389 protein-coding genes, 9 tRNA genes, 1 other RNA gene, 1 pseudogene and 2 riboswitches (2 of these 402 only partly in view) are annotated in these 461373 nt (G+C 71.7%); of the genes and pseudogenes, 175 read left to right on the top strand and 225 right to left on the bottom strand.

The annotated features are described in order from the left end of the window. From ACH4UK_RS04685 to ACH4UK_RS04730, 10 genes are all read right to left on the bottom strand, one after another. A protein-coding gene (locus tag ACH4UK_RS04685) for a CHAD domain-containing protein (protein WP_398354508.1) crosses the window boundary here: on the bottom strand, window positions 1-392 show its start. Its footprint begins 1138 nt before the window's first position; the window shows 392 of its 1530 coding nt (coding positions 1-392); it begins with the start codon at window positions 390-392; its stop codon lies beyond the left edge, outside the window. 30 nt (window positions 393-422) lie between these two features. Beyond that, entirely contained in the window at window positions 423-1616 is a 1194-nt protein-coding gene (rodA, locus tag ACH4UK_RS04690; protein WP_398354509.1) for a rod shape-determining protein RodA, read from the bottom strand. Then, window positions 1616-3835, bottom strand: coding sequence for a penicillin-binding protein 2 (mrdA, locus tag ACH4UK_RS04695; protein WP_398354510.1), 2220 nt, complete (start codon window positions 3833-3835; stop codon window positions 1616-1618). Before mrdA ends, rodA begins: the two co-directional genes overlap by 1 nt. Then, the gene (gene mreD, locus ACH4UK_RS04700; RefSeq protein ID WP_398354511.1) at window positions 3832-4497 is read right to left on the bottom strand and encodes a rod shape-determining protein MreD; all 666 of its coding nucleotides are present in this window, start codon (window positions 4495-4497) and stop codon (window positions 3832-3834) included. Before mreD ends, mrdA begins: the two co-directional genes overlap by 4 nt. Before the next feature lie 11 nt (window positions 4498-4508). Beyond that, the gene (gene mreC / locus ACH4UK_RS04705) at window positions 4509-5558 is read right to left on the bottom strand and encodes a rod shape-determining protein MreC (RefSeq protein WP_398354513.1); all 1050 of its coding nucleotides are present in this window, start codon (window positions 5556-5558) and stop codon (window positions 4509-4511) included. A gap of 183 nt (window positions 5559-5741) precedes the next feature. Further along, window positions 5742-6761, bottom strand: coding sequence for a rod shape-determining protein (locus ACH4UK_RS04710; RefSeq protein ID WP_007448937.1), 1020 nt, complete (start codon window positions 6759-6761; stop codon window positions 5742-5744). A gap of 289 nt (window positions 6762-7050) precedes the next feature. Continuing rightward, window positions 7051-7464, bottom strand: coding sequence for a nucleoside-diphosphate kinase (gene ndk / locus ACH4UK_RS04715; RefSeq protein ID WP_096631747.1), 414 nt, complete (start codon window positions 7462-7464; stop codon window positions 7051-7053). 138 nt (window positions 7465-7602) lie between these two features. After that, window positions 7603-7956 carry a DUF4233 domain-containing protein gene (locus tag ACH4UK_RS04720; protein ID WP_398354514.1) on the bottom strand — a complete coding sequence of 118 codons (354 nt, stop codon included), beginning with the start codon at window positions 7954-7956 and terminating at the stop codon, window positions 7603-7605. An 8-nt stretch (window positions 7957-7964) separates the two neighbouring features. Continuing rightward, window positions 7965-9488 carry a bifunctional folylpolyglutamate synthase/dihydrofolate synthase gene (locus ACH4UK_RS04725; protein ID WP_398354515.1) on the bottom strand — a complete coding sequence of 508 codons (1524 nt, stop codon included), beginning with the start codon at window positions 9486-9488 and terminating at the stop codon, window positions 7965-7967. Window positions 9489-9611: 123 nt separating this feature from the next. Further along, the gene (locus ACH4UK_RS04730) at window positions 9612-12233 is read right to left on the bottom strand and encodes a valine--tRNA ligase (RefSeq protein WP_398354516.1); all 2622 of its coding nucleotides are present in this window, start codon (window positions 12231-12233) and stop codon (window positions 9612-9614) included. Between the two features lie 138 nt (window positions 12234-12371). Between ACH4UK_RS04730 and ACH4UK_RS04735 the strand changes: the two genes are divergently transcribed. Then, the gene (locus ACH4UK_RS04735; protein ID WP_398354517.1) at window positions 12372-13391 is read left to right on the top strand and encodes a hypothetical protein; all 1020 of its coding nucleotides are present in this window, start codon (window positions 12372-12374) and stop codon (window positions 13389-13391) included. A 73-nt stretch (window positions 13392-13464) separates the two neighbouring features. Here the strand turns inward: ACH4UK_RS04735 and clpX are convergent, their stop codons facing one another. From clpX to ACH4UK_RS04760, 5 genes are all read right to left on the bottom strand, one after another. Continuing rightward, entirely contained in the window at window positions 13465-14763 is a 1299-nt protein-coding gene (gene clpX / locus ACH4UK_RS04740) for an ATP-dependent Clp protease ATP-binding subunit ClpX (RefSeq protein ID WP_398354518.1), read from the bottom strand. Between the two features lie 157 nt (window positions 14764-14920). Next, window positions 14921-15604 (bottom strand): ATP-dependent Clp protease proteolytic subunit, encoded by a 684-nt coding sequence (locus ACH4UK_RS04745; RefSeq protein ID WP_398354519.1) that lies wholly within the window; start codon window positions 15602-15604, stop codon window positions 14921-14923. An 82-nt stretch (window positions 15605-15686) separates the two neighbouring features. Next, the gene (locus ACH4UK_RS04750; RefSeq protein ID WP_169808568.1) at window positions 15687-16292 is read right to left on the bottom strand and encodes an ATP-dependent Clp protease proteolytic subunit; all 606 of its coding nucleotides are present in this window, start codon (window positions 16290-16292) and stop codon (window positions 15687-15689) included. Window positions 16293-16613: 321 nt separating this feature from the next. Next, complete coding sequence (gene tig, locus ACH4UK_RS04755; protein ID WP_398354520.1) at window positions 16614-18023, bottom strand: trigger factor; 1410 nt, start codon at window positions 18021-18023, stop codon at window positions 16614-16616. 150 nt (window positions 18024-18173) lie between these two features. After that, window positions 18174-18250 (bottom strand) — tRNA-Pro (locus ACH4UK_RS04760). A 189-nt stretch (window positions 18251-18439) separates the two neighbouring features. Between ACH4UK_RS04760 and ACH4UK_RS04765 the strand changes: the two genes are divergently transcribed. After that, window positions 18440-18513: transfer RNA gene (locus ACH4UK_RS04765), tRNA-Gly, on the top strand. A gap of 81 nt (window positions 18514-18594) precedes the next feature. Here the strand turns inward: ACH4UK_RS04765 and ACH4UK_RS04770 are convergent. Then, a complete protein-coding gene (locus tag ACH4UK_RS04770; RefSeq protein ID WP_398354521.1) occupies window positions 18595-18789 on the bottom strand; it encodes a hypothetical protein in 195 nt (64 codons plus the stop codon). Window positions 18790-19300: 511 nt separating this feature from the next. On the opposite strand from ACH4UK_RS04770, the gene ACH4UK_RS04775 reads away from it, so the two are divergent. After that, entirely contained in the window at window positions 19301-20470 is a 1170-nt protein-coding gene (locus ACH4UK_RS04775; RefSeq protein WP_398354522.1) for an acyltransferase family protein, read from the top strand. An 88-nt stretch (window positions 20471-20558) separates the two neighbouring features. On the opposite strand, the gene ACH4UK_RS04780 is transcribed toward ACH4UK_RS04775, so the two are convergent. Beyond that, window positions 20559-21059, bottom strand: coding sequence for an HD domain-containing protein (locus ACH4UK_RS04780; RefSeq protein ID WP_398354523.1), 501 nt, complete (start codon window positions 21057-21059; stop codon window positions 20559-20561). A 259-nt stretch (window positions 21060-21318) separates the two neighbouring features. On the opposite strand from ACH4UK_RS04780, the gene ACH4UK_RS04785 reads away from it, so the two are divergent. Beyond that, window positions 21319-22503 (top strand): cation:proton antiporter, encoded by a 1185-nt coding sequence (locus ACH4UK_RS04785; protein WP_398354524.1) that lies wholly within the window; start codon window positions 21319-21321, stop codon window positions 22501-22503. 178 nt (window positions 22504-22681) lie between these two features. Here ACH4UK_RS04785 and ACH4UK_RS04790 read toward each other — a convergent pair whose 3' ends face one another. The 3 genes from ACH4UK_RS04790 to ACH4UK_RS04800 form a co-directional block, all read right to left on the bottom strand. Continuing rightward, window positions 22682-23827: a PP2C family protein-serine/threonine phosphatase gene (locus ACH4UK_RS04790; RefSeq protein ID WP_398354525.1), complete on the bottom strand. Its 1146-nt coding sequence runs from the start codon at window positions 23825-23827 to the stop codon at window positions 22682-22684. Window positions 23828-23982: 155 nt separating this feature from the next. Then, a complete protein-coding gene (locus tag ACH4UK_RS04795) occupies window positions 23983-24807 on the bottom strand; it encodes an Fpg/Nei family DNA glycosylase (RefSeq protein ID WP_398354526.1) in 825 nt (274 codons plus the stop codon). Between the two features lie 130 nt (window positions 24808-24937). Next, window positions 24938-25426 carry a ribose-5-phosphate isomerase gene (locus ACH4UK_RS04800; RefSeq protein WP_398354527.1) on the bottom strand — a complete coding sequence of 163 codons (489 nt, stop codon included), beginning with the start codon at window positions 25424-25426 and terminating at the stop codon, window positions 24938-24940. Window positions 25427-25676: 250 nt separating this feature from the next. Here ACH4UK_RS04800 and ACH4UK_RS04805 point away from each other — a divergent pair, with 250 nt between their 5' ends. Continuing rightward, complete coding sequence (locus ACH4UK_RS04805; protein WP_398354528.1) at window positions 25677-27110, top strand: amino acid permease; 1434 nt, start codon at window positions 25677-25679, stop codon at window positions 27108-27110. A 120-nt stretch (window positions 27111-27230) separates the two neighbouring features. Next, window positions 27231-28523 (top strand): FAD-binding oxidoreductase, encoded by a 1293-nt coding sequence (locus ACH4UK_RS04810; protein WP_398354529.1) that lies wholly within the window; start codon window positions 27231-27233, stop codon window positions 28521-28523. A gap of 14 nt (window positions 28524-28537) precedes the next feature. On the opposite strand, the gene ACH4UK_RS04815 is transcribed toward ACH4UK_RS04810, so the two are convergent. Continuing rightward, a complete protein-coding gene (locus tag ACH4UK_RS04815; protein ID WP_398354530.1) occupies window positions 28538-29131 on the bottom strand; it encodes a biotin transporter BioY in 594 nt (197 codons plus the stop codon). A 325-nt stretch (window positions 29132-29456) separates the two neighbouring features. Between ACH4UK_RS04815 and ACH4UK_RS04820 the strand changes: the two genes are divergently transcribed. From ACH4UK_RS04820 to ACH4UK_RS04835, 4 genes are all read left to right on the top strand, one after another. After that, window positions 29457-30920, top strand: coding sequence for an amino acid permease (locus tag ACH4UK_RS04820; protein ID WP_398354531.1), 1464 nt, complete (start codon window positions 29457-29459; stop codon window positions 30918-30920). A 122-nt stretch (window positions 30921-31042) separates the two neighbouring features. After that, on the top strand, window positions 31043-32485 hold the full coding sequence (locus tag ACH4UK_RS04825) for an amino acid permease (RefSeq protein WP_398354532.1): 1443 nt from the start codon (window positions 31043-31045) through the stop codon (window positions 32483-32485). A gap of 185 nt (window positions 32486-32670) precedes the next feature. Next, entirely contained in the window at window positions 32671-33741 is a 1071-nt protein-coding gene (locus ACH4UK_RS04830) for a glycerophosphodiester phosphodiesterase family protein (protein ID WP_398354533.1), read from the top strand. 114 nt (window positions 33742-33855) lie between these two features. Continuing rightward, window positions 33856-35091, top strand: a complete 1236-nt coding sequence (locus tag ACH4UK_RS04835) for an epoxide hydrolase family protein (protein WP_398354534.1) — start codon at window positions 33856-33858, stop codon at window positions 35089-35091. 22 nt (window positions 35092-35113) lie between these two features. Here ACH4UK_RS04835 and tkt read toward each other — a convergent pair whose 3' ends face one another. Further along, window positions 35114-37333 carry a transketolase gene (tkt, locus tag ACH4UK_RS04840; protein ID WP_398354535.1) on the bottom strand — a complete coding sequence of 740 codons (2220 nt, stop codon included), beginning with the start codon at window positions 37331-37333 and terminating at the stop codon, window positions 35114-35116. Between the two features lie 313 nt (window positions 37334-37646). Between tkt and ACH4UK_RS04845 the strand changes: the two genes are divergently transcribed. The 4 genes from ACH4UK_RS04845 to ACH4UK_RS04860 all read left to right on the top strand — a co-directional run bounded on the left by ACH4UK_RS04845 (window position 37647) and on the right by ACH4UK_RS04860 (window position 40318). Next, the gene (locus tag ACH4UK_RS04845) at window positions 37647-38288 is read left to right on the top strand and encodes a superoxide dismutase (protein WP_398354536.1); all 642 of its coding nucleotides are present in this window, start codon (window positions 37647-37649) and stop codon (window positions 38286-38288) included. 157 nt (window positions 38289-38445) lie between these two features. Continuing rightward, window positions 38446-38781: a metalloregulator ArsR/SmtB family transcription factor gene (locus ACH4UK_RS04850; RefSeq protein ID WP_030585236.1), complete on the top strand. Its 336-nt coding sequence runs from the start codon at window positions 38446-38448 to the stop codon at window positions 38779-38781. Beyond that, window positions 38778-39569, top strand: a complete 792-nt coding sequence (locus ACH4UK_RS04855; RefSeq protein ID WP_398354537.1) for a DUF2071 domain-containing protein — start codon at window positions 38778-38780, stop codon at window positions 39567-39569. The genes ACH4UK_RS04850 and ACH4UK_RS04855 overlap by 4 nt, the downstream gene beginning before the upstream one ends. Before the next feature lie 89 nt (window positions 39570-39658). After that, complete coding sequence (locus tag ACH4UK_RS04860) at window positions 39659-40318, top strand: CatB-related O-acetyltransferase (RefSeq protein WP_398354538.1); 660 nt, start codon at window positions 39659-39661, stop codon at window positions 40316-40318. A 36-nt stretch (window positions 40319-40354) separates the two neighbouring features. On the opposite strand, the gene ACH4UK_RS04865 is transcribed toward ACH4UK_RS04860, so the two are convergent. The 3 genes from ACH4UK_RS04865 to ACH4UK_RS04875 form a co-directional block, all read right to left on the bottom strand. Beyond that, on the bottom strand, window positions 40355-40738 hold the full coding sequence (locus ACH4UK_RS04865; protein ID WP_398354539.1) for a VOC family protein: 384 nt from the start codon (window positions 40736-40738) through the stop codon (window positions 40355-40357). A 120-nt stretch (window positions 40739-40858) separates the two neighbouring features. Further along, window positions 40859-41065 carry a DUF397 domain-containing protein gene (locus ACH4UK_RS04870; RefSeq protein WP_398354540.1) on the bottom strand — a complete coding sequence of 69 codons (207 nt, stop codon included), beginning with the start codon at window positions 41063-41065 and terminating at the stop codon, window positions 40859-40861. Beyond that, window positions 41062-41940, bottom strand: a complete 879-nt coding sequence (locus tag ACH4UK_RS04875; protein WP_398354541.1) for a helix-turn-helix domain-containing protein — start codon at window positions 41938-41940, stop codon at window positions 41062-41064. The genes ACH4UK_RS04870 and ACH4UK_RS04875 overlap by 4 nt, the downstream gene beginning before the upstream one ends. A gap of 208 nt (window positions 41941-42148) precedes the next feature. Here ACH4UK_RS04875 and ACH4UK_RS04880 point away from each other — a divergent pair, with 208 nt between their 5' ends. The 7 genes from ACH4UK_RS04880 (at window position 42149) to ACH4UK_RS04910 (ending at window position 46642) form a co-directional block, all read left to right on the top strand. Further along, the gene (locus ACH4UK_RS04880; protein ID WP_398354542.1) at window positions 42149-42565 is read left to right on the top strand and encodes an ATP-binding protein; all 417 of its coding nucleotides are present in this window, start codon (window positions 42149-42151) and stop codon (window positions 42563-42565) included. 5 nt (window positions 42566-42570) lie between these two features. Further along, a complete protein-coding gene (locus ACH4UK_RS04885) occupies window positions 42571-42759 on the top strand; it encodes a hypothetical protein (protein WP_398354543.1) in 189 nt (62 codons plus the stop codon). Between the two features lie 64 nt (window positions 42760-42823). Beyond that, complete coding sequence (gene tgmA / locus ACH4UK_RS04890; RefSeq protein WP_398354544.1) at window positions 42824-43102, top strand: putative ATP-grasp-modified RiPP; 279 nt, start codon at window positions 42824-42826, stop codon at window positions 43100-43102. Then, complete coding sequence (tgmB, locus tag ACH4UK_RS04895) at window positions 43102-44067, top strand: ATP-grasp ribosomal peptide maturase (RefSeq protein WP_398354545.1); 966 nt, start codon at window positions 43102-43104, stop codon at window positions 44065-44067. Before tgmA ends, tgmB begins: the two co-directional genes overlap by 1 nt. Next, entirely contained in the window at window positions 44064-45212 is a 1149-nt protein-coding gene (gene tgmC / locus ACH4UK_RS04900) for an ATP-grasp peptide maturase system methyltransferase (RefSeq protein ID WP_398354546.1), read from the top strand. Before tgmB ends, tgmC begins: the two co-directional genes overlap by 4 nt. A gap of 94 nt (window positions 45213-45306) precedes the next feature. Continuing rightward, a complete protein-coding gene (locus ACH4UK_RS04905) occupies window positions 45307-45762 on the top strand; it encodes a hypothetical protein (RefSeq protein ID WP_398354547.1) in 456 nt (151 codons plus the stop codon). Window positions 45763-45862: 100 nt separating this feature from the next. Further along, entirely contained in the window at window positions 45863-46642 is a 780-nt protein-coding gene (locus ACH4UK_RS04910) for an SDR family NAD(P)-dependent oxidoreductase (protein WP_398354548.1), read from the top strand. Between the two features lie 24 nt (window positions 46643-46666). On the opposite strand, the gene ACH4UK_RS04915 is transcribed toward ACH4UK_RS04910, so the two are convergent. Next, entirely contained in the window at window positions 46667-47743 is a 1077-nt protein-coding gene (locus tag ACH4UK_RS04915) for a helix-turn-helix domain-containing protein (RefSeq protein WP_398354549.1), read from the bottom strand. A 304-nt stretch (window positions 47744-48047) separates the two neighbouring features. Here ACH4UK_RS04915 and ACH4UK_RS04920 point away from each other — a divergent pair, with 304 nt between their 5' ends. Beyond that, window positions 48048-48533: a phospholipase A2 gene (locus tag ACH4UK_RS04920; protein WP_398354550.1), complete on the top strand. Its 486-nt coding sequence runs from the start codon at window positions 48048-48050 to the stop codon at window positions 48531-48533. 110 nt (window positions 48534-48643) lie between these two features. On the opposite strand, the gene ACH4UK_RS04925 is transcribed toward ACH4UK_RS04920, so the two are convergent. The 3 genes from ACH4UK_RS04925 to ACH4UK_RS04935 are packed head-to-tail and all read right to left on the bottom strand — an operon-like array spanning window position 48644 to window position 50179. Further along, window positions 48644-48991, bottom strand: coding sequence for a VOC family protein (locus ACH4UK_RS04925; RefSeq protein ID WP_398354551.1), 348 nt, complete (start codon window positions 48989-48991; stop codon window positions 48644-48646). A 56-nt stretch (window positions 48992-49047) separates the two neighbouring features. Further along, window positions 49048-49506, bottom strand: coding sequence for a GNAT family N-acetyltransferase (locus tag ACH4UK_RS04930; protein ID WP_398354552.1), 459 nt, complete (start codon window positions 49504-49506; stop codon window positions 49048-49050). A gap of 52 nt (window positions 49507-49558) precedes the next feature. Then, entirely contained in the window at window positions 49559-50179 is a 621-nt protein-coding gene (locus ACH4UK_RS04935) for an XRE family transcriptional regulator (protein WP_398354934.1), read from the bottom strand. A 334-nt stretch (window positions 50180-50513) separates the two neighbouring features. Between ACH4UK_RS04935 and ACH4UK_RS04940 the strand changes: the two genes are divergently transcribed. Continuing rightward, a complete protein-coding gene (locus ACH4UK_RS04940) occupies window positions 50514-51962 on the top strand; it encodes an NCS2 family permease (RefSeq protein WP_398354553.1) in 1449 nt (482 codons plus the stop codon). Between the two features lie 174 nt (window positions 51963-52136). On the opposite strand, the gene ACH4UK_RS04945 is transcribed toward ACH4UK_RS04940, so the two are convergent. Continuing rightward, on the bottom strand, window positions 52137-52787 hold the full coding sequence (locus ACH4UK_RS04945; RefSeq protein WP_398354554.1) for a DsbA family protein: 651 nt from the start codon (window positions 52785-52787) through the stop codon (window positions 52137-52139). Window positions 52788-52939: 152 nt separating this feature from the next. On the opposite strand from ACH4UK_RS04945, the gene pepN (ACH4UK_RS04950) reads away from it, so the two are divergent. From pepN (ACH4UK_RS04950) to ACH4UK_RS04965, 4 genes are all read left to right on the top strand, one after another. Beyond that, a complete protein-coding gene (gene pepN / locus ACH4UK_RS04950) occupies window positions 52940-55531 on the top strand; it encodes an aminopeptidase N (RefSeq protein ID WP_398354555.1) in 2592 nt (863 codons plus the stop codon). A 231-nt stretch (window positions 55532-55762) separates the two neighbouring features. Continuing rightward, window positions 55763-56818: a hypothetical protein gene (locus ACH4UK_RS04955; RefSeq protein WP_398354556.1), complete on the top strand. Its 1056-nt coding sequence runs from the start codon at window positions 55763-55765 to the stop codon at window positions 56816-56818. Between the two features lie 253 nt (window positions 56819-57071). Next, the gene (locus tag ACH4UK_RS04960; RefSeq protein ID WP_398354557.1) at window positions 57072-60383 is read left to right on the top strand and encodes a S8 family serine peptidase; all 3312 of its coding nucleotides are present in this window, start codon (window positions 57072-57074) and stop codon (window positions 60381-60383) included. Window positions 60384-60639: 256 nt separating this feature from the next. Beyond that, window positions 60640-61668, top strand: coding sequence for an aspartate-semialdehyde dehydrogenase (locus ACH4UK_RS04965; RefSeq protein ID WP_398354558.1), 1029 nt, complete (start codon window positions 60640-60642; stop codon window positions 61666-61668). 74 nt (window positions 61669-61742) lie between these two features. Here ACH4UK_RS04965 and ACH4UK_RS04970 read toward each other — a convergent pair whose 3' ends face one another. Next, a complete protein-coding gene (locus ACH4UK_RS04970) occupies window positions 61743-62249 on the bottom strand; it encodes a DUF1203 domain-containing protein (RefSeq protein ID WP_398354559.1) in 507 nt (168 codons plus the stop codon). Between the two features lie 125 nt (window positions 62250-62374). Here ACH4UK_RS04970 and pepN (ACH4UK_RS04975) point away from each other — a divergent pair, with 125 nt between their 5' ends. Beyond that, window positions 62375-64951: an aminopeptidase N gene (gene pepN / locus ACH4UK_RS04975; RefSeq protein ID WP_398354560.1), complete on the top strand. Its 2577-nt coding sequence runs from the start codon at window positions 62375-62377 to the stop codon at window positions 64949-64951. Between the two features lie 184 nt (window positions 64952-65135). Next, window positions 65136-65669 (top strand): hypothetical protein, encoded by a 534-nt coding sequence (locus tag ACH4UK_RS04980; protein WP_398354561.1) that lies wholly within the window; start codon window positions 65136-65138, stop codon window positions 65667-65669. Window positions 65670-65759: 90 nt separating this feature from the next. Here ACH4UK_RS04980 and alc read toward each other — a convergent pair whose 3' ends face one another. The 5 genes from alc to ACH4UK_RS05005 all read right to left on the bottom strand — a co-directional run bounded on the left by alc (window position 65760) and on the right by ACH4UK_RS05005 (window position 70933). Next, window positions 65760-66914 carry an allantoicase gene (gene alc, locus ACH4UK_RS04985; RefSeq protein ID WP_398354562.1) on the bottom strand — a complete coding sequence of 385 codons (1155 nt, stop codon included), beginning with the start codon at window positions 66912-66914 and terminating at the stop codon, window positions 65760-65762. Window positions 66915-66979: 65 nt separating this feature from the next. Further along, window positions 66980-67888 carry a LysR family transcriptional regulator gene (locus tag ACH4UK_RS04990; RefSeq protein ID WP_398354563.1) on the bottom strand — a complete coding sequence of 303 codons (909 nt, stop codon included), beginning with the start codon at window positions 67886-67888 and terminating at the stop codon, window positions 66980-66982. Between the two features lie 112 nt (window positions 67889-68000). After that, window positions 68001-68213: a hypothetical protein gene (locus ACH4UK_RS04995; protein ID WP_075266432.1), complete on the bottom strand. Its 213-nt coding sequence runs from the start codon at window positions 68211-68213 to the stop codon at window positions 68001-68003. Between the two features lie 38 nt (window positions 68214-68251). Beyond that, the gene (gene malQ / locus ACH4UK_RS05000) at window positions 68252-70624 is read right to left on the bottom strand and encodes a 4-alpha-glucanotransferase (protein WP_398354564.1); all 2373 of its coding nucleotides are present in this window, start codon (window positions 70622-70624) and stop codon (window positions 68252-68254) included. After that, the gene (locus tag ACH4UK_RS05005; RefSeq protein ID WP_398354565.1) at window positions 70625-70933 is read right to left on the bottom strand and encodes a hypothetical protein; all 309 of its coding nucleotides are present in this window, start codon (window positions 70931-70933) and stop codon (window positions 70625-70627) included. Window positions 70934-71288: 355 nt separating this feature from the next. Here ACH4UK_RS05005 and ACH4UK_RS05010 point away from each other — a divergent pair, with 355 nt between their 5' ends. Then, entirely contained in the window at window positions 71289-74270 is a 2982-nt protein-coding gene (locus ACH4UK_RS05010) for a beta-N-acetylglucosaminidase domain-containing protein (RefSeq protein WP_398354566.1), read from the top strand. 40 nt (window positions 74271-74310) lie between these two features. Here ACH4UK_RS05010 and ACH4UK_RS05015 read toward each other — a convergent pair whose 3' ends face one another. Next, window positions 74311-74847: an HNH endonuclease gene (locus ACH4UK_RS05015; protein WP_003969129.1), complete on the bottom strand. Its 537-nt coding sequence runs from the start codon at window positions 74845-74847 to the stop codon at window positions 74311-74313. 314 nt (window positions 74848-75161) lie between these two features. On the opposite strand from ACH4UK_RS05015, the gene ACH4UK_RS05020 reads away from it, so the two are divergent. From ACH4UK_RS05020 to ACH4UK_RS05085, 14 genes are all read left to right on the top strand, one after another. Further along, the gene (locus ACH4UK_RS05020) at window positions 75162-76229 is read left to right on the top strand and encodes a mechanosensitive ion channel family protein (RefSeq protein WP_398354567.1); all 1068 of its coding nucleotides are present in this window, start codon (window positions 75162-75164) and stop codon (window positions 76227-76229) included. Between the two features lie 213 nt (window positions 76230-76442). Then, entirely contained in the window at window positions 76443-77675 is a 1233-nt protein-coding gene (locus tag ACH4UK_RS05025; RefSeq protein WP_398354568.1) for an ROK family protein, read from the top strand. Window positions 77676-77734: 59 nt separating this feature from the next. Further along, a complete protein-coding gene (locus tag ACH4UK_RS05030; protein ID WP_398354569.1) occupies window positions 77735-79066 on the top strand; it encodes an ABC transporter substrate-binding protein in 1332 nt (443 codons plus the stop codon). A 7-nt stretch (window positions 79067-79073) separates the two neighbouring features. Further along, window positions 79074-80015 (top strand): carbohydrate ABC transporter permease, encoded by a 942-nt coding sequence (locus tag ACH4UK_RS05035; protein ID WP_398354570.1) that lies wholly within the window; start codon window positions 79074-79076, stop codon window positions 80013-80015. 3 nt (window positions 80016-80018) lie between these two features. After that, window positions 80019-80921 carry a carbohydrate ABC transporter permease gene (locus tag ACH4UK_RS05040; protein ID WP_398354571.1) on the top strand — a complete coding sequence of 301 codons (903 nt, stop codon included), beginning with the start codon at window positions 80019-80021 and terminating at the stop codon, window positions 80919-80921. A 1-nt stretch (window position 80922) separates the two neighbouring features. Beyond that, a complete protein-coding gene (locus ACH4UK_RS05045; RefSeq protein WP_398354572.1) occupies window positions 80923-82188 on the top strand; it encodes a 6-phospho-beta-glucosidase in 1266 nt (421 codons plus the stop codon). Then, a complete protein-coding gene (locus tag ACH4UK_RS05050) occupies window positions 82179-83153 on the top strand; it encodes an N-acetylglucosamine kinase (protein ID WP_398354573.1) in 975 nt (324 codons plus the stop codon). The genes ACH4UK_RS05045 and ACH4UK_RS05050 overlap by 10 nt, the downstream gene beginning before the upstream one ends. Before the next feature lie 299 nt (window positions 83154-83452). Beyond that, window positions 83453-84841, top strand: coding sequence for a hypothetical protein (locus ACH4UK_RS05055; RefSeq protein ID WP_398354574.1), 1389 nt, complete (start codon window positions 83453-83455; stop codon window positions 84839-84841). An 11-nt stretch (window positions 84842-84852) separates the two neighbouring features. Beyond that, a complete protein-coding gene (locus ACH4UK_RS05060) occupies window positions 84853-85881 on the top strand; it encodes a glutamate ABC transporter substrate-binding protein (RefSeq protein ID WP_398354575.1) in 1029 nt (342 codons plus the stop codon). A gap of 108 nt (window positions 85882-85989) precedes the next feature. Then, the gene (locus ACH4UK_RS05065) at window positions 85990-87342 is read left to right on the top strand and encodes a hypothetical protein (RefSeq protein ID WP_398354576.1); all 1353 of its coding nucleotides are present in this window, start codon (window positions 85990-85992) and stop codon (window positions 87340-87342) included. Then, complete coding sequence (locus ACH4UK_RS05070) at window positions 87339-90158, top strand: tetratricopeptide repeat protein (protein ID WP_398354577.1); 2820 nt, start codon at window positions 87339-87341, stop codon at window positions 90156-90158. The genes ACH4UK_RS05065 and ACH4UK_RS05070 overlap by 4 nt, the downstream gene beginning before the upstream one ends. A 2-nt stretch (window positions 90159-90160) precedes the next feature. Continuing rightward, a complete protein-coding gene (locus ACH4UK_RS05075; protein WP_398354578.1) occupies window positions 90161-91654 on the top strand; it encodes a protein phosphatase 2C domain-containing protein in 1494 nt (497 codons plus the stop codon). Between the two features lie 107 nt (window positions 91655-91761). Then, entirely contained in the window at window positions 91762-93123 is a 1362-nt protein-coding gene (locus ACH4UK_RS05080; protein ID WP_398354579.1) for a VWA domain-containing protein, read from the top strand. A 140-nt stretch (window positions 93124-93263) separates the two neighbouring features. Next, window positions 93264-94775 (top strand): FHA domain-containing protein, encoded by a 1512-nt coding sequence (locus ACH4UK_RS05085; RefSeq protein ID WP_398354580.1) that lies wholly within the window; start codon window positions 93264-93266, stop codon window positions 94773-94775. A 12-nt stretch (window positions 94776-94787) separates the two neighbouring features. Here ACH4UK_RS05085 and ACH4UK_RS05090 read toward each other — a convergent pair whose 3' ends face one another. Then, the gene (locus ACH4UK_RS05090) at window positions 94788-95789 is read right to left on the bottom strand and encodes a methyltransferase domain-containing protein (protein ID WP_398354581.1); all 1002 of its coding nucleotides are present in this window, start codon (window positions 95787-95789) and stop codon (window positions 94788-94790) included. A gap of 119 nt (window positions 95790-95908) precedes the next feature. Between ACH4UK_RS05090 and ACH4UK_RS05095 the strand changes: the two genes are divergently transcribed. The 4 genes from ACH4UK_RS05095 to ACH4UK_RS05110 all read left to right on the top strand — a co-directional run bounded on the left by ACH4UK_RS05095 (window position 95909) and on the right by ACH4UK_RS05110 (window position 103652). Then, on the top strand, window positions 95909-96313 hold the full coding sequence (locus tag ACH4UK_RS05095; protein WP_003969111.1) for a globin: 405 nt from the start codon (window positions 95909-95911) through the stop codon (window positions 96311-96313). A 178-nt stretch (window positions 96314-96491) separates the two neighbouring features. After that, window positions 96492-99770: an FtsX-like permease family protein gene (locus tag ACH4UK_RS05100; RefSeq protein WP_398354582.1), complete on the top strand. Its 3279-nt coding sequence runs from the start codon at window positions 96492-96494 to the stop codon at window positions 99768-99770. 1 nt (window position 99771) lies between these two features. Beyond that, complete coding sequence (locus ACH4UK_RS05105) at window positions 99772-102639, top strand: FtsX-like permease family protein (RefSeq protein ID WP_398354583.1); 2868 nt, start codon at window positions 99772-99774, stop codon at window positions 102637-102639. After that, entirely contained in the window at window positions 102636-103652 is a 1017-nt protein-coding gene (locus tag ACH4UK_RS05110; protein WP_398354584.1) for an ABC transporter ATP-binding protein, read from the top strand. The genes ACH4UK_RS05105 and ACH4UK_RS05110 overlap by 4 nt, the downstream gene beginning before the upstream one ends. A gap of 61 nt (window positions 103653-103713) precedes the next feature. Here ACH4UK_RS05110 and ACH4UK_RS05115 read toward each other — a convergent pair whose 3' ends face one another. From ACH4UK_RS05115 to ACH4UK_RS05145, 7 genes are all read right to left on the bottom strand, one after another. Beyond that, a complete protein-coding gene (locus tag ACH4UK_RS05115) occupies window positions 103714-104409 on the bottom strand; it encodes a hypothetical protein (protein WP_398354585.1) in 696 nt (231 codons plus the stop codon). Then, window positions 104406-104828 (bottom strand): acyl-CoA thioesterase, encoded by a 423-nt coding sequence (locus ACH4UK_RS05120; protein WP_398354586.1) that lies wholly within the window; start codon window positions 104826-104828, stop codon window positions 104406-104408. The genes ACH4UK_RS05115 and ACH4UK_RS05120 overlap by 4 nt, the downstream gene beginning before the upstream one ends. A 5-nt stretch (window positions 104829-104833) precedes the next feature. Further along, window positions 104834-106498 (bottom strand): energy-dependent translational throttle protein EttA, encoded by a 1665-nt coding sequence (gene ettA, locus ACH4UK_RS05125; protein WP_398354587.1) that lies wholly within the window; start codon window positions 106496-106498, stop codon window positions 104834-104836. 125 nt (window positions 106499-106623) lie between these two features. Further along, entirely contained in the window at window positions 106624-108108 is a 1485-nt protein-coding gene (locus tag ACH4UK_RS05130; RefSeq protein ID WP_398354588.1) for a Cys-Gln thioester bond-forming surface protein, read from the bottom strand. A 197-nt stretch (window positions 108109-108305) separates the two neighbouring features. Next, window positions 108306-108767, bottom strand: a complete 462-nt coding sequence (locus tag ACH4UK_RS05135; RefSeq protein ID WP_398354589.1) for a single-stranded DNA-binding protein — start codon at window positions 108765-108767, stop codon at window positions 108306-108308. Between the two features lie 116 nt (window positions 108768-108883). After that, the gene (locus tag ACH4UK_RS05140) at window positions 108884-110764 is read right to left on the bottom strand and encodes a GTPase (RefSeq protein ID WP_398354590.1); all 1881 of its coding nucleotides are present in this window, start codon (window positions 110762-110764) and stop codon (window positions 108884-108886) included. Then, on the bottom strand, window positions 110761-112404 hold the full coding sequence (locus tag ACH4UK_RS05145; RefSeq protein WP_398354591.1) for an ATP-binding protein: 1644 nt from the start codon (window positions 112402-112404) through the stop codon (window positions 110761-110763). Before ACH4UK_RS05145 ends, ACH4UK_RS05140 begins: the two co-directional genes overlap by 4 nt. 307 nt (window positions 112405-112711) lie before the next feature. Here ACH4UK_RS05145 and ACH4UK_RS05150 point away from each other — a divergent pair. After that, a tRNA-Arg gene (locus ACH4UK_RS05150) sits at window positions 112712-112784 on the top strand. Window positions 112785-112873: 89 nt separating this feature from the next. On the opposite strand, the gene ACH4UK_RS05155 is transcribed toward ACH4UK_RS05150, so the two are convergent. The 5 genes from ACH4UK_RS05155 to ACH4UK_RS05175 form a co-directional block, all read right to left on the bottom strand. Beyond that, window positions 112874-113917, bottom strand: coding sequence for a beta family protein (locus ACH4UK_RS05155; protein WP_398354592.1), 1044 nt, complete (start codon window positions 113915-113917; stop codon window positions 112874-112876). Window positions 113918-114049: 132 nt separating this feature from the next. Beyond that, window positions 114050-114856 carry an ABC transporter permease gene (locus ACH4UK_RS05160; protein WP_398354593.1) on the bottom strand — a complete coding sequence of 269 codons (807 nt, stop codon included), beginning with the start codon at window positions 114854-114856 and terminating at the stop codon, window positions 114050-114052. Further along, window positions 114853-115809, bottom strand: coding sequence for an ATP-binding cassette domain-containing protein (locus ACH4UK_RS05165; protein ID WP_398354594.1), 957 nt, complete (start codon window positions 115807-115809; stop codon window positions 114853-114855). Before ACH4UK_RS05165 ends, ACH4UK_RS05160 begins: the two co-directional genes overlap by 4 nt. Before the next feature lie 76 nt (window positions 115810-115885). After that, window positions 115886-116590 carry a response regulator gene (locus ACH4UK_RS05170; RefSeq protein ID WP_398354595.1) on the bottom strand — a complete coding sequence of 235 codons (705 nt, stop codon included), beginning with the start codon at window positions 116588-116590 and terminating at the stop codon, window positions 115886-115888. 72 nt (window positions 116591-116662) lie between these two features. Beyond that, window positions 116663-117838, bottom strand: a complete 1176-nt coding sequence (locus ACH4UK_RS05175) for a sensor histidine kinase (protein ID WP_398354596.1) — start codon at window positions 117836-117838, stop codon at window positions 116663-116665. A 414-nt stretch (window positions 117839-118252) separates the two neighbouring features. On the opposite strand from ACH4UK_RS05175, the gene ACH4UK_RS05180 reads away from it, so the two are divergent. Further along, window positions 118253-119128, top strand: a complete 876-nt coding sequence (locus tag ACH4UK_RS05180) for a peptidoglycan-binding protein (RefSeq protein ID WP_398354597.1) — start codon at window positions 118253-118255, stop codon at window positions 119126-119128. Between the two features lie 95 nt (window positions 119129-119223). Here ACH4UK_RS05180 and ACH4UK_RS05185 read toward each other — a convergent pair whose 3' ends face one another. Further along, window positions 119224-120687: an FG-GAP and VCBS repeat-containing protein gene (locus ACH4UK_RS05185; protein WP_398354598.1), complete on the bottom strand. Its 1464-nt coding sequence runs from the start codon at window positions 120685-120687 to the stop codon at window positions 119224-119226. A 272-nt stretch (window positions 120688-120959) separates the two neighbouring features. Between ACH4UK_RS05185 and ACH4UK_RS05190 the strand changes: the two genes are divergently transcribed. Then, window positions 120960-121574 carry a GNAT family N-acetyltransferase gene (locus ACH4UK_RS05190; protein ID WP_398354599.1) on the top strand — a complete coding sequence of 205 codons (615 nt, stop codon included), beginning with the start codon at window positions 120960-120962 and terminating at the stop codon, window positions 121572-121574. Here ACH4UK_RS05190 and ACH4UK_RS05195 read toward each other — a convergent pair. The 4 genes from ACH4UK_RS05195 to ACH4UK_RS05210 all read right to left on the bottom strand — a co-directional run bounded on the left by ACH4UK_RS05195 (window position 121534) and on the right by ACH4UK_RS05210 (window position 127451). Then, window positions 121534-122001, bottom strand: a complete 468-nt coding sequence (locus tag ACH4UK_RS05195; RefSeq protein WP_398354600.1) for a DUF1772 domain-containing protein — start codon at window positions 121999-122001, stop codon at window positions 121534-121536. The genes ACH4UK_RS05190 and ACH4UK_RS05195 overlap by 41 nt on opposite strands. Window positions 122002-122100: 99 nt before the next feature. Next, on the bottom strand, window positions 122101-123747 hold the full coding sequence (locus ACH4UK_RS05200) for a von Willebrand factor type A domain-containing protein (RefSeq protein ID WP_398354601.1): 1647 nt from the start codon (window positions 123745-123747) through the stop codon (window positions 122101-122103). Between the two features lie 138 nt (window positions 123748-123885). Beyond that, complete coding sequence (locus tag ACH4UK_RS05205; protein ID WP_398354602.1) at window positions 123886-124797, bottom strand: ABC transporter permease; 912 nt, start codon at window positions 124795-124797, stop codon at window positions 123886-123888. Next, window positions 124794-127451, bottom strand: coding sequence for an alpha/beta fold hydrolase (locus tag ACH4UK_RS05210; protein ID WP_398354603.1), 2658 nt, complete (start codon window positions 127449-127451; stop codon window positions 124794-124796). Before ACH4UK_RS05210 ends, ACH4UK_RS05205 begins: the two co-directional genes overlap by 4 nt. A gap of 143 nt (window positions 127452-127594) precedes the next feature. Between ACH4UK_RS05210 and ACH4UK_RS05215 the strand changes: the two genes are divergently transcribed. After that, entirely contained in the window at window positions 127595-128017 is a 423-nt protein-coding gene (locus ACH4UK_RS05215) for a GNAT family N-acetyltransferase (protein ID WP_398354604.1), read from the top strand. Window positions 128018-128037: 20 nt separating this feature from the next. Here ACH4UK_RS05215 and ACH4UK_RS05220 read toward each other — a convergent pair whose 3' ends face one another. From ACH4UK_RS05220 to iolC, 8 genes are all read right to left on the bottom strand, one after another. Beyond that, window positions 128038-128388 carry a DoxX family protein gene (locus tag ACH4UK_RS05220; protein ID WP_398354605.1) on the bottom strand — a complete coding sequence of 117 codons (351 nt, stop codon included), beginning with the start codon at window positions 128386-128388 and terminating at the stop codon, window positions 128038-128040. Window positions 128389-128504: 116 nt separating this feature from the next. Next, window positions 128505-129110 (bottom strand): DUF4291 domain-containing protein, encoded by a 606-nt coding sequence (locus tag ACH4UK_RS05225; RefSeq protein ID WP_398354606.1) that lies wholly within the window; start codon window positions 129108-129110, stop codon window positions 128505-128507. A 96-nt stretch (window positions 129111-129206) separates the two neighbouring features. Beyond that, window positions 129207-130949: a DUF4157 domain-containing protein gene (locus ACH4UK_RS05230; protein ID WP_398354607.1), complete on the bottom strand. Its 1743-nt coding sequence runs from the start codon at window positions 130947-130949 to the stop codon at window positions 129207-129209. 232 nt (window positions 130950-131181) lie between these two features. Then, the gene (gene mmsA / locus ACH4UK_RS05235) at window positions 131182-132684 is read right to left on the bottom strand and encodes a CoA-acylating methylmalonate-semialdehyde dehydrogenase (RefSeq protein WP_398354608.1); all 1503 of its coding nucleotides are present in this window, start codon (window positions 132682-132684) and stop codon (window positions 131182-131184) included. A gap of 58 nt (window positions 132685-132742) precedes the next feature. Beyond that, window positions 132743-134707, bottom strand: a complete 1965-nt coding sequence (gene iolD / locus ACH4UK_RS05240) for a 3D-(3,5/4)-trihydroxycyclohexane-1,2-dione acylhydrolase (decyclizing) (RefSeq protein WP_398354609.1) — start codon at window positions 134705-134707, stop codon at window positions 132743-132745. After that, the gene (gene iolB, locus ACH4UK_RS05245) at window positions 134704-135615 is read right to left on the bottom strand and encodes a 5-deoxy-glucuronate isomerase (protein WP_398354610.1); all 912 of its coding nucleotides are present in this window, start codon (window positions 135613-135615) and stop codon (window positions 134704-134706) included. The genes iolD and iolB overlap by 4 nt, the downstream gene beginning before the upstream one ends. Further along, on the bottom strand, window positions 135612-136523 hold the full coding sequence (locus ACH4UK_RS05250) for a deoxyribose-phosphate aldolase (RefSeq protein ID WP_398354611.1): 912 nt from the start codon (window positions 136521-136523) through the stop codon (window positions 135612-135614). Before ACH4UK_RS05250 ends, iolB begins: the two co-directional genes overlap by 4 nt. Further along, window positions 136520-137695 (bottom strand): 5-dehydro-2-deoxygluconokinase, encoded by a 1176-nt coding sequence (gene iolC, locus ACH4UK_RS05255; RefSeq protein WP_398354612.1) that lies wholly within the window; start codon window positions 137693-137695, stop codon window positions 136520-136522. The genes ACH4UK_RS05250 and iolC overlap by 4 nt, the downstream gene beginning before the upstream one ends. A gap of 132 nt (window positions 137696-137827) precedes the next feature. Between iolC and ACH4UK_RS05260 the strand changes: the two genes are divergently transcribed. Then, on the top strand, window positions 137828-138754 hold the full coding sequence (locus ACH4UK_RS05260) for a sugar phosphate isomerase/epimerase family protein (protein WP_398354613.1): 927 nt from the start codon (window positions 137828-137830) through the stop codon (window positions 138752-138754). Window positions 138755-138849: 95 nt separating this feature from the next. Here the strand turns inward: ACH4UK_RS05260 and ACH4UK_RS05265 are convergent, their stop codons facing one another. Continuing rightward, window positions 138850-139368, bottom strand: a complete 519-nt coding sequence (locus tag ACH4UK_RS05265; RefSeq protein WP_398354614.1) for a DinB family protein — start codon at window positions 139366-139368, stop codon at window positions 138850-138852. Between the two features lie 205 nt (window positions 139369-139573). Between ACH4UK_RS05265 and ACH4UK_RS05270 the strand changes: the two genes are divergently transcribed. Continuing rightward, window positions 139574-139765, top strand: a complete 192-nt coding sequence (locus ACH4UK_RS05270) for an AlpA family transcriptional regulator (RefSeq protein ID WP_010064909.1) — start codon at window positions 139574-139576, stop codon at window positions 139763-139765. Between the two features lie 26 nt (window positions 139766-139791). On the opposite strand, the gene ACH4UK_RS05275 is transcribed toward ACH4UK_RS05270, so the two are convergent. Further along, entirely contained in the window at window positions 139792-140544 is a 753-nt protein-coding gene (locus tag ACH4UK_RS05275; protein WP_398354615.1) for a class I SAM-dependent methyltransferase, read from the bottom strand. Between the two features lie 271 nt (window positions 140545-140815). Next, complete coding sequence (locus ACH4UK_RS05280; RefSeq protein ID WP_398354616.1) at window positions 140816-143170, bottom strand: MMPL family transporter; 2355 nt, start codon at window positions 143168-143170, stop codon at window positions 140816-140818. A 158-nt stretch (window positions 143171-143328) separates the two neighbouring features. Between ACH4UK_RS05280 and ACH4UK_RS05285 the strand changes: the two genes are divergently transcribed. The 3 genes from ACH4UK_RS05285 (at window position 143329) to ACH4UK_RS05295 (ending at window position 147069) form a co-directional block, all read left to right on the top strand. Next, window positions 143329-144051, top strand: a complete 723-nt coding sequence (locus ACH4UK_RS05285; protein ID WP_398354617.1) for a TetR family transcriptional regulator — start codon at window positions 143329-143331, stop codon at window positions 144049-144051. Window positions 144052-144207: 156 nt separating this feature from the next. Then, window positions 144208-144525, top strand: a complete 318-nt coding sequence (locus tag ACH4UK_RS05290; RefSeq protein WP_398354618.1) for a heavy-metal-associated domain-containing protein — start codon at window positions 144208-144210, stop codon at window positions 144523-144525. Between the two features lie 102 nt (window positions 144526-144627). Then, window positions 144628-147069: a heavy metal translocating P-type ATPase gene (locus ACH4UK_RS05295; RefSeq protein WP_398354619.1), complete on the top strand. Its 2442-nt coding sequence runs from the start codon at window positions 144628-144630 to the stop codon at window positions 147067-147069. Window positions 147070-147630: 561 nt separating this feature from the next. On the opposite strand, the gene ACH4UK_RS05300 is transcribed toward ACH4UK_RS05295, so the two are convergent. Together ACH4UK_RS05300 and ACH4UK_RS05305 are read right to left on the bottom strand one after the other, a co-directional pair. After that, window positions 147631-148929 carry a citrate synthase gene (locus ACH4UK_RS05300; protein WP_398354620.1) on the bottom strand — a complete coding sequence of 433 codons (1299 nt, stop codon included), beginning with the start codon at window positions 148927-148929 and terminating at the stop codon, window positions 147631-147633. Between the two features lie 215 nt (window positions 148930-149144). Then, window positions 149145-151370 carry an ATP-dependent RecD-like DNA helicase gene (locus ACH4UK_RS05305; protein WP_398354621.1) on the bottom strand — a complete coding sequence of 742 codons (2226 nt, stop codon included), beginning with the start codon at window positions 151368-151370 and terminating at the stop codon, window positions 149145-149147. Between the two features lie 216 nt (window positions 151371-151586). Here ACH4UK_RS05305 and ACH4UK_RS05310 point away from each other — a divergent pair, with 216 nt between their 5' ends. Further along, window positions 151587-152018 carry a hypothetical protein gene (locus ACH4UK_RS05310; protein WP_398354622.1) on the top strand — a complete coding sequence of 144 codons (432 nt, stop codon included), beginning with the start codon at window positions 151587-151589 and terminating at the stop codon, window positions 152016-152018. Window positions 152019-152129: 111 nt separating this feature from the next. Here the strand turns inward: ACH4UK_RS05310 and ACH4UK_RS05315 are convergent, their stop codons facing one another. Then, entirely contained in the window at window positions 152130-153008 is an 879-nt protein-coding gene (locus tag ACH4UK_RS05315) for a glycoside hydrolase family protein (RefSeq protein ID WP_398354623.1), read from the bottom strand. 29 nt (window positions 153009-153037) lie between these two features. Beyond that, entirely contained in the window at window positions 153038-154555 is a 1518-nt protein-coding gene (locus tag ACH4UK_RS05320; RefSeq protein WP_398354624.1) for a glycoside hydrolase family 76 protein, read from the bottom strand. Between the two features lie 241 nt (window positions 154556-154796). Here ACH4UK_RS05320 and ACH4UK_RS05325 point away from each other — a divergent pair, with 241 nt between their 5' ends. The 3 genes from ACH4UK_RS05325 (at window position 154797) to ACH4UK_RS05335 (ending at window position 159103) form a co-directional block, all read left to right on the top strand. Beyond that, a complete protein-coding gene (locus ACH4UK_RS05325) occupies window positions 154797-155504 on the top strand; it encodes a bleomycin resistance protein (RefSeq protein WP_398354625.1) in 708 nt (235 codons plus the stop codon). Window positions 155505-155738: 234 nt separating this feature from the next. Then, window positions 155739-156563 (top strand): ABC transporter ATP-binding protein, encoded by an 825-nt coding sequence (locus ACH4UK_RS05330; protein ID WP_398354626.1) that lies wholly within the window; start codon window positions 155739-155741, stop codon window positions 156561-156563. Then, the gene (locus tag ACH4UK_RS05335; RefSeq protein WP_398354627.1) at window positions 156560-159103 is read left to right on the top strand and encodes an FtsX-like permease family protein; all 2544 of its coding nucleotides are present in this window, start codon (window positions 156560-156562) and stop codon (window positions 159101-159103) included. The genes ACH4UK_RS05330 and ACH4UK_RS05335 overlap by 4 nt, the downstream gene beginning before the upstream one ends. A gap of 193 nt (window positions 159104-159296) precedes the next feature. Here ACH4UK_RS05335 and ACH4UK_RS05340 read toward each other — a convergent pair whose 3' ends face one another. The 5 genes from ACH4UK_RS05340 to ACH4UK_RS05360 form a co-directional block, all read right to left on the bottom strand. Further along, the gene (locus tag ACH4UK_RS05340; RefSeq protein WP_398354628.1) at window positions 159297-159944 is read right to left on the bottom strand and encodes a peptidoglycan recognition family protein; all 648 of its coding nucleotides are present in this window, start codon (window positions 159942-159944) and stop codon (window positions 159297-159299) included. Window positions 159945-160073: 129 nt separating this feature from the next. Next, a complete protein-coding gene (locus ACH4UK_RS05345) occupies window positions 160074-160955 on the bottom strand; it encodes a lysozyme (RefSeq protein ID WP_398354629.1) in 882 nt (293 codons plus the stop codon). A 436-nt stretch (window positions 160956-161391) separates the two neighbouring features. Next, on the bottom strand, window positions 161392-162225 hold the full coding sequence (locus ACH4UK_RS05350) for a sugar phosphate isomerase/epimerase family protein (protein ID WP_398354630.1): 834 nt from the start codon (window positions 162223-162225) through the stop codon (window positions 161392-161394). Further along, window positions 162222-163376, bottom strand: coding sequence for a dihydrodipicolinate synthase family protein (locus tag ACH4UK_RS05355; protein WP_398354631.1), 1155 nt, complete (start codon window positions 163374-163376; stop codon window positions 162222-162224). The genes ACH4UK_RS05350 and ACH4UK_RS05355 overlap by 4 nt, the downstream gene beginning before the upstream one ends. After that, window positions 163373-164524 (bottom strand): Gfo/Idh/MocA family protein, encoded by a 1152-nt coding sequence (locus ACH4UK_RS05360; protein WP_398354632.1) that lies wholly within the window; start codon window positions 164522-164524, stop codon window positions 163373-163375. The genes ACH4UK_RS05355 and ACH4UK_RS05360 overlap by 4 nt, the downstream gene beginning before the upstream one ends. Window positions 164525-164633: 109 nt before the next feature. On the opposite strand from ACH4UK_RS05360, the gene ACH4UK_RS05365 reads away from it, so the two are divergent. Then, window positions 164634-165755 (top strand): LacI family DNA-binding transcriptional regulator, encoded by a 1122-nt coding sequence (locus ACH4UK_RS05365; protein WP_398354633.1) that lies wholly within the window; start codon window positions 164634-164636, stop codon window positions 165753-165755. Window positions 165756-165776: 21 nt separating this feature from the next. Here the strand turns inward: ACH4UK_RS05365 and ACH4UK_RS05370 are convergent, their stop codons facing one another. Both ACH4UK_RS05370 and ACH4UK_RS05375 read right to left on the bottom strand, forming a co-directional pair. Next, on the bottom strand, window positions 165777-166121 hold the full coding sequence (locus tag ACH4UK_RS05370; protein ID WP_398354634.1) for a hypothetical protein: 345 nt from the start codon (window positions 166119-166121) through the stop codon (window positions 165777-165779). Beyond that, window positions 166118-166738 (bottom strand): DUF6232 family protein, encoded by a 621-nt coding sequence (locus tag ACH4UK_RS05375; RefSeq protein WP_398354635.1) that lies wholly within the window; start codon window positions 166736-166738, stop codon window positions 166118-166120. Before ACH4UK_RS05375 ends, ACH4UK_RS05370 begins: the two co-directional genes overlap by 4 nt. A 243-nt stretch (window positions 166739-166981) precedes the next feature. Between ACH4UK_RS05375 and ACH4UK_RS05380 the strand changes: the two genes are divergently transcribed. From ACH4UK_RS05380 to ACH4UK_RS05395, 4 genes are all read left to right on the top strand, one after another. Next, a complete protein-coding gene (locus ACH4UK_RS05380) occupies window positions 166982-170128 on the top strand; it encodes a type 2 lanthipeptide synthetase LanM family protein (protein ID WP_398354636.1) in 3147 nt (1048 codons plus the stop codon). A gap of 96 nt (window positions 170129-170224) precedes the next feature. Further along, the gene (locus tag ACH4UK_RS05385) at window positions 170225-170422 is read left to right on the top strand and encodes a hypothetical protein (protein WP_398354637.1); all 198 of its coding nucleotides are present in this window, start codon (window positions 170225-170227) and stop codon (window positions 170420-170422) included. Window positions 170423-170501: 79 nt separating this feature from the next. Next, window positions 170502-173423, top strand: a complete 2922-nt coding sequence (locus ACH4UK_RS05390; RefSeq protein WP_398354638.1) for an AAA family ATPase — start codon at window positions 170502-170504, stop codon at window positions 173421-173423. A gap of 200 nt (window positions 173424-173623) precedes the next feature. Then, window positions 173624-175525 carry a BTAD domain-containing putative transcriptional regulator gene (locus ACH4UK_RS05395; protein WP_398354639.1) on the top strand — a complete coding sequence of 634 codons (1902 nt, stop codon included), beginning with the start codon at window positions 173624-173626 and terminating at the stop codon, window positions 175523-175525. Window positions 175526-175546: 21 nt separating this feature from the next. Here ACH4UK_RS05395 and lanKC read toward each other — a convergent pair whose 3' ends face one another. From lanKC to ACH4UK_RS05415, 4 genes are all read right to left on the bottom strand, one after another. Beyond that, window positions 175547-178147 carry a class III lanthionine synthetase LanKC gene (lanKC, locus tag ACH4UK_RS05400; RefSeq protein WP_398354640.1) on the bottom strand — a complete coding sequence of 867 codons (2601 nt, stop codon included), beginning with the start codon at window positions 178145-178147 and terminating at the stop codon, window positions 175547-175549. 10 nt (window positions 178148-178157) lie between these two features. Further along, on the bottom strand, window positions 178158-179429 hold the full coding sequence (locus ACH4UK_RS05405) for an MFS transporter (RefSeq protein ID WP_398354641.1): 1272 nt from the start codon (window positions 179427-179429) through the stop codon (window positions 178158-178160). 205 nt (window positions 179430-179634) lie between these two features. Continuing rightward, a complete protein-coding gene (locus ACH4UK_RS05410) occupies window positions 179635-179787 on the bottom strand; it encodes a hypothetical protein (protein ID WP_398354642.1) in 153 nt (50 codons plus the stop codon). A gap of 95 nt (window positions 179788-179882) precedes the next feature. After that, window positions 179883-180035: a hypothetical protein gene (locus ACH4UK_RS05415; protein WP_398354643.1), complete on the bottom strand. Its 153-nt coding sequence runs from the start codon at window positions 180033-180035 to the stop codon at window positions 179883-179885. A 320-nt stretch (window positions 180036-180355) separates the two neighbouring features. Here ACH4UK_RS05415 and ACH4UK_RS05420 point away from each other — a divergent pair, with 320 nt between their 5' ends. The 9 genes from ACH4UK_RS05420 to ACH4UK_RS05460 all read left to right on the top strand — a co-directional run bounded on the left by ACH4UK_RS05420 (window position 180356) and on the right by ACH4UK_RS05460 (window position 191039). After that, the gene (locus tag ACH4UK_RS05420; protein WP_398354644.1) at window positions 180356-181510 is read left to right on the top strand and encodes a radical SAM protein; all 1155 of its coding nucleotides are present in this window, start codon (window positions 180356-180358) and stop codon (window positions 181508-181510) included. After that, window positions 181507-182277, top strand: coding sequence for an iron-containing redox enzyme family protein (locus tag ACH4UK_RS05425; RefSeq protein ID WP_398354645.1), 771 nt, complete (start codon window positions 181507-181509; stop codon window positions 182275-182277). Before ACH4UK_RS05420 ends, ACH4UK_RS05425 begins: the two co-directional genes overlap by 4 nt. Beyond that, window positions 182274-182492, top strand: a complete 219-nt coding sequence (locus ACH4UK_RS05430) for an aroma-sacti cluster domain-containing protein (protein WP_398354646.1) — start codon at window positions 182274-182276, stop codon at window positions 182490-182492. The genes ACH4UK_RS05425 and ACH4UK_RS05430 overlap by 4 nt, the downstream gene beginning before the upstream one ends. 94 nt (window positions 182493-182586) lie before the next feature. Next, window positions 182587-185838 carry an adenylate/guanylate cyclase domain-containing protein gene (locus tag ACH4UK_RS05435; RefSeq protein WP_398354647.1) on the top strand — a complete coding sequence of 1084 codons (3252 nt, stop codon included), beginning with the start codon at window positions 182587-182589 and terminating at the stop codon, window positions 185836-185838. Between the two features lie 3 nt (window positions 185839-185841). Further along, window positions 185842-186735 carry a S8 family peptidase gene (locus tag ACH4UK_RS05440; RefSeq protein ID WP_398354648.1) on the top strand — a complete coding sequence of 298 codons (894 nt, stop codon included), beginning with the start codon at window positions 185842-185844 and terminating at the stop codon, window positions 186733-186735. Next, window positions 186719-187372 (top strand): GAF domain-containing protein, encoded by a 654-nt coding sequence (locus tag ACH4UK_RS05445; RefSeq protein WP_398354649.1) that lies wholly within the window; start codon window positions 186719-186721, stop codon window positions 187370-187372. The genes ACH4UK_RS05440 and ACH4UK_RS05445 overlap by 17 nt, the downstream gene beginning before the upstream one ends. 79 nt (window positions 187373-187451) lie before the next feature. Next, window positions 187452-188240: a sugar phosphate isomerase/epimerase family protein gene (locus ACH4UK_RS05450; RefSeq protein ID WP_398354650.1), complete on the top strand. Its 789-nt coding sequence runs from the start codon at window positions 187452-187454 to the stop codon at window positions 188238-188240. 169 nt (window positions 188241-188409) lie between these two features. Next, window positions 188410-190242 (top strand): glycoside hydrolase family 3 protein, encoded by a 1833-nt coding sequence (locus tag ACH4UK_RS05455; RefSeq protein WP_398354651.1) that lies wholly within the window; start codon window positions 188410-188412, stop codon window positions 190240-190242. Between the two features lie 125 nt (window positions 190243-190367). After that, window positions 190368-191039: a hypothetical protein gene (locus ACH4UK_RS05460; RefSeq protein WP_398354652.1), complete on the top strand. Its 672-nt coding sequence runs from the start codon at window positions 190368-190370 to the stop codon at window positions 191037-191039. Window positions 191040-191088: 49 nt separating this feature from the next. Here ACH4UK_RS05460 and ACH4UK_RS05465 read toward each other — a convergent pair whose 3' ends face one another. From ACH4UK_RS05465 to ACH4UK_RS05490, 6 genes are all read right to left on the bottom strand, one after another. Beyond that, entirely contained in the window at window positions 191089-192573 is a 1485-nt protein-coding gene (locus ACH4UK_RS05465) for a S28 family serine protease (protein ID WP_398354653.1), read from the bottom strand. A 91-nt stretch (window positions 192574-192664) separates the two neighbouring features. Continuing rightward, complete coding sequence (locus tag ACH4UK_RS05470) at window positions 192665-193141, bottom strand: hypothetical protein (protein ID WP_398354654.1); 477 nt, start codon at window positions 193139-193141, stop codon at window positions 192665-192667. An 84-nt stretch (window positions 193142-193225) separates the two neighbouring features. Beyond that, window positions 193226-196957 (bottom strand): ABC transporter ATP-binding protein, encoded by a 3732-nt coding sequence (locus tag ACH4UK_RS05475; RefSeq protein WP_398354655.1) that lies wholly within the window; start codon window positions 196955-196957, stop codon window positions 193226-193228. A 200-nt stretch (window positions 196958-197157) separates the two neighbouring features. After that, complete coding sequence (locus ACH4UK_RS05480) at window positions 197158-198840, bottom strand: thiamine pyrophosphate-binding protein (RefSeq protein WP_398354656.1); 1683 nt, start codon at window positions 198838-198840, stop codon at window positions 197158-197160. Next, entirely contained in the window at window positions 198837-199826 is a 990-nt protein-coding gene (gene speB, locus ACH4UK_RS05485; RefSeq protein ID WP_398354657.1) for an agmatinase, read from the bottom strand. Before speB ends, ACH4UK_RS05480 begins: the two co-directional genes overlap by 4 nt. Window positions 199827-200205: 379 nt before the next feature. After that, window positions 200206-201699, bottom strand: a complete 1494-nt coding sequence (locus ACH4UK_RS05490; protein ID WP_398354658.1) for a sodium:solute symporter — start codon at window positions 201697-201699, stop codon at window positions 200206-200208. Window positions 201700-201818: 119 nt separating this feature from the next. On the opposite strand from ACH4UK_RS05490, the gene ACH4UK_RS05495 reads away from it, so the two are divergent. From ACH4UK_RS05495 to ACH4UK_RS05550, 12 genes are all read left to right on the top strand, one after another. After that, the gene (locus ACH4UK_RS05495) at window positions 201819-203363 is read left to right on the top strand and encodes a PucR family transcriptional regulator (protein WP_398354659.1); all 1545 of its coding nucleotides are present in this window, start codon (window positions 201819-201821) and stop codon (window positions 203361-203363) included. A 58-nt stretch (window positions 203364-203421) separates the two neighbouring features. Continuing rightward, complete coding sequence (locus ACH4UK_RS05500) at window positions 203422-204240, top strand: GNAT family N-acetyltransferase (RefSeq protein WP_398354660.1); 819 nt, start codon at window positions 203422-203424, stop codon at window positions 204238-204240. Between the two features lie 82 nt (window positions 204241-204322). Continuing rightward, the gene (locus ACH4UK_RS05505) at window positions 204323-204613 is read left to right on the top strand and encodes a hypothetical protein (RefSeq protein ID WP_398354661.1); all 291 of its coding nucleotides are present in this window, start codon (window positions 204323-204325) and stop codon (window positions 204611-204613) included. Between the two features lie 167 nt (window positions 204614-204780). Continuing rightward, window positions 204781-206124 carry a type VII secretion integral membrane protein EccD gene (gene eccD, locus ACH4UK_RS05510; protein WP_398354935.1) on the top strand — a complete coding sequence of 448 codons (1344 nt, stop codon included), beginning with the start codon at window positions 204781-204783 and terminating at the stop codon, window positions 206122-206124. 55 nt (window positions 206125-206179) lie between these two features. After that, a complete protein-coding gene (locus ACH4UK_RS05515) occupies window positions 206180-207364 on the top strand; it encodes a MinD/ParA family protein (protein ID WP_398354662.1) in 1185 nt (394 codons plus the stop codon). Between the two features lie 103 nt (window positions 207365-207467). Beyond that, window positions 207468-211460 (top strand): type VII secretion protein EccCa, encoded by a 3993-nt coding sequence (eccCa, locus tag ACH4UK_RS05520; protein WP_398354663.1) that lies wholly within the window; start codon window positions 207468-207470, stop codon window positions 211458-211460. A gap of 73 nt (window positions 211461-211533) precedes the next feature. Further along, window positions 211534-212952 (top strand): DUF6177 family protein, encoded by a 1419-nt coding sequence (locus ACH4UK_RS05525; protein ID WP_398354664.1) that lies wholly within the window; start codon window positions 211534-211536, stop codon window positions 212950-212952. Between the two features lie 121 nt (window positions 212953-213073). After that, window positions 213074-213406, top strand: a complete 333-nt coding sequence (locus ACH4UK_RS05530) for a hypothetical protein (RefSeq protein WP_398354665.1) — start codon at window positions 213074-213076, stop codon at window positions 213404-213406. Window positions 213407-213465: 59 nt separating this feature from the next. Beyond that, a complete protein-coding gene (locus tag ACH4UK_RS05535; protein WP_398354666.1) occupies window positions 213466-213777 on the top strand; it encodes a pore-forming ESAT-6 family protein in 312 nt (103 codons plus the stop codon). A gap of 77 nt (window positions 213778-213854) precedes the next feature. Continuing rightward, the gene (locus ACH4UK_RS05540; RefSeq protein ID WP_398354667.1) at window positions 213855-214301 is read left to right on the top strand and encodes a DUF6507 family protein; all 447 of its coding nucleotides are present in this window, start codon (window positions 213855-213857) and stop codon (window positions 214299-214301) included. Continuing rightward, window positions 214298-216826 (top strand): hypothetical protein, encoded by a 2529-nt coding sequence (locus tag ACH4UK_RS05545; RefSeq protein WP_398354668.1) that lies wholly within the window; start codon window positions 214298-214300, stop codon window positions 216824-216826. The genes ACH4UK_RS05540 and ACH4UK_RS05545 overlap by 4 nt, the downstream gene beginning before the upstream one ends. Further along, a complete protein-coding gene (locus tag ACH4UK_RS05550; protein ID WP_398354669.1) occupies window positions 216823-217572 on the top strand; it encodes a hypothetical protein in 750 nt (249 codons plus the stop codon). Before ACH4UK_RS05545 ends, ACH4UK_RS05550 begins: the two co-directional genes overlap by 4 nt. Window positions 217573-217829: 257 nt before the next feature. On the opposite strand, the gene ACH4UK_RS05555 is transcribed toward ACH4UK_RS05550, so the two are convergent. Then, window positions 217830-218861 (bottom strand): hypothetical protein, encoded by a 1032-nt coding sequence (locus ACH4UK_RS05555; protein WP_398354670.1) that lies wholly within the window; start codon window positions 218859-218861, stop codon window positions 217830-217832. Window positions 218862-219158: 297 nt separating this feature from the next. On the opposite strand from ACH4UK_RS05555, the gene ACH4UK_RS05560 reads away from it, so the two are divergent. Then, window positions 219159-220103 (top strand): class I SAM-dependent methyltransferase, encoded by a 945-nt coding sequence (locus ACH4UK_RS05560; RefSeq protein WP_398354671.1) that lies wholly within the window; start codon window positions 219159-219161, stop codon window positions 220101-220103. Between the two features lie 31 nt (window positions 220104-220134). On the opposite strand, the gene ACH4UK_RS05565 is transcribed toward ACH4UK_RS05560, so the two are convergent. After that, window positions 220135-220809 carry a GPP34 family phosphoprotein gene (locus ACH4UK_RS05565; protein WP_398354672.1) on the bottom strand — a complete coding sequence of 225 codons (675 nt, stop codon included), beginning with the start codon at window positions 220807-220809 and terminating at the stop codon, window positions 220135-220137. Window positions 220810-221001: 192 nt separating this feature from the next. On the opposite strand from ACH4UK_RS05565, the gene ACH4UK_RS05570 reads away from it, so the two are divergent. Then, window positions 221002-222000: an alpha/beta hydrolase gene (locus tag ACH4UK_RS05570; protein WP_398354673.1), complete on the top strand. Its 999-nt coding sequence runs from the start codon at window positions 221002-221004 to the stop codon at window positions 221998-222000. Here ACH4UK_RS05570 and ACH4UK_RS05575 read toward each other — a convergent pair. The 3 genes from ACH4UK_RS05575 to ACH4UK_RS05585 all read right to left on the bottom strand — a co-directional run bounded on the left by ACH4UK_RS05575 (window position 221987) and on the right by ACH4UK_RS05585 (window position 223596). Continuing rightward, window positions 221987-222571: a GNAT family N-acetyltransferase gene (locus ACH4UK_RS05575; RefSeq protein ID WP_398354674.1), complete on the bottom strand. Its 585-nt coding sequence runs from the start codon at window positions 222569-222571 to the stop codon at window positions 221987-221989. The genes ACH4UK_RS05570 and ACH4UK_RS05575 overlap by 14 nt on opposite strands. Before the next feature lie 73 nt (window positions 222572-222644). After that, entirely contained in the window at window positions 222645-223217 is a 573-nt protein-coding gene (locus ACH4UK_RS05580) for a YciI family protein (RefSeq protein ID WP_398354675.1), read from the bottom strand. 31 nt (window positions 223218-223248) lie between these two features. Beyond that, window positions 223249-223596 (bottom strand): hypothetical protein, encoded by a 348-nt coding sequence (locus ACH4UK_RS05585; RefSeq protein ID WP_398354676.1) that lies wholly within the window; start codon window positions 223594-223596, stop codon window positions 223249-223251. A 133-nt stretch (window positions 223597-223729) separates the two neighbouring features. Here ACH4UK_RS05585 and ACH4UK_RS05590 point away from each other — a divergent pair, with 133 nt between their 5' ends. Continuing rightward, entirely contained in the window at window positions 223730-224527 is a 798-nt protein-coding gene (locus tag ACH4UK_RS05590) for a Scr1 family TA system antitoxin-like transcriptional regulator (protein WP_375895144.1), read from the top strand. Further along, the gene (locus ACH4UK_RS05595; protein ID WP_398354677.1) at window positions 224484-224729 is read left to right on the top strand and encodes a DUF397 domain-containing protein; all 246 of its coding nucleotides are present in this window, start codon (window positions 224484-224486) and stop codon (window positions 224727-224729) included. Before ACH4UK_RS05590 ends, ACH4UK_RS05595 begins: the two co-directional genes overlap by 44 nt. Before the next feature lie 45 nt (window positions 224730-224774). Here the strand turns inward: ACH4UK_RS05595 and ACH4UK_RS05600 are convergent, their stop codons facing one another. The 4 genes from ACH4UK_RS05600 to ACH4UK_RS05615 all read right to left on the bottom strand — a co-directional run bounded on the left by ACH4UK_RS05600 (window position 224775) and on the right by ACH4UK_RS05615 (window position 228571). Then, entirely contained in the window at window positions 224775-227162 is a 2388-nt protein-coding gene (locus ACH4UK_RS05600) for an ATP-binding cassette domain-containing protein (RefSeq protein ID WP_398354678.1), read from the bottom strand. 184 nt (window positions 227163-227346) lie between these two features. Beyond that, entirely contained in the window at window positions 227347-227763 is a 417-nt protein-coding gene (locus ACH4UK_RS05605) for a VOC family protein (RefSeq protein WP_398354679.1), read from the bottom strand. 10 nt (window positions 227764-227773) lie between these two features. Then, complete coding sequence (locus tag ACH4UK_RS05610; protein ID WP_398354680.1) at window positions 227774-228193, bottom strand: helix-turn-helix transcriptional regulator; 420 nt, start codon at window positions 228191-228193, stop codon at window positions 227774-227776. Window positions 228194-228229: 36 nt separating this feature from the next. Continuing rightward, on the bottom strand, window positions 228230-228571 hold the full coding sequence (locus ACH4UK_RS05615; protein WP_398354681.1) for a DUF5713 family protein: 342 nt from the start codon (window positions 228569-228571) through the stop codon (window positions 228230-228232). Window positions 228572-228801: 230 nt separating this feature from the next. Here ACH4UK_RS05615 and ACH4UK_RS05620 point away from each other — a divergent pair, with 230 nt between their 5' ends. The 3 genes from ACH4UK_RS05620 (at window position 228802) to ACH4UK_RS05630 (ending at window position 231966) form a co-directional block, all read left to right on the top strand. Next, a complete protein-coding gene (locus ACH4UK_RS05620; protein ID WP_398354682.1) occupies window positions 228802-229959 on the top strand; it encodes an acyl-CoA dehydrogenase family protein in 1158 nt (385 codons plus the stop codon). Window positions 229960-229976: 17 nt separating this feature from the next. Continuing rightward, window positions 229977-230861 carry an acyl-CoA thioesterase gene (locus ACH4UK_RS05625; RefSeq protein ID WP_398354683.1) on the top strand — a complete coding sequence of 295 codons (885 nt, stop codon included), beginning with the start codon at window positions 229977-229979 and terminating at the stop codon, window positions 230859-230861. 136 nt (window positions 230862-230997) lie between these two features. Beyond that, window positions 230998-231966: a cation diffusion facilitator family transporter gene (locus ACH4UK_RS05630; protein ID WP_398354684.1), complete on the top strand. Its 969-nt coding sequence runs from the start codon at window positions 230998-231000 to the stop codon at window positions 231964-231966. Window positions 231967-232148: 182 nt separating this feature from the next. Here the strand turns inward: ACH4UK_RS05630 and ACH4UK_RS05635 are convergent, their stop codons facing one another. From ACH4UK_RS05635 to ACH4UK_RS05645, 3 genes are all read right to left on the bottom strand, one after another. Beyond that, window positions 232149-232583, bottom strand: a complete 435-nt coding sequence (locus tag ACH4UK_RS05635; RefSeq protein ID WP_398354685.1) for a YdeI/OmpD-associated family protein — start codon at window positions 232581-232583, stop codon at window positions 232149-232151. A 67-nt stretch (window positions 232584-232650) separates the two neighbouring features. Next, on the bottom strand, window positions 232651-233481 hold the full coding sequence (locus tag ACH4UK_RS05640) for a phosphatase (protein WP_398354686.1): 831 nt from the start codon (window positions 233479-233481) through the stop codon (window positions 232651-232653). Window positions 233482-233692: 211 nt separating this feature from the next. After that, window positions 233693-234262 carry a TetR/AcrR family transcriptional regulator gene (locus tag ACH4UK_RS05645; protein ID WP_398354687.1) on the bottom strand — a complete coding sequence of 190 codons (570 nt, stop codon included), beginning with the start codon at window positions 234260-234262 and terminating at the stop codon, window positions 233693-233695. A gap of 100 nt (window positions 234263-234362) precedes the next feature. On the opposite strand from ACH4UK_RS05645, the gene ACH4UK_RS05650 reads away from it, so the two are divergent. Further along, window positions 234363-235271 (top strand): NmrA family NAD(P)-binding protein, encoded by a 909-nt coding sequence (locus ACH4UK_RS05650; RefSeq protein WP_398354688.1) that lies wholly within the window; start codon window positions 234363-234365, stop codon window positions 235269-235271. Between the two features lie 58 nt (window positions 235272-235329). On the opposite strand, the gene ACH4UK_RS05655 is transcribed toward ACH4UK_RS05650, so the two are convergent. Together ACH4UK_RS05655 and ACH4UK_RS05660 are read right to left on the bottom strand one after the other, a co-directional pair. Then, window positions 235330-235995 (bottom strand): GPP34 family phosphoprotein, encoded by a 666-nt coding sequence (locus ACH4UK_RS05655; protein WP_398354689.1) that lies wholly within the window; start codon window positions 235993-235995, stop codon window positions 235330-235332. 243 nt (window positions 235996-236238) lie between these two features. Then, window positions 236239-236859 carry a TetR/AcrR family transcriptional regulator gene (locus tag ACH4UK_RS05660; RefSeq protein WP_398354690.1) on the bottom strand — a complete coding sequence of 207 codons (621 nt, stop codon included), beginning with the start codon at window positions 236857-236859 and terminating at the stop codon, window positions 236239-236241. A 120-nt stretch (window positions 236860-236979) separates the two neighbouring features. On the opposite strand from ACH4UK_RS05660, the gene ACH4UK_RS05665 reads away from it, so the two are divergent. Genes ACH4UK_RS05665 through ACH4UK_RS05680 form a run of 4 tightly spaced genes read left to right on the top strand, consistent with a single transcriptional unit; the run spans window position 236980 to window position 242728 of the window. After that, window positions 236980-238602: a carboxyl transferase domain-containing protein gene (locus ACH4UK_RS05665; protein ID WP_398354691.1), complete on the top strand. Its 1623-nt coding sequence runs from the start codon at window positions 236980-236982 to the stop codon at window positions 238600-238602. A gap of 7 nt (window positions 238603-238609) precedes the next feature. Next, a complete protein-coding gene (locus ACH4UK_RS05670) occupies window positions 238610-240553 on the top strand; it encodes an acetyl/propionyl/methylcrotonyl-CoA carboxylase subunit alpha (RefSeq protein WP_398354692.1) in 1944 nt (647 codons plus the stop codon). After that, window positions 240550-241503 carry a hydroxymethylglutaryl-CoA lyase gene (locus ACH4UK_RS05675; RefSeq protein ID WP_398354693.1) on the top strand — a complete coding sequence of 318 codons (954 nt, stop codon included), beginning with the start codon at window positions 240550-240552 and terminating at the stop codon, window positions 241501-241503. The genes ACH4UK_RS05670 and ACH4UK_RS05675 overlap by 4 nt, the downstream gene beginning before the upstream one ends. 58 nt (window positions 241504-241561) lie before the next feature. Next, complete coding sequence (locus ACH4UK_RS05680) at window positions 241562-242728, top strand: acyl-CoA dehydrogenase family protein (protein WP_398354694.1); 1167 nt, start codon at window positions 241562-241564, stop codon at window positions 242726-242728. Window positions 242729-242808: 80 nt separating this feature from the next. Here ACH4UK_RS05680 and ACH4UK_RS05685 read toward each other — a convergent pair whose 3' ends face one another. The 3 genes from ACH4UK_RS05685 to ACH4UK_RS05695 all read right to left on the bottom strand — a co-directional run bounded on the left by ACH4UK_RS05685 (window position 242809) and on the right by ACH4UK_RS05695 (window position 248580). Further along, window positions 242809-247164 (bottom strand): GH92 family glycosyl hydrolase, encoded by a 4356-nt coding sequence (locus tag ACH4UK_RS05685; protein ID WP_398354695.1) that lies wholly within the window; start codon window positions 247162-247164, stop codon window positions 242809-242811. A 347-nt stretch (window positions 247165-247511) separates the two neighbouring features. After that, complete coding sequence (locus ACH4UK_RS05690; protein ID WP_398354936.1) at window positions 247512-248021, bottom strand: DUF1707 domain-containing protein; 510 nt, start codon at window positions 248019-248021, stop codon at window positions 247512-247514. A gap of 115 nt (window positions 248022-248136) precedes the next feature. Beyond that, window positions 248137-248580: a winged helix-turn-helix transcriptional regulator gene (locus ACH4UK_RS05695; protein ID WP_398354696.1), complete on the bottom strand. Its 444-nt coding sequence runs from the start codon at window positions 248578-248580 to the stop codon at window positions 248137-248139. Between the two features lie 208 nt (window positions 248581-248788). On the opposite strand from ACH4UK_RS05695, the gene ACH4UK_RS05700 reads away from it, so the two are divergent. The 10 genes from ACH4UK_RS05700 to glmS all read left to right on the top strand — a co-directional run bounded on the left by ACH4UK_RS05700 (window position 248789) and on the right by glmS (window position 260526). Continuing rightward, entirely contained in the window at window positions 248789-250261 is a 1473-nt protein-coding gene (locus ACH4UK_RS05700) for an MFS transporter (RefSeq protein WP_398354697.1), read from the top strand. Between the two features lie 116 nt (window positions 250262-250377). Next, window positions 250378-251019, top strand: a complete 642-nt coding sequence (locus ACH4UK_RS05705; RefSeq protein ID WP_398354937.1) for a GNAT family N-acetyltransferase — start codon at window positions 250378-250380, stop codon at window positions 251017-251019. Window positions 251020-251118: 99 nt separating this feature from the next. Continuing rightward, window positions 251119-252030 carry a siderophore-interacting protein gene (locus ACH4UK_RS05710; RefSeq protein ID WP_398354698.1) on the top strand — a complete coding sequence of 304 codons (912 nt, stop codon included), beginning with the start codon at window positions 251119-251121 and terminating at the stop codon, window positions 252028-252030. 167 nt (window positions 252031-252197) lie between these two features. After that, on the top strand, window positions 252198-253646 hold the full coding sequence (locus ACH4UK_RS05715) for a pyridoxal phosphate-dependent decarboxylase family protein (RefSeq protein WP_398354699.1): 1449 nt from the start codon (window positions 252198-252200) through the stop codon (window positions 253644-253646). Next, complete coding sequence (locus ACH4UK_RS05720; RefSeq protein WP_398354700.1) at window positions 253630-254907, top strand: lysine N(6)-hydroxylase/L-ornithine N(5)-oxygenase family protein; 1278 nt, start codon at window positions 253630-253632, stop codon at window positions 254905-254907. Before ACH4UK_RS05715 ends, ACH4UK_RS05720 begins: the two co-directional genes overlap by 17 nt. Next, entirely contained in the window at window positions 254904-255488 is a 585-nt protein-coding gene (locus tag ACH4UK_RS05725; protein ID WP_398354701.1) for a GNAT family N-acetyltransferase, read from the top strand. Before ACH4UK_RS05720 ends, ACH4UK_RS05725 begins: the two co-directional genes overlap by 4 nt. Then, window positions 255485-257263, top strand: a complete 1779-nt coding sequence (locus ACH4UK_RS05730; protein WP_398354702.1) for an IucA/IucC family protein — start codon at window positions 255485-255487, stop codon at window positions 257261-257263. The genes ACH4UK_RS05725 and ACH4UK_RS05730 overlap by 4 nt, the downstream gene beginning before the upstream one ends. 110 nt (window positions 257264-257373) lie before the next feature. Beyond that, entirely contained in the window at window positions 257374-258258 is an 885-nt protein-coding gene (locus ACH4UK_RS05735; RefSeq protein WP_398354703.1) for a DUF4429 domain-containing protein, read from the top strand. An 86-nt stretch (window positions 258259-258344) separates the two neighbouring features. Then, on the top strand, window positions 258345-258620 hold the full coding sequence (locus ACH4UK_RS05740) for a hypothetical protein (protein WP_003968990.1): 276 nt from the start codon (window positions 258345-258347) through the stop codon (window positions 258618-258620). A 76-nt stretch (window positions 258621-258696) separates the two neighbouring features. Next, entirely contained in the window at window positions 258697-260526 is a 1830-nt protein-coding gene (gene glmS / locus ACH4UK_RS05745) for a glutamine--fructose-6-phosphate transaminase (isomerizing) (RefSeq protein WP_398354704.1), read from the top strand. Window positions 260527-260614: 88 nt separating this feature from the next. Here glmS and ACH4UK_RS05750 read toward each other — a convergent pair whose 3' ends face one another. Next, entirely contained in the window at window positions 260615-261136 is a 522-nt protein-coding gene (locus ACH4UK_RS05750; protein WP_398354705.1) for a universal stress protein, read from the bottom strand. A gap of 1017 nt (window positions 261137-262153) precedes the next feature. On the opposite strand from ACH4UK_RS05750, the gene ACH4UK_RS05755 reads away from it, so the two are divergent. The 3 genes from ACH4UK_RS05755 (at window position 262154) to ACH4UK_RS05765 (ending at window position 264180) form a co-directional block, all read left to right on the top strand. Then, complete coding sequence (locus tag ACH4UK_RS05755) at window positions 262154-263371, top strand: helix-turn-helix domain-containing protein (RefSeq protein WP_398354706.1); 1218 nt, start codon at window positions 262154-262156, stop codon at window positions 263369-263371. Window positions 263372-263381: 10 nt separating this feature from the next. Continuing rightward, on the top strand, window positions 263382-263987 hold the full coding sequence (gene orn, locus ACH4UK_RS05760; protein ID WP_398354707.1) for an oligoribonuclease: 606 nt from the start codon (window positions 263382-263384) through the stop codon (window positions 263985-263987). Between the two features lie 120 nt (window positions 263988-264107). After that, window positions 264108-264180, top strand: a tRNA-His gene (locus ACH4UK_RS05765). A 58-nt stretch (window positions 264181-264238) separates the two neighbouring features. Here ACH4UK_RS05765 and ACH4UK_RS05770 read toward each other — a convergent pair. The 9 genes from ACH4UK_RS05770 to ACH4UK_RS05810 all read right to left on the bottom strand — a co-directional run bounded on the left by ACH4UK_RS05770 (window position 264239) and on the right by ACH4UK_RS05810 (window position 277001). Then, window positions 264239-266329: a TerD family protein gene (locus tag ACH4UK_RS05770; protein WP_398354938.1), complete on the bottom strand. Its 2091-nt coding sequence runs from the start codon at window positions 266327-266329 to the stop codon at window positions 264239-264241. Between the two features lie 162 nt (window positions 266330-266491). Continuing rightward, window positions 266492-267529: a LacI family DNA-binding transcriptional regulator gene (locus tag ACH4UK_RS05775; protein ID WP_398354708.1), complete on the bottom strand. Its 1038-nt coding sequence runs from the start codon at window positions 267527-267529 to the stop codon at window positions 266492-266494. 163 nt (window positions 267530-267692) lie between these two features. Next, window positions 267693-269162, bottom strand: coding sequence for a GH1 family beta-glucosidase (locus ACH4UK_RS05780; protein ID WP_398354709.1), 1470 nt, complete (start codon window positions 269160-269162; stop codon window positions 267693-267695). Between the two features lie 87 nt (window positions 269163-269249). Further along, window positions 269250-270176 carry a carbohydrate ABC transporter permease gene (locus ACH4UK_RS05785; protein WP_398354710.1) on the bottom strand — a complete coding sequence of 309 codons (927 nt, stop codon included), beginning with the start codon at window positions 270174-270176 and terminating at the stop codon, window positions 269250-269252. A gap of 14 nt (window positions 270177-270190) precedes the next feature. Beyond that, window positions 270191-271189, bottom strand: a complete 999-nt coding sequence (locus ACH4UK_RS05790; RefSeq protein ID WP_398354711.1) for a carbohydrate ABC transporter permease — start codon at window positions 271187-271189, stop codon at window positions 270191-270193. Between the two features lie 128 nt (window positions 271190-271317). Further along, window positions 271318-272640: an extracellular solute-binding protein gene (locus tag ACH4UK_RS05795; RefSeq protein ID WP_398354712.1), complete on the bottom strand. Its 1323-nt coding sequence runs from the start codon at window positions 272638-272640 to the stop codon at window positions 271318-271320. A 531-nt stretch (window positions 272641-273171) separates the two neighbouring features. Next, window positions 273172-274650, bottom strand: a complete 1479-nt coding sequence (locus tag ACH4UK_RS05800; RefSeq protein WP_398354713.1) for a cellulose binding domain-containing protein — start codon at window positions 274648-274650, stop codon at window positions 273172-273174. Between the two features lie 156 nt (window positions 274651-274806). After that, window positions 274807-276276, bottom strand: coding sequence for an ATP-binding protein (locus ACH4UK_RS05805; protein WP_398354714.1), 1470 nt, complete (start codon window positions 276274-276276; stop codon window positions 274807-274809). Next, window positions 276273-277001 carry a response regulator transcription factor gene (locus tag ACH4UK_RS05810; protein WP_398354715.1) on the bottom strand — a complete coding sequence of 243 codons (729 nt, stop codon included), beginning with the start codon at window positions 276999-277001 and terminating at the stop codon, window positions 276273-276275. The genes ACH4UK_RS05805 and ACH4UK_RS05810 overlap by 4 nt, the downstream gene beginning before the upstream one ends. Window positions 277002-277135: 134 nt before the next feature. On the opposite strand from ACH4UK_RS05810, the gene ACH4UK_RS05815 reads away from it, so the two are divergent. Next, window positions 277136-277690, top strand: a complete 555-nt coding sequence (locus ACH4UK_RS05815) for a hypothetical protein (protein WP_398354716.1) — start codon at window positions 277136-277138, stop codon at window positions 277688-277690. 160 nt (window positions 277691-277850) lie between these two features. On the opposite strand, the gene ACH4UK_RS05820 is transcribed toward ACH4UK_RS05815, so the two are convergent. Continuing rightward, on the bottom strand, window positions 277851-278813 hold the full coding sequence (locus tag ACH4UK_RS05820) for a spermidine synthase (protein ID WP_398354717.1): 963 nt from the start codon (window positions 278811-278813) through the stop codon (window positions 277851-277853). A gap of 77 nt (window positions 278814-278890) precedes the next feature. After that, complete coding sequence (locus tag ACH4UK_RS05825) at window positions 278891-279358, bottom strand: hypothetical protein (RefSeq protein ID WP_398354718.1); 468 nt, start codon at window positions 279356-279358, stop codon at window positions 278891-278893. Between the two features lie 242 nt (window positions 279359-279600). On the opposite strand from ACH4UK_RS05825, the gene ACH4UK_RS05830 reads away from it, so the two are divergent. Further along, the gene (locus tag ACH4UK_RS05830; protein ID WP_398354719.1) at window positions 279601-280980 is read left to right on the top strand and encodes a tetratricopeptide repeat protein; all 1380 of its coding nucleotides are present in this window, start codon (window positions 279601-279603) and stop codon (window positions 280978-280980) included. A gap of 618 nt (window positions 280981-281598) precedes the next feature. Here ACH4UK_RS05830 and ACH4UK_RS05835 read toward each other — a convergent pair. Then, entirely contained in the window at window positions 281599-282195 is a 597-nt protein-coding gene (locus ACH4UK_RS05835) for a histidine phosphatase family protein (protein ID WP_398354720.1), read from the bottom strand. Between the two features lie 242 nt (window positions 282196-282437). Here ACH4UK_RS05835 and ACH4UK_RS05840 point away from each other — a divergent pair, with 242 nt between their 5' ends. The 7 genes from ACH4UK_RS05840 to ACH4UK_RS05870 all read left to right on the top strand — a co-directional run bounded on the left by ACH4UK_RS05840 (window position 282438) and on the right by ACH4UK_RS05870 (window position 289056). Next, a complete protein-coding gene (locus ACH4UK_RS05840; RefSeq protein ID WP_398354721.1) occupies window positions 282438-283451 on the top strand; it encodes a phosphatase PAP2 family protein in 1014 nt (337 codons plus the stop codon). Continuing rightward, on the top strand, window positions 283387-284559 hold the full coding sequence (locus ACH4UK_RS05845; RefSeq protein WP_398354722.1) for a hypothetical protein: 1173 nt from the start codon (window positions 283387-283389) through the stop codon (window positions 284557-284559). Before ACH4UK_RS05840 ends, ACH4UK_RS05845 begins: the two co-directional genes overlap by 65 nt. Continuing rightward, entirely contained in the window at window positions 284550-286169 is a 1620-nt protein-coding gene (locus ACH4UK_RS05850; RefSeq protein ID WP_398354723.1) for a hypothetical protein, read from the top strand. The genes ACH4UK_RS05845 and ACH4UK_RS05850 overlap by 10 nt, the downstream gene beginning before the upstream one ends. A gap of 66 nt (window positions 286170-286235) precedes the next feature. Further along, window positions 286236-287570 (top strand): AAA domain-containing protein, encoded by a 1335-nt coding sequence (locus ACH4UK_RS05855; protein WP_398354724.1) that lies wholly within the window; start codon window positions 286236-286238, stop codon window positions 287568-287570. Between the two features lie 132 nt (window positions 287571-287702). Next, the gene (locus ACH4UK_RS05860) at window positions 287703-288044 is read left to right on the top strand and encodes a hypothetical protein (protein ID WP_398354725.1); all 342 of its coding nucleotides are present in this window, start codon (window positions 287703-287705) and stop codon (window positions 288042-288044) included. Between the two features lie 252 nt (window positions 288045-288296). Next, a complete protein-coding gene (locus tag ACH4UK_RS05865) occupies window positions 288297-288992 on the top strand; it encodes a bifunctional DNA primase/polymerase (protein ID WP_398354726.1) in 696 nt (231 codons plus the stop codon). Then, window positions 288983-289056 (top strand) — tRNA-Lys (locus tag ACH4UK_RS05870). The genes ACH4UK_RS05865 and ACH4UK_RS05870 overlap by 10 nt, the downstream gene beginning before the upstream one ends. Window positions 289057-289121: 65 nt before the next feature. On the opposite strand, the gene ACH4UK_RS05875 is transcribed toward ACH4UK_RS05870, so the two are convergent. Further along, the gene (locus tag ACH4UK_RS05875) at window positions 289122-290363 is read right to left on the bottom strand and encodes a M6 family metalloprotease domain-containing protein (RefSeq protein ID WP_398354939.1); all 1242 of its coding nucleotides are present in this window, start codon (window positions 290361-290363) and stop codon (window positions 289122-289124) included. 386 nt (window positions 290364-290749) lie between these two features. On the opposite strand from ACH4UK_RS05875, the gene ACH4UK_RS05880 reads away from it, so the two are divergent. After that, entirely contained in the window at window positions 290750-292681 is a 1932-nt protein-coding gene (locus ACH4UK_RS05880; protein WP_398354727.1) for an EAL domain-containing protein, read from the top strand. Window positions 292682-292791: 110 nt separating this feature from the next. On the opposite strand, the gene ACH4UK_RS05885 is transcribed toward ACH4UK_RS05880, so the two are convergent. Further along, the gene (locus ACH4UK_RS05885) at window positions 292792-293934 is read right to left on the bottom strand and encodes an LLM class flavin-dependent oxidoreductase (RefSeq protein WP_398354728.1); all 1143 of its coding nucleotides are present in this window, start codon (window positions 293932-293934) and stop codon (window positions 292792-292794) included. Between the two features lie 123 nt (window positions 293935-294057). Then, the gene (locus ACH4UK_RS05890; RefSeq protein ID WP_398354729.1) at window positions 294058-294822 is read right to left on the bottom strand and encodes a decarboxylase; all 765 of its coding nucleotides are present in this window, start codon (window positions 294820-294822) and stop codon (window positions 294058-294060) included. Window positions 294823-295065: 243 nt separating this feature from the next. Here ACH4UK_RS05890 and ACH4UK_RS05895 point away from each other — a divergent pair, with 243 nt between their 5' ends. The 6 genes from ACH4UK_RS05895 (at window position 295066) to ACH4UK_RS05920 (ending at window position 300311) form a co-directional block, all read left to right on the top strand. Further along, the gene (locus ACH4UK_RS05895; RefSeq protein ID WP_398354730.1) at window positions 295066-296040 is read left to right on the top strand and encodes a D-2-hydroxyacid dehydrogenase; all 975 of its coding nucleotides are present in this window, start codon (window positions 295066-295068) and stop codon (window positions 296038-296040) included. 204 nt (window positions 296041-296244) lie between these two features. Beyond that, window positions 296245-297147: an ectoine/hydroxyectoine ABC transporter substrate-binding protein EhuB gene (gene ehuB, locus ACH4UK_RS05900; protein ID WP_398354731.1), complete on the top strand. Its 903-nt coding sequence runs from the start codon at window positions 296245-296247 to the stop codon at window positions 297145-297147. Between the two features lie 18 nt (window positions 297148-297165). Continuing rightward, the gene (ehuC, locus tag ACH4UK_RS05905) at window positions 297166-297897 is read left to right on the top strand and encodes an ectoine/hydroxyectoine ABC transporter permease subunit EhuC (protein ID WP_398354732.1); all 732 of its coding nucleotides are present in this window, start codon (window positions 297166-297168) and stop codon (window positions 297895-297897) included. Continuing rightward, window positions 297894-298538 (top strand): ectoine/hydroxyectoine ABC transporter permease subunit EhuD, encoded by a 645-nt coding sequence (gene ehuD / locus ACH4UK_RS05910; protein ID WP_398354733.1) that lies wholly within the window; start codon window positions 297894-297896, stop codon window positions 298536-298538. Before ehuC ends, ehuD begins: the two co-directional genes overlap by 4 nt. Beyond that, complete coding sequence (ehuA, locus tag ACH4UK_RS05915) at window positions 298528-299385, top strand: ectoine/hydroxyectoine ABC transporter ATP-binding protein EhuA (RefSeq protein ID WP_398354734.1); 858 nt, start codon at window positions 298528-298530, stop codon at window positions 299383-299385. The genes ehuD and ehuA overlap by 11 nt, the downstream gene beginning before the upstream one ends. A 167-nt stretch (window positions 299386-299552) precedes the next feature. After that, complete coding sequence (locus tag ACH4UK_RS05920; RefSeq protein ID WP_398354735.1) at window positions 299553-300311, top strand: IclR family transcriptional regulator; 759 nt, start codon at window positions 299553-299555, stop codon at window positions 300309-300311. A 92-nt stretch (window positions 300312-300403) separates the two neighbouring features. Here ACH4UK_RS05920 and ACH4UK_RS05925 read toward each other — a convergent pair whose 3' ends face one another. Continuing rightward, window positions 300404-300862 carry a hypothetical protein gene (locus tag ACH4UK_RS05925; RefSeq protein ID WP_398354736.1) on the bottom strand — a complete coding sequence of 153 codons (459 nt, stop codon included), beginning with the start codon at window positions 300860-300862 and terminating at the stop codon, window positions 300404-300406. A 289-nt stretch (window positions 300863-301151) separates the two neighbouring features. Between ACH4UK_RS05925 and ACH4UK_RS05930 the strand changes: the two genes are divergently transcribed. Beyond that, window positions 301152-301703: a hypothetical protein gene (locus ACH4UK_RS05930; RefSeq protein WP_398354737.1), complete on the top strand. Its 552-nt coding sequence runs from the start codon at window positions 301152-301154 to the stop codon at window positions 301701-301703. 109 nt (window positions 301704-301812) lie between these two features. Further along, window positions 301813-301886, top strand: a tRNA-Lys gene (locus tag ACH4UK_RS05935). A gap of 56 nt (window positions 301887-301942) precedes the next feature. Here the strand turns inward: ACH4UK_RS05935 and ACH4UK_RS05940 are convergent. The 4 genes from ACH4UK_RS05940 to ACH4UK_RS05955 form a co-directional block, all read right to left on the bottom strand. Beyond that, window positions 301943-303595: an AMP-binding protein gene (locus tag ACH4UK_RS05940; RefSeq protein ID WP_398354738.1), complete on the bottom strand. Its 1653-nt coding sequence runs from the start codon at window positions 303593-303595 to the stop codon at window positions 301943-301945. Between the two features lie 26 nt (window positions 303596-303621). Beyond that, window positions 303622-304212 (bottom strand): lytic polysaccharide monooxygenase, encoded by a 591-nt coding sequence (locus tag ACH4UK_RS05945; RefSeq protein ID WP_398354739.1) that lies wholly within the window; start codon window positions 304210-304212, stop codon window positions 303622-303624. Between the two features lie 237 nt (window positions 304213-304449). Beyond that, the gene (locus ACH4UK_RS05950; protein WP_398354940.1) at window positions 304450-306630 is read right to left on the bottom strand and encodes an SPFH domain-containing protein; all 2181 of its coding nucleotides are present in this window, start codon (window positions 306628-306630) and stop codon (window positions 304450-304452) included. Window positions 306631-307043: 413 nt separating this feature from the next. Next, window positions 307044-308336, bottom strand: coding sequence for a peptidoglycan-binding protein (locus ACH4UK_RS05955; RefSeq protein WP_398354740.1), 1293 nt, complete (start codon window positions 308334-308336; stop codon window positions 307044-307046). 213 nt (window positions 308337-308549) lie between these two features. Here ACH4UK_RS05955 and ACH4UK_RS05960 point away from each other — a divergent pair. From ACH4UK_RS05960 to ACH4UK_RS05970, 3 genes are all read left to right on the top strand, one after another. Continuing rightward, window positions 308550-308623: transfer RNA gene (locus tag ACH4UK_RS05960), tRNA-Lys, on the top strand. Between the two features lie 519 nt (window positions 308624-309142). Beyond that, complete coding sequence (locus tag ACH4UK_RS05965; protein WP_398354741.1) at window positions 309143-311062, top strand: glycosyltransferase family 2 protein; 1920 nt, start codon at window positions 309143-309145, stop codon at window positions 311060-311062. Further along, the gene (locus tag ACH4UK_RS05970; RefSeq protein WP_398354742.1) at window positions 311059-312996 is read left to right on the top strand and encodes a galactose oxidase-like domain-containing protein; all 1938 of its coding nucleotides are present in this window, start codon (window positions 311059-311061) and stop codon (window positions 312994-312996) included. Before ACH4UK_RS05965 ends, ACH4UK_RS05970 begins: the two co-directional genes overlap by 4 nt. Window positions 312997-313101: 105 nt before the next feature. On the opposite strand, the gene ACH4UK_RS05975 is transcribed toward ACH4UK_RS05970, so the two are convergent. The 14 genes from ACH4UK_RS05975 to ACH4UK_RS06040 form a co-directional block, all read right to left on the bottom strand. Then, entirely contained in the window at window positions 313102-314148 is a 1047-nt protein-coding gene (locus tag ACH4UK_RS05975; protein ID WP_398354743.1) for a glycoside hydrolase family 6 protein, read from the bottom strand. 351 nt (window positions 314149-314499) lie between these two features. Next, window positions 314500-315216: a class F sortase gene (locus tag ACH4UK_RS05980; protein WP_398354744.1), complete on the bottom strand. Its 717-nt coding sequence runs from the start codon at window positions 315214-315216 to the stop codon at window positions 314500-314502. 1 nt (window position 315217) lies between these two features. Next, entirely contained in the window at window positions 315218-315778 is a 561-nt protein-coding gene (locus ACH4UK_RS05985; RefSeq protein ID WP_398354745.1) for a hypothetical protein, read from the bottom strand. Between the two features lie 151 nt (window positions 315779-315929). Further along, window positions 315930-316721: an HAD-IIA family hydrolase gene (locus ACH4UK_RS05990; protein ID WP_398354746.1), complete on the bottom strand. Its 792-nt coding sequence runs from the start codon at window positions 316719-316721 to the stop codon at window positions 315930-315932. 74 nt (window positions 316722-316795) lie between these two features. Further along, window positions 316796-318349 (bottom strand): alkaline phosphatase family protein, encoded by a 1554-nt coding sequence (locus tag ACH4UK_RS05995; RefSeq protein WP_398354747.1) that lies wholly within the window; start codon window positions 318347-318349, stop codon window positions 316796-316798. 132 nt (window positions 318350-318481) lie between these two features. Then, window positions 318482-319537 carry a 2-aminoethylphosphonate ABC transporter substrate-binding protein gene (locus tag ACH4UK_RS06000; protein WP_398354748.1) on the bottom strand — a complete coding sequence of 352 codons (1056 nt, stop codon included), beginning with the start codon at window positions 319535-319537 and terminating at the stop codon, window positions 318482-318484. A gap of 41 nt (window positions 319538-319578) precedes the next feature. Then, entirely contained in the window at window positions 319579-320376 is a 798-nt protein-coding gene (locus ACH4UK_RS06005; RefSeq protein ID WP_398354749.1) for an ABC transporter permease, read from the bottom strand. Next, entirely contained in the window at window positions 320363-321250 is an 888-nt protein-coding gene (locus ACH4UK_RS06010) for a 2-aminoethylphosphonate ABC transporter permease subunit (RefSeq protein ID WP_398354750.1), read from the bottom strand. The genes ACH4UK_RS06005 and ACH4UK_RS06010 overlap by 14 nt, the downstream gene beginning before the upstream one ends. After that, a complete protein-coding gene (locus tag ACH4UK_RS06015) occupies window positions 321247-322398 on the bottom strand; it encodes an ABC transporter ATP-binding protein (protein ID WP_398354751.1) in 1152 nt (383 codons plus the stop codon). Before ACH4UK_RS06015 ends, ACH4UK_RS06010 begins: the two co-directional genes overlap by 4 nt. Then, window positions 322395-323108 carry a phosphonatase-like hydrolase gene (locus tag ACH4UK_RS06020; protein WP_398354752.1) on the bottom strand — a complete coding sequence of 238 codons (714 nt, stop codon included), beginning with the start codon at window positions 323106-323108 and terminating at the stop codon, window positions 322395-322397. The genes ACH4UK_RS06015 and ACH4UK_RS06020 overlap by 4 nt, the downstream gene beginning before the upstream one ends. Before the next feature lie 5 nt (window positions 323109-323113). After that, on the bottom strand, window positions 323114-324238 hold the full coding sequence (locus ACH4UK_RS06025) for a TIGR03364 family FAD-dependent oxidoreductase (RefSeq protein WP_398354753.1): 1125 nt from the start codon (window positions 324236-324238) through the stop codon (window positions 323114-323116). 141 nt (window positions 324239-324379) lie between these two features. Next, window positions 324380-325150, bottom strand: a complete 771-nt coding sequence (locus tag ACH4UK_RS06030) for a GntR family transcriptional regulator (protein WP_398354754.1) — start codon at window positions 325148-325150, stop codon at window positions 324380-324382. A 152-nt stretch (window positions 325151-325302) separates the two neighbouring features. Beyond that, complete coding sequence (locus ACH4UK_RS06035) at window positions 325303-326505, bottom strand: peptidase (protein ID WP_398354755.1); 1203 nt, start codon at window positions 326503-326505, stop codon at window positions 325303-325305. 213 nt (window positions 326506-326718) lie between these two features. Next, entirely contained in the window at window positions 326719-327834 is a 1116-nt protein-coding gene (locus tag ACH4UK_RS06040) for an ROK family protein (RefSeq protein ID WP_398354756.1), read from the bottom strand. A 73-nt stretch (window positions 327835-327907) separates the two neighbouring features. Between ACH4UK_RS06040 and ACH4UK_RS06045 the strand changes: the two genes are divergently transcribed. Both ACH4UK_RS06045 and ACH4UK_RS06050 read left to right on the top strand, forming a co-directional pair. After that, entirely contained in the window at window positions 327908-329017 is a 1110-nt protein-coding gene (locus ACH4UK_RS06045) for a Gfo/Idh/MocA family oxidoreductase (protein ID WP_398354757.1), read from the top strand. After that, window positions 329014-329493 carry a heme-degrading domain-containing protein gene (locus tag ACH4UK_RS06050; RefSeq protein ID WP_398354758.1) on the top strand — a complete coding sequence of 160 codons (480 nt, stop codon included), beginning with the start codon at window positions 329014-329016 and terminating at the stop codon, window positions 329491-329493. Before ACH4UK_RS06045 ends, ACH4UK_RS06050 begins: the two co-directional genes overlap by 4 nt. An 88-nt stretch (window positions 329494-329581) precedes the next feature. Here the strand turns inward: ACH4UK_RS06050 and ACH4UK_RS06055 are convergent, their stop codons facing one another. From ACH4UK_RS06055 to ACH4UK_RS06080, 6 genes are all read right to left on the bottom strand, one after another. After that, window positions 329582-330442 (bottom strand): fumarylacetoacetate hydrolase family protein, encoded by an 861-nt coding sequence (locus tag ACH4UK_RS06055; protein ID WP_398354759.1) that lies wholly within the window; start codon window positions 330440-330442, stop codon window positions 329582-329584. A gap of 138 nt (window positions 330443-330580) precedes the next feature. Next, window positions 330581-331351 carry a YidC/Oxa1 family membrane protein insertase gene (locus ACH4UK_RS06060; RefSeq protein ID WP_398354760.1) on the bottom strand — a complete coding sequence of 257 codons (771 nt, stop codon included), beginning with the start codon at window positions 331349-331351 and terminating at the stop codon, window positions 330581-330583. 165 nt (window positions 331352-331516) lie between these two features. Further along, on the bottom strand, window positions 331517-331849 hold the full coding sequence (locus tag ACH4UK_RS06065) for a DUF6412 domain-containing protein (protein WP_398354761.1): 333 nt from the start codon (window positions 331847-331849) through the stop codon (window positions 331517-331519). 101 nt (window positions 331850-331950) lie between these two features. Continuing rightward, on the bottom strand, window positions 331951-333456 hold the full coding sequence (locus tag ACH4UK_RS06070; protein WP_398354762.1) for a sodium:solute symporter: 1506 nt from the start codon (window positions 333454-333456) through the stop codon (window positions 331951-331953). Next, window positions 333453-333674 carry a DUF3311 domain-containing protein gene (locus ACH4UK_RS06075; RefSeq protein WP_398354763.1) on the bottom strand — a complete coding sequence of 74 codons (222 nt, stop codon included), beginning with the start codon at window positions 333672-333674 and terminating at the stop codon, window positions 333453-333455. The genes ACH4UK_RS06070 and ACH4UK_RS06075 overlap by 4 nt, the downstream gene beginning before the upstream one ends. Window positions 333675-333701: 27 nt before the next feature. Then, entirely contained in the window at window positions 333702-334442 is a 741-nt protein-coding gene (locus ACH4UK_RS06080) for a class E sortase (protein WP_398354764.1), read from the bottom strand. Window positions 334443-334749: 307 nt separating this feature from the next. Here ACH4UK_RS06080 and ACH4UK_RS06085 point away from each other — a divergent pair, with 307 nt between their 5' ends. Next, window positions 334750-335757 carry an SEC-C domain-containing protein gene (locus tag ACH4UK_RS06085; RefSeq protein ID WP_398354765.1) on the top strand — a complete coding sequence of 336 codons (1008 nt, stop codon included), beginning with the start codon at window positions 334750-334752 and terminating at the stop codon, window positions 335755-335757. A gap of 146 nt (window positions 335758-335903) precedes the next feature. Then, window positions 335904-339041, top strand: coding sequence for a DUF3427 domain-containing protein (locus ACH4UK_RS06090; RefSeq protein ID WP_398354766.1), 3138 nt, complete (start codon window positions 335904-335906; stop codon window positions 339039-339041). A gap of 28 nt (window positions 339042-339069) precedes the next feature. Here ACH4UK_RS06090 and ACH4UK_RS06095 read toward each other — a convergent pair whose 3' ends face one another. Together ACH4UK_RS06095 and ACH4UK_RS06100 are read right to left on the bottom strand one after the other, a co-directional pair. Next, window positions 339070-340110 carry a YDG/SRA domain-containing protein gene (locus tag ACH4UK_RS06095; protein WP_398354767.1) on the bottom strand — a complete coding sequence of 347 codons (1041 nt, stop codon included), beginning with the start codon at window positions 340108-340110 and terminating at the stop codon, window positions 339070-339072. Window positions 340111-340260: 150 nt separating this feature from the next. Next, window positions 340261-341628, bottom strand: coding sequence for a hypothetical protein (locus ACH4UK_RS06100; protein WP_398354941.1), 1368 nt, complete (start codon window positions 341626-341628; stop codon window positions 340261-340263). A gap of 797 nt (window positions 341629-342425) precedes the next feature. Here ACH4UK_RS06100 and ACH4UK_RS06105 point away from each other — a divergent pair. From ACH4UK_RS06105 to ACH4UK_RS06115, 3 genes are all read left to right on the top strand, one after another. Next, complete coding sequence (locus ACH4UK_RS06105) at window positions 342426-342668, top strand: DUF397 domain-containing protein (protein ID WP_398354768.1); 243 nt, start codon at window positions 342426-342428, stop codon at window positions 342666-342668. A gap of 90 nt (window positions 342669-342758) precedes the next feature. Next, window positions 342759-343208, top strand: a complete 450-nt coding sequence (locus ACH4UK_RS06110; protein ID WP_398354769.1) for a hypothetical protein — start codon at window positions 342759-342761, stop codon at window positions 343206-343208. Window positions 343209-343249: 41 nt separating this feature from the next. Then, window positions 343250-344149: a JmjC domain-containing protein gene (locus tag ACH4UK_RS06115; RefSeq protein WP_398354770.1), complete on the top strand. Its 900-nt coding sequence runs from the start codon at window positions 343250-343252 to the stop codon at window positions 344147-344149. Window positions 344150-344236: 87 nt separating this feature from the next. Here the strand turns inward: ACH4UK_RS06115 and ACH4UK_RS06120 are convergent, their stop codons facing one another. The 7 genes from ACH4UK_RS06120 to ACH4UK_RS06150 all read right to left on the bottom strand — a co-directional run bounded on the left by ACH4UK_RS06120 (window position 344237) and on the right by ACH4UK_RS06150 (window position 351758). Next, a complete protein-coding gene (locus ACH4UK_RS06120) occupies window positions 344237-344464 on the bottom strand; it encodes a hypothetical protein (protein ID WP_398354771.1) in 228 nt (75 codons plus the stop codon). A 91-nt stretch (window positions 344465-344555) separates the two neighbouring features. After that, window positions 344556-345461, bottom strand: a complete 906-nt coding sequence (locus tag ACH4UK_RS06125) for a class I SAM-dependent methyltransferase (protein WP_398354772.1) — start codon at window positions 345459-345461, stop codon at window positions 344556-344558. Further along, window positions 345458-346759, bottom strand: coding sequence for an MFS transporter (locus tag ACH4UK_RS06130; protein ID WP_398354773.1), 1302 nt, complete (start codon window positions 346757-346759; stop codon window positions 345458-345460). Before ACH4UK_RS06130 ends, ACH4UK_RS06125 begins: the two co-directional genes overlap by 4 nt. Beyond that, window positions 346756-348414 (bottom strand): ABC transporter substrate-binding protein, encoded by a 1659-nt coding sequence (locus ACH4UK_RS06135; RefSeq protein ID WP_398354774.1) that lies wholly within the window; start codon window positions 348412-348414, stop codon window positions 346756-346758. Before ACH4UK_RS06135 ends, ACH4UK_RS06130 begins: the two co-directional genes overlap by 4 nt. Window positions 348415-348423: 9 nt before the next feature. Next, a complete protein-coding gene (locus tag ACH4UK_RS06140) occupies window positions 348424-349638 on the bottom strand; it encodes a formylglycine-generating enzyme family protein (RefSeq protein WP_398354775.1) in 1215 nt (404 codons plus the stop codon). Window positions 349639-349757: 119 nt separating this feature from the next. After that, window positions 349758-350540 (bottom strand): phytanoyl-CoA dioxygenase family protein, encoded by a 783-nt coding sequence (locus tag ACH4UK_RS06145; protein WP_398354776.1) that lies wholly within the window; start codon window positions 350538-350540, stop codon window positions 349758-349760. Window positions 350541-350573: 33 nt separating this feature from the next. Beyond that, window positions 350574-351758 (bottom strand): SUMF1/EgtB/PvdO family nonheme iron enzyme, encoded by a 1185-nt coding sequence (locus tag ACH4UK_RS06150; RefSeq protein WP_398354777.1) that lies wholly within the window; start codon window positions 351756-351758, stop codon window positions 350574-350576. Between the two features lie 695 nt (window positions 351759-352453). On the opposite strand from ACH4UK_RS06150, the gene ACH4UK_RS06155 reads away from it, so the two are divergent. The 4 genes from ACH4UK_RS06155 to ACH4UK_RS06170 all read left to right on the top strand — a co-directional run bounded on the left by ACH4UK_RS06155 (window position 352454) and on the right by ACH4UK_RS06170 (window position 355780). After that, on the top strand, window positions 352454-353485 hold the full coding sequence (locus ACH4UK_RS06155) for an endonuclease/exonuclease/phosphatase family protein (RefSeq protein WP_398354778.1): 1032 nt from the start codon (window positions 352454-352456) through the stop codon (window positions 353483-353485). A gap of 112 nt (window positions 353486-353597) precedes the next feature. Continuing rightward, window positions 353598-354149: a hypothetical protein gene (locus ACH4UK_RS06160; RefSeq protein ID WP_398354779.1), complete on the top strand. Its 552-nt coding sequence runs from the start codon at window positions 353598-353600 to the stop codon at window positions 354147-354149. Window positions 354150-354378: 229 nt separating this feature from the next. Further along, on the top strand, window positions 354379-355203 hold the full coding sequence (locus tag ACH4UK_RS06165) for an excalibur calcium-binding domain-containing protein (RefSeq protein ID WP_398354780.1): 825 nt from the start codon (window positions 354379-354381) through the stop codon (window positions 355201-355203). A gap of 157 nt (window positions 355204-355360) precedes the next feature. Continuing rightward, window positions 355361-355780, top strand: a complete 420-nt coding sequence (locus tag ACH4UK_RS06170) for an Imm10 family immunity protein (RefSeq protein WP_398354781.1) — start codon at window positions 355361-355363, stop codon at window positions 355778-355780. Between the two features lie 145 nt (window positions 355781-355925). Here ACH4UK_RS06170 and ACH4UK_RS06175 read toward each other — a convergent pair whose 3' ends face one another. Continuing rightward, window positions 355926-356738 (bottom strand): alpha/beta fold hydrolase, encoded by an 813-nt coding sequence (locus tag ACH4UK_RS06175; RefSeq protein ID WP_398354782.1) that lies wholly within the window; start codon window positions 356736-356738, stop codon window positions 355926-355928. Window positions 356739-356882: 144 nt separating this feature from the next. Here ACH4UK_RS06175 and ACH4UK_RS06180 point away from each other — a divergent pair, with 144 nt between their 5' ends. Beyond that, window positions 356883-357182 carry a hypothetical protein gene (locus ACH4UK_RS06180; RefSeq protein ID WP_398354942.1) on the top strand — a complete coding sequence of 100 codons (300 nt, stop codon included), beginning with the start codon at window positions 356883-356885 and terminating at the stop codon, window positions 357180-357182. A gap of 188 nt (window positions 357183-357370) precedes the next feature. Here ACH4UK_RS06180 and ACH4UK_RS06185 read toward each other — a convergent pair whose 3' ends face one another. Next, the gene (locus tag ACH4UK_RS06185) at window positions 357371-358867 is read right to left on the bottom strand and encodes a DUF445 domain-containing protein (protein ID WP_398354783.1); all 1497 of its coding nucleotides are present in this window, start codon (window positions 358865-358867) and stop codon (window positions 357371-357373) included. A 142-nt stretch (window positions 358868-359009) separates the two neighbouring features. On the opposite strand from ACH4UK_RS06185, the gene ACH4UK_RS06190 reads away from it, so the two are divergent. Beyond that, window positions 359010-360257: an SGNH/GDSL hydrolase family protein gene (locus ACH4UK_RS06190; protein WP_398354784.1), complete on the top strand. Its 1248-nt coding sequence runs from the start codon at window positions 359010-359012 to the stop codon at window positions 360255-360257. Between the two features lie 92 nt (window positions 360258-360349). On the opposite strand, the gene ACH4UK_RS06195 is transcribed toward ACH4UK_RS06190, so the two are convergent. The 4 genes from ACH4UK_RS06195 to ACH4UK_RS06210 form a co-directional block, all read right to left on the bottom strand. Continuing rightward, a complete protein-coding gene (locus ACH4UK_RS06195) occupies window positions 360350-361051 on the bottom strand; it encodes a DUF1707 domain-containing protein (RefSeq protein WP_398354943.1) in 702 nt (233 codons plus the stop codon). 105 nt (window positions 361052-361156) lie between these two features. Beyond that, window positions 361157-362212: an ATP-binding cassette domain-containing protein gene (locus tag ACH4UK_RS06200; protein ID WP_398354785.1), complete on the bottom strand. Its 1056-nt coding sequence runs from the start codon at window positions 362210-362212 to the stop codon at window positions 361157-361159. 30 nt (window positions 362213-362242) lie between these two features. Continuing rightward, entirely contained in the window at window positions 362243-363118 is an 876-nt protein-coding gene (locus tag ACH4UK_RS06205) for an ABC transporter permease (RefSeq protein WP_398354786.1), read from the bottom strand. Then, window positions 363111-363911, bottom strand: coding sequence for an ABC transporter permease (locus tag ACH4UK_RS06210; RefSeq protein ID WP_398354787.1), 801 nt, complete (start codon window positions 363909-363911; stop codon window positions 363111-363113). Before ACH4UK_RS06210 ends, ACH4UK_RS06205 begins: the two co-directional genes overlap by 8 nt. Before the next feature lie 187 nt (window positions 363912-364098). On the opposite strand from ACH4UK_RS06210, the gene ACH4UK_RS06215 reads away from it, so the two are divergent. Next, complete coding sequence (locus ACH4UK_RS06215; RefSeq protein ID WP_398354788.1) at window positions 364099-366525, top strand: transglycosylase domain-containing protein; 2427 nt, start codon at window positions 364099-364101, stop codon at window positions 366523-366525. Window positions 366526-366569: 44 nt separating this feature from the next. On the opposite strand, the gene ACH4UK_RS06220 is transcribed toward ACH4UK_RS06215, so the two are convergent. From ACH4UK_RS06220 to ACH4UK_RS06230, 3 genes are all read right to left on the bottom strand, one after another. Next, window positions 366570-366890 carry a multidrug efflux SMR transporter gene (locus tag ACH4UK_RS06220; protein ID WP_018512395.1) on the bottom strand — a complete coding sequence of 107 codons (321 nt, stop codon included), beginning with the start codon at window positions 366888-366890 and terminating at the stop codon, window positions 366570-366572. 37 nt (window positions 366891-366927) lie between these two features. Next, a riboswitch (guanidine-III (ykkC-III) riboswitch) is annotated at window positions 366928-366998 on the bottom strand. Between the two features lie 86 nt (window positions 366999-367084). Then, on the bottom strand, window positions 367085-367387 hold the full coding sequence (locus tag ACH4UK_RS06225) for a co-chaperone GroES (protein ID WP_042498713.1): 303 nt from the start codon (window positions 367385-367387) through the stop codon (window positions 367085-367087). Window positions 367388-367475: 88 nt separating this feature from the next. After that, on the bottom strand, window positions 367476-367796 hold the full coding sequence (locus ACH4UK_RS06230) for a DUF3618 domain-containing protein (protein ID WP_398354789.1): 321 nt from the start codon (window positions 367794-367796) through the stop codon (window positions 367476-367478). Between the two features lie 130 nt (window positions 367797-367926). Between ACH4UK_RS06230 and bcp the strand changes: the two genes are divergently transcribed. From bcp to ACH4UK_RS06245, 3 genes are all read left to right on the top strand, one after another. Continuing rightward, window positions 367927-368394: a thioredoxin-dependent thiol peroxidase gene (gene bcp, locus ACH4UK_RS06235; protein ID WP_398354790.1), complete on the top strand. Its 468-nt coding sequence runs from the start codon at window positions 367927-367929 to the stop codon at window positions 368392-368394. A gap of 168 nt (window positions 368395-368562) precedes the next feature. Beyond that, a complete protein-coding gene (gene proP, locus ACH4UK_RS06240) occupies window positions 368563-370059 on the top strand; it encodes a glycine betaine/L-proline transporter ProP (protein WP_398354791.1) in 1497 nt (498 codons plus the stop codon). A 56-nt stretch (window positions 370060-370115) separates the two neighbouring features. Further along, window positions 370116-370203 (top strand) — tRNA-Leu (locus ACH4UK_RS06245). Between the two features lie 53 nt (window positions 370204-370256). Here the strand turns inward: ACH4UK_RS06245 and rdgB are convergent. The 4 genes from rdgB to ACH4UK_RS06265 form a co-directional block, all read right to left on the bottom strand. Then, window positions 370257-370859 (bottom strand): RdgB/HAM1 family non-canonical purine NTP pyrophosphatase, encoded by a 603-nt coding sequence (gene rdgB / locus ACH4UK_RS06250; RefSeq protein WP_398354792.1) that lies wholly within the window; start codon window positions 370857-370859, stop codon window positions 370257-370259. Window positions 370860-370927: 68 nt separating this feature from the next. Further along, window positions 370928-371317, bottom strand: a complete 390-nt coding sequence (locus ACH4UK_RS06255; protein WP_398354793.1) for a hypothetical protein — start codon at window positions 371315-371317, stop codon at window positions 370928-370930. A gap of 123 nt (window positions 371318-371440) precedes the next feature. Further along, complete coding sequence (gene rph / locus ACH4UK_RS06260) at window positions 371441-372178, bottom strand: ribonuclease PH (RefSeq protein ID WP_274345018.1); 738 nt, start codon at window positions 372176-372178, stop codon at window positions 371441-371443. Window positions 372179-372328: 150 nt separating this feature from the next. Continuing rightward, window positions 372329-372562, bottom strand: coding sequence for a glucose PTS transporter subunit EIIB (locus tag ACH4UK_RS06265; protein ID WP_007450642.1), 234 nt, complete (start codon window positions 372560-372562; stop codon window positions 372329-372331). A 220-nt stretch (window positions 372563-372782) separates the two neighbouring features. Between ACH4UK_RS06265 and ACH4UK_RS06270 the strand changes: the two genes are divergently transcribed. Together ACH4UK_RS06270 and ACH4UK_RS06275 are read left to right on the top strand one after the other, a co-directional pair. Then, on the top strand, window positions 372783-374042 hold the full coding sequence (locus ACH4UK_RS06270) for a PTS transporter subunit EIIC (RefSeq protein WP_398354794.1): 1260 nt from the start codon (window positions 372783-372785) through the stop codon (window positions 374040-374042). 281 nt (window positions 374043-374323) lie between these two features. Next, on the top strand, window positions 374324-375589 hold the full coding sequence (locus ACH4UK_RS06275; protein WP_398354795.1) for a PTS transporter subunit EIIC: 1266 nt from the start codon (window positions 374324-374326) through the stop codon (window positions 375587-375589). 165 nt (window positions 375590-375754) lie between these two features. Here the strand turns inward: ACH4UK_RS06275 and ACH4UK_RS06280 are convergent, their stop codons facing one another. Then, window positions 375755-376507 (bottom strand): MBL fold metallo-hydrolase, encoded by a 753-nt coding sequence (locus ACH4UK_RS06280; RefSeq protein ID WP_398354796.1) that lies wholly within the window; start codon window positions 376505-376507, stop codon window positions 375755-375757. A 207-nt stretch (window positions 376508-376714) separates the two neighbouring features. On the opposite strand from ACH4UK_RS06280, the gene ACH4UK_RS06285 reads away from it, so the two are divergent. Continuing rightward, complete coding sequence (locus ACH4UK_RS06285) at window positions 376715-377224, top strand: type II toxin-antitoxin system PemK/MazF family toxin (protein ID WP_398354797.1); 510 nt, start codon at window positions 376715-376717, stop codon at window positions 377222-377224. A gap of 118 nt (window positions 377225-377342) precedes the next feature. Here the strand turns inward: ACH4UK_RS06285 and ACH4UK_RS06290 are convergent, their stop codons facing one another. The 10 genes from ACH4UK_RS06290 to clpS all read right to left on the bottom strand — a co-directional run bounded on the left by ACH4UK_RS06290 (window position 377343) and on the right by clpS (window position 385337). After that, window positions 377343-378293: a PLP-dependent cysteine synthase family protein gene (locus tag ACH4UK_RS06290; protein ID WP_398354798.1), complete on the bottom strand. Its 951-nt coding sequence runs from the start codon at window positions 378291-378293 to the stop codon at window positions 377343-377345. After that, the gene (locus tag ACH4UK_RS06295) at window positions 378293-378580 is read right to left on the bottom strand and encodes a MoaD/ThiS family protein (protein ID WP_363199738.1); all 288 of its coding nucleotides are present in this window, start codon (window positions 378578-378580) and stop codon (window positions 378293-378295) included. Before ACH4UK_RS06295 ends, ACH4UK_RS06290 begins: the two co-directional genes overlap by 1 nt. A gap of 116 nt (window positions 378581-378696) precedes the next feature. After that, window positions 378697-378810 carry a putative leader peptide gene (locus tag ACH4UK_RS06300; protein ID WP_398354799.1) on the bottom strand — a complete coding sequence of 38 codons (114 nt, stop codon included), beginning with the start codon at window positions 378808-378810 and terminating at the stop codon, window positions 378697-378699. 69 nt (window positions 378811-378879) lie between these two features. Next, window positions 378880-379677 (bottom strand): ABC transporter ATP-binding protein, encoded by a 798-nt coding sequence (locus ACH4UK_RS06305; protein WP_398354800.1) that lies wholly within the window; start codon window positions 379675-379677, stop codon window positions 378880-378882. A gap of 31 nt (window positions 379678-379708) precedes the next feature. Beyond that, window positions 379709-380749 carry a FecCD family ABC transporter permease gene (locus ACH4UK_RS06310; RefSeq protein ID WP_398354801.1) on the bottom strand — a complete coding sequence of 347 codons (1041 nt, stop codon included), beginning with the start codon at window positions 380747-380749 and terminating at the stop codon, window positions 379709-379711. Then, the gene (locus tag ACH4UK_RS06315; protein WP_398354802.1) at window positions 380746-381741 is read right to left on the bottom strand and encodes an ABC transporter substrate-binding protein; all 996 of its coding nucleotides are present in this window, start codon (window positions 381739-381741) and stop codon (window positions 380746-380748) included. Before ACH4UK_RS06315 ends, ACH4UK_RS06310 begins: the two co-directional genes overlap by 4 nt. A 58-nt stretch (window positions 381742-381799) precedes the next feature. After that, a riboswitch (cobalamin riboswitch) is annotated at window positions 381800-381918 on the bottom strand. A gap of 74 nt (window positions 381919-381992) precedes the next feature. Continuing rightward, window positions 381993-382415: a Mov34/MPN/PAD-1 family protein gene (locus tag ACH4UK_RS06320; RefSeq protein ID WP_398354803.1), complete on the bottom strand. Its 423-nt coding sequence runs from the start codon at window positions 382413-382415 to the stop codon at window positions 381993-381995. A gap of 134 nt (window positions 382416-382549) precedes the next feature. Next, window positions 382550-383995, bottom strand: a complete 1446-nt coding sequence (locus ACH4UK_RS06325) for an amino acid permease (RefSeq protein ID WP_398354804.1) — start codon at window positions 383993-383995, stop codon at window positions 382550-382552. Between the two features lie 331 nt (window positions 383996-384326). Beyond that, window positions 384327-384935 carry a DUF2017 domain-containing protein gene (locus ACH4UK_RS06330; RefSeq protein WP_398354805.1) on the bottom strand — a complete coding sequence of 203 codons (609 nt, stop codon included), beginning with the start codon at window positions 384933-384935 and terminating at the stop codon, window positions 384327-384329. Between the two features lie 84 nt (window positions 384936-385019). Next, the gene (clpS, locus tag ACH4UK_RS06335) at window positions 385020-385337 is read right to left on the bottom strand and encodes an ATP-dependent Clp protease adapter ClpS (RefSeq protein WP_398354806.1); all 318 of its coding nucleotides are present in this window, start codon (window positions 385335-385337) and stop codon (window positions 385020-385022) included. Between the two features lie 79 nt (window positions 385338-385416). Between clpS and ACH4UK_RS06340 the strand changes: the two genes are divergently transcribed. Continuing rightward, window positions 385417-386745 (top strand): nicotinate phosphoribosyltransferase, encoded by a 1329-nt coding sequence (locus ACH4UK_RS06340; protein WP_398354807.1) that lies wholly within the window; start codon window positions 385417-385419, stop codon window positions 386743-386745. 208 nt (window positions 386746-386953) lie between these two features. Continuing rightward, window positions 386954-387544 carry an isochorismatase family protein gene (locus tag ACH4UK_RS06345; protein ID WP_398354808.1) on the top strand — a complete coding sequence of 197 codons (591 nt, stop codon included), beginning with the start codon at window positions 386954-386956 and terminating at the stop codon, window positions 387542-387544. Window positions 387545-387570: 26 nt separating this feature from the next. On the opposite strand, the gene ACH4UK_RS06350 is transcribed toward ACH4UK_RS06345, so the two are convergent. Together ACH4UK_RS06350 and ACH4UK_RS06355 are read right to left on the bottom strand one after the other, a co-directional pair. Further along, window positions 387571-387978: a hypothetical protein gene (locus ACH4UK_RS06350; protein ID WP_398354809.1), complete on the bottom strand. Its 408-nt coding sequence runs from the start codon at window positions 387976-387978 to the stop codon at window positions 387571-387573. Between the two features lie 124 nt (window positions 387979-388102). Beyond that, window positions 388103-390505 (bottom strand): immune inhibitor A domain-containing protein, encoded by a 2403-nt coding sequence (locus tag ACH4UK_RS06355; protein ID WP_398354810.1) that lies wholly within the window; start codon window positions 390503-390505, stop codon window positions 388103-388105. A gap of 414 nt (window positions 390506-390919) precedes the next feature. On the opposite strand from ACH4UK_RS06355, the gene ACH4UK_RS06360 reads away from it, so the two are divergent. Then, entirely contained in the window at window positions 390920-391228 is a 309-nt protein-coding gene (locus ACH4UK_RS06360) for a hypothetical protein (protein WP_398354811.1), read from the top strand. A gap of 19 nt (window positions 391229-391247) precedes the next feature. On the opposite strand, the gene ACH4UK_RS06365 is transcribed toward ACH4UK_RS06360, so the two are convergent. Then, complete coding sequence (locus ACH4UK_RS06365) at window positions 391248-391916, bottom strand: RDD family protein (RefSeq protein WP_398354812.1); 669 nt, start codon at window positions 391914-391916, stop codon at window positions 391248-391250. 133 nt (window positions 391917-392049) lie between these two features. Further along, window positions 392050-393567 (bottom strand): RDD family protein, encoded by a 1518-nt coding sequence (locus tag ACH4UK_RS06370; protein ID WP_398354813.1) that lies wholly within the window; start codon window positions 393565-393567, stop codon window positions 392050-392052. 247 nt (window positions 393568-393814) lie between these two features. Here ACH4UK_RS06370 and ACH4UK_RS06375 point away from each other — a divergent pair, with 247 nt between their 5' ends. Continuing rightward, a complete protein-coding gene (locus tag ACH4UK_RS06375; protein WP_398354814.1) occupies window positions 393815-394297 on the top strand; it encodes an SsgA family sporulation/cell division regulator in 483 nt (160 codons plus the stop codon). A gap of 31 nt (window positions 394298-394328) precedes the next feature. On the opposite strand, the gene ACH4UK_RS06380 is transcribed toward ACH4UK_RS06375, so the two are convergent. After that, entirely contained in the window at window positions 394329-395696 is a 1368-nt protein-coding gene (locus ACH4UK_RS06380; RefSeq protein ID WP_398354815.1) for an FAD-binding oxidoreductase, read from the bottom strand. Window positions 395697-395793: 97 nt separating this feature from the next. Here ACH4UK_RS06380 and ACH4UK_RS06385 point away from each other — a divergent pair, with 97 nt between their 5' ends. Next, window positions 395794-397458 carry a tetratricopeptide repeat protein gene (locus ACH4UK_RS06385; protein WP_398354816.1) on the top strand — a complete coding sequence of 555 codons (1665 nt, stop codon included), beginning with the start codon at window positions 395794-395796 and terminating at the stop codon, window positions 397456-397458. A 96-nt stretch (window positions 397459-397554) separates the two neighbouring features. Here the strand turns inward: ACH4UK_RS06385 and hppD are convergent, their stop codons facing one another. Continuing rightward, a complete protein-coding gene (hppD, locus tag ACH4UK_RS06390; RefSeq protein WP_398354817.1) occupies window positions 397555-398700 on the bottom strand; it encodes a 4-hydroxyphenylpyruvate dioxygenase in 1146 nt (381 codons plus the stop codon). Between the two features lie 122 nt (window positions 398701-398822). Here hppD and ACH4UK_RS06395 point away from each other — a divergent pair, with 122 nt between their 5' ends. The 8 genes from ACH4UK_RS06395 to ACH4UK_RS06430 all read left to right on the top strand — a co-directional run bounded on the left by ACH4UK_RS06395 (window position 398823) and on the right by ACH4UK_RS06430 (window position 405364). Continuing rightward, the gene (locus ACH4UK_RS06395; RefSeq protein ID WP_398354818.1) at window positions 398823-399320 is read left to right on the top strand and encodes an Lrp/AsnC family transcriptional regulator; all 498 of its coding nucleotides are present in this window, start codon (window positions 398823-398825) and stop codon (window positions 399318-399320) included. A gap of 16 nt (window positions 399321-399336) precedes the next feature. After that, window positions 399337-399984, top strand: a complete 648-nt coding sequence (locus ACH4UK_RS06400; RefSeq protein WP_073800989.1) for an ABC transporter permease — start codon at window positions 399337-399339, stop codon at window positions 399982-399984. Further along, window positions 399977-401254: a betaine/proline/choline family ABC transporter ATP-binding protein gene (locus ACH4UK_RS06405; RefSeq protein WP_398354819.1), complete on the top strand. Its 1278-nt coding sequence runs from the start codon at window positions 399977-399979 to the stop codon at window positions 401252-401254. Before ACH4UK_RS06400 ends, ACH4UK_RS06405 begins: the two co-directional genes overlap by 8 nt. Continuing rightward, complete coding sequence (locus ACH4UK_RS06410; RefSeq protein ID WP_398354820.1) at window positions 401251-402117, top strand: ABC transporter permease; 867 nt, start codon at window positions 401251-401253, stop codon at window positions 402115-402117. Before ACH4UK_RS06405 ends, ACH4UK_RS06410 begins: the two co-directional genes overlap by 4 nt. After that, window positions 402117-403091 carry a glycine betaine ABC transporter substrate-binding protein gene (locus tag ACH4UK_RS06415; protein WP_398354821.1) on the top strand — a complete coding sequence of 325 codons (975 nt, stop codon included), beginning with the start codon at window positions 402117-402119 and terminating at the stop codon, window positions 403089-403091. The genes ACH4UK_RS06410 and ACH4UK_RS06415 overlap by 1 nt, the downstream gene beginning before the upstream one ends. 76 nt (window positions 403092-403167) lie before the next feature. After that, entirely contained in the window at window positions 403168-403782 is a 615-nt protein-coding gene (locus ACH4UK_RS06420; protein WP_398354822.1) for a helix-turn-helix domain-containing protein, read from the top strand. Window positions 403783-403823: 41 nt separating this feature from the next. Next, entirely contained in the window at window positions 403824-404024 is a 201-nt protein-coding gene (locus ACH4UK_RS06425) for a hypothetical protein (RefSeq protein WP_398354823.1), read from the top strand. 29 nt (window positions 404025-404053) lie between these two features. Further along, entirely contained in the window at window positions 404054-405364 is a 1311-nt protein-coding gene (locus tag ACH4UK_RS06430) for an MFS transporter (protein WP_398354824.1), read from the top strand. On the opposite strand, the gene ACH4UK_RS06435 is transcribed toward ACH4UK_RS06430, so the two are convergent. Both ACH4UK_RS06435 and ACH4UK_RS06440 read right to left on the bottom strand, forming a co-directional pair. Then, window positions 405324-406112, bottom strand: coding sequence for a S16 family serine protease (locus ACH4UK_RS06435; protein ID WP_398354825.1), 789 nt, complete (start codon window positions 406110-406112; stop codon window positions 405324-405326). The two genes, ACH4UK_RS06430 and ACH4UK_RS06435, sit on opposite strands and share 41 nt — an antisense overlap. A gap of 105 nt (window positions 406113-406217) precedes the next feature. After that, entirely contained in the window at window positions 406218-406862 is a 645-nt protein-coding gene (locus ACH4UK_RS06440) for an IclR family transcriptional regulator (RefSeq protein ID WP_018958460.1), read from the bottom strand. Window positions 406863-407438: 576 nt separating this feature from the next. Between ACH4UK_RS06440 and ACH4UK_RS06445 the strand changes: the two genes are divergently transcribed. Further along, window positions 407439-408098, top strand: coding sequence for a hypothetical protein (locus ACH4UK_RS06445; protein ID WP_398354826.1), 660 nt, complete (start codon window positions 407439-407441; stop codon window positions 408096-408098). 69 nt (window positions 408099-408167) lie between these two features. Here ACH4UK_RS06445 and ACH4UK_RS06450 read toward each other — a convergent pair whose 3' ends face one another. Together ACH4UK_RS06450 and ACH4UK_RS06455 are read right to left on the bottom strand one after the other, a co-directional pair. Continuing rightward, a complete protein-coding gene (locus ACH4UK_RS06450; RefSeq protein ID WP_398354827.1) occupies window positions 408168-409952 on the bottom strand; it encodes a DEAD/DEAH box helicase in 1785 nt (594 codons plus the stop codon). Window positions 409953-410122: 170 nt separating this feature from the next. Further along, a complete protein-coding gene (locus ACH4UK_RS06455) occupies window positions 410123-411640 on the bottom strand; it encodes an MFS transporter (protein ID WP_398354828.1) in 1518 nt (505 codons plus the stop codon). 203 nt (window positions 411641-411843) lie between these two features. On the opposite strand from ACH4UK_RS06455, the gene ACH4UK_RS06460 reads away from it, so the two are divergent. After that, window positions 411844-411918: transfer RNA gene (locus tag ACH4UK_RS06460), tRNA-Cys, on the top strand. 77 nt (window positions 411919-411995) lie between these two features. On the opposite strand, the gene ACH4UK_RS06465 is transcribed toward ACH4UK_RS06460, so the two are convergent. The 5 genes from ACH4UK_RS06465 to ACH4UK_RS06485 form a co-directional block, all read right to left on the bottom strand. Further along, entirely contained in the window at window positions 411996-412754 is a 759-nt protein-coding gene (locus tag ACH4UK_RS06465; protein WP_398354829.1) for a hypothetical protein, read from the bottom strand. 251 nt (window positions 412755-413005) lie between these two features. Beyond that, a complete protein-coding gene (locus ACH4UK_RS06470; RefSeq protein WP_398354830.1) occupies window positions 413006-414259 on the bottom strand; it encodes a hypothetical protein in 1254 nt (417 codons plus the stop codon). A 183-nt stretch (window positions 414260-414442) separates the two neighbouring features. Continuing rightward, window positions 414443-415123, bottom strand: coding sequence for a hypothetical protein (locus tag ACH4UK_RS06475; RefSeq protein ID WP_398354831.1), 681 nt, complete (start codon window positions 415121-415123; stop codon window positions 414443-414445). A 119-nt stretch (window positions 415124-415242) separates the two neighbouring features. Next, a complete protein-coding gene (locus ACH4UK_RS06480; protein ID WP_398354947.1) occupies window positions 415243-415515 on the bottom strand; it encodes a hypothetical protein in 273 nt (90 codons plus the stop codon). Window positions 415516-415534: 19 nt separating this feature from the next. Then, a complete protein-coding gene (locus ACH4UK_RS06485) occupies window positions 415535-415966 on the bottom strand; it encodes a hypothetical protein (RefSeq protein ID WP_398354832.1) in 432 nt (143 codons plus the stop codon). 256 nt (window positions 415967-416222) lie between these two features. Between ACH4UK_RS06485 and ACH4UK_RS06490 the strand changes: the two genes are divergently transcribed. Continuing rightward, entirely contained in the window at window positions 416223-416645 is a 423-nt protein-coding gene (locus ACH4UK_RS06490) for a hypothetical protein (protein WP_398354833.1), read from the top strand. A 31-nt stretch (window positions 416646-416676) separates the two neighbouring features. Here the strand turns inward: ACH4UK_RS06490 and ACH4UK_RS06495 are convergent, their stop codons facing one another. The 9 genes from ACH4UK_RS06495 to ACH4UK_RS06535 form a co-directional block, all read right to left on the bottom strand. Next, complete coding sequence (locus tag ACH4UK_RS06495) at window positions 416677-419028, bottom strand: xanthine dehydrogenase family protein molybdopterin-binding subunit (protein ID WP_398354834.1); 2352 nt, start codon at window positions 419026-419028, stop codon at window positions 416677-416679. 97 nt (window positions 419029-419125) lie between these two features. Further along, window positions 419126-420730: a 2Fe-2S iron-sulfur cluster-binding protein gene (locus ACH4UK_RS06500; RefSeq protein WP_398354835.1), complete on the bottom strand. Its 1605-nt coding sequence runs from the start codon at window positions 420728-420730 to the stop codon at window positions 419126-419128. Next, complete coding sequence (locus tag ACH4UK_RS06505) at window positions 420727-421623, bottom strand: FAD binding domain-containing protein (RefSeq protein WP_398354836.1); 897 nt, start codon at window positions 421621-421623, stop codon at window positions 420727-420729. The genes ACH4UK_RS06500 and ACH4UK_RS06505 overlap by 4 nt, the downstream gene beginning before the upstream one ends. Window positions 421624-421951: 328 nt before the next feature. Then, on the bottom strand, window positions 421952-423637 hold the full coding sequence (locus ACH4UK_RS06510) for a beta-N-acetylhexosaminidase (protein ID WP_398354837.1): 1686 nt from the start codon (window positions 423635-423637) through the stop codon (window positions 421952-421954). Between the two features lie 4 nt (window positions 423638-423641). Then, window positions 423642-424538 (bottom strand): carbohydrate ABC transporter permease, encoded by an 897-nt coding sequence (locus tag ACH4UK_RS06515; protein ID WP_398354838.1) that lies wholly within the window; start codon window positions 424536-424538, stop codon window positions 423642-423644. Further along, window positions 424535-425515 (bottom strand): carbohydrate ABC transporter permease, encoded by a 981-nt coding sequence (locus ACH4UK_RS06520; RefSeq protein ID WP_398354839.1) that lies wholly within the window; start codon window positions 425513-425515, stop codon window positions 424535-424537. The genes ACH4UK_RS06515 and ACH4UK_RS06520 overlap by 4 nt, the downstream gene beginning before the upstream one ends. A 2-nt stretch (window positions 425516-425517) precedes the next feature. Continuing rightward, a complete protein-coding gene (locus ACH4UK_RS06525) occupies window positions 425518-426822 on the bottom strand; it encodes an extracellular solute-binding protein (protein ID WP_398354840.1) in 1305 nt (434 codons plus the stop codon). 240 nt (window positions 426823-427062) lie between these two features. Continuing rightward, window positions 427063-427359, bottom strand: a complete 297-nt coding sequence (locus ACH4UK_RS06530; RefSeq protein WP_006124925.1) for a DUF3039 domain-containing protein — start codon at window positions 427357-427359, stop codon at window positions 427063-427065. A 62-nt stretch (window positions 427360-427421) separates the two neighbouring features. Then, window positions 427422-427982, bottom strand: coding sequence for a YqgE/AlgH family protein (locus ACH4UK_RS06535; RefSeq protein ID WP_398354841.1), 561 nt, complete (start codon window positions 427980-427982; stop codon window positions 427422-427424). 287 nt (window positions 427983-428269) lie between these two features. Here ACH4UK_RS06535 and murA point away from each other — a divergent pair, with 287 nt between their 5' ends. Then, the gene (murA, locus tag ACH4UK_RS06540) at window positions 428270-429610 is read left to right on the top strand and encodes a UDP-N-acetylglucosamine 1-carboxyvinyltransferase (protein ID WP_007450559.1); all 1341 of its coding nucleotides are present in this window, start codon (window positions 428270-428272) and stop codon (window positions 429608-429610) included. Between the two features lie 127 nt (window positions 429611-429737). Here the strand turns inward: murA and ACH4UK_RS06545 are convergent, their stop codons facing one another. After that, window positions 429738-430568, bottom strand: a complete 831-nt coding sequence (locus tag ACH4UK_RS06545) for an AraC family transcriptional regulator (RefSeq protein WP_398354842.1) — start codon at window positions 430566-430568, stop codon at window positions 429738-429740. A 49-nt stretch (window positions 430569-430617) separates the two neighbouring features. On the opposite strand from ACH4UK_RS06545, the gene ACH4UK_RS06550 reads away from it, so the two are divergent. Continuing rightward, window positions 430618-431082 (top strand): DUF2000 family protein, encoded by a 465-nt coding sequence (locus ACH4UK_RS06550; protein WP_398354843.1) that lies wholly within the window; start codon window positions 430618-430620, stop codon window positions 431080-431082. A 117-nt stretch (window positions 431083-431199) separates the two neighbouring features. On the opposite strand, the gene ACH4UK_RS06555 is transcribed toward ACH4UK_RS06550, so the two are convergent. The 13 genes from ACH4UK_RS06555 to ACH4UK_RS06615 form a co-directional block, all read right to left on the bottom strand. After that, entirely contained in the window at window positions 431200-431481 is a 282-nt protein-coding gene (locus ACH4UK_RS06555) for an HU family DNA-binding protein (RefSeq protein ID WP_003968811.1), read from the bottom strand. Between the two features lie 376 nt (window positions 431482-431857). Continuing rightward, window positions 431858-433294 (bottom strand): NAD-dependent malic enzyme, encoded by a 1437-nt coding sequence (locus tag ACH4UK_RS06560; RefSeq protein ID WP_398354844.1) that lies wholly within the window; start codon window positions 433292-433294, stop codon window positions 431858-431860. A 434-nt stretch (window positions 433295-433728) separates the two neighbouring features. Further along, a complete protein-coding gene (locus ACH4UK_RS06565; RefSeq protein WP_398354845.1) occupies window positions 433729-436113 on the bottom strand; it encodes a HelD family protein in 2385 nt (794 codons plus the stop codon). Window positions 436114-436234: 121 nt separating this feature from the next. Further along, window positions 436235-437200 carry an anti-sigma factor family protein gene (locus tag ACH4UK_RS06570; RefSeq protein WP_398354846.1) on the bottom strand — a complete coding sequence of 322 codons (966 nt, stop codon included), beginning with the start codon at window positions 437198-437200 and terminating at the stop codon, window positions 436235-436237. Next, window positions 437197-437784 carry a sigma-70 family RNA polymerase sigma factor gene (locus tag ACH4UK_RS06575; protein WP_398354847.1) on the bottom strand — a complete coding sequence of 196 codons (588 nt, stop codon included), beginning with the start codon at window positions 437782-437784 and terminating at the stop codon, window positions 437197-437199. Before ACH4UK_RS06575 ends, ACH4UK_RS06570 begins: the two co-directional genes overlap by 4 nt. A 66-nt stretch (window positions 437785-437850) precedes the next feature. Beyond that, complete coding sequence (locus tag ACH4UK_RS06580; RefSeq protein WP_398354848.1) at window positions 437851-438489, bottom strand: CGNR zinc finger domain-containing protein; 639 nt, start codon at window positions 438487-438489, stop codon at window positions 437851-437853. Window positions 438490-438610: 121 nt separating this feature from the next. Further along, window positions 438611-439174: a GNAT family N-acetyltransferase gene (locus tag ACH4UK_RS06585; RefSeq protein ID WP_398354849.1), complete on the bottom strand. Its 564-nt coding sequence runs from the start codon at window positions 439172-439174 to the stop codon at window positions 438611-438613. 43 nt (window positions 439175-439217) lie between these two features. Next, window positions 439218-440360 carry a uroporphyrinogen-III synthase gene (locus ACH4UK_RS06590; RefSeq protein ID WP_398354850.1) on the bottom strand — a complete coding sequence of 381 codons (1143 nt, stop codon included), beginning with the start codon at window positions 440358-440360 and terminating at the stop codon, window positions 439218-439220. 159 nt (window positions 440361-440519) lie between these two features. After that, a complete protein-coding gene (locus tag ACH4UK_RS06595) occupies window positions 440520-441851 on the bottom strand; it encodes a nitrate/nitrite transporter (protein ID WP_398354851.1) in 1332 nt (443 codons plus the stop codon). 138 nt (window positions 441852-441989) lie between these two features. Beyond that, window positions 441990-443162, bottom strand: a complete 1173-nt coding sequence (locus ACH4UK_RS06600) for an acyltransferase family protein (protein ID WP_398354852.1) — start codon at window positions 443160-443162, stop codon at window positions 441990-441992. Next, window positions 443159-445393 carry a glycosyltransferase gene (locus tag ACH4UK_RS06605; protein ID WP_398354853.1) on the bottom strand — a complete coding sequence of 745 codons (2235 nt, stop codon included), beginning with the start codon at window positions 445391-445393 and terminating at the stop codon, window positions 443159-443161. Before ACH4UK_RS06605 ends, ACH4UK_RS06600 begins: the two co-directional genes overlap by 4 nt. Next, complete coding sequence (locus ACH4UK_RS06610; RefSeq protein ID WP_398354854.1) at window positions 445394-446074, bottom strand: hypothetical protein; 681 nt, start codon at window positions 446072-446074, stop codon at window positions 445394-445396. Window positions 446075-446236: 162 nt separating this feature from the next. Then, entirely contained in the window at window positions 446237-447208 is a 972-nt protein-coding gene (locus ACH4UK_RS06615; protein ID WP_398354855.1) for a LysR family transcriptional regulator, read from the bottom strand. Window positions 447209-447646: 438 nt separating this feature from the next. Here ACH4UK_RS06615 and ACH4UK_RS06620 point away from each other — a divergent pair, with 438 nt between their 5' ends. Further along, complete coding sequence (locus ACH4UK_RS06620) at window positions 447647-448903, top strand: MFS transporter (RefSeq protein WP_398354944.1); 1257 nt, start codon at window positions 447647-447649, stop codon at window positions 448901-448903. Between the two features lie 66 nt (window positions 448904-448969). Continuing rightward, complete coding sequence (locus ACH4UK_RS06625) at window positions 448970-450712, top strand: phosphotransferase (protein ID WP_398354856.1); 1743 nt, start codon at window positions 448970-448972, stop codon at window positions 450710-450712. A gap of 97 nt (window positions 450713-450809) precedes the next feature. Here ACH4UK_RS06625 and ssrA read toward each other — a convergent pair. From ssrA to ACH4UK_RS06640, 3 genes are all read right to left on the bottom strand, one after another. Beyond that, window positions 450810-451197, bottom strand: a transfer-messenger RNA (tmRNA) gene (ssrA, locus tag ACH4UK_RS06630). Between the two features lie 99 nt (window positions 451198-451296). After that, complete coding sequence (gene smpB / locus ACH4UK_RS06635; protein ID WP_398354857.1) at window positions 451297-451785, bottom strand: SsrA-binding protein SmpB; 489 nt, start codon at window positions 451783-451785, stop codon at window positions 451297-451299. 18 nt (window positions 451786-451803) lie between these two features. Beyond that, a complete protein-coding gene (locus tag ACH4UK_RS06640; protein ID WP_398354858.1) occupies window positions 451804-452988 on the bottom strand; it encodes a S41 family peptidase in 1185 nt (394 codons plus the stop codon). A 349-nt stretch (window positions 452989-453337) separates the two neighbouring features. Here ACH4UK_RS06640 and ACH4UK_RS06645 point away from each other — a divergent pair. Then, window positions 453338-454281: pseudogene (locus ACH4UK_RS06645) on the top strand (RNA-guided endonuclease InsQ/TnpB family protein); the annotation flags it as partial. A 61-nt stretch (window positions 454282-454342) separates the two neighbouring features. Here ACH4UK_RS06645 and ftsX read toward each other — a convergent pair. Together ftsX and ftsE are read right to left on the bottom strand one after the other, a co-directional pair. Next, window positions 454343-455260: a permease-like cell division protein FtsX gene (ftsX, locus tag ACH4UK_RS06650; protein ID WP_398354859.1), complete on the bottom strand. Its 918-nt coding sequence runs from the start codon at window positions 455258-455260 to the stop codon at window positions 454343-454345. A 54-nt stretch (window positions 455261-455314) separates the two neighbouring features. Then, the gene (gene ftsE, locus ACH4UK_RS06655) at window positions 455315-456004 is read right to left on the bottom strand and encodes a cell division ATP-binding protein FtsE (protein ID WP_003968787.1); all 690 of its coding nucleotides are present in this window, start codon (window positions 456002-456004) and stop codon (window positions 455315-455317) included. A 260-nt stretch (window positions 456005-456264) separates the two neighbouring features. On the opposite strand from ftsE, the gene ACH4UK_RS06660 reads away from it, so the two are divergent. Further along, entirely contained in the window at window positions 456265-456465 is a 201-nt protein-coding gene (locus ACH4UK_RS06660) for a hypothetical protein (protein ID WP_003968786.1), read from the top strand. Window positions 456466-456678: 213 nt separating this feature from the next. Here the strand turns inward: ACH4UK_RS06660 and ACH4UK_RS06665 are convergent, their stop codons facing one another. From ACH4UK_RS06665 to ACH4UK_RS06680, 4 genes are all read right to left on the bottom strand, one after another. Beyond that, window positions 456679-457563: an LPXTG cell wall anchor domain-containing protein gene (locus ACH4UK_RS06665; RefSeq protein ID WP_398354860.1), complete on the bottom strand. Its 885-nt coding sequence runs from the start codon at window positions 457561-457563 to the stop codon at window positions 456679-456681. A gap of 351 nt (window positions 457564-457914) precedes the next feature. After that, window positions 457915-459021, bottom strand: coding sequence for a peptide chain release factor 2 (prfB, locus tag ACH4UK_RS06670; protein ID WP_398354861.1), 1107 nt, complete (start codon window positions 459019-459021; stop codon window positions 457915-457917). A gap of 70 nt (window positions 459022-459091) precedes the next feature. After that, the gene (locus ACH4UK_RS06675; RefSeq protein WP_398354862.1) at window positions 459092-460339 is read right to left on the bottom strand and encodes a serine/threonine-protein kinase; all 1248 of its coding nucleotides are present in this window, start codon (window positions 460337-460339) and stop codon (window positions 459092-459094) included. Between the two features lie 170 nt (window positions 460340-460509). After that, window positions 460510-461373: the 3' portion of a serine/threonine-protein kinase gene (locus ACH4UK_RS06680; RefSeq protein WP_398354863.1), read on the bottom strand. The gene runs 816 nt beyond the window's last position; 864 of the gene's 1680 nt are visible here — the last part of the coding sequence; the start codon falls outside the window, past its right edge; the stop codon is at window positions 460510-460512.

Consider the following 461373-nt stretch of genomic DNA (forward strand, 5'->3'; position numbering starts at 1 on the left):
CGGGCGCCGTCGGCGGCGGTGAGGTGGTGGACGTCGCGGGCGGAGCGCAGCCGGACGACGGGGGCGATCGGGGCGTGGCGGACCCGGGAGCGGAGCAGGGCGGCGAGCGGGTGCGGCAGGGTGTCGGCGAGCGGCTCCTGGATCTCGTCCCGGATGCCGGTGGCGACGGGGAACTTCAGGTGCCAGCCCTCGTCGGCCCCGCCGGTCCTGCGGCGCAGGGTGAGGGTGTCGGCGGCGAGGCGGAGGTCGGCGGTGTCGTAGTAGACGGCGTCCAGCTCGGTCAGGCCCTGGTGGACCATCCGGGCGACCCCGGCCGCCCTGGTGAGGTCGGGCAGCCGGGTGTCGTCGGTGGCTTCGTACTTCCGCTCGATCTCGCGCTTGGTGTCCGCCATATACGGACACCTACCCGCGGCCGCCCGGGTTCAGGCGGACATCGGCCGTTGTACCCGGATCGACTGGAGCAGTCCGATCGCCACCCAGACGGCGAACATCGAGGATCCTCCGTAGGAGACGAAGGGCAGCGGCAGTCCGGCGACCGGCATGATGCCGAGCGTCATGCCGATGTTCTCGAAGGCCTGGAAGGCGAACCAGGCGATGATCCCGGCGGCGACGACGGTGCCGTACAGCTCGGTGGTCTCGCGGGCGATCCGGCAGGCGCGCCACAGGACGACGCCCAGGAGCAGGATGATCAGACCCGCGCCGAGGAAGCCCAGCTCCTCGCCGGCGACGGTGAAGACGAAGTCGGTCTGCTGCTCGGGCACGAACTGCCCGGTGGTCTGGGTGCCTTCGAAGAGCCCGGTGCCGGTGAGTCCGCCGGAGCCGATCGCGATGCGGGCCTGATTGGTGTTGTAGCCGACGCCCGCCGGGTCGAGCGCGGGGTTGGCGAAGGCGGCGAAGCGGGCGATCTGGTAGTCGTCCAGGAGGCCGAGCTGCCAGATGGAGACGGCTCCGCCCGCGCCCGCGCCGATGAGGCCGAAGACCCAGCGGTTGGAGGCGCCGGAGGCCAGCAGGATGCCGAGGACGATGACGGCCATGACCATCACCGAGCCGAGGTCCGGCATCAGCATGACGATGGCCATGGGGATGGCCGCGAGGCCCAGCGCCTTGGCGACGGTGCGGTGGTCGGGGTGCGCCTGGTCGCCCGCGTCGACGCGGGCGGCCAGCAGCATCGCCATCACCAGAATGATGGTGATCTTGGTGAACTCGGAGGGCTGGATCGAGAAGCCGGCGGGGAGCTTGATCCACGCGTGGGCGCCGTTGACGGTGGTGCCGAGCGGGGTGAGGACCGCCAGGACCAGCAGCACCGAGATGCCGTAGAGGACCGGGACGGCCCCGCGCAGTGTGCGGTGGCCGAGCCAGATCGTGCCGATCATCAGGGCGAGGCCGATGCCGGTGTTGAGGGCGTGCCTCAGCAGGAAGAAGTACGGGTCGCCCTGGGTGAGGTGGTCGCGGTTGCGGGTCGCGGACCACACGAGCAGCGAGCCGAGGAAGGACAGCGCGAGAGCGGCCCCGAGCAGCGGCCAGTCCAGCCGCCGTACGAGCGAGTCACGGGCGGTCAGCTTGGCCCAGGAGCCCCGATCGGGGGCGTACCGGGAGACGGAGAATCCACCTGCCATCAGGGCTGCCTCCCCGCCGCCGCCGGTGATCCGGTGAGTCCCGGCTGGCCCGCGGGCTGCGTGGGCAGTTGCTCTTCCGGCTCCACCGGCGGTCCTTCCGGCTCGACCGGGGTGGGGTCGTAGGGCTTGACCTTCGGGGCGTAGATCGAGCCGTCGGGCTGGATCTTCGGCAGCGCCTTCTGGGGCTTGGGCAGCAGGGCCCTCTTCAGGTCCTGGTTGCCCTCGGCGTCCAGGCCGTAGAGCGCGTCGTAGATCTTGCGGACGGCGGGCCCGGCGGCGCCGGAGCCGGTGCCGCCCTGGGAGATCGTCATGACGATCGTGTAGTCGTCGGTGTAGGTCGCGAACCACGCGGTGGTCTGCTTGCCGTACACCTGGGCGGTGCCGGTCTTGGCGCGCATCGGGATCTTGTCCTGCGGCCAGCCGCCGAACCGCCAGGCCGCGGTGCCGCCCTCGACCACCGAGCGCAGGCCCTTGTCGAGGTCCTTGATGGTCTGGGCGTTGACCGGCAGCTTGCCGCTGACCTCGGGCTTGATCTCCTGGACGCTCTTGCCGTCGGGGCTGATCACGGCCTTGCCGACGCTGGGCGCGTGGATGGTGCCGCCGTTGCTGATGGCGGCGTAGGCGGTGGCCATCTGGATGGGGGTGACCAGGACGTCGCCCTGGCCGATCGCGTAGTTGATGCTGTCGTAGGCCTTGAGCTGGTTGCCTTCGAGGCAGCTCTCGTAAGCGATCTGCTGGACGTAGGTGCCGCCCTTCTTCCCCTCCTTGCACCAGGAGTCCTTGTTCGCCTTCCAGAAGTCCTGCTTCCACTGGCGGTCGGGGATGCGGCCCTTGACCTCGTTGGGCAGGTCGATGCCGGTCTCGGCGCCGAGCCCGAAGTCGCGGGCGGTGCGGTAGAACCAGTTCTTGGCGTCCTTCTTCGGCTTTATGCCGCCGTCACGCACCCACTCCTCGTGGCCGAGGCGGTAGAAGACGGTGTTGCAGGAGTACTTGAGCGCGTCGCCGAGGGTGATGGGGCCGTGGCCCTGGGACTCGAAGTTCGCGAAGGTCTGGTTGCCGAGGCTGTAGGAGCTGCTGCACTCGTAGAGGTCGTTGAAGGCGTGGCCGCCGCGCACGGCGGCGCTCGCCGACACCACCTTGAAGATCGAGCCGGCGGGCGCCTGGCCCTGGATGCCCCGGTTGAGCAGCGGGTAGTTGGACTTCTTGCTCGTCAGCTTGGCGTACTGCTTGCCGGAGATGCCGCCGACCCAGTCGTTGGGGTCGTAGTCGGGCTGGGAGGCCATCGAGACGACGCGGCCCGTCTTGGACTCCATGACGACGACCGCGCCCGAGTCGGCCTCGTACTTCCGGCCGGTGATCTTGTCGGTCTCGCCCCGGACCAGCTTCATCGCGGCGGCGAGCTCGTGCTCGGCGACCGCCTGGACCCGGGCGTCGAGGCTGGTGACGAGGCTGGAGCCGGACACCGCCGGGTCGTTCTCCGCCTCGCCCATGACGCGGCCGAGGTTGTCGACCTCGTAGCGGGTGACGCCGGCCTTGCCGCGCAGCTCCTTGTCGTAGGTGCGCTCCAGTCCGGAGCGGCCGACCTGGTCGGAGCGGAGGTAGGGCGACGGGCCGTCCTGGGCCTTCTGGATCTCGTCGTCGGTGACCGGCGAGAGGTAGCCGAGGACCTGCGCGGTCTTCGCCTTGCCGGGTGCGGCGTAGCGGCGTACGGCGGTGGGTTCGGCGGTGATGCCGGGGAAGTCCTCGGCGCGCTCGCGGATCTGGAGGGCCTGCTGGGTGGTGGCCTCGTCGGTGACCGGGATCGGCTGGTAGGGCGAGCCGTTCCAGCAGGGCTGGGGGGTCTTGGAGTCGCAGAGGCGGACCTTGTCCCGGACGTCCTGGGCCTTCATGTCCAGGACGTCGGCGAGCCGGGTGAGGACGCCGACGCCGTCGTCCTTCATCTTCAGCAGCTCGGTGCGGCTGGCGGAGACGACGAGCCGGGTCTCGTTGTCGGCGAGCGGTACGCCCCGGGCGTCGAGGATCGAGCCGCGCACGGCGGGCTGGACGACCTGCTGCACTCCGTTGCCCGCCGCTTCGGCGGTGTACTCGTCGCCGTTGCGGATCTGGAGGTACCACAGGCGCCCGCCGAGGGTGAGCAGCAGCGAGAAGACCAGTACCTGGATGACGATGAGCCGGATCTGGACCCGCTGGGTCCGCCCGGTCTCGGGAATGTTGCTCACAGTCGCTTGACCCCCTTGATCCTGCCCGCGCGGGCGGCGCGGTTGCGGGCGGCCTTGACCCGCAGGCCGCCGCGCTGGTTGCCGATCCGCAGACCGGTGCCCGAGGCGAGCCAGCCGGCGGCGACGTCGCTGCCGCCGGACGAGGCCTCGGCGAGCGGGTCGTTCTCGGTGCGTCTGGCCAGCGCCATGATGAGCGGCACCGTGAAGGGCGCCAGCAGCAGGTCGTAGATCGCCGCCGTGAACAGCAGGCTGCCCAGGCCCACATGGCGGGCGGCCGTGTCGCCGACGAGCGCGCCGACGCCCGCGTACAGCAGGGTCGAACCGATCGCGGCGGCGACGACCACGGCCATCGGGGCGAAGGCCGACTTCAGCTGCCCGTTCTCCGGCCGGGCCAGGCCCGCGAGGTAGCCGATGACGCAGAGCACCAGGGCGTAGCGCCCGGCGGCGTGGTCGGCGGGCGGTGCGAGGTCCGCGAGGAGCCCCGCGCCGAAACCGATCAGCGAGCCGCTGACGGGCCCGTACACGAAGGCGAGTCCGAGGACGGTGAGCAGCAGCAGGTCGGGGACGGCGCCGGGGAGCTGGAGGCGTGCGAGGACGGAGACCTGGACGACCAGGGCGACGACGACCAGGGTGATGGAGAGCAGAGTCCGGTTGATGCGCATGGGGATCAGCTCTACTCCTGGTCGTTGGCCGCGTTGTCGGGTTGCTGGGCGTCGCCCTGCTGGTCGCCCGCCGTGCCACCGGCGTCGTCGCCCGGCTTCTCGTTGATGTTGCCGACGACCTTGCCGGAGCCGTCGACCAGGTCCCCGTTGGGCTGGACGGTGACGGTGACCGTGGGGGTCGGCTTCGGCTTCGCCTTCACGGGCTGCTTGGGCAGCACCGTGTCGCGCGGGTCCTGGCGGGGGGCCTGGACGACGACGCCGACGATGTCGAGCTTGGTGAACCCGACGTACGGCTTCACATAGACGGTCCGGGTCAGCTCGCCGCCCGAGGGGTCGACGCGGACGACCTCGCCGACCGGGACGCCGGGCACGAAGGGCTTGTCCTTGCTGGAGCCGAAGGTGACGAGCCGGTCGCCGGCCTTCACCTTGGCCTTGCCGTTGAGGAACTGGACCGACAGCGGGCGCGAGCCCTGGCCGGTGGCGAAGCCGAGCTCGTCGGTCTTCTCCATCCGGGTGCCGACGGTGAAATCGGGGTCGTTGGCGAGCAGGACCGTCGCGGTGCCGGGGCCGACGGTGGTGACCCGGCCGACCAGCCCCTCCCCGTTGAGGACGGTCATGTCGCGGCGGATGCCGTCGTCCGACCCGGCGTCGATGGTGATCGTCCAGGAGAAGCCCTGGGCCGCTCCTATGGCGATGACCTCGGCGCCCTTGATGCCGTACTGACCGGCGCCCGCGTTCTTCAGCATGGCGTCGAGCTGACGGACCCGGCTGTTGGTGCGGTCGTCGCTGCCCAGCTTGGCCTTCAGCGCGGCGTTCTCCTGCTCCAGGGCGGAGATCCGGTCGTGCCGGTTGCCGGAGTCCCGTACCGCGCCTATGGCGTTGCCCACCGGGTCGACCGCTGCCGCGACGCCGTTCTCGACCGGCCCGAAGACGGTGGCCGCGGCCTGCCGCGCGCCGTCGACCGGTGACTCCTCGCCGCCTCGGATATCCACCGTGATCAGGGCGAATGCGATGGCGATCAGCAGCACCAGGAGCAGCCGGCTCTCTCGTGTGTCCCTCACGTGCGGCGGCCGTGCCTTCCTCGTCGGAATGTTCGTGCCTGTGTGTACGTCTCCGTACGGGTATCGGCGTCAGTGTGTCTCTGCGTCCGTACGCGTACAGCAACGATCTATATCAACGATCCGGCGGGCGGAGCGGGTGCGTCCGCTCGCCGGATCGGGTGTGTCCCGCAGGACACCGCCTGGCTAACGACGGGGCTGGGCGTCCAGCACCTGCTGGAGCGCCTCGAACTCCTCGACGCACTTGCCGGAGCCGAGCGCCACCGAGTCCAGGGGGTCCTCGGCGATGTGGATCGGCATGCCCGTCTCGTGGCGCAGCCGCTCGTCCAGACCGCGCAGCAGCGCGCCGCCGCCGGTGAGGACGATGCCGCGGTCCATGACGTCGCCGGACAGCTCGGGCGGGCACTTGTCGAGCGTCGTCTTCACGGCGTCGACGATCGCGTTGACCGGCTCCTCGATGGCCTTGCGGACCTCGGCGGCCGAGATGACGACCGTCTTGGGCAGCCCGGAGACCAGGTCGCGGCCGCGGATCTCGGTGTGCTCGTCCTTCTCCAGGTCGAACGCCGAACCAATGGTGATCTTGATCTGTTCGGCGGTCCGCTCACCGAGGAGGAGCGAGTACTCCTTCTTGATGTGCTGGATGATCGCGTTGTCCAGCTCGTCACCGGCGGTCCGGATCGACTGGGCGGTGACGATCCCGCCGAGCGAGATCACCGCGACCTCGGTGGTCCCGCCGCCGATGTCGACGACCATGTTCCCGGTGGCCTCGTGGACCGGCAGGCCGGAGCCGATGGCCGCGGCCATGGGCTCCTCGATGATGTGCACCTGGCGCGCGCCGGCCTGCGTGGACGCCTCGATGACGGCGCGGCGCTCGACTCCGGTGATACCGGAGGGCACGCAGACGACGACACGGGGGCGGGCCAGGTAGCGGCGCTTGTGGATCTTGAGGATGAAGTAGCGGAGCATCCGCTCGGTGATCTCGAAGTCGGCGATCACGCCGTCCTTCAGCGGACGCACGGCAACGATGTTGCCCGGCGTGCGCCCGATCATCTTCTTGGCCTCGGAGCCGACCGCCAGAATTCCGCCGGTGTTGGTGTTGATGGCCACGACGGACGGCTCGTTCAGGACGATGCCGCGCCCCCTGACGTACACCAGCGTGTTGGCAGTCCCGAGGTCGATAGCCATGTCACGGCCGATGAACGACATTGAGTTCCCCTTGTTCCCCATGAGGATGCGTCGGGCCTTCCCAAAGAAGCGAAGTTGGCTTGTTCTGGTAGGCGAGGTTGGCGCTGCGGGCGTGGAAGCTTCCATCGTAGTGCCGCATGCACGGACACAGCGCGAGGGTCCTTCGCCATAGTGGGCGGAACGGCTGCCCGTTCTACCCATGGTGACGTTACGTCGGAAGGATGCGTTCCCGCGATCCCAAACCCTATGCCGAGGGGCGACCGAATTACTTCGGTCGCCCCAGGCGAACAGCGCTGTTTGGCCGATCGGGTCAGGAAAGTCCCGGAAAGAAAAGCTTCAGTTCTCGCTCCGCGGACTCCTCGGAGTCCGAGGCGTGGATGAGGTTCTCCCTGGTGATCGTGCCGAAGTCACCGCGGATGGACCCGGGCGCGGCGGCGATCGGGTCGGTGGGGCCGGCCAGGGCACGGACGCCCTCGATGACCCGCTCGCCTTCGGCCACCAGGGCGACGACGGGGCCGGATGCCATGAACTCCACGAGCGGCTCGTAGAACGGGCGGCCCTTGTGCTCGCCGTAGTGCTGCTCCAGCGTCTCCTGGTCCAGGGTGCGCAGCTCCAGCGCGGTGATCCGCCAGTCGGCCTTGCGCTCGATGCGGCCGACGATCTCGCCGATCAGGCCACGGCGGACCGCGTCGGGCTTGAGCAGGACGAGAGTGCGCTGAGTCATGTACGGCTCCTTGCAAGGCCAGGCATACGGGTGCGGTGAGGCGAGATTACAGGGGTACGGGAACGGATCGACGCCCGGGTTCACCCAGGGTCACCTTCAGGCCCCGGGTTGCCCGGGGCCCGGTGAGCGCGCCGTGCTTCAGGCCGTGGCCTCGGTGGCCTCTTCCTGCGCGGCCCAGCGGGCCTTGGCCTCGTCGATCTTGCGGCCGTAGTGGATCGAGGCCCACCACAGGCCGCCGAAGGCCAGGCCCAGGATGAACATCATCGGGACCACGAAACCGCTGAGGACCAGCGCGACCTGCAGCGCCCAGCCCAGCTGGACGCCGCCGGGCCGGGTGATCATTCCGCACAGCAGCACGGACAGGGCCATGCCGATGCCGCACACCGTCCAGACGGCGGCCATGGAGGCGTCGTCCAGCTTCATCGCGACGAGCCCGGCGAAGCCGATCACGAAGAACTCGCCGATCAGCGTCGAGGCGCAGAGCGTCCGCATGCCGTGTCTCAGCCCCTTCCCAGCAGCAGCCGGGCTTCGCCGACCGTGATCACGGATCCGGTCACCAGCACCCCGGCGCCCGCGTACTCGTCGTCCTCCTCGGCCAGCGTGATCGCCGCCTCCAGCGCGTCGTCGAGACGCGGCTCGACCTGGACCCGGTCGTCGCCGAAGACCTCGACGGCGATACCGGCCAGCTCGTCCGCGTCCATCGCGCGGGCGGTGGAGTTCTGAGTGACCACGATCTCGGCGAAGATCGGCTCGAAGGCCTCCAGGAGCCCGCGGGCGTCCTTGTCGCCGCTCGTGCCGACCACGCCGATCAGCCGGGAGAAGCTGAACGCCTCGGAGACGCCGTCCGCCGCCGCCTTGGCTCCGGCCGGGTTGTGCGCGGCGTCCAGCACGACGGTCGGGCTGGAGCGCACGACCTCCAGCCTGCCGGGCGAGAGCACCGAGGCGAACGCCTTGCGGATCGCGTCGATGTCGAGGGAGCGGGCCTGCTCGGCGCCGATGCCGAAGAACGCCTCGACGGCGGAGAGCGCGACGGCCGCGTTGTGCGCCTGGTGGGCCCCGTACAGCGGGAGGAAGATCTCTGTGTACTCGCCGCCCAGGCCGCGCAGCGTCAGGAGCTGTCCGCCGACCGCGACCTCGCGGGAGGTGACGCCGAACTCCATGCCCTCGCGGGCCACGGTGGCGTCCACCTCGACGGCCTTCTTCAGCATCACCTGCGCGGCGTCCACCGGCTGCTGCGCCAGGATCACCGTGGCGCCCTGCTTGATGACCCCGGCCTTCTCCCCGGCGATCTCGGCGGGCGTGGTGCCGAGCCGGTCGGTGTGGTCGAGCGAGATCGGGGTGATGACGGCGACGGTGGAGTCGATGACGTTGGTGGCGTCCCAGGTGCCGCCCATGCCGACCTCGACGACCGCCACGTCGACGGGCGCGTCGGCGAAGGCCGCGTACGCCATGCCGGTGAGGACCTCGAAGAAGGAGAGCCGGTAGGGCTGCTGGGCGTCGACCATCTCGACGTACGGCTTGATGTCCTCGTACGTCTCGATGAACCGCTCGGGCTCGATCGGCGAGCCGTCCAGGCTGATCCGCTCGGTGATCGACTGGACGTGCGGGGAGGTGTAGCGGCCCGTGCGCAGCTCGAAGGCGTTGAGCAGGGCCTCGATCATGCGGGCCGTGCTGGTCTTGCCGTTCGTGCCGGTGATGTGGATGGAGGGGTAGGCGCGCTGCGGCTCGCCGAGGACGTCCATCAGTGCGGCGATGCGCGTGACGGAGGGCTCCAGCTTCGTCTCGCCCCAGCGTCCGGCGAGCTCCTGCTCCACCGCGCGCAGCGCCTTGTCGGTCTCGGGGTCGGCCGGGCGGGCGGGGACCGCTTCGCCCTGGGGGTGGCCCGAGTGGGTGCGCAGCGTGCGGCTCCCGGCCTCGATCACCGCCAGGTCGGGGTCGCGCTGGGTCGCCTCGTCGACGATCTCCTCGAAGGTGTCGTCGGGATCGGGCGCGTCGTGCCGGTCTGAAGGGCGGGGCTTACTCACGGGCCCAGTCTACGGATGGGCGCGGACATCGCACGCAGCGCCCGGCGCACCGGCGGCCATGGGCACGGGGAAGCCCCCGCGCTCCCGGTCGGTCGGGGGCACGGGGGCTTCGCGGTCAGCACATCAGCTCTGCGGGAGGGCCGCCAGCTGGGCGCCGATGCGCTCGATGTCGGCCTCGGCCTTGGAGAGCCGGCCGCGGATCTTGTCGACCACGTTGTCCGGGGCCTTGGCCAGGAAGGCCTCGTTGCCGAGCTTCCCGGTGGCCTGCGCCTTCTCCTTCCGCGCGGCCTCCAGGTCCTTCGTGAGGCGCTTGCGCTCGGCCGCCACGTCGATCGTGCCGGACAGGTCCAGGGCGACGGTGACCCCGGCGACCGGGAGGGACGCGGTGGCGTGGAAGCCGTCGCCGGCGGGCTGGAGCCGGGTGAGCTGGCGCATGGCCGCCTCGTGCGGAGCCAGCGCCGTGCCGGTCAGGGTCAGCTCGGCCGGGACCTTCTGGCCGGGCTGGAGTCCCTGGTCGTTGCGGAAGCGGCGGACCTCGGTGACGACCTGCTGGACGAGCTCGATCTCCTGCTCGGCCGCGTCGTCGCGGAAGCCGGAGTCGCCCGGCCACTCGGCGATGACGATGGACTCGCGCCCGGTGAGCGCGGTCCACAGCGCCTCCGTGACGAACGGGACGATCGGGTGCAGCAGCCGCAGCATCACGTCCAGGACCTCGCCGAGGACCCGGCCCGAGACCTCGGCCGGGCGGCCGCCCGCGAAGAACGTGGTCTTGGACAGCTCGACGTACCAGTCGAAGACCTCGTCCCACGCGAAGTGCCGCAGCGCCTCGCTGATCTTGGCGAACTGGAAGTCGTCGTAGAAGGCGTCGACGTCCGCGACCGTCTTGTTGAGACGGGACAGGATCCAGCGGTCGGTGACCGACATCTCCTCGACCGGGGGCAGGTCGCCCTCGATCGTGGCGCCGTTCATCAGGGCGAAGCGGGTGGCGTTCCAGATCTTGTTGGAGAACTTCGCCGACCCCTGGACCCAGTCCTCGCCGATCGGCACGTCGGTGCCCGGGTTGGCGCCGCGCGCGAGGGTGAAGCGCAGGGCGTCGGAGCCGTACTTGTCCATCCAGTCCAGCGGGTTGACCACGTTGCCGAAGGACTTCGACATCTTCTTGCCGTGCTCGTCGCGGACCATGCCGTGCAGGACGATGGTCCCGAACGGCGGGACGCCGTCGTTGACGTACAGGCCGAACATCATCATCCGGGCGACCCAGAAGAAGAGGATGTCGTAGCCGGTGACCAGGACGGAGTTCGGATAGAACTTCGCGAGGCTGTCGGTCCGTTCGGGCCAGCCGAGGGTGGAGAAGGGCCACAGGCCCGAGGAGAACCAGGTGTCCAGGACATCGCTGTCCTGGGTCCAGCCCTCACCGGTGGGCGCCTCGTCGTCCGGTCCGAGGCAGACGACCTCGCCGTTCGGGCCGTACCAGACGGGGATGCGGTGGCCCCACCAGAGCTGACGCGAGATGCACCAGTCGTGGAGGTTGTCGACCCAGTCGAAGTACCGCTTCTCCATCTCCTGCGGGTGGATCTTGACCTTGCCGTCGCGGACGGCGTCACCGGCGGCCTCGGCGAGCGGGGCGACCTTGACCCACCACTGGAGGGAGAGGCGCGGCTCGATGGTGGTCTTGCAGCGCGAGCAGTGGCCGACGGAGTGGGTGTACGGCCGCTTCTCGGCGACGATCCGGCCCTCGGCGCGCAGGGCGGCGACGATGGCGGAACGGGCCTCCAGGCGGTCCAGCCCCTCGAAGGGGCCCGGGACGGTGATGACCGCGCGCTCGTCGAGGACCGTGATGAACGGCAGGTCGTGGCGCGTGCCGATCTCGAAGTCGTTCGGGTCGTGCGCGGGCGTCACCTTGACGGCGCCGGTGCCGAACTCCGGGTCGACGTGGTGGTCGGCGACGACGGGGATCGTGCGGTCGGTCAGCGGCAGCTTGATCTGCTTGCCGACCAGGTGCCGGTAGCGCTCGTCGTCGGGGTGGACGGCGACGGCGGTGTCACCGAGCATCGTCTCGGCGCGGGTGGTGGCGACGACGATGGTCTCGTCCCCCTCCCCGTACGTCATGGAGACGAGCTCGCCGTCGTCCTCCTGGTACTCGACCTCGATGTCGGAGATCGCGGTGAGACAGCGGGGGCACCAGTTGATGATGCGCTCGGCGCGGTAGATCAGCCCGTCGTCGAACATCTGCTTGAAGACGGTCTGGACGGCCTTGGAGAGGCCCTCGTCCATGGTGAAGCGCTCACGGGACCAGGCGACGCCCTCGCCGAGGCGGCGCATCTGGCCGGAGATCTGACCGCCGGACTCGTTCTTCCACTGCCAGACGCGCTCGACGAAGGCCTCGCGGCCCAGGTCGTGGCGGGACTTGCCCTCCTTGCCGAGCTCGCGCTCGACGACGTTCTGGGTGGCGATGCCGGCGTGGTCCATGCCCGGCTGGTACAGCGCTTCGAAGCCCTGCATCCGCTTCCGGCGGACCAGCGCGTCGATCAGGGTGTGCTCGAAGGCGTGGCCCAGGTGGAGGGATCCGGTGACGTTCGGCGGCGGGATGACGATGCTGTAGGGCGGCTTGTCGCTGTGCTCGTCGGCTTCGAAGTACCCGCGCTCTACCCAGCGCTCGTACAGCTTCCCCTCTACATCGGCCGGCGCGTACGAGGTCGGCAGTTCGGGGTTGCTGGCTGGCTGCTGCTGAGTGTTCTCGGTCACGGGAGACAGTTTAGGGCCGTCACAGTCCTGCATTGAAACGGGTTAGTTCAGTAACGGTGTCCGGCCCGATCCCCCATGTCAGGACGGCTTCCGTCAGGATGTTCGCAACGCATAAGGAATTTTGGAGGGGACACCGCAATGAGCTACAACCAGCCGGGCCCGTACGGCGGGCAGCCGCCGCAGGGCCAGCCCGGACCGTACGGACAGCAGCCGGGCCCGTACGGCGCCCCGCCGCCGCAGGGCCCTCCGCAGGGTCAGCCCGGCTACGGTTACCCGCAGCAGGCCCCGCAGGGCGTCCCGCCGCAGCAGCCGGGCCCGTACGGGCAGCAGCCCCAGCAGCCCCAGCAGCCCCAGCAGGGCTACGGCTACCCCCAGGCCCAGCAGCCGGGCCCCTACGGCCAGCAGCCGCCCGCGCCTCCGTACGGCGGTCAGCCGGGGTACGACGGGCAGCCGCAGCAGCCGAAGAAGAAGACCGGGCTGATCGTCGGCGTGGCCGTGGTGGCGCTGGCGGTCATCGCGGGCGGGGTGTACTTCTTCACATCGGGCGGCGCGAGCAACAGTGACGTGGCCGACTCCACCAAGGGCTACAAGCTGACGCCCGCCGCCGCGGTGGACGACTACAAGACCGACCCGTCCCAGCCGGCGCGATCCGGCCCGCTGACGGGCAAGTCGAAGACCGACGCCGAGGCCGCGGGGGTCAAGAACCCGCAGCAGGCGGGCGCCCAGTACAAGGGCGGTTCCGAGGACAACCCGCTCACGCAGAAGATGATCCTGCTCCAGGGCTACTGGGGCGAGGTCGAGGACCCGGCGAAGGTCATCAACGGCTTCTTCGCCGAGGCCGAGAAGAAGATGGGCTCGGGCAGCAACGAGAACGAGGTCTCGCTCGTCGGCAGCCCCGAGGACGTCAAGCCTTCCGGTTTCGACGGCGCCCTGATGAGGTGCCAGGACATCAAGACGATCAACTCGAAGTCCGACGGCACCGCCGCGAAGGGGCCGAAGGAGATCATCACGCCGGTCTGCATCTGGGCCGACTACAGCACCGTCGGCATGGTCATCGCCGCCGACGCCAGTACCGCCCTGACCGGCAAGGGCATGGCTCAGGACGATGTGGCCGCCCTCACGGCCAAGCTCTACAACACCTCCCGCACCAAGATCTGATCGCTCAACGCCGAAGGGGCGCCCACCGGTTCATCCGGTGGGCGCCCCTTCGGCGTACGCGGGTCGTCCGCGGCTACGCGGACTTCTCGTGCCGGCCGCCGTCGTTCTTGCCGATCGTGCGCGGCTCGCGCGGGACCAGCGTCGGGTTGACGTTGTTGCGGACGACGTCCGGGGTGATGACGACGCGGGCGACGTCCTTGCGGGACGGGACCTCGTACATCACGGACTGGAGGACTTCCTCCATGATCGCGCGCAGACCGCGGGCGCCGGTCTGGCGCAGGATCGCCTGGTCGGCGATGGCCTCCAGCGCCTCGCGCTCGAACTCCAGCTCCACACCGTCGAGTTCGAAGAGTCGCTCGTACTGCTTGACCAGGGCGTTGCGCGGCTCGATGAGGATCTGGAGGAGCGCTTCGCGGTCCAGGTTGTGGACCGAGGTCAGCACGGGGAGACGGCCGATGAACTCCGGGATCATCCCGAACTTCACCAGGTCCTCCGGCATGACCTCCTGGAACTGGTCGCTCGCCTGGATCTCGCGCTTGGAGCGGATCGTGGCGCCGAAGCCGATGCCCTTGGCGCCGGCCCGGGACTCGATGATCTTCTCCAGGCCGGAGAACGCGCCGCCCACGATGAACAGCACGTTCGTCGTGTCGATCTGGATGAATTCCTGGTGGGGGTGCTTGCGGCCGCCCTGCGGCGGGACGGAGGCGGTGGTGCCCTCCAGGATCTTCAGCAGGGCCTGCTGGACGCCCTCGCCGGAGACATCGCGGGTGATCGACGGGTTCTCGCTCTTGCGGGCGACCTTGTCGATCTCGTCGATGTAGATGATCCCGGTCTCGGCCTTCTTGACGTCGTAGTCGGCCGCCTGGATCAGCTTGAGCAGGATGTTCTCGACGTCCTCGCCGACATAGCCGGCCTCCGTCAGCGCCGTCGCGTCCGCGATGGCGAACGGGACGTTGAGCATCCGGGCCAGCGTCTGCGCGAGCAGCGTCTTGCCGGAACCCGTCGGGCCCAGCAGCAGGATGTTCGACTTGGCGAGCTCGATCGCGTCCTCGCGATGGGCGCCGCCGCCGTTCTCCCCGGCCTGGACCCGTTTGTAGTGGTTGTACACCGCGACCGAGAGGGCCTTCTTCGCGGGCTCCTGCCCGACGACGTACCCCTCCAGGAACTCGTAGATCTCGCGAGGCTTGGGAAGCTCTTCCCAGCGCACCTCGCTCGTCTCCGCGAGCTCCTCCTCGATGATCTCGTTGCAGAGATCGATGCACTCGTCGCAGATGTACACACCGGGTCCCGCGATGAGCTTCTTCACCTGCTTCTGGCTCTTTCCGCAGAACGAGCACTTGAGCAGGTCGCCGCCATCACCGATGCGTGCCACGAGGTGCTTCCCCTTCGCCTGGGAGGCCGCCTGGTTCAGCGGCTCCTGGTGCCTCTATCCGACGGTACCTTGCCTGGGCCCCCGTTCGGGCCCCCCTTGGCACGGTTCACACGGCCGTGGTCGTGCAAACGGAATGTGCCAAGGGGAAAGACCGACGTCAGAGCGATGCGCCCGTGGTGGTCTTGCGGGTGGAAACGATCTGGTCGACCAGACCGTACGCGAGGGCGTCCTCGGCCGTGAGGATCTTGTCGCGCTCGATGTCCTCGCTGATCTTCTCCAGCGGGGTCGTCGAGTGCCGGGCCAGCATCTCCTCCAGCTGCGTGCGCATGCGAAGGATCTCGTTGGCCGCGATCTCCAGGTCGGAGAGCTGCTCACGGCCCGTCTGCGAGGACGGCTGGTGGATGAGCACCCGGGCGTGCGGGAGCGCCATGCGCTTGCCCGGGGTGCCCGCGGCGAGCAGGACGGCGGCGGCGGAGGCCGCCTGGCCCATGCAGACCGTCTGGATGTCCGGCTTCACGAACTGCATCGTGTCGTAGATCGCGGTGAGCGCGGTGAACGAGCCGCCGGGGCTGTTGATGTAGATCGAGATGTCGCGGTCGGGGTCCATCGACTCCAGGCACAGCAGCTGCGCCATGACGTCGTTGGCCGAGGCGTCGTCGATCTGGACGCCCAGGAAGATCACGCGCTCCTCGAAGAGCTTCGCGTACGGGTCGTACTCACGCACACCCTGCGAGGTGCGCTCCACGAAGCGCGGGACGACGTAGCGGTTGTCCACCTGCGGGCCGGTGTAGAGGCCGCTCGCGGAGGCGCCGGTGTAGTTGTTCATGTGGGTGTTCACCATCCTGGTGGCGTTCTGTGGGCTGGAGGTCTCGGCGTACGGGAAGCGTGCGGGGTGTGGTGCGGCCGGTCCGGTGGGAACCGGATCAGGCACCGGTGCCGCCGCCGCCCGGGATGCCCGACGCGACCGTGATGATCTCGTCGATGAGGCCGTAGTCCTTGGCCTCCTCCGCCGTGTACCAGCGGTCGCGGTCGCCGTCGCGGATGATCGTCTCGACGGTCTGGCCGGAGTGGCGGGCGGTGATCTCGGCCATGCGCGTCTTGGTGCGGAGCAGGTACTGGGCCTGGATCTTGATGTCCGAGGCCGTTCCGCCGATGCCGGCCGAACCCTGGTGCATGAGGATGTCGGTGTTCGGGAGCGCGAAGCGCTTGCCCGCGGCGCCGCCGGTGAGCAGGAACTGGCCCATGGAGGCGGCCATGCCCATGCCGATGGTGACGACGTCGTTGGGGATGTACTGCATGGTGTCGTAGACCGCCATGCCGGCCGTCACCGAACCACCGGGGCTGTTGATGTAGAGGTAGATGTCCTTGTCCGGCTCGGCGGCAAGGAGGAGAAGCTGTGCGGTGATCTTGTTGGCGATGTCATCGTCGACCTGCTGACCGAGGAAGATGATGCGCTCGCCGAGCAGTCGGCTGTAGACCTGGTCACCGAGGCCTCCACCGAGGGACGGCTCTCCGGCGGCGTAGGGCATCAGATTCGTCACGTATCCACCTGCTCGTCTCTGACGGCTCCGGCCGTCTCAGCGTCTTCGTACCGGGCGGGTGAAGTCACTGCCCCACCCTTCCTCTTCATGGACCCTAACGCGCAGGTGGGACAACGCCATCCCGCTTCCGCAACTGTTCGCTGGGAGCGCAAGGTCCGCAGTGCGCACAAGGGTTCCGGGGCCGCACAGCGATACGGCGGGGATGGCGGCACACGGCGGGGATATGGCGACGGGCCCCGGACGCGCGAAGCGTCCGGGGCCCGTCGTGCCGGTCGGCGCGGAGGCCGTCCCGCGGGATCAGGGCGAGGCTCAGGCCTCGTTCTTCTCCTCGGCCTTGTCCTCCGCCTTGTCCTCGGTGGCGGCCTCGGCCGTCTCCGTGGTCCCGGCGGCGGCCTCGGCGGCCTCCTCCTCGTCCTCGAGGTCGACGACCTCACCGTTGGTGTCGACGACCTTGGCGGCCTCGACGACGACGGCGAGCGCCTTGCCGCGGGCGACCTCGCCGACGAGCATCGGCACCTGGCCACCCTCGACGACGGCCTGGGCGAACTGGTCGGGGCTCATGCCGGAGGAGGCAGCACGCCGCATGAGGTGCTCGGTGAGCTCCTCCTGGTTGACGTTCAGCTTCTCCTTGTTGACGAGCTCGTCCAGGATGAACTGGGTCTTGATGCCCTTGATGGCCTGCTCGGAGGTCTCGTTCTCGAACTCCTCCAGGGTCTTGCCCTGGATCTCGAGGTACTTCTCGAGGTCGAGACCCATCTGACCGAGCTGGTGGTGCTCCAGGTTGTGCTTGCGGGTCTGGACCTCGTCCGCGAGCAGCTTCTCCGGGATCGGGACCTCGGCGAGCTTCAGCAGCTCCTCCAGGACCCGCTCCTGGGCCTGGGTGGCCTGGTCGTACTGCTTGGTGGTCTCCAGGCGCTTGCGGCTGTCGGCCTTCAGCTCCTCCAGCGTGTCGAACTCGCTGGCCATCTGGGCGAAGTCGTCGTCCAGCTCGGGAAGCTCACGGGCGGCGACGGCGGTGACCTTGACGGTGACCTCCGCGGCCTTGCCCTCGGCGGAGCCGCCCTTCAGCTCGGAGGCGAAGGTGGCCTCGCCACCGGCCTCCAGGCCGGTCACGGCCTCGTCGATGCCGTCGAGGAGCTCGCCGGAACCGATGGTGTACGAGACACCGTCGGCCACGCCGTCCTCCAGGACCTCGCCGTCGACCTTGGCCTCCAGGTCGATCGTGACGACGTCGCCGTCGGCGGCGGCGCGCTCGACCGGGTTGGTGGCGGCGAAGCGCTCGCGGAGCTGCTCCACGGCCTTCTCGACCTCTTCGTCGGTGACCTCAAGGGCGTCGACGGTGACCTCGATGCCGGAGTAGTCCGGGATCTCGATCTCGGGGCGTACGTCAACCTCGGCGGTGAAGGCCAGCAGCTCGCCGTCCTTCAGCTCGGTGATGTCGACCTCGGGCTGGCCGAGGACGTTCAGCTCACCCTCGTTGACCGCCTCGGTGTAGAACTTCGGGAGGGCGTCGTTGACGGCCTCCTCCAGCACCGCACCGCGGCCGAACCGCTGGTCGATGACCCGGGCGGGGATCTTGCCCTTGCGGAAGCCCTTCACCGTGACCTGCTGGTTGATCTTCTTGTACGCCGCGTCGAGGCTGTCCTTGAGCTCCTCGAAGGGCACCTCAATGCTGAGCCGAACCCGAGTCGGGTTCAGGGTCTCCACGGCGCTCTTCACGGTTCGGTCTCCTTGGTGGCTGACTTCTTGGGGTTCTGCTGGGCCGCCGAGTGGCGGCTTCGCGGACCGAGCCCGGTACATCAGACACACGGGCACGCATTTTGCATAGTAACGGCAAGGGGGATGACTCCCACAATGCGATCTTGCTGGTGGTCGGGGTGGCCGGATTCGAACCGACGACCTTCCGCTCCCAAAGCGGACGCGCTACCAAGCTGCGCCACACCCCGTCGGTGCGACACGTAGGGTACATGCACGGGAGCCTTGGATCCGCCGCTTTACGGAGCGGTGCCACGGGGTTCGGTCCGGGTCCTGTCCGGGTCCGGTCGGGCGGCCGGCACAACGGGTGTGCGGGCACCGCCGCCGACCCGCTACGATGCTCTTCGTGCCGCGGTCCACGGACCTGCGGTGCGACGCTCGCGGGCGTAGCTCAATGGTAGAGCCCTAGTCTTCCAAACTAGCTACGCGGGTTCGATTCCCGTCGCCCGCTCCACGCAGTCGAGGGCCGGGCCGGAGGATGATCCTCCGGCCCGGCCCTCGCGCTTTGGCGGGTCCCGGAAGCCGAGTCGCGGCCTCAGAAGCTGATCTGGTTGATGGTGTCGGCTATCGAGTCCATGAACCTGTTGATCGACGGCGCCATGCCGGTCGATGCCAGGAAGAAGCCGAAGAGCACGGCGACGATCGCCGGACCGGCCTTGATCGAGCCGCCACGGATCATTACCACCAGGATGACCGCGAACAGCAGCACCATAGACAGTGAAATAGCCACGTCTGATCACACCCTCGGTCGGTCCGCCTTGCCGGCCCGGAAGCGTGCACCACCGCGCGCCCCGTCGCACCCATCGTGCCACCAACTCCCCCGTGGTTGCTGCCGGGTGACGGAACGGGGTGACGGGATCCCGCCATCCTTCACGGGTCGGGGCCGTCGTGGTGGCGGCGCGGACCGCGTGCTCCTTGCCGCCGCGCGCCGGGAGTGCGCGGAGGGCGCACGGGATGCGCGCCGCCCGCTCCCCTTCCTGTGCGTCGGCTGTGAAATCCCCGTGGCCGAATATCCGCGACAGTGATCGTTTCCGCATCCCCACACTTCATTCACAGCCAATTGGCGGCGGGGATGCGACGTAATTCACTTCGGTCAACCGCCTGGCGATATGCCCCATTTAAGCGGGATCAAGCATGTCATAGCGGGCGGTGTTCGACGGTTTCACATTCGAATAGAGGGGAACGCGCGATATCGTCCCGCAGTTTTACGCAAGGCAATCGACCGGTCTAAGGTGCCTTAGATGTTCCAAGCTCCGAGCGTATTTCAGAGGGCCCCGCTCCCCCCGGCGACCCGGGAGTCGGAGCCCAGACACGAGCAGCCGCTCACCACCGCCACCGCACCCCGGCCCACCCCCGAGCCCGGTGCGCCCGGCGCCGCCGCTCCGGCGCCCGCGGCGGCGAAGAAGCGCGATCCCTACTTCGACAATGTGAAGTACCTGGCCATCGTCCTCGTCGCGGTGGCACACGCCTGGGAACCCGTGATGGACGGCAGCCGCGCCGCTCGGGCGCTGTACATGATCGTGTACATGTTCCACATGCCGGCCTTCATCCTGATCTCCGGCTATTTCTCCCGGTCGTTCGACATGACACCGCCCAAGGTGAAGCGGCTGATCACCTCGGTCGCGGTGCCGTACGTGCTGTTCGAAACGGCCTATTCGCTGTTCAAGCGGTACGCGGACGACTCGCCCGACATGTCGATCAGCCTGATCGACCCGTTCTTCCTGACCTGGTTCCTGATCGCCCTGTTCATCTGGCGGGTGACCACGCCGATCTGGCGCACGCTCCGCCACCCGCTGCCGGTGGCCCTCGCCATCGCCATGCTCGCCTCCGTCTCCCCCGACATCGGCGACGACCTCGACCTCCAGCGGGTGCTGCAGTTCCTGCCGTTCTTCGTGCTGGGCCTGCTGATGAAGCCGGAGCACTTCCAGCTGGTCAGGCGGCGTGAGGTGCGGCTGCTGTCCCTGCCGCTGTTCGCGGGCGCCCTGCTCTTCGCGTACTGGATCGCCCCGCACATGCAGCTCGGCTGGCTCTACCGTGCCAACAGCGCCCAGGAGATGGACGCCCCGTGGTGGTCGGGTGCGGTGATGACGCTCGCGATGTTCGGCTGCGCCCTGGCGCTGACGATCGGCTTCCTGGCCTGGGTGCCCGGCAGGGCCCGGTGGTTCACGGCACTCGGCGCCGGAACGATCTGCGGCTATCTGCTGCACGGCTTCCTGATCAAGGGAGCCGAGTACGCGGGCCTGTTCGACCGCTACCCCTGGCTCTCCGACCCGGCCGGGCTGGTCGTCGTCTCGGTCGTGGCGGCGGTGGCCGTGACGCTCATGTGCACCCCCCTGGTCGGCCGCGCCCTGAAGTGGGCCACCGAGCCGGACATGAAGTGGGCGTTCCGGAAGGACCCCGCCGGACGCTGAGCCCCGGCGGGCCGGCCGTTCGCGGGTCGCCCGCCGCTCTCTCCCCGCCGTTCTCCCTGATCCACCCGCCGGCCCGGCCGCGGGTGGATCAGTGCGTCTCCGGGTTGGCCTGATCCTTTCGGTCCGAGGGTGATTCGCCACCGACCAGCCCCAACAGGCCTCGTACCTGCGCATACTTCGCCGTCAGCCGGGTACGCGTCGCCGCGTCCAGGACGGCGAGGCGGGCGGGGTCCGCATTGTGGGCGAGGTCCGCCTCCTTGACGAGCAGCGCGCCCGGGGTGGCCAGGATCCGCGCGGCGTACGAGGAGAGCTCCTCGCCCGGCCGTTTGGTCACCGCCAGGACCATGTCCTTCACCTCCTGCGGCAGGGCCGCCGCCGCCAGCCACTCCGCCGGGAGCGCGGCGTCCTCGACCGCGTCGTGCAGCCAGGCCGCCGCGATCTGTCCGTCGTCGCCGCCGCGCACCCGTACGCCTTCGGCCACCGCCGCCAGGTGTTCCACGTACGGACGGCCCGCTTTGTCGGTCTGCCGCGCATGGGCCTCGCGGGCGATGGCCTCCACCTCGGAGACGCTCAGATCGTGTCCAGTCATGGGCCGACCCTAGGCCCGCGGCCGGGGCCGCATCGGGGGCCGCAGCCGAACTCGCTCCGCCCGTGGGGCTGTTGACGCGGCACTTCCCGGACGCTCATTGCGGAATTAATCGACAAAAGCTGACAATCTGACGGAGTCATAGTTGCAGCGTCAATCGTTCGGTAAACTAATTACTGATGGTTTCTTGATACCCCCTTGACCCACTCTTGACCGACCCCGAAGGATCAGGCTCATCGGACACGCAGACACCCTCCTCGCCATGGGCGGCGCCTTCCTGGCCGCTGCCGTCCTCGCCCGCCTCGGCGGCCGTATCGGGCTGCCGACGATCCCCCTGTTCATCCTGGCCGGAATCCTGCTCGGCCCGCACACCCCCGGATACACCCTCCTTTCGAACCCGCACGACCTGGAGATGCTCTCCGCGCTGGGACTCGTCCTCCTGCTCTTCTACTTGGGGCTCGAGTTCCACATGGACGACCTCAAGACGGGTGGCCGGAAGATGGCCATCGCGGGAGGGACCTATCTCCTCCTGAACGTCGGCGCCGGGCTCGGCTTCGGCTTCGCGCTGGGCTGGGGCACCTCGGAGGCGCTGGTCCTCGCCGGTGTCCTCGGCATCTCCTCGTCCGCGATCGTCACCAAGATCCTGGTGGACCTCGGGCGCATCGGGAATCCGGAGACCCGGCCGATCCTCGGCATCATCGTCGTCGAGGACGTCTTCCTCGCCCTCTACCTCGCCGCGCTCCAGCCGATCCTGTCCGGTGCGGACAGCCTCTCGGCGGCGCTGATCGACGGCGGCAAGGCCTTCGGTTTCCTGCTGCTGCTCGCCCTGGCGGCACGGTTCGGCACGAAGATCATCGGCAAGCTCATGAACACCAAGGACGACGAGCTGCTGGTCATCTCCTTCCTCGGCATGGCCGTCTTCGTCGCCGGCGTCTCCGAGATGTTCGGCGTCGCCGACGCGATCGGCGCCTTCATGGTCGGCCTGATGCTCGGCTCCACCTCGTCCGGCGACCGCATCCTCAAGCTGGTCCACCCGCTGCGGGACGCGTTCGGCGCCATCTTCTTCTTCGCCTTCGGCCTCTCCATCGACCCGGGCGACCTGCCGAGCGTGCTGTGGCCGGTGCTGGCCGCCGTGGCGCTGACGCTCGCCATGAACATCGCGGCCGGTCTCGCCGCGGCGAAGGTGTACTCCTTCGGCGCGCAGGCCACCGCCAACATCGCCACGACGCTCGTCGCCCGCGGTGAGTTCGCGCTCATCCTGGCCACCATGGCCGCCGGCGCCGGACTGGACGAGCGGCTCTCCCCGTTCATCGCCGGCTATGTCCTCCTCCTCGCCGTCCTCGCGCCGCTGGCCGCCGGACGCTCGCACTGGCTGGCCCGCATCCTGCCGGGCGGCCGCAAGAAGGACGGCAACCAGGACCAGGAGCAGATCCCGGTCTCGGTCTGAGCGACAGCGAAAGCGGCGGCAAAAGCGACTGCTGGAGCGACGGCGGAAGCGATGGCGGAAGCGAAGAGGCGCCCGATACCCGGTCTCCGGGCGGCGGGCGCCTCTCCGCTGGATGGTCCTGCCGTGTCGCCGGTATCCGCGGTGTCCCCGGTATCCGGCTGTCCGTGCCGGAGGCCGCTCAGGCCCGGCGGGAGAGCAGCAGCAGGGCCCGGTCGTCGTTGACGTCCTTGGCGCAGGCCTCGATCAGATGCCAGGCCGCGCCCTCGAAGCCGGTGGAGACATAGCGGTCGGCCTCGCCCGTCAGCCGGTCGATGCCCTCGGCGATGTCCCGGTCGGAGGCCTCCACCAGCCCGTCGGTGAACAGCATCAGTACGTCGCCGGGTGCGAGCGATCCCTTCACCGCGTCGAACTCGGCCCCGTCGTAGACGCCGAGCAGCGGCCCCTCCCCCGCCTTCTCCTCCCACTGCCCGCTGCCCGCGTGCAGTTGGAGGGCGGGCGGATGACCTGCGGAGTAGATCTCGTAGTCGCCCGACTCCAGGTCCAGCACCAGATGGATGGAGGTGGCGAAGCCCTCGTCCCAGTCCTGGCGCAGCAGATAGCCGTTGGCGGCGGGCAGGAAGGCGTGCGGGGGCAGCGAGCCGAGCAGCCCGCCGAAGGCGCCGGACAGCAGCAGCGCCCGGGAGCCCGCGTCCATGCCCTTGCCGGAGACGTCGGTGAGGACGGCTTCCAGGGTGCGGCCCCCATGGGTGCGGGCCGCGACGACGAAGTCACCGGAGAACGACTGGCCGCCGGCCGGGCGCAGGGCCATCTCGCGGTGCCAGCCCTGGGGCAGCCGGGGCAGCGAACTCTGGACCCGGATGCGTTCGCGCAGGTCGAAGAGCATCGTGCCGCCGCGCCGCCAGGGCACGCCGACCCGGGCCCGGAACTGGGCGAGGACCAGCCCGAAGAACCCGCAGGCGGCGACCACGAGCACGGTGCCGGGGGTGACCCGGGCGGGGCCGTCCGCGTACGGGCCGAGGGTGAGCGCCTCCACGATCAGGGCGGCGGCGGCCGTCGCGTACAGGCCCAGCAGGCTGGCGGGGCGCAGCAGCAGTCCGCCCGCGACGATGGGCAGGGCGAGGGCGGCCGGATCGATCCAGACCGGGCTGACGACGGTGGCGAAGGCGATGGCCGGGATCGTCACCAGCAGACCGGCCAGGGCGATCCAGTCGGAGCCGTCGCCGCGGAAGTAGTCGACCCCGGATTTGCGCAGGCCGATGCGGGCCCGGTGCACGGTTCTGCGCCACCGGGCCCAGAAGTCGTCTACTCCTCCGCTACGGGCCACTGCCGGGACCTTATCCACCCGGACGCCTCCGGTGCAGGGGGACCCCGGTGACAATGCGCTCGAAATGGGGGCGTCCGCACGGCGGGAACCGATTTCGCGTGGCATATGACACGCCTTCACGGGGCGGGGACGGTACGCGGGCCCTCCGAGGGTCCTCAGCCGCCGGACGGGCCCGGGGGCTGGCACCGGGGGCACCAGAAGAGGTTGCGGGAGACCAGGTCCGCGGTGCGGATCTCCGTACGGCAGATGTGGCAGGGCAGGTTCGCGCGGCGGTAGACGTAGACCTCGCCGCCGTGGTCGTCCTTGCGGGGCGGGCGGCCCATGGCCTCGGGGAGGTGTTCGGGGCGGACGGTGTCGATCCGGTTGTTCACCACCCCCTCGCGCATCAGCTCCGCCAGGTCCGCCCAGATCGCGTCCCACGCGGCGCGGGTGAGGTCCCTGCCCGTGCGGTACGGGTCGATGCCGTGGCGGAAGAGGACCTCGGCGCGGTAGACGTTCCCGACGCCCGCGATGACCTTCTGGTCCATGAGGAGGGCGGCGATGGTGGTCCGGCTGCGGGAGATCCGCTGCCAGGCGCGCTCCCCGTCGTCGTCGCCGCGCAGCGGGTCCGGGCCCAGGCGCTCGTGTATCGCGCGCTTCTCGGGCTCGGTGATCAGGGCGCAGGTGGTGGGCCCGCGCAGGTCGGCGTGGTGGCCGGCGTTGACCAGCCGGAGGCGGACCGTGTCGGTGGGCGGCGGGGGCGGGGCGGCGCCGAAGCCGAGCTTGCCGAAGAGGCCGAGGTGGATGTGGACCCAGCCGGTGTCGCCGAAGCCGAGGAAGAGGTGTTTGCCGTGGGCGTCGGTGGCGGTCAGGGTCCGCCCGTCGAGCAGGGCCGCGCTGTCGGAGAACTTGCCCTGCGGGCTGCTCACCCGCACCGGTGCGCCCGCGAACCGTTCGGCGTGGTCGTCGGCGAGGCGGCGGACGGTGTGTCCCTCGGGCACGGTGTGACTCCTGTGGCAGGGCGGGCGGTGACATGGCCGTGCCGCCGGGTCCGGGACCCGGCGGCACGGTGAGGTGTGGGGCGCCGCGGACCCGGTCGGGATCCGGCGGACGCGCCCGGCGGGTCGGCCCTCAGCCCTGCTGCGGGTGGTGGGCGGGGACGGGGGGAAGCTCGCCGGTGTTCTCGTACGCCGAGAGCATCTCGATGCGGCGCGTGTGGCGCTCCTCGTTCGAGTACGGCGTGGAGAGGAAGATCTCGACGAACTTCGTCGACTCCTCGGTCGTGTGCATCCGGCCGCCGATCGCGACGACGTTGGCGTCGTTGTGCTCACGGCCGAGGGCGGCGGTCTGCTCGCTCCAGGCCAGTGCGGCGCGGACGCCCTTGACCTTGTTGGCGGCGATCTGCTCGCCGTTGCCGGAGCCGCCGATCACGATGCCGAGGCTGTCCGGGTCGGCGGCCGTCTTCTCGGCGGCGCGCAGGCAGAACGGCGGGTAGTCGTCCTGGGCGTCGTAGATGTGGGGGCCGCAGTCGACGGCCTCGTGGCCGTGGGCCCCGAGCCACTCGACGAGGTGGTTCTTGAGTTCGTAGCCGGCATGGTCGGATCCGAGGTACACGCGCATGGTGCGAAGTGTGGCACGAACATCGCCGGGCGGCGTCCAGCGGGGTCGCACGCCCCCGTTCCGATGATTCACAGGCCCACACCCGCTTCTGTGTGGCGAACGCCACTCGGGCAACGATCGGGCAAACGATTCGAAAGAGGGGGTTCCCCTTCTGCCTTGTATCGGGCTTGAATGCGTGGCCTTGTCTTCGCACCACCCCCACGGCGGAGCAGGGCACACCCTCAGGCAAGAAAACGTAAGGATTCCCCCCATGACGTCGCAGACGACGCTGGCGAAGCCGGGCCAGGAGCCCGGTGAGCCGGACCGGCCCGACTCGTCGGGCGGGCTTCAGGCAGGTCTGAAGAACCGCCACCTCTCCATGATCGCGATCGGTGGTGTGATCGGCGCCGGGCTCTTCGTCGGCTCCAGTGCGGGCATCGCGGCCGCGGGCCCGGCGATCCTGCTGTCGTACGCGATGGTCGGCCTGATGGTCGTCCTCGTGATGCGGATGCTCGGCGAGATGGCCGCCGCCCGGCCGAGCTCCGGCTCCTTCTCCGCCTATGCCGACCAGGCGCTGGGCCGTTGGGCCGGTTTCTCCATCGGCTGGCTCTACTGGTTCTTCTGGGTCGTGGTGCTCGCGGTCGAGGCCACGGCCGGTGCCAAGATCCTGGAGAGCTGGATCCCGGGTGTGCCCCAGTGGGCCTGGGCGCTGATCGTGATGGTCGTGCTGACCGCCACCAACCTGGTGTCGGTGGGCAGTTACGGCGAGTTCGAGTTCTGGTTCGCCGGGATCAAGGTCGTGGCGATCGGCGCGTTCGTGGTCGTCGGCTTCCTCGCGGTCTTCGGGTTCCTGCCCGGTTCGGACAACCCGGGGTCGGGTCTGGCGCATCTGACGGACAGCGGCGGGTTCTTCCCCGAGGGGCCCGGCGCGATCCTGACCGGTGTGCTGATGGTCGTCTTCTCGTTCATGGGCAGTGAGATCGTGACGCTGGCCGCCGGCGAGTCGTCGGACCCGCAGCGGGCCGTCTCCAAGGCCACCAACAGCGTGATCTGGCGGATCGCCGTCTTCTACCTCGGCTCGATCTTCGTCGTGCTGACGCTGCTGCCGTGGAACGACCCGTCGATCGTCGAGAAGGGCAGCTATGTGGCCGCTCTCGAGTCGATCGGGATCCCGCACTCCGGCCAGGTCATGGACTTCATCGTGCTGACGGCGGTGCTGTCCTGTCTCAACTCCGGTCTGTACACCGCCTCCCGGATGGCGTTCTCGCTCGGCGAGCGGGGGGACGCGCCGAAGGCCTTCGCCAAGGTCAACCGGCGCGGGGTGCCGCAGGCGGCGATTCTGTCCTCGGTGGTCTTCGGCTTCGTGGCGGTGTTCTTCAACTACCAGTGGCCCGACACGGTGTTCCAGTTCCTGCTGAACTCCTCCGGTGCGGTCGCGCTCTTCGTGTGGCTGGTCATCTGCTTCACCCAGCTGCGGATGCGCGGGATCATCCTGCGTGAGACCCCCGGCAAGCTGGTCGTACGGATGTGGCTCTTCCCGTACCTCACCTGGGCGACGATCGCGATGATCTCCTTCGTCCTGGTCTACATGCTGACCGACGACACCGCCCGCGAGCAGGTCGTGCTGTCGTTGCTGGTCGCGGCCCTGGTGGTGGGCATCGCGCTGTTCCGGGAGATGCGCGGCCGCAGGGCCGCCGCCCGGTGACACCGATGATTCGCGGGCGCACCGCACCCGCGTGATCCATACCTGACGGAGGCTGTCAGGTATCCCGGGGAGGCTCTCCCTCGCACCGCCGACCAGCGCGAGCGAAGGAGAGCCTCCCCCATGTCGTCCCCGCCCCGTGGATCCGCACCCGCCACCTTCCAGACCGGCTTCACGGTCCGGCCCGACCGGCTGGTCGAGGCCGCCACCCCCGACGACGTACGGGAGGCCGTGGCGTACGCCGCCGCGCGCGGGCTCCCCGTCGCCGCGCACGCCACCGGGCACGGGCTGCCCGGAGCGGTCGAGGGCGGCGTCCTCGTCGTCACCCGCGCCCTGGACTCCGTCGCCGTCGACCCGGTCGCCCGCACCGCCCGGATCGGCGCGGGCGCGACCTGGGGGGCGGTGACCGCCGCCGCGATCCCGCACGGGCTGGCCCCGCTCAACGGCTCGTCGCCCTCGGTGGGCGCGGTCTCGTACACGCTGGGCGGCGGGCTGGGCATCCTGGCCCGGGAGTTCGGGTACGCCGCCGACCGGGTCCGGGCGCTGGAGGTGGTGACCGCCGACGGCACGCTGCGCCGGGTCACGCCGGAGCGCGAGCCGGAGCTCTTCTGGGGGCTGCGCGGCGGCGGGCACCGGCTGGGGGTGGTGACCGCACTGGAGATCGGACTGGTGGCGGTGGACCGGCTGTACGGGGGGTCGATCGCCTTCGGCGGGGAACGGGCTGCCGAGGTGGCGGGCCGCTATCGGGAGTGGATCCGGACCGTGCCCGACTCCCTGACCTCCTCGCTGGCCGCGGTGCCCTACCCCGATCTGCCGCAGCTGCCCGCGGAGTTGCGCGGGCGGTACGTCGTCTCCGTGCGGGTCGCCTTCACGGGGGACGCGGCCGAGGGCGAGCGGCTGGTGGCCCCGTTGCGGGCCATCGGTCCCGCGCTCGCGGACTCGCTGCGGGAGATGCCGTACGCCGAGAGCCCCACCATCCACAGCGACCCTCCGGTGCCGCACGCGTACTACGGGGAGGGGCTGATGCTCGAGGGGCTGGACGCGGGGCGGGCCGCCCGGGTGCTGGAGCTGACCGGCCCCGGAGCGCCGCTGATGACCGTGGTGCAGCTCAACCATCTGGGCGGGGCGCTGGCCGTGCGGCCGGACGTGGCGAGCGCGACGCCCTACCGGGACGCGGGTTTCCTGCTGCGGCTGCTCTCCCCGCTGGGCGGTACGGACGTGGCCTCGGCGCGCTCGCTGTACGGGGAGGTGTCCGGGGCGCTGGGGCCGCTGGTTCAGGGGCGGGCGCTGAACTTCTCCTTCGGCGGCGGGGACCGTACCGCCGGTTTCCACGAGCCGGAGACGGCGAAGAGGCTCGCCGGTCTGGTCTCCCAGTACGATCCGGCGGGCCTCTTCGGCGGCCCCTACGAGGCCTGAGTTCCGACCGGGGGTCAGCCGCGGCGGCCGAGGACCTTCCAGGCGGCGGGCAGCGCGCCCATGGCCAGCGCCGCCTTGAGGGCGTCGCCGATCAGGAAGGGGGTGAGGCCGGCCGCGACGGCGGCGCTCAGCGACATGCCGGTGGACAGCGCGAGGTAGGGCACGCCGATGGCGTAGATGATCGCGGAGCCCAGAACCATCGTGCCCGCGGTGCGCAGCACCGAGCGGTCGCCGCCGCGCCGGGCGAGGGCGCCGACGACGGTGGCGGCGAGCAGCATGCCGAAGACATAGCCCAGGGACGGCATCGCCCAGCCCGAGGAGGCCTCGGCGAACCAGGGCATGCCGGCCATGCCGACGAGCGCGTACAGCGCGAGCGAGAGGAACCCGCGGCGGGCGCCGAGCGCGGTGCCGATGAGGAGCGCGGCGAAGGTCTGGCCGGTGACCGGGACCGGGGAGCCGGGGATCGGGACGGCGATCTGGGCCGCGATGCCGGTCAGGGCCGCGCCGCCGAGGACGAGGGCCGCGTCCACGGCGTAGCGGTGCCGGGCCACGGGCAGCAGGTCGGCGAGGACCGCTCCGGAGCGGACGGGGGCGGCAGCAGTGCTCATCGGGACTCCGCGGGTGAGGGCAGGTGGGCCGGGACGGCCCCCGCCGGGCAGGGTGGGGTCGGACTCCCGCCGACGTTAGCCCACGGGTTAACGCTCGATCACCATCAGCCGCCCACAAAGCGGCGGTTGATGGCTTGGTGGGATTCGTACAAAGGCTGCGGCGCAATCGCGTTCCCGCGTGACGCTCGTCACGGAGGTGAGGGCGGTCCCGGTGCATTTTGGCGGGCCGGGCGACGATCGGCGAGACTGTAGCTTCCCCATAAACGATCAGCTCGCTCTGATCGACCGTAAGACATCCGTTGATCCGAGAGTGACCCCCTCCCCCATGCACGAGGCCCCTCCCCCCGCTCCTTCGTCTTCTCCTCCGCCTTCCCCTGGCTCTCCCTCCTCCCCTTCCCCTTCCATCGTTCCGGCCGAGCCGCTCTCGCACGGGCTCAAGCAGCGCCATCTGACGATGCTGGGGCTCGGCGGGGTGATCGGGGCCGGGCTGTTCGTCGGGTCGGGTGCGGGGATCGCGGTGGCGGGGCCCGCGATCGTCGTCTCGTATCTGATCGCGGGGGCCCTCGCGATGCTGGTGATGCGGATGCTCGGGGAGATGTCCTCCGCGATGCCCGCCTCCGGTTCGTTCTCCGTGCACGCCGAGCGGGCGCTCGGGCGGTGGGCCGGGTTCAGCGTCGGCTGGCTCTACTGGTTCCTGCTGGTGGTGGTCCTCGCCGTGGAGGCGACGGCGGCCGCGCAGATCGCCCACGGCTGGGTGCCGGGCATCGAACCCTGGGCATGGGTGCTGCTGTTCATGGTGGTCTTCACGACGGCGAACCTGACGGCGGTGAAGAACTTCGGCGAGTTCGAGTTCTGGTTCGCCTCCTTGAAGGTCGGCGCGATCGTGGTCTTCCTGGTGCTCGGGCTGCTGGCGGTCTTCGGGTGGCTCCCGGACACCGACCCGGTCGGGATGGCCAATCTGACGGGCCGGGGCGGCTTCCTGCCGAACGGCTGGAGCGGGGTCGTCTCCGGCGTGCTGACCGTGGTCTTCGCCTTCGGCGGTCTCGAGGTCGTCACCATCGCCGCCGCCGAGACGGACGATCCGGTGCGGGCGGTGGGGCGGGCGGTGCGCAGCGCGGTGGTGCGCATCCTCTTCTTCTACGTCGGCTCGATGCTGGTGATCGTGACCGTGCTGCCGTGGACCGCGCAGCAGGCCGGGCTGAGCCCGTATGTGAAGGTGCTGGACGCGATCGGGGTGCCGTCGGCCGGGCAGATCATGAACATCGTGGTGTTCGTGGCACTGCTCTCCGCGCTCAACGCCAATCTGTACGGCTCCTCCCGCATGATCTTCTCGCTGGCGGAGCGCGGGGAGGCCCCGCGCGGGTTGTTGAAGGTCTCCGGCAGGGGCGGGGCGGAAGGCGGTGTGCCGCGGCGTGCGGTGCTGGCCTCGGTGGCCTTCGGCTTCGTCTCCGTGGGGCTCAACCTGCTGTGGCCGGACACGGTGTTCCTCTACATGCTCAACTCGGTCGGCGCGGTGCTGCTGTTCGTCTGGGCGCTGATCGCGGCTTCCCAACTGCGGCTGCGCGCCCGGCTGGAGCAGGAGGCCCCCGAGGCGCTCACGCTGCGGATGTGGTGGTTCCCGTATCTGACCTGGGTGACGCTGGCCGGGCTGTTGGGGGTGCTGCTGCTGATGTTGACCGACGACACGGCACGGCCGCAGGTGCTGTGGTCGGCCGGCGCCACGGCGCTGGTGCTGCTGGTGGCGGTGGCGCGTCAGCGGCGCGAGCGCGCGGACGCCACCGGCCGGTAGGCGGGTGTGCACTTTGCGTGAGCCCGGCGACCGGATAGCGGACACCCGTTCCGTCTGAGCGGTACGGATGCCCAGACTGTGGGTTCGCCCCCCCCGTCTCGGCTACCGAACAGAGCTCGTCCATGCCTCGGACCTCCGCGTCTCCCCCCACCGCTGACTCCGCAGCCCCCGCCGGAGCCTCGGCGGATTCCGCGCTCACCCACGGTCTCAAACAGCGGCACCTCTCGATGATCGCCCTCGGCGGGGTGATCGGCGCCGGGCTGTTCGTCGGCTCGGGCGCCGGGATCGCCGCGGCGGGACCCTCGATCATCGTCGCGTACGCCATATCCGGGCTGCTCGTCATGATGGTGATGCGCATGCTCGGCGAGATGTCGGCCGCCAACCCGGCGTCCGGCTCCTTCTCCGTGCACGCCGAGCGGGCGATCGGCCCGTGGGCCGGGTTCACCGCGGGCTGGTCCTTCTGGTTCCTTCTCTGCGTCGCCGTGGGCCTGGAGGGCATCGGGGCCGCGCAGATCGTCGGCGGCTGGCTGCCGGGGACACCGGAGTGGGCCTGGGTCGCCCTGTTCATGGTGGTCTTCCTGGGGACGAACCTGGCCGCCGTGAAGAACTTCGGCGAGTTCGAGTTCTGGTTCGCCGCGCTCAAGGTCATCGCGATCACGCTGTTCCTGGTGCTCGGCCTGCTGGCGATCCTCGGCGTGCTGCCCGACACGGACGCGCCCGGCCTGTCCAACCTCTCCGGGGACGGCGGCTTCCTCCCCAAGGGCATGGACGGCTTCATCATCGGCCTCCTCGCCTCCGTCTTCGCGTACGGCGGTCTGGAGACCGTCACCATCGCGGCGGCCGAGTCCGAGAACCCGGTGCAGGGCGTCGCGAAGGCGGTCCGTACGGCGATGTGGCGCATCGCGGTCTTCTACATCGGCTCGATGGCGGTCATCGTCACGCTGGTCCCCTGGGACAACCCGAAGGTCGCCGAGGTCGGCCCGTTCTACGCGATGCTCGACCACCTGGGCATCGGGAGCGCCGCGCAGATCATGAACGTGGTGATCCTCATCGCCCTGCTCTCCGCGATGAACGCCAACATCTACGGCGCTTCGCGCATGGCCCGGTCGCTCGTCGCCCGGGGGCAGGGCCCGGCCGCGCTCGGGAAGATCTCCTCCGGGGTGCCGCGCAACGCCGTGCTGTTCTCCTCGGTCTTCGGATTCCTGTGCGTGCTGCTCAGCTACTGGCGGCCGGACGACGTCTTCCCCTGGCTGCTGAACATGATCGGCGCGGTGATCCTGGTGGTGTGGATCTTCATCGCGGTCTCCCAGCTGATCCTGCGCGGCCGCACCGAGCGGGAGGCGCCGGAGACGCTGGTCGTGCGGATGTGGCTGTTCCCGGTCCTCACGATCGTCGCGCTGGCGGCCATGGCGGGCATCTTCCTGCTGATGCTGCGCCAGCCGGACACCCGTGACCAGCTGCTGGCCACGGGAGCGCTGACGGTGGTGCTGATCGGCGTCGGTGTCGTACGTCAGCGGCGGCGGGGCGGCGACGGCGCGGCCGGGATCCCGGCGCAGCGGCGGTAGTCCTCGCTCCCCGCCGCAGGACTCGTCTCCCCAGCCGCAGGACACGATTGCACCGCCGTGCAGGACTCGTTTCCCCGCCGCAGGACTCGTTTCTACAGCCGCAGGACACGGCAGGGTCGGGTGGCGTACCCCGGGCCGTCACCCGCCCTCGCTTCCGTGGTGGATCCACCCACCGAGGAGCCGTCATGTCCGTTGCGCCCAGGCGTCGTTCGATCCTCCTGGCCACCGCCACCGTCACCGCGGCGGCCACCGCCCCGGCCGTCGCCGCCCCCTCCGCCGGGCACCGGCCCCACCGCCCCTCGGGCCCCCTGGTCATCGGGCATCGCGGGGCGGCGGGCTGGCGGCCCGAGCACACCGCCGACGCATACGCCTACGCCGTACGGGCCGGGGCCGACTGGATAGAGCCGGACCTCGTGCCGACGAAGGACCACGTCCTGGTCGTGCGGCACGAGAACGAGATCGGCGGGACGACGGACGTCGCCGCCCACCCGGAGTTCGCCGCCCGCCGCACCACGAAGACGGTCGACGGCAAGGCGGTGACCGGCTGGTTCACCGAGGACTTCACCCTGCGGGAGCTGCGGACGCTGCGGACGGTGGAACGGCTTCCGCTGGTCCGCGACCGCAACACGGTCTTCGACGGGCGGGGCCGGGTGATGACGTTCCAGGAGGTCGTGGACCTGGCCCGGCGGCTGTCGCGGGAGTCGGGCCGGCGGATCGCGGTGTTCCCGGAGACCAAGCACCCCACGTACTTCCGGTCGATCGGGCTGCCGCTGGAGGAAGAGCTCATCCGGGTGATCCGCCGGAACCGGCTGACGGCCAGGGACTGCGTCGTCCAGTCCTTCGAACCGTCCAGCCTGCGCCGGGTGGCCGCCGCGCGCCTCGGGCTCCCGCTGTGGCAGGCGCTGGGAACGAGCGGTGGCCCCTACGGGCACGGGCTCGCCTACCGGGACATGATGAGCCCGGCCGGGCTGCGCGAGATCGCCTCGTACGCGCAGTGGATCGGCCCGGACAAGTCCTCGCTCGTCGCGCCGGGCACGCTGCTGGCGGACGCCCACGCGGCGGGCCTGAAGGTCGGCGCGTACACCTTCCGGGCGGAGAACCAGTACCTCCCGGCCGCGTACCGCCGGGGCGGTGCGCCCAACGACTTCGGCGACGCGTTCGCCGAGTACGCCTTCCACTACGGGCAGGGCGTGGACGCCGTGGTGACGGACTTCCCGGACATCGCCGTGCAGGCCAGGGACGAGCTGAGGCCCTAGCGCCGGGGGCGGGCCGCCGGACGGCCCCGGGTGGGCCGTCCGGCCACGCGGGGCGGGACGGATGTGGAAGCGTTCCGGCGACAGCGCTTCCTCCGCCCCGGAAGGGACCACGCCATGACCGCCCCGCACGCCTTCCCCCTGGAGCCCACCCCGATCCATGTGGCCGACCAGGCTCTCGACGACCTGCGCGCCCGTCTCGCACTGACCCGGCCGCCCCTGGACGAGGGGAACGAGGACGGGTCCTACGGCGTTCCGGACAGCTGTCTGCGGGAGCTGATCGCCTACTGGCGGGACGGCTACGACTGGCGCGCGGCCGAGGCCGCCATCAACGCCCACGAGCAGTACCGGGTGAGCGTCGACGGCGTCCCGGTGCACTTCATGCGCAAGCCGGGACGCGGCCCCCACCCGATCCCGCTGATCCTCACCCACGGCTGGCCGTGGACGTTCTGGCACTGGTCGAAGGTGATCGACCGACTCGCCGACCCGGCCGCGTCCGGCGGCGATCCCGCCGACGCGTTCGACGTCATCGTGCCGTCCCTGCCGGGCTTCGGGTTCCCCGGCCCGCTCACCGGGTTTCCGGACGTCAACTTCTGGAAGGTCGCCGATCTCTGGCACACCCTGATGACCGAGACCCTGGGATACGAGAAGTACGCCGCCGGGGGCTGCGACATCGGCGGGCTCGTCTCCAGCCAGCTCGGCCACAAGTACGCCGACGAGCTGTACGGCATCCACATCGGCTCCGGGCTGCCGCTCGACTTCTTCACCGGCCCCCGCGCCTGGGACTTCGCCCGGAACCGGCCCCTCACCGACGACCAGCCGGCCGACGTCCGCGCCCGCATCGTCGAGCAGGACCGGCGCTGGGCGCCGCACCTCGCCGCGCACATGCTCGACGGGGCGACCCTGGCCCACGGGCTGAGCGACTCCCCGGCCGGGCTGCTCGCCTGGCTGCTGGAACGCTGGAACGCCTGGAGCGACAACGGCGGCGACCTCGCCTCCGTCTTCAGCAGGGACGAGTTGCTCACCCACGCAACGATCTACTGGGTGAACAACTCCATCGCCACGTCGATGCGTTACTACGCCAACGCCAACCGCTACCCGTGGGCCCCCGCCCACGACCGCACCCCGGTCGTGGAGGCCCCGGTCGGCCTCACCTTCGTCACGTACGAGAACCCGCCCGGCATCCACACCGCCGACGAGCGCGTCCGGGCGTTCGAGAGCGGCCCGCAGGCGGGCTGGTTCCACCACGTCAACGTCAACGCCCATGACCGGGGCGGCCACTTCATCCCGTGGGAGAACCCGGACGCCTGGGTGGGCGACCTGCGCCGCACCTTCCGCGGCCGCAGGCCCTGAACCACGGTTGCCGGGACCGCCCTCAGCCGACGTCCCCGGCGCCGCCCTCCACCGGGGCCGCGCCGGGGCGCTCCCCGCCGGGCCGGACGGGCCCGGCCGCCGCGCGGATGCTCGCGCGCGCGGCGTCGGCGACCGCGCGGGGCGTGATGCCGAACTCCTCGTACAGGCGCTCGTAGGGGGCGGACGCGCCGAAGTGCTCCAGGCTCACCATGCGGCCCGCGTCCCCCACGACGTCCCGCCAGCCCTGGGCGACGGCCGCCTCGACACTGACCCTGGCCCGGACCTCGGGCGGCAGGACCGTGTCCTGGTAGGCGTACGGCTGCTCGGCGAACCACTCGCGGCAGGGCAGGGAGACCACGCGCGCGTCGTGCCCATCGGCGGCCAGCAACTCCCGTGCCTCCAGGGCGATGTGGATCTCCGACCCGGTGCCGATGAGGATGACGTCCGGGGTGCCGTCACGGCTGTCGGCGAGTACGTAACCGCCCCGGGCGGCCCCCTCGGCGGAGGCGTAGGCGCCCTCCCCCCGCTCCAGGACGGGCAGCGGCTGCCGGGTCAGGGCGAGACCGGCGGGCCGGTCGTGGTGCTCCAGGACGGTGCGCCAGCACACGGCCGTCTCGTTCGCGTCGGCGGGCCGTACGACGTCGAGGCCGGGGATCGCGCGGAGGGCGGCCAGTTGCTCGACGGGCTGGTGGGTGGGGCCGTCCTCGCCCAGGCCGATGGAGTCATGGGTCCAGACGTAGGTGACCGGCAGCTTCATCAGGGCGGCGAGGCGGACGGCCGGGCGCATGTAGTCGCTGAAGATCAGGAACGTACCGCCGTAGGGGCGAGTGAGGCTCTGCAGGGCGATGCCGTTGAGGATCGCGCCCATGGCGTGCTCGCGGATGCCGAAGTGGAGCGTGCGGCCGTAGGGGTCGCCGGGGAACTCGCCGGTCTGCTTGGCCGCCGGCACGAAGGACGGCTCGCCCTCCATGGTGGTGTTGTTGCTCCCCGCGAGGTCGGCCGAGCCGCCCCACAGCTCGGGCAGCACGGGCGCCAGCGCGGTCAGCACGTCGCCGGAGGCCTTGCGGGTGGCGATGCCCTTGGGGTCGGCGTCGAAGACGGGGAGGCTGTCGGTCCAGCCCTCGGGGAACTTCTGCTCCCGCAGCCGGTCGAGGAGTTCGGCGCGCGCGGGGTGGGCGGAGCGCCACTCCCGATAGCCGGGCTCCCAGGCGCGGTGGGCCTCGGCCCCGCGCTCGACGACCGCGCGGGCGTGCTCCAGTACGTCGTCCTCGACGGTGAAGTCGGCGTCCGGGTCGAAGCCGAGCAGCCTCTTGGTGGCGGCGACCTCGTCGTCGCCGAGCGCGGAGCCGTGGGCCTTGCCGGTGTTCTGTTTGGTGGGCGCGGGCCAGCCGATGATCGTGCGCAGCACGATCAGGGAGGGGCGGCCGCGCTCGCTCTTCGCGGCCTCGACCGCGGCGAGCAGCGCGTCGACGTCCTCGACGTAGTCGCCGGTGCGGGTGAAGTCGACCGTCTGCACGTGCCAGTCGTACGCGGCGTAGCGGGCGGCGACGTCCTCGCTGAAGGAGATGTCGGTGTCGTCCTCGATGGAGATGTGGTTGGAGTCGTAGAAGACGACCAGGTTGCCGAGCTCCTGGTGTCCGGCCAGCGAACTGGCCTCGGACGTCACGCCCTCCATCAGGTCGCCGTCGGAGGCGACGACGTACACGTGGTGGTCGAAGGGGCTGGTGCCGGCCGGCGCGTCGGGGTCGAGGAGGCCGCGCTCGCGCCGGGCCGCCATGGCCATGCCGACGGCGGAGGCGAGTCCCTGTCCGAGCGGCCCGGTGGTGACCTCGACGCCCCGGGTGTGGCGGTACTCGGGGTGGCCGGGGGTGGCGGAACCCCAGGTGCGCAGCGCCTCCAGATCCGCCAGCTCCAGGCCGTACCCGCTCAGGTACAGCTGGATGTAGAGGGTGAGGCTGGAGTGCCCGCAGGACAGCACGAAGCGGTCCCGGCCGAGCCACTGGTCGTCGGCCGGGTCGTGCCGCATCACCTGCTGGAACAGCAGATACGCCAGCGGGGCCAGGCTCATCGCGGTGCCCGGGTGGCCGTGGCCCGCCTTCTGCACGGCGTCGGCCGCCAGCAGCCGCACGGTGTCGACGGCGCGGACGTCCAGCGGCCCCCAGCCCGCCGCGTCCGCGAGGGGCGGGGCCAGTCGCGGGTCGCGACCGGCGTTCGGGCCGTTCGGCGTTTCGGGGGGTGCCATCAAGTCCTCCTGGTCAGCGGGGCGGGCGGGCAACAGGCGGCGTGGCCGTGGTCCCGGTCCGGGCCGCCCGGCTGGTTGGCCGGGTCCCCCGGAACGACGGGACCAAACACACAACGGCGTACGCAGCACGGAATAAGGAGCAAATCACCTTTGCCGGTCAAACGGGAGGAAGAGCGGTAAATGGGAAGGGCAGCGCCGTAAGTCCTAGGCCGAAGGGCTGATCACTTCGGAACACTCCTGCTGTTAGCCTTCACCTGCATATAGGTTGCAATAACAACTGGACGGCATTCCCAGCAGTCGGAGGGCTCGCATCATGGCCACGTACACGCTCCCGGAACTCCCGTACGACTACGCGGCGCTCGAACCGGTCATCAATCCGCAGATCGTCGAGCTGCACCACGACAAGCACCACGCCGCGTACGTCAAGGGTGCGAACGACACCCTGGAGCAGCTGGAAGAGGCCCGCGACAAGGAGGCCTGGGGGGCGATCAACGGCCTCCAGAAGAACCTCGCGTTCCACCTCTCCGGCCACATCCTGCACTCGATCTACTGGCACAACATGACCGGCGACGGCGGCGGCGAGCCCCTCGCGGCGGACGGCGTGGGCGACCTCGCCGACGCGATCACCGAGTCCTTCGGCTCCTACGCGGGCTTCAAGTCCCAGCTGACGAAAGCTTCCGCCACCACCCAGGGTTCCGGCTGGGGCGTGCTCGCGTACGAGCCCGTGAGCGGCAAGCTGATCGTCGAGCAGGTCTACGACCACCAGGGCAACGTCGGCCAGGGCTCGGTCCCGATCCTGGTCTTCGACGCCTGGGAGCACGCCTTCTACCTTCAGTACAAGAACCAGAAGGTGGACTTCATCGAGGCGATGTGGCGGGTCGTCAACTGGCAGGACGTGGCGAAGCGTTACGCCGCCGCCAAGGAGCGCGCGGACGTTCTGCTGCTCGCCCCCTGACCGGCGCCGGCACACCACTGACGTCCTGCCTCGTGATCGTCTTCTCAACCTTCACCACGGCAGGCGGATGAAAGAAGAGCCCCCGCGAGGACATGACTCGCGGGGGCTCTTCCATGGCGCCTATTTAGCTATTTAGCTCATGTGCTAAACATGCGCCATGGAATCACCCGCCGACGAAGAGGCGAGCGCGTTTCGCGCGCTCGCCGATCCCACCCGCCGTCAGATCCTGGAGGACCTGCGGGGCGGCGAGCTGGCCGCCGGGGAGATCGCGAGCCGGTTCTCGATCAGCGCCCCGTCCATCTCGCGCCATCTGGGCGTGCTCAAGGGGGCCGGCCTCGTCACCGAGCGCCGCGACGCCAACCGCATCCTCTACTCACTCGCCGAGGAGCGGCTCGCCATGTGCGTCGGGCGCTTCCTCAGCGCCGTGTGCCCCGAGCAGATCGTGCTCCGCAACACCAAGTGGCGCTCCGCGCCGGAAGGCGACGCCTCATGATCCGGCCCCGGCTCTCCAGCGTCATCGAACGCCGCCTCCTGGTGAACTACCGGGTCGACCCGTACGTCGCGGAGGCCCTGCTGCCCGCACCGCTGCGGCCCCAACTGGTGCGCGGTCAGGCGGTGGCCGGGATCTGCCTGCTCCGGATCGGCGGCGTCCGCCCCGGCTGGGCCCCGGCGGCGACCGGGCTGACCAGCGAGAACGCGGCGCACCGGATCTCCGTGGAGTGGGACGGCCCGGACGGCGTCGAGCGCGGCGTCTACATCCCACGCCGCGACACCGCCTCCCGCCTCAACGCCTTCGCGGGCGGCCGGATCTACCCCGGCGAGCACGGCCGCGCGGACTTCACGGTGCGGGAGGACGCCGACAGCACCCGGGTGGCCTTCACGACCCGGGACGGCGAGGTGGAGGTGGACGCCACGGTGGAGCCGGCCGAGGAACTGCACGGCAGCGAGCTGTTCACGGACCTGGCGGAGGCGTCAGAGTTCTTCCGCGTAGGCAGCCGGGGCCTCTCCCCCAACACCGGCGGCACCCACCTGGACGTCCTCGAACTGTCCACGGACGCCTGGAAGGTGACGGCGGGCCGACCCCGTACCGTACGCTCCTCGTTCTTCGAGGACCTGGACCGTTTCCCGCCGGGCAGCGCGGTGCTGGACAGCGCGCTGGTGATGCGGGGCGTGGCGGCGGACTGGTCGCAGGGGGAGCCGTTCCGGCTGGCCCGTGCGGAAAAATATCCGCGGTCCATCAACCCCGGATGCCACGATGACCTTCGCACGCCCACCCCGTGACTCCGCCCCGTGACCCCGCCCCATGACCCCACCCCGTAGCCCCGCCCCCCTCACTTCCTCCCCTTACCCACTCCCCGGAAGCGACCTCCATGAGTTCTGCCCCCGCCCCCGTCCCGGCGGACCCCACCGTCCTGCACCCGATGCCCGGCCAGCCGCGTGTGGTGCAGCTGAAGCCCCTGGTCACCTCGCCGCTGGTGGAGGTCGGCGACTACTCGTACTACGACGATCCCGAGCACGCCACGGAGTTCGAGACCCGCAACGTGCTCTACCACTACGGCCCGGAGCGCCTGGTGATCGGCAGGTTCTGCGCGCTGGGGACGGGGGTGCGGTTCATCATGAACGGCTCCAACCACCGCATGGACGGCCCGTCCACCTTCCCGTTCCCGACCCTGGGCGGCTCCTGGTCCGACCACTTCGACCTGCTGACGGGGCTGCCCAACCGGGGCGACACGGTGATCGGCAACGATGTCTGGATCGGCTACGAGGCGGTGATCATGCCGGGCGTCCGCATCGGCCACGGCGCGATCATCAGCTCGCGCTCGGTGGTCGTCTCGGACGTCCCGGACTACGGCATCGTCGGCGGCAACCCGGCCCGCCTGATCCGTACCCGGTACGAGGAGGCGGACATCGCGCGGCTGCTGGCGGTGGCCTGGTGGGACTGGCCGGCGGACCACCTGACACGGCACATTCGTACGGTGATGTCGGGCACGGTGGCGGAGCTGGAGGCGGCGGCGCCGGACACGCCCTGAGGTGCACAGGTCACCGGCCGGATCGGCGCGTGAGCGTCAGGAGCCCATGGCGGCCCGGTCGGACTCGCTGCGCAGAACGCAGAATTCGTTGCCTTCGGGATCAGCGAGGATGGCCCAGCCGGAGCCATCGGGATTCCGGTGATCGGCGACAAGGGTGGCACCGAGACCCAGCAGCCGGTCCACCTCCAGATCGCGCGAGGTGTCGGGGCGCAGACACAGATGGATCCGGTTCTTGATCGTCTTGGCCTCGGGCACCTGGTTGAAGTGCAGCACCGGCCCCTCCGCCAGCATCACCTGAGTCTCCTGAGCACCCGGCCCGTCCTCCGGATGCAGCGGACGACCTGTCACACCGCTCCAGAACCGGGCCAGCTCATAGGCATCGGCACAGTCGATCGCCACGTTCTGCACTACTGAGATCATGCGCGCGAGCCTTCCCGATCTGGCCGCCCACCGCCACCGGTTTGCCCTCCGTCTCCGCTCCGGGAGGTCGGCTGAGCATGATCCCCGGTGCCCGGCGGCACACGCACCGGGCTGTTCCCGTCAGCCGCCGAAGGTGCCCGCCTTCACGCCGTCGATGAACGCGGCCCAGTGGCCGGGGCCATAGAACTGGAGCCCGGCGGCCGGATCCTTGCTGTCGCGGACGGCCCGGCCGCCGTCGGCGGTGTGGGCGACCTCTACGCACTCCTGCTGCCCGCCCTGGGAAGCGCTGGACTTCTTGAACTCCGTGACGATTTTCTGGCTGTTCATGTCGGCTCTTTCTCAGACTCGGGAAGGCTGGCGAGGCACTCACGTAGAAACGTGAGGGTCTGTGCGGGCGTCAGGGCAGACGATCGGAGCGCTTCGAAGATCTGGGCGTGCGTGGCCATCTCTTCCAGATCCTCGATGATCACCGTGCTCGTCGTGCCGTCGAAAGCGACCGCGCCGGGCGCCGGTTCGGGCCCGAAGTGATACATCACGAAGTGGGAGGTCATGTGCGCCGCCTGCCACTCCGCAGCCGGCAGGACCTGCACGCTGACGTTCTGGCGCTGCGCCACATTCAGGATATGCACGAGTTGATCACGGTGCGCCTTCGCCGAGGGCATCGGCGCTGTGAGCGCCGGTTCCCATATGACGGCTGCGAACCGGGCCCCGTCCTCCTCGATCTTCTTTCGCCGCACCTGGCGAATCGCCACCATCTCGTCGATGGCCTCAGGTGCGTGGACAGTCAGGCTCGCCGCAAGCAGAGCCCTCAGATAGTCGTCGGTCTGCAACAGCCCCGGAAGGAACAGCGGCTGCCAGGTGCGGATGTACGTGGCGTCGGATTCGAGCGTGATGACATCCGCATACTCCGGTTTCGCAGCCCACTCGTAATCGAGCCACCAGCCACGCCTGTTGGAGTCCCGTGCAAGTTGCTCCAACCGCTCGTAGACAGACTTGTCCTCCACTCCGTAAAGCTCCAGCAACAGGCGCACGTCCCCCGGGCGTGCTGAAACCTGACCGGCCTCGATCCTGCTGATCTTCGCCTTGGAACCCACGATGTGCTCCGCGGCGTGCATCTGGTCAAGCTTGGCTGCCTCGCGGTAGCGCCTGAGTTCGGATCCCAACCGCCTACTGCGCACGGTAGGGCGTCCACCTGCGGGCATGTCCCCTCCTCTTACTGTCCGTGACCAGTCTGCACGCCAACAGGCCGCAAGCGCCAGGCGGTTGCGCTCTCAGCAACATGCAACTTCTCGATGTCTTTCGATTGCAGAACACTGACTTCTCGCTCTACCGTGGATTACGTCACACCGAGTGCTGGTTTCAGCACGCCAGGTGATCTTGGTTCCGCCTGCCCACGACCTTGGGGGACGTATGTCCGGGCGCACAGACAGCAAGAGGTTCCGGGTCCGCAAGGACTCCGTCTCCACCGCTCGACGGCACGTCAGAACCGTCCTGGCCGGGTGGAAACTCGGCGAGCTCATCGACGACGCGACGCTGATCACCAGCGAGCTGGCCACCAACGCCATCGCCCACGCCAAAGGCACCGGCGACTACTTCGAGTTGGGGTTACGGCGTCGGAACGGCGTCCTGATCCTGGAGGTCGCCGACTCCTACCAGTGGCGGATGCCGGAGCTCCGCAAGCCCACCGCCGACGAGGAGTCCGGCCGGGGCCTGCTCATCGTCGACGCGCTCGCCGAGCGGTGGGGCGTACGGCCGCGCCACCCCGGCAAGACCGTCTGGGCCCACCTGCCCATCAGGCCGGTCTCGGCCCCCGTCGAACGGGGTTGAAAGCCGTGCGGAGACGGGCAGCCGCCCACTCGTACCCGCCGCCCTCCCCCTTCGCCGAACGGGTCCTCATCGAGGCCGACCCCGCGTACCGGGCCCGGTACTTCCCCGGGCTGGACGCGGCCATCGCTCAGCGGGGCCGCTGGCGCTCGGCCGAGGTGGACGCCCTGGTCCGGCGGTTGAGGTCGCCTCCGTAGAAGCCCTGCGGCAGACCTCGACGGGAGAGCAACCGATCCACGACCAGCACGGAGGTACACGAAGATGAGCACGATGACGTACACGCCCGCACCGTGGGGCACAGGCCGGATGGGACCGTACGAGGACACCGTCACCGCCCCGCGCTTCACCCCCGTACTCGACCCCGGGACGCAGATCGCCCTGGTCGTCGACGAGAACGGCCGCACGGTCGAGATGGGCGGCCACGGCACCAGCACGAGCGGGCTGACGCCGACCCACACCACCCCGGGGGACGGCGCGGCACCGGGCGAAGCGACCGACTCCGACAGCACCGAGTCCTACGACCAGGACCAGTCCGCTTGATGGACGACCGAAGCGGGTCGGTGCTGGTGCTGACCAACCTCCACGACGTGACCACGGACATCGTCCTGCGCGTCCTCGCCGCGCGACACGTGCCCGTGGTTCGCCTCGACCCCGGCACCGACCTGCTCGCAGGGGCCTCGTTGTCCGCCACGTACGGCACAGGCGGCCAGCGGGGCATCCTGCGCACTCCGAGCCGGAACCTCGATCTCACCCGGGTACGGTCCGTCTGGGTCCGCAGGCCGTCGCCGTACGACGGGCCCTCGGGGCTGGACGAACACGACCGCCGGTTCGCCACGGAGCAGTCCTTCTGGGGAACCGGGGGCATCCTCGCGTCTCTCCCCGGCGCGCACTACGTCAATCACCCCTGGAACAACCGTGCGGCCGAGTACAAGCCCGCTCAGCTCGCGGCGGCGCAGCGGTTCGGATTCCTGGTACCCGACACGCTGATCACCCATGTCGCTCGGGAGGCACGGGAGTTCGCCGCTCATCACCGCGGCGGAGTCGTCTACAAGCCCGTGTGGAACACGCCCTATCGCGTGGCCGGGCGACCTCACAGCGTATGGGTGCGCGAGGTGCGTGAGCAGGAGATCACCGATGCCGTGGCGATCTGCCCGCACCTCTTCCAGGCCCGGGTGAACAAGGCGTTCGACGTGCGGGTGACCGTTGTCGGGCCGTGGCTGTCCGGGGTGCGGATCGACAGTCCGGATCTGGACTGGCGGCGCCGGCAGGGCCTCATGCGGTGCGGACCCGTGGATGTGCCCGAAGCGGTCGAGAGGTCCGTCCACGCCTACCTCGCCCACTTCCGTCTGGTGTACGGGGCGTTCGACTTCGCCGTAACCCATGACGGGGCCTGGTACTTCCTCGAATGCAACCCCAACGGGCAGTGGGCGTGGCAACCGCCCGACGTCACCGGCGGCGTCGCCGACGCCCTCGCCGATCAGCTGGAGAAAGGCTTCGAAGCATGAGGACTTCCGCTCACCTGCGCGCCGCCCTCGCGGACGCGCTCACCGAGGACGGTGGACTCACCGACCCGGTATGGCGCGACGCCGTCGAGGCGGTTCCCCGGGAGCTGTTCCTGGGCTCCTACTTCGCGCAGGTTCCCGACAGCGTCCCGACCAGGTACCTGCCCGTTCACCAGGGCGAGGACGGGTGGCTGGAGGGGATCTACACCGACCGGACGCTCATCACCCAGCTCGACGGCCGTGTCCGGCCCGGTGATGTGGCGGACGGCGGTGTCACCGGCGATCCGACCTCGTCATCGACCCTGCCGTCCCTGGTGCTCCGTATGTGGCAGCAGCTCGAAGTGGAAGCCGAGCACCGGGTGTTGGAGGTCGGCACCGGAACCGGATACTCGACCGCCCTCGGTGCGCATCGCCTCGGCGACGGCCGGCTGACCAGCGTCGAGTACGACCCGGTGGTCGGCCGGGCCGCCGCCTCCGCCCTCGATGCAGCCGGGTACGCGCCGCGCCTGGTCATCGGCGACGGTCTGCGGGGAGACCCGGACGCGAGCGCGGGGACGTACGACCGTCTGATCGCCACCTGCTCGGTCCGGTACCTCCCCATGGCCTGGCTGCACCAGGTGAAACCGGGCGGGAAGATCCTGGTCACCCTCTCCGGCTGGAGCTACGCGTCCGGGCTGGCGCTCCTCACCGTGACCGGCCCCGGGACCGCGACGGGGCGGCTCCTGCCCGGGTACACCAGCTTCATGATCGCGCGCCCGCACGACCGGCCGCCCCGGCCGAACCTGGCCCTGCTGCCCGGTGAGGAGCGGCCGAGCCGGATCGACCCGACGGTGGTCGGGACATGGACCGGCAGTTGGGTGGCCCAGCTCGCCGCGCCGGCGGCGGAACGCATGGGGGCGGGGGCGGAGCAGATCCTCTGGGACGTCTCCACCGGTTCGCAGGCGCGGACCGCGCCCGGACCCGATGGCGGGTGGACGGTCGTACAGCGTGGTCCCGTACGTCTGTGGGACCGGGTCGAGACCGCGATCGGGCTCTGGCAGGCGGCGGGCGAGCCGCATCAGGAGGGCTTCGGCATCACGGTGTCGGCTGCCCGGCAGCGGGTGTGGATCGGCGCCGAGGACGGTCCGGGGTGGGACCTGCCGGTGTGAGACCGCGCCCCGCCCCCGCACACCCCCGGATGCCATGGGCGGGGCTTCGTACCGCGCCTGGCATCCGGGGAAGCGAACGGAAGAGACCTGCCCCGTGCTGCAATGCACCGCCGTCACCGCCGTACCGTTCTTCGAGGCGCTCCTCGCGCTCGCCACCATGGAAGGCGGCCCCGAGCACCCAACCGACGTCCTCGCTCAGGACGACTTCCTCCTCTGCGAACTGGGTGAGCACGACGAGGCGGCCGAGCACGCCGCCCACCTCTGGACCGCCGATGTCCCCGACGACGACCGGGACCTGTGGCTTCTGTGGACCGGCGCCGACGCCCACCGTGTCTACCGGTTCGACACCCTGCCCCTGTGCCCCGCTCTCCTCCGCGATTTGGCCACCCGCACCGTCACCTCGTGCGCCTACTTCGACCACCACCCCGGCCCGCACTCCTGGACCGTGACCGACCCGCTCGGCGACCTCATCGCCCGGCACATCCACAGGGAGATCCAGCGGTTCGCGGCCGAGAACGACGGCAACACCGATGACACCAAAGGTCCCTGACGGTCCGGCTGATTCAGCATCGTGCTTCACCGCGGCCGCCTAGGCTGGATCGCTCCCGGGTTCGACCAGGGGCCGGGGCATCGCGAGGGGAGAGGCGATCATGGGGGAACTGGACGGCAGGACAGCGCTGGTGACGGGCGGCTCGCGGGGTATCGGGCGTGCGGTCGTGCGGCGGCTCGCCTCCGATGGGGCGCTGGTCGCGGTTCACTACGGCGACAACGACGCGGCCGCCGCCGAGACCGTGGCGCGGATCGCCGAAGCCGGCGGCCGGGCGTTCTCGGTGCGGGCCCGGTTCGGTGAGAGCGGGGCGGTGGACCGGCTGTTCGATGAGCTCACCGCCGGGCTGAAGGACCACGGCGCGGACGGCCTGGACATCCTCGTCAACAACGCGGGCATCCACTCGGTCAGTTCCATCGGGCAGCTCACCGAAGAAGAGTTCGCGCGGCTGCTGGCGATCAACGTGAGCACGCCGGTCTTCGTCGTCCAGCGGGCGCTTCCGCTGCTGCGGGACGGTGGACGGATCGTCAACATGGGCTCGGCGGCCACCCGGATCGCGAACCCCGTGCAGATCGGCTACACCGTAAGCAAGGCGGCGCTGGCGGCCCTCGGCCCGTCGCTCGCCAATGAACTGGGCCGGCGGGGCATCACGGTGAACACGGTCGAACCCGGGGTGGTGCTGACCGACATGATCGGCGCCTACGCCACGGTTCCCGAGGCGGTGGCCGCGCTCGAGTCGATCACCGCGCTCGGCCGGATGGGTCAGCCGGAGGACGTCGCCGACGTGGTGGGCTTCCTGGCGGGTCCGCAGGGGCGCTGGATAACCGGCCAGACCATCGACGTCTCCGGAGGCACCTACCTGGGACCGCTCGCGGCCGGGTGATCACGCCCCCCTTATCCCCCCTCCTCAGGCCCACTTCTGGGCTGCTGTGCGGCCGCAGGCAACAGTCCGCAGGCCGGTGGGGCCGTCGTCCAGGCAGTCTCCGGTCACCGCGTTCCGCACCTCCATCGCGTCGTCCGGCAGGGCCGTGACCTTCCACTTCTGGGCCCCCGATGTGCCGCAGGCCGCTGTGACCGGTCCGGACCCTCCTTGGGCCAGGCAGCCGCCCGTGGCGTGGTTGCGCAAGGACGACGTACCGTCCTCGCCCGTGCGCACGGTCCACCTCTGGTAGCTGAGGGCGTTGCAGACGTAGCCGCGGAGCCTTGCGTCGAGGCTGTCGTCCAGGCAGGCGCCGGTGGACCGGTTGACGAGCAGCCTCCCGGCGGCGGGGGCCGCAGCGGCGCGCTGTGCCCCGGCCCCGTTCCGCGCCTCGGGCCCGGGACCGCTGCCCGGGGCGGACGGAGCCAGTACGAGCGCGGTCAGGGCGCTGCCGAGTGCCGCCCCGGTGAGTACACCGGCCAGGCCGACCGCCCGGCGGCTACGGAGGAAGCGGCGGGTCCGTCGCGGCGCGTGTTCCGGGCCGGGTTGCGGGAGGGGTCCCGGGCCCCGTTCCGGGTCGCGGGCCAGGCCGGGGTCCGGGCGGGGGTCCGGTTCCGGTGCGTGTCCCGGGCGGGGTTCGGCTTCCGGCCTGCGCGCCGGGCGGGGTTCCCGTTCCGGCCTGCGTGCCGGGCCGGGTTCCGGTTCCGGCCTGCGCGCCGGGGCGCACTCCGGTCCGGCGTATCCAGGCGGTACAGGCTCGGCTGCCGGTGTCGGTGCCGGCGGGGCGAGGCGTTCACCTGTGCCGGCCGGGGACTGGCTCCGCCCGGCCGCCTCCCACAGCGTCCGGTAGTCCGCGGGGTCTCCTCCGAGCGCCCTGCACAGATCGCGGACCGTGGCCCAGGGCGGGACCGTCGTCCCGCGCAGATAGCGCGACAACGACGAGTCGCTGATGGCCACTTCCGCCTCCAGCGACCGCAGGGTCCGGCCGGAGCTCTGTTGCAGAGCCCGCAGCGCCCCGCCCAACCGCTGAGCGGGGCTCTCCCACCGCGCTTCGCCCCCGGCCATCGCTGCCCCTTCTTCGCTGCTCCGCAGACCCGCGGGACGTGCCCCGGCGGGACCGAAGCGTCCCGGGACACCTGCGTCCCTGCAGGTCAGAACCTTAGGGATCCCGACATTGGTGAAGCAAGCGGGACAAGCTTGCGAAAGGTGACGGGTCGCCACAGACTCTCATCAACCGCTCAGCGGCCGGGGTACGGACGGGCTTCCCACCCCCGCGCGGGGACTCGGGATTCCGTGACCGCATGCCCACCACCAGCCGGGACGGCCCTGCCGCCCGGCACACCCCTCTCCCACCGCAAAGGACTGCTCCATGCGCCTGCACAAAACCGCGACCGTCGCCGCCCTCGCTCTGCTGCTGTCCCTCGGCACGGCAACCACCGCCGGGGCTTCCGCTCCGGGGTCCGGCCCCGTCGGGGACAGCCGGGCCAAGGCCTCCGCCGCCAGCACGCTGGACACCGCCAACCACCTGATGGGGCTGCGGTACTGGGACTTCGTCAACCAGCCCCAGGTCGCCCCCTTCGACTGGGAGAGCGACGGCTGCACCGGAGTCGGTACCGGCGAGAAGGTCATTTTCTTCGAGGCCTGCGTCCAGCACGACTTCGGATACGGGAACTACGGTCCCTCCAGCGGCCTCAAGCTCGACCCGACCGACGCCCGCCGGGCCTGGATCGACGAGCGGTTCTACCACGAGATGCGCCAGATCTGCATCGACCGGCACGAGAGCGGCAGCACCTGTCTGGGCTCCGCCAAGGTCATCTACGACGGTGTGCGGGCCATCGGCTGGACGCACTGGTAAGAGAGACGCCGGCCGCACAGGCCCTGATCCGTGCCTGCCGGGTCGCTCTCCAGCGGCCGGGCAGGCCTTATCGCTCCGGCCGCCCCGGGGGCGGCCCCGCGTGCGCCCGCTCAGTGGCTCCCGGCGTCCGCGAGACAGAACTCGTTGTCCTCCGGGTCCCTGAGGACCGTCCAGGACATGCCCTGCGTGGACTGCCCACCGACGACGGTCGCACCCAGCCTCACCAGGCGCTCCACGTCCGCCAGGCGGTCGGGCGAGGTGAAGTCGACGTGCACCCGGTTCTTGGCGGCCTTGGGCTCGGGCACCCGCTGGAAGCCGAGGACCAGCGGGGTCGCCGCCAGGACGACGAACTCGCCGTAGTCCTTCGTTTCCTCGACGCCCAGCGCCTCGGCCCACCAGGCGGCCAGGGCCTGGGGATCCGCACAGTCGAACGTGATCATCTCCGGTGAGATTCGCATGCCCCTCACCGTACGGCGCACCACTGACAACGGGCCGGAAACCCGGCCCGTCCGGATCACCGTCGGCCCAGCGCCACTTCCAGCAGCGGCAGTTCGCGGCCCGGGATGGAGCCGGACGGGGTGGCGCCGATCCGGACCGCACCCATGGCCCGGTAGAACGGCTCCGCGTTCGGGTCGGCGTCGATGGTCAGGCGGGTGAAGCCCAGGCGGCGGGCCTCGTCCATGGTGCGGTCGAACAGGAGCCGTCCGACGCCCCGGCCGATGGTGTCGGGCTCGACGAACATCATGCCGAGCGCGCCCTGCGGCGGCTCCCCGTCCAGGGTGGTGAAGCCCAGGATCCGGCCGTCCTCCTCGGCCACCGCGGTCCGCCGGGCCGCCACCTCCGCGGGGCGGATCGTCAGCTCCTCGCGGCAGGCGGCCAGGAACTCCGCGTCGTACTCCCAGTGGCCCTTCGACCGGAGGGCCAGTTCGGTCAGTGCGGCGGCCTCGGCCGCCTCGCCCGCGCGTATCCGCATGGGGTCATTGTCCCCCGAGCCGGACGGCCCGGACGGTCCGTGCGGACCGTGCTCAGGAGGACCCCGGCAGCCGGATCCAGAAGTGGTCGACGATGTTCTCGATGTAGCGACGCCCGTCCTCGCCGGACGCGGTGGTGCCGCCGGCCCGGCTCAGGGTGGCCGCCATGAGGCCCTGGTACTCCTGTTGCATGTCGGACAGCGGGGCCTTCAGGTCGCGGCGCTCCATGGAGACGAGCTTGGCGATGTCGCGGATGTGCGCCTGCCAGCGGGTGGAGACCGCCTCGATCAGGAGACGGGCCAGCTCCTCCTCCAGCCTGGTGATGGCAATGAAGTCGCGCGGGGGAAGACTGAGGACCTCGCCGAGTTTCACGGCCTGCCGCCTGTCGCCGGTCCACAGACCGGCGGCCTCCATGGCCATGTACGCGTCGTGGGTGAGGCCGGTGGCCCGCGCCACGTCCTCGGCCGAGATGCCACGCGCGATGCGGTGTTCGAGCAAGGTGCTGGGACGGCCCATGAGTTCACTGGGCTGACACCACAACGCGCCCGCGAGAGCGGTGAGTTCACTCGCGTCGGGCACATGGGTCCCGCGTTCCCACGCCATCACGTGCTCGGGGGTGATGTGCGACGTGCCGAAGGACGCGCGCATGCCGTAGGCGACATGGCCGGGGGCCATCCCGAGCTTCTCGCGCAAGGCGCGCGCTACCCGCGCGTTGAAGGGGAGTGGTGGATGCACGCACGGAGCGTAGGGGAGTTGTCACCGACAATTCCATGCCCACTGTCGGCTGCCTGACGGTTTGACGGAAAAGGTCACCACCGATTCCGTAGGAAGCCACAGGGCGGAAAGGGCATCAAATAGACGCTCTACACGGGTAGTTGCTATCCCACGGCTGCCGCGTATGATCCGCTCGCAAGGTGCCGCATGTGCGTTCGCACAGTGCCTGCCACTCACTTCGGGCAGTGCGCGCCACCTCCTTCCCCCATCATTCGCAGGTCCAGGAGACTCAGTCATGCACCCCAGTACGACCAGTCCGCCGCCCGACGCGAAGCCCACCGGATCAACGGGTGCCGTCGACAGGTTCTTCCGCATCAGCGAACGCGGTTCGACCTACATCCAGGAGATACGCGGTGGATTCGCCACGTTCTTCACGATGGCATACATCCTCGTGCTCAACCCGATCATCCTCGGCGGGGCCGAGGACAAGTTCGGCGAGCAGCTGGACAGCGTGCAGCTGGTCACCGCCACGGCGCTGGTCGCCGCGGTGATGACGCTGATCATGGGTGTGGGCGGCAACCTTCCGCTGGCCCTGGCGGCGGGGCTGGGCATCAACGCCGTCGTCGCCTACCAGATCGCTCCCCTGATGGCCTGGGACGACGCGATGGGCCTCATCGTGCTCGAGGGCCTGCTGATCTGCGTCCTGGTGATGACCGGGCTGCGCGAGGCGATCATGCACGCCATCCCGCAGCCCCTCAAGCAGGCCATCAGCGTCGGCATCGGCCTGTTCATCGCCTTCATCGGCTTCGTGGACGCCGGGTTCGTCACCCGCATCCCCGATGCCTCGAACTCCACCGTGCCCGTCCAGCTCGGCACCGGCACCCTCACCGGCTGGCCGATGCTCGTCTTCTGCCTCGGTGTGCTCCTGACGATCGTCCTGGTCGCCCGGAAGGTCAGGGGCGCGATCCTCATCAGCATCGTCCTGATGACCGTCCTCGCCATCGTCATCAACGAGATCGCCACCATCAAGTCCTGGGGCCTGACCTCGCCCTCGATCCCCGACAACCCCGTCGCCGCACCCGACTTCGGGCTGCTGGGCCAGTTCGACGTGTTCGGCTCGTTCGGCCAGGTCAGCGTTCTGACGGTCGTCCTGCTCGTCTTCACCCTCATCCTGTCGGACTTCTTCGACACGATGGGCACGGTCGTGGGCGTCACGGCGGAGGCCGGGCTGCTCGACGAGCGGGGCCAGGTGCCCGGCCTCGGCCGCGTCCTGCTCATCGACGGTGCGGCCGCCGTCGCCGGTGGCGCCGCGTCCTCGTCGTCGGCCACCACCTACATCGAATCCGCGGCGGGTGTCGGTGAGGGAGCCCGTACCGGCTTCGCCAACCTCGTCACCGGCGGCCTGTTCGCGCTCGCCCTCTTCCTCACGCCCGTGCTGACGATCGTGCCGCTCCAGGCGGCGTCGCCCGCGCTCGTCGTGGTCGGGTTCCTGATGATGACCCAGGTCAAGCACATCGACTGGGACCGCTACGAGGTAGCCATCCCGGCCTTCCTCACCATCGTCGTCATGCCGTTCACCTACTCCATCACCAACGGCATCGGCGCCGGCTTCGTCGCCTACGTGGTCATCAAGGCGTGCCTGGGCAAGGCGCGCGAAGTCCACTGGCTGCTGTGGGGCACCGCGATTCTCTTCCTGGTCTACTTCGTCATCGACCCGCTGGAGCAGCTGCTCGGTCTCAAGTAGGGAGCCCGCGGCCAGTGGCTCCCGGCGCCGGGGTGACAGAACGCGTCGTCCTCCGGGTCCTTCGGGACCGACAGAGACGTTCCCGACCGGCCTGCTCGCCGACGACGGCCGCGCGTATCCGCAGAGAGGCCTCGCCCTCGGTGCGGATACGCGCGGTCACGGGGACGGCCGGCGTCAGTCGAAGATCGGGCCCTGCGTCCGGGTCCGCTTGATCTCGTAGAAGCCCGGGACGGAGGCGACCAGCAGCGTCCCGTCCCAGAGCTTCGCCGCATCCTCGCCCTTGGGGGCGGGAGTGACGACCGGGCCGAAGAAGGCGACCTGCTCGCCGTCCGCGCCGGGGACCGCGATGACCGGGGTGCCGACCTCCTGGCCGACCTTGTCGATGCCCTCCTTGTGGGAGGCGCGCAGCTCGGTGTCGTACCGGTCGGAATCGGCGTACTCAGCAAGATCGGCGGGGAGGCCGACGTCCTTCAGGGCGGCGGCCACCGCCTCGCGGGTGGGGCCCTCGCCGTTGTTGTGGAAGCGGGTGCCGAGCGCGGTGTAAAGGGGGCCGACGACCGCGTCGCCGTGCAGCTGCTGGGCGGCGACGACGACCCGGACCGGGCCCCACGCCTTGGTCTCCAGGAGGTCGCGGTACTCCTCGGGCAGATCGTCCAGCTTGTCCTCGTTCAGGACGGCCAGGCTCATCACGTGCCAGCGGACCTCGACGTCGCGGACCTTCTCCACTTCCAGCATCCAGCGCGAGGTCATCCACGCCCAGGGGCAGAGCGGATCGAACCAGAAGTCGACCGGGGTCTTGCCGTTCACCGGGGTGTTCTCGGACATGTCTCTCCTCAGAAGGGCGTGTTCCACCTGCGGGGGAGAACGCCTGCGAAGGGGCTCCCATTCCCCGTCCCTGCATGCCGTCGCGCGAAGGACGCGTGCAAGGATCAATGGGTTCGAACACGACACATGACGCGCGTCACGAAGGAGTGCCCGTGCCCGGTGAAAACCTGTCCCGCGACGAGGCCCGGAAGAGGGCCGAGCTGCTGACCGTCGACGGATACGAGGTCGCTCTCGACCTGCGGTCCGCCGTCGGCGAGCCCGACCGGGGCGACGGGGCCGGCGGTCCGCGGACGTTCCGGTCGCTCACCACGATCCGGTTCCGCTCCGCCCGTGCGGGCGCCTCGACCTTCGCCGACCTGGTGGCGCCGGGGGTGGACGCCGTGACCCTGAACGGAACGGCCCTCGACCCGGCGGTCGTGTTCGACGGGACGCGGGTGGCGCTCGATGGGCTCGCCGAGGGCGAGAACGTGCTCGTGGTGGACGCCCGGTGCGCGTACAGCCGGACCGGCGAGGGCATGCACCGCTTCGTCGACCCGGAGGACGGCGAGGTCTACCTCTACACGCAGTACGAGCCGGCCGACGCCCGCCGCGTCTTCGCCAACTTCGAACAGCCCGACCTCAAGGCCCCCTACCGCTTCCAGGTGACCGCCCCCGAGGGCTGGCGGGTCTGGTCCAACGGGGCCGAGGAGTCGCACGAGGGCGAGGTGTGGCGGTTCGCGGAGACCAAGCCGATCTCGACGTACATCACGGCCGTCGTCGCCGGTCCCTACCACTACGTGAGCGATCACTACAGCCGTACGTTCGACGACGGCTCCACGCTGGAGATCCCGCTCGGCGCGATGTGCCGCAAGGGTCTGGCCAAGCACTTCGACACGGACGACGTCTTCCTGGTCACCAAGCAGGGCCTGGACTTCTTCCACGACCACTTCGACTACCCGTACCCCTTCGGGAAGTACGACCAGGCCTTCGTGCCCGAGTACAACCTCGGCGCCATGGAGAACCCGGGGATGGTCACCTTCCGCGAGGAGTTCATCTACCGCGGCAAGGTCACCTCGGCGGCCTACGAGCGGCGTGCCACGATCATCCTGCACGAGATGGCGCACATGTGGTTCGGCGACCTGGTGACCATGGAGTGGTGGGACGACCTGTGGCTGAAGGAGTCGTTCGCGGACTTCATGGGCACCTTCTCGATGGTCGAGGCGACCCGCTTCACCAACGGCTGGATCACCTTCGCCAACAAGCGCAAGGCGTGGGCCTACCGCGCCGACCAGCTGCCCTCCACGCACCCCGTCACGGCCGACATCCGTGACCTGGAGGACGCCAAGCTGAACTTCGACGGGATCACGTACGCCAAGGGCGCCTCCGTGCTGAAGCAGCTCGTGGCGTACGTGGGACGGGACGCGTTCCTCGAAGGGGCCCGGCGCTACTTCAAGAGCCACGCGTACGGCAACACCCGCCTGGGCGACCTGCTGTCGGTGCTGGCCGAGACCTCGGGCCGCGACATGACGGCCTGGTCGCGCTCCTGGCTCCAGACCGCGGGCGTCAACGCGCTCACGCCCGTCGCCTCGTACGACGCGGCCGGGACCCTCACCGAGCTGGCCGTCGTCCAGGAGGCCGCCGCCTCGCATCCGGAGCTGCGTCCGCACCGCGTCGCGATCGGCCTGTACCGGCGTACGCCGGAGGGCGAGCTGACGCGTTACGCGCGCGCCGAGGTGGACGTGGCCGGCGAGCGGACGGTGGTGAACGCTCTGGCCGGGTCCGAGCGGCCCGATCTGATCCTGGTCAACGACGACGACCTCACCTACTGCAAGGTCCGCTTCGACGAGCGGTCGCTGGCGACGCTCCGCGACCACCTGGGCGAGATCACCGATCCGCTGGCCCGTGCCCTGTGCTGGTCGGCGCTGTGGAACACGACCCGGGACGCGCTGATGCCGGCCCGCGACTTCGTCGCGCTGGTGCTGGCGTTCGCCGGGCGGGAGAGCGATATCGGGGTGCTCCAGGTGCTGCACTCCTGGGCGCAGTCGGCGCTGGTCCACTACGCCGCCCCCGAGTGGCGCGAGGAGGGCGGCCGGGCGCTGGCCGAGGGCGCGCTGCGCGAGCTGCGGCTCGCCGAGCCGGGCAGCCAGCACCAGCTGACCTGGGCCCGCTTCTTCGCGGCGGTCGCCTCGTCCCCGGCGGACTTCCAGCTGCTGGGCGGGCTGCTGGAGGGCACGGCCCGGATCGACGGGCTCGACGTCGACCAGGAGCTGCGCTGGGCCTTCCTGGCCCCGCTGGCCTCGCACGGTGTGACGAACGAGGCGGCGATCGACGCCGAACTGGCCCGCGACGACACGGCGTCCGGCAAGCTCCACCACGTACGGTGCCTGGCCTCGCGTCCATCGGAGGCGGTCAAGGCGCAGGCGTGGGCGGCGGTCGTGGAGTCGGACAAGCTGTCCAACGCGCTGGTCGAGGCGACGATCAGCGGCTTCGAGCAGTCCGCGCAGCGGGAGTTGCTCGCCCCGTACGCGAACCGCTACTTCGAGGTGATCGAGCGGATCTGGGCGGAGCGGTCCATCCAGATCGGCATGCACGTCGTACGGGGGATGTTCCCCGGTCTCCAGGACAGCCCGGAGACCCTGGCGGCGACCGACGCCTGGCTGGGCGAGCACGAGGACGCGGCTCCCGCGCTGCGGCGGCTGGTGCTGGAGGCCCGGGACGATCTCGCGCGGGCGCTGCGCGGCCAGGAGTGCGACCGGGCCGTGTGACCGTGCCGGAGCGTGGATCCGGCGGATGAACGAGGGGGCGCTCGGGTGGGGCGCGCGCGCAACGCGAAAGCGGCGCTCGCACACCTGCCCGAGGCGCTCCTCCCCCGATTCCCGGCGCGAGGGCCCTTTTCGGTTGTCGAACGTCCGTACTTTAGGACGGCGTTGTCCGGGATTGTCGACGGCCGTGTAACAGGGGTTAGGGCCCCCTCCACGGGCGGGAAACCCCGGGACATGACCCAGAACACCCCGCTCTTCCCCCGCCTCCCGCTCCGCCCCGAGGACGTGACCCACCGTGTCCTGTCCGCCGCCCAGTTGAGGACCCGGGGCGTGTCCGCCGCGCAGACGTCCGCCCAGTGTCTGCCCGGCGGGCCCTGGCAGCACCTGCTGCCGGGGGTCTACCTGCTGCACCCGGGCCCGCCGACCGGCCAGGAGCGGCTGCACGGCGCGCTGTTGTACGCGGGACGCCCGCCGGCCTCGGCGCGGCGCGCCCCGGCGGGCCCTTCGGAGACGGGGTACGGCGAGGCGATGGTCACCGGGACGGCCGCGCTCGCGCTGTACGGCTTCGCCGCGGCCGGGGACCTAGGGGCGCTGCACCGGATCGACGTGCTGGTCCCCCGCACCCGGCGGCTGCGGTCCACCCGGTTCGTGGAGGTGCTGCGGACCGCCTCGATGCCGAGCGCGGCGCGGGTGGGCGAGGTGCCCGTCGCCCCGGTGGAGCGGGCCCTGGCGGATGCGGTGGCGGGCACGGCCGACGCCGCGGACGTACGGCGGCTGCTGACCGAGGCAGTGCGCGGCGGGTACTGCGAACCGGCTTCCGTGGTACGTGAGTTGAGTGAGGCGAAGCTGCTGGGGCGGCCCGCCGTGGTGGGCGCGGTGGACGCGCTGCTGGCCGAGGGCCGGGCGGTCGCGGAGGCGCGGCTGTACGCGATGGTGCGCGAGCACGGGCTGCCGGAGCCGCTGTGGAACGTGGAGCTGCGGCTGCCGGGCGGGCCCCGGCTCGGCGGGGTCGACGCCTACTGGCCCGACCAGGCCGTGGCGGTGGAGCTGGACACCCGGGCGCCCCGGCACGGCGCGCCCGGCCGGAGCGGCCGGGCCCAGGAGGATCCGCAGTGGTCCGCGTACGCCGCGAAGCGGGAGCATCTGGAGCGGCTCGGGGTCACGGTCGTCCACCTCGCGCCCAGGAGGCTGCGCGAGACGCCGGACCAGCAGGCGACGGTGGTGCGGACGGCGCTGATGGCGGCGGCCGACCGGGAGCCGGCCGCGTATGTGATGGTCCTGCCGCGCTGAGCAGGGCGACGGTCCGGCGTGAGGGGCCCGGAGTCGCCCGGCTGGTCCGGACCACAGACCCGGAACCAGGCGTCCCCGGGCGCCACCGGCGCACCGTTTGACCTCATTCGCCCCTCGTGGCACTTCGCACCCCGTGGCGGATCTCCGCCATGTCCCTGACTCGTCTCCGTCAACTCTCCACAAACCCCTGTCATTTACGCCAGGCTTCGGTCATCCGGCACCGAATTCCGGACTCTCTCTTTCAATTACAGGGATGCTGATGACCAAGGAATCCCCCAGTTCCATACCCGGAGCGAGACGCGCCGCGCGCATAGCGGCCGCTGCCGGCCTGGCGGCCGCACTCGCCGCCTCCGGCGCCGCACCGGCCTTCGCCGCCGCCGCCGACCCGGCTCCGGCGCCCGTCAAACCGGCCGCCACGAGCGACCGGGGCGACAAGCTCGGCAAGGCCGACGCCGATGTCCTGGCGAAGGCCGAGGCCAAGGGCGAGAAGAACATCACCATGATGGTCGCCACCGCCCCCGGTGCGACCGAGCAGGTCAGCAAGCAGCTGGACGCCGTCGAGGGCTCCGTGCTCGGCACGACCTACGACAAGCTCGGCTACGTCCGGGCGACGGTGCCGACGAAGAACGCCGAGTCCACCATCAAGGCGGCCTCCAAGCTCTCCTCCGTCCTCGGCATCGATCTCAAGCAGGAGATCAAGCTGGACGACCCGACGCCCAAGGGCGACCGGGCCTCCGGAGCGAAGCAGCTGAAGGCCACGGGCAGTTACGCGGCGCCGAACAAGAAGACCCCGGCGACCAACCCGTACAACCCGTCGTTCGAGACCGGCGCGGTCGACTTCGTCGAGAAGCACCCGAAGGCCGACGGCCGCGGGATCACCATCGGCATCCTGGACTCCGGCGTCGACCTCGGTCACCCGGCCCTGAAGAAGACCACCACCGGTGAGCGCAAGGTCGTCGACTGGGTGACCGCGACCGACCCGGTGAGCGACGGCGACGGCACCTGGCTGCGGATGACCGAGTCCGTCACCGGCCCGACGTTCACGTCCGGCGGGAAGACCTGGTCGGCGCCTGCGGGCACCTACCGGTTCGCCACGTTCGCCGAGTCGGCCACCACCGGCGGCGACATGGCGGGCGACCTCAACCGCGACGGTGACACCACCGACGTCTGGGGCGTGCTGTACGACCCGGTCACCGGCACCACGCGGGTCGACCTGAACGGGAACGCGGACTTCTCCGACGACAAGGTCCTCAAGCCGTACAAGGACAAGTTCCAGGTCTCCTACTTCGGTGAGGACGACCCGCGCACCCCGGTCGTCGAGCGCATCCCGTTCGTCGTCGAGACCCGCAAGGGCGTCGTCTACAACGCGGCGGGCGCGAAGGCCGACTACGTCAACATCGGCGTCATCGAGGGCTCGCACGGCACGCACGTCGCGGGCATCACCGCGGCCAACGGCCTGTTCGGCGGCGAGATGAACGGCGCCGCCCCCGGCGCCAAGATCGTCTCCTCGCGCGCCTGCACCTGGTCCGGCGGCTGCACCAACATCGCGCTGACCGAGGGCATGATCGACCTCGTCGTCAACCGCGGCGTCGACATCGTCAACATGTCGATCGGCGGCCTGCCGCCGCTGAACGACGGCAACAACGCGCGCGCCGAGCTCTACAAGCGCCTCATCGACATCTACGGCGTGCAGCTGGTCATCTCGGCCGGCAACAGCGGCCCGGGGCTCAACACCATCGGCGACCCGTCGCTCGCCGACCACGTGATCTCGGTCGGCGCGTCGATCTCCAAGGAGACGTGGGCGGCCAACTACGGCTCCAACGTCACCAAGAAGTACGACATGCTGCCCTTCTCCTCGCGCGGTCCGCGTGAGGACGGCGGCTTCACGCCGATCATCTCGGCGCCGGGTGCGTCCATCAACACCACCCAGACCTGGGCGCCGGGCGGTCCGGTCAAGGAGGCGGGTTACGACCTGCCGGCCGGCTACTCCATGCTCCAGGGCACCTCGATGGCCTCCCCGCAGGCGGCGGGCGCCGCCGCGCTGCTGCTGTCGGCCGCGAAGCAGAAGAACATCGAGCTTCCCCCGGCCGATCTGCGCGTAGCGCTGACCAGCACCGCGGGCCACATCGCGGGCGTGCCCGCGCACGTCCAGGGCTCCGGTCTGATCGACATCGTCAAGGCGTGGAAGCAGATCACCAAGCAGGGCAAGCCCGCGCACGAGTTCTCGGTGAAGGCCCCGGTCGACACCGCGATCGACTTCGCGCTCAAGGACCCGGGCTTCGGCACCGGCCTCTACGACCGCGAGGGCGGCCTGAAGGTCGGCGAGAGCAAGGTCTACGACGTCGTCGTCACCCGCACCACCGGCCCGGACCGCAACGTCCAGCACAAGCTGTCGTGGAAGAACAACGACGGCACCTTCGAGCTCAGCAGCCCCCGGTACGTCTCGCTGCCGCTCGACACGCCGGTCAAGCTCAAGGTCAAGGCCAAGGCGAAGACCGCCGGGGTGCACAGCGCCATCCTGGAGGTCGACGACAAGAAGACCTCCGGCGTCGACCACCAGATCATGACCACGGTCGTCATCGCCCAGGAGCTGCAGCAGCCCGGTTACGCCTACAAGGCGTCCGGCTCGGTCCAGCGCAACGGCACCACGTCGTACTTCGTCAACGTGCCGGAGGGCGCCAAGACCCTCGAGGTCGCCATCGGCGCGCTGCGCTCGGGCAGCCAGACCCGGTTCATCGCCCTGCACCCGTACGGGACGCCGGTCGACCCGACCTCCACGGTCAACTGCTACCCGAACTACGAGAACCCGGACAACACCTGCCGCCCGGACGCGCGTTCCTACAAGGACCCGCAGCCCGGCGTGTGGGAGATCGAGGTCGAGGCGCGTCGTACGTCGGCGCTGCTGGACAACCCGTTCAAGCTGGACGTCTCGCTGCTCGGCGTCTCCTTCGACCCGGCGGTGCAGACCATCGCCGAGGCGAAGATCGGCACCCCGGCCGCGGTGGACTGGACGGTCACCAACGGCGCCGCCGCCTTCCAGGGCAAGCTCCAGGGCGGTTCGCTGGGCTCGGCCAAGGTGGACAAGCCGTCGATCTCCACGGGTGAGACCCGGGAGACCACGGTCACCATCGGCGCGGGTGTCGAGAAGCTCGACATCGCCGTCGGGGGCACCTCGGACGCCAACGCGGACATCGACCTGGTCGTCTTCCGGGGCGCCACCCAGGTCGGCAGCTCGACCTCCGCCGGCTCCGAGGAGTCGGTCAGCCTGATCAAGCCCGCCGCGGGCACGTACACGGTCGTCGTCGACGGCTACTCGGTCCCGTCCGGGACCACCACGTACGACTACCGCGACGTCTTCTACTCGGCCTCGCTCGGCACGATCAAGGTGGACGCCACCAAGACCGTGGACCTGGCCAACGGCGCCTCGGCCCAGGTCGGCGCCGAGGTCGTGGTCGCCGGAGCGGCCCCCGAGGGCCGTCAGTTCTTCGGCGAGGTCCAGCTGGTCAACGCGCGCGGCACCGCCGCGGGCACCGGCAGCGTCGTGATCGAGAAGGTCACGCCGTAACGGATCGCCACTGATACGGCAGCGGGGCGGGTGCTCTCCCGAGCACCCGCCCCGCTGTGCGTGTTCCTCGTCACACGGCCGGGACCGCGCCGCAGATGTTTCCCTTCGGGCGCAAGGACGCTGCAGAACCTGCGGCCCTCGCCCGAAGAGTCCGCAGGTCGGACAATGGATTGGACAAGGCGGGCCAGGACATACGCATCATGGAGCGGCAAACGGACCGCACAGACGCACAGACGTACAGAACAGAGGAGTCCTCGTGAAGGTCGGAATCGTCGGCGCCACCGGTCAGGTCGGCACTGTCATGCTCAGGATCCTGGCCGAGCGCACCTTCCCGGTCGACGAGCTGCGGCTGTTCGCCTCCGCCCGGTCCGCGGGCTCCACGATCGACTTCCAGGGCTCCGGCGTCACCGTCGAGGACGCCTCCACGGCCGACTACACCGGCCTGGACATCGTGCTGTTCTCCGCCGGCGGCGCGACCTCGAAGGCGCTGGCCGAGAAGGTCGCCGCCCAGGGCGCCGTGGTGATCGACAACTCCTCCGCCTGGCGCAAGGACCCCGAGGTCCCGCTCGTCGTCTCCGAGGTCAACCCGCACGCGGCCCGGGTCCGCCCCAAGGGGATCATCGCCAACCCGAACTGCACGACGATGGCCGCGATGCCCGTGCTGCGTCCGCTGCACGACGAGGCGGGCCTCGAAGCGCTGACCGTCGCCACCTACCAGGCCGTGTCCGGCTCCGGGGTCGCCGGGGTCGCCGAGCTGCACGGCCAGGCCGCCAAGGTCGTCGCGGAGGCCGAGAAGCTGGCCCACGACGGCGAGGCGGTGGACTTCCCCGAGCCGACCGTCTACAAGCGTCCGATCGCCTTCAACGTGCTGCCGCTGGCGGGCTCGATCGTGGACGACGGTTCGTTCGAGACGGACGAGGAGCAGAAGCTCCGCAACGAGTCCCGCAAGATCCTGGAGATCCCGGAGCTCAAGGTCTCCGGCACCTGCGTCCGGGTCCCGGTCTTCTCCGGCCACTCGCTGCAGATCAACGCCCGCTTCGCCCGCCCGATCGGCGTCGAGCGCGCCTACGAGCTGCTGAAGGACGCCGAGGGCGTCGAGCTCTCGGAGATCCCCACCCCGCTCCAGGCGGCCGGCAAGGACGCCTCCTTCGTGGGCCGCATCCGGGTCGACGAGACGGTGGACAACGGCCTCGCCCTGTTCGTCTCCAACGACAACCTCCGCAAGGGCGCGGCGCTGAACGCCGTGCAGATCGCGGAGCTGGTGGCGGCCGAGCTCAAGGGCTGACGCACAGCCGTACGCGTACGGAAGGGGCGGCCACCGCGCGGTGGCCGCCCCTTCCGTCGTGTGCCGGCGGGCTCTCAGCCCCGCCGCACCTCGAAGTGGAAGCACCCGTACTCCACGGCCCGTACGTGCACCAGCACCACCTCCGGGTCCGCGAACGCCTCGTCGAGAGCCGCGTCGAAGCCCTTCTCCGGCTCGGCCGGGATCTCCAGCAGCCGACCGCCCGCGATGTGCCCCCGGGCGTCGTAGCGGCGCACCGCGCGCAGTGCGCCGGGGCGGGCGAAGGGATAGCCGGCCCGCTCCGGGTCCGGGTCCGGGCCCGCGCACGCCTCGGCGTGGATGAAGACGGGCCCCTGCTCGTCGTACGCCCCCGGACGGGCCCCGGTCGCGGCGGCCCAGCGGCGCAGCGGGGCGTAGGAGACGAGGGCGATGCGCTCTCCGGGCCCGCTGCCGCGCAGACAGCAGCGCAGGGGTTCGCCGCCCTCGGTCGCGGTGTACGGGCGGCAGGGCCGGCCCGCGTCGTCGGTGGCGCGGAGTGCGGCGAGAGCGGCGGGGTCGATAGGGCGTGGCTGGTGTCCGGTCATGGTTCGAGCGTGTCCCCCGGAGCCGCCCGCGTCCGGCGGGAAACGGACATCGCGCTGGGAGCACGGTACGTGGAAGGATGGCCGGAAACGCCGCTTATCAAGTCGCACACCTAGGAGATGACCGCGTGCCTGGCACGAATCTGACCCGCGAAGAGGCACAGGAGCGGGCGCGCCTGCTGACCGTGGACGCGTACGAGATCGATCTCGACCTCTCCGGAGCGCAGGAGGGCGGCACCTACCGGTCCGTGACCACCGTGCGCTTCGACTGCGCGGAGGCGGGTGCGGAGTCCTTCATCGACCTGGTCGCCCCGGCCGTCCACGACGTGGTGCTGAACGGCAAGGACCTGGACGTGGCCGCCGTGTTCCGCGACGCGCGGATCGCCCTGCCGCATCTGCGCGAGGGCGCCAACGAGCTGAAGGTCGTCGCCGACTGCTCGTACACCAACACCGGTGAGGGCCTGCACCGGTTCGTCGACCCGGTCGACGAACAGGCCTATCTGTACACGCAGTTCGAGGTCCCGGACGCCCGCCGGGTGTTCGCCTCGTTCGAGCAGCCGGACCTCAAGGCGACCTTCGCGTTCACCGTGAAGGCCCCCTCCGGGTGGACGGTCATCTCGAACTCGCCGACTCCGGAGCCGAAGGACGACGTCTGGTCCTTCGAGCCGACGCCGCGCATCTCCACGTACATCACGGCCCTCATCGTGGGCCCGTACCACTCGGTGCACAGCAGCTACGAGAAGGACGGCCAGTCCGTCCCGCTCGGCATCTACTGCCGCCCCTCGCTGGCGGAGTACCTGGACGCGGACGACATCTTCGCCGTCACCCGGCAGGGCTTCGCGTGGTTCCAGGAGAAGTTCGACTACGCGTACCCGTTCGCCAAGTACGACCAGCTCTTCGTCCCGGAGTTCAACGCGGGCGCGATGGAGAACGCGGGCGCGGTCACCATCCGCGACCAGTACGTCTTCCGCTCCAAGGTGACGGACGCGGCGTACGAGGTGCGGGCCGAGACCATCCTGCACGAGCTGGCCCACATGTGGTTCGGCGACCTCGTCACGATGGAGTGGTGGAACGACCTCTGGCTGAACGAGTCGTTCGCCACCTACACCTCGATCGCCTGCCAGGCGGACGCCGAGGGCTCGAAGTGGCCGCACTCCTGGACCACGTTCGCCAACTCCATGAAGACCTGGGCGTACCGGCAGGACCAGTTGCCCTCCACGCACCCGATCATGGCGGACATCAGCGACCTGGACGACGTCCTCGTCAACTTCGACGGGATCACGTACGCCAAGGGCGCCTCCGTGCTCAAGCAGCTCGTGGCGTACGTCGGCAAGGACGCGTTCTTCCAGGGCGTGCAGGCGTACTTCAAGGCGCACGCCTTCGGCAACACCCGCCTCTCCGACCTGCTGGGCGCGCTGGAGAAGACCTCCGGCCGCGACCTGAAGACCTGGTCGAAGGCGTGGCTGGAGACGGCCGGCATCAACATCCTGCGCCCGGAGATCGAGACCGACGAGAACGGTCACGTCACCTCCTTCACCGTGCTCCAGGAGGCCCCCGCGCTGCCCGTCGGCGCGAAGGGCGAGCCGACGCTGCGCCCGCACCGGATCGCCATCGGCGCCTACGACCTCGACGCGGACGGCAAGCTCGTGCGCACCGACCGGATCGAGCTGGACGTCGACGGCGAGCGCACCGACGTACCCGCCCTGGTGGGCAGGGCCCGCCCGGCGGTCGTCCTGCTCAACGACGACGACCTCTCCTACGCCAAGGTCCGCCTGGACGCCGAGTCGCTGCGGGTCGTCACCGAGCACCTCGGCGACTTCACCGAGTCGCTGCCGCGCGCCCTGAGCTGGGCCTCGGCCTGGGACATGACGCGCGACGGCGAGCTGGCGACCCGCGACTACCTCTCCCTGGTGCTCTCCGGCATCGGCAAGGAGTCCGACATCGGCGTCGTCCAGTCGCTGCACCGTCAGGTGAAGCTGGCGCTGGACCTGTACGCCGCGCCGGAGACCCGTGAGGGCGCGCTCAACCAGTGGACCGACGCGACGCTGGCGCACCTGCGCGCGTCGGAGCCGGGCAGCGACCACCAGCTGGCGTGGGCCCGCGCCTTCGCGGCCACGGCCCGCAACCCGCAGCAGCTGGACCTGCTCCAGTCGCTGCTGGACGGCACGGAGACGATCGAGGGCCTGGCCGTCGACACCGAGCTGCGGTGGGCGTTCGTGCAGCGGCTGGCAGCTTCCGGGCTGCTGGACGAGGAGGAGATCGCCGCCGAGTACGAGCGCGACAGGACGGCGGCGGGCGAGCGCCACGCGGCCTCCGCTCGGGCGGCCCAGCCGTCCGAGGAGGCCAAGGCGGCGGCGTGGGCCTCGGTCGTGGACTCCGGCGAGCTGCCGAACTCGCTCCAGGAGGCGGTCATCAGCGGCTTCGTCCAGACGGACCAGCGCGAGCTGCTGGCCCCCTACACGGAGAAGTACTTCGCCTCGGTGAAGGACGTCTCGGACGCGCGCAGCCACGAGATGGCCCAGCAGATCATCGTGGGCCTCTACCCGGCCCTCCAGGTCTCGCAGGAGACGCTGGACGCCACGGACGCCTGGCTGGACTCGGCCGAGCCGAGCGCGGCGCTGCGCCGGCTGATGTCGGAGTCGCGGTCCGGTGTGGAGCGCGCCCTGAAGGCGCAGGCGGCGGACTCGGCGGCGGCCACCGCGTAACCCTTCCCGCGTACGGCCCGAAGGGGCGTCCTCTCCGCTGCGGCGGCGGGGGCGCCCCTTCGCGGTCCCGCCCCGTATCGCCCGCGCGCGTTCGGCGGCCGTCCGCGCGCGGTGAGGTCTCCCGTGGCCTACGGTCCGAAGGGTCGTCGCAGGAAAGTCGGTCGCAGGCCACGGGAGGGTTCCTATGCCCGGCTCCGCCGCCGTGCCGGTCGCGCTGGCCCTGTGCGCGGGCCTGCTGACGGGCCCCGCCGCCCCGGTGGCGGACCGCCCGGACTGCCGGACGGGTCCGGCGGACTGCTACGGCCTCTACACGTACGGGTACAGCCTCGGGCTGCATCCGTTCACCGGGGCGGACGAGGTCCGGGCCCAGCTGACGGATCACTTCTGGCTGTTCCCGGTCAGCGGCGGCTGTGCGGGGCGGATCCGGGCGGGGGCGCGCTGCGAGCTACTGGGCGGCAATCCGGTCGAGGTGGAGTACATCGGGAGCGACTTCTTCCAGATCAACACGTTGCCGGGACACCAGCTGGGCCGGGGCATGCACATCCGCTTCGCGTTCTCGCGGACCCTCGGCTTCCACTCGCTCACGGTCCGGGCCTGGCAGGACCGGCCCACCGACTGCACGGGCGAGGCCCTCTGCAACACGGTCAACCGGGTGTTCGCCTGGGGGACCTGGCGGGTGCTGGCGACGACGCTGCGCTTCTCCGCGTACGCCGCCTGAGCGGCCGGGCCGGGTTGGGAACCGCCCGGCGGGCGGGCGCCGGAGCGCAGCCGTCCGCCGGGCGGTAGCAGGGGGTGGCCTCTTACGGGGTCACGCGCCGGACTCCTCGTAGCGGCGGCTCAGCTCGGCCGTGCCGGACTCCGTGAAGCTGCCGTGCAGCCGCATCCGGGCCACGCCGCCGTCGGGGAAGGCGTCGAGGCGGACGTGGGTGACGACGGCCTGGGCGCGCAGCACGAAGCGGTGCAGGGTGTCGGGCTGGAGGCGGGTGCGCGGGATGATCTCGAACCACTCGCCGGTGTCGCCGTTGCAGCCCTGGAGGGCGATCCAGCCGGCGGAGTTGCCCTTGAGGTAGGCCGTGTCGATCTCGATCGCGCGGACCGCGCCCTGGGCGGGCAGGCGGAAGCGGACCCAGTCGTTGGTGTCGCGGACCCGGCGGCGGCGGTTCTCCCAGCCGTCGTCCATCTTGCGGGAGGTGCCCGGCAGGATGATCTGGGTGGGCGAGGAGTAGAAGCGGTCGGATGCGTCCTCGTAGCGACCGCCGTTGAGGACCGAGATCAGGTCGACGGTGCCGAGCGCGGCGAGCCAGGCCGGGTCCGGGACGACCTCGCCGTGCACGCGGAGGCGGGCGATACCGCCGTCGGGGTGCTGGCAGAGCCGCAGGTGGGTGTAGCGGCGGCCGCCGGTGATCTCGAAGGCGTTGGCGGCGTGGCCGCGTACGGCGGTGGGCGGGAGGATCTCCTGCCACTTCACGTCGTCGGCGAGCAGCTGCTCGGGGCTCGGGGCGCCTTCGACGGAGGTGGCCTGCACCGACACGCGCTGCGGGTAGTTGCCGCGGAAGTGGGCGGTGTCCACGATCAGGCCGCGCACGATGCCGGGGGCGCCGAGGCGGACGATCGCCCAGTCGTGGTCCTCGGGGGCCGGGAAGGGGGTCGCGGCGTCCGCGCCGCGGCGGCGGCGGGTCTCCCAGCCGTCCATGATCTTGCCCTTGTGCCCGAAGTGCTCGGGGTCGAAGACGGCGCGCTCGCGGATCAGGAGGTTCTCGCGCTCGGCGAAGAACTCGTCGTTGGCGGCGATCACGCCCGCGCCGAGCCGGCGGTCGGCGAGGTCGACCAGCTCGGTGAAGGGGAGGTCGCCGGCTTCGCGGTAGTCGGCGTACGGGTCGCCGCCGCCGTAGGGCGCGGCGTCATTGGCGTGGGGGTCGGTGTCGGTGTCCTGGAATGTGGTCTCGCTCGCGTCGAAGGTCATGGCTCCTACCTTCGCGCCACCGAACCCATCAGGTCCATCGAAAGTTTTCGCAGATATCGTTCAGCTCAGCTGAACGATCGGGCGACGCTGGTGAGAGCCGCGAGGACCCGGGCCACCGCGGGGCCGCTCGCCGCCCCGTGCCGGACCGCCGCCACCACATGGCGGCGCGGCCGGTCCGCCTCCAGCACCCGCATCACCACGCCCTCACGGCGCTCCCGGGCGGCCATCCGGGGCACCAGCGCGACGCCCATGCCCGCCTCGACCAGGGCCAGGATCGCGGTCCAGCCGGCGGCGCTGTGGGCCTGCTCGGGGACGAAGCCCGCCGCCTCGCAGGCGGCGGTGGTGATCTCGGACCAGGGCCCCGAGCCGCCGAAGATCCAGCGGTCGGCGGCCAGGTCCGCGAGGCGCAGGGCGGGCGCGCCGGCCAGCGGATGGTCCGCCGGGAGCGCCACGTCCAGGGGGTCGGCGAACAGCGGGAAGAGGCTGAAGCGGGGGTCGCGGGCGGTGGGCGCGTGGGCGGCCAGCGACAGGGCCAGGTCCACCTCGCCCGCGGTGAGCAGCTCGTACGCCTGGGCGGCCTCGGCCTCCCGTACGCGGACGTCGGGTCCCGGACGGTCCTCGGCGCGCAGCAGCCGGACGGCGGGCACGACGAGGGCGGGCACGGCGGTGGAGAAGGCTCCGACCCTGACCTCGCCTGCCTCGCCGCGCAGATAGCCGGTCAGTTCGGCCTCCGCCCGCTCCAACTGGGCGAAGACCGCCTCGGCGTGGCGCAGGACGAGATGGGCGGCGTCGGTGAGGCGGACCCGGCGGCCCTGGGCCTCCAGGAGGTCCACCCCCAGCTGCCGGGCCAGGTTGGTGAGCTGCTGGGAGACCGCGGAGGGGGTCATCAGGAGCGCCTCGGCGGTCGCCGTCACGGTGCCCCGGTCGCGCAGGGTGCGCAGGATGCGGAGCTTCTTGACGTCCCACTCGGTCATGGGCGCAACCTACCGCCCCGGCCCTCGCGGCGGCGGGCCCGTCCGGGGCCGGACGCACGGATGCGCCGCGCGGTAGCTCCTACCGGCGGCGCACCCTTCGTACGTGTGCGGGTCAGACCTGCTTCTTGGACTTGTCCAGGACCATGACCAGGACCGTGATCACCACGAACAGGGCGATGGGCGCGACGACATAGAGACCGATGGTCTCGATCGCGCTCAGGCGCGGAGCCGGGTCGTCACCGTCGTCGGGCGTCAGCGCGAGCGCCGGGGCCGACATGAGCAGCATCATCAGCGTCGTCCCGGCCGCAACGACGCCGGCGCGCATAGCGTTCTTCTTGTCCACGGTGCCAACGTAGCGAACGCCTAGGGACGACGCTCGCCCGGGGGTGCCGTACGGGGCTTCCGGGACCGCAGGACGTCCATCAGCGCCTGGAGCCGGGGGGAGGCGGTGATCTCCTCCAGGGTGACCGGGTGACCCTCGGCGTCGGCGATCGGGAGGCGCCAGTTGGGGTACTGGTCCCAGGTGCCGGGGAGGTTCTGCGGGCGGCGGTCGCCGACGGTGTCGGGGAGCCAGACACCGGTCATCCGGGCGGGGGTGCGGAGCAGGAAGCGGTGGACGGCCCGGACGGCGGCCTCCTCGTCGCCGTCGCCCTCGGGGAGCATCCGCAGCCGGGCGAGCAGGGCGAGCCACTCGGCGGTGTCGGTGGCGTCCTCGGTCAGCTCCTCCTCCAGGGAGCGGGTGAGCAGGCCGAGCCGGTGGCGCAGCGTCACATGGTCGCCGGTCAGCCGGGCGGCGGTGGAGGGCAGATCGTGGGTGGTGGCGGTGGCCAGGCAGTCCCGCCGCCACTTCTCCGGGGCGAGCGGCCGGCCGTCGCCGTCCCAGTCGCGCTCGAACCAGAGCACCGAGGTGCCGAGCACACCGCGCCGGGCGAGCGCCTCGCGGACCCCGGGCTCGACGGTGCCGAGGTCCTCGCCGACGACGACGGTCCGGGCCCGGTGGGCCTCCAGGACGAGGACGGCGAGCATCGCCTCGGCGTCCTGGGCGACGTAGGCGCCGTCGGTGGGCGGGCGGCCCTCGGGCACCCACCAGAGCCGGAAGAGGCCCATGACGTGGTCGATGCGCAGGGCCCCGGCATGGGACAGCAGGCCGCGCAGGAGGCCTCGGTAGGCGGCGAAACCGGTGGCGGCTAGGACGTCGGGGCGCCAGGGCGGCAGGCCCCAGTCCTGACCGCGCGCGTTGAAGGCGTCGGGGGGCGCGCCGACCGACATGCCGTGGGCGAAGGCCTCCTGCTGGGCCCAGGTGTCGGCGCCGGCCGGGTGCACGCCGACGGCGAGGTCGTGGACGATCCCGACGGTCATCCCGGCGTCCTCGGCGGTCCGCTGGGCGGCGGCGAGCTGGGCGGCGGTCAGCCAGGCGAGGCGGCAGTGGAAGTCCACCCGGTCCAGCAGTTCGGAACGGGCGCGGGCGGTCCCCGGGGAGCGGGGGTCGCGCAGGGCCTCGGGCCAGGCGTGCCAGTCGGGGCCGTGGACCTCGGCGAGCGCGCACCACAGGGCGTGGTCCTCCAGCGCCTGGCCCTGCTCGGCCAGGAAGTCGCAGTAGGCGGCGCGGCGGCCGGGGCTGAGGGGCACCTCGACGACCAGCTCCAGGGCCTGGCGCTTCAGCTCCCACACGGCGTCCCGGTCGATGAGCGCGCCCTTGTTCAGCACGGCCTCGCTCAGCGCGGCGGCGCCCTGCCGGAGGTCCTCCAGGGTGGCCCGGTCGCGGACGTGGCCGTATTCGGGGATCGACTCGACGTGCAGGTGCACCGGGTCGGGGAAGCGGCGCGATGAGGGGCGGTACGGCGACGGGTCGGTGGGGCTTCCCGGCACGGCCGCGTGCAGCGGGTTGACCTGGATGAACCCGGAGCCGAGGGTGCGCCCGGCCCAGCCGGCGAGGTCGGCCAGGTCACCGAGGTCGCCCATGCCCCAGGAGCGGGCGGAGAGCAGGGAGTAGAGCTGCACCAGGAAGCCGTGGGACCGCTCGGGCGGCTGCGGGACCCGGGCCGGGGCGGCGACGAGGGTGGCGGTGGTGCGGCGGTGGTCCGGCGTCCGGACATGGATGCGGTGGACGCCGTAGGGGGGCGGGGTCCACCAGCCGGGGAGGGCCGCCGGGCCGTCCGGATCCGCACCAGCGGGCCGCGAGGACGGCACGGGACCCGGGGCGGCGTTGCCCGGGGGCGGGACGGAAGCCGGGGCCGCGTCACCCGGGGGCGGCACGGAAGCCGGGGCGGTGGCGTCCGAAGGCGGCACCGCAGGCGCGGCGGCGGCGTCACCCGGGGGCGGCGCGGAATCCGGGGCGGCGTCACCCGGGGACGGCACAAGGCCCGGGGGCGGCACCGGCCGGGCAGGGGCCGCCGCCCGTGCCCGCATGCTCAGCGGGGTGGGCGGGCGGCCCGAGGGGTGTCCCGGGGCCTGGGACGGCTCCGGCTCGACCGTGACGGTCGAGCCGGGGGGCAGCCCGGCCAGGGCGGGCGGCAGGGGCTCGCCGGCCCAGACCACCACGGTCGGCGGCAGCAGGCGCGAGCGGGACTCCGCGGCGGCGAGGCACTTCCGTACGTCCGCCGGAGTGCCGGCGTCGACGCCCAGCGCGGCGAGCACGGCGATGACCGTGTCGTCGGGGACGGACACCGTGACATCCGGCGACGGGGAGTAGGAGGTGGCGACACCGTGCAGTGCGGCGAGCCGGGACAAGCCCATTCAGACTCCTGGGAACTCCATGCCCCCTGCGGTGCCGGGTGCGGTCGGCTCGCTGGTCAGAGGGGCGACGGCGGCGAGCGGAGGCTCGCTCGTGAGAGGGGTGGCATCGGCGAGCGGCGGCTCGCTGGTCAGCGGCGCGGAATCGGCGAACGAGGATTCACCGAGCGGGAAGACATCGGCGAGCGGCGGCCCGCTGATCAGGTGGACGACATCGGCAAGGGGAAGCTCACTGGTCAGCGGCCCGGAATCGGCCTGGGCGGGTACCTGTTTGGAGAGGGCGGAGAGCAGAAGCTGCGCGGCGGCGGGCATGGTGGCCTCCTGGCCATGGAGAACAGGACACAGCAGACCTACCCAGGCCTCGCGAAGGCAGGCGTGGACGTGATGCAGGCGTTATGACAACGAGCCCAACGTGCCCTGGGTCACATTCCGTTCCCCCATACGGCAGGTAGGGGTCCCTTTCAGCCACTCCCGGCCGTCACGCCAGCCCCACGGGGCTCGAAGGTGCCGCCATTCCCGGCAATCAGGGCAGAACGGCCGTGCGCATTGACACCCTCGCGCGCGGGTGGTGGGCTCGGACCTCGCCGGGTATCGCCCGCCCGCGGGCCGACCGCGGCCGACGCGGCAGCCGGTACGGGCAGTGGGTACGTACGAAGGGGAGTGCGACGTGCGGATCGGGCGCAGAAAGCAGGCGACGGCCGTCGCCGTCGCCGTGATCGGCGGACTCCTCGGATCCGTCTCCGTCGCTCCGGCCGCGACGGCCGCGCCCGCCGATCCCGGCCGGCCCGCCGCCGATGCCGCCGACAGCACGCGGCCGCCGTCCGTGTGGCCCCGGCCGCAGAGCATGAAGGCCACCGGTCCGGCCGTGCCGCTGGGCTCCGAGGCCACGCTCGTCGCCGCACCGGACGCCGACCCCTACGCCGTCGAGCAGGCGCGCTCGCTGCTGCGCGGAGCGGGCGTCGGGACCCTGCACGAGAGCCTGCCGGGCCGCGGGCCCGTGGTCCGCCTCGGCGGCACGGGAGCCGGCGAGGCGCTGCGGGCGCTGCGCGCTCCCGACCGGGCCGATCTGCCCTCGGGCGGCTACCGGATCGCGGTCGGCCAGGTCGCCGGACGCGCCACCGTCGCACTGGACGGGCTCGGCGGGGACGGCCTCTTCCACGCCGTCCAGACCCTGCGCCAACTGGTCGCCGACGGCTCGGTGGCCGGGGTGACCGTACGGGACTGGCCGGGAACCGCCGTACGCGGCATGGCCGAGGGCTTCTACGGACAGCCGTGGACCCGCGAGGAGCGGCTCGACCAGATCGCCTTCATGGGCCGCACCAAGCAGAACCGCTATCTCTACGCGGCGGGCGACGACCCCTACCGGCTGGCGCGCTGGCGCGAGCCGTATCCGGCCGACAAGCGCGCCGACTTCCGGGCGCTGGCGGAGCGGGCGCGCGCCGAGCACGTCACGCTGGGCTGGGCCGTCTCGCCGGGTCAGGCGATGTGCATGGCCTCCGACCAGGACGTCCGGGCGCTGACGAAGAAGGCCGACGCCATGTGGGCGCTGGGCGTCCGGGTCTTCCAGCTCCAGTTCCAGGACGTCAGCTACAGCGAGTGGCACTGCGATCTGGACGCGGAGACCTTCGGCAACGGTCCGAAGGCGGCCGCCCGCGCCCAGGCCCGGGTCGCGGGCGCACTCGCCCGGCACCTGGAGGAGCGCCACCCGGACGCGGCCCCGCTGTCCGTGCTGCCGACGGAGTTCTACCAGGACGGGTCCACCGACTACCGCACCGCGCTGGCGGCCGAGCTGGACGGCCGGGTGCAGGTGGCCTGGACCGGTGTCGGGGTGGTGCCGAAGAAGATCACCGGCGGCGAACTGGCCGGGGCGCGCGCCGCGTTCCGCCACCCGCTGGTGACGATGGACAACTATCCGGTCAACGACTACGCCCAGGACCGGATCTTCCTCGGTCCGTACACCGGCCGGGACCCGGCGGTGGCGAGCGGTTCGGCGGCGCTGCTGGCCAATGCGATGGAGCAGTCGTCCGCCTCCCGGATCCCGCTGTTCACCGCCGCCGACTTCGCGTGGAACCCGAAGGGGTACCGCCCGGACGAGTCCTGGCGGGCGGCGATCGAGGATCTGGCGGGCGGGGACGCGGGCGCCCGGGACGCGCTGCTCGCGCTGGCCGGCAACAGCGCGGGCTCGGTGCTCGGCGCGGAGGAGTCCGCCTATCTCCAGCCCCTGTTCGAGGCGTTCTGGAACTCCCGCGCGGACGCCTCCCGGCGCGACCGGGCGGCGGGCGAGCTGCGCTCGGCGTTCTCGGTGATGCGGCAGGCCCCCGAGCGGCTGAAGACCCCCGCGGAGGGCCGGCTGACCGCCGAGGTGCGCCCCTGGACCGAGCAGTTGGCCCGCTACGGCCGAGCCGGTGAGCTCGCGGTGGACCTGCTCCAGGCCCAGGCCGCCGGGGACGGCTCCGCCGCCTGGCGCGCCCAGCTGGCCCTGGAGCCGCTGCGCGAGGAGATCAGGGCGAGCCGGGCCACGGTCGGCAAGGGGGTGCTGGACCCGTTCCTGGACCGGGCGGCGAAGGCGTCCGCCGGGTGGAACGGCACCGACCGCGCCTCGGGGCGGGTCACGCAGGACGCCCACAGCTATACGGTCCGGCTGGACGGGGCCCGCCCGGTGGAGGCCGTCACGGCGCTCGCCGAGCCGGGCTCCGAGCTCGCCGGCGCGGTCGTGGAGGCCCATGTGCCCGGTGAGGGCTGGCGGGCTCTGGGGCAGCTGTCGCCGAGCGGCTGGACCCAGACCGCCGCGAAGGGGCTGCGGGCGGACGCCGTACGGGTCACCGTGCCGGAGGCCGCCCGGACCGCCCCGCCCTCGTATCTGAGCCCCACCCTGCCGCCCTCCCCCGCCATCGTGGCGGGGGCTCCCCGGATGCGGGCCCTGGTGCCGTGGTTCGGGGACGAGCCCGCCGCCACGCTCGACCTGACGCGCGGCGAGACGGACGCGGAGATCGGCGGCGAGCCCCAGCGGGTCGCGGCGCGGCTGGCCGGGCGGCGTCCGGTCGAGGTGAAGGGCAGGCTCACCGCGAAGGCGCCCGAGGGCATCGAGGTGCGGGTCCCGAAGCAGACGACCGTGCCGCGCGGATCGCGGACAGAGGTGCCCGTGGACATCACCGTGCCGGCGGACACCCCGGCGGGCGAGTACGAGGTGCCGCTGACCTTCGGCGGCCAGGAGTCCACGCTGACCGTGCGGGCCTTCCCGCGTACGGGGGGCCCGGATCTGGCGCGTACGGCGAAGGCCTCGTCGTCGGGCGACGAGACCGCGGACTTCCCCGCCTCGGCGGCCTCGGACGGCGATCCGGAGACCCGGTGGTCCTCACCGGTGGAGGACGGGGCCTGGTGGCAGACCGAGCTGCCGCAGCCGGTGCGCCTGGGCCAGGTGGTGCTGAGCTGGCAGGACGCGTACGCCTCGCGCTACCGCATACAGGTCTCGGCCGACGGCCGTGTCTGGCGCACCGCCGCGACCGTGGCGGAGAGCCGGGGCGGGCGCGAGTCGGTCCGGATGGACGCGAAGGACACCCGGTTCATCCGGGTGCAGGGGGACGGCCGGGCGACGCAGTACGGCTACTCGCTGTGGTCGGTGGAGGCGTACGCGGTCGCGGACGACTGACCCGTACGAGCAGGGTCCCGGGGACGACGAAGGCCCGGTCTCAGGCGGACACGCCGTCGATCCGGGCCATCACGTCGTCCGCGCCGAACGGTTGCAAGTACGGCAGCCAGCGCGGGTCCCGGTGTCCGGTCCCGATGATCCGCCAGGCCAGGCCGGTCGGCGGGGCGGGCTGGTGGCGCAGTCGCCAGCCCAGCTCGGGCAGATGGCGGTCGGCCTTGACGTGGTTGCAGCGGCGGCAGGCCGCCACCACGTTGTCCCAAGCGTGCTGTCCGCCCCGGCTGCGCGGGATGACGTGGTCGACGCTGGTCGCGGCGGCCCCGCAGTACATGCAGCGCCCACCGTCCCGGGCGAACAGAGCCCGCCTCGTCAGGGGCACGGGCCCCCGGTAGGGGACCCGGACGAATCGCTTGAGCCGGACCACGCTGGGAGCGGGCACGGCTCGGGTGGCACTGTGCAGGAAGGAGCCGGACTCCTCCAGGCAGATGGCCTTGTTTTCCAGGACGAGGACGAGCGCGCGGCGGAGCGGCACGACGCCGAGCGGCTCGTACGACGCGTTGAGAACCAGGACGTGCGGCACGGTGGATGCCTCCTTGTACGCCGGCGGCGCGTGGCTCGCGCCGGGACGATCCGATCTCAGTCTCTCCTCATGCCTGGTCAAAGCGCCACCACGTACGGGTAACGGGCCGGGAGGATTTTTCTCACCCCGGGCTCCGCGCGCCGTTCCGCGGCGGCGAACAGGTGTTTCACCTGGGCGGCCGTCCGCGCTGTGCGATCGGCCACAGCCAAGGTGTTCCCGGTGAGACCTGTCTCTCCTCCCGCGACGGCAACGATCCACTCCCCCGGCTTCGTTAGTGTGGTTGACCAGCCGTCGTCCCCCTGGAGGTCCCTGTCGTGTCCCTGTCCGCCCTGTTGGCCGCAGCCCCGTCTCCCGAGCCGGGCGGCTCGCTGGACGAAGCCGCCGAGCAGGCCGGGAACGCCGCGGGCTGGGTCGAGGAGAACTGGTCCACCTGGCTCAGCACCGGACTGCGGATCCTGCTGATCGTGGCGGTCGCCGTCACGCTGCGCTATCTGATCCGGCGTGCCCTGACCAACCTGATCGAGCGGATGAACCGCAGCGCCCAGGCGGTGGAGGGCACCGCGCTGGGCGGGCTGCTGGTGAACGCCGAGCGCAGACGCCAGCGCTCCGAGGCGATCGGCTCGGTACTGCGTTCGGTGGCCTCGTTCGTGATCATGGGCACGGCCGCCCTGATGATCCTGGGCGCCTTCAAGATCAACTTGGCGCCACTCCTCGCCTCCGCCGGGGTCGCCGGTGTCGCGCTCGGTTTCGGCGCCCGCAACCTGGTCACGGACTTCCTCTCCGGCGTCTTCATGATCCTCGAGGACCAGTACGGGGTCGGGGACACCATCGACGCGGGGGTGGCGTCCGGCGAGGTCATCGAGGTGGGCCTGCGCGTCACCAAGCTGCGCGGCGACAACGGCGAGATCTGGTACGTCCGCAACGGCGAGGTGAAGCGGATCGGCAACCTCAGCCAGGGCTGGTCCACGGCCGGGGTCGACGTCACCGTGCGCCCGACGGAGAAGCTGGAGCACGTCCGTGAGGCGATCGCCACCGCCGCCGACACGATGACGAAGGAAGAGCCCTGGTCGGAGCGGCTGTGGGGCCCGGTGGAGGTGCTCGGCCTGGACGCGGTCCTGCTGGAGTCGATGACGGTCCGGGTGACCGCGAAGACCATGCCGGGCAAGTCGGTGGGCGTGGAGCGCGAGCTGCGCTGGCGCATCAAGCAGGCGCTGGACGACGCGGGCATCCGCATGATCGGCGCGATCCCGCTCCAGGCGGAGGGCGAGTCGGCGGCGGACCCGACGGCCGCGATGGCGGCCCCCTCGGCGTACGCCTCGGCGACCTCCCCGCAGTCGCTGGCGGCGACGCCGATACCGCCGCCGACGAACCTGAGCAAGTAGCCCCCGCCGCGACGCCCCCGGCCGCCCCCTGGACCCCAGGACGGCGACCGGGGGCGTCGCCGTGCCAGGTAACACTTTGATTGCCGGACGGGGGGCACCCATTGACGCCCCGGTGACCTGCGTCCTACGGTCCTCTCAACCGAATAGGAAACTTTCCTAACAGAGTGTCCCGGAGCTTCTTCGGAGTTCCTCACAGAGGGCGGTGCATCCACGATGGCGGGAACCACTCCGGGCTCACCCGGCGCACCCGGCACTCCGGGCACCCCCCGGGTGCTGCGGGCCATGAACGACCGGGCCGCCCTCGATCTGCTGCTGGAGCACGGGCCGCTCTCCCGGACCCGGATCGGGAAGCTGACCGGCCTCTCCAAGCCGACCGCGTCCCAGCTGCTGGCCCGGCTGGAGGCGGCCGGTCTCGTCGTCGCCACCGGGACCAGCGAGGGGCGTCCGGGGCCCAACGCGCAGCTCTACACGGTGAACGCGCGGGCCGCCCATGTCGCCGGGCTCGACGTGAACGGGCGGCGCATCGTCGCCGCCGTCGCGGACGTGACCGGGCAGACCGTCGGGCAGTTCGAGCTCGCGACCCCGGGCCGGCGCGCCGACAGTGTGGTGCGGCAGGTCGCCGACGCGCTGGACGGGGCGGCGAAGGACGCCGGGCTCACCCGCGCCGACATCCACCGGATCGTCATCGGCACCCCGGGCGCCTTCGACCCGGGCACCGGACGGCTGCGGTACGCCTCGCACCTGCCCGGCTGGCACTCCGCCACCCTGCTGGACGAGCTGGCCGCGTTCCTGCCGATGCCGGTCGAGTACGAGAACGACGTCAACCTGGTCGCCGTCGCCGAGCAGCGCCTGGGCGCGGCCCGCGGCCACGAGGACTTCGTGCTGCTGTGGAACGAGGAGGGCCTCGGCGCCGCCCTCGTCATCAACGGCCGGCTGCACCGCGGCTTCACCGGCGGCGCGGGCGAGGTCGGCTTCCTGCCGGTGCCGGGCACCCCCCTGGTGCGCCAGGTCGTCAAGGCCAACAGCGGCGGCTTCCAGGAGCTGGCGGGCGCCCAGGCGGTGCCCCGGCTCGCGAAGGCGCTCGGCATCGACACCCCGCAGCAGCCGTACGCGAAGGTCGCCGCCGAACTGCTGGCGCGGGCGGCCGACGCGTACGAGCGGGACGAGGCGCTCACCGAGCTGCTGCGCCAGTACGCCCAGCGGCTCGCCACCGGGCTCGCCTCCGTCACCGCCGTCCTGGACCCCGGGCTGATCGTGCTCTCCGGCGGCGGGGTCGCCGCCGGCGGCGAGATCCTGCGCTCCCTGATCCAGTCCGAGCTGGCCGAGCTCGCCGCCTCCCGGCCGCGGCTCGTCGTCGGCGAGATCGACCGCACCCCCGTTCTGCGCGGCGCCCTGGAGAGGGCGCTCGCCGACACCCGCGACGAAGTGTTCGACACCTCGCGCTGAACCACGCCTCTCCCCCGTTCCCCGCCGTCTGCCTCTTCCCCGTCCCTGGGAGTTTTGTCATGCGCACAAGCCGTCTCACCACCACCGCTGTCGCCGTCGCCGCGATATCGGTGCTCGCCACCGCGTGTACCGGCCAGTCCGAGGCCGGCGCCTCCGACGACCCCGACGCGAAGACCACGATCAACTTCTGGCACGGCTGGAGCGCGCCCGCCGAGGTGAAGGCGGTCCAGGACAACATCGACCGGTTCGAGAAGGCCCACCCGAACATCACGGTGAAGGTCTCCGGCAACATCAACGACGACAAGCTCAACCAGGCGCTGCGCGCGGGCGGTTCGAACGGGCCCGACGTGGTCTCCTCCTTCACCACCGCCAACGTCGGCAAGTTCTGCTCGTCCGGCGCGTTCGCGGATCTGAAGCCGTTCATCGAGAAGTCGAAGCTCGACCTGGAGAAGACCTTCCCGAAGGTCCTCCTCGACTACACCCAGTTCGAGGGCGAGCGCTGCGCCCTGCCGCTGCTCACGGACGCCTACGGCCTCTACTACAACAAGGACGCCTTCGAGAAGGCCGGGATCACCGCGCCGCCGAAGACCATGTCGGAGCTGGCGAGCGTCGCCAAGAAGCTGACGGTGGAGAAGGGCGACAGCTACGAGCAGCTCGGCTTCATGCCGACCTTCCACGGCTACGAGACCGTCGCCGACCACTACCTGTCCTCGTGGGACCACACGTACTTCGACGAGAACGGCAAGTCCAACATCGCCAAGGACCCGGCGTTCGCGGAGATGTTCACGTACCAGAAGAAGCTCGTCGAGGACCTCGGCGGCTACGACAAGCTGGAGAAGTACCGCGGCACCTTCGGTGACGAGTGGGGCGCCAAGCACCCGTTCCACACCGGTCAGGTCGCCATGCAGCTGGACGGCGAGTGGCGGCTCGGGATGGCCGAGGACACCGATCCCGGCTTCGAGATCGGCGTGGCGCCGATGCCCGTCGCCGACGACGAGGCCGACAGCTACGGCAAGGGCTTCCTCTCCGGCACCATCGTGGGCATCGCCCCGGCCAGCACGAAGCAGAACGCCGCCTGGAAGCTCGTCGAGTTCATGACCAGCGACACAGAGGCGGTCGTCGGCTTCGCCAACGGCATCCGCAATGTGCCCTCCACCTTCGAGGCGCTGAAGTCCCCCGACCTGAAGTTCGACCCGCGCTTCAAGACCTTCCTGGACATCGCCCAGCACCCCAAGTCCAACACCCCCGACGGGGCCGTCAACGGGTCGACGTACCAGCAGACGCTCCAGGACTTCGGCTACCAGTACGAGAAGGGCGCGGTGAAGGACCTGCAGGCCGGTCTGGAGAAGACCGCCCGGCAGATCGACACCGACATCGCCAAGGCGAAGTAGCCATCCGATGACGACGCACACGCTCCGCTCGAAGCGCCGCAGGTCGGCGCTGCGCACGGCGGCCTTCATGTCGCCGTGGCTGATCGGGTTCTCGGTCTTCTTCGTCTACCCGATGATCTCGACCGTCTACTTCTCCTTCACCCAGTACGACGGCTTCGGGGCGCCGGTCTTCAACGGGCTGACCAACTGGACCTATGTCTTCAGCGACTACCCGATGTTCTGGCCCTCGCTGCGCAACACCCTGTGGCTGGTGCTCGTCATGGTCACCTGCCGGGTCGTCTTCGGCCTCGGCGTCGGGATGCTCATCACGAAGATCAAGACGGGGACCGGGGTCTTCCGGACCCTGTTCTACCTGCCCTATCTGGCGCCGCCGGTCGCCGCGACGCTCGCCTTCGTCTTCCTGCTCAACCCCGGCACCGGGCCGGTGAACGCGATCCTCGGGGACCTGGGGCTGCCGACGCCCGGCTGGTTCAACGACGCCGACTGGTCCAAGCCGGCGCTCACCATGCTCGCGGTCTGGGGCATCGGGGACCTGATGGTCATCTTCATGGCCTCGCTGCTGGACGTGCCGACCGAGCAGTACGAGGCGGCCGAGCTCGACGGCGCGTCCGCCTGGCAGAAGTTCCGCTTCGTGACGCTGCCGAACATCTCGCCGATCGTGCTGTTCGCCGTGGTGACGGGCGTGATCCAGGCGATGCAGTACTACACGCAGCCACTCGTGGCCGGAAAGGTCGCCTCCGGGGTCATCGGCGGCTCCGGCCAGTCCTTCGAACCCGGCTATCCCGACAAGTCGACACTGACGCTCCCGCAGCTCGTCTACAACCTGGGCTTCCAGCGCTTCGACTACGGCGCCGCCTGTGTCGTCGCCCTCGTCCTGTTCGCCCTGGCCATGGCCTTCACCGCGCTGCTGATGCGGGGCCGCAACAACCTGATCCAGGCCGGTGACTGAGCCATGACCCCACTCCTCGACCAGACCGCCGCCGCGCCCGGGAAGAACTCCTCGCGGACCCCCGCCGCACGCACCGCCCGGCGCAAGGCGCTGCTGCACTGGATCGCCGTGCACTCGCTCGGGATCGCCGCCGCGCTCTTCTTCGTGCTGCCGTTCGTCTTCGTGGTGCTGACCTCGCTGATGAGCGACCAGCAGGCACTGACCCGCGACCTCACCCCGAACACCTGGGAGTGGGGCAACTACGAGCGGGTCTTCAACACCCCGGGCTTTCTGACCTGGTGGCGCAACACCCTGCTGTACGCGGGCGTCGGCACCGTCCTCACGGTCGTCTCGTCCGTCCCCGTGGCGTACGCGCTGGCGAAGTTCCGCTTCCGGGGCCGCAGGCTGTCGCTGATGCTCGTCATCTCGATGATGATGCTGCCGCCGCAGGTCGTCATCATCCCGATGTACCTGTTCTGGGCGAAGCAGATGGACCTGTCGGGCACCTTGTGGCCGCTGATCATCCCGATGGCCTTCGGCGACGCGTTCTCCATCTTCCTGCTGCGGCAGTTCCTGCTGACCATCCCCAACGAGTACCTGGACGCCGCGAAGGTCGACGGCTGCGGCGAGTTCCGCACGCTGATGAAGGTCGTCCTGCCGATGGCCAAGCCGGGCATCGCGGCCATCGCCCTCTTCCAGTTCTTCGCCGCCTGGAACGACTACTTCGGACCACAGATCTACGCCTCCGAGAACCCGGCCGCCTGGACGCTCAGTTACGGCCTGGAATCCTTCAAGGGCGCGCACCACACCGACTGGAACCTGACCATGGCCGCGACCGTTCTGGTCATGGCCCCCGTGATCGCCGTCTTCTTCTTTGCCCAGAAGGCATTCGTCGAGGGCGTCACACTGACCGGAGTAAAGGGCTGACATGAAGCTCGCAGTAGTGGGTGGCGGGTCCACCTACACCCCTGAACTGATCGACGGATTCGCCCGGCTGCGGGACACGCTGCCGATCGAGGAGCTGGTGCTCGTCGATCCGGCGGCCGACCGCCTGGACCTGGTCGGAGGGCTCGCCCGGCGGATCTTCGCCAAGCAGGACCACGCCGGGAGGATCACGACCACCTCCGACCTCGACGCGGGCGTCGCCGACGCCGACGCCGTCCTGCTCCAGCTGCGCGTCGGCGGACAGGCCGCGCGCGACCAGGACGAGACCTGGCCGCTGGAGTGCGGCTGCGTCGGCCAGGAGACCACCGGCGCCGGCGGCCTCGCCAAGGCGCTGCGCACCGTGCCGGTCGTCCTGGACATCGCCGAGCGGGTCCGCCGCGCCAACCCGGACGCCTGGATCATCGACTTCACCAACCCGGTCGGCATCGTCACCCGCGCCCTGCTCCAGGCCGGCCACAAGGCCGTCGGCCTGTGCAACGTGGCGATCGGCTTCCAGCGGAAGTTCGCCCGGCTGCTGGACGTGAACCCCTCCGAGGTGCACCTCGACCATGTCGGGCTCAACCACCTGAGCTGGGAGCTGGGCGTGCGCCTGGGCGGCCCGGACGGCGAGAACGTCCTGCCCAGGCTGCTCGCGGAGCACGGCGACGCCATCGCCGACGACCTCCGCATGCCCCGTCGACTCGTGGACCGGCTCGGGGTCGTCCCCTCCTACTACCTGCGCTACTTCTACGCCCACGACGAGGTGGTCAGGGAGCTCGGCACCAAGCCGTCCCGGGCCGCCGAGGTCGCGGCGATGGAGAAGGAGCTGCTCGCGATGTACGGGGACCCGGCGCTGGACGAGAAGCCCGCGCTGCTCGCCAAGCGCGGCGGCGCGTTCTACTCCGAGGCGGCCGTGGATCTGGCGGCCTCCCTGCTGGGCAACGGCGGCTCCCCGGTCCAGGTGGTCAACACGTACAACAACGGGACGCTCCCGTTCCTCCCGGACGACGCGGTGATCGAGGTCCAGGCCCGGGTCGGGCACGACGGCGCGACGCCGCTGGCCGTCCCGGCGCTGGACCCGCTGTACGCCGGTCTGATCGCGAACGTGACGGCGTACGAGGACCTCGCCCTGGAAGCCGCGCTGCGCGGCGGCCGGGACCGGGTCTTCAAGGCGCTCCTCGCCCACCCGCTGATCGGCCAGTTCGAGTACGCCGAGGGCCTCACCGACCGGCTGATCGCGCACAACCGGGAGCACCTGGCGTGGGCGTGAACGTGTCGGTCGTCGCCATCGACGCGGGCAACAGCAAGACCGACGTGGCGCTGATCGGCGAGGACGGCACCGTGCTGTCCACGGCGCGCGGCGGCGGCTTCCAGCCGCCCGTGGTCGGGATGGGGGCGGCGATCGACGTGCTGGCCGCCGCCCTGGAGCGGGCGGTCGCGGGACTGCCTGCGCCGCCCGCCGCGACCGGCCATGTCTCCGCGTGCCTGGCCAACGCCGATCTGCCGGTCGAGGAGGCCGAGTTGACCGCCGCCCTGGAGGCCCGCGGGTGGGGCTCCTCGGTGGAGGTGCGCAACGACACCTTCGCGATCCTGCGCGCCGGGGTGGACGAGCCCCGGGGCGTTGCGGTGGTGTGCGGGGCCGGGATCAACTGCGTGGGCATGACCCCGGACGGGCGGACCGCGCGCTTCCCCGCCATCGGGCGGATATCCGGTGACTGGGGCGGCGGTTCGGGGCTCGCGGAGGAGGCGCTGTGGTGCGCCGCGCGCGCCGAGGACGGGCGCGGCGAGCCGACCGAGCTGGTCCGCGCGCTGCCGGGCCACTTCGGGCTCACCTCGATGTACGGACTCATCGAGGCGCTGCACCGGGGCGGGATCCCGCTGGAGCGGCGGCACGAGCTGACGCCGGTGCTGTTCGCCACGGCCGCCGGCGGGGACCCGGTGGCGGCCGCGCTGGTGGAGCGGCTGGCCGAGGAGGTGGTGGCGATGGCCTCGGTCGCGCTGACCCGGCTCGGTCTGCTGGAGGAGGAGGTTCCGGTGCTGCTGGGCGGCAGTGTGCTGGCCGCGCGCCATCCGCGGCTGAACGGCAGGATCGCCGAACTCCTGGCGGCCCGCGCGCCGAAGGCCGAGGCGCGCGTCGTGTCCGAGCCGCCGGTGCTGGGCGCGGCGCTGCTGGGCCTGGACCGCACGGGCGCGGCGCCGGAGGTCCACCGGAGGCTGCGCGCGCAGTACGCCTGAGGGGCGGTACGTCCCAGGGGCGGAGCACTCCGTAGGTCGGGGGGCGTCCCCTCACGCGATGCGCGTGGGGGGACGTCTCTCGTACGGGTGAACGCCTGGCGTACGAGAGACGCGAGGGAACCGATCGGGCTCCTGGAACGTGTACCTGATGGGAAGTCCGTTCGCTTATGGGGATGTATCCGGGCACGTTGCACCGGTTGCCTTGATCGGCCGCGTCCGCACTGATCGAATGCGGGGACGGACGCGCGTCCTTGGGCCGGGGACGGGGACCCGCCGTCAGTGACCGAGGGGGAGGTCGAGTGACACACCCGCCGAGCGGCGGCTCGCAGACGCTGCACACGCCGGACCCGCCGTCCGCGCCCGCCGGCGTACCCGCGCAGCGCCGCGCCACGTGGGCCGTGGGGGCGCGGCGCCTGCGCGCCGTGGCGACGACCGAGCCCGGCCGGCTCCAGATCATCGGGGCCGTCCTGGCCCTGCTGGTCGTGGCGTTCGGCGCGGTGACCACGCTGGAGACCTCGCAACGGGCCTCCGCCGCCGACGACGTGGTCAGCCGCAGCCAGCCGCTCAGCGCCGACGCGGCGGACATCTACCGCTTCCTGGCGGACGCGGACACGACGGCGGCCAGTGGGTTCCTCGCCGGCGCCCAGGAACCGCAGGCCGTGCACCAGCAGTATCGGAAGGACATCGAGGAGGCGGCGCGGCTGCTGGTGAAGGCCTCGGGGAGCACCGAGTCCGACAGTGCCTCCAGCCGCGAGATCACCACCCTCAACAAGCTGCTCCCGGTCTACACGGGCCTGATCGAGCGCGCCCGCGCCAACAACCGCCAGGGTCTCCCGCTGGGCGGCGCCTATCTCCGGTACGCGAACCAGAAGATGACCGGCGAGATGCTGCCGGCCGCCGAGCGGCTGTACGCGGCGGAGACGGGCCGGCTGGCGACGGACTCCTCCGACGCCCGGCAGTGGCCCCTGCTGTCGCTCGGCGCCGGGATCCTGGTGCTCGGCGCCCTGGCCTGGATGCAGCGGCGCACCTACCGCCGGACGAACCGGGTGCTGAACCACGGGCTGCTGGCGGCGACGGCCGCCGCCTCGGTGGTGGTGCTCTGGCTGGCGGTGGGGCACGCGGTGGCCCGCGCGGAGCTGCGGTCGGCGATGGTGCACGGCCAGGCGTCCCTGGACGTGCTCAACGACGCGCGGATCAGCTCCCTGAAGGCACGCGCCAACGAGAACCTCACCCTGGTGGCGCGCGGCGCGGTGCTGACCCCCGACGGCTCCGCCGACCAGTACGAGGCGGACTACACCACGGGCATGAAGGCGTTGAACGCCCAGTTGGAGAAGGCCGAGCAGCTCTCCGACGACGAGAGCGGAAGCGCGCCGGTGGTCAGGGCGGCGGACGGCGTGGCCCAGTGGCAGGTCCGCCACCGCGAGGCCCGCGCCACGGACGACCGCGGCGACTACGACGGCGCCCTGAAGCAGATCATCGGCACCGAGGAGTCCACCGGGCAGTCCTTCCAGCAGGTGGACGCCGCTCTGAAGAAGGCGCTCGCCCATGAGCAGGGCGAGTTCACCGCGGCGGCGAAGGGCGGCCGCGGGGCCCTGCGGGGTCTGCCGATCGGGGCCGCGGCCCTGGCGGTCCTGGGGGCCGCCGCCGTGATCGTCGGGGTCAACCGCAGGCTCTCGGAGTACCGGTGAGAGGGGCAGCGATGAGCAGGGCGAAGGACCGGCCCGCACGCGGCGGCCTGCGCGGCTGGGGTGGCGTGACGGGGATGGCGGTGGCGTGCGCGGTCACCGCCGCGGTCACCCTGCTGCCGCTGGCCCACCACGGCGACGGGGCGGACGTCCGGGGCGGCGGGGCGGTCGCGGCCGACCGGACGCGGGCCGAGGCGTGCACCGAGCCGGAGGCCAGCCTGCCCGCCTCCGGCGAGGACGGACCCAACATCGACAAGATCAAGAAGCGCGGCAAGCTGGTCGCGGGCGTCGACCAGAACAGCTTCCGCTGGGGCTACCGCAATCCGGAGACCCGTGAGCTCGAAGGCTTCGACATCGACCTGGTGCGGGCCATCGCCCAGGACGTCCTGGGCGACCCGGACGCGGTGATCTTCCGGGCCATCCCCACCAACCAGCGCATCGCCGCCCTGGAGAGCGACCGGGTCGACGTCGTCGTACGGACGATGACGATCAACTGCAAGCGGTTGGAGCAGGTCTCCTTCTCCACCGCCTACTTCCAGGCCGGGCAGCAGGTGCTCGCCCCGAAGGAGTCGACGATCACCGGCTACGACGCGTCGCTGAAGGGCAAGCGGGTCTGCTCGGCCGAGGGCTCCACCGCGTACGAGGCGCTGGAGCAGGAGGCCTACGGGGCGTTCTACAAGGACGACTTCGAGGGCACCGAGCGCGACCGGGACCTGCTGACCGTCCCCAACCAGCTGGACTGCCTGGTGCGGCTCCAGCTCGGCGAGGTCGACGCGATCGTCACGGACAACGCCCTGGCGGCCGGTCAGGCGGCGCAGGACCCGGCGGTGGAGCTCAAGGGGAAGGCCCCGTTCACCACCGAGTACTACGGCGTCGCGACGAAGAAGGGCTCCGACGACCTGGTGGCCCGGGTGAACAAGATCCTCGTCGACTACCGGGCGGGGGGTGACCGCAGCGCCTGGATGACGTCGTACCGCGACTGGCTGGCGGCCGGACTGCCCGGCATCAAGGGGCCGCCCGCCCCCAAGTACCGCGGCGACTGACCCCGTAGCCCCGTGCGCGCAGGGACCGCGACGGGCGGACCGGAGCAGACCGAAGCAGACCGATCCCGTCGGGCCACCGGCCCGGCGGGGAGAGCGGAGAGGTGATCGATGGGCGTCGCGGGATCCTTCCCCAGCTTCGCGGGGAGGCCCCCCGGCCCGGCCATGGACCGGGAGGAGGCAGACCGTGCGCTGGCCCGGCTCGGTGCGGAGCACGAGGCCATCGAGACCTCGCTCCTCGCGCTCCAGGACCACGCCGGCCGCCGGCTCCTGGAGGGCGCCGAGCTGACCGGCGTCACCCGGGAGCGCTGGGCCACGACCGAGCAGTCGATCACCCTGCTGTGGGGATACTTCGACGCGTACGCGGGGGCCCTGTCCGAGGCCCGGAAGATCCGTGCGCGCCGCCGCCACCCGAACCGGGAGGACCTCACCGCGCTGACCGACCTGCTGCGCGGCGAGGCGGTCACCGTCGCCAACCCGGGCGCGGTGCCGCCGCCTTCGGTCGCCGGTCCGGCCAGACTCTCCGAGCGGTTCTCGCTCCAGGAGCTGGTCGCCCGGATGAACGAGCTGTACGCCAGGTCCCTGGACATGGTCGTCGCCTCCGACTCCGTCTGGTCGGCGCTGCCCGCCCGGATCGACCTGCTCGCCGCCGAGCTGCACCGGACGCGTTCGCTGGCGCACTCCGTGGGGGTGCGGCCCGGTGAGCATCCGGCCGGGGACGACCTGGCGGAGATCACCGAGGAGCTCACCACGCTGCGGATGCAGGTGATCTCCGACCCGCTGGCGTTCTGGCTGCCCGGACCCGGCAGCGCCGCGCCCGGCGGCGGCCGCCCCGACACCTCGCGCTACGACCGGGCCGCCCGCGCCCTGGAGGACGTACGGCGGGAGATCGAGGCGGTGCTCGCGGTCCGGCAGGACGCCGAGGCGCGCCTGGTGCGGCTGCGGGACGTGCTCTCGCGGGCCGACCGGACCCTGACGGAGGCACGGGCGGCGCGCGGCGAGGTGCTGGCCAAGATCGCCGCCTCGGAGGTGCCCGCGGTCAGCGGACCGCCGACCGCCCTCCAGGAGCGTCTGGCGGCCGCCTCGGACCACCGCAGGTACGCCCAGTGGCACCGGCTCTCGCCGCTCCTGGAGTCGCTTGAGCGCGAGGCCGAGGACGAACTGCTGCGCGCCCGCGAGTCGTTGACCTCGGTGACGGCCCCGCTGGCGATCCGGGCGGAGCTGCGCGGCCGGCTCGACGCGTACCGGGCGAAGGTGAGCCGGCACGGCCTGGCGGAGGACCCGATGCTGATCGAGCGGTACGACGCGGCGCGCCGGATGCTGTGGAGCGCGCCGTGCGATCTGCGGGTCGCCGAGCAGGCCGTCCTGCGCTACCAGCACGCGGTCGCGGACATGGTGACGCCGCGCCGCCCCGACGGACCGCAGGACCGGCGGGGCGCGGGCGAACAGGGGGAGACACGATGAGTACGCAGTGCCAGCGCCCCGCGTGCGAGGGGAACTACGAGGACATGGGCGGCGGTGAGCTGTACTGCGACACCTGCGGTCTGGCGCCGGTCGTCTCGCCGACGGGCATGGTCAGTTCGCCGCCGACCGGGATCGCCGGGGGCGGCCGGGCGAGCAGCCGGGACAGCTCCTCGCAGCGCTCGTCCTCCCGCGCCTCCGCACGGTCCTCGTCCCGTTCCTCGACCTCGCGCCGCTCGGTCTCCGGCCGGCTCTCCCGCTCGCTGTCCGGGGCGTCCACCTCCCGTTCGGTCTCGGTGCGCTCCTCCGGATCGACGTCGGCGACCTCGGCCCGGGGGCGGCTCGGCGTCGGCCTGGTGGAGGTTCCGGACGTGCCCCGGCCCGATCCGCGTACGGCGGTGATGGAGAACCCGGAGGTGCCCGAGCGCAAGCGGTTCTGCTCCCGTTCGGACTGCGGTGCGCCGGTGGGCCGTTCGCGCGGTGAGCGGCCGGGCCGCACCGAGGGGTTCTGCACCAAGTGCGGCCACCCGTACTCCTTCGTGCCGAAGCTGGGCGGCGGCGACATCGTGCACGGCCAGTACGAGGTCGTGGGCTGTCTGGCGCACGGCGGGCTCGGCTGGGTGTATCTCGCGGTGGACCGGGCCGTGTCGGACCGCTGGGTGGTCCTCAAGGGCCTGCTGGACACCGGCGACCAGGATGCGATGGCCGCCGCGATCTCCGAGCGCCGCTTCCTCGCCGAGATCGAGCACGCCAACATCGTGCGGATCTACAACTTCGTCGAGCACCTGGACCAGCGGACCGGCTCGCTCGACGGCTACATCGTGATGGAGTACGTCGGCGGCAAGGCGCTCAAGGAGATAGCCAACGAGCGCCGCACCCCGGCCGGGAAGCGCGATCCGCTGCCGGTCGAGCAGGCCTGCGCGTACGGGATCGAGGCGCTGGAGGCGCTCGGCCATCTGCACAGCCGCAACCTCCTCTACTGCGACTTCAAGGTCGACAACGCGATCCAGACCGAGGACCAGCTCAAGCTGATCGACATGGGCGCGGTGCGCCGGATGGACGACGACGAGTCGGCGATCTACGGCACGGTCGGCTACCAGGCCCCCGAGGTCGCGGAGCTCGGTCCCTCGGTCGCCTCCGACCTGTACACGGTGGCCCGGACGCTGGCGGTCCTCACCTTCGACTTCCAGGGGTACACGAACGTCTTCGTGGACTCGCTGCCGGACCCGGACACCGTCGAGGTGCTCCGCACCTACGAGTCGTTCTACCGGCTGCTGGTGCGGGCCACCGACCCGGACCCGGCCCGGCGGTTCGCCTCCGCCACGGAGATGGCCGAGCAGCTGACGGGGGTGCTGCGGGAGGTCGTGGCGCTCCAGACGGGCCGGCCGCGGCCTGCCCTGTCGACGCTGTTCGGCGCGGAACTGCGGGTGACCGACACGGAGTTGTTCGCCCGGCAGACGGACGACGTCTCACGGCTGGGCCGCCGGGACACCGGCTCCGCGCTCCGCGGGCTCCTGGGCCGCCGCAAGGGCCGGGGAGGCCCGCTGCCCGGCGCTCCGGTAGCGGGGGGCACGTGGCAGGCCCACGGCAGCACGGCGCCGGTCGCGCCGGGGGCCGCGACGGCCGCGGTGGCCGGAGCGCTGCCGGTGGGCGCGCAGCCGCCCGGTCCCGCGGGGGCCGCGCCGCTGGCCGCGCCGCCGACCCACGTGAGGGGCTCCGCGCAGGGCGCCGCCCCGCTCGCCTACGCTCCCCCGGCGCACGCCCCCGTCCCCGCGCCCCGGGCGGCGGAGACGGCCCCGGGCGCGTCGGGACCGTACGTCCCGACCGGCCCGTACGGTCCCTTCGGGGCGACCGCCGAGGGGGTCCGGCTCGCCCTGTTCGACACCCGGGCCACCTCGCTGGCGCTGCCGGTCCCCCGGGTCGACGCGACGGACCCGAACGCGGGCTTCCTGGCCGGGCTGATGGCCGCCGCCCCGGCCGAGCTGATCACGGCCCTGCACGCGGTGCCGGCCGCCTCGCTGGAGACCCGGCTGCGGGAGCTGCGGGCCCGGCTGGAGATGCGGGATCTGGACGCGGCCGCCCGTGCGCTCACCACCCTGGAGGGTGAACACCCGGACGACTGGCGGGTCGTCTGGTATCGGGGCGTCACCTCGCTGGTGACCGGCGACCACGAGACGGCCGCGCTCTCCTTCGACGCGGTCTACGACGCGTTCCCCGGGGAGATGGCGCCCAAGCTGGCGCTCGGGATCTGCGCGGAGGTGCTGGGCCAGCTGGACAACGCCGCGGAGTACTACCGCCTGGTGTGGGCGACCGATCCGGGTTTCGTCAGCGCCGCGTTCGGCCTGGCCCGGGTACAGATCGCCGCCGGCGAGCGGGCCGGGGCGGTGACCACCCTGGAGTCGGTGCCGGGGGCCTCGATCCACTACACCGCGGCCCGGGTCGCCGCCGTCCGGGCCCGGCTGCGCGAGCGCTCGCACCGCGAGCCGATCCTGGTCGACCTGACGGCCGCCGGGATCCAGGTGACGGCGCTCGCCGCCTTCGGCCTGGACCCGGTGCGTCACGAGCAGTTGTCGACGGAGGTACTGGGCAAGGCGCTGGACTGGGTACTCTCCGGTAGTCCCGGTGCTCCGTCGCGGGGCGGTTCGGTTGCCGCGTCCGAGGGTGCACCGAAACTGCTCGGCGTCGCACTGGACGAGCGGGGACTGCGGTTCGGGCTGGAGCGCTCGTACCGGATGCTCGCCCGGCTGGCGCAGCGGGGCGACGAGAGGATCGAACTGGTGGAGCGGGCCAACCGTTTCCGCCCCCGGACGTGGGTGTGAAGATGTCACAGAGCCACCAGCAGCCCGCCCTGTCGAAGTGCCCCGGCTGCGAGGAGCCGTTGGATTCGGGAGACCGTTTCTGCGGGGCGTGCGGGTACGACCTCTCGGCCGTGCCGGCGCGCCCCGACGACCGGCCCACGATGGCCATCACCGTGCCTCCGGCCGCCCCGGCGGCCGACCCCGTGCAGTGGCCCGCCGCCTCGGAGACCGACAGCTCGGACGTGCCCGCGCCGGTGCACCATCCGGCGGACCTGCCGGGGACGGACTCGGGCGGCAGGCCGCTGGCGGAGCCGGCACCGGGTCAGGAACCGCGGTCGGAGCCCGAGCACGGCCAGGGCCAGGAGCCCCGGTCGGTGCCGGAGCACGGTCAGGAGGCGGTGTCGGAGCAGGGCGCGGCGTCCCGGCCCGAGCCGGGGCCGGTGGGCGGGCCGGAGTCCGCGTCCGTTCCGGTGCGCCACGACGACCGGGCCGGCGCGGCGGACTCCGGTGACTTCGCGCTGGCCGCGCCCGATCCCCGTACGGCGGAGCATGCCGCCGCGCCCGCCGCCGCTTCCGCCCCCGGGGCGAAGGTCTGTGTGGCCTGCCGCTCCGGCCGGGTGGACCCCGACGGCTACTGCGAGAACTGCGGGCACGCCCAGCCCCGCGAGCGCGACCACATGGAGCAGGAGCTCGACTCGGTGGCCGCCGTCAGCGACCGGGGTCTGCGCCACCACCGCAACGAGGACTCCTTCGCGGTGTCCTCCACCGCGCTGCCGGACGGCTCGCCCGCCGTCGTCGCGATCGTCTGCGACGGCGTCTCCTCGGCGAGCCGGCCCGACGAGGCGTCGGCGGCCGCCGCGAGCGCCGCCAACGAGGCGCTGCTGGAGTCCCTGCCGCGCGGCACGCACCCGCAGCAGGCGATGCGCGAGGCGATCGTCGCCGCGTCCGAGGCGGTCAACGTCCTGGCGCAGGAACCGGCCGGGGCGATGGAGCACGACGCGCACTGCCACCAGAACGCCCCGGCCTGCACCCTGGTCGGCGCGATCATGGCGGGCGGCCTGCTGATCGTCGGCTGGGTCGGCGACAGCCGGGTCTACTGGGTGCCGGAGGACCGGACCCAGCCGACCGCCCGGCTCACCGAGGACGACTCCTGGGCCGCGCAGATGGTGGCGGCCGGCCTGATGAACGAGGCGGAGGCGTACGCGGACGAGCGGGCCCACGCCATCACCGGCTGGCTCGGCGCCGACGCGTACGAACTGGAGCCGCACACCGCCGCGTTCAAGCCGGACCGGCCGGGCCTGGTGGTCGTGTGCACGGACGGCCTGTGGAACTACGCGGAATCCGCCGAGGAGATGGCCGCCGCGGTGCCGGCCGACGCCCAGGAACGTCCGCTGCACGGCGCCCAGGTGCTCGTGGGCCACGCGCTCGACGGCGGGGGCCACGACAACGTAACAGTGGCGCTTCTGCCGTTCGCCGTGCCGTCACCGGGGGCAGGATCGGCCTGCGACACCGTTTGAGCCGATATTCCGCCCTTGCCCCTTCCCGTGTCCCTCGTCCCCTCCCCCACCCCCGCCCGCATCCCCTCTTCACCTGATCCCCTGTGGAGCCTCAAGGAGCCGACCCGATGGCCAACTTCTCCAAGTCGAACGTGCCGCAGTTCTCCGTCGAGGTGTACCAGAACGCGTTCCTGCCCGAGGGCGGCCGTGAGGTCAACGCGATCGTCACCGTCACCTCGACCGGCGGCGGCACCACCGGCGGCATACCGCTGGCGGGTTCGGCGCCCTCACCGTCGTACGGGCCGGGGCAGGGTCCCGACGCGGCCGTGGTGCTGATGGTCGACTGTTCGGGCTCGATGGACTACCCGCCGACGAAGATGCGCAACGCGCGCGACGCGACGGCGGCGGCCATCGACACCCTGCGCGAGGGCACCCGGTTCGCGGTGGTCGCCGGGACGCATGTGGCCAAGGACGTCTATCCGGGCAACGGAGGGCTCGCGGTCGCCGACGCGCAGACGAAGGCCCAGGCCAAGGACGCCCTGCGGAAGCTGAGCGCGGGCGGGGGCACCGCGATCGGCACCTGGCTGCGGCTGGCCGACCGCCTGCTGGGCGCGGCCGACGTGGACATCCGGCACGGCATCCTGCTGACCGACGGCCGCAACGAGCACGAGGCGCCCGAGGATCTGCGGGCGGCCCTGGACTCCTGCGCCGGCCGGTTCACCTGCGACGCCCGCGGGGTGGGCACCGACTGGGAGGTGAAGGAGGTCACCGGCATCGCCGCCGCCCTCCTCGGCACGGCCGACATCGTCGCCGATCCCACGGGCCTGGCCGCGGACTTCACGCGGATGATGGAGAACGCGATGGGCAAGGAGATCGCGGACGTGGCGCTGCGCCTCTGGACGCCGGTGGGGGTGGAGATCCGGTTCGTGAAGCAGGTCGCGCCGACCGTCGCGGATCTGACCGGGCGGCGCGGCGAGGCGGGCCCCCGGGCCGGGGACTACCCCACCGGTTCCTGGGGCGACGAGTCCCGCGACTACCACGTGTGCGTCCTGGTGCCGCAGGCCGGGATCGGCCAGGAGATGCTGGCCGCCCGGGTCTCGCTGATCCTGCCCGACCCCTCGGGCGCGGGCGCCCCGCAGACCCTGTCGCAGGGGCTCGTACGGGCCGTGTGGACGGACGACATGGTGGCGTCGACCTCGATCAATCCGCAGGTCGCGCACTACACGGGTCAGGCGGAACTGGCACAAGTCATCCAGCAGGGTCTGGACGCACGCAAGTCGGGCGACTTCGACGGCGCGACGGCGAAACTGGGCCGCGCGGTGCAGCTGGCTTCGGCGTCCGGGAACCAGGACACTGCGAAACTCCTTTCGAAGGTGGTCGACGTCGTCGATGCCGCGACAGGTACTGTGCGACTGAAGGCGAAGGTCGCGGAAGCGGACGAGATGACCCTCGAAACGCGCTCCACCAAGACCGTTCGCGTCAAGAAGTAGTCAGGAAGCAACACGGCACGGTCACCGAGTGACCAGCGGCCGTGGACACAGAGCAGTCCTACGTATTCGCTGAGCAACGACGCCGCGATCGACAGCATGACGGCCTCCGCGGCCGGAAGAGGAGAGGGGGAAGCGCCGACATGCCGACCTGCCCGAACGGACACCAGTCGGGTTCCGAGGACTGGTGCGAGGTCTGCGGACACCGCATGGCCGCCGGCGGTGCGCCGGGCGCCGTGCCCCCGCCGCCTCCTCCGCCGCCGCCCGCGCCCGGTTACGGCTACCCGCAGAGCACCGACGGCGGCCAGCCCACCATGCAGGCGGAGCTCTGCCCGCAGTGCCGCACGCCGCGTGAGGCGATGGCGCCGTACTGCGAGGAGTGCCGCTGGAACTTCCTCACCAACACGGCGACCTCCTACACGCCGCTGGCCCCGCAGCACGGCACGCCCAGCGGTCCTCCGCCCGGCCTCAGCCTGCCGCCCGGGTTCCAGGCTCAGCAGGGCCAGGGCGGACAGCCGGGTCCCGGTGGCCAGGGCGGTCCCGGTGCTCCGGGTGGCCAGGGCGGTCCGCCCGGCGCGCCCCAGCCGCGTGACCCGTTCGACTACCAGGGCTCGCGCCCCTCGCAGATGAACCGTCCCGCCGAGCCGCTCGCTCCCGAGCAGGGCGGCCCGCACGGGAACGGCGGCCAGGGCGGGCCTCCGCCGCAGGCGTTCCAGCAGGGCCCTCCGCCGCCGCCCGCCTTCCAGCAGCAGGGGCACCAGCAGCCGCCGCAGCAGCAACAGCAGGGACACCAGGGACACCAGCAGCAGTCCGGGCCGTCCCCGTTCGAGCCCCAGCAGCAGGCTCCCTCGCCGTTCGAACCGCAGCAGTCGGCTCCCTCGGCGCACTCGCCGTTCGAGCCCCAGCAGGCCTCGCCCTTCGCCCCGCCGCAGCAGCAGTCGGCGCCGCCCGCGCCGCCGCAGTCGTCCGGGCACACCGGCGGCGGGGACGACTGGATGCTGTCGCCGCCCTCCCAGGCCCAGCCGCAGCAGCCGCCCCCGCAGTTCCAGCAGTTCCAGCAGCCGGGCCCCCACCAGGGTCAGGGCCAGCAGGGCCAGCAGGGCCAGCAGGGCCAGCAGGGCCAGCAGGGCCAGCAGGGCCAGCAGGGCCAGGATCAGCAGGGCCAGGGCCGGCAGCACGGGCAGGACCAGGGGTACGACCAGGGTCAGCAGCACGGCGGGGTTCCCGGCCAGGGCCGGCCCCAGCAGTCCGCCTCCTGGACCGCGGTCATCGCTCCGGACCGGGCGTACTTCCTCGCGATGATGCAGCGCAGCGGCCCCGAGGCGACCGGGCTGAACCTGCCCGCGTACTCCCCGGAGCAGCGCCTTCCGCTCACCGGGAGCCAGATCACCATCGGGCGCCGCCGGCACAGCACCGGCGAGTCCCCCGACGTCGATCTGTCGGTGCCCCCGGAGGACCCGGGCGTCTCGCACCAGCACGCGGTGCTGGTGCAGCAGCCCGACGGCAGCTGGGCGGTCGTCGACCAGAACTCCACCAACGGCACCACGCTGAACGGCGCCGAGGACCCGATCCAGCCCTATGTCCCCGTACCCCTCCAGGACGGCGACCAGGTGCATGTCGGGGCGTGGACGACGATCACGGTCCGGCTGGACTGAGCACGCGCCGCCTCACCCGGCGGCGAGCGGCCAGGTGTACGGACCCTGCGGGTCGTCGAGCCAGGCCCACTGCCGGCCCTGGCCGACCGTGATGCCGTACCTCTCCCGCTCGGGGCGCTCCTCGCGCTCCCAGAGGGAGAGGGCCTCGTGCGGATCGAGGGTGCCCGCGGTCAGGGTCAGGAGGAACCGGAAGAGGTCGTCCGAGGCCACCCGGCGCGGCAGTCCGCCGAGGTGCGGAAGCCCGCCGGGCAGCGGGAGCGCCCCGCGCAGGGGCACGAAGTACGCCGGGGTGTGCAGGAAGTGCCCCTCGGCGCGCGGGCCGTGCGCCGTGGCGCGTACCTGGAGCGAGACCAGGCCGGTGGCCAGCGGCGCGATGATCCGGGCCCCCGGACGGCACTGTTCCGGCCAGCTCTGCGGTACGGACGGCAGGGTGCAGGTCGCGATGATCCGGTCGTACGGGGCGTGCCTCGGGCAGCCCCGGGCCCCGTCGCCGGTGACCACCGCCGGGCGGTATCCGGCCGCGGCGAGGTGACCGCGGGCCGACTCCGTGATGTCCGGGTCCAGATCGACGCTGGTCACGGCGGCGTCGCCGAGCCGGTGCGCGAGCAGCGCCGCGTTGTAGCCGGGTCCGGTGCCGATCTCCAGGACCAGATGTCCGTCGCGTACGTCGAGGGCGTCGAGCATGAGGGCCATCAGGGACGGCTGGCTGGAGGACGAGATGAGTTCGCCGTCCCTGAGCCGGGTGGCCAGCGGCCCGTCCGCGTACACCCCGCGCAGCCAGCGGGAGCGCCGGGCGGGGTCGGGGTCCTCGCCCCAGAGGCGTTCGTAACCCCGGATCCCGTACACGTAGTAGAACGGCACGAACAGATGGCGGGGCACCTCGGCGAAGGCCGTACGCCAGGCGGGATCGGTGAGTCCGCCCCGCGCGGCGATCTCCCGCACGAGGGCCTCCCGCGCCGCGTCGGCCTCGGCGTCGGGGACGGACGGGGAGGGGCCGTGCCGGTGTGCACCCATGTCTCCACTGTCCTGCGCCGGGGCCGCGCGGGCGAGTGGCCGGGGCGGAGAGGGCGGGGGCTTCGGCCCTTGGTCCTAGGACCCCCGTCCTCGGCCGGTGCGTCTGCGACCATGGACGGGTGACAGAGATTCCGCGCGACACGCTTCAGGAGCAGACCTTCTACGAGCAGGTCGGCGGCGAGGCGACCTTCCGGCGCCTGGTCCACCGCTTCTACGAGGGCGTGGCGGGCGACGAGCTGCTGCGGCCGATGTATCCGGAGGAGGATCTGGGCCCGGCCGAGGAGCGGTTCGCGCTGTTCCTGATGCAGTACTGGGGCGGCCCGCGCACCTACAGCGATCACCGGGGCCATCCGCGGCTGCGGATGCGGCACGCGCCGTTCCGGGTGGACCGGGCGGCTCATGACGCCTGGCTCGCCCATATGCGGGTCGCGCTGGACGAGCTGGGGCTCGCGCCGGAGCACGAGCGGCAGCTGTGGGACTACCTGACGTACGCCGCCGCTTCGATGGTCAACACCGCGGACTGACCCGTTCCGAACGCTCGGTGACCAGGGGATTCCGGAATTCGACGTTCCGCCTCCGGATAACGATCACGATCGCATCAAGTGCACCGGCAAGCGGTTACCAGAACCCTGTTGCCTCTGAAAGCATCACCGGTACGTCGGGGGGCGTGCGCACACGGTGTTTCCGGGGCTGGGGGATCAGGTGACGGGTTTCGTCCTTCTACGGGTGAGAGCTCACCGTCTGCTTCTCTCCGCCGCCGTGCTCGCCGTTCTGCTGACCACGTCCGTGCTGGCGGCGCTCACGGCGTTCTCCGGTTCCGTGGGCGACGCGGCCCTGCGCCACACGCTCACCCACGGGTCGGCCGCTTCCGCCGCCCTCGTCGTCTCCGCCTCGGTGGACCACGAACAGCGCGCGGAGGCCGATGACGCCGTCCGCAAGGCCTCCCTCGACGCCTTCGACGGGCTGCCGGTGACCGTGGGGAAGCTGGCGAGCTCGGGGTCCTACGCACTGCCGCGCGGCCTCCAGGACCCGGCAGCCCGGCGTGGTGAGCCCGACCTCACCCACTTCGCCGCCCTCGACCCCGCACGGGTGCGGATCACCGAGGGCGAGGCGCCCGCGGCCCCCGCCGGCGCCGGACCCGTCCAGGTCGCGCTGCCGGTCGTCGCCGCCGAGGCGCTGGAGCTGAAACCGGGCGCGCGGCTCACCGTCACCGACCGGCTGCGCGACAAGAAGCAGCGGGTCCTGGTCACCGGCGTCTACGAGGCCGCCGACCAGTCCGACCCGTACTGGCAACTGGACCCGCTCGGCGGGCGCGGGGTGCGCAAGCTCGCCTTCACGACCTACGGTCCGCTGCTCACCGATCCCTCGGTCCTGGCCTCCGGCACGCTCGGCGACGGGGAGACGTCCTGGCTGGCCGCCGCCGACTTCGCCACCCTGACCACCGGCTCGATGGAGGGGCTGCGCGGTGCGTCGGCGGGCGCCCCGAAGTCCCTGGCGGCCGCCCCGGTGTTCGCGTCCGGCGTCACCGTGCGGACGTCGCTGCCGACCGTGCTCGACCAGCTCGACCGGGCCCTGCTGGTCTCCCGCTCCACCCTGATGATCGTCGCGGTGCAGCTGGTGCTGCTCGCCGCGTACGCCCTGCTGCTGGTGGCCCGGCTGCTGAACAGCGAGCGCGACGGGGAGCGCGAGCTGCTGCGGGCCCGGGGCGGTTCCCGCGGCAGGATCACCTCGTTCGCCGCGATCGAGGCGCTGTTGCTCGCCGTGCCCGCCGCGGTGGTCGCCCCACTGCTCGCCGGGCCGCTGACCGGACTGCTGGCCGAGCGCAGCGCCCTGTCCCGGATCGGGCTGAAGGTCGGCGAGGCCTCGACCGGCACGGTGTGGCTGGTCTCCGCGGCCGTCGCGCTGGCCTGCGCCCTGGCGGTGGTGGCCCCGTCGCTGACGGCCGGCGCGAGCGGGCGCAGGACCCGGGCCGCCTCGCTGCCCGGTCCGGTGCGGGCGGGCGCGGACCTCGGGCTGCTCCTCGTCGCGGGGGTGGCGTACTGGCAGTTGGACCGGCAGTCCGGCAGCGGGGCGCTCAGCGGCGACCAGGCGGGCAACCTCGGGGTCGACCCGCTCCTGGTCACCGCTCCCGCCCTGGCCCTGCTCGCCGGCACGGTCCTCACCCTGCGGCTGCTGCCGCCCGCGGCGAAGCTCGCCGAACGGCGTGCGGCCAAGGGCCGGGGGCTGCCCGCGGCCCTGGCGGGCTGGCAGTTCAGCCGCCGCCCGTTGCGCGGCGCGGGGCCGGTGCTGCTGCTGGTCCTGTCGGTCGCGATGGGCATGCTGGCGATCGGGCAGAGCGCCTCCTGGAACCGTTCGCAGTCCGACCAGGCCGACTTCGGCTCCGGCGCCTCGGTCCGGCTCGTGGGCGGGCACGGCGGCGGTCCGGCGACGGCCGGCGCCTACGGCGACCTGGAGGGGGTGCGGCAGGCGGCCCCCGCCTACCGGGCGACCGTGGAGGCCTCCGGCGGGCGCACCGCCGAGATCCTGGTCCTGGACACGGCCCACGCGGACGAGCGGATGCTGATGCGCTCCGACCTCACCGACACCGGCCCGCGCGGGACGTTCGAGGCGATAGCCCCGGAGCCGGCCCCTCGCCCCGGGCTCGTCCTGCCCGAGAACAGCACCCGGCTGAAGCTGGACCTGCGGATCACGACGGTGTCGCCGAAGGGTTCCGGGGCCGACCGGGAAGCGCCGGTGGTCACCGTGCTCCTGGAGGACCGCTACGGCCTGCCCTACCGGGTCCTGGCCGGTCCCGTGCCGATGGACGGCGGTCCGGTCCCGGTCTCCTTCCCGGTGTCGGCGGCAGGGGGGCTGGCCGTGACCGGCATCGAGGTGGACGGCCGGCCGCCGGCCGACTACGCGCAGCAGCACAGGATCGCGGTGAGCGACGTACGCGTGGTCGACGCCGCCGGCTCCGAACGCCCGGTGCCGCTCCCCGGCTCGATGCGCTGGGACGCGTCCATGACGCTCACCGAGTCCGGTGAGGACCGGCCGGGCAGGCCGCCGGTGCGCAACGGGACGTCGGGCCTGCCGGACTTCACGTACGACAGCGGCGTGGGCAGCGAGGACTACTGGGGGGATGCCACCGGCACCCTGCGGATCACCGCCGCCCGGCCGAGGCCCCCGGTGGTGAACGCGGTCGCGACGGACGCCTATCTGAAGAGCACGAGCGCGAAGCTGGGCGACGAGATCGACCTCAACCTCGCCGGGAACACGGTCCGGGTGACCCTGGTGGAGGCGGTGCGCCGGCTGCCGACCACCGGGGCCGCCCAGGTGTCCGGCGCGGCGGACCCGGTGGCGGGCGGCGGTGCGCTGCTGCTGGACCTCAAGGCCGTGACCGAGGTCCTGGCCCACCGGCCGACCGCCACGATCGAGGCGACCGAATGGTGGCTGAGCACCGCCCCGGGCGACTCCGCGAAGGCGGCCGCCGCGCTGCGCGCCCTGCCGGACACCGACCCGGCCCAGGTACGGGTCCGCGCGGAGGCCGCCCAGCAGTTGGTGGACGACCCGCTGGGGGCGGGGCCGCAGTCGGCGCTGCCGGCCGTCGCGGTGGTCGCCGCCGCGCTGGCGGCGGTCGGCTTCGCGGTCAGCGCCTCCGGCTCCCGTCGCGAACGGCGCGCGGAGCTCGGCGTGTTGCGGGCGCTCGGCGCTCCGCGCCGTCAGCTGGCCCGGATGATCGCCGCCGAACAGGGGGTGCTGATCGCCCTCGCCCTGCTGATCGGGCTCGGCATCGGCACGGTGCTGACCCGGGCCGTCGTGCCGCTCATCGTGCTGACCGGACAGGCGGACCGGCCCGTTCCGCCGGTGCTGGTCGAACTGCCCGTGGGGCAGGTCGCGGCGCTGCTGGCCGGGGTCGCCGCCCTGCCGCTCGTGATCGTCGCGACGATGGCGCTGCGCCGCGGGGACCCGGCGGTAACGCTGCGCCACCAGGGGGACCACTGATATGAGTCGCGACAATCGGACGGCCGACGCCCCGTGGATCCGCACCCGGCTGCGTACCGCGCCCGGTGCGGCGGTGGCCCTCGCGGTGCTGGTGCTGGTGACGGCGTTCCTCGCCGCGGCGTTCCCCCGGGCGGTGGACGCGTACGAGACGAAGGGGCTGCGCCACGACATCGCGACGGCGGACGCGGGCCGCAGCGTCGTGGAGGTCGTCCGCCCGCAGCCCGGCCTCGAACTGCCGCGGGAACAGCGGGACGCCGAGGTGCGGAGCCCCGAGCTGACCCGGGTCGGCGACGAGCTCCTGGCGGCCCTGCCCGCACCGCTGCGCGCCGACGCGTCGTCCGTCGCGTACGGCGTGCACACCATGAAGCCGGTCCTCGCGGACGAGCCCTGGCTGCCGAGGCCCGACGCGGCGCCGCCGCAGCTCTCGTACGTGGCGCAGACGGGGCTGAAGGAGCACGCCACCCTGGTCTCGGGGGCCTGGCCGGAGACACCGGCGGAGGTGACTTCGGACTCCCGTGCGGTCCAGGGCACGGTCACCGAGGAGACGGCGGCCGAGCTGAAGGTGAAGGTCGGCGCGACCATCACGCTGCCCACCGCGGCCCAGGAACCCATCACCGTGACGATCACCGCCATCGTCGCTCCCAAGGACCCGCGCGGCAGCTACTGGTCAGCCGATCCGCTGCTGCGCACCCCGTCCCTCGTCCCGGACCCCGCGAGCCCCTTCCCGCAGTACTACTGGACCGGCACCGTCCTGCTGGCCGAGGACGCCGGGCCGGCCCTGCTGAGCACGGCCGCCGAGCCCGCCCTGTTCTGGCGGCTCCCGCCCGACGTCGCACGGCTGACCGGTCCCGACGGCTCCCGCCTGACGTCCGTCATCGCCTCCCTGGAGAGCGGCCCCGGGCTGCTGGAGGTACGGGAGATCGCCGGCGGCACCGCCACGGTCGCCACCGGACTCGGCCACCTCGTGGAGTCCAACGCGCGGATGCGCGACGCGATCAGTCCCGTGATCACGGTCGCCGCCCTCGGGATCGGCTCCGTGGCCGCCGTCGTGCTGCTGATGACGGGCGCCCTGCTCGCCGGACGCCGCCGCAGCGAGCTGGCGCTGATGCGCTCACGCGGCGGCTCGCTGCGCGGCATCGGCGGCCGGCTGCTCGCCGAGACCGCGGTGACCGTGCTGCCCGCGAGCGCGCTGGGGCTGCTGCTCGCGGTGCTGGCCGTGGACGAGGGCCGGTGGTGGCCGGGGGCCCTGGCGGCGGCCGGTGTCGGCCTCCTGGTGTGTGTCGCCCTGCCGCTGCGGACGACGCTCCAGCACATCAGGCCCGCGCTGGGCGCTGCCCGCGAGGACATGGTGAGCGCCCGGCCCTCGCGGCGGCGGACCGTCGCCGAACTGACCCTGCTCGTGCTGGCGGCCGGCGCGGTGACGGCGCTGCGCCGTCGCGGCACGGCGACCGGGAACGGCACCGACCTGCTGGTCAGCGCCGCGCCCGTCCTGGTCGCGCTGATCGCGGCGCTGGTGCTGGTGCGGCTCTACCCGCTGCCCCTGCGGCTCGCCACCCGCCCCGTGGCGCGGCTGCGCGGGGCGATCGGCTTCCTCTCGCTGGCCCGCGCCGGCCGTTCCTCGGCCGGCGGCGCGCTGCCGCTGCTCGCCCTGCTGCTGGCCCTGGCCACCGCCGCGTTCGGCGGCTCGGTGATCGCCGGCATCGGGGACGCGCGGGACGACGCGGCGCTGGCGTCGGTCGGGGCGGACGCCCGGATCAGCGGCCTGAGCGAACGGCAGACGCTGCCCGACCGGCTGGTCCGCACGGTGCGCGACCTGGACGGCGTACAGAGCGCGGCGCCGATCCGGATCGAGTACGGCGTGAGCCTGCCGGAGGTCGCGGCTGGTGACGGCGACGCTCGGGGCAACGGCTCGGAGGACGCCGGTACGGGCACGGGCCCCGGCGGCGCGGAAGGTGCGGACGATGCGAGGACCGCGGCCCTGGTGGGCGTCGACCCCGCCTCGTACGCCCGGCTGGCCCGCGCGACCGGGCTGCCGGACTTCCCGGCCGCCCGGCTGAAGGCCACCGGCCCCTCGGCCCCGCTGCCCGAGAGCACGAAGTCCGGACCCGGACGCGTTCTTCCGGCGATCGCCTCCCCGGCGGTGGCGGCCCGGATGGGCACCGGGCCGCGCGCGGTCGACACGCTGTCCGGGGAGTTCGAGGTCCAGATCGTGGGAACCACCGCGCACGTCGCCTCGGTCGCCTCCACGAGCTTTCTGATCGTGAACTCCGCTTCCTTGGAACAGCAGACGCCCACCACGCTGCTCCTCTCCGGCACACCGGACCCGGGGAAACTGCGCGCGACGGTCGGCGAGAGCGGCAAGGAGTACGCCGTACAGCTGCGTTCCGAGGAGCGAGCGCGGTATGTGAACACCCCGATGCAGGCGGGGGCCGAGCGGATCTACCTCGCGGCCGTCGCGGCGGGCGCCGGATACGCGCTGCTGGCCGTGCTGCTGTCGCTGCTCCAGACCGCGCCGGAGCGCAAGACGCTGCTGGCACGGCTGCGCACGATGGGCCTCACCACCGGGCAGGGCAGGCGGCTGCTGGCCTTCGAGGCGACACCGCAGGCGCTGCTGGCTGCGGTGGGCGGCCTGTTCACCGGCTGGGCGACCATCGCCCTGCTCTCCCCCGGCGTCGACCTGGTCCCGCTGGCGCTCGCGGGCGTCGCCGGGTCGGACCCGAGTCCCGTCCCGCTGCGCACGGACCTCTGGTCGCTGGGGCTGCCGGCCGCCGGGGTCGTGGTGCTCGCCGCGGCGGTCGCGGGCGTTCAGGCGTGGTGGGCGAGCCGCCGCGGATCGATCACCGAACTCAGGGCAGGAGACTCCCGATGACCTCGTCCACCGAGGCGGCCGGCAGGGCCGAGACGACGCTGGCGGAGCTGGAGCAGCGTGCCACGGCCCGCCGGGACCGCCCCTCCTACGGGCACGACGCGCTGATCGCCTGCGACCGGGTGGTGCGGATCTTCACCACGGACGGGGTGGAGGTGCAGGCTCTCCAGGGCCTCGATCTGCTCGTCACCGAGGGCGAGTTGATGGCCCTGGTCGGGGCGTCGGGCAGCGGCAAGTCGACGCTGATGAACATCCTGGCGGGTCTGGACGTGCCGACGGCCGGATCGGCCAAGGTCGCGGGCTGCGATCTGCTGTCGATGGGGGCGAAGGAACGGCTGCGCTACCGCCGGGACGTGGTCGGGTTCGTCTGGCAGCAGACCGCCCGCAATCTGCTCCCGTATCTCACCGCGATCCAGAACATCACGCTGCCCATGCAGTTGCGCGGTGGCGGCGGCAAGCGTGAACGCGCCGCCCGCGCCGAGTCGTTGCTCACCATGCTCGACATCGCCGACTGCCGCGACCGGCGGCCCCAGCAGCTGTCCGGCGGGCAGCAGCAGCGCGTGGCCATCGCGGTGGCGCTGGCCAACTCCCCGTCCGTGCTGCTCGCGGACGAGCCGACCGGGGAGCTGGACTCGGCGACCGGGGAGCAGGTCTTCGCCGCGTTCCGGCGCGCCAACGAGGAGTTGGGCACCTCGATCGTGATCGTCACCCATGACCAGGCGGTGGCCGGCGAGGTGCGGCGTACGGTCGCCATCCGCGACGGCCGGACGTCCTCCGAGGTGCTGCGCCGCACGGAGGTGGACGCGGCGACGGGCCAGGAGTCGCAGGTGGCCCGGGAGTACGCGATGCTCGACCGGGCGGGCCGGCTCCAGTTGCCCGCGGACTACACGCAGACGCTGGGCATGGAACACCGGGTGCTGCTGGAGCTGGAGCAGGACCACATCGGCGTCTGGCCGGACGCGCACGGGGCGCCGGAGAAGCCGGACGGGCCGGAGAAGGATCCGACGGGGAAGTAGACGGGCCGGCGCAGGATCCGACGGGAAAGCAGGGGCAGCGGCGGACCCGCGGTCGGGCGGCTCAGCCGGGCTCGACCGACAGGCCGAGCCCACCGAGCCCGCCGGCCGGGTCGCGGCGCAGCGCGATCGAGCCGAAGGGGGTCCGCAGGCGCAGCCAGCCGCCCGCGGCGAGCAGCGAGACGGGGAAGTCCGGGTCGGCGCGCAGGAAGCCGAGCGACTGGGCGGCGTGCACAGCGCGCAGGGGCAGGTCCGTCGCGCCGACCGGCCGGGACCAGATCTCGCGGCCGATACGGTCCCGCTCGGCGCGGGTGCGCCGTTCCCCGGGCAGGGCCTCGTCCCGGGTGCGGAACTCGGTGACGGCGGCCTCCAGGGCGGCGCGCAGGACGTCCGGTGCGGGCAGTCCGGCCTGCTCCCGCCAAGGCCCCCGGGGCGGCAGGACGCCCGCCCAGGGCGGCCCCGTGACGGGTGCGGGCAGCGAACCGCCCGCACCGGCCTCACCGGAGACGTCGAGGGACTCCAGCAGCTCCCCGGCCGACACCGTGACGTCGAGCGTCTCGGGGCCGGCCAGGCGGGCGGTGCGGATCGCGAGGACCTCGAAGGAGGGCGGGCGGCCGAACACGGCCAGTGCGTCGCCGCCGCCCGCCTGCAACCGGACCGCGGCGGCCCGGTCGTAGTGGAGCAGCCGGCCGAGGAAGGCGGCGAGATCCGCCGCCTCCCTCACGTCGGCGAAGTGCAGCGACTGCACGGACACGGTCATGCCGCGGCGGGCTCCTCTGCCAGATACCGCTCGAGGAAGAGCTTCTCCTCGGTGGAGATCCGCCGGGGCCGCGCCTCGGCCAGGTCGTAGGGGACGACGATGGTCGAGGCCCGTACGTAGACCTGCTCGGCGTCCTTGACCTCATAGGCGATCGTCAGCGACGCGGCGCCTATCTTCGTGACCCACGACTCGACGGTCACCGGCTCGTGCCGGTGGACCAGCGGCCGTACGTAGTCGATCTCGTGACGGGCCACGACGGACCCGCCCGAGAACGACGGCGAGCCGTCCCCGGGCGCCAGCCGGAACATGAAGTCGATGCGCGCCTCCTCCAGATAGCGGAGGAAGACCACGTTGTTGACATGCCCGAAGGCATCCATGTCGGACCAGCGCAGAGGGCAGCTGTAGATATGACGAGCCAAGACGATCAGCCTCGCGTCAGCTTCTTGTACGTGGCACGGTGCGGGCGGGCCGCGTCCGCACCCAGACGCTCGACCTTGTTCTTCTCGTACGACTCGAAGTTGCCCTCGAACCAGTACCACTTGGACTCGCCCTCGTAGGCGAGGATGTGCGTGGCGACGCGGTCCAGGAACCAGCGGTCGTGGGAGATGACCACAGCGGCGCCCGGGAACTCCAGGAGGGCGTTCTCCAGCGAGGAGAGCGTCTCGACGTCGAGGTCGTTGGTGGGCTCGTCGAGGAGCAGCAGGTTGCCGCCCTCCTTGAGCGTGAGCGCCAGGTTGAGGCGGTTGCGCTCACCACCGGACAGGACACCGGCCGGCTTCTGCTGGTCCGGGCCCTTGAAGCCGAACGCGGAGACGTAGGCGCGCGAGGGCATCTCGACCTGGCCGACGTTGATGTAGTCCAGCTCGTCCGAGACGACGGCCCAGAGGGTCTTCTTCGGGTCGATGTTGGCGCGGGACTGGTCGACGTAGGAGATCTTGACCGTGTCGCCGACCTTGATGGCGCCGCTGTCCGGCGTCTCCAGGCCCTGGATCATCTTGAACAGCGTGGTCTTGCCCGCGCCGTTCGGACCGATGATGCCGACGATGCCGTTACGGGGCAGCGTGAAGGACAGGTCGTCGATGAGGACCTTGTCGCCGAAGGCCTTCGAGAGGTTCTCGACCTCGACGACGATGGAGCCCAGGCGCGGGCCCGGCGGGATCTGGATCTCCTCGAAGTCCAGCTTCCGCATCTTGTCCGCCTCGGCCGCCATCTCCTCGTACCGGGCGAGACGGGCCTTGGACTTGGTCTGACGCCCCTTGGCGTTGGACCGCACCCACTCCAGCTCTTCCTTGAGCCGCTTCTGGCGCTTCTCGTCCTTGCGGCCCTCGACCTTGAGGCGGGTGGCCTTGCGCTCCAGGTACGTGGAGTAGTTGCCCTCGTAGGGGATCGCGCGGCCGCGGTCGAGCTCCAGGATCCACTCGGCGACGTTGTTCAGGAAGTACCGGTCGTGGGTGACGGCGACGACGGCACCCGGGTACTTCGAGAGGTGCTGCTCCAGCCAGTTCACCGACTCGGCGTCCAGGTGGTTGGTGGGCTCGTCGAGGAGGAGCAGGTCCGGGGCCTCGATCAGGAGCTTGCAGAGCGCCACACGGCGCTTCTCGCCACCGGAGAGGGTGGTGACCGGCCAGTCGCCGGGCGGGCAGCCCAGCGCGTCCATGGCCTGCTCCAGCTGCGCGTCCAGGTCCCACGCGTTGGCGTGGTCCAGGTCTTCCTGGAGCTTGCCCATCTCGTCCATGAGCGCGTCGGAGTAGTCGGTCGCCATCAGCTCGGCGACCTCGTTGAAGCGCTTGAGCTTGCCCATGATCTCGGCGGCGCCGTCCTGGACGTTCTCCAGGACGGTCTTGCTCTCGTCGAGCTTCGGCTCCTGCATGAGGATGCCGACGCTGAACCCGGGCGAGATGAAGGCGTCGCCGTTGGACGGCTGCTCCAGGCCCGCCATGATCTTCAGCACCGTGGACTTACCGGCACCGTTGGGCCCCACGACACCGATCTTCGCGCCGGGCAGGAAGTTCAGGTTGACGTCATCGAGAATCACCTTGTCGCCGTGCGCTTTGCGCGTCTTGCGCATGGTGTAGATGTACTCAGCCAAGAGAAACCGTCCGGCAGCAATAGAGGTGTGGGCAGATACACCCCATCTTGCCTGACGGCCCTCCCCGGACGGAAACCCGTCCGCCCACCGGCACGCGCACCGGGTCACCGTCTGCGTCCGGGGTCTCACTCAGCGTCGGTGTGCGGGTTCTTCCGGCGGAGGACGAAGACCGCGCCGCCGCCCACGGCGAGCAGTCCGATGGCGATGGCAGCGAGCATCGGGGTGGCACTGGACCCGCCGGTCGCGGCGAGGTCGCCCTCCAGTCCCGACGTGGCGGAGCCGGTCGTGGCCGGCACCGACCGCTGGGCGCTCTGGGTGCCGATGTCGCTGCCGCCGGTCTCGCTCTCCCGGTCCAGGACACTGCCGCTGGTGGCGCAGTCGAGCACCCCGGTGAAGGTCCTGCTGAACCCGGCGGGCCCGGTGACGGTGACGTCGTACGCCTGGTCCTCGGCGACGGGGACCGTCACCGTGCGGGTGGCCCCGGCGGCGACGGTGTGCTCGGCGCCGGCCAGCTCGAAGGTGAACGGCTGGTCGCCCCGGTTGACGGTGGTGACGTCCACACCGCCCGCGGCGCAGTTCTTCCGCGCGCTCACCGCGGGGGCTGCGCCCGTCCCGGCCCAGGTGGCGGTGGCCCGTGCGGAGACCGTGGACTCGCTTGAGCCGGCCAGGATCTGGGTCTGGGTGCGGCCGACCCCGGCGAAGGCCCGGCCGACCGGCACGGAGGTGGTGGCCTGGACGGCCAGGGACGCGGTGCCGTCGGCGGTGTCCTTCGGCACGGCGAAGTAGAGCCGGTCCCCGTCCGCGGCCGCGGTGACGGGGGCGCCCTTCCGGTCCGTGACCGCGATGCCGCTGGCCGCCGCGTCCACCGGGGGCGACACCGAGACCTGGCCCGCGTCGGTGCGGACGGTCACGGGACCGAGCCGCTCACCGGGCCGACCGGAGACGGCGGCCGGCTCCAGGGTCAGGGAGGGGCGCGGCTCCTTCGTGTTGCGCGCGTTGCGGTGCAGCCAGTCGGCGAGCTTCTCCGCCTGCTTGTCCGACGCGGTGACATCGGCGTTGTCCGAGTAGCGCCAGATGGCGACCTGGGTTCCGGCGGCGGCGGTCCGCTCCGTCAGCGGGCCGGTGCCCGCCGCGTCGGCGAGCTCGGCCAGGTCGTCGACCTGGGGGTAGGAGTGCTGGAGGATCCAGCGGATCTTCCCCGCGTTCCCGTTGCCGCTCAGCGGGGTCTCGGCCCAGGGGGTCTCCAGGTACTTCGCCTGGTCCTGGGTGGGGTTGTGGAGGTCGACGCAGTAGGTCTTGAGCTTGCCGCCGCCGTCCACGGTCATCTCGAACAGCCCGGCGGGCAGTTCCTGGGTCCGGTCGGGCGCACCGTTCTTCCCCGCGACGCGGAGCACGGCGCTGTCGAAGGTCTTCAGCCCGTCGAGCACCGCGGCCGCGCCGCCGTGCTGCCGTCCCGGGTCGTCGGCCGCCGCCGGTCCCGCGCCGGCGAGTGCGGCAGCCGCGACGAGACCGGAGAGCAGCAGCGCTGCGACCGGACGGCGGATCCCGCGGCCGGGGGGCGCCCCTGTGGTGCCGGACGGCGCAGCGGACGCTGAAGACGCAGAAAACACAGAATTCCCCTCCGGGCGAGGCCCTCGCGCTTGGTGCGCGTGTGGGGATTGCCTCGCCAGCAGACCCAAGTGACCTGTGAGCACTGGGAATCCTAAAGAACGGGCGAAGAGCAGTCCCCCGTACTGCCCTTGCACAACCATTCCGAATCAGAATCGTTATCGCGGGATCTCGTCGCGCTTGTCGTCGAACAGCCTTTTCAGGACACCGTCGCCATTGCGGCGACCTGTTCCCGCTGTTTCGGCGACTCCTCCGCGTCGCCGTCCGTGACGCTTTCCCGACGCTCCGTCAGAAGGGGTTCCATCCTGGCGGCTCTGCGGAAGGCGGCCGTTCCCCGGCTCAGGTCGTGGCCGACGGCGACGGCCTCGACGTCGACGAACGTCCGACGCTGACCGGCCTGTTCCTCCTCCCGCACCTTCAGCCGGCCGTGCACGACCAGAGGTTCTCCGACCGAAACGGAACCGGCCAGATTCGCGGCGAGCGTGCGCCAGGACCAGACGGTGTAGAAGCTGGTGCGGCCGTCTGCCCAGAGTTGTTTCTCGCGGTCCCAGCGCCGCGGAGTGACGGCGAAACGGAATCGCGCCATTCCGCCGGTGGCCGTCTCCCGGAACTCCACCGCCGTCGCGGCGTTACCCACCAGGGTCACCAAGGTCTCGTTCATTTTCCGCCCCCGCTTTCCTTGTCGTGCCGCATCGCACCGCGCGCACCTCGTCATGCGGCGGTGTCGTACGGACTCCATGGTGGACGCCGGGCGGGAATCGCGTCGGGGCCTGTGGACTACCGGCCGGTTGTGGAGAACTCCGTCACCGTCACGTACCGCTCGCGCACTTCCCGGTAGCGCACCAGCTCGGCCGCGACCGGGTCCAGGACCCTGGCCCGGCCGCATCCGGCCGCCGCCTCGCGCAGCCGCCGCTCGGCGTCCTGCCCGTACCGCCGGGCCGGTCCCCGGATGGCCGCCGCGCAGGCCCACTCCACCAGCGGGCCGCCGACGACTCCGGCCAGCATGATGAGCGCGGGCGTGACGAGCCCCGGCTCCAGGACGCCGACGATCTGGCCGACCAGCCACAGGCCGCCGAAGATCTGGAGGAGCGTCATCGACACCTGGGCCAGCACCGCGGCCGGCCACCACTTCGGCCGGGGCGGCTTGGCCGGGCGGCCGCCGGGCGGGGCGCCGACGGGGCCGCTCTTCCCCTTCCCCTTCCCCTTCCCCGTCTCCGTTCCGCCGCCGCGTGGGGAAGCGCCCGGGGCGCCTGCCCTGACCGCCAGTTCGTCCAGCGCCTCGGGCAGCCCCTTCGCCCCGGTGAACGCGGCCTCGCGCACCGCCTGCGCCCAGGGGCCGGGCAGCCCGTCGACGGCGTCGTCCGCGAGGATCCGGACCGCCTGCTCGACCCGCTGGCGGGCCGTCAACTCCTCCTCGGGCGGGGTGAGCGCCTGGCCCATCCGGTCCAGGCTGCCGGGCAGGCCCCGGGACTCGTACCAGCGCCAGAGCCGCAGCCACGGCGTCCCGCAGGCCCGCCCGGCGTTCCTGCGCCACTCCCGCTCGGCGGCCTGTCCGGCGGCCGCCGCCCCGACGGCCTCGGCAAGCCGGTCGGTGAACTCCTCGCGGGCCCGCTCGCCGAGGCCGGGCCGCCCCTCGGCCACGTACACCGGTCGCAGCCGCGCCGCCGCCGCGTCGATGTCGGCGGAGAGGCGGCGGGTGGCGGCCGTGCGGTCCTGGACGAACCGCCCGACCATCTCGCGCAGTTCGGGCACCCCGTCGCCGGTGAGCGCGGACAGGGACGTGACGGTGGCGCCGGGTTCGCCGTGCTCGCCGAGGGCGATGCCGTCCTCGTCGAGGAGGCGGCGCAGGTCGTCCAGCACGAGGTCGGCCGCCTCGCCGGGCAGCCGGTCGGTCTGGTTGAGGACGACGAAGGTGACCTCCGCGTGTCCGGCGAGCGGGCGCAGATAGCGCTCGTGGAGGGCGGCGTCGGCGTACTTCTCCGGGTCGACGACCCAGATCACCGCGTCGACGAGGGCCAGCACCCGGTCCACCTGGTCGCGGTGTTCGGTGGCGGCCGAGTCGTGGTCGGGCAGATCGACCAGGACGAGGCCCTGGAGCGCCTCGTCGGAAGCGGCGGGCCCGGGGTGCGGCCTGCGCCGCAGCCGGCCGGGGACGGCGAGACGGTCCAGCAGGCCGGCGGCCCCGTCGGTCCAGCTGCACGCGATGGGCTGGGATGTGGTGGGCCGGCGCAGCCCGGTGTCGGAGATCGGGGCCCCGGCGAGTGCGTTGAACAGGGTCGACTTCCCGCTGCCGGTGGCTCCCGCGATGGCGATGACGGTGTGCCGCGAGGAGAGCCGCTGCCGGGCGGCGGCCTCGTCCAGCACCCGTCCCGCCTCGGCGAGGGTGTCCCGGTCGAGCCGGGCGCGGGAGAGCCCGACGAGTTCGCGCAGGGCGTCCAGCCGGGGCGGCAGCGGTCCGCCGGAGGGGACGTACGCCTCGACCTCCGGCTCCGCCTCGTCCTCGGCGGGCGTGCCGGGTGCGGGCTCGCCCGCCTCACGCGCCTCGGCCGCCGCGGCGCGCCGGGCGATCAGCCCGTCGTCCCAGCGCCCGCCCTCGCGCCCGCCGCCGCCCGGCTCGACCGCGCCGTTGCCCTGGTCCTCGTCCGTGACGGCAGTCATCGCTGCCACCTCTCCTTCTGCAGTACGGAAAGCGCGGCGATCAGTTCGGCCTGGGGTTCGGGGGCGACGTCGAGCGCGTCGAGCGGGGCGAGGCGGCGGTCGCGTTCGCCGCCGAGTACCTGGTCGAGGTAGGTCGTCAGCAGCTCACCGCCCTTGTCCCGCAGGCGCAGCGCGCCCTGGGCGCCGATGCGTTCGGCGAGCTGCTCGCCCGCCGCACGGGCGCGCCGTCCGCCGAGCAGGGCGGCCGCGAGCAGCGCGGCGACGGTCTCGGGGGCGGGCGCCACATTGCGTTCGAGCTGGCGCACCTCCTCCTCGGCCAGCTCCTCCAGGACCCGCCGCCACCGGCGTACGGCGACGGCGATCCGCCCCTCGACGTCCTCGGCCGGTCCCCAGCCCCCGGCCTCCCGCCCGGCGTCCTCGAACCGGAACAGGCCCCCGGCGGGCTCGCGGCGCCACTGGGTGCGGATCTGTTCGTCGGCGGCGGAGACCGAGCACTGGAGCAGGGCCACCAGGCTGTCGACGAGGGCGTCGAGGAGTTCCTCGGGCGAGCTGTAGAGGGGATAGCCGCGCCACCGGGTCCGCGCGTCCCCGGAGAGCACCGCCCCGCTCTGGAGGCGGCGCCGGATCCGGGCGGCCTCCTTGCCGTACGCGTCCTCGACCACCCCGGTCAGCCGTACGGAGGCGGCGTACTGGGCGGCGACGGCGGAGGCCAGTCCCGGCATCCGTACGTTGAGCGACTCGATGACGCCGGAGGCGGTGCGCCCCACCGCCTGCTGCCGGGCGGCGGGGTCCTGGGCGCGATGGGCGAGCCAGGCACGGAGCGGGGCGACGGCGGTGGTGGGGAGCAGGCCGCTGCCGCCGCCCGCGGACTCGGGCAGTTCGGGGATGGTGAACCGGGGTACGTCGCCGAGTCCGGCCCGGGTCAGCAGGGCCGCGTACTGCCGGGACACCTCGGCGATCACCTGGTGGGGCACCCGGTCCAGAACGGTGACGAGGGCCGCGTCGTACTCCTTCGCGGTGCGCAGCAGATGCCAGGGCACCGCGTCGGCGTAGCGCGAGGCGGTGGTGACCATCACCCAGACGTCGGCGGCGCAGATGAGTTCGGCGGCGAGGACGCGGTTGCGGACGACGAGCGAGTCGATGTCGGGGGCGTCCAGGAGCGCGAGCCCGCGGGGCAGGCTGACGGCGGTCTCCACCCGCAGCGCGGTCTCCCCGTCCCCTCCCCGGGCGGCGAGGTCGTCCAGCCCGTCCGGGTCGGGCGTCTGACCCGGCGGCAGCCAGATCCGGGTGAGCTGCGGCAGCACCCGTACCCCGGCGAACCAGTGGTGGTCGTCCGGGTGGCAGACCAGCACCGGGGTCCGCGTGGTGGGCCGCAGCACCCCGGCCTGGCTGACGCGGCATCCCACCAGCGAGTTGACCAGGGTGGATTTCCCGGCTCCGGTGGATCCGCCGATCACGACGAGCAGCGGCGCCTCGGGGTCCTTGAGGCGTGGCAGGAGGTAGTCGTCGAGCTGGGCGAGGAGTTCGACCCTGGTCTGCCGGGCGCGTTCGGCCCCCGGCAGGGGGAGTGGAAGACGCACGGCGGCGACACGGTCGCGCAGGGCGGAAAGTGCGTCGATGAGCTGAGGCCGTACGTCCATGGTCACCACATGCGAAGAATGCCCAATTTTGGAGCCTTTTTGAAGCGTATAGCCCCCTCTGCGCGGCGGTTCCACCCTCTGGACAGAGTCAGGACAGAGGGGACGAGTAGGACGGGGGCATAACGAGTGCACAACACCCGGGGCGCGGGGGGCGAAAACCGGTGCAGGAATCGCACCTACCTGCGATTATCGGTTCGCTTCACCGAACCTCCACATCGTGCCACGCAGGTGAAGCAACCGGGTCCAGGGGATCAGAGCCCTATCCTTGTCCCGGCACGGCCACGGAACCACCCGATCAGGGCTCCCGGCCCCCGTAGCTCAGTGGATAGAGCAGGCGCCTTCTAAGCGCTTGGCCGCAGGTTCGAGTCCTGCCGGGGGCACACATTCCTTTCAACGCCAGGCCCTCCCTCGGGAGGGTCTTTTTGCAGGTCGCAGCAGTGAAGTGAGGGCTGCGTAGCGACCGCCAGGGCTAATGCGCCCCGTTCGCGAGCTCCGCGGTCACCATCGCCAGGTGGTGGGATGTCGCCCACGCTCGCCACTGCGTCCCGCCGCCCGCCTTCGGCCTCTGCCTGTTGGCGCACTCGTGCAGCCGCGCGTCCCCCCAGGAGGTTCGTGGACCGGTGGCGGGCCAGTGGGGCGAGGCGACGAGGTCGCGGCTCAGGGTGAAGAAGTCGTCGTTGCCCGGCCGCAGGCGCGGGTAGACGAAGACCTGCCAGTTGTCCGGCGTCGTGTAGCGCATGTTCGGGTCTGGAGTCCCGCGGCTCGGCGTAGGCATACGGGGATGCGTGACGCCGAAGTCTCCGAAGTCCAGTGGCTTGCCCTGCCGCTGACGAGCCACCCGTTTCCAGAGCTCTACATCGTGTCTGCCCACAGGTGTTGCCTGACCGCGAGGAAATCCGGTCAGGTTGGCGGGGAAAGCGCCGGCAGCCACACACTCCCGGCGCCAGCGCCACGGCGACATGAGATCGAGGAGCTTCGTGACGTGCTCCACCAGGCTGCCCATTCCGGTTCCGGAATGGACGGGGCCCGCGTCGACCAGGAGGTCGACCTCCTCAGGGGCGAGGCGGAGCGTCCGGAGCACTGCTCGGACCTGCTCCTTGTCCGGCAGAGCCTCACGCGGTCCGGCCGCGACGCGTAGGCAGGCGCCACGCCGATGACATGCGCCGGCGTCCGCCGCTTCGCGCCAGACGTCCTTCGTGTCGGTGACGCGGACCACCGGACACATGTCAACGCCCCTGAGGCCCAGCGATTCGTTGAGCCGTGCGATGGGCCCTCCGGCGGCGCCTTCGAGAACCTGGCTCGCGGGTAGGGCGCCGCAGTCGACGGTCAGCACCACGCCGGTCGGGACCGCGTCCATCGCCCGGTCGCTGAAGGTCTCGAGCTGATCTCTGACCAGTTCGGGGTCGGGCACGAGCTCAAGGACGGGGCGCATGCGGGAGCGGACCTCTGGTGTCGCGTGCTCAAGCGCCTGAAACTCGCCTGCCTTGGCCTTGAGTATCGGGACGTAAGCCACCGGCGACCCCCTAGTGCCCTGTGCACCCAGCCAACCGACCTGCCTGATTCCTCTCCGCCAGGATGACCAGACGTCCTCAACGCGGGTAGAGCGCTAAATGAGCCAACAGTCCGAAATCCGGCCCGGCTCGCTTCACGCGTCCCGGCGTCCGAGCAGCAGCAGGGCGGCCGCGGCCACGGCGCTCGTGCAGGCGGCCACCAGGAGCAGGGAGGGCCAGGGGCCCAGGCTGCCGACGGTGTCGGCGGCGGCGTCCGAGGTCTGGGTGAGCTTCTCCAGGGCGGCCGTCGGGGAGAGTCCGGCGATCCAGCGTTCGGCGTCGCCGAAGAGGGGACCGAACAGGGACGGCAGGAGCAGCAGGCCGATCACCGTGGTGACCGCCCCGGCCGAGTGACGTACGAGGGCGCCGACGGCGAGGCCGAGCACGGCCGCCACCGCGAAGGAGGCGGCGATGCCGAACAGGGCGGGCAGCGGCTCGCCCTGGGCGTACCGGCCCTGCGGCAGCAGGGCGTCCCCGACGAGGTAGGCGACCGTGCAGGAGGCCAGGGCGAGGAGGTACATCACGCCCGCCACCAGGGTCGCCTTGGCCGCGAGGACCGTGCCCCGGCGGGGGCGGGCGGCGAACGTCGTACGGATGGTGCCGCTGCTGTACTCCCCCGAGACGACGAGCGCCCCGACGACCGCCGCCAGCATCTGGGCGACGACGGAGAGCGTGAGGCTGCCGCCGAGGACCGTGTCGTCGGGTTGCAGGCTGCCGGTCGCGGCGACGAACACCGCGCCCACGACGGGCAGTACCGCGGCCGCCGCGGTCGTCCACACCGTGGAGCGCACGCTGCGGAACTTGATCCACTCGTAGGCGAGGGCCTCCCGGAAGCCGGCCCTGCCCCGCCGGTTCACGGCCGGTCGGGTGGTGGTGGTCGTAGTCGTGGTGGTCGTGGTCATCGGACGGTCTCCTTCGGGTCGGTCGCAGGCGTCCGTGCACCGGGGCGCTTCTCGGCCCGGTACTCCACGGACGCCTGCGAAAGCGTCGTGTAGACCTCCTCCAGCGAGGAGTGGGCGGGGGTGAGTTCGTGGACGGCGACCCCGTGGTCCCGGGCCAGGTCGCCGATGGCCGCGGCGCGGGGGCCGTCGACCCGCCAGCCGCCCCGGGCGTCCAGCCGGACGCGCGCTCCCACCGCCTCCAGCAGGGACCGGAGCCTCTCCGGTTCGGGGGACCGTACGAGCGTGTGGGCGCGGGAGTTGGTCTCGATGAAGTCGCGCATGGTGGTGTCCGCGATGAGCCGGCCCTGTCCGATCACGATGAGGTGGTCGGCCGTCAGCTCCATCTCGCTCATGAGGTGGCTGGAGAGGAACACCGTGCGGCCCTCCCCCGCCAGCGACCTCATCAGTCCGCGGATCCAGCGGATGCCCTCGGTGTCGAGGCCGTTGACCGGTTCGTCGAGGATCAGCACCTCGGGGTCCCCGATCAGCGCCGCCGCGATGCCGAGCCGCTGGCCCATGCCGAGCGAGAAGCCCTTGGTGCGCCTGCGGGCCGTCTCCACGGGCAGCCCGACCAGGTCCAGCACCTCCTCCACGCGGCGGCGCGGGATGCCGTTGCTCGCCGCGAGTCCGGCCAGGTGGTGGTAGGCGGAGCGGCCGCCGTGGACTCCCTTGGCGTCGAGCAGCGAGCCGACCGCCCGTAGCGGCACGGGCAGGTCCGCATAGGCCTTCCCGGCCACGGTGACGCGCCCCGCGCTCGCGGAGTCGAGGCCGAGGATCAGGCGCATGGTGGTCGATTTCCCGGCGCCGTTCGGGCCGAGGAAGCCGGTCACCCGGCCGGGCCGGACGGTGAACGACAGCCGGTCGACGGCGGTCCGCCCGCCGTAGCGTTTGGTGAGTTCCGTTGCTTCGATCATGCGGCCGACGCTACGAGCGGAGGGCCGCTCGCGAATCCTCCGGCGGGAGCCGCTGCCTCCTCCCGCCGGAGTACGGTCAGCGGTCCCCGGCCCTGACCAGACCCGTTTCGTAGGCGATGACCACCAACTGCGCCCGGTCGCGGGCGCCCAGCTTCGTCATGGTCCGGCTGACATGCGTCTTCGCGGTCAGCGGGCTCATGATCAGGTCCTTGCCGATCTCGTCGTTGGACCGTCCGGCGGCGACCAGGGCCATCACCTCGCGCTCCCGGTCGGTGAGAACGGCGAGCCGCTCGGCGCCCGCCGCCTCGGGGGCCTTCAGCCGGGCGAACTCCTCGATCACCTGGCGGGTGACGGCGGGGGCGAGCAGGCTGCGGCCCGCCGCGACGTCACGGATCGCGGTGCGCAGGTCGTCCGGTTCGATGTCCTTGAGCAGGAAGCCCGCAGCACCGTGGCGGAGGGCCTCGAAGACGTACGCGTCGACCTGGTAGGTGGTGAGCATGACCACGCGGACCCGGTCCAGGGAGCGGTCCGCGGCGATCCGGCGGGTGGCCTCCAGGCCGTCGACGCCGGGCATCCTGATGTCCATCAGCACGACGTCCGGGCGGGTGGTCCGCACCGCCTCGACGGCCCTGGCACCGTCGGCCGCCTCCGCGACGACGACCAGGTCGTCGGTGAGGTCGAGCAGGGCGCGGAATCCGGCCCGTACGACGGTCTGGTCGTCGGCGAGGACCACCCGGACCTTCGTCGGCGCGGCCGCCGTGCGGCCGGTCTGCTCGGTCATGAGGCCACTCCCTCTGCTCCGTACGAAGTCCCGGTCATGAGGCCGCTCCCTCTGCTCCGTACAACGTCCCGGTCATGAGGTCGCTCCCGCCGTCGGCAGTTCGGCGTGGACGCGGAACCCGCCGCCCGGCACCGGACCGTAGGTGACGCCGCCGCCCACCGCGACCGCGCGTTCCCGCATGCCGATCAGGCCGAAGCCCCGGTCGGCGGGCGGGGCGGCGCCCGTCGGCGCCGGTGGGCCCTCGTCCACGATCTCGAGGGTCAGACGGGCGGCGTCGCGGGTCAACGACACCGCGGCGTGCCGCGCCGCGGAGTGTTTCACCACGTTGGTCAGCGCCTCCTGCACGATCCGGTACGCGGTCGCCTCGACGACCGCGGAGATGGCCGCGTCCCCCGTGTCCCGCCGCAGGCTGACCCGGACGCCGCCCGCCTCGACCCGCGCGACCAGCTCGTCCAGCTGGTCGAGGCGGGGGGCCGGCGCCGTGGAATCGGGCTCGCGCAGGACGGACAGCGTGGCGCGCAGCTCCCGTACGGCTTCCTTGCCGGATGCCCGCACCTGCGTCATCGCCTGCCGCGAGACCTCCGGCGCGGCGTCCAGCGCGTCGAGCGCCACTCCGGCCTGCACGGTCATCGCGCTCACCGTGTGCGCCAGGATGTCGTGGATCTCCCGGGCGACCCGCACCCGCTCCTGCCGGACCCGGCGGGCGGCCTCCCGCTCGCGGTCCTCCTCGGCCCGCGCGGCGCGCGCGGCGTACTCCGCCAGGAGTTCCCGGCGGGTCCGCACCACCTCGCCCAGGAGCAGCGGGACGAGCGGCCAGACCATCTCCAGGACGGGCAGCCCCTGCGGGTTGACCACGTCCCGGCCGACCTTCAGCGCCACCGCGCCCGAGACCGTCGCGGCGATCACCCCGGTCCACAGGGTGCGCCGGCGGTCGCCCAGCACCGCGACCGTGTACAGCGCCACGATCACCGGGAGGTTCAGCAGCTCGCCGATGTGGCCGTGCAGCGCCCACCCGGCACACGCCGCCCCGGTCACGCAGACCACCGGAACGGGCCAACGGCGGCGGCAGGCGAGCGCCGCCAGCGAGACCACGAGCAGGGCCCAGGTGAGCGCGTCGGCCTGCCGGTAGCCGGGTTCGTTGACGGCCGCGTCGGCGGTGGTGAACACGCCCACCACCGCCACCACCAGCAGATCCGCGACGATCGGCGGCAGGGTCCGCGCGCGGGCGGCCAGGCGGTCGAAGGTCATCACCCCCTCACGGTAGGAGGCGGGGCGTCCGGCCGCATACGCCCGCGGGAGTACCCGGGCCCGCCGGCGGCCGTACGGAGGAGGGGGGCCGCCGCCGCGGCCCTCGGGGCAAGGAGCGGCCCGGACATCGGGGCAGGAGCCACGTGAACATCGTGCAGGAGTTCGGACATACCCGGACGGGAGTTCGGGCGCGGCGGAACCTTCCGTCCGGCGGGACGTTCGGCAGGGCGCGGGAGCGGGCAAATCGATCAGGTGGGCCCGAAGGCGGAACCCCCGCCGCAGGGCGCTCCCGACACCGCCCCGCCACCCGGCGGGCGTAAGCGGCCCCGCGCCGCCGTCCACCCGCCGGTCCCACCACCCGCCACCGAAGCGCCCGCGTGAACTACGCACCATCAGGGAAAGGAGCGCCGCGAAATGGCGACGCCGCTGTCCGCCGACAAGCTGCTCAAAGCCCTCCGCGACGAAGGCCTCCACGTCGTCGAGCACCGGAGCTGGCGTACCAACAACCGGAACCACAAAGGCCCCTGGGGGCCGACCCACGGGGTGATGATCCATCACACCGTCACCTCGGGCACCGCGTCCTCGGTCGAGCTCTGCTACAACGGCCACTCCGCCCTGCCCGGCCCGCTCTGCCACGGGGTCATCGCCAAGGACGGGTCCGTCCACCTCGTGGGGAACGGCCGGGCCAACCACGCCGGGCTCGGCGACGACGACGTCCTGCGCGCCGTCATCGCGGAGAAGGCGCTGCCCCCGGACAACGAGGCCAACACCGACGGCAACCGGCACTTCTACGGCTTCGAGTGCGTCAACCTCGGCGACGGCAAGGATCCCTGGCCGGCGGCGCAGCTGCTGGCGATCGAGCGGGCCGCCGCCGCGCTCTGCCGGGCGCACGGCTGGTCCCAGCGGTCGGTGATCGGGCACCTGGAGTGGCAGCCGGGCAAGATCGATCCGCGCGGGTTCACGATGAACGCGATGCGCACACGGATCGGCAAGCGGCTGGGCGGCTCCCCGGACGGCCCCTCCGAACCGCCGCCGAAGCCGACGTACGAGCCGTTCCCGGGGGCCGCGTTCTTCAAGGTCGGCCGCAACAGCGCGATCGTCACGGCGATGGGCAAGCGCCTGGTGGCCGAGGGCTGCGGCCGGTACACGGTCGGTCCCGGCCCGGCCTGGTCCGAGGCCGACCGGAAGTCGTACGCCGCCTGGCAGCGCAAGCTGGGCTACTCGGGCGGTGACGCGGACGGCGTTCCCGGGAAGAGCAGTTGGGACCGGCTCAAGGTGCCCAACGTGTGACACGGGCACCCGGCTCCGCTTCTCCCTCCTCTCTCCCTCTTCCTCGTCCGGCGAAGAGGGAGAAGGGGGAAGGGGGAGCCGGGTGGTCGCTCAGGTCAGCGGTTGAAGGAGCTGCCCAGCGCCGCCTTCGCGGCCACCGTGCCGAGCGTGCCGTGGCCGAAGCTGAACGAGCCCTTGGCCGCGAGGCCGGAGGCGGTGGCCGGGAACACCCACAGGGAGCCCTCGCCGTCGTTCTCCCCGGGGGCGCCCACGGCCAGTTCGGTGCGGCCGTCGCCGTTGAGGTCGCGCAGGATCGCGCCGCCGCCGAAACGGTCGTCCTTCTCCACGGCCCCGACGACATCCGGCGTGCCCTGGTTGAACCCGTAACTGCCCTTGCCGGTGGGGCCGGTGGCGGTTCCGGGGAGGATCACGAGGCCACCTGCCGACTGGACCGTGCCCTGGTCCTCGCCGGGGACGCCGACCGCGATCTCGCCGTAGCCGTCGCCGTTCGTGTCACCGATGGCGACGGACCGGCCGAAGCCGTCGGCGCTCTCGGCCGCGCCGGGGACACCGGGCGAGTCCTGGTTGAGGACGACGGCCTCGGTGCTCCTGGGCCCGCTCGCGCCGCCCGGTACGTAGGTGAGCATGCCGCCCTTGGCGAGCGGCAGGTCCAGGTCGCTGTCGTACCCGTCGACGCTGCGCCCGACGGCGAGGTCGGCGTACCGGTCGTTGTCGACGTGGCCGACGGCGATGTGCTCGCCGCCTTGCAGGTTGTATCCGTCCTTGCCCTTGAGGCTGGTGAGGTCCGGGCCGGGTCCCGTCGGGCCGCCGTAGCCGATCAGGATGTGCCGGGCGTCGTACTCGTCACCCATGTTGGCCACGAGGGCGAGATCGTCACGGCCGTCGCCGTTCACGTCGCCCGCCGCCACATCGAGGTAGCGCCGGTCGTCGGGGTTCGGGATCTCGCTCGCCGCGGCGGCGGCGCCGTCGCGGGTGAAGGGTCCGGTGAGGGTGTGCAGGGCGGCGTGGCCGGCCCCGACGAGGTCCGCCGCGCCGTCGCCGTCGAAGTCGCCGACGGCCAGCCCGCGGCCCAGGCCGGCGTGGTCCTTGCCGGTCAGCAGGGTCGCCCCGCCGGCCAGGCCGTTCGGCCCGCCCCACAGGACCGTGATGCCGCCCGCACCGCCGTCCGCGCCGATCGCCTCGCCCTGCGAGCCGACGACCAGGTCCGCGTAGCCGTCCCGGTCGAGGTCGGCGGAGACGACGGAGCTGCCGAAGGCGTCACCGGTCTCCGGGGTGCCGGGCACGCCCGCCGAGGCCTGGGTGAACACCTTCTTCGCGGAGTCCTTGATTCCGTTGCGGGAGCCGTAGGCGACGCCGACGTATCCGGCGCCCTTGAAGCCCTTGACGGTCGCACCGGGCGCGGCGAACGCCAGGTCCGGATAACCGTCGCCGTTGAAGTCGGCGCGGGGGCCGTGGGGGTCGGGGGCGGGTGCGGCGTGGGCGGTGGCGGGCAGGGCGACGACTGCGGTGGCCAGGGTGAGGGCCAGGACCACACCGGTGCCGAGTGCTCGGGATGTCACGGGGACTCCTTCTGCTGGGACGTGCGCTGCGGCGGTGGTCCGGGGACAGCGGGAAAGCGCTGTCCCGGACCGCCGTGGCAGGCATGTGGTTTGACACGGAATCGGGGGGAATCGAGTGGCCGCTCGCACCCCTTCAGACAGGCGCACCGGGCGAAGGGTTGTGCCGCGCGGGACAGTTCACCGCCTAAGGTTTCCCCGCTGTGCCGGTGGCGCCCCGGTGACCTGGGGGTGAAGCGCCGGTGGTCCGCCACTGAAGGACGGGGAACGGTGCGATGGCGAACGAGGTACGAACGGTGCCGGCCGGGGAGCTGGTCCGGTACGCCGACGGCATCCGCGACGTGTACGCGCGGGCGTTCGCGGCCCCGCCCTGGAACGAGGATCCGGCGCAGGCCGACGCCTACGCGCAACGGCTCGAACGGGACGCGCTGCGGCCCGGGTTCACGGCGGCGGTGGCGACGGCCGAGGGGACGGTAACCGGTTTCGCCACGGCCTGGATCACCCCGGAGGTCTTTCCGGCCGACCGCAGCTACGGGCAGGTCGCCGAGGCCCTGGGACCCGGGCGCACGCGGGCGTGGCTGTGCGGCGCGCTGGAGGTGAACGAGCTGGCGATCGCGCCGGAGGCCCAGGGGGCGGGGCTGGGCGCGGCGCTGCTGGACGCGGTGACGGGGTCCGCCCCGGACGGCCGTTGCTGGCTGCTGACCTCCGTGCGGGCCGAGCCGGCCCTGCGCCTGTACGCGCGGGCCGGCTGGCGGCGGGTCGCCGCGCCCGTGCCCGGCGCGGCCGCGCTCGTGGTGCTGCTCGGCCCCCGCCATCCGCAGGGGGCCGGGGCGGACCGGGAACCCCGCTCTACAGGGCGACGGCCAGCAGGACGCATGCCACCAGCGTGAACGCGGTGCGCACCTGGTGGAAGGTGTTCCAGCGGGACTCGAAGGCCGCGCGGGCCGCGCTGTCGTCGCCGCCCTCGGAGGCGGCGAGCGCGTTGTTGAGCGGGATGTTCCCGACGATGGTCACCAGGTGGCTCGCGACCCCGCAGATCAGCGCCCCCAGGATGGCGGGCCCCGCCACCTCGCCGAGCTCGCCGAGGCCGGTGAAGAACGCGGCGGCGGGCAGCGCGACGACGCCGAGGAACAGGACGAGGAAGACCGGCCCGGGGACCTTGTCGTTGAAGCGGCGCATGGCTGCGGTGAACTGCTCGTCCGTCAGGTCGCCGAGGGCGGGCATGATCGCGATCAGGAAGGTCAGCATGAAGCCCGCGTAGAGGCCGTTGACGATCGTGGCGAGCACCAGGAAGAGGGAGGTCATGGCGGACATCATGACCCGGGACGACGGTTCACCGGACCTGATTTCACCGGCCGTGCGCACCGTACCTCCCCGTCCCGGACGGGGACGGGCCCCGCCCCGGACGGTTCCGCCTCAGCCGATCTCGCCCTCGCTCGGCTCCGCCCTGTCCTCCGTTCCGGCTCCGCCCCTGAGCCGGTCCGCCTGTCCGATCGCCCTGGCCAGTTTCGTCACGGCACTGTCCTCGGTGGTCTCCGCCAGTCCGTTCGCCCGGGAGGCGAGTTCACCGAGGGCGGGTGCGCCGGGCAGGTCGCCGTCCCGCAGGTCATCGGCGAAGTAGGCGGCGACGGCCGCCACTTGGAGCCGCTCGTTCCCGCCGTCCCACAGGGACCCCTTGACCGCCTCGGTCCGTACGGTTCCGGTCTCCTCCTGTGCCTTGCGGGTCTTGGGGTCGAGCCAGCGCACGGTCGCCTTGGCCACGGTGCCGGACACGCCCTTGCGCAGCCGCACGGCGTACAGCGCGGTCACCGTGTGGCCGGGGCCGACCTCGCCGCCGTCGACGCTGTCGTCGCGGAAGTCCTCGTCGGCGACCTTGCGGTTCTCGTAGCCGATCAGCCGGAACTGCTGCACGGTCGCCCGGTCGAACGCCACCTGGGCCTTGGCGTCGCGGGCCTGGATCTCGAGGTGGGCGGGCAGCTGGTCGACGAAGACCTTGCGGGCCTGTTCCTCGTCGCCGACGTACGTCGTGTTCCCGTCGCCCTTGTTGGTGAGCTGTTCCATGAACGCGTCGCCGTAGTCACTGCCGACGCCGACGCCGAAGAGGGTGATGCCGTACTCGCGGCGGGCGGAGTCGATCTTCTTCAGAATCCCCTCGGCCTCGGTGTCACCGGTGTTGGCGAGGGCGTCGGAAAGGAGCACCACCCGGTTGGTGGCGCCCTCGCGGTGGCCGTCGACCGACTTCTCGTAGCCGAGCCTGATGCCGGCCTCGACGTTGGTGGACTGGGCCGGCTGCATCTCCTCCACCACGTCCTTGATCCGGTCCCGGTTGCCCTTGACGCGGGTCATCGACAGCCGGGTCTCGGCCTCGTCGCTGAAGGTGACCAGGGCGATGGAGTCGTCGTCGCGCAGTTCGTCGGTGAGGATGGTCAGGGACTTCCTGACCAGGTCCAGCCGGCCGGTCTCGGCCATGGACCCCGAGATGTCGACGACGAAGGTGAGGGCGGCGGGCGGCCGTTCAGCGGTCGACGGGGCGGCCTTCGTGGCCAGGCCGACGCGGAGCAGCGACCAGTCGGCGGCTCCGGTTCCGCCCTCCCCGGCCGTCCCGGAGTCGAGCCGGCCCCCGTCGACGTTCACCGAGAAGCCGTTGCCCTCGGGCCGTTCGTACCCCTGGCGGAAGCTGTTGACGAACTCCTCGGGGCGTACGTCCGCGGCGGAGGGCAGCCTGCCGTCGCCCAGGGTGCGGCGCGCGTAGCCGTAGCTGGCGGTGTCCACGTCCAGGGCGAAGGTGGAGAGGTAGTCGGGCGCGGCGCGGTCCGGCTCGGCCTCGTCCCCCGTGCCCTCCGCGGGCCGGGCCTTCTCGGGCGCCGCCGCGTCCGGCGCGGGCTGCCCGCCGCCGGTCGATCCCTGCCCCTTGCGGGCGCCCGAACTCAGATCGGGCGCGGTCTCCGCCCCGTTGTCGCTCCCGCTGCAGGCGGTGAGGAGCATGGCGCCCGCCAGGAGGAGCGCCACGGCTCCCGCCCGGCCTCCCGCCCGCTTCTCATGTCGTCGGCTGTCCTGGTTCATGCGTAACCCCCCACATCGTCACGATGTCCTCGACATCTGTGAATGTGACGTACGGGGCCGCCGACCGGAGTCGACGAAAGCGTTGCGGAACCATCTCGATGCGGCAACAGCGGACAGGAAACGGGCGGAACATCAGGTTCAGGACACGATGTCCTTACGACTGAACCCGCGGAAGGCCAGCGCGAACAGAATCAGGGCATAGGTCACTGATACGGCCGCGCCCTTGATCATGCCGCCCCACTCCAGTTGCGGCTGGAGCGCGTCGGCCCAGGCGAACTGCCAGTGCGCGGGCAGGAAGTCGCGCCAGGAGCCGAGCGCGGTGACCGCGTCGAGCACATTGCCGACGATGGTGAGGCCGACCGCGCCGCCGACCGCGCCGAGCGGGGCGTCCGTCTTCGTGGACAGCCAGAACGCCAGGCCCGCGGTGACCAGTTGGGAGACGAAGATGAAGGCCACGACGAGCGCGAGACGGGGCACCGTGTCCCCGGCGGCCAGCGCTCCCCCGGTGGGCAGTTTCAGCGGGCCCCAGCCGTAGGCCGCCGTGCCGGCCGCCAGCGCGACGAGCGGCAGCAGCACCATCGCGGCCAGGCTGAAGCCGAGCGCGACGACGAGCTTGGACCACAGCAGCCGTACCCGCGGCACGGGTGCGGCGAGCAGATAGCGCAGCGAGGACCAGCTCGCCTCGGAGGCGACGGTGTCCCCGCAGAACAGGGCCACCGGCACCACCAGCAGGAATCCGGCCGAGACGAACAGCGAGGTGGCGGCGAAGTTCGCGGCGGACTCGGTCGCCACGTCCATCAGGTTGATCCGGCCGCCGCCCCCGCCTCCTCCGCCGCCGTCCTCGCCGTCCGGCGTGCCGCCGATCGCGAAGGCGATGATCAGGATGAAGGGGAGGGCGGCGAGGATCCCGCCCATGAGCAGGGTGCGGCGGCGGCGCAGTTGCCGCATGGCCTCGACGCGCAGAGGAAGCGTGCGCCGGGCGCGGTAGCCGGCGGCCTCGGGGTGTGCGGTGTCGTCCCGGATCTCGGGGGGCTGGGTGGGGGCGCTCATGCTGCTCCTCCGGAGGAGATCAGGGTGAGGAAGGCGTCCTCCAGGCGGCGGTGCGGTCCGACGCCGGTGACCGGGACGTCGAGCCGGACCAGGTCGGCGACGAGCCGCGAGGTGGTGGCGCCGTCGAGGCGGACGAGCAGCCCGCGCCCGTCGTCGGTGCGGACGGCGGAGCCGATGCCGGGCAGTGCGGCGACCTTCTCGGCCAGCGGCTCGGACACCTCGTCCGCGGCGGTCACCAGGATCATGTCGCCGGATCCGGTGATCTCGGCGACGGGTCCGGCCTGGACGAGCCGGCCCCGGTCCATGACGACCAGGTGGGTGCAGGACTGCTCGACCTCGGAGAGGAGGTGGCTGGAGACGATGACGGTCCGGCCGCCGGCCGCGTACCGGATCATCACGTCCCGCATCTCGCGGATCTGCGGCGGGTCGAGCCCGTTGGTCGGCTCGTCGAGGATGAGCAGGTCCGGCATGCCGAGCATGGCCTGCGCGATGGCGAGCCGCTGCCGCATGCCCTGGGAGTACGTCCGTACGGCACGGGCGAGCGCGTCGCCGAGCCCGGCGATCTCCAGGGCCTCTTCGATGTGCGCGTCCTCGGCGGGCCGGCCGGTGGCCTGCCAGTACAGATCCAGGTTGGCGCGCCCGGAGAGGTGCGGCAGGAACCCGGCCCCCTCCACGAACGCTCCGACCCGCGACAGCACCGGCGCGCCCGGCCGGATGGCCTGCCCGAAGACGCGGATCTCGCCCTCGTCGGGGGTGATGAGCCCCATGAGCATGCGCAGGGTGGTCGTCTTGCCCGCGCCGTTGGGTCCGAGGAGCCCGAGGACCTGGCCCTTCTCGACCCGGAAGGACAGCTCGCGCACGGCGTAGCGGTCCACGGACTTCGCGTACTTCTTGGAGAGCCCGGTGATCTGGAGCGGTACGTCGGTGAGCGCGGGGTCCGGCGCCGGGGTCGCGGCGCGGCGGCGGGCGGTGAGCAGCAGACCGGCCGCGATGACGAGCGCGGCGGCCGGGAGGCCCCAGGTCCACCACGGGAGGGCGGCCGCCGCGGTGGTGACGGCGGGGGCGGTGGGAAGGGTCAGCGGTCCGTCGGCGGTGACGCTGTACGTGGCGGGCTCGGCCGGGGACGCGTAGCCGAGGTCGGTCGCGGAGAAGACCAGCCGCAGCCGGTGTCCGGCGTCGAACTCGTGGTCCACGGCGGGCAGCGCCAGCTCGATCGGCTTGCCCTGCTCGCCGGGGGCGATCCGGTAGGGGGCGACGAGCTGGTGGGGCAGCACCTGCTGCCTGCCGTCCGGCGACACGTCGTACACCTTGCCGAAGAGCACCGCGTCCCGGCCGCCGTCCGCCTGCACGGTCACCTTCACCGTGGGCGTTCCGGTGACTCGTACGGGGCCGGTCAGCGGGGCGGACTCGAACCGGCCGAACTGTCCCGGGAAGTCGAGCGAGAGCCCGACGCCGAGGGAGGAGAGCTGGGCGAGTCCGCCGCCGATGCCGGGCACGGCGGAGATGGCGGGCGGCGCGGCCCCGGCCGGGTTGCGGAAGGTCTTCGTCCCGCCGCCGAGCGCGATGTCCCGGCCGCCGCTGCGCAGCCCCGGGTAGGTGTCGCCGCTCGCGCCGCGCAGGAGGGCCGCGCCGTCGGTGGAGTCGACGCCGCCGGTCCGGGTGACGCGGAAGGCGGGCCCCGTGCCGGTGCCGGTGTCCTCCTTGAGATAGCGGTCGAACCAGTCCCCGACGCGCCCTTCGACGCGTCCGGTCTCGCTGTCGCCGCCGTCGTGGCCGCCGGAGATCCAGTCGACCGAGACGGGTGCGCCGTTGGCGCTGATCGCCTTCTGCATGGCGTCGGCCTGGCCGAGCGGGAAGAGGGAGTCGGACTGCCCCTGGAGGAGCAGCGAGGGGACCTTGATGCGGTCGGCGACGGCGGACGGCGAACGCTCGGTGAGCAGGTCGGTCGCGGCCCGGTCCGGCTTGCCGCTGACGGCGACCCGTTCGTACATCTCGCAGAGCTGCTTCTCGAACTTCTCGCAGCCGCCACCGGTGGTGATGAAGATCCCGGCCCAGAGCTTCTTGAAGACCCCGTCGGGGAAGAGGGCGTCCGCGAGGTTCCAGTAGGTGATCACGGGTGCGATGGCGTCGACCCGCTCGTCGTACCCGGCGGCGAGCAGGGACACGGCCCCGCCGTAGGAGGCCCCGGTGAGGCCGACCCGGGGGTCGCCCTTCTCGTCGAGCTCCACCTCGGGCCGCTCCGCGAGCCAGTCGATGAGCCGGGAGACGTCCTTGACCTCGTGGTCCGGGTCGTTGAGGGAGATCTCCCCGCCGGACTTCCCGAAGCCGCGCGCCGACCAGGTCAGCACCGCGTACCCGTCGGCGGCCAGCTTCTCGGCCTGCGCCCGTACGTCGTTCTTGCTGCCGCCGAAGCCGTGCCCGATGAGCACGGCGGGCCGCTTACCGGAACCTTCTCCGTGGAAGTACGAGGTGTCGATCGGCACCCCGTCCATGCGCAGGGTCCGGTCCTCGCGCTGCACGGCGGGCGAGCCGTCGTCGGCGACGGCGGTCCAGGTGCCGCCGCCCACGAGCACGGCGAGCACGGCCGCGGCCGCGGCCCACCGGCCACGGGTACGGGGCAGCAGGCGCCACCGTCGAGCAGTAGGGGTCTCCATCCCTCGACCCTAAACGGAGGATGCAAGCCGGTTGAGTGCCGCCAGGGGGAGGTGAGCGGCCTCCCTGAGAGGTACGGCGCACCCCCGCCGTACTCCGGACGCGGTACAGAATGCCCCCACACCCCTTGCCTCGGGAGGCCATTGTGGACATTCGCCCCGCCACGACCGTCAGGGAGCTGCTGGCCGCCGGCCCTCTCTACGACGCGCCTCCTCGCGAGGCCTGGGCCGCCCGCTTCCTCGCCGCGGACGGTCACGTGATGCTGATCGCGTACGTCGACGGCGTCCCGGCGGGCTTCGTCTCCGGCATCGAGATGCTGCACCCGGACAAGGGCACGGAGATGTGCCTGTACGAACTCGGCGTCGACGAACCGTTCCGCCGCCGGGGCATCGGCAGGGCCCTGACACGGGCGCTCGTGGACCTCGCCCGGGAGCGGGGGTGCTACGGCCTGTGGGTCGGCGTGGAGCGGGACGACGAGGCGGCGCTCGCGACGTACCGGTCGGCGGGGGCGAGGGACGACGGCGGGTTCGCGATGCTGACCTGGGAGTTGGGGGGCGTCGCCCGGTGAGGCGGTCCGCTCCGGTCGCCCTACCGCGCGAGGGCCAGGACGAGGGACGCCGCGGCCAGTCCCAGGTAGGCGCCGGGGAAGGCGATGTTGTGGAAGACCCGGGCGCGGATGTGGGCGGCGACAGCGCCGACGTAGAACGCGGTGAGTCCCGCGGCGGCGGCGATGCCGATGTCCCGGAAGCCCAGAAGTCCGAGCAGAAGTCCGAGGGCGCCCGCGGCCTTGAGCGCGGCGAGCCACGGCAGCCAGGTGCGCGGCAGATCCACCTCGGCCGAGTTGGCGAGGACGAAGGGGGTCTTGAGCAGGTCCGCGACGACGATGGCGGTATTGGCCAGGATGGTGACGCCGGTGATGATCACGTAGGCGGGGTGCATGGGATGCGCCTTTCGGCCGGGTCGCTCGGGTCCATGATCTAACGGCACGGGCGGGACGAGGACACGCGGGGGCCGCGCCGGTTCGTCGCCGTGGCGGAGGAGGGGACCCGGCAGGGCTACCGCCCGGTCGGCTCCGGCCGGGGAGCGACGAGGCCGAGCGGCGTCTCCACGGGCAGCAGCGCGGCGGCCTTCTCCCGCTCCCCCGCCCGGACCGCCGTGTGCACCTCGCGCGCGAGCGGGGTGACATCGCGTACCGACACGGTCCACTCGTCCGCGTACCGCCGGGCCGCCTCGCCGCCGAGTCCGAGCTGGAGGGAGCGGTACGGGAGCGGGTTCAGGTCGAGGTCGCGCTCGGGGTCCCACTGCACCCGGGCGGGGGCGGTGCGGAGGCTTCGCTTCCAGGCCGTCTGGTCGGGGTGCACGTCGCGTACGTAGTGGGAGAGTTCGGCGTGCGCGAGCGCCCACTCCAGACCGGCCCGTTCGATCTCCACGGCGAGGACGACCTCCTGCCCGTCCTTCGTGCCCCATCCGCAGCGGTACATCATCCACAGGAAGCTGGGCTTGATCCAGGTCATCCGGTCCCGCTTCCAGGCGGCGGGGAACCGCCCGTCGCGTGCGGCGGGGAGCCCGATGGCGGGCGGGTACGCCTGGTAGACGGTGACGGTCGAGGCGGTGTGCCGGGCGCGGATCTCGTAGCGGGGCGGGAGGGCCGGGGAGTTCATGGGTCCCAGGATGCGGGGCGCGGCGGTGGCCCGGCATCCGCTTTTCGCGGGGCGGCGGGCCCCGCCGGCGCACCGGTGGGGAGGCGGGGGCGCGGTTCACCGCTTGGACTTCGCCTTGTTGTACCGGCTCACGCCGTCCTCGTAACCGGCCGCGGGGAGGCCCGGGTCGGACGCCATCGCGACGTCGTCGGCGTTGCGGACCAGCTTGATCTTCTCGAACAGGCCGCCGGGGATGACCAGTTCGTCCGAGCCGTGGTAGACCATCGCCGGCGCGGAACCGGACGCGGAACCGGAGTCGCTGTCGCTCTCGAACTCGACGCCTCCCTCGGATCCGCCTCCGTCGCCCACCACCGGAACCTCGTCCTGCACATAGACGGCGACCAGGAACTTGCCCCAGATCCTGGCCTCCTTCTTCGCGGCGGCCGTGCCGGGGGCCTTCATGGAGCCGGGGGCCAGGACGGGGGCGACGTAGAACCCGGGCCCCTTGCCCTTGCCGTTCACCTTGCCGATCACCTCCGCGTCCGGGCCGTGCTGGACCAGGCCTCCGACGCTTTCGACGTTGGTGCCGTGGAACCCGACCAGCCGGTAGCCGCTGAGGCTGTCGTCGATGGCCTTCTGCCGCTCCGCGCGCTCGGCCTCGGGCATCTCGCGCCGGAACTCCTTCGGCTCCTGGACGATGCCGACCTCGTCCGCGTCCCAGTCGCCCTCCTCCCAGTCGGCTCCCGAACGGGATCCCGAGGAGGCGACGCTGGAACGCTCCGACTCCTCGTCGCTGCTGCTCTCCTCCTCGCTGCTGCTGTCGCCGCTCCGGCGGTTGCCCTGCCGGAAGAAGCCGCCCCCTCCGTCGCTGTCGCTGCTACTGCCACTGCTACTGCTGCTGTCGCCGGCCTCCTGCTGGGCGAGGACCTCGCCCAGGGCCCGCCAGACCGCGGCGTGGTCGATGGGGCCGCCGGACCGCTCCAGCCGCGCCAGGACCCGTTGCAGGGTGGCGGGTGCGGCGAAGTCCCTGGGGCCGGAGGGCACGGGGTGGCCGACCATCCACACGAGCAGGTCCGACGCGGACCGGACCGTCGTGGGGCCTTCCGCCCCGCCGTCGATGACGAGTTGCTTGTCGGTCGCCACCCGCTGTACGTCCACGGCGCGCTGGACGGCCCCGTCGCCACCGGACGCCGGGTGGTCCGCCGAACGGGCCGTGTCCGTCTGCGGGCGGGGCCCGCTCATGACCCGCTTCGCGTTGGCCTCGGCCTCGCGCTCGAACCGGTCGGCCGGGTCGGACATCCGCAGCCCCGACCCGTTGTCCGTGCCGGCGACGGGACCCCGGCGCTGCTGGATGACATGGGTCAGCTCGTGGGCGAGGGTGCGTCTGTCCCCTCCGCCCTCACCGATGACGATGTGGTTGCCGGAGGTGTAGGCACGGGCGCCCACCTCCGTGGCGGAGGCCTTCGCGGCGGCGTCCGTGTGGATGCGGACATCGGAGAAGTCCGCGCCGAGCCGGGCCTCCATATCGGCGCGTTCGGCGCCGCCGAGACCCCGGCCACCGGTGCGCAGGACGTCGTGGACGGCGGAGCGGCGCTGCACGGGTGCGTCCGAGCTGCGCTGCACGGGTGGGGCGGCGGTGGGCGCGAGGTCCTCCTGGTGGCCGCATCCGTCGCCGTGCTCGTGGTCCAGCGCCGGGGGGTGCCCGGCCTTGCGGAGCATCTGGACGACGGCCGCGTTCCCGGCCGTGCGCTGCAACGCCAGGCCGGCGACCGGCGGCGCTTCGCCCGGCCCGGCCGGTCGGTGGGCCTGCGCCCGCACGTTCTCGGTGTCGCCGCTTCGGGCGTTGTCCTGTGCGCGCACGGGGAGCTTCACTTCCTGCGGAGGAACGGCGTCCTCTCCTGCATACGCGGCGGGAGGCGCCGGCGCCAGGTTCTCCGGGGCAGGGCGGGCGGGCCCCAGGGGCAGGGCCGGGTGCCGCCGGAGCCGACGGGAGCGGACGGGGGCGTCGGCTTCGGCGGCACCCGGCCCGACGCACCGGTCCCCGCCGGCACCGGGGTGCGGGCGGGGACCGGCGGGGGCGGCGGGGCGGCCCTCAGTGGTTGCGCGGGAACCCGAGGTCGACGCCGGCCGGGGCGTCGGCCGGGTCGGGCCAGCGGGTGGTGACGACCTTGCCGCGCGTGTAGAAGTGCACGCCGTCGTTGCCGTAGATGTGGTGGTCGCCGAAGAGCGAGTCCTTCCAGCCTCCGAAGGAGTGGTAGCCCACCGGGACCGGGATCGGGACGTTGACGCCGACCATGCCGGCCTCGACCTCCAGCTGGAAGCGGCGGGCCGCGCCGCCGTCGCGGGTGAAGATCGCGGTGCCGTTGCCGAACGGCGAGGCGTTCATGAGGGCGACGCCGTCCTCGTAGGTGTCCACGCGGAGCACGCACAGCACCGGGCCGAAGATCTCGTCCCGGTAGGCGTCGGAGTCGGTGGAGACCTTGTCCAGGAGGGACAGCCCGATCCAGTGGCCGTCCTCGAAGCCCTCGACCGTGTGGCCCGTGCCGTCGAGGACGACCTCCGCGCCCTGGGCGGCGGCGCCCGTGACGTAGGAGGCGACCTTGTCGCGGTGGGCGGCGGTGATCAGGGGGCCCATCTCGGAGGCGGGGTCGTTGCCGGGGCCGATCGTGATCTTCTCGGCCCGCTCGCGGATCTTGGCGACCAGCTCGTCGCCGATCGCGCCGACCGCGACTACGGCGGAGATCGCCATGCAGCGCTCGCCCGCGGAGCCGTACGCCGCCGAGACCGCCGCGTCGGCGGCCGCGTCCAGGTCGGCGTCCGGGAGGACGAGCATGTGGTTCTTCGCGCCGCCCAGGGCCTGGACCCGCTTACCGTTGGCGGAGGCGGTGCCGTGGATGTAGCGGGCGATGGGGGTGGAGCCGACGAAGGAGACGGCGGCCACGTCCGGGTGGTTGAGCAGGCCGTCGACGGCGACCTTGTCACCGTGCAGGACGTTGAGGACGCCGTCCGGAAGGCCCGCCTCCGACGCCAGCTCGGCCAGCAGGTTGGCGGCCGAGGGGTCCTTCTCGCTCGGCTTCAGCACGAACGTGTTGCCGCAGGCGATGGCCAGCGGGAACATCCACATCGGCACCATGGCCGGGAAGTTGAACGGGGTGATGCCCGCGACGACGCCGAGGGACTGACGGATCGAGGAGACGTCGACCCGGCTGGACACCTGGGTGGACAGCTCGCCCTTGAGCTGGGTGGTGATCCCGCACGCCAGCTCGACGATCTCCAGCCCCCGGGCGACCTCGCCGAGCGCGTCCGAGTGCACCTTGCCGTGCTCGGCGGTGATCAGCGCGGCGATGTCGTCACGGTGGGCGTCCAGCAGCGCGCGGTAGCGGAAGAGAATCGTGGTGCGCTGGGCGAGCGAGGCGGTGCCCCACGTCGCGTACGCGGCCTTCGCCGCCGCCACGGCCTCGTCGACCTCCGCCACGGAGGCGAGCGCCACCCGGGTGGTGACCGCGCCGGTGGCCGGGTCCGTGACGGGACCGTACTGGCCCGACGTGCCCTCCACTGTCTTGCCGCCGATCCAGTGGTTGACGGTCTTCGTCATGACGTACTCCTTCAGGCTTCAAGCCGCTCAGGCAGGTTCAAGCGGATGCAGGCGGGCTTCACAGGTGGCGGCGTCGGGCGGCGACCTGCCGGTCGTACTCCTCCCGGGCCTTGACCGCCGCCGGTCGGCTCGCGGTTTCGGCCACCGGAACATCCCACCACGCCTGGGCCGGAGGGGGGCCCGACACTGTGTCGGGCGTTTCGGTCTCGACGTAGACACAAGTGGGACCGGCGGCGTCGCGGGCCTCGGAGAGGGCGGTGCGCAGCTCCTCGACGCTGGTGGCGCGCAGGACCCGCATGCCCAGCGACTCCGCGTTGGCGGCCAGGTCGACGGGGAGCGGCGGGCCGGTGAAGCCGCCGTCGGCCGCCCGGTGGCGGTAGTCCGTGCCGAAGCGCTCGCCGCCGACCGACTCGGAGAGGCCGCCGATGGAGGCGTACCCGTGGTTCTGCAGGATCAGCAGTTTCAGCGGCAGGTTCTCCTGGACCGCGGTGACGATCTCGGTGGGGTTCATCAGATACGTGCCGTCGCCGACGAGGGCCCAGACGGGGCGGCCCGGTTCGTCGGGGCGGTGCGGCTTGCGGGCTCCGGCGGCGAGCAGGACGCCGATCGCGGCCGGGATCTCGTAGCCCATGCAGGAGTAGCCGTACTCCACGTGGTACTGGTCGCGGGAGCGGGCGCGCCAGAGCTTGTGCAGGTCGCCGGGGAGGGAACCGGCGGCGTTGATGAGGATGTCGTCCTCGGTGACCAGGGTGTCCAGCAGGCCGAGGACCTGGGTCTGGGTGGGGCGCGCGGTGGGGTCGGGGGTGGCGAAGGAGGCTTCGACCCGTTCCTCCCATGCCTCCTTCGCGCCGGTGTACTCCGTCTCGTACGCCGGGTCGACCCGGTATCCGAGTCCGGCGAGGGCCGCCGTCAGGGCCTCGAGTCCGGCGCGGGCGTCGGCCACCAGCGGGAGGGCGGCCAGCTTGTGGGCGTCGAAGCCGGTGATGTTGAGGTGGAGGAAGCGGACCGCCGGATCGGCGAAGAGCGTGCCGGAGGCGGTGGTGAAGTCGGAGAAGCGGGTGCCGATGCCGATCACCAGGTCGGCGGTGCGGGCCAGCTCGTCGGCGGTGGCGGTGCCGGTGTGGCCGATGCCGCCGACGTCGGCCGGGTGGTCGTGGCGGAGCGCGCCCTTGCCCGCCTGGGTGGAGGCGACCGGGATGCGGGTGGCGGCGGTGAACGCGGCGAGCGTCTCCTCGGCGGCGCTGTGGCGGACCCCGCCGCCCGCCACGATCAGGGGGCGGCGGGCGGCGCGCACCGCCCGTACCGCCGCTTCCAGTTCGACCGTGTCGGGGGCGGGCCTGCGGACGTGCCAGTCGCGCTCGGCGAAGAACGCCTCCGGCCAGTCGTACGCCTCCGCCTGCACGTCCTGCGGCAGCGCGAGCGTGACGGCCCCGGTCTCCGCGGGGTCGGCGAGGACCCGCATCGCCTGCAACGCGGCCGGGATCAGCGCCTCGGGCCGGGTGATCCGGTCGAAGTAGCGCGAGACGGGGCGCAGACAGTCGTTGACGGACACGTCACCGGCGTAGGGGACTTCGAGCTGTTGGAGTACGGGGTCGGCGGGCCGGGTCGCGAAGGTGTCGCCGGGCAGGAGGAGGACGGGCAGCCGGTTGATCGTGGCGAGGGCGGCCCCGGTGACGAGGTTGGTGGCCCCCGGTCCGATGGACGTGGTCACGGCGTGCGCCGAGAGCCGCCCCGACTGACGGGCGTAGCCCACGGCCGCGTGCACCATGGCCTGTTCGCTGCGGCCCTGGAGGTAGGGCATGCGGTGGGCGGTTCCGCCGCAGCCGCCCGCTTCCACGAGCGCCTGACCGATGCCCGCGACGTTGCCGTGGCCGAAGATGCCCCAGGTGGCGCTGATGAGCCGCTGCCTGCGGCCGTCGCGCTCGGTGTACTGCCTGGCCAGGAAGGCGACCAGGGCCTGAGCGGTGGTCAGACGCCGGGTGGGGGTGGGACTCGTCGGGTTCGCGGGACGCGTCGGGCTCAAGGCGTTACCTCCGGGCCGGGCGACGGATGCGCCGTGTACAGCGGGAGTCTGGCGTCGATCGCTTCGTTCGGCCAGGTGTCGCGGATCCACCGGTGGTCGGGATGGTCGCGGATCAGCCAGGCGCGGTCCTCCCCCGGACCGGCCATCACGTTCAGGTAGTACAGCGCCCGGCCGGGCGGGGCGATGGACGGGCCGTGCCAGCCGTCGGGGATCAGGACCGCGTCCCCGCTGCGCACTTCGGCGAGGACGTCCGTACCGCCCTCCCGCGACGGGGAGACCCGGTGGTAGCCGAGCCCGCCGTCCGCCACCTCGAAGTAGTAGATCTCCTCCAGCTCGCACTCCTCGCCCGGGACGTTCTCGTCGTGCTTGTGGGGCGGGTACGAGGACCAGTTGCCGCCGGGGGTGAGGACCTCGACGGCGATCAGCCGGTCGCAGTCGAAGGTGTCGGCGGCGGCGAAGTTGTTCACCTGGCGCGAGCAGGTCCCGGAGCCGCGCAGCTCGATGGGTACCTCCGGCGCGGGGCCGTAGCGAGCGGGGAGTCGTCGCTCGCACTTCGCTCCTGCCAGGGCGAAGCGGCCACCTGCGCCGGAGGCGATCTGTGCGTGGGCGTCGCGCGGTACGTAGGCGAAGTCGGAGACCCCGCTGAACACGCCCTCCCGGCCCAGCAGTTCAAAGGTCTCACCTGCCGTATGCACCGTACAGCCACCGGCCAACGGCAGGACGATCCATTCACTGCCGCCGGTGACGAGTTCATGAACACCACCCGGCTCCAACTCCAGCACCCGCAGGGCCGAGCGCTCCCAGCCGGCCCGCCCGGGATCGATGTCGACGGCGTACGCCCCGCGTGCGGCGCTGCCGGACGGCAGGTGGTACCGGTGCTGCCCCCGCTGGGGGTGATCCGTCGTCATGGCCCTTCCCTACCCGGCTGGAGCAGCGATACGGCGGTGTCGACGGCGCGCGCCACGTCCCCGTCGACCGGGTAGAGCAACGAACGCCCCACGACCAGTCCCCGCACGGTGGGCAGCCGCAGCGCCTCGCGCCATTTCCCGTACGCGGCGTCCTGGTCCTCGCCGACCTCGCCGCCGAGCAGGACGGCGGGCAGGGTGGAGGCCTCCATCACCCGGCCCATGGCCTCGGGGTCGTCGGTGACGGGGACCTTCAGCCAGGTGTACGCGGACGTCCCGGCGAGGCCCGACGCGATGGCGATGGAGGTCGCCACGGCGGCGGCGCCGAGATCGTTGCGGAGGCGGCCGTCGACGCGGCGGCAGAGGAACGGCTCGACGAAGACGGGCAGCCGGTGGGCGGCCATCGCGTCGATGGTCCGGGCGGCGGTGTGCAGGGTGTCCAGCGATCCGGGGTCGTCGTGGTCGATGCGGAGCAGCAGCTTCCCCGCGTCGAACCCGTGGCGGACCAGGTCCTCGGGACGGTATCCGGTGAACCGGTCGTCGAGCTCGAACGCGGCGCCGGCCAGCCCGCCGCGGTTCATCGAGCCCATCACGACCTTGTCCTCCAGGGCTCCGAGCAGGAGCAGGTCGTCCAGGACGTCGGCGGAGGCGAGCACTCCGTCGACGCCGGGCCGGGAGAGGGCGAGGCAGAGCCGCTCCAGCAGCTCGAAGCGGTTGGCCATGGCGAGGGACCGGTCCCCGACGGCGAGCGCGCCGCGCGCGGGATGGTCGGCCGCGATGATCATCAACCGGTCGCCGGTGGTACGGATCAGCCGCCGCCGCTTCCGTCGCGCGGCGGCCTCGGCAACGGCTTCGGGGCGCTCGGCGCGCAGCCGCACGAGCTCGGAGAGGGAGGGCGCGAGCGGCGTCATGAGCCCGCTCCGGTCCGGGGGTCGGCGGGGGTGGCGGGGGTGGCGGGGGTGGCTGGGCCGGCTGGGGCACCCTGGCCCTCTGGGGCGCCGGGGGCGGCCCGAGCAGCCGGGTCCGCTGGGACGGCTCCGGCCGCGAGGGCTTCTTCGACCTCGTCCGGGAACGGCATCGCGGACGAGCAGGCCAGCCGGGAGGCGACGATGGCGCCGGCCGCGTTCGCGTACCGCACGAGGCGGTCGAGGGGCCACCCGGCGAGCAGCCCGTGGCAGAGCGCGCCCCCGAACGCGTCCCCGGCGCCGAGGCCGTTGACCACGTCCACCGGCAGCGGCGGGCAGTCGGCGGTGGTGCCGTCGCGGTGGACGGCGAGCACGCCCTTCGGGCCCTGCTTGACGATGGCGAGCTCCACTCCGGCCGCGAGCAGGGCCCGCGCGGCGGCGTACGGCTCGCGTTCGCCGGTCGCGATCGCGCACTCGTCGATGTTGCCGACGGCGACCGTGGCGTGGGACAGCGCTTCGCGGTACCGCGCGGGCGCGACGGTGCTGTGGTCGCCGCCGTCCCAGAACATGGGCCGCCAGTCGAGGTCGAAGACGGTCGCCGTACGCGGCACGGTCCCCGTACGCGGCACGTCCACCGGATCGGCGGTCTGCGCCGGGTCCGTCGTGCGCGCCGCCGGGCCCGGGGCGCGCGCCGCGCTCCCGCTTCGGGCGCGCAGGGCGGCCAGCGTGGCGGAGCGGCTCGGCTCGGCGCTGAGTCCGGTGCCGGTCATCCAGAAGATCCTGGCCGTGCGCACCGCGTCCAGGTCGAGCTCCGGCGCGTGGATCTCCAGATCGGGGGCCTTGGGCTGCCGGTAGAAGTAGAGCGGGAAGTCGTCCGGCGGGAAGATCTCGCAGAACGTGACCGGGGTCGGATACTCCGCCACTGCGGTCGCCCATCGGGCGTCCACGCCGAACCGCTCCAGCTCCTGACGGAGATACGCGCCGAAGGCGTCCTGTCCGGTCCGGGTGATCACGGCCGTCCGCCGCCCCAGCCGGGCCGCCGCCACCGCGACGTTCGTCGGGGAACCGCCGAGGAACTTGCCGAAGGTCTCGACCCGGGCGAGCGGTACCCCGATCTCCAGCGGGTAGAGATCCACCCCGATCCGCCCCATGGTGATCACGTCGTACGGCTCAGGCATACGCATCCCTTCGACCCCCGGTGGCCGGCTGGTCCCAGGTCTAGCCCTCCCCCGGGAACCCTGTCAATATTTTGTCCGGACATTCGGACGAACTCTTGACACTCTTCCGCACGGGCCACGAGGCTGGGCATTATGACCCCCTCCGTCCGCTCCTCGGCCCGCATCCGTATCGGCTCGGCCCCCGACTCCTGGGGAGTGTGGTTCCCCGACGACCCGAAGCAAGTGCCCTGGCAACGCTTCCTCGACGAGGTGGCCGAGGCCGGGTACGCGTGGATCGAGCTCGGACCGTACGGCTATCTGCCCACCGACCCGGCCCGGCTGGCCGACGAGACCCGGGGCCGGGGGCTCACGGTCTCCGCCGGCACCGTTTTCACCGGATTGCACCATGGCCCCGACGTCTGGGACCGGACCTGGGCGCATGTCGCGGACATCGCGGGACTGACCCGGGCCATGGGCGCCGAACACCTCGTCGTCATCCCCTCCTTCTGGCGCGACGACAAGACGGGCGAGGTGCTGGAGGACCGCACGCTCACCCCCGCGCAGTGGCGCGCCCTGACCACGCAGACGGAGCGGCTGGGCCGGGAGGTCCGGGAACGCTACGGACTGCGGATCGTCGTCCACCCGCACGCCGACACCCACATCGACACCGAGGAGAACGTCAACCGCTTCCTCGACGCCACCGATCCGGACCTCGTCTCGCTCTGCCTGGACACCGGGCACTACGCCTACTGCGGCGGCGACAGCGTCAAGCTCATCGAGACGTACGGGGAACGCATCGGCTACCTCCACCTCAAGCAGGTCGATCCGGAGATCCTGGCGGCGGTGGTCGCGGACGAGGTGCCGTTCGGCCCGGCGGTGGCCCGGGGTGTGATGTGCGAACCGCCCGGCGGGGTCCCCGCCCTGGAACCGGTCCTGGACGCGGCCCGCGCCCTGGGCGTCGACCTGTTCGCGATCGTGGAGCAGGACATGTACCCGTGTCCGCCGGACAAGCCGCTCCCCATCGCCCGCCGCACCCGGGAGTTCCTCCGCTCCTGCGGAAGGCCCGGCACAGCACCCTGAGGCCCGGCGGGCTCCGGACCCGGGGCTCCTGGCCCCGGGTCCCGAGCCCCGAGCCCCGAGCCCCGAGCCCCGAGCCCCGAGCCCCGAGCCCCGGGTCAGACTCCCGTACGTCCGTCGACGCGTTCGCGGATCAGGTCGGCGTGGCCGCAGTGCCGGGCGTACTCGCCGATCATGTGGGTGTAGATCCAGCGCAGCGTGACCTGCCCGCCCATGAACGGGCTGGTGTCGTCGAGCGCCCGGGTCGCGCAGTTCCGCCGGGCGCTCGCCACCTCGGCCTCCCACCGCGCGAGCGCCTGCTCATGGGTGGCGTCCTCGGCGAGGTCCCAGCCGCCGTCGTGGCCCGCGCCCCCGTCTCCGGCCGGAGGGGCGAAGAGCGGCGGGGCGTCCTCCTGCGCGAGCACCCGGCGGAACCAGTTCCGCTCGACCTCCGCCAGATGCTGGAGCAGCCCGAGCAGGGTGATCGGCGAGGGCGCGGCCGACGCCTCGCGAAGGTCCTCGTCGGGCAGGTCCGCGCACTTCTGGGCAAGGGTGGCGCGGTAGAAGTCGAGCCAGCTCTCCAGCGAGGTGCGTTCGTCGGCGTTCAGCGGGGGCATCGGGCGTTCGGCAGTGCTCATGGCCTTCATCGTGGCATCCGGCACCGACAGCGGCCGCGGTTCATCCCTTCTGCCACGGCAGTAACCGTTTCGGCACACATATCTCCGTTACACGCGTTTTCTGTCACAGCCGGTCGACAGCCCCACCCCGCCTGTCGTCCGGGGTCGTTCAACCGACCACAGGCTGAGCGATCGTCAGTTTGAGAAGTGCAGAGAGGCGTCACTGATGACGGACAGAACGCTCTGGTCCTACAAGGACATTGCCGCGCACATCCAGGTCCAGCCGGACACCGTCCGTTCCTATCGCAAACACGGGCTTCTGCCCCCGCCCGACCAGGTGAAGAACGGGAAACCGTATTGGTACGGAGACACCGTCCGCGCCTGGGTCGCCTCCCGCCCCCGCAACCGGGGCCGCTGACGCCGGGCCCGCAGGATCCGGGTTCGCTATCCCCGGTCGGCCGTGCGGAAGAGGGCCGTCCAGAGGAACGGCTCCCCGAAGAGCGGGGACGCGGGAGCCTCGTCGTTCATCCGGCGCAGTTCGACCTCCGTCAGGCCGGAGAAGATATGGCGCAGCGCCTCGGGCGAATAGGCGAGGCCGCCCTGCAGGCCGCCCGTCCGGTAGAGCTCGGCGTCCGGCAGCTCCGACCCCGACCCGCCCTCCCCGGCGGCGAAGCAGGTGAGCGCGAAGCGGCCGCCCGGCGCGAGGCAGCGATCCAGCAGGGCGAGATAGCTGACCCGCCGGTGGGGCGGCAGATGGTGGAAGCAACCGGAGTCGTAGATCAGGTCGTAGGGCCCGGCCAGGGCGGCCCCCGCCGCCGTCAGGGCGAACGCGTCACCGCAGTGGAAGCGGATGTCGGGGTCCCCCGCCCCGCCGGCCCGCTCCCGGGCCCAGGCGATCGCCGCCGGGGAGAGGTCGACCGCGTCGACGTCGAAGCCGAGCGAGGCCAGGTGGAGCGCGTTGCGGCCGGGCCCGCAGCCGAGGTCGAGCGCGCGGCCCGGGGTGATCAGCCCGCTCCGGAGATACGCGTCGAGGCTCTCGTCGGGCTTGTCCACGAAGAACGGCACCTCCTTGGAACGGTCCGCGTAGAAGTCGTCCCACCAGGACGCTCCGCCGGCCGTCCACCGGTCCGCCTCCGGGGCGAACAGCCCGTCCATCAGTGCTAGTACGTCGTCCGTCGTGTGGACGTTCCGGTCCATCCGGGCCCCCTTTTCCGATGGGGTAATTCTACGGAAGCGGAGCATGAAATCCCAGGTCAGCGGCGTTTCACCGAGGCCGTCGGCGGACTTCTGACGCACTGCCGCGCGGGCGGGTCCCCTGCCCCCCGGCCGCCCCCCGCACGACGCCGCGTGGGCCCGCCGCAGCCCGCCCCGGGGGCCATTCCGGCCCCCCTGAGGGCAGTTTCCGAACGACTTCCGCGCGGAGCCCCGGGTGGGCGCCCGGAAGGAGCGCCCACCCGGGGCCCGGGTGTCAGCGTCTCGCCGGTTCGGCGATCTCCGCGCCCGCCCCCGGCAGGTCCCCGGCCTCCGCCGTGGGCCCCTCGCCCCCGGGGCCGCCCCGGGGAGGGGACGCCTTCGGAGCGGCGGAGCCGGCCGGGGCCGCATCCCCTTCGCTGAGGCCGAACGTGCGGTGGAAGGCGCGCAGGGGTGCGGGAGCCCACCAGGTGGAGCGGCCCATCAGCTTCATCACCGCGGGGACCAGCAGGCTGCGCACCACCATGGCGTCCATCAGGACGGCGAGGGCGATGCCGAGTCCCAGCATCTTGGTGTTGGTGACCCGGGAGGTGCCGATGGCGACCATCACGACCGCGAGGATCACGGCGGCCGCGGTGATCAGGCCGCCGGTGTGCCGGAGCCCGAAGGTGACGGAGTGCTCGTGGTCGCCGGTGCGGTCGTACTCCTCCTTGATCCGGGATATCAGGAAGACCCCGTAGTCCATGGAGAGTCCGAAGGCCACGCAGAACATCAGGACGGGCAGCGTCGTCTCGATGTCTCCCGTGCTGGTGAAGGCGAGCAGCCCGGAGAGGTTCCCGTCCTGGAAGACCCAGACCACCGCTCCGAACATCGCGGTCAGGCTGAGGGCGTTGAGCACGACCGCCTGGAGCGGGATGAGCACACTGCCGGTGAGCAGGAACACCAGGAGCAGGGTCGCGACCACGATGATCCCCACCGCCCAGGGCAGCCGGTCGGCTATCGCGTCCTTGGAGTCGACGAGGACCGCCGCCGTCCCCGTCACCGAGGTGTCGAGGGAGGAGGCGGAGGGCAGGGCCCTCACGTCCCGTACGAGCTGTTGGGTCTTCTCGCCGACGGCTTCGCCCTCGGGCAGCACGCTGTAGTAGGCGACGGAGTCCGCGGTGACCGGGCCGTCGACCCGCAGGACGCCGGGGAGCTTCTCGATCCGGTCCTTCAGGTCCGCGTACTCGGCGGGGGTGCCCCGACCCTCGGCCAGCACCTCCAGGCCGCCTCCGGGGCTGCCGGGGAATCCGTCGCGGATGTGCTCCTGGACGACCCGGGACTCCGCTCCGGCCGGCAGCTGGCGGTCGTCCGCCGTGCCGAACTCGACGCCGAGGAAGGGCAGTCCGAGCAGCAGGAGCCCGACGGTGGTGACGACGGCGAAGACGGGGGCCCGGCGCATCACCAGCACGGCGAGCCGCGCCCATCCCCTGCCGGGCGACGCGTCGACGCCGTCGGCGGCGGCCACCCCGGGGGCCGCGGCCGCCACGCTCGCCGACGTCGCGGCCGTTGCGGGCTTCCGCCGGCGGCGGAGCAGCTGACGCAGATCCAGCGCGTTGATCCGGGGGCCGAGCAGCACGAGGGCCGCGGGCAGCAGGATCAGCGCGGCAGCGGCGGCCAGAAGGACCACCGCGATCCCGGCGTAGGCGAAGGAGCGCAGGAAGTACTGCGGGAAGACGAGCATGGCCGACAGGGACACGGCCACGGTCAGCGCGGAGAACAGCACCGTACGCCCGGCGGTCCGCAGCGTCGCGCCCACCGCCGTCCGCGGGTCCGCCCCGCCGGCCAGCTCCTCGCGGAAGCGGCGGACGATGAACAGGGCGTAGTCGATGGCGAGTCCGAGGCCCAGGGCCGTGGTGAGGTTCATGGCGAAGACCGAGACGTCGGTGAACTCCGTCAGGCCTCGCAGCACCGCGTTGGTGCCGAGGATGGCGACGATCCCGACACCGAGCGGCAGCATCGCGGCGACAGCGCTGCCGAAGACCATGACCAGCAGGACGAGCGTCACCGGCAGGGCGATCAGCTCGGCCCGCAGCAGGTCCTCCTGGATGATCGTCTGCATCTCGTGCTGCACGGCGACGGGCCCACCGAGGGAGACCGTTACCGGTCCCCGCTCCCCCGCAAAGGCGGGGGCTATCCGGTCGAGGGTCTCGCCCGCGGTCTTCTCGTCGCCCCCGATCCGGGCGGCGATGATCGCCTCGTGGCCGTCCTCGGAGCGCAGGGCGGGCGATGCGGTCTCCCAGTAGGACCCGATGCCCGAGATGCCCGGCTCGGCCGCCAGCCGCTCGACGAGGCGGGCGGCTTCGGCGGCCACCGCCGGGTCGTCGACGGTCGCGGAGCCGCTGTCGACCAGAAGCAGCAGGTTGGGCTGGGAGGCGGGGAACTCCCGTGCCAGCGCCTCGGTCGCGTAGGTCGACTCGGCGTCGGGGGCCTGCCAGCCGCCGCTGCCCATCCGGTCCGCGACCCCGCTCCCGGCGAACACGGCGAGCGCGGTGATCACCAGCGCGGCCAGCAGCGCGAGCCGCGGCCGGGCGGTGACGAACCGGGTCCAGCCGCCGACGGACGGCGGCGCGGGACGGTTGACTTCGGACATGGTGCGGTGTCCCCTTCACCGAGACCCGGGCGGCACAGGGCAGCATGGGTCGGTCGTTGCCACTTACCCTGGCAAACACGAGTAGTCGCTCGCGTTTCACTAGAATGCGAGCGAGGACTCGCGTTTGTCAACCGCATCACGAGAGCCGGGGATTGACCGTGTCGGAGGCCAAAGCCAACAAGGGCGCCGCAGCGGACGGAGCGGACGGCGGATCCACCGCCGGCGCAGCCGACGGAACGCCGGGCTCCGCCCGCCCGCGCCGCCGCCAGGCCCGCGGCGAGGCCCGTATCGCCCAGCTGCTCCGGGCCGCCGCCAGCGTCTTCTGCGCCAGCGGCTACACCGCGTCCAGCACCAACGCCATCGCCCGCGAGGCCGGGGTGTCGCCGGGCACGCTGTACCAGTTCTTCCCGAACAAGGAGGCCATCGCCGTCGAGCTCGGCGACCAGCTGCTCAACCGCTGGCGGGACACCTACGGCGCGGCCTTCTCCCCGAGCCATATCGAGCTGCCGCTCGACCGCATGCTGGACGCCATCCTCGACCCGCTGATCGCCTTCAACTGCGAGAACCCGGCGTTCTCCGTCCTGATGCACGGCTCGGAGATCCCCGGCCGGATCACCGAGGAGCACGACACACTGCACGCCACGATGCTGACGCGGGTCGAATCGGTGCTCGCCGGCTATCTGCCGGACATGCCCGCCGCCCAGGTCCACCGGATCGCGGACATGGCCTTCATGCTGTTCAAGGCCGGGCTGGACCTGATCATGGCCCACGAGGGCGAGGAGCGCGCGGCCTACGTCCAGGAGCTCAAGACGATCATGTTCCGCTATCTGAACCCCCTGGTCGGCGACGATGCGCCGCACGGGTCCTCGTGCACGACGTAGGACCGCCCGACCGTCACCGGGCGCCACCGGACACCATCGGAGCGCATTCATACCCCCTAGGGGTATAGTGTGGAGGAGACGGGACACCCCGGGCGCCTCTGCGGCCCCACCCGCCCCGCCGTGCCGCCGAAACGTGTCCGCGAAGAGGAGAACGTCATGACCGCCGAGACCGAGACCGCCCAGTCCACCGGCTCCTGCTGCTCGCCCACCGGTTCCTGCCACGACGGTGCGGCCGATGTGCAGATCGGGCAGACCGACGCGGTCACCGCGGTGTACGAGGTCAAGGGCATGACCTGCGGTCACTGCGAGGGCGCCGTGTCGGAGGAGATCTCCGGGATCGCGGGCGTGACCTCGGTCGCGGCCGTCGCCTCCACCGGCCTGGTCACCGTCACTTCGCAGGCCCCGCTGGCCGAGGACGCCGTCCGTGCCGCCGTCGACGAGGCCGGGTACGAGCTCGTCGGCCCGGCCGCCTGACGTACCGGCCCGGAGCAGCAGCACCCCGTTCACCGTCGGGCCGGACCCGCCAGTCGATACTGGTGGGGTACGGCCCGACCTGCGTTTCCCAGGAGTTCGGACATGGCCAGCACAGCAGCAGCCGACTTCCCGGCCGCCGACGCCTCCGAGGCCGAGCTCGTGATCGGCGGGATGACCTGCGCCTCGTGCGCCGCCCGGATCGAGAAGAAGCTCAACCGGATGGACGGCGTCACCGCCACGGTGAACTACGCGACCGAGAAGGCCCGCGTCACCTTCGGGCAGGGGCTGAAGGTGGGGGACCTCGTCGCCACGGTCGAGAAGACCGGCTACACGGCCCGCCCCGTGGCCCGACCGGAGCGGAACGTCTCAGCGGGAGCCGACGCCGCGGCGGGCCCCGACACAGCGACCGCCCCGGACCGCGCCCCGAACCCCGACTCCGCCCAGAGCCTCGCCTCCGCGTCCGCCCCGGACCCGGCCCCGGAGTCCGCCCCGGAGTCCGCCCCGGACCTCGCCTCGGACGCGACCCCGGACCCCGCCCCGGACGCCGCCGCGCGGGACGCCGAAGCGGAGCAGGACTCCCCTCTCGCCGCGCTCCGGCAGCGCCTAGTCGTCTCCGCCGTGCTCGCCGTACCCGTCGTCCTGCTCGCCATGATCCCGGCGCTCCAGTTCGACTTCTGGCAGTGGCTGAGCCTCACCCTCGCCGCACCCGTCGTCGTCTGGGGCGGCCTGCCCTTCCACCGCGCCGCCTGGACCAACGCCAAGCACGGCGCGGCCACGATGGACACGCTGGTCTCGCTCGGCACGCTCGCCGCGTTCGGCTGGTCCCTGTGGGCCCTGTTCCTCGGCGACGCGGGGATGCCCGGCATGCGCCACGGCTTCGACCTCACGGTCTCGCGTGCCGACGCCACCTCGACGATCTATCTGGAGGTGGCGGCCGGGGTCATCACGTTCATCCTGCTGGGCCGCTACCTGGAGGCCCGCGCGAAGCGGAAGTCCGGCGCGGCGCTGCGGGCGCTGATGCACCTGGGCGCCAAGGACGTCGCCCTGCTCAGGGCCGGCCGGGAGGTACGCGTTCCGGCCGACCGGCTCGTCGTCGGCGACCGCTTCGTCGTGCGTCCGGGGGAGAAGATCGCGACGGACGGGACCGTGGTCGAGGGCTCCTCCGCCGTGGACGCCTCCATGCTGACCGGCGAGTCCGTACCCGTCGAGGTCACCACCGGCGACACCGTCACCGGAGCCACCCTCAACGCCGGCGGCCGCCTCGTCGTCCAAGCCACCCGCATCGGCGCCGACACCCAACTCGCCCGCATGGCCCGCCTCGTCGAAGACGCCCAGAACGGCAAAGCCTCCGCCCAACGACTCGCCGACCGCATCTCCGCCGTCTTCGTCCCCATCGTCATCACCCTCGCCCTCGCCACCCTCGGCTTCTGGCTCGGCAACGGCGCAGGACCCACCGCCGCCTTCACCGCAGCCGTCGCCGTCCTGATCATCGCCTGCCCCTGCGCCCTCGGCCTCGCCACCCCCACCGCCCTCATGGTCGGCACCGGACGCGGCGCCCAACTCGGCATCCTCATCAAGGGCCCCGAAGTCCTGGAAACCACCCACCGCACCGACACCATCGTCCTCGACAAGACCGGCACCGTCACCACCGGCCGCATGACCCTCCAAACCACCCACACCACCGAAACCACCACCCAAGCCCAAGCCCTCCGCCTCGCCGGAGCCCTCGAACACGCCTCCGAACACCCCATCGCCCAAGCCATCGCCACCACCGCCACCGAAACCACCGGCCCCCTCCCCACCCCCGAGGACTTCCAGAACATCCCCGGACTCGGCGTCCAAGGCATCGTCGAAGGCCACGCCGTCCTCGTCGGACGTCCCCGACTCCTCGCCGACGCGGCGATCCCCCTCCCGCCCGAGCTGTCCCGGGCCATGGCGGAGGCCGAGGAGCACGGCCGTACCGCAGTGGTCGTCGCCTGGGACGGCGAGGCGCGGGGCGTGTTCGGGGTGGCGGACGCGGTCAAGGCCGGCAGTGCGGCCGCCGTGGCCGAGCTGCGCGCCCTGGGACTGAAGCCCGTCCTGCTGACGGGCGACAACCGGACGGTGGCCCAGGCCGTGGCGCGCGAGGTGGGCATCGACGAGGTCCACGCGGAGGTGCTCCCCGAGGACAAGGTGGACGTCGTGAAGCGGCTCCAGGCCGAGGGCCGGGTCGTCGCCATGGTCGGCGACGGGGTCAACGACGCGGCCGCCCTGGCCACGGCAGACCTGGGGCTGGCGATGGGCACCGGGACGGATGCGGCGATCGAGGCGAGCGACCTCACCCTGGTTCGTGGAGATCTCAAGGTGACCGCTGACGCAATCCGCCTCTCCAGGCGTACGCTGGCCATCATCAGGGGCAACCTCTTCTGGGCCTTCGGGTACAACGTCGCGGCCTTGCCCCTGGCTGCAAGTGGCCTGCTCAACCCAATGATCGCGGGAGCCGCCATGGCGTTTTCGTCCGTGTTCGTCGTCACGAACAGCCTACGGTTGCGTGCCTTCACGTAACTTCCACAAAGAGATTTAGATCACACCGGTTTCAGGGTAACCATCCGGTGGGTTCGCGAGTCTTAGAGTGCGATGCCAAGGATGTCTTGGGGGACGTCCGATGGAGTGTCTTGGGGGACGCTCCTGTGGCAAGCGTTGGCCGGGGCACGTGCACCGGGGAGCTTTGAGCGGCCCTCCCGTGCGTACGTACCCCGGCGGACCGCGGCACAAGGGAACACAACAGAACAACGGGGAGCCTCGGCTCCCCGCAGACGCCCGGCCGGATCCCGTGGGGGGAATCCGCTCCGGGATATGGGAAGCGCCCCGACCGTCGACCCGTGGGGGGATCGGCGGCGGGGTGCTTCTCGCTTTCAGGAGGGCGCGCTTCCGCCCGGGGCACAGACCCCTGGAAGCCCCGCCTCCGCCCCTGGGGAGCCCCATCTCGCCCCTGGAACGCCGAATCGCCCCGGACACCGCGCTCTGTGCGAAGCGCGGTACGCGGGGCGAAGGCAGTCGGCCGAAGAGGCCGGGCGCACTACGGGGGGTGCGGAACCCGATGGTGCGGGTGGTGCGAGGTCCGGGTCAGCGACCCTCGACCGGGACGAAGTCGCGCAGGACCTCGCCGGTGTAGATCTGACGCGGGCGGCCGATGCGGGAACCCGGCTCCTTGATCATCTCGTGCCACTGGGCGATCCAGCCGGGAAGGCGGCCGAGCGCGAAGAGCACGGTGAACATCTCGGTCGGGAAGCCCATGGCCCGGTAGATCAGACCGGTGTAGAAGTCCACGTTGGGGTAGAGGTTGCGCGAGACGAAGTAGTCGTCGGAGAGCGCGTGCTCCTCCAGCTTGAGCGCGATGTCGAGCAGCTCGTCGGACTTGCCGAGCGCGGACAGCACGTCGTGGGCGGCGGCCTTGATGATCTTGGCGCGCGGGTCGAAGGACTTGTACACCCGGTGGCCGAAGCCCATCAGACGGACGCCGTCCTCCTTGTTCTTCACCTTGCGGATGAAGGAGTCGACGTCGCCGCCGTTGGCCTGGATGCCTTCCAGCATCTCCAGCACCGACTGGTTGGCGCCACCGTGCAGCGGGCCCCACAGCGCCGAGATGCCGGCGGAGATCGAGGCGAACATGTTCGCCTGCGAGGAGCCGACCAGACGCACGGTGGAGGTCGAACAGTTCTGCTCGTGGTCCGCGTGCAGGATGAGCAGCTTGTCCAGCGCCGAGACGACGACCGGGTCCAGCTCGTACTCCTGGGCCGGGACCGAGAAGGTCATGCGCAGGAAGTTCTCGACGTACCCGAGGTCGTTGCGCGGGTAGACGAAGGGGTGCCCGATCGACTTCTTGTAGGCGTACGCCGCGATCGTCGGGAGCTTCGCCAGCAGGCGGATCGTCGAGAGGTGACGCTGCTCCTCGTCGAACGGGTTGTGGCTGTCCTGGTAGAACGTGGACAGCGCGCTGACGACCGAGGACAGCATGGCCATCGGGTGGGCGTCGCGCGGGAAGCCGTCGAAGAACCGCTTGACGTCCTCGTGCAGCAGCGTGTGCTGGGTGATCTCGTTCTTGAAGGTCGCCAGCTCGTCGACCTTCGGCAGGTCACCGTTGATCAGCGTGTACCCGACCTCGAGGAACGAGGAGCGCTCGGCGAGCTGCTCGATCGGGTATCCGCGGTAGCGCAGAATGCCCTGCTCGCCGTCGAGGTACGTGATGGCGGATTTATAGGCGGCGGTGTTGCCGTATCCGCTGTCCAACGTCACCAGGCCGGTATTGGCCCGGAGCTTCCCGATGTCGAAGCCCTTGTCGCCGACGGTGCTGTCGATCACCGGGTAGGTGTACTCGTCATCGCCGTACCGCAGTACTACAGCGTTGTTGGTGTGCTCGCTCACGTCATCCCTCACCGACGTAGTGCCTCTTCTTCGAGGTGCCCTGACTGTCTTCCACCCTCCCCCATTCGGCTCAGGAGAGTGCACTCGGGGTCGTCCATTGGACCTACTGGCGGCACTGAGTGCCGCCAACTTACTCATCCTGCCCCGTTGACTGCGGTTCCGGAAGACCTCCGTGATGTTTCCCACCGATTTGATCGATCATTTTTGTGCGGAGGTCACGAGAAGTCTTCTCCTGAGCCGCCCCGGAGCCGGAAATCCAGTGCCGTACAGCGTCTGCCTGCGGAAACCGTGCGGACCGCCTGGCCGATCGCCTTACGGGACCCCACCAGGACAACGAGCTTCTTGGCCCTCGTCACGGCCGTGTAGAGCAGATTGCGCTGGAGCATCATCCAGGCGCTGTTGGTGACGGGGATGACGACGGCCGGATACTCGCTGCCCTGGGAGCGGTGGATGGTCATGGCGTACGCGTGGGACAACTCGTCCAGCTCGTCGAAGTCGTACCCGATCTCCTCGTCCTCGTCGGTGCGGACGGTGAGCGTCTGCTCGTCCACGTCGAGGGCGGTGACGACGCCGACGGTGCCGTTGAAGACGCCGTTCTCGCCCTTGTCGTAGTTGTTGCGGATCTGGGTGACCTTGTCGCCGACGCGGAAGACCCGGCCGCCGAACCGCTTCTCGGGGAGGTCGGGGCGGGCCGGGGTGATGGCCTGCTGGAGCAGCCCGTTCAGCTGACCCGCACCGGCCGGACCCCGGTGCATCGGGGCGAGAACCTGCACGTCACGGCGTGGATCGAGGCCGAACTTGGCGGGTATGCGGCGGGCCGCCACATCCACCGCGAGCACGCCCGCGTCCTCCGTCTCGTCCTCCACGAAGAGGAAGAAGTCGCTCAGCCCCTCCGTCAGCGGCGGCTGCCCGGCGTTGATCCGGTGCGCGTTCGTCACCACGCCGGACTGCTGGGCCTGGCGGAAGATCCGGGTGAGCCGGACGGCCGGGACCGGGCTCCCCTTCGCGAGCAGATCGCTCAGCACCTCCCCCGCCCCCACCGAGGGCAGCTGGTCGACGTCGCCCACCAGGAGGAGGTGGGCACCGGGTGCCACCGCCTTCACGAGCTTGTTGGCGAGCAGCAGATCGAGCATCGACGCCTCGTCGACCACGACCAGATCGGCGTCCAGCGGGCGGTCCCGGTCGTACGCCGCGTCCCCGCCCGGCTTCAGCTCGAGGAGCCGGTGCACGGTGGACGCCTCGGCCCCGGTCAGCTCGGAGAGCCGCTTGGCGGCGCGGCCGGTGGGCGCGGCCAGCACGACCTTGGCCCGCTTCGCGCGGGCCAGTTCGACGATGGACCGGACGGTGAACGACTTCCCGCAGCCCGGCCCGCCGGTCAGGACAGCCACCTTCCGGCTCAGCGCGAGCCGTACGGCCTCCTCCTGCTCGGGTGCGAGAGCGGCCCCCGTACGCGTCGCGAGCCAGGCCAGGGCCTTCTCCCAGTCCACGTTCCCGAAGGCCGGCATCCGGTCCTCCCCGGTGTTCAGCAGGCGGCGCACCTGCCCGGCGAGGGACAGCTCGGCCCGGTGGAAGGGCACCAGATAGACGGCCGTGATCGGCTCGCCGCCCTCGGGGGACGGCACCTTCTCCCGTACGACGCCCTCGGGGTCCGCGGCCAGTTCGGCCAGGCACTCGATGACCAGCCCGGTGTCGACCTGGAGCAGTTTGACGCCGTCCGCGATGAGCCGCTCCTCGGGGAGGTAGCAGTGCCCCTGGTCGGAGGACTGGGACAGGGCGTACTGGAGGCCGGCCTTGACCCGCTCGGGGCTGTCGTGCGGAATGCCGACGGCCTGGGCGATCCGGTCGGCGGTGAGGAAGCCGATGCCCCAGACGTCGGCGGCCAGCCGGTAGGGCTGGTTCTTCACAACGGAGATCGAGGCGTCCTCGTACTTCTTGTAGATGCGGACGGCGATGGAGGTGGAGACGTCGACGCCCTGGAGGAAGACCATCACTTCCTTGATCGCCTTCTGTTCCTCCCACGCCGCGGCGATCATCTTCGTGCGCTTGGGGCCGAGGCCGGGGACCTCGACGAGCCGCTTCGGCTCCTGCTCGATGATGTCGAGGGTGTCGACGCCGAAATGAGTGGTGATGCGGTCGGCCATCACCGGCCCGATGCCTTTGATCAGGCCGGATCCCAGATAGCGGCGGATGCCCTGGATGGTGGCGGGCAGCACGGTGGTGTAGTTCTCCACGGTGAACTGCTTGCCGTACTGGGAGTGCGATCCCCAACGGCCCTCCATCCGCAGCGACTCGCCGACCTGCGCGCCCAGCAGCGCACCGACCACGGTGAGGAGGTCGCCGGCTCCGCGTCCGGTGTCGACACGGGCGACCGTGTACCCGTTCTCCTCGTTGGCGTAGGTGATCCTCTCCAGGACCCCTTCGAGGACCGCCATGTTGGACATGTGCCGACGCTACCGGGTGTCACCGACATCCCACGGCCCCGGTCGGAACCACCGGCGTACGCACCTGCGTCGGTAGGACCAGTCGAGTGCACCACGACTACGTGGACGCGGTAGGGAGCGGACAACGTGAGTACGGGGGACGAAAACGCTGACGGTGCCAGGCCGGCGGACACACTGCCGAGGGCGCCGCTGAAATGGCCGACCGGCAAGGAGTGGATGGCGATCGTCGGCTTTCCCTTCGTTGTCAACTACCTCATCTGGATGCTCGGCCGCGACGTCCTGTCCGCGGTGATCACCGGGAAGTCCGCGACGCTCACCTACGCGGGGCAGTGCCTCGAGGGCGGCGGCCACACGGGGCCGGCGCCCTCCTGCTACGGCCGGTGGCAGTTCGCCGACGGCAGCACCGGCTCCGGAACGATCCACGCCTCGTCGGTCGACCACGGCGACACCGTCTTCGCCTCCGCGGACCGGGCCTACTCCTCGCTCGGCTCCGCGTGGAGCATGGCGGGGCCCCTCTACGCAATCATGATCATTCTGGTGGTGATGAGCGCCGTCATGTGGGTGAACCACTACCGGCAGGACCGCCGGGAACGGACACGGCAGCTGCGGAACCCGCCCGCTGACGAGACCGGGACCGAGACCGGATAGCCCTCGTCCCCGTCTCCTCCTGCACAGGCTCATAGGCCGATCACCGGTACGAGGTGACCGCACGGATCACATGCGACGGTCGAGCAGCTCCACGCCGTACCGGCGAAGGCGCTAGGTCCCGGCCGCCTCGCGGTAGGCGAGGCCGCTCGCGTTCGGGGTCGCCCCGTCGTAGAGGCCGGTGCGGTGGATCTGGGTGGAGAGGGTGAACCAGGCATACCGCTCCAGGTACGGCAGCCCCTCCAGCATCGCGGTCGAGGCGCGGACGAAGTCGGCCTGCTCCTGCGCGCTCGGGTAGCGCGGCTCGGGTCCCGTGAAGTCGATGAGCGCGTACTCGGTGAGCCAGACGGGCTTGTCGTAGCGCTCGGCGACGGCGTCGAGGTACGAGCGGAGGTGGGCGGGCGCATCGGGCCCGAAGTCCGCGCCGTACCAGTGCAACGGGATGAAATCGACGCGCAGGCCGCGCTGTTCGGCCCCGGCCATGAAGCGGTCCAGCCAGCCGCCGGGGGTGTCGCCACCGTACGCGACAGCCGGCGCGCCGAGCCGCAGACCGGTCGCCTCCAGCCGGGGCCAGAGGTCGAGCACCCGCTCGACGCTGAGGTTCGCCTGCTCGGGCAGGTCAGGTTCGTTGAAACCGAGGAGGTGGCTTCCGGAAGCGGCGGCCCGTGCCAGCTCTTCGTCGGTCACCGAGGCGGCGCCCCAGATCATGGGGACGAACTCGACGCCGTCCGGGGCGGCCAACCCCTCTTTTCCGGAAGCCCAGTTGTAGAACCATGAGGCGTTCACGTCGCGGAGGGCGGCGTCGGCGCCGTCGGCCGGGCGGGCGCTGACGCCCTTGCTGCCGCTCGCGGCAGGGGCGGTCCGGGCGGCGGGGTCGGCCTGGGCCGCGGGGGTCAGGACGACGGCCGCCAGGAGCGCACAGAGGAGTACTGACAGGAAGCCTGTTCCGCGCGAGGCCGCGCGCCAACCACGTTGCTTGTGGGGGGAGTTCATGTGGTCTGCCTACCCGCTTCCAGCGGCGCCTACCGGTCGTCGCCACCCTCGGCCGCGTTCATCAGGTCCAGCGCGCTGTGCTGGCAGCCGTTCCCCAGGTCCGTGCGGGGGCCGGCCCAGTGGGGGCCGTACTGGTCGAGGCTGTCGCGGTTGTTCGCGTACGCCGTGTCGGCCTGGCGGTCGAGATAGGCGCTGTAAGGGCGGTCCGGGAGCGCCTTGTTGAGCAGGCCGAGGCCCCGCACGTACGCACCCTTGAAGGAGTCGCCGTCCGACGTGCAGCCGGTGCCGTCCGGCTCGTACGGTTCGTGGAGGGTGCCGCCGGGGTTGAGGTAGGCGGAGGAGGTCGAGGCGTCGGCCAGGGTGCGGGCGTCGGTCAGGAGCGACGCGTCGCCGGTGGCCCGGTGCAGCTCGGCGAGGGCACCGAGGATGACACCCTGGTTGTACGTCCAGGTCGTGTCGCCGTTGTTGGAGCAGTCGTCCTTCAGGCCGTCGTTGACGGTGTTCCCGGAGTTGATCATTCCGCCGGCCTTGAACCAGCTCCAGCCGTCCTTCGCCCGCTGGAGGTAGGCGGTGTCCCCGGCGACGCGGTTGTGGAGGGCGGCGCTGAGCTGGATGTACAGCTCGTTGGTGATGGCGTTCTTGTACGGCTTGTCGGTGGCCCACTGGACCCCTCCGCCGCATGTGCCGGTCCAGTAGGCGGCCATGTGGTCGGCGTCCTTGCGCGCGGTGTCCAGGTAGCGCTGCTCGCCGGTCAGGTCGTACGCCGCCACCCAGGCGAGGCCCCACCAACCGGTGTCGTCCAGGTAGGAGTTGGTGAAGTCGCCGCCCTCTGCGGTGCGCAGCTTGTCGTAGGTGTTGGCCAGGACGTACCGGTAGCTGGGCATACCGCTGACGCGGATGTTGTCGATCAGCGAGGTGAGCGCGGTGGCCGAGGTCCACCAGCCGGCGAACCTCCCCGAGTCCCGGTCGTAGCCCATCATCAAGGCCGTCGCCGCCGCCGTGCTCCGGCTGTCGGCGTTCCAGTCGACGCGGGCCCAGCCGGTGCAGGCGATCTCCGCCCGGTCACCGGCCTTTCCGCAGGCACGCAGGGCTCCGATGGAGCCGGCGTTCCAGTCGTCCACGTTGTACATCCCCGAGCGCCAGCCCGTGCCTCCGGCCGGCACGGCGGTGGCCCCGAGCCTGCTGCCGGCGGCCCAGGTGCGGCCGCCGTCGAAGGAACGGTCCAGCCAGACCTCGTCGCCCGCCGCTCCGGCCTCGATGGAGGCCCAGCCCATGACATCGTTGTCGGACAGATGGAGGGCGATGGATCGGCCGTGCAGGGCGGCGGTGACGGGGGTGCGGTCGCCGGTGGCCTCCGCGGGGTCGCGGGCGTCGCAGTGCTTGTTGCAGACCTCGGCCGCGGCGGCGGTGTCCGCTGCGCGCACGGGGGCCGTTCCGGCCGCGCGCGCCGATCCGGCCGGGAACACCCCGACGGCCAGGGCGGCGGCCAGGCAGGGGGATACCCAGGCGGCCGGTCTGCGGGGGTGACGCGAAGGTGTCACGAGCATCGGGAATCCTCCGGGGGGTCCGATGAAGGGTGGGGGGCCGCTCGGCGTCAGCGAACCGGCTGCGCCGCCCCCGCGTCAAGAGTGCGTACGGCCGCGCGACGCGAAGCGGCAGGTCAACAGCGCGCGCAGGGAGGCAGGTTGGACCTCCGGTCGACCCCCAGGCCCACCCTCCGGACCCGGTCGCAAGCGGCCACCGACGGCACCATTGACCCCGGTATTCAAATTTGACTACTCTGCCTCCATGACCGAGACCACCATCCCGCTGCTCCCCTGCCGGACCTCGCTGATCGAGGCCGCGGTCGGCTTCTACACCGCCCTGGGCTTCGAGACGACGTACCTGCAGAAGAGCCCGTACGCGTACGCAGTCGTCGAGCGGGGATCGGTCGAGCTCCAGCTGTACGGCATGAAGGACTACGACCCGGCGGCCTCCCACTCCGGCTGCTACGTCCTCACCGACGACGTGGACCGTCTGCACACGGCGTTCCGGGCGGGCCTCAAGGCGGCCTACGGACGCATCCCGACGCGGGGGCTGCCGCGCATCGGCCCGCTCAAGGACATGTCCTACGGGGTACGGCAGTTCCTCATGACCGACCCGACCGGCAACACGATCCGGATCGGGCAGCCGGTCAGCGAGGACCCGAGCCACCGCCCGGCCCCGAAGGAGACGTTCGCCCGCGCCCTGCACCTGGCGGACCTCTTCGCGGACTCCAAAGAGGACCTGCCGGGCGCGGCGAAGATCATCGACCGGGCGCTGGGGCGCACGGACGAACACCCGACGCCGGTGCAGAAGCTGCGGCTGCTCGTCCTGCGCGGGGACATCGCCCAGCGCACCGGGGACGCGGAGCGCGCGGCGGAGCTGCTGGAGGAGGCTGCGGCGGTCCGGCTCGGGCCCGGGGAGGGGGAAGCCGCCGCCGACGCGCTGGCCAGACTCGCGGACCTGCGGGGCTGACCACCCGCGTCCGGCCACCCGCGTCAGACCGGACGCGGCAATGGTGCTCGGCCCGCCGGGCGGGCGTGGCGGGCGGGACCGGCGTGGCGGGCGGGCTCCTCCCCCTTTCTCTCCCCCTCCCCCTACTCCGGTAGCACCTCCCTTTTGGCTCCCCGGTGTGACGCCCGGAGCCCGGCCGTCCCCGCACGCTGCACCTCGTCGGTGCGAGCGGATCGCGAGAGGGCGGAACGGAATATGAGGCCAGGCGGCAAGCGGCACACGGCGGACGACCGGCAAGGGAGCCCGGCCGGCGCACCCGGTCTCGCCGTCGAACTGCGCGGGGTCCGGCGGCAGTACGGGCGCGGTGCGGGTGCCGTGCACGCCCTCGCGGGTGTCGACCTCGCCCTGCCGCGCGGTACGTTCACCGCGGTCATGGGCCCGTCCGGGTCCGGCAAGTCGACCTTTCTCCAGTGCGCCGCCGGGCTCGACCGGCCGTCGGCGGGTTCCGTGCGGCTCGGCGGCACGGAGATCACCGGGATGAACGAGAACCAGCTCACCGAGCTGCGCCGCAGCCGCCTCGGGTTCGTCTTCCAGGCGTTCAACCTGCTGCCCTCGCTGACCGTGGAGCAGAACGTCCTGCTGCCCCTGCGCCTCGCCGGGAAGCGCCAGCACCGCCGCCGGGCGGCCGCGGTGCTCGCGCAGGTCGGGCTGGCCGACAAGGCGCGACGACGGCCCGGCGAGCTGTCCGGCGGTCAGCAGCAGCGGGTGGCCGTGGCGCGGGCCCTGGTGACCGGCCCCGACGTGGTGTTCGCGGACGAGCCCACCGGGGCCCTGGACACCGGCACCGCCGCCGAGGTTCTCGGACTGCTCCGGCACGCCGTCGACACCGCCGGGGCCACCGTCGTCATGGTGACCCACGACCCGGCAGCGGCCGCCTGGGCCGACCGGGTGCTGTTCCTCGCGGACGGCTTGTTCGCCGGTGGTCTGGAGCGCGGTTCGGCCGAGCGGATCGCGGAGCACATGCGGGTGCTCACCGCTCGTACCGCCGGTGCGGGCGCGATGACCGGTGCGGCGGCATGATGCGCCCCAACGGGCTCGCCCGCGCGGCCGTCCGCTTCAAGCCCGCCTCCTTCGCGGGGACCTTCGTGGCGCTGATGATGTCCGCGCTGATCGTCACGGCCTGCGGGATCCTGCTGGAGACCGGGCTGCGCGCGTCGGTGCCGCCGGAGCGGTATGCGGGCGCGCCGGTCATCGCGGCGGCCGACCAATCCGAGTACGTCGTCACGGGCAGCGGAGAGGACCGGGAGGAGGAGGCGGTCCCGCTGCCGGACACCGCACGGGTGGACGTCGGTCTCGCGGCGAGGGCCGCCGAGGCGCGGGGAGTGGCCGCCGCCGTCCCGGACTTCACCTTTCCGGTACGGGCGGCGGACGGAGAGGCCGGCTCGGGCGTCCGTGAGCTGCCCGTGGCCGGGGGCGCGCTCACCGGGCACGGCTGGGGCTCGCACGCGTTCACCGGTACGGCGCTGACCGTCGGCTCCGCGCCCCGGTCCGGCGAGGTCGTCCTCGACGCGGGCACGGTCCGCGCGGCGGACGTGGCCGTCGGCGACACCGTCGCGCTGGACACCGCCGCCGGGCAGCGGGACTTCCGCGTCGCGGGCGTCGCGGCGGCGGGAGCCGCGGAGAACGCCCGGAGCGCCGGTGCCGCAGCGCCGCTCGCCTGGTTCTCCGACGCCGAGGCCGCCGCGCTGGCCGGGCATCCGGGCGCAGCGGACGCCATCGCCGTCCTGGCGGAGCCCGGCACCGGTGCCGACGCCCTCGCCGCCTCCGTCGAGCAGGCCCTGGCCGGCTCCGGCGCGAAGGTGCGCACCGGCGACGACCGGGGCGCCGTCGAGGACCCGGGCCTCGGCTACGCCAAGGAGACGCTCTTCGGGCTCGGCGGCTCCTTCGGCGGCATCGCCACCATCGTCGCGGTCTTCACCGCGGCCGGGACGGTGGCCCTGTCCGTCTCCCAGCGGGGCCGCGAGTTCGCGCTGCTGCGCGCCGTGGGAGCCACCCCGCGCCAGATCCGGCGCGCGGTCGCCGCCGAGGCGCTGCTCGTCGCACCGCTCGCCGGGCTGCTCGGCACGCTGCCCGGCATCGGGCTCGCGCACTGGTGGTTCGGGCAGTTGCAGGACCGGGGCGCGATCCCGGAGGCGGTCCGGGTGCACGTCTCCGGCATACCCCTCCTCGCCGCCGTCGCCGTCGGGCTGCTCACCGCGCTCGGCGCGGGCTGGGCGGCCGGGCGCAGGCCCGCGAGGATCAGGCCGGGGCAGGCGCTCAGCGAGGCGTCGGTGGAGCGGCTGCGGCCGGGCGTGATCCGCACGGTGCTGGGCATCGGGGCGCTCGTCGGCGGCGCGTTCCTCACCGGTCTCTCCGCCCGTTCGACGGGGGACGACGCGGCCGGGGCCGCCCTCGGCGTCGTCATGTGCTTCATGCTCGCCGTCGCGCTGCTCGGCCCCCTGGTGGCACGGCTGTGCGCGGGCCTCTTCGGTCTGCCGCTGCGCGGCGCGGGCCCGGCCGCCGAGCTGGCCGTGGCCAACTCCCGTACCAACGCCCGTCGTCTCGCCTCCGCGATCACCCCGATCGTGCTCGCCATGGCCTTCGCCTCCACGCTCGTCTTCATGCACACGAGCCAGCGCCATATCGCGGACGAGCAGGTGCGGGCGGGCATCACCGCGGATCATGTGGTGACGGACCCGGCCGGACTCCCGGCGGACGCGGTGGCGCGCGCCGCCCGCGCGCCGGGGGTGGAGGCGGCCGTGGGTCTGCTGAACACCCAGGTGCTCGTGCCGACCGGCTCCGGTGAGTTCGCCTCCCTCCAGGGGGCGACGACGCAGGGCGTCACCGGCTCCGGTTCCGAGCTGGCGAAGGTGCAGGACCTGGACGTACGCGAAGGAGGCCTCGACCGGATCGGCACGGGCCGGATCGCCATCGACAGGACCCTGGCGACCTCGGCGGGCGTCGGCATCGGCGACCGGCTCCCGCTCCACCTCCCCGACGGCGCGGAAGCCGCACCCGAGGTCGTCGCGGTCTACGGCCGGGGCCTCGGACTGGCCTCGGTGACCATGGACCGGGCATCCCTGGCCGGGCACGTCAGCTCGGGCTTCGACAACACCCTGCTGGTGCGCGGCGGTTCGGCGACGTCGCTCACGGCTCTGGGCGAGGTCACCGACGCCTCCGGCTTCGCCACCGAGCAGGGTCTCGACGCGCGGCTGGGCGCCTGGTCCAACAACACCATGGCCGCGGTCCTCGGCGGGTTCGCCGCCATCGCCGCGGTCAACACCCTGGTGATGACGGTCCTGGACCGCCGCCGCGAGCTGGGCACGCTGCGGCTGGTCGGCTCCACCCGGCGCCAGGTGCTGCGGATGCTCCGCTGGGAGAGCCTGCTGGTGTCCTCGGTGGGCGTGGTCCTCGGCTCCGCGATCGCCGCGGCCACGTTGATCCCGATGGTGCGCGGCATGACCGGCGACTCGCCGTACGTGCCGCCGCTGCTCTACGGCTCGTTCGCGGCCGCCGCCGGCGGTCTGGCCCTGCTCGCGGTCACGCTGCCGGCCCGCGCGGCGCTGCGGCGGTGGTCGTAGCGCGGGCGTACGGGCGGGGAGCCGGGCTCCCCGCCCGTCGTGGTGCGCGCGGCCGTCCCGGGAGTCGGCGGCATCGGCGCGTTGGCGTCGGTGTCGGCGCGTTGGCGTCGGCGCGTCGGCGTCGGCGTCGACATCGGGGGGCGACGGGGGGCGGCGTCGGCGTCGAGGGTGCGGCGACGGCACCGCCCCGCGCTCAGCCCATGCTCGCCGCGACCTCGCTGCGAAGCTGCGGCAGCTTGTCGTGCAGAACGCCCGGACAGAGGGTGTCGCCGAAGTCCTTGTGTCCGTAGATGCGGCTCGGCGCGATGGCGTACTGTCGGCAGACGTGTGCGCAGAGCGCCACCAGGACCTCCCACTGGGCCCGCGGCGGCTGTGCGCCGTCGTGGTACGCGCCCTCGTTGGCGATGCCGATGCCCTCCCCGTTCTGGCCGGAGGTGTGCGCGCCCAGGACGAAGTCGCTGCCGCCGCGCAGCGTGCTGAGGCTGCGGTGGCGGCCCTCGGTGATCCAGCCGCCGCGGCTGACGAGGAAGTGGTAGCCGGTGTCGGTCCACCCGTTCTTGTCCATGTGCAGGTCCTGGACCCAGTGGGCGTGACGGTGGGCCTGGGCGCGGGAGACGTCGGAGGTGTTGTCGCTGACCGTGTGATGCACGATGATCTTGGTCGGCCGCTTCCCCACCAGGCTCACCGGGCTCTGCGGCGAACGGGCCTTCCACTGGGACGTGCTGTCGATGTCCGGTTCGACGGCGTCGAGGGCGTGGGCCGTGCTCGGTAACGCCACGGCGGCCAGACCGCCGGCGCCGGCGAGCAGAACGTGGCGACGGGACGGCTGTGGAAGGTTCACGGCGGACTCCTGGTGTGTGGTCGTTCCGGCTGCTGAACGGAGAACGAGAGAAGCAGCGGCCGGTGGTGGCGGCGGTACGGCCGGGTGAGCCGCGGACCGCATCACCCGGCCGCCGCGGAGGCGAGGAGGCTAGGCCGTGTTGTTGGCGAGAGCCTGGAGCCGGGCCATGGTGCCGTTGAACTTGTTGCGGTCCACGTCGCCGGCGACCCCGCCGACCCGGCCGGTGGCCGTGTACTGCCAGATCGTCCAGGTGGGGAAGCCACTGGGGATGCTCGGGTTGCTGGTGCCCCAATGGGCCACCCACAGAGGCGACTTGGCGGCCATGCCGGTCCAGCCTCCGGTGCAGGAGTTCCACCAGCTGGCCGTCGTGTAGATGACGACGTCACGAGTGGTGCGGGCCTTGTAGGCGTTGTAGAAGTCGTTGATCCAGGTGCGCATCTGCGTCGTGGAGAGGCCGTAGCACGCGGCGCCGTACGGGTTGTGCTCGATGTCCAGCACGCCGGGGAGGGTCTTGCCGTCCTTGGACCACCCTCCGCCGCTGCCGGCGAAGTAGTTCGCCTGGGTCGCCCCGTTGGACAGGTTGGGGCGGGCGAAGTGGTAGGCGCCCCGGATCAGACCGGCGTTGTAGGAGCCGGTGTAGTTCGCGCTGAAACTGCTGTCCTTGTAACTCGTGCCTTCGGTGGCCTTCATGTACGCGAAGTCGATGCCCGCGGCCTTGACCGAGCCCCAGTTGATCGAACCCTGCCAGTGGGAGACGTCGATGCCCTGGACACCGCTGGTGTCCATCGGGGTGATGCCCCCGTCCGCGGCGGACGCGGGGCCCTGCTCGATGCGGGTACCGGCTCCCATCCACGCCTGCCCGGACGGGACCGGCCGTTCAGGGGCGGGCGGCGCGGCGGCGGCCGGCCCGGCTCCGGTCACGAGCAGGGTGGCGACACCGCCGAGGACGCCTGCCAGCAGGGCGCCTCTGGATCTGGCGAGTCGACGGGGCGGGAAGCTGTACGCGGACATGGCTGCCTCCGGGCACGTTGGTGGGGAGCGGGAGACATGGCATCCGATAATCGGATGCCATGAACACGTCACGAGTAACGCACGGGCAGAAGGAGGCGTAAAGGGGCCATGCGGTCTAGACCTGTGTTGTCGCCCCTCAGCTGCGAGGACGCGCCGAATCGGCGAGAATTTTCATTTCTGAAGGCCGGTGCGGCCATCGGCCGACTGCCGCGCCGACGCTCCCGGGCACCCTCGCACGACGGTGCGGCGCCTCCGGCGGACAGCGGAATGGGGCCCGGCCTCGCGGCCGGGCCCCATCTCGCTTTCCCCTCCCGTCGGGCCTTCCCGTTCCCCCCGGACCCCTCCCCGGAAGTCCCGACGCCCTGTGTGACACGGGAGGGTACGCAAAGGTTGCAGGCCTTGACGATCTCTTTACTTTTGGCCTGGCGCAGGGCTCTCAGCAGGCATGTCGCACATAGCGGTCCGCCACTTCGGCCAGGGCTTCCGCCCCGTCGCGGGCCCACAGCGCCTCGTTGAAGATCTCCACCTCGATCGGGCCGTCGAACCCGGCGGATTCCACGTGCCGGCGGAACTCGCGGAAGTCCACGCTTCCGTCGCCCAGTTGGCCCCGGCCCAGCAGGACGCCCGCCGGGAGCGGGGTGATCCAGTCGGCCAGCTGGAAGGAGTGGATACGGCCCCCGGCGCCCGCACGGGCGATCTGGGCGGGCGCTTGGTCGTCCCACCACAGGTGGTAGGTGTCGACGACCACCCCGACCTGCTCGGCCGGGAAGCGCTCCGCGAGGTCCAGGGCCTGGGCGAGGGTGGAGACCACGCAGCGGTCGGACGCGAACATCGGGTGCAGCGGTTCGATCGCCAGGCGTACGTTGCGCTCCGCCGCGTACGGGGCCAGTTCCGCCAGCGCCTCGCCCACCCGCTCGCGGGCCCCGTACAGGTCCCGGCTGCCGGGCGGGAGGCCGCCGGAGACCAGGACCAGGGTGTCGGTGGACAGGGCCGCCGCCTCGTCGATCGCCGCCCGGTTGTCGTCCAGGGAGCGGGCGCGTTCGGCGGGGTCGAGGGCGGTGAAGAAGCCGCCCCGGCACAGGCTGGTGACGGTGAGCCCGGCGTCGGACAGCAGCCGTGCCGTGCGTTCGACGCCGTACGCCTGCACCGGGGCCCGCCACAGGCCGACCCTGCCGATGCCCGCCTTGACGCAGCCCTCGGTCAGCTCGGGCAACGACCACTGCTTGAGCGTCTCCTGATTGATGCTCAGGCGGGCCAGCGGATCGCTCATCGGGTGCCTCCATGGACCGCGAGCAGTGAGCGCATGCGGTGTTCGGCGAGGTTCGGGTCGGGGAACAGGCCCAGACCGTCGGCCAGTGCGTACGCCTTCGCCAGGTGCGGCAGCGAGCGGGCCGACTGGAGTCCGCCCACCATCGTGAAGTGGTCCTGGTGGCCGGCCAGCCAGGCCAGGAACACCACACCCGTCTTGTAGAAGCGGGTCGGGGGCCGGAAGAGGTGGCGGGAGAGTTCGACCGTGGGGTCGAGGAGGGCGCGGAAGGCCTGGGCGTCCCCCGTGTCCAGCACCCGTACCGCGTGCGCCGCCAGCGGGCCCAGCGGGTCGAAGATGCCCAACAGCGCGTGGCTGAAGCCCCGTTCGTCGCCCTCGATCAGCTCCGGGTAGTTGAAGTCGTCGCCGGTGTAGCAGCGCACCCCGCTCGGCAGGCGGCGGCGGACGTCGATCTCGCGGGCCGCGTCCAGGAGCGAGATCTTGATGCCGTCGACCTTGTCCGGGTGCTCGGCGATGACCTTGAGGAAGGTGTCCGTCGCGGCGTCGAGGTCGGTGCTACCCCAGTAGCCCTCCAGGGCCGGGTCGAACATCGGGCCCAGCCAGTGCAGGATCACCGGTTCGGACGCCTGGCGCAGGAGGTGGGCGTAGGTGGCGAGGTAGTCCTCCGGGCCCTGCGCCGCGCGGGCCAGCGCGCGGGAAGCCATGAGGATCGGCTGTACGCCGTTCTCCTCGGCCAGCGCCAGCTGTTCCTCGTACGCCGCCCCGACCTCGGCCAGGGTGGGCGTACCGCTGTCCGGCAGCTGGTCGGTGCCGACGCCGCACGCGATCCTGCCGCCCACCGCCTTCGCCTCCGCCGCCGAGCGGCGGATCAGCTCGGCCGCCCCGCCCCAGTCCAGGCCCATCCCGCGCTGTGCGGTGTCCATGGCCTCCGCGACGCCCAGGCCGTGCGCCCAGAGGTGGCGGCGGAAGGCGAGCGTGGAGTCCCAGTCCACGGCCGCCGGGTCGTCCGGGCCGATGTCCGCGTACGGGTCCGCGACCACATGGGCCGCCGAGAAGACCGTACGGGAGGTGGGGGGCGCCGCTCCCGGAGCGAGGTCCAGCGGGGTGGCGCGCGGGGTGTAGGGACCCTGGGGCAGGGGGACGGCGAGCGTCACAGCGTCAGCTCCGGCACCTCGAAGCGGCGGCCCTCGGCGGACGACTTCAGGCCCAGCTCGGCCAGTTGGACGCCCCGCGCACCGGCCAGCAGGTCCCAGGTGTACGGCTCGCCCAGGGCCACATGGCGCAGGAACAGCTCCCACTGGGCCTTGAAGCCGTTGTCGAACTCCTGGTTGTCCGGGATCTCCTGCCACTGGTCGCGGAACGACTCGGTGACCGGGAGGTCCGGGTTCCAGACCGGCTTGGGGGTCGACGAGCGGTGCTGGACCCGGCAGTTGCGCAGGCCCGCGACGGCGGAGCCGTGCGTGCCGTCGACCTGGAACTCGACCAGTTCGTCGCGGTTGACCCGCACCGTCCAGGAGGAGTTGATCTGCGCGACCGCCCCGCCCGCCAGCTGGAAGATCCCGTACGCGGCGTCGTCGGCGGTCGCCTCGTACGGCTTGCCCTGCTCGTCCCAGCGCTGCGGCACATGCGTCTGGACGTGCGCCGTCACGGAGGTGACCGGGCCGAACAGCTCGTGGAGCACGTACTCCCAGTGCGGGAACATGTCGACGACGATGCCGCCACCGTCCTCGGCGCGGTAGTTCCACGAGGGGCGCTGGGCCTCCTGCCAGTCGCCCTCGAAGACCCAGTAGCCGAACTCCCCGCGCACGGAAAGGATCTCGCCGAAGAAACCGCCGTCGATCAGGCGCTTCAGCTTGCGCAGCCCCGGCAGGAAGATCTTGTCCTGGACGACGCCGTGCTTGATGCCCGCGTCCCGGGCGAGCCGGGCCAGGTCGAGGGCCCCCTCGACGTCCGTGGCGGTCGGCTTCTCGGTGTAGACGTGCTTCCCCGCCGCGATGGCCTTCTTGATCGCCTCCACCCGGGCCGAGGTGACCTGGGCGTCGAAATAGATGTCGATCGTGTCGTCCGCGAGCACCGCGTCCAGATCGGTCGACCACTCGGTCAGACCGTGGCGCTCGGCGAGTTCCTCCAGGGCCGGGGCGCGGCGGCCGACGAGCACGGGCTCGGGCCACAACACCTCGCCGTCGCCGAGATCCAGGCCCCCCTGCTCGCGGATCGCGAGGATCGAGCGCACCAGGTGCTGCCGGTGTCCCATGCGTCCCGTGACGCCGTTCATGGCGATGCGCACTGTCCTGCGTGTCACGAAGGTCCCTCCATACAGCCGTAGCAAGCGCTTTCTACCGGAGATGACGCTAGCCTGCCGACAGCGGCCGGACAAGAGGGGGCCGCACGTGACCTCACGGAGGACAGCGATGACAGTCACCCTGGCGGATGTGGCGGCCCGCGCCCGGGTGTCCCCGGCCACCGTCTCCCGCGTGCTGAACGGCAACTACCCGGTGGCGGCATCGACCCGTGAACGGGTCCTGCGCGCGGTGGACGACCTGGACTATGTGCTCAACGGGCCCGCCAGCTCGCTCGCGGCGGCCACCTCGGACCTGGTCGGCATCCTGGTCAACGACATCGCCGACCCGTTCTTCGGGATCATGGCGGGGGCGGCGCAGACGCAGATCGGCGGCCCCGGGGACGGTTCCGGGCGGGCGGGCGGCGAGAAGCTGGCCGTCATCTGCAACACCGGCGGCTCCCCGGAGCGGGAGCTCACCTATCTCACGCTCCTCCAGCGCCAGCGCGCCGCCGCCGTCGTCCTCACCGGCGGCGCGGTCGAGGACCCGGCGCACCAGGCCGCGATGTCCGCGAAGCTGGCGAAGCTCGCGGACGCGGGCACCCGGATCGTCTTCTGCGGGCGGCCCCCACTGCCCGAGGGGGACGGGCTCGTCGCCGCGCTCGCGTTCGACAACCGGGGCGGCGGCCGCCGGCTCACCGAGCACCTGATCTCCCTGGGCCACCGCAGGATCGGTTACGTCGCCGGGCCCCCGGAGCGCACCACCACCCGGCACCGCCTCGAGGGACACCGGGAGGCGCTGCGCGCCGCCGGGCTGGACGCCGCTCCGGCGGCCACGGGCGGGGAGCAGGGGCCCGGTGCCGGGGAGCCGGGGTCCGGTGACCAGGACCGGCTCACCGTGCACGGGCCCTACGACCGGCGCTCCGGCTACGAGGCCACCCTCGAACTCCTGCGCAGGGCACCGGACGTGACGGCGATCGTGGCCGCCAACGACACCGTGGCGCTGGGCGCGTGCGCGGCCGTGCGGGACCAGGGGCTGCGCATCCCCCAGGACATCTCGGTCGCGGGCTTCGACGACCTGCCGTTCTCGGTGGACGCGGTGCCGGCCCTCACCACGGTACGGCTGCCGCTCTTCGAGGCGGGCGCCCGCGCGGGGCGGCTCGCGATGGGCAAGGAGAACCCGCCGCCCGGCGGCATCGCGACCATCGCCGCCGAGCTGATGATCCGGGGGTCAACGGGCGCGCCCCGGACGTGATCCGGCCCGGCCGTCCCGCCCTCAGCCCAGCAGTCCGAGCAGCCGCCCGAGCGCGTCCGCGACGGGCTGGGCCACCGGGCCGACGGTGGCCACGATCCGGTCGAGCCGCTCCAGGGTGACCCGGCGCTCGGTCATGGCCTCGCGGCCCAGGGCGAGCACCGGCAGGGTCTCTTCGACGGCGCGGTCCTGGTCCGGGGTGAGCCGGGCCCGCAGCTCCTGGAGCTGGGCGGCCAACTCAGCCACCGCTGCGCGGAGTTCGGGATCCTGAGGGACGCCGATGTAGCCGTGGTTGATGCCGACGTTGTGGCCGCCGTGCTGGTTGAAGACAGGGCCGTTGTAGGTCGTGTGATGGGTCGGTTCGGTCACAGCTTGATCCCCGTGTTCTGGCCGCCGTGCTGGTTGAAGACGGGGCCGTTGTAGTTGTTCAACTGATGCACGTGCGCCGTGAACTCGGCCTCCGGGTGGTCGATCGCGTGGACGATGCGCCCGGCGATCACCCGCAGCTCGTCCACGCTCGGCAGGGTCGTGACCGCCCAAGAGCCGCCGGCCGTCTCCACGGCCAGGACCGGCTTCGCCGGTTCGAACAGCTCCTTGAGGAGATAGGCGACCAGACCGATCACGGCGCCGAGCAGCAGCGGCCCGCCGCTCTCGCCGGCGCTCGCGTCGCCGCCGCCCATCAGGTTGACCGCCACGAAGACGACGACCGCGAGCGCCAGCCACTTCAGGAAGCGGGCGAAGGCCGCGGCCCGGTCGGGCTTGAGCGTGAAGGCCTCGACCCGGGTCAGGTTGTGCAGCGGGAAGGCCGCCGAGCCCACCCAGAGCATCCGGCGCCTGACCGAGATCTCCAGGATGCCTCCCTGGAGCGGCGGGAACGGCGGCGGCTGCGAGGGAGGCCCGGCGGGAGGATCCGGCGGTGGCGAGGACGGCGGTCCGGAGGGTGGTGTCGGTGTCGACGGCGGCCCGAAGCTTCCCGTGGTGTCCATGTGCTCCCCCGTGCACTCGTCACTCACCCCGCACGCGCGAGAGCTTTATTAAGCAACAGCCTTGCTTCGCACGGCAGATGAGAAACAGCCAATCCTCGAGTCCGCCGACGCCCGTGGTCGACGTCTGCGGGCCGGGGGGCGAAAGATGGGGGCGACTCCCCCATGCGCCCGCACCCGCTCCCCCACCACGATGGACGCGGGCGGCCCGACCGGGGCCGACCGGAACCGGGGAGGTGCGGAGCGGTGACGGAGAAGGATCTGATCGACAGAGACACGAGCCATGGCCCCGCCCCCGCTGTCTCCGTCGAGTCCGGCGCCACCCCGCCCGCGTACTCCTCCCCCGCCCCGCCCACGTACTCCGCCCCCGCCCCGTTCGCGGGTGCGGCCGGAGAGCCGTGGTGGCTTCCCGGTGTCGTCGGGGGCGGGTCCACCGGCGAACCCGGCTGGGCGTCCTTCGCCCGGGAGGCCGTCGCATCGGCGCCGTGCGACGTGGTGGTCGCCGACCGGGAGTACCCCGGGGTCAGCGGCTTCGGGCCGGTCGTCGCACCGTTCGTCGAGGCGGCGGCGAGGCGGCTCCACGACGCGCTCACGGCAGCCGGGCCGGTGGCCGGCAGCCCTGCGCCGGGCGGACCGGTCCCGGACGGCTTCTCCCCCGTCCTGGCGGACTTCCGGCGGCAGCTGACCCGTCGGCTGTGCCGGATCGCGGCGCGCACCCTCGTGACGGAACTGCACGAGGCGCGGCGCTGGGGCCGGTTGAACGGCGACGAGGCCAAGGAGCGCTTCCGGGACTTCGTGCGGCTGACCGCCCGCCGCGACGGCCTCGCCCGGCTCGTCACCTCCTACCCCGTGCTGGCCCGCCTCCTCGCGACGGCCTGCCTGAACGCGGGGGACGCGTTCGCCGAGATGGCCGCGCGGCTCGCCGCCGACCGGCATCTGCTGGCCCCGGCGGGGGTGCTCGGCGGGAGCGCGGAGCCCGGGGCGCTCACCGGCGTCGAGGCCGGCGCGGGCGACAGCCACCGCGGGGGCCGCTCGGTGATGCTGCTGCGGTTCGCCGACGGCGCCCGACTGGTCTACAAGCCGCGCCCGCTCGCGGCGCACCGGCACTTCAACGCCCTGGCCGACTGGTTCGGTTCGCTGCCCGGCGCCCCGGAGATGCGGGTGCTGCGCGTCCTGGACCGGGGGGAGTACGGCTGGGCCGAGTTCGTCGAGGAGCGGCCCTGCGCCTCGGTGGCGGAGACCCGGCAGTTCTACCGGCGTCAGGGTGCGCTGTTGGCCCTGCTGCACACGCTGGACGGTACGGATCTGCACCACGAGAACCTGATCGCCTGCGGCCCGCACCCGGTCCTGGTCGATGTGGAGACCCTGTTCCATCCGCCGCTGGGGCCCGCCCGTTCCGCCGACCCGGCGGCCCGAGCCCTGCACGACTCGGTCCACCGGGTGGGCCTGCTGCCCCAGTTGCTCGTCGGGGACACCACCGCGCTCGACATGTCCGCCATCGGCGGGGGCGGGGCCGCGTCGTCGCCGATCGAGACCGCCGACTGGGCGGAGGCCGGAACCGACGGCATGCGGCTGGTGCGGCGGGCGGGCCGGTTCACCGAGTCCGCCAACCGGCCCCGGCTGGGCGGCGTGGCGGCCGACCCCTCCGCGTACACCGAGGCCCTGTGCGGCGGCTTCCGCGCCGGGTACACCGCGATCCACGAGCACCGGGACGAACTCCTGGGCCCCGATGGGCTGTTGCGGCTCTTCGCACGGGACGAGGTGCGTGTCGTGCCCCGGCCGACCTGGACGTACACCACGCTGCTGGACGAGTCGACCCACCCCGACCTGATGCGGGACGCCGCCGAGCGGCACCAGGTGCTGTCGCTGCTGCGCACCCCGGTCCTGGGCGTGCCCGCGCTGCCCGGCCTGGAGGACGAGGAGATCGCGGAGCTGTGGTGCGGCGACGTGCCGGTGTTCTGCACCCGGCCGGGCGGCACGGAGTTGTGGAGCGGCACCGGCCGTACGGTTGCGGGGCCGGCCCACGACCGGTCCTCGCCCGAAGCCGCCGGCCCCACCGGACTGGCGCGCGTCGAGGCGAAGGTGCGCGCGATGGACACCGTGGACCGGCAGGACCAGGAACGGATCATCCGGGCCGCCATGGTGAGCACCTCCCCGCAGCCGCCGCACCGGGCGGCCCCGGGCGGCCGGGCCCGGAGCGCGGCGACCGCACCGGAGCCCGAGCAACTGCTCTCCGCCGCACGGTCGGTGGGCGACCAGCTCGTCTCCCTCGCCTACCGGCACGAGAGCCGCACCAACTGGATCGGCCTCGAGCTGCTCGGCGAGCGCTACTGGCGGCTCACGCCGATGGCGGCGGACCTCGCGGGCGGCTACACCGGCCCCGCGCTCTTCCTGGCCCAGCTGGCCGCGCTCACCGGCGCCTCCCGGTACGCGGAGGCGGCCCGCGAGGCGCTCGCCCCGGTCCCGGGGCTGCTGGACGCGCTGCACGGGCGGGGCGACGAGCTCGGCCCGCTGGGCTCCGGCGCCTTCGCGGGCCTCGGCGGCATCGCGTACGCGCTGACCGAGGTGGGCACGCTGCTGGGCGACCGGGAGGTGCTGGACCTGGCCGGTCCGGCCGTCCGGCTGAGCTGCGCGGCGAGCGCGGCCGAGGCCGGGTACGGGGTGCGCGGCGGGGCGGCGGGCGGGCTGGTCTCGCTGCTCGCGGTGCACGGTGCCACCGGCCGCCCGGAGGCCTGGCGGGGCGCCGAACGCTGCGCCGAGCGGATCGCCGCCGCCCCGCTCCCGGACGCCGGGGGTTTCGCCGACGGGGCGGCGGGGATCGGCTGGGCGCTGCTGCGCTTCGCCGGGGCCGGGGGCGACGCCCGCCACCGGATCTCGGGACTGGAGGCCCTGCGCCGGGCGACCGCCGGAGCGACCGCCGGGCCCGCCTGGTGCGAGGGGGTGGCCGGCATCGCGCTGGCGATCGCGGACAGCGACGACGCACTGGCGGACCCGGAGCTGGCCGGCTGGCTGGCGGCCCGCGCCCGCGAGCTGGCGGACCTCGGTCCGCTCGCCGACGACAGTCTGTGCCACGGGGAGTCGGGGCTGCTCGAACTTCTCGGCCACAGCGCCCTGCCCGCCGCACGGCCGGCGTGGGTGCGCCGGGCCGGGACGCTGCTGGCCGCCGCGGACCGGGCGGGACCGCAGTGCGGGACACCCGGCCGGGTACCGCATCCGGGGCTGCTCACCGGGCTCTCGGGGATCGGACACGGGCTGCTGCGGGCGGGGTTCCCCGACCGGATCGGCTCCGCCCTGCTCCTGCGCCCCTCCCGGGCGCGCCGCCCCTCCGTTCCCGACGGCCGCCCTTCCGTTCCCGACGGCCGACCATCGTTCCTGACCACCGAAGACCGATGACCGATGACCGACGACCGGTCCTGACGAGCAGCCACCGTTCCTGACGACCAACGACCGTTCCTGATGATCACCCCACCACCAGAGGATGAGGCAGAGATGAAGCAGTTCGGCGAATCGGCCCTTCAGGCGTCCGGCGACATCGCGCACGAGGGCGCGTCCGAGCACCCGGCCGGGCGGATCTCCTTGGGGTCCACAGGAGGCCTCGGTGCGCGCAGCAGACTTCTCAGCGCCTCGGAGGGCGAGAGCGGCTACAGCCACGACCTGCCCTGGACCACCATGACCGCCCCGTGGTGACCAGATCAAGCCAACTCAGAGCCGAATAACCGGAATTGGTCCGCTGCCGTGGAGGTTGCTGCTCCAGTAACCTGCGGCCATGCGAGCCACTTCGCCGGTCATCGTCGGGCGGGACGAGGAGATCGGACTGCTGAGCAGCGCCCTGGACGCCGTACGACGGCGTTCGGGGCGCGCGCTGTTCCTCCTCGGGGAGGCCGGGATCGGCAAGTCCCGGCTGGTGGGCGAATGCGCCTACCGGGCCTACGGGCTCGGCATGCCGGTGCTGCGCGGCCGGGCCACCTCGACCGGCCTCGTCGTCCCCTTCCGTCCGCTCGCGGAGGCACTGTCCTCCCGGTTCCGGGCGGCGGGCACCCCGACCGACCCGGAGCTCGCGCCCTACCATCCGGCGCTGGCCCGGCTGGTCCCGGAGTGGCGCAGGGACGGGTCGCCCGGCTACCCGGAGACGGTCGTGGAGCTGGCCGAGGCGCTGCTGCGGCTGCTGTCCGTGCTGGGCCGGGAGGCGGGCTGCACGATCCTGCTGGAGGATCTGCACGACTGCGACACGGAGACCGTCGCGGTCGTCGAGTACGTCATCGACAACCTGGCGGATCTGCCCATCCTGTTCCTGGGCACCCTGCGCCCGGAACCGGGCGCTGCCCTGGACCTCGTACGCTCCGCCGAGCGCCGCCACACCGCGACGGTGCGGGAGATGGGCCCGCTCCGCGACGCCCAGGTGCGGGCGCTGACGGGCGCGTGTCTGGAGGCGCGGCCCGAGGAGGTGCCCGAGGCGGTGCACCGGCGGCTGGCCGAACGCGCGGCGGGCAACCCGTACCTGCTGGAGGTGCTGCTGGCCGATCTGCTGGACACCGGCCGGCTCCGGCGGACGGACGACGGGTGGGAGGCGGCTGAGCAGCCGGACGCCGCGGTGCCCTCGGACATCGTCCGCAGCTGGGCCCGCAGGCTGGAGCGCCTGGACGAGCCGGTCCGGGACCTCTTACTGGCGTCGGCCACCCTGGGCAGCCAGTTCTCGGTGACCGTGCTCCAGACCGTCACCGGATTCGAGGACCGGGCCCTGTTCACGCACCTGCGGTCCGCGGTGGAGGCCGGCGTCATCGCCCCGGACGGCGCGGCCCCCGACCGCTACACCTTCCGGCACTCGCTCACCGCCGAGGCCCTGATCTCCTCGCTGGCGCCGGCCGAGCGCGCCTCGCTGGCCCGCCGCGCCACCGCGGCCATCGAGCACTCCGGACAGCCGCTGGACGAGGACGGGCGGCAGCTCGTGGCCTCGCTGCAACTGGCCGCGGGCAACCGGGCGGGGGCGGCCCTGCAGTTCGCGGAGGCGGGAAGACGGATGCTCGCTTCGGGAGCGCACGGCTCTGCCGTGGTGCTGCTGGAGCGGGCGCACCCGCTGGCCGCCGAGAGCGACCGGGCCGCCGTCGCCGAGTCGTTGGCGGTCGCCCGTGCCGAGGGCGGCGATCTGGACGGCGCGCTGGCGCTGGCGGACGCGCTGCCGCCGGTCCCGGCGCGTTCCGAGGCCGCCGCCCGGCGCGGCCAGATCCATGTCGAACTCGCCTGGGCGGCGGTCATGGCGGAGCGCACCGCCGACGCGGCGCTCCAGGTCGAGGCGGCCCGCGCCCTGCTCGGCGCGTCGCCGCCGCCGGGCCGCCGGGCCGCGCTGGTGGTGGTCGACGGGTATCTGGCGCTGCTTCCCGGGCACGGACAGCAGCCCCGGGACCCGGCGCAGGCCGAGCGGGCCGTGCGGGAGGCCGCGGAGACCGCCGAGGCCGAGGGGCTGCCCGTGGTGGCGTGCCAGGCCTGGCAGTTGCTGGCGCTGCTGCGGCGCGAGGAGGGCTTCGACGCCGCGGACGCCGCGCTGGAGCGGATGCTGTCGATCTCCACCGAACACGCCCTGCCGGTCTGGCGGGTGGAGGCGCTGGTGCGGCTGGGGGCGAACGCCTTCATGCGGACCGGGGACGCCTCCCGGCTGCTCTCCGCGCGGGCGGCGGCCACCGAACTGGGCGCGCTGCTGCTGACCCGTACGGTCGACGGGCTGCTCGCGATGAACGCGGTGATGTGCGCCCGGTGGGAGGAGGCGCAGGAGATCATCGACCGCTCGGCGGAGGCCAGCGCCCGGGTCGGCGACCGGTCCGCCCACCGCTATCTGCTGCTGACCGGGGCGACGATGGCCGCACACCGGGGGCGGCGGCGGGACATGGACCGGGCGCTGGCCGCGTTCCGGCGGGCCGGTGGCGAGCAGTCGCTGCTGGTGCCGCTCCGGTCGGGGCTGTGCCGGGCGTTCGGGGCTCTTCTCGAGGAGGACCGGGAGCGGGCTACGGCGGGGCTGGACGAGGCGCTGGCCTGGGAGTTGGACCACCCGAGCTACTACTACCTGAGCGGGCGGTACGGGCTGCGCCCGCTGCTGCGGGTCCTGGCGGGTGAGGCGGACCGGGCGGAGCTGGAGGAGGCGCGGGCGGCTCCCGGGGGCTGTCTCGCCTGGAACCGGCAGTTCCTGGAGCTGGCCGACGCGGTGCTGCTGGGCCGGGCCGGGGACCAGGCCGGGGCCGCCCGGCTGATGGCGTCCTTCGACGGGCGCTCCGCGCCCTTCCCGGTCGCCCGCCATCTGGGCCTGCGGCTGGTCGCGGACGCGGCCCGCGCGGACGGGTGGGGCGAGCCGGTGGCGTGGCTGCGGAGCGCCGAGGAGTTCTTCTACGGGGCGGGGGTGCAGCCGGTCGCCTCCGCGTGCCGGGCGGCGCTGCGGCAGGCCGGGGCGAGCGTGGGCCAGCACCGGGGCGGCTGGGACCGGATTCCCTCGCCGCTGCGGACCAGCGGGGTGACCCCGCGCGAGTACGAGGTGTTCGTCCTGCTGCCCGAGCGGCCCGGGAACCAGCAGATCGCCCGGCGGCTGTCCATCTCGCCGCGCACGGTGGAGAAGCACATGGCCAGTCTGCTGAGCAAGACCGGGCGCGCGGACCGGGCGGCGCTGTGCGAGTTCGCCACCGAGTGCGCTGTCGAACCGGCCTGAGGCCTCCGGCCCGCACCGGGCGGTGGCGGCCCCTCCATGGGGGCCGGTGCGGGCAACATGGGGGCGTGGGGCGGTTTCGGTCGGGTGCCGGGGCGGAAAATGCGGGCGGGGCCCCGATGTGCGGGGGTCGGCGCCCCAGCAGGATCGGGGCGTGCGTACGGCCCAATCCGCCGCCCGTCCCCGTTCCCGGAGGCCCGCTGATGACCCGACCTCCCGCCCGTGCCGGTTCCGCAGGTGCGGTGTACTTCTCCCTGCTCGGCCCGCTCACGGCCCGGCTGGACGGCCGTGCGCTGCCGCTCGGCCCGCGCAAGCAGCGCCTGGTCCTCGCCACCCTGCTCTCCCGTCCCAACACCCCGGTCCCGGTCGATGTGCTGACCGACGCGGTGTGGCCGGACGATCCGCCCCGGACCGCCCGGAAGAACCTCCAGGTCTACGTCAGTGCCACCCGCGCCCTCCTGGGACCGGCCGGGGACGGGGACCGGGTGGTGCACGGCTGCGGGGGCTATCTCCTGCGGATCGCCGAGGGCGAGCTGGACACCCTGCGCTTCGGGGCGCTGGCCCGTGCGGGGCGCGCGGAGGCCGGAAGGGGCGATCCGCGGTCCGCCGCCCGGCTGTTGCGGGAGGCCCTGGACCTGTGGGAGGGACCGCCGCTGAACGATCTGCGGGACTCCGCCGGGGTCGCCGAGGAGGCGGACCGGCTGGAGGCCCGCTGTCTGACGGTGTACGAGGACTGGGCGGAGACCGAGATCGAGCTGGGCCGGGGGGCCGTCGCGGTGGACGGGCTGCGGGATCTGGTGGAGCGCCATCCCCTGCGAGAGCGGCTCCGGGCCGCCTGGATGAACTCCCTGCACCAGTCGGGCCGGCAGGCCGAGGCGCTGGCGGTGTACGACGACTACCGGCAGCTGATGGCGCGGGAGCTGGGCCTGGAGCCGAGCCCGGCGATGGTGGCGCTGTACCGCTCGATGCTCGGCCGGGGGCGCGAGGCGCGGCGGCCCGCCGCCGCCCGGGAGGCGGTGAGCGCGGTGGCGCTGCCCGCCTGTACCGGGGCCTTCACCGGCCGCCGCGACGAACTGCGTGATCTGCTCGATGTGCTGGGCGGCGGCGACGAGCGCGTGGTGGTCGTCTCGGGTCCGGCCGGGGCGGGGAAGTCGGCGCTGGCGGTCCGGGCGGCGCATCTGCTCGCCGACCGGTTCCCGGACGGCCGCGTCCATGTCCGGGTGCGCCGGGAGGACGGTACGGCGCGCGGCCGGGCGGAGGTCCTGGCGGAGCTGGGGCGGTTGTGCGGGGTGGCGGCGGGGAACGCCGCCCGTCCGGAGGGCGGGCAGCCGGACGATCACGCGGCGACGGCCGCCCTCGCGGACGCCTGGCAGGAGTGGCAGGCCCGGCACCGGGCCCTGGTCGTCCTGGACGACGTACCGGACGAGGCGTCCGTCCGGGGCCTGCTGCCCCGGTCGGGGAAGTGCTCCGTACTGATCACCGCCCGGGGGCAGTTGGCCGGGCTCGCCCCGGTGCACCGGATCGCGCTGCCCGCGCTGGCGGACGGCGAGGCCCTGGAGCTGCTGGGGAAGCTGATCGGGGCCGGGCGGCTGCGGACCGACCCGGGGGCGGCGTTGCGGATCGTCCGGGCCTGCGGGACGCTGCCGCTCGCGGTGGAGGTGAGCGGGATGCGGCTGGCGGTCCTGCGGCATCTCCCGCTGGCGGAGTACGCGGCCCGGCTCGACGACCCGTCGGCCGCGCTGGACGAGCTGGTCGCCGGGGACATCTCCGTACGGCAGCGGATCGCGTCCGGCTGGCGGGATCTGACCGACGGCGACCAGGGGGTCCTGGGGCGGCTGGCCGGGCTCGCCGAGGACGGGGGCTTCACCCTGGACCGGGCCACGGCGGCGCTGGGCTGCGGGGAGCGGGCGGCGATCCGGGCCGTCGAGTCGCTGATCGACGCCGGTGCGGTGACCTCCCCGGCGGGTGAGGTCACCGCGCACGCCGCGCTGTACGAGGTGCCGCGGCTGCTCGGCCTGTACGCCCGCGAGCGGGAGACGCCCGCGCACAGCGGCGTACCGGTCGGCATCGGCGTACCGGTCGCGGCGGCACCCGCACGGCCGTGACGGCCGGTCCGCTCAGCCCGGTCAGCCCAGGGTGAGCAGCTTCAGCAGATCGGGCCGCCGGTCGTCGGCGGAGGCCCCGTAGGAGGGGCCGTCGGCCTCCGCCCCGGCCAGGAAGTGCAGGGCCAGCAGCAGCCCGGCCGCGCCGGTGGCCAGGTCGGCGGAGCAGCGCCGCAGCCCCGCGCCGGGCACCAGCAGCCGGTCCTCGTCGGCGATCAGGTGCCAGGACAGGTTGCGTACGGAGGCCAGGACGCCGGGTCCGGCGGGGCCCCGCTCCAACTGGCGGGCGGTGGCGACGAGTCCGGCCCGGCCGGTGAACAGCCCCGGCTCCCGGACGAACTCGTTGGTGCAGCCCTTGTGCACGCCGGGCAGCAGACCGGCCAGCGCGGGCGCCTCGTGCCGGGCCAGATAGGCGTGGGCGACCAGCGCGAAGCCCCCGCTGCCCTGGTCGAGGTAGAGCAGGTGCCGGCGGCCGTCCTTGACCTGGACGGTGCCGTCGGGCATCGCGACGCAGTGGCCGGAGTCCCGGTACAGGGCGGTGCGGGCGGCGCGCAGCAGCCACTCCTCGCCGGTGAGCGCGTGCAGTTCGAGGTGCAGCAGGGCGACGCCGCTCAGCCCGCGCAGGAGCCCCGCGGAGGGCGGGGCGGACAGACCGCCGCCCGCCACCGCCTCGCCCCGGACCAGGCAGTCCAGATCCCAGGCGGTGCGCAGGGCCGTGTCCAGCAGCTCCGGGTCCGGGGCGGACGTGCCGGCCGTGGCCAGCCGGAGGGCGGCCAGGGCCGTGCCCGCGCGGCCGGTCAGGAGGTCGGCGGAGGCGGCGGGGCGCCCGGCGGCGGTGGCCCGCGCGAACAGCTCCCGCGCGTCGTCCGGGCGGCCGAGCAGGGCCAGCACGGCCGCGGTGCCCGGCAGTCCGTCGAACAGGCCGCCGGGCGCCGCGGGGTCGCGGCGGCGGGCGGCGTCGACGAGCCAGTCGGTCCAGGCGTCCGGGACGGGGGCCCCGATGCGGTGGAGGGCGTACAGGACACCGGCGGCTCCGTGCGCCAGGTCGCTGCCGCCGGTGGCGAAGGACTTGGGGTCGCCGGGAAAGAGCCGGTCGCGGCGCTCGGGCGTCGCGCCCGCGTGGAGTCCGGCGAGCAGCCGGGTGCGCAGGCCCGCCCAGTCGGGGGTGGGGCCGTCGAGGAGGGCCGCGATCTCGCCCTCCCGGCCGTCCTCCACGGTCGCCAGGGCGGCCGGGCGGCGGGGACCCGCGTCCGCCGCCAGGCCGTACCTGCGGCGCGCCCAGCGTTCCAGGGTCAGGGCCTTGGCCCGGTCGTGCCCGGCCATCTCCATGAGGGGCATCAGCATGGAGAGCCAGGTCGCCCAGAGCGCGTAGGCGTCGGCCTCGGCGCCGCGGATGCCGGCGGGCGCCTGGAGGCCCGGCGCGCCCGCCAGCGGGGTGTCCTCGTCGTCGAGGCCGGTGGCGTACTCGAAGTCGATGAGGGCCACGCGGCCGTCGGGGCGGACGATGATGTTGTTGGGATGCAGGTCGCCGAAGCGCAGGCCGCGCCCGTGGACGGCCGCGAGCGCCCGGCCGAGCTGTTCGGTCACGGAGTCCACCCACGCGGTGTACGGGGCGAGTTCGGCGACCGTGCCCGCCCCGCGGACGAGGGCGAAGCGGGCGACGATCTCCTCCAGGAGGGTGGCCCCCTCGATGTGCTCCTCGATCAGGAAGTGGTGCTCCCACACGGTCGTGACCCCGTGCACCGTCGGTACACAGTCCAGTCCGGCCAGCGCGGTCAGCGCCCGGTGCTCGCGGTGCAGCCGGGTCACCGCGTCGTCGCCTGCCCCGTCGAGCCCGCAGTGCGGCCGGGCCTCGCGGAGCACCACCTGCCGGCCGGTCTCCCGGTGCCGGGCCAGGTAGATGCCGCCCGCGTTGGAGAACTGGAGGGCCTCGGTGACGGTGTAGGGGAAGGCGGCGTCCCCGGCGGCCGCACGGGCGGCCAGGTGCGGGCGCAGCGCCCCGGGGACGGTGACCCACGGCGGCACCCGGAACACCACCCCGCGCTCGTCGGGCACCAGTTCGCCCGAGGGGTGGCGCAGGGCGGGGACCCGTTCGCCGTTCGCGTCCCGGCACCAACGGGCGGTGAACGCCCCGTACCGGACGTGCACCGGGGTGTCGCCGATCCGGAGGTCGCTGAGGATGTACGGGCCGCGCCGCCCGGCGAGGACCCGGGTCAGCTCGTCCAGCACCCGCAGGAAGACGGTCTCGTCCGGCGGGTAGAGCGTGAGGAACTTCCCCGCGCCGGAGCGGGACATGTACTTGCCGGACATCAGCAGGAGCGCCTGCTCGCTGCGCAGGAACTTGAACGGCACACCGTGGGCGAGGCAGACGCGGGTGGTGTCGCGCAGCGTCGCCTCCGCCTCCTCGGGGACGGTGGAGACATGGATCTTCCAGCCCTGTGCGGCCGGTTCACCGTGTTCGGGCAGCATCGAGGTCCACAGGCCGCCCGGGGTCCGGCGCCAGCCCTCGGGGGGCGGGGCGGAGTCCAGCGGGTAGCGGGTCCCCTCGTCCCGGAGCCGGGCCGGGGTGTCGTAGTACGTACGGTCGGCGAGGCAGTAGAGCTGGGTCTGCTGCGGTCCGGGCACGGCGTTCTCCTCAGAGTGCGCCGGGACGACCGGCGGTGTCGTGGGCGGGTCGGGCTTCTTCCGCCGGGGCGTCGGGGGCGGGGGCCGCCCCGGTCCGGACGGAGGGGGCGAACGTCACCACGGCCGCCGAGACGGCCAGCACGCACCCCGTCACCCCGAAGGCGCCGCGGCTGCCCAGGGCGGTCAGCAGAGCGCCGCCCGCGAGCGGCCCGAACGGCTGGACGACCGAGGACAGGAAGCTCGCGGCGCTCTGCACCCGGCCGATCCGTTCCTCCGGGGTGACGATCAGCAGGGTCGAGAGGAAGCCGATGCTGGCGACCGTCGACAGGCCCATGCAGAGCGCGCACAGCAGACCGGCCAGCAGAGGGCTGCTGGCCCAGGCCAGCGCGGCGGCCGTGCCCACGCAGCTCCAGCAGGTGATGACGATGAGCGTCCGGACGTGGCGTTCGGGCGCCAGCCGGGGCGCGAGCAGCGCGCCGACGAGGGCGCCCGCCGAGACGCAGGTGATGACGAAGCCGCCGCCGAGGCCGGAGCGCCCGCTTTCGGAGAAGACGGCGAGCGCGGTGAAGGTGAGGGCGCCGAACGCGAAGTTCATGCCCAGGCCGAAGACGAGCAGCACCGTACGCAGATAGGGCAGTTGCCACAGGAAGGTGATCCCGGCGGTGAGTTCCCGGCGGCTGAACACCGAACCGGCCTTGGTCCTGGCCTCCGAGCGGGTCCGCACGAGGGCCACGCAGACCGTCGAGAGGAACAGCCCGACGAACTGGGCGGTGAAGGGCAGGGCTTCGTGCACGCCGAACAGCGCACCGCCGACGAGCGGGCCGACCAGCCGGACCGTGGAGGTGCGCGCCTGGAGCCGTGCGGTCGCCGTGCCCATCTGGTCCGGCGGCACGACCGCGCGCATCAGACCGAAGGCGGCGGGAGCGTAGACGCTGTTCAGCACGGCGCCGGTGACCCCGACCAGCAGGACGAGCACCATGGGGGCGTGCCCGTTCCACACGGCGATGGTCAGGGCGGTGACCGCGAGCAGGCTCCCCACGTCGCACAGCCGCATCAGGCGGCGGCGTTCGACCCGGTCGGCCATGACCCCGCCCGGCAGCATCGTGATCAGCACGGCGCAGACGGACACCGTCCCCACGAGGCCGGCCTGCACGGCGGAACCGGTCTCCTTCAGGATCAGCAGGGGCAGCGCGAGGGCGCTCATCTGGCTGCCCAGAACGGCGAAGAGGCCGCTCATCCAGAGCAGCCGGAAATCCCGGTTGGAGCGGAGCGACGTGGCCATCGGGGGGCTCCCGGAGTCGTCGGGCAGGGCGGTGTGTGAGAGACGTGGGTCCGCTGTGCGGACGCGGGTCACGCGGCGGGCGGGGCCGGAGCGCGGCGGGGCGGCTCCCGTGGTGCTGGAGCCGCCCCGTACCGCCGGTCCGCCGTCCGGGCGCCGCGGCGGCGAGGCGTCGGCCTCTGCCGCCGCGGCGCACGGCCCGGTGGGATCAGAGCGGCTGTGTCTCGACGACGCTCAGCACGCTGATGCAGTTGCCGTCGGTCTGGTCACCCGCCTGGACGGACGTCTCCTGGAGGTCCAGGACGGAGTGCGCCTCGACCTCGGGGGTCTCGTCGCCGGCGGGCTTGGTGTTCTCGGACATGGTGATCTCCATCCACTCGTCACTGCGGGATGACCGGAATCTGCGGGACGACCGGAACCCCCGGGGAGTGCCCCGGGGCGTCCGGTGCGGGGGGATCAGTTCTCGACGACGCTCAGCACGCTGATGCAGTTGCCGGGCGGCGCGATGATGTCGCGGTCGGCGTTGACGGCCGTCTCCTGGAGGTCCAGGACGGAGTGCGCCTCGACCTCGGGGGTCTCGTCGGCGGTGGGCTTGGTGTTCTCGGACATGGTGGTCTCCATCCACTCGTCACTGCGGGCCCGGGGCCCGGGGGCTGTGCCCTCGGTGTCCGGTGCGGCGGGCCGGTGCCTGCCGTTGCCGAGAAAGTTAGGAAGCCGGGCCTGGTGATCGCTTCGGCGGCGGTATGGCGTCGGTATCGGGCCAGTTCGGAGCGGGAGAAGACCGGCTCCCGGGCCCCGGCGGCACCACGAGGAGCCGCCCCGACCTGGGCCCATACCGGCTCCGAAGCGATGACGGACCGTCCGCGAACCGGTGCGGCGCAGCCTGGGTACGCGCCCGACGCGCCCCGGCCCCGAAGGAGGCGGCCCGCATGGAACTCGCCGAACTCGTCGCACGGCGGCCCTTTCCGGCCGCAGGTCTGCTCCTCGGCCTCACCCGGCGCTGCCCATTGCGCTGTGCGCACTGCTCGACCGGGTCGGACCTGTTCACCCGGGAGGAGCCGGACGGCGCTCAACTGGAGCGGTTCGTCGGCTCGTTCACCGAGGAGAACCGGCCCGACGTCGTCATGCTCACCGGCGGGGAGCCGTTGCTGCTGCCCGCGCTCGCCGAGCGGCTGAGCACCCGGGCACGCCGTGCCGGGTCCCGTACCGCGCTGCTCAGCGGCATGTTCTTCGCCCGGTCCGGGAACGCCCGTGCCGGGAGCGCCCGGCCGGGGAGCCGGCGGGCGCGGCGCGGCGCGGCGATTCCTCCCGCGATCCTGCGCGCGATCCGCTCCGTCGACCACTTCTCGGCCTCCCTGGACGTCCACCACGAACGCGAGGTGCCGCGCGCCGACGTGTTCCGCGCCCTGCACCGGATCCGGGACGAGGGGGTGGCCGTGAGCTTCCACCTCACCGGGACCAGCGCGTCCGACCCGTATCTCGCCGACCTCACCCGGGCGGTGGAGCAGGAGTTCGGCGGCCAGGTCCCGTGCCTGGTCAACGAGGTGCGGCCGTTCGGCCGGGCCGCCGCCTGGGCCAGGCCCGCCCGCACCGGCCCGGACCCGGCGGCGGCGTCGCCGTGCTCGATGGCCGCCTGGCCGGTGGTCGCCTTCGACGGCCGCGTGCTGGCCTGCTGCAACCAGGACACCGTCGACCGGCGGCCCGTACCGGCCCATCTGGACCTCGGGCACATCGGCGTCGACGACTGGGCGACCGTGCGCCGCCGGGCGCTGGAGTCCCCGGTGCTGCGCATGCTCCGCACCGTCGGGCCCACCCATCTGGCCGCCCGGTACGGCTCCGGCCCGCGGGCGGGCTCCTACTGCGAGGGCTGCCGGGCGCTGGGCGGCGACGAGGCGGCGGCGGCCGGGGCCCGTGCGGTGGCGAGCGGTGCGGCCGGCGCGCTGCTGGACCTGACCGCCGCGGTGCGCGGCTCCCGGGAGGGGGCGCAGGGCGTCGTGCGCCGCCACGGCTGTGCGGCGTACGCGCCGCTGGTCGTCGCGGGCGGACCGCCGCTGCCGGATACCGACGCGCTGGACGCCCGATGAGCGCCGTGGCCGAGGGCGCGCAGCTGGGGTTCGCGGGGGCCCGGCGCACGGGGGCCTCCGCGCGGCTGCGGGTCAAACTCCAGTTGCTGGAGCCGGAGTTCCGGGACGCGACGCACCACATGTGGCGTTCCGAGGGGCTGCTGCCGCGCTACCGGACGTATCTGTGCACCATGCACGCCGTCATCCGCGCCTCCGTCCCGCTGATGGAGCTGGCCCTGCACCGCGCCCGGGGCCTGGCCGCCGCCGGCGATCCGCTGGCGGCTCCGCTCGCGGCCTATCTGGAGGAGCACATCCAGGAGGAGCAGGGCCACGACGCCTGGCTGCTGGAGGACCTCCGGGCGGCGGGCGGCGCCCCCGAGGACGCACTCGGCCCGCCGCCCTCCCCGCTGGTCGCCTCGCTGGCCGGGGCCCAGTACTACTGGATCGAGCACCACCACCCGGTCGCCCTGCTCGGCTACATCGCCGTACTGGAGGGCTACGCACCCGCTCCCGGACTCACCGGCCGCATCGCCCGGCTGACCGGACTGCCCGCCGCCGCGCTGCGGACCGTACGGGAGCACTCGGTGCTCGACACGGAGCACCTGGACGAGCTGTACGCGCTGCTGGACCGGCTGCCGCTCGGCCGGGGGCCGGACGTGGCCGTGTCGCTCAGCGCGCTGCACTCCCTCGACGCGCTCACCCGGCTGTTCGTCCGGCTCGGGCGCTCCGCACCGACGCCGTCGCTGCGGGGGGCCGGACCTGTTCCACCGATGGGAGTCACACCATGACCGGACCACCCGAGAACATCGAACGGCCGGAGCTGCCCGCCGCGTTGTACGAGGCGGGCTTCCCCGTGGAGCTGCTCACCGAGGAGCAGCGCGAGGTGCTGAGCGGGCTGACCGCGCAGGAGCTGGCCCTGCTGCTGGACGTCAAGGGCCGACTGGACGCCGTGGGGCCGGAGGTCCAGGCGCACGGCGAGATCGCCGGCGGCGCGCTGTTCTGACCGGCGGCCGATCCAGCGGTACGGGCCCGGCGCCGGCCGGAGCGCCGGAACCGGGCCCGTACCCGCCCCGACATCCCGGAGAGAAGGACCCGCCATGAACTGCCTCTCGTGCCAGCAGGATCTGCCGCCGACGGCCCGGTTCTGTTCGTCCTGCGGGACGCCGTGCACGACCGGGGCGGCGGGGGCCGGTCCGGCCCCCGCCGCCCCGTCCGGTGACGAACGCAAGCCGGTGACCGTCCTGTTCTGCGATCTCGTCGGGTCCACCGCGCTGTCCGGGGTGCTCGACCCGGAGACGCTGCGCACGGTGACCCTGCGGTACTTCGAGGCGATGAGCGCGGAGATCGTGGCGCGGGGCGGCACCCCGGAGAAGTTCATCGGGGACGCGGTGATGGCGGTGTTCGGCGTACCGGTGGTCCGGGACGACGACGCCCGCCGGGCGCTGGCGGCGGCGCTCGGGATGCGCCGGGCGCTGGCCCGGCTGAACGAGGAGCTGGACGCCACCCTCGGCATCGAGCTGGCCACCCGGATCGGTGTCAACACCGGTCAGGTGGTGGCGGGTTCGGACACGACCGCCCGGCAGGCCCTGGTCTCCGGGGAGACCGTCAACATCGCCGCCCGGCTGGAGCAGAACGCGGGCCGGGGCGAGATCCTGATCGGCCCGGGGACCCTGCTCGCGGCCGGTCCGACGGTGAGCGCCGAGCCCACCGGGCCGCTGCGGCTGAAGGGCAAGCGGGACAGCGTGGAGGCCTACCGGCTGCTCGCGCTGGGCGCGGACGACCCGGAGCTGCTGCGGCGCTTCGACGTCCCCTTCGTCGGCCGCGGGACCGAGCGGCAGGCGCTGGACGCCGCCCTGGAGCGGGCCGTGCGCGGCGGGGCCGGGCTGCTGCGGGTCACCGGGGAGGCGGGCATCGGCAAGACCCGGCTGGTACGGGAGTGGCTGGCGCTGCGGTCGGCGTCCGGGGCGCTCCTGTACGGCGCGGGGCGGTGCCGCAGTTACGGGGACCACGGCACCCTCGCCCCGCTGGCCGACGCGGTGCGTTCCCTGACGGCGCCCGCGTCCGAGCCCGCCCCCGCGCCCGGTCCGGCGGACGGGCGGAGGGGCGCGGCCGACGGGCTGGCGGTCGACGACGCGATGGCCCTGCTGTCCGGGGGCCTGCTGCGCGACGGCACGCCGAACGCGCCCTTCGAGGACATGTGCGCGGCCCTGACGGCGGTCCTGGAACGGGCCGCCCGGGTCCGCCCGGTCGTGCTGGTGCTGGACGACTGGCACGCGGCGGCCCCGCTGCTGGTCCGCACGGTGCACCGGCTGACGGACGGCTCGGGGTGCGCGGGGGTGCTGGTGCTCTGTGCCGGGCGGCCGGACGGCCCCGACGAGGGGGACGCGGGGGACGAACCCCCCGCCGGTGCGGGGCGACTTCAGCTGACCGGGCTGCCGTACGAGGAGGCGGCGCGGCTCGCCGCCGGTCTCGCCGGTCCGGACGGCGGGCCGGCCCCGGTGGACGACCGGCTGCTGGCACGGGCCGGGGGCAATCCGCTCTACCTGGAACAGCTCCTGATCGGCGACCGGGCGGACCCGGCGGCCGCCTCCCGCCCGGGGAGCCCCACCTCCGGCGAGGATCTGCCGCCCACGCTCCAGGCCCTGCTGGGCGCCCGCATCGGGGCCCTGGCCAGGGCCGAGCGCGGGGTGGTGGATCTGGCCGCCGTGATCGGCCGGGAGTTCACCGCACCGGAACTGGTCCGGCTGGAGCTGTCCGTGCTCGCCGGGGAGGGCCACGGGGCCGGGCAGCTCGCCGGGACGACCGGCGGGGCCGCCCCGGAGCACCGGCGCCGCGTCGATGAGGCGTTGGCGGTGCTGGGCCGCCGCCGGCTGGTGGAGTCGGGGCCGCCGGGGGGCCGCGAGGAGGCGGCCTACCGGTTCAGCAGCGGGCTGGTGCACGAGGTCGCGTACGCCTCGCTGTCCAAGCGGGCCAAGGCCGAACGCCATGCCTGGGCGGCGGGGCTGCCCAGTGTGCTGCGCAGCGGCGACGGCGCGGTCGGCGGCCATCTGGAGCGCGCCTACCGCTACCGCGCCGAACTGGGCCTGCTGGACGCATCGGCCGGGCGGCTGCGCGACCGGGCCGCCGCCGCGCTGGGCCGGGCCGGGGCGCAGGCCGCCGCCCGGTCCGACCTGCACTGGGCGCACGGCCTGCTGGAACGGGCGGTGGACCTGTGCCCCGGGGACCCCGCGGCGACGCGGCGGCTCGGTGAGGTACGGGTGGCGCTGGGCCGCACCGGCGAGGGGGCCGAACTGCTGCGCCGGGTACGGGACACCGGGTCCGACACGGTGGAGGCCGCGCATGCCCGCCTCGCGCTCGCGGTGCTGGACCCGGGCGGTGCGGGGCCCGGCCCCGCCGCCGTGGCCCGTACCGTGCTCCCGGTGTTCGAGGCGGCCGGGGACTCGACCGGCCGGGCGCGGGCCCATCTGCGGCTCGCCCAGCAGTTCCAGCGGTCCGGGCGGCACGAGGAGGCGGAGCGGGACCAGGCGCGGGCCCTGGAGCACGCCGTGCTGGCCGGGGCGGAGCCGGAGCGGGCCGGGGCGCTCGGCGCGATCGGCATCTCACTGTGGCGCGGGCCGGTTCCGGTGCCCACCGCGGTGATCCGCTGCCGGACGCTGCTGGCGGCGCACGGTGCGGGCCGGCCCACGGTCCGGGTCACCCTCAACTGCCCGCTGGCGGTGCTGTACGCCCTCCAGGGCCGGCCCGAGGAGGCGCAGGGCTGCCTGGCCGAGGCGGAGCGCCTGGCCGGGAAGCTGGGGTTCGCCGAGGCGGAGGTCTTCCTCCCGGTGTTCCGGGCGACGGTGGAGGCGCTGCTCGGCCGGAGCGCCGCCGCACTGGAGCTGCTGGGCCGGGCGGACGCGGCGGCCCGGCGCACGGGGGCGGCCGGGATGCGGACGGCGGTGGCGCTGGACGCGGCCCGCCTGGAGCTGGACGAGGGCCGGGAGGACCGGGCGGCCGCCCGGCTGGCGGGCGTCGGCGACACGTCGGGGCTGAGCCATGCGGACGCGGTGGACCTGGCGGGGCTGCGGGCCCGGCTGACGGCACGGCTCCACCCCGACGAGGCGGCCGGGCACGCGGACCGGGCGGTCCGGGCCTCGCTGCTCACCGATTCCCCGCTGGTGCAGGCGACGGCCGAGCTGGACCGCGCGCACACGCTCGCCGCCCTGGGGCGGCGGCTGGAGGCCGGGGCCTCGGCCCGGTCGGCCGGAGCGCACTTCGCGGGCAAGGGGCATCTGCCGGGGGTGCGCCGGGTCTCCGGGTTCCTCGCGCATCCGCCCCGGCCCATGGCCACGACGAGGGAGAGGAGCTGACCGATGACGACCACGGATTCGGAACGGACACGTACGGCGCCGGGGCAGGGGCTGACGTGGAGTCTGCGCGGGCGCGGCCCGGGGGACGTACCGGTGCTGGCGGACACCGGACCGCCGGGCGGACTCCCCGCCGGGCCCGCCACCGGACGCGGCGTACGCGTGTGCGTGGTGGACTCGGGCGTGGAGCGGGACCATCCGCTGATCGGCCCGCTGGCCGGTTCCTGGGTGGTCGTCAAGGACGGGGCGAGCGGGGAGATCACGGTCGAGCCGACGACCACCGGCGACACCTGCGGGCACGGCACCGCGTGCGCGGGCATCGTCCGCCGGACCGCCCCGGACTGCGAGATCCACAGTGTGCGGGTGCTCGGGGAACGGTTCTCCGGCACCGGCGACGTCCTGATGGCCGGGCTGCGCTGGGCGGTGGAGCAGCGCTTCGACGTGGTGAACCTCAGCCTGTCGACGACCCGCACCCGGTTCGCGCAGGAGCTGCACCACCTGGCCGACAGCGCCTACTTCGCCCGTACGGTGATCGTCGCCTCGGCGCACAACACCCCGGTGGAGAGCTTCCCCTGGCGGTTCGCTTCGGTGATCTCGGTGGGCAGCCACCAGGAGGACGATCCCGAACTGCACCTGTACAACCCGGATCCCCCGGTGGAGTTCTTCGGGCCGGGCCAGAACGTGACCGTGCCGTGGCTGGGCGGCCGGACGATCCGCACCACGGGGAACAGCTTCGCCACCCCGTACGTCGCCGGGCTCTGCGCCCGCGTCCTGTCCGCGCATCCGCGGATGACGGCCTTCCAGCTCAAGAACGCCCTCTATCTGTCCGCGGCCAACGTGCGTCAGGCGCCGCATCCTTCCACTCCGGCAGGAGATACCCGTGATGACTCCGAGAACTGATTCCGCCGCCCCCTTCGCATCCACCCCTTTCTCCCCCACCCCCGCCTCCCCCGTCTCCCCCGGCACGGTCGCCGACGCGCCGCGCAGCGAGCTGCTCCAGTCGGTGGTCGACGTGGCCCGCGCCATCTTCGGGGCCGAGGCCAGTTCGGTCTTCCTGCTCGACGAGGAGGCGGACGAGCTGGTCTTCCAGGCCGTGTCCGGGCAGGGCGAGGAGTTCCTCGTGGGCCGCCGGTTCCCGGCCGGGCGCGGGATCGCCGGGTGGGTGGCGACCTCGGGCGAGCCGATGGTGGTGGACGACCTGAGCGCCGATCCGTCCTTCGACCGCTCGCTCGCGGAGTCGACCGCGTATGTCCCGAACGCCCTGATGGCGGCCCCGCTCATCAGCGATGCCCGGGTCCTCGGCGTCCTGGAGGTGCTGGATCCCTCCCCGCAGGCCCGGTCGGGCGTCCGGGAGCTGGACCTGCTCGCGATGTTCGCCCGGCAGGCAGCCGCCGCCCTGCGGGTGATCACCCCGGAGCGGGTGCGGGAGGCCGAGCATCGCGCGGTGTTCGCCGGCGGCGCGCTGGAGGGTGAGCGTCGCGAGGACGCGCTGAAGCTGCTGGGTAGCCTGGAGCGGCTGCTGCGGGGCGTCGGCTGAGGAGGCGCCGGAGCCCGGGAGTAGCCACCGGCCCGGCGGGCAGAAGCGGGGCATCGGCACCAAGGTAAGGACACACACGATGAAACTCGCTTTCTCCACCCTCGGAGTGCCGGGTACGCCGATCGCCGAGGTCGTCCGGCTCGCCGCCGACCACGGGTACCAGGGAGTGGAGCTGCGGGTCCACCCCGAGGAGCCGGTGCATCTGGGGCTCTCCTCGCTGGAACGGGCCGATGTGGTCGAGGCGTTCAAGGCGGGCGGGGTGGAGATCCTGGCCCTGGCCGGTTATGTGCGGGTGGCCGCCGAGGGGGACGACGAACCGGTCCTGGCGGAACTGGCCGAGTTGGTGAAGCTCGCCCGCGATCTCGGCGCGTCCGCTGTCCGGGTGTTCCCGGGCGGCGGCGACCAGGAGCCGGCGGCGGCCGACGCTACGGCCGCCCGGCGGCTGGGGGCCGCCGCCCCGGCCGCCGCCGACATGGGCGTGAACATCCTGCTGGAGACCCATGACTCGCACCGCGCGGGGCTCGACGCCGCCCGGGTCGTCGCGACGGTCGGGCATCTGCGGGTCGGCGCGATCTGGGACGTGCTGCACACCTGGCTCGCGGGTGAGGAGCCGGCCGCCAGCCATGCGGTGCTCGCACCGCATCTGGGATACGTCCAGGTGAAGGACGTCGCGTCGGCCGACGACCTCACGCCGCTGGCGCTGGGCGCCGGGGTGCTTCCGCTGGCGGACTGTCTGGACGGGCTGGATCCGGACGCGTGGGTGTGCTGGGAGTACGAGAAGCGCTGGCACCCGGGGGCGGCTGAACTGCCGGGCCTGCTGGACGCGGGGCGCGCGTACCTGCTACGGCTCGGGGCGCCGAAGCAGTAGCCGAAACGGTGGCGGCGGGGCCGGGTGCGGGGCGGCCACCGGGTCCGCGTCGGGGTCCATCCGTTCGCGTGCGGGGGGCGCCGTGGACGGCCCGGACCCTTGACTGGAAGTTATTTTCCCTATAGTCGTACTCACTTGGAAGTTTCTTTCACCCCGGGAAGGAGCTCACGTGCCCCACCGCCCCTCACGACGCACCGTCCTCACGGCTGCCGCAACCGCCGCGGCAGCGGCGGCCACCGGCGTCCTCGCCACCCCCTCCGCCGCCTCCCCGCACTCCACGGACGCCTTCACCGACCACCGGCTGCGGCGGATCATCGCCGGGATGAGCCTGGAGGAGAAGGTCGGCCAGCTCTTCGTCATGCGGGTCTACGGGCACTCCGCGACCGCCCCCGACCAGGCCGACATCGACGCGAACCTCGAGGAGATCGGGGTTCGCACCGCCGCCGAGCTGATCTCCACGTACCACGTCGGCGGCATCATCTACTTCACCTGGGCGCACAACACCCGCGACCCGCACCAGATCGCCGACCTCTCCAACGGCCTCCAACGCGCCGCGCTCGCCGGGCGCTCCCGGCTTCCGCTGCTGGTCTCCACCGACCAGGAGCACGGCATCGTCTGCCGGGTCGGCGAACCGGCCACCCTGCTGCCGGGCGCGATGGCCCTGGGCGCGGGCGGCTCACGCTCCGACACCCGCCGGGCGGCCTGGATCGCCGGCGCCGAACTGGCCGCGCTCGGCATCAACCAGAACTATGCGCCGGACGCCGACGTCAACGTCAACCCGGCCAACCCGGTCATCGGCGTACGGTCCTTCGGCTCCGACCCCGACGCGGTGGCCGGCCTGGTCGCGGAGCAGGTGAAGGGCTATCAGGGCGCGGGCATCGCCTCGACCGCCAAGCACTTCCCCGGGCACGGCGACACCAGCACCGACAGCCACACCGGACTGCCCGTCATCAACCACACCCGCGCGCAGTGGGAGGAGCTGGACGCCCCGCCGTTCCGCGCCGCGATCCGGGCCCGCATCGACTCGATCATGACCGCGCACATCGTGGTCCCCGCACTCGACCCGTCCGAGGACCCGGCCACGCTCTCCCGGCCGATCCTCACCGGCATCCTCCGCGAGGAGCTGGGCTACGACGGGGTGGTGGTCACCGACTCGCTCGGCATGGAGGGGGTGCGCACGAAGTACGGCGACGACCGCGTGCCGGTCCTCGCCCTGCTGGCGGGCGTGGACCAGCTGCTGAACCCGCCGAACCTCTCCGTCGCCTGGAACGCCGTGCTGGAGGCGGTGCGGGGCGGCGAGATCAGTGAGGCGAGGATCGACGAATCCCTCCTGCGGATCCTGCGGCTGAAGAGCGGCCTCGGCCTGTTCCGGGACCCGTTCGTCAGCCACCGGGGCGTGGAGCGCACGGTCGGCAGCCGCGCGCACCGGGCCGCCGCCGACCGGATCGCCGAGCGCACGACGACCCTGCTCGCCGACCCGGGCGCGCTGCTGCCGCTCTCCCGCCGCACCCACCGCAAGCTGCTGGTGGTGGGAGCCGACCCGGCGTCGCCCTCCGGGACGACGGGCCCGCCGACCAGCACCCTGGCCAACGCCTTCGGGGAACTGGGCTTCACCGCACGGGCGTTGTCCACGGGCACGGCCCCGGACCAGGCGAAGATCGCCGAAGCGGTGGCCGCCGCCGAGGGCCGGGACGCGGTGGTCGTGGCGACGTACAACGTCACGGCGAGCAGCTCGCAGCGCACGCTCGTCACCGCCCTGGCAGCGACCGGGATCCCGGTGGTCACCGTCGCCGTCCGCAACCCGTACGACGTCGCCCACCTCACCGGCACCGGAGTCGCGGCGAGCCTCGCCGCGTACTCCTGGACCGACGTCGAACTGCGCGCCGCGGCCCGGGTGATCGCGGGCCGCGCCGATCCGGAGGGCAGCCTCCCGGTTCCGGTGCAGCGCGCGGACGACCCGACGCAGGTGCTGTATCCGGTGGGCCACGGGCTGTCGTACTAGCCCTACGGCGACCGGACGGCCCCGGCATCCGGCCGCGGACGCAAAGCACCCCGCGCACCTGGCGTGGCCCCGCTCCGGCGGGCCGCGCCGGGTGTACGTCTTGACGGACGTATCGGGGGTTCTTCATGGATGAGCACGCTTCCCCGGGGGCCCGGCGTCGCCGGCCGGTTCCGCCGCCGGTCCGGGTCGTGGCCCGGGTCGCCCTCCTGGCCGTGACCGTGACCATGGCCGCGCTCCTGCTGACGGCCTGCCGGGTCCCGGACGGGGCCGCCACCGACGGCCGGGGGCCCGTCCCCGCCTCGCCCGGCCCGTCTCCGTACGGGGTGGTGTTCCTCGGCCCCGGCGACTGCAGTTCGCGGGGCCCGGAGATCCGGGAGGTGTTCTGCCGCAGCGAGAAGGCCGCGGCCTCCGTCCTCGCCCGGCACCTCGGCACCCCGTCGTCGGGCCCGCCCTGCCCGGAGGCGACGGACTTCGTCCTGCATGTCTCCGAGACGGGGACCGGGGCCCGTTCCCGGCTCACCACCGGCTACGCCTGCATGCGGAACCTGGAGCCCCCGCATCCGGGCGACCCGGGGCAGGGCGGCGGCCCGCTGACCGTGGTCGGGGACTGCGTCACGGCCTCCCGCGCGGGCCAGGTCACGGAGACCGCCTGTGCGGACACGGGCGGCCGCGCCCCGCGCTACCGGGTGGAGTCGGCAGTGCAGCGGCGGGGACAGTGCCCCGGCAGCACGGACCTGTTCGTCGCCCTGGGCGGGGACAGGCCGGTGGGCTGCGCCCGCCGGTCACCGGGAACGTGACCGAAAGGCGCAGCCCACGGGAGATGCCGCGGCCGGCACCAGGTGACCGCTACGGGCGCAGGGTGGCCTCGTCGCGCTCGATCTCGCCGTTGCGCTGGTCCAGCTTCGTGTCGAACTTCGCCAGCGGCTTCGCCTTCGACGGGTCCGACTCGACGGCCGCCGGGGCGACGCCCGCCCAGCGCAGGATCGCGGCGGTGGCCTTCGCCTTCTGCTCGTCGGGGAGACCGGAGACCTTCGCTCCGTGGTTGCCGCCGGGCACGGTGTAGACGGCGCTGTCCTTCGCGCCGCGCCCGAGGCGGAAGGGCTCCGCGCTCCACGGGTCGTTCTCGCCGTTGACGTACATCATCTGCCGGGCGTTGTGCTTGACCCAGCGGTCGACGTCCCGCATCGCGCCCCGGTCGAAGGTCATCGGGATGGAGCGGGGCACGAAGTTGCGCGGGGGCTGGTAGCCGTAGCGGCTCAGCTTGCCGATCCAGGGCTGCTTGATGTCCGGCGACCCGAGCTGGGTGCCCGCCTGGTAGTAGTACGGGGTGTACGCCTCCAGGCCCTGGTCGGCGTAGGCCGAGAAGCCGGAGATGGCGTCGACGGAGTTCCAGATGTCGTCGTCGGTGGCCTTCTTGGCGTCGGCCGGGAGGTCCGCGCAGTCGGCGAGCAGGCTGTACTGCCAGAACGCCCAGCCGTAGTCCAGGACCGTGGCCTCGTAGGCGCGGTCGAGGGAGCCGATGGTGGTGAAGGTCCAGCCGTTGGCGGTGGCCTGCTCCCGGTACTTCTTCTGGAGCGGGGCCCGGCGGATCAGCGCCTCGCGCTGCACGCCGGCCAGCTGGTCGCGGCACTCCTTGGTGCCGACCTTGCGGAAGAACCGGTCGTACGCCGAGTCCTCGTCGTTGACGACGTCGTTGGGCGCGACGTAGGCGACGACGCCGTCCATGTCCTTCGGGTGGAAGCGCTCGAAGTACGTGGCGGTCATGCCGCCCTTGGACCCGCCGGTGGCCAGCCACTTCTTGTCGTAGATCTTCTTCAGCGCCGTGAACACCCGGTGCTGGTCGTCGGCCGCCTGCCGGATGTCCAGCTTGGACCAGTCGGCCGGGGCCGGCCGGGACGGGGTGAAGTAGCGGTACTCCAGCGAGACCTGGTTGCCGTCGATGATCTGCGTCGGCTCGCTGCGGCTGGGGTTCGTGGAGACGCCGTAGCCGCTGGTGAAGAAGACCGTCGGGCGGCTCACGTCCTTGTGCAGCAGGGTCAGGCGCTGCTGGAACGTGCCCTTGGACGGGCGCCGGTGGTCGACCGGCTGGGTGTAGTTGAGGACGAAGTAGCGGTAACCCGCGTAGGGCTTCTCCTCGATCAGACTCATGCCCGGGATGGCCAGGATGCGGTCCTTGATGTCCTCGTTGCTCGCTTCGCTGCCGACGGCAACGCCGCTGCTCCGCTTCGCGGCCGGCTCCGCGGCGGTGGCCGCACCGGCCGAGGCCCCCGAGGCTCCGACCGTGCCTATGAGCACGGCGAGCGAGAGAACCCCTGTGAGTGACTTGCGCATGCACTCTCCCCTTGATTCACAACAGTCGCCGTGAACTTATCGGGGCAACACACGCCACGCCAGACCCGATTGTCCGTGTCAACCGGGAATGTCAGCAGAGAATCCATCCGGTGGAGACGGACTTCTTGCCGATCGCGCCGGTGGCCCGGACGCAGCGGTTCAGCGCGTTGACCGTGACCGGCCCGGCCATCTTGGTGTACGAACCCTTGTCGGAGACGGCGCGACCGCCGCGCGGCTGGAGCGTGACGCTCATCGTCCGCCGCTTGCCGGGCTTCTTGGCGACGGTGACGGCGCAGGCGTGGGCGCGGCTCTTGTAGACGCGCAGCTCTCCCGTGGAGAACCCGACCGTCTTCGCCGGGCGGCCGGAGCAGGCGGCGGCCGCCTGTGCGGTGCCGGGGGCGCCGAGCAGGGGGACGAGGCCGGCCAGCAGGGGCAGGAGGAGAAGGCGGACCAGCAGCGCCCGCTTCCTCGACACCGTGGCCCTCTCCGGTCCCTCCGACCGCTCCGGCCCCTCCGACCTCACCGATCGCGCCGGTTCCGCAGCTCTGTCGAACACCTTCGCCCCCACCTGACGTCTGTACGCACCCGTGCGTCCCTGGCTACGACGCAGCAGACCCGTGAGAGGTTGCGCCGCCCCGGACCCGGTGGCCCCTCAGACGCCCGCGGGCTCGTCCTCCCCTATGCCCTCGCCGATGAAGGTGCGCCACAGCCGGGCGTACCGCCCGTTGCGGGCGAGCAGCTCGTCGTGCGTGCCGTCCTCGACGACCCGCCCGTGGTCCATGACCACGACGCGGTCGGCGCGGGCGGCGGTGGTCAGCCGGTGGGCCACCACCAGCGTGGTGCGGCGGCCGGTGAGCCGGTCGGTGGCCTGGTTGACCAGGGCCTCGGTGGCGAGGTCCAGGGCGGCGGTGGCCTCGTCCAGGAGCAGCACGTCCGGGTCGACGAGCTCGGCGCGGGCCAGCGCGATGAGCTGGCGCTGTCCGGCCGAGAGGTTGCGGCCGCGCTCGGCGACCTCGTGGAGGTAGCCGTCCTCCAGCGTGGCGATCATCTCGTGCGCGCCGACCGCGCGGGCGGCGGCCTCCACCCGGGCGTCGGTGGCGTCGGGCAGCCCGTAGGCGATGGCGTCGCGGACCGTGCCGGCGAAGAGGTACGCCTCCTGCGGGACGACGCCGAGGCGGTGCCGGTAGGCGGTCATGTCCAGGGTGCGCAGGTCGGCGCCGTCGGCGGTGACCCGGCCGCCCGTCGGGTCGTAGTACCGGGCGACGAGCTTGACCAGGGTCGACTTCCCGGCCCCCGTCTCCCCGACGAACGCCACCGTCTGGCCGGCCGGGATGCGCAGGTCGACGCCGGTCAGGGCCTCCTCGTCGGAGCCGTACGCGAAGGAGACGTCCTCGAACGCGATCTCGCCGCGCAGCGAGAGCACGTCGAGCGGCTCGTCCGGGTCGGCGGTGGAGGTGGGCTCGCGCAGCAGCTCCTGGATGCGGCCGAGGGAGACGGTGGCCTGCTGGTAGCCGTCGAAGACCTGGGAGAGCTGCTGGACGGGGGCGAAGAACAGGTCGATGTAGAGGAGGTAGGCGACCAGGGCCCCTGTGGTCAGCGTGCCGTTGTCGATCCGGCCGGCGCCGACGATCATGACAGCGGCGGCGGCGACGGACGCCAGCAGCTGGACGAACGGGAAGTAGACGGAGATCAGCCACTGGCCGCGTACCCGGGCCTGGCGGTAGTGGTCGCTGCGCTCGGCGAAGCGGGCGGCCCCGTCGTGCTCCCGGCCGAAGGCCTGCACGATGCGGAGGCCGGAGACGGACTCCTGGAGGTCGGCGTTGACGACGCCGATGCGCGTCCGGGCCAGTTCGTACGCCTTGACGCTGCTGCGCCGGAAGAAGAAGGTCCCGATGATCAGCACGGGCAGGGTGGCGAAGACGACCAGGGCGAGCTGGATGTCCAGGACGAGCAGCGCGACCATGATGCCGAAGAAGGTGACCACGGAGACGAAGGCGGTGACGAGCCCGGTCTGGAGGAACGTGGACAGCGCGTCCACGTCCGTCGTCATCCGGGTCATGATCCGGCCGGTCAGCTCGCGCTCGTAGTAGTCGAGGCCGAGGCGCTGCAGCTGGGCGAAGATCTTCAGGCGGAGCGAGTAGAGCACCCGCTCGCCGGTCCGGCCGGTCATCCGGATCTCGCCGGTCTGGGCCACCCACTGGACGAGCACGACCACGAGCGCGATCGCCGAGGCGGCCCACACCGCGCCGATCGAGACCTGGGTGACGCCCTCGTCGATGCCGTGCCGGATCAGGACCGGCAGCAGCAGGCCCATGCCCGCGTCCACGGCGACGAGCCCGAGGCTGATCAGCAGGGCCGCGCCGAAGCCGCGCAGCAGCCGGCGCAGCCCGTAGGAGTCCTCCGCCCGCACGGCGGCGGCCTCGTCGACCTCGGGGATGTCCGTGGCGGGTGGCAGGGCCTCGACCTGGGCGAGCAGTTCGGGCGTCGCGGGCATCCCGGCGAGCGTGGTGTCCCGCTCCTCCTCCTCGCGGATCCACAGCTCGGGGGTGATGCCGCGCTCCGCGTCGAACTCGGCGTCCAGCTCCTCCTGGAGGGCGCGGTCGCCCTCGGGGTCGGCCTCGGTGCGCAGCGGCCGGTGGCCGGGCGAGGTGCCGCCGAGTTCGTCGGGGTCGGTGAGCAGGCGGCGGTAGAGCGCGGAGGTGCGCTCCAGCTCCTGGTGGGTGCCGACCGCGGCGAGCTTCCCGCCGTCCAGGACGGCGATGCGGTCGGCGAGCTGGAGGGTGGAGCGGCGGTGCGCGATGAGCAGGGTGGTGCGGCCCGCCATCACCTGTCGGAGGGCCTCGTGGATCTCGTGCTCGACGCGGGCGTCGACGGCGGACGTCGCGTCGTCGAGGAGGAGGAGCCGGGGGTCGGTAAGGATGGCGCGGGCGAGGGCGACCCGCTGGCGCTGGCCGCCGGAGAGGGTGAGCCCGTGCTCGCCGACGGTGGTGTCGTACCCCTGGGGGAGTTCGGTGATGAACCGGTCGGCCTGGGCGGCGCGGGCGGCCTGTTCGATCTGCTCCTGGGTGGCGCCGGGGAAGCCGTAGGCGATGTTGGCGCGGATGGTGTCGGAGAACAGGAAGCTGTCCTCGGGGACGAGCCCGATGGCCGAGCGCAGGGATGCCTGGGTGAGCTCGCGGACGTCGTGGCCACCGATCAGGACGGCCCCGTGGGACACGTCGTAGAAGCGGGGCAGCAGGAGGGAGACGGTGGACTTGCCACTGCCGGAGGCGCCGACGACGGCGACGGTCTCGCCGGGTTCGACGGTGAGCGAGAAGCCGTCCAGGACCGGCCGCTCCTCGTCGTACCCGAACCGCACGTCGTCGAACTCGATGCCGGCCGGGGCGTCGGCGGGCAGCTCCTTGGTGCCGTCGCGCAGGGAGGGCTCGGTGTCGATGAGCTCCAGGACCCGCTCCACACCGGCGCGGGCCTGCTGGCCGACGGTGAGGACCATGGCGAGCATCCGGACCGGGCCGACGAGCTGCGCGAGGTAGGTGGAGAAGGCGACGAACGTGCCGAGGGTGATCTCGCCCCGGGTCGCCAGCCAGCCGCCGAGGGCGAGCATGGCGACCTGGCCGAGCGCGGGCACGGCCTGGAGGGCGGGGGTGTAGCGGGAGTTCAGCCGGATGGTGCGCAGCCGCCCGGCGAACAGCCGGCGGCCGACCTCGCGGAGCTTTCCGGTCTCCTGGTCCTCCTGCCCGAAGCCCTTGACGACCCGGACCCCGGAGACGGCCCCGTCGACGACTCCGGCGACGGCGGCGGCCTGGCTCTGGGCGTACCAGGTGGCGGGGAAGAGCCGGGTGCGGGAGCGGCGGGCGATGAACCAGAGGGCGGGGGCGACGGCGAGGGCGACGAGGGTCAGGGGCAGCGAGAGCCACGCCATGATCACCAGGGAGATGAGGAAGAGCAGCACGTTCCCGATGGTCATCGGGAGCATGAACAGCAGCCCCTGGATCAGCTGGAGGTCGCTGGTGGCCCGGCCGACGACCTGCCCGGTGGACAGCTCGTCCTGACGCTTCCCGTCGAGCCGGGTGATCGTCGCGTACATGTCCGTACGCAGGTCGTGCTGGACGTCCAGGGCGAGCCGACCGCCGTAGTACCGGCGGATGTAGGTGGCTATGTAGACGAGGACGGCCGCGCCGATGAGCAGTCCGGTCCAGACGGCGAGGGAGCGGGTGTGGTCGGTGACCACGTCGTCGATGATCACCTTGGTGATGAGCGGGACGAGGGCCATCACGGCCATCCCGGCGAGCGACGAGCCGAGAGCGAGCACGACGTTGCGCCGGTACCGCCACGCGTACCCGGTCAGTCGCCGACCCCACCCCTGTTGCTCTGCGCCCGTCACGCGTTGCCTCCCTCTCACCCCGTGTGCTCGTGTCCGGTCACCCGGATCGCGAGCCTGCTCTACCGGAAGGCACCAACATCGCGGGGAGCGGATTTCATCCCTCCGCAACAAACGGGGCGGCAAACGGGGCCGATGGTCGGGGGTGGGCGGGGCCGGGGTCCTAGGTCCCCGGCCCCGCACCGCCTCCCGGGGCGGGCCCGCTACAGATGCGTCGGCTCGAACATCCGCAGCAGCGCCGGAAGCACGACGACGGACGGCCCGGGGGCCGCCAGGGCCTTGCCGAGGTCCGCGGCGAGAGACTCCGGTGTCGTCCGGACGGCCGGCACGCCGAAGGACTCGGCGAGCGCGACGAAGTCCGGGCGGGACAGCTCGGTGGCGGTGGCCTCGCCGAAGGCGCCCGTCATGTACTCGCGCAGGATGCCGTAGCCGCCGTCGTCGACGATCAGCCAGGTCAGCGGCAGGTCGTACTGGCGCGCGGTGGCCAGCTCCGCGATGGAGTACATCGCGCCGCCGTCTCCGGAGACCGCGAGCACGGGCTTCGTCGGGTCGGCGGCGGCCGCGCCGATGGCCGCCGGGAAGCCGTAGCCGAGACCGCCCGCGCCCTGGGCGGAGTGCATGGTGTTGGGGCGGCGCGCGTCGAAGGCGGACCAGGCCCAGTACGCCAGGATCGTCATGTCCCAGAAGCTGGGCGCGGCGTCGGGCAGCGCCTCGCGGACGGCGGCGAGGACCTGCTGCTCCAGGGTGAGCTCCTGGGCCTCGATCCGGACCCGTACCTTCTCCAGCACCGTCGCCACCCGCTCCGCGGCACCGGCGTCCGCCCGGGGCTCGACGGCCTCCAGGAGGTCGGACAGGGCTTCGCGGGCGTCGGAGTGGATGCCCAGGGCCGGGTGGTTCGACTCCAGCTTCCCGGCGTCCGCCTCGATCTGGATCACCCGGCCGCGCGGGCGGAAGGTGTGGTAGTTCGAGGAGAGTTCGCCGAGTCCCGAGCCGACGACGAGCAGGACGTCCGCGTCCTCCAGGAAGTCGGTGGTGTGCCGGTCCTCCAGCCAGGAGCGCAGCGACAGCGGGTGCTCCCAGGGGAACGCGCCCTTGCCGCCGAAGGTGGTGACGACCGGGGCGTCGAGCTTCTCGGCCAGCGCGCGCAGCTTGCCGGACGCGTCGGAGCGGACGACTCCGCCACCCGCGATGATCACCGGGCGTTCGGCGTTCGTCAGCAGGTGGGCGGCGGCGACCGTCAGCTCGGGGCGCGGGTAGAGCTCGCGCGGGGTGGCGTCCATGGCGCTGACGACCGGCAGGGTCGTCCCGGCGAGCAGCACGTCCTGCGGGATCTCCACCCAGACCGGCCCGTGCGGGGCGGTCAGCGCGGACTCCCAGGCGGCGGCGATCGCGGAGGGGATCTGCGAGGCGGAACGCACGGTGTGGACGGACTTCACGATGTCGCGGACGGAGGCCTGCTGGTCGCGCAGCTCGTGCAGATAGCCGTGCCGCCCGCCGCCGAGCCCCGCGGTGGGGATCTGGCTCGAGATGGCGAGGACGGGCGCGGAGGCGGCGGCCGCCTCCTGGAGCGCGGCGAGCGAGGTCAGCGCCCCGGGCCCGGTGGACAGGAGCAGCGGCGCGACCTCCCCCGTGATCCGGCCGTACGCGTCGGCGGCGAAGCCCGCGTTGTTCTCCACGCGGAGTCCGACGTACGAGAGGGAGGAGCGGCGCAGCGCGTCGAACACGCCGAGCGCGTGCTGGCCGGGCAGCCCGAAGACGGTGGTCGCGCCGAGACCCTGGAGGGACTCGACGACGAGGTCGCCGCCGTTGCGGCCGGCCGGCGGATTCAGGACGGCGGCGGCCTGGGCGGCGGTGAGCTGCGGCCGGTCGTCGTGGTCGTGGCTCACTTGGCGTCCTTGGCTTCCTTGATGTCCTTCTGCGCGGCGATCTGGCGGGACATGATCGTCGTCAGCTCGTACGCGGCGTGCGAGGCGGCCACGGAGGTGATCTCGGCGTGGTCGTACGCGGGGGCGACCTCGACCAGGTCGGCGGAGACCAGGTGGCAGGAGGCGAGCCCGCGCAGGATCTCCAGCAGCTCGCGGGAGGTGAGGCCGCCGGCCTCGGGGGTACCGGTGCCGGGGGCGTGCGCGGGATCGAGCACGTCGATGTCGATGGAGATGTAGAGCGGCCGGTCCCCGATGCGCTGGCGCAGCTGGTCGGCGATCTCGTCGACGCCGCGCCGCATGACGTCGGCGGAGGTGACGATGCCGAAGCCCATCTTCTCGTCGTCGGTCAGGTCCTGCTTGCCGTAGAGCGGGCCGCGGGTACCGACGTGGGAGAGGGCGGAGGTGTCGAGGATGCCCTCCTCGACGGCCCGGCGGAACGGGGTGCCGTGGGTGTACTCGGCGCCGAAGTAGGTGTCCCAGGTGTCCAGGTGCGCGTCGAAGTGGAGCAGGGCGACGGGCCCGTGCTGCTTGGCGACGGAGCGCAGGAGCGGCAGGGCGATGGTGTGGTCGCCGCCGAGCGTCATCAGGCGTGCGCCGGTGCCCAGCAGCTCGTCGGCCGCGCCCTCGATGGTCTCGACGGCCTCGTTGATGTTGAACGGGTTCGCCGCGATGTCCCCGGCGTCGGCGACCTGCGCGAGGGCGAACGGGGAGGCGTCCTGGGCCGGGTTGTACGGCCGCAGCAGCCGGGACGCCTCACGGATCGCGTTGCCGCCGAAGCGGGCGCCGGGCCGGTAGGAGACCCCGCTGTCGAAGGGCACGCCGACCACAGCGACGTCGGTGCGGCCGACCTCGTCGAGCCGGGGCAGCCGGGCGAAGGTCGCGGGCCCGGCGTACCGCGGGACGCGGGAGGAGTCGATGGGGCCGCGCGGCGATTCGGTGCTGCTCATGGGGGGTGTGCCTTTCCTTCGGGTTTCCTACGGTGTCAAGTGTGCGGGGTGCGGTGGGCGGTGTGCGGTGGGGGCCGTGGTCGTCCGGCAGCCGCCCCACCCAACCGCCGGGCAGGCTACGGCGGCCGGCCGAACCAGGCCTGTCCGGCGCTTGAGGACATCTTTGGGCCCGGCCAAATCAAGCCCGCCCGGCCAACCCCAGCCCGTCCGGCGCTTGAGGACATCCTTGAGGCCAGCCAAATCAAGCCCGCCCGGCGATTGAGGGCGTCTTTGAGGGTGCCCGGGGCCGGCCCGAGGGTTCCGTCCTCAAACGCCGGACGGGCTGGAGACGGCCGGACTGGCTGGAGATGGCCGGACGGGCTGGAGATGGCCGGACGGCCTAGAGGCGGCCGGACGGGCTGGAGGCAGCCGGAACCTCCGCGGCGGCGCCGTCCTCCGGAACCCCCCGCCCAGCCAACCGCTCCCGCCAGGCATCCAGCACCACCGCATCCGTAGCCGGCGTCGCCAACGAGACGACGACGTACACGGCCAGCGACGCCAGCAGCCCGTAGTAGATCGGCTGATTGGCGAGGATCCCGTAGTACGCCATCAGCCCGATCACCGCGACACCCCCGACGCACACCGCAGACAGCGCCCCCGCCGCCGTCCCGCGCCGCCACAGCAGTCCGCCGATGATCGGCACGAGCAGCCCGCCGACCAGCAGGTTGTACGCGACGGTCAGCGCCTCGACCACATCGTTGAGGGCGATGGCGATGAGGATGACGGCGACCCCCATGACCAGGATGAACATCCGGTTTCCCCGGACCTCGTCGTGCGGCTCGTCGCCGCCCCCGCCCCGGCCGACGGCCCCCCGCAGCCGGGACCAGATGTCGTTGTTGGCGACGGTGGCGCAGGCGATCAGCGCACCGGAGGAGGTCGACATGACGGCGGCCAGCGCGGCGGCGAGCACCAGCCCGCGCACACCGACCGGCAGCTCGTCCTTCACGATCGTCGCGAACGCGGCGTCGGCGCTGGCGAGGTTCGGGTACATCACCTTGGCGGCGGTGCCGATGACGGCCCCGGCGATGGCGTAGACGAGACAGTACGTACCGGCGACCGTGCCGCCCCAGCGCGCCGTGGTGTCACTGCGCGCGGTGAACACCCGCTGCCAGATGTCCTGCCCGATGAGCATGCCGAAGGTGTAGATCAGCACGTACGTGAAGATCGTCTCGCCGCCGATGCCGAGCGGATCGAAGTACTCCGTGGGCAGCTGCGCCTTCATCTCGCTGAAGCCGCCGGCCTTGACGACGGCGATCGGCAGCAGGAGCAGCAGCACCCCGATGGTCTTGACGACGAACTGGACCATGTCGGTGAGCGTGATCGACCACATGCCGCCGAGCGTCGAGTACGCGACGACGATGGCGCCGCCGAGGACGATCGCGACGGTGCGGTCCACGTCGAAGAGGACGTCGAAGATGGTGGCGTACGCGATGGTCGAGGTGACCGCGAGCATCAGGGTGTACGCCCACATGACGACGCCGGAGATGATCCCGGCCTTGCCGCCGTAGCGCAGGTCGAGCATCTCGGAGACGGTGTAGACCTTCAGCCGGGCGATCCGCGCGGAGAAGAAGACGGACAGCGCGAGCAGGCCGAGGCCGATGGTGAAGACCATCCACGCGCCGGAGAGTCCGTACTGGTAGCCGAGCCCGACGCCGCCGATGGTCGATGCACCGCCGAGGACGATCGCGGCCATGGTGCCGGAGTACATCCACGGTCCGAGGCGGCGGCCCGCGACCAGGAACTCGCTCTTGGACTTGGCGCGGCGCATGCCCCACCAGCCCATGGCGAGCATGCCGGCCAGGTAGACGACGATCACGGCGTAGTCGACAGCCATGGGCTTCCCTCCGTCTCGCGCAAACAGATGTACGTGCGAGGAAGACGGTAGGTGGCCGAAAGCCGACGCTGAAGTGTACGTTTCCTCCATACTCACCGCGCTGAATGGATGAACCGTCCATGCCGACCTCTCCTGCGGGCGCCACGCCGCCGACCGGCCCCCCGACCCCGCCCATCCCGCTGGGCGAGCTCCTGGCCCGGGAGGACCTGGGCCTGCGCCGGATCGCGGGCCCGGCCGACGCCGAACTGCTCTGGGTGCACACCTCGGAGATGGCCGACCCCTATCCGTACCTGCTCGGCGGCGAGCTGCTGCTGAGCGCGGGGGTGCTGCTGACGGACCCGGACCACTACGTCGGCCGGCTGGTGGAGGCGGGGGCGGCGGCGCTCGGCTTCGGGGTCCGGCCGGTGCACGAGACGGTGCCCCGGGGCCTGATCGAGGCGTGCGACCGCTACGGCCTGCCCCTGCTGGAGGTGCCGCCCGAGACCCCGTTCACGACGATCGCGCGGGCGGTGTGGCGGCTGATGGCCGAGGCGCGCCACCGCGAGCTGCGCCGGGTGACCCGCGCCCAGCAGGCCCTGGCGACGGCGGCGGCCCGCCCCGACCCCGTACCGGCGGTCCTCCACCAGCTCGCGACGCAGCTCGGCGGCCGGGCGGTCCTGCTGACGGCGAGGGGCGAGGAGGTCCACGCGGCGGGCCGCCGCCTGCCCCCGGATGCGGCGGGGGCCCTGACCCGCCTGGCCCGGGTGGTGACCCGCGAACGCCCCGGCTCCCCCGCCTCGGCCACCGACACCCACGGCGACACGCACCTGTCCGCGTACGCACTGGGCGGCGGCGAGGGCCTGGTCCTGGCACTGGCCGCCGGGCGGCGGGAGTCCGGTGACCATACGGTGGCGGGCATCGCGGTGGTCCTGCTGTCGCTCCTGGCCGCCCCCCACCAGGGCGCGGACGCGGCGGGCCGTTCGGCGGCCCTGGTCCGCATGCTCCTGGGCGCCTCCCCCGAAGAGGTGGCCCCGCTCCTCGGCTCCACCGGCCCCTGGACGGTGATCCACGCCCGCCGCACGGACGGCGCCCCGGCGGACGCCCTGACCGCCGGGGCCCTGGGCGCCTCACTGGGCACGGCCCTGGTCGACGCGCGACACGGGGGCGGCGAGACGGTACGGCTGCTGCTGCCGCCGCCGGGCGACGAGGAGGGCCCGGCCGCCGGCGGGAATCAGCTGAACGATGAACACGCGGAGGCGGGTTCACAGCACGGCCCCGCCCAACTCGCCCCGCAGCCCGGCTGGACGCTCGGTGCGTCCGCCCCCACCCCCGTCACCGCTCTCGACGCCGCCGACCACCTGGCCTCCCGCGCCCTGGCCCACGCGCAGGCGACCCGCGCCCCGCTGACGGTGGACGCCCCCGCGAGCGGCCTCGCCGCGCTGGTCCCGCCCGCGCAGGCGGCCGCTCACGCCCGCGCCCTCCTCGCGCCGCTCACCACGCTGCTGGCCGACACCCTGCGCTGCTGGCTCTCCCTCCACGGCAGTTGGGACCGTACGGCGGTGGCCCTCGCCGTGCACCGCAACACCGTGCGCCAACGCATCGGGCGGTGCGGGGAGTTGCTGGGCGTGGACCTGGACGACATGGACGTACGGGCCGAGTTGTGGTTCGCGCTGCGGCAGAGGTGAACGCGGGCGGCCCAAATTCCTTCGCGCCCCCTGCTCCGCGCTGGCTACTGTCCCACCCATGACCTCCTCGCTCGCGCGGCACCGCCTGTCCTCCGCAGACACCGGCCCGGCGCTGCGCGCTCTGGCCGCGTGGACACCGGCCGACGCCCCGGTCGGGGGCCTCCACCCAGGGGACGTGGGCTGGCTGCTGCGCCGCGACGACGCGTCGGTCCACCTCTGGACCGACACCCGGAACGGCGCCGCGTCGCCCGTCGCGGTGGGCTTCCTCGACGGCCCCGTCCTCCGCGTGACCGCCGCGCCCGACGCCGGCCTCGGGGCGCTCGCGGCGGACGCCGAGGACCTGCTCACACCCGGCAACGACTGGTGCGACGGCCTGCCCGTGCCCGGGTGGGAACCCGACACGGAGGAGCCCTGGGTCGTCCTGTCCTGGGCCCCGAGGCCGGTGTCGAGCCGCGCCGAAGCGGTCGGCGAGGCAGGCGCGGCCGATCAGGTGCTGACGCTGGGATCCGCCTTCGAGGGATCGACGTTCGACCTCGACCGCCTGCGCGCGATGCGACAGTCACCGGCGGGCCACCTGGCCGAGGAGAGGCTCGTCCGCACACCCGCCGGGGACCCGGCGGCCGCCGCGATCGGATGGTTCGCGGGGGCGGGCAGGTGCGGACTGCTCGAACCGGTCGGCACCCATCCGGACCATCGCGGCCACGGCTACGGGCGCGACGTCGTCCTGGGCACGTGCGCGGCACTCGCCGACCGGGGCGCGAGCGCGGTGGCCGTCCTGACACCGGCCAGGAACGAGGCGGCGGTGGCGCTCTACCGATCGGCCGGATTCACCGTCGTACGCGAGAACCACGACTGGACACGCCCCGGCCGGGCGTGAACACCGCCCCCTCCCGTCCCAGCCCCCTGGTATGTACTCCACGACCGACCCTCGGTATGTTGCAGTGGCAAAGGGGGATCGCATGGCACGGGATTACGACAGTCAACTGCTGGAATCGGTAGGGGTACGCCGCCGCAGGATGCGAGACGCCCTGCTCTTCGGCGTGGGGCGCGCACGACGCACCGCCGACGAACGGCTCGGGAAGGTATTCGCAGGCATCGCCATCACCGCCGTGCTCTGCGCCGGGTGCGTCGGCTGGTCCTTCCTCCAGCACACGCTGGACCAGCAGAAGGCCGAGCAGGAGAAGCAGCAGCGGCAGGCGCAGCGGTACGAACCTCCGACGCATTCTTACGGCCCGGAGAAGGCCCACTGATCAACCGGCCGAGAAACGACCAAGTGGCCGAAAATTCACCCGTCACACGTTGCAGACGAGATTTCGCCGAACTCGGAAATGCGCCAACCACGCTGCGTACTATGCCTAATTGGCCCGAAATTTCGGAACATCACGATGATAGGTTTCCGTAAGTGGTGAGCACAGCAATGACGTCCCGCTCGGAACTGAGCCGAGTGACCCTGGTCGGTGAGCGACGCCGGGCCGACATCGTGCTGCCCTCGGACACACCCATCGGTCAACTACTGCCGGACATATTGCAGTTACTGGACGACCGCGCAGCTTCGCGGCCGCTGACCCGGCAGTTGATCACCGCCGACGGTTCGGCACTGCCGCACGACAGCACGCTTGCCTCGGCCGGCGTCAGCGACGGCGCGGTGCTACGCCTGGTCAGGATCCACGCGGCTCCGCCCGCCCCGGTGGTCCACGACGTGACGGACCAGGTGGCCGACAGCCTCGACCTGCAGGCCTGGCGCTGGCGTCCGGCCGCGCGCAGGGTCACGGCCGGGGCGTCGACCGTGGCCTTCGCGGTGATCGCCGCCCTGTTGGCCCGGCGTGAATTCCCGCTCGGCACCCTGGCCGTCGCGCTGGCGGTCGCCACCGTCGTCCTTCTGGTGGGCGGCGCGCTGTGCGCCAGGATCGGAACGGGCAACCGCGGCCTGGCGACCGCGCTGCTGTTCGTCTCGGGCGGCCTCGGCGTTCTCACGGCCTGGACCGCCGCCGACGCGTACGACTGGTCGGGCCCGGCCCGGCTCGCCGCGGTGGCGACGGCGGTGGCCCTGGCCCTGCTGCTGCTCGGGTTCTTCTCGCCGCTCGGCCGCGGCGGCCTGATCGGCGCCGGTGCCACCGCCGCCGTCACCGCGGTGTGGGAGGCCGTTGCCGCCGTGGAGCCGGATCCGGCCCGGCTGGGCGCCGTGATGGCGGTGTTCTCCGTGGTGCTGCTCGGCCTGCTGCCCCGGCTCGCGCTGATGGCGTCCGGCCTCACCGCGCTCGACGACCGGCGGTCGGGCGGGGCGTCGGTCAGCCGCCACGAGGTGGCCGACGCACTGGCCGCCACGCACCGCGGTCTCGCCCTCGCCACCGTGGTCACCGCGGCGTCGGCGACGGCGTCGGGCTGGCTCCTCACCCTGACCGCGCGGCCGACCGTGTGGACGGTGCTCCTGCCCTCGCTGGTAGCGGTGGTGCTGCTGTCGAGGGCCCGCGCGTTCCCCCTGGTGGCCGAGATGGTGGCCCTGTTCGCCGCCGCGGCGCTCCTGCTCGTACGGCTCGTGATGCTGTGGATGGAGCAGGCGTCCGGGGGCGCGGGTCCCGTCGTCGTCCTCGGCACGGCAGCGCTGCTGCCCCTGCTCGTCCTGGCGGTGGAACCTCCCGAGCATGTGCGGGTGAGGCTCCGGCGCACCGCCGACCTGATCGAGTCCATCGGCATGGTGGGACTGTTCCCGCTCGCCATCGGTGTGTTCGGCATGTACGGCCAGTTGCTCGACAAGTTCTGACATTCATGCGCGGGCGGCTCCGGTCGGGGCCCCGGAGCGGAGGAGAAGGGCAGACATGCCGAACGCGGACGACTGGCAGGGTGATGTGCTGCGCGATCTGCGGGGAACCCCTTCCCCGCAACGCGCCCAGAGCCAGGGTGCGGCACAGGGCCGCCATCCGGCGCAGGAGCAGCAGTCTCCGCAGGAGCAGCAGGAGCCTCCCCGGGAGCAGCAGCCTCCGCAGGAGCGTACGGATGCGCGGGCGCCGGGCCCGAACTCCCCCGCGTCGCCCGCTCGTTCTCCCACGGCTCCGCCGGCAGCCGCGCGACGGCCCGTCCGCTCCCCCGACTCACGGCCCGTGGTCGACAGCGCGCTGTCCGGTACGGCACGCCGGCCCCGGCAGGGTGAGCCGGCCGCGGCGAGGGTCTCGCGAGCGGTACGCCGGATCGTCTCCTCGTCGGCGGCGCGCGAGGTCGCCGAGATCACCCGCACCGCCGAGCGGATCCAGCAGCCGGTGACGACCGGCAGGCAGATCGCCGTCACCTCTATCCGGGGCGGTGCGGGCAAGACGACGGTGGCCGCCCTGCTCGGCACGGCGTACGCGCACTACCGCCAGGACCCGGTCCTCCTCGTCGAGGCCGATCCGGCGCTCGGCTCCCTCCCCCTGCGTCTCGGCGCGGAGACGCTGCGCTGGACGACGGCCGACCTGGCGGACATCGTGGAACCGCAGATGTCGCTGCTCGACGTCACCGGCTATCTCGTCCAGCTCCCCGACAACGCCTGGCTGCTGCCCGGCAGTCAGGGCCGGATCGGGGCGATGCTGGACACGGCGGCGTACGAGCGGGTGATGGTGGCGCTCCGCCGCTACTTCGGGGTGACGGTGGTCGACTGCGAGACGCTGCCCGCCGAGGTCGCCCGGGTCGCGCTCTCCGCCGCCCAGGCCCGGGTGCTGGCCGCCCCCGCCACACTGGACGGCATCACCAGCACGTACGCGGTCCTCCAGTGGATGCAGGGGCTGCCCCCTCACATGATCGCCGGGACGGTGGTGGCGCTCACCAGCACGACGTCCCGCCCCGGGATCGATGTGGGGGTCGCCGCCGAGAAGCTCCGGTCCACCGGCGCGACCGTCCATGTGCTGCCCCACGACCGGCACCTGGCGGCAGGCGGGGCCCTCCGCACCGAACTGCTCGCCCGGCCGACGCGGCTGGCCGCCACCCGGCTGGCCGCCGAGGTCTTCCAACTCTCCCAGAAGCGCCGGTGACTCCGATGCGGCGCATTGATCCCGCCACCGCCACAGCTACCGCCACCGCTTCCACCACAACCCCCGCTCCCGCTCCCGCCACCGCGAACGCCGGACCACGCCGATGAGCACCCGACTGATCCACCGCCCCGCCCGGACCACCCGTCCGCCGGCCGCGCCCGCTCCCCGCACGATCGAGGCCCCGCCCAACCTCCCCGAGGGGAAGGCGGGCAACATCGCGATGTCGCTGCTGCCGGTCGCCGGAGTCATGTCGTCCGTCGTGATGATGACGGTCGTCCGCAACAGCCAGTTCGCCGCTCTCGGCGCGATCATCCTCGTGGTCACCGTCATCGGCTCCGTGGCGCTGCTCTTCTCGCAGCGGGGCAAGGCCCAGCGCACCCGCCGCACCCAGCGCGAGGCGTATCTCGCCTATGTGGAGGATCTGCGGGAGGAGTTGTCGGGCGAGGAGCGCGAGCGGCGTGAGCGCGCCGATGTCCTGAACCCCCCGCCGTACGCCCTGTACGACATCGTGCGGGACCCGGCGCGCCTCTGGGAGCGGCGCAGGGTCGACGACGACTTTCTGCGGGTACGGGTCGGCACCGGCGAGATGCCCGTACGGGATCTGGGGATCGCCGAGCCGGGTTCGACGGTGCTCACGCCGCCCGACCTGTTCATGCTCAACGAGGCGTCGGCGCTGGTGAACCGGTTCCGCAACGGCACCGAACTGCCGCTCACCGTCCCGCTGGACCGGATCGGCAACGTCAGCGTGATCGGAGCTCGCGAGGACTGTCTGCGGGTGGCCCGCGCCCTGCTGGTCCAGACGGCCGCCCTGCACGCACCCGACGATGTGGCCATCGCCGTCGCAGCGCCGGGCAGCCGTATCGCCGAGTGGGAATGGGCCAAGTGGCTGCCGCACCTGCTCGACACCGAGCAGTTGGACGGGCCGGTCGCCGCCCGCCGCATCGCCCCCTCCACCCCGCAGCTCGCCCGGCAGATCGGGGCGGAGCTGCGCCGCCGGGCCTCGTACGCGGCCGAGGTCCGCCGGGGCCTGGCCGGCCGGGACGCGCTGTCCATGAACTCCCGACTGCTCGTCGTCACCGACGGGCACGGCGAGGACGCCGTGGACCTGCCGCGCCCGGACGACGCCGTCGGCCTGCGCGAGATGGGCGTCACCGTGCTGCATCTGCTGGAGCAGCGGGTGCAGGAGCCGGGACACGTCAGCGTACGGATCACGGTCGACGGCACGGACGTGACCATCGAGGACCTGCGGGCGCCGGAGCCCGTGGAGGCGCACGGCACGGTGGACGAGGCGGGCATCCCGTTCGCCGAGGGCCTGGCCCGGATGCTCGCGCCGCTGCGGCTGTCCGCCGAATCCCTGGTCGACGCCCCGCTCTCCGGGCCGGTGGAGTTCGCGGCGATGCTCGGCATCGACGACGTGGCCCGGCTCGACCTGGAGCGGCTGTGGGCGCCGCGCGGCGAGCGCGCCTTCCTCCGCGTCCCGATCGGCATCAGCGACTCCCACGAGCCGGTCCTGCTGGACCTCAAGGAGTCCTCGGAGCTGGGGATGGGCCCGCACGGTCTGTGCGTGGGCGCGACGGGCTCGGGCAAGTCGGAGCTGCTGCGCACCCTGGTCCTCGCCCTGGTGGCCACCCATCCGCCGGAGGACCTGGCGCTCGTGCTGGTCGACTACAAGGGCGGGGCGACGTTCGCACCGTTCGCGGACCTGCCGCACGTGGCGGGGGTCATCACCAACCTGGAGAACCAGGCGGGGCTCGTCGAGCGGGTCCACTCCTCCCTCGCCGGTGAGGTCAAGCGCCGCCAGCAGGCCCTCAAGGACGCGGGGAACGTCGCGGACATCGGTGACTACGCGGCTCTGCGCGCCGAGAAGCGGCCGGACCTGGACCCGCTGCCGCACCTGTTCGTGGTGATCGACGAGTTCGGCGAACTGCTCACCGCCAAGCCCGACTTCATCGACCTGTTCCTCTCCGTCGGCCGGATCGGCCGCTCCATCGGCGTGCATCTGCTGCTCTCCAGCCAGCGGATCGAGGGCGGCAAGCTCAGGGGCCTGGACACCTACCTCTCCTACCGGCTCGGCCTGCGGACCTTCTCCGCCGACGAGTCCCGGACCGTGCTGGACACGACGGACGCCTTCCACCTGCCTCCGCTGCCCGGCTTCGGCTATCTGAAGGTCGACACGAGCCACTACGCCCGGTTCAAGGCGGGCTACGTCTCGGGCGGCTACCGCGGTCCGGTCCGCAGCAACGAAGAGGAGGACACCGGCCCGCTGGCACTGCCGTACGAGGCGTTCAACACACCGGCCGGACCGGACGAGGCGCGCCGGTCCGCGGAGCCGGCGTCCCGTCGGCGCGAGACGGGCCCGACCGAACTCGGCGTCATGGTGGCGCAGTTGACCGAATCTGCGCCGCCCGTACGGAGTATCTGGCTGCCGCCGCTGCCCACGGCCACCGCCCTGGACACCGTCGCCGGTCCGCTGGACATCGGACCGCGCGGGATGCGGCTGACCGGAGCGAGCGCGGAAGGACGCCTCAGGCCTCTCCGCGTTCCCGTCGGGCTGCTCGACGACCCTGCCAGGCAGTGGCAGGGGCAGTGGTTCCTGGACCTCACGACGGCGGGCGGCCACGCGGCGGTGATCGGCGGGCCCCAGTCGGGCAAGACGACGCTGCTGCGCACGCTCGTCCTCTCCCTCGCACTCACCCACACCCCGCGCGAGGTCGGCGTCTACGGACTCGACCTCGTCGGCGGCGGTCTCCAGGCGCTGTCGGGTCTGCCGCACGTCGGCGGCATCGCGGGCCGCGCCGACCGGGAGCGGGCGGCCCGCACCGTCGAGGAGGTCCGCACGATGCTCGCGCTGCGCGAGGACCTCTTCCGCGAGCACGGCATCGACTCGGTCGAGCAGGTGCGCACCCTGCACGCGGCCGGCCGGCTGCCCGAACTCGCGTCGGCCGAAATCCTCCTCGTCATCGACGGATTCGGCGCGCTCCGCGACGACTTCGACGAGCTGGACGACTCCGTCGCCGACATCCTCAAGCGCGGCGGCGGCTACGGCATCCACGTCGTCGCGGGCATGCTGCGCTGGAACGACGTACGCATCGCCATCCAGTCCAACTTCGGCACCCGCGTCGAACTGCGCCTCAACGACCCCGGTGAGTCGAGCATCGACCGCAAGCTCGCCGAGACCCTGGCGCCCGACGAGCCCGGACGGGTTCTCACCGACGGAAGACTCTTCGCCCAGGTGGCACTCCCCCGTACGGACGGGGTCGCCGAAACGGGGGACCTCGGCGCGGTCCTGGAGCGGACGGCGCGTACGGTCCGGGCCAACTGGAGCGGTGAGGTGGCTCAGCCCGTAAGGGTGTTGCCGCAGGTTCTCGAGCCGCACTCGCTGCCGGGGCCGGCGGCCGAGCCCACACGCGTACCGATCGGGCTCGACCAGTCGGCGCTCGCGCCCGTACTGCTCGACCTGTTCCAGCACGATCAGCATCTGCTGGTGCTGGGGGACAGCGAATGCGGTAAGACGAACCTGCTGCGAACCGTCGCGCACGGCCTCATCGACCGGTACGGCGAGGACGAGTTGGTGTTCGCCGTGATGGACCCGCGGCGCTCACTGCGCGGTGCGGTCCCGGAGGAGTTCAGCGGGGGCTACGCCTACAACTCCAAGCTGTGTGCCGGGCTCTCGGCGGGAATCGCCACCGAACTGGAGAAGCGCCTGCCCGACGAGAACACTCGCCTGGAGGACCTGGAGCCCGGCAACTGGGGCGCGGGCCCGCGCATCGTGGTCCTCGTCGACGACTACGACGTACTCACGACCGCCGGGCAGTCCCCGCTGTCCGCGTTCCTTCCGTACATCCCCTCGGCGGTCGACATCGGCCTCCACTTCGTTCTGACGCGCCGGGTCGCCGGGGCCTCACGGGGCATGTACGAGCCCTTGGTACAGGGCTTGCGGGAGTCGGGCGCCTCGGCGCTGCTGATGGCGGGCGACCGCAGTGAGGGCCAGCTGTTCCCCGGCGTGTACGCCTCCCAACAGGCACCCGGAAGAGGCGTGTTCGTCCGTCGTGGTCAGCCCAACCGCCTGATCCAGACGGTGTACGCGCCGATGTGAGACCCCTCGGCACGGAACAGCGCCCGCACCGTGCATGCCCACCGCCGAACGACGAAGGACCGGACGACCATCCATGACCAAGGACGTCATCGCTCTCACCCCCCGGATGCCCGACCCGTGGGCCGTACTGGCGGGGCTGCTCTCCGGCGGCCCGGACAAGCTGGTGGGCACACGGGGCGAGGGCGCGGTGATCCAGCTCTGCGACGCGCAGGGCCGACCGCTCGTCTCCGTGGAGGCGCCGCTGCTGGTCTCCGTGGAGGGCGAGGCCGAGCGGCTGCTCGGGACCACGGCGCCACCGGTCCCGTACTGGTGGACGGAGGCCCGCGCCACCACGGGCGTCGCGGAGGCGGAGCAGCTCGCGGGCGCCTTCGCGACTCGCCTCGCCTCGTTGATGGGCGGCTCCGCCTGGCCGCCGGACGCGGCCGGCTCGCTCGCCGTGGTGAAGAGCGACGGCGTGGGCGTCGCGCCGGAACCCGCCGCCGCACAGCCCGCCATCGATGTGCTCACCGCCAAGGTCGCGGTTGTCATCCAGGACCGCCCGGTGGTGGCGATGACGGCCTGGCTGTCCGACGCCTTCCGGGCAGCGGCGGAGGCGGGCCTCGGCCTCCAGATCGTCAGCCCGGCGGGCACCACGCTCTCTCCCGCCGTACGGGACGCGCTGGGCGGCCGGCCGTCCCGCTGGATCGTCCAGGACGAACGGGACGGCTACTACGACGGCCTGACGGGAGCCGTGCTGCGCTGGCAGGACGGCGCGTTCGACCCGGTGCTCTCCCCCGACGCCACGGAGGACGACCCGCACACCCCGGTAGCCGCCGCCTTCCAGGAGGTTCACGACACCGGAGACCGTCAACTGGGCCTGACCTTCCGCATGGTGCACCCGGCGGACGAGCGGCTGGTGCTGGGCGGCGGCCTGGAGACGGTGTGGCAGGAGCTGACGGGCGAACCGCCGGCCGGCTGGGGTACCTCGGAGCCGGTCAACCTGCCCTGGTCCCCGGGCCGGCTGACCGACGTCGCGTATGAGCGGGCGCCGGATCCCACCTGGTTCGTGGTGGTCGGGAACCGCTCGCGACCGGGCATCGCGACCGTACGCGTCACGCGGACGAAGGCGGGCGTGGAGGAGGAGGTCACGCTCGCCTTCGGCTACGGCGCCGACGAGGACCCTCCGTTGGGCGCCCTGCCCGCGGCCGCCGAGGCGCTCGCCACGCGCCATCGCCTCCAGTCGATGCTCGTACAACTTCGCAAAGCGCGCCGCGATGTGGCCGTACCGCCGCGCTTCGAGGGTCCCGGAGTCCCGCTGGCCTTCGTCCTGGGCGTGGAGGAGGTCCGCGCGATGCCGGGAGACCGGGCGCGACGCACGCCGCTGGCCGAACAGCCGGTGCGGCTCGGCCCGAAAACAAGGCCGGCTCTGTACTACCCGCTGCCGGGGAACCCCTCGGACCTGGCGGGGTGGCGGGACTTCGAGACCCTGATGCGGCACCTCAGCGGGGCGTAGGGGCTGCGGGCGGAATCTGGCTGATTGCAGAGTGCAACAGCGAAGCCGGAGTTGGTAGAAAAGGATGTATGCGTGAGTACGCGTGCGTTCGTTCGATGCATTCGGTGTAACGGGGGGTGTCATGAAGTTCGACATGGGGGCGTCGGTCCTGTCGAGGCTGTTGTCGGATTCGCAGGGTGCGAGTACGGATCTGGGGACGCTGATCCAGCAGCTGATCACGGCGGCGGAGCCGTTGGAGGGGAAGTTCAACGGGGCGGGAAAGGTCGCGTTCGACGATTTCAAGACGCGCTCGGACGAGATCACCAAGGCGTTGAACGCGTCGTTGTCGGGGATCCTGGGCGGTCAGTCGGGGATGGACGCGGCGTTCGGTTCGGGTGACCAGGAGCAGGACGAGAACGCGAAGTCGCAGATGGCGTCGGCGAATTTCGACGCGGCGCGTTTCGGCGGCCGCTGAATCCGGTCACGATGACGGGTTCGTCCTATTTCTTTGTCTGACGGGGAGTTGAAGGACTGATGGCGGGCAGCACGGATCGGCGTTCGTACGACACGGGGGCTTCGACGGAGGTACAGACGGCTCTCCAGGTGGTGATCGGCCGCTTGGAGCAGGTGATCACCGCACGGGACACGCAGGTGAAGGCGGCGATGAACGACTTCGCGGCCGACGGCGTGGCGGATGAGTACCACGGCAAGGAACTGCGGTGGAACGCGACGTCGCAGGAGGTGCGGAACATCATCCGGCTGCTGCGGACGACGTTGGAGAAGAACGACGGCACGGCCACGCAGACGCTGGCGCGGGCGAAGGCCGCGGTCGACGGCATCGGCTGACCGCCGGGGTGATGAGGAGTGCGCCCACCCCGTGCGGGGTGGGCCGGTTGTGTTGTGCGTGCGCACGGGGGGCGTGGATGGTTGCGTGGGATATCAAACCGCAGGGTGTGCAGGGCCAGCTGAAGATCGTCGGTGGCCATGCCGGCGAGCTGGAGAAGGCGCTGAACGCGTTGATGACGCACCTGTCCGAGGCTGCGGAGGCGGCGGGGACCGCGGTGCCGGGGGGCACGGAGGCGGGTCAGCCGGTGGGGCCGGTGATTCCGCGCCGGGAGGCCGGCCCGGCCGCGGCGCTCGTGGACACCCCGGCGGTGACAGGGCCGGTGGCAGCGGCGCTGAGTGCGTATGTGACGGCGCGGCAGGCGCAGCTGAAGTCGATGTCGGAGCGGATCCAGGCGGCGGTGCTGGGTGCGGCGACGGCGACGAGCGAGTACATGGAGGGGGACCTCGACACCGCGAAGCAGGCGCAGAACGCGGCGAAGGCGGTCCGTCTGGATGCGCTGAAGGAACTGCGGGGTGAGAAGTGAGCGACAAGGAGCCGGTCGACCCGTACGGCATACCGGTGTTCACCGGTGATCTGGCGGTGCTGGGCCAGAAGGTGACCGCCCTGGCCGGGGACGGGGAGAACATCGCGACGGCCGCGGGTGACATCCACAGCAGCTTCGGCGGTCTGCAGGCCTTCTACCGGGCCCCGGAGGCCGATCAGCTGTTCGCGACGACAAAACCGGTCGCGTACCGCGGGGATGCGCTGAAGTGGGACCTGGCGAGGATCACCGGCGCACTCGGCGCGTATGCGGACGACGCGCAGCCGCTGGTGGCGAAGCTGAAGCGGCTCAAGCGGGAGGCTTCGACCTTCTTGGACGAGGCGAACGCGGACGACAAGTGGCGCGAGGACGGCGACCTGGTCGAGGAGAACAACCGCCGCCGCGGGGAGATCGCCGAGGCCTGGGCCGCGTTCCAGACGGTGGAGCGCACCTGCTACAACAAGATCATCGCGCTGGTGCCCGGCGGCAAGCCGCTCAAGACCGACGACGGCTCCGGCGGAAAGCACATGCACGGGTACGACGCCGAGGTCCTGAAGCAGGCCAAGGGCCTGCCGTGGGGCGACCCGGTCAAGGAGTCCACACCGTGGTGGCAGGTCCACGAACACGCCTGGGACTTCACCAAGGGCTTCGTCGTGGACGGCGTCTTGGCCACGGTCAGGGGTCTGGGCACCCTCGCCGGGTTCGACGGCTGGGACGCCGCGAAGCAGGCCTGGACCGGCCTGGGCAACCTCACCGCCGGCATCGTCCTCACCGTGGCAGCACCCCACGTCCTGTGGGCCACCCCCGAGAAGCACCTGCCGGGCTTCGCTCGCGACGCGCGTAAGGCGATGACGGAGACCGGCAAGGCGCTGATCGCCTACGACCAGTGGAGCGAAAACCCGGCCCGTGCTGGGGGTGCGGTCACCTTCAACGTACTGACGACTGTCTTCACCGGCGGCACCGGGGGCGCGGTATCCGGCGCCGGCAAAGCGGCAGCCGCGGCCAAGGCCCTGTCGCTCGCGAACAAGGCCGGCCGCTTCGTCGACCCCACCACGTACCTCTTCAAAGGCGCGAGCACGGGGCTCACCAAGATCAGCGACGTCATGGCCGGCCTGAAGGGCATGGGCAACGTCGAGATTCCGCCACTGCCTCCGGGCACCATCTTCACGCTCCCGGAAGGCGGCATCCGACTCCCCGACGGAACGGTGAGCCTCCCCGAAGGCACCGCAATCCCTGACGGCGCAGTCAGGTTGCCCGACGGAACGGTCAAACTCCCCGACGGGTTCACCGCACTCCCCGAAGGCACCATCAGATCACCCCTCGACCGTGGACCGGCCTACATGGGCCGGGACGGCAACCTATACAACGAAGACGGCAGCATCGCCCAACGCGCCGAAGACGCCCAAGCCGAAAAGGGTTCGGAACGCACCGGCGCCACCCCCTCCCGCATCGAGACCCCGGAACCCGCCCTGATCGGCGCAGGGCGGACCGCTCATAGCGATCCGGGAATCCCATTCCGCACCGACAGCAATCTGGGCGACGGACTCAACATCCCGGAGCGGGCAGGTGGGAGCCGCCCGAGTCATCAGGCACCCGAAAACTCGGTGGGTGGCGGCGGGCGGGGTGAGGGGTTCAACGGCGGCTCCCTTGAACCACCTGCCAACCATGGGCGCTCTAGCGAACCAGTGGCAGAACGACCAGGCGCCTCGGCCAACGACATCGGCGGTGGCCACCCTGGAGGTTCTCACCATTCGCCCGACGCCCCGGGCGGGCCCAATGGTGGCTTCATGGATGAGCCGGCCGTTGGTCGCCCAGATGGCCAGCCCCAAGATCAAAGTAGCGGGCTGCCCGAGAATCCAAACAGCACATACGTCAACAGTCTCAATCACCCACCTCTGGAAGCGGCATCTGCGGTCAGACCAGACGGTGCCCGATACATTGAGGAGCCTAGCGAATACTCGGGCAGAATCTTCGACGAGATTCGCGCTACGCCAGACTCGGTGGATCTTCCTGTCATTTCTGAGCGGACAGGGATCAGCGAAGGTGTGCTACAGCGCGTGAAGACACACATGTTCCGCACAGAACACGTGGTCGTCTCAGGAAAGGGCGTATCCAGGGAAGGACTTTTCACTCCACGCGACGACATCGCCGACCTGTGGCAAGCAGCCCTTCATCGCGAGCTTGACGGGGCCGAATCTGTGAGGTTCCAGCGGCTGATGGCTCATGAATACATGGAAAGTCACCTCATGAAGGCTGGCCTCCCTTATCTTTACGACAATCCGCAATCCTGGACAGTCGACATGGTCAATGGTGTCGCGGACGGCCACTACCGCGCCTGGCCAAGCAGCTGGCGGGACGCCGGGGCCCACGAACTCACCATCAGTGAGCGCAGAGGCGGGTTCGCACAGTGGGAGAGGCTTGGACTGCAAGCACCTAAGCTGGAGTTGACACCTGACCTCTCCAACATCGACGAGGTCATGGAAGCCGCCTTTCAAGCACTGCGATCGAATGGAATCGAACTAAAATGAGCGACGAGCAGAGCATTGTCACGCTGCGAAGGCTGGGGCTGATCGACTGGGCCGACAGCTGGAACCCTGCTCTGGCGCACGCCCAGTCCCGCCGCCTGCTGATGCACGAATACCTGAGGCGATCCGCATTGTGGGCCAATCATTTCGACGCCGAGAGCTCATGGCCGTTTTTTGATATCACCGAGTCAATTGACTCGCAATTTCAGCTCCCTCCAGATGTTAGCGGTGAACTTGAGGATCTCCTCAGAAAGGTTTCTTTCAGCGCCCGGAAAACGTGCGCGGGAGCTGTGCGGCTAGCCGGTATGAGCCCATTGAAGTTCGGTAGTAACACATCTCTCCCTGACCTGTACGAGCCCCTGATTCTCTTTTATGAGCGCGGAGGGGAGTTCCTTCAGGACGGAGCAGGCTTTATCGATCTGACGGGGGTTTCGATCAAGCTGAAGAGCCTCGCGGATCACCTCGACTCCATGCCCTTCCTGTCGTTCCGCACTACCACACTCGACGCAATGGACGCCGAAGGGGCTATCTCCTACTACAAGGCGACAGGGCCCACTTCGAGTATCATCCGTCGCAGATTTGTGGATACAGCAGGGAATTTTGATGAGATTATCCGCAGTAGCGGATCCTGGGAGCAGACGGATGAACTCAAGCTCACGGAGAGGGGGGTTTCAGATACCAGATACACTCAGATTGGCGACATCGAAGCCGCCAGGACAATCGAGCACCTCATCGAAGTTTCCCTCTAACACGGGGATCCTACTGTCCAACAACCGCTGGAGCCGGGTGCTCCCCACTGACATGCCGCCCCTGCGGTTGCCCACTGCATAGGTCGTCCGGAAAGGGGAACAGCTCGGCCACCTGCGGGCAGATCGGGGATGCCGTCGTGAAAGCTGTCCGCGATCCCGCTATCGAGCCGGCCGAGGGTGGGAAGCGCATTTCCTCCTGAAACCCGCTTCTGCCCCATGAGCGCTCCTGCCCCCATCGCACTCACCACTCCATTGCCCTAGCTCCCGGCCCAGTACGCGGCCCGCACCTCCCCTTCCGCGAAGTCCCGGCGCGGCAGGCGCAGGCCGAGGGACTCCTCCAGGGCGTGGAAGTACAGCTCGAAGGTGCTGGTCAGTTCGGGGTGGTCCAACTCGGCGCGGCGCACGGCCCGGTTGAGGAAGTCCAGCTCACCGCCCCGCAGATACGGGGCGCAGCCGCGCTCGTACCAGATCAGTTCCAGCATGCCCCAGTCGTCGTCGACGCGGCGGCCGTCCCGCAGGTAGTCGAAGGAGTAGATGGCCTTCGCCGAGGTGGCGGTCAGCCACACACTCTCCTTGATCCCGAGCGCCTCGTACGCCTCCTTGTCCGCGAAGGACCCCGGCGGTGTGTCGTGGTAGAGCAGGAAGGTCCACTCGCCCGCCTGCCCGAAACAGTAGCTCTCCCCCTGGCGGTCGCCGTGGGCCCGGCCGTTGTCCACGGCCCGCAGGTCCTTCAGGCGTGTACCGGCCGCGAGTTGCGCGGGATCGGCCCCGTACAGCAGGGCCAGCCGCTCGGCGTCGACGGTTTCCCCGGGCGCCGCGCGGAAGAAGGAGAGCGTCGTATACGGATCCTGCTCCCGCCAGGACCCGGCTATCCAGGCGAGCCCCTCCAACGGGTCGCGCCCGCAGGCCTCGACCGGACCCGTGTCGTCCAGGCCGCCGCTGCGGAACCTTCTGCCCCACGCGGGATCGATCCGGCCCAGCGTGTCGGCCACCTCCTCGAGGCTGCCGCCGCGCTGACGTATCGCCGCCTCGGCGATCAGATAGAGCGCCTGATCGAGGTCGCGGGTGGCGAAGACCTCCCGGTACGGACCGTGACGGCCGTGAACCGTGCCGTCCTCGTCCACCAGCAGACACAGGCCTCCGTCCTCCGCCTCCTCGGCGCACTCGGCCCGCTCCTCCAGCTCGTCCTCCGAGAGCGCGACGGGCGGCAGCCCGACCCCGTCGAGCAGGGCGTGTCGCGCGGTCGTCCGCTGCCAGGCCTCCGCGAGCATCCGCTGGGTGATCTCCATGACGTCAATATAAAAGGGGGCACTGACAACAGGCGCGCCTCGCCGACCGGTTCAGCGCTCGGCCGCTCAAGACCGGTGACGGGCCCGCCCGGACTCCAGCGCATCGCCGTCTTCGCCCTGTTCGCGCTCGGGGCGGCGCCCTTCGTGCGCATGCACCTCGCGCCGTCGAGCCGGCCGCCTTCCGCGCGCCCGAGGAGGCTCCCCCAGCTTGCGTACGGGGCCCTCGCAGCCACCCCCTTCTTGCGTTATCGGCAAGTCTGTATGCATCTGGCGCAAACCGCTCGTACGCTCGACGTCATGGCTCACGACGCGCACCACCCCGCACCCGCAGCCCCTTCCACAGGCTCCGAGCACGCCGGGCACCCCGGGCACCCCGGGCACCCGGACCACGGGCACCCGGACCACACCCACTCCCACGCTCACGGCTCCGACGCGACGCCGAACGGTCTCCCCGAGATCCTCGACCTCGACGCCGCCCTCTTCGCGCCCCACCTCACCGCGCTCACCGGGCGTATCGCCTGCCTGGCCGGTGACGACGTCCGGCACATCGTCGACCTCGGCTCGGGCACCGGGACCGGCACCTTCGCCCTCCTGGAGCGGTTCCCGACCGCCCGGGTGACCGCCGTCGACAGTTCCCCCGCGATGCTGGAGCGGCTCGCCTCGGCGGCCCGGGACCGGGGGCTGGGCGACCGCGTGCGCACCCTGGAGGCCGACGCCGGTGCGGGGCTGCCCGGGGTCGTCGACGCCGATCTCGTCTGGGCGTCGGCGTCCCTGCACCACCTGGACGACCCCGCGACCGCCCTCGCCGGTATCCGCGCCGCGCTCCGGCCCGGCGGGCTGCTGGCCGTCGCGGAGGTGGACGGGATGCCCCGGTTCCTGCCCGAGGGCGGGGACCCGGGCGGGCTGGAGACCCGCTGCCGGGAGGCCCTCGACGGCCTGCATGCCGAGCGGTTGCCGCACCGGGGAGCCGACTGGGGCACCCTGCTGGCGGCCGCCGGCCTCCCCGTCGAGCAGGAACGCGCCGAGCGCTGGGAGCTGCGCGCCCCGCTGCCCGAAGGGGCGGGCCGGTACGCCTACCTGGTCTTCGAACGTATCCGGGGCAACCTCGTCGGGCGCATCTCGCCGGAGGATCTGGCCGCGCTCGACCGGCTCGTCGACGGCGGGCCCGAGGACGTACGCCACCGCGACGACCTCGTCGTACGGTCGACCCGTCAGACATGGATGGCCCGCCGCCCCGCCTGAGCCGGGACCAGGGCCCCGGACCACGGCCGCGCTAGCTGGTGACCGCGACGACCGTGCCCGCCGAGATCGCCGCCACCGTCCGCAGCACGGCCGCGTTCACCGCTTCCGCGCCCCAGCTGCTCTGCTCCAGCTCCTTCGCCCGCTTGTAGACCTTGCCGGACCACGGAATGGAGCGGTGCAGGGTCGGCAGCGTGCCGCTCGCGGAGAGCAGTCCCGTCAGCGCCGCCGTACGGTCGTCGGGCTCTTCGCCGTCGATCAGGACGGCCCGGACCCGCTCCATGACCTCCTTCTTGCGCCCGGTGTCCGCCGCCGTCGTCGACGTCGTACGGAACAGACCCAGCGTCTTCTTGGTCTCCTGCCGCAGCATGCCCCGCTCGACGAGCCGGTCCAGGACCGTCTCGCGCATCCCCGTGCCGATCTCGATGAGCAGGGTCTGGACGCCGCGCACGCGCTCGCCGACCTTCGCGTGGGCGGCCCGGAGCAGCGGATCCGACGGCGTGCGGCCGGCGACGGCGTGCACCTTCACGCCGTTCAGTCCCGTGTCGTTCTCATCGACCCTGATCCGACCGCCCAGGCCCAGTTCGACGAGGACCGCGCCGCCCAGCGTGTAGTACAGCGTGCCCGCCCCCGCGATGGCCCCCGACTTGTCGTCCATCATCAACAGCGTCAGGTCTTCGACGATGAGCATCTCGTTCTCGTGGCGCATGGTCCGTTTCCAACCGTCGAGTTCGGCAACGCGGGCTTTCGTTCACGCTAGGCCCGGAGGGGCGCGGAGCAGTGTGCGTCCTGTCACCACTGTTCATGACAGACGTCATATCCGGTCCGGAAGCAAGGCCGACCGGCCCGGTCGCAGCGCCGATAACATCCAGGTGAGACCCGAATGGATGAGGAGCAACGCGTGCGATTCGCCCTGGATGCACTGTTCGTCGACGTGCCCGCCGAGCAGGTCGCCGCCGCCCGCGCCTTCTACGGGGCGAGGGCGGCGGGCCGTGGGCCCGGCTCGTTCGAGGAGCTGCAGGAAGCACGAGCCAAGAAGCCCGCTCCTCGCGCCGCCGTTCCGCCCGCCGTCGAAGAGACGGTCGAGGCCGCCGGAGTGCGCGTCCCCGTCCGGATCTTCCTGCCCGCCGGCGGTCCGCCGCGGGGCGTCTACCTGGGTATCCACGGCGGCGGCTTCTACATGGGCTCCGCGGCACAGGGCGACGAACGCCACCGCGCGCTCGCGGATGCCCTCCAGGTCGCCGTCGTCGGCGTCGACTACCGGCTGGCGCCCGAGCACCCGTGGCCGGCCGCTCCCGACGACTGCGAAGCGGCGGCGCTCTGGCTCGTCGAAGAGGCCGAGGCCCGTTTCGGCACCTCGCGGCTCGCGATCGGCGGCAGTTCGGCCGGCGCCACCCTCGCTCTGGCGACGCTGCTGCGGCTACGGGACCGGGGCGTCGCCGACCGGTTCGCCGGGGCCGCGCTCCGCTTCGGCACCTACGACCTGAGCGCACAGACTCCGGGCGGCCGCCGCATCGCGGACGAATACTTCATCCAGGCCTACGCCGGCCACGTGCCGGACCGCACTCTTCCCGACATCTCCCCTCTCTACGCCGACCTCAGCGGACTTCCCCCGGCGCTGTTGGTCGTCGGCAGCGAGGACGTGCTGCTGGAGGACAACCTGGCGCTCGCCGGACGGTTGTCGGCGGCCGGCAACGACGTCGAACTCCGCGTCTACCCCGAGTCGCCCCACGGCTTCACCGGCCACCCCACGGCCCTGGCCGCCACGGCTCTCGACGGCATCGCCTCCTGGCTGCGCGACCGGATCGGCCACCCTGAGCATGTAGGGCGTCGGCGTAGTGGCCAGGGTCGAAGTGCGGCAGGAATCCTAAGGATCCGCGCCCGGGTCAGTCGCCCCTGACCCGGGCGTGCAGATGCATGTCGTGCCGGCCGTCGTCATGCACGGCCGCACCGCGCCTGGTGCCTTCCAGGCGGTAGCCGGCCTTGGTGGCGACCCGGCACGAGGCGTGGTTACGCGTCGAGTGGTCCAACTCCAGGCGGTGGAAGCCGATGTCCTCCAGAGCCCACGCACTGAGCACCGCGAGCGTGCGCGAGGCCACCCCCGCGCCACGAGCGTCCGGGAGCACCCAGTACGCGACGTTCGCGACGCCGTCGTCGAAGTCCAGGCCGCGCAACGCCATCCGGCCGAGCACCTCGCCACCCTCGCGGGCAACCGCCCAGTGGCCCCCCTTCTCGCGCTCCCAGTCCTGGCGGTACGTGTCGAACCAGTCCCCGACCTGGGCCTCGGTCGAGGGACGGTGCGTGTGCCAGCGGCGGGTCTCGTCGTCCTGGTAGGCGGAGAGGAACGCCGCCGCGTCGGCCGGTTCCCAGGGGCGCAGCAACAGGCCCCCGGTTGCCGGGAGCACGGGTTGCGGGGCATCGGCGAGGCAGCCCGAGGGCATTGTGGGCGGCGTCGAGAGTGCGCGGTTCATGCCGTCGTCACGTCCGTTCAGCCGGGTCTGTTCAGTTACGTCCGTTCAGTTACACCCGTTCAGCCACGTCTGTTCAGTTACGTCCGCCGCGCTGCCAGTGCTGTGCCGTGAGGGGTGCGGGCCGGCCGGCGGCGAGCCGGTCCGCGAACGGCTGGACCAGGCCCTGCGCCTCGTCCGGGAGCGCCCGTACGGCCGCGACCACTCCCGTCATGCCGGTCCCCTCGTCGTCGACCAGAACGGCCACGAAGACCAGTCGGCCGTCCGACTCCGCGCCGGGCAGCCCGTGCTGTTCGACGTCGCCCGAGGCGCGGGCCCGCAGGGGCCACCGAGCGGTGACGAGTGTGTGGGGAACGTCCACCGCCGGTTCGCGGCACAGCAGCACCTCCGCCGCGACTGCCGTGTAGTCCCGGTAGAGGCCGGCCTTCCAGAACGGCTCCTCCGTCGCGAACCGCTCGGCGTCGGCACGGTCGGCGAGGTCGACGACGTGGACGCTCCCCGTGTGCTCCTCCCCGTCGTCGGACAGGGTGGGCCCGCGAAGGATCAACCGGCTGTCGAACCGGTCCATGTAGGACCAGTGCTCCTCACACAGCTCCGCCAACTGGTCGGCGACGTCCGGCTGATCCTGAGCATGAACGTAGAACGGCATGCCGAGACCGTACCGGAGCCCGGCTCGCGCCTCAGGGCCGCAGTCGCACCAGCCCCGGACCCGACGGGTGGCCGGGCTCGAAGGCGTCCGGGATCCCCAGCCGCAGGCCCCGGCTCCGGGCGACCCGGTGGACGTCCCGCAGGGAGTGCGCCAGAGCGGCCGCGACGTGGCGGAGCTGGACGGCTGTGGACCCGTCGTCCTCGACCATGTCGTCGGCGTGGTCGAGGAGTTCGTACGCCATGCCGAGCTGCATGGCCTCGACCCGGTCCGCCGTACGCGAGACCTGCCCGTCACCGTCGCCGGCCACGTAACAGGGCCTGCCTTCCGTTCCGGCCCAGGGAAGCAGGCGTGCGGTGCTGGGGGGCTGCTGTTCGTTCATGGGGGCGTCAACTCCGTGTGCGGTGGGGGTGAATCCTTCGCTGCGTAGCGATCCACTCACAGCGTGCGATGGGCGCGGCTAAGCTCGCCAGGGGGTACGGGGTGACATCGCGCTCGTCGCACGGGAGTTGGCTGTGAGTAATACCTATGGCACATGGTTGAAGGCTCAGCGGGAGGCGGCCGGGCTGACGCAGCAGCAACTCGCGGACATGGCGATCATGACGCGGTCGCATATCTCGCACATCGAGGCGGGGCGTCGCATGCCGAGCGAGGAGGACGCCCTGCGGCTGGACAGGGCGCTGGGTACAGGGGATGTACTGACCACTTTCCGGCCCCAGGCAGATGACCGTTCCGTCGCGGAACGATTCAAGGCTGCTCGGAAGCTTGAGGAACAGGCGACGTTCATCCGCGAGTTCGCCATCGCCTATTTTCCTGGAATCCTCCAGACGCGCCGGTACGCGGATGCGGTGCTGGGCACAGCGTTTCCGCCGTACAGCGATGAGGAACGTGACAAGGCCGTCGTCTCACGACTGGAGCGGGCCAAAGTCCTGGAGCGCCCCACGTCGCCCGTAGTCTGGGCGGTGCTGGACGAAGCTGTCCTCCGGCGCGTGGCGGGGAGTGCGGACATCATGGCGGAACAGATCATGCACGTGGTGCGTCTGGCCGAGCGTGGCCGAATCCGCGCCCATGTGCTGCCTCTGGGCGGTCCCATCTGCAATCTGCACCAGAGCATGGTGACGCTGATGCACTTCGAGGATCAGCCACCGGTGGCGTACTCCGAAGGCACGCAGGTGGCCAAGGTGCACGATGCACCGCACTTGGTCGAGCGGATCGAGGCCACCTACGCTCTGGCCATGAGCGACGCGCTGTCCCTCCCCGAGTCACTGAATGTGCTCAGGGCAGCGGCGAAGGAGTACGGATACCGTGAGTGAAGACACCAACCCGCTCACCGCCTGGCGGAAGTCGTCGTACAGCGGCCCTGACAAAGACAGCTGCCTCGAAGTCCAGGACCACCACCCCACCGCCGTCCCCGTCCGCGACTCCAAGGTCCCCGGCGGGCCCGCGCTGATCGTCCCCGCCGCCGGGTGGACCTCCTTCGTGGACGCGGTCAAGAGCGGGGCGCTCTCCGCCTGACCCGGAGAGCAGGCGGAGAGGGCCCAGCAGCCGGGAAGGCCGGTCTCACTCCCCCACGTACTCCGCCAGGTGCTCGCCTGTCAGCGTCGAACGGTCGGCCACCAGGTCGGCCGGGGTGCCCTCGAAGACGATCTGGCCGCCGTCGTGGCCCGCGCCGGGGCCGAGGTCGATGATCCAGTCGGCGTGGGCCATGACCGCCTGGTGGTGCTCGATGACGATCACCGACTTTCCGGAGTCGACGAGCCGGTCGAGCAGGCCGAGAAGCTGCTCCACGTCCGCGAGGTGCAGGCCGGTGGTCGGCTCGTCGAGGACGTAGATTCCGCCCTTGTCGCCCATGTGCGTGGCCAGCTTGAGGCGTTGGCGTTCGCCGCCGGACAGTGTGGTGAGCGGCTGGCCGAGGCTCAGGTAGCCGAGGCCGACGTCCGCGAGGCGGTCGAGGATCTTGTGGGCGGCCGGGAGGGCCGCCTCGCCGGAGCCGAAGAACTCCTCCGCCTCGGAGACCGACATCGCGAGGACCTCGCTGATGTCGCGGCCGCCGAGGTGGTAGTCCAGCACCGAGGCCTGGAACCGCTTGCCCTCGCAGTCCTCGCAGGGGCTGGAGACGCTGGCCATCATGCCGAGGTCGGTGAAGATGACGCCCGCGCCGTTGCAGGTGGGGCAGGCGCCCTCGGAGTTGGCGCTGAACAGGGCGGGCTTCACGCCGTTGGCCTTGGCGAAGGCCTTGCGGATGGGTTCGAGAAGGCCGGTGTACGTCGCCGGGTTGCTGCGGCGCGAGCCGCGGATGGGGCTCTGGTCGATCGAGATCACGCCCTCGCCCGCCGGGATCGAGCCGTGGACGAGCGAGCTCTTTCCGGAGCCGGCGACGCCGGTGATGACGGTGAGCACGCCGAGCGGGATGTCGACGTCGACGTCGCGGAGGTTGTGCGACGTCGCGCCGCGGATCTCCAGCGCGTGGTCGGACGTGCGCACCTCGGCCTTGAGGACGGCCCGGTCGTCCAGGTGGCGGCCGGTGACGGTGTCGGAGGCGCGGAGTCCTTCCAGGGTGCCCTCGAAACAGACGGTGCCGCCCGCCGTACCGGCCCCGGGGCCGAGGTCGACCACGTGGTCGGCGATGGCGATGGCCTCGGGCTTGTGCTCCACGACGAGCACGGTGTTGCCCTTGTCGCGGAGGCGCAGCAGCAGGTCGTTCATGCGCTGGATGTCGTGCGGGTGGAGGCCGATGGTGGGCTCGTCGAAGACGTAGGTGACGTCGGTGAGCGAGGAGCCGAGGTGCCGGATCATCTTGACGCGCTGGGCCTCGCCGCCGGACAGGGTGCCGGAGGGGCGGTCGAGGGCGAGGTAGCCGAGGCCGATCTCCACGAAGGAGTCGAGGGTCTGCTGGAGGGCTTCGAGGAGCGGGGCGACCGAGGGTTCGTCCAGGCCGCGGACCCATTCCGCGAGGTCCCGGATCTCCATCGCGCAGGCGTCGGCGATCGAGATCTTGTTGACCTTCGAGGAGCGGGCGCCCTCGGTGAGCCGGGTCCCCTCGCACTCGGGGCAGGTGGCGAAGGTGACCGCGCGGTCGACGAACTCCCTGATGTGGGGTTGCATCGACTCGCGGTCCTTGGACAGGAACGACTTCTGGATCTTGGGGATCAGCCCCTCGAAGGTGAGGGTGGAGCCCTCGACCTTGACCTTGGTCGGCTCCCGGTAGAGGAAGTCCTGCATTTCCTTCTTGGTGAACTTGGCGATCGGCTTGTTCGGGTCGAGGAAGCCCGAGTCCGCGTAGATCCGCACGGTCCACCAACTGTCCGACTTCCAGCCGGGGATGGTGAACGCGCCCTCGGCGATCGACTTGGAGTCGTCGTAGAGCTGGGTGAGGTCGATGTCGGAGACCGAGCCGCGGCCCTCGCAGCGGGGGCACATGCCGCCGGTGCGGCTGAAGGTCGCCTTGACCGTCTTCTTGTTGCCGCTCTCCACGGTGATGGCGCCGCTCGCCGTCACCGAGGGGACGTTGAAGGCGAACGCGCCGGGCGGGCCGATGTGCGGCTTGCCGAGCCGGCTGAAGAGGATGCGGAGCATGGCGTTGGCGTCGGTGGCGGTGCCGACCGTGGAGCGGGGGTCGCTGCCCATCCGCTGCTGGTCGACGATGATCGCGGTCGTCAGCCCGTCGAGTACGTCGACGTCGGGCCGCGCCTGGGTGGGCATGAAGCCCTGGACGAAGGCGCTGTACGTCTCGTTGATCAGCCGTTGGGACTCCGCGGCGATGGTGCTGAACACCAACGAGCTCTTGCCCGAGCCGGAGACGCCGGTGAACACCGTCAGCCGGCGCTTCGGGAGCTCGATGCTGACGTCCTTGAGGTTGTTCTCCCGCGCTCCGTGCACGCGGATCAGGTCGTGGCTGTCGGCAGTGTGCGGCGCGGGCGGCTGCGGGGTCTTCGTTCTCGGAGCCATGCTCGTCGTCTCTCCATTACTGGTGCGCGGAGCCTGCTGATGCGGGGCCCTGTCTGTACGGCTGGTACGGGCCCTGCTGGTGCGCGGAGCCTACTGGTGTGCGCGGGCCGCCGGGGGCCCGATGTTGCGCGGGGCCGGGGCCCGGTGGGGCCCCGGCCGCTCGGGGAACAGGTCGTGACGGGGGCTACTTCTTGCCGGCCTGGGTGATGCGCAGCATGTTGCCGGAGGGGTCGCGGAAGGCGCAGTCGCGGACGCCGTACGGCTGGTCGATCGGCTCCTGGAGCACCTCGCCGCCGGCGGCACGGACCTTCTCGAAGGCGGCGTCCACGTCCTCGGCGGAGAGGATGACCCCGCGCAGCATGCCCTTGGCGAGCAGCTCGGCCATGGTCCGACGGTCGGCGGCCGGGGCGTTCGGGTCCGCGAGCGGGGGTTCGAGGACGATCTCCACGTCCGGCTGGGCGGGGGACCCGACGGTCACCCAGCGCATGCCTTCGAATCCGACGTCGTTGCGCACCTCCATTCCCAGGGCGTCGCGGTAGAAGGCGAGCGCCTTGTCGTGGTCGTCGACGGCGATGAAGCACTGCGAGAGGTTGATGTCCATGCGTTTCACGCTACGGGCGGGGGGTGGGATTCGCTTCTCCATTCCTGACCGGTCGCGTGAGCATCTTGGCGACGCACGCGGGGATGGTCTCGCCGGCCGCGTGGGGGCGGGCCCGGTAGGCGCTCGGGCTCTCACCGACCAGCTCCGTGAAGCGGGAGCTGAACGACCCCAGCGACGTACAGCCGACGGCGAAGCAGACGTCGGTGACCGACAGGTCCCCCCGGCGCAGCAACGCCTTGGCCCGCTCGATGCGGCGGGTCATGAGATAGCTGTACGGGGTCTCGCCGAAGGCGGCGCGGAAGCTGCGGGAGAAGTGGCCGGGCGACATCAGGGCGGCGCGCGCCAGCGAGGGGACGTCGAGCGGTTCGGCGTACTCGCGGTCCATGCGGTCGCGGGCCCGACGCAGCCGGGCCAGGTCCTCCAGCCTCACTCCCTCACCCTCCCACGGCCGCCGGGGCCCGGCTCGTCACCACTCGCGCTCGGCGATCAGCTTCTCCGGGTCCGCGTCCGGGAAGCCGTAGGCCGTCGCGATGGTCCAGAAGGCCTCGCCTATCTCCTCGCGGGCGACCGTCTCGATCTCGCTGCCCGCCGCCTCGAACTCCGGCTCCAGATCGTTGAAGGCCTCGGTCGCCACCGCGGTCAGCGCGTACAGAGCGGTGAGGTCCTCGGGTCCCTCTGCCTCGATCCGCTCGCACAGGGCGCGCAGGACCGCCGTGCCCTTGTCCAGGACCTGGTCCGGGAAATATGCGTCCTCGTACAGCAGAGCCAGGAACACGTGCCCCGCCAGCTGCTCGTTCGTGATCGTCATGGTGATCCCCCAACACTCCGCCACTCCGCGAGTCCGCGGCCGTTGATTCCGATCCTCCACCACACCACTGACAATCGGCCCCGCCCGCTTCTCCTGCCCGCCGGTCCACGCCGGCCGCCGCGTGCCGAGCATCACCCTGGACAGCGAACACAACCGGCGGGTAACTTCGAAGGGAGTCTGAGCAAGCGCTTAGATATCAAGGAATCGACTGCCGACCCAGGAGGCATCCCGTGCGCCGTACGGTATTCAACGAGGACCACGAGGCGTTCCGGGAGACCATCCGCGCCTTCATCGCGGCCGAGGTCGTGCCGGTCTACGACGAGTGGTTCGCCACCGGCCAGGTGCCGCGCGAGTTCTACCTCAAACTCGGTGAGCTGGGCGTCTTCGGCATCGAGGTCGACGAGGAGTACGGCGGCGCGGGCATCGACTCGCACAAGTACGAGGCCGTCATCTACGAGGAGACCGCGCGCGCGGGCGTCTCCTTCGGCGGCTCGGGGGTGCACACGCTGCTCGGCCTGCCCTACATCAAGATGCTCGCCACCGACGACCAGAAGAAGCGCTGGCTGCCGAAGTTCGCCACCGGTGAGGAGATGTGGGCGCTCGCGATGACCGAGCCCGGCACCGGCTCCGACGTCGCGGGCATGAAGACCACCGCCAAGCTCTCCGAGGACGGCACGCACTACGTCCTCAACGGCGCGAAGACCTTCATCACCGGCGGTGTGCACGCCGACCGTGTGATCGTCTGCGCCCGGACCGCCGCCCCGCGCGAGGACGACCGCCGCTTCGGCATCTCCCTCTTCACCGTCGACACCAAGTCCGCGGGCTACTCGGTCGGCCGCAAGCTCGACAAGCTGGGCCTGAAGACCTCCGACACCGCCGAGCTGGCCTTCGTCGACGTCAAGGTCCCGGCCGAGGACCTCCTCGGCGAGGAGAACAAGGGCTTCGGCTACCTCGGCACCAACCTGGCCTCCGAGCGCTGGGGCATCGCCTTCGGCGCGTACGCCCAGGCCGCGGCCGCCGTCCGCTTCGCCAAGGAGTACGTGCGGGAGCGCACGGTGTTCGGCAAGTCGGTCGCCTCGTTCCAGAACACCAAGTTCGAGCTGGCCGCCTGCCAGGCCGAGGTCGACGCGGCCCAGGCCGTCGCCGACCGCGCGCTGGAGGCCCTGGACGCCGGTGAGCTCACGGGAGCAGAGGCCGCCTCCGCGAAGCTGTTCTGCACCGAGGTCGCGCACCGCGTCATCGACCGCTGCCTCCAGCTGCACGGCGGCTACGGCTTCATGAACGAGTACCCGATCGCCCGCCTGTACGCGGACAACCGGGTCAACCGCATCTACGGCGGCACCAGCGAGGTCATGAAGTCGATCATCGCCAAGTCCATGGGCCTGTAAGGGGTTACGTTCCCTCCATGAACGAGAGTCCCGATCCCCTGCTCGATCTGCTCCACCTGCTCGACCTGGAGCAGATCGAGCGGGACATCTTCCGGGGCGTGAGCCGCAGCGCGCTCGTGCCCCGGGTGTTCGGCGGTCAGGTGGCCGCCCAGGCGCTCGTCGCCGCGGGCCGCACCGTCCCCACCGACCGGGCCGCCCACTCCCTCCACTCGTACTTCCTGCGGGCCGGCGACCCGGGCGCGCCCATCGTCTACAGCGTCGACCGGATCCGCGACGGGCGGTCCTTCACCACCCGCCGCGTCGTCGCCGTCCAGCACGGGCAGCCGATCTTCCACCTCTCCGCGTCCTTCCAGACGTACGAGGAGGGGATGGAGCACCAGGCGCCCATGCCCGCCGCCCCGGCCCCGGAGACCCTGCCGACGGCCGCCGAGATGCTGCCCCGGTACGCGGACCGCTTCAGCGATCCCGGGGTCGTGGACCGGCTGATCGAGGCGCGGGCGGCGGTGGACCTGCGGTACGCGGACGCGCCGCCGTTCGGCACGGTGGGCGAGGTGCGCGAACCGCGTTCCCAGGTGTGGTTCCGGACGAACGGCAAGCTCGCCGACGACCCGCTGCTGCACGTCTGCATGGCGACCTACGTCTCCGACATGACCCTGCTCGACTCGGTGCTGCTCGCCCACGGGCGGGGCGGCTGGGCCGTCGGGGACGTGGTCGGGGCGAGCCTGGACCACGCGATGTGGTTCCACCGGCCGTTCCGGGCGGACGAGTGGCTGCTGTACGACCAGGAGTCGCCCTCGGCCTCCGGCGGACGCGGACTGGGCCAGGCCCGTATCTACACCGCCGAGGGAAAGCTGGCGATCACCGTCATCCAGGAAGGCGTCGTCCGCGTCCCCCGGGAATGACGCCCCCGGAAAGACGCCTCGCGGATGACGCCCCCGGAGATCATGCCCGCAGATGACGCTCCCTGAATGACGCCTCGGGGATGACGCCCTGGGGATGAGCGGCATCTGACGGAGCAATTCCGACATACTCCCCACCATGAGCGACGCGAGAGCCGACGGCCGAGCCGATGGCGGGGAGTCCACCTTCACGGTGATCGTGGCGGCCGTCGCCAACCTCGGCATCGCCGTGGCGAAGGCCGTCGCCGGGCTGATCAGCGGCTCCAGCGCGATGCTCTCCGAGGCGGCCCACTCGGTCGCGGACACCGTCACCGAGGTCATGCTCCTGACCGCCCTCAAGCGCAGCGAGAAGCCGGCCGACGAGGAGCACCCCCTCGGATACGGCCCCGAGCGCTACATCTGGGCGATGCTCGCCTCCGTCGCCACCTTCGTCGGCGGCGCGGTCTTCTCCCTCTACGACGGGGTGCACACGCTGGTCGCGGGCGAGGAACTGGGCGATCCGCTCGTCTCCTACCTCGTCCTCGGCGTCGCGTTCCTGCTCGAGGGCTACTCGCTGCGCACCGGAGTCAAACAGGTGCGGCGCGAGGCGTCGCGGCTGCGGGTGCCGGACGCGTACTACCTGCGCCACACCCCCGACACGGCCGTGAAGGCCGTCGTGATGGAGGACTCGGCGGCCCTGGTCGGCCTGCTGCTCGCGGCGGGCGGTCTGCTGGGCGGACAGCTCTCCGGCTCGGGCGTCTGGGACGGGATCGCCTCCGTCCTGATCGGGCTCCTGCTCGTCTACGTGGCGTGGGTGCTGGGCCGGTCCAACGCGCAACTGCTCATCGGGCGGCCCCTGCCCGCCGCGATGCGGGCCGGGGTGCGCGAGGAGCTGCTGTCGGTGCCGCACATCGTGGACGTACTGGAGCTGACCACGCTGATCCAGGGGCCGACCGAGATCCTGATCGCCGCGAAGATCGACTTCCGGGACATGGCCACCGCCGCGGAGGTCGAGTGGGCGTGCGAGGAGGCGGAGGCTCAGTTGCGGGAGAGGTTCCCGTCGATCCAGCGGGTGTATCTGGACCCGACGCCGGGGCAGGCGCAGCGGGTGCGCCACAGCGGCCCCTGAGATCCCGGCGGCCCTGCCGGCCCGTGCACCGGTGACGCCCGACACCGGGGGTGACTGATACCGGTGAGGCCTGACGCCGATGGCGCTGATGCCGCTGATGCCGCTGATGCCGCTGATGCCGCTGCGACTGAAGCCGGTTATGCCCGACGCCGTTGCGGCTGAAGCCGGTTATGCCCGACGCCTCACGGCGTCAGCTCCGCCACCGTCTTCGCGATCCGCCGCTCCCGCGTGGCCTGCGCCTTCGCGCCCTCGACCGACGTGACGTGCGCCTTCTGACGGCTGGGCGACAGGGCGCGGAACGCCTCCGCCGCCCCCGGTGCGGCGGCCAGCGCCGCCGCCAGGTCCTCAGGCGGCTCCACCGTGCGGGGCGCGGTGTCGAGGGTCAGCCGCACCTCGATGGCGTCCCCGCCGCCGATACCCGTCTCCTTGCGCTTGTCGGCGCTGAACGGGATGAGGTACGTGCCGCCCATCGGGGCGATCGTCGAGCGGTAGGAATACCCGTTCACCGTGACGTTCACCGGCGGGCGCTTGCCCGCGCCGAGGGCCTCGACCACGTCCTCCGGCACCTCGATACCGGTGTTGTTCCCGCTCTGGAACATCGTCGTGCTGAATTTCATGGCCCTCGCCCTTCGTCGCTGTCAGGGAAGACGGCCGCCGGGTCGAAAACTCATCGCATCGGGCCCGCTACGCGGCCGATTCCTCGGAGACCGGCTCCGCCGACTCCTCGGGCTCAGCCTCCAGCAGCCCCGCCGCGTGCAGCAGGTAGTCCGTCATCGGGTCGTAGAAGCGCGGGTCGGTGACGTGGTCGTCCAGCGGGACCGTGACCTGGAGGGTGCCCTCCGCCTCCCCGAGGAAGAGGGCCGGGTCGTTGCAGTCCGCGTAACCGATCGCGTCCAGCCCCCACTGTCCCGCGCAGCCCGCCCAGCCGTGGTCGGCGACGACCAGGTCGGGCAGCGGGCGGCCCAGGTGGGTCATGGCGTCCAGGATGGCGGCCATCGGGGCCGGGGAGTGGGTGTGCCAGAGGGTCGCCCCGCGTTCCAGCACGGCGACGTCGGCGAACTGGAAGACCATGCCCTCGTCCGCCATCAGCCCGGACGGGATGCGGACGATCTCGCAGCCGGCCCGGCGCAGCGCGTCCGCCGTCTGCCGGTGCACGTCCAGCAGGCCGCCGGGGTGCCCGGTGGCGAACAGGACCCGCTCGCGGGCGTCGGCGGCCTTGCGCAGCCGGGCCGCCATCCGCTCCAGGGCGTCGACCGTCAGCTCGGGGTCGATGGTGTCCTGGCCCTGCCGGTGCGCCGGGTCGTCGTCGACGCCGCAGCGCTCGGCCATCACCGCGAGCACGTCCTGCTCGTCGGTCCACCGGTCTCCCAGCTCCAGGCCCAGCCAGTAGTGGCGGTCACCGTTGGCGAGCTTGCGGTAGTGGGAGAGGTTGTTGTCGCGTGGCGTGGCGACGTCCCCCGCGATACGCGTACGGACGAGGTGGTCGACGAGGGCGGCGCGGCTGGGTATCGGCATGGCCCCATTGTGCCGTCCGGTGCGCGGGGCGTGCCCGGTGTCTTGACGGACGGACGGCCGGGGATCCGGCCCTGCCGTCCGTCAGGCGTCGGTCAGGCGTCGGTCGGGCATCGGTCGGGCGTCCGTCCGGCGTCGGTCCGGCACGCCTTCCGGGGCGGTCCTCCCGGGCGTGACCTGGTCCTTCCCATCGGGCGACGGCCGGGCCGCCCGGTCAGCGGCTCGGGCTGAGGCCCTCGACGGTGAGGGTGAAGAGCCGGTCGGCCTGGACCGACGGTTCGGCGTGGTGCTCGGTGGCCAGGGCGATGCCGACGGCGAGGGTGATCAGATCGTGGAAGGTGACGCCCGGCCTGACCGTCCCGTCGCGCAGGGCCCGGTGGAGCAGCGGGGTGGCCGCGCCCTCGAGCACCGCGCCGCACGAGTGCGGCGCGGTGTCGGCGGGGGCGTCGGTGGGGGGCTCGTAGGTCAGGGCGTCCGCGAGGCCGCGGGCGGAGACGGCGTACTCGACGAGGTCGTGCAGCCAGTCCAGCAGGGCGGCGCGGCTGTCGTCGGTCCGGCTCAGCTGGTCCGCGCGCCGGCAGAGGGCCTGGATGCGCTCCTGGAAGACGGCTTCGAGCAGGGCCTGGCGGGTGGGGAAGTGGCGGCGCACGGTGGCGGAGCCGACGCCCGCCGTGCGGGCGACCTGTTCGAGGGAGGCGGCAGCACCGTGCCGGGCGACCTCCGCCTCGGCCACGGCCAGGATGCGGCTGTAGTTGCGGCGGGCGTCGGAGCGCTGACCGGTCACGTTCTCTCCTTGCTAAGTGGTGGGCCCCGCCATATCGTAGCCGGAGGCGAAACGGCGGGCCCCGCCGTTTCTTGTTCCCGAACGGCGAGGAGACACCGCCATGGCATCACGTACCGCCCCCGTCCTGGTCACCGGCGCCACCGGACGCCAGGGCGGGGCCGCCGCCCGAGCCCTGCTGGCCGCCGGCGTGCCGGTCCGCGCGCTGGTGCGCGACCCGCTGACGCGGCCCGCCGCGGACGTCGAGGCGCTGGGCGCCCGGCTGGTGACCGGAGACCTGTCCGACCGGTCCTCGCTGGACGCGGCCTGCGCGGGGGTCCGCGCGGTGTTCTCCGTACAGATGCCGCCGATGACCGAGAGCAGCGTCGACTTCGCGGGAGAGCTGGCGCAGGCCTCCCACCTGATCGAGGCGGCGCGGGACGCGGGCGTGCACCAGTTCGTCCAGTCCTCGACCAGCGGGGTCGGGCGGCACACGGAGACGCCGGGCTGGGCGGAAGGCCGCTGGGCGGCGATGGAGCCCTACTTCGACACCAAGCAGGCGATCCTGGAGAAGGTGCGCGGGACCGGTTTCGCCCGCTGGGCCGTGGTCAAGCCCGCGTTCTTCATGACGAACCTGCCCCAGCTCGCGCCCCATGGGCCCGAGGGCGGCCTGGCGACGGTCATCCGGCCGGACACGACCCTGGCGCTGGTGGCGTGCGAGGACATCGGCGCGGCCGTCGCCCACGCCGTCCAGGAGCCCGACCGCTTCCACGAGGTGGAACTGGAGCTCGCGGGCGACCTGCTCACCATGGAACAGGTCGCCGGGACGCTGTCCACGGTGTGGGGCGTACCGGTGAAGGCTCCGTCGATGGACCTCGACGAGGCGCTCGCGGCGGGCATGCCGGCCTGGGGCGCGGGACACCTGTGGAGCAACGCCATCACCCAGCCGGCCCGCCCCGCGCTGGCCCGGGAACTCGGGATTCCGGTGACCTCGTTCGCCACCTGGGCGCACCGGCACCTGACGGCGGCCTGACAGCGGCCAGCCGGCCACCGGAGGGCGGCCGGCCGCGTGCTCCGGCCGGCCCGCCCGCCTACGAGACCACGGTGAGGACCGTCACCACGGTCACGGCGGAGATCGCCGCCTGGAGGTTGCGGATCGCCTCCCGCACACTCACACCCGCCCAGTGCCCGTCGGCGATCTCCGCCATGCGCGGGGCCACCTGCTTCTTCGGCAGGCCGGGGAACGTCTGCGGGTGCATGCCCGTGGCGTGCACCAGGGCGACGAGCGCCGTGGTGCGGGGGTCCGGCTCCGCCCCGTGCAGCACCACGGCCGCCAGCCGGTCGCGCAGCTCCCGTTCGACGGTTCCGTCGGCCTCCGGGTAGCGGCGCACCGGGAAGACGCCGAGGGCCCGGTGCTTCTCCTCGGTCACCAGACCGCGGGCGACGAGGCTCGCGACGACGTCCTGTGAGCCCTTGGCGTGGTCCCGGGTCAGCCAGTCGGCCACCTTGCGGCTACTGGAGGTCCCGTGGACCCAGCGCGTCAGCCGGTCGAGCCGTCCGTCCAGGAGGGCGTCGCCGGTCGGGGTCGGGTCGAAGACCTCGACGCGGCCGCCCCGCACCGTGGCACGGCCCGCCATGACCAGCTCCAGGAGCATGCCTGCGGCCACGCCCCAGCGGGCCGCAGTCTCCCCCTTCGCCGCGCCGGTCGCGTCGTCCAACGACAGCAGCATGATCTCTTCGCCCAGCGAGACGGCCATGATGCGGCTCCCCCGAGTTCTCTCGTCGTGAACGGACCGTCGTGACGTGCACGGGCCGTCGCGAACAGACCGTCGTGACGTGCACGGGCCGTCGCGAACAGACCGTCGTGACGCGAACGGGCCGTCGCGAACAGACCGTCGTGACGCGAACGGACCGTCGTGAACGGACAGACGCCAGAACCCCGGCCGAGGTTGCCCGGACCCCCTCGGAACCCGAAGCCGCCCGGAGGAAGAACCCGCTGCTCAGGAGGGATCAGCGGCGGCGGCGAAGGCGCCCCGGGCCAGCCGGTGCAGCAGGGCCGCGGTCGCCGCGCGGCCGGGCAGGGCCTCGGGGCGGGCCAGGTGCGGGGTGGAGTTCAGCAGGCCGAAGACGGCGTGCACGGTGACGCGGGCCTGGTTCTCGGCCAGCGAGGGGTAGAGGGCGCGGACTACCCCGACCCAGACCTCGACGTACTCGCGCTGGAGCCGGCGCACCCGCTTGCGATCCGTGTCGCGCAGCCGGTCCAGCTCGCGGTCGTGGAGGGTGATCAGGGGGCGGTCGTCGAGGGCGAAGTCGATATGGCCCTCGATGAGCGCGTCCAGGAGGGCCTCCGGGGAGCCGTCGCCCCGGTCGGCGTCCTCGGTGACCCGCATGCGGCCGCCGTCCAGCAGTCGTTCGCTGATGCCCACCAGCAGCTCGGCGAGCATGGCGTCCTTGCCGGGGAAGTGGCGGTAGAGGCCGGGGCCGCTGATCCCGACGGCGGCGCCTATCTCGTCGACGCCGACACCGTGGAAGCCCCGCTCGGCGAAGAGGCGGGCGGCCTCCCGGAGAATCTGCTCGCGGCGGGTGGGAGCCGCGACGCGGGCGGCGGCATGGGTGCTCATGAGGATTCATTCTAGACAGGGTCGTTAGCGCTCGTTAACCTGAAGGAAAGGCGTTAACGCTCATTAACAGCATGTCAACGCCATTTCACTACTGCGGTACGGGCAAGGGGGCTCGACACGATGCAGCAGGCACCGGTCCTGGCGAGCGCGGCCGATCCCGCCTCGGAGGCCTGGCAGGCCAACGAGGCGGCGCATCACGCGCTCTCCGACGAGCTGGCGGGACGCCTCGCCAGGGCACGGCTGGGCGGGGGTGAGAAGGCACGGGCCCGCCACGAGGCGCGCGGCAAGCTGCTCCCCCGGGACCGGGTGGACACCCTTCTCGACCCGGGTTCGCCGTTCCTGGAGTTGGCCCCGCTGGCCGCCGAGGGGCTGTACGGGGGCTCCGCCCCGGCTGCCGGGGTGATCGCCGGGATCGGGCGGGTCAGCGGCCGGGAGTGCGTGATCGTCGCCAATGACGCGACCGTCAAGGGCGGCACGTACTACCCGATGACCGTGAAGAAGCACCTGCGCGCCCAGGAAGTGGCCCTGGAGAACCGCCTCCCCTGCCTGTACCTGGTCGACTCGGGCGGCGCGTTCCTGCCGATGCAGGACGAGGTCTTCCCCGACCGGGACCACTTCGGGCGGATCTTCTACAACCAGGCCCGGATGTCGGGGGCCGGCATCCCGCAGATCGCGGCGGTGCTGGGCTCCTGCACGGCGGGCGGGGCCTACGTCCCGGCGATGAGCGACGAGGCCGTCATCGTCCGCAACCAGGGCACGATCTTCCTCGGCGGCCCGCCGCTGGTGAAGGCCGCCACCGGCGAGGTCGTCACGGCGGAGGAGCTGGGCGGCGGCGAGGTCCACTCCCGTACGTCGGGGGTCACCGACCATCTCGCGGAGGACGACGCGCACGCGCTGCGGATCGTCCGCAACATCGTCGCGACCCTCCCGGACCGCGCCCCGCTCCCCTGGTCGGTCGAGCCGGCCGAGGAGCCGAAGGTGGACCCGGCCGGTCTGTACGGCGCGGTCCCGGTGGACTCCCGCACCCCGTACGACGTACGTGAGGTGATCGCCCGAGTGGTGGACGGCTCGCGGTTCCAGGAGTTCAAGGCGGAGTACGGCACGACGCTGATCACCGGTTTCGCCCGGATCCACGGCCATCCGGTCGGGATCGTCGCGAACAACGGGATCCTGTTCTCCGAGTCGGCCCAGAAGGGCGCGCACTTCATCGAGCTGTGCGACCAGCGCGGCATCCCGCTCGTCTTCCTCCAGAACATCTCCGGCTTCATGGTCGGCCGGGACTACGAGGCGGGCGGCATCGCCAAGCACGGCGCGAAGATGGTCACGGCCGTGGCCTGCACCCGGGTGCCGAAGCTGACGGTCGTCGTCGGCGGTTCGTACGGCGCGGGCAACTACTCGATGTGCGGCCGGGCCTACAGCCCCCGCTTCCTGTGGATGTGGCCGAACGCCAAGATCTCGGTGATGGGCGGCGAACAGGCCGCATCGGTCCTCGCGACGGTCAAGCGCGACCAGCTCGGCGACGACTGGAGCGCCGAGGACGAGGAGACGTTCAAGGCCCCGATCCGCGCCCAGTACGAGACCCAGGGCAACGCGTACTACGCCACCGCCCGGCTCTGGGACGACGGTGTGATCGACCCCGTGGACACCCGGCAGGTGCTGGGCCTCGCCCTGACCGCCTGCGCCAATGCCCCGCTGCCCCAGAAGGACCCGGCCGGGCCCGGCTTCGGCGTCTTCCGGATGTGAGGAACAGATGACGATGTTCGACACCGTTCTGGTCGCCAATCGCGGCGAGATCGCGGTCCGGGTGATCCGGACCCTGCGGGAGCAGGGGGTGCGCTCGGTCGCGGTCTTCAGCGACGCGGACGCGGACGCCCGGCATGTACGGGAGGCGGACACGGCGGTACGGATCGGCCCGCCGCCGGCCGCCGAGAGCTACCTGTCGGTTCCGGCGCTCCTGGAGGCGGCCCGCCGCACGGGCGCGCAGGCCGTGCACCCCGGTTACGGCTTCCTCGCGGAGAACGCGGAGTTCGCCGCCGCCTGTGCGGACGCGGGCCTGGTCTTCATCGGCCCGCCCGCCTCCGCGATCTCCCTCATGGGCGACAAGATCCGGGCCAAGGAGACGGTCGCGGCGGCCGGGGTCCCGGTCGTCCCCGGCTCGTCGGGGAGCGGCCTGACCGACACCCAACTGGAGGCGGCCGCACGGGAGATCGGCATGCCGGTGCTGCTGAAGCCCTCGGCGGGCGGCGGTGGCAAGGGCATGCGCCTGGTCCGCGACGCGGCGGTGCTGCCGGAGGAGATCGCGGCGGCGAGGCGTGAGGCACGGGCTTCGTTCGGCGACGACACCCTCCTCGTCGAGCGGTGGATCGACCGCCCCCGCCATATCGAGATCCAGGTGCTGGCCGACACCCACGGCAACGTGATCCACCTCGGCGAGCGCGAGTGCTCGCTCCAGCGCCGCCACCAGAAGATCATCGAGGAGGCCCCCTCGCTCCTGCTGGACGAGGAGACCCGGGCGGCGATGGGCGAGGCGGCCGTGCAGGCGGCACGCTCCTGCGGGTATGCCGGCGCGGGGACGGTGGAGTTCATCGTCCCGGGCGACGACCCGGCCTCGTACTACTTCATGGAGATGAACACCCGTCTCCAGGTCGAGCACCCGGTCACCGAGCTGATCACCGGCCTGGACCTGGTGGAATGGCAGTTGCGAGTGGCGTCGGGCGAGCGACTCCCCTACGCACAGCGGGACATCGTGCTGAACGGCTGGGCGATCGAGGCCCGCGTCTGCGCCGAGGACCCGTCCCGCGGCTTCCTGCCCTCGGGGGGTACGGTGCTGGCGCTGCGCGAGCCGCAGGGCGGCGGGGTGCGGACGGACTCGGGGCTCAGCGAGGGCGTGCCGGTGGGCAGCCTGTACGACCCGATGCTGTCGAAGGTCATCGCGTACGGCCCCGACCGCGCGACCGCCATCCGCAAGTTGCGGGCGGCCCTCGCGGACACGGTGATCCTGGGCGTCCCGACCAATGCGGGATTCCTGCGCCGGCTGCTGGCCCACCCGGACGTGGTCGCCGGCAACCTGGACACGGGGCTGGTGGAGCGCGAGGCGGAGAGCCTGGTGCCGGACGGGGTCCCGGACGAGGTGTACGCGGCGGCGGCCGCGGTCCGCCGGGACGCGCTGGCGCCCCGGCCGGACGCGGGCGGCTGGACGGACCCGTTCTCGGTGCCGAACGGCTGGCGCACGGGCGGCACTCCGGCGCCGCTGCTGTTCCCGCTGCGGGTGGCGGGCGCGGACCCGGTGACGTACGGGGCTCCGGCCGGCGCCGTGGTGGGACCCGACCGGGTGACGGTCGAACTCGACGGCACGGTGGTCCACTTCCACCGCTCCGGCGAGTGGCTCGGCCGGGACGGCGACACCTGGCACGTCCAGGACCACGACCCGGTGGAGGCGTCCCTGAGCGGGGCGGGCCGGAGCGGGGCGGACACCCTGGCGGCCCCGATGCCGGGCACGGTCACGGTGGTGAAGGTGGCCGTCGGGGACGAGGTCGAGGCGGGCCAGAGCCTGCTCGTGGTGGAGGCGATGAAGATGGAGCACGTGATCTCCGCCCCGCACGCGGGGACCGTGACCGAGCTGGACGTCACGGCGGGCGCGACGGTGGCGATGGACCAGATCCTGGCCGTCGTCACCCCCGGGGAGGACGCATGACCACGCGGGCGCTCCCGATGAAGGTCCCGATGCCCGGTCTCCCCGCCCGGGTCCGGATCCACGAGGTGGGGGCGCGGGACGGCCTCCAGAACGAGAAGGGGATCGTCCCGACGGAGGTCAAGGCGGAGTTCATCCGCCGGCTGGCGGTGGCCGGCCTGACCACCATCGAGGCGACGAGCTTCGTGCACCCGAAGTGGGTGCCCCAACTGGCCGACGCGGAGAAGCTGTTCCCGCTCCTCGGCGAGGTGGCGGACGTCGGTGACGTATCCCTGCCGGTCCTCGTGCCGAACGAACAGGGCCTGAACCGGGCCCTGGCGCTCGGGGCCCGGTCGATCGCGGTGTTCGGCTCGGCGACGGAGACGTTCTCCGCTCGCAACCTGAACCGGTCCGTGGACGAGTCGCTGGCCATGTTCGCGCCGGTGGTGGCCCGCGCCAAGGCGGACAGGGTGCAGGTGCGCGGGTATCTGTCGATGTGCTTCGGCGACCCGTGGGAAGGCGCGGTGCCCCTCGCCCAGGTGGTGCGGGTCGCGAAGGCCCTGATGGACCTGGGCTGCGACGAGCTGTCGCTCGGCGACACGATCGGGGTGGCGACGCCCGGCCATGTGGCGGCGCTGCTGACCGCGCTGAACGAGGCGGGCGTCCCCACGGAGGCGATCGGCGTGCACTTCCACGACACGTACGGCCAGGCCCTCTCCAACACCCTGGCGGCGCTCCAGCACGGGGTGAGCACGGTCGACGCCTCGGCGGGCGGCCTCGGCGGCTGCCCGTACGCGAAGAGCGCCACGGGCAACCTCGCCACCGAGGACCTCGTGTGGATGCTCGACGGCCTGGACATCGAAACGGGCGTCGACCTCGCCGAACTGACCGCCACCAGCGTCTGGCTGGCCGGACACCTGGGCCGGCCGAGTCCATCCCGCACGGTCCGCGCCCTCGGGGGCGCCCGGCCCTGATCCGCCGGACACCCCCAGCCCCTCCCTCTCCCCCTCCCACAAGGAGTGACGATTCACGATGTCCCTGGACCACCGGCTGACCGCCGAGCACGAGGAACTGCGCCGCACCGTCGAGGCGTTCGCGCACGACGTGGTCGCGCCGAAGATCGGCGACCTCTACGAGCGCCATGAATTCCCGTACGAGATCGTGCGCGAGATGGGTCGGATGGGCCTGTTCGGGCTGCCGTTCCCGGAGGAGTACGGCGGCATGGGCGGCGACTACCTCGCGCTCGGGATCGCCCTGGAGGAGCTGGCCCGGGTCGACTCGTCGGTGGCGATCACCCTGGAGGCCGGGGTCTCGCTGGGTGCGATGCCGCTGCACCTGTTCGGCACCGAGGAGCAGAAGCGGCAGTGGCTGCCGAAGCTCTGCGCGGGCGAGGCGCTCGGCGCGTTCGGCCTGACGGAGCCGGACGGCGGCTCGGACGCGGGCGGCACCCGGACGACGGCGGTGCTGGACGAGGCGACGAACGAGTGGGTGATCAACGGATCGAAGTGCTTCATCACCAACTCCGGCACGGACATCACCGAGTTGGTCACGGTGACCGCGGTGACCGGCCGCAAGCCGGACGGCCGCCCGCTGATCTCCGCGATCATCGTCCCCTCGGGCACCCCCGGCTTCACGGTCGCCGCACCGTATTCCAAGGTCGGCTGGAACGCGTCGGACACCCGGGAGCTGTCCTTCTCCGACGTCCGCGTCCCGGCGGCGAACCTCCTGGGCGAACAGGGCCGCGGCTACGCACAGTTCCTGCGGATCCTGGACGAGGGCCGGGTGGCGATCTCGGCCCTGGCCACGGGCCTGGCGCAGGGCTGCGTCGACGAGTCGGTGAAGTACGCGGCCGAGCGCCACGCGTTCGGCAAGCCGATCGGCGCGAACCAGGCGATCCAGTTCAAGATCGCCGACATGGAGATGCGCGCCCACATGGCCCGCGTGGGCTGGCGCGACGCGGCCTCGCGGCTGGTGGCCGGCGAACCGTTCAAGAAGGAGGCGGCGATCGCGAAGCTGTACTCCTCGACGGTCGCGGTGGACAACGCCCGGGAGGCGACGCAGATCCACGGCGGCTACGGGTTCATGAACGAGTACCCGGTGGCGCGGATGTGGCGCGACTCGAAGATCCTGGAGATCGGCGAGGGAACGTCGGAGGTCCAGCGGATGCTGATCGCACGGGAGTTGGGGCTGCCGGGCTGAGTCGCCCCGGGGCGACGATCAGGGGCCGGGGGCGCCGCCGTCCGTGAACGGACGGCGGCTCACCCCCCGGCCCCGACCCGCTAGGAACGCCGCGCGCCCGGCACCGCCACCCCGTCCTCCGTCACGTACTTCACGCCGTCGTCGCTCTTCGTGATCGTGAACGCGTCCAGGGTCTGGCCCACCTCCTTGTCCGTCGTCGACCTGTCGTCCCACTGGGCGCCGATGACCGCCTCGTAGCGGATCGTGTTCTTCGAGACCGTGATGCCCTGGAACGTCGACGTGTGCGCCGCGCGGGCCACCTGGGTCGCCCCGTTGCGGGTCCAGACGTTGTCGTCGGCCGGGGACAGCTCGTAGTACTTCGGGCCCGCCATCGCGACCGCGTAGACCGGGCCCGTCGTCACGCCCGGGGTGTCCGTGGCGTCCGCGTCGACGTAGCCGCGGGCGTAGACGTGGTCGTGGCCCATCAGGACCAGGTCGATGTCGTGGCGCTGGAAGACCGGGAGCCAGGCGTCGCGGATCGGCTTCTCGTCGCGGCCGACCGCTGCCGAGAACACCGGCTGGTGGAAGGTGGCGACCGACCACTTGTTGGGGTTGTTCGCCAGGATGTGGTCGAGCCAGCGGGCCTGGAGGTCCAGCCAGAGCTTCTGCGGGTCCGGGCAGGCCTCGGAGCAGGGCGGCAGGTCGGGCGGGGTCATCAGCTCTCGGGCGTCGTGCGTGCTCGCGTTGAGGGTGATGAAGCGGACGTTCTGGTAGTCCGTGTAGTACGCCGTCTCCGTGATGGACTTCGCCATGTGGGCCTCGTATGCGGCCCGTTGGCGTTCAGAAGGGGTTGCGTCCTTCGCCGGGGTGGCCGTGGGGCCGTTGGCCGGATAGGCGAACGTCGACTTCCAGTTCCTCAGGAACAGGTCCGCGTTGTACTCGTGGTTCCCCGGGGCCGCGATCACATTGGTCGTCTGGCTGTGGCCGTTCATCGCGCCGAACCACTCGTCCCACAGGCCGTCGTTGCCGCCCGAGTCCACCAGGTCGCCCGCGTTGACGCTGCCGATCGCCTTCGGGAAGCGTTTGTAGGCCTGGTCCACGACCGGGGCCCACTTCGCCTTCAGGTCGTTCTGGGCGTCGCCGAAGTAGAGGAAGGTGAACTCCTCGCCCGGCTTGCCGGCGGCGGTGAAGGTGTGGTTCTCGCTCAGCTTGTCGCGGTGGCCCACCCGGTACTCGTACGCCGTCCCCGGCTTCAGCCGGTCCATCACCGCCGAGTGCGTGCGGGTGGGGACGCCGTTGCTCAGGAGCTCCTCGTTCGTGGTCGCCTTCGCCCTTCTCCAGGCCGAGTGGGAGCCTGCCTGCCGGTACTGCGCCTCGCCCTGCGTCGTGCCGCTGCCCGTCCGCCACGTCACCGCCTGCGAGGTGGCGGGGGTGGTGGTCGGGGTGAGGACGATGCGCTCCGGGGTGACGCCCGGCGCCTTCAGGTCCGGGTTGGTCGTCAGGGCCACGTCGAAGACGTGCATGATGCCCCGGTCCGTGCCCTGCGGCAGGACCACCGACCGCACCCGCTTCTTCCCGTCCAGCACCTGCGGGACCGTGCCGAAGACCACCGTGCGGGTGGTGTCCGACGTGCCGTTCACCTTGTTGCGGCCCTCCGTGGCCACCAACGGGACATTGCCGTAGAGGTAGTCGGCGCCGGGCGTCCAGTCGGTGAACTGCACCGCCACGTTCTGCGTCGAGCCGTCCTCGTACTCCACCGCAGCCAAGCCCTGCGACGGCCCGTTCGTCGCCAGGCCGAGGAAGGAGATGCCCGTCGCCTTGATCCCCTTGCCGCCCCGGGCCGTCAGGTCGATCCGCTGGCCGTGCGGGATCCAGTTGTCCGGCTCGCCCGCCCTGGTCTTCGGCCAGGTGAACGTGGCCCCCGTCTCGCCCAGCGGCAGCTTCGCGCCCGGGGTCGCGCCCGCCGCCGCCAGCTTCTCCCGGGAGAGGGAGTTGTCGCTGAGGTCGAGCGAGCCCAGCCTGCCCAGGCCGTCCGGCGTCGAGCCGATGTTGTTGCGGGCGTCGGAGCCCTCGGTGTACGACGGCGGTACGTCGGCCGCTCCCGTACCCCATGCCGCAGGAGCCGCGCCCATCGTGAACGTCAGTTCACCGCCCGCCCGCGCGAAGTCCTCGTCCAGCCAGGACCTCGACGTGGAGCGGCCGTTGACCTTCAGCCCCGTCACATACGGCTTGTCCGCCGCCGCCCCGTCCGCCTTGATCGTGATCCGGCGGTCGCTGTCCGCGCTGTCGATCGTGATCCGGTCGAACATCGGCGAGCTGAGCACCAGGTTCGCCGTGCCGTACACCGTCGGGTTCATCCCGAGGTTGGCCCACACGTACCAGGAGCTGAGCGAACCCAGGTCGTCGTTGCCCGGCAGGCCCGACGGCGTCGTGCCGTACATCTCGTCCGTCGCGCGGCGCAGCACCTCCGACGTCCGGTGCGGCTGACGCAGCCAGTTGTAGACGTACGGCATCGAGAAGCTCGGCTGGTTGGAGAGATAGGCGCCCGTGGTGTTGTAGACGCCCGCGTCCAGGGCGTCGGTGTGCTCGTCCAGGTCGCGCGTGACGGCCTCGACACCGCCCCGCCTCTCGATCAGCGTGCCGATGTTCTGCGGGACCATCCAGCCGTACTGATAGCCCGTCGCCTGCTCGAACTGGTTCCCGCGCTCACCGAGGTTGAAGGAGCGGTCGAAGCCGTTGCGGCCGCGCGGGCGGATGCGCTGCGTCTCCGGGTCGAGCAGGTTCTGCCAGTTCTGCGCCCGCGTCATGAACCGGTCGTGGGTGTCCTTCTCGCCCAGCCTGTCCGCCAGTTGGGCTATCGCGAAGTCGTCGATGGCGTATTCGAGGGTCTTCGACGTCGCCGAGTCGCCCTTGCCGTTGTCGATGAACCCGGCGCTGAAGTACTGCTGCGCGTGCGCCCGCTTCGTCGTGTCGGCGGGCAGCTGCTGCGTCTTCCGCATCGACGCGAGCGCCGCCTTGCGGTCGTAGTCCACACTGCCGAACGCGTCGATCGACGACACCACCACCTGGAGCGAGTCGCCGCTCATCTTCTGCTGCGACTGGTTCAGATGCGGCCAGTTGGGCCACGCGCCCGTCTGCTTCACCAGGTCCACCAAGGACTGGTTGATGTCCGAGCCGACCTTCGGGAAGAGCAGCGCGATCAGCTGCGCCTGTCCCCGGTACAGGTCCCAGCCCGCATAGGTGACGTAGTGGTGGCGGCCGGCCGCCACCTTGCGGACCTTGCCGTCGTGGCCCGGGTACTGGCCGTTCACGTCGTCGGAGATGTTCGGGTGGAGGAGGGAGTGGTAGAGCGCCGTGTAGAACTTCACCCGTTCCGACTTCGTCCCGCCGGTGGCCCCGACCGTGCCCAGCGTGTCCTTCCAGACCTTCGCCGTCGCCTTCCGCACCTGGTCGAAGCTCCGGCCGCCGGTCTCCTCCTCGGCGTTGCGGGCCGCGTTCGCCACGCTGACGTAACTCAGCCCGGTCCGCGCGGTGACCGTCGCGCCCTTCGGGAAGACGAGGTACGCGCCCGAGCCGTGCTTGGCCTCACCGCCGCGCGCGCTCGCCGCGCCCGGGGTGACCTCGCCGCCCTGCCAGGTGCCGTACGAGGTGAACGCGCGGTCGAACGTCGAGGAGAAGTAGGCGCGGTAGCGGCCGCCCTCGTCGCACACCGACGCCGTCTCGACCCAGCCGCTGACCGTACGGCCCTCGACCTTCACCTCGCTGTCGAAGACCCGGTTGTTGGAGCCCGCCACGTCCAGGATGAGCGTCGAGGAGTCCTTGCGGGCCGGGAACTCGTACCTATTGACGGCGGTTCGCGCGGTCGCGGTCAGCTCCGTCTCCACACCGTTGCCGAGGCCGACCGTGTAGTGGCCGGGGGCCGCCGTCTCGTCGCGGTGGTCGAAGTCCAGGTAGTACGGGTCGATCTTCGTGCCGGGGCTGGTCGGCAGCGCGCCGCCGTCGAGCTCGCCCGTGTACGGCAGGACCGGGAAGTCGAAGGCGCTGAACCGGCCCTCGCAGCCGGTGCCGGACAGCCGCGTCATCCCGAAGCCGCGGATCTTGTCGGCGCTGTACTCGTAGCCGCCCTTCTGGTCGCCGTCCGAGGAGCGGTACGTGGTCGGGCTCGACTGGACCATGCCGAACGGGGTCGTCGCGCCCGGCCAGGTGTTGCCGTACGCGCTGTTGCCCTTGTTCTGGGCCGGGTCCAACCGCGTGCCGATGAACGGGTCGACGGCGTCGTAGGGGCTGATGGACGAAGCGCGCGGGGCGACGTCCGTGGTGGCGGCGGCCGTGGCGGTGGCGGGCGCCAGGCCGGCCACGAGCGCACCGGCCGTCAGGGCGGCGGCCGCGGCGACGGCGCGCAGCCGGCCCGGTCTCGTCCGGGCAGGCGGGCGTTCGGCGGCGGTGAGTTGCCGCATGAGTCGGTCCTCTCAGGTCGGACGGAAGGCGTGGATCTCCGACCCGGGAGGGAACGACAGGATGACAACGTTGTCCAACTCCCGTTCGGGCACGTGCACCACAGTGCTCGGCACAGTTTTCCCCGAGAGGGCCGCGATGGGAAGACCCGGCCAACAGACCGTGTCCCCCACTGCCGGACGCACCGGATGCAACGGACGCGCCGGACCGGCGGGCTCGTACGGCGGTGTCGCACTGCGACCTCGTACGGCGGGCTCACACTGCGACTTCGTACGGCGATCTCGTACGGCGATCTCGTACGGCGGGCTCGTACGGCGGGCTCGTACGGCGACCTCGTACCGCCCGCGTCTCAGCGCCAGGCGTGGCGGATCTTCAGCCGGCCGTATCCCATCGCCCCGGAGAAGCGGATGCGGGGCCCGCCGGGGCGGGACGGCCGCCGGGGCCGGTAGCGCAGGTCCTTCCACCCGGTGTTCAGGCCCTCGATCTCCACGATCGCGTCGCGCGGGACCGTGATGCTCGCGCCACCGGTGCCGAGGCTCAGCTCGATGTCGACGACCGGGCCCTCGAAGACCGCCCGGGACAGGTTCAGGCGCACCCGCCCGAAGGCGGACTCGACCTTGAGGACCCGGGGCACCCGCCATGCGCCGCGCCGGGTGATCCGTCCGCCGGCGGCGGCGATCGTCGACGTGGTGCCCGGGTCCTCCGCCGGAAGCGAGTCCAGGGCCGCCGCGAGCTCGTCCCGCGACGTGGCGGCCAGCACCCGGCCGAGGCGCTCGTCCATCTCCTCGTGCGAGATGTACTCCTCGGCGTACGCCTCCCGCACGCGCCGCACGGCGCTCTCGCGGTCGTCATCGCCCAGGCGCGACACGGCGTTTCCATGAGGTGGGGTCACAGTTGCACTTTAGTGCGGCGCCCGTCACGTGAACATGACGAAGGCGGGGGGGCGCAAGCGCGCGGGCGACGGTCCGTGGGCCTCAGGGGGCGGACATCTCCACGCTCTGGCGGCCGTCGTAGTCGGCACGCGCCTTCGCGATCTCCTGCTGGTGGCTCTCGGTCCAGTCGACTAGGGACCGGATCGTCGTGTGCAGCGTCGCGCCCAGCTCCGTGAGCTCGTACTCCACGCGGGGCGGGACCACCGGGTAGACCGTGCGCCGCACCAGGCCGTCGCGTTCGAGCTGGCGCAGGGTCACCGTCAGCATGCGCTGGCTGATGCCTTCGATCAGCCGGCGCAGCTCGGAGAAGCGCAGCGTGCGGCGTTCCAGGTGGGCGATGGCCAGGAGCGACCACTTGTCCGCGACGCGGTCGAGGATCTGCCGTACCTCGCATCCCTCGCGGACGTCCCACTGGCTGATGTCGTAGTCCAGTCCTGTGTTGGTATCCGCGCAGTGACTCGGTGACTTCGAAGTGCCTTCTTCCATACCTCCCCACGGTGCCGCAAGCTTCGAGTGGTTACAAGAGGGAACCGACCGGCAGTTCGGTAACTCACCCGTGTTCCGACCCGCTTGAGACCCGCGCACCCGAATCCCTTTCCACACCACCGCCGTTGCGGTGCCTCGCCCTGCCCGAATTCCGCGCACAAGGAGAAGTCCCGTGTCCCCAGCCCCCTCCCTTCCGAGCAGTGACCGCATGACCGGACGCGCCTGGGGCGTGCTGCTCGTCCTGTGCGGCGCGATCTTCCTCGAAGGCATCGATGTGGCCATGCTCAACGTGGCCCTGCCCGCGATCCGCGAGGACCTGGACCTGTCCACCGGCACGCTCCAGTGGGTGATGAGCGCGTACGTCCTCGGCTACGGCGGCTTCATGCTGCTGGGCGGACGGGCGGCCGATCTGTTCGGCCGGCGTCGGATGTTCGTCCTGTGGCTCGTGGTGTTCCTGCTCTTCTCCGGGCTCGGCGGCCTGGCGACCGAGGGGTGGATGCTCATCGTCGCCCGCTTCGTGACGGGGATCGCCGCGGCCTTCATGACCCCGGCCGGCCTGTCGATCATCACCACCGGCTTCCCGGAGGGGCCGCAGCGCAACAAGGCCCTGCTCGTCTACGCCGGCACCGCGGCGGGCGGCTTCTCCATCGGCCTGGTCGTCGGCGGTCTGCTCTCCGCCATCGACTGGCGCTGGGTGTTCTTCGCCCCGGTCATCCTCTCGTTCGGCATCCTGATCGCCGCGCTCGCGCTCGTCCCCGCCTCGCCCCGCCCGGACCGCACCGGGCAGAGCGTCGACCTGGCCGGCGCGGTCACCGTCACGGCCGGGATCCTGCTCCTCGTCTTCGGCGTCGAGCGCGCCACGCACGTCTCGGCCGCCTGGACGGCCGGCACGATCGGGGCGGCGCTGCTCCTCTTCCTCGCGTTCGTCCTCATCGAGCGGGCCTCGTCCTCGCCGCTGGTGCGCCTGGGCATCTTCCGCAGCGGGTCACTGGTCCGCGCCAACGTGTCGGGGCTGCTGTTCGCCGCCGGGTTCTTCGGCTTCCAGTTCATCGCCGTGCTCTACCTCCAGGAACTGCGCGGCTGGTCGTCCCTCCGGACCAGCTTCGCGCTGATCGTCATCGGCGTGGACGCGGTCCTCTCACCGCTCCTCACACCGAAGCTGGTGGCCCGGTTCGGCAACGCGCGGGTCATCTTCGGCGGGCTGCTGCTCGCGTCGCTGTCGTACGGGCTGTTCCTGCCGATCGCCGCGGACTGGACGTACGCGGCCATGTTCCCGGGTCTGCTCCTCCTGGGCCTGGCCTTCTCCCTGGTCTACGGCCCGCTCACCATCGTGGCCACCGAGGGCATCGCCGAGGAGGAGCAGGGCGTGGCGGGCGGGCTGCTCTACACGTCCTTCCAGTTCGGTGCGGCGCTGGGGCTGTCCGCGGTGGCGGCCGTCAACATCGGTGCCACGGACGGCACATCACCGGCCGCGCTCCTCGACGGATACCGGGCGGCGCTGGTCGTCCCGCTGGCCGCCGCCCTGCTCGCCGCCGCCGTCAGCGCGTTCGGCCTCCGCGCCCGGCGGGCGGCGACGGGCGGCTCCTCCGGCAACGGCGGCGCGCCTACGGGCGACGGGGCCCCGCCGGTCCGGAGCAGCACCCCGGGCGGCGTCGAACAGCCCGCGGGGCTCGGCGTCTGATCGCTCGGGGCGGGGGCGCGGCCGGGACCGTCCGGCCGCGCCCCCGCCGCCGCGCGCCACCCGTATTCCGGTCGACACCCCTCCCGCCGGTCCGGCAGAGTCTCGTCATGGACCTCATGGACCCCCGGCACTGGCCCCTTTACGGTCTCCGCCTCCGCACACCGCGCCTCGAACTGCGCCTGCCCGGCCTCGACCTCCTCGACGAGCTGTCCTCGGTGGCGGCCGGCGGGGTGCACGACCCGGACCGGATGCCGTTCAACGTGGCGTGGACCGACGGGGAGCCCGACGCGGTGGGGCGGGCGGTCTTCCAGCACCTGCTGGGGACCGTGGCCGGCTGGTCCATGGACGACTGGACGCTCAGCCTGGCCGTCCTCCACGAGGGGAAGGTCGTGGGCCGACAGGACCTGATGGGGCGTGACTTCGGGGTGCGGCGGGAGGCGGAGACGGGGTCGTGGCTCGGGCTCCCGTACCAGGGCCAGGGCCTGGGTACGGAGATGCGCGCGGCCGCCCTCCACCTCGCGTTCGCCGGGCTGGGCGCGCGGTACGCCGTCTCGGCCGCCATGACCGACAACCCGCGTTCGCTCGGGGTCTCGCGACGGCTCGGGTATGCGGACGACGGCCTGGAGACGGCCGTCGTGCGCGGCGCGCCCGTCACGCTCCGGCGGCTGCGCCTGGACCGGGCCCGGTGGGAGGCGCACCGGAGCGTGGAGGTGACCGTGGAGGGGCTCGACGCCTGCCGGGCGGAGTTCGGGGCCTGAGCCCACCAAGCAAGGCTAGGCTAACCTTCCTTCGGATTGCCCCAGCCGGAAGCCGGGCCCGTCCGCCCATCGCTCCGGCCCGTCCCGGAGGAGCTCCCGTTGACGCCGACGACCGCCACCGCCCCCGAAGTCGCCCCGTTCCGGCTCTTCGACCTGGCCGTTCTGCGGACCAGGCGGCTGGGCCCGTCCATCCTCCGGATCACGCTCGGCGGGCCGGGGGCCGGGGACCTGTGCGCCGAGGGCCGCGACGGGAGCCTGTCGATCCTCCTGCCGCAGCCGGGGCGGAGCGAGGCGGTGGCCCCGGCGGGAGACGGCGGGACATGGCACGCGCGATGGCGGGCGCTGCCCGAGAACGAACGGGCGGCGCTGCGTACGTACGCCGTACGGGCCCAGCGACTGCGGGCCGACGGCTCCGCCGAAGTGGACCTGGACTTCGTGCTGCACGATGACGGCGGCCCCGCCTCCCGCTGGGCGCGGGCGGCGGCCCCCGGCGACCGGCTCACGGTGCTGGGCCCCGCCGTCGCGGACAGCTCCGCCGCACGCTTCCGGCCACCGGCCGACACCGACTGGGTGCTGATCCGGGCCGACGAGACCGCGCTGCCCGCCGCGGCCGCCGCCCTGGAGCGGCTGCCCGCGGGGCTGCCGGCCCGGGTCTGGCTGGAGGTCCCGCACACCGAGGACCGGCAGGCGCTGAACACCCCGGCGAAGGCCCGCATCCGCTGGCTCGTCCGGAGCGAGGGGGCCGCCTGCGGCGTGGAGACCGTGCGCGCCGCCGAGTTGCCGGGAGGCACACCGTACGCATGGGTCGCGGGCGAGGCGTCCGGGGTGCGGGCGCTCCACCATCACCTGGTCCGGGAGCGGGGCTTCGACCGTGCGCGGGTGACGTCCGCCGCGTACTGGCGGCGCGGACTCAGCGAGGACCAGTCGCGTCAGGCGCAGGCGACGGCGTCCGCCGGGAGCGACACCCCGGGGCGGCCGGAAGCGGAACGCGGAGGCCGCGTGGACGGATAGCGGGGCGAGGGCGGAGCGAGGGCGGACATCCGGTGGAGCCCGAGGGGCGGGGGAATGATCGATTCCGAGTTAGGTTAGGCTCACCTTACTTCGAGATCGCGACCCTCGTCCCCCCTTCCTGCCCGGAGGGCCGCGATGAAGTTCCCCTCACCCGGGAGGACCCCTTCATGCGTTCGCACCTGCTCAACAACACCACTGCGGAGCACTACCGGAGCACCGTCTCCGCAGGAGTGGAACGGGTAGCTGCCACCCTCGCCGCCACCGAGCGCCCCTTCAGCGGGGTCGGTGTCGACGAGCTCTCCCCACGGGTCGACGCGATCGACCTCGATCGGCCGCTGGGCGACGCCGCCGCGGCCCTGGACGAACTCGGCGAGGTCTACCTCCGCGGCGCCGTCTACTTCCACCACCCCCGCTACCTGGGCCACCTCAACTGCCCGGTCGTCATACCCGCCGTACTCGGCGAGGCCGTGCTCTCCGCGATCAACTCCTCCCTGGACACCTGGGACCAGAGCGCGGGCGGCACCCTCATCGAGCGCCGGCTGATCGACTGGACCACCGAGCGGATCGGGCTCGGCCCGGCCGCCGACGGGATCTTCACCAGCGGCGGCACACAGTCCAACCTCCAGGCCCTGCTGCTGGCCCGGGAGGAGGCGAAGGTCCGGCCCGAGCACTTCACCCGGCTGCGGATCTTCACCTCCGCGTGCAGCCACTTCAGCGTGCAGAAGTCCGCGAAACTCCTCGGCCTCGGCCCGGACGCCGTCATCTCCGTCCCCGTGGACCGCGACCAGCGCATGCAGACCGTGGCCCTCGCCCGCGCGCTGGAACAGTGCGTCGCCGAGGGGGCCGTACCGATGGCCGTCGTCGCCACCGCCGGCACCACGGACTTCGGTTCCATCGACCCGCTGCCCGAGATCGCCGCGCTCTGCGAGCAGTTCGCCGTCTGGATGCACGTGGACGCGGCGTACGGCTGCGGGCTGCTCGCCTCCCGTGAGCGCGGCGGGCTGCTCGAAGGCATCGCGCACGCCGACTCGGTCACCGTGGACTACCACAAGTCCTTCTTCCAGCCCGTGAGTTCGTCGGCCGTACTGGTCCGCGACCGGGCGACGCTGCGCCACGCGACCTACCACGCGGAGTATCTGAACCCGCGCCGGATGGTCGAGGAGCGGATACCCAACCAGGTCGACAAGTCCCTCCAGACGACCCGCAGGTTCGACGCGCTCAAGCTGTGGATGACGCTGCGCGTCATGGGCGCGGACGGCATCGGGGAGCTGTTCGACGAGGTCTGCGACCTGGCCGCCGAGGGCTGGCAGCTGCTCGCCGCCGACCCGCGTTTCGACGTGGTCGTCGAGCCGCAGCTCTCCACGCTCGTCTTCCGCTACATCCCGTCCGGTGTCACCTCCCCCGGCGAGATCGACCGCGCCAACCTCCAGGCCCGCAGAGCGTTGTTCGCCTCCGGGGAGGCGATCGTCGCGGGCACCAAGGTCGGCGACCGCCAATACCTGAAGTTCACCCTGCTCAACCCCGAAACGACCGTGCGGGACATCGCCGTCGTCCTCGATCTGATCTCCGGCCATGCCGAGAAGTACCTGGGAGATTCCCTTGACCGCGCTTCCTGACCCCCACGACTTCATCGGGATCGGGCTCGGCCCGTTCAACCTCGGCCTCGCCTGCCTGACCGAGCCGGTCGACGAGCTGAACGGCGTCTTCCTGGAGTCCAAGCCGGACTTCGAGTGGCACGCCGGAATGTTCCTCGAAGGGGCCCATCTCCAGACGCCGTTCATGTCGGACCTGGTCACCATGGCCGACCCGACCTCGCCGTACTCCTTCCTCAACTACCTGAAGGAGCGCGGCCGTCTCTACTCGTTCTACATCCGGGAGAACTTCTACCCGCTGCGGACCGAGTACAACGACTACTGCCGGTGGGCCGCAGCGAAACTGAGCAGCATCCGCTTCAGCGAGACCGTCGAGACGGTGACGTACGACGAGGGCGCGGCGCTCTACACCGTACGCACCGCGTCCGGTGAGCTGTTCCGCTCCCGGCGGCTGGTCCTCGGCACCGGCACGCCGCCGCACATCCCGGACGCCTGTCAGGGGCTCGGCGGGGACTTCCTGCACAACTCCCGCTATCTGGAGGGGAAGGCCGAACTCCAGAAGAAGAAGTCGATCACCCTGGTGGGCAGCGGGCAGAGCGCGGCGGAGATCTACTACGACCTGCTCTCCGAGATCGACGCCCACGGCTACCGGCTCAACTGGGTCACCCGCTCCCCGCGGTTCTTCCCGCTGGAGTACACCAAGCTGACGCTGGAGATGACCTCCCCGGAGTACATCGACTACTTCCACGCGCTGCCCGAGGAGACCCGCTACCGGCTGGAGACCAGCCAGAAGGGGTTGTTCAAGGGCATCGACGGGGAGCTGATCGACGCGATCTTCGACCTGCTCTACCGGAAGAACCTGTCCGGACCGGCGCCGACCCGGCTGCTGACCAACTCCGCTCTTCTCAGCGCGCGTTACGACGAAGAGGGCGGCGCGTACAGCCTGGGGCTGCGCCAGGAGGAGCAGGGCAAGGACTACTCCCTGACCACCGAGGGCCTGATCCTCGCCACCGGCTACCGGTACGAGGCTCCCGCCTTCCTCGCACCCATCGCCGGGCGGCTGCGCCACGACAGCCGGGGCCGCTTCGACGTGGCCCGCAACTACAGCATCGACACCACCGGGCGCGGGGTCTTCCTCCAGAACGCCTCGGTGCACACCCACTCGATCACCTCGCCCGACCTCGGCATGGGCGCCTACCGCAACGCGTACATCATCGGCGAACTGCTCGGCCGTGCGTACTACCCGGTCGAGAAGTCCATCGCCTTCCAGGAGTTCGCCGTATGAGCCGCCCCGACCAACACCGTCCCGACGGACACCGCCCCGACGAACTCGGCACGTTCACCGTCCGCCCGCTGGACCCCGCCGCCGACGCCGCGCCGGCGCACCGGTGGGTGACCCACCCCAAGGCCGCGTACTGGCTGATGGGCGACGCCTCACCCGCCGACGTGGAGCGGGAGTACCGGGACATCGCCGCCCACCCGCACCACGACGCGTTCATCGGGCTGCACGACGGCGAACCCGCCTTCCTGATCGAGCGCTACGACCCCACCGAGGTCGAGCTGAAGGGGCTGTACGAGGCGGAGCCCGGCGACGTCGGGATGCACTTCCTGGTCGCCCCGACAGACGCCCCGGTGCACGGCTTCACCCGGGCCGTGATCACCGCCGTGATGGATTTCCTGTTCGCCGACCCGTCGGTACGCCGGGTCGTCGTCGAGCCCGACGTGACCAACAGCGCCGTGCAGTCCCTCAACAAGGCCGTCGGGTTCGAGGTGCTCCGGGAGATCGCCAAACCGGAGAAGGACGCGCTGCTCAGCGTCTGCACCCGTGAGCAGTTCGAAGCAGCAACCGGAGGAAACGACCGATGACGACCGCCCTCACCGACAGCGTCGCCCACCTCTCCCCGGGGCGCTGGGCCACCGCAAACCGACTGCTCGTCCGCAAAGCGCTGGCGGAATTCAGCCATGAGCGGCTGCTGGTCCCCACGCCGCTCGGCGACCACCGCTTCACCGTTCGCAGCGACGACGCGTCCACCGAGTACCGCTTCACCGCGCGGCTCTTCGCCCTGGACCACTGGCAGGTCGAGGCCGAGACCATCACCCGGCACCGGCACGGCTCGGAACTCCCCCTGGATACACTGGAGTTCTTCATCGAGCTGCGGCACACGCTCGGGATCCCCGCGGAGGTCCTGCCGGTCTATCTGGAGGAGATCTCCTCCACCCTGGCCGGAACCGCCTACAAACTCTCCAAGGAACCGGCGACCTCCGGCCAGCTCGTCGCCGCCGGTTTCCAGGCCATCGAGACCGGGATGACCGAGGGCCACCCGTGCTTCGTCGCCAACAACGGGCGGCTCGGCTTCGGCGTGGAGGAGTACCGGGCGTACGCCCCCGAGGCGGCCTCGGAGATCCGGCTCGTCTGGCTGGCCGCCCGCCGGGAGCGGGCCACCTTCACCGCGGGCGCCGGTCTCGACTACGACGCGCTGGTGAAGGGCGAGCTGAGCGAGGCGGCCCGGGAGCGGTTCGACGGCGCGCTGCGCGGGCTCGGCCTCGATCCGGACAACTACTTCCTGCTGCCCGTCCACCCCTGGCAGTGGTGGAACAAGCTCGCGGTCACCTTCGCCGGCGAGCTGGCGGAGCGGCATCTGGTGGTGCTCGGCGAGGGCGAGGACGGCTATCTCGCCCAGCAGTCGATCCGCACGTTCTTCAACACCGACCACCCCGAGAAGCACTACGTCAAAACGGCGCTGTCGGTCCTGAACATGGGCTTCATGCGTGGCCTGTCCGCCGCCTACATGGAGGCCACGCCCGCGATCAACGACTGGCTGGCCGGCCTGATCGAGCGCGACGACCTGCTGCGCGGGGCCCGGTTCTCGATCATCCGGGAGCGGGCCGCGATCGGCTACCACCACCGGTCCTACGAGGCGGCCACCGCCAAGGGCTCCCCGTACCGGAAGATGCTCGCCGCCCTGTGGCGCGAGAGCCCGGTGCCGGGCCTCGAGCCCGGCGAGCGGCTCGCGACGATGGCCTCCCTGCTCCACACCGACCAGGAGGGCTGCTCGGTGGCCGGGGCGCTGATCGCCGCGTCGGGCCTGGATCCGCAGGTGTGGCTGCGGCACTACCTGGACGCCTATCTGGTCCCGGTGCTGCACAGCTTCTACGCCTACGACCTGGTCTACATGCCGCACGGCGAGAACGTGATCCTGGTCGTGGAGGACGGTGTCGTCACCCGCACGGTCTTCAAGGACATCGCCGAGGAGATCGCGGTGATGGACCCGGACGCGGTGCTGCCGCCGAAGGTCGAGCGGATCCGGGCCGAGGTCCCCGAGGACCTGAAGGTGCTGTCGGTCTTCACCGACGTCTTCGACTGCTTCTTCCGCTTCCTGGGCGCGGGCCTGGCCACCGAGGGGATCCTCGAGGAGGACGCCTTCTGGCGGACGGTCGCCGCCTGTGTGCGCGACTACCAGGAGTCGGTGCCCTACCTCGCGGACAAGTTCGCCGAATACGACTTGTTCCAGGAGGACTTCGCACTGTCCTGCCTCAACCGCCTCCAGCTGCGCGACAACCAGCAGATGGTGGACCTCGACGACCCCGCCGGAGCGCTCCAGTTGGTGGGGCGCCTGAGGAATCCGATCGCCGGGTTCTGAGCCCCCGCCGCGGCGCGGCGGCCCCCGACCGGCGAGCGCCCGGGGACGGTCCCCCGGGCGCTCGCCTTCTTCCTCCGTGCCCGGTGCGACGGGCTGGCAGAATCGGGGCCATGGCAGAAATCATCCAGCGGGACGGTACGTGGACGTTCGACGGGGACACCGTGCGCATCGTGCCGGGCGGAAAGGCGCACCCGGTCCGGCAGGAGCTGGGTGAGATAGCCGTACCCGTGCAGGCGGTGGCGGGCGTCTCGTTCGAACCGGACCGCAAGGGCGGGCGGCTGCGCCTGCGGCTGCGCGGCGGCGCCTGCCCGGTGCTGCGGGCCGCCGACGGCCGGCTCAAGGACGGCGCCGACCCCTATGTCCTGACCGTGGAGAAGGACCGCACGGGCGTCGCGGAGTACTTCGTCGACGAGGTCCGCAACGCGCTGCTGATCGAGCAGGTGCCGGACGGCCCGGTGGACCGCTTCCTGCTGCCCGGCCCCGCGCTGCCGGTCTCCGGCGGGGGCGGCGACGGCACGGCCTCCTTCGACGGCGAGACCGTCCGGCTGACCTGGAACTGGAAGGCCGAGGAGTCCAAGACCGCCGGGGGCCCGGCCACCTTCCCGCTGGCCCGGATCGCGGGCGTGCGGTGGCTGCCCTCGATCGGGCTGGAGAACGGCTATCTGCGCTTCGAGCCGGTCGAGGGGGCCGTCTCCAGTCCGCCGAAGTACGACCCGTACGCCCTGGACCTGTGGGGGATCTCCAAGAAGGAGCACACCGCGGTCCTGGTCGCGGCGGCGGTGCTGGCGCGGCTGCCCGGGGCCGCCCGTGCGGCACTGGACGCACCGCCCGCGGCCCCGGACCTGACCAAGGCGGCCGCGCCCGCCGCCCCGCCCGCGGGCGACCACGACACGCTGCTGAGGCGGCTGCGGGAGCTGGGCGAGCTGCACCGGGCCGGGGTGCTCACCGACGAGGAGTTCAGCACCGCGAAGCAGGCGGTCCTGCGCAGTATGTGACGCAATCGAGGAGCCTTTCCCGGCCAGCCTGCCCGATATCGGGCAGATTTCTTGCATAAGCGCGCCTCGGCAAGCAATATCGACGGGTGCTTGAACGCCGCTCGTCGCACGACGACCTCATCGATCACCTCGTACGCTCCACCGCGCTGCAGCGCGGTGAGGCGGCCCGGGTGATTCTCGACGTGCTGGCGTACTTCGACGAGAGCACCGACGACTTCGTCCGGCGCCGCCACCGTGAACTGCAGTCCGGCGGCCTGGTCAACACGGAGATCTTCGAGCGGATCGCGGCCGAGCTGCCGCACCGCGCCGTGGCGCCGCCGGAGCTCTCGCTCCGCCAGTTGCGCCGCATCGTCTACGGCTGACCGGCAACGGCCGGCCGGGCGCCCGTGCGGGGCGCCGAACGGAAATCGTGTACGTCGATGGAGGGGCAGAGAACTCATGTGCGGGATCGTCGGATACATCGGAAGGCGTGACGTCGCTCCGCTGCTGCTGGAAGGCCTGCAGCGGCTGGAGTACCGGGGGTACGACTCCGCGGGCATCGTCATCACCGGCAAGGCCGCGGCGGGCAGGCCCGGCGCCCTGAAAATGGTCAAGGCCAAGGGCCGGGTCCGCGAGCTGGAGGCCAAGGTCCCCAAGCGGTTCGCGGGCACCACCGGCATCGCGCACACCCGCTGGGCCACCCACGGCGCCCCGAGCGACGAGAACGCCCACCCGCACCTGGACGCGGAGAGCAAGGTCGCCGTCGTCCACAACGGGATCATCGACAACGCCTCCGAGCTGCGCACCAGGCTCACCGCCGACGGCATCGTCTTCCTCTCCGAGACCGACACCGAGGTGCTGGTCCACCTGATCGCCCGCGCCCAGGCCGACACCCTGGAGGAGAAGGTCCGCGAGGCGCTGCGGCACGTCGAGGGCACCTACGGCATCGCCGTGCTGCACGCCGACTTCAACGACCGGATCGTGGTGGCCCGCAACGGCTCCCCCGTCGTCCTCGGCATCGGCGAGAAGGAGATGTTCGTCGCCTCCGACGTCGCCGCCCTGGTCGCCCACACCCGCCAGGTCGTCACGCTGGACGACGGCGAGATGGCCACCCTGAAGGCCGACGACTTCCGTACGTACACCACGGAGGGCTCGACCACGACGGCCACGCCGACCACCGTGGAGTGGGAGGCCGAGTCGTACGACATGGGCGGCCACGACACGTACATGCACAAGGAGATCTCCGAGCAGGCCGACGCCGTGGACCGCGTGCTGCGCGGCCGGATCGACGACCGGTTCTCCACCGTGCACCTGGGCGGGCTCAACCTGGACGCCCGCGAGGCGCGCGGGGTACGCCGGATCAAGATCCTCGGCTGCGGCACCTCCTACCACGCGGGCCAGATCGGCGCCCAGCTGATCGAGGAGCTCGCCCGCATCCCCGCCGACGCCGAGCCGGCCTCCGAGTTCCGCTACCGCAACCCGGTCGTGGACCCCGACACCCTGTACGTCGCGGTCTCCCAGTCGGGCGAGACGTACGACGTGCTGGCCGCCGTCCAGGAGCTGAAGCGCAAGGGCGCCCGCGTCCTCGGCGTGGTCAACGTGGTCGGCTCCGCGATCGCCCGGGAGGCCGACGGCGGTACGTACGTCCACGCGGGCCCGGAGGTCTGCGTGGTCTCCACCAAGTGCTTCACCAACACGGTGGTCGCCTTCGCGCTGCTCGCCCTGCACCTGGGCCGGATCCGCGACCTGTCGGTGGCGGACGGCAAGCGGATCATCGACGGGCTGCGGCGGCTGCCGGAGCAGATCAGCGAGATCCTGGCGGGCGAGGACGAGATCAAGCGCCTCGCGGCCGAGTACGCGGACGCCAAGTCGATGATGTTCATCGGCCGGGTGCGCGGCTACCCGGTGGCCCGTGAGGCCTCCCTGAAGCTCAAGGAGGTCTCGTACATCCACGCCGAGGCCTACCCGGCCTCCGAGCTGAAGCACGGGCCGCTCGCGCTGATCGAGCCCGCGATGCCGACCGTGGCGATCGTGCCGGACGACGACCTGCTGGAGAAGAACCGCGCCGCGATGGAGGAGATCAAGGCCCGCAGCGGCCGCATCCTCGCCGTCGCCCACCAGGTGCAGGAGAAGGCCGACCACACCATCGTCGTGCCGAAGAACGAGAACGAGCTGGACCCGATCCTCATGGGCATCCCGCTCCAGCTCTTCGCGTACCACACGGCCCTCGCGATGGGCCGTGACATCGACAAGCCGCGCAACCTGGCGAAGTCCGTGACGGTCGAGTAGACGACGGCGCACCAACGCCCGGCCCCGTACCTTCAGTCAGTCGGTACGGGGCCGGGCGCGTGCCGTTCCAGGGCTTTCTGGCGGTCCGTCAGGGGATGACGATGACGGGGCGCTGGGCACGCCGGGCGAGCCGGCCGGCCACGGATCCGAAGATCCGGCCGACGATGCCGTGCGTGGAGCCCACGACGATGGCGTCGGCGGCGTACTCCCGGCCGACCTCCTCCAGTTCGTGGCAGATGTCGCCGCCGCGCTCGACCAGCACCCAGGGCACCTCGGACAGATAGTCGGCGCAGGCCAGTTCCAGGCCGAGGACCTCGGTGCGGTGGTCGGGGACGTCGACGAAGACGGGGGGCTCGCAGCCCGCCCAGACCGTGGTCGGCAGCCGGTTGGCGACATGGACGATGATCAGGCCGGAGCCCGAGCGGCCGGCCATGCCGATGGCGTAGGCGAGAGCCCGCTCACTGGACATGGAGCCGTCGAAACCGACCACGACTCCGTGCCGGAAGGCGGGATCGCACGCAGGGCGTGCTTCTTCGACCGTCCGCGGCTCCGACCCGGGGTCGGCTACCGGCTTGCGGTCTTTGGGTTCAGGGATTTCGTGACCGGCCATCGGTGTCTCGGCGAAGAGAGTCCTCGTGAGGAGGGAACGGTTTCGAGAGGTGCATCAGTCGGTGGTGAAGCTCTGTCCGGGAATCATCTTCCCAACCCCATACCCCCAAGGGTACGGCGTCACTCCTCCACCGCCCAGACCCCCGCAAAAGCGTGCGCGACGCTGGAGGGAGCATGCCCGAGCCTGTCCTGGATGGCAATGCCGGTTGCGTCGTACACGGGCCTCGGAGGGGCAGAACACCGTCAGCCGTCCTGTTTTCCGCGACGGCCGGCGACCTCCTGGCGCACCCGGGGCCGATGCCCGCACCCGGCCTCCGTTGGCCACACCGCCACCGCGCCATCACCCCGAGGGGTGACGCCGCGCCGGACCCCACGCGACCCTCGTTCGGGCCCGGCCCGGCGACGGCCGCCGGACCGGCGGTCGACGGGGTCCGCCGGGCCGTCCCCGGCCGCCCGCCCGGACCGGCGCTTTCTCGTGGCCCACGGGGCATCCGCCGGTGATGCGGCCCTCCGGCCCCCCGGCCCCCGCCCGGCTCACGGCGCCTCCCGCGGCGGTCCGAAAACGTCAGGACTCACGAGGTCGGGGAGCGCACCGGCGTGGTCGTCCGGCGGCGGTTGTGCGCCCGGCGTGACCGGATCCAGCACACACAACCGATGGTTTTCAGCCAACTTCGCTCAGGTGCCGAACCCTTCGCCGGATGGCCGGACAACCCACCGCCCACCAGGCAGGAAGAGACCGCGCGGTACGCTTTCACCCGACGCGGACGGGCCACGTTGTCGAAGGGCACTTCCCTGTGCGCTTCGCAGGTGGAACGCTTCGTGATCGAACGCTTCACGCCACGTTTCCTTATCGACATTGAGCAGGTGGGGGAAGGTGTCACGGCGGGACCACGCGACGCAGTAGATTCGATCTTGGAAATCGGAGACTGGGGACACGTGCGACACCGAGGGGAAACGTGCAGGAGCGACAGGCCCGTAAGGACCAGGGAGACGCGAACACCAAGGGGGGCTTAGCGTCATGAGCCAGGACTCCGCCGCCGCGACGGAGGCCGCACGCAAGCTGACCGGGCGGCGACGCCGGGAAGTCGTTGCCGTGCTGCTGTTCAGCGGCGGCCCTATCTTCGAGAGCTCCATCCCGCTCTCCGTTTTCGGAATCGACCGGCAGGACGCGGGAGTTCCCCGCTACCGCCTGCTGGTCTGCGGCGGCGAGGAAGGGCCGCTGCGCACCACCGGGGGGCTCGAACTCACCGCGCCGTACGGCCTGGAGGCGATCAGCAGGGCCGGCACCGTGGTGGTGCCCGCCTGGCGGTCGATCACCTCGCCGCCGCCCGCCGAGGCACTGGACGCGCTGCGGCGCGCCCATGAGGAGGGCGCCCGCATCGTCGGTCTGTGCACGGGAGCCTTCGTGCTCGCGGCAGCCGGCCTGCTGGACGGACGGCCGGCCACCACACACTGGATGTACGCACCGACACTGGCCAAGCGCTATCCGTCGGTGCACGTCGATCCGCGCGAGCTGTTCGTGGACGACGGCGATGTGCTCACCTCCGCCGGCACGGCCGCCGGCATCGATCTCTGCCTCCATATAGTCCGCACCGACCACGGCACGGAGGCCGCCGGGGCACTCGCCCGCCGGCTGGTCGTGCCGCCGCGGCGCAGTGGCGGGCAGGAGCGCTACCTGGACAGGTCTTTACCGGAGGAGATCGGGTCCGACCCGCTCGCCGAGGTCGTGGCCTGGGCCCTGGAGCATCTGCACGAGCAGTTCGACGTGGAGACGCTCGCCGCGCGCGCCTATATGAGCAGGCGGACCTTCGACCGCAGGTTCCGTTCGCTCACCGGGAGCGCACCGCTGCAGTGGCTGATCACCCAGCGGGTGCTTCAGGCACAGCGGCTGCTGGAAACCTCCGACTACTCGGTCGACGAGGTCGCCGGCCGCTGCGGTTTCCGCTCACCGGTCGCGCTGCGCGGGCACTTCCGCCGCCAGCTCGGCTCCTCCCCCGCCGCGTACCGGGCCGCCTATCGGGCCCGCCGTCCGCAGGGGGTGGCGGAGAGCGCCGCGACCGTGGTCGAGACGATGGTGCCCAGCCAGGGGCCGCCGTCCGGACGCCGGGGTTCCCCGGTGTCCTCCGCACCCGTCGCCATGGCGGCGTCGATGGGGCCCGGGGAGCACTCCCTGTCGGGTCCTGACGCGTACGTTCCCGGACGCCCGGCCCTGCCGGGACAGCGGAGTGCCCCGTAGGGTGGGGCTCATGAACGACCGCATGGTGTGGATCGACTGCGAGATGACCGGGCTCTCGTTGACGGACGACGCACTCATCGAGGTAGCCGCCCTGGTCACCGACTCGGAGCTGAACGTGCTCGGCGAAGGGGTGGACATCGTGATCCGCCCGCCGGACGCGGCCCTGGAGACCATGCCCGAGGTGGTGCGGCAGATGCACACCGCCTCGGGCCTCCTCGACGAGCTGGCCGGGGGCACCACCCTGGCCGACGCCGAGGAGCAGGTCCTGGCCTATGTCCGCGAACAGGTGAAGGAGCCCGGCAAGGCCCCGCTCTGCGGGAACTCGGTCGGTACCGACCGCGGTTTCCTGGCGCGGGACATGCGGGAGCTGGAGGGCTACCTCCACTACCGGATCGTGGACGTCTCCTCGGTCAAGGAGCTGGCCCGGCGCTGGTATCCCCGGGCGTACTTCAACAGCCCGGCCAAGAACGGCAACCACCGGGCGCTGGCGGACATCCGGGATTCGATCACGGAGCTCCGCTACTACCGGGAGGCGGTCTTCGTACCGCAGCCCGGCCCGGACTCGGAGCGCGCCAAGGAGATCGCGGCGCGCCTCGCGACCCCGGCCACCTCCTAGGAACCCGCTGGTCACGGGCGCAGAAGCGCCCGTGGACCGGCCCCGGGAAACGGGGGCGCGAGCACCCTCCCGGACCCTGTACACTTTTTCTCGGCCGGTCGGAAACGACCGGGCGACATGGTGGGTATAGCTCAGCTGGCAGAGCACCTGGTTGTGGTCCAGGATGTCGCGGGTTCAAGTCCCGTTACTCACCCTGAAGGAAGGGCCCCGGTCTGCGGACCGGGGCTCTTTCGTTTGTTGCGGGGGCTGCCTCAGTCGGCCGCCGGTTCCCCGGCGCGGGAGCGGCGGGAGACCGGCGGCTCCAGGTGGGCCACGACCTGCGCGTGGAAGCGGTCCACCGCCTCGTCCACACTGCGGATGAAGCCGGTCTCCGCGTTGCCCCGCCCGCTCCCCATGCCCTTGAAAAGCGACAGCCGGAAGCCCGTGATCGGAGCCCCGTCCTTGGGCACGAGGTCGGCCGGCTCCGGGCGCAGCCTCTCCAGCGTGCCGCGCGGTCCGGCGCCCTCACCGTCCACGAGGGTCTCGATGTGCAGGTCGGCGGGGGCCTCGGAGAGGCGGCGGATCAGCCGCTTGGCACGGCTGAGCGGATAGCCCGCCTCCGCGGCGGGCACGTCGATGGACGTGCGGAGCTTGCCGGTGCGCAGGTCGGCGGTGATGGCCAGGACGCCCGGGGTGCCCTCGATGCGGATCTCGGCGTTCAGCCGGCCCTGCTCGCAGAGGTGGTCGGCGAGCTCGGTGCGGCGGACGCGGGGGTCCGTGCCGCGCCGGGTGCGCTGGACCGGCAGGACCTTCTGGCCCAGTTCTCCGCCGAGCCGCAGACAGACCTGCCGTACGAGGCGCTCCCAGTTCTCGATGACCTCCAGGGCCCGGTTGTCACCCCGGCACAGGGTCTCGTCGTCGATGCCCCGGCGTACCGGCACCCAGGCGGCGCCCATGTTCTGGAAGCCGTGGCAGCCGGAGTTCTCGTGCTGGAGGTAGTGGAGGAGTTCCTGGAGCAGCCAGGCGTGCGCGGCGTTGCCCACCCCCTCATGGCGGATCAGCATCTGCGCCTGGTGCGCGACCTCGGCCCAGGACAGGTGCCAGAGGGCAACCTTGTGCTTGCGCCGCCCGTCGATCCTGACGTCGACGAGTGGACTGCCGTCGAGCGCCACGTCGTTGGACAGGGTGATCACGGACTCGTAGCCGCGACGGGCGGCGATGTCCATGTACGCCTGCACCTGGTCCGACTTCAGGGCGTTGCCGTTCGTCTTGGTCTCGACGAGGGCGGTCCACAGCTTGCCCGCCCGCTCGACCCGGATGACGCCGTCCGGGCGGCGGGGCGACTCGCCGTGCGGCAGGGAGACCTCGGTGTACGTCTCCATCCGCCCGGCCGGGGCGCCGAACCCGGCGGTGAGGCGACGGCCGAACTCCGGGACCTGCGCCATCACGGACAGCACGACCGAGGTGGCCCGCGTCTCGCGCTCGCGGTCGCTCTTGAGCGCCGAGACGGGGAAGAGCCGGGCGGTGCGCCACGTGTCGTTGTCGGCGAGCGACTTCCTGGCCGTGCGGGGAAGCGTGACCTTCTTCTTCGCCGTACGGGGGCGGCGAGCGGGCTTCGGTCCGGTGGCGGGGCCGGCGGGCCCCGGTGCGGCGGGCGCTTCCGACGGGTCCGCCGGCGCCCGTGTCGCCGCTGCCGCCGGGTCCTCCGGGATGCCGCCCCGGGCCTGGGCGGGAACGCGGGCGGGCCGCTCCGGCTCGGCCTTCCCGATGGCCTCGGGCGGTTCCGGCGCGTCCGGCTCGGGCCCCTCCGCCTCCGGCTCGTCCGCGTCGTCGTCGATGTCGACGCCGTAGTCGGTCGCCAGGCCCGCCAGGCCGGAGTCGTACCCCTGGCCGACCGCGCGGAACTTCCACGCGCCCGCGCGCCGGTACAGCTCACCGAAGATCAGCGCGCTGACCTCATCGACGTTCTCCACGGCGAACCGGACCAGTCCGTCGCCCGTGCTGTCCGCGAGGGTGAGGCGGAGGTCGTCCAGCTCGCCGAAACGGGAGTTGCCGTAGCGGCTGGCGGCGACGACCACCTTGTCGACCTCCTGCGGCACGGCGTCCAGATCGAAGGTGATCCGGTCCTCGCTGCCGTCGGCCGTCGGGGTCTTCCCGAGCAACTGCACGCTGCCGTTGCCCGCCACCGGGTTGTTGTAGAAGCAGAAGTCGATGTCACTGCGGACCTTGCCGTCGCCGTCGAGCAGCAGGACGGACACATCGGCGTCGCCCTCTCCTGTGGCGCTGCTCCAGCCCAGGCTGACCATCACCGAGCCGACGTCTTCGCTCAACGTCGTGAGACCGACGTTGGCACCCTTGGTCATCTCGTGCACGAGGCCCCCCATATGCACCGCCGCACGGAACGCACCCGGGCAGCTCGCTGCGTGACGTGTGTGGTGCGTCACACATTCGTCGTACTCCGCGAACCCTAGCCGCCGGAGCCGGAACATGTGGAGAACCCGTGAAATACGGAAGCCCCGCCACCGTCACGACGAGTCGCGGACCACCAGCTCCGTGGGCAGCACCACCGAAGGGCGCTCGTCGCCCGGGGCCCGGCCAGCGATCTCGTCGAGGAGGAGCTGGGCCATGCGGCGGCCCATCTCCTCGATGGGCTGGCGGACGCTGGTGAGGGCCGGGTGCATATGGCGGGCGACCACCGAGTCGTCGAAGCCGATCAGGGCCACGTCCTCGGGGATGCGGCGGTCCGCCTCGCGCAGGACCTGGCGGGCACCGGCGGCCATCACGTCGGAGGCGACGAAGACCGCGTCGAGGCCGGGGCGGCGGGCGAGGAGTTCGCGCATCGCCTGCGCGCCGCCCTCCTCGGTGAAGTCGGCGGGAGCGATGAGCCGCTCGTCGGGGGCCAGGCCGGCGGCGGAGACCGCCGCGCGGTAGCCGTCGAGGCGGCGCTGGGCGCCGTAGACCTCCAGGCGGCCGGTGATCGTGGCCACCTGGCGGCGACCCCGGGAGACCAGGTGCTCGACGGCGGCCCGCGCGCCCTCGAAGTTGTCGGAGTCGACCGAGGGCAGCGTCTCGGCCGCGTGCCGGGCGCCGCTGATCACACAGGGCATGCCCAGCTGCTCCAGGAGCTCCGGCAGCGGGTCGTCGGCGTGCACGGCGACCAGGAGGACCCCGTCGACGCGGTGGGCGGTGAGGTACTGGGCGAGGCGGCGGCGCTCGCGGTCGTTGCCGACGAGGGTGAGGAGCAGTTGCATCTCGGTGTCGGCCAGGGCCGCTCCGACGCCGCGCACGATCGCGGAGAAGTACGGCTCGGCGAAGAAGCGGGTCTCCGGCTCGGGCACCACCAGGGCGATGGCGTCGGTGCGGTTGCCCGCCAGGGCGCGGGCGGCTCGGTTGGGGACGTACCCCAGCTCGGCCACGGCAGCCTCGACCGCCTCCCGGGTCGCGTCGCTGACCCGGGGCGAGCCGTTGATGACCCGCGAGGCCGTGCCCCGGCCGACACCGGCCCGTGCCGCCACCTCTTCGAGCGTGGGCCGCCCGCCGCTCCGTACTCGCGCTGCCGCCATGGCTGCCTCCCCGTTCCCGGTCAATTTCTCACAGCCGTAACGTCAATCCAAGTCCTGGATCGATCACCCCGCAGGGGGTGGGGCCATGATATGGGAGCGCTCCCAACGAGGCGGCGGCAGGCCGTGGGGCCGGGTGGCGGTCGGGCTCCCACGGCCGGGTGCGTCAGGCGTCCGGGCCCCCCGCCGGGGGCAGGGCGTGGCGGGCGATCACGTCGCCGTACCAGTGGGCGCTGGACTTCGGCGTACGGCGCTGGGTCGCGTAGTCGACGTACACCGCGCCGAAGCGCTTCGCATAGCCGTAGCCCCACTCGAAGTTGTCCATCAGGGACCAGAGGAAGTAGCCCCGCACATCCGCCCCGTCGGCCGCCGCCCGGCGCACCGCCTCCAGGTGCCCGTGCAGATAGGCGATCCGCTCGGGGTCGTGGACCCGGCCGTCCGCGTCCGGGGCGTCCTCGAAGGCCGCACCGTTCTCGGTGACCATCAGCGGCAGGTCCGGGTGCTCGCGCGCGACGTCCATGAGGAGGTCGTAGAGGCCCTCCGGCTTGACCGACCAGTTCATCGCGGTGACCGGCCGGCCCTCGGCGAGGTGGAAGGCCACGTGCTCCGAGCCGGGCCACGGGGAGTGCTCGCTGCTGCCGTGGCCGTCGTTGCGGGTGTCCCCGCCGCCGGAGACGGGCGTGCTGACGATGGTGGGCGTGTAGTAGTTGACGCCGAGGACGTCGATCGGGGCGGCGATGGCGGCCAGGTCACCTTCGTGGATCAACTCGGGCCAGTTCACGAGGCGTTCGGTGTCGGCCAGCAGATCGTCCGGGTACGCACCGTGCAGCATCGGGCCCGTGAAGACCCGGTTGCCCACCGCGTCGATCCGGCGCGCCGCGTCCGCGTCCGCCTCGCTGTCGGTCAGCGGGCGTACCTGGTGGAGGTTGAGGGTGACCGAGGTCTGCGCGGCAGCGGGGAGGTTCGCGCGCAGCGCCTCGGTCGCCCGGCCGTGGGCGAGGTTGAGGTGGTGGGCGGCCCGCAGCGCGGCGGCCGGTTCGGTGCGACCGGGGGCGTGGACCCCGGAGCCGTATCCGAGGAAGGCCGAGCACCAGGGCTCGTTCAGCGTGGTCCACGTGCCGACCCGGTCGCCGAGCGCACGGGCCATGATGGCCGCGTAGTCCGCGAACCGTTCGGCCGTCGCGCGCTCGGGCCAGCCGCCCGCGTCCTCCAACTCCTGCGGCAGGTCCCAGTGGTAGAGCGTGGCGACGGGCGTGATGCCGGCCGCCAGCAGCTCGTCGACGAGCGAGCGGTAGAAGTCCAGGCCGCGTTCGACGGCCGGTCCCCGGCCGGTGGGCTGGACCCGGGACCAGGAGACCGAGAAGCGGTACGCCTGGAGCCCGAGGCGCTTCATCAGGGCGACGTCGTCGCGGTAGCGGTGGAAGTGGTCGGCTGCCACGTCCCCGGTGTCCCCGCCGAGGACCCTGCCGGGCGTGTGGCTGAAGGTGTCCCAGATGGAGGGGGTGCGGCCGTTCTCGGCGGCCGCGCCCTCCACCTGGTACGCGGCGGTGGCCGCGCCCCAGAGGAAACCGGTCGGGAAGGGGGCCGTGCCGGCGGGGGCCTGCTGCGGGACCGTGTCAGGTCGGACGACTGTCATGCGGGAGCGCTCCCTTGGGAAGGGTGAGGAGTCAGGGGTGAGAAGTGCGGGGAAATCTGGGGTGGGAGACAGCTGGGAGAAGGGCCGTCAGCCCTTGACCGCGCCGGACATGATCCCGCCGACGATCTTCTTGCCGAAGACCACGAACACCACCAGCAGCGGCAGCGTGCTGATCAGCGCGCCCGCCATGACGATGGACTGGTCGGGGGTGTAGGAGGCGCTGAGCTGGCCGAGGGCCACCTGCAGGGTCGGGTTCTGCTGGTTGAGGGCGAGGTAGGGCCAGAAGAAGTCGTTCCACGCCTGGACGAAGGTGAGCATCCCGAGCACCATCATCGCGGGGCGCGCCACCGGCAGCACCACGCTCACCACGATGCGGAGGTTGTTCGCGCCGTCGATCTTGGCCGCCTCGATCAGCTCGTACGGCAGCGCCTCGATCAGGTACTGCCGCATGAAGAACACGCCGAACGCGCTCACCAGCGTCGGGAAGATCACCGATTCGAGCTGCCCGCCCCAGCCGAGGCCGGACATCATCATGAACAGCGGGACGACGCTGAGCTGCGGCGGGATCGTGAGCGTCGCGATGACGGCGGTCATCAGCCAGCCGCGGCCCCGGAAGCGCATCTTGGCGAACGCGTATCCGGCGAGCGTGCAGAAGAAGAGCGTCGCGAGGGTGATCGAGGACGAGACGATGACGCTGTTGACGATCGCCTTGCCGAGGTTGGCCTGCTCCCAGGCGGTCTGGACGTTCTCGATCAGCTTTCCGCCCGGGAGGAACGGCGGGGTGGAGGCGAGGACCTCGTCCTGGGTGCGGGAGGCCGCGACCAGGGTCCAGTAGAGCGGCAGCAGCGAGCCGAAGCCGACGACGGCGAGCGCGATGTACGCGAACGGGCCGCCCTTCATCTGCTGCCCCGCGCCCATCCGGAAGCGGCGCGGACGCTGGGGGGAGGTGGTGCGGTCCGGCGTCGGCGCGAGCTTCACCGGGGCCGGGGCAGGGGTGGGGCTGGTCAGGGTCATGGATGCGCTCCCGGTCAGACCGCGGACTTGCGGACGAATCGGCCGATGAACCAGTTGGCCGCGGCGATGATCAGCAGGAGGGCGAGCATCGCCCAGGCGACGGCGGCGGCCGGACCGAGATGTCCGAGGTTCCAGCCGTAGTTGTAGAGGTAGATACTGAGCGTCTCGTACTGGTTCTCGTTGCCGCCGGTGGCGCCCAGCGCGCCGCCCTCCAGCAGCAGCGGCTCGCCGAAGAGCTGCATGGAGCCGATGGTCGAGATGACGATGGTGAACAGGATCGTCGGCCGCAGCGAGGGGATGGTCACCTTGCGGAACTGCTGCCAGCGCGACGCGCCGTCCAACGAGGCCGCTTCGTAGAGGTCGTTGGGGACGGCCTGCATCGCGGCGAGGTAGATCAGCGCGTTGTAGCCGGTCCAGCGCCAGATCACGATGACGGAGATGGCGATCTTCGAAGTCCAGTGCCCGTTGGCCCAGTTGGTGTCGTCGAAGCCGACGAGGCCAAGGGCCCAGTTCAGCAGTCCGCCGTCGGCCCGGAACACCAGGGCGAAGACGAGGGCGGCCGAGGCGACCGAGGTCGCGTACGGGGTGAGGATGATCGTGCGCCAGAACGTGCTGGCACGCAGCCGGTAGTTGAGGAGATGGGCGAGGCCGAGGGCCACCAGGAGCTGCGGGACGGTCGAGATGACGCCGATCAGGAAGGTGTTGCTGACCGAGGTCCAGAACTCGGGGTCGTGCAGGATCTTGTCGAAGTTCTCCCAGCCCACCCACTCCATCGAGTCCAGGCCGGTCATCTCCACCCGGTGCAGGGCGATCCAGCCGGTGTAGAGGAGCGGGTAGAGCCCGAAGGCCCCGAAGACGAGGAAGAACGGCGCGATGTACGCGTACGGGGATGCCTTGTCGTCGAACCGCCACAGCCGGCTGCGCCACAACTGCCGCCGCTCGCTGGGCGGTTCCTTCTTCGGTTCACGGGGCGCCTTCGCGTACGCATCCCGGGTGGGGGTCGAGGTTGCCACGGGCGGGGAGTCCTTCCCTGGGTGCGCCGACGGACGGCCGGGGCGGCTGGCGGGGTGGGTGGGCGGCCGGGGCGGGCGGGTGCCGCCCGCCCCGGCGCGGGACCGGCTCGGGCCGGTCCGGTGTCAGGTCAGCCGATGGCCTTGTCGATCGTCCGCACGGCCGCGTCCCAGGCGTCGTCGGGGCTGGTGCCGCGCTGCTCCATGTTGTTGATCTGGGTGGAGATGGAGTCCTTGATCACGCCGTCCTTCGGGCCGAGGACCGCCTCGGGGATGGACTTCGCGCCGTCGGCGTAGATCTGGCCGATGGGGGCGTCGTTGAAGTACGGCAGGGTCGCGTTCTTCACGTCGGGCAGCTCGTAGGCGCCCTGGTTGGAGGGGAAGACGCCGATCGCCTTGAAGACGGCGGCCTGCTGCTCGGGGGCGGTCAGCCACTTGACGAGCTTGGCGGCCTCGTCGACGTTCTTCCCGGACTTGGGCACGGCGAGGAAGGAACCGCCCCAGTTGGCGGAGGTGTTGCCGGGGGCGCTGGTGATGTCCCACTTGCCCTTGTTGGCATCACCGGCGTACGTGGAGATCTGGCCGGCCATCCAGGCGGGGCAGACGACGGTGGCGATGGTGCTCTTGCGCAGGGCCGCCTGCCACTGGTCCTCGAACTGGGCCAGGCCCTGCGTCAGTTTCTTGGACGCGGCCTGGGAGGCGAGCTTCCAGCCCTTCTCGACGCTGGCGCTCTCCTGGTAGATCGGCTTGCCGCTCGCGTCGTAGTACTGCTCGGGGCTGGAGCTGACCACGGCGTTGAACATCGCGCTCGCGGAGTCCATGAAGTAGGTGCCATCGGGCGCCTTCTTCTTGTACTGCTCGCCGAGGGCGAGGAAGTCCTCCCAGCCGCCCTCGGTCAGCTTCGCGACCTCGGCGCGGTCGGTGGGCAGTCCGGCCTTCTCGAACAGCTCACGGTTGTAGCAGAGGGACATGGGGCCGATGTCGGTGCCCGCGCCGATGACCGCGCCGCTGGGGGCGGTGGCCTGCTTGGCCTTCCACGACACCCACTCGTCGACGCCGATCACCTTGGAGAGGTCGGCGAAGGAGTCCGCCTTGGTGTCGACGATCTCCTTGATCCGGCCGACCTCGATGCCCTGGACGTCGGCGAGACCGCTGCCGGAGTTCAGCTGCTGGAGGAGCTTGGGGTAGTAGTTCTTCTCCTCGGCGGTGGTGTCCTCCTTGACCGTGATCTTCGGGTTCAGCTCGTGGTACTTCGCGAAGAGCCCGGCTTCCTTGTACCCGAACTGCCCGAAGTCGGAGACGGTCAGGGTGATGTTCCCGTCCGCGTCGGCCCCCTTTCCGGAGTCGGACGAGCCGCCGCATCCGGTGAGGAGGAGGGCGGTGACCGTGAGGCCCGTGGTGGCCACGAAGGTGGTTCTCCGGCGTCGACCGGCAACGCTGCGGGTGATGCGCATTCCACTGCTCCTTGTTCCGGGGTGGTACCGGCGCTGTTCCGCGAGGCGGGGCGGAGGGCGTCGGGCTGCTGCGGGAAAGAGGAAGCGCGCGAGACCTTCCCCCAGAGTGGGAGCGCTCCCATGCGCCGTTGCCGGAAGGTTGCTGCCTGAAGGGGGTGGGTGTCAAGACTTGAAGACGATTCCGTTGCCGAGGGATGTCCGGCGCGTCACGGAGGGGCTCGCGGACCGCCCTCCCGTCGAAAGGTGAAGGGAGGCCGGGCGGGCGGCGCCGGGTGACGGGGACTCCGTCCCTGCCGAGTTCACCCTGTGTCACGCCGCTCCGGGGCACCTCCTGCCGCAGCAGAGGACGGCGGTGCCGATCTCAGGGGTGGCGGGCGCGGGGGCGGGCGCAGGGGCAGGGGCAGGGGCCAGGCATGGGGGCGCGCCCCGGCCGGAGGTGGGGTGGGGTCCGGCCGGGGCGCGCGGTGGGGGGGGGTGGGGGGAGGGAGCGGTTCGGGGGTGGGGGGATACGGCGGATCGGGGGCGTACGGGCTACTTGTAGGCGGCGAAGGCCTTCGTGAAGGCCAGCGGTTCCTGGTCGATCGAACTGCAGGTGGCGTCGGCGGCCGGCTTGGGCCCGCCGGGGCAGGCCTTGTCCCGGGTGCCGGACCACATCGCGAGGCGGCCGATGCCCTTCTCCTGGGCGAACTTCACCAGCTGGCCGGCGTCCTCGACGGTGAATATCTCGGTGACGACGTCGTTGACGCCGATCATCGGGGTGACCGCGACGGCCCCCCACGCGGCGGCGTCCGAGAGGCCGAGGACGCCCTTGATCTGGGCCTGGGTGGCTGTCGCCGCCTGGATCGCGTACGTGCCCATGTCGTCGCTGTAGGCGGGGCCGTAGTCCATCGCCATGATGTTGACCGCGTCGACGCGGACGCCGTTCTTCTCCGCGTCGGCCAGCAGGTCCACGCCGGGCTGGGTCAGCCCCTCGGGCATGACGGGCAGCGTGAAGGCGACGTCGAGGTCCGGGTAGGTCTTCTGGAGCTGGGCGATGGCCTGGGAGCGGCGGGTGTTGGCGGCCGCGTCGGGCAGGGCGGCGCCCTCGATGTCGAAGTCGACCTTGGTCAGGTCGTAGGCGTCGACGACCTTGCCGTACGCGGCGGCGAGGTCGGCGGCGGAGGAGCAGTTGAGGGCCAGTTCGGCGCCGGCCGCACCGCCGAAGGAGACCCGGACGTCACCGCCCTGCTCCCGCAACGCGCCGATCTGGGCGGCGACCTGGTCGTCGCCCAGGCCCGTGACACCGCCCCAGAGCGGGGCGCAGCCGCCGCCGGAGGTGATGAAGGCGAGGTGGAACTCCCGCACGCCGGTCTTCGTAGCGGTGTCCAGGAGGTCGTAGGCGGGGTAGAGGGACGTGTCGACGAAGGGGGCGAACCGGGAGCCGGTTTCCCCACCGTCACCGGGGCGACCGGTGGCGGTGGGGGTCGGCGTGGGGGTCGGGGTGGCCGGGGCGCTCGCGGAGGGGGTGGCCGTCGGCGTGGGGGCCGCGGTCGGGGCGTCCGTGGGGCGGCCACTGGGGGTGGGAGTCGCGCCGCCGTCCACGGAGCAGGCGGCGTCGTTGATCAGGCAGCCGGCCGGGTCGCCCGCGGTGCCGGTGGCGGAGGTGACGAAGCCGACGGTGACGGACGCGCCGGGGGCGAGCTCCTTGTCCCAGCTCGCGGGCTTCACGGTGACGCGGTCGCCCTTCACCGTGTGCTCGCCGTTCCACAGCGAGCCGATCCTCGTGCCCGCCGGGAGGTCGAAGGCGAGCGTCCAGTCGGCGAGCGGACTGTCGGTCTCGTTGGTGACGACGTACTGGCCGGTGTAGCCGCCGTCCCAGTCGCTGGTACGGGTGTACGCGGCGCCGATCGCGGCAGCCTGCGCCGTGCCGGTCAGCGCGAGAACCGTGCCGCCGATGACGGCGGCGGCCACGACCGCTCCGATCGCCTTGGTGCGGGTGGTCGTCGTGCGACGGTGCGTACGGGAACCCATCAACGTGCCCTGCCTGCCTCTGTGTCCTGCGGATGTTCTTGCGGATCTCCCTGGGGGGATGCGAGAGCACGCTAGCGGCAGCGGAACGGGCAAAGAGGGCGATACGGGCGGGGGTTGATGTTCTTAGGGTGCGCTTAAGGAACGCATGGGCGCGGGTTAATGATGGGACCCGGGAGCGGCCGCGGCCGGGGACTCCTTGCGCCGCTGCCAGCCGACCCGGCGGGCGACCCGCCGGCCGTGCCCGCGCCGCCGGCGCTCGGGGCGGCTGCCGTGCAGGCCGATCCAGATCCGGACCTCCGTGCCGCCGAGGACGGACCGGCCGATGCGCAGGTCGCCGCCGGTGGACTCGGCGACCCGGCGCACGATGTCCAGGCCGAGGCCGGTGGAGCCGACGGATCCGCTCGACGCGTCGCGCCCGCTGGCACCCCGGGCGAGGGCCGCCTTCGGGTCGGGGATGCCCGGACCGGCGTCGGAGACGAGCACGATGACCGCGTCGCCGCTGTGGTGGACATCGACGGAGAAGGCGGTGCCCTCGGGGGTGTGGCGGAAGACGTTGCCGAGCAACGCGTCGAGTGCGGCAGCCAGTTCGGGCCGGGCGACGGGGATGCGCACCGTACGGTCGACTCCCGCGAGGCGCACCTCGCGGCCCTCGTCCTCCGCGAGGGCCGACCAGAAGCCCATGCGTTCGCGGATCACCTCGGAGGCGTCGCAGCCCGCTCCCGTCTGCACGCCCTGGGTCTGCGGGCGCTGTTCGCGGGCGGTGCGGATGATCGTGTCGACCTCGCGCTCCAGCTGCTGGACGGCCGCCCGGGTCTGCTCGGCCGCCGGGCCCTCGCCGAGCGATGCGGCGTTCAGGCGGAGCACGGTGAGCGGGGTGCGCAGCCGGTGCGAGAGGTCGGCGGCCAGCTCGCGCTCGTTGGCCAGCAGCTGGACGACCTGATCGGCCATGGAGTTGAACGCGACGGCCGCGGACCGCAGTTCGGTGGGGCCCTCCTCGGGGACCCGGGTGCCGAGCCGGCCCTCCCCCAGGTCCTGGGCGGCGCCCGCGAGCCGCTGGGCGGGCTGCACCATCCGTACGCCGAGCCGGTCGGCGACCGCGACCGAGCCGACGATCAGCCCGACGCCGACGCCCGCCAGCATCAGCCAGGCGGTGGCGACCCCGTTGGAGACCTCGCCCTCGGGGACGAACACCTCGACGACGGCGATCTCCCCGGTGCTCAGCGCGGTCGGCTGGAGGAGCGCGAAGCCGCCGGTGACCTCGCTGATGGAGGCGCGCCCGGCCTTGCGCACGGTCTCCACGTCCTTGGGGGTGGCGCGCCGGGTGCCGATGTCCAGGGGCCCGCCTTCCGCCCCGCCCTCCGTCCCGCCCTCGGCCCGGTCGGGGGCCGGGACATGGACGGCGAGGTGTCCCCGGTCGCCCGGTTCGGTGGACAGGACGGCCCGGGTCAGCTCCTCGCGGTCGGTGGTGATGGAGAGCGTCGGGGCGATCGTCGCGGCCTGGCGTTCGGCGTCGGAGAAGGCCCGGTCGCTGGCCATCTCCCGGATGACGAGTCCCAGCGGTACGGCGAAGGCGATGACGACCATGGCCGTGACCGCCAGGCAGACCTTGACCAGGGCCCATCTCATGCGGGCGGCTCCGTGGACGGCGTACCGGCCGGGGAGTCGGCCGGCGGCTGGAGCTTCACGCCGACGCCGCGCAGGGTGTGCAGATAGCGCGGGCGGGCGGCGGTCTCGCCGAGCTTGCGGCGCAGCCAGGACAGGTGGACGTCGATGGTCTGGTCGTCGCCGTAGGACTGCTGCCAGACCTCGGCCAGCAGCTCCTTGCGGGCGACGACCACACCGGGGCGCCCGGCCAGGAAGGTCAGCAGGTCGAACTCCCGCCGGGTCAGATCGAGTTCGGCCCCGTCCAGCTCGGCGCTGCGGCGCAGCGGGTCGATGGAGAGCCCGCCGACCCGGATCACCCTGGGCGGCGGCGCCTCGCCCCCGGCCGCACGCGAGCGGCGCAGCACGGCGGCCATCCGGGCGGAGAGGTGCTCGACGGAGAACGGCTTCGTCAGATAGTCGTCGGCGCCGTCGTTCAGCAACCGGACGATCTCGCTCTCGTCGTCCCGGGCGGTGGCGATGATCACGGGCACGTCGGTGATGGACCGCAGCATCTTCAGCGCCTCGGCGCCGTCCAGGTCGGGCAGCCCGAGGTCGAGGATGACCACGTCGAAGCGGAAGTGCGCGACCTCGCGCAGCGCTTCGAGCGCGGTGCCCACGCTCCGTACCGTGTGGGAGGCCTCACTGAGGTGCCGGATGAGGGCGGAACGTACGAACTGGTCGTCCTCGACCACGAGCACACTTGCCATGGGCGGCACCGTACGCCATGCCGGCGGGCCCGGTCCCGGCCCCGCCGGAATCCTCCGCAAAGGCCGGAGAAGGGCGATAGTTCAGGTCCCCCTGACGGGAGCCGGGGTGGGCCGGGTGGTGCAGGATGTGCCCGATGCAACGAGGACTCGTACACGCGCTGGCGTGGTCGCTCGCCACCGGCGCGGCGGTCACGCTCTCGTGGTGGGGCGTGCACACGGTGATGACGGGGACGGCCTACGACCCGCCCCGGGCCGTGCCGATCTCGGTGGGCGCGGGGCCTCCTCAGCGCATCGGGCAGAGCACCGAGGCGCCGCTCATCTCCTCGACGCACCGGGCCGCGCCCTCGCCCTCCCCCTCGCCGCGCACCAGCGACGCGAGGCCCTCGCCGTCTTCCCCCCGCCCCTCCCGCACTCCCTCGGCCGCCCCGGCGAAGCCGCCCGCGCCGTCGAGTTCGGGCACGGTGAAGAGCTATCGCACCGACGGCGGCCGGGTGGTGTTCGAGCTGGGCGCCGACTCGGCGAAGCTCGTCTCGGCGACGCCGGAGCCGGGCTGGTCGATGCAGGTGTGGACGAACGACGCCTGGATCCGGGTGGACTTCGGCGACGGGGGCGGGGAGGACGGAAAGACGTACTCGGTGTTCTGCACGTGGAACGGGACCCCGCCGACGGTGCAGATCGTCGAACCGTAATCGGGGGACGGGTCGTTCAGGGGTCGATCGGAGGCCGACCAGAGGCTGGTCGAGGATCGGCCGGAGGCTGGTCGGGGGTCGGTCGAGGATCGGTCGGGGGTCGGTCAGAGGCTGACCGGAGGTCGGCCAGAGGCTGGTCGGGGATCGGTCGGTGACCGCGTCAGGGGTTCTCGAAGACGGACGGCGGGGGCGCGGGCGACTCCTTGGCCGCCGCGTCGGTGACGACGGCCGCGCCGCCGGTGAAGTCGGTGAGCGCACGGCCGTGTTCGACGCGGCCGGGGTGCGGGTCGCTCGCCACCCGCCGGGTGAAGTCCGCGACCGGCAGCGGCAGGGCCGAGGCGAGCAGGACCGCGTTGCCGAAGCGGCGGCCCCGCCACACCACCGGGTCGGCGGCCAGCGCCAGTTCGGGGAAGACGGCGGCGGCGGTGGCCACCTGACCGCGCAGATGGGCGAGCGGGGGGCCGTCGGCGAGGTTCGCGGCGTACCGGCCCGCCGGCTTCAGGACCCGGCGCACCTCGGTGAGGAATTCGGCCGAGGTGAGGTGGGCGGGGGTGCGGGCCCCGCTGAACACATCGGCGATGACCAGGTCCGCCCAGCCGTCCGGGAACCTGCCGAGCCCTTCGCGGGCGTCCGTCGCCCGGACCCGGACCCGGGCCTGGGGGTCCAGCGGGAGGCGGTCGCGGACGAGTTGCACGAGGGGCGCGTCGATCTCGACGATCTGCTGGGTGGAGCGGGGGCGGGACGCCGCGGTGTACCGGGCGAGGGTGAACGCGCCGCCGCCCAGGTGCAGGACGTGCAGCGGCTGGAGCGGGGGCGCGGCGAGGTCGATGACGTGGCCGAGGCGGCGCTGGTAGGCGAACGAGAGGTGCGCGGGGTCGTCGAGGTCGACGTGGGACTGCGGGGCTCCGTCGATCAGGAGCGTCCAGCCGTGCGGGCGCTCCCGGTCGGGTATGAGCTCGGCGAGCCCGCCGTCGACCGGCCGGGAGACCGGCTCGCGCTCGGCCCGGCCGGAGCTCCGGCGCTGTTCCTTCTTCCCGCCCGCCTTTTCCTTCTCCCCGCCGCCGGCTTTGCCCTTGCCCCCCGCTTTGTCCTTGCCCCCGGCCGACGCTCCTCGACGTGTCACGTTCGCTGGTCCTTGCTGGTGGGGGCCCGGGGCGCCGGCCGCGGCGGAGGAGTTCCGCCCGTCCGGCCATTATGGGCTCAGCGGCAGTTGTCGGCCGCCTCGATCAGCCGGGCGGCCTGGTCGAGGGCGGCGCGGAGCACGGCGGGATCGGTGACCGGGGCGTCGTCGGCGGGCGGGAGCAGCCAGCCGGAACCGGAGACGGGCGGCTCGGCGGGGATGTGGAGCCCGCGGCCGTCCGTCCGGGTACAGGCGCTGCCGGGTACGTCCCAGGCGTCGGCGGTGCCCGGCGGCACGAGGAAGCCGAGGGTGTCGCAGGCGCCGTCGTGCAGGACCGGTCCGACGACTTCCTGGTCCCGGCCCCGGCGGAGGATGTCGACGGCCTCCAGGCCCTGCCGCGCGGGGACCGTGACGAGGTCGCAGGACTCTTCCTCCGACGCCGGGTTCGCGGCGGTGGCGGGCGCGGGCACTGTCGCGGTCGCAGTCGTGCGGGTCGTCGCGGTCGTCGCGGTCGTCCATGAGCCGGTCTCCCGGCCGAGATGCAACAAGGGAACCTCTCCTCTCATCGCCGAACGGAGCCAGACCCCGTCTCCCATGGACCAACGGCGCGAGTGCGTCAAGGGCTACGGGCCCACACCGCCGCAAAGGGTGGCAGTTCATGGCGGATCAGAAGCGGGATGCCCCTTTTATAGCGAAACGCTGCGTGTGCGTCTCGTCACAGCAGGTACGTTCTTGCTCCGCCGGGACACCGGAGAACGGGAATTCCGGCTGCACCGGAGAGGGGCCGGCCATGGTGTCGACAGGGGCAGTGCCCAACCTCGCCTTCCGTCGGCTGCGCGGCCGGCGCTCCGCCGGGGAGTTCGCGGCGGCGGTGCGCCGGGCGGCGCGGGAGATCGGGGAACAGGTCGCGTGCGACGCCCGGTACGTGGGGCGCGTGGAGTCCGGGGAGATCCGCTGCCCCAACTACGCCTACGAACGGGTCTTCCTGCACATGTTTCCCGGGGCGTCCCTGGCCGACCTGGGGTTCTCGGCCCGTGAGAGCGTACGGGGGCGGGGCGCCCGGGTCGTGTCCGAACCCCCGCCCGCACCCGTGTCCGTACCGGTGTCCCCACGCGCGCTCCACAGCGACATCGACGAAACCGACGAGGAGAGCGACGTGCTGCGTCGCGTGTTCATGACGAGCGGCACCGCCACGGTGGCGGCCGCTTCCCTGGGTCTCGGCGGAACGCCCGCCTCCGCCGCCCGGGTCTCGCTGCCAGCGCAGCGCCGGGTCGGCGAGGCGGAGGTGAACGCCGTCGAGAAGGCCGTACGGCAGATCCGGCTGCTGGACGACCGGCACGGCGCGGACGGGCTCTACCGGCGGGCCGCCCAGCCGCTGCGCGCGGCGTACGAGCTGCTGGACGCCGGGACCGCCGCACGGCGCTCCACCTCGGACCGGCTGCACGCGGGCGCGGGCGAGCTGGCCATCTCGGTGGGCTGGCTGGCCCACGACTCGGGCCGCTTCGACGACGCCCGCTCGCACTACGCGGAGGCGCTGGCCACGGCGCGGCTGGCCGGGGACGCGGGGCTCGAGGCGCACGCGTTCTGCAACACGTCGTTCCTGGCCCGGGACGCGGGGCGGCCGCGGGAGGCGGTACGGGCGGCGGAGGCCGGACAGCGGGCCGCCCGCACGCTGGGGTCGCCCCGGCTGCTGGCGCTGCTCGCGCTGCGGGAGGCGGGGGGCCGGGCGGGGCTCGGGGACCGGACGGGGTGCGACCGGGCGATCGGGCGGGCCCGTGCGGCGTTCGACCGGGGTCCGGCGGCGGGTGATCCGGAGTGGATGAGCTTCTTCCGGGAGGCGGAGCTGGAGCTGCTGGAGGCGCAGTGCTGGTCGGCGCTGGGCGACTGGTCCCGGGCGGCGCGGCACGGGCGGCGTGCGACGGCGCTCCAGGACGCGCACTTCACCCGGAACCTGGCGCTGTACCGGGCCCAGCTGACGGGTGACCTGGCGCGGGCGGGCCGGGTGGACGAGGCGGCGGCGACGGGGCACCAGGTGCTGGACCTGCTGACCCGGGTCCAGTCCTCGCGGATCCGGGGGATGCTGGTGGGGGTGGCGCGGGTGCTGGAGGTCCGGGGCGGGGTGGGGGCGGCGAGCTTCCTGACCCGCCACCAGGAGTCAACCGCACCCTGACCCGGGCCGACTTCCAGCCCGCCACCCAGCCTGTCCGGCGCGCCTTGCAGCCCGACCGGCGCGTCTTGCAGCCTGTCCTCCGCGCCACCCAGCTTGTCCGGCCCGCCTTGCCGCCCGTCCGGCGCGCCACCCAGCCTGTCCGGCGTTTGAGGACGGAACCGGTGAGCACGTTCTCGGGTGCCCATGAGGATGTCCCGCGCGCCACCCAGCCCGTCCGGCGTTTGAGGACGGAACCGGGAAGCACGTTCTCGGGTGCCCATGAGAATGTCCCGCGCCACGGGTCCGCGAAGGGGCCGCCCACCGGGCGAAGGGTTCCGTCCTCAATCGCCGGACGGGCTTGAAGTGGCCCAGGGTTCCGTCCTCAAACGCCGGACGGGTTTCGGTGGGCCAGCCGAACCGGCTCGGGCAGGACCGCCGGACGGGCTCTGGAAGGCCGCCGGACGGGCTTGGGCAGGCCCACCGGACGGGGCTTGAAGTGGCCCGCCGGAGAGGCTCGGGCGGGCCCGCCGGACAGGCTCGGGAAAGCCGCCGAAGCGGCTCGGGCAGGCCCACCGGACGGGCTCGGGAAAGCCGCCGGACCGGCTCGGGCGGGCCCGTCCGACCGGCTCGGGTCTGCCGCTACCGCTCCAGGTGGCCCGTGTCGTTCCAGCGTTCCACGGCCGGCGAGTCGTACGCCCAGCCCAGGACCGACAGCGACGTCGGCTCCAGGCGGATGCGGGCGCCGAAGGACAGGTCCTCGCCCAGCCACCGCGCACCCAGCGCCCGCAGGATGTGGCCGTGGGCGAAGACCAGAACGTCCCGGTCCGCCGAGCGCACCCAGGCGACGACCTCGTCCGCACGGGCGGTGACGTCGGCGACGGACTCCCCGTCCGGGACTCCGTCGCGCCAGATCAGCCAGTCGGGCCGGTCCGCCTTGATCTGCTCCGAGGTCAGGCCCTCGTACGCCCCGTAGTCCCACTCCATCAACGCGTCCCACGGCTCGGCCCGCTGCCCGAACCCGGCGAGTTCGCAGGTCTCGGCGGCCCGGACGAGCGGGCTGGTGCGGACCTCGACGCCGGGCAGTCCCGCCCAGGGCGCCCGGTGCAGCCGCTGACCGAGCAGCTTGGCGTCCTCGCGCCCGCTGTCCAGGAGCGGGATGTCCGTCCTGCCGGTGTGGTTGCCCCGGACCGACCACTGGGTCTGGCCGTGCCGGGCGAGCAAGATGCGCGGTGCCATGACGGCTCTCCCTGAAACGCTGGTACTGGGTCTTCCATCATCCCGTACCGGACGGGCAGGCAACCTCCGGGGCCGCGCCGACGTCCCTTCCTGAGCAGTCCCCTTGCCGACAGCACCGGACCACGGCGGGGACCACTGCGTACGGGATGTCCGGATGGGGACCCCGGGGGAACCGGCGGCACGGTGCCGCCGTACGGTTGAACGCCCGCCGTCGGCCGCATGAACATGGGGAGAGCTACCGGATGCCGCACGCCACCGCGCCGCCCGCGACCGGTCATCGGCCCCGCTGGTGGACGGAGCTCCCACTGATCGCGGTGGTGTACGCGCTGTACTCGGTGGGCCGGCTCCTGGTGCGCGGCGATGTGTCGACGGCCGTCGACCACGGTCTGGCGATCCTGCGGCTGGAGCAGACGCTGCACCTGAACGCCGAGCATCCGCTGAACCGTCTCTTCACCAGCACCCCGTCGCTCGGGATACCCGCCGACTTCGCGTACGCGTCCCTGCACTACGTGGTCACCCCTGCCGTCCTCATATGGATGTTCCGGCGCAGGTCGGCGGCGTACCGGGCGGCCCGGGTCTGGCTGATGAACTCCACGCTGCTGGGACTGGTCGGCTTCACGCTGATGCCGACCTGCCCGCCCCGGCTGCTGGACGCGAGCCACGGCTTCGTCGACACGATGGCGCAGTACAGCGGTTACGGCTGGTGGGGCGCCGGAGCGAGCGCCCCGCGCGGGCTGAGCGGGATGACCAACCAGTACGCGGCGATGCCCAGCCTGCACGTCGGATGGTCCGTGTGGTGCGGGATCCTGCTGTGGCGGCACGGGCGCCACCCCCTCGTACGGGCGGCGGGCATCGCCTATCCGCTGATCACCACCATCGTCGTGATGGGCACCGCCAACCACTACTTCCTGGACGCTGTCGCGGGCGCCGCGGTGATGGGCATCGGAGCCCTCCTGACCAGGCTGGTCATCCGGGTCGCCGACCGGTTCAAGGCCTGGGGCGGAGCCCGGCCGGGGCGCCTGGCCGCCGTCCTGTTCGCGGACCGCTTCCCGGGCGGCCGGGAACCCGTCGCCGAGCCCGTTCCGGCAACCGTGCCCCCGAATGTCAGTGCCGGGTGCAAGACTTCCCCGGGTGAGCGAATCCCCGGCCAGCGGACCACCTCCGCAGATCCCCCCGGCACGGCAGTCGGCGGTGCGGCAGCCAGAGACGCCGCCGACGCGTCCGCGAACGACGACGCTCCGGCAGCGGCTCGCTGAGCTGCGCGGACCCTCCGTCGCACCGCATCCGCTCGACGCCAGAGCCCTCGCCGCCCTGGCCGCGAACCCCGGCTGCAAGCGGCGGGCCCTGCTCGACGGCGCCGGGGTCGACAAGGGCGTGCTGGCCACCGCGCTCGGCTCCCCCGCCCCCTTCGGGCAGTCCCAGTTCGCCTTCATGCGGGGCAACGCCTTCGAGGCGAAGGTCAAGGCCGACGGCGGCGCCGAGCTGCTGCGCCTGTTGTACGAACGGCTCGGCGGCGGTGCTCCGTCCCCGGCCGGGGACGCCGCCACACCCGACCTGAGCGCCGCCGGTCCCGAGGGCCGCGCCGCGCGCACCGCGCTCGCCCTGCGGGAGGCCACGGCGGCGGGCGGCTGGACGCTGCTGGACCACCCGATGCTGGCCCTGGAGGTGGCGGGCTCCCCCGCCTATCTGGAGCCCGACGCGGTGGTGGTGCACCCCGACGGCCGGTGGACGGTCGTCGAGATCAAGTCGTTCCCCATGATCGACGCCTCGGCCGACGCCTCGAAGGTCGGCGCCGCGGCCCGGCAGGCCGCGGTGTATGTGCTGGCGCTGGAGCGGGTCGCGGCGGTGACCGGGGGTGCCGAGGTCGGGCACCGGGTGCTGCTGGTCTGCCCCAAGGACTTCTCGAACCTGCCGACCGCCTCCGTCGTGGACGTACGCAAGCAGCGCGCCGTGACCCGCCGGCAGCTGACCCGGCTGACGCGCGTCGAGGACATCGCGGCGGGGCTGCCGGGGGGGACGACGTTCGATCCGGCGTGCCCGCCCGCGGAGCTGGACGCCGCCGTGTCGGCGGTGCCCCCGGCGTACGCCCCGGAGTGCCTGGCCGCCTGCGAGCTGGCCTTCCACTGCCGGGCCAAGTCCCGGGCCGAGGGGGCCGTGGAGGCGCTGGGCCGCAGTGTGCGCGGTGAGCTGGGCGGACTGACCACGGTGGCCGGCGTGCTGGCCGCCGCCGCGGGCAAGGAGGGCGATCCCGCCGATCCGACGGTCGCCGCACTGCGCCGCGCCGCCGCCCTGCGCGCCGAGGCCCTGGAAAGTGCCTCCGTTCTGCGCGCCGAGGCGCTGGAGGGTGGGGCCGCATGTCGCTGATCACCACCCTGGCCCGGCTGGAGGCCGTCGACTCCGGCCGTGCCCAGCCGCTGGCGACCGTCCGCCACCGGCATCTCACCGACCGGCCGCTCGTGCTGGTGCCGCTGACCACCGCCGGAGAGGCCGGGGCCCCGCTCGGGGCGCTGGTCGGCACCGACCGGGAGGCGCCCCGGCTGCTGGCCGTCGCCCAGCCGCGCGACCGGGATCTGCGGTTCGCGTTCCTGGCCGAGCTGGCGGAGGCGGTGCTGCCGCACATCGAGGCGTACGCGGACGTCATCGAGCCCGCCGAGCGCAACGAGACGGATCCGGCGACCGGCAAGAAGACCAAGGTCGAGGTCGAGCTGTGCACGGACGCCGCCCAGCTGATCGTGCCGAGCCGGGCGGGCGTCGAGTTCGTCCGGCTGCTGGGCCGCTCCATGCGGTTCCGCCGTACCGCCGAGGACGATCCGGACACCCCCTATCCGGCCCCGGCCCGGGTCCCGCTGCTCGGCCGCTGGCTGACGCACTACGGGGAGCGGGCCAGGGTGCCCGGCTCCTCGCTGCTGCTGACCGCCACGGATCTGCTGAACCGGCACTGGGCGACGGGCCAGAGCAGTCTGGAGGACCAGCATCTGGGGGCGCTGCTGGCCTGGGTCGATCCGCCGGGCGGCTCCTCGGGGGCCGAGGCGGCGCTCCGGGCCGAGCTGGCCCGGGACGGGGACGGCCAGTTGCTGTGCCCGCCCGCGGGTCCGGCCACCGACCCGGACTTCGACAACCGCCTCCTCGCCCCGGCGATCGAGCGGTACGACCGGGCGCGCACGGCGCTCGCGTCCGCCGAGGACGGGCTCGCCGCCGATGCCCGCCTCGGTGAGCTGAGCGCCGCCGAGCGGGAGATCCGCTCCCTGCTGGCGCGGGTCATGCTGCCGACCTGGGACGCGGTCTGGCGGGGTCTCGACCTGCTGCGGGAGCTGCCCGAGGGGTCCCGGGCCGAGAGCCGCTGGACCCGGGACCGGTGGTCGTTCACCGCGCACCGGGACCGGGTGCGTTCGGGCGAGCCGCCGCAGCCGCGCCGCGACGACGCGGTGACGGCGGCCCAGAAGCTGGCCTCCCGGGAGACCGCCCAGGCCCAGCTGGAGGCGCAGGAGGCGCTGGACGATCCGCTGGTGCTGGCGGGGCGGCGGCTGGCGGGCGAGGCGTTCCTCGCCGCGGTGTCCGAGGTGGAGATGGCGTACACCGAGTCCAAGCGCCCCTCCCCGCGCCCGCTGGTCACCGTCTCCACGGTCGAGCGTCCGCAGCTGGGCGAGCGCACGAAGGTCTACCGCTCGCTGGAGGGCAAGCCGCAGACGGCGGAGTTCGTGCGGTACGCGGGCGAGCCCCCGGCCGACGACGGCGAGGCCCTGCTGGTGCTGCGGATCCTGGACCGGATGGGCCGGGGCAAGGAGCCCGCGCCGGGTTCGGTGCCGGAGCCCGGGGAGCGGATCGCCTGGACCCTGTTCGAGCACGACCAGCGCGGCGGCCCGAAGCTGCCGGACCCGGAGGAGACGCCGTGGACCCACGGCGGTCCGCCGGGCGCGGACGCCGCCGGGCGCACGGAGCACCCCGACCCCGTGACCCCGGAGGACCTGCTGTGATCCCGACCCCCGTCGCCCCGAAGGACCTGCTGTGATCCCGACCCTCGTCGCCCCGGAGGACCTGCTGTGACGATCGTCTTCGACCCGGGCGCGGAGGCGGCTCGGGCGACCGGCGCGATCCTGGACGACACCCTGCGCGGGAGCGCCCGGGGCATCGTCGTGGACTCCCCTCCCGGCGCGGGCAAGTCGACGCTGGTGGTCCGGGCGGCCCTGGAGCTGGCGGCCGCCGGGCATCCGCTGATGGTGATCGCGCAGACCAACGCCCAGGTCGACGACCTGGTGGTGCGGCTCGCGGAGAAGGACCCGGAGCTGCCGGTGGGGCGGCTGCACAGCAGCGACTCCGACCCGTACGACAAGGTGCTGGACGGCCTCGACAACGTGATGAAGTCGGCGAAGGCGGCTGATCTGGCCGGGCTCGACGTGGTGATCTCGACGGCCGCCAAGTGGGCGCACGTGAAGAACGTGGAGCCGTGGGGGCACGCGATCGTCGACGAGGCGTACCAGATGCGCTCGGACGCGCTGCTGGCCGTGGCCGGGCTGTTCGAGCGGGCGCTGTTCGTCGGGGACCCGGGGCAGCTGGACCCGTTCTCGATCGTGGGCGCGGACCAGTGGGCGGGGCTGAGTTACGACCCGTCGGCGAGCGCGGTGTCCACGCTGCTGGCGCACAATCCGGAGCTGCCGCAGCACCGGCTGCCGGTGTCGTGGCGGCTCCCGGCGTCGGCGGCCCCGCTGGTGTCGGACGCGTTCTACCCGTACACACCCTTCCGCAGCGGTACGGACCACGGGGACCGGAAGCTCTCCTTCGGGGTGGCGTCGGACGGGTCGGGGCCCGACCGGGTGCTGGACGAGGCGGCCGAGTCCGGGTGGGGGCTGCTGGAGCTGCCGGCCCGGCACACCCCGCGGACCGACCCCGAGGCGGTACGGGCGGTGGCGCTGGTGGTCCGGCGGCTGCTGGACCGGGGCGGCGTCGCCACGAGCGAGCGGGCCGAGGAGCCGGTGCCGGTGACGGCGGACCGGGTGGCGGTCGGCACGGCCCACCGGGACCAGGCGGCGGCCGTGCGCGCCGCCCTCGCGGAGCTGGGCGTCACCGGCGTGGCGGTGGACACGGCGAACCGGCTCCAGGGCCGCGAGTTCGACGTCACCGTGGTGCTGCACCCGCTGTCGGGGCGGCCCGACGCCACGGCATTCCATCTGGAGACGGGCCGCCTGTGCGTGCTGGCCTCACGGCATCGGCACGCCTGCGTCGTGGTGTGCCGGGAGGGGGTGGCGGACCTGCTGGACGAGCATCCGTCCACGGAGCCGGTCCAGCTGGGCGTCACGGTGAAGTTCCCCGACGGCTGGGAGGCGAACCACGCGGTGCTGGCCCACCTCGCGGAACGGCGGGTGCGGTGGCGGCCCTGAGCGGGAGTCGCGCCCCCGCGCCCCGGCGCACGCCCCGGCCCTCTTGCGCGGGGTTGGACAATGGAGGGTGGCCGTCCGGGTCTTCCGGGCCGTCCCGGTCATCCGACGCGACATCCCCAGGGAGGACACCCCATGACACAGTCCGAGCGGAACGAACGGCAGCGGCTGCGCCCCGCGCCGCTGCTCTTCGAGCCGTCTCAGGTCACGGCGGATCCGGAGCACTTCTTCGACCTGGAGTCGCTGGAGGACCCCCGTGAGCTGCTGGCCCGCGCGACCGAGCTGACGCAGGCCTTCCGGGCGGCGACGGACCGGTCGGTGGAGTTCCAGGCGATGGCGGCGGCTCAGCTCGCCGACCCGCGCCGGTTCGACCGGCTGACCCCGGCGGACGTCGCGGAGCGCGCGGAGTGGACCGAGGACTACGCGAAGAAGATGATCGAGTTCGGCCGCTCCCTGCTGGACACGCCCAGAGCCTGACGCTCGAGGCCGATGCCTCCGATGCACCCCGTGAGCCAAGGGGGGCGAGGGCGCTGCGGGGGGTGTGGGGGACGTGGGGCGATTGGGCCATGGGAGGCATGTGCGTCATGGGAGGCAGATACCGGTCTGCCAGGCCGGAGGTCAGGTCCGTTGGCATATTCCGGCGGGCAAGATACCCCTCCCCCTCCCACCCTGTCCCGGTTTCCGGCAACTCTCGGAATCAGCTCCGTCACTCCCGGTAGACCTAGCTCCATGAGCGCATGGTTGAAAGACGAAACGACCCTGCAGGCCGGTGCCGCCCCGCACCACGGCGTCGACATCTTCGCCCTGCTGCGGGACCAGTCCGGACCCCAGGCCGCACAGGTCACGGCGGCCGGAGCCGCCTGGCTGGCGGGGGCCGCTCCCTACCCGCGCAGCACGCTCGCCCAGTGGGAGGAGCGCCCCGGGGCGCCCGGGGTGCTCCCCTGCGGTTCCGCTTTCGACGTCGTGAACGTGCCGGCGCTGTTCGGGCGGCGGATGCTGGAGCAGCTCTGGGCCGAGGGCCCCGGCTCCGGCCCGGTCGCCACGCACCGGGGCCGGATGCTGCTCTTCGCGGCCCCCGGAACGGCCCAGCGGCTGCCCTCGCTGCTCGCCTGGGAGGAATGGGGAACCAACGGTTCCGGGGGCTCCGGAGGCCCCGGGGAGCAGCGCGGCGCGGTGCCGCCCCTGCTCTGTCACGGCACCGGTGACGCCGTGACCGTACCGCCGCTGACCTGCGCGTCGTCCGACAGCGGGCCGCGCTGGGTGGTCGCCCCCGACACCCGTACGCCATGGCTGCCGGGCCCCGATGTGCTGCTCTGGGCCTGTGTGCGGGTGAGCCGGTCCGGGTCCTCCCGGGGTGCCGCGCATTCAATTTTTCCTCGGGCGGATCAGGGTGCTAATGTCTACGACGTCACCAGGCGCCGTTAGCTCAGTTGGTTAGAGCAGCTGACTCTTAATCAGCGGGTCCGGGGTTCGAGTCCCTGACGGCGCACAGACGGAAGAAGCCCCTCGCGGAAGCGGGGGGCTTCTTCGTGTGCGGGGCGCCGGCCGGCGCGGTCAGACGCCCGTGGTGACCCGGACGGTCCAGGAGCCGGACGGGGTGCGGTCGGCGACCTCGATACGGGTGTCGTCACCCGGCACGGTAAAGGTCTCCCCGACCCCGAGCGGCGCGTCGGCCAGCGGCGGGTAGACCGAGCGGTCCCAGCAGGCACCGGTGTTCGGATGGGTGTCGACCACCTCGACGGGCCCGCCGCCGGAGACCGTTCCGCTGCGCACGCGGTAGATCAGGATGCCCTCGGCGCAGGTGTCCCGGTCGTTCCCGGTGGCGCTGCGGGCCTCGATGGCCAGGGCGCTGCCCGCGCCGGTGCGGACGACGGCGAGCCGCGTCCCGATCGACCCGCCGGGCACCGGGGCGGCGGCGACCGGTTCCAGGGTGAGGTCGGCCGAGCCCTGGACGCAGACGACCTGGCGTCCACCGAGCCAGCCGAGCTTCCACTTGTGCCAGCCGAACAGGTCGGGGGCGAGCCCGAACTGGCTGCCCATGACGTCCCAGTCGCCGACGTGGGTGTCCCAGTCGCCCTTGCCGTCGGTGGGCCGGTGGTAGAGGTCGGCGAGGTCGAAGACGTGTCCGGTCTCGTGGGCGAGGACGTTGCGGTCGGGCGGGTGCTGCTCGAAGACCGTGACGACGCGCCGGATGTCGCTGTCGTCGGCGCGCAGCGGCCGTTCGAAGTTGACGACCTTCGTGGCGTCGGAGTCGACGCCCGGGGCGTCCGGGTCGGCCACCAGGTAGACGACGTCGTACCGGGAGAAGTCCACCTCCGGGTCGGCGGCGGCGATGGCGTCGCGCAGGTAGGCGGTGCGCCGTTCGGAGTTCCAGTCCCGCTCTATGCCGTACCAGGTCGAGTCGCGCGGCATCTGGGTCCAGGTCCGTTGCGGATGGGGGCGCAGGGTGAACCGGCCGTAGCTGGCGCGCTCGAAGAAGCGGGTGGTGGAGGGGAAGTGGTCGGCGGTGAGCACCTCGGGGGTGAGCGTGGGCTCCGAGTCCGGGAAGGACAGGAAGATCATGACCGCGTCCAGGCCCTGGTCGGGGCGCGGGTAGGCCGTGTTCCAGGTGTTCAGGCCGAGCGAGTGGTGCGCCGCCGTCCGGGGCAGGGCGCAGGGAGCGGCGTCCCCCGTGGCGGCCACGGCGGGGCCCGCGACGAGGGACGTGGCGGCGAGCGCCAGGAGGGAGGTGGCGGCGGCGGCCAGACTGCGCAGCAGCGGCGCCTCCGCTCCCCCGGGTCCGCGACGGCACGGCACATCGACCTCCGGGTGGGGAAACACGGTCCATCCCGTCCACCCTGTGCCGCTTCACCACGCCACGCCCTGTTGTGCTGCCCCACACGGGTCAGCGGTCAGAATCGCTGCCCACATCCTCACGGAACGTCACTGTCGGTCAGTCCAGCCACCCGATGCAACAGATCCGCACAGAAATGACCAGGCCCGGTCAAAGCGGAACGGCCGCCCCCGCCCCCTCGCGGACCCGTGCGGCAGCCCCGACCGGACGGCGAGCTGGAACGGCCGACGCGGCACCCTCTATGCTTCACCACGCTTTCCCCGCGTGGAACGGGCCCTTCACGGGACCGCCACCCGGTGGCCTGTGCGACCCCACGAGTTCACGACGACCTTCACAGCGGGAGCGAGCGGTGAGCGGAACCTCCGAAGGGCCGAGCGCCCCGGCAGGCACGGCCTCCGGCGCGGCCCCCGCGCCGGTCACGGAGCGTCATACGACGGCGGCGGATCCGTCCCCGTCGGACCGTCCCCGGCAGCCGGCGGGCCCCCCGGGATCGGATCCCCCGGCGGCCGGGGACGAGCCCTCCGCCTCCGAGCTGCGCGACTACCGGGCCGCCTTCAACGCCGCCACGCTCCCGATGGCCGTCGTCGACGGCCGGGGCCACGTCGTGCGGGCCAACGAGGCGCTCGGCGGGCTGCTGGCCGCGCCCGCGGCGGTGCTCGCCGGGCGGCAGGCGTGCGAGCTGCTCGACCTCGCCTCCGACGACCGCACCTGGCACGCCTACCGCGAGGTCCTCCTGGGCCGCCGCTCCCGGTTCCGCTGCACCCGCCGCCTCAAGCACCCCGACGGGCGCTCCCTGTGGGCCGAGATCACCGTCGTACCGATGACCGGAGCCTCGGCGGCGGAGTCGGCCAGGGTGCTGCTGACGGTCGCGGACGTCAGCGACCGGCGTGAGCTCCAGGAGCGGCTGCGCCACCTCCAGATGCACGACCCGGTCACCCGGCTGCCCAACCGGACGCTGTTCTTCGAGCGTCTGGCCTCGGCCCTGGAGACCCCGCCGTACCAGGACGACTCCCTGCCGCCCCGGCAGCACGCCCGGATCGGGCTCTGCTATCTGGACCTGGACGGCTTCAAGGCGATCAACGACACCCTGGGCCACCGGACCGGCGACCGGCTGCTGGCCGCCGTCGCCGCGCGGCTCACCGACTGCGCCGAGACCGACGCCTCCCGCCATCCCGGCGGCAGCCGGCTGGTGGCGCGCCTGGGCGGCGACGAGTTCGCGATCCTGGTGGAGGACTCGGCCGGCACGCCGGCCCTCACCGAGCTGGCCCGTTCGGTCCTCGCGGCGCTCCAGCAGCCGTTCGACCTGGCCGGGCAGCGACTCTCGGTCTCCGCGTCGATCGGGGTGGTCGAGCGGACCGCCGCGGGCACCTCGCCGACCGGTCTGATGCAGGCCGCGGACACCACGCTGTACTGGGCGAAGGCGGACGGCAAGGCCCGCTGGACCCTGTTCGACCCCGAGCGCAACGCCCACCGCATGACCCGGCAGTCCCTCTCCTCCACGCTCCGGCCCGCCGTGGAGCGCGGTGAGTTCACGCTGGAGTACCAGCCGCTGGTCGGGATGGCGGACGGGGTGCTGCGCGGGGTCGAGGCGCTGGTGCGCTGGAACCATCCGCAGTTCGGCGTGCTGCCGCCGAATCGGTTCGTCCAGATCGCCGAGGAGGACGGTTCGATCGTCCAGCTCGGCCGGTGGGTGCTGCGCACCGCGTGCCGGCAGGCGCGGCGCTGGCAGCTGGACCACCCGGACGAACCGCCGCTGTTCATCAGCGTCAACGTCGCCGTACGGCAGGTCTGGGACTCCGATCTGGTCGCCGACGTGGCCCAGATCCTGGCCGAGACGGAACTCGCTCCCGGGCTGCTCCAGCTGGAGCTGACCGAGTCGGCGGTGATGGGCTCGGGCGGCCGTCCGCTGCGGGCGCTCCAGGCGCTGAGCGACATGGGCGTCCGGATCGCCATCGACGACTTCGGGACCGGGTATTCGAACCTCGCCTACCTCAGCCGGCTGCCCGTCTCCGTACTGAAGCTGGACGGGGCGTTCGTGAAGGGCTTCCGGTACGAGGACGGTACGCATCCGAGCCCGGCCGACGAGACGATCGTGGAGGCCATGGTGCAGCTGGCCCACCGCCTGGGCCTGACCGTCACCGCGGAGTGCGTGGAGACGGCCGGGCAGGCGGAGCGGCTGCGGCGGATCGGCTGCGACACCGGGCAGGGATGGCTGTACTCACGGGCCGTGGCGCCGGAGCGGATCGCCGGGCTGATCGGGTCCCGGCCGCTGGAGGGCTGACCGGGTCCCGACCCCTGGAGGGCTGACCGCGTCCCGGCCGCCGGAGGGCTGACCGGGACCCGCCCACGGTGCCGCAGACCGCCGTGGGCGGGCCGGAACCCGGCACGGCGCTACGGAGCGGCGGGCAGGCCGTACGCGTCCGCGATCAGGTCGTAGCTGCGCAGCCGCGCCTCGCCGCCGTGCGCGTTGGCGGTGATCATCAGCTCGTCCGCGCCGGTGCGCTTGGCCAGGTGGTCCAGGCCGCTGCGGACCTCGTCGGCGGTGCCGTGGACGACGTTGGCGAGCCAGCCGTCGACGAACTCCCGCTCCATCGGGCTGAAGTCGTACGCCTCCGCCTCCTCGGGGCTCGGGATCAGCCCCGGGCGGCCGGTGCGCAGCCGGACCATGGACAGGGCGCCGGTCAGCACCTGGCGGCGGGCCTCGCGCTCGTCGTCGGCGGCCAGCGCCGAGACGCCGATCAGGGCGTAGGGGGCGTCCAGCACGGCGGAGGGCCGGAAGGACTCGCGGTACAGGTCGAGCGCGGGGATGGTGTTCTGCGCCGAGAAGTGGTGCGCGAAGGCGAACGGCAGCCCGAGTGTCCCGGCCAGCCGCGCGCTGAAGCCGGAGGAGCCCAGCAGCCAGACCGGCGGCCGGTGCGCGGACTGCACGCCGCCGGCGGCGGTCGCCTGGACCGGGCCCGGCACGGCGTGGATCCGGGCGTACGGGTGTCCGTCGGGGAAGTCGTCGTCCAGGAAGCGGATCAGCTCACCGAGCTGCTGCGGAAAATCGTCGGCCCCTTCGTTGAGCCGGTCGCTGCGGCGCAGCGCGGCCGCCGTCGCCCCGTCGGTGCCGGGGGCCCTGCCGAGGCCGAGGTCGACCCGGCCCGGGGCCATCGCCTCCAGGGTGCCGAACTGCTCGGCGATCACCAGCGGGGCGTGATTGGGCAGCATCACGCCGCCGGAGCCGAGGCGGATGCGCTCGGTGTGGGCGGCGATGTGCGCGAGGATCACGGCCGGGGAGGACGAGGCGACCCCGGGCATGGAGTGGTGCTCGGCGACCCAGAAGCGGTGGAAGCCGCGGCGCTCGGCGCGCTTCGCGATCTCCACGCTGGTGCGCAGGGCCTGGGTCGCGGTGCGGCCCTGCCCCACGGTGACCAGGTCGAGGACGGACAGCGGAACGGGGGCCGTTCCGGCGGCGGCGGCTCGGATCCCGTCACCGTCGGCCGTCCCGCCGCTCGTGTCGCTGCGGGTCTCGTCGCCTCGGATCTCGTCCACGTGTCGGCCTCTCCTGGTGCTGCTCTCGTACGTCTGCGTATCGGAGAGATGCAACAGGAGGAGGGCTCCGTTTTATTCCGCTCGTTCCGCGGGCCGCTCCGTCGGGCGGTCCACCGCGGGGCGCTACTCCCGTATCTCGAGGCCCTTCGGCTCCAGCGACCCGAGCACCGGCTCGCGGGTGGCGAACAGGGTGCCGAGCGTGGGGGCCCAGGTCCGGCGGTCGGCGAGGCGCAGCCCCTCCCACACCGTGACCTGGTTCGCCGTGAGGACCGGCTTGCCGAGCAGTTCCTCGAGCTCGGGGACGTACGCGGCGGTGTGCAGGGAGGTGTCCGGGATCAGCACCACCTCGGCGTCCGGGTGGTCGGCCTCCCGCGCCAGCCGCTTCACCCGCTCCGGGGCCCAGGATCCGGCCTCGGCCGACGAGCCGGCCCCGCCGGACGCGGCGGCCACCACCTCGACCCCCGCCGACGCCAGGAACTCCGCGAAGAGCCCGGTGACCTCCTCGGGGTAGGGCGCGGCGACGGCGACCCGGCCGGCGCCCAGCTCCCGTACCGCGTGGCAGAAGCCGATGGAGGTGCTGGAGGCGGGCAGACCGGCCGTCCGGGCGAGCGCGGCGATCTGTTCGTGGGCGCCCTCCCAGCCCTGCCCGAAGCTGCCGCCGCTGGACGCCCAGACCAGGGCCTCGGCGCCGGCCAGACGCAGTTCCTCGACGCCCTCAGCGATCCGGGCGGGGGCGCCCTGCTCGCGCAGCGCGTCGGCGCGGTAGGCGTCCTCGCCGGTCCCGGTGGAGAACAGGGGCAGCCGGATGTCGGTGTCGAGCAGGATCTCGGTCCGTGGGAAGTCGTCCTCGGCCGCGTGGCCCGGGTAGAGAAGTCCTACGGTCGTCATGTCCACCCTTCCTGTGCGTCGAGCGCCCGCCGCGCGGCGGGCGACCCTGTCGCGGATCGCGGCGGCCCTCCGGGCGCTTCCGGCGGCGGTGACCGCGCGACCGGTCACGCGTGCCCCGACCTGTTCCCAGTATTCCCCCGGGTGAGCGCCGGGGCGCGCGGCCGGGCCTCGTTGACGCAGGGGGTGCCTGCTGCGAGCGTGGGCGATCCGTACGCCCGCTCCGAAGCGGAGGGCCGACCAGCGATGCCGGATCCCGTCCTGCTCGTCCTCGACGCCGATCCGCCGCCGCGGCTGGGCCGGCTGACCGGCCGGGTGGACGTGCGGCACGCGGACGCCTCCTCGCTCGCCGTGCTGCTCCCGGCCGCCGATGTGCTGCTCGTGTGGGACCTGGCCTCCGACGCGGTCCGGGCGGCCTGGCCCGGACCGGGGGCGCGGCCGCGCTGGGTGCACACGGCTAGCGCGGGGGTGGACCGGCTGCTCGGCCCGGAGCTGGCCGCGTCCGACACCGTCCTCACCAACGCGCGGGGCGTCTTCGAGCGGCCGGTCGCGGAGTGCGTGGCGGGCCTGGTGCTGGCCTTCGCCACGGATCTCCCCGGCGCCCTGGAGTTCCAGCGGCAGCGGCGCCGGCCCGGCCGGGAGGGGCAGCGGGTCGCCGGATCACGGGCGGTGGTCGTGGGGGCGGGGCCGATCGGCCGGGAGATCACCCGGCTGCTGCACGGCCTCGGTGTCACGGTGGCCCTGGTGGGGCGGACCGCCCGGCGCACGATCCACGGGGTGGCGGATCTGGACCGGCTCGCGGCGCGGGCGGACTGGGTGGTCGCGGCGGTCCCGCTGACGGAGTCGACGCGCGGGATGTTCGACACCCGGTTCTTCGGGCTGCTCCAGCCGTCGGCCCGGTTCGTCAACGCGGGGCGGGCGGCGACGGTGGTCGAGGCCGACCTGGTGGACGCGCTGAACCGCCGCTGGCTCGCGGGGGCGGCGCTCAGCACCTTCCAGGAGGAACCGCCCGATACCGGGAGCCCGTTGTGGGACGCCCCGGGACTCGTGCTCACCCCGCAGCTGGGCGGGGCCGTCGCGGGCTGGCGCGACCGGCTGGGCGCGCAGTTCGTGGCGATGTACGAACGGTGGTCGCGCGACGAGCCGTTGCCGAACACGGTCGACAAGGCCCACGGTTACGTTCCGTCGTCCGATCTCGCCGAGAACCCCGCCGAACGCTGACTCGCTGTCACGGATCCTTCGCAACGGGGGAAACGGGGGACACACCCCGCACATCCTCGGTCGCTCTCCGCCCCTCTCCGGGCACGGGAAGGTCACCTTCCGGCCACTGTTGGGTTACATGCGCCCGGCTTCCTGCTGAGACGTACGGGATCGGGCAGGCGCTCACCCTGTCCGGACTGTTCGACCTCCAGGAGATTGCGAACCATGGCTGAATTCCCGAATCTGTCCCGCCGGGGTTTCCTCAACCGATCGGCGGCCGTGGGCGGCCTCCTCGTCGTTCCCGGCCTGCTCACCGCGTGCAGCAAGACCGACTCCGGCTCCGCGACCGGCGAGGGCGCCCTGGACAAGCTCCGCAAGCAGGGCTTCGTACGGGTGGCGTACGCGAACGAGGCTCCGTACGGGTACCTGGAGGGCAAGGAGCTCAAGGGCGAGGCCCCGACGCTGCACCGGGAGATCTTCAAGGCGCTCGGGGTGGACGAGCTGAAGCCGACGCTCTCCGAGTGGGACGGGCTGATCCCCGGGCTCCAGGCCGGTAAGTACGACGTGGTCAGCGCGGGTATGGCCATCACCCCGGAGCGCTGCGGCAACGCGATCTTCTCCGAGCCGGAGTTCATCTCGCCGACGGCGCTGATGGTGAAGAAGGGCAACCCGAAGAAGATCACCGACCTGGCCTCCGCCAAGGAGGCGGGGATCACCGTCGGTGTGATGTCGGGCGCGGTCGAGGGCAGTTACGCCAAGGGCGCGGGCATCCCCGAGGGCAAGATCAAGACGTTGCAGAAGCCGCAGGACGGGGCCGACGCCGTCAAGGGCGGCCGGATCGACGCCTTCCTGCTCACCGGCATCTCGCTGCGCTGGCTGGCGAAGACCAACCCGGACACCGAGGTCACCGAGGCGTTCGTGCCGGAGCTGGACGGCAAGGAGCAGTTCTCGCCGGGCGGCGCGGTGTTCCGCAAGGGCAACGAGGACCTGCGGGACTCCTTCAACCGCGAGCTGAAGAAGATCGTGTCGGACGGTTCCCGCTATGTGCAGCTGCTGGAGCCGTACGGCTTCGGGAAGACGGAGATCCCTCCCACCGATCTGAAGACGGCGGATCTGTGCAAGGGCTGACGGGGCGGACGCGCACGCATGAGTGACTTCTTCTCCACCTTCGTGGACGAACTCCCCCAGGTCCGTGCGGGCCTGTGGGTGACGCTGGAGGCCACGGCCCTCGGTGCGCTGCTGGCTCTCGTCCTGGCCTTCGCGCTCGGCCTGATGGCGGGCAGCCGACTGCTCCTGGCGCGCGGGGTCTCCCGGGTGGTCGTGGAGTTCTTCCGGGGCACCTCCCTCTACGTCCAGCTGTTCTGGCTCTACTACGCGATGCCTCCGCTGACCGGCTACGAACTCACCCCCCTGGTCTGCGGAGTGGTCGCCTTCGGCCTCAACTTCGGGGCCTACGGCGCCGAAGTGGTCCGCGGCGCCATCAACTCCGTTCCGCGTGGGCAGTACGAAGCCGCCATCGCGCTCAATCTGAGTCCGGCCAGGCGGCTGCGGAAGGTGATCCTGCCGCAGGCCTGGGTGCAGATGATCCCGTCCTTCACCAATCTGCTGATCCAGTTGCTGAAGGCGACCCCGCTGCTGTGGCTGATCTCGGCGGCCGATCTGATGACGGTGATCCAGCAGCTGCGCGACCGCACCGGTGAGACCCTCACCGCCTATCTGACCCTGCTGGCCGCGTACTTCGTGCTGGCCTACGCCCTGACGATGCTGATGAACCTCCTGGAACGGACCGCCAAGCGGCGGCTCGGCCTGGAGACCGGCGAGAAGAGCCTGTTCAAGAGCCGCAGGGTGACCACAACCGCTGCCGGAGGTGCCGGGTGAACGGCTTCGACTGGAACGCCGCCGGGGAGGTTCTGCCTCTCCTGCTGGAGGGATTCCGGGTCACCCTGCTGGCGACCGTACTGGGCACCCTGGTGGCAGCCGTGCTGGGTCTGGCCATCGCCGTGGCCGGACGGGCTCCCAGCAAGTTCGTGACGATCCCGGTGCGGCTCGTCATGGAGTTCGTCCGCTCCACGCCGCTCCTCGTCCAACTGGTCGGGGCCGCCGCCCTGTTCACCTCGGTCGAGCCGCTCACCATCGGCATCGTGGTGCTGGGCGTCCACTACGCCGCGTACACGTCCGAGGTCTACCGGGCCGGGATCGACGGGGTGCCGAAGGGCCAGTGGGAGGCGTGCCGCGCGCTGTCGCTGTCGCCCCGGCGGACCTGGCAGGCCGTGATCCTGCCGCAGGCGGTGCGCAACGTGCTGCCCGCGCTCGGGAACTACGCGATCTCGATGTTCAAGGAGACCCCGTTCCTCGCCGTGATCACGGTGCACGAGATGGTCTTCGAGGCCCGGCAGTACGGCGCCGAGCACTTCGGCTACTACACCGAGGCGTTCACGCTCGCGGGCCTGATCTTCCTGGTAGCGAGCTACCCCACGTCACTGTTGATGAGAAAGCTGGAGAAGCGCCTTGGCCACTGAACCGCTCCCCCTCAAGAAGACGGAGTCGCCGGGGCCGGCCGGAGCCCCCGAGGACGCCGCACCGGACGCCGGACGCACGGGCGAGCCGCTGGTGCGTTTCGACAGGGTCGTGAAGCGCTACGGCGACCATGTCGTCCTGGACGAGCTGGACTTCACCGTGGACCGTGGCGAGCACGTCACCCTGATCGGGCCCAGCGGCTCGGGCAAGACCACGATCCTGCGGCTGCTGATGACGCTGGAGAAGGTCAGCGACGGGGTGATCTGGGTCGACGGCTCACCGCTGACCCATGTGCGCACGTCGGGCGGTTCGCTGAAGCCCGCGGGCGAGAAGCAGCTGCGCGAGTCCCGGAAGAAGATCGGGATGGTCTTCCAGCAGTTCAACCTCTTCCCGAACATGAAGGTGATCGAGAACATCACCGAGGCCCCGGTCAGCGTGCTGGGCCAGAGCCGCGAGGAGGCGGAGACCCGGGCCCGGGAGCTGCTGGACCTGGTCGGCCTCTCCGCGAAGGTCGACGCCCACCCCTCCCAGCTCTCCGGCGGTCAGCAGCAGCGGGTCGCCATCGCCCGCGCCCTGGCCATGGAGCCGGAGATCCTGCTCCTGGACGAGGTGACCTCGGCGCTCGACCCGGAGCTGGTGGCGGGCGTGCTGGAGCTGCTGGAGGACATCGCCCGGAACACCGACATCACCATGCTCTGTGTGACCCACGAGATGAACTTCGCCCGGGACGTCTCGGAGAAGGTGCTGATGTTCGACGCGGGGCGGGTCGTGGAATCCGGATCCCCGGAAAAAATCTTCTCCGATCCGTCGCACGAACGTACGCGCGAGTTTCTCAACGCGGTGCTGTGACCTCACAGTTGAGAGTCCGATCGTGACGCTGGCATATGCCAGACGGGTGCGCCCCAGATGACAGCTCCGGGGCGCACCCACGGACTCGCCAACTGCCGCCCCGTACGGGGGTTTCGGCGGCTATCGTGGGGCCAAAGCTTGCGGTCACAACCTGGTAGGGGGACACCGTGGCGTTGAAGCCCGAGCCGACCGCGCCGTTCCACTCGGTGCAGTACGCCCTGCGTGTGCTCGAAACGGTTTCCCAGCACGGCGACGGCGTGACCGATGCGCAGATCTCCCGCGAGACGGGGCTGCCGACCGGCCACCTCGCCTCCCTGCTCCTCACGCTGCGCCGCGAGGGCTATGTGGAGCAGGTCAGCGACGGCGCGTACGTCATCGGCGCCTCGCTGCTGCTGCTCGGCTCCGGGGCGGCCCGCCGCCAGGCCCTGGCGGACCGTCTCCAGGACACCCTGGCCGAGCTGCGCGACTCCATCGGCGCGGCGGTCTATCTCAGCCGCTATGTCGACGGCGAGGTCAGCGTGACCCAGGTCGCGGACGGACCGCTCACCCCCGCGGTCAACGAGTGGGTGGACTTCCGCTCCTCCGCGCACGCCAGCGCGGTCGGCAAGTGCCTGCTGTCCCAGCTCGACCACGAGGGGCGGCGCGACCACATCTCCCGGCACCGGACGGCCCGGCTCACCTCACGGACGATCACCAGCGAGAAGGTCCTCTTCTCCCAGCTGGACGCCCAGTCCGCCACAGTCCCGGTGCTGGACCTCCAGGAGTACGCGGTGGGCACCGTCTGCGCGGCCGTGCCACTGACGGCCGGCTCCTCCGCGGGCTGCCTCGCCCTGTCGCTGCCGATCGAGGACGCGCACCGGCTGCGGGCGGCGGCCGAGACCCTGAGCCGCCGGGCGGCGCCGGTGCTGTTGTCGCTGGCGCTGTAGGAGTGCCGGTGCGGGCGCCCCGCGCCGCACCGGACAGGTCGACCTGAGCGCGTGCCCCGCCGGCGGACCGGCGGGGCACGCGCGTAACCCGCTCAGGTCGTCGCCGCCTCTTGGACATTGGACGTGTTCAGGGCGTCGCTGCCCTCATAGACCGAGAGCCACCAGAAAATCTTGTCGTGCTCCGGAATCTTGCTCGCGAAACTGGTGCACTTCTGCCACCCCACTCCCGAACCGCGCCCCTCGTGGCATCGGAATTTCTTCCCATTGGAAGGCATCTGCGCACGCATCTCCACGTGATGCCCGTCGGCCTTCCGGTCCCGCAGCCAGAACACGTCACCGCTCTTTTCGAAGCAGGCGCTGCCGGCGGCGACGTTGGGGTTCGGGTAGTAGAGCGTCTGACAGTACGCGGACGAGGGCGGGGAGGCTCCCGCCACCTTCGCGTACTCCGTGTGGTCCGCCGGCGCCGCGGAGGCGGATGTCGCGGTGGTGGCCGCCAGAAGCAGGGCGACAGAGCCGGTCGCGAGTACCGAGCCCAAGCTCTTGAGTGACATGTGGAATTTCCCCGTTCGAATTCTCGTAGTGAGGTCGATGCGATATTCGAAATACTTGGACAGACCTCGGTTCCCTGTCAAGGCGTTTTCCGTGGCCCCCCACTCCGGGAATGCCTCAGGATTTTTGGCCGAAAATCTTGGAACCTCGGAACCGTATCCGCATCCGCTTTACCGGCCTCTTAGTCAACTATTTCTCGCAGATCCGATGTCTCCACCGCTGTAACGTCATATCGGCATTTTCCGAGTACGCGGGCCGGGGGCCGGGCCCGTCGGGGGTAACGTCACTGCCATGTACGCACCCATGAGCGAGCTGAACCTCCTCAAGGAGTTCGAGGACAGCGTCGACGACTACTTCGCCTCCGGCTTCGAACTGATCGGATTCGGCGAGGACGACGGCGGCTATCCGCAGCTCTCCGACCGCATTCGGCCCTTCGCGCAGGCCAACGGCTCCGGCTCGACGTACGCGATCTGGCTGCGGGACGACCGCGCCGACCTCGCCACGCTGCCGGTGCTCTTCCTCGGCGACGAGGGCGGCGTCCACGTCGCCGCCCGCGATCTGCCCGAGCTGCTGCGCATCCTCGCCTCCGGCTGGTCCCCGATGGGCGACTGGGACAGCCTGCACTACGACGACGAGAGCGAGGACGGGGACGGGGACGACGGATACGACCCCTGCCCGGCGAACCCCGCGTTCCGGACCTGGCTGCGCGAGCGCTTCGGCCTGGAGGCGGCCGAGGACCCCAACGCGGTCGTCCGTGCGGCCGGGGACGAGCTGGGGGACGCCTTCGCCGCCTGGATCGGCCCGCTGATCCCGGACGCGGTGGCCTCCCGGGGGACGGCGTAGCCGAGCGCGGGACGGTGCGGCCGGGAGCGGGAGCGCCCCCGGGGGGGGCGGGCCACGGGCGGGTGTCGTCAGCACCCTTGGGGACCAGGTATTATTTTCGAGTCAGCAGGCGCCGTTAGCTCAGTTGGTTAGAGCAGCTGACTCTTAATCAGCGGGTCCGGGGTTCGAGTCCCTGACGGCGCACGACACGCAGTGGGCGGTCTCCTTCACGGAGTCCGCCCACTGTGCTTTTCCCCTGGTCAGAGCGTTCTGCCGTGCTCGGCGTAGCGGGCGAGCACGGCTTTCAGGCCCTCGGCGTCCAGCAGCCTGTACGCACCGTCGCCGTCCCGGTCCCACCACACCGGGTCCGGGCAGCGGAAGCCCGTCCGGCGCAGCCCCACCCGGTGGATCTTGTTCGTCGCGGTGACCGGCATCCGGTCCAGGATCCGGACGAACCGGGGGGCCATCTTCGTCCCCAGATCCGGCTGGGCGCGCAGGAACGCGGCGAAGGCGACGGGGTCGAAGTCCGCGCCGGACCGGAGCGCCAGGGCGGCCATCACCTGGTCGCCGGTGACCGGGTCCGGGACCGCGTAGACGGCGGCGGCGGCCGCCGCCTCCCAGCGGGCCAGGATGTGCTCGATCGTCGCGGCGGCCAGGTTCTCGCTGTCGACGCGGAGCCGGTCGTCGGTGCGGCCCGCGAAGTAGAGGAAGCCCTCGGCGTCCCGGTAGAAGAGGTCCCCGGTCCAGTACCAGCCGCGCCGGGCCCGTTCCGCGTCCGCCGCCGGATTGCGCCAGTAGCCCTCGAAGGGCGTCGGGCCCCGGTTGACCAGCTCGCCGATCGCCTCGTCCCCGTTGAGCAGCCGCCCGCCCGCGCCGAAGCGGGCCGGGACCCGCTCCTCGCCGGTCTCCGGATCGACGACGGCGAGGTCGTCGGCCGGGGCGGCCCTGCCGATCGCGCCCGGCGGGGTGCCGGGGGTCCGCTGGAGGGCGGCGCCGCCCTCGGAGGAGCCGTACCCCTCGACCAGCTCCACCCCGAACCGCTCCCGGAACCGGGCCGCGTCCACCGTGCCCGCCTCGGTGCCGAAGCCGAGGCGCAGCGGGTGGTCCCGGTCGTCGGGGCGTTCGGGGGTGGCCAGCAGATACTGCACGGCCCGCCCCACGTAGGTGAAGTACGTCGCCCCGTAGGCGCGTACGTCGTCGAGGAAGGCGGAGGCGGAGAAGCGGGGGCGCAGCGCTATCGCGGCTCCGGCGGCCAGCGCGGGCGCCCAGTCGGCGAGTACCGCGTTGCCGTGGAACATCGGCATGCAGATGTAGTGGACGTCCGTCGGCCGCACCCCGAAGTGCCCGGCGAGGGACGCGCCCGCCCCGGCGAGCCGGCCCTGGGTGCAGATCGCCGCCTTGGGCGCGCCGGTGGAGCCGGAGGTGAAGTAGAGGAGCATGCGGCTGTCGCCGCTGACAGGGGCGACGACGGCGTCGCCGGGGCGGGCGCCCGCGTAGGGGGCGAGCAGGGCGGCGTACGCCTCGGTGTCGGTGACCAGGACCCGTACGCCCGGCAGCTCCAGGCCCGCGAGGAGCGGCAGGTGGGCGCGCTCGGTGATCAGGACCGGGGCTTCGGTGTGCAGGATGTCGCGGGCCAGCTCGGGGCCGCGCCGGGTCGGGTTGATCCCCGCGACGGCGGCCCCGGCCAGGGCCGCCGCGCTGAGCCACAGCGGGAACTCAGGGGTGTTGTCGAGCAGTACGCCGAGGTGCGGCTCGCCGCCTCGCGGCAGCAGATCCGCCAGGAGCGCCGCCCGTGCGGCGGCGCCCTCGACCACCTGGTGATGACTGAGCACGGTGGGGCCGTGCTTCAGGGCGGGCCGGTGGTCGCCCCACTGACGTCGTACGAGCTCCGCGACGGTGCCGGTACTCCTCATGGCGCCGCACGATAGCTGATGGAGCGTCAGAACTTAACGTCGGAGCAGGCGTAGAACGCGTTGGTGGTGTCGGCGACGTTCCACACGGCGAGAATGATGTGCTTGCCGCTCTTCTGGGTGGGGATCGTGCCCTGGTGGGTCAGCGTGGCCGGCGGCTGCTGGTTCCCGTAGGGCACGGTCATGAAGGGCTGCGATTCGAGCGCGGCCCGGGTGAGCGGCTTGGTGGAGTCCCAGCCGTCCTTGGTGATGTAGTAGCGGAAGTCGCTGGTGGAGTGGCGGGCGGTGAACTGCCACCGGAAGTTGTAGCCCTGTCCGCCGGACACCTGGGTGGCGGGCCAGTTGCCGCCGCGCGGGTCGTCCAGCTGGGCGAACTGCCCGTTGCCGCCGGAGCAGATCTGGCCGTCCGCCGGTCCTGCCGCCGGGAAGCCCTTCGGCCCCTCGACGCTCTGGGGCTCCCACTGGATGTTGCCGCAGCCGGTCACCGTGCCCTGGGCACAGAGTTTCTGACGGCTGATCGGGGAGTCCGTGTAGCCGTGACTGCTGGCGCTGGTGGTCGCGAGCACCGAGACGCCCGCTATCGCCAGGCCGATCACGGCCGCGCTTGCCTTTTTCCGCATGGGCTGTCGCTCCTCTAGAACGTGGGGGAGGTTCCATGAGCATTGCTCGACCTGCTGCGCGCTTGATGCGTGGTGCGGGTGCTGCGGTCTAGACCAAGTCTTAGATTATTGACGCGGCGTGAACATGTCCAGACCAATGAGCGTCATATTCCAACGGCCCCGGAAGGGGTGCGGGGAGCGATGCGGGGGCTGCCCCCGCATCGCTCCCCGCACCGCTCCAGGGCCGCCCCTCGTCACTCAGGCCCCGTCTCCTCCCCCACTGCGACCGGTGTAGAAGGCAACCGTCAAGTCCTTGACGAGCGCCTTGCGTTCGTAGTCGTCCAGCTCGACGATCCCGCGCGTGGTGAGCCGGTTGACCGTGTCGTCGACCGCGTCCACCACGGAGGTCAGCACGCTGTCCCGATGCTTGGAGTCGATCGCGGCGATCCGCCGCCGCTGCATCGCCGCCGCGACCTCGGGGGCGTACTCGATGCCGGTCGGCTGCGCGGAGTACACCTCCACGCCCACGGGTTCGCAGTCCGCCGTCAGCATCCGGGTCAGCGCGTCGCCGACGGCCTCCGCGTCGCGCAGGCTCGGGGCGTCCTCGTGGAACGCGTCGGCCGGAAGCTGCGACAGGACCCGGGCCATCGCGGCCTCGACCTGTGCGCTCAGATACGCCTCGTGGTCCTCGATGCCGAGGACGGCCCGGACCGTGTCCTTGATCCGCCACACCACGAGGACGACCACGCGCAGCGCGGTGCCGTTCGCGTCCACGGCGGGCAGCGGTTCGCTGCGCCAGTGCCGCAGGCGTACGTCGACGCGGCGGCGCAGCAGCAGGGGCGAGACCCAGACGAGGCCGGTGCGCCGGACGCTGCCCCGGTAGTCGCCGAACAGCGTCAGCACCCATGCGTACCCGACCCGGCCCCGGCCGAGGCCGCCGAGCGTGAGGAGCACCACGGTGGCGAGGAGGGCGAGCAGGGCCCAGGCCCCGACGCCGACGCCGAGGTCGGCCCGGGGAGTGAGGCCGGCGGCCGTCTGCCATGCGGCCGGCAGCGCACCGCGCCACCACAGGACGGCCAGCCCGCCGGCGATCCCGGCCACGCCGGTGAGGAGGGCGGCGTAGCCGGACAGGGCGGGTCCGGGCCGTTCGGCGAGCCGGGGGTCGGCGACCGGGGCGGGCCGGGTCGACGGCCGCACCCGCGTCTGCGTCTGCGCCGAACGCGGCACGGGGGGCCGCCGGGTGGCGGGGGCACGGTCCCCGGCGGCGGGGCGACGGGCGACGGCCGCGGGCAGCGCCGCCGCTTCGTCCCGCTCGGCCGGCTCCCGGTCGTCGCGGAAGAGGAGGTGTACGGGGATGGAGGCGGTGGTCTCGTTGGCGATGACGGAGTGCCGGCGGCCGGAGTTCGAGGACGTCGCGGTGGGCACGGTGGGCACGGTGGTCGGGGACGCGGGGACGGGGACCGCGACCGGTACGGAGAACGTGGCGGAGGCGGCCCGGTCGCCCGGGGCCAGGTCCAGGACGAGGTCCAGCTCGGTATCGGGCCCGGGGTCGTCCACGGATCCCTTCGCGGGGGCGTCCTGGGGCCCGTGCCCGCCCACGGCCTTCGGGGCGGCCCCCTTTCCGGTCCCCGGCTCCGCCCCGTAGGAGGGATGCGGGGTCCACTCCGCCGAGGGTTCCGTCCTCAAACGCCGGACGGGCTTGAGGTGGAGGTTCCCGTCGAGCGGCGCAGGACGGGCGGCGGCCGGGGCCGGGCCGCTCGCGGCAAGGCGGTCGGAGGGAGAGGGAGGAGTGGCGCGGTCAGCGGCCGGGACCGGCCGGGCGGGGAGTGGGCTGTCCGCCGTCACGCGGCCGGGGGCGGGCCCATCGGGGCGCGGGCCGTCCGCCGCGAAGCCGCCGGGGGCGGGTCCATCGGCACGCAGGCCGTCCGCAGCAAAGGTGCCCGAGGCAGACCGATCTGCGGCCGAGCCACCTGCCGTCACGCGGCCGGAGCCAGGCCCATCAGCACGCGGTCCGTCCGCCGCAAAGCTGCCGGAGGCAGACCGATCTGCGGCCGAGCCACCTGCCGTCACGCGGCCGGAGCCAGGCCCATCAGCACGCGGCCCGTCCGCCGCAAAGCGGCTGGGGGCGGGTCCATCGGCACGCAGGCCGTCCGCAGCAAAGCTGCCCGAGGCAGACCGATCTGCGACCGAGCCACCTGCCGACACACGGCCCGAGCCAGGCCCATCAACGCGCGGCCCGTCCGCCGCAAGGCGACCGGAGGCGGGCCGGTCTGCGGCCGGGCCATCTGCCGTCACACGACCGGATCCAGGCCCATCAGCACGCGGCCCGCCCGCCGCAAAGCTGCCGGAGCCAGGCCCATCGGCACGCGGGCCCGCCACCGCAAGGCGATCCGAGGTGGGCGTGGGCGGGGCCGGGGTCGGTCCCTGGTGCGGGCTCATGTTCGGGGGCTCCGGGGTGGCCGTGCGGGGCGGGGCGGGCGGGGGCTTGTCGTCCACGGTGCGGAAGAGTGGCGGCGGGGTGTCGGCTCCGCTGTCCTTCTTCGGCGACGCGGGCTCCCGGTCCGCGCGGTCGGACAGCGAGGACGGAACCTCACCGTGCGGCTGCGCCCTCTCGCCGTCCCCGCCCCCGCTGCCGCTGCCGCTGCCGCTGCCGAACAACGGGGGCGGGCTCCCCTTGCCCGGTGGGGCGAAGAGGGACGGCGGGAGCTGGTCGTCCAGGGAGTGGGGGGTGGGGGGAGTGTGGGGGGTGGTAGGGGTGTGGAACGTAGGGGTGTGGGGGGTGGGGGTGGTGGTTCGGCGGGGCTGGTCTTCGTTGGTCGTCACCGGTTCCCGATTCCTTTCCGTCACGTCCGTCACGCGAAGAGCCGGCGCCAGGTCTCCGGCCCCGGGTAACCATCGGCCGCACCGCCGCGCCAGCTCTGGGCCCGCTGGAACGCCTCGACGTTGCGGCGGTCCGCCTCGGTCCAGCGCGGGCCGGGGCCCGACACGTAGTGCTTGCCGTATCCCTTCTTCACCAACTGTTTGCCGAGCCGGTCGACATGGCCGTTGGACTGACCCGGCTTGAAATAGCCGCGTCCGGGGAACGCGACGGCTGTATTCGGGCTGCCGCCCGCGCCGGCGGCCGGAATGCTCCGTCCGCCGCCGGTGGCCAGCAGGCGCCAGGTGTCCGGGCCCGGGATGCCGTCCGCCTCCTTGCCCTTCCAGCCCTGCGCCCGCTGGAACGCCTGGGTCGCGCGCTGGTCCGCCGCGCCCCACACGGGCCCGGGGCCGACCGCGTAGAAACGCTTGCCGCCCCGCTGGACCAGCATCTGGCCGAGCTGGGTGACGTACTTGTTGTTGGCGCCGGGGCCGAACTGCTTGGCCCCGGGGAAGGTGGTGGAGGACCCGGAGCCGGGCGATCCGCCCGTGACCCCCTTGTACCGGTACGCAACATAACGGTCGGAGTTGTTCCAGTACGCCAGGGGCGTCGACTGCTTCCGCGTCTGCGGGCGCGCCTGCTCGTAGGCGACGTAATGGGTGCGCGTGTAGTCGGTCCAGCCGCCGAAGATCGTGACGTGCGAGCCCTTGGCGGGGTCGGCCGGGTTGTGGAAGAGGAGGATGTCGCCGGGCTGGAGGTCGGCGCGGGCGATGCGGGTCCCGTGGACGGCGAGGCTGCCGGTCCACTCGTTGTTGCCGAGGTTCCAGGCCATCGACACATAGCCGGAGCAGTCCTGGCGGTAACCGTCCGACCAGTACTTCTCCATGCTGTACGGGACTTTCGCGGCCACCCACTTCTTGGCCCGGTTGATGATGTCGGCCCGGGTCGTCTTGCGCACGGCCGATCCGGCGGACGGCGGGCCCGAGGCGCCCGTGCCCTTGAGCGGCCCCTTCTCACCCTGCGGGGTGCCCGGCTCGGGGTCGGCGTCCCCGTCGGCGCGCGGGACCCCGGAGGCATGGCCTGCGGCTGCCGCCGCACCCGCGGCGCCGCACGAGAGGACCACCCCGGCGGCCGTGGCCAGCACCAGGGCGCGCCGCGCGCCGTGCGCCGCGGGGTGGCCGCCGTACCGCACCGGCAGAGCCCTCGCGGCGGAGCGCCGCCGTACGGCGCACCCCGCACATGCGCAGTCGATGGCGGGTTCGTACTCCTCGAAGACCGGCACAGTCATGCGATTCCCCTCTGTACTCGTCGTTCGTCGTTCATCACTCGTCGTTCGTCAAGATCTTGGGGCGCGGCTGCAACGGGCGTCAGCGTCTCAACTCTCCGTACATATCGCATTTTGACGGACCAATGAGAAAAAACGACCATCTGACAGGGCGTGGCGTCCGGTAAATGGTTCGAAGCACTCCGCGGAGTCGGGTAGTGTTCTCCAGGTCAGCAGGCGCCGTTAGCTCAGTTGGTTAGAGCAGCTGACTCTTAATCAGCGGGTCCGGGGTTCGAGTCCCTGACGGCGCACGCACAGTCAAGGCCCCCTCACTTTCAGTGAGGGGGCCTTGATCATTCCCCGTCCGGCACCCGGTGACACTCCGCAGACATATACGCGCAGCCACCATCGGACTCCGGAACGTCACATAGCAGGGACGGAGCGGGGCGTAGGCGCCGCTCCCCACTTCGTCACACCCCCTCCACAAGGGGTGCCCAAATCGCGCGTATGGCCGGTAAACCGGCTGTTTCACCCTTGCGATCCCGTTCCGTGTCGGACAATCTGTCTGGGGGCCCGACGGGGCGCCAAGGGGGCTGCTGGTCCGTACTGTTGGCACAGCAGAGCGTGACGTTCCGGTTGTCTGCGCCGCGGGGTGGGGGTCCCGCTCAGGGGTGGGCGCCGAGGGGGCATCATGCAACCGGAAGGCTGCCGAACCATGTCTGTGGGGACGGCGGCTTGCCACCGTGTGCGTGCCCGGTGAAGAACGGGGACCCACCGCGCACGTAGAGACCGACCAGTCACGCACCAGCATGCGTGCGGGGGGATGACCCATGACGTCGACGCCGCCAGGCGAACGGCCGGAGAACGACGCTTCCCGGACGACGCAGCTCCGGATACCGGCGCAGCTTCGGGCCGGCGCGGCGAGGCGGCGTGCCAAAAAAGAGCTGCCGCGCTACGACTACGAGCACTACAGCCGGCTCGCCGGACCGCTGACGCAGCCCCCCGCGGGCAAGCCGTACAAGGTCCAGTACCGCTCGCTCATATCGCAGGAGCCGCACCGGGTGCGCGCGGCGCTCCTACTCGGCGCCGCTCCCCTCGTCTCGCTCGGTCTGTTCGCCTGGCTGATGCAGCCCAGCCACTGGACGGACCGCGATCCGAACCTGGACAACGACCTCCTGCTGGCCCTCGACATCGTCATGCTGGTCTCGATCGGTCTGATCGAGCTGTTCCGGACCATGAATGTCCTGTCGAACGCGCATGCCACCCTGGTCGCCCGCGACCCGGTCCCGGTGATCCCCGAGAGCGGCACCAAGGTCGCCTTCCTCACCTCCTTCGTCCCCGGCAAGGAACCGCTGGCGATGGTGACGAAGACCCTGGAAGCGGCCGTGAAGATCCGCCACCGCGGCCTGATGCACGTCTGGCTGCTGGACGAGGGCGACGACCCGGCGGTCAAGGAGGTCTGCGCCCGGCTCGGTGTGCACCACTTCTCCCGCAAGGGCGTGGCGCACTGGAACCAGGCCAAGGGCCCGCACCGCGCCAAGACCAAGCACGGCAACTACAACGCCTGGCTGGACGCGCACGGCGGCGACTACGACTTCTTCGCCTCGGTCGACACCGACCACGTCCCGATGGCGAACTACCTGGAGCGGATGCTCGGCTACTTCCGCGACCCGGACATCGGGTTCGTCATCGGCCCCCAGGTCTACGGCAACTACGACACCTTCGTCACCAAGGCCGCCGAGTCGCAGCAGTTCCTCTTCCACGCGCTGATCCAGCGCGCGGGCAACCGCTACGGCTCGCCCATGTTCGTCGGCACCAGCAACGCGGTCCGCATCTCGGCGCTCAAGCAGATCGGCGGCCTGTACGACTCGATCACCGAGGACATGGCCACCGGCTTCGAGATCCACCGCCACCGCAACCCCGCCACGGGCAAGAAGTGGCGCTCGGTGTACACCCCTGACGTGCTGGCCGTCGGTGAGGGCCCGACCGCGTGGACCGACTTCTTCACCCAGCAGCTGCGCTGGTCCCGGGGCACCTACGAGACGATCATCGGGCAGTTCTGGAAGGGCTTCGGGACCATGCCGCCCGGCAAGCTCTTCAACTACACGATGATGATCATCTTCTATCCGATGTCGGCCCTGAACTGGATCCTCGCCGCCCTCAGTTGCGCGCTGTTCCTGGGCATGGGCGCCTCCGGCGTCCAGATCGACCCGACCATCTGGATGATGCTGTACGGCAACGCCTCCGCGCTCCAGATCGGCCTGTACATCTGGAACCGCCGCCACAACGTCTCGCCGCACGAGCCCGAGGGCTCCGGCGGTCTGGCCGGCATGGCGATGTCCGCGCTCTCCGCGCCGATCTACGCCCGCTCGCTGATGGACGCGGTGCTGCGCCGCAAGAGCTCGTTCGTGGTGACGCCCAAGGGCGACTCCTCCAGCCCGGACACCCTCTTCGGCACCTTCCGGATCCATCTGTTCTTCATCGTCGTCTTCGGCGCGTCGATCATCTCCTCGTTCTTCCTGGGCCACAGCCACCCCGCGATGGTCACCTGGGCCACGCTGGCGCTGCTGATCACCGCCGCGCCGATCATCGGCTGGCGGCACACGATCCGCGCCGAGAAGAAGAAGCGCCGGGCGGGCGGGTCGCACCGCAGCGGCGGACCTGCCCCGGAGCCCCGGCCGGGGCCCCTGCCCGGAGCGCCCGGCAACGACCAGACCATGCAGATCTCCCTGGGGGGACGTAAGAAATGAAGTACCGTCCGAGCCGCCGTACCCGCCGCCTGGCGATCAGTACGGCGGTGGTTCTCGCGCTCGCGGGGGCGAACGGGCCGTGGCTGTACCGCTTCAGCACCGAGCGCTATCACGAGTACAAGATCAACCAGCCGGATTACAAGGCGGCCAACGGCCACTGGGACTTCCTGGACATCCCCTCCGAGCACCGGATCAACACGATCCACGCGGCGCTGCTGCACACCGGCAAGGTGCTGCTCGTCGCGGGCTCCGGGAACAACCAGAAGAACTTCGACGCGAAGAGCTTCCGCTCGGTGCTGTGGGACCCGAAGACCAAGGTCTTCAAGGACATCCCCACCCCCAAGGACATGTTCTGCGCCGGGCACACCCAGCTGCCCGACGGCAAGCTCCTCATAGCCGGCGGCACCAAGCGGTACGAGAAGCTCCAGGGCGACGTCACCAAGGCCGGCGGCCTGATGATCGTCCACAACGAGAACCCGGACAAGCCGATCACCCTGCCCGCGGGCACCCGGTTCACCGGCAAGAAGAACGGCAAGACGTTCGTCTCCAAGGACCCGGTGCTCGTGGAGAAGGCCAAGAAGGTCTTCGACCAGCAGACCGGCGCGTTCCTGCGCAACGACCCCGGGCTCGGCCGCATCTACGTCGAGGCGCAGCAGACCGGCACGAAGTACGAGACGGGCACCGAGGACAACTACCGGGTGGCGGGCCTGTCCGGCTCGGACACCCGCAACGTCTACGGCATCGCGCAGAAGCTGGCCCTGGACAAGAAGGACTTCCAGGGGATCCGGGAGGCCTTCGAGTTCGATCCGGTCGCGGAGAAGTACATACCCGTCGACCCGATGAACGAGGCCCGCTGGTATCCGACGCTGACGACGCTGGAGGACGGCAAGGTCCTCGCGCTGTCGGGGCTGGACGAGATCGGGCAGATCGTCCCCGGCAAGGACGAGATCTACGACCCGGAGACCAAGGAGTGGGAGTACACCGGCATCGAACGGAAGTTCCCCACCTATCCGGCGGTCTTCCTGCTCAATAACGGCAAGCTCTTCTACTCCGGCTCCAACGCCGGTTACGGTCCGGCGGACGTGGGCCGCGACCCGGGCGTCTGGGACCTGTCGACGAACAAGTTCAAGAAGATCCCCGGGCTCAGCGACCCGGACCAGCTGGAGACCTCGGCGACCGTGCGGCTGCCCCCGGCCCAGGACGAGAAGTTCATGGTGATCGGCGGCGGCGGGGTCGGCGAGTCGGAGAAGTCCAGCGAGAAGTCCCGGCTGGTCGACCTCCAGAAGAAGAACCCGCGGTTCACCGATGGGGCCGCGCTCTCCGAGGGCACCCGCTATCCCAGCGCCTCGCTGCTGCCGGACGACTCCCTGCTGGTCACCGGCGGCTCCAACGACTACCGGGGGCGCGGCGGCTCGGACGTGCTCCAGGCCCGGCTGTACGACGCGAAGAGCGACACGTACAAGAAGGTCGCGGACCCGGCGGTCGGCCGGAACTACCACTCGGGGTCGCTGCTGCTGCCGGACGGCCGGGTCATGATCTTCGGTTCGGACTCGCTCTACTCGGACCGGGCCAACACCCGGCCCGGCGTCTTCGAGCAGCGCATCGAGATCTACACCCCGCCCTACCTCTACCGGGACTCCCGGCCGGAGCTGACGGCCGGGCCCAAGAAGATCGAGCGCGGCTCCACCGGACTGTTCACCACGCAGCACGCCTCCTCGATCACCTCGGCGAAGCTGATGCGGCCCTCGGCGGTCACCCATGTCACCGACACCGACCAGCGCACCGTCGCGCTGGACCTGAAGAAGTCGGCGGACGGGATCACCGTCACCGTGCCGAAGAACCGGGCGCTGGTGCCGTCCGGTTGGTACCTGCTCTTCGTCACCGACGACAAGGGCACCCCGTCGGAGGGCATGTGGGTGGAGGTGCCCGAGTAGCGGCGCGTACGCACGCGGCGAAGGCCGCACGCCGGGAGATCGGATCTCCCGGGGTGCGGCCTTCGGCGGCTCCGGCGGGGCTTCGGCCGCCTCGCCGGGCTTCCGCTACTTCGTGGCGCCGGCCAGGCCCAGCGCGTACTCCGGCCACCAGGCGCCGGCCTTCGGGCCGCCCTTGCAGTCGCCGTCGGACTCGCCGGGGCGCTTGATCCACAGGTAGGCGTCGACCCGCTCGTCGCCGGTCTGCGTGGTCGGGGCCTCGCCCAGTGCGCGGCCCGGGGGATTGCACCAGCTCTCGGCGGGGTCGCCGCCCTCGTAGGGGCCGTTGCCGTTGCGGCTGGTGTCGACGACGAAGGGCTTGTTGCCGATCTTCTCCGACAGCTTCTTGCCGAACTCCGTGGAGACGGCCGTCGTCTGGAAGTTGGAGACGTTCAGCGAGAAGCCGTCCGCCTCGGCGATCCCGGCCCGCTGGAGCGGCTGGAACAGCGCGTCGGGCGACTGCCAGCCCGCGTTGCCCGCGTCCAGGTACACCTTCGTGGCGGGCTGCTGCTTCAGCCGCTGGATCGCGCCCTTGAGGAGGTCGTAGCGCTCCTCGTGGAACTCCTGGGGCGTGCAGCCGTCGACCAGGTGGAGCAGGGCGTCCGGCTCCAGGATCACGGTGGCGCTGCGGTCCCCGATGCCCTTGGCGACACCGTCCAGCCAGGTCCGGTAGGCGTTGCCGTCGGAGGCGCCGCCCTTGGAGAACTGGCCGCAGTCGCGGTGCGGGACGTTGTAGAGGACCAGCAGGGCATCCCGGTCGGCGGCGGCCGCCGCCTCGGTGACGCCCTTGACCTCGTTCTCCGGGTTGTCCGGGCCGATCCACTCGCCCACCGGCTGCTGCGCTATCTTCCGGATCAGCTCGGCGTTCTTCTCGTCGCCGTCCTCGCTGTAGGCGGCGACCTGACGGGCCGCGTTGCCGTCGGGGTTGACCCAGTAGGGGTCCTTGTCCTTGGGCTGCTGCTCGACGGTCGGCGCGCTCTTCTTGTCGCCGCCGTCCCCGTCGCCCGAGCAGCCCGCCAGCAGCAGGGCCGCCCCGAGCACCGCTGCCGTACCGGTCGTCCGCAGGCCCGCCGCGCTCCTGCGCGTCCAGGACCGGCCGGTGTAACTGCCGTACATCCACTCCCCCTTGGGTGCACTGCCTGCACTGGTTCTCACTGGTTGCACCGATGTGCTGCCGGTCCGATCCATCCTGGCACAGCGGCCGGGCGCCCATGCTCCCACCCGTACAACGGTCACACCGGGGCACCGGTTCCGGACATCCTGTTCGAAAGCAGGTCATCCGTCCGGCCGGTCCCCCTACAGTGGCGAGGGACCGGCCTTCCCCACCGCACCGACCTCCCGTACCGCGCCGGGCGACTCCCGCGGCCGGGCGCACGCGGTCGAGGACCGGCCCGGCGGGCACGCCCCCGTGAGAGGCGGCCGGCCGGGCCGGGTTGGACGTGCCGCGTGTGCGTGCCGCGGCGGGGGTCAGCCGCGGCTGCCGTGGCTGACGGCCTGTACGCGCTCCGCGGTGTCCTTCGCGTCCTTGGCACCGGTCAGGTAGGCGGAGACGACCACGTTCGCCGTGTACGAGCGGGTCTTGTGGTCGTACGTTCCGCCGCAGGTGATCAGCCGCAGCTCGGCCCGGCCGTCCTCGCGTGGCCCGTACGCCTTCCGCGCGTCGAAGCGCTCGCGGGTGACGAGCTGGACGTCGTCCACGGTGAACTCCGCGACGCTGCCGTCGGTCCGGGTGACCTCGATCCGCGCGCCCGGCTTCACCGCGCTGAGCCCGTAGAAGACGGCCGGCCTGGTGTCGGTGTCGACATGGCCGACGAACAGGGCCGCGCCCTTCGCACCGGGTTCGGCGCCGTCGCCGTACCAGCCGGCGGTCTTCGGCATGCCGTACGGGGGCGGGTCGATGGCCCCGTCCTCGTCGAGGCCGCGCGCCACGACGGGAGCCGCGATCCCCACGGAGGGAACCTCGACGTGTTCGGGGGCCGCCCCGTCGAGCGGGTCGTGGGCCGGGGGCAGCTCCGCTCCGAAGGGGCGGCCCACCGCGGCCACGTCGCCGGTGGTGGGCCCCGACAGGCCGCCGAGCCCGCCGCCGGCCTCCCGGTTCCAGAGCCACAGGCCGAGCAGCAGCACGGCCCAGGTCACTCCGGTGAGCAGTCGCCCGTTGCCTGCCGGGCGGTCCGGGGCACTCATCTCAGCTGCCGGCCGGGTCGCGGCGCCGGCGCGAGCTGCGCAGGGCGACGGCGACGGCCGCGACGGCGGCGAGCACCAGGCCGATCACCGCGTGCCGGGTGCCGGGGCCCTCGGCCTCGGTGGACCGTTCGGCGAGGGTCGCGGTGCCTCCGCCGCCCGCCTTGACGGGTGCGGCGGGCGAGGGGCGGTTGTGGTGGATGACGGTGAGGGTGCCGGTGGCCTTGCCGCCGCTGTCCTCGCACGTCACCCAGACGTCGTAGGAGCGGGGTTCGGCGTCGGACCGGATGCGGGCCTCGGCGAAGAGACCCTTGTCGTCGGCGGGGCGGAACTGGGCGACCGAGGTGAAGGCGTCGGAGTTGCCCTTCGCCCGGCGGCCCTTGCCGCAGACATCGACCCACAGTTCCACCTGCCCGCCCGGGGCGATGGTGGACGGGGTGACCGAGACGGTTCCTCGGTCGTCGTCGCCGGCCGGGGCGGCCGGGGATGCCAGAGCGGCGGGTGCGGGCACGGCTATGAGCGCGGCCGCCGCTGCGGCACAGAACGTCAGGGGCATTGAACGCATCGTGAACCTCCTACGGGAAGGTTCACGCCTGCGGCGGCGGCCCGCATCCGCAGTCCTCCATTCGAGCGACCGCGGATGCGTTCCGCGCAGGTCAGCGGCGGTCTGCCGGCTCGGCCTTGCCCGTCTCGTCACCCTTGTCCGCCTGGTCCGCCTAGTCCGGCAGGTCGATGAGGTCGACCAGGTCGGCGATGGACTCGACGACGTGCGAGGGCCCGTACGGGTAGCGGTCGATGTCGGCGACGGACGTCAGCCCGGTCAGGACCAGGAAGGTCTGCATGCCCGCTTCCAGGCCCGCCAGGACGTCGGTGTCCATCCGGTCGCCGATCATGGCGCTGGTCTCGGAGTGCGCGCCGATGGCGTTCAGCCCGGTCCGCATCATCAGGGGGTTGGGCTTGCCCGCGAAGTACGGGTCCTTGCCGGTGGCCTTGGTGATGAGGGCGGCGACCGAACCGGTGGCGGGCAGCGGGCCCTCGGCGGACGGCCCGGTCTCGTCGGGGTTGGTGCAGATGAAGCGGGCGCCCGCGTTGATCAGCCGGATCGCCTTGGTCAGCGCCTCGAAGCTGTACGTCCGGGTCTCGCCGAGCACCACGTAGTCCGGGTCGTGGTCGGTGAGGACGTACCCGATGTCGTGCAGGGCGGTGGTGAGACCGGCCTCGCCGATGACGTACGCCGTGCCGCCGGGGCGCTGGTCGTCCAGGAACTGGGCGGTGGCGAGCGCGGAGGTCCAGATGTTCTCCACGGGCACGTCCAGGCCCATGCGCTTGAGCCGGGCGTGCAGGTCGCGCGCGGTGTAGATGGAGTTGTTGGTGAGGACGAGGAAGGGCAGCCCGGAATCCCGCAGCCGCTTGATGAAGGCATCGGCACCGGGGATGGGGATGCCCTCGTGGATGAGGACGCCGTCCATGTCGGTGAGCCAGGATGAGATCGGCTTGCGCTCTGCCATGTGTCGGGACTCCTGCCGTACGCACTGCGTGCTGGGGGTGCCCGGACCACACCGTCCTGGCACCCCCAGCATAATTAGCCCGCGGTGACGGTGACCCCGTCGATCACCCAGTACCAGTTGTTGCTGCCGGTGTAGTGGAACCGGAAGCTCACGTTGGCGGCCCCGGACGGGACGTCCAGGGTCAGCGTCTGGCGCTCTGAGAGCACGTCGGAGGTGTAGCTCTTGACGACGACGGGCGCCCCGCCGTTCCAGGAGGCGAGGATCCGGGCGCTCTGACTGCCCTCCTGCCGGTAGAGGGTGGTGAGGCCGAGCGTCACGGTGGACTTGCCCGCGACCGCGTACGCCGGGGTGACGAGCGTGGAGTCGTACGGTCCCGAGGACGCCTTGTCGTCCCACTCGTCGGAGTCGGCGACCGCGAAGATCCCGCGCGAGCGGACGTTCAGCTCACGGGACTGGTCGCGCTGGCTGCGGCTCCAGAACTCGTCGGTGGCGAAGGACCAGCCGCGCCACTCGGCCACGCCCCCGGTGCCCATCGCGGAGTTGACGACGGACCAGCCGCTGGGCGCGGTGCGGGTCCAGCCGAGGACGCCCGCCGGGATGCCGCTCTCGTCGGCGCGGGCCTTCAGCTGCGGGTACAGCGCCTCGAAGGGGTCGGTGGAGCGCTCCTGGATCGGCTTGCCGTCCAGGCCCCAGGCGGGGTCGGGTGTGATGCCGAGCTGGTGGAAGACGGTGGCGGCGACGTCCACGAGACGGGTGTCGGTGGGCCTGGCGCCGGCCGCGATGCCGGGGCCCTGGGCGAGGACGAAGGTGCGCCGTTCCTCGATCGCGCTGCCGCCGTGGCCGCCGGAGTCGGTGTGGCCGTGGTCGGTGGTGACGATGACGGTCCACCGCTCGGTGGAGTAGGAGGGGCGGGCCCTGATCGCGGCGAGGAGGCGGCCGAGGTAGCCGTCCTGGACGGCGATGGCCTGGCGGTACGCGGCACTGGCGGCGCCGGAGGAGTGGCCGGCGATGTCGGTCTGGCCGAAGTAGACGAACAGGACGTCCGGGTTCTGGTTCCGGAGGATCGACTCGGTCTCGGCGGCGATGGTGGCGTCGTGGCCGGTGTAGCCGTCGGCGTCGCCGTCCAGGACGAGCTTGGCGTCCGCGCCCGGGGTGACCGTGCCCTGGGCGTCCAGGGGCTTCCAGTCGACGGCGGCGTAGGTGGAGAGCTGGGGGCGGACCTGGGCGAGGCGGGCGAGGAAGCCGGGATACGTCCCGTAGTCCTTCCCGGCGAAGGAGTTCTCCTTGACGCCGTGCTTGTCGGGCCAGACGCCGGTGGAGATCGTCGACCAGCCGGGGCCGGAGGAGGTGGCGGCCATCGGGTTCGCGTACAGCAGCGAGGTGCCGTACGTGCCGTTGGCCGTCATCGACGTGAGGTGCGGGGCGTTGGCGGCGGCGATGACGTCGTGGCGCAGCCCGTCCATGCCGACGACGAGCACCTTGTCCTTGCTGGTGCCGTCGGGAAGGGTGGGCGCGGCCGCCGCGGCGGCGCGGGCCGTGGCGGCGGTGGCGAGCGGGGCGACGACGGCGGTGGTGGCCGCGGCGGCGGTGGTGGCGAGCACGGAGCGGCGGGACAGGGACCGGGACACGTGATCCTCCGGGGTGGGCGGGTCGAGCAGGGACGGAACGTGAACTGCCTTCTGGACCAGACCCGTTACCTTTCAGAGATATCCGGGCCGGGTCCAGACCTTCGCAGGAAGCCGTGGCCGAAAGGTGGCCGGTCAGCTTCCGGTGGCCGACTTCCAGGCGTCGATGTACGCGTCCAGGTTGGCGCCGATGTCCGACCAGTCGGGCTCGAAGATCTCCACGCCCTCCATCAGCCCGGCCAGTTCGACGGCGTTGGCGTCGGTGGCCTTGATGTCCTTGCGGGCGGCGAAGCCCCCGCCGACCGCGCTGACGTCGCGCTGGGCCTGCTCGGAGAGCATGAAGTCGAGCAGCTTCTTGCCGTTCTCGCTGTGCGGGGCCTTCGCGACGAGCCCGGCCGCGTACGGGAGGGCGAAGCTGGTGGGCTTCCCGTCGCCCTTCGCGGGGAACCAGATGCCGAGGTGGGGCATGTCCTTGGACTGGGCGAAGTTCATCTGGACGTCGCCGTTGGCGGCGAGGAGTTCCCCCTTGTCGACCTTGGGGGCGAGCTTGCCGGTGGAGGCGGACGGGCCGACGTTGTTGGTCTGGAGCTTCTTCAGGTACGCCATCGCCGGCTCCTGCCCGCCGAAGTCGTGCATCGCCTTGATGAGGACGGCGGTGCCGTCGCCCGCGACGCCGGGGGTGGAGTACTGGACCTTCTCCTTGTACGCGGGGTCGAGCAGGTCCTCCCAGCTCCGGGGCGGGGTCTTCAGCTCCTTCGTGTTGTGGATGAACCCGAAGTAGTTGTTGACGACGGAGGTCCACTTCCCGTCGGGCGCGCGGTCGGCGCCGTCGACCTGGTCGGCGCCCTTCGGCTCGTACGCGGTCAGCAGCCCCTTCTTGTCGGCCTGCTGGATGAAGGGCGGCAGGGTGACGAGCACGTCGGCCTGGGTGTTGGACTTCTCGCGGGCGGCGCGCTGCACCATCTCGCCGGAGCCGCCCTCCACGTACTTCACCTCGATGCCGGTCTTCTTCTCGAAGTCCTTGAAGACCTTGTCGTACCAGCCGTCGCCGTTCTCGCCCTTGAGGCCGTCGGCGCTGTAGACGGTGACGGACTTCTCGTCGGACGCGGCGGAGGAGGAGCCGCAGGCGGTGAGGGTGGCGGCGGCGAGGACGGCCAGGGGGAGGGCGAGCGTGGGTGCGGGGGTACGCATGGAGTGCTCCAGGGAGAGGGTTACGGGGGTGGGAGAAGGGTTCAGCGGTAGGAGGCGCGGGTCCGGATGCGGGAGACGGCGGCCAGGACGAGGAGCGTCGTCGCCATCAGGACCACGGCGAGGGCCGCGCCGGTGAAGAGCGAGCCCCGGTCGGTGGCGGCGAAGATCTGCACCGGCAGCGGGGTCCAGTCCGGCGGGTAGAGCATCATCGTGGCGCTCAACTCCCCCATCGACAGGGCGAAGCAGAGCCCGGCGGCCGAGGTGAGCGAGGGCAGCAGGAGCGGCAGCCGGATCCGCCACAGGACCCGGGCGGGGCTCGCCCCGAGGCCGGCGGCGGCCTGTTCGTACATCGGGTCCAGACGACGGACGGCGGCGGCGACCGACTGGTAGGCGAACGCGGTGACGAGGACGGTGTGGGCGAGGATCACGATCCAGCGCGTCCCGTTGAGCAGCACGGGCGGTTGGCTGTAGGCCACCAGCACCGCGAGGCCGACGACCACCGAGGGCACGGCGACCGGCAGGATGAACAGGGCGTCCAGGAGCCGCTTCCCTCGTTTGCGGAGAGAGGCGGCGGCGAGGGCCGCCCAGCCGCCGAGGGTGAGGGCCAGCACGCTCGCGGTCACGGCGGTGACGAGGCTGGTGGTCAGCGCCTGGAGGGAGTCGCCGCTGGTCGCGGCGGAGTAGCGCTCGACGGTGGGCCCGGAGGGGAAGGCACCGGACCAGTGGGTGGCGAGGGACGCGGCGAGGATGACGAGCAGGGGCACCGCGAACAGCGGGACGAAGAGGAGGAGGAAGACGGCCCAGGTGGCCCACTTCCCGGCCCGGCTATGCACCAGCACGACGGCTCACCACCCGGTAGAGGCTGTAGAGGCCCACGGAGATCGCGATGTTGACGACGGCGACGACGCAGGCGGCCGGGTAGTCCGACTCCAGGATCGCTTTGCCGTAGACGAGCATCGGCAGCGTCGTGACGCCCTTCGCCCCGGTGAACAGGACGATCCCGAACTCGTTGAGGCACATCACCAGGACGAGGCTGCCGCCCGCCGCGAGGGCCGGGAGCGCCTCGGGCAGGATCACCTGCCGGATGATCCGCACGGGCCCGGCGCCGAGCGAGGAGGCGACCTCCAGCTGTCCGGTGTCGAGTTGGGAGAACGCGGCGAGCAGCGGGCGCATCACGAACGGCGTGAAGTAGGTGATCTCGGCGAGCAGGACGCCCCAGGGGGTGGCCAGGAAGTCGAAGGGCCCATCGGCCGCCCCGGTGGCGTCGGTCCAGAGCCCGTTGGCCATCCCGACGGAGCCGTAGATGAACAGCAGGGCCAGGGTGATGAGGAAGGACGGGAAGGAGAGGAAGACGTCGACGAACCGGGCGACCGCCTTCCCGCCGGGGAACGGGACGAACGCGATGACCAGGGCGAGGACGAACCCGAGGACGAGGCATCCCACCGTCGAGCTGACGGCGAGCCACACAGTGGTGGCGAGCGCGTCGCGGAAGACCTCGGAGGCGAACACGTCGGCGTACGGGGCGAGCGAGACGCCGCCCTCGTCGGGGGTGAAGGACTGCTGGACGACGAGGGCCAGCGGGTAGAGGAACGCGACCGCGAGGACGGCGACGGGCGGCAGCGCCCAGACCCAGGCGGGGAGGGAGCGGGAGAAGGGGGCCGGTCCGGTGGGGGCGGGGACTGCGCTGCGGGCGGCGGTGGTGGTAGTGGTCATGGGCCGACCCCCACCGTTTCGGTCGATGGCGCCGTCTCCTGGCTCGCCCCCGCGGGCAGCAGCACCGCGTCCTCGGCGGCGAAGTGCAGGGTGACGGGGTCGCCGAGGGCCGGGGGCTCGCGCAGTTCGCGGAGGTCGGCCATGACGCGGTGGCCGTCGATGTCGGCGTGGACGCGGTGGGTGGAGCCGCGCCACTGGACCTCGGTGACGCTGCCGGTGAGCGCGTTGGGCCCGGCGCCGAGGCCGACCAGGTGCGGCCGGACGCAGAGGGTGGCGGTGGCTCCGGGGGCCGCGGTGTCGGTGGGGACGGTGAGAGGGCGGCCGCCGAGGTCGACGCCGCCGTCGCCCGTGACGGTGACGGGGAGCAGGTTGGCGTTGCCGACGAACGAGGCGGTGAACTCCGTACGGGGGCGGCGGTAGAGCTCCTGCGGGGTTCCGCAGTCCTGGAGCCGGGCGCGGTCCATGACGGCGATCCGGTCGGCGAGGGTGAGCGCCTCGACCTGGTCGTGGGTGACGTACAGGATGGAGACGTCCGGCAACTCGCGGTGCAGCCGGGCCAGTTCGGCGAGCATGCCGGAGCGGAGCCGGGCGTCGAGGGCGGAGAGCGGTTCGTCCAGGAGCAGAACGCCGGGGCGGATGGCGAGCGCGCGGGCGATGGCGACGCGCTGCTGCTGTCCGCCGGAGAGTTCGCGCGGGTGGCGGTCGCCGTACGCGGCCATGCCGACGAGTTCGAGGGCTTCGGCGATCCGGCCGGGGATCTCGGCCTTCGGGGTGCGGTGGGCCTTGAGCCCGAAGGCCACGTTGTCCTTGACCTTGAGGTGCGGAAAGAGGGCGTACTGCTGGACGACCATGCCGATGCCACGCCGGTGCGGGGGCAGGGCCGTGACGTCCCGGCCGCCGAGGAACACCCGCCCGGCGGCGGGCCGGACGAAGCCGGCGACGGCGCGCAGAGCGGTGGTCTTGCCCGAGCCGGAGGGCCCGAGGAGGGCCATCACCTCGCCGGGTTCGACGGTGAGGTCGAGCCGGTCGAGGACGACGTTCCCGACGTAGGCGACGGTGACGCCGTCGAAGCGGATGCCGCTGGGGGTGGCGGGGGCGGACCGGTCGGGGCCGCGTGCGCCGGGCGCGGCGGGGGCGGGGGCCCTCACGCCTCGGCCCGCGCGATGAGGTCGGGCAGCTCGGCGACGGACCCGAGGACGTGGGTCGCGCCGTGCCGGGTCAGCTGGTCCTTGTCGTGGGCGCCGGTGAGGACCCCGGCGACGATCCCGGCGCCGGAGCGTACGCCGCCGAGCATGTCGTACGAGGTGTCGCCGGCCACCACGGTCCGCCGGACGTCGGCCACGGCCCCGGTGCGCAGGAAGGCGGCCAGCACCATGTCGGGGAAAGGCCGGCCCCGCCCGCCCGCGTCGGCGGGGCAGAGGGTGAGCGGGACGAGGTCCTGCCAGCCGAGGGCAGTGAGGATGGCGTCCTGGGTGGTGCGGGCGAAGCCGGTGGTCAGGACGACGGTGCGACCCTCGGCGGTGAGCCGTTCGACGGCCTCGCGGGCGCCGGGGAGCGGAGCGACGCGGCCGCCGTCGACGAGCGCCCCGTACGCCTCCTCGAAGGCGGTGTTGGCGTACTGGGCCTTGTCCTCGTCACCGAGGAGATGCCGGAAGACGGAGATCTTGGACTCGCCCATGGTGGCGCGCACATAGGCGAGTTGGCGGGCGTGCTCGTCGGATCCGGGCCGCACGCCGAGGCGTTGGGCGGCGGCGGAGAAGGCCTGCTCGACGAGACCGCCGTCGGCGACGGTGGTCCCGGCCATGTCGAGGACGACGAGGTCGTAGGGGTCGCGCGTCATACGTGTCGGGGAAGTCATGTGATTCACCAGCCCAGTTGGTCGGCGGTTGTTTCGGCGATGGCGGGCGAGCACGTCATGCCGCGCCCGCCGGGCCCGGTGACGAGCCAGACCCCGTCGGACACCTGCTGCCGGTGGACGACGCGTGAGGTGTCGGTGCACTGGGCGTAGACGCCGGCCCAGCGGTGACGGACGCGTGGCAGCGGGCGGCCGAGGAAGGCCTCGACGACCCGGGTGAGGTGCTCGTAGGGCTCCTCGACGGTGTCGAAGGCGAAGGGATGCTCGTACGCGTGCGTGTCGCCGATGGTCAGCCCGCCGTCGCGCCGCTGCACCATGAGGAGCTGCATGCGGTGCTCGGCGGCGACCGGGTCCTGGGGCTGTCCGGCATTGAGGGCGTCGAGCGCCCCGCCCCGGTAGGCGGGGTAGTAGCGGAAGCTGTCGGCGTCGGCGACGGAGGTGGTGAGGGGCTCGCCGAGCGGGTCGGTCTGCATCATCTGGAGGCGGACGCGGCGCACGGGCAGTTCGGGCCCGGCGAGTTCGCGGACGAGCCCGCCGAGCCGGTCGCCGGTCGCGAGGATCACCGCGTCGCCGCTGTGGACGTCGCCGTGGTCGTCGCGCACCGAGCCGACCCCGACGACGTCCCGCACTTCGCGGCCGCCGAGGTAGGCATACCGCCCGGAGGCCAGCAACGCTTCCTTCAGGGCGAGTTGGGCGGTGCGGGGTTCGACCGCCGCGTCCCGCTCGCACCACAGGGCGGCGGTGAACGCGCCGCGCAGGGCCGGGTTGAGCGCACGGGCCTCACCGGCGGTGAGCAGCTTGTAGCCGCGCGCCGCCGCGTCGGGCCGGGCGAGCGCCGCCTCGGCGACGGCGACCTCGCGTGCGCCGCGCAGCAGGGTGAGCGAACCACAGGCGCGATAGCCGAGACCGGGCACCCGCTCCCCGATGGCCTCCCACAGCTCCCGGGCGCGCAGGGCGGTCTCCAGCTCCTCGCCACCGGCCCGGCCGCTGATCCATATCTGTCCGAAATTGCGGAGCGATGCCCCGCGCGCCTCGCTCTCGCGCTCGATCTGTACGACCTCGTGGCCGCGGCTGACTGCGTGCCAGGCGTGCATGGTTCCCACCACGCCGGCTCCTACGACGATGACTCTCACGACGGCCACGCTCCTGGGGGCGGGTGTCCCGCACGCGTCCGTTCACCGACGGGACGGCGAACGACACCCCAAGCTTGGACCAGACCCGTTATGTTTCCGTGACCGAAGGGGCTGAAGTGGCGACCCGTGGAGCGGGTTGCCTCAGTCCCGCCCTTCGCCCCGCAGATGGGCGGAGAAGGAGAAGCGGTCGCCCCGGAACAGCGTCCGCACACGCTCCAGCGGCCGGCCGTCGGTGTCCCGGGACAGCCGGTGGATCAGGAGCATCGGCAGGGCGGGCGGGGTCCCGATGAGCAGGGCCTCGCGGGGGGTCGCGAGCACGGTCTCGATCCGCTCGTCGGCGTCGCCGAAGGCGATCTGGAGGCGGTCGCGGAGGTAGCCGTAGAAGGAGGAGTCCGGGTCGAACCCCGTGTCCAGGTCCGGGGCGCGGGCGACGCCGACGTACGTGCTCTCCAGGCCGACGCGTTCGTCGTCGGCGAGCAGCACCCGCTCCAGGTGCCAGACCGGCTCGCCCCGCTCGACCGCGATCTCGGCGGCGAGCGCCTCGGGACACGGGAAGCGCTCCAGGCCGATGAGGTGGCGGCCGGGCCGCCTGCCCTGGCGGCGGACGCCTTCGGTGTAGCTGGCCAGCGAGAGCGACTGCTCCAGCTTGGGTCCGGCGACGACGGTGCCGCGCCCCTGCCGGCGCAGCCGCCCCTCCAGGAGGAGTTCGCGCAGGGCCTGGCGGACGGTCTCGCGCGAGACCTCGTGCCGCTGGGCGAGCTCCCGCTCGGTGGGCAGGAGTCCGCCCTCGCCCAACTCGTCCAGGAGCACCGCGATACGGGCCTTGACCGCGTAGTACTTCGGGATGCGGCCGTGCTCGGGGATGCCGGAGCGGATCGGTGCGCCAGGTGCCTGGTCGTTCGGGTAGTCCACGGCCCGATGGTTGCAGACGCGGGTGAACAGGCCGGTACGGGTACGGGTTCGGGCAGCCGTACCCGTACACGTACCCGTACGGCTCCGGCAGCTGCCGGCCCCGGGACGGCGGCGGGAGGGTCCCGGGACGACAGCGGGACGGCTGCCGCCTGTCAGCCGGTGGTCCGGCGGGTCCGGCGGGCCTGCCGCAGCAGGACGGCCCCGCCGAGCAGGAGCGCCCCGGCGGCGGCCCCGGTCCAGGGCAGCGACGCCGGTCCGGTGCGGGCGAGTTCGGGCAGCGGGCGGCCCAGTCCGTCGCGGGGCGGGAGTCCGGGGTGGTCCCCGTCGGCGTCCCGGCCCTCTTCTCCGGCTCCGGGGCGGGTCGGCGGGCGGGAGCCGGAGTCGCGGTCCGGGGAAGGGGACGGGGACCGGCCCGTGCCGGGGTCCGTACGGGAGCCGTCGGGATCGCCGGGCCGCTCCGTACGGGCACCGGCGCCCGGGTCGGTGCGCTCCGGGTCGGTGCGCTCCGGGTGAGTGCGCGCCGGGTCGGGACGCTCCGACCGGGGGCCCTCCGGCCGGGACTCCTCCGACCGGGACTCCTCCGGTCGGGGATCCTCCGGTCGGGGATCCTCCGGTCGGGGATCCTCCGGTCGGGGATCCTCCGGCTGCGGGCGCTCGGGCCGGGGGCCTTCCGGTTCGCGGATGCCGCCCGTCGCGCCGTCGACGATCAGGAAGGGGTAGTCCTCCGACTCCCCCACCCATTCACCGTCCTCGCGCCCGCCACCCTTGGCCTTGTCCTGGTGACGGCGCTGGACGACGGCGGCGTGGGCGGTGACCGGGCCGGGGGCGGTGTCGGAGGTGAAGGCCATCCGGACGCGTACGGAGACGGTCTTTCCGGCGGGAACGGTGAACCCGAGGAACGCGTCGCCGAAGACGCCGATCTGCTCGTCGCGGTCGGTGCTCTCCCAGGTGACCCGGTGTTCGGTCCCGGGGCGGCCGGGCTCGCTGAACTCCAGTTGGATCTGGTCCGACGTCAGCCGGCGGTCACGGTCGGCGAGGACGAGGACCGGGTGCAGGGCCCGGCAGGACGCGTCGGTGGTGTTGGTGAGATCGAGGAACCAGGTGCCGTAACCGCCGCCGGAGGCATAGCGGTCCGGGGCCTCCTGGATCCGGGCCTCGATGGGGAACTCCTTGGCGCCCGGGTCACCGCAGCCGGGCTGCTCATCGGCGGCTAAGAAGGCGGCGGCGGGCGCGGCCGGCTGGGCGGCGGCCTGCGGGCCGCCCAGGAGCGCGGCGGGGACCGTGATCCCGGCGGCCAGCCCGAGGGCGGCGAGCGCACGGGCGTCACGCAGCCGTGCGCAGGAGGTGGGGGGCATGAGGGGTCACCCTTCGCTACTCGCGGACGACCGGGGCGGCGGCCTCCGGCAGTGGCCTCCGACGCCATCACGCGCGCGCGGAACAAGAGAGTCGACATGCCGACTTGATTCATAGGATCACCCGACCGGAGCCCGAGGGGTGCGCCCCTCGGGCGCGGACCGGAGAGCCCTACCCGCGCCCGAGAGGTGCCCCCGGGCGCGGACCGCAGAGCCCTACCCGCGCTCCCCCACCCGCCCGAACACCGGCGCGAGCACCAGTTGCGCCGCGCCCTCCGCGACCGGCCGGTCGCCGCCCCGGGCGACCGTGACGGTCACCCCCGCGCCCGTGCCGCCCCGGGCGGCCCGCTCCTCGATCACGGCCCGGACGCCCCGTACGTACGCGTCCTCGTCGGCGGCCACCGTCCGGCCGCCCAGCACCACACGGTCGATGTCGAGCAGCCCGACCAGGTTGGCCGCGCCCGTCCCCAGGATCCGGGCGGCCTCCCCCCGCTCGCCGCGCGCTTCGGCGGCCAGGCACAGCGCCTCGATGCAGCCGCGCCCCCCGCACCCGCAGAGCGGGCCGTCCAACTGGAGGGTCTGGTGGCCGAACTCGCCCGCGCCCGTCCGCGCGCCCCGGTGCACCTCGCCGCCGAGGACCAGTCCCGCGCCGAGCCCCGTACCGAGGTGGAGGTAGGCGAAGTCGCCGCGCGGCTGGTCGAGGGACAGGGCCAGGGCGAGGGCGGCCGCGTTGGTGTCCTTGTCCAGGACCACCGGCAGCCCGGTCCGCTCGGCCAGGGCGGCGCGCAGCGGGTACCCGTCCCACCGCGGGAAGCCGGTCACCCGGTGCAGGACGCCGTCCCGGTGGTCCAGCGGGCCGGGTACGGCGACGCCCACCCCCAGCACCGGCTTGTGCGGTTCGGCGGCGCACAGGTCGCGCACCGCGTCCGCCGCGTCCGCGAGGACCTGCTCCGCCGGGGATCCGAGGTCCAGGGGCGCGCTGGTGACCGCGACCGACCGGCCCGCGAGGTCGACCAGGACGGCGGTGAGACCGTCGCGGTCCAGGTGGAGTCCGACGGCGTACTGCGCGTCGGGGACCAGTCGCAGCACCGTGCGCGGCTTGCCGCCGGTGGAGGGGCGCAGGCCGGCGCCGACGGCGAGTCCGTCCTCCCGCAGCCGGGCGGTGATCTTGCTGACGGCCTGCGGGGTCAGGCCGGTGCCCTCGGCGAGCTCCAGCCGGCTGATGCCCTCCGCCCCGGCCGCCCGCAGCAGGTCAAGCACCAGCGCGGCGTTGTGGTGGCGCAGCGCCGGGAGGTTCGCCCCCGCCGGGGTCTTCGTCCTGCTCCTGTTCACGGCTCACTCCTGTTCACCGTCCCATTGTGCCGGTCGCTTGCACTTTGGCAACAGCGTTGCTTAAGTGGAATGCATGACTGCCAACGCCCCTCTCCGCGTCGCCCTCGTCGGCTACGGCCTGGCCGGTTCCGTCTTCCACGCCCCGCTGGTCTCCGCGACCGACGGCCTGGTCCTCGACACGGTCGTCACGTCGAACGAGGAGCGCCGGGCCGAGGCCCGTGCCGCGTTCCCCGACGTACGTTTCGCGGCCTCGCCGGACGAGCTGTGGCAGCGCGCCGACGAGCTGGACCTCGTCGTGATCGCCACCCCGAACAAGACGCACGTCCCGCTGGCGACGGCCGCGCTGAAGGCCGGGCTGCCGGTGGTCGTGGACAAGCCGGTCGCCGGGACGGCCGCCGAGGCGCGCGAGCTCGCCGCTCTCGCCGAGGAGCGCGGGCTGCTGCTCTCGGTCTTCCAGAACCGCCGCTGGGACAACGACTTCCGCACCCTGGCCGGGCTGATCGCCAACGGCGCGCTGGGCGAGGTGCAGCGCTTCGAGTCCCGCTTCGAGCGCTGGCGGCCGCAGCCCAAGGGCGGCTGGCGCGAGTCGGGCGACCCGGAGGAGATCGGCGGTCTGCTGTACGACCTGGGCAGCCATGTCGTCGACCAGGCGCTGGCGCTGTTCGGTCCGGCGGTCCAGGTGTACGCCGAGTCCGACGTACGGCGTCCCGGCGCGGCCGCGGACGACGACACGTTCATCGCGATCACCCACGCCAACGGGGTCCGCTCGCATCTGTACGTCAGTGCCACCACGGCCCAGCTCGGCCCGCGCTTTCGCGTGCTCGGCTCGACGGCGGGCTATGTGAAGTACGGCCTGGACCCGCAGGAGGCGGCCCTGCGCGAGGGGCTGCGTCCGGTGGCCGGTGAGCCGTGGGGCGAGGAGACGGAGGAGCTGTGGGGCCGCCTCGGCTCGGGCGAGTCCCCGCTGACCGGCGGCGGCACCCCGGTCCGCTCGCTGCCCGGCGACTATCCGGCGTTCTACGCCGCCGTCGCCGCCGCCGTCCGCGGCACCGGCGGCAACCCGGTCACCGCACTCCAGGCCGCCGCCGCACTGGACGTCCTGGAGGCCGCCCGCCGCTCGGCCCGCGAAGGCGTCTCGGTCACCCTTCTCCCGCACCACGACGAAGCGGAGCAGCGCGCATGAGCAGCACCTCCCCCACTCTCTCCGAGCTGATCGCCCAGGAGCGGCGGCTCACTCTCCCGCACTTCGGCTACGACGACGCGTTCGCGCTGGGCAGCCTGCTGGTCGCGCTGGCCCGGGAGCGGCACGCACCGGTCGCGATCGACATCCGGCGCGGCGCGCAGCAGCTGTTCCACGCGGCGCTGCCCGGTTCCAGCGCGGACAACGACGCGTGGATCGACCGCAAGCGCAAGGTCGTCGAGCGGTACGGCGAGAGCTCGTACCTGGTCGGCACCCGGTTCCGGGCCAAGGGCACCACGTTCGAGGAGTCCTCGCGCCTGGACCCGGACGTGTACGCGGCGCACGGCGGTTCGTTCCCGATCGCGGTGGAGGGCGCGGGCGTGATCGGCACGGTCACGGTGTCCGGGCTGCCGCAGGCCGAGGACCACGCAATGGTGGTCGAGGCGCTGGAGCAGTTCGCGGCGAAGACCGGGGCCTGAGACTCCGTACGCGGGAGGGGGCGGGGCGGGCGTCAGCTGTGCGACGCCCCGCCCCGCCCCGGTCAGGCTTCGCCGGGGGGCTCTATGCCTAGGCCCCCTTCAGCTCCTGCCGCTGCCGGCCGAGCCCCGCCACCTCCAGCTCCACCACATCGCCCGCCGTCAGGTACGGCTTCGGCTCGGGCTGTCCCATCGCGACCCCGGCGGGCGTACCGGTGTTGATCACGTCGCCCGGATAGAGCGTCATGAAGTGGCTGAGGTAGCGGACGACCTCGCCGACCGGGAAGATCTGGTCGGCGGTGGTGCCGTTCTGCTTCAGCTCGCCGTTGACCCAGAGCCGCAGCGGCAGGGCCTGCGGGTCGGGGACCTCGTCGGCGGTGACCAGCCAGGGGCCCAGCGGGTTGAACGTCTCGCAGTTCTTGCCCTTGTCCCAGGTGCCGCCGCGCTCGATCTGGAACTCGCGCTCCGAGACGTCGTGCGCCGTGGCATACCCGGCGACGTGCGCGAGGCCCTCCTCGGCCGTCTCCAGGTAGCGGGCGGTGCGCCCGATGACGACGGCGAGCTCGACCTCCCAGTCGGTCTTCCGGCTGCCGCGCGGCACCAGGACCGTGTCGTCGGGCCCGACGACGGTGTCGGGGGCCTTGAAGAACAGGATGGGTTCCGCCGGGATCTCCGCACCCGTCTCGGCGGCGTGGTCGTGGTAGTTCAGCCCGATGCACACGATCTTGCCGATGCGCCCGAGCGGCGGGCCGATCCGCAGCCCCGTCGCGTCCAGCGCGGGCAGCACACCGGGCGCCTCGGCGGCCGCCCGTACCCGGGCGAGCGTCGAGGCGTCGGCGAGCAGCTCGCCGTCGATGTCGGGGACGATCCCCGACAGATCACGCAGAGTCCCGTCGCGGTCGAGAAGTGCGGGGCGCTCGGCGCCCGCCGTACCGACTCGAAGCAGCTTCAACGGTCCAACTCCTCTTGGTCGAGGTGGAGAGCCCTCCGGCGGGTTGCGGCCGACGGAGGACTTGGCTGATCGTCCAAGAGATACGGACAGTCCGCAAGACCTGGTTCACACACTGGACCGGCACAGTGGGTGCCGCCATTACGCCGCCGTGGCCATGGCGCCCCCGGCGACCGGCATGTCGCGGTACAGCCAGGCCCGCTCGATCGCGGTCCAGGTCGTCGTGGTGACGACGTACAGGGCGGCGGCCAGCGGGACGACGGCCACGGTGATCAGGGTGAAGAAGGACAGCAGCGGCATGAGCTTCGTCATCGCGCCCATCCCGGGCACGGCCTGCCCGTCCGGGCCGGCGGCGGGCGTCATCGGGTTGGCGGCCATCTGCCGCTTGGTGCGGCCGTAGTTGAACGTGGCGACGGCGGCGACGATCACGAAGAGCCCCAGGTAGACCCACCCCTGTCCGCCGAACATCCCGCCGTGGGCGAGAGCGTCGTGCCAGCGCCCGCCGAGCGGTGCGCCGAGCAGGTCGTGGCTGAGCAGCGCGTTGGGCTCGCCGCCGATCGAGCCGCTGGAGAACAGGTGGTAGAGCAGGAAGAAGGCGGGCATCTGGAGCAGGCTCGGCAGGCAGCCGGAGAGCGGCGACACCTTCTCGGCGGCGTGCAGCTCCATGATCGCCTTCTGCATCCGCTCGGGGTTCTTGCCGTGCTTCTTGCGCAGTGCGGCGATCTGCGGCTGGAGCCGGCTGCGGGCCTTCTGCCCGCGTGCGGCGGCCCGCGAGAGGGGGTGGACGGCGAGCCGGACGAGCGCGGTGAACAGGATGATCGCGGCCGCGGTGGACGCGGTCCGGAAGAACGGTTCGAGCAGGTCGGCGAGGGAGCCGACCAGGTTCGCGAAAGCGGACATGAAGGCGGACATGGGTGAGCCCTCCGGGGGTCTCGTCGTGCCGGGAGGTACCTGCGAGGAGGTACGGGATGATCACTCGGCATGACGACCGGCGCGGGTCGCACCGCACGTACGCACACAGGCACATGCGCACACGGGCACGTACGAGAAGCGGTACGGGCGGGAACTGCGGGTTCGCTACGCGGCGGCCGTCAGGAGGGCGCGCCCGGGTGCTCGGGGCCTGGTGCGGCCCCGGGCGTCGGGGTCGCGTTGCGGAAGGAACGCGGTGCGCTGCTCCCGGTCCCTGATGGCCGTACGGACCCGGGTGCGGGGCACCGGGGGCGCGCAGCGGGCGCTGATGACGGAGCAGGCGAGGAGCGCGGAACCGGCCGCCGCGGTGGCGGCGAGCGCGACGGCGGCGGAGAGGCTGCCGCCCTCGGCGAGGAGGACCTCGGTGAGGAAGAGGACGAGGAGTCCGGCGGGCCGGAGCAGCCGGGCGAAGGCGCGGCGCAGGGCGTCGGCATCCCGCACGGTGCGCACCTCCCACCCCTCGTAGGGCTCGTCTCGTCAGGCTCGTTCCTGCCGTACGTGGATGCGTACGGCACTCCATTCGTTATACACGATGATCCGTTTCACACCGAGGCGTCGGCGTACTCGTCCCGGTCGTCGGCCAGCACCTCGGAGTCGGGCCGCGGGTCCGCGTCCCGGGGCCCGGCGAAGGTGACGGCGAGCGCGACGGCCAGATTGGCGGCGAGGGCGACGAGCCCGGCGTTCACGCCCCGCAGCGGATCGTTCCCGCTGAAGACGAGGGCGCAGACCACCGCGACGCCGACGATCAGCCCGCTGAACGCGCCCCGGAAGGTGAGCCGCCGCCAGACCAGGGCGAGCAGCACCATCGGCAGGAGCTGCGCCATCCCCTCGTACGAGATGAGGGAGAGGCGTACGAGGGTGTTGGGGGCGATGTACGTGAGGAGCAGGGCGATGGAGCCCGCGACGACCACGACGACCTGGGCGGCGGACTTCTGCCGCTCGGCGAAGCGCGGCAGGAGCGACAGCACGCTGCGCCCCCACATCGTTCCGATGACCAGCATGAAGACGGCCATGGGCACGATGGAGGAGAGGGCGGCGGCGACCCCGATGACGCCGACCGCCCAGGCGGGCAGCGAGTCGACGACCAGCTTGAACAGCGCGAGGTTCGACTCCGCGCCGGCCAGCCCCGGCACCACGAACAGCGCGGCGAGGCCCAGGAGCATCGGGACGAAGAGCAGGACGTTGTACGCGGGCAGGTACATGGCGTTGCGGCGCAGCGCGTCGGCGTTCCGGGCCCCGAGGTACCCGGCGACAGTGGTCGGGAAGATGACGACGGTCAGCGAGTTCAGGAACGTGGTGCTGATGAACCACAGCTCCCCGAGCCCGCTGCCCCCGTCCCCGCCTCCGCCGTGTCCCGGGAAGGTCAGCCAGTCGCTCTTCTCGGTGACGAGCCGGTCGAGGAAGGGCCCGTACCCGTCGAAGTAGTGCAGCGGGACGTACAGCGCGAGGAACCCCAGGGTGGCGATGACCAGGACGTCCTTCAGCACGGACACCCAGGCGCTGCCGCGCAGCCCGCTGACCACGACGAAGCCGGTGGTGACGGCGAAGGCGACGAAGTAGGCCCAGTTCAGGCTGACGGCCCCGTAGGAGATGACGGAGAGGACCACCCCCATACCGGTGATCTGGAGCTGGATGTACGGCAGCAGGAACACGGTGGCCAGCACGGCGACCACGGCGCCGAGCCAGGGCCGGCCGAAGCGGTGGGCGACCATGTCGGTGATCCCGACCAGGCCGTGCCGGCGGGCGTACCCCCAGAGCGTCGGTCCGACGACGTACCCGATCGCGTAGCCGCAGGACATGTACGCGACGACGTACAGGACGGGCGCCCCGTAGTTGTAGCCCCAGCCGGCGGCCCCCAGATAGCTGAAGCTGGTGTACCCCTCGCCCGCCATCAGCACCCAGATGAAGACGGGCCCCAGACTCCGCCCGCCCACGGACCACTCGTCGAGCCCGCCGCCTCCGCCGCGCCCGCGCAGGGCGAGTAGGCCGAGGGCGACGGTGGCGACCATGAAGACGGCGAAGACGGAGGTGGCGACGGCGGCGTTCACGCGCGACCACCCCGGCGCGGGTCCCGGCGGTCCCCTCTCCGGGTGAGCCACACGGCGACCGGGGTGAGGAGGGTCGCCCCGAGGAGCCACACGAAGAGGAACGGCACGCCGAACACCAGCGGGGTCACGCGGTTCACGAACGGCAGCGCAACGAGATACAGGACATAAGGGGCGAGCAGCCACAGCAGTTGAGGGCGTCGCCTGATCACTCCGAGCACCCGGGGACCCTACGCCCAGGTCGAAGCTCACCGCGGGCGCATCGCGGTGAGCTTCCCCCAGACGACGAGCCGGTGGCGGGAGCTGAACTCGGGGGTGCAGGTGGTCAGGGTCAGGTAGTAGCCGGGCTCGCGGTAACCCACGGAGGGGGTGATGTTGCTGCGCGGCACGGGCGCGATGACCCCGCTGTCGGACGGCGCGGTCTGCGCCAGGCGTTTGCCGACGGTGTACGTGTAGACGGCGTCCCGGGTCTCGACGGTGATCCGGTCGCCGCTCCGCAGCCGGTCGATGCGCCGGAAGGGCTCACCGTGGGTGTTGCGGTGCCCGGCGAGCGCGAAGTTCCCGGCCTGCCCGGCCTGCGCGGTGCGCGCGTAGTGCCCGACGTACCCCCGGTCGAGCACCCCGCCCTTGCTGGTGCCCTCGGCGACGGGGGCGGTGAGCCCGATCCGGGGGATGCGCAGGACGGCGTAGGCCTGGTCCCAGCGGGGTTCGGCGCTGGTCCGGGCAGAACCGCCCCGCACCCCCTGCCCTTCCCTCACGGCGGGCGCCCCGGAGGCGGAGGCCCCACTCCCCTCCCCCGCACCATCACCTTCGCCTTCGCCTTCGCCGCCGTCCTCACCGTCGCCCGGGGCCGACTCGCCCCACTCCCGCTGAAGGCTCTGGACCGTACGCCCGGCATCGGCGCGCGCCTCCTGGTTGGTCCACCACAACTGGTGGGCGACCAGGAGCAGCAGCACGACGCCGAGGGTCACGACGAGCTCGGCGGACACCCACAGCCCCCGGGCGAGGAGGCGCGGCCCACCACCGGCCCCGCACCTTCGCACGACGGCCGCCAGAACTCCCCGCCGCCCTCCCCCAGCTCCTCGCTCCGACATCTCCGACACCTCCGGCACCTCCCGCGCGCCCGTAACTGCTCCCGCACCTCTCGCGTGACCGCCATTCCTCCCGGGTGGCCGCCACTCCTCCCCGCTCGGCGCGCACGGTAGGGGCAAACCTCACAACTCTCCAGACTTCTCCCGCTTCTCGTCCCCCGCCCTCTTCTCCCCACCGTCACCGTCCGGCAGTACCGTGTGGTCCATGCGCCCCGACACGCCTGCCGACCACACCACCGAAGCCGAGCGTCTGCTCCGCACCGCGGCGCAGTACCCCGAGGACCACGAACCGCTGATCCTCCAGGCCGCGGCCCACCTGGAACTCGCGGGTGACCGCGCCCGTGCGAGCACGCTCTACGACGACCTGCTCGCCGCCCCCGAGCCCACCGTCGACAACCCGCACCTGATCAAGGCCCTCAAAGCGGCCAACCTCTGGGAGTACGGTCACGAGGCCGAGGCCCGAGCGATCATCGACGGCATCCGCACCGCGGGCCCGCCGGTCGCCGCGCCGTGGCAGGTGGCCGCGGAGACCCTGGAGGCGCACGACGAGCTGGAGTCGGCGCACGACTTCTTCTCGACCGCGCTGACCCTGCTGCTGCCCCCCGGCGAGGAGGTCCCGTACGCCGTCCAGTCCCTGCTGACCGGCCGGCACCGGGTCCGCCGGCTGATGGGCCTGGACCACGACACCTGGGACGAGCTGGCCGGCGAACTGCACACGGCCGCGGTCCCCCTGGACGAACTCCACGACCCCAAGCGCCTGTGGTCCCTGGGCTCCTCGGACCCGGTCGAGCTGAAGGCCGAGATCACCCGCCTCCGCGCGGAACTGGGCACCTACCGCACGGCTCTCTCCCGCCCGTTCCCGGTCGCCGTCCTGCACTGGCCCGAGAACGAACTGCGCGAACTGCTCACCACGTACCCGGCGCTGGCCGAGGAGTACGTGGACCGCGCCACACACCTGGACCGCCTGGAGACCGCCCTGCGCGACCTCCACGCGACGGGCACCCCGAACCTGGGCATCGTGACGGGAACGGTCCCCTCGTACGAGGCGTTCGCCGCCTCCGAAGCCGCGTCCCCGGCCGACCCGGGCCTCCTCCCCCAGTACGCCACCACCCTCGCCGCCCGAGGCCGCGCCCTCCCCTGGCCCCCGTCCCGCACGGCCGCCTGCTGGTGCGGCAGCGGGGAGGCCTATGGGGTGTGCCACGGGCGCGGGTGAATCCTGTCTTCTCCCTCATAGAGGCCGCCACCCGCAGCATTGCGGGTGGCGGCCTCTACCGGGTTTCGACGGCCTTCAGTCCTGCTGTCAGCTGCCCTTGATACAACTGCTCATGTCGTAGGCAGCGAGACAAGGGGAACTCGGGCATGCCCAACAACCTTTCGGACGACACACCAGTTGCTGGGTTGTACGAATCACTCATCACCCGTCGGCTTGCCGAGCGCATGAAGCAACTCGCCACCACAGGGTGGCGCCCCATCGACGCCCCAGTTGGCCAGGAGTCGGCCCCACACGTGCTCGCTCGCCACATCGGCGCCATCGTGCGGCAGCTACTCCAAGGCCTCTCGCCAGCCGAGCAGGTAGTCGCCGCCAATCACATCCTGGAATCGCTCAATACCATCGAGGGTGCCAAGGGATGGGTCGATCTCGTCGCTGAAGGACCGCGACAACTGCTCGCTGTCGCAGAGCAGGAGGCACCGGGTGTCTACGCGATACGCCCGGCGACGCCGCTGTCCGAAACGGCGCTGATCACAAACTCCCCCGAGGACCCCAGCCTCGGCTTTGAGTTGCGCGCCGAGCTAGCGACCGCCGACCGCGTCGACCTTCTCTGCGCGTTCGTGAAATGGCATGGTCTCCGCGTTCTCGAAAAGTCCCTGTCATCTGCACGCGAGCGCGGTATCCCCATCCGTGTGCTCACGACGACCTACATCGGCGCAACCGAACGCCGCGCTCTAGACCGCTTGGTGCGGGACTTCGGTGCCGAGGTGAAGGTCAACTACGAGCTACGCTCCACCCGTTTGCACGCCAAGGCGTGGCTCTTCCGCCGTTCTAGCGGTTTCGACACCGCCTACGTCGGCAGCTCAAACCTCTCCAAGGCGGCTCTCCTCGACGGGCTCGAATGGAACGTCCGGCTGTCCTCCGTGGCAACCCCTTCGGTGATCCGCAAGTTCGAGGCGACGTTTGATGCCTACTGGAGCGATCCTGCCTTCGAGCTGTACGACCCTGACCAGGACGCACAGCGGCTCGATGACGCATTGTCGTATGCAGGCAGCAGCACTCGTCCTGGGGGCCGGAGCATCACGCTCTCTGGCCTGGAGGTTCGCCCGTATCCCCACCAGCGGGACATGCTGGAACGGCTCCAAGTAGAGCGCACGGTGCACGACCGGCATCAGAACCTCCTCGTCGCAGCCACTGGGACCGGGAAAACTGTCATGGCGGCCCTGGACTACAAACACCTGCGTCAGACGCTCGGCCATGATCCTCGATTGCTCTTCGTGGCTCACCGCAAAGAAATCCTTGAACAGTCTCTGCGCGTCTATCAGAACGTCCTCATCGATGCGAACTTCGGTGAACTCTTCTTCGCTAACGAGAACCCCGACCGCTGGAACCATGTCTTCGCGAGTGTCCAGTCACTCACTTCACAAACGCTGGAACGATTCGCTCCTGATCACTTCGACGTGATCGTGATCGATGAGTTCCACCACGGCACATCGCCCACATATCGCAAAATCTTGGATCACTTCACGCCACACGAACTCCTCGGCCTCACAGCCACTCCGGAGCGCATGGATGGCCTGAACATTCAAGACGAATTCTTCGACGGCCGAATCGCCGCCGAAATGCGACTCTGGGAAGCCCTGGAGAACGAGCTCCTCAGTCCATTTCACTACTTCGGGATCACCGACAACACGGACATGAGCGCCATCGCATGGAAGCGTGGCGCCTACGATCCGGCAGCCCTGAGTAATCTCTTCACCGGCAACGATGCCCGCGCGCGACTCGTCGTGCAGGGAGTAAAAGCCAAGATCGCAGATCCAGGCTCCATGAAGGCCCTGGGCTTCTGCGTGTCCGTCGCACACGCCCATTTCATGGCTGACTTCTTCCGAAAGGCAGGCCTCCACGCCGTCGCACTTTCTGGCGATACACCACGTCATGAACGTAAAGCAGCACTCGATAATCTGCGCACTGGCAATCTACAAATCATCTTCTCTGTGGATCTCTTCAACGAGGGGCTCGACATTCCTGACGTCGACACCTTGCTCCTCCTCCGTCCCACGTCCAGCGCCACCGTCTTTTTGCAGCAGTTGGGTCGTGGACTACGGCGCACCGAAGACAAGGCGGCCCTTACCGTCCTGGACTTCATCGGTCAGCATCGCAAGGAGTTCCGCTTCGAGGAACAGTTCCGCGCTCTAACTAACCTGACCCGAAACCGCCTACTCAGCAATGTCGAGCAGGATTTCCCGCAGCTTCCATCCGGCTGCCAGATCATCCTTGAGCCGAAGGCCAAGGAGCTGATCATCAACAACATCCGCGCACAGATCGCTGTCAACGTAACGCAGTTGGCCCGGGAGGTCGCTTCCTACACAGAGCCTCGACTTGCAGATTTCCTTCGGGAGAGCGGCCGAGAGCTGAAGGAGTTGTACCGCGGCAACGGAAATTCTTGGACGGGCCTGCTGCGTCGATCCAAGCTCCTCAGCCCAACGGGCCCCGAAGGTGAGGCAGCCCTCCTGAAACGAGTGTCGGCGTTCCTTCACGTAGATGACCCACTGCGCGTTACCGCGTACTGCAAGCTTCTAGCTGATGATGCTCCTGCCTACGACGAAATCAACGAGCAGGAGCAGGGGTACGCCCGCATGCTCTTCTTCTCGCTCTGGCCGTTGGGGGGTGAACTCCCGAGCTACCAGGCGGGTCTGGATGCGCTCCGCCCTCAACACGCATTCCGCGACGAGCTTCGCCAGGTGCTTACACACGTCCTGGAGCAAGCTGACCATGTTCCGGTCCCGCTCCCCAGAATGCACGCCAGTATCCCGCTGACCGTGCATGCTTCGTACAGCCGCGAAGAGATTCTCCCTGCGCTAGGCCAGGCTGCAGTAGACGGCTTCAAGCCGGGCCACTTTCGCGAGGGAGTGAAGTGGTGCCAGGGAATCCAGACTGACGCGCTGTTCGTCACCCTAGAAAAAGACGAGAAGGACTTTTCACCCGAGACCCGATACAAGGACTACGCCCTCAACGACTCCTTGTTTCACTGGGAGTCACAGAACCAGACCTCGGAGATCTCGCCCACGGGGATCCGCTACCAGACACACAAGGAGAAGGGCACCCATGTGCTCCTCTTCGTTCGCCGCTACAAAACGACGGACATCAGTGGACCCCAGCCCTGGATGCTCTTGGGACCCGCAGAGTACGTTAAGCATGAGGGCAGCAACCCCATGGCCATCGTGTGGAAAGTTCTCCACCAAATCCCTGCTGATGTTTTGACGTACTCATCAATCGCCGCAGGCTAAATGATCTATCTAGATCGACAGTAGATCCTTAAATATCGCACCCATCGAGAATATTCCAGAATCGACGATGCGCACGGATGAAACGTTCCTGCACTCGATGACCACTCACCATGCGAAGCGGCACGACACTCGATCCAGATTCAGTCGCAAATCGATCAACGACCTGGAAATCATCGGTGAGGTACAGGGCTCCACGGTCAAGCTTCACATGACAATTGGGGCACAGGCAGAGAACGTTGCCGTCGACGTCCGGACCTCCCTGAGGGCCGCCGAGAGCATGAATATGAGCACCTTCAGCGTAATTCATTCCACTCGAATTTATCCGTAGCGGAGTTCGACAAACCTGACAGATATAACCATGCAGGCGCTTTACACGCCGAGTAACAGCAGATTTTCGAACGATGCGCTCCACAGATGTGGAGCGCCTACGAACAGGCTCACCATCCGTTTCCTCGTCGCCGCCAACTCCTTGCGCGCTAACATGAAGGAGTTCACGGATCTGCTGCTCAAAAGAGGTAAGCTCTTGCCATTCATCACCCAAACGATGCAACACGAATCGGCAGATCTTAAATCCCGACCTACCCGTCTCGGACCAGTCTTCAACCACCTTATACAAACCGTCGTACCGATACCCACTCACTGGAGAGTACGCACGCTCACCAGCGCTCCCTCGTATAACTCGGACGAAGTTCCCCTTCACCCGACTTCGCCGAAGGCTTGAGTTTCCTTTGTTATCCCATGTCTGATCGGAGGTTTGCTTGGTAGAGTTTCTCGTCTTCCCTCCGGCACCCGTATAAATGACCTCTTGCCAATTATCTACGTCATCTTCGTACCCCTTATTGAGCACAATCGCGTCGGCAGCTCGCTCGCCGTCGTCGTCACGCCCCCACGAGATGCCAGCCTCGTTCTCTTTGTGTAGTTTGGCCGCTTTGACCTCTTCTCTCGACTCGAAGGCGGCACCGGGAGGGACATCGTTCACATGTCCAAAGACAGCTCGATAGGCAGGCATGAAGACATGCTGCCGACCTGAGGGGATACGAACGAAGCCACGAACTGCGCGATAGAGCATCCGGCTCAATTTGTTCGAACAATGACCTGATTCAAACGTTGCAGACCTGCCGCCGGCACCCTGCGACCAGGTAACCGCCAGCCCCAAGAACCAAGAGGCCCTATCTCTATCCCGCGTGGAGCGATCGCTCTTTAGGCTGGCGGCGAAGACTTACGCCTTCATCCCCGCCACCTGCCGCGACCGCTCCTGGAGCTCGCGTGCAGCCCGGATCTTGCCGTACGGCGCGATGCGCTTGCGCATGGTTGTGAAGTGCTCGTCACCGCGTGCCGAGGAAAGCCCCACGTAGGCGTCGAGGAAGACGCCCCACGTGGTGCAGGCCTCCTCGATATGGCCGAACTCGAACTGCCGTTGAGCCATGACCGCGTTGGCGTGGAGTCGCCCTTGCCTCTCCTGCTTGGGCTGCGCTCGGAGTGAAGTCTTCAATGCTGCGATGGAGCCCGGCAGATCACGTGTCTCGTACAGAACGTGGGCCACGTGAAACTGGTAGGCGGACTGGTCGTAGCCTCCGATCGACTCCCGCCTGGAATCGGCTTTGGAGAGCGCGGATTCCGCCTCACGCAACCTCTCAAAGGCAGCACGGCGGTCTCCGACCATCGAGGCGGCGTGGGCCTGCTGCCCGCGGAGGAAGGCCACCAAACGAGGCCCTGCATCCGGTGCCGCCTCAGCTGCCGAGTCGGCGAACTCCAGTGCCCTCTGGCCGTACCGCAGATTGGATGCCTGAAGGCTCATGCCGCGCAAGGTGCGGCAGTACGTCACGTGGTCGGATGCTTCCTGGGCAAGGCGCAGCGCCTTCACGTAATACTGCTGGCCGAGGCCGTGAGCGCGCTCGTACATGGCCATCCAGCCGGTGAGGTAGGTCAGGTCGGACGCGGCGGAGAGCATGTCGCGTCGAACCGGTCCGGTAGCGGCGGCACGTAGGTACGGTGCCACGGTGTTGACGAGGAACGCGGCAGCCATCGGGCGAGCGTGTCCGGCGCCGAGCTCGTCGAGAATGTCCGCGATTCGGTCCGTCATCGAGCGGACAGTCGCCACCTCTGCCGCACCGATGCGCCCGGTCGGCCGGACCGAGCGCTCCCGTTCCTCGGCATAGGCCTCACCTGCAAAGAGAGGGACGGCAAGGGCAGCCGAGTACAGGCTTGCTGCGAGAACTCCGCGCCGCGAGGGGTCCATGTCAGCCCTTCCGAGATCCAAGAGGGAGTCAGCTGTGCCTACGGAGTCCGCTGACAGGCCCTTCGGCGAGCGCAGTCCTGCTTCGATATAGGTCACCGGACGGCCGAGCTTCCGTTCGAGCACTTCGACGATCACTGGCCGGACCTGTGCTCGCGGCTGCGTCCCGCTCAGCCAGTGCGAAACGGCGGATTGGTCGTACTTCAACGCCAGGCCCGCTTCTCCAGCCGTGCGATTCACGGCGTTCGCAAGCTGCGTCCGGGACCATCCGGCCTGTTCAAGAAGGTTCTCAAGGCCTGAGTTGCGGTCGCTCCTAGGTGCCACGGGCACACCAACTCCCCGGAAATTCATGGCTTTCACGGTTACGCCTGTCTCCAACGGTACCGGGATGAGCACGGCGCGCAGTTATCTCTACACAGAACGCGATCAAAAGCGGCCATGAGCGGAGATGCCTAGTGACCGACGTGACGAAGACATGCAGCGCAGCAGGCGCAGGCCGCCCCAAGGCGGTAGCGGCAGGTGAGGAGGCGGACACGGAGCACGAGGTGCGGCGCGTACTTGCCTTCCGGCTCGGTACGACCACCCGCGCGGAACTCGACGACTCGGCAGTTTCCTTGCGCGGCCGGGCGGAAGCCCTCGCCGGCGCTCTGTCGGTGGGAGCACGAGGCATGAGTGGGACTGACCGCGGCTACCTCCTGGAGGTCACCTTCCTCCTCGACAACCCTCCGGCTCCGGAAGCCCTGTCACACGAGGTCCACTCCCACGTCCGAGCGCTGGCCCGGGTTCTTCGGAAGCTCGCTGCGATGAACGACATCGACCATGCAGCAATGGCAATTTCATCCCGACCGCCCCTTCCTGTACGGCCGGTTCCAGGGCGAAGGCGAGGCACGGGACGGTGAGCGAGCGGGCTCGACAGATCGGATATGTCGTCTGCCTTGCCGCCATCGGCTCGTCGATCATCGCGGCGGTCTGGTCAGGCCGGTAGCCAGGGCACCCTTCCGCGCGCCGCAGCCCTGAACAGCACACGCCATCAGCCTCACAAACTCCCGCCCGACTGTCTCCATGGACGGTCGGCAGCCGGGCGGGGCCATGAGCACGACGGTGCGGAGACCGTATCTCCGCGACATCAGCACCGGAAGGACTCTCCCATGAACGGGAATCTCTACGCACTACCGATCCCGCCGGACGACCTCTTCGCCACCTACTGCGGCGGCAACGCCGGTGGCTCCAACGAGACCTGCGTGAGTCTCGCCGCGATCCCCGGGGCCGAGGCCTCTTTCGTCATCCGTGACAGCAAGCCCGAGGGGGCGGGCAGGGAGCTGCGCTTCACCGAGGCCGAGCTCGACGGCTTCGCCACCTGGTGGGTCAGGACGAGGGGCTTGGCGCTCTAACCTGGCTCCTTTCCTGAGCACGAAGCACCACGCAGTGGGCCGGACCGGGCAGTCTCCGGACCGGCCCTTCTCCCCTAGCGAAGGGCGCAGATGACCTGGTCAGGACACTGGCACGGATACGGTCCGTGGACCGGCAGCAGGGACGCGTACGGCCAGGAGGCCCTACGCCGTCCGGGTGCAGAACTGAACTCCGAACACACCCGCGCCTTCGTCGCCTCGACGATGCCGCCCCTCATGACCGGGCATTGGCTCATGCGGCAGAACCAGACCGCTACGGACCGCACATGGACCCGTGTGGTGGGCGCCGTCACGTGGCTGAAGAGCACGTACGAGGCGAATCCCCCTGCGGAGAGGGACGACGGAGGCCGCGCCTACGTCACCCTCGAACACAAGATCGTGCACGCGATGGACTCCCTTCCCCGAGGGGTCGACGTCTGCTGGGTGCACTACACCAAGTCCCAGAGCCTGATCTCCTTCTCGGTGGTGTGCTGCCTCAACCACCACCACCCCGACCTCCCGTGCCCCCTCACGCCCGCCTGACCTCCGTACCCCTTCGGTGACGTGAAGCGAGGAAGCCATCCGTGTCACTCAACCTCTTACTGCCCGAACCGGGCGTGACAGCGCTCCTGACCTCCTGGCCGGACAAGCCATGCGTGTACGAACGCAAGGCCGGCGAGCTGGACCGTGTGATCAACCCGGAGAGCATCGACCACTATCTGGAAACCGGGTGCGTGCCCGCCGACGAGATCGCCGTCGTGATCGACGGTGCCGTACTCCACCCTGACCGCCATCGAACGGCGGGCCGGACCGACCCGGCGAAGCTACGGAGCCTCTACGAGGACGGCCATACGATCCGGCTCGGCAACCTCCAGCGGGTCGTCCCCTTCCTGGCGGACGTCTCCCGCGGCATTCAGCAGGAGACCGGTTTCAGCAACTACCTGCACGCCTTCGTGACCCCACCCGGCCGCCAGGGCCTGCTCCACCACTGGGACCAGCAGATGGCCGTCATCGTGCAGATCGCGGGCATCAAGCGGTGGCAGCTCTGGCGCCCGATGTTTGCCTCCCCGATGCGGGAGTACCAGGAATCCTTCCGCGTCTGGGACCCCGGCTTCATCCCGCGGTGGGAGGCCGCGGGACCCGATCTGGAGGTCGATCTCCGGCCGGGTCAGTCCTTGCTCTTGCCAAGAGGGTGGGTGCACCACCCTCATACGCTCGACGCACAGGCCCGCAGCATCCATCTGACGTTCGCGATCCGGGAACGTACGCCGGTCTGGGTCGTGGAGAAGCTCGTCGGCGGTGTGATCGAGAAGGATGCGTTCCGGCGGGTCATCCTGCCCGGCGAGATCACGGAGCAGCACCTACCCCAACGTGTGCGTGACGTCCGTCAGGCCCTGATCGAGCACTTGACTGGTCTCGACGTGGACGACTTCGCGCGGTTCCTGATCCGAGCCGCGGTATCGGAGAAGGAGTACTCCACGTAAGCCGCTGAGAGAGAAGCCGACCGAGCGGAAGTGGCGTGGTCGGCAGCACGGGCTGCCTCACGCCGCTCCGGTATCAATGCGGCATCCTCAGAACCGGTCGACCTTTTCACCCTCCGGGACCTGATAGCAGCCGGAGACGACCATCAGGTTCAGGCTTGGCGTCCCACCCTTCGCAAAATGGGTGATCTTGACGCTGTGCTTCTTCTTTTCGTTGTCGGCCGTGAGCTGGATACTCTTGTTCTTGCTTGTATTAGGGCCGTACTCGACGATTTTCCAGCCGTGCTGGGGAAGCTCCTCCTTGAGCCGCTCCATCACGCCGTCAAGCTGGTCGGCCGATGCCGGAGTGAAGCTCCGGGGGCGCGCGCTGCGCCCGGGTTCGTCGGCACCGTTCGGCAGTTGTCCTGGTTCACCACCGCTTGACGAGAACCGAGAGCAGCAAGGCACCCCGGTCGTGGCCGGCGTAACGCAGCATCAGGCGATCGACGAGGTTCGCGGGCTGGAAGTACAGCCCCTGCCAGGCAGACTCGCCCGGGATGCCCAGTGAGCCGAGGAACATGGCCGACCCCAGCGTGGCGACGTCGAAGCCCTCCGCCTTCGCGGCTTCCACCAAGTGCTCGGGGGAAAGAGGCTCCTCGACGGGTGACAGGCCCTCCTGCGGTTCTCCCTCCGGCGTTCCCTGCGTCGTACGACCGGTGGTGGCCAGCCAGTTCATCAGCTTCTCGGCCGGCTCGAAGAGGTTCCCGGCGTAGCGGGCGTTGGGTTCCCGTACGATCAGCCGCCCGCCGGGGCGCAGGACACGCGCCGCTTCCCTCAGTGCGCGCCGCCATTCCGGGAGATGGTGGAGTACGCCGGAGCAGACGATTCCGTCGATCGTCCCGTCCTTGACGGGCAGGTTCCGGATGTCGGATCGCAGGGCGACGCCCCGCTCGGGCGGGAAGCTCTCGCGGGCGTACTCCAGCATTCCGGCGGAACGGTCCACCGCGATCACGCGACGGGTCGACGACGCCAGGTGTTCGGCCACGCGGCCCGTGCCGCTGCCGAGGTCCAGGACGATGCCTTCCGGCGTCCTCTCCTGGATCCAGTCGAGGAGCCACGCTTCCGAGATCTTCGTACGGGGGATCTCGCAGTAGGCCTGATAGTGCGGGGCTTCCTTGTCGTGGAAGTTCTCGTCGATGACGGATTCCTCGTCATCGGGCAGATCCAGGGCCTCGAAGAGCGGCACGCCGCCCGCTGTGGCATCGAGCCGTTGGATGCGGTCCCGCACCGCGAGCGCGGTGAACCAGGAGACATCGGGTTCGTTTCGCTGATTCATCCAGCACTCCCAGACATTGAGTAGTCCGTCACTTCGCTCTTCTTCTGCCGTGCCATGAACGAGATCAGGACGCCCACCGCGGCGAGGACCACGCCGACGGTCAGGATGCTGTTCGAGGCTCCGAGCAGTCCGACGGCGGCTCCACCCGCGAACGTGCCCAGGGGCGAGGCGACGCTGGTCATCGACCCGTAATAGGAACTGACTTCGTTGAGTTGTGCGGGCGGTAGCTCGCGCTGCATGACCGTGCTGACGATCGGGCCGTAGGGCGCGTAGGAGAGGCCTCCGAGGAACATGGCCAGCAGCGCCACGTAGTAGTGCACGGGCATCGCGACGATGAACATCGCAACGCCCCAGCCCGCGGCGCTGAGGGCTGCGATCCGGACCTGGGCGAGGCCGGTGAAACGGCCGGCCACGACGCCGCCGACCACGGCCCCCAGGCCGAAGGCGCTCCAGAGGATGCCCAGCGCCGAACCGGTCGACAGACCGAACGACCGCTCCTCCGCCATCAGGGGAAGCCCCACGACGAAGGGCCCGTACAGAAGGTAGAAGACGGCCGTCAGGCCGAACAGCGCGCCGATTCCGGGGACTCGGAGCGATCCCAGGACGCCCATCGCCTTTGCCTTCGCCGGCTCGGGATCGGGCACGGGCTCGGCGTCACCGCCCATGGTCCGGTCCGTGGCCTTCGGTCGCCTCGTCACCGCGGCCCGGGGTATCAGCAGCAGGGACCCGGCGAAGAAGAGGAAGCTCAGCGCGTCCAGGCCGAGGGCCAGCCCCGGGCCGAACCACGCGCAGAGGAATCCGGCGGTGACGGGGCCGATCAGGGAGGCCGACTGGACGGCCAGCCCGACGAGGGAGTTCGCCGCGAAGAGCTGACCCTCCGGTGCGAGGTCCCGCACGATGGCCCTCGCGCCGGTCCCGTTGAGGGGGCGCGTGACCGAGGACATCGCCAACAGCACCGCGCACCAGGTGAAGCTCAGGCTGTCCATGACGGCCAGCAGCGCGACGAGGCCCAGGAGCGCGCCGCGCCACACGTTGTCCACCAGCAGCATGGTGCGCCCGCTCAGACCTCCGATGCGGCGGGCCATGAGCACGCCGCTGACCATGCTCGGGATCAGATAGGCCCCTGCGGCGACGGCGATGCCCATGGGGCGTTCGTCGGCCGGGAGCAGGTCGATCGCGAGCATGACGATCGTGATGTCCGTCATCGCGTCGCCGACGCTCGATACGGATTCGCCGATGAAGTACCGCCGGAAGGGCTTGTTCCCCAGCTGAGCGCGGTAGCTTCCGATCGCCGTCATGAGAGGGCCCCTTCGGATCCCTCGCGGAGCCGGAAGCTGCTGAAGTCGAGGATGTTGCCCATCTCGTTCTTCAGCCGTACGCCTTCCCAGCGGTCGGCGTAGGTCAGGTAGCTGACCTTGCCCGGGACGGCCACGAACAGCGACTGCTCCCGGCAGTGGTCGGAGATGCGCCGGTAGCGCTCACCGGCCTGCTCCTCCGTCGCCTGCTGGGCGCGGGCCAGGAGATCGGCGAGTACGGGGCCGGAGATGCCGAGAACGCTCGGCAGCGGGGCGCGTTCGTCGAGCATCGTCGACGCGAAGGCATAGGGGTGCGGGTAGTCGGCCGACCATCCGAGCCATGTCAGCGGACTGAGTCCGTCATAGAGCGAACTCATCAGCGCGACGAAGTCGAGCGCCTCGATCTCCACCACGATCGCGGGATGGACCTGGCGCAACCCTTCCGCCATGATCTCCGCCGCCCGGACGCGCGAGATGTTGGCCGCGTGGGTGTGCATCACCAGCCGGAGTCCCTTGCGCGCCGCCTCGCCTCCCCACGCCTGCTCGAACTCCGCCCGCGCGAGGTCGAGATCGTACGGTGCGAGTGCCGACGCGCCACCGGGGAGGGCCGGGAGCGGGAAGGGCACCGGGTGGCTCAGGCTCTCGCCGTCGAGGACGTCCTTGATGTACCGGTCGTGGTCGAAGGCGTGGCCGAGCATGCGCCTCAGGTGGAGGTCGGAGAACGCGTCCGGCCTGATGCCGTCCGGGCCGAACGCGCCGGAGCCGAGGGCGGGAGAGCCCTTCGCCACGTTCTGGTTGATGAAGCCCACCGGCGTGATGCTCCACTCGCCGGGCTGCTTCTCCAGCACGATGCCGCCGAGATCGCCGAGGCGCTCCCGGGACTCCGGCTGGCAGACCGAGAAGTCGCTCTTCCCGGTCAGCAACTGGTCCTCCCGCACGAAGCGGTCATCCTCCGAGCGGAGCGTCACCTCGACGGGCGTGTCCTCACGGTGCGACCAGTGCGCGTCGTGACGGGTGAACCGCATGAAGCGCTCGTCGCGGTCCCACTCCGCCAACGCGTACGGGCCGGTGCCGTTCGTCGTGGCGTCGATCGCGCTGGTCCCGGCGTTGATGAACCGGGGGATCGACGCGGTGTCGCCGTCCCAGCCGCCGGCCGCCACCGCCCAGTCCTGACTCATCACGAGGGACCACTCGACGAGGAACGCGGCCAGCGGGTTGAAGTTCCCGCGCAGCTTCAGCAGCAGTCCGTCGCTCGTCACGTGGATCCGGTCGGCCATGGCGGTGGCCACCTCGGCGTCGAGCTCCGTCAGCGGCTCGCCCAGCAGGGCATCGCTCCACAGCGACGCGGGGCCGTTGGCGGTGATCGCCATGCGCCGCAGGGAGTAGCCGACGTCGTGCGGGGTCATGGCCGATCCGTCCTGGAAGCGGACACCGGCGCGCACGGGCAGCGTCGCCCATATCTCCGTCCCCCGCTCCTCCAGGACCGGCAGCGCCTCGGCCAGCGCGGGCTCGATCACCCGGTCCGGGGACAGCCGGTACAACCCGTCGTAGATGTTGACGAGGGGATGCCTGGACGCCGTGTCGAACGCCTTGTGCGGATCCAGCGTGGCCGGTTCGTCGAACGCGCCGATGACCAGGCTGGGCGATGTCTTGTTCACTGGGTGAGGTCACTCCCCGTTCGGTTCGATGACGCAGCGGAAGCCGGTCTCCGGACCGTGCTGCAGTACGTGCTTGGCCACCCGGGTCCCACTGCTCAGCTCCTCCGCCGCAGTGGCCCAACTCCCGCCCTTGACGCAGGCGGTGAGGGTCCAGTTGCCCGTGGTGTCGGGATAGGAGGCCGCGCCGACGAAGGGAGTGATCTCGTTGCCGTCGAGGTAACGGGTCCGCGTCCACTCCCAGACGTTCCCGAGGAGGTCCATGACTCCGGCTCCGGAGCCTCCCCGCGGGTGTGCGCCGACCTTACTGGTCAGCTCCGCGAGGTCGGCGCTGAGGTACACCTGAGTGAGGTCGCCGCTGCCGGGCTCCCGGAACCGAGCGTGCGCCGGTGTGGGCGCCTCTTCGCCCCAGGGGTGGCCGTGCCCGGCGGAGAGCTCCGCCGCGCGCTCCCACTGAGCCGCGCTGGGAAGCTTCTTCCCCCTCCAGGTGGCGTACGCCCAGGCGTCGAACCAGGAGACATGGGTGACGGGGTGGTCCAGCAGGGCTTCGCGCCGGTCCTGCGGCACATGGCGCAGGACGTCGTGGTCGTGCTGCGCGTCCTGGCCGGGGTGGCTCCACAGGGGGCCGTGCTCGGCGACCGCCTCGACGAAGCGCGCGTAGTCCGCCCAGGTGACCGGGTGGGCGTCCACGTAGAAGGCTCGCGGGCCGGGGGTGGGTCCTGCCGGAATCTCGATCATTCCCGCGGTGTCGAAGTCGACGCTCTGCGCGTCGGGGCGTCGGCCGCCGCTGCTCATGACGAGCCTGTCGCGCTCCGCGCCGGGGTCGTCGTGCCGGCCGATCAGCGAGGAGAGGGCCGTCACCCCGGCGTTGTGCCGGGCGTCTCCGGGCGCGGAGGTGACTCCGTCGAACGCTGCGGCGGACCGGCCGGCCGCGATGAAGACCTCGTCGATGGTGCTGAGGGAGCCGTGTTCGCGGATCGCGCCGAGCGCTGCGACCGAGACGCGGTCGTCGGCGTCGTTGACCGCCCAGGCCAGCAATTCCGCGGCTTCCTCGTCCTCGGGATGTCCGGCAGCCACCCGCAGGACGGCGAGCCGTGCGGCGGCACAGGGGTGCAGGGCGCCGATGGCCCACAGGTCGTCGGCCGGGGCGCGGCCCTCGGCGACGGCGTGCGCCAGGGTGGCCACGGCCGCGAGGAGTTCGTCCACCGGGGGCGACGTCGGGGTCATGGGCTGTAGGAGGGCCCATGCCTCGGCCTCGGTTGCGGCCTCGGCTTCCGTTGCGGCCTTGGCTTCGGTTGCGGCCTCTGCTGCGGTTTCGGCAAGCGGGGCAGACGGGGCAGACGGGTTCACGAAGTCTCCTCGGATGCGGCGCTGACGAAGAGCGAGTCTGCGGCGGATATGTGCTCGTAGCGAGAGGAACCGGCGTTGTCGGCCACCGCGCCGCGGCCGGCGCAGTAGTAGAAGTACAGCGTCGCCCGCCGGTCGTCCCGGCGCGGCATCGCCTCGGATCCGTGGTAGATCCACTCGTGGTGGCAGACGAGATCGCCCGCCCCCACCTCGATGTAGAAGGGCTCGGGAGCCACCGGGCCGACCGGGTTTCGATGCGATCCGGGAATGACGGCGAGACAGCCGTTGAACCGGTTGGAGTCATTGAGGTAGACGCCTGCGGTGAACGCCGGCGAGAGTTCATGGCCGGGCGGGAAGTCACCGTGCCAGCGAATACGCGAGTAGCCGCTTCGCGACTCACCCGTCTTCAACTGCCATACGACGCCGTTGAGTGAATTCTCCAGCAGCTGGTGCCGATCGCTGCCCAGGCCGGTGCGGACAGCGTCCATCGCGCTCGAACCAGCGAGCCCGGCAGCCGTCGCCGACTGTTCGGTGAAATAGTTGAGGCGGTGGTAGTAGGCGATCCGGCCGCTCTCGTCTCGCGCCACCGGAATCGCCTTGTCGATCCGCTCGGCAGGAATTTTCCCGTCGCGAATCATCTCTTGATAGGCGTCGGCCTCCGCAGTGATCCGGGCGACCTCATCAGGGCTGAGGAACCCCTCGTAGACGACGAAGCCGTTCTCTTCGTAGAAGGCTTTTTCTTTTGCTGTCACTTCACCGGAGAAGTGGTAACGCCCAGGCATGATGACTCCGTAGTTGCTTGCTGTCTCAGAGAATCACGAGCGGTCGCAGTCGCAGACGCATCTGAACCCGATCTCGAAGTGCCGGTCGAGGGCCAGATCACGCCCGCGGAAGGCGACGGACACCTGCTCCGGGAGGGAGGTCCACGTACCTCCCTTGATGACGGCGTAGGAGCGCTGGTCGTAGATCACGTCGAGGGCGTCCCGGCCGGCGTCGAGCGGGCTGAACGGCGGGCCGTCCGACGAGGTGGCGGTCCACTCCCACACGTTGCCCGACATGTCGCGGACGCCGTACGGGCTCTCGCTGCCCGCGATCCCCCGGGGGACGGTGGTGAGCGCGGGCGAGGAGTCCAGGACCTCCAGGAGATGCTCCCGCCAGGCCTCGACGCCCGCCCAGCCGGGCTCGGCCCGGAACGACGAGGCATGCGTGCGGGTGGGGTCGAAGGTGTCGCCCCAGGGATACGCGCGGCCGTCGGGGCCCTGGGCCGCCGCTTGCCATTCGGTCTCGTTCGGCAGCCGTTTGCCGTGGGCCCTCGCGTAGGCGTAGGCGTCGAACCAGTCGACGCCGGTCGCCGGATGGCCGGGACCGCTGGACCTGTCCAGCAGCGTGTTCCTCAGGTGGATCTTGTCGGGCTGCTCGGCGGGGTGGCAGTACGTGTGACCGGTGGCCGCGGCGCTGATCGCGAAGGCGTCGTACTCGGCGTTGCTGACGGGCAACACATCGATCATGAAGTCCCCGCAGGCGCGCTCCTCCTGGGGATCGTCCCAGTCGAACACCAGCGAGTCCCGGTCGAAGGCCCGGGGCGGTCCGCCCAGGACGAAACCGGCGGGCACGCGCACCATGCCGTCGTGGACGTGAGTGCCGGCGCGCTCCGCGTCCTGGGGCGCCGCCGCCGGATACGCGTTCAGGTCGTAGCCGTCGGGGAAGATCTCGTCTTCCAGCTTGGCCAGGGAATCGGGGTCCGCGGTGCCGGCTATGGCGGAAATGGCGCGCAGCGCCACGGCGTGGCCGATCCCGACGGGCTTTCCCGCCTCATGGCTGAGGCGGCGACTCGCCCGGCCGACGATGAGGAAGAGCTCGGGCAGCGCCTCGGTGAGCCGGAGGCGCCCGGCGAGATGCAGTGCGTCAAAGGCGACGAAGTCTTCATAATCATGCGTCAGCCAGGTCACCGCGTCGCGAACGTCCGCATGGTTCGGAGCGCGCAGAACGAGAGAGTTCATCAAGGACTGTCGAACCCATGGCATTTCATGCATAGCAGCCGCAGCGGCAATATTGCTGATGTCCTGCTCGGGTGCCTTACGTACGGCGGAGGTCAGTTCGGTGAGCCCGGATGCGATACGGACACTGTCCCCTGCGGCACCGGCCTTCGACAACTCCGCCAGGGTGGAAATCCATTCAGTCAATTCATCCCCCAAAATGGAATCGGGCACACAGGCAGCGCCTGTGTGCCCGATGCGAGTTCCGGTACTACCACTTGTTGCCAAGGGCCAGGACCGGGCGGTTCTTGCGGGCCTCGCGGGCCGCCTTCCACTGAGCGGAGTACTGCATCTGAATCACCTCCCCTTCGCTTCTGTAACACCCCGGAACTGTAGGTCTCGCATTTCGATCCGCGCAAGTGTGATGCACGGCACGTTTCGCCTTCAAATCATTGACGGTTTAACCGCAGGCCCGCTTCGTCAGCCTTTGCGATTATTCCCGGTGGACACACAGTGACAGGAGTAAGTACGGAATCAAGAAATCCGATTCTCGCGAGAACTCTTTCCGGCCAACTATGGGCGAGTGGACTGATTCTTTGCGGTCCGGCCGTTGACCGGGGCGCCGGTATCGGGCGCCGGTGAGGCGGGGACCGGAACCCGACTCCCCTGGTCACGCGTCCTGGGGAGCGAGACCGAGCGGACGGAAAGACGTGGGAGACATGGTGGAGCAGGCAGACCCCGGCGTGGCGGCGGCGCGTCGCACGGCCCCCGGCGCGGGGGCGGGCCGGCGCGGGCTCTGGGGCGTCGGTCGGCGCGGGTCCTCGGGGGCGGGCCGGCGCGGGTATGTGGTTGCCGGGTTCGCCGTCGTCGTGGCCGGGGTGCCGGCGTTCCATCGCGCGGTGCCCAACTCGCCCGGACGGATGGGGAGTCTGCTGGAGTCCTTCCTGCCCTGGGTCGCGGTCGCCGTGGTCGTGTTGCTGGGCATCGCCCTGTGGCGGCGGTCCACCGTCGCCCTGGTGGCCCTGCTTCTGCCGGCCGGGGTCTGGGTGTATCTCTTCGGAGGGCTGCTCCTGCCCGCCTCGGACGCCGGTGAGCGGGAGCTCGTCGTCGTGCAGCACAACGTGAGCGACGAGAACACCGATCCGGCGGTGGCCGCCCGTGCGCTGGTCGAGGCCGGGCCCGACCTGATCGCACTGGAGGAGTTGGTGGTCCCGCACCTGCCGGCGTACGAGAAGGCTCTCGCGCCGGACTATCCGCATCACGTCGTCCGGGGCACCGTCGGCCTCTGGTCCAAGTACCCGCTCAGCGGTGAGCGGTTGGTGGACATCAAGCCCCCGAGCATCCCGGCGGGCTGGAGCCGTGGCGTGCGCGCCGTGGTGCACTCGCCGCACGGGGACGTCGCCGCGTACGTCGCCCATCTGCCCTCCGTCCGCGTCGGGGCGGGCGGCCTCGCCTCCGCCCTGCGCGACGAGAGCGCCGAGCTGCTGGGGCGGGCCATCGCCGCCGAGCCGGTCGATACGGTGATTCTGCTCGGGGATCTCAACGGGGCCGTGGAGGACCGGGGGCTGGCGCCTCTCACCTCACGCCTGAACGTGGCCGAGCGCGGCTTCGCCTTCAGCTTCCCCGCCGCCTTCCCGCTGGCCCGGATCGACCAGGTGATGGCCCGGTCCGCCACGGTCGGCCATATCCGCACCCTGCCCGCCACCGGCAGCGACCACCTGCCCGTCGCCGCCCGCGTCGCCCTGGAGTGACCCCCGGAGCGCGTCCGCAGCAGTAGCGATAGCCGTAGCCCGACAAGCAGCAACCAGCAGTAGGCGACAGCTCACCCGTACGAGTGCGCCGGCCTCAGTACCATCACCGTCCATGATTGCTTTGGTCGTCACCATCGCCCTGGCGTTCGTCGGGTACGTCACGGCCTACCTGAACGGGCTGCGGCTTGCCCAGCGCCACGAACGGCTCGCGCGCGTCAACCGGCAACTCAGTGACTTCTACGGGCCGTTGTTCGCCATCACCGAGGCCAACAGCCGCGCCTTCGCAGCGTTCGCCGAGCGCAACGTCCGCCCCGACGGGCGTTTCCCCTTCGACCACGAGGATCCACCCACCGAGGAGGAACTCGCCGAGTGGCGGCTGTGGATCACGACCGTCTTCCTGCCGAACATCCGGGCCATGCGCGACCTCGTGGTGACCCACGCGGACCTGCTGCGCGAATCCGAGATGCCGCCGATCCTGCTCAAGTTGTGCGCACACGTGTCCGGTTACGAGATCACGACTGCCCGGTGGGCGCAGGAGCGGTACGACCAGCACCTGTCCGTCGTGCCGTTCCCGAGTCAGGAACTCGCCGCCTACGCGCGGGAGGGGTTCACCGTGCTGAAGAAGGAACAGGCCCGGCTGCTCGGCCAGCGGCGCGCCGGCTGAGACACCCCCGGACACCACCGCACACCGCCCCCTTCCGACCGCCCCTGCACACCTCCTGCACGCTTTCATCACAATTCCGCTTCGCTTCCCTCATGCCCCTGATGAAGCTCCCGGTGCGCTGCGAGCATCGGCTGCTCCACCGCACAGAGTTCGGCCTTGGGGGCACCACATGCAGACGAGGAATCAGTCACGGCGGCCGGGTCACGGGCTCCTCCGGATACGGATACCGGTGGGAGCGGCCGCGCTCGCGCTCGCCCTGGTGGGGTGCGGAGGCGGCGACGGCGGTACGGACGACCGGGCCGGGAAGGACACCGCCGAGGTCGCCGCGTCCGTCAGTCCGTCGCCCTCCGTCGAACGGGCCCTGGCGCTCATGGACGACGCCGAGCAGAGCGCGGAGGCGGGGAAGAGCCTGGAGGTGGACGTCCTCGACAACGACTCGGTCACCCTGGAGAGCGGGGAGGCGGCGGCCCTGCTCGACGCCTACGAACCGGCGGAGCTGACCCTGAGCATCGACACCGCGCCCGGCCACGGAACCGCCACCGTGTCCGGGGCCTCGGTCACGTACACGGCCACCGACGGGTACGCCGGTGGTGACGCGTTCACGTACCGGGTTCTCCTCAAGGGCACCGAGGTCCCCGCCGCGACCGCCGTCGTCCGCATCACCGTCACCGCGCCCACTCCCGAACCGAGTCCCACCCCGACACCCACCCCGAAACCCGTGCCGAAGGCGACGACTCCGGCGCCCGTGTACTACAAGAACTGCGACGCCGTGCGCGCCGCCGGGGCCGCCCCCGTCGAGAAGGGCGATCCCGGCTACGCGCCCCATCTGGACCGCGACGGCGACGGCGTGGGATGCGAGCCCTGGAGCGGGTCCTCGTCGTCCTCCGGCGGAAACAGCGGCGGCGGCAGCAGTACGAGCGGTGGGGGCGGCGGCAGTACCTACTACGCGAACTGCACCGCCGTGCGCAACGCGGGCGCCGCGCCCATCCGGGCCGGGGAGCCCGGCTACGGGCGGCACCTGGACCGCGACGGGGACGGCGTCGCCTGCGAGTGAGCGGCCCGCTGCCGGAGCCGGTGTTGGGCGGCAGCCCAGGCCGTGTCTCCTGGATCGTCATGCTCGTCATCAGGGAGGGCGCATCGCCAACCTTGCCGAAGCCGGCGCCCCGGGCGAGCCTCCATGGCGGGGAGCTTCAAGGACGGAGAACTGACAGATGGCCGAACCGGGCGTTCCTTACTGGACTATCCGGCACCTGGAGTCCGGGGAGTCTGTTCCTGGACAGACGTTCACCGTGTTCATCGCCGAGGGCGACAGCGGGGAAGCCCGGTACTTCGATCTGCAGCGCATGATCGAGGAGCCTGGACAACAGGAGATCGATCTCGAACTGGACAGCTACTGCATCGTGTCGGAGGGGGACGGCGTTGACTATGGCGGCCTCGAAGAGGCAACCCTGCTTCCAGGCCGGCTCATCCTCCAGTTCCGGAGCGAGTCGGCGGAAGAGTTGGAACTGCCCTCCAGGGTCATAACTCTGGGGATCGCCCCAGGCATTGACATCGATGAACTCCGGACAGGTCTGAAGAGGGTCCTCACCTACGGGGCCCCCTCAAAGGTCCCTGTCATCAGCCTCACGTGACCTGAAGAGCGGCCGGGACCGTGATGAATACGCGCGGTCCGCCTGCCGCTCGACGCCTGCGTGCAGGGGACCAGTGTCGCGGCGACGACCACGGTAAGTGCGCCTGCGCCCCATCCAGACCCTTGCACGGGGCCACGGCCGGGGTTCAGGCCAAGAAGGCCGCCATCTCCGCGTACACCGCCGACGTGTTGTCCAGGTGGGCGTCGTGGCCCGCCCCCGGGATGACGCCGATCCGCGTCGCCGGGTGCCGGGCCCTCATCCGGGCCGCCTCGTCCGGCTTCATCGCACCGTTCTCTCCCCGTACCACCAGCACCGGACAACGCACCCGGTCCCAGTCGTCCCAGTAGTGACGATGCGCGTTCTCCTGGACGGTGGCCACCATCACGTCCCGGTCGACACGGGGGTGCAGACCGCCGGGGCCCGGCGCGAGACCGGCCGCCCAGGCGCGGCCCGCCGGTCCGCCGCCGAAGAACGCCTCGGCCGCCTCAGCGTCCGCGAACGGCACCGGCCAGGAGTCGAGCCAGGTCCCGATCTGCCCCGGAAGCTCCGGGCTCGGCCCCGCCGGGCCCGCCTCGATCAGGACCAGCGCACGGCACACCTCCGGTTGGGCCGCCGCCGTCAGCAGAGCGGTGAGGCCGCCCATCGACTGGCCGACCAGCACGGTGTCCTGCCCTGCCAGACCGAACCGGCGCGCGACGGCCAGAACATCGCGGACGTGCGCCGCCCGCGTCACGTCCCCCGGGCGGCGGGTGCTCGCTCCGCTACCCCGGGCATCGAAGGCGATCACGCGGTGCGTGGAACGGAACCGGGCCGCCAGCGCATCCCACTCGCCGCAGTGACCGGCCAGCCCGTGCAGCAGAAGCAGGGGCGGGCCGCTGCCACCCCGGTCGGTGCAGAAGAGGCGTACGGGCCCCTCGAAGCCGTCCTCGCTCACCACCGTGACCGTGCCTGCTCCCACCCTGAACCCCGTCCCTCGTGCCACCCGGCCACCCGGCCGCCCGGCCGCCCGTCCCACCCGACGGCCCTAGCGCCCCGAACGTTAGCCTCGGGTGGAAGCGGACCACAGGTGGACCAACGGCTCGAGGAAGCGATGGTGGCGGCGATGGCGAAGGTCTGGGCGACGGCAGTGGCGGCGGGTGGGCTCGTCGGGGGTTACGGCGTGGCGCGGTGGACCGAGAAGCGGCCGCTCGGCGGTGTCGCGCTCGCCGCCGCCGGGTCCGTCGCCGCGTACGGGTGGAACCGTCAGGCCGGGCCGCGCGCCGCCGCCGGGCTGACCGTCGCCTATGTCGCCGCCTTCGCCGGATCACACCCGCTCGCCAAGAAGGTCGGCGCCTGGCCCGCCGTGTTCGCCGTCGCGGGTGGCGTAGCCGCCGCGTCCTGGGCCGTCACCCGCCGCGCGTAGGGCTCCTCGCCCGAAGCACCGAGCCGGCCGGGCGGCCGGGCGGCCGGCCGGCCGGAAAGAATTCCGCCCCCCGTTGAACTCCGGCCGCCCCGGGCCCGTACTACTGGGCAACTCCCCGCGTAGGCCGGGTGCGTACCCGTACGACAGGACGGGCACGCACCCGGAGCGGAGCCCGGGGGCCCCGCCGGTCAGCCCGTCAGCGCGTGCGACACCGTGTAGATCGCCAGGCCCGCCAGCGCCCCGACCACCGTGCCGTTGATCCGGATGAACTGGAGGTCGCGGCCGATGTGCGCCTCGATCTTCTTCGAGGTCTGGTCCGCGTCCCAGCTCGCGACCGTCTCGCTGATCAGCGAGGTGATCTCCGCGCGGTACGTCGTCACCACATACACCGCCGCGTCCTCCAGCCAGCCGTCCAGCTTGCCCTGGAGCCGTGCGTCACTCGCCAGCTTCGCGCCCAGCGACATCAGCGACGCGCGGGCCCGCAGCCGCAGTTCGCTCCGCTCGTCCTCCGCCGCCGAGAGGATCATCGTGCGCACGGAGGTCCAGGCCGAGGCGATGACGTCCTGGACCTCACCGCGGCCCAGGATCTCCGACTTCAGCCGCTCGACGCGGGCCCGGGTGTCGGCGTCGCTCTGGAGGTCGGCCGCGAAGTCGTTCAGGAAGGTGTCGATGGAGCCGCGCGCCGGGTGCTCCGGCATGTCCCGCATCTCCGTGACGAACCGCAGCAGCTCCTTGTAGACCCGCTCCCCCACCCGCTTGTCCACGAACCGCGGGGTCCAGCCGGGGGCCCCGCCCTGCACCGCGTCCATCACCGAGTCGCCGTGCTCCACCAGCCAGTCGTGCGCCCGTACGCAGACGAGGTCGACGACCTTGCGGTGACCGCCGTCGGTGACGACCTTCTCCAGCATCTTGCCGAGACTCGGGCCGACCTCCGCCGCATTCGCCCGCCGGGTGATCGCCTCGCCGACCACCGCCTGCACATCGGAATCCCGAAGGACCGTCAGCGCGCCCCGCAGCGCCGTCGCCAGCTCGGCGGTGACCCGGTCCGCGTGGGCCGGCTCCGCGAGCCACACACCGAGCCGGCGACCGACCCCCAGAGCGTGAATTCGGTCACGAATGACGTCTCCGGAGAGAAAGTTCTCGCCAACGAAGGAACCGAGGGACTGTCCCAGCTGATCCTTCTTGTTGGGGATAATGGCCGTGTGCGGAATGGGCAGGCCGAGCGGGCGGCGGAAGAGCGCCGTCACGGCGAACCAGTCCGCGAGAGCGCCCACCATGCCCGCCTCGGCAGCCGCCGCAACGTAGCCCGGCCAGCCCCCCACGCCTGAGTTCTTCGCCCAGGTGGCCAGGACGTAGACCAGCGCGACGAGCAGAAGGAGGCCGGTGGCAGTGAGTTTCATGCGCCGTACGCCGCGCTGCTTCTCCTCGTCCGCCGCGGTGTACGCGAACGAGGCCAACGGGCCCCTGGCGCGCGGCGGCCCGGATCCCTCGGGATTCCGCCCGGGGCCCTGCCCCTGCCCCGCCCCCTGTGCCTGCTCCGCCTCGGGGCCGGGCTCCAGCTCCGCCGCCCGCCCCGAGGACCCCGCGCTCTCCAGCGGCGCGGACCGCTCCGGTCGATCCGATCGCTCCGACTTCTGCACCGCGTCCCCGTCCTGCTCCTGCTCGCCGGATCCGGTCCGTTCCATCCGCTCCACCCGTCCGCCTACGCCTCGCCCCCGTGACGTAGGCATTGTCCCTACCTCCCCTACTCCCGGGCCGCACGTCGAGTTCCCGACGGCCTGTCGCATCATGGGACCAGCACGATCATCACAAGGAGAATCACCGCACATGCCCAGGCGCCAGGGGTATGCCCTGCTCATCGCCCTAGTGGCGGGCACCGCCGCACTCGCCGCCGCCGTCGCCTTCGGTACGACGCTGATCTCCGGCCCCCGGTCGACGCCGCCCGCGCCCGCCGAGACCCAGGCGGCGGCCCGTAACCCGGTCGCCCCCGCCACCTCGGGCGGCACCTGGGTCGCCACCTGGACCGCCGCGCCCGTCCGCGCCGAACCGGGCACCGAGGACGGACTCCCCGGGCGCACCATCCGTAACGTCGTGCACACCAGCATCGGCGGGAACGCCGCCCGCATCACCCTGTCGAACCTCTTCGGCACCGCCCCCCTGGTCATCGACCAGGCCACCGTCAACACCCGGCCGGTGACCTTCAAGGGCGCCGCCACCGTCACCGTCGCCGCCGGCGGACGGGTCGTCAGCGACCCGGTCGTGGTGCCCGTGGCCCCCGACTCCGACCTCGAGGTCAGCTTCCGCACCCCGCAGGCGGGCGGGCCGGTCACCTACCACCCCTACACCCACCAGACGTCGTTCCTGATCGACGACCGCGGCACCTGGAGCACCACCCACTGGCGCTATCTGACCGCCGTGGACGTCCGCAGCGAGAGGGCGCTCGGCGCGGTCGTCGCCCTCGGGGACTCCCTGACCGCCGGCAGCGGCTCCACCACCGACGCCAACGCCCGCTGGACCGACGTCCTCGCCGACCGGCTGGGCGGGCGGTACGGAGTCGCCAACGCCGGTATCGCGGGCAACCGGATCGTGGGCATCGGCCGCGGCGCCGGGGGCCAGGCGGGCGCCGACCGGCTCGACCGCGACGCCCTGTCGGTCGCCGGGGCCCGGACCCTCGTCGTGGCGCTCGGCATCAACGACGTACAGCAGTCCCCCCAGGAGACCGACCCCCAGCGCATCGTGGACAGCCTGCGCGCCCTCACCGACCGGGCGCACGCCCGCGGACTCACGGTCGTCGGCGCGACCCTGACGCCGTTCGGCGGCTTCGCCACCTGGACGCCCGAGCGCGACGCCGCACGCCAGGTGGTCAACCAGCAGATCCGGGCGGGCACGGTCTTCGACGCGTACGTGGATTTCGACGCGGCGGTACGCGACCCCGCCGCGCCGAACCGGATCCTCGCCTCGTACGACTCCGGCGACCACCTGCACCTCAACGACGACGGATACCGCGCGCTGGGCGACCGGGTGGACCTGAAGTCCCTGGACCGGGCCCGCGCACCCCGGTCCGACGCGCTGTGAGGCGCTGAGGAGGCGCTGAGCAGGCTCTACGGCCGTTGAGGGGGGCTCTGCGGGCCGCTGTGAGGGGGCTCTGAGAGGCGATTCCCCGTTTCTCAGAGTTCCTTGCGGGTGCCGCCGTCCGGGCCCTCCAGCTCGCGCCGGCGGCGCGCCTCCACCTCCGCCTGTTCCGCTTCCTTCAGCCGGCGGCGCTCCGCCTTGGTCCGCTTGCGCTCCACCCCGACGCCGCCCATCAGGGCGAAGCCGGTGACCCGCACGTGCGGGGCGTCCGGGGCGGGCTCGCCCTCCTCGTTGGAGCCCTCGCCGAAGCCGCCCATGATGCCGATGCCCCTGACCTCGAGGTTCAGCTCCGGCGGCGCGGTCACATGCAGACCGCCCATGATCGTGAAGCAGCGGATGACGATCTCGCGGTCCTCGAAGTTCGCCTCGCGCAGATCGATCTCGCCGCCGCCCCACATCGCGAACGCGGTGAACTTCCGGGCCACCGTCCAGCGGCCCTTCCGGTTGAATCCGCCCCAGAAGGCGAACGCCCCCTTCGAGGTGGCGTTGCCGCCGATCCGCGCGGGCCAGTTCGCCGCGGAACCCCGCAGCGGGACGGGGGCGGAGGAACCCACCGGGGCCACTGCCGAACCGGGTGCCGGAAGGTCCTGGACCAACGGTTCCAACTCGCCGTGCGTGCGGGCCTTGTAGGCCGTTTCGAGGCGCTGGTCGAACTCGTCCATCTCCAGGCGGCCCTCGGCCACGGCCTCGCGCAGCAGTTCCGCGATCCGCTCACGCTCGGCATCGGAGGCGCGCATTTCCGGACGTTCACTTGTCATACCGCGCAGCCTATTGAACGCACCCGTTCCCGGCACAGACATGCAGGCCCACGACCTGCGCGCGCCGCCCCGGGAAAGCCCCCGTCACCGCCCGGACTCGTACATCCTGGCGATCACGGCCTCGATGTCCGGCTCCCGCACCGACAGGTCGACCAGCGGGTACTCCGCGGCGATCCGCGCCACCAGCGGGGCCGCCGACGCGGCGGCGGGGAACGCCAGCCACTGGCGCGGGCCCTCCACCTTGACCGCCCGCAGGGTCGGCTCCCCGCCCGCGCCCTGCGGCTTCAGGACGATCGGAGGGAGCTCGCTCTCCAGGTCCACCACGAGCATGCGTTCGCTCTCCCCCACCTCGTGGAGGCCGGCCAGCGAACCGTCGTACATCAGACGGCCGTGGTCGATCACCATCACCCGGCTGCACAGCTGCTCGATGTCGGTGAGGTCGTGCGTCGTCAGGAGGACCGTCGTCCCGCGCTCGGCGTTCAGGTCCTTCAGGAACTGCCGCACCCTGGCCTTGGAGATCACGTCGAGACCGATCGTCGGCTCGTCCAGGTAGAGCACCTCCGGATCGTGCAGCAGCGCCGCCGCGATGTCGCCGCGCATCCGCTGCCCCAGCGAGAGCTGCCGTACGGGGACGTCCAACAGCTCGCCCAGATCGAGGAGTTCGACACAGCGGTCGAGGTTCTCCCGATAACGCCGGTCGGGGATGCGGTACATGCGGTGCATCAGCCGGTACGAGTCGCGCAGCGGCAGGTCCCACCAGAGGGTCGTCCGCTGGCCGAACACCACGCCGATGCGGTGTGCCAGGCGCATGCGTTCGCGGGAGGGGTCGATGCCCGCGACGCGCAGCCGGCCGCCGCTCGGGGTGAGGATGCCCGTCAGCATCTTGATCGTGGTCGACTTGCCGGCCCCGTTCGGGCCGATGTAGCCGACCATCTCGCCGCGGGCCACCCGGAAGCTGATCCCGTCCACCGCCCGCACCTCGCGGCGTTCGCGGCGCAGCAGTCCGGTGCGGCGGCGGACCTGGAAGACCTTCTCGACGCCGTCGAGGCTGATGAAGCCGCCGTCACCCGCGGCGGCACCCGGAACCTCCGCACCCGTGCCCACAGCCGTACCCGTGCTCGTACCCGTACCGTCGCCCATGTCCGTGCCCTCCTCCGTGATCGATCCCGCTCAACTGCCCGTGCTCCGGTACGCCCGCAGCCCCGCCCGCCACGCGAGGCCCGCCAGCGCCCAGCAGCCCACCGCCACCACCGGCGGCAGGAAGGCCACCCACTGCGGCAGATCGACCGGGTACTCCCGGTCGAGCACGTACAGCGCGGGCAGCCAGCTGACGAAGGCCAGCGGCACCACGAACGTCACCCCGCGCACCAGGTCCTTCGCGAAGATCGTCGGCGGGTACTGGAGCAGCGTCGTCCCGCCGTACGTGAAGGAGCTCTGCACCTCCGAGGCGTCCTGGGCGACGAACTGGAACGCCGCCCCGCCCACGAAGACCGCCCCGAAGATCGCCGCACCGCTCACCACCATCAGAGGCAGCATCAGCACCTTCAGCGGCGTCCACGCGATGTCCAGGGTGATGAGCGCGTACCCGAGGACCAGCAGCCCCTGGGTGATCCGCCCGAGCCGGCGCAGCGCGAACCGGTCCGCCGCCACCTGCGCCAGCACCGGCACCGGCCGCACCAGCAGCGTGTCCAGGGTCCCGTCCCGCACCCGCCGCCCCAGCCGGTCCATCGACCCGAGCAGCAGATCGCTGAGCCCGAACGCGGTCGCCGAGACCCCGTACAGCAGGGCGACCTCCGGGAGCGTGTAGCCGCCCAGCGCGTCGACGTGCGTGAACATCAGCATGATCGTGACGAAGTCGAAGGTCGTCACGGCGAGGTTCCCGAACGTCGTCATGACGAACGAGGCCCGGTACGCCATCGTCGAGCGCACCCACATCGCGACGATCAGCCCGTACGCGCGCACGCCCTCCAGCAGCCGGGGCCGCTCCTCGTAAGCGAAGCCTCCCGGTTCCCGCTCCGCCTCCCGCACCAGCACCGGGTCAGCCACCCTGCACCACCACCCTCCTCGTCGCCACGCCCTGGAGCAGCCGCCCCGCCAGCAGCAGGGCCACCGCCCAGCCGCCCTGGAACGCGTACGCCTCCACCAGCCCCCACCCCGTGTGCTTGCCGAGGAACACATCGGCCGGGATCTGGAGCAGCGAGGACCAGGGGAGCATCCGGGCCACCTCGCCCAGCAGCCCCGGGAAGAGGTTCAGCGGCAGCAGCATCCCGGAGAAGAACAGCCCCATCAGCCAGGCGATCTGCATCGCGCCCGCCCCGTCGAGCAGCCAGAACGCCGACAGCGCGACCAGGAAGCGCACGGCGAAACTGACGATCACACCGAGGGTCACCGAGACCAGGAACGCCACCCATGTCCACGCGGAGCCGGGGAGCGCCAGGTCGAAGGCGAGCGCCCCCAGGAACATCGGTGCGACACCGCGCCCCAGCAGATGGAACGCCGCCCGGCCCAGGTCCCCCGCCAGCCACCACAGCTGGAGGTCGGCGGGGCGGTAGAGGTCGACGGCGATGTCCCCCGTACGGATCCGCTCCATCAGCTCGTCCTCGAAGCCGCCGCCCATCATGGCGCAGGCCATCAACAGGGCCTGGCCGAGCCAGACGTAGGTCAGCGCCTGGGCGGTGTCGTAGCCGCCGAGCTGCGGACGTTCGTCCCACAGGGCGATGTAGGTGTACGCGAGGATGAAGCCGAAGACCGTGTTGGTGAACACGCCCGCGGCCGTGGCCGTCCGATACGTGGCGTAGCGCCGGAACGCACCCCCCGCCACCACCGCATAGAGCCGCACGCCGTCCCTCTCCCCCGCCGCCCACCGGCTCTCGACACCAAAGCGCACGACAGTAGTGCACGCGCGACAGCCGCCGCGACCGTATTTCGGGACGACCGGAGGAGGGAACGACTCGGGGAGAACCGCAGGTTTTCCGGCGAAACGGGCACTATGGGAGAACTGACCACGCCCGAGGAGCCCCACGGACATGAGCGACGAGTCACAGCACTGGGCCCCCCGCGATCCCTCGGACGCGGTGGCCGCACCCGGGAGCGACCGGGGAAAGCCCCCCGGGACGGACGGCAGGACCGGGAAGAACGGGAAGAAGCGGCGCACCGAGCGACCCCCGCGCACCGGCTGGCGGCGTGCCGTCCCCACCTGGCGGATGGTCCTCGGCACCGTGCTGGGCCTCGCCCTCCTCCTCATCGGCGGGTTCGTCGCCGGATACCACTTCGTCGACATCCCGGCCGCCAACGCCGCGGCCACCGCCCAGTCCAACGTCTACCTCTACAACGACGGCAGCGTCATCGCCCGTGACGGCGAGGTGAACCGGGAGAAGGTCAAGCTCTCCCAGGTCCCCGCCACCGTCCAGCACGCGGTACTGGCCGCCGAGGACCGGGACTTCTACTCCGACCGCGCCGTGGACGTGAAGGCGATGGTCCGGGCCGGCTGGAACACCGTGACCGGCAAGGGCAAGCAGGGCGGCTCGACGATCACCCAGCAGTACGTGAAGAACTACTACCTCGGCCAGGAGCGGACCGTCCTGCGCAAGGCCAAGGAGTTCTTCATCGCGGTCAAGCTCAACCGCGAGGAGACCAAGGACCAGATCTTCGCGGGCTACCTCAACACCAGCTACTTCGGACGCAACGCGTACGGCATCCAGGCCGCCGCCCAGGCGTACTACAGCAAGAACGTCGAGGACCTCAGCACCGCCGAGGGCGCCTACCTCGCCTCCCTCCTCAACGCCCCCAGCGCCTACGACGTCGTCGCCCACCCCGACAACGCACCCGCGGCCCAGCACCGCTGGAACTACGTCCTGGACGGCATGGTCAAGGAGGACTGGCTCGACGCGGGCGAACGGGCCCGGACCCGGTTCCCCACGCCCGGCGAGGCCAGACCGTCGACCGGGCTCTCGGGGCAGCGCGGCTACATCGTGCAGGCGGTCGAGGACTATCTGAACCGGCGCGGCATCCTCGACGAGAAGACCCTCGCCACCGGCGGCTACCGCATCACCACCACCCTCGACAAGGCCAAGCAGGACGCCTTCGTCAAGGCCGTCGACACCCATGTGATGTCCAAGACCAGCGCCGAGCGCAAGGCCGACCGCAACGTCCGCGTCGGCGGCGCCTCGATCGTCCCCGACACCGGCGCGGTCGTCGCCCTGTACGGCGGCATCGACTACACCAAGCAGTACGTCAGCAACGCGACCCGCCGCGACTACCAGGTCGGCTCCGTCTTCAAGCCGTTCGTCCTCACCTCCGCCCTCGTCAACGACTCCACCACCCAGGACGGCCGGCCCATCACGCCCAACACCGTCTACGACGGCACCAACAAGCGCACGGTCGTCGGCACACAGGGCTCCACCGACTACGCGCCCGCCAACGAGGACGACGTCGACTACGGCTCCATCACCGTGCGCACCGCCACCGACCGGTCCGTCAACTCCGTCTACGCGCAGATGGCCCAGGACGTCGGCCCCGGAAAGGTCCGGGACACCGCGGTCGCCCTCGGCATCCCCACCGACACCCCCGACCTCACCGCCTCCCCCTCCATCGCTCTCGGCCCCGCCAACGCCAGCGTCCTGGACATGACCGAGGCGTACGCCACCCTCGCCGACCACGGCCGGCACGGCCGTCACGTCCTCGTCGACAAGGTCACCAAGGACGGCACGGAGGTCAAGCTGCCCGCGCGCACGACCGACCGGGCCGTCAGCCGCGAGGCCGCCGACACCACCACCGCCGTGCTGCGCAGCGTCGTGGAGGGCGGTACCGGCACGGCGGCCCAGGCGGTGGGCCGCCCGGCCGTGGGCAAGACCGGCACCGCGGAGGAGGACCGGGCCGCCTGGTTCGCCGGGTACACCCCGGACCTCGCGACCGTCGTCGCCGTGATGGGCCAGAACCCGGACACCGGCGCCCAGACCCCGCTGTACGGAGCCCTCGGCCTGCCCCGCGTCAACGGCGGCGGCGCCCCGGCCGAGACCTGGGCCGCCTATACGGAAGCGGCGCTGCGCTCCTCCCCGGCCGTGGAGTTCGACCTGGAGACGGTTCCGGGCTCCGACGAGGAGGACGAGCCCCAGCTCGACGAGGACCCCGAGGAGGACCCCGACGGAGACACGGACCCGTCCTCCTCGTCGGAACCCGCCACCACCCCCTCCGGCACCACGCCGAGCAACCCGTCCGGCAACACCCCGCCGACGCCCGGCACGGACACCGGCGGAACGGGCGGGGACGACGGCGCCACCGGAGGCAGCGCCTCCGGCGGCACGACCGCCGGCAGCGGCGGCCCGGGAGAGACGGGGAACACCGGAGGCGGCGGTACCGGCGGGGACGGGAACAACGGGGGCGGCAACGGGGGCAACGGCGGCTTCATCGAGGGCGCTCGCGGTCCGGTCTTCCCGGACGGCCGGCCCGTGTGACCGGCGAGCCGGCCGAGGCCGGCTCGCCGGGGGTCCGTCCTCCGTCAGTGCCCGGAGGTCGCCTTCAGGCCGACCACGGCCACCAGCAGCAGACAGACGAAGAAGATCCGGGCGGCGGTCACCGGCTCGTTCAGCACGACCATGCCCAGGATCGCCGCACCGGCCGCGCCGATACCGACCCACACGCCGTACGCCGTACCGATCGGCAGCGTCTTCGCCGCATGCGACAGCAGCACCATGCTCGCCACGATCCCGAGGCCCGTGAACACGCTCGGCCACAGCCGGGTGAACCCCTCGGTGTACTTCATCCCGATCGACCAGCCCACTTCGAGCAGACCGGCAACGATCAACAGAACCCACGCCATGACTGGCACCTCCGACGACGACCACGCGAACAGAACGGGTGCGTCGTCTTTGCCAACCCGGTACGGCGCGTCTCGTCGGGGTGGTTCCACCGTAGCAAAAAACGGGGAAAGGGCCTGGTGACACCGGTCACCAGACCCTCGGGGCCCCCAGGGCCCTGCGTCCGGGCCCTGCCTCCGGGCCCTGCGTCGGGGCCCTACAGATACAGCCCGGTCGAGTCGACCGAACCCTCGAACCGGTCGGCGGCCACCGCATGCAGATCGCGCTCCCGCATCAGGACGTACGCCACGCCCCGCACCTCGACCTCGGCACGGTCCTCGGGGTCGTACAGCACCCGGTCACCGGGCTCCACCGTCCGCACGTTCTGCCCGACCGCGACGACGACGGCCCAGGCGAGACGCCGCCCCACCGCGGCCGTCGCCGGGATCAGGATGCCGCCGCCGGAGCGCCGCTCGCCCTCGGACGCGTCGTTCCGCACCAGCACCCGGTCGTGCAGCATCCGGATGGGCAGCTTGTCGTCCTGGGGGTTCTCGCTCACGCCCGCAACCTACCCGCCGCGCCCCGGGCCGTACGCCGCCGGGTTCGGATCACGCGCGGCGGCGGCGCTTGGACACCGTGAGCAGCCCCACCACACCGACCACCAGCAGCGCCGCGGGAATCACCCGCTCCAGCCGCGGCGAGCCGTCCTCCGCGACGAACTGCGCCTTCACATCCGACACCGATCGGTTCACCGCGACGAAGGCACGGCCGGCCGTCCGGTCCACGGACTGGGCCACCTTCGCCTTGGTGTCTCCGATGATCGTCTTCGGGTGTACCCGCACCCCGATCTCGTCGAGCACCACAGCGAGCTGCTCGCGCCTGCTGATGATGTCCGCCTCGATCTGCGCAGGGGTCCTGGCATCCGACACTGCGCCGCCTCCGTGGTCGTCGTCCGGTAAACCTTCATCGACAGTCTGTCAGCTCGAACCTCCGCACACCCGGCGGCACCCCTATTACCCTCGGTCCCGTCCGACCCGTGCACCACCCGAGGAGAACCACATGAGCGAGCGACTGAAGCCCGGCGACACCGCTCCCGCCTTCACCCTTCCCGACGCCGACGGCAACGAGGTGTCGCTCGCGGACCACAAGGGCCGCAAGGTCATCGTGTACTTCTACCCGGCCGCTCTTACCCCCGGATGCACCAAGCAGGCCTGCGACTTCACGGACAACCTCGACCTCCTCGCGGGCGCCGGGTACGACGTCATCGGCGTCTCCCCCGACAAGCCGGAGAAGCTCGCGAAGTTCCGCGACACGGAGAACCTCAAGGTCACCCTGGTGGGCGACCCGGCCAAGGAAACTTTGGAGGCGTACGGCGCCTTCGGCGAGAAGAAGCTCTACGGCAAAGTGGTGACGGGCGTGATCCGTTCGACCCTCGTCGTCGACGAGGACGGCAAGATCGAGCACGCGTTCTACAACGTGAAGGCGACCGGCCACGTGGCGAAGATCATCAGGGATCTGGGCATCTGACACCCGCCCGCCCCACACGATCTCGACACGCTCCCCGGGGGGAACGTGTCGAGATCAAGTGAGGGAGATCGTGTGAGGGAGATCGCATCGACCCCCGAAGTCGGTTTGCGGCCGCCATGACCGCGCAGAAGCCTTTCCTGGAACACCCTTCGAGGAAAGGACCCGGCCATGGCGGCCCCCGACCCCCACCAGGCGGCCGACCCCGCAGCGGTCAAACGTCACCCCGCGCTCTTCCGGGCCGTCCGGAAGCGGCGCAATCCGCGGCTGCGCCGGACGGACATCACCGTCACGGACGACGCCGCGGTCAAGCGGGCCGTGAAAGCGGCCTCGCTGGGCAACGCCATGGAGTGGTTCGACTTCGGCATCTACTCCTACCTGGCCGTGACGATCGGGCATGTGTTCTTCCCGTCCGGGAACGAATCCACCCAGCTCCTCTCCTCGTTCGCGACCTTCGCGGTCGCGTTCCTCGTACGGCCGCTCGGCGGCATGTTCTTCGGCCCGATGGGCGACAAGGTCGGCCGCAAGAAGGTCCTCGCGCTGACGATGATCCTGATGGCGGTCGGAACGTTCGCGATCGGCCTGATCCCCTCCCACGACACGATCGGCGTCTGGGCCGCGATCCTGCTGATCTTCTTCCGGATGCTCCAGGGCTTCTCCACGGGCGGTGAGTACGGCGGCGCCTCGACGTTCATCGCCGAGTACGCCCCCGACAAACGGCGCGGCTTCTTCGGCAGCTTCCTGGAGTTCGGCACGCTGGCCGGCTACGTCGGCGCGGCGGGCCTCGTCACGGCCCTGTACGCCCTCCTGAACGACGCCCAGATGGAAGCCTGGGGGTGGAGGATCCCGTTCCTCGTCGCGGGCCCGCTGGGCCTGGTCGGCCTGTACCTGCGACTGCGCCTGGACGAGACGCCGGCCTTCCAGAAGCTGGAGGGCGGCACGGCGCACGCGAGCGAGGCGGCGGACGGCGTCGAGTCCACGGCCAAGGGCGACCTGGCGAAGATCTTCCGGCAGTACTGGCCGACGCTGATCCTCTGCATCTGCCTGGTCGGCGCCTACAACATCACCGACTACATGCTGCTGTCGTACATGCCGACGTACCTCTCCGACGAGCTCGGCTACAGCGAGACCCACGGTCTGCTGATCCTGCTGGCGGTGATGGTGTTCCTGATGGCGATCATCAGCCAGGTCGGCAAGCTCTCCGACCGCTTCGGGCGCAAGCCGCTGCTGATGACCGGGATGCTCGGGTTCCTCTTCCTCTCCCTCCCCGCGTTCCTCCTCATCCGGGTGGACGGCATCTTCCCGATCACGGCCGGCATGCTGCTGCTGGGCCTCTCCCTGGTCTGCATGCTCGGCACGATGTCCGCGGCGCTGCCGGCCCTGTTCCCGACGAACGTCCGCTACGGGTCCCTGTCGGTCGGCTACAACCTCTCCGCGTCGATCTTCGGCGGCACGACCCCGCTGGTGATCACCGCCCTGATCAGCTGGACCGGCTCCAACCTGATGCCCGCCTACTACGCGATGGCGGCGGCCCTGGTCGGGGTGATCGCGGTCGCCTGCATGAAGGAGACCGCCCAACAGCCGCTGATCGGCTCCCCGCCGTCGGTCGAGACGGACGAGGAGGCGGCGGAACTGGTCCACGCGCAGGCGCCGGAACCGAAGTTCTGAGCCGTCAAACCCGCTCACCACCTCGGCCGCCTGCCCGGTACGATGGCAGGCGGCTAGCGGCGGTGGTGCAACTGGCGACACAGCAGACTTAGGATCTGTGGCCCGTGAAACGGCTTGAGGGTTCGAATCCCTTCCGCCGCACCAAGAACGGCCTGCGGATCGAAGCACTGATGCGCAGGCCGTTTTTTCGTCTCCCGTTACCCCGCCAACTCCCGCACCACCGGCACCAAGGCCCGGAACGCCTCCCCCCGGTGGCTGATCGCGTTCTTCTCCGCCGGCGTCAGCTCCGCGCAGGTGCGGGTCTCGCCCTCCGGCTGGAGGATCGGGTCGTAGCCGAAGCCGTTGGCGCCCGACGGGGTGTGGCGCAGGGTGCCGTTCAGGCGGCCCTCGACCACGCGTTCGGTGCCGTCGGGCAGGGCCAGGGCCGCGGCGCAGGCGAAGTACGCCCCGCGGTGTTCGTCGGCGATGTCGCCGAGCTGGGCCAGGAGCAGACGCAGGTTGGCCTGGTCGTCGCCGTGGGCGCCGGACCAGCGGGCCGAGAAGATGCCGGGGGCGCCGCCGAGGACGTCCACGCAGAGGCCGGAGTCGTCGGCGATCGCCGGGAGGCCGGTGGCGCGGGCCAGGGCGTGGGCCTTGAGGAGCGCGTTCTCGGCGAAGGTGACGCCGGTTTCCCTGACGTCGGGGATGTCGGGGTACGCGTCCGCGCCGACGAGGTCGAGGTCGAGTCCCGCGTCGGCGAGGATGGCGTGGAGTTCGGTGATTTTCCCGGCGTTGCGGGTGGCGAGGATCAGGCGCTTCATGGGGCGATTATCGCCGCAGGCGCGGGGCGGGCCGGTCGCACCCCGGACCGGCCCGGCCGCCCGTGGTCCTACGGCGTGCAGACCTTGCCGATCTCCGTCGCCGCGTCCGTCACCGGGGTGATGTCGGGGGTGGCGTCGCCGCCCTCGATGGACTTGCGGACGCTGGTGACGCCCGCCTGGAGGTCGTCGACGGCCTTGGAGAGGTCGGCGTTGTCCGTGGTGTCGTCGAGCTTCTTCAGCTCGCGGTCGATCTCGTCCAGGGACTCGGAGGCCTGGGTGACGTCCTCGGAGGCGTTGGAGACGGCCTTCTGGAGGTTGCCGACGCTGGTGGCGATGGCATCGGCGGTACGGACGCAGTCGAGCGCCTTGTCGAGGCCGGCGCAGCCCACGGCCGTGGTCAGCGTCAGCAGGGTGGCGGCGGTGGCGAGTGCGAGGCGTTGGTGGCGGCGCGAAGCCATGGTGCGGTCCCTCCCCGGGGGTCGATACGTGGACGGACGCACGGTTCGACCCGTGCGCCCGTATCCGTAACGACGCTCTGTGGTGCGTATTTGGTTGCTTCTTTACCCGCGAAGGGTGGGTCGCTACGCGTCCTGGGTGCGGGCGAGTGCGTCGCGCTGGAGCGCGGCGAGGTCGACGCAGCCGGCGGTGGCGAGGTCGAGGAGCGCGCCGAGTTCCTTGCGGTCGAAGGGCGCGCCCTCGGCGGTGCCCTGGACCTCGACGAAGCGGCCGTCGCCGGTGCAGACGACGTTCATGTCGGTCTCGGCGCGGACGTCCTCCTCGTAGCAGAGGTCCAGGAGCGGGGTGCCGTCGACGATGCCGACGCTGATCGCGGCGACGGTGTCGGTGAGCGGCTTGCGGCCGGCCTTGACGATCTTCTTGCCCTGAGCCCAGGTGACGGCGTCGGCGAGGGCGACGTAGGCGCCGGTGATGGCGGCCGTACGGGTGCCTCCGTCGGCCTGGAGGACGTCGCAGTCCAGGACGATGGTGTTCTCGCCGAGGGCCTTGTAGTCGATGACGGCGCGCAGCGAACGGCCGATCAGGCGGCTGATCTCGTGGGTGCGTCCGCCGATCTTGCCGCGGACGGCTTCGCGGTCGCCGCGGGTGTTGGTGGAGCGGGGCAGCATGGAGTACTCGGCGGTGACCCAGCCCTCGCCGCTGCCCTTGCGCCAGCGCGGGACGCCTTCGGTGACGGAGGCGGTGCAGAAGACCTTGGTGTCGCCGAAGGAGATGAGGACTGAGCCCTCGGCGTGCTTGCTCCAGCCGCGTTCGATGGTGACGGGGCGGAGCTGTTCGGGGGTGCGGCCGTCGATGCGAGACATGGGCCCGACTTTATCCGCTGGGCGGGGGTGGCTCCGTTCGGGTGCGGTGGCGGCCGCCGTGGACCGCGTGCGCGGGGGCGTCGGGGCATGACGCGGCCCCGCCCACCGGTGGAGGACGGGGCCCGCGGGGTCCGGCGTGGGGTCAGCCGGTCACATCATGTCTTCGATGTCGGCGGCGATGGGGTCCGCGTCGGTGCCGATGACGACCTGGATCGCGGTGCCCATCTTGACGACGCCGTGGGCGCCGGCGGCCTTGAGGGCGGCTTCGTCGACCTTGCTGGGGTCGTGGACCTCGGTGCGGAGGCGGGTGATGCAGCCTTCGATCTCGTCGATGTTCTCGATGCCGCCGAGCCCGGCGACGATCTTCTCAGCCTTGGTGGCCATGTCCTTCTCCCTGGTTTCACGCGCAGACGGCCGCCCGCTGCGGGTCCGTTTCGTCACGGTAACGCACGGTTGGCCCAACTTCGCGGGCGGGTAACCGGACGATCCCGAAGGATGACGATCACCGGCGCCCTGCCTTCGGGACGGACCCCGGACCGTGACGCAACTGGTCTACACCAGTATGCGACGCCCGCCAAACGTGATGTGTTCCGGGAGGACGCCCATGAGTTCGAGCGCCGCTGCGGTACCGCAGCGAAAATGGTGGAACGGACCGGTCCAGGGCCTTCAGAAGGTCGGGCGGAGCCTTCAGCTCCCGGTGGCCGTCCTCCCCGCGGCGGGCCTGCTCGTCAGCCTCGGCAACCTGTTCTCCTCCTATCTGCACGGCGCGTTCTGGGACAAGACCTCCGCGGTCCTGCTCAACGGCGGCACCGCGATCCTCAACGGCGAGCTGGGCCTGCCGCTGCTGTTCTGCATCGGTGTGGCCATCGGCTTCGCGAAGAAGGCGGACGGCTCGACCGCACTGGCGGCCGTCGTCGGCTTCCTGGTCTACCGGGGGGTGCTGACCGCCTTCCCCATGGACGGCACCGTGACCGACGAGCTGCCCGCCGGCGAGCCGCAGAACCCCGGAGTGCTGGGCGGCATCCTGATCGGACTGCTGACCGCCGTCGTCTGGCAGCGCTACCACCGCACCAAGCTGGTGGACTGGCTCGGCTTCTTCAACGGCCGCCGCCTGGTCCCGATCCTGATGGCGTTCCTCTGCGTCATCCTGGGCGTGCTGTTCGGGCTGCTGTGGCAGCCGGTGGGTGACGGACTGACCTGGTTCTCCAAGCAGCTGATCGACCTCGGCTCGTGGGGCGCGGCGATCTTCGGCTTCGCGAACCGGCTGCTGATCCCGGTCGGCATGCACCAGTTCCTGAACACGTTCTTCTGGTTCCAGGCGGGCGAGTTCACGGGAGCCGACGGCGCGACCGTCCAGGGCGACATCACCCGGTTCTTCGCCGGGGACCCGTCGGCCGGCCAGTTCACCTCGGGCTTCTTCCCGATCATGATGTTCGGTCTGCCCGCCGCGGCCCTGGCCATCACCCACACCGCACGGCCCGAGCGCCGCAAGGAGGTGGGCGGCCTGATGTTCTCGGTGGCGCTGACCTCGTTCATCACCGGGGTGACCGAGCCGATCGAGTTCTCGTTCATGTTCGTCGCACCGCTGCTGTACGGCGTGCACGCGGTGCTCACGGGGGCCTCGATGGGCATCACCTGGCTGCTGGGGGTGCACGCCGGGTTCACGTTCTCCGCCGGGTTGATCGACTACGTCGTCAACTGGCATCTGGATACGAAACCCTGGCTGATCCTCCCGATCGGCGCATGCTTCGCGGTCGTCTACTACGTGATCTTCCGCTTCGCGATCACCAAGTTCGACCTCAAGACACCGGGGCGCGAACCGGAGGAGATCGAGAAGGAGATGGAGAACGACCTCACGAAGTAGCGAGGACCAGCAGGACAGCGGGGTCGCGGACCCTGCCGCACCAGGCCCGCACAAGGCCCTCGGACCATCCGGTCCGGGGGCCTTCGCCATGTCACCGAACGTGCCGGATCTGCTACTGCGAATCAAGAGGGGAATTGAAGGTTCCTTATCTAACCCTCACCGTGCTAAAACTGGTCTACACCACTGAGTGGTCCAGACCACGGCTGTCTGCCGCCGTCTGTCGAGTCGCCGCCTCCCCGCATCAATGACCCGGGCGGCACCGTGCCCCATGGAGGATGTTGATGACCACGGCTGAGACCGCACCCGCGGCCGAGAAGAAGAAGGGCGCAGGCGTGATGGCCGTCATGCAGCGCATCGGCCGCAGCCTCATGCTGCCGGTCGCCGTGCTGCCGGCCGCCGCCCTCCTGGTCCGCCTCGGCAACGACGACATGCTGGGCCGCGAATCGTTCCCGACCTTCATCACGAAGCTCGCCGGCTACATGGCCGCGGGCGGTGGCGCCATCCTCGACAACATGGCGCTGCTGTTCGCCGTCGGTATCGCCATCGGCTTCGCGAAGAAGTCGGACGGCTCGACCGCCCTGGCCGCCGTCACCGGCTACCTCGTCTTCCAGAAGGTGCTGGCCACCTTCACGGACGGCAACCTGCCCCAGGTCGCCACCGTGGTCGACAACAAGATCGTGATGGTCGACGCCCCCGTCAACGCCGGTGTTCTCGGCGGTGTCGTGATGGGCATAGTCGTGGCCCTGCTCTACCAGAAGTTCTACCGGACGAAGCTGCCCGACTGGGCCGGCTTCTTCAGCGGCCGCCGCCTGGTCCCGATCCTCTCCGCCTTCGCGGGTCTGGTCATCGGTATCGTCTTCGGTCTGATCTGGCCGGTGCTCGGCGCCGGTCTGCACAACTTCGGTGAGTGGCTCGTCGGCTCCGGCGCGGTCGGCGCGGGCATCTTCGGTGTCGCCAACCGTGCGCTGATCCCGGTCGGCATGCACCACCTGCTGAACTCCTTCCCGTGGTTCCAGGCCGGCGAGTACGACGGCGCCCACGGTGACATCGCCCGCTTCCTGGCCGGTGACCCGAACGCCGGACAGTTCATGACCGGCTTCTTCCCGATCATGATGTTCGCCCTCCCGGCGGCCTGCCTCGCGATCGTCCACTGCGCCCGCCCCGAGCGCCGCAAGGTCGTCGGCGGCATGATGTTCTCCCTCGCGCTCACCTCGTTCGTCACCGGGGTGACCGAGCCGATCGAGTTCACGTTCATGTTCATCGCCCCGGTGCTGTACGCGATCCACGCGGTGCTGACCGGTGTGTCGATGGCCCTGACCTGGGCGCTCGGCATGAAGGACGGCTTCGGCTTCTCGGCCGGTCTGGTCGACTTCCTGCTGAACCTGGGCATCGCGTCGAAGCCCTGGCTGCTGGTCCTGGTCGGCCTCTGCTTCGCGGTGGTCTACTACGTGGTCTTCCGCTTCGCGATCATCAAGTTCAACCTCCCGACCCCGGGCCGGGAGTCGGACGAGGAGCTCGCCGAGCTGCAGAAGGCCGAGGCGAAGTAGCCTCCGCGCCACGCAGCACGGCACGCACGACGCACCACGCCGGAGCCCCCGCCGCCCGAAGATGTCTTTCGGGCGACGGGGGCTCCGGCGTACGCAGCACATCTCGTCCCGGGAGTCCCACGGAGCGGGTCGCGGCGGGGCGGGTCACGGCGGGGCGACCGGCTCTCAGATCTCGTACACCGCGCCCGGAGCCGCCAGTTCCACCGGGCCCGGATAGACCGCACGGGCGTCGGCGGCGTTGCGGTCGGCGTCGGTCCACGGCGGGATGTGGGTGAGGACGAGCCGGCGCACGCCGGCGCGGGCCGCCGCCTCGCCGGCCTCCCGGCCGTTGAGGTGCAGGTCGGGGATGTCCTCCTTGCCGTCGACGAACGACGCCTCGCAGAGGAACAGGTCCGCGTCCCGCGCGAGGTCCTCCAGCGCGTCGCAGGCCCCCGTGTCGCCGGAGTAGACGAGCGCGGAGCCGCCGTGCTCGACCCGGATGCCGAAGGTGTCCACGGGGTGGCAGAGCTTCTCCGTACGGACCGAGAAGGGGCCGATCTCGAAGGACCCCGCCTTGAGGGTGTGGAAGTCGAAGACCTCGCTCATCGCCCGTTCGGAGGGGGTGTCGCCGTGCGCGGCGGTCAGCCGCTGTTCGGTGCCCTCGGGGCCGTAGACCGGGACGGGGACGGGGCGGGCGCCGTCGTGGCGGTAGTAGCGCACGACGAAGTACGCGCACATGTCGATGCAGTGGTCGGCGTGCAGATGGCTGAGAAAGATCGCGTCGAGGTCGTAGAGACCGACGTGGCGCTGCAGCTCGCCGAGGGCGCCGTTGCCCATGTCGAGGAGCAGCCGGAAGCCGTCGGCCTCTACGAGGTAGCTCGAGCATGCCGAACCCGTGGACGGGAACGAGCCGGAGCAGCCGACGACGGTGAGCTTCATGGAGCGTGAACCTCCGAGACGTGGGAACGGGGAGGGTTCGTGCGTATCCCGCGGGAGCTCTTCAGGGTTCCCGCGAGATGGGTTTTGCGGTTTGTCGAGCGTAAGGCGCGAAACTCCACGTCGCTCCTCCGCTGCCCTCCGTTGTGGGGGAACTCACCTGCTCTGTCACCGGTTCGATGGAAGCGCGCCCACCGGTACGGTCGGTGGATGAACACGTTCTGGTGGGTGGCGCTGGTCGCCGTGGTTCTGCTCGCGCTCGTCGCCACGGTGGTGGACGGGCGGGGGCGCTCGGACCGGGGCCCCCGTTCGCGACGGCCCCGGCAGCCGGAACGGAGGGCCGGCACCCGGCCGCCGGGCAGGCCGTCGGGCCCGGAGGGGCGCGGGGACGGGCGTACGCCGCGGGCGGGCGAGGTCTGGTGGGCCGATGTGCCGTACGAGGACGGGCCCGGGTCGAAGGACCGGCCGTGTCTGGTCATCTCGGTACGGGGCCGGGGCCGGGGACGCACGGCGCTGGTCGCCAAGATCACCAGCAAGCATCACGAGGAGCGGCCCGGGGTGATCGCGCTGCCCTCCGGGACCGTCGGCGACCGGCAGGGGCGGCGGAGCTTCCTGGAGACGGACGAGCTGCGGGAGGTGCGGCTGGTGGGGTTCCGGCGGCGGGTGGGGGCGGTGGAGCCGGAGCTCTGGGAGCGGGTGCGGGGGTTGGGGGCCGGGTGAGGGCGGGGCCCTGGTTTCGGGGCGCTGCCCCGGGCCCCGCTCCTCAACCGCCGGAGGGGCTGGAAAGACGTCCTCGAACGCCGGACGGGCTGAATGGTGCGCCCGGACGGGGCTGGGGCTATGCCCAGAGCTGGCCCTGGAGGGTTTCGATGGCCTCTTCTGTCGTTGCGGCCGTGTAGACGCCGGTCGACAGGTACTTCCAGCCGCCGTCCGCGACGACGAAGACGATGTCGGCGCTCTCCCCCGCCTTGACCGCCTTCTTGCCCACGCCGATCGCCGCGTGGAGCGCGGCGCCCGTGGAGACGCCGGCGAAGATGCCCTCCTGCTGGAGCAGTTCGCGGGTGCGGGTGACCGCGTCGGCGGAGCCCACGGAGAAGCGGGTGGTGAGGACCGAGGCGTCGTAGAGCTCGGGGACGAAGCCCTCGTCGAGGTTGCGCAGCCCGTAGACCAGGTCGTCGTAGCGCGGTTCGGCGGCGACGATCCGGATGCCGGGGCGGTTCTCGCGGAGGTAGCGGCCGACGCCCATGAGGGTGCCGGTGGTGCCGAGGCCCGCGACGAAGTGCGTGATGGACGGGAGGTCGGTGAGAATCTCCGGTCCGGTGGTGGCGTAGTGGGCGCCGGCGTTGTCCGGGTTGCCGTACTGGTAGAGCATCACCCAGTCCGGGTGCTCGGCCGCCAGCTCCTTCGCGACGCGTACGGCGGTGTTGGAGCCGCCCGCGGCCGGGGAGGAGATGATCTCGGCGCCCCACATGGCGAGCAGGTCGCGCCGTTCCCGGGAGGTGTTCTCCGGCATGACGCACACGATGCGGTAGCCCTTGAGCCTGGCCGCCATGGCGAGCGAGATGCCGGTGTTGCCGCTGGTGGGTTCCAGGATGGTGCAGCCGGGTGTCAGCCGGCCGTCCTTCTCGGCCTGTTCGACCATGTGGAGCGCCGGGCGGTCCTTGATCGAGCCGGTGGGGTTGCGGTCCTCCAGCTTGGCCCAGACGCGGACGTCCTCGGACGGGGACAGCCGCGGGAGGCGGACGAGGGGAGTGTTCCCCACGGCCGCCAGCGGGGAGTCGTACCGCATCAGCGCATGCCGCCGGCGACGGCCGGGAGGATCGTGACGTTGTCGCCGTCGCTGAGCTTGGTGCTGATGCCGTCGAGGAAGCGGACGTCCTCGTCGTTGAGGTAGACGTTCACGAAGCGGCGGAGCTGTTCGCCGTTCGCACCGTCGACGATGCGCTCCCGGATGCCGGTGTGGCGGGTCTCCAGGTCGGCGAAGAGGTCGGCGAGGGTGTCCCCGTTGCCCTCGACGGCCTTCGCGCCGTCGGTGTAGGTGCGGAGGATGGTCGGGATGCGGACCTCGATGGCCATGGCGTGGGCTCCTGTCGAAAGCGTGGAGGAGGTGGCGTGGGGGCGCGCGTTTCTGCCCCCGCGCAGGGGGTGGTGCCGGGTGGTGGGCGCGCGGACCGCGGCTCAGGCCGGGCGGCTCACGGGCAGGCTCGGTCGGGACAGATCGCGCTGGCGAGCCTGCACAGGTCGACGTGCAGCCGCGCGACGAGCAGCGCGCCCGGCGTCTTGTCGCTCACGTCATGGGGAACCATGCGGGCATCGTATCGATTCCCCGTCCGGAAACCCGAGTGTGATCCCACATGATGGATGGAGAGCGACCACTATGTGGACGCGCGGCGGTGGAGGGAGTCCTGCGGGAGGTAGACGACGGTCGGTGCGCCGGTCTTCGGGTGGGTGCTGACCTCGGCGGCCACCCCGTACACCTCGGCGAGCAGCTCGGCCGTGAGGACCTCCTCCGGGGTGCCGGAGGCGACGACGCGGCCGGCCTGGAGGACGTAGAGGCGGTCGCAGTAGTACGCGGCGAGGTTGAGGTCGTGCAGGGCGAGGAGGTTGGTGGTGCCGAGGTCGCGGACGAGGGAGAGGATCTCCAGCTGGTAGCGGATGTCCAGGTGGTTGGTCGGCTCGTCCAGGACGACGAGGGAGGGCTGCTGGACCAGGGCGCGGGCGACCAGGGCGCGCTGGCGTTCGCCGCCGGAGAGCGAGGCGAAGGTGCGGGGTCCGAGTGCGGCGACGCCGACCCGGGCGAGGGCCTCGGCGACCAGGGCGGCGTCGGCGGCGCTGTCCGCCTCCCAGAACCGCTTGTGCGGGGCGCGGCCCATCGCGACGACCTGGCCGACGGTGAGCTCGAAGCCTGCCTGGCCGTCCTGCGGGACGGTGGCGATCCGCTGGGCGCGGGCCTTCACAGGGAGGGCGGCGAGGTCGTCGCCGTCGAGGAGGACGCGGCCGTGGGTGGGGCGCAGGGTGCCGTAGACGCAGCGCAGGAGGGTGGTCTTGCCGCTGCCGTTGGGGCCGACGAGGCCGACGGTCTCGCCGTCGGCGGCGATGAGGTCGACCGCGTCGACGAGGTGGCGGCCCTCGCCGGTGCCGTACGAGAGTCCCTCGGTGCGCAGGGTGGTCACGGGCAGGCTCCCTCGGGAGTGCGTACGGTCGTCATGCGGGCGCTCCCTCGGGCCTGCGGCGGAGCATCCAGAGGAAGAACGGGCCGCCGGTCAGCGCGGTGAGTACGCCGACCGGGATGTCCTGCGGGGCGGCGAGCGTCCGGGCGGCCAGGTCGGCGAGGACCAGGAACACCGCCCCGCCGAGCGCGACCACCGGGAGGAGCGCCCGGTGCGAGGCGCCGACCGCCATCCGGGCCATGTGCGGGACCATCAGCCCGACGAAGCCGATCGCCCCGCTGTACGCGACGAGCACCCCGGTCATGAGGGAGGCGAGGACGAAGACGGCGGCCCGGAAGCGGGCGGTGTCCAGGCCGAGGACGGTCGCGCCCTCCTCCCCCACCAGGAGCAGGTCGAGCGGGCGGGCCAGGGTGAGCAGGACGGCGGTCCCCGCGACGAGGGTGATCGCGGGGAGCGCGAGCATGTCCCAGCGGGCCGCGCCGAGGCCACCGAGGGTCCAGTAGAGGACTTCCTGGAGGTGGTCGGCGCGGGCGGAGGTGACCAGGATCAGGCTGGTGAGCGCGGAGAGGACGTAGGAGACGGCGACGCCGGCGAGGACGAGCCGGTTGGTGGTGAGGCCGCCCCCGCCGCGGGCCAGGGCGTAGACCAGCAGCAGGGAGAGCAGCGCGCCGGCGAAGGCGGCGGCGGGGATCGTGACGGTGGTGGCGAGGGTGGCGCCGATGCCGAGGACGATCACGAGGACCGCGCCGGTGGAGGCCCCGGAGGAGACGCCGAGAAGGAACGGGTCGGCGAGCTGGTTGCGTACGAGGGCCTGGAGGACGGTGCCGATGACGGCGAGTCCGGCGCCGACGACGATGCCGAGCAGGACCCGGGGCAGCCGGACGTCCAGGACGATCGTGCGGAACGGTCCGGCCTCCGCCCGCCCGGTCAGGATGTCGAGGACCTGGCCGGGCGGGATGCGGACGGAGCCGAGGGCGAGGGCGGCGAGCACGGCGGCGGCCAGGAGCGCGGCGAGGGCGCCGAGCACCAGGGTGTAGCCGAGCGGCCGCCGCGGTGCGGAGGCGCGGCAGGTCACGAGGGGGAGGCCGCCGGGTGGAGCTGGGCCGCGAGCTTGTCGACGGCGGCGGGGACGCGGACGCCGAGGACCGCGTCGGAGAGCGGCATGACGGCGAAGCGCCGGTTCTTGACGGCGGGGACGTCGGCGAGGGCCGGGTCGGTCAGGAGGCGCTTCTTCTTCTGTTCGACGGTGGTGGAGCCGTAGTCGTAGATCACGATGACCTCGGGCCTGCGGTCGACGACGTTCTCCCAGGAGGCGTCGCCGAAGGGCTTGTCGAGGTCGGCGAAGACGTTGCTGCCGCCGGCCCGCTCGATCAGCTCGTTGCCGATGCCCTCGCCGCCCGCGGTGAAGGCGGTCTTGTCGCCGCTGTCGTAGACGAAGACGGAGACGGGCTTGATGTCGGCGAGCTTCTTGGCGGTGGCGGCGTTGTCGGCCTTGGCCTGCTTGATCCACGCTTCGGCGCGGTCGGGGACGCCGAAGGTGCGGCCGACCTCGCGGATCTCCTGGTAGAGGGTGTCCATGGGCCGGTCGCCCTTGGTGCAGCTCTCGGTGTTGAGGCGGGTCTCGACGCCGGCCTTCTCGAACGCCTCGCGGCCCCGGCCGTCGCCGGCGGTGAAGGCGCTGCCGTATCCGCCGTAGACGAAGTCGGGGTTGGCGGCGAGGACCTGTTCGTAGGAGGGGTACTCCTTGGCGAGGACCGGGACGGACGCGTAGTCCTCTCCGTATTTCGGCAGGACCTGGTCGTCGAGGTAGGCGGTGCCGACGAGGGACTTCGTCAGGCCCAGTTCCAGCATGATCTCGGTGACGTGCTGGTTCATGGTGACGACGCGCTTCGGCGGGGCCTGGTACGTCGTGGTGACGCCGCAGTTCTTGACGGTGTACGGGAAGCCGTCGCTCCGGCCGGCCGCCTCGTCCCCGGCGGCGGTGTCGCCGTCCGGGGAGGAGCAGGCGGTGAGGGCGAGCGGGAGCAGCACGGCGGCGGCTATGAGCGCGGGGGTGCGCCGGGGCATGGCGGGGCCTCTCCGGGGGATTTCCGCGTCCCCTGGTCGATGCGAGAAGGCGGCGGGCCAGTTCCTGGCTTCCGGGCCGCCCTCCGGTGCGGGGTCGTCCGCTGGGGAGTCGTCCGCGTGGGAGGGGGCCCGGTCACAGTGGCGGGACCGTGCCGGATTCGCACCGGCTTCCTGGTTCCTGCTGCCTTGTGGTCGGGTCTGGGGTGCAGTGTGCCAGACCCGGGCGGCGGCCCCGCGAGGCACCCGGGCGGTCAGTACGCCTCGACGACCTGCACGTCTTCCTCGGTGATCTCGCCATCCACGATGCGGTACGAGCGGAACTGGAAGGGGCCCGAGCCGTCGGTGTCGGCGGTGGAGACGAGAACGTAGTGGGCGCCGGGTTCGCCCGCGTACGAGACGTCGGTGCGGGAGGGGTAGGCCTCGGTCGCCGTGTGCGAGTGGTAGACGATCACGGGCTCCTCGTCGCGGTCGTCCATCTCGCGGTAGAGCTTGAGGAGGTCGGCGGAGTCGAACTCGTAGAACGTGGGCGAGCGGGCGGCGTTGAGCATCGGGACGAAGCGCTCGGGGCGCCCCGTCCCGGCCGGGCCCGCGACCACTCCGCACGCCTCGTCGGGGTGGTCGGCGCGGGAGTGGGCGACGATCTGGTCGTAGAGCGTCTGGGTGATGGTCAGCATGGCGCCAGGATAAGACCGCGGGCCCCCGCGTACCGGTGGGTGGTACGCGGGGGCCCGCATGCTGGACACGGTCGGCCGTTGGGGCGGCCGGGGGCGGTCCGGGAGAGGGGCGGTCGTGGGGCCCGCCCCCGGGGTCAGCGGTTGCCGGAGGAGGCCTTCTCCGGGGTGCGCGCCTGGAGCACCCGGTAGGAGACGAAGAGGATGAGCGCCCACAGCGGTGCGCAGTAGAGCGAGATCCTGGCGTCCTTGTCGATCGCCATCATCACGATGACCATGCCGATGAACAGGAGCGCGAACCAGCTCGTGTAGGGGGCGCCGGGCGCCTTGAACGAGGACTGCGGCAGCATGCCCTGGTCGGCGAGCCGGCGGTAGCGGATCTGGCTGATCAGGATCATGATCCAGGCCCACATGCCGGAGATGGTCGCGAAGGAGACGACGTAGTTGAACGCCTCGCCCGGCCACTGGTAGTTGATCCACACGCCGACGAGCATCAGGGCGGCGGAGAACGTGGTGCCCACCAGCGGCAGGCCGTTCTTCGTCAGCTTGGTGAAGGCCCGGGGGCCCTGGCCGTTGAGCGCGAGGTCGCGGAGCATGCGGCCGGTGGAGTACATGCCGGAGTTGCAGGAGGAGAGCGCCGCGGTGAGGACGACGAAGTTGACGATGGCCGCGCCGACGCCGAGCCCCATCTCCTCGAAGGCCTTCACGAACGGCGAGACGCCGGGCTTGAAGGTGGACCACGGCACGACCGAGAGGATCATGATCAGCGCGCCGACATAGAAGACGGCGATGCGCCACGGCACGGTGTTGATCGCCTTGGGCAGCACGGTCTTGGGGTCCTTGGACTCCCCGGCGGTGACGCCGACGAGTTCCACGGCGAGGAAGGCGAACATGACGATCTGGAGCGTCATGAGCGTGCCGGTGATGCCGTTCGGGAAGAAGCCGCCGTCGTTCCAGAGGTTGGAGACGGTCGCGGTGTCTCCGGCGTCGGAGAAGCCGAGGGTGAGAACGCCCGCGCAGATCAGGATCATGCCGATGATGGCGGTGACCTTGACCATCGAGAACCAGAACTCCAGCTCACCGAAGAGCTTCACGGAGATCAGGTTCGCACCGTACAGAATGATGGTGAACACCAGAGCGGACAGCCACTGCGGAATGTTCCACCAGTACGTCATATAGGTGGCCGCGGCCGTGACTTCGGTGATTCCGGTGACGACCCAGAAGAGCCAGTACGTCCAGCCGGTCACGAATCCGAAGAACGGGCCGAGGAATTCCCGGGCGTACTCCGCGAAGGAGCCGGAGACCGGGCGGTACATGAGGAGTTCGCCCAGGGCCCGCATGATGAAGAAGATGACCAGGCCCGCGATGGCGTAGGCCAGGATGAGGCTGGGTCCGGCCCGGTCGATGGCTTTGCCCGCACCGAGGAAGAGCCCGGTGCCGATCGCTCCGCCGATGGCGATCATCTGAATCTGACGAGCTCCCAGACCGCGCTGGTATCCCTCGCCACCGGTCCCGGCGTCCCCGGCGTCGCCGCCGGGCCGACCCTTGTCGACCTGTCCCTCGTCGACCTGCGCCGATGTCATGTTGGTGCGCCTTTCTCCACGCCGATCCGCGCCGTGCAGGCTGCGGATCAGGTCCTGATCCCCCCGGATATGGATGGAGTGCGACCGGCGTTCGGCCGGTGTGTAGCGCCCCCAGGAACAGGGGTGGCGTCCCCGGGCGGTCGTGAAGATTTATCACGGCCGTCACGGGACACCGTGGGACATTCTGTGGTGCACACCACAGCAAAAAGCGGACAAGGGACTCCGTACGCCACGAATGCCACCTATCACTTGGTGGGATCGTTATACGGATCTGAGCGTCCGTTGAGCGAACGGAACGGCCCCTTCGGCGCCGCGCGGGAAGGGCCCGGATTTACGGCATCAGCGTCTCGACGAGCGTTTCCTGGAGCGCGCCGAGCCAGAGGTAGGCCATCACCATGGGCTTGCGCGGGTCGGTGTCGGGGAGCCGGTAGAGGGAGCCCTCCTCGCCCTGGTCCTCGTCGGCGACGTCCAGCCGGGTGCCGATGGTCAGGCGCAGGTCGTTGAGGGTGCCGAGCCAGTTGCGGCACTCGTCGCCGGTGAGGGTGAGCACGGCGCCGCCGCTGTCGGGCGAGAGCGCGTCCAGGGTGCGGACGACGGCGAGGGCGTCCTCGCGCTTGCGGGAGCGCAGGTCCATCTCGGTGAAGCGGCGGAACTCGGCGGACAGCTCCCGCAGCTCCTCCTGAGGCTTTCCGCCCTCCGCGGGCAGGTCGGGGCCGCCGTAGGCGTCGGGGAAGAGCCGGGCGAGCGCCGGGTCGGAGGGCGGCTTGCTGGGGCCCTCGGCGAAGAGGGCGGCGAGCGGGTCCTCTCCTTCGGCCGGCTGGTCGCCCGGACCGATCAGTTCGAGCATCTGGACGACGAGGGAGCGCAGGATGGAGATCTCGACCTCGTCGAGCGCGACGGCCGCGCCGCCGCCTGGGGTGGCCTCGAAATGGCCGGCCATGGATTCTCCGATGGTGGGTCGTGCGGGGCAGGGGGACGGGCGAGGTCCCGGAGGCGGCGGGGGCGCGTCCGGGCGGGGCAGGGCCTAGTTGCGGTCCTGGGTGAGGGTGGCCCACAGCCCGTAACCGTGCATGGCCTGGACGTCGCGCTCCATCTCCTCGCGGCTCCCGCTGGAGACGATGGCGCGGCCCTTCTGGTGCACGTCCAGCATGAGCTTGTGGGCCTTGTCCTTCGGATAGCCGAAGTAGGCCTGGAAGACGTAGGTCACGTAGCTCATGAGGTTGACCGGGTCATTGTGGACGAGCGTCACCCACGGGACGTCCGGCTCGGGGACCGCGAAGGTCTCCTCGGCCGGATCAGGACGTTCGATCTCTACGGGGGTAGCAACGCTCACCCGTCCCATGCTGCCACCCGGGCGGGCCCGGCGCATAAACGGACCCCACATCTCGTCACTTTGACGAATAGGGGGTAGCATCCCAGCCATGAACTCAGCGGACCTCGGGCGACGGGTCGGCGTTCCGTCGACCGCGCTCTTCACCGACCAGTACGAGCTGACCATGGTGCAGGCGGCCCTCAAGGCCGGCACCGCCGACCGGCACTCGGTCTTCGAGGCGTTCACCCGCCGGCTGCCCGAGGGGCGGCGCTACGGAGTCGTCGCGGGCACCGGGCGGGTGCTGGACGCGGTGGAGAACTTCCACTTCGACGACGAGATGATCGGCTTCCTGCGCCAGCAGGACATCGTCGACGAGACCACCCTCGAATGGCTGGCCGGCTACCGCTTCAGCGGCGACATCTGGGGCTACGAGGAGGGCGAGGTCTACTTCCCGGGCTCCCCGATCCTGCGGGTGGAGGGCTCCTTCGCCGAGTGCGTGCTGCTGGAGACGGTGATCCTCTCCATCCTCAACCACGACTCCGCCATCGCCGCCGCCGCCTCGCGGATGTCGGCCGCCGCCGGCGGCCGCCGGCTGATCGAGATGGGCGCGCGCCGCACCCACGAGCTGTCCGCGGTCGCCTCGGCCCGCGCCGCGTACGTCGGCGGCTTCGACGCCACCTCCGACCTGGCGGCGGGCTTCCGCTACGCGATCCCGACCGTCGGCACGAGCGCGCACGCCTTCACCCTGCTGCACGACACCGAGCGCGACGCGTTCCGGGCGCAGGTGGACTCGCTGGGCCGGGGCACGACGCTGCTGGTCGACACCTACGACGTGACCGAGGCGGTCCGGGCGGCCGTCGAGATCGCGGGGCCCGAGCTGGGCGCCGTACGGATCGACTCCGGGGACCTGCTGCTGGTCGCGCACCGGGTGCGCCAGCAGCTGGACGAGCTGGGGGCGACGGGCACGAAGATCGTGGTGACCTCGGACCTGGACGAGTACGCGATCGCCTCACTGGCCGCCGCGCCGGTGGACGCGTACGGGGTCGGCACCCAGCTGGTCACCGGGAGCGGGCACCCCACCTGCTCGATGGTCTACAAACTGGTCGCCCGCGCCGGCTCGGCGGAGCCGGACGCTCCGCTGGTCCCGGTGGCGAAGAAGTCGCTCGGCGCGAAGTCGTCGAGGGGCGGTCGCAAGTGGGCCGTGCGCCGGACCGACGAGCACGGGGTCGCCGAGGCCGAGGTGATCGGCACCGGACCCGCGTCCGACCGGCCGGCCGGACGGCAGCTGCTGGTGGAGCTGGTGCGGGGCGGCGAGGTGGTCGCGCGCGAGCCGCTGGAGGCCGCCCGGGAGCGGCACGTGGCCGCACGCTCGGGGCTGCCGATGTCGGCGAGCCAGCTGTCGCGGGGCGAGCCGGTGATCCCGACCGAGTACGTCTGAGAACGCCCCCGGGGCCGCCCCGCGAGGCGGCCCCGGGAGGCCCGGACCGGCCGGGTCCGGGCCGGCGGTTTCGCGGACGGGCTTGATTGTGACGTTCCAGTGCCTAGGCTCGAACCCTCGGACCCACCCGGGGCGCCCCGGTATCCCCCTCCCGCTCCGGCCCCGCCCCCGCTCCATCCGCTCCCGCCCCCATCGAAGGACACCCGCCATGCACCGCGCATTGATCGTCGTGGACGTTCAGAACGACTTCTGCGAGGGCGGCAGCCTCGCGGTGGCGGGCGGTGCCGACGTCGCCGCCGCCATCACCGACCTGATCGGGGACGCCCAGCCCGGCTACCGCCATGTGGTGGCCACCCGCGACCACCACATCGACCCGGGCGACCACTTCTCGCCCAGCCCCGACTTCGTGCACTCCTGGCCGGTGCACTGTGTCGCCGGCACCGAGGGCGTCGGCTTCCACCCGAACTTCGCGCCGGCCGTGGCCTCGGGCGCGATCGACACGGTGTTCGACAAGGGCGCCTACTCGGCCGCGTACAGCGGGTTCGAGGGCTCCGACGAGAACGGCACCGGCCTCGCCCGGTGGCTGCGCGACCGCGAGGTGACCGAGGTCGACGTGGTCGGCATCGCCACCGACCACTGTGTGCGGGCCACCGCCCTGGACGCGGCCCGTGAGGGCTTCGTCACGCAGGTGCTGCTCGACCTGACCGCGGGCGTCTCCGGAGCGACCACCGAACGGGCCCTGGCGGAGCTGCGCACGGCGGGCGTGAAGCTCTCCGGCACGCCGGTCGTCGCGCCGTAACCCGCTCCGCCCGGCCCGGTCGCGCCCTACGCGGCCGGTCGGGCCGGTCCCGCGTACCCGGCGGGGCCCAGCAGCGCCCTGATCGGGTGCCACAGCTCCTGGCACGACTGGGGAGCGATGCCCCCGGGCCGTCCGGGCGGTTCCGCCTGCGGAGCGGCCCGCCACAGCAGGCCGTCCGGATGGTGCAGCACCGCCGTGACCTCGTCCGGCGTGGGCGGCCGGTCGTTGCCGCGCAGGTACACCGCCCGCAGCCCCAGATTGCGCAGCCTGGTCAGGGCGCGCGCCCGGTTCACCGCGTGCACCAGCACCCGTACCGGGGCTCCGGGCCCGGCTCCCGTACCGCCGCAGGAATCCGTGCCGTCGGCCGGTCTGGTCAGGGTCAGTGCGACCACTACCGTGCCGTTCGGCAACCTGCAGAAACCTCCGCCTGCCATACTCCGCGCTCCCCCGTGAGACGTCGTGTCAATAAGGATCTGAACAAGACGCACCTAAACACGATCGGCCGCCGCCCGCTAGGGGGCGACGGCCGATCACGCTGTGACCTGCGGTTTTACTTGATCAGCGGCCCGAGGGGCTGACCAGCAGGCTCATCGTCGAGCCGTTGAGGGGCTCGTGAACGATGGAGATGCGGGTGTTGGTGTCAGAAACCTTGACACTGCCCGTGGGGTTCTCCTCGTACCAGTAGGTGCCCTTGCGGTCGTCGAAGACCGGGTTGCCCAGCGCGGGCTTGATCTTCAGCGGGACGTCCGCGTTGTGGAGCGTGAAGCCCTTGTTCGGGTACCAGCTGAACGGCGCGTCGAACGGCTGGATCTTGTTGCGCAGGAGCGAGCCGTCCTTCCACTTGAGCGGCTTGGCGTGCGCGTCGATCGGCAGGATCAGACCCTGGCCCGGGTGGACGGAGGTGTTGTTGTCCTTCTGGGAGGTGTCCCAGAGCCAGACCAGCAGACCGTTCTGGTACGCGTAGTGCTCGACCCAGTCCGGACGCGTGCCGGAGAAGCCGAAGTTGTACGGGCCGACCTTCAGGGTCTCGTCGTACGACACGTACTGGCGGTTCTCCGCGATGTAGTACTGCGGGTAGTCCTGGGTGAAGGACTCGCCGATCCGCGAGAAGCCCTTCGCGGTCCAGCCGTTGTCGTCGCCCTCGGCGTTGTCCGAGAAGAGCGCGGCGCCGTCGGCCGTGACGGTGATCTCGTCGGCCGCGAAGCCCTTGCCGCCCGCGCCGCCGTCCGTCTGGTAGCGGAAGCGGAGGTCGACCTTCTTGCCCGCGTAGGCGTCCAGGGAGAAGGAGAGCTTCTTGTAGTCGCCCGAGACGTCGGTCAGGGCCGGCTTGTCACTGGCGTCGCGCGGGATGGCCTTGCCGTCGGCGGTGCCGTCGAGCGCGGTCCAGCTGGTGCCGCCGTTGTCGGACACCTCGGTGTAGAGGTAGTCGTAGTCGGCCTCGATGTCGTACCAGCCCGAAAGGTCCAGCGTGGCCTTGGACTTGCCGGTCAGGTCGACCGAGCGGGTCAGGGTGTTCGACAGGTCGTCGCCCATGTCGCTCCACCACTGCTTCGAGCCCTCGGCGGGCTTGACGACCGTGGTGGTGACGGCCTTCTCCGGCAGCTCGACGACGAGCGCCTGCGGGTCCTTGGTGTTGTACTCCGAGACGCCCAGCTTGTGCAGCGAGGTCTTGCCCGCCTTGGCCGTGTCGTAGTCGAGCCAGCCCAGCTGGAGCTTGTCCCACGAGGTCATGTCGCCCGGCAGGTTGCCGATCTCGCCCTTGCCGGTGCCGAGCCAGGAGCCCGCCGACATCAGGGACCAGAAACCGACCGAGTTCTCGCCGCCGCCGGAGGTGTCGTACAGGTCCGGCAGACCGAGGTCGTGGGCGTACTCGTGGGCGAAGACGCCCAGTCCGCCGTTCTCGGGCTGGGCGGTGTAGTCGCCGACCCAGATGCCCGTGTCGCCGATCTGGGCGCCACCGGCCTTGTTGCCCTCGGGACCGGTCGCACCGGCGTTGGTGCCGTACGCGTACCAGCGGTGCGCCCAGATGGCGTTCTCGCCCTCGGCGCCGCCGCCGGCCGACTCGTCCTCACCGGCGTGGACCAGCTGGAAGTGGTCGATGTAGCCGTCGGGCTCGTTGAAGTTGCCGTCGCCGTCGAAGTCGTAACGGTCCCACGCGTCGTACTCGGCCAGGTTCGCCTTGATCTCCGCGTCGGTGCGGCCCTTGGCCTTCTGGTCGGCGGCCCAGGCGTTCACGCCGTCGCGCACCGCGTCCCACACGTTGGCGCAGTTGGACTGGCCGCAGTAGTTGGAGCCGTAGCGGGCCTCGTTGGCCGGGACCTTGACCCAGTCGGAGACCTCTCCCTCGACCGAGTAGCGGCCCGAGGAGGTCTTCTCGTAGTAGGTCTTGAGCGAGTTGACGCCCTTGCCCTCGCCGAAGTAGAGCTCCTGGAAGTGCTCCTGGTTGTAGTCGTCCTTCCAGGCGGTGCTGTTGTCCTTCTTCGGGTCCGGCTTGGCGATCTTGTTGTGCGCCGGGCCCGGGGTGCCGCCGAACTTCTTGACCGGCGGCTTGGGGCCGTCGCCGTCCGGGTCGAACATGGTGGTGTCGTCGACCTCGTCGCCGAACTCCAGCAGGATGGTGAAGATCTTGTCGGTCTTCTCCCGGCCCAGCTCCACGTACTTCTTGTCGCCGAGCTTGACGACCTTGGAGCCGCTCCGGTTCGCCACCTTCTTGTCCCCGGACAGCACCTGCTCCAGCGCGGCCTCGCGCTGGGCGGCCTGCTGCTCGCTGAAGGGGCCCTCCAGGTTGTGCTCCACGTGCCCCTTGGCCGGCGCCGGGTCACGGCGGTCGACGGTGGAGACACCAGAACCTGATGTGCTGTCATGCGCCTGGGCGGTGGCGAAGGTCGACGCCGTCGCAGCGGTCGCAGCCATGGCCACGACAACAGCAGCGGCGCGAAGCGCCCGTCTCTGATTGGTCACTTGATGCAGTCCTCCCCGGGCGTCCGCGCTGCGGCCAGGGGGGTATGAAGCGGGCCGCGCGCGTAAACGCGTCACAAGTGACGACATTCGATCGGAGTTATGAGAGAAAAGACAGACCTTGACTTGAACAGACCAAGTGCACTATGCGGAGCACTCTTCCGGTATGCGGACGGTAAGGGAACGGTAAAAGAACAGCGAAAGTCCGGACCAGGCTCGTCGACCCGCGTCAACCGGCGCGCCCCACTGTCCGGTTGGTGAGAGGCGTGACTCAGTGCGCCCCCCGTGCACCGGTACCGTGGGTTAGGTCACGCTTACTACCGGTCCGGGTCGGGCATCCACCGTCGTAGGGTCGTTCGGCGCCCACGACCGTGCCGGCCGCCCCGCCCATCCGACGTCCCGAGGACGGAATCCGTCATGCCGCGTCCGACTGCCGCACAGTTCGCCTACGGTTCGGCCACCGTCGTCGCCACGACGCTCGCCCTGCTGCTGCTGTTCCGCACGGAGTCCGGCGTCGGCGTGGCCGCCGTCGGCGCGACCGCACTGGCCCTCGGCCTCCTGGTGGCCCTGCGCCTGCCGCTGCCCGGCCACCGGCCGGCCGGCGGGACGGCGGCCTCCCACGCCGCCGCCCGCACCCACCACGCCCTGGAGGGCATCGGGGCACGGGAGCGGGTTCCGGCGGGCCGTTCGTCCGCGCGAGCGGACGAACACTCGCTGCGCCGCTGAGGGCTGTCCCGCAAGCCCGCTAACGGGCGGACACGACGACCGTCTTGGCCGCTTTGTCCTGCAATCCCTGCCGATAGGGCTTGTCGGTGAACATCAGCACGATGTTGATCAGCCACCACAGGCAGGGGCAGCAGAGCAGTGCCGGGGCCCACAGCACGACGGCCCGCATCAGCGCGGCCCCGGTGTCGGGCACCCGCCCGTCGTTGAGCATCGCGACGCGCAGCTTCAGCAGCCGCTTGCCCAGCGTGCGGCCGTCCTTGTGGGTGAAGTACGTGTCGTAGGCGACGTAGACCACCAGGCCGATGAGCGACCACAGCAGCTGGTGCCCGCTGTACCCGTTGCTGACCGCGTCGCCGAACCCGTCGTCGCCGTCCCCGTTCACGTCGACCGCGCCGCCCCAGGGCAGCGAGATCAGATACAGCGGGATCGAGATGATGAGGAAGTCGATGAGGCGCGCCAGGATCCGCTTCCCCGGCTCGGCGAGCGGCGGCATCCCGGCCAGCGGATCGGGCGCCCCGAAGCCTGCGCCGCTGCCGTACGGATCGTTCGGCGGCGGCGGAGGCGGCGGCGGAGGCGGCGCACTGCCGTACGGCTGACCCTCGGACGGCGGCGAGGGCTCCTGCGGCTTCTTGAGGAACGGATCGTCGTCCTCGGGCGGCTGGCCGGGCGTCGGCTGGTCGTTGCTCATGGGGGCAGTGCATCCCGCGCCACCGGGGCCCGCAACGGCTCAGGTACGTTCGGGGGAAGCGGAGCGGCATACGAGTTGGAACGGGCCCCTCGCCCCTCGCCCGGCCCCGCGTCCGGGCCGTCCGGCGGCCCGCTCAGCCGGCGACGAAGGTGCGGGCGGCCTTGTCGTGCCAGCACTGACGCCAGGGTCGGTCGATCAGGCACCAGAGGACATTGGCCACGCCGATGACGAGCAGCCCCAGCACGCCGTAGACGAGCCAGCGGCGCAGGGCCGCGCCCACGGTCGGCGCGTCGTGGGACTCGATGTCCCGTACGTCGAGCCCGAAGAGCTTCTTACCCAGCGTCCGGCCCCACTTGGCCGTCGGCAGCGCCTCCAGGAGGAAGCCGAGGAGGAGGAACGCGGCGAGCAGCGCCCCCAGCAGCGCCCCGGTGGTGGAGTCCAGCAGCCAGACGGTGACGGTCTCCCCCGTCTCCTTCGCCGCGGTGATCTTCCGGTCGATGTGGTCGAGCGCCCGGGTGGCCAGCGGGACCGCCGCCGCCCCGACGACCGCGCCGAGCACGAGACTGTCGACCAGCCGGGCGGCGAACCGCTTGCCGAGCCCGGCGGGCCGGGCCGAGGCCTGGTTGCGGGCCAGTTGCTGGAAGGGGTCGTCGACCGGCGGCTTCCAGGGCACGACGGGCTGGTCGGTCCCCGGCCCCTGGTCCGCAAACTGTTGCTGCTGTTGCTGTTGTTGCTGCGGTTCGGGCTGGGCCAGTTGGTGGACCTGCTGCGCCCAGGAGGCCGAGCCGCCGCCGGGTCCCGGCGTCAGGGGCGTGTGCAGGGCCGCCGGGGGGACGGGGGCGGGAGCGGGGGCCGGGACCGGCGCGGGAGCCGGTGGCGGCGCCTGCTGCGGCTGCTGGGCCTGCTGCGGCTGCGCTTGCGCGGGGAGGACCCGGGGCGTCGGGGCCGGGGCGAGGCTGTGCTGCGCCGCGGGCACGTTCTGCGGCCCCTGCGGCGTACCGGCGTTCGCCGGTGCCGGGTTCGCCGGTGCCGGGTTCGGCTGTACGGCATCGGGCTGTCCGGCACGGGGCTGCGGGGCGCTCCCCCGTACCGCGTTCGGCCGTGGTCCCACCGCGCGGATCGTGACCGTCCCGTCGGTCGGCGGGAGCGCCCCGGCCTCCTCCGCGGACCGGCCGCCGCCGTCCCGCATCCCCGGCAGCGCGCCACCGGTGGGGTCCTGGGCCAGGGGCGCCCGCGGGTCGGCCACCGGCGCGGGCTGCCCGGTGGGCTCCGGCCCGCCCCAGGCGACCCGGCGGTCCTGTTCGCCGCCGAAGCCGCTCTGGCGTGCCGTGTCCGCCTGCCAGACGGACGCGGCCCCCGCGTGGTCCGCGGCGGGTGCGCCGGGGCCGGCCGGGGTACCCCGGCCGGCCCCGGGCCCCTCCTCCTCGTCGAAGAAGATCGGGCCGGTCTCCTCCACCGGCGCGGTCTGCGCACCGGCGGCGGGGGCCGCTCCCGAAGCCGCGGCCGGGCCCGTCTGCCGGGGCGCGGGCCTGCTCGTGCCGGGGACCCAGGACGCACCGTTCCAGTACCGGACGTAGCCGGGGATGGAGGGGTCGGGGTAGTAGCCCTCGCGGGGGCTTTCGTCACCGGGTGCCGGAGTTGGCGCGCTCATCAGCGGATCCCGTATCTCTTCGAGGCCTCAGGCCGTCCCCGCGGTGCGGGCGGACGGCCTCAATACAAGGGTCCACATCTATCAGACAGCCGCCCGCCCCCGGGCCGGTCCTCCGGTTTGGAACCACTTCGGGGACGGCACGAAGTTTTTTGGAGAAGTCGCGTAATAGGTGGCAGGGAGGGCGCTCTCTCCTTGTGCGGGACGGTCACGGGACCGGCCCACGAGCACCGGAAGGTCGTGCATTCTCATGATGAGCATCGTGGAACGTGAGCTGGAGCTGAAGCTGGTTCTGTCGCCGGAGCGGTCCATCCCCGTACCCGCCCGGCTGACGTATCGCACCGACGACCCGTACGCCGTGCACATCGCCTTCCACATCGGCTCCGAGTCGCCCGTGCACTGGACGTTCGCCCGGGAGCTGCTGGTGGAGGGCGTGTTCCGGCCGTGCGGGCACGGGGACGTACGGATCTGGCCGACGAAGGTCGAGAACCGCAGCGTCATCTGCGTGGCCCTCACCTCCCCCGACGGCAACGCCCTGCTGGAGGTCCCGTCGGCCGCCGTGGCCGCCTGGGTGGAGCGGACCCTGCGGGTGGTGCCGCCGGGCACCGAGAGCGACCGGCTCGGCCTCGACGAGGCCCTGGCGGAGCTGCTGGCCCCGCTGCCGGCGGACGACCTGTGGCTGAGCGACCCGTGGGCGGCGGACGAGTCGCCCTCCCAGGACGGCGAGGCGTGAGAGCCGGCGGCACAGACGGGAGGAGGAGGGATCAGAAGAGTTTGCCGGGGTTGAGGAGACCGAGCGGGTCGAAGGCGGCCTTGATGCCGCGCTGCAGTTCGATGCCGGTCTCCCCCAGTTCCCGGGCCAGCCACTCCTTCTTCAGCACGCCGACGCCGTGTTCGCCGGTGATGGTTCCGCCCAGGTCGAGGCCGAGCGCCATGATCGCGTCGAAGGACTCGCGGGCCCGGCGGGACTCGTCGGGGTCGTGGTGGTCGAAGCAGACGACGGGGTGGGTGTTGCCGTCGCCCGCGTGGGCGCAGACGCCGATGGTGAGGTCGTACTCCTCGGCGATGGCCGCCGTGCCCGCGAGCATCGCGCCGAGCTGTGAGCGCGGTACGCAGACGTCGTCGATCATCGTCGCGGACTTGACGGTCTCCAGGGCGGTGAGCGACATGCGGCGGGCCTGGAGCAGGAGTTCGGACTCGGCGGGATCGTCGGCGGGGACCACTTCGGTGGCTCCCGCTTCGGTGCAGAGCGCTCCGACGGCGGCGAGGTCGGGCAGCGGGTCGGGGGTGTCGAAGGCGCAGAGGAGCAGGGCCTCGGTGGTCTCGGGCAGGCCCATGGAGGCCAGCGCGTTGACGGCACGCACGGTCGTACGGTCCATCAGTTCGAGGAGTGACGGCGTGTGACCGCGCTCCATGATCCGGCACACAGCGTCACAGGCGGCGGCTGCCGAGGGGAACTCGGCGGCGAGGACGAGCTGCTGGGGCGGCTGCGGTTTGAGCGCCAGGACGGCCTTGACGACGATCCCGAGGCTGCCCTCGGAGCCGACGAAGAGCCGGGTCAGGTCGTATCCGGCGACGCCCTTGGCGGTGCGGCGGCCGGTGGTCAGCAGCCGTCCGTCGGCGAGGACGACCTCCAGGCCCAGGACGTACTCGGCGGTGACCCCGTACTTCACGCAGCACAGGCCGCCGGACGCGGTGCCGATGTTGCCGCCGATGGTGCACGTCTCCCAGCTGGAGGGGTCCGGCGGGTAGTACAGACCGTGTTCGTTCACCGCGCGTGACAGCACCGCGTTGACGACGCCCGGTTCGACGACGGCGATCCGGTCGACCGGGCTGATCTCCAGGATCCGGTCCATCTTCACCAGGGACAGCACGATGCAGCCGTCCGAGGCGTTGGCCGCGCCGGACAGGCCGGTACGGGCGCCCTGCGGGACGACCGGGACGCGCAGCGCGGTGGCGGTCCGCATGACGTGCTGGACCTGCTCGACCGTACGGGGGAGCGCGACGACGGCCGGGGTGCCGGCCTCGCAGAAGCTCGCCATGTCGTGGGCGTAGGACGCGGTGACGTCCGGATCGGTGATCAGCGCCTCGGGGGGCAGTCCCGCGCGCAGCCGTTCGAGGAGATCGCTCATGATCCGAGCCTGACACCCGGGGCCAATGGTGTGAACCCGTAGGCGGCAGCGATCCCAAGGCGCGGTGTGCTCGTATGACTGACGCAGAGTGATGGCCATGGATGTCATGCCGCAGCAGGATCCGGAGTCCCGCCAGCCGCCCGAGCCGTCCCCGCAGGACCCTTACGTGCTGCCCGCCGAAGGCGCCACCGCCGTGCCCCTGCCGCCGCCCACCGTGCGGACGACGTTGCGCCGTGCCGCGTTCGGGGCGGTGGCGGCGGGGGTCCTGCTGGCCGGCGCCCTGGTGGCGGTGCCCGGCGGGGAGGACGACGGGCCGAAGGAGCCGGGTCCGGTCGAGCGGGCCGAGGCGGCGACGACCGCGGGCTCCCCCGCCTCGCTCTCGGACCTCACCGCACTGATCGGGGACCGGCAGAAGTGGGTGGAGTCCCACCCGAAGGACGCCCCGTCCCTGGCGACGCTCGGCACGGCGTACGTGGAGTGGGCGCGGCGGTCGGCGGACACGGCGTACTACGCCCGCGCCGAACAGGCCCTGAAGCGCTCGCTGGACGCGCAGCCGGGCGAGCGCGGCAACGGGGAGGCGTGGGTGGGCCTGGCGGCCCTGGCCAACGCGCGGCACGACTTCCTCGCGGCGAAGCGGTGGGGCGAGACCGTGAAGGCGCAGCAGCCCAAGACCTGGAGCGTCTACCCGGTCCTCATCGACGCGTACACCGGCCTCGGCGACCAGAAGGCGGCGACCGCGGCGACGGAGAGGTTCGGCGAGCTGCGCAAGGGCGTTCCGGCGCTGGCCCGGACCGCCGAGCTCTACCGGGGCCAGGGCTGGCGCGAGGACGCGCTGGCCACCGCCCGGGAGGCGGCCGACCTGGCGACCCAGCCCGCCGAGAAGGCCGAGGCGCTGCACCGGCTGGGCGAGCTGGCCTGGGAGCGGGGCGAACCGCAGGAGGCGGTGGCCCAGTTCGACGCGGCGCTGCGCACGGACGCCGGTCACCACGCCTCGCTGGCGGGCCGGGCCCGCGCCCTGGTGGCGCTGGACCGCGCCGAGGAGGCGTCGGCCGCCTACCAGAGCGCGCTCGAGCAGCTCCCGCGCCCGGAGTACGCCCTGGAGCTGGGCGAGCTGTACGAGTCGCTGGGGCTGGACGGGGACGCCCGCACCCAGTACGCGGAACTGCGGAGGATGGTGGCGGAGGCGAAGCGGGCCGGGGGCGACGAGTCGCTGCTGCTGGCCCGCTTCGAGGCCGACCACGGGGACCCGGACACGGCGGTGGAGCTGCTGCGCGGCCAGTGGCGCGAGCAGCACCGCAGTGCGGCGGTGGCGGACGCGCTGGGCTGGGCGCTGCACCGGGCGGGCAAGTCGAAGGAGGGCCTCGGATACGCGGAGCGGGCCGTCGGCACGGGCGTGCGGAACGCCTCGTACGCGTACCACCTGGGCGTGATCCAGCGGGAGCTGGCGGACTACGGTCCGGCGCGCCGCCATCTGGAGGAGGCCCTGCGCACCAACCCGGCCTTCTCGCCGCTCGCCGCGCCGCTGGCCCAGGAGGCCCTGGACGCGCTCGGCGAACCGCCGCCGGGCGGGCCGGGGGACATGGAGCCGCCGCCGCCCCCGCCGGCCCCCGAGCCGAAGCCGAAGCAGGAGACGAAGCCCGAGCAGGAGACGAAGCCCGAGGCTCCGGCGCCCTCGAAGTCGGCTCCGGCCCCGTCGAAGTCCCCGGCCGCCCCGTCGAAGGCCGCTGCGAGCGGACCGGCCGAGGCGTCGAAGAGTCCCTGACCGGCCGCCGTGCACGAGTGGGCCGCCGCGGTCCGGGGTACTGCCCCGGACCGCGGCGGCGTTCTGCGGGAGGAAGGCGGGTCGGCCGGCCGCGGGTCAGAGGTTGCCGCGCTTCTCCTGCTCGCGCTCGATCGCCTCGAACAGGGCCTTGAAGTTGCCCTTGCCGAAGCCCATCGAGCCGTGGCGCTCGATCATCTCGAAGAAGACCGTCGGCCGGTCCTGGACCGGCTTGGTGAAGATCTGCAGCAGGTAGCCGTCCTCGTCGCGGTCGACCAGGATCTTCAGCTCGCGCAGGGTCTCGACCGGCACCCGGGTCTCGCCGGCCCACTCGCCGAGGGTGTCGTAGTACGAGTCGGGGGTGTTGAGGAACTGCACGCCGGCGGCGCGCATCGCGCGGACCGAGGCGACGATGTCGTTCGTGGCGAGCGCGATGTGCTGGACGCCCGCGCCGCCGTAGAACTCCAGGTACTCGTCGATCTGCGACTTCTTCTTCGCGATGGCCGGCTCGTTGATCGGGAACTTGACCTTGAGCGTGCCGTCGGCGACGACCTTCGACATCAGGGCGGAGTACTCGGTGGCGATGTCGTCGCCCACGAACTCCTTCATGTTGGTGAAGCCCATGACCTGGTTGTAGAAGCCGACCCACTCGTTCATCCGGCCGAGCTCGACGTTGCCGACGCAGTGGTCGATCGCCTGGAAGGTGCGCTTGGCGAGCGGCTCGACGATCGGCTCGGCGGCCGTGAAGCCGGGGAGGTAGGGCCCGTCGTAGCCGGAGCGCTCCACCAGGGTGTGGCGGGTCTTGCCGTACGTGGCGATGGCGGCGAGGACGACGGTGCCGTGCTCGTCCTTGACCTCGTGCGGCTCGGTGATGCCGCGCGCGCCGTGCTCGACGGCGTACGCGTACGCGGCACGGGCGTCCGGGACCTCGATCGCGAGGTCGACGACGCCGTCGCCGTGTGCGGCGACATGGTCGGAGAGGAAGGTGCCCCACTCGGTGGACGGCTTGATCACGGAGGTGAGGACGAAGCGGGCGGCGCCGTTGGTGAGAACGTAACTCGCGGTCTCGCGGCTGCCGTTCTCCGGTCCGGAGTAGGCCACGAGCTTCATGCCGAAGGCGGTCGAGTAGTAGTGCGCGGCCTGCTTGGCGTTGCCCACGGCGAAGACGACCGCGTCCATTCCCTTGACCGGGAAGGGGTCGGCCTGCCGGGCGGTTTCGGGGCTGGTGTGCAGAGTCTCAGTCATGTTCGAAGGCTCTCCCCACATCGCAAGGTGCGCAATAGTTCGCGCATTCACTGGTCAATGTGCTCAGTCGATCGCCATGATGGCCGGACTATCTGTACAGGGTGACCATCGAAGGTGGAGTCATGACGATCGATCATCTGGACGGGCGGCTCATCGTGCTCCTGGCGCGTGAACCGCGTATCGGCGTCCTCGAGGCGTCCCGGCGGCTCGGGGTGGCGCGCGGCACCGTGCAGGCGCGACTGGACCGCCTTCAGTCGAATGGCGTCATCCGGGGGTTCGGCCCCGACGTGGATCCGGCGGCGCTCGGCTATCCGGTCACCGCGTTCGCCACGCTGGAGATCAAGCAGGGCCAAGGGGCCGACGTACGGGCCCATTTGGGCGGCGTCCCGGAAGTCCTGGAGCTGCACACCACCACCGGGCACGGCGACATGTTCTGCCGCCTGGTGGCCCGTTCCAACGCGGACCTTCAGCGGGTGATCGACCGGGTTGTCGGATTTGATGGCATTGTCCGGGCCTCCACGGCGATCGTCATGGAGAACCCGGTTCCGCTGCGGATCATCCCGCTGGTGGAACAGGCGGCCGAGGACACCGACCGACCCGAGGGCCCGGGACTTTACTGAGCCGAAGGAGTGCCGTGTGAGCTTCTGGGAGTATCTGAGCACCCGCCACCAGCAGCTCCTCACCGACGCGTTCCAGCACGTCAGCGCGGTCTTCCAGTGCATGGTCATCGCCACCGTGCTGGGCGTGGTCATCGGGGTGGTGAGCTATCGCAGCGGCTGGGGCGGCTCGCTGGCCATCACCTCCACGGCGACGATCCTCACCATCCCCTCCCTCGCCGCGATCGGTCTGCTGATCCCGCTGGTCGGCCTCGGCGTCGCGCCGACCGTGATCACCCTGACCCTGTACGGGCTGCTGCCGATCGTCCGGAACTCCATCGTCGGGCTGCGGGGCGTCGATCCGTCCCTGGTCGACGCGGCGACGGGGATCGGGATGTCGCGGCTGGCGCGGCTGTGCCGGGTGGAGCTGCCGCTCGCCTGGCCGCCGATCCTGACCGGGATCCGGGTCTCCACCCAGATGCTGATGGGCATCGCCGCCATCGCCGCGTACGCCTCCGGGCCCGGCCTCGGCAACGAGATCTTCCGGGGCATCGCCTCGCTGGGCAGCGCCAACGCGATCAACCAGGTCCTCGCGGGCACGCTCGGCATCGTCGTCCTCGCCCTGCTCTTCGACGCCGCGTACGTCCTGCTGGGACGGCTGACCATCCCGAGGGGGATCCGTGCCTGAGACGACCGACACCGGAACCGACCACACCGGCGGCACGGCCGGCGGGCGCTCGGCCTCCGGGGCCACCATCCAGCTGGAGAGCCTCACCAAGAGCTACCCGGGCAATCCGAACCCGGCCGTCGAGAACGTGTCGATGGAGATCAGGGCGGGCGAGACGGTGATCTTCGTCGGGCCGTCCGGCTGCGGGAAGTCCACCACCCTGAAGATGATCAACCGGCTGATCGAGCCGACCTCGGGCCGGATCCGGATCGACGACGAGGACGTCACCGACATCGACCCGGTGAAGCTGCGCCGCAAGATCGGGTACGCGATCCAGTCCTCCGGCCTCTTCCCGCACATGACGGTCGCGGACAACATCGCCCTGGTCCCGAAGATGGTCGGCTGGTCCAAGTCCCGGGTGAAGGACCGGGTCGAGGAGATGCTCGACCTGGTGGGCCTGGACCCGCGCGAGTTCCACGGCCGCTATCCGCGCCAGCTCTCCGGCGGGCAGCAGCAGCGCGTGGGCGTGGCGCGGGCGCTGGCCGCCGATCCGCCGGTGCTGCTGATGGACGAGCCGTTCGGGGCGGTCGACCCGATCACCCGCGACCACCTCCAGGACGAGCTGATCCGGCTCCAGCACGAGCTGCACAAGACGATCGTGTTCGTCACCCACGACTTCGACGAGGCGATCAAGCTGGGCGACCGGATCGCGGTGCTGCGGGAGCGCTCGCACATCGCCCAGTTCGACACCCCCGAGGCCATCCTCACCAACCCGACGGACGACTTCGTCTCCGGATTCGTCGGCGCGGGCGCGGCCCTCAAGCGCCTCAACCTCACCCGCGTACGCGATGTGGGCATCGCCGACTTCCCGACGGTCACGGTCGAGGACCCACTCCAGTCGATCTTCAACAAGCTGCGCAGCGGCCCGCACAACGAGCTGCTGATGCTGGACCGCCAGAACCGCCCGTACAAGTGGCTGCGGCGCGGCGACCTGATGCGGGCGCGCGGTTCGCTGGCGCGGGCCGGGCAGTTGGTGCACGACACGGTGACCCGGGACGCCACGCTGCACGACGCGCTGGAGGCGGTGCTGACGGACAGCGGGGGCCGGGTGGCGGTGACCGGGCGGCGCGGCGAGTTCATCGGGGTCGTCGACATGAAGACGCTGATGGACAACGTGCAGGAGCTGCTGGAGGCCGACCGGCTGACCGCGATGGAGCACCAGCACGAGCTGGAGGAGCTGCGCGTCCACCAGACCGAGCAGGAGCTGGAGGGGGGTGGGGGCGGCCGATGAGTCCCAGCCATCCGGCCCGCTCCGGGAAGGAGCCGTCGCCGACCCGGCCGCCGGGCGAGCACGACGTCAAGGGCCACGCGTTCCACGACGAGGAGAGCGACCCCTCCCCCGCCCCGGCCACGCCGGAGCGCCGGTTCACCTGGCGCAAGCTGGTGGTCCTGCCGGTGGTGCTGGTGGTCGTCCTGGTGGTCACCTATGTGTGGATCACCAACATCCACCTGGACTCGATCGCGGAGAACTCGCTGTCCGGCGGCAATGTGCAGCTGCGCTGGTGGCAGCATGTGCGGCTGACGGCGATCTCCACGTTCTGGGTGCTGATCATCGCCATCCCGCTCGGCATCGCCCTGACCCGGCGGCGGCTGCGGAAGGCGGCCCCGGCGTTCACGGCGCTGGCCAACATCGGGCAGGCGACCCCGGCGATCGGTCTGCTGGCCCTGCTGGTGATCTGGCTGGGCATCGGCCCGCGGACCGCGATCATCGGCATCGTGATCTACGCGGTGCTGCCGGTGCTCTCCAACACGGTGGCGGGGCTGCGGGCGATCGAGCCGAACATGATCGAGGCGGCGCGCGGGATGGGGATGTCCGGCCGGGGCGTCCTGATGAAGGTCGAGCTGCCGCTCGCGGTGCCGCTGATCCTGGCCGGGGTGCGTACGGCACTGGTCCTGAACGTCGGCACGGCGACGCTGGCGACGTTCGGCGGGGGCGGCGGGCTCGGCGACCTGATCACCTCGGGGATCCAGACGCAGCGGATGCCGGTGCTGATCATCGGCTCGGTGCTGACGGTGGTGCTGGCCCTGCTGGTGGACTGGCTGGCCTCGCTGGCCGAACTGGCGCTGACGCCGCGCGGGCTGGAGGAGCGCTGATGGCGACGTACGGTATCCGGGTCCTGGCGGCCGCGTCCTTGGTGCTGCTGGTGGGCGGCTGCGGGCTCAAGAGCGGTTCGCCGATGGTGGACGACGTGTCGCCGGGGTCGGTCGGGCAGGGCGAGCCGCTCAAGGGCGCGACGCTGACGGTGACCTCGAAGAACTTCAGCGAGAACATCATCCTGGGCCAGATGACCGGCCTGGTGTTCAAGGCGGCCGGGGCGGAGGTGCTGGACCGGACGAACCTGCCGGGCTCGATCAGCGCGCGCGAGGCCATCATCAACGGCGACGCCGACGCGCAGTGGGACTACACCGGCACCGGCTGGATCACCTTCCTCGGCCACGCGGACCCGATCGTCGACCCGCAGAAGCAGTACGAGGCGGTACGCGACGAGGACCGGGGCAACGGGGTGGTCTGGCTGCCGCCGGCCCCGCTAGACAACACGTACGCGCTGGCCATCAGCAAGAAGAACAACGCGAAGTACCGGCTGAAGACCCTCTCGGACGTGGCCGCGCTGGCGAAGAAGGATCCGGGCGCGGTGACGATCTGCGTGGAGAACGAGTTCGCCTCGCGCGACGACGGGCTGCCCGGGATGGAGAAGCGGTACGGGATGAAGATCCCGGCGGGCAACATCCAGAAGATGGACGCCGGAATCATCTACACCCAGGTCTCCGGGTCCAGCTCCTGCCTGCTGGGCGAGGTGTTCACCACCGACGGGCGCATCAAGGCCATGGACCTGGACGTCCTGGCGGACGACAAGAACTTCTTCCCCAACTACAACGCCTCCCCGGTCATCCACGAGGCCACCTTCGAGAAGTACCCGGTGATCGCGGAGCTGCTGGACCCGCTCGCGAAGAAGCTGACGACCGAGGTCGCGCAGTCGCTGAACGCCAAGGTGGACGTGGACGGCGAGGACCCGCACGAGGTGGCGAAGGACTGGCTGGTGGCGGAGGGGTTCATCGAGGAGGGCTGAGTTACAAAGAGTCGTTGCAAACAGATCCTTGCAAAAAAGGCTTGCAAAGGCTTCTTTGCATCTCTATCTTCGAGTCATGGCAGAGAACGAGGACGTCCGTCCCTACCGCTACGACGGCTCCGACCGGAAGATCCACAACGTCGACGCCCGCACCTTGCGAGCCATCGCGCACCCCCTCCGGCTGCGACTGCTGAAGGCGCTGCGCGGCTTCGGCCCCGCCACCGCCTCCAAGCTCGGCGAGCGGCTGGGCGAGTCCAGCGGCGCGACCAGCTACCACCTGCGCCAGCTGGCCGAGTCCGGCCTGGTCGAGGACGCCCCGGAGCTGGGCAAGGGCCGCGAACGCTGGTGGCGGGCGACCCACGACGGCTCGACCATCGAGAGCTCCGAGTTCCGGACGCACGCCGACCCGGAGGTGCGCGGAGCCATCGACTTCCTCCTCCACGAGACGGCCACCAGCCACGCCCAGGAGCTGAACACCTGGCTGGGCACGATGGACGACTGGTCACCGGAGTGGCAGCGGAGCTGGGACCTGAGCGACTTCACGATCCGCCTCACCCCGGAGCTGGCCCTGGAGCTGGCCCAGAAGGCCCAGGAGCTCGTGGAGAGCTATCGGGGCCGCGTCCCCGACGACACCGAGGGCTCGGCCGTCGTACGGACCCACCTGCACACCTTCCCGCACCCCTCCGAATGAGCGCCGCGCCGCCGACAGCCCTTCAGCCGAGAGGAATCGTTATGCACGCCGACGTACACCACCTCCTGCACGCCTTCCACGCGGCCGAACTCCACGACGGGGCAACGGCGTTCCGCCTCCCCCGCACCAGCCTGCGCACCCGGGTCGGCTGGACCCTGGTCGAGGTCGGCCTCCGGCTGACACAGAGCCGGACCGCGTCCGCGACCGCCGCGCCCCCGACCGGCGCGTTCCGCACCGCATAGCCATCGATGGACCGGGGGGAGACAGAACCATGGGGCACCGCACCCCGCTCGCCGCCACGCTCGCGGCCAACTCCATCTCCACAGCAGGCACATCACTGACCCTGATCGGCGTCCCCTGGTTCGTCCTGGAGACCACCGGCAGCGCGGGCCGGGCCGGGCTCGTCGCCTTCTGCGCCACCCTGCCGATCGTCGTCGCCGCACTGATCGGCGGACCGGTCATCGACCGGATCGGCCGCCGCCGGGTCGCCGTCGCGTCCGACGCCGTATGCGCGTCGGCCATCGCCGCGATCCCGCTGCTGCACTTCGCCGACGCCCTCGACTTCTGGATGCTGTGCGCGCTGATGGCGCTCAACGGGTTCGCCCACACCCCGGGCAACACCGCGCGCTACGTCCTGATCCCGGACCTGGCCGAGCACGCCGGCACCACGCTCCCCCGGGCCGCCAGCCTCTTCGACGCGGTCTCGCGCGGGGCCCGGATGGTCGGTGCGGCGCTCGCCGGGGTCCTCATCGCCTTCGTCGGCGCGGAGACGGTGCTGCTCCTGGACGCGGCGACGTTCGGGCTGTCCGCCCTGCTGATCGCCGCGGGCGTACGGGGCGTGCCCGCGGCCGAGCCGCGGAAGGCCCAGGCCCCGGTCTCGCTGCGCACCTACGGCTCCGAACTCCGCGAGGGATACACCCACTTGCTGGGCAACCGGCTGCTGCTGGCGGTCGTGATCATGGTGATGTTCATGAACGGCACCGACCAGGGCTGGTACGCCGTCCTGCTCCCGGTGCACGCCGAGGCGGAGCTGGGCGGCGCGACCGCCATCGGGCTGCTCACCGCGCTGTTCGGGGCGGGCGGGCTGACGGGGGCGCTGCTGTACGGGGCGGTGGGGCACCGCTTCCCGCGCCGGGCGGTGTTCACGGTGTGCGTGATCCTGTGCGGCGCGCCGCGGTTCCTGGTCGCCGCGGTGACCGGGACGACGCTTCCGCTCGCGGTGACGATGCTGCTCGGCGGGATCGCGGGCGGCGTGCTGAACCCGATCCTGACGACGGTCGTCTACGAGCGGGTGCCCGACCGGCTGCGCAGCCGGGTCGCCGGGGCCCTGACGGCGGGCTGTGAGTTCGCGATGCCGCTGGGCGGGCTCGCGGCCGGGCTGCTGGTGGAGGGCGCGGGGGCGACGGGGGCGCTGCTGGCGATGGGCGGGATCTACTTCCTGGCCACGCTGAGCCCGCTGGTGTTCCCGTCCTGGCGGACGCTGGACGACGCGCCGGTGGCGGGGGCCGCGGATTGCCCGGAGCCCTCCGTGGAGCCGCAGGTCAGCAGCTCGGCACCGTCCCGCCCGTCGCCAGGGCCTTGAGCGAGCCGACCGCGTCCTTCAGCGTGCCGACGGGCACGATCCGCAGCCCGTCCGGCCGCTCGGCCTCCGCTTCCCGGCACTCGGCCTTCGGGACGAGGAAGACGCTCGCCCCGTCGCGGTGGGCGGCCTGGGTCTTCATCGACACCCCGCCGACCGCGCCGACCTCGCCGTCCGCGCTGATCGTCCCCGTACCGGCGATGGTGCGGCCGCCGGTGAGGTCGCCGCCGGAGCCGTCGCCGTCGAGCTTGTCGATGATGCCGAGGGAGAGGAAGAGCCCGGCGCTCGGGCCGCCGATGTCGCCGAGGTCGACCTCGACCCGCATCGAACCGGGCTCGCGGTCCAGGTAGTTCAGGGCGGCGTCGACGGCGACGTTCTGCGACTGCTTCATGTCGTCGAGGTTGTGCCGCTCGATCTCCTTCTCGGAGCCGCCGGTGGGGTACACGGAGTCGCGCGGCATGACCGCCCGGTCGGCCCGGAACCAGCCGTCGATCACGTCGCCGATGCGGACGTCCGCCTTCGGCCCGGTGGCGAGGATCGTCGTCATCCTCAGCTGCCCGTCGGTGGGCCGGGTCCCGGTGCCGGTGATGGTGATCACCGGCCGCCCGTCGTCCTTGCCGAGCACGTCCGCGGTCATCCCGGGCCGCGCCAGGGTGAACGGCAGCGGCGCGAGGGCCGCCGTGCCGAACAGGGCGAGGACGGGCAGCGCGCAGAGGGCGAGGACGCGGGGGCGCGTGAGACGAGTGAGCACCCACCCAATCTAGCCGCCGCCCCCGAACGGGAACGCGCCAGGCGTACGCCGCGCTCGCCGCCTCCGCGAGCGCGACCCCCGGCACGCTTCCGTCCCGCCACGCGCCTACCGCAGCGCGTCGGCGACTTCCCGGGCGGCGTCGAGCACGCGCGGCCCGACCCGTTCCGGCACGGCGTCGGCGAGCATGACGACGCCGACGCTCCCCTCCACGCCCGAGACCCCGACCAGGGGCGCGGCCGCCCCGCTGGCCCCGGCCTCGAGTTCACCGTGGGTGAGGGTGTAGCCCGGGTGTCCGGCCTCCGTGGTCTGCCGGGCGGACAAAATGGCCCGGCCCGCCGCACCCCGGTCCAGCGGATGCCGGAAGCCGGCCCGGTAGGCGACGTGGTAGTCGGTCCAGGTGGGCTCGACGACGGCGACCGCGAGGGCGTCGCTGCCGTCGACGAGCGTGAGATGGGCGGTGGCTCCGATGTCCTCGGCCAGGGAGCGCAGCGCGGGCAGCGCGGCCTCCCGGACGAGCGGATGCACCTGCCGGCCGAGCCGCAGCACACCGAGCCCGACCCGGGCGCGGCCGCCCAGGTCACGGCGGACCAGAGCGTGCTGCTCCAGAGTGGCGAGCAGCCGGTAGACGACGGTCCGGTTGACGCCGAGTTTGTTGGACAACTCGGTGACGGTCAGGCCGTGATCGGTGTCGGCGAGCAGTTTGAGGACGCGCAGTCCTCGGTCGAGCGTCTGGGAAGTCTCCGCTGTCACGACGCCCTCTCCTCTTCGGGGTGAGCGACGACGGTCCTGCTCCGGCGGTTGCGACGCCGGTCCCAGCGGCGACGCACGGAGAGGCCGCCGGTCTGGCAAGGCACCGGCTGCGCTCCGCGGCGGCGTTGCCACGGGGCGTTCATATGGCGGGGACAGTAGCGAGCCAGTCCGCTCAGCGGAAGTCCTCGTCCAGAATCCGGTCTCCGGACACCGGGCCCGGATGCGGCCCACGCATAAGGGCCGGTCAGCGGGGCGGCGTCCGGAAAGCGAACATCTACGCGCGTTCACGTGTCACGACTGGTGCGCGACAGAGCGCACACAAGCGTGAACCGGCGTTAACACTGCGTGAAGGATTGGTACACGATTTCTTGCGCCTCTTCCTCGATCACCGGATGCCGGAAGCACCGTCTGTTCGGAATGTGGACGAACAGCGGTCCGGGCGACCTCGCGGCGCGCCTGATGGGTAGCTTCCCTACGGCTACTTCGGCACCGGGTCCCAACAGAACGACTACCGAGGGCGCCCGGCCTACAAGGACTGACGCCCACCCACTCCGAATCCCCCTGAGGCAGCGTGCCATGCGCAACAGACCGCACTGGATGCTCTGCGGGAGCCTGATACTTCTCACGGTCACCGCCTGCACCGACGACGAGAGCGGCAAGGAAGCGGCGCTCTCGGCATCACAGGTGTGCGACAGCACCCTGACCCCGTCTTCGGCGAAAGCCCTCGAGCGCCTGGCGTCGACCGAGCGTTTCACCGAACTCACCGGCACCGATCAGCAGGGAGACGCGAACGGGTTCTCTCTGGAACTGGCCGCGAAGAGGCTCTACGGAGGGGTGAAGGAACGCAACATCTGCATGGTCTACAAGGCGGGCGACGACCGTGGGATCCCGTTGCTCAAGATCGAGTTCGAGCCCACGGAGAATCACCCCGTCCCGGAGGAGGAAGCGCAGAGAGCAGACGGCGACCGGCTCGTCTTCCCCCTGGGCTCCTATGCCGAGATCAACGGCGACAGCGGGGCGAACCTCTATTTCGCCTGCTCGACCAAGGGGCCCGGGGGTGCGTCGCCCTACGTCAGGGCGAGGATGTACTCGTCCGGGGGCCAGCTGGCCCCCGGCTCCGGACCCGAGGACCGTATGACCGTCCTCAACGACGTCGCGCGTGGCCTGTCCAAAGAGCTCGGCTGTGCGGACGAGGCCGCGCTCCCCGCCCGGGTCCCCGAACCCGTGAACGGCTGACGGCCCCGACGAGGAGGAGGGCGGGACGCATACGGATACGCGTCCCGCCCTCCTCCTCGTCGTCCCCGGTCACGTCATCCGGGTCGCCCACTCCTGGACCTTCACGATGCGCTGCTGGATCTGGTGGGCCGTGGCCTCCGCGCTCGGCGGGCCGCCGCAGACCCGGCGCAGCTCGGTGTGGATGACCCCGTGGGGCTTGCCGCTCTGGTGGGTGTAGGCGGAGACCATCGTGTTGAGCTGCTTGCGCAGGCTCAGCAGCTGCTTGTGGGTGACCACCGGCCGGGCCTCGGCCGGCTTCTCCAGGAGGTCGGCCTCCGAGGCCGGCTTCTGGCGGCTGTGCGCGATCTGCCGGCTCTGCCGCTTCTGGAGCAGGAGCTGGACCTGGTCCGGTTCGAGGAGGCCCGGGATGCCGAGGTAGTCCTGCTCCTCCTCGGAACCGGGGTGGGCCTGCATGCCGAACTCCGCGCCGTCGTAGAGCACCCGGTCGAAGACGGCGTCGGACTCCAGCGCCTCGAAGGGCAGTTGCTCCTCGGTCTCCTCGTCCTCCAGCTTCTCCGCGTCGGCGAGGAGCTTGTCCTCCTCCGAGAACGGGTTCTCCTCGTCGCTGCCCTTCTTCGGCTTGTCGAGCACGTGATCGCGCTCGACCTCCATCTCGTTGGCGAAGTCCAGCAGCATCGGGATCGTCGGCACGAAGACGGACGCGGTCTCACCGCGCCTGCGGGAGCGCACGAAGCGGCCGACGGCCTGGGCGAAGAAGAGGGGCGTCGAGATCGTGGTCGCGTACACGCCGACGGCGAGACGCGGCACGTCGACGCCTTCGGACACCATGCGGACCGCGACCATCCAGCGCGACTCGTCGCCGCTGAACTTGTCGATCTTCTTGGAGGCGGCCTTCTCATCGGAGAGGACCACGGCCGGTGTCTCGCCGGTGACCTTCTTGAGGATCTTGGCGTACGCGCGCGCCGACTCCTGGTCGGTCGCGATGACGAGGCCGCCCGCGTCGGGGATGCCCTTGCGGACCTCGGTGAGCCGCTTGTCGGCGGCCGAGAGCACGTTGGGGATCCACTCGCCGGTGGGGGCCAGTGCGGTGCGCCAGGCCTGCCCGATGGCGTCCTTGGTCATCGGCTCGCCGAGCCGGGCGGCGATCTCGTCGCCGGCCTTCGTACGCCAGCGCATGTTGCCGCTGTAGCTGAGGAAGATGACCGGGCGGACGACGCCGTCGGCGAGCGCGTTGCCGTAGCCGTAGGTGTAGTCGGCGGAGGAGCGGCGGATGCCGTCGTTGCCCTCCTCGTACGCGACGAACGGGATCGGGTTGGTGTCCGACCGGAACGGCGTACCGGTCAGCGCGAGCCGCCGGGTCGCCGGGTCGAACGCCTCCTGGCAGGCCTCGCCCCAGGACTTCGAGTCACCGGCGTGGTGGATCTCGTCGAGGATCACCAGCGTCTTGCGCTGCTCGCAGCGGTTGCGGTGCAGCATCGGGCGGACGCCGACACCCGCGTAGGTGACGGCGACCCCGTGGTAGTCCTTGCTCAGCGGACCGGCGCTGTAGTCGGGGTCGAGCTTGATCCCTATCCGCGCGGCCGCCTCCGCCCACTGCTTCTTGAGGTGCTCGGTCGGGGCGACGACGGTGATCTGCTGCACGACATGGTGGTGCAGCAGCCACGACGCGAGGGTCAGCGCGAACGTGGTCTTGCCGGCGCCGGGCGTCGCGACGGCGAGGAAGTCGCGCGGCTGCTCCTGGATGTACCTCTCCATGGCGCCCTGCTGCCAGGCTCGCAGCTTCCCGGCGGTCCCCCAGGGGGCGCGGCCGGGAAAGGCGGGTGAGAGGTGGTGGGAGGCGGTGGTAGTAGTCACGGTCTCCGGTTCGGGGCTCTCGGGTACGTGGGGCGCTGCCGGCACCGGACCGGGCCGACTGGATCCCGGTCCGCGATACGACAACCGGGCCACCTTACCGGGGGGCCGGCCGGGAACCCGTACGAACGAGTCGCGGTTCGAGTCCGTTGAGACCCTCTTCACAGATACGGCTACCGTGCGAACCCCTTCTCCCGTACGAGGACCCGGGTCGCCACCCAGGCCCCCACCACGGCCACCGCCGCCATCGGCAGGAACACGGCGGCGAACGCCCCCGGGTGCGAACCCGAGGCCCCCGCCTCCACCGCCCCGTGCGCGGCCGCGCCCACCGCGCCGCCGCCGAGCGCGGCGAAGGCCGCCCCGCCGGTGGCCAGGAGCAGCACGTTGGAGAGCCCGTCGGAGATCTGGAGGGCGGCGGAGTTGGAGCCCGCCTCCTCGGGAGCCGACAGCTTCAGGAGCAGCACGCTGGTGGAGGCGATCACCATCCCCATGCCGAAGCAGCCGAAGGCCCAGGCGACGGCGACGGTCCAGACCGGGACCCCCTCGATCAGCACGGAGGGCGCGACGGCGATCGAGGCGGCGACCAGCACCATGCCGCTGACCATCAGCCGCTCCCGGTGGGGCTCCATGCGCGGCCGGGACTGTACGTACGAACCGAGCGCCCAGGTCGCCCCGCCCACGGCCAGCGAGAGCCCGGCCATCGTCGGGGACAGCCCGCGCTGGGTGACCAGCATCAGCGGTACGAAGGACTCGGCGGCGATGAACGACCCGGCGGCGATCCCGCGCAGCAGGACCACCGAGGGCAGCCCGCGGGCCGCCCGTACGGTCCCGGTGGGCAGCAGTCCGCGGACGGCGGGCACCAGCAGGGCGACGCCGAGGGCGGCCGGCAGGAGGGCGAGCCAGTTCAGCTCCTGCCCCGCGTACTGGAGCAGCCCCGCCCCGGCCGAGATCCCCAGCGCGAGCCGGATCCGGCGGCGGTCGTACGGCTGGGTGGCGGCGGCCGGATCCGCGGGCCCGGAGGCCGTCCGCCGGATCGCCGGGAGGGCCAGGACGAGAGGGATCACGATGAGCACGGGGATGCCGATGAAGACCCAGCGCCAGCCGAGGTGCTCGGTCACCGTCCCGGAGGCGAGCGGTCCGACGACGGAGGGGATCACCCAGCTCGCGGCGAAGGCGGCCAGGATCGCGGGCCGGATGTGTTCGGGGTAGGCCCGCCCGATGACCACGTACAGGGCGACGATGACCAGCCCGCCGCCGAGCCCCTGGACGGCCCGGCCCGCGATGAAGATCCACATGCTGGTGGCCGCCCCGGAGAGCAGCAGGCCGACGCCGAACGCGGTGATCCCGGTGGCGAGCGGCTGGAGCGGCCCGCGCCGGTCGGCCCACTGCCCGGAGAGGACCATGGCGAAGAGGCTGGTGGTGAAGTACGCGGAGAAGGCGAACGCGTAGAGCGGGATCCCGTTCAGTTCACGGGCGGCGACCGGCATCGCCGTGCCGACCGCCGTGGCCTCGAACGCGATGAGGAACACCACGGAGACGATGCCGATGCTCAGCGCCCGGTAGGTGCGCCCGAGGACCCCCTCCGCGGCCGCGAGGGGGATGCCGGACAGCGGGTCCGGGGAGGGGGCGTCGGTCGCGGTCGGCGCGAGGCGTGCGGCATCGGTGCCGTCACGCGGTTCGAGGGCGGTCATGGGCTCAGCGTAAGGGGCATGGCACGGTTTGAACCCTGTCGATGTACCGTCTCGCGCTCGGCCCTTGGTCGTAGGTCGCAAGCCCGGGTGTGAACGGCGTATGGCAGTCGCGTTGCGCCCCGGCCGGATCCCTTGAGGCGGCGGACGGGGGCCCGTAGCGTCATGGACAGCAAGCAGAAGGACAGCGACACCGCACCACCCCCGACCGTGTGCCCGAGAGGCTCAGGGGCTCGACTGCAACTCGAGTTACACCGGTTCGATTCCGGTCACGGTCTCCAGGACGGAGAGTGGCCGTCCCCGTAAGGACGGGGACGGTCACTTTCCGCTTTTCGCGCATACGACGGACGGTCGGCGCTCAGTCCGTCTTCAGCGCCTTCATCACATCGCGCATGTCGCTGATCAGAGCGGCCCGGTAGGCGAGCAGTTCGGGGCTCTGCGGCGCGTCCGGGAGCCCTTCGTCGGCCTCCCCTTCGTAGTCCATCGAGACGGACAGGGCGAGCGTCACGACGGCACCGCCCTCCACCACCTTCAAGCGCATGACGTTGTCGTCCATGACCAGGAGATGGGCCAGGTCCCCGAGGTCCGGGACCTGCTCCACCTGCGTCACGCCCACGCCGTCGATCTCCGTCTGCGTGCTGCTCGCCTCGAATTCGGGGCGCGGGTCGGTCTCCTTGTGCAGCGCGGCCGTCAGGGACGCCTGGTAGACCGTCGTCCAGCCCTCCCCGCCCTTGCCGCCCTGCGCCGCCGCGCCCGACGGGGTGAAGGCGAGGGAGCATCTGATGCGGTGGAGGGCGGGATGCTCGATCCCGTCCAGTTCGGTGGCCGGCTCGGACTCCGGCTCTCCCACCGCCTCGGTGAGCGCCCTCAGCTCCATCGCGGCGCAGGAGTCGGACTCAACCCGGTAGCCGCGCGGGTCCGGTTTCCGGTCGCCGCCGATCCCGTACGCGAACACCGCCGTCGCCCACACCGCCGACGCGACCAGCGCTCCGGCGGCGGTCCACAGCAGCCGCCGCCCCCGCCGCCGCCCGGTCGCGCGCTCCCGGTCGAACCCGCTCACCACGTCCGGGGGCGCGCCGGGCCCGGGATCGCCCACCAACTCCGGCTCACTGATCACGTACGGGCTCTCTCCTGGTCGGACGACGGTACGAACCTGCGGACCGGTTCGGTCCTCCGCGGCATTGTCCAGTTCTCCGGTCCGACCCGGAAGTATCCGGGCGGATCTGGGAGTATCCGGGTGGATCCGGGAGTGTCCGGGAGTCCCCTTCGACCCGGGCGGCCTCTCGCTCCGGCAGGGACGCCAAGGGCCCCGCACGGAACGCGGAGGACCGGGTTCACGTGCGGGGCCGCTCAGCGGGCGTGGGGCCGTCAGACGCCGACCAGGGTGTACGTGCCCGTACCGTCCTGCCTGCCGCTGGAGTACTGGCGCATGAACTCCCCGTCCGCGTACCGGTCATGGCCGATCATGGATCCGGTGTACTTGTTCTGCACACCGATCTTCGAGCTGCCGGGGACATCGCGGTAGATCGAGAACCGCTGGAGGTCGTCCTCCGCGCAGGTGACCGTCTTCAGGGCCGCCCGTTCGGTGGCCGGGTTCTGCTCGGCGATGGTCGCGCACCCGCCGTTGCCCCAGTTCCACAGGGTCGCCTCGAGGACCCCGTCGGTCTCCGTCACGTTGCACAGCCGCCAGTGGTCCAGGTGGGCGCTGAAGATCGTCGAGGGCCGCAGGCGGACCCCGTCGTTCGCCAGGACCGGCGCGCCCCAGGACAGGGGCTTGCCGGGTACCGCGATCTTGTAGACCTGTGCCTGGCAGTCGAGAGCGGCCCGTGCGCCGCGCCCGGCGGCCTTGGGCTGTTCGGCGGAGCTGCCGCCGGCGAGAGCCGGGGCCTGCTCGAGGCGGTCCCGCTCCTGCTCCGCCGTCGGCGCCACCGCACCCGCCGGGCGCTCGGCCTTCGCGGCGGCCGAGCCGCAGTCGAGGAGACCCTGCGCCTTGGCCATGATGCTGCCCGCGGGCACGGTGTCCTGGCAGCGCACCGCGCCTTCCTCAAGGGTGGTGAAGGTGGTGAAGTTGCCGCTGCCGGCCCCGTCGGTCCACTTCAACGCCCAGCTGCCGTCGCTCTGCTGGGCGCGGTTGCAGTTGAGGCTTCCGTAGGTGCCGGTGACCTTCTTCGTGCCCTTGTAGACGCCGTAGTAGCCGGGCTGGTTGAAGCTCCAGGCGACCGTGTTCGACTCGCTGCTGGTCGAGGAGTAGTCGACCTTGACGTTCAGGCCCAGGCTCGCGCCGACCGTGCCGAGGGCCTCGACGGCGAAGCTGCCCTCGACGTTGCCGTTGAGGCCGACGGAGACCGCGATGGTCGTCTGGGTGCTGGTGACGACGGTGTGGTTGCCGGTGGTGCCCTCGGTGACGTACCAGCCCTTGAAGTGGGTGATCGTCGGGGACACTTCGGTGGTCTTGATGTACGGGTGGCGGGTGCCGAGGTCGGCCGCGGTACAGGCGTCGCCGAGCTGGGGCGCCGCCGCGCTTGCGGGTGCCGTCGCGTTGGTGGGTGCCGCGGCGGCCGGCGAGGCGGCGAGGCCCATGGCGGCGAGCGCTGCGGCGACCGCGGGGGCGGTCACCATCATGAGTGACCTGCCGGTGCGGCTTAAGGGTCTATGGGTACGCATAATCGTCTGTTTCCCCCTGGTCATGTTTTTCTGGACAGGGGTGAATGTAGCGGCCACAGGGGGTGACAGGGTGAGGGCCGAACTAGCCATAAACGATCACGGAGGGGCCTATTCCTCCCCTGTCGCAGGCCGTTGCCGGGGTCACGCAGGGTCGAGTGACGGCCGGGCCTCCAGTCCCCCGTCGTTCTCGCAGCCCAGCTCCTTCGCCATGGCCAGCGAGACGGAGTGGGCCACGGTCGCGTAGGCGTCCTTCAACTTCTCCGGGTCGCCCTCGGGTTCGGTGGGGGACCAGCGCTCCACGCCGATCTTGACCTGAGCCGGCGTGGAACCGGGCAGCTTCGCGCTCCGGCAGGCGAACTGGACAACAGCGGAGTCCGGAGCCGTCAGGGTTCGCACTCCCATCGGGAGCACCGTGAACTTCGGAGCAGGTTCACCCTCCGGCGGGCCACTGGCCAGCTCCCAGGTCACCTCCAGCCGATCGCTCTGGGCGGCGTTGATCGCGAACACCTGGCAGATGTCACCGTCATCGGCGGCAGGGGAAGCGAACGCCTCACTCAACGACCTGGCGGCGCGTGCGACGGTGGATCCCTCGGCCGGCGCCTCGAACCGCGAGGACCCCGTGATCACCTTCAGTGATTCGGCCGCCTCGGTGGAGACCGCTTCGCCGCCGCAGAGAAGTGTCCCCGCCACGAACTCGCCGCCTTCCTTCGGGGCCTCGTCGTTCCCTCCAGCACAGCCGACCGCGCCGGCCGCCAGGAACACCGCGATGACCGCGCCGCCGAGACCGGCGCGGCCGCGGTTGGGCCTCCCTCGCCCGCTCACGTGGACGGAGACAGCGCGGAGGGAACATGCGGTAGCGCAGAGAGCCGCCACAAGGCCAGCGATCAGCATCTTTCCGTTCTGGTTCACAGCCATACCTTTCACTGCCGCCCGGGGCAGCTTCAGCCCGTCTCCGGATCTACACCCTGCTGATTCTCTCGGTCGTTTCCGACCCCGTAGCCCACGGCCATCGCTTGCGCCAGGTCCTCTCGGAGAGAGGAATCATCCTTGGTCGTATGGAGTGCGAGGAAATCCTCCATCGGAGCCTTCTCTTTCATTCCGTCCGCTGCCTGATCAGCGAGCTTGTCCAGGTTTGCCGCCACCTCCGACCAGTCGTCGGCCGCGGCCTTCAGCTTCCCCAACGGGGCTTCGACGATGTCCTCGTAACTCAGCATGTGCGCGCTCCCCCGAGCCCTACTTCAGGTATTCCGACAGCTTGGAGATCGACGTCAGATCCCCGCCGATCTTCACGTCGTCCTTCGCGTGCAGGGCCTTGGTGTAATCCAGGTGGTTCGAAATGTGTGCACAGGAATCCAGCAGCGTCTTGAGATGGGTCTGCCAGAAGTCGTGCACCTTGAGCACCGCCGCACCACTCGCGAAGTTGCCGTTGGTGAGTGCGATCGCCGCGTCGAAGGTGGCCGGGCGGGCGTGGTCACCGTCCTTCGACAGTTTCGTCCTCAACTCGTAGGCATCATTCCCGATAGCGCCGAGGTCGTCCCGGTTGACCACCAGGTCGGGTGTGCCGGCGGTGGTCCCGCCGCCCTCGGCCGGAGCACTGTTGAGCTGCATAGCACTGCGCTCTGCCGCCGCCGAACGCAGTTCGGCCCATTCCTTCTCGAACGTCACGTCTTCCCCCGGGTCTTGCCATGCGGACAGCCTTGCGCCCGCCACCGTACGGTGGCGGGCGCAGGGCGGACGAGTAGAATCTGAGCCTTTGCTCGGGCATGAATCCAGCAGAATCCATGGGGCGCGCATATGTCCGTCGTCGTCTTCTTGTTCGTCCTGGCCGCGGCGTTTCTCGTCATCGCCCTTGTCGGCCCGTACCGGTTGTACTGGCGGGCCCGGCCTCGGGCGGCGGCAGCCGTCGGACGCGGCTCTCGCGGTGGGGCGGGTCGCCGCGTTCGGGGTCGCCGGGGTCTTTCTCTTCGGGGGCTGTTCGGTCCTGGAGGGCGTCGACAAGGGGGCCTGGAGCGCCGGCGAGGTCAGGGAGGCCGCCGAGGGCGCGGGCGTGTCCCTGGCCGCCGAACCGCAGATCCACCGTGACGCCCAGGGCGGCTACGCCTCGCTGATCGAGGCGGAGTTCATGAGAGTGGGTGAGGGCCAAGGGCCCTCGTACGAGGTCGTCGTGGAACAGGCCGGTGACGACTACGAGATCTCGGCCGGCGGGGCCGACACCACTGTCTGCCTGCACGTCACGGAAGCGAAGTCCGCGGGGGGCGGGGTCTTCGTGCCAGGAGCGGACAGCGGCAGCACCTCGATTCCCGCGTACGACCTCACCGCCACCGTCGACGACGGTCCCTGCTGAGGCCGGAGCCGCCGCCGGGACCGTCGCCTCGTCAGCCCTTCGGAGTCGCCACCGCCGCCTGCGGCCTGATGGGCAGGCGGTTCACCGGGCGGCCCGTCGCCGAGCGGACCGCCGAGGCGACCGCCGCGGGGGCCGTGACGACCGGGACGGCCGAGGCCGGCTTCGCGCCGAAGGGGGCGACCACGTCGCGTTCCTCGACCAGTTTCACGATGCGGATGTCCGGGGCGTCCAGCGAGGTCGGGAGCGCGTAGCCGGTCAGGTCGGGGTGGCGGATCAGGCCGCGGGCGGTGCGGAGGTTCTCCGTGAGGGCCGCGCCGATGCCCTGCGTGATGCCCGCCTCGATGCGGATCGCCAGCTGGGCCGGGTTGAGGACGCGGCCCACGTCCTGGGCCACCGCCATCTCCACGACGCGTACGGAGCCGAGCTCGATGTCCACGTCGACCACCGCCCGTACCGCGCAGAACGCGAGGCCGACGAACGCGTCGCCCTGGCCGGACTCGTCCAGCGGCTCCGTGGGGTGCGGGCGGCACTGGGCGGTGGCCCAGAGTTCCTTGCCGTCCATCGCCTCCGTGACGGTGGTGGAGAGCACGCCGTCGTACGAGGTGATCTTGCCGTCGGCGATCTGGAGCAGCTCCGTGGACATGCCGAACTGGTGGGCCAGCGGCTGGAGGAGCTGGGTGCGGACCATCTTGGCCGCACGCTCCACCGCCCCGCCCGAGACCCAGGTGTGGCGGCCGTGCGTCGCCGGGCCCGCCGGGGGCTGGTCGGTGTCGACGGCGGCCACGTGGACCTCGTCCACGCCCAGGACCTCCTGGACGATCTGGCGGGCCAGCGTGGTGAAGCCCTGGCCCGTCTCCACCGCCGCGCAGATCACCGTGGCGACGCCGTCGTGCACCCGGACCGTGGCCGTGGACACCTCGTCGGTGCCCTCGGCGCCCAGCATGTGGACCATGCCCAGGCCGTAGCCCACGCCCCGGCGCACCGCCCCGGGCTCCCCCGCGCCCTCGGGGCCGCCCGGCAGCAGCCAGTCGTCCTCGGGGGCGTCCTTGGGGAGGGCGGGGAGGGGGTGGTCGCGGACCGCGCGGAGCAGTTCGGCCACCGGGGCCGGGCAGGTCACCGTCTGGCCCGTGGGCAGGATGTCGCCGGTCGACAGGGTGTTGCGCAGGCGCAGTTCGGCCGGGTCGATGCCCAGTCTGGCGGCCAGTTTGTCCATCTGGCCCTCGTAGGCCGCACAGACCTGCATCGCGCCCTCGCCGCGCACATGGCCCGATGGCGGGTTGTTCGTCCGGACCGCCCAGCCCTCGATGAAGGCGTGCGGCACCACGTACGGGCCGCAGGCGAAGGCCACCGCGGCGGCCAGGGATTCGGAGGAGGCGTCCGCGTACGCGCCCGCGTCCAGGAGGATCTGGGCCTCCACCTTGACCAGCCGGCCCTCCGCGTCCGCGTGGTGGCGGTAGCGCAGGAGGGTGGGGTGGCGGTGGGTGTGGCCGAGGAAGGACTCCTCGCGGCTCGCGGCCAGCTTCACCGGGCAGCCGGTGCGCAGCGCGAGCAGACCCAGCGGGATCTGGAAACCCGGGTCCTCGCGGTCGCCGGTCGCGCCGGGCACCCCGGTCACGACGACCTTGACCCGGTCCGGCTCCAGGCCGAAGCAGGCGGCGATCAGGTCGCGGTCGGTGTGCGGGTCGGTGGAGGCGGTGTAGATCTCGACGCCGCCGTCCGGGCGGGGCACGGCGAGGCCGGCCTCCGCGCCGATCGGGGCCGGGTCCTGGCGGCCGATGCGGTACAGGCCCTCGACGACGACCTCGCCCGCCGCCTCCGCGTCGCCGTAGCGCAGCGGGATGTGCCGGATCAGATTCCCGTCGGGGTGCAGGGGCTCCGCCGCGAACGCCTTCTCCGGATCCGTGACCGGCTCCAGCACCTCGTACTCGACGGCGATGGCGGCGGCGGCCAGCCGTGCGGTGTCCGGATGGTCCGCGGCGACCGCGGCGATCGGCTCGCCGTGGTGGCGGACCAGGTCGGAGGCGAACACCGGGCGGTCCACCACATGGCGGCCGTAGTTGCTGTCGCCGGGCACGTCCTCGTGCGTGACGACCGCGCGCACCCCCGGCATCGCGACGGCCGCCGACGTGTCGATGGACAGGATCCGCGCGTGCGGGTGCGGGGAGCGGAGCACGGCCGCCCACAGCAGCCCCTCGGCCCAGAGGTCCGCGGCGTACGGGAAGGTGCCCTCGGTCTTCGCGCGGGCGTCGGCGGCCGGCAGCGAGACGCCGAGGCCGAGCAGGGGCTGCTCGGCGTCGGCGTCCCGGCCGGGTCCGCCGACGGCGTCGATCCGGGGCAGGCTGGTGCTGGTCGCGTTGGCCGCGGTGGCCGCGTCGCTGCTCACGCCGCCTCCTTGTCGTTCGCCCCGCCGGTGCGGCGGCGGGGGGTGGGCCCTGGGTTCGCGTGGTGCCGCTGTCGTACGGCGGGGCCGCGGGCTCGCCTCACAGCGCCTCTCCCTCGTGCGGGTGGGGGCCCTGCTGCACGCCGCCGGCGCCCGGCTCGGCCTGCTGCGGGATGCGTGCCCCGTCCTGGGCCGCCTCGGCGCTCGCCTCGCGGGCCGCGACGACGTCGGCGACCGCGTCGAGCACGCCCCGGTAGCCGGAACAGCGGCAGAGGTTGCCGCAGAGTGCCTGGCGGGTCTCCAGCTCGCTGGGGGCGTGATTGCCCTCCAGGAGGTCGTGGACGGTCATCGCCATGCCGGGGATGCAGAAGCCGCACTGGACGGCTCCGCAGGCGGACAGGGCGCGCTGGACGTCGGACGGTTCGCCGTCGACGGCGAGGCCCTCGACCGTCCGCACCTCGCTGCCCGCCGCCGTGGCCGCGGGGACCAGGCAGGAGGCGACCAGACGGCCGTCGACCTGGACGTTGCAGGCGCCGCACTCGCCCTGCGAGCAGCCGTCCTTGGCCCCGGCCAGGCCGAGGCGCTCGCGAAGCACGTAGAGCAGGGACTCGCCGATCCAGGCGTCGCCGACCGGGCGGTCCACGCCGTTCACATGGAGGAGGTACGAAGCGGAGGGGTGCTCGCTCGGTACGTCGAGGAGGACGGGGGCGGGGTCTTCGTCCGGGGCGGTGTCCGGGTCGGCCTCGGAAGCCGTCTCCGGCGCCGCGTCGGGGTCGGCCCCGGGATCGGTCCCGCGTGCCGCCGCGGATTCCGGTACGGCCGCGGTGTCGGCCTGTTCCTCCTGCGGCCGGGCTGCCCCGTCCGCCCGTTCCGCGGTCTGTCCCGTCGGCTCGTCCGCCGCCGGTTCCGGTTCCGGTTCCGGTTCCGGGGTCTCCTCCGTCACGGGTACGGGGGCGGCCTCCGGTTCCGGTGTGGCCCAGGGGGCGGGGGCGCCGCCGGGGAGCGTCGCGGGGCGGGCTCGGTCCGCGTACCACTGCGGTGTGTGGGCCGAGGCCAGGAACTCGCCCGATTCGTCCGGGAGATCCCCGTCCGCCACCGGGATCGTCCACTGGCCGGTGTGGCCGGCGTGGTCCGCCTGGCCGGACGTGTCGACGCGGCCGGAGAGGTCGGTGTGACCGGTCTCGGGGGCGGCTTCGGGACGGCCCGCTTCCGGGCCGGCCGCCGTCTCGCCGAAGGCCTCGGTGAAGTTCCACTGGGCCGTGGCGTGCGAGGTGCCCTGGTATCCGGCCTGCCCGCCCTGGTGGTTCGGGTCCGGCCAGTGGACCGCGCCGGGCTGCTGGGCGGCGGCCTCCTGGGCGCGCTGCTCGGCCTGCGCCTGCTGGGTCTGTGCCTGCTGGGTCTGTGCCTGCTGGGCCTGTGCCTGCTGGGTCTGCGTCTGGAGCACCCAGCTGCCCGTCGCCGCCGGGTCCAGCCCGGCGGCCGGGGTCAGCGGCAGGATCATCGGCGGGACGTACCCCTGGCCGGGCGCGGCCAGCGGGATGTTCGCCAGATCCTCCGGCGGGAGCTGGACGAACGCCGTGGCGTCGGCGTCGTACTCACCGCTCTGCGGCGTCGGCTGCCAGGCTCCGTACCGCGGATCCGGTCCACCGGAGCCGGCCTGCCCGTCCTGCCGGCCGTGCTGGTCGGCGGGTTCCTCATTGCTCACGACAGTGCCCTCCCCAGCGCGCGTCGGGCGAGCGCGGCGACGGTGCGCCGCAGGTGCAGTACGGCCGGGGACAGCGGCGGGGCCTCTGAGCCGTCGGCCGGTGGGGCGTGGTCCGGGATGCAGGCCGCGGCCACGTACTCGCCGAAGGCGGCCAGCGCGTCGGGGGCGAGGCCCCGCTCGCCGTCCCAGTCGATCAGCGAGGCGATCCAGCGCTCCGCCTCCAGCGGGCGCAGCGGCATCGGGGCGATGGCGCCGACCGCGCAGCGCACGCCGCGCCGGGCCGGGTCGAGGACGATGGCGACGGAGGCGGTGGCGCGCCCCGGGCCGGTGCGGCCGGTGGCCTTCAGGAACACCTGCGGGGCGTGCAGCAGCGGTACCCGGACGAAGCCGATCAGCTCCGCGGGTTCCAGCAGTTCACGGCCGGCCAGCAGGTGGGAGACGGGGATCTCGCGGCGGGCGCCGCCGGGGCCCGCGATGACGAGCTCGGCCTCCAGCGCGGCCAGCACCGGCAGGGCGTCGCCGGTGGGCGCGGAGGTGACGATGTTGCCGCCGAGCGTGCCGGCGTTGCGGATCTGGGGCGGTCCCGCGGCGCGGGCGGAGGCGGCGAGCGCGGGGATGAGGGCGGCGAAGTCGGGGCGGCCCATGCGGGCGTGGGTGAGTCCGGCGCCCAGCAGCGCGTGGCCGTCCTGGTAGTGCCAGCCGCGCAGTTCGCTGATCCGTCCGAGGCCGACCAGCCCCGAGGGGCGCAGCAGCCCCTTGTTGACGGCCGCCATCAGGTCCGTGCCCCCCGCGACCGGAACGGCCGCGGGCATGGCGCCGAGTGCCGCCACGGCCTCGTCCAACGAGGCCGGCAGTGTCACCGACTGCGTCGCCTGCGGTGCGTGCGTGGTCAACCCAGCTGCCCCTTCCCGGTCTCCCGGCTGTCCCGCCTGTTCCGCCGTACGGTACGTGTTCACAGCCCGGACGTGGCAACTCTGGCACATCTTCCGATCGGACCGGCGCGAGGGTCCGCGAAGGGTGGATCCGTCCCCGACCTGCGGGATATTCCGGTTTCGCACTTCTTCGGCGAGGAGGGTGAATTGCCACTCTTCGGCAAGGCTTGTACGACTTATGCGGTTCGCGTCCTCGTTCCGGCGCACGTCGGCAGGGCGGTCGGCCCCGGACGCGCGTCGGCCGCGGCGGCCCGGGAGGGCGGCCGCGGCCGACGGGCCCACGGGCGGCTCACAGCACCGGAGGCACTCCCTCCAGCGGGCGGCCGAGGATGCCGGGGCGCTGCTGCCGGGGGTACGGGCCGCCCGGCGGGCGGTAGTCGACGCCGAGGGCGTCCAGCCGGGCGTAGTGGGCGCTCATCCGGGCGTCGAAAGCGGCGAAGTCCCGGTCGGCCGGGGCGGGCAGGGCGGACCAGGCGACCTCGGCGAAGGCGGCGAGGCGCGGGAAGACCTGGTAGTCGACGCGGGCCCGGTTCTGCATGACCTCGGTCCACACATTGGCCTGGGTGCCCAGGATGTGACGGGCCGCCTCCTCGCTCAGGCCCGGCGGGACGGGCTCGAAGCGGTAGACGTCCTCCAGGCTCCGGACGTACCCGATGGGCATCGGCTCGTCGGGGCCGCCGTCCTGACGGTGGTCCAGATACACCTGCTGCTCGGGGCACATGACCACGTCGTGCCCGGCCTCGGCGGCCGCGATGCCTCCGCCGTAGCCGCGCCAGGAGGAGACCGCGGCCCCTTCGGCGAGGCCGCCCTCGAGGATCTCGTCCCAGCCGATGAGGCGCCGGCCCCGTGCGGTGAGCCAGGCGTCGAAGTGCCGGATGAACCAGGACTGGAGCCCGTCCTCGTCCTTCAGGCCGAGTTCGGCGATCTTCGCCTGGGCGGTCGGGGACTCCTTCCACTGGTCCTTGGGGCACTCGTCACCGCCCATGTGGACGAAGGGCGAGGTCTCGGCGGGGAAGAGTTCCAGCACCTCCTCCAGGACGCCCTCGAAGAAGCGCAGAGTGCTGTCCGTGGGGGCGAGGACGTTCGGATTGACGCCCCAGGTGTCCCAGACGGAGAGGGCGGTGGTGTCGATGACGTCGGTGTTGCCCAGCTCGGGGTAGGCGCTAATGGCGGCCTGCGAGTGGCCGGGGATGTCGATCTCGGGGACGACCCGGATATGCCGCTCGGCGGCGTAGGCGACGATCTCGCGGATGTCGTCCTGGGTGTAGTGGCCGCCGTAGGGGGTCTCGTCCCACAGTTCGGAGGCCCGGTGGCCGTATTTGGTGCGCGAGCGCCAGGAGCCGACCTCGGTCAGGCGGGGGTAGCGCTTGATCTCGATGCGCCAGCCCTGGTCGTCGGTGAGGTGGAAGTGGAAGACGTTCAGCTTGTGGGCGGCGAGCAGGTCCAGGTAGCGCAGGACGTCGTCCTTGGGCAGGAAGTGCCGCGAGACGTCGAGCATCAGGCCGCGCCAGCCGAAGCGGGGTTCGTCCTCGATGACGACCGCCGGGACCTGCCAGGCGCGGTCCGCGGCGAGCGGCGCACGCCGGAAGGCTTCCGGGCCGAGGAGCTGACGGAGGGTCTGCGCGCCCCGGAAGAGTCCCGCCGCGCTGCCGCCCGTGAGGCGTACGGCATCGGCTTCGACGGCGAGGCGGTAAGCCTCGGGGTCCAGCTCCTCGTCGAGCGTCAGCACGATGCCGTGGCCGCCCGTGCCCTCGGCCAGGGGCAGTCCGGTGGCCGCGCCGAGCGTGGTGCGCAGCCAGCGGGCGACGCCCTCGGCTCCCGGCGCGGCGCTCAGCGGGGTCGCGCGGCCCAGCGCGTACGGCCCGAAGGGGGCCGGCGTCAGGGTGCGCGGGGCCGGGATCAGACCGAGGGCCGCGGTGTCCACGGAGTCCGGGCCGTCCGTGTTCTCGGTGTTCTCGGTGTTCCGGGATGCCATGACGTCAGTCCTTAACCGCTCCGCCCAGTCCGGAGACGAGGCGTCGCTGTACGAGTACGAAGAAGACCAGTACGGGGATGGTCATCACCGTCGAGGCTGCCATGATCCCTCCCCAGTCGTTCTCGTCCGGTTTGAAGAAGACCAGCAGCGCCATGGGCAGCGTCGACTGCGAGGTGTCGCTGATGATGAACGACTTCGCGAACAGGAAGTCGTTCCAGGTGGTGATGAAGGAGAAGACGCTGGTCGCCACGAGGCCCGGGAAGACGAGCGGGAAGAGGATCTGCCACAGGAAGCGGGTGCGGCTGGCCCCGTCGATGTAGGCGGCCTCCTCCAGGGCCTCGGGGACGGCCTTGACGAAGCCGCGCAGCATCCAGATGGCGAACGGCAGCGAGAAGGCGAGGTGCGGCAGGATCAGCGAGCCGAGGGTGTTCAGCTGGCCGAAGTCCCGCATGAGGAAGAACAGCGGGATGGTCAGCGCCTCCACCGGCACCATCTGCGCGACCAGGAACATGATCAGCAGCGTGGTGCGGAACTTGAAGCGGAAGCGGGTCACCGCGGTGGCCGCCAGGAAGGCGATCAGCGCGGAGAGGATGACGACCGTGCCCGCCACCAGCAGGCTGTTGAGGAAGTAGCGGCCGAAGTCCTGCTGTTCGAAGACCCGGCGGAACGAGTCGAGCGAGGGGGCGAGCGTCCAGGGGCGGGCGTCGGTGGACTGGATCTCCCCGGCGGGCTTGAACGCGGAGAGCACCATCCAGTAGAGGGGGAAGGCGACCGCGACGGCGATCAGCAGGGCGGCGGCCTCGGCGGCCAGCCTGCCGGGCCGCTTGACGCGCAGCCGCCGGGCGAGGCCACCGCCCTCGCGCGTGCCGCCGCGTACGGGACTGCCGGTCGTCGCGCTCACAGTTCCTCCCCCTGGCGCCTCACCAGGCGCAGATAGACCAGCGTGACGGCCAGCAGGATCACCAGCATCACGACGCCGATCGCCGATCCGAGGCTGTACTGCGAGGACGCGAACGCCTTCTGGTAGGCGTAGACGTTGAGCACCAGGTTCTGGCCGGCGATGCCGCCGCCGTTGGTCATGACGTAGATCTGGGTGAAGACCTTGAAGTCCCAGATGATCGACTGGATGGTGACGACGATCAGGATGGGCCTGAGCATCGGCGCCATGATGGTGCGCCAGATCCGCCACTGGGACGCGCCGTCCAGCGAGGCGGCCTCGAGCACTTCGGTGGGGATGGCCCGGATGCCCGCGTACACGGTGACCATCACGAACGGGAACGAGCACCACAGGACTTCCAGGAGTACGAGCGCGAAGGCGCTGTAGCGGCCGTACGTCCAGGAGAAGTCGCCGAGTCCGAGCACCTTGTTGACCGGTCCGAAGTCGGGGTCGAAGAGGAAGACCCAGACGGTGGAGCCGGTGATCGCGGGCGTGGCCCAGGCGCCCAGCGCGGCCATCATCAGCGCGAGCCGGGGCAGGGCGCGGATGCGGGTGAGCAGGACGGCGAGTGCGCAGCCGACGAACAGGGTGGAGATCACGCAGGCCGCGGCGAAGAGGACCGTGGCGAGGAGGACCTGCCAGAACTGGCTGTCGCGGAAGAGGGTGGCGTAGTTGCCGAAGCCCTGGAAGGTGGTGGGTTCGCCGCCGCTGACCTGGGCCTGGGTGTACTCCAGGAACGAGATCAGGCCGAGCTGGTAGATCGGGTAGACCAGCAGCCCGGCGAGCAGGACGAGAGCCGGCAGGAGGTAGAGCCACGGGGTCCAGCCGGAGCGGTTCGCCGGCGAGACGGACCGGCCGCGCCGGGGCGGGCGGGCGGCCGGGGCGCCGCCGCCCGCCCCGGCGGCGGGCGGCGACTTGAGGGGGGTGGTGTGCGTGGTCATCGTCAGCCCGCGTCGGTGAAGGCCGTGTCCATCTTCTTCGCCGCGTCGTCCGAGGCCTCCGCCACGTCCTTACGGCCGGAGACGATCTCCTGGAACATCGTCGGCAGGATCAGCGAGGCGTCGATCTGGCCCCAGGCGGGTGAGGCGGGGACGAACTTGGCGCCCGCGCCCAGGGTCCGGACGAACGGGGCGACGAAGGGCTGCTTCTTCGCGGCGTTGTCCAGGACGTCGGTGTAGGTGGGCAGGAAGCCCATCGCGTCGAACATCTCGGCCTGGGTCTTCTTGCCGGTCAGCGACTTCATCAGGTCGACGGCGAGAGTGCGGTGCGAACTGCTCTTGAGGACGCCGAGGTTGTTGCCGCCGGCGAAGGCGGGGGCGATGGAGCCCTCGGCGACACCGGGCAGGGGGACGACGGCGTACTTGCCCTTGACCGCGCCCGCCTCGACGGCCGCGTGGCTGAAGTCGCCGCCGATGGCCATGGCGGCCTTGCCGGAGGCGAAGGCGGTCACGGTGGCGTTGCCGCCCATGGAGGCGCACTTGGCGGCGGGACAGTTGTCGTCGCCGAAGAGGGAGGTGTAGGCCTCGATGCCCTTGCGGGACTTCTCGCTGTTGATGCCCGACTTGTAGGTGCCGCCGCTCTCGCCCGCGAGTTCGCCGCCGTTGGCCCAGATGAAGGGCATCGCGCCGTAGGTGTACGCGCCGCCGACCGCGAGGCCGTAGAGGTCGGGCTCGGCCTTGCGGATCTTCTTGGCGGTGGAGATCAGCTCGGCCTGGGACTTGGGGGCGTCGATGCCCAGGTCCTCGAAGACGTCGGTGCGGTAGTAGAGGGCCCGGACGCCGACGAAGAAGGGGGCGCCGTAGACCTTGTCGCCGACGGTGACGGACTGCTTGGCGATCGGGTCGGTGTCCTTGGCCTCGTCCCAGGCGCCGAACTCCTCGGTCACGTCCGCGAGTCCGCCGTCCTTGACGTACCCGGCGGTGTCGCTGTTGCCGTACTCGATGAGGTCGGGGGCGCTCTTGGGGTCGTTGAACGCGGCCTTGATGCGCTGCGCGCGGGTGTCGACGGGTATGTACTCGATCTCGACCTTCGCGCCCTTGTGGGCCTTCTCGAAGTCGGCGACGGCCGCGTCGACGACCTTCTCCTTGGGCTTGTTGCCGACCTCCTGGAAGAGCCAGACACGGAGCGTGCCGCTCTTCTCGTCACCCTTGGCACTGGTGTCGGAGGTCTGCGGCGCGCAGGCGGTGGCGGTGAGGCCGGCCAGCACAAGCGCCGCAGCCGGGGCGGCCATTCGGGCAGAAAGCTTCATCCGGAACCCCTACCGGTCGGGTGTTGCACCATGTGCAACGTGCGTTTCGTTCTGCACAACTGGCAGGAGAGTAGATCCGCGCCCCGACGCCGACAAGTGGTCTCCACCACTCTGTGACCAGCCGATGCAGCCCGTGCAACGCGACCGCCCGGTCACCGAGGGTGACCGGGCAGGCAGAAGGCCCCCGGGGCGCGCGGTGACGCGCGCCCCGGGGGCCTGACAGCGAGGTGGGGAGCGGACCTACTTCTTGTCCTTGCCGCCACCCTTGCCCTTGTCCTTGTCGCCGCCGGCGCCCATGGACTCGTAGATCTCCTTGCACATGGGACAGACCGGATACTTCTTGGGGTCGCGCCCCGGCACCCAGACCTTCCCGCACAGCGCGACCACGGGAGTGCCCTCCAGGGCGCTCGCCATGATCTTGTCCTTCTGGACGTAGTGGGCGTAGCGCTCGTGGTCGCCGTCGCCCCTCGACACCTGCGGCGTCGGTTCGACGAGGGTCCCCGTACCTGCCCCGCGATCGGGCTCAAGAGTGCTCATAACCGCCAAGGGTACTGAAAGCCGTGGCCTTCAGCGCCTCCGGTGGAGGGAAGGGCCGTCCCTCAGTTGAGCGAAGGGTCGTCCGGATACGTGGCGATCATCGCGAGCTCGCTGCGCTGGCGGCGGAGCACCGCACGCCAGAGCTGTTCGGGGCGCGGGGAGGAGACGTCGCCGGGCTCCGACTCGACCACGTACCACGCGCCCTCGTTCAGTTCGCCCTCCAGTTGACCCGGGCCCCAGCCCGCGTACCCGGCGAAGATCCGCAGCGAACCGAGGGCGGGGCCCAGCAGCTCCGGCGGGGTCTCCAGATCAACCAGGCCGATCGCCCCGTGGACCCGCCGCCAGCCGAGCGGGCCCTCGTCGCCGGGGATGACCGCCACGCCGAGCGCGGAGTCCAGCGAGACCGGGCCGCCCTGGAAGACGACGTCCGGCTCGCCGGTCAGGCCGGCCCAGGGCGCGAGGATGTCGCCGACGCCGACCGGGGTCGGGCGGTTGAGGACCACGCCGAGGGAGCCCTCCTCGTCGTGGTCGAGGAGCAGCACCACCGCACGGTCGAAATTGGGGTCCGTGAGGGCGGGTGCGGCCACGAGCAGTCGCCCTGTGAGCGAGGACACCTCGGTCATGGCAGGAATGATCCCGCATCTTCGCCCTTCACGGGGGCCGAGTGACCGTGATGCCGCCCTCAGGAGAGCGAGCGCAGCTCAGGGCGCACGGAGGCACGGGGAGCGCACCGTCGGGCGGGGGCGCGGTGGGCCATCCGGACGGTAACCCTCCGCAAGATCGGGTGCGCGGAGGGTGTTGTGGCGGATTCATGACGTTCGCCCACCCCCCTTCGCCTTACGGAAGGGGGGTAGGAGGCCATTACCCTTTTCGTTGGCCCCCTGCCCGACCACTCCGGAACGCGAGATACATGACCGGCACAGACGATGTCCTGCTTGTCCACGGCGGCACCCCGCTGGAGGGCGAGATCCGCGTCCGAGGCGCCAAGAACCTGGTGCCGAAGGCAATGGTCGCCGCGCTGCTCGGCAGCGGGCCCAGCCGCCTCCGCAACGTTCCCGACATCCGTGACGTACGGGTGGTCCGGGGACTTCTGCAGCTGCACGGCGTCACCGTCCGCCCCGGCGACGAGCCGGGCGAACTGATCCTCGACCCCTCGCACGTCGAGTCCGCGAACGTCGCCGACATCGACGCCCACGCGGGTTCCTCGCGCATCCCGATCCTCTTCTGCGGCCCGCTGCTGCACCGCCTCGGCCACGCCTTCATTCCGGGCCTGGGCGGCTGCGACATCGGCGGCCGGCCGATCGACTTCCACTTCGAGGTGCTGCGCCAGTTCGGCGCGACCATCGAGAAGCGGGCGGACGGCCAGTACCTGGAGGCCCCGCAGCGGCTGCGGGGCACCAAGATCCGGCTGCCGTACCCCTCGGTGGGCTCCACCGAGCAGGTGCTGCTCACCGCGGTGCTCGCCGAAGGTGTCACCGAGCTGTCCAACGCGGCCGTCGAGCCGGAGATCGAGGACCTCATCTGCGTACTGCAGAAGATGGGCGCGATCATCTCCATGGACACCGACCGGACCATCCGGATCACCGGTGTCGACAAGCTCGACGGATACACCCACCGGGCGATCCCGGACCGCCTGGAGGCGGCTTCCTGGGCGTCGGCGGCGCTGGCGACCGAGGGCAACATCTATGTGCGCGGCGCCCAGCAGCGCTCGATGATGACCTTCCTGAACACCTTCCGCCGGGTCGGCGGCGCCTTCGAGATCGACGACGAGGGCATCCGCTTCTGGCACCCGGGCGGCGCGCTCAACGCCATCGCGCTGGAGACGGACGTGCACCCCGGCTTCCAGACCGACTGGCAGCAGCCGCTGGTCGTGGCGCTGACGCAGGCCGCCGGCCTGTCGATCGTCCACGAGACGGTGTACGAGTCGCGGCTCGGCTTCACCTCCGCGCTCAACCAGATGGGTGCGCACATCCAGCTGTACCGCGAGTGCCTGGGCGGTTCGGACTGCCGCTTCGGCCAGCGCAACTTCCTGCACTCGGCGGTCGTCTCCGGACCGACCAAGCTGCAGGGCGCGGACCTGGTCATCCCGGACCTCCGGGGCGGCTTCTCGTACCTGATCGCGGCGCTGGCGGCGCAGGGCACCTCCCGGGTGCACGGCATCGACCTGATCAACCGCGGCTACGAGAACTTCATGGAGAAGCTGGAGAAGCTCGGCGCGAAGGTCGAACTGCCGGGCGGTTCGCTCGTCTGACCGTCCCCGCGCGCCGCGCAGGCCGCTCAGTGCTGCCGCACACAGCACTGCGCACCGCGCAGCCCCCGCGTGAACAGCCCGCCGCCCCGGTTCCGGTCTCGGAGCCGGGGCGGCGGGCTGTCGGGCGTCAGAAGGGCCCCTGAAGGCCCTGTGAGCGGGCCTGGCGGGCGTAGCGGCCCGGGGTGGTGCCGGCGATCCTCTTGAAGTGCCGGGTGAGGTGGGACTGGTCGTGGAAACCCACGGCGGCCGCCGCCTCGCCGGGCGGCACCCCGTCGAGCAGCAGCCGGCGGGCCCGGTCGACGCGGCGGGACGTCACGTACTGGTGCGGCGCGATGGCGTAGGCCGCGCTGAAGGCCCGTACGAGATGGGCGGGGTGCGCGTGGACCAGCCGGGCGGCCTCGGCCAGGGTGACGCCCTCGCGCAGCCGCTCGTCGAGGAGCTCGCGCAGATCGCGTGCGACGCCCGGTCCGGGCGTCGGGGCCGCCGGGGAGCCCCCGGGGCGCAGGTGGCCCCGCAGCCGCTCGCCGATGAGCGTCAGACGGCTCTCCGCCTCGAACGCGCCGCCCGGGTCCGCGAGGGCGGTGTGCAGTCGGGCGACGCGGGCGCGCAGCAGCGGGTCGGCCAGGTCCGGGGTGTCCACGGCGGGTCCGATGAGGCTCGCGTCGAGCCGCGTCAGGTCCAGGTAGAGCACCCGTTTGCGGAAGCCGGCGGAGGTCGCGGGCGACCCGTTGTGCGGGACCCCCGGCGGCAGCAGGCTCACCGTGCCGTCCGGGGTGGAGCGCTCGTGGCGGTCCAGGTCGTAGCGGACGGCCCCGTCGTCGACGATCAGGAGCGTCCAGGCGTCGTGGACGTGCATGGGGTAGGCGTGCTCGGTGAAGCGGGCGTGGAGGACCTCCACGACGCCGGCGACGGCCGGGCGCCAGGCGAGGATCTCCTGCGGACGGGTCGCACGGCTCACGCAAAGAACGTACAAGACGCCGTCCGGGACCACCGGTCAGTCTCGAACCATGAGAACCACGACGACGGAACCGGCCGCGACCACGGCGGCCGAGAGCGCTCCTGTCCGCTTCGACACGAAGATCGCGGTGCTGCTCCGGGACGACCTGGAGACCTGGCAGCGCCTGAATGTGACCGCCTTCCTGGTCAGCGGCCTCGGGACGGCGGCGCCCGAGGTGATCGGCGAGCCGTACGAGGACGCGGACGCCACGGCGTACCTGCCGATGCTCCGGCAGCCCGTGCTGGTCTTCGAGGGATCGAGGCAGACGCTGACCGCCGCGCACGCCAAGGCGTTGTCCCGGTCCCTGGCGACGGCCGTGTTCACCGCGGACCTGTTCGGCACGGGGAACGACCGGGACAACCGGGCGGCCGTACGGGCGGTGGGGCGGGACGCGCTCGATCTGGTGGGGATCGCGGTGCACGGGCCGCGCAACGCCGTGGACAAGGTCCTCAAGGGCGCGCGGATGCACCCCTGAGGGGGACGGGAGAGCCCTCGGCCTCCCGGACGCCCCGGCGGTCCGCATGTGCCCCGGGCATACGCAAGGGCGGCCACTCCTGGTCGGGAGTGGCCGCCCTCATTGCGCCTCGGTGGGTTACTTGCCCTTGGCGGCTTCCTTGAGCTTCGAGCCCGCGGAGACCTTCACGCTGTAGCCGGCGGGGATGTTGATCGGGTCGCCGGTCTGCGGGTTGCGAGCGGTGCGAGCGGCACGGTGGGTGCGCTCGAAGGTCAGGAAGCCGGGGATGGTGACCTTCTCGTCGCCCTTGGCGACGATCTCACCGACGGTCTCGGCGAGCGCGGCCAGCACGGCGTCGGCGTCCTTGCGAGTCACCTCGGCGCGGTCGGCCAGGGCGGCCACCAGCTCACTGCGGTTCATGTTGTTACTCCCGTGTTCTTCTTGCCTGTGAGGCGTGAGATCGAAGCCGATGCTGCCAGGGCCCTCTGACAGTCCCCGGACCCGGGTCTGATGTCAGACCCTCTCGCCCGATTACGCATCCTGCCCCCACCAGCGGCGGGAAAGCCAATCCGGAACCCTTCGGGGTCAATGAAAAGCGCCACGGTTTGCTCGTGGTGACGCTCCGTCGACTTGGCCGAGCGGTCCGCAGCGGATGCCGGGCCCCGCAGGGCCCACTGCCCGCCCACCCTAAAGGGGCGTTTGGGGCGCCGCGACCCGCGACGCGCCGTACGGCACGGGCGGGTGCGGCCCGGTATGTCTCGCGGGTACCCCTCGGGCGCCCCGCGAAACGGTGGAGTCAGACGGCGGTGGAGGAGGCCGTTCCGGTGCCTGCGGCGGCCTTGGCGGCGGCTCGGACGGCTCCGGCGACCGCGCCCGCCACCTTGTCGTTGAAGACCGAGGGGATGATGTAGTTCGCGTTGACCTCGTCCTCGGCGACCACGTCGGCCAGGGCGCCGGCCGCGGCGAGCATCATCTCCGTGTTGACGGTGCGGGACTGAGCGTCCAGCAGACCGCGGAAGACACCCGGGAAGACCAGCACGTTGTTGATCTGGTTGGGGAAGTCCGAGCGGCCGGTGGCGACGACCGCCGCCGTCTGACGGGCGATCGCCGGGTCGACCTCGGGGTCAGGGTTCGCGAGCGCGAACACGATCGCACCGTCCGCCATCGCGGCGACGTCGTCGCCGTTCAGCACGTTCGGGGCGGAGACGCCGATGAAGACGTCGGCGCCGACGACGGCCTGCTTGAGGGTGCCGGTGACGCCCTCGGGGTTGGTGTTGTCGGCGATCCAGCGCAGCGGCGAGTCGGGGTCGGCCGCGACCAGGTCCTCGCGTCCGGCGTGCACCACACCGTGGATGTCGGCGACGACCGCGTGCTTGACGCCCGCGGCGATCAGCAGCTTCAGGATGGCCGTACCGGCCGCTCCCGCGCCGGACATGACGACCCGTACGTCCCCGATGCTCTTGCCCACCACGCGCAGGGCGTTGGTCAGGGCGGCCAGCACGACGATCGCGGTGCCGTGCTGGTCGTCGTGGAAGACGGGGATGTCGAGGGCTTCGCGCAGCCGGGCCTCGATCTCGAAGCAGCGCGGCGCGGAGATGTCCTCCAGGTTGATGCCCGCGAAGCCGGGGGCGATGGCCTTGACGATCTCGACGATGGCATCGGGGTCCTGGGTGTCCAGGCAGATCGGCCAGGCATCGATGCCGGCGAAGCGCTTGAAGAGGGCCGCCTTGCCCTCCATGACGGGCAGCGCGGCCATCGGGCCGATGTTGCCGAGGCCGAGCACCGCGGAGCCGTCCGTCACAACTGCGACGGAGTTGCGCTTGATGGTGAGGCGGCGTGCGTCCTCGGGGTTCTCGGCGATGGCCATGCAGACCCGGGCGACGCCCGGGGTGTAGATCATCGAGAGGTCGTCACGGTTGCGGATGGGGTGCTTGGACGCCATCTCGATCTTGCCGCCGAGGTGCATGAGGAACGTACGGTCGGAGACCTTGCCCAGCACGACGCCCTCGATGTCGCGCAGACCTTCGACGATCTCGTCCGCGTGCGAGGTGGAGGTGGCCGCGATGGTGACGTCGATCCGCAGCTTCTCGTGGCCGGAAGCGGTCACGTCGAGGCCGGTGACCGAGCCCCCGGAGGACTCCACGGCCGTGGTGAGCTGGGAGACCGCGGTGCCGCTCGCGGGCACCTCCAGCCTGACCGTCATCGAGTACGAGACGCTGGGCGCCGTTGCCATGGCCGAGTCCTTCGCTTTCCTTAGCTTCATTGCCGCGCATCCGGAACCCTCGTTCCGGACACGCTTCCCGATCGTCGCACCTACCGGCTGGTAGCCGGTAATGACTGCCGTCTTTCGGAAAGTAGTTTCCACCATACGAGAAACTACCCGTTCGGCGGAACCCCCAACGGGACCGAACCCGGCCGGACGGCTCGTCAACAGGACCGGACGCCCCGTAAACAAGAACAGACCCACGCCACCAACAGGTGACGCGGGTCTGTCTTCTTCAGTTAGGTGGCACCGACCCGCCATGCTCGCCTCGCGGCAAGTGGTCGCTCGAAGCGACGAAGGTTGGGCCCGGGGGCTTGGATCGAGTCGGTGCCAGTACCAAGGTAACAAACACCCCCGAGAAGTGATTCCCGCGCGCCGGGTTGACTCGCGGGACCTGTTCGGCGTCAGTCCCTCAGCAGGTCCGGCACCCCGTCCTCGTCCGGCATGTCCCGCTCCCCCGAGACCACCGTGAGCTGCTGCGTCGCCCGGGTCAGCGCCACGTACAGCACCCGCAGGCCGGCCGGGGACTCGTCCGCGATCTCCGCGGGCGAGACGACCACCGTGGCGTCGTACTCCAGGCCCTTGGCCTCCAGGCTGCCGAGCGCCACCACCCGCTCCCCCAGCTCCGCGAGCCACTCGCGGGCCTGGGCGCGCCGGTTCATCGCGACGACCACGCCGACCGTGCCGTCCACCTCCGCGAGCAGCCTGGCGGCCTCCTCGCGGACCGTGGCGGCCAGGTCCCCCTCGCGTACCGGCTCGAAGCGCGGCACCACCCCGGTCGAGCGGACCGCCGCCGGGGACTCCATGCCGGGCATCGCCAGCGCCAGCACCTTCGCGGCCAGCTCCGCGATCTCCGCCGGGTTGCGGTAGTTGACGGTGAGGGTGAAGCGGCGGCGCGGCCGGGAGCCGAGCGCCTCGTCCCGGGCGGCGCCGGCCTCGTCCGGGTCGGACCAGGAGGACTGGGCCGGGTCGCCGACGATCGTCCAGGTGGCGTGCCGGCCCCGGCGGCCGACCATGCGCCACTGCATCGGGGTGAGGTCCTGCGCCTCGTCGACGATGACGTGCGCGTACTCCGTGCGCTCCGCCGCGAGCCGCTCGGCCCGCTCCCACTGGGTCTCCTCGCGCTGCGGCATCAGCTCCTCCAGGCCGGAGAGCTGATCCAGCGGATCCGCCTCGCGCTTGCGTCTGGGCCGGTGCGGAGTGCCCAGCAGCGCCTGGAGCTCGTCCAGGAGCGCCACGTCGTGGACGGAGAGCGGACCGCTGCCGTCCGCGTCCAGACGCTTCAGGGAGCGGGCCAGCCGGCGCACCTCGCCCTGGTTGAGGATGCGCCGGGACCAGCGGCCCAGGCGCCGCTCGTCGGCCATCGCGGCCAGCACCCGGCGCGGCGTCAGCTCGGGCCACCAGGCGTCGAGGAACTCCAGGAACGGGGTCTCGGTGGAGACGTCCTCGTCGAACGACGAGCGCAGCTCCGCGACCAGCTGCGGGTCGGTGTACCGGCCGCGTTCGGAGGACCTGCTCCACAGGGCGTCCAGCAGCAGCTTGCGGGCGCGCGGGCGCAGCAGGTTGACCGGGGCGGTGCCGCCCAGGGCGTTGTGCCGGATGCGCTGGAGCTCGTCGGCCTCCAGCTCGACCCGGGCGCCGAAGGCGACCACCCGCAGCCGGTTCGGGGTCGTCGCGGACGCCGTCGGGCCGTCCGCGGGCTCCTCGCCGAAGGAGAGCTGGCCGTGCTCGGCGCGGGGTGCGGTCCGGCCCTGCTCCAGCGCGCCCCGGGCGGCCTTGCGCAGCACGTGGAGCATCCGGGAGGAGCCCTTGATCCGGGCCACGGCCGGTTCGTCGTAGGTCGTCGCGCCCTGGACGCCCGCCGCCTCGTCGGACAGCGAGCCGACCGCGCGGATCGCCACCTGGCCCTCCTCGCCGAGCGAGGGCAGCACCCCTTCGGTGTACGCGACCAGGAGCGGGGTGGGCGAGACGACCAGGATGCCGCCCGCGTACCGCCGCCGGTCCTGGTAGAGCAGATACGCCGCCCGGTGCAGGGCGACCGCGGTCTTGCCGGTGCCGGGGCCGCCGGTGACCTCGGTGACGGAGGCGGCCGGGGCCCGGATGACCAGGTCCTGTTCGGCCTGGATGGAGGAGACGATGTCCCGCATGGTGTGGCTGCGGGCCTGGCCGAGCGCCGCCATCAGCGCGCCGTCGCCGATCACCGGCAGCCGCTCGCCGTCCAGGAACGCCGTCAGCTCCGGGCGCATCAGGTCGTCCTCGACCCCGAGGACCTTGCGGCCCTTGGAGCGGATGACCCGGCGGCGTACGACGCGGCCCGGCTCCTTCGGGGTGGAGCGGTAGAACGGGGCGGCGGCCGGGGCGCGCCAGTCGATCACCAGCGGGGCGTAGTCGGAGTCCAGGACCCCGATCCGGCCGATGTGGAGCGTCTCCGCGATGTCGGCGGTGGCGTCCTCCCGCACGGTGTCGTCGGCCGGCTCGACCGAGGTGTACGCGCCGTCCGGGCCGCGCTCCCCGTCCTTGCCGAGCAGCAGGTCGATCCTCCCGAAGAGGAAGTCCTCGAACTCGCTGTTCAGCCGATTGAGGTGGATCCCCGCCCGGAACACCTGGGCGTCCCGCTCCGCGAGCGCGCCGGGCGTACCGACCTGGCCGCGCTTGACGGCGTCGTTCATGAGGAATTCCGCCTCGTGGATCTTCTCTTCGAGGCGGTGATAAACACGGTCGAGATGCTCTTGCTCGACACCGATTTCCCGGTCCCGCAGCGATTCGACAGCGGCATCCTGCGCGGCCACCGAGGCCCCCTTCTGACGTGCACTGGGCAGCCGTCAACCCTATGCGAAGGGGGGCCCGAGCGCACCTGTCGCCCGCATCCCGATCGCGCGTCGCGTCGGGTGGGGCGCGCCGGGCGCGGGTTCAGGCCCCGATCTCCACCAGCCGCTCCCCGTCGAAGGTCCGCACCTCGAAGCGGTCGATGTCCTTCCGGTCCATCGCCGCCCCGCCGTGCACGTACAGCGGGGACTTCGCCGTGGGGTTCGTGGCGCCCTCGATGCCGTACCCCCACTGGGGGACGGACCAGGAGGTGACGACCTCCTCCTCGCCGGTCTTGGAGACGGCGACCAGCCGGCACTTCTGCGGTCCCTTGACGTTCTTCAGCTCCAGGACCGTGTGGGTGCCCCAGGCCTTCTCCTCCATGCCGACGGACGCGCCGACCCGGGTGGTGGGGTCGGTCGCCGAGACCTTCTCCGTCATGTGCTGGAAGAAGGCGTCCTCGGCCGGGCTGGTCGGGTGCGGATCGCCCGCGGCCACCGAACCGCCGCCGCGGTCGTCGCCCGCGGTGACCGCGAAGGCGGCGACCGGGCCGCCGATGATCAGGGCGGCGGCCGCGGCGACCAGATACCGGCTGCGGCGGGTGCGGCGGTGCCGCTTGTGCGCGACCTCGTCCATCAGCCCGCCGAGCAGCCGGGGCGCGGGCCGCTCCGGCACATGCGGCACGGGCCGGGCTCCGGGCACGGCGGCCGGGGCCTCGGAGAGCATCGCGAGCATCGGCTCCATCCCCGCGAACTCGTCGAGGTGCGCGGCGCACCGGGCGCAGCCCGCGAGATGGGCCTCGAAGGCGCTGGCCTGCGCGTCGTCGAGGATGCCGAGGACATACGCCGCCGCCGCGTCGTGCTCGGTCCCTTCGGGCGGCGCCCCGAACGGCTCCCCGTGGCCGGAAGGGCCGGAAGGACCCGAGGGGCCCGCGGGGCCGGGGAAGCCGGAGAGGTGCGCGGGCCCTGAGGGGTGTGCAGGACCCGCGGTATACGGGGGACTCGAGGGACCCGACGGCGTGCGGTGACCGGGAGGCCGGGGCCCGAACGGCTGCCACTGCTGGTCGCTCATGCCGTGATCCCCCTCTCTTCGAGTGCGAGCTTCATCGAACGGAGTGCGTAGAACACCCGGGACCGCACGGTCCCGCTGGGGACGCCCAGCACTTCGGCGGCCTCATTGACCGTACGTCCCTTGAAGTAGGTCTCGACCAATGCTTCCCGGTGTGCGGGGGTCAAATCTTCGAGCGCGTCCGAGAGCGTCATCAGCCACAGCGCCTTGTCGATCTCGTCCTCCGCGGGAATGACCTCCAGCGGCGACGGATCGACCTCGCGCGGCCGGGCCTGCCGACTGCGGTGGGCGTCAATGACGATGCGCCGGGCGACCGTCACCAGCCAGGGGCGGACGGAGCCGGTGGCCCGGTTGAGCCGGCCGGCGTTCTTCCAGGCACGGATGAGCGTCTCCTGCACCACGTCCTCGGCCCGCTGGCGGTCGCCCGCGACGAGTCGGAGCACGTACGCGAGCAGCGGCCCGGCGTGTTCGCGGTACAGCGCCCTCATCAGTTCCTCGTCCGGTATCCCGGCGGGGGACGGGGGCGGCTCACTGCGATGTCGAGCCCTGTGCGGACGGTCATCGGCCACGGCCGCATCCTTGCGCACCCGAACCTCCCGGTCGAGACCTCTGAAACGAGCTCTTCGACCATCGATACGGGGGCGGGGGCCGGTTCATTCAACGCGGGGCGGAATTTCTTTCCCCGGACCGCACGCATCGGGGGCTCCCATGGTCCTGCGCCGGTGCCGGGCGACCCGTTCGCGGTTGCCGCAGACCGCGCCGGAGCACCAGCGCCGCCGTCCGCCGCGCGAGGTGTCCAGGTAGAACCGGTCGCAGGACTCGCCCTGGCAGCGGCGCAGGGCCGCCCGCGCGACCGGGTCGGTCAGCAGGTCGACCGCGTCCCGGGCGACGGCGGCGAGGAGCCCCGCGCAGTCGGGTGCGGCGGCCAGGGCCCGCACCAGGTCGCCGTCCGCGCCGCGCACCGCGCGCAGCCCCGGAGGCGCGCCGGACGCCAGGGAGTTGACCCGATCCAGCGCACCGTCGGCACCGGGCCCACCGAGCTGAGCGGCCATCAGCCGGCTGACGGCGGACCGCAGTTCGTGGAAGCGGGCCACCCAGGTGTCGTCCAGTGCCACCAGCACGGTGCCCGGCGGGACGAGCCGGGCTTCGGTCAGCCACCGGGCCAGGCGCTCGGGCCCGTCGAGCTGTTCGCCGGTCCCGGGCACGCCGCCCGCGCTCTGTGTCGCCACCAGATCGAGGCAGATCCGGCCCGCGTCGAACCGCCACGTCCACGCACCCCTGCCCGCTGCCATGCTCCTGTCACCGCCTTGGGTCACCGGTGGAACGGCCACCCCCAGAGTGCCCCTGTCGGGGCCCGGCCGGAACCCCTGCCGCCGTTCCCGGTGCGGGACCCGTCCCCGTACCGGGACGCACTCAGCCGGCCGGTGGATCTTCGTGCAGAAGCCGCTGGAACAGGTGGTGGTCGTGCCAGCGGCCGTTGATGTGCAGATAGCCCGGCGCGGTGCCGATCCGGTCGAACCCGGCCTTGGCGAGGACCCGTTGGGAAGGGACGTTGTCGGTGACGGTCGCCGCCTCCACACGGTGCAGGCCCAGCCGGTCCCGGGCGGCGTCGCAGACCGCGCCGACGGCGGCGGTGGCCAGCCCGCGTCCGGCGTGGCCCGCGTCGACCCAGTAGCCGAGGCGGCCGTTGCGGAACGGGCCCTTCTCGATGCCGGAGAGCGTGAAGCCGCCGATCACCAGGTCGTCGGCGTCCGTGAGCGCCCAGGGCATGGCCCGTCCGGCGTCCCGGTCGGCCAGCAGCGCGGTGAGCCGGGCGGCCTGGCCTTCGACCGTGTAGAAGGAATCGGGACGTACGGGTTCCCAGCGGCGCATGTAGGCGCGGTTGCGGGTGAGGGCGGCGGCGAAGGAGGGCGCGTCGGTGATCGCGACGGGCCGGAAGGCCACGTCCGGGGCGAGTCGGTGGAGGTGATCGGTCATCCGATCACGCTAACCCCGGCGCCCCGGCTCCTCCCGGGCCCCCTCAGTCGCCGTACTTCGTGTCCGCCGACGGGTCCAGCGCCAGCCGGTAGCCGCGCTTGACGACCGTCTGGATCAGCCGGGGCGCGCCCAGCGCGGAGCGCAGCCGGGCCATGGCGGTCTCCACCGCGTGCTCGTCGGTGCCGCTGCCGGGCAGGGCCCGCAACAGGTCGCCGCGGGCCACCACCCAGCCGGGGTGGCGGGCCAGCAGGTGCAGGAGGGCCATGCCCGCGGGCGGCACCGCGCGCAGCTCGTCGTCGACGAGGACGGCGTGCCCCCGGATCTCGACCCGGTGGCCGGCCACCGGCAGCACCCGGGCGGACGCGGGGAGCTGGGCGCACATCAGCTGGACGAGGGGGCCGAGCCGGAAGCGCTCCGGCTGGACGGTGGTGATGCCCCGGGCCTGCAGCGGGAGGGCGGTGACCGGTCCGACGCAGGCGACCAGCACGTCGTCACGCAGGGCGCCGAGGACCTCGGGGAGCAGCCCGCGGGTCTCGGCGCGGCCCAGGAACGAGGCGGCGGCGGGGGCGCTGGTGAAGGTGATCGCGTCCAGGCCCCGGGCCACCGTGACGTCGAGCATCCGGTCGAGCGGCGCGATGTCCTGCGGCGGCATCCAGCGGTAGACCGGTACGACGACGACGTCGGCGCCCGCGGCCGTCAGGGACTCGACGAATCCGGGCAGCGGTTCGCCGTGCAGCTGGAGGGCGACCCGGCGGCCCTGAACGCCCTCGGCGAGGAGCCGGTCGAGGACCTCGGCCATCGACTCGGACCCGGGCGACCAGGCCTCGGTCAGCCCGGCGGCCCGGACGGCGCCCTTGACCTTGGGGCCACGGGCGAGGAGTTCGACTCCCCGCAGCGTCTCCAGCAGGGCGTCGCCGATCCCCCAGCCGTCGGCCGCCTCGATCCAGCCGCGGAAACCGATCGCGGTGGTGGCGACCGCCACGTCGGGCGCGTGGCCGATCAGCTCCTTGGTGGCGGCGAGGAGTTCGCTGTCGTCGGCGAGCTGCACGATCCGCAGGGCGGGGGCGTGCAGGACGGCGGCCCCGCGGCGTTGGAGAAGGGTGCCGAGCTCCTCGGCGCGACGGGCGGCGGTCACCCCGACGGTGAAGCCCGCGAGGGGCCCGTGCGTTGCGTCGTCGTCCTGCATGGTGTGTCCGGCTCCTGTTAGGTCCCGCGGGCTCTCGTCTGTTCCCGGTACGCGTCGGTATGGGGGAAGCGAGCCTGCCAACCCCGCGTGACAGGCTCGGTTCCCCCGTATTTCCCGGCCGTTACGTCGCATGACGCCGGGATGTCGTCCCGAACCCTCCTACACCTCCGCGTAACCGAGCTGGGCCCGCGCGGGCACGGGTGCGGGGCGGCGAAGGTATACCGCCCAGGTGAGGGCGAAACACACCCCGTAGAAGGCGAGGAAGGACCAGAAGGCCGCGGTTCCGGTGCCGGAGGCCTGGAAGGACTGGCGGAAGGCGAGGTTGATGGCCAGGCCGCCGAGTGCGCCGACGGCCCCGATGAGGCCCATGGCCGCGCCGGAGAGCCGTCGGGCCCGCGCGGCGGCCGCCTCGCCGGAGAGCCCCCGGGCGAGGGCCTTGGTGTGGAAGATGCCGGGGATCATCTTGTACGTCGATCCGTTGCCGAGGCCCGTCAGGACGAACAGGGCGATGAAGCCGACGAGGAAGACGGGCAGCGAGGCGCTCCCCGAGGCCTGGATGACGACGCCGGTGGCGGCGGCCATCGCGGCGAAGGTCCCCAGGGTGATCCGCGCGCCGCCGAACCGGTCGGCGAGCCGGCCCCCGACGGGCCGGATCAGGGAGCCCAGCAGCGGGCCGATGAAGGTGAGCGAGGCCGCCTGGAGCGGGGTCCGGCCGAACTGGGTCTGGAGCACCAGGCCGAAGGCGAAGCTGTAGCCGATGAACGAGCCGAAGGTGCCGATGTAGAGGACCGACATGATCCAGGTGTGCGGATCGCGGACGGCCTCCAGCGCGGCCCCGGTGTCGTTCTTCACCGGCCGGAGGTTGTCCATGTACAGGGCGGCGCACACGGCGGCCAGCACGATCAGCGGGAGGTACACGCCGAGGACGATCCGGGGGTGCGAGGCCCCCAGCGTGCCGATCACGAGCAGGCCGATGAGCTGGACGACGGGGACGCCGATGTTGCCGCCGCCCGCGTTCAGGCCGAGCGCCCAGCCCTTCTTGCGCAGCGGGAAGAAGGCGTTGATGTTGGTCATCGACGAGGCGAAGTTGCCGCCGCCGATCCCGGTGAGCGCCGCGACCGCGACGAACGTGCCGTACGAGGTGCCCGGTTCCATCACCCAGAACGCGGCCAGGGTCGGGACCAGCAGGCTCACCGCGCTGAAGATCGTCCAGTTGCGGCCGCCGAACCGGGCGACGGCGAAGGTGTACGGCACCCGCACCAGCGCGCCGACGAGGGTGGCGGTCGAGATGAGGAAGAACTTCCCGGCCGGGTCGATGCCGTACTCCGGTCCCATGAACAGGACCATCACCGACCACAGGGTCCAGATGGAGAATCCGATGTGCTCGGAGAGCACGGAGAACCACAGGTTGCGGCGGGCGACGCGCTCCCCCTTCTCCCGCCAGAAGATCTCGTCCTCCGGCTCCCAGGTCTCGATCCAACGGCCTGCCATCACGTGCCTCCACAGGGGGGTCGGGGTGTTGTCCCCGACGCTAGGGAGCGTGCGTTTCGGTGCGGTGCCGTGAGGTGACCGGTGGGCAACCTTGCTCTCACCGGGCTGTTGCCGACCCGGTGAGATGCGGTGTGCCCGCTACCGTCTGCCGTCCGGCCACCACTGCGGCCGACGCCTGGCGGCGAGGTCCTCGGCCCAGCCGAAGACGACCACGCAGAGCGCGATGAGCGCCCAGGTGATCAGCAGAACGGGCACCCAGCTCTCCAGCAGCCAGGGCACGTTCTCGCTCAGCGCGTCCACGGACCAGAGCCGGTCGTAGAGCGTGGCAGCGGCCAGGATGCAGACATTGTGCCAGAGGTAGACGGTCACAGCCCGTGAGTTGAGCAGGGTGACGGGCCGGTCGAGGACGCGCAGCCGCCTCGGCCACTCGGTCCAGGAGGGGCTGTAGTGCAGCAGGAGCAGCACACAGCCGAAGGACCACAGGGCCTGGGCGAGCGGGATGGAGTCCAGGTCGAAGCCGCTGCGGAAGCCTTCGTGGCTCGCCCACCACAGCCCCGCGCCCGCGAAGAGCGGGGCGATCGACGGCACGGCGTAGGCGGGCAGCCGCTTCAGGACGCCTTCCTGGTGGGCCATGCCGAGGACCCAGCAGGCGCCGAAGGTGGAGAAGTCGGTGATCGCGGAGTCGAGGCGGTCGGTGGTCGAGAACAGCTCCAGGCGCATCACGGCGGCGAGGGCGAGCGGCGCCAGCAGCGTCGGCCACGGCAGCCTGCGCAGGCCGCGCAGGATCAGCGGGGAGAACAGGACGAACCACAGGTAGGCGCGGATGTACCAGAGCGGCCCGGCCAGTTCCTCGGGCCAGCTCTCCCCGAGGAAGCCGTCGATGCCCGCCACGTCGAAGGCGTACGGCGGGTCGCTGAGCGGCAGCACCCAGTACAGGAGGTGCTGCCACCACCAGCCGGGGTGGCCCTCGGCGTCCGGGCCCCAGCCCTGGGCGACCATGCCGGTGACGCCGATCGCGCCGAGCAGCCACAGCGGCGGCAGCAGCCGGCGGACGCGGCCCCGGATCACCTGGACGGCCGGCCGCTTCAGCGAGCGGGCCATCAGCGTCCCGGCCAGCGCGAACATCACGCCCATGGAGGGGAAGACGATGGGCAGCCAGGCCCAGCCGGTCAGGTGGTAGAGGACGACCCGGAAGAGGGCGAGGGCCCGCAGCAGGTCGAAGTACCGGTCGCGGACCGGCTTCACGGGGGCGGGCCGCGGCGGGAGAGCGGGGTCCGGGGCGGCGGTCCTCGGCAGGGGCGGGGCGGTCATACCAAGGGCCTCCGGTCCGTGCTGTCGCCGCTGACGGGCCCGGTGTCGGCGGCCGCCCGCCGCGGGCGCTGGGCGGACGAGCCGCCGGGCGCCTCCACCGCGCCCGTGCGGCGCAGCTTCTGCCAGCGCAGCCGGCCGCCGGTGAGCGCGGTGATCCAGGACTGGAGCAGCACGACGTACATGAGCTGGCGGTAGAGGATCTGCTGGAGCGGCAGCGAGATCAGGTGCACCATGCGTTCCCTGTCCAGCCGGAACGCGTACGCGGCGCAGACCGCCTGGACCACCAGGACGCCGAACCAGGCGGCGACGGTCTTGCCGGTCGGGCCGAAGACCAGCCCGTACAGCAGGAACACGTCGATCAGCGGGGCGAGCAGCGGGGCGACGACCATGAACAGGGAGACGAACGGCAGCCCGACCCGTCCGAAGCGGCCCGAGGGCCCGCGTTCGATCACCGCGCGGCGGTGCTTCCAGATGGCCTGCATGGTGCCGTACGACCACCGGTAGCGCTGCGACCACAGCTGCTGCACGGACTCCGGCGCCTCGGTCCAGGCCCGCGCGTTCTCCGCGTACACGACGCGCCAGCCGTCCCGGTGCAGGGCCATGGTGACGTCGGTGTCCTCGGCGAGGGTGTCCTCGCTCATCCCGCCGACCCGGTCCAGGGCCTCGCGGCGGAACGCCCCGACGGCTCCGGGGATGGTGGGCATGCAGCCCAGGACGTCGTACATCCGGCGGTCCAGGTTGAAGCCCATCACGTACTCGATGTGCTGCCAGGCGCCGATCAGCGAGTCCCGGTTGCCGACCTTGGCGTTGCCCGCGACGGCGCCGACCCGGGGGTCCCCGAAGGGCTGGACCAGCTCGCGGACCGTGGACGGTTCGAAGACGGTGTCGCCGTCCATCATCACGACGATGTCGTAACGGGAGTGCCTGATGCCGTTGTTGAGGGCGGCGGGCTTCCCCGCGTTCTGCTGGCGCACGACCCGGACGCGGGGCAGCCGCATGGCCTCGACGAGGTCGGCGGTGCCGTCGGTGGAGCCGTCGTCGATCACGATGATCTCGATGGGGTGGTCACTGGCGACCAGGGAGCGCACGGTCGCCTCGATGCACGCGCGTTCGTTGTACGCGGGGACGAGGACGGAGACCGGCCGGGTCAGCGGTTCGCCCCAGCGGAAGTCCGTGCGGCGGACCCTGCGGGCGTGCAGGAACGACAGCAGCAGCATCAGCCCGAAGCGGGCGAGGACCAGGACGCCGATGACGGCGAGCCCGACGACCAGGACGCCGGTGATCCGCTCGGACACCGCGACGGCGGAGACGAACGCCTTGCCCTTCCACAGGGCGAACCCGGTGACCGGGGTGTGCGCGCTGGGGGCGTCCAGGGCGGTGGTGAGCCGGGTGAAGGTGTAGCCCCGCGCCGTGAGGTCCGGCAGCAGGGTGTCGAGCGCGGCCACGGTCTGCGAACGGTCGCCGCCGGAGTCGTGCATCAGGACGATGGCGCCCTCGCCGCCCTTCGGCGTGGCCCGCTCGACGATGGCGCGGACCCCGGGGCGCTTCCAGTCCTCGCTGTCGGTGTCGTTGACGACGGTGAGGTAGCCGCGGCTGCCGATGTACTCGGTGACCGGCCAGGACCTGTTGTCCATGGCGTCCGAGAAGGAGGAGTAGGGCGGCCGGAAGATCGAGGTGCGGATGCCGGCCGCGCCCGCGAGCGCCAGCTGGTTCTGCGACAGCTCCCAGTCGATGCGCTCGGTGGACTGGTAGGAGAGGTCGGGGTGGTTGAAGGTGTGCAGGCCGATCTCGTGGCCCTCGGCGACCATCCGCTCGACCAGTTCGGGGTACCGGGCGGCCATGTTGCCGGTGACGAAGAAGACGCCGTGGGCGTCGTACTCCTTCAGCTTGTCGAGCACCCTGGGCGTCCACACCGGGTCCGGGCCGTCGTCGAAGGTCAGGACGATCCGGCGGTCGGGTATGCGCAGGGTCTCGGCGTCACCGGAGCGGGCGTCGATGACGGGTCCGCCGGTCAGGACGTCCGTCGGCACGTGGGTGGTGCGGTCGGCGCCGCGGACCCGGTGGTCGGCGAGGATCTCGCTGTGCACGTATCCGCGCAGCATCAGCATCGCGAGCAGGGCGACGAGGAACGTCGTCGGCAGGAGGTAGCGCATGGGGAGCCTGAGCCGGCTCCGGCCGCGTGACGCCTTCCTCGATCTGCCGTTCCTGCCCCGCGTGGCGGGGGAGTTCATTTACGGGGCGCTCTCTTCTTGCACCGGCGGGTCGGGAGTCTCGGCGGGCGGGGTCGTCGGGGCTGACGGCTCCGGCTCGGGGGACGGCGGCGGTGGGTCGACCGGCGGTTGGGCGGTCGAGGTCGTGGGGGCCGGCCGCGTGGCGCTCCCCGCACCGTCTCCCCCGGCGCCGCGGGACGGGCCCGCCGACGTGGACGCGGAAGGGCTGCCCGTCGATCCGGCGGGCACCAGCACGGAGGTGGCCGACGGGGCCGCGCCGCCGGGCGCACCGGACTCGGCCGACGCGGAGCCGGACGCGCCGGGCCCCGGCTCCGGGGAGTCGCCGGACGGTTCGCCGGCGGTCTCCTCGGGTGCGGGGGCCTCCTCGGCCTGCTCCGCCTGCGCCTCCTCCTTGGGCCCGGACAGGGGCAGCCAGGGGGCGCTGGAGTTTCCGCCGAGGACGGCGAAGACCAGCGTCACGGCGTACGCGGCGCAGACCGAGGCGAGGACCCAGCCCAGACGTCGGAAGGTCTTGCTGCGGCGACCGCTCTCGTCGACGAAGACGGGGCCGTCGGAGCCGTCCGGCGGGGCGGGTTCGCCGGGCAGTTCGGCGAGCTGACGGCCCAGCCCGTCGAGCTGGATCGTCGCGTCGTTGGGCTCATGCGTGTGCCCGGTTCTCTTGCCTTCGCGCCAATTGTCCACAGGTGCAGCCCATCCCCCACTCAAAGAATCAGGCACACGGATTTTGACTGGTTCTTTACTGTTGGACTGGGCCCCCACCCGTCCGCGAACCTGACATTCATGCACCCGGACGAAGAATGTAGCGCACGACATTGACGCCCAAGTGCCCCTGAACGGAGTTGATCAGGAACGGTTGCGCATCAGTGACAGATCGCCCTCGGGGAGCCAGCAGCCGGATGGCTCCACCATCCATCCCTCGGCAAGGGCCAACTGGCCAGTAGCGTTCCGCAAGGCGTCCAGACCGGGGTGGTTCAGCCCCTTGCGCCAGACCAGCGCCACCGGCGAAAGCGGAACCGGATCGACGAGCGGGCGCAGCACCGTTCCCGGCAGCGGCGGGAAGCCGACAACTGCGAGCACAGGGTGTCCAGCTTTCGACATGACCCGCTGAAATTCAGCCACACCCACGGCGAGCGGAATGGGCGGGGCCAGCTCGATGTCCCAGGCGGCGAACAACTGTGCGGCGAGGTCGGTCCACTCCAGCGTCCGCTCGTTGCCCGCCCCCGCGTAGACGGTCTCCCCGGACAGCTCGGACAGAGCGACGACCTCCCGCACGGCGAGGGGATGAGAGACGGGCAGCATCAGGGCCATCGGCTCGTACCGCACCGGCTGTACGGACAGCTGCGCGAGCACCCCGGGCACCAGCCCGGCGGCCCGGCCGAAGGAGGCGTCCAGCCGGCCGGCCAGAATCTCGGCGGCGGCCCAGGTGAGACCGGACTCGAAGCGGGCCATCAGCTCGCACTCCGGCGCCAGCTCCCGGGCCCGCGCCAGCACCCGGGCGGGGGTCGCCCCCTCGCTGTTCAGGTCGACGAGCAACGGCCGGGCGGGCCCACCGCTGAAGGCCCCGGCGAGCTCGGCGTGCGCGTCGAGCACCCGGCGGGCGTACGGCAGCAGACGTTCACCGTCCGGCGTGAGCGCGACCTGCCGGGTGGTGCGGACGAACAGCTCGGCGCCCAGCTCGCGCTCCAGCCGCCGGATGTCCCGGCTGAGCGCCTGCTGCGCGACGAAGAGGCGGGCGGCGGCCCGGGTGAAGTGCAGCTCCCCGGCGACGGCGAGGAAGGCGCGCAGGAGACGGGGGTCGGTGTCGGCGGGAGGCACGCCGCGAATCTACCGCGCGGGACGCCATTCACAACACGGCTGCGTGAATCGGTACGCAGAAGGTGTTGGACCGGGACGGCGGGGCACGGCCAGCCTGGGTGTATGCCGATACCCCGTGCCACCGGCCGCCCGGAGACCGCCACTCCGTCGGGAGCTTCCGGCCGTCCGGAGGCTGCCACTCGACCGGTGCCTTCCAGCCGCCTGGAGGCCACCGCTCCGTCGGAAGCTTCCGGCCGTCCGGAGACCGCCACTCGACCGGTGCCTTCCAGCCGCCTGGAGACCGCCACTCCGCCGGGAGCTTCCGGCCGTCCGGCGGCCCCCACTCCGCCGGGAGCTTCCGGCCGCCCGGTCGCCCCTCCCCGGCCCGTCCTCGTCGCCCGCCCGGACCGGGCCGCCGCGCCGCCGTCCACTCCTCTGCTCGCCTTCGCCGGCGGCCAGTTGGTCGCGGCCCCGCGCTCCGCGCCCGGGAGCGCCGGGCGGCGGCGGCCGCGGAACCCGTACCTCTGGCTGCTGGCCACCCCCGGGGCGCAGGCGTTCACGGCGGGCAACCTGATCGCCCGGTTGCCGATGGGGATGCTCAGCGTCAGCGCGGTCATCATGATCGCCGGATCCCGGGGTTCGTACGCCCTGGCCGGGGCCGTCACCGCGACCGGTCTGGCGGCGACGGCGGCCGTCGCGCCCTTCACCGCCCGGCTCGTGGACCGCTTCGGGCAGGCGCGCGTCGCGGTGCCCGCCACCGCGCTCGCCGTCCTGGGGTCGCTGGCCCTGGTGCTCTGCGTCCACTACGACGCCCCGGCCTGGACCCTGTTCGCCGCGTACGCCGCGACCGCGACGACCCCGAACACCGGCGGGATGTCACGGGCCCGCTGGGCGCATCTGCACCGGGGCGACCCGGCGGCCCTGCACACCGCGAACTCCTTCGAGCAGGCCGCCGACGAGCTGTGCTTCATGCTGGGCCCGGTGCTGGCCGCGACGCTCTGCGGGGCGCTGTTCCCGGAGGCGGGCACGCTGGTGGGGGCGGCGCTCCTGATGACCGGCGTCCTCCTCTTCGCCGCCCAGCGCGCCACGGAACCGCCGGTCACCCCCCGTACGAAGACCGTGGCCTCGCCCCTGCGCACGCCGGGGATGCCCGCGCTGCTGGCGGTCTTCCTCGCCACGGGTGCGGTGTTCGGGGCGCTGGAGGTGGTCTCCATCGCGCATGCCGGGGGCGCGATCCTGGCGCTCCAGGCGGCGGGGTCGTGTGCGGCGGGCCTGGTCTACGGCTCGCTGCGGCCGGCCCGGAATGCCCACCGCCGACTGCTGCTGTGCCTGGCCGGAATGACGGCGCTGATGTCCCTGCCGATGCTGGCCGCCACCGGGTCCGCCGGCCTGCCGGTCCTGGCGCTCTGCCTGCTGCTGGCGGGCGCGGCGACCGCGCCGACCATGGTCACGGGCATGACGCTGGTCCAACGGGCCACACGCCCCGAGCAGTTGAACGAGGGCATGACGCTCGCGGTGACCGCGCTGCTGGGCGGGGTGGCGGCCGGCGCCGCGACGGGCGGCTGGCTGGTCGAGCACGCGGGGACGTCCCCCGGCTACGCGGCCCCGATGTCCGCGGCGGCCCTCGCCCTGGTCATCGCGGGCGCGGGCCTGCGCAGGACGGCTTCGCCCCGCACCTACGGACAGGTCAATGCGGCAGCGCCGAAGGGGAGTTGACCTGGCCCGATGGCTGGGAGAGGCTGATCCCGGCCGTTGTTCACGCGTACTGGGGGGACTTCTCGCATGGCGACCACGACCGGAGGCCTGCGCGTCGGGCCGGACTCGGCCCCGGACCGCTACCGACTGCGGCGGTCCATCGGACGCGGCGGGGAGGCGGTGCTCTACCTCGCCGACCTGGAGCTGTCCGGGGAGGCCGAGCCCGTCGTGGTGAAGGTCCTGGACACCCGCACCACCATGACGGCCGAGGGCTTCGCCCGGATCAGCGCCGCCTGGAGCGACCAGGCGGAACTGCTCCGCTTCGTGCACCGGGTCGGCGTGATCGGCGTGCGGGAGCACTTCGAGGGCCCGCCCCCGCACCCCCCGGGCCGGGCCGGGGAGAGCACCGGCCGCTGCCTCTACCTGGTGATGAACCACGTGGAGGGCCTGGACCTGCGGGACTGGCGGGCCGAACGCACGCTGGAGACGCCCGCCGAGCGGCGCGAGGCCGTGCGCTGCCTGGAGCAGCTGGCAGAGGTCCTGGACCGGCTCCACTCGGGCAGCGCCACCCCGTCGGGCCGCGTGGTGGTGCACGGCGACCTGTCGCCCGGCAATGTGATGGTCGACGCCGACGGACAGGCCACCCTGGTCGACTTCGGGCTGAGCAAGCTCGCCCCCGAACACCGGACGACCGAGGTCTGGTTCACGCCCGGGTTCGCCGCACCGGAGGTGCACGAGGGCGTACGGTCCCCGGCGGCCGACCGGTACGCGTTCGGCGCCATCGCCTACTTCCTGCTCAGCGGCGAGAGCCCGCCCACGGCCCCGGAGCAGCTGCGGGAGCGGTTCACCGCGCTGCCGGAGGTCGCCGGCCTCCCGCCCGAGCGGCGGGCCGGCCTGCTCGCGCTGTACGACGCCGACCCCGGCGGCCGCCCGGAGTCGCTGACCGGCTGGGTCCGGCAGTTACGCCCGGCGGTCGTCACGACGACGTCCCGCGCCCGCACCGCCACGGCCCCTCCCCCGCCCACGGCCCCGCCGCCCGGAATCGCGCCGCCCGGAGCCGCGCCCTCCACGCGCCCGCACTACGTCGCGCCGCAGCCACCGCCGGCACAACCACCGGCACAACCACCCACGCAGCCGCCCACGACGGCCCCGGACCCGAGGCGCTCCCGCCCGAAGTACCTGCTGCCGCTGGGCGCGGCGGCAGCCGTGACGCTGCTGGTGGCAGGCGGATTCCTGGGCTCCCGACTGGCCTCCGGCGACGACGACGGCGACACCTCCTCCGGCAAGCGCCCGGAGGCGACCCGTACGGTCACGGAGACCCCCACGACACAGCCGAGCCCCGAGCCCGGCACCCCGTCGGGAACACCCGAGGAGCCGACGGCCACCCCGTCCGGCACCCCGGACGCCACGCCCTCCTCGGAGCCCGCCCGGAGGGAGCCCCAGTCCCTGACGGCGCTGACGCCGGTGGACGGTCTGGAGTACTCCACCGAACCGGTCGTCCTGAACACCCGCAGCTTCGACACGGCGATGAGCACGGGCCTGCCCTGCTCCGGCTTCACCTACGCCACCGAATACAACCTGGAGCGGGCGTGGTCCACGCTCCGGTTCACCGGCGGCATCACGGACAGCTCGCCCCAGTCTCAGGGCAAGGTGACCCTGCTGGGCGACGGAAAGGTCCTGGCGTCGGGCGCCCTGTCCCTGGGCGAGGAGCGGAAATTCGAGGTGCCGGTCGCCGACGTGCTGCGGCTGCGCATTCAGCTCACCACGGTCTCGGGCAAGTGCGGCCGGAGCAGCAGGGCCGCTTTCGCCGACCCCGTGCTGGAGCCCTGACACACCCCTGGGCGTGCCCGGCACACCGGGCACGCCCAGGGCATGAGAAAAACCTCCGCCCCGCGAGTGAACTCGCGGGGCGGAGGCTTACATGGGGTGGTGGAGATGGCGGGAATCGAACCCGCGTCCAACGGTGCGGAACCAGGGCTTCTCCGAGTGCAGTTCGCTGCGCTTTTCTCGGCCCCGGAGGTCACGCGAACAAGCCTCCGACAGGCCCAGCCACTGTTTGATTTCCTTCTCGGCCCCGTGGCCGGGCCGAGAAGTTTAGATCCCTAGTTGATGCCAGGATCCGGGTCGGGACCACCCCCGGGCTGACACTCCGCAGAGTCTTCGCTTAGCTGCTAATTAGGCAGCGAGGGCGAAGGCGGAGGAATCGCGCTTGGAATTGGCGATTATTGTTTGCGACATATGGTTTACGAGATCATTGCCGCTTCCTCGACTCGCTTCCCCTGCTTCGACATCCGCTGTCGAAACCGATCATCCCCATGTTGATTTTTCAAAACGCACACCTTCGCTGAGGTGCACGGCCCATCGTACGTGACCAACGCCGGACGATGCCAGCGTATTCCTGCCCAGCGGGCCGGTCAGGCGCTGCGCTGGCGACGGCGGGCCGCCGAGATGGCGCGGTTCGTCTCCCTCGTGTCCTGCTTCTCGCGGAGCGTCTGCCGCTTGTCGTACTCCTTCTTGCCCTTCGCGAGCGCGATCTCGACCTTCACCCGGCCGTCCTTGAAGTACAGAGCGAGCGGCACGATCGTGTGGCCGCTCTCCTGCGACTTGGACTCCAGCTTGTCGATCTCGGCCCGGTGCAGCAGCAGCTTGCGCTTCCGCTTGGCCGCGTGGTTGGTCCAGGTGCCCTGGACGTACTCGGGTACGTGGATGTTGTGGAGCCAGGCCTCGTGGTCGTCGATCTGGATGAAGCCGTCGACCAGGGAGGCCCGTCCCATCCGCAGGGACTTGACCTCCGTACCCATGAGGACGAGGCCGCACTCGTAGGTGTCGAGGATCGTGTAGTCGTGCCGCGCCTTCTTGTTCTGCGCGACCATCTTGCGCCCGGTGTCTTTTTCCTTCGCCATAGTGCGGTCATTTTCGCACTACGACCCACCCCCGAGGCCACTCAATACTGTCTCGGCCCGCTGCCGGGCCTTCTCCCGCACCACGAGATCGGGTGTGATGCCCTTCCCGTCGACGTTGCGGCCGCCCGGAGTGCGGTAGTGGCCGACGGTCAGCTCGGCCACCGAACCGCCCGGAAGCTTGCTCGGCATCTGCACGGAACCCTTGCCGAAGGTGGGCGAGCCGACGGTGACCGCGCGGCCCCGGTCCTGGAGCGCGCCGGTCAGCAGCTCGGCGGCGCTCATCGTGCCGCCGTCGACCAGGACGACGACCGGCCGGTCCGTGTCACCGCCCGGGTCGGCGTACAGCGCGTGCTGATCCCCGCGCACGTCGTACGTGGCGACGAGCCCGCCGTCCAGGAAGGCGGAGGCGGCGACGACGGCCTCGGCGACGAGTCCGCCGGAGTTGGCGCGCAGATCGAGGAGTATCCCGGCCTCCCCCGGCGCGTCCCGGACCGCGTCCCGGACGTCGGCCCCCGCGCCCTTGGTGAAGGCGGCGACCTTGATCAGCACCGCCGAGGAGGGCTCGGTCCCCAGCCGCCGCACGGTGACCGCCTCGGTGGCCAGCCGGGCCCGCTCCAGCTTCTCCGTCCAGCTCCGGCCCTCCCGGACCAGGCCGAGCTCCACCGGGCTGCCCTCGGCCGCCCCCGTACCGTCCCCGCGCAGCAACGCGACGACCTCCGCGACGGGGCGTCTGGCGACGGCGCGGCCGTCCAGGGTCCGCAGCAGGTCGCCGGCGCGGATCCCGGCCCGGTCGGCGGGACCGCCGGGCTGGACGCGGGACACGGTGACGTCGCCGTGGGCGGTGCGCTGGGCGGAGAGCCCGACGCCGGTGTAGGAGCCGTCCAGCGCCTGCTCGAACTCCTCGTACTCCCGCTCGTCGTAGACCGCCCCCCAGCGGTCCCCGCTGCGGCTGACGACCTCCTCGGCGGCGTCCTTCACGGACTTCCCGTCGGCCTCGGCCTCAGCGGCGGCGTCCTCGATCTCTTCGCGGTCGACCGGGGCGACGGTGGAGGAGACGGCACGGGTCTGCGTACCGGGCTCGGGATCGTCCTGCGGCAGCGAACCGGTCGCGGCGGCGGTGGCGAGAGCACACCCGAAGACCAATGTCAGGGCCGCCCCGCGGCGAAGACCGCGGGGCCCGAAGCGGTGCGCAGAGCCCGACATGGCGACGAGTCTAGGACAAGCCCCCCGGGGCGCACGGGCACTCGCCCGCGCGCCCCGGGAGGCGTACGTCACCACGAGCAGGAGGACACCGGACCGTTCACGTCACGGGAGGGCCGGAATTCCCGCCGGCCCTGCCAGGAGCGGCCGGTTCAGCTGCGGTCGGATCAGCGACACCTGCGGCCGCCGGCAGGGCGCCCTCCAAGAGGTAGACAAGGTCGGCGTTGAGCGACCGCCGCTCGCGCCTGGCGTGACTGGTCAGCCGAGCGTGAAGGTCGGCCGGGAGCCGGAGAGTGAGTCGAATATCGGAATCCATGGAGCCACGGTGTCACTGCGGCATTAAATTGACACCATGACGACACCATCCCAGGTCGACGGTATCGGGTATGCCCGGTACACGTACCGACTCCGGGTGTCGTCTACCGCCCTCGCCGCACTGATGTCCGAATGGGATCGGTGCCGCTGGGTCTGGAACCAGTGCGTCGCAGAATCCCGCGCGGCACACAGGGGTGAAGAGAAGTGCGGCCCGGCGCGGTTGGACAAGATGCTGACGAGTTGGCGCGCCGAGCAGGAATGGCTGCGTCAGGGCGGGTCCGTGCCGCAGCAGCAGATCATCCGCGATTTCGCCGCGTCCCGCGCCAAAGGACTCAAGGACATCAAGGCCCGGCTCCCCGTCAACCGGCGCGCGGGAATGCCGAAGTTCAAGAAGAAGGATCTCTCCGCCCCGACCCTGAGCTACACCCGACGCGGCTTCCGCCTCAAGGAGGGTCGTCTGCATCTCGCAGGCGGCATCTCTCTGACGGTGGTGTGGTCACGCCGACTGCCCGACCAGCCCTCGAGCGTCCGCATCCACCGCGACAGCATCGGCCATTGGTACGCCTCTTTCGTCGTCCGAACCGAAGCACAGCCATTGCAGGAGACGGGCCGGAGCATCGGCATCGACTGGGGCGTCAAGGAGACGGCGACCAGCTCGCGGTGGAAGACTTCAGGCCGAAGTTCCTCGCCCGGTCGACGATGGCCCGCAAAGCGGCCGACGCAGCCATCACTGCCACCAAGCGCGAACTGATCAACATGGCGCGCAAGCACCGGCGCACCCTGCATCTGGTGCACCCTGCGCACACCACCATGGACTGCGGACACTGCGGAGCGAGAGCCAAGCACGCACTCCCGCTGTCGGAACGCACCTACACCTGCACCGCGTGCGGAGCCGTGTCCCCCAGGGACAGGAACTCCGCACGCGTGATGCTCGTCCGGGCTGGTCTGGACCCGGCTGGCGCTGATCGCGGAAGACCTGACAGCCCGCCGGGCTGCCGGGCGGCGTGAGCCAGGAATCCCCCGGCTTCAGCCGGGGGAGCACTCAAACCTTCAGGTACTTGCGCAGCGCGAAGAGAGCGGCGACGGCGGGCATCAGCAGGCCGATCGCGAGCACGAGCGGAAGCTTGGTGAGGACCGCGTCCCAGCCGATGAAGTTGATCAGGTTGAGCTTCTCCTGGAGCGCGAGGCCGCCGTCGATCAGGAAGTACCGGCCACCGAGCAGCATCGCGCAGGCCAGTACGCCGCCGATCAGGCCGGCGACGGCCGCCTCCATGATGAAGGGGGCCTGGATGTAGAAGCCGGAGGCTCCCACCAGGCGCATGATGCCCGTTTCACGTCTGCGGCTGAACGCGGAGACGCGCACGGTGTTGACGATCAGGATCAGCGCGATGACCAGCATCAGGATCATCACGTAGATCGCGACGACGTTCATGCCGTTCATCAGCTCGAAGAGGTTGTCCAGGATGGACCGCTGGTCCTGGACGGACTGCACCCCGTCCCGCCCGGCGAAGGCCGTCGCGACGACCTTGTACTTCTGCGGGTCGTCCAGCTTGACCCGGAAGGACTCCTGCATCTGGTCGGGCGTGATGTTGCCCGCCATCGGGGAGTCGCCGAACTGCTCCTGGTAGTGCTTGTACGCCTCGTCGACCGTCTCGAAGTGGACCGTCTCGACAGCGTCCATCTTCTCCAGATCGGTCTCGATCTGAGTCTTCTGCTCCTTGGTGACAGCCCCCTTGGCGCACTTGGGCATGTCCTTGGCGTCGTTCTTGTTGCAGAGGAAGATCGAGACGTTGACCTTGTCGTACCAGTAGTCCTTCATCGTGCTGACCTGCTCGCGCATCAGCAGCGCACCGCCGAACAGGGCGAGCGAGAGGGCGACGGAGACCACGACCGCGAAGGTCATCGTGAGGTTGCGGCGGAGACCGACGCCGATCTCCGACAGGACGAACTGGGCGCGCATGGCGTCCTTTCAGTACTCGATGCTCGAAATGCACGAGGGGCCGGAGCCCCTCGGTCAGTGCTGGTAGCCGTAGACGCCGCGTGCCTGGTCGCGTACGAGACGGCCCTGCTCGAGCTCGATGACGCGCTTGCGCATCTGGTCGACGATGTTCTGGTCGTGGGTCGCCATGATCACGGTGGTGCCGGTCCGGTTGATCCGGTCCAGCAGCTTCATGATGCCCACCGAGGTCTGCGGGTCGAGGTTGCCGGTCGGCTCGTCCGCGATCAGCAGCATGGGGCGGTTCACGAAGGCGCGGGCGATGGCCACACGCTGCTGCTCACCACCGGAGAGCTCACCGGGCATGCGCTCCTCCTTGCCGCCGAGGCCGACGAGGTCGAGGACCTGGGGCACGGCCTTGCGGATCTCGCCGCGGGGCTTGCCGATGACCTCCTGCGCGAAGGCCACGTTCTCCGCGACCGTCTTGTTGGGCAGCAGGCGGAAGTCCTGGAAGACCGTCCCCAGCTGGCGGCGCATCTGCGGCACCTTCCAGTTGGAGAGCCGCGCGAGGTCCTTGCCGAGCACATGGACCATGCCCGTGCTGGCGCGCTCCTCGCGCAGGATCAGTCGCATGAAGGTCGACTTGCCGGAGCCGGAGGAGCCCACCAGGAAGACGAACTCACCCTTCTCGATGTCGAGCGAGACATCGCGCAGAGCCGGTCGGGTCTGCTTCGGGTAGGTCTTGGAGACGTTGTCGAATCGGATCACGGATGCACCACGGTCGGCCGGGAGTAGGTGAGCGTGACCATACGCGAACCGGGCTCACGCGTGCAGGCGGCGTCCGGCAATGGGCGATTTATGGCGGATCACCCCAGGGAACGAAACGGGTCGTGCCGGACCTTGTCCGGCGGGCCGCGCCGAAAACCCCGCGAGCTGGCACAGTGGTGGGGGGAACGGTTGCGTTTCCGTGAGCGTTGTGCGGAGAGAAAGCAGGCAAGCGGCTCCGCCGCGCGGGAGGAGGAATGCGCATGACCTATGACCGACTGGTGTGCGCGAACTGCGCGTCCCCCGTCAGCGAGGGCCGCTGCCGCGTCTGCCGTGCCGTGCGGCAGCAGATGCTGGAGGAGCAGGGCCAGGGCCCGCTGGCCGGGATGAGCCCGGCCATGCTGATCGCCCTGATGGTGGTGCTGCTGACCGCGCTCGCGCTGCTGGCGCACCAAGCGGCCTGATCAGGCCCGCACGGCCCCTCGGGGCCGCCCCTCATCGCCCCGTCGGGGCCGACAGACGTATCCGTACGGCCGCCTGAGCGGTCCGGACGCACAGAAGGGCCCGGGAGGCGTCGTACGCCCTCCCGGGCCCTTCGTCATGCTGTGCCGTCGCGCCTACGGGCCCGGCCTGCGCCCGCTACGCGTCGGTACGGTCCACCACGGTCCGCTACGGACCTAGGCGACCGTGCGACCGCCGCCGACCAGACGCGGCAGGATACGGAAGCCGATGCCGCCCGCGATCATCGTCGCGGCGCCGATGACCAGGAAGGTCGTCTCGGCCGCACCGGTCTCGGCGAGCTCTTCCTTGCCCTTGCTCTGCTCGACCGGCTTGTTGCCGACGCTGTCGGTGTCGGTGTTGTCGGTGCACTCGGCGCCGTCGAGGTCGACGGTGCAGCCGCCGGCGTCGTCGCCACCGGTGGAGCCGCCGGTGGAGCCGGCCGTGGACGAACCGGAGGTGCCGGTCCCGCCCTGGTCGCCGCCACCGTTGTTGCCCGAGCCACCGTTGTTGCCGGAGCCACCGTTGTTGCCCGAGCCACCGTTGTTGCCCGAGCCGCCATTGTTGCCGGAGCCACCGTTGTTGCCGGAGCCACCGTCGACGCCGCCGTCAACGCCACCATCGGCACCGCCGTCAGCACCGCCATCGACGCCACCGTCAGCACCGCCGTCAACGCCACCATCGGCACCGCCATCGACGCCACCATCGGCACCGCCGTCAACGCCACCGTCAGCACCGCCATCGACGCCACCATCGGCACCGCCGTCAACGCCACCGTCAGCACCGCCATCGACGCCACCATCGGCACCGCCATCGACGCCACCGTCAGCAGCGCCGCCGTCAGCACCCGCATCGACGCCGCCCGGGTCGCCGCCCTCGGTGGTGCCCTCGATGAGGCCACCGATGAGACCGTCCTCGGTCTCGTCCTGGGTGGAGATGGTGGACTTGCTGGAACCGTCGAGGTCCAGCGCCTGCGCCGCACCGGCCGCAGTCAGCGAGGCACCCGCCGCGATAACCGCACCAGCGGCTATCCGCGCGACGCGAACACGCGTCTTCTTCGTCATTTGCTGCTACCCCCAGTAGCCGATCTCGTCATTGGAGCAGCCATATGCGGGCCGCGGGCCCTGCGGGGATTCGCTCTCGGCAAGGCCACGTCGTGTCGTGGTCACCCCGCCCGCCCCCGGTTCACACCCGTCCCAGACATACGCATGCTGCTCTAGCACCCTGGCCAGAGTTAAGGATTACGTCAAGGCCGTTCCGTGCACTAGGCACCGGTATGGGGGTTCTTGACGGCTATTCGGAAGCACGACTGTGACGCATCGGGCACAGGTTCTCCTCGCTCCGGCCGGGCCCTTCCCCAACGCAGGCGGGCCCGGACAGTCGCCTGTCCGGGCCCAACATCCGTACCGCCGAGGTTACTTCTCCCGCTGCTTGCGCCAGCGGATGCCCGCCTCGACGAAGCCGTCGATCTCGCCGTTGAAGACCGCTTCGGGGTTGCCCATCTCGAACTCCGTACGCAGGTCCTTGACCATCTGGTACGGGTGCAGGACGTACGAACGCATCTGGTTGCCCCAGGAGTTGCCGCCGTCGCCCTTGAGCGCGTTCATCTTCGCCTGCTCCTCCTGGCGGCGGCGCTCGAGGAGCTTCGCCTGGAGGACGTTCATCGCGGACGCCTTGTTCTGGATCTGCGAGCGCTCGTTCTGGCAGGAGACGACGATGCCGGTGGGCAGGTGGGTCAGGCGGACCGCGGAGTCCGTGGTGTTGACGCCCTGTCCGCCTGGGCCCGAGGAGCGGTACACGTCCACGCGCAGCTCGGACTCGTCGATCTCGATGTGGTCCGTCTGCTCGACGACCGGGAGCACCTCGACGCCCGCGAAGGACGTCTGGCGGCGGCCCTGGTTGTCGAACGGCGAGATGCGGACCAGGCGGTGGGTGCCCTGCTCGACGGAGAGCGTGCCGTAGGCGTAGGGGACCTGGACGGCGAAGGTGGTCGACTTGATGCCGGCCTCTTCGGCGTACGCGGTCTCGTAGACCTCGGTCTTGTAGTTGTGCCGCTCGGCCCAGCGGATGTACATGCGCTGGAGCTTCTCCGCGAAGTCGGCGGCGTCGACGCCGCCGGCCTCGGCCCGGATGGTCACCAGGGCCTCGCGCGCGTCGTACTCGCCGGAGAGGAGCGTGCGGACCTCCATCTCGTCCAGCGCCTTCTTCACCGACTCGAGCTCGGTCTCGGCCTCCGCCTGGGCGTCGGCGTCGCCCTCGTCCGCAGCGAGCTCGAAGAGGACTTCGAGGTCGTCGATGCGGCCGCGCAGGGTCTCGGCCTTGCGGACCTCGGCCTGGAGGTGGGAAAGCTTGCTGGTGATCTTCTGGGCCGCCTCCGGGTCGTCCCACAGGGACGGCGCCGCAGCCTGCTCCTCGAGCGCGGCGATGTCCGCCCTCAGCGCATCCAGGTCCAGGACGGCCTCGATCGACCCCATGGTCGAGGAGAGGGACTTCAGCTCTTCGGAAATATCGACGACTGCCACGGGTCCAGCGTAACGGCTGGGCGGATGAAGCTTGCCCTCGCCCGGGAACCGGTCCGGACGAAGGGCTCGCTCACGGGGTGGCGGGGGCCGAGTTCTCGCTGTCCTGGGGCGTCGGGTCCCCGTCGCCGCCGCCGGTGGCCAGCCAGCCGCCGACCGCGACGGCCGCGCACAGGACGAGGGCGGCGACCCCGAGGGTGATGCGGCGCTTGCGGACGGCCGCCGCCTTGTTGCGGGCGGAGCCGGGCCGGGGCCGGCCGGGGGCGCGGGGGGCGCGGGCCGTCCCGAGCGGGCCGCCCGCCAGCTCGTCCGGGGCCGGGACGCGCATGCTCGTGTGGGTGTCCCGGTTGGAGTCGGGGGCGGAGCCGGGCACCAGCGGGACCGCCCCGCGGCGGCGGGGCTCCTCGGCGGCCGGGGTGTACTGCTGCTCGTCGTAGAAGGGGGGCTGCTGGTCGCTCTCCTCCGGGCCCGGTTCGTCCACCTCGAGCGGGGGGATGCCCGCCAGCAGGGGCAGCAGGTCGCGCAGCCGTACGGCGAGCTCCGAGGCGCGCAGCCGGGAGGCGGGGGCCTTGGCCAGGCACTGGACCAGGAGCTGCCAGAGCTCCTCGGGGATGCCGGGGAGCGGGACGACGGTCTCGGTGACGTGCCGGCGCAGGACCGCGCCGGGGTGGCCGCCGCCGAAGGGCGTGAAGCCGGCGAGCAGCTCGTAGAGCACGGTCGCCAGGGCGTAGATGTCGACGGCGGCGCGGGGCGGGAGGCCCTCGACGATCTCGGGGGCCAGGTAGTCCGGCGTACCGATGATCTTCGTGGCCTTGGTGCGGCGCGGGGTGTCGATGAGCTTGGCGACGCCGAAGTCGGTGAGCAGGGCGGGGTGGGCGCCGCCGGGGCCGAGCGGGCCCTCCATGTCGAGCAGGATGTTCTCCGGCTTGACGTCCCGGTGGACCACCTGGGCCTTGTGCGCGGCGGCCAGTCCGTCGGCGACGTCCGCGATGATCGCGGCGGCGGCCTCGGGGGCGAGGCGGCGCTCGCGGTCCAGCCGGGTGCGCAGGTCGGTGCCGCGCACGAGCGTCATGACCAGGGCCAGGTCGTTGCCGTCCACGACGAGGTCGCGGACGGCGACCACGTGCGGGTGGTCGAGTCCGAGCAGGGCGGTGCGCTCCTGCACGAAGCGGCCCACGAGCTCCTGGTCGGACGCGAGGTCCTCACGGAGCAGCTTGATGGCGACCGGGCCCTCGGGCCCTTCGCCGAGCCATACCGTGCCGGCGCTGCCGCGCCCCAGGATCTGGTGGGCCGTGTACCGGCTGCCGATATTCCGTGCCAAGACTGCTCCCTCAGCGGCTGGCGGTGGACCCCCGGTCGACAAAGTTACGCGGCGTTCGGGGTGTCACGTGCCCTGGATGGCACCGACCTTCACTTCTCCGGGTCAAATAGGCCCGGAGAAGTCGACAAAGGGACAGGATTACGGGTCGGAAGCCGCCCGACCGTTGTGGATCAGGCCCCGCCGGTGCTGTCGCCGACCTTGGAGATCCAGTCGGTGACCGTGCCGATCGCGTCGCCGATCGCTTCCCAGTAGCCCTTGCCCTGGGCTACCCAGTCCTGGAGCGGGGTCAGCTCCCAGATGAGCCAGCCGGCGACGATCAGGAGCACCACGGTGAACAGGCAGCCCTTGAGGCAGCCGAGTCCGGGGATGCGCATCGGGTTGGCGCCGCGCTGCCTCGGCGGACGCGGCTCACGCGGCGGGCGCGCGGCCGGCTGCTGGGGCTGCTGGGGCTGCTGTGGAGGCGCGTACTGCTGCCGCTGGGGCTGCTGCGGCTGCTGGTAGCGCTGTGGCTGATGTTGCTGCTGGTGCTGTTGCTGCTGGTGTTGCGGCGGGTACTGCTGGTGCTGCGGCGGCGGCTGGCGGCGCTGGGGCGGCTGCTGCTGGTGCTGCGGCGGCTGCTGCTGGCGCTGGGGGCGGCGGCGCAGCGGGTCCTGGCTCGGGTCGAGGTACTGGACCTGGGTCTGCTCGTTGCGGTCGCGGGCCGCCTGGAGCTGCGACTGCCAGGGGTGCGGGCCGTCCGGCTGCGGCGGCCCGTCGGGGCTCTGCGGCACGGGCGGCATGACGGCGGTCGGGTCGGCGTGGCCGCCGGGTCCGCCCTGGCCGCCGGGTCCGGTCTGCGGGAGCACGCTGGTGGCGGCGGCCGGGTCGAAGGAGCCCGCGTTGCTCGGCAGCACCTGTGTGGGGTCGGCCGCGCCCGGGGTCTCCGGGACGGCCGTGGGCGCCGGGTCGGGGGCGAGCAGCGCGCCCACCCCGTCGGCGGCGGCGATCTGGGCGGAGTTCGCGTGGACGCCGATGCCCGAGGCGACCGTACGCAG

The sequence above is a fragment of the Streptomyces sp. NPDC020884 genome (genome assembly GCF_044333935.1).
GTDB lineage: Bacteria > Actinomycetota > Actinomycetes > Streptomycetales > Streptomycetaceae > Streptomyces.

Bases quoted from the DNA above. Each gene is read 5' to 3' on its own strand.
- ACH4UK_RS06275 (WP_398354795.1), top strand. From the start codon at position 374,324: ATGACCACGGCTGAGACCGCACCCGCGGCCGAGAAGAAGAAGGGCGCA.
- ACH4UK_RS06455 (WP_398354828.1), bottom strand. From the start codon at position 411,640: ATGACCGCCCTCGAACCGCGTGACGGCACCGATGCCGCACGCCTCGCG.
- eccCa (WP_398354663.1), top strand. From the start codon at position 207,468: ATGAGCACCCGACTGATCCACCGCCCCGCCCGGACCACCCGTCCGCCG.
- ACH4UK_RS06035 (WP_398354755.1), bottom strand. From the start codon at position 326,505: ATGCCCCCCACCTCCTGCGCACGGCTGCGTGACGCCCGTGCGCTCGCC.
- ACH4UK_RS05940 (WP_398354738.1), bottom strand. From the start codon at position 303,595: ATGAGGAGTACCGGCACCGTCGCGGAGCTCGTACGACGTCAGTGGGGC.
- ACH4UK_RS06255 (WP_398354793.1), bottom strand. From the start codon at position 371,317: ATGGCTTCGCGCCGCCACCAACGCCTCGCACTCGCCACCGCCGCCACC.
- ACH4UK_RS04870 (WP_398354540.1), bottom strand. From the start codon at position 41,065: ATGAACAGCCAGAAAATCGTCACGGAGTTCAAGAAGTCCAGCGCTTCC.
- ACH4UK_RS04855 (WP_398354537.1), top strand. From the start codon at position 38,778: ATGATCCGGCCCCGGCTCTCCAGCGTCATCGAACGCCGCCTCCTGGTG.
- ACH4UK_RS04980 (WP_398354561.1), top strand. From the start codon at position 65,136: ATGCCCGGCTCCGCCGCCGTGCCGGTCGCGCTGGCCCTGTGCGCGGGC.
- ACH4UK_RS05800 (WP_398354713.1), bottom strand. From the start codon at position 274,650: ATGGGTTCCCGTACGCACCGTCGCACGACGACCACCCGCACCAAGGCG.
- ACH4UK_RS06320 (WP_398354803.1), bottom strand. From the start codon at position 382,415: ATGCTGACCATCACCCAGACGCTCTACGACCAGATCGTCGCCCACTCC.
- ACH4UK_RS06360 (WP_398354811.1), top strand. From the start codon at position 390,920: ATGCCGCGTCCGACTGCCGCACAGTTCGCCTACGGTTCGGCCACCGTC.
- ACH4UK_RS05225 (WP_398354606.1), bottom strand. From the start codon at position 129,110: ATGAACTCCCCGGCCCTCCCGCCCCGCTACGAGATCCGCGCCCGGCAC.
- ACH4UK_RS05170 (WP_398354595.1), bottom strand. From the start codon at position 116,590: ATGACCGAGCAGACCGGCCGCACGGCGGCCGCGCCGACGAAGGTCCGG.
- ACH4UK_RS04995 (WP_075266432.1), bottom strand. From the start codon at position 68,213: ATGCGCGCCGGCGTCGTTGCGGCCGGGACGACGCTGATGATGCTGCTC.
- ACH4UK_RS06395 (WP_398354818.1), top strand. From the start codon at position 398,823: ATGACGATCGATCATCTGGACGGGCGGCTCATCGTGCTCCTGGCGCGT.
- ACH4UK_RS05080 (WP_398354579.1), top strand. From the start codon at position 91,762: ATGGCCAACTTCTCCAAGTCGAACGTGCCGCAGTTCTCCGTCGAGGTG.
- ACH4UK_RS05970 (WP_398354742.1), top strand. From the start codon at position 311,059: ATGAAGTACCGTCCGAGCCGCCGTACCCGCCGCCTGGCGATCAGTACG.
- tgmC (WP_398354546.1), top strand. From the start codon at position 44,064: ATGAGGACTTCCGCTCACCTGCGCGCCGCCCTCGCGGACGCGCTCACC.
- ACH4UK_RS05930 (WP_398354737.1), top strand. From the start codon at position 301,152: ATGTACGCACCCATGAGCGAGCTGAACCTCCTCAAGGAGTTCGAGGAC.
- ACH4UK_RS06090 (WP_398354766.1), top strand. From the start codon at position 335,904: ATGCCCAACAACCTTTCGGACGACACACCAGTTGCTGGGTTGTACGAA.
- ACH4UK_RS06470 (WP_398354830.1), bottom strand. From the start codon at position 414,259: ATGATGGTGACCGCCCCCGCGGTCGCCGCAGCGCTCGCCGCCATGGGC.
- ACH4UK_RS06020 (WP_398354752.1), bottom strand. From the start codon at position 323,108: ATGACTTCCCCGACACGTATGACGCGCGACCCCTACGACCTCGTCGTC.
- mmsA (WP_398354608.1), bottom strand. From the start codon at position 132,684: ATGACGAAGACCGTCAACCACTGGATCGGCGGCAAGACAGTGGAGGGC.
- ACH4UK_RS06560 (WP_398354844.1), bottom strand. From the start codon at position 433,294: ATGGCAACGGCGCCCAGCGTCTCGTACTCGATGACGGTCAGGCTGGAG.
- ACH4UK_RS05030 (WP_398354569.1), top strand. From the start codon at position 77,735: ATGCGCACAAGCCGTCTCACCACCACCGCTGTCGCCGTCGCCGCGATA.
- ACH4UK_RS06085 (WP_398354765.1), top strand. From the start codon at position 334,750: ATGCGCCCCGACACGCCTGCCGACCACACCACCGAAGCCGAGCGTCTG.
- ACH4UK_RS05770 (WP_398354938.1), bottom strand. From the start codon at position 266,329: ATGACCAAGGGTGCCAACGTCGGTCTCACGACGTTGAGCGAAGACGTC.
- ACH4UK_RS05040 (WP_398354571.1), top strand. From the start codon at position 80,019: ATGACCCCACTCCTCGACCAGACCGCCGCCGCGCCCGGGAAGAACTCC.
- ACH4UK_RS04825 (WP_398354532.1), top strand. From the start codon at position 31,043: ATGCCTCGGACCTCCGCGTCTCCCCCCACCGCTGACTCCGCAGCCCCC.
- ACH4UK_RS05600 (WP_398354678.1), bottom strand. From the start codon at position 227,162: ATGGCTCCGAGAACGAAGACCCCGCAGCCGCCCGCGCCGCACACTGCC.
- ACH4UK_RS05435 (WP_398354647.1), top strand. From the start codon at position 182,587: ATGAACTGCCTCTCGTGCCAGCAGGATCTGCCGCCGACGGCCCGGTTC.
- ACH4UK_RS05595 (WP_398354677.1), top strand. From the start codon at position 224,484: ATGTGCTCAGGGCAGCGGCGAAGGAGTACGGATACCGTGAGTGAAGAC.
- ACH4UK_RS06365 (WP_398354812.1), bottom strand. From the start codon at position 391,916: ATGAGCAACGACCAGCCGACGCCCGGCCAGCCGCCCGAGGACGACGAT.
- ACH4UK_RS04785 (WP_398354524.1), top strand. From the start codon at position 21,319: ATGGGCGGCGCCTTCCTGGCCGCTGCCGTCCTCGCCCGCCTCGGCGGC.
- ACH4UK_RS04960 (WP_398354557.1), top strand. From the start codon at position 57,072: ATGCTGATGACCAAGGAATCCCCCAGTTCCATACCCGGAGCGAGACGC.
- ACH4UK_RS05315 (WP_398354623.1), bottom strand. From the start codon at position 153,008: ATGAACTCCCCCCACAAGCAACGTGGTTGGCGCGCGGCCTCGCGCGGA.
- ACH4UK_RS05850 (WP_398354723.1), top strand. From the start codon at position 284,550: ATGTCGCTGATCACCACCCTGGCCCGGCTGGAGGCCGTCGACTCCGGC.
- ACH4UK_RS05535 (WP_398354666.1), top strand. From the start codon at position 213,466: ATGGCGGGCAGCACGGATCGGCGTTCGTACGACACGGGGGCTTCGACG.
- ACH4UK_RS06370 (WP_398354813.1), bottom strand. From the start codon at position 393,567: ATGAGCGCGCCAACTCCGGCACCCGGTGACGAAAGCCCCCGCGAGGGC.
- ACH4UK_RS05925 (WP_398354736.1), bottom strand. From the start codon at position 300,862: ATGTCACTCAAGAGCTTGGGCTCGGTACTCGCGACCGGCTCTGTCGCC.
- ACH4UK_RS06430 (WP_398354824.1), top strand. From the start codon at position 404,054: ATGGGGCACCGCACCCCGCTCGCCGCCACGCTCGCGGCCAACTCCATC.
- ACH4UK_RS05810 (WP_398354715.1), bottom strand. From the start codon at position 277,001: ATGGCAAGTGTGCTCGTGGTCGAGGACGACCAGTTCGTACGTTCCGCC.
- ACH4UK_RS05410 (WP_398354642.1), bottom strand. From the start codon at position 179,787: ATGTCCGAGAACACCAAGCCCGCCGGCGACGAGACCCCCGAGGTCGAG.
- ACH4UK_RS04910 (WP_398354548.1), top strand. From the start codon at position 45,863: ATGGGGGAACTGGACGGCAGGACAGCGCTGGTGACGGGCGGCTCGCGG.
- ACH4UK_RS06140 (WP_398354775.1), bottom strand. From the start codon at position 349,638: ATGACCCCGACGTCGCCCCCGGTGGACGAACTCCTCGCGGCCGTGGCC.
- ACH4UK_RS06425 (WP_398354823.1), top strand. From the start codon at position 403,824: ATGCACGCCGACGTACACCACCTCCTGCACGCCTTCCACGCGGCCGAA.
- ehuB (WP_398354731.1), top strand. From the start codon at position 296,245: ATGGCTGAATTCCCGAATCTGTCCCGCCGGGGTTTCCTCAACCGATCG.
- ACH4UK_RS05680 (WP_398354694.1), top strand. From the start codon at position 241,562: ATGTCCCTGGACCACCGGCTGACCGCCGAGCACGAGGAACTGCGCCGC.
- ACH4UK_RS04745 (WP_398354519.1), bottom strand. From the start codon at position 15,604: ATGGTGAACACCCACATGAACAACTACACCGGCGCCTCCGCGAGCGGC.
- ACH4UK_RS05280 (WP_398354616.1), bottom strand. From the start codon at position 143,170: ATGTCCGAAGTCAACCGTCCCGCGCCGCCGTCCGTCGGCGGCTGGACC.
- ACH4UK_RS04915 (WP_398354549.1), bottom strand. From the start codon at position 47,743: ATGGCCGGGGGCGAAGCGCGGTGGGAGAGCCCCGCTCAGCGGTTGGGC.
- ACH4UK_RS05175 (WP_398354596.1), bottom strand. From the start codon at position 117,838: ATGACCTTCGACCGCCTGGCCGCCCGCGCGCGGACCCTGCCGCCGATC.
- ACH4UK_RS06130 (WP_398354773.1), bottom strand. From the start codon at position 346,759: ATGACGGCGATCGGAAGCTACCGCGCTCAGCTGGGGAACAAGCCCTTC.
- ACH4UK_RS04720 (WP_398354514.1), bottom strand. From the start codon at position 7,956: ATGCGGACGCTCTGCGCCTCGACGCTGATCGGCGAGTTCTTCGTGATC.
- ACH4UK_RS05525 (WP_398354664.1), top strand. From the start codon at position 211,534: ATGACCAAGGACGTCATCGCTCTCACCCCCCGGATGCCCGACCCGTGG.
- ACH4UK_RS05200 (WP_398354601.1), bottom strand. From the start codon at position 123,747: ATGAACCAGGACAGCCGACGACATGAGAAGCGGGCGGGAGGCCGGGCG.
- tgmB (WP_398354545.1), top strand. From the start codon at position 43,102: ATGGACGACCGAAGCGGGTCGGTGCTGGTGCTGACCAACCTCCACGAC.
- ACH4UK_RS06535 (WP_398354841.1), bottom strand. From the start codon at position 427,982: ATGACCGAGGTGTCCTCGCTCACAGGGCGACTGCTCGTGGCCGCACCC.
- ACH4UK_RS04835 (WP_398354534.1), top strand. From the start codon at position 33,856: ATGACCGCCCCGCACGCCTTCCCCCTGGAGCCCACCCCGATCCATGTG.
- ACH4UK_RS05140 (WP_398354590.1), bottom strand. From the start codon at position 110,764: ATGACTGCCGTCACGGACGAGGACCAGGGCAACGGCGCGGTCGAGCCG.
- ACH4UK_RS05490 (WP_398354658.1), bottom strand. From the start codon at position 201,699: ATGGCTGTCGACTACGCCGTGATCGTCGTCTACCTGGCCGGCATGCTC.
- rodA (WP_398354509.1), bottom strand. From the start codon at position 1,616: ATGGCAGGTGGATTCTCCGTCTCCCGGTACGCCCCCGATCGGGGCTCC.
- ACH4UK_RS05695 (WP_398354696.1), bottom strand. From the start codon at position 248,580: ATGGAAGAAGGCACTTCGAAGTCACCGAGTCACTGCGCGGATACCAAC.
- ACH4UK_RS05045 (WP_398354572.1), top strand. From the start codon at position 80,923: ATGAAGCTCGCAGTAGTGGGTGGCGGGTCCACCTACACCCCTGAACTG.
- clpS (WP_398354806.1), bottom strand. From the start codon at position 385,337: ATGGGACGGGTGAGCGTTGCTACCCCCGTAGAGATCGAACGTCCTGAT.
- ACH4UK_RS06590 (WP_398354850.1), bottom strand. From the start codon at position 440,360: ATGCAGGACGACGACGCAACGCACGGGCCCCTCGCGGGCTTCACCGTC.
- ACH4UK_RS05305 (WP_398354621.1), bottom strand. From the start codon at position 151,370: ATGTCCAACATGGCGGTCCTCGAAGGGGTCCTGGAGAGGATCACCTAC.
- ACH4UK_RS05450 (WP_398354650.1), top strand. From the start codon at position 187,452: ATGAAACTCGCTTTCTCCACCCTCGGAGTGCCGGGTACGCCGATCGCC.
- ACH4UK_RS06200 (WP_398354785.1), bottom strand. From the start codon at position 362,212: ATGGGCGACGGTACGGGTACGAGCACGGGTACGGCTGTGGGCACGGGT.
- ACH4UK_RS04875 (WP_398354541.1), bottom strand. From the start codon at position 41,940: ATGCCCGCAGGTGGACGCCCTACCGTGCGCAGTAGGCGGTTGGGATCC.
- ACH4UK_RS04735 (WP_398354517.1), top strand. From the start codon at position 12,372: ATGAGCTACAACCAGCCGGGCCCGTACGGCGGGCAGCCGCCGCAGGGC.
- ACH4UK_RS05025 (WP_398354568.1), top strand. From the start codon at position 76,443: ATGGCGGGAACCACTCCGGGCTCACCCGGCGCACCCGGCACTCCGGGC.
- ACH4UK_RS05115 (WP_398354585.1), bottom strand. From the start codon at position 104,409: ATGACCGTGTCCGTGCAGTCGCTGCACTTCGCCGACGTGAGGGAGGCG.
- ACH4UK_RS05815 (WP_398354716.1), top strand. From the start codon at position 277,136: ATGCAACGAGGACTCGTACACGCGCTGGCGTGGTCGCTCGCCACCGGC.
- ACH4UK_RS05345 (WP_398354629.1), bottom strand. From the start codon at position 160,955: ATGTCCGCGTACAGCTTCCCGCCCCGTCGACTCGCCAGATCCAGAGGC.
- ACH4UK_RS06380 (WP_398354815.1), bottom strand. From the start codon at position 395,696: ATGAGCGATCTCCTCGAACGGCTGCGCGCGGGACTGCCCCCCGAGGCG.
- ACH4UK_RS06225 (WP_042498713.1), bottom strand. From the start codon at position 367,387: ATGCTGCACGACCGGGTGCTGGTGCGGAACGACGCGTCCGAGGGCGAG.
- ACH4UK_RS05865 (WP_398354726.1), top strand. From the start codon at position 288,297: ATGAGCGCATGGTTGAAAGACGAAACGACCCTGCAGGCCGGTGCCGCC.
- ACH4UK_RS05640 (WP_398354686.1), bottom strand. From the start codon at position 233,481: ATGCCGATACCCAGCCGCGCCGCCCTCGTCGACCACCTCGTCCGTACG.
- ACH4UK_RS06160 (WP_398354779.1), top strand. From the start codon at position 353,598: ATGATTGCTTTGGTCGTCACCATCGCCCTGGCGTTCGTCGGGTACGTC.
- ACH4UK_RS05160 (WP_398354593.1), bottom strand. From the start codon at position 114,856: ATGACCACGACCACCACGACTACGACCACCACCACCCGACCGGCCGTG.
- ACH4UK_RS06480 (WP_398354947.1), bottom strand. From the start codon at position 415,515: ATGCTGAGTTACGAGGACATCGTCGAAGCCCCGTTGGGGAAGCTGAAG.
- tkt (WP_398354535.1), bottom strand. From the start codon at position 37,333: ATGGCACCCCCCGAAACGCCGAACGGCCCGAACGCCGGTCGCGACCCG.
- ACH4UK_RS05615 (WP_398354681.1), bottom strand. From the start codon at position 228,571: ATGACGATCACGAACGAGCAGCTGGCGGGGCACGTGTTCCTGGCTCTG.
- ACH4UK_RS05515 (WP_398354662.1), top strand. From the start codon at position 206,180: ATGCCGAACGCGGACGACTGGCAGGGTGATGTGCTGCGCGATCTGCGG.
- alc (WP_398354562.1), bottom strand. From the start codon at position 66,914: ATGACCTTCGACGCGAGCGAGACCACATTCCAGGACACCGACACCGAC.
- ACH4UK_RS04970 (WP_398354559.1), bottom strand. From the start codon at position 62,249: ATGACCGGACACCAGCCACGCCCTATCGACCCCGCCGCTCTCGCCGCA.
- ACH4UK_RS06095 (WP_398354767.1), bottom strand. From the start codon at position 340,110: ATGCTCTATCGCGCAGTTCGTGGCTTCGTTCGTATCCCCTCAGGTCGG.
- ACH4UK_RS05320 (WP_398354624.1), bottom strand. From the start codon at position 154,555: ATGCTCGTGACACCTTCGCGTCACCCCCGCAGACCGGCCGCCTGGGTA.
- ACH4UK_RS05715 (WP_398354699.1), top strand. From the start codon at position 252,198: ATGCGTTCGCACCTGCTCAACAACACCACTGCGGAGCACTACCGGAGC.
- ACH4UK_RS05375 (WP_398354635.1), bottom strand. From the start codon at position 166,738: ATGGACACCACGGGAAGCTTCGGGCCGCCGTCGACACCGACACCACCC.
- ACH4UK_RS05390 (WP_398354638.1), top strand. From the start codon at position 170,502: ATGCGAGCCACTTCGCCGGTCATCGTCGGGCGGGACGAGGAGATCGGA.
- orn (WP_398354707.1), top strand. From the start codon at position 263,382: ATGAACGACCGCATGGTGTGGATCGACTGCGAGATGACCGGGCTCTCG.
- mreD (WP_398354511.1), bottom strand. From the start codon at position 4,497: ATGCGCATCAACCGGACTCTGCTCTCCATCACCCTGGTCGTCGTCGCC.
- ACH4UK_RS05420 (WP_398354644.1), top strand. From the start codon at position 180,356: ATGGAACTCGCCGAACTCGTCGCACGGCGGCCCTTTCCGGCCGCAGGT.
- ACH4UK_RS05425 (WP_398354645.1), top strand. From the start codon at position 181,507: ATGAGCGCCGTGGCCGAGGGCGCGCAGCTGGGGTTCGCGGGGGCCCGG.
- ACH4UK_RS06605 (WP_398354853.1), bottom strand. From the start codon at position 445,393: ATGAACTCCCCCGCCACGCGGGGCAGGAACGGCAGATCGAGGAAGGCG.
- ACH4UK_RS06100 (WP_398354941.1), bottom strand. From the start codon at position 341,628: ATGAATTTCCGGGGAGTTGGTGTGCCCGTGGCACCTAGGAGCGACCGC.
- proP (WP_398354791.1), top strand. From the start codon at position 368,563: ATGGCGGCCCCCGACCCCCACCAGGCGGCCGACCCCGCAGCGGTCAAA.
- ACH4UK_RS06330 (WP_398354805.1), bottom strand. From the start codon at position 384,935: ATGGCCGGCCATTTCGAGGCCACCCCAGGCGGCGGCGCGGCCGTCGCG.
- ACH4UK_RS06150 (WP_398354777.1), bottom strand. From the start codon at position 351,758: ATGAACTCTCTCGTTCTGCGCGCTCCGAACCATGCGGACGTTCGCGAC.
- ACH4UK_RS04920 (WP_398354550.1), top strand. From the start codon at position 48,048: ATGCGCCTGCACAAAACCGCGACCGTCGCCGCCCTCGCTCTGCTGCTG.
- ACH4UK_RS05505 (WP_398354661.1), top strand. From the start codon at position 204,323: ATGGCACGGGATTACGACAGTCAACTGCTGGAATCGGTAGGGGTACGC.
- ACH4UK_RS05735 (WP_398354703.1), top strand. From the start codon at position 257,374: ATGGCAGAAATCATCCAGCGGGACGGTACGTGGACGTTCGACGGGGAC.
- ACH4UK_RS06170 (WP_398354781.1), top strand. From the start codon at position 355,361: ATGGCCGAACCGGGCGTTCCTTACTGGACTATCCGGCACCTGGAGTCC.
- ACH4UK_RS05165 (WP_398354594.1), bottom strand. From the start codon at position 115,809: ATGATCGAAGCAACGGAACTCACCAAACGCTACGGCGGGCGGACCGCC.
- bcp (WP_398354790.1), top strand. From the start codon at position 367,927: ATGAGCGAGCGACTGAAGCCCGGCGACACCGCTCCCGCCTTCACCCTT.
- ACH4UK_RS06550 (WP_398354843.1), top strand. From the start codon at position 430,618: ATGAGAACCACGACGACGGAACCGGCCGCGACCACGGCGGCCGAGAGC.
- ACH4UK_RS05890 (WP_398354729.1), bottom strand. From the start codon at position 294,822: ATGACGACCGTAGGACTTCTCTACCCGGGCCACGCGGCCGAGGACGAC.
- murA (WP_007450559.1), top strand. From the start codon at position 428,270: ATGACCGGCACAGACGATGTCCTGCTTGTCCACGGCGGCACCCCGCTG.
- ACH4UK_RS05090 (WP_398354581.1), bottom strand. From the start codon at position 95,789: ATGGGTGCACACCGGCACGGCCCCTCCCCGTCCGTCCCCGACGCCGAG.
- ACH4UK_RS06510 (WP_398354837.1), bottom strand. From the start codon at position 423,637: ATGGCATCCCGGAACACCGAGAACACCGAGAACACGGACGGCCCGGAC.
- ACH4UK_RS06300 (WP_398354799.1), bottom strand. From the start codon at position 378,810: ATGGTTCCCCATGACGTGAGCGACAAGACGCCGGGCGCGCTGCTCGTC.
- ACH4UK_RS05950 (WP_398354940.1), bottom strand. From the start codon at position 306,630: ATGAGCCCGCACCAGGGACCGACCCCGGCCCCGCCCACGCCCACCTCG.
- ACH4UK_RS05430 (WP_398354646.1), top strand. From the start codon at position 182,274: ATGACCGGACCACCCGAGAACATCGAACGGCCGGAGCTGCCCGCCGCG.
- ACH4UK_RS06375 (WP_398354814.1), top strand. From the start codon at position 393,815: ATGATGAGCATCGTGGAACGTGAGCTGGAGCTGAAGCTGGTTCTGTCG.
- ACH4UK_RS06555 (WP_003968811.1), bottom strand. From the start codon at position 431,481: ATGAACCGCAGTGAGCTGGTGGCCGCCCTGGCCGACCGCGCCGAGGTG.
- ACH4UK_RS05275 (WP_398354615.1), bottom strand. From the start codon at position 140,544: ATGGACCGGAACGTCCACACGACGGACGACGTACTAGCACTGATGGAC.
- ACH4UK_RS05385 (WP_398354637.1), top strand. From the start codon at position 170,225: ATGAAGCAGTTCGGCGAATCGGCCCTTCAGGCGTCCGGCGACATCGCG.
- ACH4UK_RS05965 (WP_398354741.1), top strand. From the start codon at position 309,143: ATGACGTCGACGCCGCCAGGCGAACGGCCGGAGAACGACGCTTCCCGG.
- ACH4UK_RS06265 (WP_007450642.1), bottom strand. From the start codon at position 372,562: ATGGCCACCAAGGCTGAGAAGATCGTCGCCGGGCTCGGCGGCATCGAG.
- ACH4UK_RS06445 (WP_398354826.1), top strand. From the start codon at position 407,439: ATGCGCAACAGACCGCACTGGATGCTCTGCGGGAGCCTGATACTTCTC.
- ACH4UK_RS05065 (WP_398354576.1), top strand. From the start codon at position 85,990: ATGGGCGTCGCGGGATCCTTCCCCAGCTTCGCGGGGAGGCCCCCCGGC.
- ACH4UK_RS05415 (WP_398354643.1), bottom strand. From the start codon at position 180,035: ATGTCCGAGAACACCAAGCCCACCGCCGACGAGACCCCCGAGGTCGAG.
- ACH4UK_RS04930 (WP_398354552.1), bottom strand. From the start codon at position 49,506: ATGCGGATACGCGCGGGCGAGGCGGCCGAGGCCGCCGCACTGACCGAA.
- ACH4UK_RS06195 (WP_398354943.1), bottom strand. From the start codon at position 361,051: ATGCGCGCCTCCGATGCCGAGCGTGAGCGGATCGCGGAACTGCTGCGC.
- ACH4UK_RS06000 (WP_398354748.1), bottom strand. From the start codon at position 319,537: ATGCGTACCCCCGCACCCACGCTCGCCCTCCCCCTGGCCGTCCTCGCC.
- ACH4UK_RS05395 (WP_398354639.1), top strand. From the start codon at position 173,624: ATGACCCGACCTCCCGCCCGTGCCGGTTCCGCAGGTGCGGTGTACTTC.
- ACH4UK_RS06410 (WP_398354820.1), top strand. From the start codon at position 401,251: ATGAGTCCCAGCCATCCGGCCCGCTCCGGGAAGGAGCCGTCGCCGACC.
- glmS (WP_398354704.1), top strand. From the start codon at position 258,697: ATGTGCGGGATCGTCGGATACATCGGAAGGCGTGACGTCGCTCCGCTG.
- ACH4UK_RS06125 (WP_398354772.1), bottom strand. From the start codon at position 345,461: ATGAATCAGCGAAACGAACCCGATGTCTCCTGGTTCACCGCGCTCGCG.
- ACH4UK_RS05060 (WP_398354575.1), top strand. From the start codon at position 84,853: ATGAGCAGGGCGAAGGACCGGCCCGCACGCGGCGGCCTGCGCGGCTGG.
- ACH4UK_RS05085 (WP_398354580.1), top strand. From the start codon at position 93,264: ATGCCGACCTGCCCGAACGGACACCAGTCGGGTTCCGAGGACTGGTGC.
- ACH4UK_RS06525 (WP_398354840.1), bottom strand. From the start codon at position 426,822: ATGAAGCTTTCTGCCCGAATGGCCGCCCCGGCTGCGGCGCTTGTGCTG.
- ACH4UK_RS05495 (WP_398354659.1), top strand. From the start codon at position 201,819: ATGCCGACCTCTCCTGCGGGCGCCACGCCGCCGACCGGCCCCCCGACC.
- ACH4UK_RS05325 (WP_398354625.1), top strand. From the start codon at position 154,797: ATGACCGAGACCACCATCCCGCTGCTCCCCTGCCGGACCTCGCTGATC.
- ACH4UK_RS06145 (WP_398354776.1), bottom strand. From the start codon at position 350,540: ATGCCTGGGCGTTACCACTTCTCCGGTGAAGTGACAGCAAAAGAAAAA.
- ACH4UK_RS05780 (WP_398354709.1), bottom strand. From the start codon at position 269,162: ATGACAGTCGTCCGACCTGACACGGTCCCGCAGCAGGCCCCCGCCGGC.
- ACH4UK_RS05605 (WP_398354679.1), bottom strand. From the start codon at position 227,763: ATGGACATCAACCTCTCGCAGTGCTTCATCGCCGTCGACGACCACGAC.
- ACH4UK_RS06570 (WP_398354846.1), bottom strand. From the start codon at position 437,200: ATGAGCGACCAGCAGTGGCAGCCGTTCGGGCCCCGGCCTCCCGGTCAC.
- ACH4UK_RS06585 (WP_398354849.1), bottom strand. From the start codon at position 439,174: ATGACCGATCACCTCCACCGACTCGCCCCGGACGTGGCCTTCCGGCCC.
- ACH4UK_RS06215 (WP_398354788.1), top strand. From the start codon at position 364,099: ATGAGCGACGAGTCACAGCACTGGGCCCCCCGCGATCCCTCGGACGCG.
- ACH4UK_RS04775 (WP_398354522.1), top strand. From the start codon at position 19,301: ATGTTCCAAGCTCCGAGCGTATTTCAGAGGGCCCCGCTCCCCCCGGCG.
- ACH4UK_RS06665 (WP_398354860.1), bottom strand. From the start codon at position 457,563: ATGACGAAGAAGACGCGTGTTCGCGTCGCGCGGATAGCCGCTGGTGCG.
- ACH4UK_RS05840 (WP_398354721.1), top strand. From the start codon at position 282,438: ATGCCGCACGCCACCGCGCCGCCCGCGACCGGTCATCGGCCCCGCTGG.
- ftsX (WP_398354859.1), bottom strand. From the start codon at position 455,260: ATGCGCGCCCAGTTCGTCCTGTCGGAGATCGGCGTCGGTCTCCGCCGC.
- ACH4UK_RS05330 (WP_398354626.1), top strand. From the start codon at position 155,739: ATGAGGCCAGGCGGCAAGCGGCACACGGCGGACGACCGGCAAGGGAGC.
- ACH4UK_RS05975 (WP_398354743.1), bottom strand. From the start codon at position 314,148: ATGTACGGCAGTTACACCGGCCGGTCCTGGACGCGCAGGAGCGCGGCG.
- ACH4UK_RS06050 (WP_398354758.1), top strand. From the start codon at position 329,014: ATGAGCAGCACCTCCCCCACTCTCTCCGAGCTGATCGCCCAGGAGCGG.
- ACH4UK_RS04935 (WP_398354934.1), bottom strand. From the start codon at position 50,179: ATGGCCCCCGGCCATGTCGCCTACGGCATGCGCGCGTCCTTCGGCACG.
- ACH4UK_RS04845 (WP_398354536.1), top strand. From the start codon at position 37,647: ATGGCCACGTACACGCTCCCGGAACTCCCGTACGACTACGCGGCGCTC.
- ACH4UK_RS05110 (WP_398354584.1), top strand. From the start codon at position 102,636: ATGACCTCGTCCACCGAGGCGGCCGGCAGGGCCGAGACGACGCTGGCG.
- ACH4UK_RS06010 (WP_398354750.1), bottom strand. From the start codon at position 321,250: ATGACCACTACCACCACCGCCGCCCGCAGCGCAGTCCCCGCCCCCACC.
- ACH4UK_RS04710 (WP_007448937.1), bottom strand. From the start codon at position 6,761: ATGTCGTTCATCGGCCGTGACATGGCTATCGACCTCGGGACTGCCAAC.
- ACH4UK_RS06520 (WP_398354839.1), bottom strand. From the start codon at position 425,515: ATGACCACGCACACCACCCCCCTCAAGTCGCCGCCCGCCGCCGGGGCG.
- ACH4UK_RS05530 (WP_398354665.1), top strand. From the start codon at position 213,074: ATGAAGTTCGACATGGGGGCGTCGGTCCTGTCGAGGCTGTTGTCGGAT.
- ACH4UK_RS04810 (WP_398354529.1), top strand. From the start codon at position 27,231: ATGTCGTCCCCGCCCCGTGGATCCGCACCCGCCACCTTCCAGACCGGC.
- ACH4UK_RS06185 (WP_398354783.1), bottom strand. From the start codon at position 358,867: ATGGAACGGACCGGATCCGGCGAGCAGGAGCAGGACGGGGACGCGGTG.
- ACH4UK_RS05005 (WP_398354565.1), bottom strand. From the start codon at position 70,933: ATGCCCGCCGCCGCGCAGCTTCTGCTCTCCGCCCTCTCCAAACAGGTA.
- ACH4UK_RS04850 (WP_030585236.1), top strand. From the start codon at position 38,446: ATGGAATCACCCGCCGACGAAGAGGCGAGCGCGTTTCGCGCGCTCGCC.
- ACH4UK_RS05990 (WP_398354746.1), bottom strand. From the start codon at position 316,721: ATGGCAGAGCGCAAGCCGATCTCATCCTGGCTCACCGACATGGACGGC.
- ACH4UK_RS05985 (WP_398354745.1), bottom strand. From the start codon at position 315,778: ATGCGTTCAATGCCCCTGACGTTCTGTGCCGCAGCGGCGGCCGCGCTC.
- ACH4UK_RS06580 (WP_398354848.1), bottom strand. From the start codon at position 438,489: ATGGCAGCGGGCAGGGGTGCGTGGACGTGGCGGTTCGACGCGGGCCGG.
- ACH4UK_RS05675 (WP_398354693.1), top strand. From the start codon at position 240,550: ATGACCACGCGGGCGCTCCCGATGAAGGTCCCGATGCCCGGTCTCCCC.
- ACH4UK_RS05270 (WP_010064909.1), top strand. From the start codon at position 139,574: ATGACGGACAGAACGCTCTGGTCCTACAAGGACATTGCCGCGCACATC.
- ACH4UK_RS04880 (WP_398354542.1), top strand. From the start codon at position 42,149: ATGTCCGGGCGCACAGACAGCAAGAGGTTCCGGGTCCGCAAGGACTCC.
- ACH4UK_RS04865 (WP_398354539.1), bottom strand. From the start codon at position 40,738: ATGATCTCAGTAGTGCAGAACGTGGCGATCGACTGTGCCGATGCCTAT.
- ACH4UK_RS06595 (WP_398354851.1), bottom strand. From the start codon at position 441,851: ATGGCAGGCCGTTGGATCGAGACCTGGGAGCCGGAGGACGAGATCTTC.
- ACH4UK_RS05945 (WP_398354739.1), bottom strand. From the start codon at position 304,212: ATGCGGAAAAAGGCAAGCGCGGCCGTGATCGGCCTGGCGATAGCGGGC.
- ACH4UK_RS05750 (WP_398354705.1), bottom strand. From the start codon at position 261,136: ATGGCCGGTCACGAAATCCCTGAACCCAAAGACCGCAAGCCGGTAGCC.
- ACH4UK_RS06060 (WP_398354760.1), bottom strand. From the start codon at position 331,351: ATGTCCGCCTTCATGTCCGCTTTCGCGAACCTGGTCGGCTCCCTCGCC.
- ACH4UK_RS05500 (WP_398354660.1), top strand. From the start codon at position 203,422: ATGACCTCCTCGCTCGCGCGGCACCGCCTGTCCTCCGCAGACACCGGC.
- ACH4UK_RS05555 (WP_398354670.1), bottom strand. From the start codon at position 218,861: ATGGAGATCACCCAGCGGATGCTCGCGGAGGCCTGGCAGCGGACGACC.
- ACH4UK_RS05805 (WP_398354714.1), bottom strand. From the start codon at position 276,276: ATGAGATGGGCCCTGGTCAAGGTCTGCCTGGCGGTCACGGCCATGGTC.
- ACH4UK_RS05730 (WP_398354702.1), top strand. From the start codon at position 255,485: ATGACGACCGCCCTCACCGACAGCGTCGCCCACCTCTCCCCGGGGCGC.
- hppD (WP_398354817.1), bottom strand. From the start codon at position 398,700: ATGACTGAGACTCTGCACACCAGCCCCGAAACCGCCCGGCAGGCCGAC.
- ACH4UK_RS05135 (WP_398354589.1), bottom strand. From the start codon at position 108,767: ATGAACGAGACCTTGGTGACCCTGGTGGGTAACGCCGCGACGGCGGTG.
- ACH4UK_RS06105 (WP_398354768.1), top strand. From the start codon at position 342,426: ATGAACGGGAATCTCTACGCACTACCGATCCCGCCGGACGACCTCTTC.
- ACH4UK_RS05265 (WP_398354614.1), bottom strand. From the start codon at position 139,368: ATGAGCACTGCCGAACGCCCGATGCCCCCGCTGAACGCCGACGAACGC.
- ACH4UK_RS05700 (WP_398354697.1), top strand. From the start codon at position 248,789: ATGACCGGACGCGCCTGGGGCGTGCTGCTCGTCCTGTGCGGCGCGATC.
- ACH4UK_RS05210 (WP_398354603.1), bottom strand. From the start codon at position 127,451: ATGGAGACCCCTACTGCTCGACGGTGGCGCCTGCTGCCCCGTACCCGT.
- ACH4UK_RS06325 (WP_398354804.1), bottom strand. From the start codon at position 383,995: ATGACATCGGCGCAGGTCGACGAGGGACAGGTCGACAAGGGTCGGCCC.
- ACH4UK_RS05440 (WP_398354648.1), top strand. From the start codon at position 185,842: ATGACGACCACGGATTCGGAACGGACACGTACGGCGCCGGGGCAGGGG.
- ACH4UK_RS06640 (WP_398354858.1), bottom strand. From the start codon at position 452,988: ATGTCGGGCTCTGCGCACCGCTTCGGGCCCCGCGGTCTTCGCCGCGGG.
- ACH4UK_RS05205 (WP_398354602.1), bottom strand. From the start codon at position 124,797: ATGAGCGCCCCCACCCAGCCCCCCGAGATCCGGGACGACACCGCACAC.
- speB (WP_398354657.1), bottom strand. From the start codon at position 199,826: ATGAGCAGCACCGAATCGCCGCGCGGCCCCATCGACTCCTCCCGCGTC.
- ACH4UK_RS05895 (WP_398354730.1), top strand. From the start codon at position 295,066: ATGCCGGATCCCGTCCTGCTCGTCCTCGACGCCGATCCGCCGCCGCGG.
- ACH4UK_RS05980 (WP_398354744.1), bottom strand. From the start codon at position 315,216: ATGAGTGCCCCGGACCGCCCGGCAGGCAACGGGCGACTGCTCACCGGA.
- ACH4UK_RS04990 (WP_398354563.1), bottom strand. From the start codon at position 67,888: ATGACCGAGTGGGACGTCAAGAAGCTCCGCATCCTGCGCACCCTGCGC.
- ACH4UK_RS05460 (WP_398354652.1), top strand. From the start codon at position 190,368: ATGGATGAGCACGCTTCCCCGGGGGCCCGGCGTCGCCGGCCGGTTCCG.
- ACH4UK_RS06600 (WP_398354852.1), bottom strand. From the start codon at position 443,162: ATGACCGCCCCGCCCCTGCCGAGGACCGCCGCCCCGGACCCCGCTCTC.
- ACH4UK_RS06190 (WP_398354784.1), top strand. From the start codon at position 359,010: ATGCCCAGGCGCCAGGGGTATGCCCTGCTCATCGCCCTAGTGGCGGGC.
- ndk (WP_096631747.1), bottom strand. From the start codon at position 7,464: ATGACTCAGCGCACTCTCGTCCTGCTCAAGCCCGACGCGGTCCGCCGT.
- ACH4UK_RS06270 (WP_398354794.1), top strand. From the start codon at position 372,783: ATGAGTTCGAGCGCCGCTGCGGTACCGCAGCGAAAATGGTGGAACGGA.
- ACH4UK_RS05665 (WP_398354691.1), top strand. From the start codon at position 236,980: ATGCAGCAGGCACCGGTCCTGGCGAGCGCGGCCGATCCCGCCTCGGAG.
- ACH4UK_RS05650 (WP_398354688.1), top strand. From the start codon at position 234,363: ATGGCATCACGTACCGCCCCCGTCCTGGTCACCGGCGCCACCGGACGC.
- iolB (WP_398354610.1), bottom strand. From the start codon at position 135,615: ATGACGACGGATCACCCCCAGCGGGGGCAGCACCGGTACCACCTGCCG.
- ACH4UK_RS04925 (WP_398354551.1), bottom strand. From the start codon at position 48,991: ATGCGAATCTCACCGGAGATGATCACGTTCGACTGTGCGGATCCCCAG.
- ACH4UK_RS04860 (WP_398354538.1), top strand. From the start codon at position 39,659: ATGAGTTCTGCCCCCGCCCCCGTCCCGGCGGACCCCACCGTCCTGCAC.
- ACH4UK_RS05955 (WP_398354740.1), bottom strand. From the start codon at position 308,336: ATGACTGTGCCGGTCTTCGAGGAGTACGAACCCGCCATCGACTGCGCA.
- ACH4UK_RS05075 (WP_398354578.1), top strand. From the start codon at position 90,161: ATGTCACAGAGCCACCAGCAGCCCGCCCTGTCGAAGTGCCCCGGCTGC.
- ACH4UK_RS04780 (WP_398354523.1), bottom strand. From the start codon at position 21,059: ATGACTGGACACGATCTGAGCGTCTCCGAGGTGGAGGCCATCGCCCGC.
- ACH4UK_RS05335 (WP_398354627.1), top strand. From the start codon at position 156,560: ATGATGCGCCCCAACGGGCTCGCCCGCGCGGCCGTCCGCTTCAAGCCC.
- ACH4UK_RS05565 (WP_398354672.1), bottom strand. From the start codon at position 220,809: ATGCGCCACGAGAACGAGATGCTCATCGTCGAAGACCTGACGCTGTTG.
- ACH4UK_RS05250 (WP_398354611.1), bottom strand. From the start codon at position 136,523: ATGACGCCGCTCGCGCCCTCCCTCTCCGAGCTCGTGCGGCTGCGCGCC.
- ACH4UK_RS05105 (WP_398354583.1), top strand. From the start codon at position 99,772: ATGAGTCGCGACAATCGGACGGCCGACGCCCCGTGGATCCGCACCCGG.
- ACH4UK_RS06625 (WP_398354856.1), top strand. From the start codon at position 448,970: ATGGCGACCACGACCGGAGGCCTGCGCGTCGGGCCGGACTCGGCCCCG.
- ACH4UK_RS04800 (WP_398354527.1), bottom strand. From the start codon at position 25,426: ATGCGCGTGTACCTCGGATCCGACCATGCCGGCTACGAACTCAAGAAC.
- ACH4UK_RS06660 (WP_003968786.1), top strand. From the start codon at position 456,265: ATGACCTATGACCGACTGGTGTGCGCGAACTGCGCGTCCCCCGTCAGC.
- ACH4UK_RS05830 (WP_398354719.1), top strand. From the start codon at position 279,601: ATGGTGTCGACAGGGGCAGTGCCCAACCTCGCCTTCCGTCGGCTGCGC.
- ACH4UK_RS05585 (WP_398354676.1), bottom strand. From the start codon at position 223,596: ATGAACGAACAGCAGCCCCCCAGCACCGCACGCCTGCTTCCCTGGGCC.
- ACH4UK_RS05725 (WP_398354701.1), top strand. From the start codon at position 254,904: ATGAGCCGCCCCGACCAACACCGTCCCGACGGACACCGCCCCGACGAA.
- ACH4UK_RS06220 (WP_018512395.1), bottom strand. From the start codon at position 366,890: ATGGCGTGGGTTCTGTTGATCGTTGCCGGTCTGCTCGAAGTGGGCTGG.
- ACH4UK_RS06530 (WP_006124925.1), bottom strand. From the start codon at position 427,359: ATGAGCACTCTTGAGCCCGATCGCGGGGCAGGTACGGGGACCCTCGTC.
- ACH4UK_RS05785 (WP_398354710.1), bottom strand. From the start codon at position 270,176: ATGACCCTGACCAGCCCCACCCCTGCCCCGGCCCCGGTGAAGCTCGCG.
- ACH4UK_RS05195 (WP_398354600.1), bottom strand. From the start codon at position 122,001: ATGATGTCCGCCATGACCTCCCTCTTCCTGGTGCTCGCCACGATCGTC.
- ACH4UK_RS05625 (WP_398354683.1), top strand. From the start codon at position 229,977: ATGAACGAGAGTCCCGATCCCCTGCTCGATCTGCTCCACCTGCTCGAC.
- ACH4UK_RS05445 (WP_398354649.1), top strand. From the start codon at position 186,719: ATGACTCCGAGAACTGATTCCGCCGCCCCCTTCGCATCCACCCCTTTC.
- ACH4UK_RS04750 (WP_169808568.1), bottom strand. From the start codon at position 16,292: ATGCCCTACGCCGCCGGAGAGCCGTCCCTCGGTGGAGGCCTCGGTGAC.
- ACH4UK_RS05290 (WP_398354618.1), top strand. From the start codon at position 144,208: ATGACCGCCGAGACCGAGACCGCCCAGTCCACCGGCTCCTGCTGCTCG.
- ACH4UK_RS06280 (WP_398354796.1), bottom strand. From the start codon at position 376,507: ATGAAGCTCACCGTCGTCGGCTGCTCCGGCTCGTTCCCGTCCACGGGT.
- ACH4UK_RS06345 (WP_398354808.1), top strand. From the start codon at position 386,954: ATGCACCGCGCATTGATCGTCGTGGACGTTCAGAACGACTTCTGCGAG.
- ACH4UK_RS05145 (WP_398354591.1), bottom strand. From the start codon at position 112,404: ATGGACGTACGGCCTCAGCTCATCGACGCACTTTCCGCCCTGCGCGAC.
- ACH4UK_RS06285 (WP_398354797.1), top strand. From the start codon at position 376,715: ATGAACACGTTCTGGTGGGTGGCGCTGGTCGCCGTGGTTCTGCTCGCG.
- ACH4UK_RS05035 (WP_398354570.1), top strand. From the start codon at position 79,074: ATGACGACGCACACGCTCCGCTCGAAGCGCCGCAGGTCGGCGCTGCGC.
- ACH4UK_RS05635 (WP_398354685.1), bottom strand. From the start codon at position 232,583: ATGAAATTCAGCACGACGATGTTCCAGAGCGGGAACAACACCGGTATC.
- ACH4UK_RS05295 (WP_398354619.1), top strand. From the start codon at position 144,628: ATGGCCAGCACAGCAGCAGCCGACTTCCCGGCCGCCGACGCCTCCGAG.
- ACH4UK_RS06295 (WP_363199738.1), bottom strand. From the start codon at position 378,580: ATGGCCATCGAGGTCCGCATCCCGACCATCCTCCGCACCTACACCGAC.
- ACH4UK_RS05575 (WP_398354674.1), bottom strand. From the start codon at position 222,571: ATGAACCGCGCACTCTCGACGCCGCCCACAATGCCCTCGGGCTGCCTC.
- ACH4UK_RS05775 (WP_398354708.1), bottom strand. From the start codon at position 267,529: ATGGCGGCAGCGCGAGTACGGAGCGGCGGGCGGCCCACGCTCGAAGAG.
- ACH4UK_RS04955 (WP_398354556.1), top strand. From the start codon at position 55,763: ATGACCCAGAACACCCCGCTCTTCCCCCGCCTCCCGCTCCGCCCCGAG.
- ACH4UK_RS05540 (WP_398354667.1), top strand. From the start codon at position 213,855: ATGGTTGCGTGGGATATCAAACCGCAGGGTGTGCAGGGCCAGCTGAAG.
- ACH4UK_RS05310 (WP_398354622.1), top strand. From the start codon at position 151,587: ATGGCGATCGTCGGCTTTCCCTTCGTTGTCAACTACCTCATCTGGATG.
- ACH4UK_RS04945 (WP_398354554.1), bottom strand. From the start codon at position 52,787: ATGTCCGAGAACACCCCGGTGAACGGCAAGACCCCGGTCGACTTCTGG.
- ACH4UK_RS05180 (WP_398354597.1), top strand. From the start codon at position 118,253: ATGGCGACGCCGCTGTCCGCCGACAAGCTGCTCAAAGCCCTCCGCGAC.
- ACH4UK_RS05365 (WP_398354633.1), top strand. From the start codon at position 164,634: ATGACAGTCACCCTGGCGGATGTGGCGGCCCGCGCCCGGGTGTCCCCG.
- ACH4UK_RS06290 (WP_398354798.1), bottom strand. From the start codon at position 378,293: ATGCGGTACGACTCCCCGCTGGCGGCCGTGGGGAACACTCCCCTCGTC.
- ACH4UK_RS05580 (WP_398354675.1), bottom strand. From the start codon at position 223,217: ATGCCGTTCTACGTTCATGCTCAGGATCAGCCGGACGTCGCCGACCAG.
- tgmA (WP_398354544.1), top strand. From the start codon at position 42,824: ATGAGCACGATGACGTACACGCCCGCACCGTGGGGCACAGGCCGGATG.
- smpB (WP_398354857.1), bottom strand. From the start codon at position 451,785: ATGGCGAAGGAAAAAGACACCGGGCGCAAGATGGTCGCGCAGAACAAG.
- malQ (WP_398354564.1), bottom strand. From the start codon at position 70,624: ATGGGCTTGTCCCGGCTCGCCGCACTGCACGGTGTCGCCACCTCCTAC.
- ACH4UK_RS05655 (WP_398354689.1), bottom strand. From the start codon at position 235,995: ATGGCCGTCTCGCTGGGCGAAGAGATCATGCTGCTGTCGTTGGACGAC.
- ACH4UK_RS06315 (WP_398354802.1), bottom strand. From the start codon at position 381,741: ATGCCCCGGCGCACCCCCGCGCTCATAGCCGCCGCCGTGCTGCTCCCG.
- ACH4UK_RS05755 (WP_398354706.1), top strand. From the start codon at position 262,154: ATGAGCCAGGACTCCGCCGCCGCGACGGAGGCCGCACGCAAGCTGACC.
- ehuC (WP_398354732.1), top strand. From the start codon at position 297,166: ATGAGTGACTTCTTCTCCACCTTCGTGGACGAACTCCCCCAGGTCCGT.
- ACH4UK_RS04820 (WP_398354531.1), top strand. From the start codon at position 29,457: ATGCACGAGGCCCCTCCCCCCGCTCCTTCGTCTTCTCCTCCGCCTTCC.
- ACH4UK_RS05670 (WP_398354692.1), top strand. From the start codon at position 238,610: ATGACGATGTTCGACACCGTTCTGGTCGCCAATCGCGGCGAGATCGCG.
- ACH4UK_RS06180 (WP_398354942.1), top strand. From the start codon at position 356,883: ATGGCGAAGGTCTGGGCGACGGCAGTGGCGGCGGGTGGGCTCGTCGGG.
- ACH4UK_RS05220 (WP_398354605.1), bottom strand. From the start codon at position 128,388: ATGCACCCCGCCTACGTGATCATCACCGGCGTCACCATCCTGGCCAAT.
- ACH4UK_RS06420 (WP_398354822.1), top strand. From the start codon at position 403,168: ATGGCAGAGAACGAGGACGTCCGTCCCTACCGCTACGACGGCTCCGAC.
- ACH4UK_RS05560 (WP_398354671.1), top strand. From the start codon at position 219,159: ATGGCTCACGACGCGCACCACCCCGCACCCGCAGCCCCTTCCACAGGC.
- iolC (WP_398354612.1), bottom strand. From the start codon at position 137,695: ATGCCTGAGCCGTACGACGTGATCACCATGGGGCGGATCGGGGTGGAT.
- ACH4UK_RS06350 (WP_398354809.1), bottom strand. From the start codon at position 387,978: ATGGCAGGCGGAGGTTTCTGCAGGTTGCCGAACGGCACGGTAGTGGTC.
- ACH4UK_RS05860 (WP_398354725.1), top strand. From the start codon at position 287,703: ATGACACAGTCCGAGCGGAACGAACGGCAGCGGCTGCGCCCCGCGCCG.
- ACH4UK_RS06110 (WP_398354769.1), top strand. From the start codon at position 342,759: ATGACCTGGTCAGGACACTGGCACGGATACGGTCCGTGGACCGGCAGC.
- ACH4UK_RS05705 (WP_398354937.1), top strand. From the start codon at position 250,378: ATGGACCCCCGGCACTGGCCCCTTTACGGTCTCCGCCTCCGCACACCG.
- rph (WP_274345018.1), bottom strand. From the start codon at position 372,178: ATGTCTCGCATCGACGGCCGCACCCCCGAACAGCTCCGCCCCGTCACC.
- ACH4UK_RS05550 (WP_398354669.1), top strand. From the start codon at position 216,823: ATGAGCGACGAGCAGAGCATTGTCACGCTGCGAAGGCTGGGGCTGATC.
- ACH4UK_RS05260 (WP_398354613.1), top strand. From the start codon at position 137,828: ATGACCCCCTCCGTCCGCTCCTCGGCCCGCATCCGTATCGGCTCGGCC.
- ACH4UK_RS04830 (WP_398354533.1), top strand. From the start codon at position 32,671: ATGTCCGTTGCGCCCAGGCGTCGTTCGATCCTCCTGGCCACCGCCACC.
- ACH4UK_RS04805 (WP_398354528.1), top strand. From the start codon at position 25,677: ATGACGTCGCAGACGACGCTGGCGAAGCCGGGCCAGGAGCCCGGTGAG.
- ACH4UK_RS06385 (WP_398354816.1), top strand. From the start codon at position 395,794: ATGGATGTCATGCCGCAGCAGGATCCGGAGTCCCGCCAGCCGCCCGAG.
- ACH4UK_RS05685 (WP_398354695.1), bottom strand. From the start codon at position 247,164: ATGCGGCAACTCACCGCCGCCGAACGCCCGCCTGCCCGGACGAGACCG.
- ACH4UK_RS05070 (WP_398354577.1), top strand. From the start codon at position 87,339: ATGAGTACGCAGTGCCAGCGCCCCGCGTGCGAGGGGAACTACGAGGAC.
- ACH4UK_RS06340 (WP_398354807.1), top strand. From the start codon at position 385,417: ATGAACTCAGCGGACCTCGGGCGACGGGTCGGCGTTCCGTCGACCGCG.
- ACH4UK_RS05795 (WP_398354712.1), bottom strand. From the start codon at position 272,640: ATGCGCATCACCCGCAGCGTTGCCGGTCGACGCCGGAGAACCACCTTC.
- ACH4UK_RS06045 (WP_398354757.1), top strand. From the start codon at position 327,908: ATGACTGCCAACGCCCCTCTCCGCGTCGCCCTCGTCGGCTACGGCCTG.
- ACH4UK_RS05405 (WP_398354641.1), bottom strand. From the start codon at position 179,429: ATGGCCACGTCGCTCCGCTCCAACCGGGATTTCCGGCTGCTCTGGATG.
- rdgB (WP_398354792.1), bottom strand. From the start codon at position 370,859: ATGAAGCGCCTGATCCTCGCCACCCGCAACGCCGGGAAAATCACCGAA.
- ACH4UK_RS05190 (WP_398354599.1), top strand. From the start codon at position 120,960: ATGGCGAACGAGGTACGAACGGTGCCGGCCGGGGAGCTGGTCCGGTAC.
- ACH4UK_RS06415 (WP_398354821.1), top strand. From the start codon at position 402,117: ATGGCGACGTACGGTATCCGGGTCCTGGCGGCCGCGTCCTTGGTGCTG.
- eccD (WP_398354935.1), top strand. From the start codon at position 204,781: ATGACGTCCCGCTCGGAACTGAGCCGAGTGACCCTGGTCGGTGAGCGA.
- ACH4UK_RS04815 (WP_398354530.1), bottom strand. From the start codon at position 29,131: ATGAGCACTGCTGCCGCCCCCGTCCGCTCCGGAGCGGTCCTCGCCGAC.
- ACH4UK_RS05660 (WP_398354690.1), bottom strand. From the start codon at position 236,859: ATGAGCACCCATGCCGCCGCCCGCGTCGCGGCTCCCACCCGCCGCGAG.
- ACH4UK_RS05350 (WP_398354630.1), bottom strand. From the start codon at position 162,225: ATGAGCGATCCGCTGGCCCGCCTGAGCATCAATCAGGAGACGCTCAAG.
- ACH4UK_RS05630 (WP_398354684.1), top strand. From the start codon at position 230,998: ATGAGCGACGCGAGAGCCGACGGCCGAGCCGATGGCGGGGAGTCCACC.
- ACH4UK_RS05835 (WP_398354720.1), bottom strand. From the start codon at position 282,195: ATGGCACCGCGCATCTTGCTCGCCCGGCACGGCCAGACCCAGTGGTCG.
- ACH4UK_RS04940 (WP_398354553.1), top strand. From the start codon at position 50,514: ATGCACCCCAGTACGACCAGTCCGCCGCCCGACGCGAAGCCCACCGGA.
- ACH4UK_RS05465 (WP_398354653.1), bottom strand. From the start codon at position 192,573: ATGCGCAAGTCACTCACAGGGGTTCTCTCGCTCGCCGTGCTCATAGGC.
- ACH4UK_RS06155 (WP_398354778.1), top strand. From the start codon at position 352,454: ATGGTGGAGCAGGCAGACCCCGGCGTGGCGGCGGCGCGTCGCACGGCC.